Annotated in this window: 414 protein-coding genes, 8 pseudogenes, 3 riboswitches and 3 other annotated features (1 of these 428 running past the window's edge); of the genes and pseudogenes, 95 read left to right on the plus strand and 327 right to left on the minus strand. The window is 36.7% G+C overall.

Annotated elements, in window-relative coordinates; genetic code table 11:
• Positions 1-231: 231 nt before the first annotated feature.
• From ACZ5N5_RS01270 to ACZ5N5_RS01290, 5 genes are all read right to left on the minus strand, one after another.
• Positions 232-1515 (minus strand): IS110 family RNA-guided transposase, encoded by a 1284-nt coding sequence (locus ACZ5N5_RS01270; protein WP_464372517.1) that lies wholly within the window; start codon positions 1513-1515, stop codon positions 232-234.
• Positions 1516-1692: 177 nt separating this feature from the next.
• Entirely contained in the window at positions 1693-2976 is a 1284-nt protein-coding gene (locus tag ACZ5N5_RS01275) for a purine/pyrimidine permease (RefSeq protein WP_464373102.1), read from the minus strand.
• Positions 2977-3297: 321 nt separating this feature from the next.
• Positions 3298-8937, minus strand: a complete 5640-nt coding sequence (pelA, locus tag ACZ5N5_RS01280; protein WP_464373103.1) for a pectate lyase — start codon at positions 8935-8937, stop codon at positions 3298-3300.
• Positions 8938-9000: 63 nt separating this feature from the next.
• Positions 9001-9663, minus strand: coding sequence for a helix-turn-helix transcriptional regulator (locus ACZ5N5_RS01285; RefSeq protein ID WP_464373104.1), 663 nt, complete (start codon positions 9661-9663; stop codon positions 9001-9003).
• A complete protein-coding gene (locus ACZ5N5_RS01290) occupies positions 9651-9863 on the minus strand; it encodes an AraC family ligand binding domain-containing protein (RefSeq protein ID WP_054861071.1) in 213 nt (70 codons plus the stop codon). Before ACZ5N5_RS01290 ends, ACZ5N5_RS01285 begins: the two co-directional genes overlap by 13 nt.
• Before the next feature lie 279 nt (positions 9864-10142).
• Here ACZ5N5_RS01290 and ACZ5N5_RS01295 point away from each other — a divergent pair, with 279 nt between their 5' ends.
• Positions 10143-11753, plus strand: a complete 1611-nt coding sequence (locus ACZ5N5_RS01295; protein ID WP_464373105.1) for an IS1182 family transposase — start codon at positions 10143-10145, stop codon at positions 11751-11753.
• A 556-nt stretch (positions 11754-12309) separates the two neighbouring features.
• Here the strand turns inward: ACZ5N5_RS01295 and ACZ5N5_RS01300 are convergent.
• The 3 genes from ACZ5N5_RS01300 to ACZ5N5_RS01310 are packed head-to-tail and all read right to left on the minus strand — an operon-like array spanning position 12310 to position 15531.
• Positions 12310-13869 carry a PH domain-containing protein gene (locus ACZ5N5_RS01300; RefSeq protein ID WP_464373106.1) on the minus strand — a complete coding sequence of 520 codons (1560 nt, stop codon included), beginning with the start codon at positions 13867-13869 and terminating at the stop codon, positions 12310-12312.
• Positions 13866-14357: a PH domain-containing protein gene (locus ACZ5N5_RS01305; RefSeq protein ID WP_277678090.1), complete on the minus strand. Its 492-nt coding sequence runs from the start codon at positions 14355-14357 to the stop codon at positions 13866-13868. Before ACZ5N5_RS01305 ends, ACZ5N5_RS01300 begins: the two co-directional genes overlap by 4 nt.
• Positions 14350-15531 (minus strand): DUF418 domain-containing protein, encoded by a 1182-nt coding sequence (locus ACZ5N5_RS01310; RefSeq protein ID WP_464373107.1) that lies wholly within the window; start codon positions 15529-15531, stop codon positions 14350-14352. The genes ACZ5N5_RS01305 and ACZ5N5_RS01310 overlap by 8 nt, the downstream gene beginning before the upstream one ends.
• Before the next feature lie 164 nt (positions 15532-15695).
• Between ACZ5N5_RS01310 and ACZ5N5_RS01315 the strand changes: the two genes are divergently transcribed.
• The 4 genes from ACZ5N5_RS01315 to ACZ5N5_RS01330 all read left to right on the plus strand — a co-directional run bounded on the left by ACZ5N5_RS01315 (position 15696) and on the right by ACZ5N5_RS01330 (position 20581).
• Positions 15696-16244 (plus strand): DUF2975 domain-containing protein, encoded by a 549-nt coding sequence (locus ACZ5N5_RS01315; RefSeq protein ID WP_347836171.1) that lies wholly within the window; start codon positions 15696-15698, stop codon positions 16242-16244.
• 14 nt (positions 16245-16258) lie between these two features.
• Complete coding sequence (locus ACZ5N5_RS01320; RefSeq protein WP_109983092.1) at positions 16259-16465, plus strand: helix-turn-helix domain-containing protein; 207 nt, start codon at positions 16259-16261, stop codon at positions 16463-16465.
• A gap of 101 nt (positions 16466-16566) precedes the next feature.
• Positions 16567-17013 carry an SgcJ/EcaC family oxidoreductase gene (locus ACZ5N5_RS01325; RefSeq protein ID WP_054788381.1) on the plus strand — a complete coding sequence of 149 codons (447 nt, stop codon included), beginning with the start codon at positions 16567-16569 and terminating at the stop codon, positions 17011-17013.
• Between the two features lie 652 nt (positions 17014-17665).
• Positions 17666-20581, plus strand: a complete 2916-nt coding sequence (locus ACZ5N5_RS01330) for a rhamnogalacturonan lyase family protein (protein ID WP_464373108.1) — start codon at positions 17666-17668, stop codon at positions 20579-20581.
• 245 nt (positions 20582-20826) lie between these two features.
• Here the strand turns inward: ACZ5N5_RS01330 and ACZ5N5_RS01335 are convergent, their stop codons facing one another.
• Together ACZ5N5_RS01335 and rhaM are read right to left on the minus strand one after the other, a co-directional pair.
• The gene (locus tag ACZ5N5_RS01335) at positions 20827-22107 is read right to left on the minus strand and encodes an MFS transporter (protein ID WP_109985225.1); all 1281 of its coding nucleotides are present in this window, start codon (positions 22105-22107) and stop codon (positions 20827-20829) included.
• 30 nt (positions 22108-22137) lie between these two features.
• Positions 22138-22452, minus strand: coding sequence for an L-rhamnose mutarotase (rhaM, locus tag ACZ5N5_RS01340; protein WP_054788383.1), 315 nt, complete (start codon positions 22450-22452; stop codon positions 22138-22140).
• 426 nt (positions 22453-22878) lie between these two features.
• Here rhaM and ACZ5N5_RS01345 point away from each other — a divergent pair, with 426 nt between their 5' ends.
• A complete protein-coding gene (locus ACZ5N5_RS01345) occupies positions 22879-23661 on the plus strand; it encodes an SDR family oxidoreductase (RefSeq protein ID WP_109985224.1) in 783 nt (260 codons plus the stop codon).
• A gap of 319 nt (positions 23662-23980) precedes the next feature.
• Here ACZ5N5_RS01345 and garR read toward each other — a convergent pair whose 3' ends face one another.
• The 8 genes from garR to ACZ5N5_RS01385 form a co-directional block, all read right to left on the minus strand.
• Positions 23981-24865: a 2-hydroxy-3-oxopropionate reductase gene (gene garR, locus ACZ5N5_RS01350; RefSeq protein WP_054861077.1), complete on the minus strand. Its 885-nt coding sequence runs from the start codon at positions 24863-24865 to the stop codon at positions 23981-23983.
• A gap of 21 nt (positions 24866-24886) precedes the next feature.
• Complete coding sequence (locus ACZ5N5_RS01355; RefSeq protein ID WP_464373109.1) at positions 24887-25771, minus strand: carbohydrate ABC transporter permease; 885 nt, start codon at positions 25769-25771, stop codon at positions 24887-24889.
• Between the two features lie 23 nt (positions 25772-25794).
• Complete coding sequence (locus ACZ5N5_RS01360; RefSeq protein WP_109985222.1) at positions 25795-26739, minus strand: ABC transporter permease; 945 nt, start codon at positions 26737-26739, stop codon at positions 25795-25797.
• A gap of 182 nt (positions 26740-26921) precedes the next feature.
• Positions 26922-28457 carry a type 2 periplasmic-binding domain-containing protein gene (locus tag ACZ5N5_RS01365; protein ID WP_277678087.1) on the minus strand — a complete coding sequence of 512 codons (1536 nt, stop codon included), beginning with the start codon at positions 28455-28457 and terminating at the stop codon, positions 26922-26924.
• 20 nt (positions 28458-28477) lie between these two features.
• Complete coding sequence (locus ACZ5N5_RS01370; protein WP_464373110.1) at positions 28478-30469, minus strand: alpha-amylase family protein; 1992 nt, start codon at positions 30467-30469, stop codon at positions 28478-28480.
• Between the two features lie 136 nt (positions 30470-30605).
• Complete coding sequence (locus ACZ5N5_RS01375) at positions 30606-32126, minus strand: response regulator (RefSeq protein ID WP_464373111.1); 1521 nt, start codon at positions 32124-32126, stop codon at positions 30606-30608.
• A complete protein-coding gene (locus tag ACZ5N5_RS01380; RefSeq protein WP_181397617.1) occupies positions 32126-33856 on the minus strand; it encodes a sensor histidine kinase in 1731 nt (576 codons plus the stop codon). The genes ACZ5N5_RS01375 and ACZ5N5_RS01380 overlap by 1 nt, the downstream gene beginning before the upstream one ends.
• A 385-nt stretch (positions 33857-34241) precedes the next feature.
• A complete protein-coding gene (locus tag ACZ5N5_RS01385) occupies positions 34242-35228 on the minus strand; it encodes a S8 family peptidase (RefSeq protein WP_464367720.1) in 987 nt (328 codons plus the stop codon).
• A gap of 304 nt (positions 35229-35532) precedes the next feature.
• Between ACZ5N5_RS01385 and ACZ5N5_RS01390 the strand changes: the two genes are divergently transcribed.
• Positions 35533-35808, plus strand: a complete 276-nt coding sequence (locus ACZ5N5_RS01390; protein WP_054861087.1) for a hypothetical protein — start codon at positions 35533-35535, stop codon at positions 35806-35808.
• 389 nt (positions 35809-36197) lie between these two features.
• Here ACZ5N5_RS01390 and ACZ5N5_RS01395 read toward each other — a convergent pair whose 3' ends face one another.
• Positions 36198-36815 carry a DUF3889 domain-containing protein gene (locus ACZ5N5_RS01395; RefSeq protein WP_054788399.1) on the minus strand — a complete coding sequence of 206 codons (618 nt, stop codon included), beginning with the start codon at positions 36813-36815 and terminating at the stop codon, positions 36198-36200.
• Positions 36816-36902: 87 nt separating this feature from the next.
• Between ACZ5N5_RS01395 and ACZ5N5_RS01400 the strand changes: the two genes are divergently transcribed.
• Positions 36903-37463: a maltose acetyltransferase domain-containing protein gene (locus tag ACZ5N5_RS01400; protein ID WP_054861088.1), complete on the plus strand. Its 561-nt coding sequence runs from the start codon at positions 36903-36905 to the stop codon at positions 37461-37463.
• Between the two features lie 411 nt (positions 37464-37874).
• A pseudogene (locus tag ACZ5N5_RS01405) lies at positions 37875-38899 on the plus strand (N-acetylmuramoyl-L-alanine amidase).
• A 311-nt stretch (positions 38900-39210) separates the two neighbouring features.
• Here the strand turns inward: ACZ5N5_RS01405 and ACZ5N5_RS01410 are convergent.
• From ACZ5N5_RS01410 to ACZ5N5_RS01420, 3 genes are all read right to left on the minus strand, one after another.
• The gene (locus ACZ5N5_RS01410) at positions 39211-39693 is read right to left on the minus strand and encodes a hypothetical protein (RefSeq protein ID WP_464373112.1); all 483 of its coding nucleotides are present in this window, start codon (positions 39691-39693) and stop codon (positions 39211-39213) included.
• A 27-nt stretch (positions 39694-39720) separates the two neighbouring features.
• Positions 39721-40380: a YesL family protein gene (locus ACZ5N5_RS01415; RefSeq protein ID WP_109985380.1), complete on the minus strand. Its 660-nt coding sequence runs from the start codon at positions 40378-40380 to the stop codon at positions 39721-39723.
• Positions 40381-40551: 171 nt separating this feature from the next.
• Positions 40552-43092, minus strand: coding sequence for a rhamnogalacturonan lyase family protein (locus tag ACZ5N5_RS01420; protein WP_464373113.1), 2541 nt, complete (start codon positions 43090-43092; stop codon positions 40552-40554).
• Positions 43093-43344: 252 nt separating this feature from the next.
• Here ACZ5N5_RS01420 and ACZ5N5_RS01425 point away from each other — a divergent pair, with 252 nt between their 5' ends.
• Both ACZ5N5_RS01425 and ACZ5N5_RS01430 read left to right on the plus strand, forming a co-directional pair.
• Positions 43345-43554: a helix-turn-helix domain-containing protein gene (locus tag ACZ5N5_RS01425; protein ID WP_054788403.1), complete on the plus strand. Its 210-nt coding sequence runs from the start codon at positions 43345-43347 to the stop codon at positions 43552-43554.
• The gene (locus tag ACZ5N5_RS01430) at positions 43551-44027 is read left to right on the plus strand and encodes a hypothetical protein (RefSeq protein WP_054788404.1); all 477 of its coding nucleotides are present in this window, start codon (positions 43551-43553) and stop codon (positions 44025-44027) included. The genes ACZ5N5_RS01425 and ACZ5N5_RS01430 overlap by 4 nt, the downstream gene beginning before the upstream one ends.
• 205 nt (positions 44028-44232) lie before the next feature.
• Here ACZ5N5_RS01430 and ACZ5N5_RS01435 read toward each other — a convergent pair whose 3' ends face one another.
• The 15 genes from ACZ5N5_RS01435 to ACZ5N5_RS01505 all read right to left on the minus strand — a co-directional run bounded on the left by ACZ5N5_RS01435 (position 44233) and on the right by ACZ5N5_RS01505 (position 58890).
• The gene (locus tag ACZ5N5_RS01435; protein WP_054788405.1) at positions 44233-44490 is read right to left on the minus strand and encodes a hypothetical protein; all 258 of its coding nucleotides are present in this window, start codon (positions 44488-44490) and stop codon (positions 44233-44235) included.
• A gap of 5 nt (positions 44491-44495) precedes the next feature.
• A complete protein-coding gene (locus tag ACZ5N5_RS01440; protein WP_464373114.1) occupies positions 44496-45023 on the minus strand; it encodes a DUF3267 domain-containing protein in 528 nt (175 codons plus the stop codon).
• On the minus strand, positions 45020-45307 hold the full coding sequence (locus ACZ5N5_RS01445) for a hypothetical protein (protein ID WP_109985376.1): 288 nt from the start codon (positions 45305-45307) through the stop codon (positions 45020-45022). The genes ACZ5N5_RS01440 and ACZ5N5_RS01445 overlap by 4 nt, the downstream gene beginning before the upstream one ends.
• Entirely contained in the window at positions 45282-46724 is a 1443-nt protein-coding gene (locus ACZ5N5_RS01450; RefSeq protein ID WP_464373115.1) for a hypothetical protein, read from the minus strand. The genes ACZ5N5_RS01445 and ACZ5N5_RS01450 overlap by 26 nt, the downstream gene beginning before the upstream one ends.
• Before the next feature lie 37 nt (positions 46725-46761).
• Positions 46762-47490, minus strand: coding sequence for an ABC transporter ATP-binding protein (locus ACZ5N5_RS01455; protein WP_054860340.1), 729 nt, complete (start codon positions 47488-47490; stop codon positions 46762-46764).
• Between the two features lie 217 nt (positions 47491-47707).
• Positions 47708-48553: a sugar phosphate isomerase/epimerase family protein gene (locus ACZ5N5_RS01460; protein WP_464373116.1), complete on the minus strand. Its 846-nt coding sequence runs from the start codon at positions 48551-48553 to the stop codon at positions 47708-47710.
• 77 nt (positions 48554-48630) lie between these two features.
• Complete coding sequence (locus tag ACZ5N5_RS01465; protein ID WP_109985373.1) at positions 48631-49503, minus strand: sugar phosphate isomerase/epimerase family protein; 873 nt, start codon at positions 49501-49503, stop codon at positions 48631-48633.
• A 16-nt stretch (positions 49504-49519) separates the two neighbouring features.
• Positions 49520-50503: a Gfo/Idh/MocA family protein gene (locus tag ACZ5N5_RS01470; RefSeq protein WP_109985372.1), complete on the minus strand. Its 984-nt coding sequence runs from the start codon at positions 50501-50503 to the stop codon at positions 49520-49522.
• A gap of 114 nt (positions 50504-50617) precedes the next feature.
• Positions 50618-52420 carry a glycoside hydrolase family 76 protein gene (locus ACZ5N5_RS01475; protein WP_464373117.1) on the minus strand — a complete coding sequence of 601 codons (1803 nt, stop codon included), beginning with the start codon at positions 52418-52420 and terminating at the stop codon, positions 50618-50620.
• A 48-nt stretch (positions 52421-52468) separates the two neighbouring features.
• On the minus strand, positions 52469-53071 hold the full coding sequence (locus ACZ5N5_RS01480) for a YesL family protein (RefSeq protein WP_464373118.1): 603 nt from the start codon (positions 53069-53071) through the stop codon (positions 52469-52471).
• A 74-nt stretch (positions 53072-53145) separates the two neighbouring features.
• A complete protein-coding gene (locus ACZ5N5_RS01485; RefSeq protein WP_464373119.1) occupies positions 53146-54015 on the minus strand; it encodes a carbohydrate ABC transporter permease in 870 nt (289 codons plus the stop codon).
• Positions 54016-54030: 15 nt separating this feature from the next.
• Positions 54031-54966: a carbohydrate ABC transporter permease gene (locus ACZ5N5_RS01490; protein ID WP_464373120.1), complete on the minus strand. Its 936-nt coding sequence runs from the start codon at positions 54964-54966 to the stop codon at positions 54031-54033.
• Positions 54953-56242, minus strand: a complete 1290-nt coding sequence (locus ACZ5N5_RS01495) for an ABC transporter substrate-binding protein (RefSeq protein ID WP_464373121.1) — start codon at positions 56240-56242, stop codon at positions 54953-54955. Before ACZ5N5_RS01495 ends, ACZ5N5_RS01490 begins: the two co-directional genes overlap by 14 nt.
• Before the next feature lie 19 nt (positions 56243-56261).
• Complete coding sequence (locus ACZ5N5_RS01500; protein WP_464373122.1) at positions 56262-57560, minus strand: glycoside hydrolase family 125 protein; 1299 nt, start codon at positions 57558-57560, stop codon at positions 56262-56264.
• A 163-nt stretch (positions 57561-57723) separates the two neighbouring features.
• Positions 57724-58890 carry a GntR family transcriptional regulator gene (locus ACZ5N5_RS01505; protein ID WP_464373123.1) on the minus strand — a complete coding sequence of 389 codons (1167 nt, stop codon included), beginning with the start codon at positions 58888-58890 and terminating at the stop codon, positions 57724-57726.
• 337 nt (positions 58891-59227) lie between these two features.
• Here ACZ5N5_RS01505 and ACZ5N5_RS01510 point away from each other — a divergent pair, with 337 nt between their 5' ends.
• From ACZ5N5_RS01510 to ACZ5N5_RS01525, 4 genes are all read left to right on the plus strand, one after another.
• Positions 59228-60631: an extracellular solute-binding protein gene (locus ACZ5N5_RS01510; protein ID WP_464373124.1), complete on the plus strand. Its 1404-nt coding sequence runs from the start codon at positions 59228-59230 to the stop codon at positions 60629-60631.
• A gap of 265 nt (positions 60632-60896) precedes the next feature.
• Positions 60897-61775, plus strand: coding sequence for a carbohydrate ABC transporter permease (locus ACZ5N5_RS01515; RefSeq protein WP_464373125.1), 879 nt, complete (start codon positions 60897-60899; stop codon positions 61773-61775).
• Between the two features lie 14 nt (positions 61776-61789).
• On the plus strand, positions 61790-62614 hold the full coding sequence (locus tag ACZ5N5_RS01520) for a carbohydrate ABC transporter permease (protein ID WP_464373126.1): 825 nt from the start codon (positions 61790-61792) through the stop codon (positions 62612-62614).
• Between the two features lie 57 nt (positions 62615-62671).
• Positions 62672-63772: a GntR family transcriptional regulator gene (locus ACZ5N5_RS01525; protein ID WP_464373127.1), complete on the plus strand. Its 1101-nt coding sequence runs from the start codon at positions 62672-62674 to the stop codon at positions 63770-63772.
• 107 nt (positions 63773-63879) lie between these two features.
• Here ACZ5N5_RS01525 and ACZ5N5_RS01530 read toward each other — a convergent pair whose 3' ends face one another.
• Positions 63880-64725, minus strand: a complete 846-nt coding sequence (locus ACZ5N5_RS01530) for an MBL fold metallo-hydrolase (RefSeq protein WP_464373128.1) — start codon at positions 64723-64725, stop codon at positions 63880-63882.
• 421 nt (positions 64726-65146) lie between these two features.
• Here ACZ5N5_RS01530 and ACZ5N5_RS01535 point away from each other — a divergent pair, with 421 nt between their 5' ends.
• The 4 genes from ACZ5N5_RS01535 to ACZ5N5_RS01550 all read left to right on the plus strand — a co-directional run bounded on the left by ACZ5N5_RS01535 (position 65147) and on the right by ACZ5N5_RS01550 (position 67343).
• On the plus strand, positions 65147-65497 hold the full coding sequence (locus ACZ5N5_RS01535; protein ID WP_464373129.1) for a hypothetical protein: 351 nt from the start codon (positions 65147-65149) through the stop codon (positions 65495-65497).
• Positions 65498-65639: 142 nt separating this feature from the next.
• Positions 65640-65978, plus strand: coding sequence for a hypothetical protein (locus ACZ5N5_RS01540; RefSeq protein ID WP_054788421.1), 339 nt, complete (start codon positions 65640-65642; stop codon positions 65976-65978).
• Between the two features lie 41 nt (positions 65979-66019).
• Positions 66020-66685 (plus strand): hypothetical protein, encoded by a 666-nt coding sequence (locus tag ACZ5N5_RS01545; RefSeq protein WP_054788422.1) that lies wholly within the window; start codon positions 66020-66022, stop codon positions 66683-66685.
• A 67-nt stretch (positions 66686-66752) separates the two neighbouring features.
• A complete protein-coding gene (locus ACZ5N5_RS01550; protein ID WP_054788423.1) occupies positions 66753-67343 on the plus strand; it encodes a GNAT family N-acetyltransferase in 591 nt (196 codons plus the stop codon).
• Between the two features lie 386 nt (positions 67344-67729).
• On the opposite strand, the gene ACZ5N5_RS01555 is transcribed toward ACZ5N5_RS01550, so the two are convergent.
• The 5 genes and pseudogenes from ACZ5N5_RS01555 to ACZ5N5_RS01575 form a co-directional block, all read right to left on the minus strand.
• Positions 67730-68062 carry a hypothetical protein gene (locus ACZ5N5_RS01555; RefSeq protein WP_464373130.1) on the minus strand — a complete coding sequence of 111 codons (333 nt, stop codon included), beginning with the start codon at positions 68060-68062 and terminating at the stop codon, positions 67730-67732.
• Positions 68063-69271: an ABC transporter permease gene (locus ACZ5N5_RS01560; RefSeq protein WP_464373131.1), complete on the minus strand. Its 1209-nt coding sequence runs from the start codon at positions 69269-69271 to the stop codon at positions 68063-68065.
• Between the two features lie 96 nt (positions 69272-69367).
• A pseudogene (locus tag ACZ5N5_RS01565) lies at positions 69368-70245 on the minus strand (ABC transporter ATP-binding protein).
• A gap of 49 nt (positions 70246-70294) precedes the next feature.
• Positions 70295-70690, minus strand: a complete 396-nt coding sequence (locus tag ACZ5N5_RS01570; RefSeq protein ID WP_464373132.1) for a hypothetical protein — start codon at positions 70688-70690, stop codon at positions 70295-70297.
• Between the two features lie 163 nt (positions 70691-70853).
• Complete coding sequence (locus ACZ5N5_RS01575) at positions 70854-71537, minus strand: TetR/AcrR family transcriptional regulator (protein ID WP_277680133.1); 684 nt, start codon at positions 71535-71537, stop codon at positions 70854-70856.
• A gap of 230 nt (positions 71538-71767) precedes the next feature.
• Between ACZ5N5_RS01575 and ACZ5N5_RS01580 the strand changes: the two genes are divergently transcribed.
• Positions 71768-72058 (plus strand): hypothetical protein, encoded by a 291-nt coding sequence (locus ACZ5N5_RS01580; protein WP_054788935.1) that lies wholly within the window; start codon positions 71768-71770, stop codon positions 72056-72058.
• A gap of 81 nt (positions 72059-72139) precedes the next feature.
• On the opposite strand, the gene ACZ5N5_RS01585 is transcribed toward ACZ5N5_RS01580, so the two are convergent.
• Positions 72140-72634, minus strand: a complete 495-nt coding sequence (locus ACZ5N5_RS01585) for a GbsR/MarR family transcriptional regulator (protein ID WP_464373133.1) — start codon at positions 72632-72634, stop codon at positions 72140-72142.
• A gap of 245 nt (positions 72635-72879) precedes the next feature.
• Here ACZ5N5_RS01585 and ACZ5N5_RS01590 point away from each other — a divergent pair, with 245 nt between their 5' ends.
• The 3 genes from ACZ5N5_RS01590 to ACZ5N5_RS01600 all read left to right on the plus strand — a co-directional run bounded on the left by ACZ5N5_RS01590 (position 72880) and on the right by ACZ5N5_RS01600 (position 75872).
• Positions 72880-74082, plus strand: a complete 1203-nt coding sequence (locus ACZ5N5_RS01590; protein ID WP_054788933.1) for a quaternary amine ABC transporter ATP-binding protein — start codon at positions 72880-72882, stop codon at positions 74080-74082.
• On the plus strand, positions 74075-74911 hold the full coding sequence (locus ACZ5N5_RS01595) for an ABC transporter permease (protein WP_464373134.1): 837 nt from the start codon (positions 74075-74077) through the stop codon (positions 74909-74911). The genes ACZ5N5_RS01590 and ACZ5N5_RS01595 overlap by 8 nt, the downstream gene beginning before the upstream one ends.
• A 64-nt stretch (positions 74912-74975) precedes the next feature.
• Positions 74976-75872: a glycine betaine ABC transporter substrate-binding protein gene (locus ACZ5N5_RS01600; protein WP_464373135.1), complete on the plus strand. Its 897-nt coding sequence runs from the start codon at positions 74976-74978 to the stop codon at positions 75870-75872.
• Positions 75873-75922: 50 nt separating this feature from the next.
• On the opposite strand, the gene ACZ5N5_RS01605 is transcribed toward ACZ5N5_RS01600, so the two are convergent.
• Positions 75923-76216 (minus strand): hypothetical protein, encoded by a 294-nt coding sequence (locus tag ACZ5N5_RS01605; protein WP_054788932.1) that lies wholly within the window; start codon positions 76214-76216, stop codon positions 75923-75925.
• On the minus strand, positions 76216-76716 hold the full coding sequence (locus ACZ5N5_RS01610) for a sigma-70 family RNA polymerase sigma factor (RefSeq protein ID WP_054788931.1): 501 nt from the start codon (positions 76714-76716) through the stop codon (positions 76216-76218). The genes ACZ5N5_RS01605 and ACZ5N5_RS01610 overlap by 1 nt, the downstream gene beginning before the upstream one ends.
• A 261-nt stretch (positions 76717-76977) precedes the next feature.
• On the opposite strand from ACZ5N5_RS01610, the gene ACZ5N5_RS01615 reads away from it, so the two are divergent.
• Positions 76978-77301 carry an ArsR/SmtB family transcription factor gene (locus ACZ5N5_RS01615; RefSeq protein ID WP_054860319.1) on the plus strand — a complete coding sequence of 108 codons (324 nt, stop codon included), beginning with the start codon at positions 76978-76980 and terminating at the stop codon, positions 77299-77301.
• Positions 77302-77354: 53 nt separating this feature from the next.
• A complete protein-coding gene (locus ACZ5N5_RS01620; RefSeq protein ID WP_464373136.1) occupies positions 77355-77777 on the plus strand; it encodes an SRPBCC family protein in 423 nt (140 codons plus the stop codon).
• Positions 77778-77878: 101 nt separating this feature from the next.
• Here ACZ5N5_RS01620 and nhaC read toward each other — a convergent pair whose 3' ends face one another.
• Complete coding sequence (gene nhaC / locus ACZ5N5_RS01625; RefSeq protein ID WP_464367692.1) at positions 77879-79315, minus strand: Na+/H+ antiporter NhaC; 1437 nt, start codon at positions 79313-79315, stop codon at positions 77879-77881.
• 29 nt (positions 79316-79344) lie between these two features.
• Positions 79345-80523 carry a trans-sulfuration enzyme family protein gene (locus ACZ5N5_RS01630; protein ID WP_464367691.1) on the minus strand — a complete coding sequence of 393 codons (1179 nt, stop codon included), beginning with the start codon at positions 80521-80523 and terminating at the stop codon, positions 79345-79347.
• Between the two features lie 146 nt (positions 80524-80669).
• Here ACZ5N5_RS01630 and ACZ5N5_RS01635 point away from each other — a divergent pair, with 146 nt between their 5' ends.
• The 5 genes from ACZ5N5_RS01635 to ACZ5N5_RS01655 all read left to right on the plus strand — a co-directional run bounded on the left by ACZ5N5_RS01635 (position 80670) and on the right by ACZ5N5_RS01655 (position 85047).
• Positions 80670-81353, plus strand: a complete 684-nt coding sequence (locus ACZ5N5_RS01635) for a FadR/GntR family transcriptional regulator (protein ID WP_277679972.1) — start codon at positions 80670-80672, stop codon at positions 81351-81353.
• A 131-nt stretch (positions 81354-81484) separates the two neighbouring features.
• Positions 81485-82258, plus strand: coding sequence for a metal-binding protein ZinT (locus ACZ5N5_RS01640; protein WP_425454598.1), 774 nt, complete (start codon positions 81485-81487; stop codon positions 82256-82258).
• 119 nt (positions 82259-82377) lie between these two features.
• A complete protein-coding gene (locus ACZ5N5_RS01645) occupies positions 82378-83187 on the plus strand; it encodes an endonuclease/exonuclease/phosphatase family protein (protein WP_277679973.1) in 810 nt (269 codons plus the stop codon).
• 385 nt (positions 83188-83572) lie between these two features.
• Entirely contained in the window at positions 83573-84274 is a 702-nt protein-coding gene (locus tag ACZ5N5_RS01650) for a response regulator transcription factor (RefSeq protein WP_464373137.1), read from the plus strand.
• A 158-nt stretch (positions 84275-84432) separates the two neighbouring features.
• Entirely contained in the window at positions 84433-85047 is a 615-nt protein-coding gene (locus ACZ5N5_RS01655; RefSeq protein WP_054788928.1) for a DUF624 domain-containing protein, read from the plus strand.
• 49 nt (positions 85048-85096) lie between these two features.
• Here the strand turns inward: ACZ5N5_RS01655 and ACZ5N5_RS01660 are convergent, their stop codons facing one another.
• The 14 genes from ACZ5N5_RS01660 to ACZ5N5_RS01725 form a co-directional block, all read right to left on the minus strand.
• On the minus strand, positions 85097-86725 hold the full coding sequence (locus tag ACZ5N5_RS01660) for a response regulator transcription factor (protein ID WP_464373138.1): 1629 nt from the start codon (positions 86723-86725) through the stop codon (positions 85097-85099).
• Positions 86718-88466: a sensor histidine kinase gene (locus tag ACZ5N5_RS01665; RefSeq protein ID WP_109985341.1), complete on the minus strand. Its 1749-nt coding sequence runs from the start codon at positions 88464-88466 to the stop codon at positions 86718-86720. Before ACZ5N5_RS01665 ends, ACZ5N5_RS01660 begins: the two co-directional genes overlap by 8 nt.
• Before the next feature lie 33 nt (positions 88467-88499).
• A complete protein-coding gene (locus tag ACZ5N5_RS01670) occupies positions 88500-90203 on the minus strand; it encodes an extracellular solute-binding protein (protein WP_464373139.1) in 1704 nt (567 codons plus the stop codon).
• A 118-nt stretch (positions 90204-90321) separates the two neighbouring features.
• Positions 90322-91830, minus strand: coding sequence for a glycoside hydrolase family 43 protein (locus ACZ5N5_RS01675; protein ID WP_277679699.1), 1509 nt, complete (start codon positions 91828-91830; stop codon positions 90322-90324).
• Between the two features lie 39 nt (positions 91831-91869).
• Positions 91870-92877: an endo-1,4-beta-xylanase gene (locus ACZ5N5_RS01680; protein WP_054788923.1), complete on the minus strand. Its 1008-nt coding sequence runs from the start codon at positions 92875-92877 to the stop codon at positions 91870-91872.
• Between the two features lie 102 nt (positions 92878-92979).
• A complete protein-coding gene (locus tag ACZ5N5_RS01685) occupies positions 92980-93924 on the minus strand; it encodes a carbohydrate ABC transporter permease (protein ID WP_425454591.1) in 945 nt (314 codons plus the stop codon).
• A 14-nt stretch (positions 93925-93938) separates the two neighbouring features.
• Complete coding sequence (locus tag ACZ5N5_RS01690; protein WP_277679700.1) at positions 93939-94853, minus strand: carbohydrate ABC transporter permease; 915 nt, start codon at positions 94851-94853, stop codon at positions 93939-93941.
• Positions 94850-97405, minus strand: coding sequence for a DUF5696 domain-containing protein (locus tag ACZ5N5_RS01695; RefSeq protein ID WP_464373140.1), 2556 nt, complete (start codon positions 97403-97405; stop codon positions 94850-94852). The genes ACZ5N5_RS01690 and ACZ5N5_RS01695 overlap by 4 nt, the downstream gene beginning before the upstream one ends.
• A 16-nt stretch (positions 97406-97421) precedes the next feature.
• Positions 97422-98033 (minus strand): YIP1 family protein, encoded by a 612-nt coding sequence (locus ACZ5N5_RS01700; RefSeq protein WP_425454597.1) that lies wholly within the window; start codon positions 98031-98033, stop codon positions 97422-97424.
• A gap of 7 nt (positions 98034-98040) precedes the next feature.
• Positions 98041-99504 carry a hypothetical protein gene (locus tag ACZ5N5_RS01705; protein WP_464373734.1) on the minus strand — a complete coding sequence of 488 codons (1464 nt, stop codon included), beginning with the start codon at positions 99502-99504 and terminating at the stop codon, positions 98041-98043.
• A 16-nt stretch (positions 99505-99520) separates the two neighbouring features.
• On the minus strand, positions 99521-100324 hold the full coding sequence (locus tag ACZ5N5_RS01710) for a carbohydrate ABC transporter permease (protein WP_464373735.1): 804 nt from the start codon (positions 100322-100324) through the stop codon (positions 99521-99523).
• Positions 100325-100398: 74 nt separating this feature from the next.
• The gene (locus tag ACZ5N5_RS01715; protein ID WP_464373141.1) at positions 100399-101355 is read right to left on the minus strand and encodes a carbohydrate ABC transporter permease; all 957 of its coding nucleotides are present in this window, start codon (positions 101353-101355) and stop codon (positions 100399-100401) included.
• Between the two features lie 15 nt (positions 101356-101370).
• Positions 101371-104265, minus strand: coding sequence for an extracellular solute-binding protein (locus tag ACZ5N5_RS01720; RefSeq protein WP_464373736.1), 2895 nt, complete (start codon positions 104263-104265; stop codon positions 101371-101373).
• A gap of 117 nt (positions 104266-104382) precedes the next feature.
• Complete coding sequence (locus tag ACZ5N5_RS01725; RefSeq protein WP_464373142.1) at positions 104383-105765, minus strand: ABC transporter substrate-binding protein; 1383 nt, start codon at positions 105763-105765, stop codon at positions 104383-104385.
• Positions 105766-106093: 328 nt separating this feature from the next.
• Between ACZ5N5_RS01725 and ACZ5N5_RS01730 the strand changes: the two genes are divergently transcribed.
• A complete protein-coding gene (locus ACZ5N5_RS01730; protein ID WP_277679764.1) occupies positions 106094-106858 on the plus strand; it encodes a helix-turn-helix domain-containing protein in 765 nt (254 codons plus the stop codon).
• Positions 106859-106942: 84 nt separating this feature from the next.
• Here ACZ5N5_RS01730 and ACZ5N5_RS01735 read toward each other — a convergent pair whose 3' ends face one another.
• The 9 genes from ACZ5N5_RS01735 to ACZ5N5_RS01775 form a co-directional block, all read right to left on the minus strand.
• Positions 106943-108181, minus strand: coding sequence for an IS256 family transposase (locus ACZ5N5_RS01735; protein WP_464372494.1), 1239 nt, complete (start codon positions 108179-108181; stop codon positions 106943-106945).
• A 956-nt stretch (positions 108182-109137) separates the two neighbouring features.
• Entirely contained in the window at positions 109138-110046 is a 909-nt protein-coding gene (locus ACZ5N5_RS01740; protein ID WP_464373143.1) for a nuclease-related domain-containing protein, read from the minus strand.
• Between the two features lie 135 nt (positions 110047-110181).
• On the minus strand, positions 110182-110709 hold the full coding sequence (locus tag ACZ5N5_RS01745) for a D-lyxose/D-mannose family sugar isomerase (protein ID WP_054787718.1): 528 nt from the start codon (positions 110707-110709) through the stop codon (positions 110182-110184).
• Positions 110710-110712: 3 nt separating this feature from the next.
• On the minus strand, positions 110713-111567 hold the full coding sequence (locus ACZ5N5_RS01750; protein WP_277679390.1) for a class II fructose-bisphosphate aldolase: 855 nt from the start codon (positions 111565-111567) through the stop codon (positions 110713-110715).
• 13 nt (positions 111568-111580) lie between these two features.
• A complete protein-coding gene (locus ACZ5N5_RS01755; RefSeq protein ID WP_464373144.1) occupies positions 111581-112594 on the minus strand; it encodes a carbohydrate kinase family protein in 1014 nt (337 codons plus the stop codon).
• Between the two features lie 33 nt (positions 112595-112627).
• Positions 112628-113611, minus strand: a complete 984-nt coding sequence (locus tag ACZ5N5_RS01760) for an ABC transporter permease (protein ID WP_464373145.1) — start codon at positions 113609-113611, stop codon at positions 112628-112630.
• A 2-nt stretch (positions 113612-113613) separates the two neighbouring features.
• Positions 113614-115107, minus strand: a complete 1494-nt coding sequence (locus ACZ5N5_RS01765; RefSeq protein WP_464373146.1) for a sugar ABC transporter ATP-binding protein — start codon at positions 115105-115107, stop codon at positions 113614-113616.
• Between the two features lie 70 nt (positions 115108-115177).
• Entirely contained in the window at positions 115178-116173 is a 996-nt protein-coding gene (locus ACZ5N5_RS01770) for a sugar ABC transporter substrate-binding protein (RefSeq protein ID WP_277679386.1), read from the minus strand.
• A 74-nt stretch (positions 116174-116247) separates the two neighbouring features.
• On the minus strand, positions 116248-117039 hold the full coding sequence (locus ACZ5N5_RS01775; RefSeq protein ID WP_277679385.1) for a DeoR/GlpR family DNA-binding transcription regulator: 792 nt from the start codon (positions 117037-117039) through the stop codon (positions 116248-116250).
• A 229-nt stretch (positions 117040-117268) separates the two neighbouring features.
• On the opposite strand from ACZ5N5_RS01775, the gene ACZ5N5_RS01780 reads away from it, so the two are divergent.
• The 5 genes from ACZ5N5_RS01780 (at position 117269) to ACZ5N5_RS01800 (ending at position 121919) form a co-directional block, all read left to right on the plus strand.
• A complete protein-coding gene (locus tag ACZ5N5_RS01780) occupies positions 117269-118045 on the plus strand; it encodes a MurR/RpiR family transcriptional regulator (RefSeq protein WP_109985309.1) in 777 nt (258 codons plus the stop codon).
• Positions 118046-118170: 125 nt separating this feature from the next.
• Entirely contained in the window at positions 118171-119115 is a 945-nt protein-coding gene (gene pfkB, locus ACZ5N5_RS01785; protein ID WP_464373147.1) for a 1-phosphofructokinase, read from the plus strand.
• Positions 119102-120547 (plus strand): PTS fructose transporter subunit IIC, encoded by a 1446-nt coding sequence (locus ACZ5N5_RS01790; protein ID WP_464373148.1) that lies wholly within the window; start codon positions 119102-119104, stop codon positions 120545-120547. Before pfkB ends, ACZ5N5_RS01790 begins: the two co-directional genes overlap by 14 nt.
• Entirely contained in the window at positions 120528-120983 is a 456-nt protein-coding gene (locus ACZ5N5_RS01795) for a PTS sugar transporter subunit IIA (protein WP_464373149.1), read from the plus strand. Before ACZ5N5_RS01790 ends, ACZ5N5_RS01795 begins: the two co-directional genes overlap by 20 nt.
• 24 nt (positions 120984-121007) lie before the next feature.
• Complete coding sequence (locus ACZ5N5_RS01800; protein ID WP_464373150.1) at positions 121008-121919, plus strand: class II fructose-bisphosphate aldolase; 912 nt, start codon at positions 121008-121010, stop codon at positions 121917-121919.
• Positions 121920-121980: 61 nt separating this feature from the next.
• On the opposite strand, the gene ACZ5N5_RS01805 is transcribed toward ACZ5N5_RS01800, so the two are convergent.
• The 3 genes from ACZ5N5_RS01805 to ACZ5N5_RS01815 all read right to left on the minus strand — a co-directional run bounded on the left by ACZ5N5_RS01805 (position 121981) and on the right by ACZ5N5_RS01815 (position 124409).
• Positions 121981-122454: a GNAT family N-acetyltransferase gene (locus ACZ5N5_RS01805; protein ID WP_054787714.1), complete on the minus strand. Its 474-nt coding sequence runs from the start codon at positions 122452-122454 to the stop codon at positions 121981-121983.
• Between the two features lie 126 nt (positions 122455-122580).
• Positions 122581-122964, minus strand: a complete 384-nt coding sequence (locus ACZ5N5_RS01810) for a VOC family protein (protein WP_054787713.1) — start codon at positions 122962-122964, stop codon at positions 122581-122583.
• A gap of 554 nt (positions 122965-123518) precedes the next feature.
• A complete protein-coding gene (locus ACZ5N5_RS01815) occupies positions 123519-124409 on the minus strand; it encodes an ROK family protein (protein WP_464373151.1) in 891 nt (296 codons plus the stop codon).
• A gap of 2 nt (positions 124410-124411) precedes the next feature.
• Between ACZ5N5_RS01815 and ACZ5N5_RS01820 the strand changes: the two are divergent.
• A pseudogene (locus ACZ5N5_RS01820) lies at positions 124412-125647 on the plus strand (sodium:solute symporter family protein); the annotation flags it as partial.
• 627 nt (positions 125648-126274) lie between these two features.
• Here ACZ5N5_RS01820 and ACZ5N5_RS01825 read toward each other — a convergent pair.
• Both ACZ5N5_RS01825 and ACZ5N5_RS01830 read right to left on the minus strand, forming a co-directional pair.
• Positions 126275-127555 carry a ComF family protein gene (locus ACZ5N5_RS01825; RefSeq protein WP_464373152.1) on the minus strand — a complete coding sequence of 427 codons (1281 nt, stop codon included), beginning with the start codon at positions 127553-127555 and terminating at the stop codon, positions 126275-126277.
• The gene (locus tag ACZ5N5_RS01830) at positions 127515-128717 is read right to left on the minus strand and encodes a DNA-processing protein DprA (RefSeq protein ID WP_464373153.1); all 1203 of its coding nucleotides are present in this window, start codon (positions 128715-128717) and stop codon (positions 127515-127517) included. The genes ACZ5N5_RS01825 and ACZ5N5_RS01830 overlap by 41 nt, the downstream gene beginning before the upstream one ends.
• Positions 128718-129015: 298 nt before the next feature.
• Between ACZ5N5_RS01830 and ACZ5N5_RS01835 the strand changes: the two genes are divergently transcribed.
• On the plus strand, positions 129016-129822 hold the full coding sequence (locus ACZ5N5_RS01835; RefSeq protein ID WP_464373154.1) for a MurR/RpiR family transcriptional regulator: 807 nt from the start codon (positions 129016-129018) through the stop codon (positions 129820-129822).
• A gap of 37 nt (positions 129823-129859) precedes the next feature.
• Here the strand turns inward: ACZ5N5_RS01835 and ACZ5N5_RS01840 are convergent, their stop codons facing one another.
• The 10 genes and pseudogenes from ACZ5N5_RS01840 to ACZ5N5_RS01885 all read right to left on the minus strand — a co-directional run bounded on the left by ACZ5N5_RS01840 (position 129860) and on the right by ACZ5N5_RS01885 (position 139795).
• Complete coding sequence (locus tag ACZ5N5_RS01840; protein WP_054787701.1) at positions 129860-130552, minus strand: N-acetylmannosamine-6-phosphate 2-epimerase; 693 nt, start codon at positions 130550-130552, stop codon at positions 129860-129862.
• Between the two features lie 69 nt (positions 130553-130621).
• Positions 130622-130781 (minus strand): annotated as a pseudogene (locus ACZ5N5_RS01845) (PTS transporter subunit EIIC); the annotation flags it as partial.
• Positions 130782-131075: 294 nt separating this feature from the next.
• Positions 131076-133067 (minus strand): methyl-accepting chemotaxis protein, encoded by a 1992-nt coding sequence (locus ACZ5N5_RS01850; protein WP_464373155.1) that lies wholly within the window; start codon positions 133065-133067, stop codon positions 131076-131078.
• 239 nt (positions 133068-133306) lie between these two features.
• On the minus strand, positions 133307-133951 hold the full coding sequence (locus ACZ5N5_RS01855) for a class II aldolase/adducin family protein (RefSeq protein WP_277679170.1): 645 nt from the start codon (positions 133949-133951) through the stop codon (positions 133307-133309).
• A gap of 23 nt (positions 133952-133974) precedes the next feature.
• Positions 133975-135249: a TRAP transporter large permease gene (locus ACZ5N5_RS01860; protein ID WP_277679171.1), complete on the minus strand. Its 1275-nt coding sequence runs from the start codon at positions 135247-135249 to the stop codon at positions 133975-133977.
• The gene (locus ACZ5N5_RS01865) at positions 135246-135746 is read right to left on the minus strand and encodes a TRAP transporter small permease (protein ID WP_277679172.1); all 501 of its coding nucleotides are present in this window, start codon (positions 135744-135746) and stop codon (positions 135246-135248) included. The genes ACZ5N5_RS01860 and ACZ5N5_RS01865 overlap by 4 nt, the downstream gene beginning before the upstream one ends.
• 5 nt (positions 135747-135751) lie before the next feature.
• On the minus strand, positions 135752-136741 hold the full coding sequence (locus tag ACZ5N5_RS01870) for a TRAP transporter substrate-binding protein (protein ID WP_054787700.1): 990 nt from the start codon (positions 136739-136741) through the stop codon (positions 135752-135754).
• Between the two features lie 10 nt (positions 136742-136751).
• Positions 136752-137780 (minus strand): zinc-dependent alcohol dehydrogenase, encoded by a 1029-nt coding sequence (locus tag ACZ5N5_RS01875; protein ID WP_109985294.1) that lies wholly within the window; start codon positions 137778-137780, stop codon positions 136752-136754.
• A gap of 30 nt (positions 137781-137810) precedes the next feature.
• Entirely contained in the window at positions 137811-138431 is a 621-nt protein-coding gene (locus tag ACZ5N5_RS01880) for a GntR family transcriptional regulator (RefSeq protein WP_054860261.1), read from the minus strand.
• Between the two features lie 23 nt (positions 138432-138454).
• Positions 138455-139795 carry a four-carbon acid sugar kinase family protein gene (locus tag ACZ5N5_RS01885; RefSeq protein WP_464373156.1) on the minus strand — a complete coding sequence of 447 codons (1341 nt, stop codon included), beginning with the start codon at positions 139793-139795 and terminating at the stop codon, positions 138455-138457.
• A 400-nt stretch (positions 139796-140195) separates the two neighbouring features.
• On the opposite strand from ACZ5N5_RS01885, the gene ACZ5N5_RS01890 reads away from it, so the two are divergent.
• The 3 genes from ACZ5N5_RS01890 to ACZ5N5_RS01900 all read left to right on the plus strand — a co-directional run bounded on the left by ACZ5N5_RS01890 (position 140196) and on the right by ACZ5N5_RS01900 (position 142830).
• The gene (locus ACZ5N5_RS01890; protein ID WP_054787699.1) at positions 140196-140477 is read left to right on the plus strand and encodes a hypothetical protein; all 282 of its coding nucleotides are present in this window, start codon (positions 140196-140198) and stop codon (positions 140475-140477) included.
• A gap of 465 nt (positions 140478-140942) precedes the next feature.
• A riboswitch (purine riboswitch) is annotated at positions 140943-141044 on the plus strand.
• Between the two features lie 157 nt (positions 141045-141201).
• Complete coding sequence (locus ACZ5N5_RS01895; RefSeq protein ID WP_464373157.1) at positions 141202-142275, plus strand: NCS2 family permease; 1074 nt, start codon at positions 141202-141204, stop codon at positions 142273-142275.
• A 15-nt stretch (positions 142276-142290) separates the two neighbouring features.
• Complete coding sequence (locus ACZ5N5_RS01900) at positions 142291-142830, plus strand: phosphoribosyltransferase family protein (protein ID WP_277679178.1); 540 nt, start codon at positions 142291-142293, stop codon at positions 142828-142830.
• A 347-nt stretch (positions 142831-143177) separates the two neighbouring features.
• Here the strand turns inward: ACZ5N5_RS01900 and ACZ5N5_RS01905 are convergent, their stop codons facing one another.
• From ACZ5N5_RS01905 to ACZ5N5_RS01935, 7 genes are all read right to left on the minus strand, one after another.
• On the minus strand, positions 143178-144320 hold the full coding sequence (locus ACZ5N5_RS01905; protein ID WP_464373158.1) for a DUF2264 domain-containing protein: 1143 nt from the start codon (positions 144318-144320) through the stop codon (positions 143178-143180).
• Positions 144310-144954: a YesL family protein gene (locus ACZ5N5_RS01910; protein ID WP_464373159.1), complete on the minus strand. Its 645-nt coding sequence runs from the start codon at positions 144952-144954 to the stop codon at positions 144310-144312. Before ACZ5N5_RS01910 ends, ACZ5N5_RS01905 begins: the two co-directional genes overlap by 11 nt.
• A 503-nt stretch (positions 144955-145457) precedes the next feature.
• Positions 145458-146816 carry an extracellular solute-binding protein gene (locus ACZ5N5_RS01915; protein ID WP_464373160.1) on the minus strand — a complete coding sequence of 453 codons (1359 nt, stop codon included), beginning with the start codon at positions 146814-146816 and terminating at the stop codon, positions 145458-145460.
• 27 nt (positions 146817-146843) lie between these two features.
• Positions 146844-147686, minus strand: a complete 843-nt coding sequence (locus ACZ5N5_RS01920; RefSeq protein ID WP_109985288.1) for a carbohydrate ABC transporter permease — start codon at positions 147684-147686, stop codon at positions 146844-146846.
• Positions 147687-147708: 22 nt separating this feature from the next.
• Positions 147709-148641 (minus strand): carbohydrate ABC transporter permease, encoded by a 933-nt coding sequence (locus ACZ5N5_RS01925; protein WP_109985287.1) that lies wholly within the window; start codon positions 148639-148641, stop codon positions 147709-147711.
• Between the two features lie 84 nt (positions 148642-148725).
• A complete protein-coding gene (locus ACZ5N5_RS01930) occupies positions 148726-149658 on the minus strand; it encodes an AraC family transcriptional regulator (protein WP_109985286.1) in 933 nt (310 codons plus the stop codon).
• A 1418-nt stretch (positions 149659-151076) separates the two neighbouring features.
• Positions 151077-151259, minus strand: a complete 183-nt coding sequence (locus ACZ5N5_RS01935; RefSeq protein WP_054787695.1) for a Spo0E family sporulation regulatory protein-aspartic acid phosphatase — start codon at positions 151257-151259, stop codon at positions 151077-151079.
• Between the two features lie 785 nt (positions 151260-152044).
• Here ACZ5N5_RS01935 and ACZ5N5_RS01940 point away from each other — a divergent pair.
• Positions 152045-152437 (plus strand): helix-turn-helix domain-containing protein, encoded by a 393-nt coding sequence (locus ACZ5N5_RS01940; protein ID WP_054860248.1) that lies wholly within the window; start codon positions 152045-152047, stop codon positions 152435-152437.
• Between the two features lie 635 nt (positions 152438-153072).
• Here the strand turns inward: ACZ5N5_RS01940 and ACZ5N5_RS01945 are convergent.
• The 34 genes and pseudogenes from ACZ5N5_RS01945 to rpiB (ACZ5N5_RS02110) all read right to left on the minus strand — a co-directional run.
• Positions 153073-153306, minus strand: a pseudogene (locus ACZ5N5_RS01945) (amidohydrolase family protein); the annotation flags it as partial.
• A 128-nt stretch (positions 153307-153434) separates the two neighbouring features.
• On the minus strand, positions 153435-154601 hold the full coding sequence (locus ACZ5N5_RS01950; RefSeq protein ID WP_464373737.1) for a nucleotide sugar dehydrogenase: 1167 nt from the start codon (positions 154599-154601) through the stop codon (positions 153435-153437).
• 20 nt (positions 154602-154621) lie between these two features.
• Positions 154622-155416: a 3'(2'),5'-bisphosphate nucleotidase CysQ gene (gene cysQ / locus ACZ5N5_RS01955; protein WP_464373161.1), complete on the minus strand. Its 795-nt coding sequence runs from the start codon at positions 155414-155416 to the stop codon at positions 154622-154624.
• A gap of 24 nt (positions 155417-155440) precedes the next feature.
• A complete protein-coding gene (locus ACZ5N5_RS01960) occupies positions 155441-157219 on the minus strand; it encodes an SLC13 family permease (protein ID WP_054787693.1) in 1779 nt (592 codons plus the stop codon).
• A 103-nt stretch (positions 157220-157322) separates the two neighbouring features.
• Positions 157323-159149 (minus strand): adenylyl-sulfate kinase, encoded by a 1827-nt coding sequence (gene cysC, locus ACZ5N5_RS01965; RefSeq protein ID WP_054787692.1) that lies wholly within the window; start codon positions 159147-159149, stop codon positions 157323-157325.
• Position 159150: 1 nt separating this feature from the next.
• Positions 159151-160050, minus strand: a complete 900-nt coding sequence (cysD, locus tag ACZ5N5_RS01970; protein WP_054787691.1) for a sulfate adenylyltransferase subunit CysD — start codon at positions 160048-160050, stop codon at positions 159151-159153.
• 363 nt (positions 160051-160413) lie between these two features.
• A complete protein-coding gene (locus tag ACZ5N5_RS01975; RefSeq protein WP_464373162.1) occupies positions 160414-161580 on the minus strand; it encodes a nucleotide sugar dehydrogenase in 1167 nt (388 codons plus the stop codon).
• A 14-nt stretch (positions 161581-161594) separates the two neighbouring features.
• Positions 161595-162323: a nucleotidyltransferase family protein gene (locus ACZ5N5_RS01980; protein ID WP_054787690.1), complete on the minus strand. Its 729-nt coding sequence runs from the start codon at positions 162321-162323 to the stop codon at positions 161595-161597.
• A 47-nt stretch (positions 162324-162370) separates the two neighbouring features.
• Positions 162371-163579, minus strand: coding sequence for a GHMP family kinase ATP-binding protein (locus ACZ5N5_RS01985; protein WP_464373163.1), 1209 nt, complete (start codon positions 163577-163579; stop codon positions 162371-162373).
• A 24-nt stretch (positions 163580-163603) separates the two neighbouring features.
• Positions 163604-164677 carry a GDP-mannose 4,6-dehydratase gene (locus ACZ5N5_RS01990; RefSeq protein ID WP_464373164.1) on the minus strand — a complete coding sequence of 358 codons (1074 nt, stop codon included), beginning with the start codon at positions 164675-164677 and terminating at the stop codon, positions 163604-163606.
• 95 nt (positions 164678-164772) lie between these two features.
• On the minus strand, positions 164773-166071 hold the full coding sequence (locus ACZ5N5_RS01995) for a polysaccharide pyruvyl transferase family protein (protein ID WP_464373165.1): 1299 nt from the start codon (positions 166069-166071) through the stop codon (positions 164773-164775).
• Positions 166072-166073: 2 nt separating this feature from the next.
• A complete protein-coding gene (locus tag ACZ5N5_RS02000; RefSeq protein WP_464373166.1) occupies positions 166074-167357 on the minus strand; it encodes an ATP-grasp domain-containing protein in 1284 nt (427 codons plus the stop codon).
• 29 nt (positions 167358-167386) lie between these two features.
• On the minus strand, positions 167387-168403 hold the full coding sequence (rfbB, locus tag ACZ5N5_RS02005; RefSeq protein ID WP_464373167.1) for a dTDP-glucose 4,6-dehydratase: 1017 nt from the start codon (positions 168401-168403) through the stop codon (positions 167387-167389).
• Positions 168400-169284 carry a glucose-1-phosphate thymidylyltransferase RfbA gene (gene rfbA, locus ACZ5N5_RS02010; RefSeq protein ID WP_464373168.1) on the minus strand — a complete coding sequence of 295 codons (885 nt, stop codon included), beginning with the start codon at positions 169282-169284 and terminating at the stop codon, positions 168400-168402. Before rfbA ends, rfbB begins: the two co-directional genes overlap by 4 nt.
• Positions 169285-169302: 18 nt before the next feature.
• The gene (locus ACZ5N5_RS02015) at positions 169303-170391 is read right to left on the minus strand and encodes a DegT/DnrJ/EryC1/StrS family aminotransferase (RefSeq protein WP_464373169.1); all 1089 of its coding nucleotides are present in this window, start codon (positions 170389-170391) and stop codon (positions 169303-169305) included.
• A 55-nt stretch (positions 170392-170446) separates the two neighbouring features.
• A complete protein-coding gene (locus ACZ5N5_RS02020; RefSeq protein ID WP_464373170.1) occupies positions 170447-171904 on the minus strand; it encodes a lipopolysaccharide biosynthesis protein in 1458 nt (485 codons plus the stop codon).
• A gap of 42 nt (positions 171905-171946) precedes the next feature.
• Positions 171947-172972 (minus strand): glycosyltransferase family 2 protein, encoded by a 1026-nt coding sequence (locus tag ACZ5N5_RS02025; protein WP_464373171.1) that lies wholly within the window; start codon positions 172970-172972, stop codon positions 171947-171949.
• Positions 172973-173024: 52 nt separating this feature from the next.
• Positions 173025-174119, minus strand: a complete 1095-nt coding sequence (locus ACZ5N5_RS02030; protein ID WP_464373172.1) for an EpsG family protein — start codon at positions 174117-174119, stop codon at positions 173025-173027.
• Between the two features lie 82 nt (positions 174120-174201).
• The gene (locus ACZ5N5_RS02035) at positions 174202-175116 is read right to left on the minus strand and encodes a glycosyltransferase family 2 protein (protein WP_464373173.1); all 915 of its coding nucleotides are present in this window, start codon (positions 175114-175116) and stop codon (positions 174202-174204) included.
• A gap of 70 nt (positions 175117-175186) precedes the next feature.
• Entirely contained in the window at positions 175187-176107 is a 921-nt protein-coding gene (locus ACZ5N5_RS02040) for a glycosyltransferase family 2 protein (protein ID WP_464373174.1), read from the minus strand.
• A 38-nt stretch (positions 176108-176145) separates the two neighbouring features.
• Positions 176146-176610: an acyltransferase gene (locus tag ACZ5N5_RS02045; RefSeq protein WP_464373175.1), complete on the minus strand. Its 465-nt coding sequence runs from the start codon at positions 176608-176610 to the stop codon at positions 176146-176148.
• Positions 176611-176653: 43 nt separating this feature from the next.
• The gene (locus ACZ5N5_RS02050) at positions 176654-177508 is read right to left on the minus strand and encodes a glycosyltransferase (protein WP_464373176.1); all 855 of its coding nucleotides are present in this window, start codon (positions 177506-177508) and stop codon (positions 176654-176656) included.
• A complete protein-coding gene (locus ACZ5N5_RS02055; RefSeq protein ID WP_464373177.1) occupies positions 177505-178365 on the minus strand; it encodes an NAD-dependent epimerase/dehydratase family protein in 861 nt (286 codons plus the stop codon). Before ACZ5N5_RS02055 ends, ACZ5N5_RS02050 begins: the two co-directional genes overlap by 4 nt.
• On the minus strand, positions 178362-178988 hold the full coding sequence (locus ACZ5N5_RS02060) for a sugar transferase (RefSeq protein WP_054787675.1): 627 nt from the start codon (positions 178986-178988) through the stop codon (positions 178362-178364). The genes ACZ5N5_RS02055 and ACZ5N5_RS02060 overlap by 4 nt, the downstream gene beginning before the upstream one ends.
• An 82-nt stretch (positions 178989-179070) precedes the next feature.
• Positions 179071-180900 carry a polysaccharide biosynthesis protein gene (locus tag ACZ5N5_RS02065; protein ID WP_464373178.1) on the minus strand — a complete coding sequence of 610 codons (1830 nt, stop codon included), beginning with the start codon at positions 180898-180900 and terminating at the stop codon, positions 179071-179073.
• A gap of 19 nt (positions 180901-180919) precedes the next feature.
• Positions 180920-181798, minus strand: coding sequence for a UTP--glucose-1-phosphate uridylyltransferase GalU (gene galU / locus ACZ5N5_RS02070; RefSeq protein WP_464373179.1), 879 nt, complete (start codon positions 181796-181798; stop codon positions 180920-180922).
• 76 nt (positions 181799-181874) lie between these two features.
• Positions 181875-182642 (minus strand): tyrosine-protein phosphatase, encoded by a 768-nt coding sequence (locus ACZ5N5_RS02075; protein WP_054787674.1) that lies wholly within the window; start codon positions 182640-182642, stop codon positions 181875-181877.
• 735 nt (positions 182643-183377) lie between these two features.
• On the minus strand, positions 183378-184073 hold the full coding sequence (locus ACZ5N5_RS02080) for a CpsD/CapB family tyrosine-protein kinase (protein WP_054787672.1): 696 nt from the start codon (positions 184071-184073) through the stop codon (positions 183378-183380).
• Positions 184048-184812, minus strand: coding sequence for a YveK family protein (locus ACZ5N5_RS02085; RefSeq protein WP_464373180.1), 765 nt, complete (start codon positions 184810-184812; stop codon positions 184048-184050). The genes ACZ5N5_RS02080 and ACZ5N5_RS02085 overlap by 26 nt, the downstream gene beginning before the upstream one ends.
• A 281-nt stretch (positions 184813-185093) precedes the next feature.
• Positions 185094-186038, minus strand: a complete 945-nt coding sequence (locus ACZ5N5_RS02090) for a sugar phosphate isomerase/epimerase family protein (RefSeq protein WP_277679035.1) — start codon at positions 186036-186038, stop codon at positions 185094-185096.
• A gap of 42 nt (positions 186039-186080) precedes the next feature.
• Entirely contained in the window at positions 186081-188039 is a 1959-nt protein-coding gene (gene tkt / locus ACZ5N5_RS02095) for a transketolase (RefSeq protein WP_464373738.1), read from the minus strand.
• Between the two features lie 64 nt (positions 188040-188103).
• The gene (gene fsa, locus ACZ5N5_RS02100; RefSeq protein ID WP_464373181.1) at positions 188104-188748 is read right to left on the minus strand and encodes a fructose-6-phosphate aldolase; all 645 of its coding nucleotides are present in this window, start codon (positions 188746-188748) and stop codon (positions 188104-188106) included.
• A gap of 46 nt (positions 188749-188794) precedes the next feature.
• On the minus strand, positions 188795-189751 hold the full coding sequence (gene glpX / locus ACZ5N5_RS02105) for a class II fructose-bisphosphatase (protein WP_464373182.1): 957 nt from the start codon (positions 189749-189751) through the stop codon (positions 188795-188797).
• A gap of 36 nt (positions 189752-189787) precedes the next feature.
• The gene (rpiB, locus tag ACZ5N5_RS02110) at positions 189788-190246 is read right to left on the minus strand and encodes a ribose 5-phosphate isomerase B (RefSeq protein WP_277679032.1); all 459 of its coding nucleotides are present in this window, start codon (positions 190244-190246) and stop codon (positions 189788-189790) included.
• A gap of 313 nt (positions 190247-190559) precedes the next feature.
• Between rpiB (ACZ5N5_RS02110) and ACZ5N5_RS02115 the strand changes: the two genes are divergently transcribed.
• Positions 190560-191324, plus strand: coding sequence for a DeoR/GlpR family DNA-binding transcription regulator (locus tag ACZ5N5_RS02115; protein WP_109985396.1), 765 nt, complete (start codon positions 190560-190562; stop codon positions 191322-191324).
• Between the two features lie 72 nt (positions 191325-191396).
• On the opposite strand, the gene dhaL is transcribed toward ACZ5N5_RS02115, so the two are convergent.
• The 11 genes from dhaL to ACZ5N5_RS02170 all read right to left on the minus strand — a co-directional run bounded on the left by dhaL (position 191397) and on the right by ACZ5N5_RS02170 (position 202417).
• Positions 191397-192038 carry a dihydroxyacetone kinase subunit DhaL gene (gene dhaL, locus ACZ5N5_RS02120; RefSeq protein ID WP_464373183.1) on the minus strand — a complete coding sequence of 214 codons (642 nt, stop codon included), beginning with the start codon at positions 192036-192038 and terminating at the stop codon, positions 191397-191399.
• Between the two features lie 19 nt (positions 192039-192057).
• Entirely contained in the window at positions 192058-193062 is a 1005-nt protein-coding gene (locus ACZ5N5_RS02125; protein ID WP_464373184.1) for a dihydroxyacetone kinase subunit DhaK, read from the minus strand.
• A 69-nt stretch (positions 193063-193131) separates the two neighbouring features.
• Positions 193132-194220 carry a zinc-binding dehydrogenase gene (locus ACZ5N5_RS02130; protein WP_464373185.1) on the minus strand — a complete coding sequence of 363 codons (1089 nt, stop codon included), beginning with the start codon at positions 194218-194220 and terminating at the stop codon, positions 193132-193134.
• A gap of 21 nt (positions 194221-194241) precedes the next feature.
• On the minus strand, positions 194242-195363 hold the full coding sequence (locus tag ACZ5N5_RS02135; RefSeq protein ID WP_464373186.1) for an ABC transporter ATP-binding protein: 1122 nt from the start codon (positions 195361-195363) through the stop codon (positions 194242-194244).
• Entirely contained in the window at positions 195351-196484 is a 1134-nt protein-coding gene (locus ACZ5N5_RS02140; protein WP_277679027.1) for an ABC transporter ATP-binding protein, read from the minus strand. Before ACZ5N5_RS02140 ends, ACZ5N5_RS02135 begins: the two co-directional genes overlap by 13 nt.
• 18 nt (positions 196485-196502) lie before the next feature.
• Positions 196503-197318: a carbohydrate ABC transporter permease gene (locus ACZ5N5_RS02145; RefSeq protein ID WP_109985394.1), complete on the minus strand. Its 816-nt coding sequence runs from the start codon at positions 197316-197318 to the stop codon at positions 196503-196505.
• A 7-nt stretch (positions 197319-197325) separates the two neighbouring features.
• Entirely contained in the window at positions 197326-198261 is a 936-nt protein-coding gene (locus tag ACZ5N5_RS02150) for a carbohydrate ABC transporter permease (protein WP_054787667.1), read from the minus strand.
• Between the two features lie 55 nt (positions 198262-198316).
• Positions 198317-199732 carry an ABC transporter substrate-binding protein gene (locus ACZ5N5_RS02155; protein ID WP_277679025.1) on the minus strand — a complete coding sequence of 472 codons (1416 nt, stop codon included), beginning with the start codon at positions 199730-199732 and terminating at the stop codon, positions 198317-198319.
• 187 nt (positions 199733-199919) lie between these two features.
• Positions 199920-200693 (minus strand): DeoR/GlpR family DNA-binding transcription regulator, encoded by a 774-nt coding sequence (locus ACZ5N5_RS02160; protein WP_054860217.1) that lies wholly within the window; start codon positions 200691-200693, stop codon positions 199920-199922.
• Between the two features lie 244 nt (positions 200694-200937).
• Positions 200938-201870: a hypothetical protein gene (locus tag ACZ5N5_RS02165; RefSeq protein ID WP_464373187.1), complete on the minus strand. Its 933-nt coding sequence runs from the start codon at positions 201868-201870 to the stop codon at positions 200938-200940.
• Positions 201863-202417: a sigma-70 family RNA polymerase sigma factor gene (locus ACZ5N5_RS02170; RefSeq protein WP_054787662.1), complete on the minus strand. Its 555-nt coding sequence runs from the start codon at positions 202415-202417 to the stop codon at positions 201863-201865. Before ACZ5N5_RS02170 ends, ACZ5N5_RS02165 begins: the two co-directional genes overlap by 8 nt.
• Positions 202418-202596: 179 nt before the next feature.
• Between ACZ5N5_RS02170 and ACZ5N5_RS02175 the strand changes: the two genes are divergently transcribed.
• Positions 202597-203217, plus strand: coding sequence for a hypothetical protein (locus ACZ5N5_RS02175; RefSeq protein WP_464373188.1), 621 nt, complete (start codon positions 202597-202599; stop codon positions 203215-203217).
• A 50-nt stretch (positions 203218-203267) separates the two neighbouring features.
• Here ACZ5N5_RS02175 and ACZ5N5_RS02180 read toward each other — a convergent pair whose 3' ends face one another.
• Complete coding sequence (locus ACZ5N5_RS02180; protein ID WP_464373189.1) at positions 203268-203843, minus strand: nitroreductase family protein; 576 nt, start codon at positions 203841-203843, stop codon at positions 203268-203270.
• Positions 203844-204278: 435 nt separating this feature from the next.
• Between ACZ5N5_RS02180 and ACZ5N5_RS02185 the strand changes: the two genes are divergently transcribed.
• Both ACZ5N5_RS02185 and ACZ5N5_RS02190 read left to right on the plus strand, forming a co-directional pair.
• On the plus strand, positions 204279-205562 hold the full coding sequence (locus ACZ5N5_RS02185; protein WP_464373190.1) for a helix-turn-helix domain-containing protein: 1284 nt from the start codon (positions 204279-204281) through the stop codon (positions 205560-205562).
• A 91-nt stretch (positions 205563-205653) separates the two neighbouring features.
• Positions 205654-205809, plus strand: a complete 156-nt coding sequence (locus ACZ5N5_RS02190; RefSeq protein WP_109985247.1) for a DUF1540 domain-containing protein — start codon at positions 205654-205656, stop codon at positions 205807-205809.
• Between the two features lie 54 nt (positions 205810-205863).
• Here ACZ5N5_RS02190 and ACZ5N5_RS02195 read toward each other — a convergent pair whose 3' ends face one another.
• From ACZ5N5_RS02195 to ACZ5N5_RS02205, 3 genes are read right to left on the minus strand one after another with little or no spacing between them, the layout of a single operon-like run.
• Positions 205864-206028: a YvrJ family protein gene (locus ACZ5N5_RS02195; RefSeq protein ID WP_054787657.1), complete on the minus strand. Its 165-nt coding sequence runs from the start codon at positions 206026-206028 to the stop codon at positions 205864-205866.
• Between the two features lie 41 nt (positions 206029-206069).
• Complete coding sequence (locus tag ACZ5N5_RS02200; protein WP_054787656.1) at positions 206070-206282, minus strand: DUF2922 domain-containing protein; 213 nt, start codon at positions 206280-206282, stop codon at positions 206070-206072.
• Positions 206283-206318: 36 nt separating this feature from the next.
• Complete coding sequence (locus tag ACZ5N5_RS02205) at positions 206319-206543, minus strand: DUF1659 domain-containing protein (protein WP_054787655.1); 225 nt, start codon at positions 206541-206543, stop codon at positions 206319-206321.
• A gap of 84 nt (positions 206544-206627) precedes the next feature.
• On the opposite strand from ACZ5N5_RS02205, the gene ACZ5N5_RS02210 reads away from it, so the two are divergent.
• Positions 206628-207608, plus strand: a complete 981-nt coding sequence (locus tag ACZ5N5_RS02210; RefSeq protein ID WP_464373191.1) for a nuclease-related domain-containing protein — start codon at positions 206628-206630, stop codon at positions 207606-207608.
• 381 nt (positions 207609-207989) lie between these two features.
• On the opposite strand, the gene ACZ5N5_RS02215 is transcribed toward ACZ5N5_RS02210, so the two are convergent.
• Positions 207990-208133 (minus strand): hypothetical protein, encoded by a 144-nt coding sequence (locus tag ACZ5N5_RS02215; RefSeq protein WP_181397623.1) that lies wholly within the window; start codon positions 208131-208133, stop codon positions 207990-207992.
• A gap of 210 nt (positions 208134-208343) precedes the next feature.
• Here ACZ5N5_RS02215 and ACZ5N5_RS02220 point away from each other — a divergent pair, with 210 nt between their 5' ends.
• Positions 208344-209411, plus strand: a complete 1068-nt coding sequence (locus ACZ5N5_RS02220) for an LCP family protein (RefSeq protein ID WP_464373192.1) — start codon at positions 208344-208346, stop codon at positions 209409-209411.
• A gap of 16 nt (positions 209412-209427) precedes the next feature.
• Here ACZ5N5_RS02220 and ACZ5N5_RS02225 read toward each other — a convergent pair whose 3' ends face one another.
• The 25 genes from ACZ5N5_RS02225 to ACZ5N5_RS02345 all read right to left on the minus strand — a co-directional run bounded on the left by ACZ5N5_RS02225 (position 209428) and on the right by ACZ5N5_RS02345 (position 241103).
• A complete protein-coding gene (locus ACZ5N5_RS02225) occupies positions 209428-210501 on the minus strand; it encodes a glycosyltransferase family 4 protein (RefSeq protein WP_109985244.1) in 1074 nt (357 codons plus the stop codon).
• Positions 210502-210894: 393 nt separating this feature from the next.
• Complete coding sequence (locus ACZ5N5_RS02230; RefSeq protein WP_464373193.1) at positions 210895-213126, minus strand: glycosyltransferase; 2232 nt, start codon at positions 213124-213126, stop codon at positions 210895-210897.
• A 24-nt stretch (positions 213127-213150) separates the two neighbouring features.
• On the minus strand, positions 213151-214275 hold the full coding sequence (locus ACZ5N5_RS02235; protein WP_464373194.1) for a class I SAM-dependent methyltransferase: 1125 nt from the start codon (positions 214273-214275) through the stop codon (positions 213151-213153).
• 226 nt (positions 214276-214501) lie between these two features.
• Positions 214502-216172, minus strand: coding sequence for a glycosyltransferase (locus ACZ5N5_RS02240; protein ID WP_464373195.1), 1671 nt, complete (start codon positions 216170-216172; stop codon positions 214502-214504).
• 77 nt (positions 216173-216249) lie between these two features.
• Complete coding sequence (locus tag ACZ5N5_RS02245) at positions 216250-216549, minus strand: hypothetical protein (RefSeq protein ID WP_054787641.1); 300 nt, start codon at positions 216547-216549, stop codon at positions 216250-216252.
• On the minus strand, positions 216546-217730 hold the full coding sequence (locus tag ACZ5N5_RS02250; protein WP_109985240.1) for a glycosyltransferase family 4 protein: 1185 nt from the start codon (positions 217728-217730) through the stop codon (positions 216546-216548). Before ACZ5N5_RS02250 ends, ACZ5N5_RS02245 begins: the two co-directional genes overlap by 4 nt.
• Positions 217731-217871: 141 nt before the next feature.
• Positions 217872-220916 (minus strand): glucosaminidase domain-containing protein, encoded by a 3045-nt coding sequence (locus tag ACZ5N5_RS02255; protein ID WP_464373196.1) that lies wholly within the window; start codon positions 220914-220916, stop codon positions 217872-217874.
• Positions 220917-220934: 18 nt separating this feature from the next.
• Positions 220935-222302, minus strand: a complete 1368-nt coding sequence (locus ACZ5N5_RS02260; protein ID WP_109985238.1) for a hypothetical protein — start codon at positions 222300-222302, stop codon at positions 220935-220937.
• Positions 222303-222305: 3 nt separating this feature from the next.
• Positions 222306-223214 carry a teichoic acids export ABC transporter ATP-binding subunit TagH gene (tagH, locus tag ACZ5N5_RS02265; protein ID WP_109985237.1) on the minus strand — a complete coding sequence of 303 codons (909 nt, stop codon included), beginning with the start codon at positions 223212-223214 and terminating at the stop codon, positions 222306-222308.
• Positions 223215-223230: 16 nt separating this feature from the next.
• Complete coding sequence (locus ACZ5N5_RS02270; RefSeq protein ID WP_054860201.1) at positions 223231-224046, minus strand: ABC transporter permease; 816 nt, start codon at positions 224044-224046, stop codon at positions 223231-223233.
• 24 nt (positions 224047-224070) lie between these two features.
• Complete coding sequence (locus ACZ5N5_RS02275) at positions 224071-225327, minus strand: nucleotide sugar dehydrogenase (RefSeq protein WP_054787633.1); 1257 nt, start codon at positions 225325-225327, stop codon at positions 224071-224073.
• 30 nt (positions 225328-225357) lie between these two features.
• Entirely contained in the window at positions 225358-226638 is a 1281-nt protein-coding gene (locus tag ACZ5N5_RS02280; RefSeq protein ID WP_464373197.1) for a glycosyltransferase, read from the minus strand.
• A 14-nt stretch (positions 226639-226652) separates the two neighbouring features.
• Positions 226653-227846 (minus strand): glycosyltransferase family 4 protein, encoded by a 1194-nt coding sequence (locus ACZ5N5_RS02285; protein ID WP_109985234.1) that lies wholly within the window; start codon positions 227844-227846, stop codon positions 226653-226655.
• 987 nt (positions 227847-228833) lie between these two features.
• Positions 228834-231905, minus strand: coding sequence for an efflux RND transporter permease subunit (locus ACZ5N5_RS02290; protein ID WP_464373198.1), 3072 nt, complete (start codon positions 231903-231905; stop codon positions 228834-228836).
• A 2-nt stretch (positions 231906-231907) separates the two neighbouring features.
• The gene (locus tag ACZ5N5_RS02295; protein ID WP_464373199.1) at positions 231908-232765 is read right to left on the minus strand and encodes an efflux RND transporter periplasmic adaptor subunit; all 858 of its coding nucleotides are present in this window, start codon (positions 232763-232765) and stop codon (positions 231908-231910) included.
• Positions 232766-232789: 24 nt separating this feature from the next.
• Positions 232790-233650, minus strand: a complete 861-nt coding sequence (locus ACZ5N5_RS02300) for a TetR/AcrR family transcriptional regulator (RefSeq protein ID WP_464373200.1) — start codon at positions 233648-233650, stop codon at positions 232790-232792.
• A 187-nt stretch (positions 233651-233837) separates the two neighbouring features.
• A complete protein-coding gene (locus ACZ5N5_RS02305) occupies positions 233838-234167 on the minus strand; it encodes a hypothetical protein (protein WP_054787631.1) in 330 nt (109 codons plus the stop codon).
• Between the two features lie 177 nt (positions 234168-234344).
• Positions 234345-234761, minus strand: coding sequence for a 3-hydroxyacyl-ACP dehydratase FabZ (gene fabZ / locus ACZ5N5_RS02310; RefSeq protein WP_109985231.1), 417 nt, complete (start codon positions 234759-234761; stop codon positions 234345-234347).
• 75 nt (positions 234762-234836) lie between these two features.
• Entirely contained in the window at positions 234837-235220 is a 384-nt protein-coding gene (locus tag ACZ5N5_RS02315) for a DNA-directed RNA polymerase subunit beta (RefSeq protein WP_054861574.1), read from the minus strand.
• A gap of 49 nt (positions 235221-235269) precedes the next feature.
• On the minus strand, positions 235270-236094 hold the full coding sequence (locus tag ACZ5N5_RS02320) for a flagellar hook-basal body protein (RefSeq protein ID WP_054787629.1): 825 nt from the start codon (positions 236092-236094) through the stop codon (positions 235270-235272).
• A gap of 21 nt (positions 236095-236115) precedes the next feature.
• Positions 236116-236940: a flagellar hook-basal body protein gene (locus ACZ5N5_RS02325; protein WP_464373201.1), complete on the minus strand. Its 825-nt coding sequence runs from the start codon at positions 236938-236940 to the stop codon at positions 236116-236118.
• Positions 236941-236960: 20 nt separating this feature from the next.
• The gene (gene mreB / locus ACZ5N5_RS02330; protein ID WP_109985228.1) at positions 236961-237959 is read right to left on the minus strand and encodes a rod shape-determining protein; all 999 of its coding nucleotides are present in this window, start codon (positions 237957-237959) and stop codon (positions 236961-236963) included.
• A gap of 315 nt (positions 237960-238274) precedes the next feature.
• On the minus strand, positions 238275-238571 hold the full coding sequence (gene spoIIID, locus ACZ5N5_RS02335) for a sporulation transcriptional regulator SpoIIID (protein ID WP_054787628.1): 297 nt from the start codon (positions 238569-238571) through the stop codon (positions 238275-238277).
• 786 nt (positions 238572-239357) lie between these two features.
• Complete coding sequence (locus ACZ5N5_RS02340; protein ID WP_464373202.1) at positions 239358-239882, minus strand: hypothetical protein; 525 nt, start codon at positions 239880-239882, stop codon at positions 239358-239360.
• A 189-nt stretch (positions 239883-240071) separates the two neighbouring features.
• The gene (locus ACZ5N5_RS02345; RefSeq protein ID WP_277679842.1) at positions 240072-241103 is read right to left on the minus strand and encodes an AimR family lysis-lysogeny pheromone receptor; all 1032 of its coding nucleotides are present in this window, start codon (positions 241101-241103) and stop codon (positions 240072-240074) included.
• A 336-nt stretch (positions 241104-241439) separates the two neighbouring features.
• Between ACZ5N5_RS02345 and ACZ5N5_RS02350 the strand changes: the two genes are divergently transcribed.
• From ACZ5N5_RS02350 to ACZ5N5_RS02370, 5 genes are all read left to right on the plus strand, one after another.
• Complete coding sequence (locus ACZ5N5_RS02350) at positions 241440-243197, plus strand: sensor histidine kinase (RefSeq protein ID WP_277679841.1); 1758 nt, start codon at positions 241440-241442, stop codon at positions 243195-243197.
• A complete protein-coding gene (locus tag ACZ5N5_RS02355) occupies positions 243194-244342 on the plus strand; it encodes a response regulator transcription factor (protein ID WP_464373203.1) in 1149 nt (382 codons plus the stop codon). The genes ACZ5N5_RS02350 and ACZ5N5_RS02355 overlap by 4 nt, the downstream gene beginning before the upstream one ends.
• Positions 244339-245595 (plus strand): ABC transporter substrate-binding protein, encoded by a 1257-nt coding sequence (locus ACZ5N5_RS02360; protein ID WP_277679839.1) that lies wholly within the window; start codon positions 244339-244341, stop codon positions 245593-245595. Before ACZ5N5_RS02355 ends, ACZ5N5_RS02360 begins: the two co-directional genes overlap by 4 nt.
• A 141-nt stretch (positions 245596-245736) precedes the next feature.
• Entirely contained in the window at positions 245737-247209 is a 1473-nt protein-coding gene (locus tag ACZ5N5_RS02365; protein WP_464373204.1) for a glycoside hydrolase family 68 protein, read from the plus strand.
• Between the two features lie 94 nt (positions 247210-247303).
• Positions 247304-248806: a glycoside hydrolase family 32 protein gene (locus ACZ5N5_RS02370; protein WP_464373739.1), complete on the plus strand. Its 1503-nt coding sequence runs from the start codon at positions 247304-247306 to the stop codon at positions 248804-248806.
• Between the two features lie 509 nt (positions 248807-249315).
• On the opposite strand, the gene ACZ5N5_RS02375 is transcribed toward ACZ5N5_RS02370, so the two are convergent.
• The 39 genes from ACZ5N5_RS02375 to ACZ5N5_RS02565 all read right to left on the minus strand — a co-directional run bounded on the left by ACZ5N5_RS02375 (position 249316) and on the right by ACZ5N5_RS02565 (position 286901).
• A complete protein-coding gene (locus ACZ5N5_RS02375) occupies positions 249316-250248 on the minus strand; it encodes a peptidoglycan DD-metalloendopeptidase family protein (protein WP_464373205.1) in 933 nt (310 codons plus the stop codon).
• 92 nt (positions 250249-250340) lie between these two features.
• Complete coding sequence (spoIID, locus tag ACZ5N5_RS02380) at positions 250341-251399, minus strand: stage II sporulation protein D (protein ID WP_464373206.1); 1059 nt, start codon at positions 251397-251399, stop codon at positions 250341-250343.
• Positions 251400-251545: 146 nt separating this feature from the next.
• The gene (gene murA, locus ACZ5N5_RS02385) at positions 251546-252847 is read right to left on the minus strand and encodes a UDP-N-acetylglucosamine 1-carboxyvinyltransferase (RefSeq protein WP_277679090.1); all 1302 of its coding nucleotides are present in this window, start codon (positions 252845-252847) and stop codon (positions 251546-251548) included.
• A gap of 35 nt (positions 252848-252882) precedes the next feature.
• Positions 252883-253584 carry a YwmB family TATA-box binding protein gene (locus tag ACZ5N5_RS02390; RefSeq protein WP_464373207.1) on the minus strand — a complete coding sequence of 234 codons (702 nt, stop codon included), beginning with the start codon at positions 253582-253584 and terminating at the stop codon, positions 252883-252885.
• A 76-nt stretch (positions 253585-253660) separates the two neighbouring features.
• Positions 253661-253897 carry a DUF1146 family protein gene (locus tag ACZ5N5_RS02395; protein WP_425454600.1) on the minus strand — a complete coding sequence of 79 codons (237 nt, stop codon included), beginning with the start codon at positions 253895-253897 and terminating at the stop codon, positions 253661-253663.
• Between the two features lie 516 nt (positions 253898-254413).
• Positions 254414-254812, minus strand: a complete 399-nt coding sequence (locus ACZ5N5_RS02400; RefSeq protein WP_054861566.1) for a F0F1 ATP synthase subunit epsilon — start codon at positions 254810-254812, stop codon at positions 254414-254416.
• Between the two features lie 40 nt (positions 254813-254852).
• Positions 254853-256256 carry a F0F1 ATP synthase subunit beta gene (gene atpD / locus ACZ5N5_RS02405; protein WP_054861565.1) on the minus strand — a complete coding sequence of 468 codons (1404 nt, stop codon included), beginning with the start codon at positions 256254-256256 and terminating at the stop codon, positions 254853-254855.
• A gap of 83 nt (positions 256257-256339) precedes the next feature.
• A complete protein-coding gene (atpG, locus tag ACZ5N5_RS02410; RefSeq protein WP_054861564.1) occupies positions 256340-257206 on the minus strand; it encodes an ATP synthase F1 subunit gamma in 867 nt (288 codons plus the stop codon).
• A gap of 96 nt (positions 257207-257302) precedes the next feature.
• Positions 257303-258811: a F0F1 ATP synthase subunit alpha gene (atpA, locus tag ACZ5N5_RS02415; protein ID WP_109985414.1), complete on the minus strand. Its 1509-nt coding sequence runs from the start codon at positions 258809-258811 to the stop codon at positions 257303-257305.
• 21 nt (positions 258812-258832) lie between these two features.
• On the minus strand, positions 258833-259375 hold the full coding sequence (locus tag ACZ5N5_RS02420) for a F0F1 ATP synthase subunit delta (protein WP_054788815.1): 543 nt from the start codon (positions 259373-259375) through the stop codon (positions 258833-258835).
• Positions 259372-259899: a F0F1 ATP synthase subunit B gene (gene atpF / locus ACZ5N5_RS02425; RefSeq protein WP_109985416.1), complete on the minus strand. Its 528-nt coding sequence runs from the start codon at positions 259897-259899 to the stop codon at positions 259372-259374. Before atpF ends, ACZ5N5_RS02420 begins: the two co-directional genes overlap by 4 nt.
• Positions 259900-260027: 128 nt before the next feature.
• Positions 260028-260234: a F0F1 ATP synthase subunit C gene (gene atpE / locus ACZ5N5_RS02430; RefSeq protein WP_018930781.1), complete on the minus strand. Its 207-nt coding sequence runs from the start codon at positions 260232-260234 to the stop codon at positions 260028-260030.
• A gap of 89 nt (positions 260235-260323) precedes the next feature.
• The gene (gene atpB / locus ACZ5N5_RS02435; protein WP_109985503.1) at positions 260324-261046 is read right to left on the minus strand and encodes a F0F1 ATP synthase subunit A; all 723 of its coding nucleotides are present in this window, start codon (positions 261044-261046) and stop codon (positions 260324-260326) included.
• Positions 261047-261069: 23 nt separating this feature from the next.
• Complete coding sequence (locus ACZ5N5_RS02440; protein ID WP_054861562.1) at positions 261070-261438, minus strand: ATP synthase subunit I; 369 nt, start codon at positions 261436-261438, stop codon at positions 261070-261072.
• The gene (locus ACZ5N5_RS02445) at positions 261438-261665 is read right to left on the minus strand and encodes an AtpZ/AtpI family protein (protein WP_054788814.1); all 228 of its coding nucleotides are present in this window, start codon (positions 261663-261665) and stop codon (positions 261438-261440) included. The genes ACZ5N5_RS02440 and ACZ5N5_RS02445 overlap by 1 nt, the downstream gene beginning before the upstream one ends.
• Before the next feature lie 321 nt (positions 261666-261986).
• A complete protein-coding gene (locus tag ACZ5N5_RS02450; protein WP_464373208.1) occupies positions 261987-264092 on the minus strand; it encodes a S8 family serine peptidase in 2106 nt (701 codons plus the stop codon).
• Positions 264093-264187: 95 nt separating this feature from the next.
• Positions 264188-265327, minus strand: coding sequence for a non-hydrolyzing UDP-N-acetylglucosamine 2-epimerase (gene wecB, locus ACZ5N5_RS02455; protein WP_464373209.1), 1140 nt, complete (start codon positions 265325-265327; stop codon positions 264188-264190).
• A 24-nt stretch (positions 265328-265351) separates the two neighbouring features.
• A complete protein-coding gene (upp, locus tag ACZ5N5_RS02460; protein WP_054788810.1) occupies positions 265352-265981 on the minus strand; it encodes a uracil phosphoribosyltransferase in 630 nt (209 codons plus the stop codon).
• Positions 265982-266803: 822 nt separating this feature from the next.
• Positions 266804-267712, minus strand: coding sequence for a nuclease-related domain-containing protein (locus ACZ5N5_RS02465; protein WP_464373210.1), 909 nt, complete (start codon positions 267710-267712; stop codon positions 266804-266806).
• A 108-nt stretch (positions 267713-267820) separates the two neighbouring features.
• On the minus strand, positions 267821-269059 hold the full coding sequence (locus ACZ5N5_RS02470; protein ID WP_054788807.1) for a serine hydroxymethyltransferase: 1239 nt from the start codon (positions 269057-269059) through the stop codon (positions 267821-267823).
• A 198-nt stretch (positions 269060-269257) separates the two neighbouring features.
• On the minus strand, positions 269258-269800 hold the full coding sequence (locus ACZ5N5_RS02475) for a TIGR01440 family protein (protein WP_054788806.1): 543 nt from the start codon (positions 269798-269800) through the stop codon (positions 269258-269260).
• 24 nt (positions 269801-269824) lie between these two features.
• Positions 269825-270265 (minus strand): ribose 5-phosphate isomerase B, encoded by a 441-nt coding sequence (rpiB, locus tag ACZ5N5_RS02480; protein WP_054788805.1) that lies wholly within the window; start codon positions 270263-270265, stop codon positions 269825-269827.
• A gap of 37 nt (positions 270266-270302) precedes the next feature.
• Positions 270303-271598 carry a methyl-accepting chemotaxis protein gene (locus ACZ5N5_RS02485; RefSeq protein WP_277679086.1) on the minus strand — a complete coding sequence of 432 codons (1296 nt, stop codon included), beginning with the start codon at positions 271596-271598 and terminating at the stop codon, positions 270303-270305.
• Between the two features lie 26 nt (positions 271599-271624).
• Positions 271625-272188 carry a low molecular weight protein arginine phosphatase gene (locus tag ACZ5N5_RS02490; protein ID WP_109985423.1) on the minus strand — a complete coding sequence of 188 codons (564 nt, stop codon included), beginning with the start codon at positions 272186-272188 and terminating at the stop codon, positions 271625-271627.
• Positions 272189-272264: 76 nt separating this feature from the next.
• Positions 272265-272843, minus strand: a complete 579-nt coding sequence (locus ACZ5N5_RS02495; protein WP_109985424.1) for a manganese efflux pump MntP — start codon at positions 272841-272843, stop codon at positions 272265-272267.
• 46 nt (positions 272844-272889) lie between these two features.
• Positions 272890-273903 carry an L-threonylcarbamoyladenylate synthase gene (locus ACZ5N5_RS02500; protein ID WP_464367614.1) on the minus strand — a complete coding sequence of 338 codons (1014 nt, stop codon included), beginning with the start codon at positions 273901-273903 and terminating at the stop codon, positions 272890-272892.
• A gap of 189 nt (positions 273904-274092) precedes the next feature.
• Positions 274093-274527: a hypothetical protein gene (locus ACZ5N5_RS02505; RefSeq protein WP_109985426.1), complete on the minus strand. Its 435-nt coding sequence runs from the start codon at positions 274525-274527 to the stop codon at positions 274093-274095.
• A gap of 81 nt (positions 274528-274608) precedes the next feature.
• Complete coding sequence (spoIIR, locus tag ACZ5N5_RS02510) at positions 274609-275235, minus strand: stage II sporulation protein R (protein ID WP_054861225.1); 627 nt, start codon at positions 275233-275235, stop codon at positions 274609-274611.
• Between the two features lie 90 nt (positions 275236-275325).
• The gene (gene prmC, locus ACZ5N5_RS02515; protein WP_464373740.1) at positions 275326-276195 is read right to left on the minus strand and encodes a peptide chain release factor N(5)-glutamine methyltransferase; all 870 of its coding nucleotides are present in this window, start codon (positions 276193-276195) and stop codon (positions 275326-275328) included.
• A 1-nt stretch (position 276196) separates the two neighbouring features.
• Positions 276197-277267 carry a peptide chain release factor 1 gene (prfA, locus tag ACZ5N5_RS02520; protein ID WP_054788802.1) on the minus strand — a complete coding sequence of 357 codons (1071 nt, stop codon included), beginning with the start codon at positions 277265-277267 and terminating at the stop codon, positions 276197-276199.
• 83 nt (positions 277268-277350) lie between these two features.
• Positions 277351-277968: a thymidine kinase gene (locus ACZ5N5_RS02525; protein WP_109985428.1), complete on the minus strand. Its 618-nt coding sequence runs from the start codon at positions 277966-277968 to the stop codon at positions 277351-277353.
• Positions 277969-278225: 257 nt separating this feature from the next.
• On the minus strand, positions 278226-278471 hold the full coding sequence (locus tag ACZ5N5_RS02530; RefSeq protein WP_054861228.1) for a type B 50S ribosomal protein L31: 246 nt from the start codon (positions 278469-278471) through the stop codon (positions 278226-278228).
• Positions 278472-278599: 128 nt separating this feature from the next.
• Positions 278600-279895 carry a transcription termination factor Rho gene (gene rho / locus ACZ5N5_RS02535; protein WP_109985429.1) on the minus strand — a complete coding sequence of 432 codons (1296 nt, stop codon included), beginning with the start codon at positions 279893-279895 and terminating at the stop codon, positions 278600-278602.
• A 486-nt stretch (positions 279896-280381) separates the two neighbouring features.
• Positions 280382-281668: a UDP-N-acetylglucosamine 1-carboxyvinyltransferase gene (locus ACZ5N5_RS02540; RefSeq protein ID WP_054788799.1), complete on the minus strand. Its 1287-nt coding sequence runs from the start codon at positions 281666-281668 to the stop codon at positions 280382-280384.
• Positions 281669-281990: 322 nt separating this feature from the next.
• Entirely contained in the window at positions 281991-282845 is an 855-nt protein-coding gene (fba, locus tag ACZ5N5_RS02545) for a class II fructose-1,6-bisphosphate aldolase (RefSeq protein ID WP_054788798.1), read from the minus strand.
• Positions 282846-283022: 177 nt separating this feature from the next.
• Positions 283023-283385, minus strand: coding sequence for a response regulator (locus ACZ5N5_RS02550; RefSeq protein ID WP_109985430.1), 363 nt, complete (start codon positions 283383-283385; stop codon positions 283023-283025).
• Positions 283386-283671: 286 nt separating this feature from the next.
• Positions 283672-285267 carry a CTP synthase gene (locus ACZ5N5_RS02555; protein ID WP_464373211.1) on the minus strand — a complete coding sequence of 532 codons (1596 nt, stop codon included), beginning with the start codon at positions 285265-285267 and terminating at the stop codon, positions 283672-283674.
• 393 nt (positions 285268-285660) lie between these two features.
• Positions 285661-286194 carry a DNA-directed RNA polymerase subunit delta gene (gene rpoE, locus ACZ5N5_RS02560; RefSeq protein ID WP_054861232.1) on the minus strand — a complete coding sequence of 178 codons (534 nt, stop codon included), beginning with the start codon at positions 286192-286194 and terminating at the stop codon, positions 285661-285663.
• Positions 286195-286313: 119 nt separating this feature from the next.
• Complete coding sequence (locus ACZ5N5_RS02565) at positions 286314-286901, minus strand: P-loop nucleotide/nucleoside kinase family protein (protein ID WP_277679677.1); 588 nt, start codon at positions 286899-286901, stop codon at positions 286314-286316.
• Between the two features lie 259 nt (positions 286902-287160).
• Between ACZ5N5_RS02565 and ACZ5N5_RS02570 the strand changes: the two genes are divergently transcribed.
• A complete protein-coding gene (locus ACZ5N5_RS02570; RefSeq protein ID WP_464373212.1) occupies positions 287161-288240 on the plus strand; it encodes a phospholipase D-like domain-containing protein in 1080 nt (359 codons plus the stop codon).
• 67 nt (positions 288241-288307) lie between these two features.
• Here ACZ5N5_RS02570 and argS read toward each other — a convergent pair whose 3' ends face one another.
• From argS to speE, 5 genes are all read right to left on the minus strand, one after another.
• The gene (gene argS, locus ACZ5N5_RS02575; RefSeq protein WP_109985434.1) at positions 288308-289975 is read right to left on the minus strand and encodes an arginine--tRNA ligase; all 1668 of its coding nucleotides are present in this window, start codon (positions 289973-289975) and stop codon (positions 288308-288310) included.
• A 15-nt stretch (positions 289976-289990) separates the two neighbouring features.
• Positions 289991-290392 (minus strand): YwiB family protein, encoded by a 402-nt coding sequence (locus ACZ5N5_RS02580; RefSeq protein ID WP_464367613.1) that lies wholly within the window; start codon positions 290390-290392, stop codon positions 289991-289993.
• Between the two features lie 48 nt (positions 290393-290440).
• Complete coding sequence (locus tag ACZ5N5_RS02585; RefSeq protein WP_109985435.1) at positions 290441-291490, minus strand: AimR family lysis-lysogeny pheromone receptor; 1050 nt, start codon at positions 291488-291490, stop codon at positions 290441-290443.
• 72 nt (positions 291491-291562) lie between these two features.
• Entirely contained in the window at positions 291563-292435 is an 873-nt protein-coding gene (speB, locus tag ACZ5N5_RS02590) for an agmatinase (protein WP_054788788.1), read from the minus strand.
• Positions 292436-292447: 12 nt separating this feature from the next.
• On the minus strand, positions 292448-293278 hold the full coding sequence (gene speE, locus ACZ5N5_RS02595; RefSeq protein ID WP_464373213.1) for a spermidine synthase: 831 nt from the start codon (positions 293276-293278) through the stop codon (positions 292448-292450).
• Between the two features lie 169 nt (positions 293279-293447).
• Here speE and ACZ5N5_RS02600 point away from each other — a divergent pair, with 169 nt between their 5' ends.
• Positions 293448-295565 (plus strand): transglycosylase domain-containing protein, encoded by a 2118-nt coding sequence (locus tag ACZ5N5_RS02600; RefSeq protein WP_464367612.1) that lies wholly within the window; start codon positions 293448-293450, stop codon positions 295563-295565.
• Positions 295566-296517: 952 nt separating this feature from the next.
• On the opposite strand, the gene ACZ5N5_RS02605 is transcribed toward ACZ5N5_RS02600, so the two are convergent.
• Positions 296518-297042 carry a YwhD family protein gene (locus ACZ5N5_RS02605; protein ID WP_464373214.1) on the minus strand — a complete coding sequence of 175 codons (525 nt, stop codon included), beginning with the start codon at positions 297040-297042 and terminating at the stop codon, positions 296518-296520.
• A 119-nt stretch (positions 297043-297161) separates the two neighbouring features.
• On the opposite strand from ACZ5N5_RS02605, the gene ACZ5N5_RS02610 reads away from it, so the two are divergent.
• Both ACZ5N5_RS02610 and ACZ5N5_RS02615 read left to right on the plus strand, forming a co-directional pair.
• Positions 297162-297344, plus strand: coding sequence for a 2-hydroxymuconate tautomerase (locus ACZ5N5_RS02610; RefSeq protein WP_054788613.1), 183 nt, complete (start codon positions 297162-297164; stop codon positions 297342-297344).
• A 35-nt stretch (positions 297345-297379) separates the two neighbouring features.
• Entirely contained in the window at positions 297380-297586 is a 207-nt protein-coding gene (locus tag ACZ5N5_RS02615) for a hypothetical protein (RefSeq protein WP_464373215.1), read from the plus strand.
• Between the two features lie 13 nt (positions 297587-297599).
• Here the strand turns inward: ACZ5N5_RS02615 and ACZ5N5_RS02620 are convergent, their stop codons facing one another.
• On the minus strand, positions 297600-298094 hold the full coding sequence (locus ACZ5N5_RS02620) for a YwgA family protein (protein ID WP_109985438.1): 495 nt from the start codon (positions 298092-298094) through the stop codon (positions 297600-297602).
• 20 nt (positions 298095-298114) lie between these two features.
• Positions 298115-299416 (minus strand): HD domain-containing protein, encoded by a 1302-nt coding sequence (locus tag ACZ5N5_RS02625; protein WP_464373216.1) that lies wholly within the window; start codon positions 299414-299416, stop codon positions 298115-298117.
• Between the two features lie 112 nt (positions 299417-299528).
• Here ACZ5N5_RS02625 and ACZ5N5_RS02630 point away from each other — a divergent pair, with 112 nt between their 5' ends.
• Positions 299529-300341 (plus strand): lipoate--protein ligase family protein, encoded by an 813-nt coding sequence (locus ACZ5N5_RS02630; RefSeq protein ID WP_054861244.1) that lies wholly within the window; start codon positions 299529-299531, stop codon positions 300339-300341.
• A gap of 24 nt (positions 300342-300365) precedes the next feature.
• Here the strand turns inward: ACZ5N5_RS02630 and menC are convergent, their stop codons facing one another.
• The 3 genes from menC to pta form a co-directional block, all read right to left on the minus strand.
• The gene (menC, locus tag ACZ5N5_RS02635; RefSeq protein WP_109985440.1) at positions 300366-301472 is read right to left on the minus strand and encodes an o-succinylbenzoate synthase; all 1107 of its coding nucleotides are present in this window, start codon (positions 301470-301472) and stop codon (positions 300366-300368) included.
• A gap of 85 nt (positions 301473-301557) precedes the next feature.
• Positions 301558-302289, minus strand: coding sequence for an NERD domain-containing protein (locus ACZ5N5_RS02640; RefSeq protein ID WP_464373217.1), 732 nt, complete (start codon positions 302287-302289; stop codon positions 301558-301560).
• A gap of 316 nt (positions 302290-302605) precedes the next feature.
• Positions 302606-303586, minus strand: coding sequence for a phosphate acetyltransferase (pta, locus tag ACZ5N5_RS02645; protein WP_109985441.1), 981 nt, complete (start codon positions 303584-303586; stop codon positions 302606-302608).
• A 227-nt stretch (positions 303587-303813) separates the two neighbouring features.
• Here pta and hemQ point away from each other — a divergent pair, with 227 nt between their 5' ends.
• Positions 303814-304560 (plus strand): hydrogen peroxide-dependent heme synthase, encoded by a 747-nt coding sequence (hemQ, locus tag ACZ5N5_RS02650; RefSeq protein ID WP_054788610.1) that lies wholly within the window; start codon positions 303814-303816, stop codon positions 304558-304560.
• Positions 304561-304699: 139 nt separating this feature from the next.
• Here the strand turns inward: hemQ and ACZ5N5_RS02655 are convergent, their stop codons facing one another.
• Positions 304700-305251 carry a dihydrofolate reductase family protein gene (locus tag ACZ5N5_RS02655; RefSeq protein ID WP_054788609.1) on the minus strand — a complete coding sequence of 184 codons (552 nt, stop codon included), beginning with the start codon at positions 305249-305251 and terminating at the stop codon, positions 304700-304702.
• Positions 305252-305409: 158 nt separating this feature from the next.
• Between ACZ5N5_RS02655 and gerQ the strand changes: the two genes are divergently transcribed.
• Positions 305410-305862 carry a spore coat protein GerQ gene (gerQ, locus tag ACZ5N5_RS02660; protein WP_109985442.1) on the plus strand — a complete coding sequence of 151 codons (453 nt, stop codon included), beginning with the start codon at positions 305410-305412 and terminating at the stop codon, positions 305860-305862.
• A gap of 360 nt (positions 305863-306222) precedes the next feature.
• On the opposite strand, the gene ACZ5N5_RS02665 is transcribed toward gerQ, so the two are convergent.
• Together ACZ5N5_RS02665 and ACZ5N5_RS02670 are read right to left on the minus strand one after the other, a co-directional pair.
• On the minus strand, positions 306223-306591 hold the full coding sequence (locus ACZ5N5_RS02665; protein ID WP_464373218.1) for a DUF423 domain-containing protein: 369 nt from the start codon (positions 306589-306591) through the stop codon (positions 306223-306225).
• Positions 306592-306611: 20 nt separating this feature from the next.
• Positions 306612-306866, minus strand: a complete 255-nt coding sequence (locus tag ACZ5N5_RS02670) for a DUF5327 family protein (protein ID WP_054788607.1) — start codon at positions 306864-306866, stop codon at positions 306612-306614.
• An 89-nt stretch (positions 306867-306955) separates the two neighbouring features.
• Here ACZ5N5_RS02670 and ACZ5N5_RS02675 point away from each other — a divergent pair, with 89 nt between their 5' ends.
• Positions 306956-307813 carry a fructosamine kinase family protein gene (locus tag ACZ5N5_RS02675; RefSeq protein ID WP_464373219.1) on the plus strand — a complete coding sequence of 286 codons (858 nt, stop codon included), beginning with the start codon at positions 306956-306958 and terminating at the stop codon, positions 307811-307813.
• 11 nt (positions 307814-307824) lie between these two features.
• Here the strand turns inward: ACZ5N5_RS02675 and ACZ5N5_RS02680 are convergent, their stop codons facing one another.
• From ACZ5N5_RS02680 to ACZ5N5_RS02700, 5 genes are all read right to left on the minus strand, one after another.
• Positions 307825-308877: an acyltransferase family protein gene (locus ACZ5N5_RS02680; protein WP_277678675.1), complete on the minus strand. Its 1053-nt coding sequence runs from the start codon at positions 308875-308877 to the stop codon at positions 307825-307827.
• A gap of 145 nt (positions 308878-309022) precedes the next feature.
• Positions 309023-310255, minus strand: coding sequence for an aminopeptidase (locus ACZ5N5_RS02685; protein WP_464373220.1), 1233 nt, complete (start codon positions 310253-310255; stop codon positions 309023-309025).
• 215 nt (positions 310256-310470) lie between these two features.
• Complete coding sequence (locus tag ACZ5N5_RS02690; RefSeq protein ID WP_109985448.1) at positions 310471-311865, minus strand: L-cystine transporter; 1395 nt, start codon at positions 311863-311865, stop codon at positions 310471-310473.
• Positions 311866-311976: 111 nt separating this feature from the next.
• Positions 311977-312423 (minus strand): OsmC family protein, encoded by a 447-nt coding sequence (locus ACZ5N5_RS02695; RefSeq protein ID WP_464373221.1) that lies wholly within the window; start codon positions 312421-312423, stop codon positions 311977-311979.
• A gap of 149 nt (positions 312424-312572) precedes the next feature.
• Positions 312573-314297 (minus strand): phospho-sugar mutase, encoded by a 1725-nt coding sequence (locus ACZ5N5_RS02700; RefSeq protein ID WP_464373222.1) that lies wholly within the window; start codon positions 314295-314297, stop codon positions 312573-312575.
• 137 nt (positions 314298-314434) lie between these two features.
• Between ACZ5N5_RS02700 and ACZ5N5_RS02705 the strand changes: the two genes are divergently transcribed.
• Positions 314435-315517: an AI-2E family transporter gene (locus tag ACZ5N5_RS02705; RefSeq protein ID WP_464373223.1), complete on the plus strand. Its 1083-nt coding sequence runs from the start codon at positions 314435-314437 to the stop codon at positions 315515-315517.
• 54 nt (positions 315518-315571) lie between these two features.
• Here the strand turns inward: ACZ5N5_RS02705 and dctP are convergent, their stop codons facing one another.
• The 3 genes from dctP to ACZ5N5_RS02720 form a co-directional block, all read right to left on the minus strand.
• Entirely contained in the window at positions 315572-316603 is a 1032-nt protein-coding gene (dctP, locus tag ACZ5N5_RS02710; RefSeq protein WP_054788614.1) for a TRAP transporter substrate-binding protein DctP, read from the minus strand.
• Between the two features lie 79 nt (positions 316604-316682).
• Entirely contained in the window at positions 316683-317954 is a 1272-nt protein-coding gene (locus ACZ5N5_RS02715; RefSeq protein ID WP_109985450.1) for a TRAP transporter large permease, read from the minus strand.
• A 27-nt stretch (positions 317955-317981) separates the two neighbouring features.
• Positions 317982-318542: a TRAP transporter small permease gene (locus tag ACZ5N5_RS02720; RefSeq protein WP_464373224.1), complete on the minus strand. Its 561-nt coding sequence runs from the start codon at positions 318540-318542 to the stop codon at positions 317982-317984.
• A gap of 424 nt (positions 318543-318966) precedes the next feature.
• Between ACZ5N5_RS02720 and ACZ5N5_RS02725 the strand changes: the two genes are divergently transcribed.
• Entirely contained in the window at positions 318967-319158 is a 192-nt protein-coding gene (locus ACZ5N5_RS02725; protein WP_054788606.1) for an SE1832 family protein, read from the plus strand.
• Positions 319159-319242: 84 nt separating this feature from the next.
• On the opposite strand, the gene ACZ5N5_RS02730 is transcribed toward ACZ5N5_RS02725, so the two are convergent.
• A complete protein-coding gene (locus ACZ5N5_RS02730; RefSeq protein ID WP_464373225.1) occupies positions 319243-321114 on the minus strand; it encodes a cation:proton antiporter in 1872 nt (623 codons plus the stop codon).
• A gap of 186 nt (positions 321115-321300) precedes the next feature.
• On the opposite strand from ACZ5N5_RS02730, the gene recQ reads away from it, so the two are divergent.
• The gene (gene recQ / locus ACZ5N5_RS02735) at positions 321301-323397 is read left to right on the plus strand and encodes a DNA helicase RecQ (RefSeq protein WP_109985452.1); all 2097 of its coding nucleotides are present in this window, start codon (positions 321301-321303) and stop codon (positions 323395-323397) included.
• A gap of 226 nt (positions 323398-323623) precedes the next feature.
• Here the strand turns inward: recQ and ACZ5N5_RS02740 are convergent, their stop codons facing one another.
• From ACZ5N5_RS02740 to ACZ5N5_RS02755, 4 genes are all read right to left on the minus strand, one after another.
• Complete coding sequence (locus ACZ5N5_RS02740; RefSeq protein ID WP_464373226.1) at positions 323624-324865, minus strand: aminopeptidase; 1242 nt, start codon at positions 324863-324865, stop codon at positions 323624-323626.
• A 2-nt stretch (positions 324866-324867) separates the two neighbouring features.
• A complete protein-coding gene (locus ACZ5N5_RS02745; protein ID WP_464373227.1) occupies positions 324868-326751 on the minus strand; it encodes an ABC-F family ATP-binding cassette domain-containing protein in 1884 nt (627 codons plus the stop codon).
• Between the two features lie 94 nt (positions 326752-326845).
• A complete protein-coding gene (gene cls, locus ACZ5N5_RS02750) occupies positions 326846-328288 on the minus strand; it encodes a cardiolipin synthase (protein ID WP_109985455.1) in 1443 nt (480 codons plus the stop codon).
• 81 nt (positions 328289-328369) lie between these two features.
• The gene (locus ACZ5N5_RS02755; RefSeq protein ID WP_277678663.1) at positions 328370-328837 is read right to left on the minus strand and encodes an Hsp20/alpha crystallin family protein; all 468 of its coding nucleotides are present in this window, start codon (positions 328835-328837) and stop codon (positions 328370-328372) included.
• 177 nt (positions 328838-329014) lie between these two features.
• Positions 329015-329126: riboswitch (SAM riboswitch) on the plus strand.
• Between the two features lie 84 nt (positions 329127-329210).
• On the opposite strand from ACZ5N5_RS02755, the gene ACZ5N5_RS02760 reads away from it, so the two are divergent.
• From ACZ5N5_RS02760 to ACZ5N5_RS02770, 3 genes are all read left to right on the plus strand, one after another.
• Complete coding sequence (locus ACZ5N5_RS02760) at positions 329211-330926, plus strand: PLP-dependent aspartate aminotransferase family protein (RefSeq protein ID WP_109985457.1); 1716 nt, start codon at positions 329211-329213, stop codon at positions 330924-330926.
• 302 nt (positions 330927-331228) lie between these two features.
• Positions 331229-332125: an SGNH/GDSL hydrolase family protein gene (locus ACZ5N5_RS02765; RefSeq protein WP_277678661.1), complete on the plus strand. Its 897-nt coding sequence runs from the start codon at positions 331229-331231 to the stop codon at positions 332123-332125.
• Positions 332126-332136: 11 nt separating this feature from the next.
• A complete protein-coding gene (locus tag ACZ5N5_RS02770; protein WP_277678660.1) occupies positions 332137-332742 on the plus strand; it encodes a YpmS family protein in 606 nt (201 codons plus the stop codon).
• Positions 332743-332818: 76 nt separating this feature from the next.
• Here ACZ5N5_RS02770 and ACZ5N5_RS02775 read toward each other — a convergent pair whose 3' ends face one another.
• The 9 genes and pseudogenes from ACZ5N5_RS02775 to ACZ5N5_RS02815 all read right to left on the minus strand — a co-directional run bounded on the left by ACZ5N5_RS02775 (position 332819) and on the right by ACZ5N5_RS02815 (position 339769).
• Entirely contained in the window at positions 332819-333451 is a 633-nt protein-coding gene (locus ACZ5N5_RS02775) for a response regulator (RefSeq protein ID WP_054788599.1), read from the minus strand.
• Between the two features lies 1 nt (position 333452).
• Positions 333453-334478 carry a sensor histidine kinase gene (locus tag ACZ5N5_RS02780; RefSeq protein ID WP_109985460.1) on the minus strand — a complete coding sequence of 342 codons (1026 nt, stop codon included), beginning with the start codon at positions 334476-334478 and terminating at the stop codon, positions 333453-333455.
• Positions 334475-335191, minus strand: coding sequence for a cell wall-active antibiotics response protein LiaF (gene liaF / locus ACZ5N5_RS02785; RefSeq protein ID WP_464372416.1), 717 nt, complete (start codon positions 335189-335191; stop codon positions 334475-334477). The genes ACZ5N5_RS02780 and liaF overlap by 4 nt, the downstream gene beginning before the upstream one ends.
• 88 nt (positions 335192-335279) lie before the next feature.
• A complete protein-coding gene (locus ACZ5N5_RS02790; protein WP_054861260.1) occupies positions 335280-335909 on the minus strand; it encodes a PspA/IM30 family protein in 630 nt (209 codons plus the stop codon).
• A gap of 21 nt (positions 335910-335930) precedes the next feature.
• Positions 335931-336251 carry a lmo0954 family membrane protein gene (locus tag ACZ5N5_RS02795; RefSeq protein ID WP_054861261.1) on the minus strand — a complete coding sequence of 107 codons (321 nt, stop codon included), beginning with the start codon at positions 336249-336251 and terminating at the stop codon, positions 335931-335933.
• A 367-nt stretch (positions 336252-336618) separates the two neighbouring features.
• The gene (locus tag ACZ5N5_RS02800) at positions 336619-337179 is read right to left on the minus strand and encodes a hypothetical protein (protein ID WP_054861661.1); all 561 of its coding nucleotides are present in this window, start codon (positions 337177-337179) and stop codon (positions 336619-336621) included.
• A gap of 233 nt (positions 337180-337412) precedes the next feature.
• Positions 337413-337820, minus strand: a pseudogene (locus ACZ5N5_RS02805) (transposase); the annotation flags it as partial.
• 170 nt (positions 337821-337990) lie between these two features.
• A complete protein-coding gene (locus ACZ5N5_RS02810) occupies positions 337991-339295 on the minus strand; it encodes a hemolysin family protein (RefSeq protein WP_464367604.1) in 1305 nt (434 codons plus the stop codon).
• Between the two features lie 57 nt (positions 339296-339352).
• Complete coding sequence (locus ACZ5N5_RS02815) at positions 339353-339769, minus strand: MerR family transcriptional regulator (protein ID WP_109985463.1); 417 nt, start codon at positions 339767-339769, stop codon at positions 339353-339355.
• A gap of 149 nt (positions 339770-339918) precedes the next feature.
• Here ACZ5N5_RS02815 and ACZ5N5_RS02820 point away from each other — a divergent pair, with 149 nt between their 5' ends.
• Entirely contained in the window at positions 339919-340851 is a 933-nt protein-coding gene (locus tag ACZ5N5_RS02820; RefSeq protein WP_054861659.1) for an aldo/keto reductase, read from the plus strand.
• Between the two features lie 274 nt (positions 340852-341125).
• Here the strand turns inward: ACZ5N5_RS02820 and ACZ5N5_RS02825 are convergent, their stop codons facing one another.
• The 6 genes from ACZ5N5_RS02825 to ACZ5N5_RS02850 form a co-directional block, all read right to left on the minus strand.
• Positions 341126-343294 (minus strand): DNA topoisomerase III, encoded by a 2169-nt coding sequence (locus ACZ5N5_RS02825; protein ID WP_464373228.1) that lies wholly within the window; start codon positions 343292-343294, stop codon positions 341126-341128.
• Between the two features lie 41 nt (positions 343295-343335).
• Positions 343336-344733 (minus strand): DUF1565 domain-containing protein, encoded by a 1398-nt coding sequence (locus ACZ5N5_RS02830; protein ID WP_109985465.1) that lies wholly within the window; start codon positions 344731-344733, stop codon positions 343336-343338.
• Between the two features lie 82 nt (positions 344734-344815).
• On the minus strand, positions 344816-345361 hold the full coding sequence (locus ACZ5N5_RS02835) for a redoxin domain-containing protein (RefSeq protein ID WP_464373229.1): 546 nt from the start codon (positions 345359-345361) through the stop codon (positions 344816-344818).
• Positions 345362-345630: 269 nt separating this feature from the next.
• Positions 345631-347859, minus strand: coding sequence for an alpha-galactosidase (locus ACZ5N5_RS02840; protein ID WP_464373230.1), 2229 nt, complete (start codon positions 347857-347859; stop codon positions 345631-345633).
• An 18-nt stretch (positions 347860-347877) separates the two neighbouring features.
• Positions 347878-349176 carry an alpha-galactosidase gene (melA, locus tag ACZ5N5_RS02845; RefSeq protein WP_464373231.1) on the minus strand — a complete coding sequence of 433 codons (1299 nt, stop codon included), beginning with the start codon at positions 349174-349176 and terminating at the stop codon, positions 347878-347880.
• Positions 349177-349298: 122 nt separating this feature from the next.
• Positions 349299-350186 (minus strand): helix-turn-helix domain-containing protein, encoded by an 888-nt coding sequence (locus ACZ5N5_RS02850; protein ID WP_464373232.1) that lies wholly within the window; start codon positions 350184-350186, stop codon positions 349299-349301.
• Positions 350187-350318: 132 nt separating this feature from the next.
• On the opposite strand from ACZ5N5_RS02850, the gene ACZ5N5_RS02855 reads away from it, so the two are divergent.
• Both ACZ5N5_RS02855 and ACZ5N5_RS02860 read left to right on the plus strand, forming a co-directional pair.
• Positions 350319-350621, plus strand: coding sequence for a hypothetical protein (locus ACZ5N5_RS02855; RefSeq protein WP_054788593.1), 303 nt, complete (start codon positions 350319-350321; stop codon positions 350619-350621).
• Positions 350622-351029: 408 nt separating this feature from the next.
• Positions 351030-352649 carry an ABC-F family ATP-binding cassette domain-containing protein gene (locus ACZ5N5_RS02860; RefSeq protein WP_464373233.1) on the plus strand — a complete coding sequence of 540 codons (1620 nt, stop codon included), beginning with the start codon at positions 351030-351032 and terminating at the stop codon, positions 352647-352649.
• Between the two features lie 159 nt (positions 352650-352808).
• Here the strand turns inward: ACZ5N5_RS02860 and ACZ5N5_RS02865 are convergent, their stop codons facing one another.
• From ACZ5N5_RS02865 to ACZ5N5_RS02925, 13 genes are all read right to left on the minus strand, one after another.
• Positions 352809-353114 carry a hypothetical protein gene (locus tag ACZ5N5_RS02865; RefSeq protein WP_464373234.1) on the minus strand — a complete coding sequence of 102 codons (306 nt, stop codon included), beginning with the start codon at positions 353112-353114 and terminating at the stop codon, positions 352809-352811.
• Between the two features lie 84 nt (positions 353115-353198).
• Complete coding sequence (trpA, locus tag ACZ5N5_RS02870; RefSeq protein WP_054788103.1) at positions 353199-353987, minus strand: tryptophan synthase subunit alpha; 789 nt, start codon at positions 353985-353987, stop codon at positions 353199-353201.
• Entirely contained in the window at positions 353980-355185 is a 1206-nt protein-coding gene (gene trpB / locus ACZ5N5_RS02875) for a tryptophan synthase subunit beta (protein WP_109985471.1), read from the minus strand. The genes trpA and trpB overlap by 8 nt, the downstream gene beginning before the upstream one ends.
• Positions 355172-355798, minus strand: coding sequence for a phosphoribosylanthranilate isomerase (locus ACZ5N5_RS02880; RefSeq protein ID WP_464373235.1), 627 nt, complete (start codon positions 355796-355798; stop codon positions 355172-355174). The genes trpB and ACZ5N5_RS02880 overlap by 14 nt, the downstream gene beginning before the upstream one ends.
• A 3-nt stretch (positions 355799-355801) precedes the next feature.
• Positions 355802-356581: an indole-3-glycerol phosphate synthase TrpC gene (gene trpC / locus ACZ5N5_RS02885; protein WP_464373236.1), complete on the minus strand. Its 780-nt coding sequence runs from the start codon at positions 356579-356581 to the stop codon at positions 355802-355804.
• Entirely contained in the window at positions 356578-357609 is a 1032-nt protein-coding gene (gene trpD / locus ACZ5N5_RS02890; RefSeq protein WP_464373237.1) for an anthranilate phosphoribosyltransferase, read from the minus strand. The genes trpC and trpD overlap by 4 nt, the downstream gene beginning before the upstream one ends.
• Positions 357606-358193 (minus strand): anthranilate synthase component II, encoded by a 588-nt coding sequence (locus tag ACZ5N5_RS02895; protein ID WP_109985475.1) that lies wholly within the window; start codon positions 358191-358193, stop codon positions 357606-357608. The genes trpD and ACZ5N5_RS02895 overlap by 4 nt, the downstream gene beginning before the upstream one ends.
• Complete coding sequence (trpE, locus tag ACZ5N5_RS02900) at positions 358177-359568, minus strand: anthranilate synthase component I (protein WP_464373238.1); 1392 nt, start codon at positions 359566-359568, stop codon at positions 358177-358179. The genes ACZ5N5_RS02895 and trpE overlap by 17 nt, the downstream gene beginning before the upstream one ends.
• A 241-nt stretch (positions 359569-359809) precedes the next feature.
• Positions 359810-360026, minus strand: a binding site (T-box leader).
• A 39-nt stretch (positions 360027-360065) separates the two neighbouring features.
• Positions 360066-360313: a binding site (T-box leader), on the minus strand.
• Positions 360314-360438: 125 nt separating this feature from the next.
• Positions 360439-360987: a 3-dehydroquinate synthase II domain-containing protein gene (locus tag ACZ5N5_RS02905; protein WP_054788105.1), complete on the minus strand. Its 549-nt coding sequence runs from the start codon at positions 360985-360987 to the stop codon at positions 360439-360441.
• Between the two features lie 382 nt (positions 360988-361369).
• Positions 361370-362659, minus strand: a complete 1290-nt coding sequence (locus ACZ5N5_RS02910; RefSeq protein WP_054788102.1) for a Gfo/Idh/MocA family oxidoreductase — start codon at positions 362657-362659, stop codon at positions 361370-361372.
• A gap of 204 nt (positions 362660-362863) precedes the next feature.
• On the minus strand, positions 362864-363661 hold the full coding sequence (locus tag ACZ5N5_RS02915) for a LysM peptidoglycan-binding domain-containing protein (protein ID WP_464373239.1): 798 nt from the start codon (positions 363659-363661) through the stop codon (positions 362864-362866).
• A 263-nt stretch (positions 363662-363924) separates the two neighbouring features.
• Positions 363925-365484 (minus strand): bifunctional metallophosphatase/5'-nucleotidase, encoded by a 1560-nt coding sequence (locus ACZ5N5_RS02920; RefSeq protein ID WP_464373240.1) that lies wholly within the window; start codon positions 365482-365484, stop codon positions 363925-363927.
• Between the two features lie 310 nt (positions 365485-365794).
• A complete protein-coding gene (locus ACZ5N5_RS02925) occupies positions 365795-366364 on the minus strand; it encodes a nitroreductase family protein (RefSeq protein WP_054860373.1) in 570 nt (189 codons plus the stop codon).
• Between the two features lie 168 nt (positions 366365-366532).
• Positions 366533-366639: riboswitch (SAM riboswitch) on the plus strand.
• A gap of 145 nt (positions 366640-366784) precedes the next feature.
• On the opposite strand from ACZ5N5_RS02925, the gene ACZ5N5_RS02930 reads away from it, so the two are divergent.
• Positions 366785-368638: a bifunctional homocysteine S-methyltransferase/methylenetetrahydrofolate reductase gene (locus ACZ5N5_RS02930; protein WP_464373241.1), complete on the plus strand. Its 1854-nt coding sequence runs from the start codon at positions 366785-366787 to the stop codon at positions 368636-368638.
• A 61-nt stretch (positions 368639-368699) separates the two neighbouring features.
• Positions 368700-370988, plus strand: coding sequence for a 5-methyltetrahydropteroyltriglutamate--homocysteine S-methyltransferase (gene metE / locus ACZ5N5_RS02935; RefSeq protein ID WP_464367595.1), 2289 nt, complete (start codon positions 368700-368702; stop codon positions 370986-370988).
• Positions 370989-371043: 55 nt separating this feature from the next.
• Here the strand turns inward: metE and ACZ5N5_RS02940 are convergent, their stop codons facing one another.
• On the minus strand, positions 371044-373611 hold the full coding sequence (locus ACZ5N5_RS02940; RefSeq protein WP_464373242.1) for a 5'-nucleotidase C-terminal domain-containing protein: 2568 nt from the start codon (positions 373609-373611) through the stop codon (positions 371044-371046).
• 205 nt (positions 373612-373816) lie between these two features.
• On the opposite strand from ACZ5N5_RS02940, the gene ACZ5N5_RS02945 reads away from it, so the two are divergent.
• The 4 genes from ACZ5N5_RS02945 to ACZ5N5_RS02960 are packed head-to-tail and all read left to right on the plus strand — an operon-like array spanning position 373817 to position 378554.
• A complete protein-coding gene (locus ACZ5N5_RS02945; protein WP_464367593.1) occupies positions 373817-375001 on the plus strand; it encodes a galactokinase in 1185 nt (394 codons plus the stop codon).
• Positions 374998-375993 (plus strand): UDP-glucose 4-epimerase GalE, encoded by a 996-nt coding sequence (gene galE / locus ACZ5N5_RS02950; RefSeq protein WP_054860376.1) that lies wholly within the window; start codon positions 374998-375000, stop codon positions 375991-375993. The genes ACZ5N5_RS02945 and galE overlap by 4 nt, the downstream gene beginning before the upstream one ends.
• Before the next feature lie 2 nt (positions 375994-375995).
• Complete coding sequence (galT, locus tag ACZ5N5_RS02955) at positions 375996-377483, plus strand: UDP-glucose--hexose-1-phosphate uridylyltransferase (RefSeq protein ID WP_109985484.1); 1488 nt, start codon at positions 375996-375998, stop codon at positions 377481-377483.
• A gap of 24 nt (positions 377484-377507) precedes the next feature.
• Positions 377508-378554 (plus strand): aldose epimerase family protein, encoded by a 1047-nt coding sequence (locus tag ACZ5N5_RS02960; RefSeq protein ID WP_464373243.1) that lies wholly within the window; start codon positions 377508-377510, stop codon positions 378552-378554.
• 223 nt (positions 378555-378777) lie between these two features.
• Here the strand turns inward: ACZ5N5_RS02960 and ACZ5N5_RS02965 are convergent, their stop codons facing one another.
• From ACZ5N5_RS02965 to ACZ5N5_RS02985, 5 genes are all read right to left on the minus strand, one after another.
• A complete protein-coding gene (locus tag ACZ5N5_RS02965) occupies positions 378778-379380 on the minus strand; it encodes a hypothetical protein (protein ID WP_464373244.1) in 603 nt (200 codons plus the stop codon).
• A gap of 103 nt (positions 379381-379483) precedes the next feature.
• Entirely contained in the window at positions 379484-380131 is a 648-nt protein-coding gene (locus ACZ5N5_RS02970; protein WP_464373245.1) for a bifunctional 4-hydroxy-2-oxoglutarate aldolase/2-dehydro-3-deoxy-phosphogluconate aldolase, read from the minus strand.
• Positions 380132-380147: 16 nt separating this feature from the next.
• Entirely contained in the window at positions 380148-381101 is a 954-nt protein-coding gene (locus tag ACZ5N5_RS02975; RefSeq protein ID WP_464373246.1) for a sugar kinase, read from the minus strand.
• A 16-nt stretch (positions 381102-381117) separates the two neighbouring features.
• A complete protein-coding gene (gene dgoD, locus ACZ5N5_RS02980) occupies positions 381118-382266 on the minus strand; it encodes a galactonate dehydratase (RefSeq protein ID WP_277679532.1) in 1149 nt (382 codons plus the stop codon).
• Positions 382267-382284: 18 nt separating this feature from the next.
• Positions 382285-383049: an IclR family transcriptional regulator gene (locus ACZ5N5_RS02985; RefSeq protein ID WP_054788098.1), complete on the minus strand. Its 765-nt coding sequence runs from the start codon at positions 383047-383049 to the stop codon at positions 382285-382287.
• Between the two features lie 327 nt (positions 383050-383376).
• Here ACZ5N5_RS02985 and ACZ5N5_RS02990 point away from each other — a divergent pair, with 327 nt between their 5' ends.
• Positions 383377-384408, plus strand: a complete 1032-nt coding sequence (locus ACZ5N5_RS02990) for a glycoside hydrolase family 11 protein (RefSeq protein WP_425454601.1) — start codon at positions 383377-383379, stop codon at positions 384406-384408.
• A gap of 218 nt (positions 384409-384626) precedes the next feature.
• Here ACZ5N5_RS02990 and phnE (ACZ5N5_RS02995) read toward each other — a convergent pair whose 3' ends face one another.
• From phnE (ACZ5N5_RS02995) to ACZ5N5_RS03035, 9 genes are all read right to left on the minus strand, one after another.
• Positions 384627-385433, minus strand: coding sequence for a phosphonate ABC transporter, permease protein PhnE (gene phnE, locus ACZ5N5_RS02995; RefSeq protein ID WP_109985495.1), 807 nt, complete (start codon positions 385431-385433; stop codon positions 384627-384629).
• Between the two features lie 16 nt (positions 385434-385449).
• Positions 385450-386265, minus strand: coding sequence for a phosphonate ABC transporter, permease protein PhnE (gene phnE, locus ACZ5N5_RS03000; protein ID WP_464373247.1), 816 nt, complete (start codon positions 386263-386265; stop codon positions 385450-385452).
• Positions 386258-387037: a phosphonate ABC transporter ATP-binding protein gene (gene phnC / locus ACZ5N5_RS03005; protein WP_464373248.1), complete on the minus strand. Its 780-nt coding sequence runs from the start codon at positions 387035-387037 to the stop codon at positions 386258-386260. The genes phnE (ACZ5N5_RS03000) and phnC overlap by 8 nt, the downstream gene beginning before the upstream one ends.
• 94 nt (positions 387038-387131) lie before the next feature.
• Positions 387132-388184 (minus strand): phosphate/phosphite/phosphonate ABC transporter substrate-binding protein, encoded by a 1053-nt coding sequence (locus ACZ5N5_RS03010; protein WP_109985498.1) that lies wholly within the window; start codon positions 388182-388184, stop codon positions 387132-387134.
• 158 nt (positions 388185-388342) lie between these two features.
• Positions 388343-389971, minus strand: a complete 1629-nt coding sequence (locus ACZ5N5_RS03015) for an Ig domain protein group 2 domain protein (RefSeq protein WP_277679537.1) — start codon at positions 389969-389971, stop codon at positions 388343-388345.
• A 190-nt stretch (positions 389972-390161) separates the two neighbouring features.
• Positions 390162-391145 (minus strand): ring-cleaving dioxygenase, encoded by a 984-nt coding sequence (locus ACZ5N5_RS03020; protein WP_464373249.1) that lies wholly within the window; start codon positions 391143-391145, stop codon positions 390162-390164.
• A gap of 204 nt (positions 391146-391349) precedes the next feature.
• Entirely contained in the window at positions 391350-392177 is an 828-nt protein-coding gene (gene nadE, locus ACZ5N5_RS03025; RefSeq protein ID WP_277679538.1) for an ammonia-dependent NAD(+) synthetase, read from the minus strand.
• A 13-nt stretch (positions 392178-392190) separates the two neighbouring features.
• Positions 392191-393654: a nicotinate phosphoribosyltransferase gene (locus tag ACZ5N5_RS03030; RefSeq protein ID WP_054788095.1), complete on the minus strand. Its 1464-nt coding sequence runs from the start codon at positions 393652-393654 to the stop codon at positions 392191-392193.
• Position 393655: 1 nt separating this feature from the next.
• On the minus strand, positions 393656-394222 hold the full coding sequence (locus tag ACZ5N5_RS03035) for a cysteine hydrolase family protein (protein WP_054788094.1): 567 nt from the start codon (positions 394220-394222) through the stop codon (positions 393656-393658).
• A gap of 128 nt (positions 394223-394350) precedes the next feature.
• On the opposite strand from ACZ5N5_RS03035, the gene ACZ5N5_RS03040 reads away from it, so the two are divergent.
• Positions 394351-395235, plus strand: a complete 885-nt coding sequence (locus ACZ5N5_RS03040) for a TIGR01777 family oxidoreductase (RefSeq protein WP_464373250.1) — start codon at positions 394351-394353, stop codon at positions 395233-395235.
• Between the two features lie 36 nt (positions 395236-395271).
• Here ACZ5N5_RS03040 and ACZ5N5_RS03045 read toward each other — a convergent pair whose 3' ends face one another.
• On the minus strand, positions 395272-396438 hold the full coding sequence (locus tag ACZ5N5_RS03045; protein ID WP_109985502.1) for a TraB/GumN family protein: 1167 nt from the start codon (positions 396436-396438) through the stop codon (positions 395272-395274).
• A gap of 232 nt (positions 396439-396670) precedes the next feature.
• On the opposite strand from ACZ5N5_RS03045, the gene ACZ5N5_RS03050 reads away from it, so the two are divergent.
• Positions 396671-397468 (plus strand): rhamnogalacturonan acetylesterase, encoded by a 798-nt coding sequence (locus ACZ5N5_RS03050; RefSeq protein ID WP_277679129.1) that lies wholly within the window; start codon positions 396671-396673, stop codon positions 397466-397468.
• A 69-nt stretch (positions 397469-397537) separates the two neighbouring features.
• Here ACZ5N5_RS03050 and ACZ5N5_RS03055 read toward each other — a convergent pair whose 3' ends face one another.
• From ACZ5N5_RS03055 to ACZ5N5_RS03115, 13 genes are all read right to left on the minus strand, one after another.
• Positions 397538-399154, minus strand: a complete 1617-nt coding sequence (locus ACZ5N5_RS03055; protein WP_464373251.1) for a type 2 periplasmic-binding domain-containing protein — start codon at positions 399152-399154, stop codon at positions 397538-397540.
• Between the two features lie 36 nt (positions 399155-399190).
• Entirely contained in the window at positions 399191-400087 is an 897-nt protein-coding gene (locus ACZ5N5_RS03060) for a carbohydrate ABC transporter permease (RefSeq protein ID WP_245902222.1), read from the minus strand.
• A 16-nt stretch (positions 400088-400103) separates the two neighbouring features.
• Positions 400104-401060, minus strand: coding sequence for an ABC transporter permease (locus tag ACZ5N5_RS03065; RefSeq protein ID WP_425454553.1), 957 nt, complete (start codon positions 401058-401060; stop codon positions 400104-400106).
• Positions 401061-401255: 195 nt separating this feature from the next.
• Positions 401256-403544: a helix-turn-helix domain-containing protein gene (locus tag ACZ5N5_RS03070; protein ID WP_464373252.1), complete on the minus strand. Its 2289-nt coding sequence runs from the start codon at positions 403542-403544 to the stop codon at positions 401256-401258.
• Positions 403545-403605: 61 nt separating this feature from the next.
• Positions 403606-405087, minus strand: coding sequence for an alpha-L-fucosidase (locus ACZ5N5_RS03075; RefSeq protein ID WP_464373253.1), 1482 nt, complete (start codon positions 405085-405087; stop codon positions 403606-403608).
• A gap of 15 nt (positions 405088-405102) precedes the next feature.
• Complete coding sequence (locus tag ACZ5N5_RS03080) at positions 405103-406035, minus strand: aldo/keto reductase (RefSeq protein ID WP_277679133.1); 933 nt, start codon at positions 406033-406035, stop codon at positions 405103-405105.
• A gap of 12 nt (positions 406036-406047) precedes the next feature.
• On the minus strand, positions 406048-406881 hold the full coding sequence (locus tag ACZ5N5_RS03085; protein WP_277679134.1) for an amidohydrolase family protein: 834 nt from the start codon (positions 406879-406881) through the stop codon (positions 406048-406050).
• Between the two features lie 14 nt (positions 406882-406895).
• Complete coding sequence (gene fucU, locus ACZ5N5_RS03090) at positions 406896-407330, minus strand: L-fucose mutarotase (RefSeq protein ID WP_109982828.1); 435 nt, start codon at positions 407328-407330, stop codon at positions 406896-406898.
• A 12-nt stretch (positions 407331-407342) separates the two neighbouring features.
• Positions 407343-408359, minus strand: a complete 1017-nt coding sequence (locus ACZ5N5_RS03095) for a zinc-binding alcohol dehydrogenase family protein (RefSeq protein WP_464373254.1) — start codon at positions 408357-408359, stop codon at positions 407343-407345.
• A 136-nt stretch (positions 408360-408495) separates the two neighbouring features.
• Positions 408496-410280: an L-fucose isomerase gene (locus ACZ5N5_RS03100; RefSeq protein WP_464373255.1), complete on the minus strand. Its 1785-nt coding sequence runs from the start codon at positions 410278-410280 to the stop codon at positions 408496-408498.
• A gap of 53 nt (positions 410281-410333) precedes the next feature.
• Positions 410334-411800: a rhamnulokinase gene (locus ACZ5N5_RS03105; RefSeq protein WP_277679136.1), complete on the minus strand. Its 1467-nt coding sequence runs from the start codon at positions 411798-411800 to the stop codon at positions 410334-410336.
• A gap of 21 nt (positions 411801-411821) precedes the next feature.
• Positions 411822-412475 carry a class II aldolase/adducin family protein gene (locus tag ACZ5N5_RS03110; protein WP_109982832.1) on the minus strand — a complete coding sequence of 218 codons (654 nt, stop codon included), beginning with the start codon at positions 412473-412475 and terminating at the stop codon, positions 411822-411824.
• Positions 412476-412499: 24 nt separating this feature from the next.
• A complete protein-coding gene (locus ACZ5N5_RS03115) occupies positions 412500-413522 on the minus strand; it encodes a LacI family DNA-binding transcriptional regulator (protein ID WP_464367576.1) in 1023 nt (340 codons plus the stop codon).
• Positions 413523-413793: 271 nt separating this feature from the next.
• On the opposite strand from ACZ5N5_RS03115, the gene ACZ5N5_RS03120 reads away from it, so the two are divergent.
• Positions 413794-414663 carry a helix-turn-helix transcriptional regulator gene (locus tag ACZ5N5_RS03120; RefSeq protein WP_181397394.1) on the plus strand — a complete coding sequence of 290 codons (870 nt, stop codon included), beginning with the start codon at positions 413794-413796 and terminating at the stop codon, positions 414661-414663.
• Positions 414664-414690: 27 nt separating this feature from the next.
• Here the strand turns inward: ACZ5N5_RS03120 and ACZ5N5_RS03125 are convergent, their stop codons facing one another.
• Entirely contained in the window at positions 414691-415368 is a 678-nt protein-coding gene (locus ACZ5N5_RS03125) for a DUF1129 family protein (RefSeq protein ID WP_109982835.1), read from the minus strand.
• A gap of 4 nt (positions 415369-415372) precedes the next feature.
• Positions 415373-415696 carry a PadR family transcriptional regulator gene (locus ACZ5N5_RS03130; RefSeq protein ID WP_054788087.1) on the minus strand — a complete coding sequence of 108 codons (324 nt, stop codon included), beginning with the start codon at positions 415694-415696 and terminating at the stop codon, positions 415373-415375.
• 300 nt (positions 415697-415996) lie between these two features.
• Between ACZ5N5_RS03130 and ACZ5N5_RS03135 the strand changes: the two genes are divergently transcribed.
• Positions 415997-416887, plus strand: coding sequence for an endonuclease/exonuclease/phosphatase family protein (locus tag ACZ5N5_RS03135; RefSeq protein WP_464373741.1), 891 nt, complete (start codon positions 415997-415999; stop codon positions 416885-416887).
• A 36-nt stretch (positions 416888-416923) separates the two neighbouring features.
• Here the strand turns inward: ACZ5N5_RS03135 and ACZ5N5_RS03140 are convergent, their stop codons facing one another.
• Positions 416924-417457 (minus strand): DinB family protein, encoded by a 534-nt coding sequence (locus ACZ5N5_RS03140; RefSeq protein ID WP_464373256.1) that lies wholly within the window; start codon positions 417455-417457, stop codon positions 416924-416926.
• A gap of 349 nt (positions 417458-417806) precedes the next feature.
• Here ACZ5N5_RS03140 and ACZ5N5_RS03145 point away from each other — a divergent pair, with 349 nt between their 5' ends.
• The 5 genes from ACZ5N5_RS03145 (at position 417807) to ACZ5N5_RS03165 (ending at position 421748) form a co-directional block, all read left to right on the plus strand.
• Positions 417807-418622 carry a CAP domain-containing protein gene (locus ACZ5N5_RS03145; RefSeq protein ID WP_054788084.1) on the plus strand — a complete coding sequence of 272 codons (816 nt, stop codon included), beginning with the start codon at positions 417807-417809 and terminating at the stop codon, positions 418620-418622.
• 253 nt (positions 418623-418875) lie between these two features.
• Positions 418876-419205 (plus strand): four-helix bundle copper-binding protein, encoded by a 330-nt coding sequence (locus ACZ5N5_RS03150; RefSeq protein ID WP_054788083.1) that lies wholly within the window; start codon positions 418876-418878, stop codon positions 419203-419205.
• Between the two features lie 25 nt (positions 419206-419230).
• Positions 419231-419683 (plus strand): DUF2188 domain-containing protein, encoded by a 453-nt coding sequence (locus ACZ5N5_RS03155; protein ID WP_464373257.1) that lies wholly within the window; start codon positions 419231-419233, stop codon positions 419681-419683.
• 228 nt (positions 419684-419911) lie between these two features.
• Entirely contained in the window at positions 419912-421264 is a 1353-nt protein-coding gene (locus tag ACZ5N5_RS03160; protein WP_464373258.1) for a PepSY domain-containing protein, read from the plus strand.
• A 13-nt stretch (positions 421265-421277) separates the two neighbouring features.
• Positions 421278-421748, plus strand: coding sequence for a hypothetical protein (locus ACZ5N5_RS03165; RefSeq protein WP_464373259.1), 471 nt, complete (start codon positions 421278-421280; stop codon positions 421746-421748).
• Between the two features lie 78 nt (positions 421749-421826).
• Here the strand turns inward: ACZ5N5_RS03165 and ACZ5N5_RS03170 are convergent, their stop codons facing one another.
• The 6 genes from ACZ5N5_RS03170 to ACZ5N5_RS03195 form a co-directional block, all read right to left on the minus strand.
• A complete protein-coding gene (locus ACZ5N5_RS03170; protein ID WP_109982841.1) occupies positions 421827-422708 on the minus strand; it encodes a manganese catalase in 882 nt (293 codons plus the stop codon).
• 207 nt (positions 422709-422915) lie between these two features.
• Positions 422916-423569, minus strand: coding sequence for a hypothetical protein (locus tag ACZ5N5_RS03175; RefSeq protein ID WP_464373260.1), 654 nt, complete (start codon positions 423567-423569; stop codon positions 422916-422918).
• Positions 423551-424183: a hypothetical protein gene (locus ACZ5N5_RS03180; protein ID WP_464373261.1), complete on the minus strand. Its 633-nt coding sequence runs from the start codon at positions 424181-424183 to the stop codon at positions 423551-423553. Before ACZ5N5_RS03180 ends, ACZ5N5_RS03175 begins: the two co-directional genes overlap by 19 nt.
• Positions 424184-424210: 27 nt before the next feature.
• On the minus strand, positions 424211-424651 hold the full coding sequence (locus ACZ5N5_RS03185) for a hypothetical protein (RefSeq protein ID WP_464373262.1): 441 nt from the start codon (positions 424649-424651) through the stop codon (positions 424211-424213).
• 53 nt (positions 424652-424704) lie between these two features.
• On the minus strand, positions 424705-425469 hold the full coding sequence (locus tag ACZ5N5_RS03190) for a sporulation protein (RefSeq protein WP_054788075.1): 765 nt from the start codon (positions 425467-425469) through the stop codon (positions 424705-424707).
• Positions 425470-425840: 371 nt separating this feature from the next.
• Positions 425841-427283, minus strand: coding sequence for a glycoside hydrolase family 1 protein (locus ACZ5N5_RS03195; RefSeq protein WP_109982844.1), 1443 nt, complete (start codon positions 427281-427283; stop codon positions 425841-425843).
• A 318-nt stretch (positions 427284-427601) separates the two neighbouring features.
• On the opposite strand from ACZ5N5_RS03195, the gene ACZ5N5_RS03200 reads away from it, so the two are divergent.
• Together ACZ5N5_RS03200 and ACZ5N5_RS03205 are read left to right on the plus strand one after the other, a co-directional pair.
• Positions 427602-428336: a MurR/RpiR family transcriptional regulator gene (locus ACZ5N5_RS03200; RefSeq protein WP_464373263.1), complete on the plus strand. Its 735-nt coding sequence runs from the start codon at positions 427602-427604 to the stop codon at positions 428334-428336.
• A 161-nt stretch (positions 428337-428497) separates the two neighbouring features.
• Positions 428498-428992, plus strand: coding sequence for an SRPBCC family protein (locus tag ACZ5N5_RS03205; protein WP_464373264.1), 495 nt, complete (start codon positions 428498-428500; stop codon positions 428990-428992).
• 79 nt (positions 428993-429071) lie between these two features.
• Here ACZ5N5_RS03205 and ACZ5N5_RS03210 read toward each other — a convergent pair whose 3' ends face one another.
• Together ACZ5N5_RS03210 and ACZ5N5_RS03215 are read right to left on the minus strand one after the other, a co-directional pair.
• Positions 429072-430526, minus strand: a complete 1455-nt coding sequence (locus ACZ5N5_RS03210) for a flotillin family protein (protein ID WP_054788074.1) — start codon at positions 430524-430526, stop codon at positions 429072-429074.
• Positions 430527-430541: 15 nt separating this feature from the next.
• Entirely contained in the window at positions 430542-431036 is a 495-nt protein-coding gene (locus tag ACZ5N5_RS03215) for a hypothetical protein (RefSeq protein WP_054860404.1), read from the minus strand.
• Between the two features lie 273 nt (positions 431037-431309).
• Between ACZ5N5_RS03215 and ACZ5N5_RS03220 the strand changes: the two genes are divergently transcribed.
• The 3 genes from ACZ5N5_RS03220 to opuFB all read left to right on the plus strand — a co-directional run bounded on the left by ACZ5N5_RS03220 (position 431310) and on the right by opuFB (position 434188).
• Complete coding sequence (locus ACZ5N5_RS03220; protein ID WP_464373265.1) at positions 431310-431654, plus strand: NIPSNAP family protein; 345 nt, start codon at positions 431310-431312, stop codon at positions 431652-431654.
• Between the two features lie 64 nt (positions 431655-431718).
• Positions 431719-432678 (plus strand): ABC transporter ATP-binding protein, encoded by a 960-nt coding sequence (locus tag ACZ5N5_RS03225; RefSeq protein ID WP_109982848.1) that lies wholly within the window; start codon positions 431719-431721, stop codon positions 432676-432678.
• Positions 432671-434188 (plus strand): osmoprotectant update ABC transporter permease/substrate-binding subunit OpuFB, encoded by a 1518-nt coding sequence (gene opuFB / locus ACZ5N5_RS03230; protein WP_464373266.1) that lies wholly within the window; start codon positions 432671-432673, stop codon positions 434186-434188. Before ACZ5N5_RS03225 ends, opuFB begins: the two co-directional genes overlap by 8 nt.
• Before the next feature lie 217 nt (positions 434189-434405).
• Here the strand turns inward: opuFB and ACZ5N5_RS03235 are convergent, their stop codons facing one another.
• Positions 434406-435125 (minus strand): ferredoxin reductase domain-containing protein, encoded by a 720-nt coding sequence (locus ACZ5N5_RS03235; protein WP_464373267.1) that lies wholly within the window; start codon positions 435123-435125, stop codon positions 434406-434408.
• Positions 435126-435318: 193 nt separating this feature from the next.
• Between ACZ5N5_RS03235 and ACZ5N5_RS03240 the strand changes: the two genes are divergently transcribed.
• Entirely contained in the window at positions 435319-435924 is a 606-nt protein-coding gene (locus tag ACZ5N5_RS03240) for a VTT domain-containing protein (protein WP_054788072.1), read from the plus strand.
• 63 nt (positions 435925-435987) lie between these two features.
• Here ACZ5N5_RS03240 and ACZ5N5_RS03245 read toward each other — a convergent pair whose 3' ends face one another.
• The 4 genes from ACZ5N5_RS03245 to ACZ5N5_RS03260 form a co-directional block, all read right to left on the minus strand.
• Positions 435988-437547 carry a 2-isopropylmalate synthase gene (locus tag ACZ5N5_RS03245; RefSeq protein WP_464373268.1) on the minus strand — a complete coding sequence of 520 codons (1560 nt, stop codon included), beginning with the start codon at positions 437545-437547 and terminating at the stop codon, positions 435988-435990.
• 140 nt (positions 437548-437687) lie between these two features.
• Positions 437688-437925: a binding site (T-box leader), on the minus strand.
• 96 nt (positions 437926-438021) lie between these two features.
• A complete protein-coding gene (gene erm / locus ACZ5N5_RS03250; protein WP_109982852.1) occupies positions 438022-438858 on the minus strand; it encodes a 23S ribosomal RNA methyltransferase Erm in 837 nt (278 codons plus the stop codon).
• Positions 438859-439250: 392 nt separating this feature from the next.
• Positions 439251-439844 (minus strand): ATP-dependent Clp endopeptidase proteolytic subunit ClpP, encoded by a 594-nt coding sequence (gene clpP / locus ACZ5N5_RS03255; RefSeq protein WP_109982853.1) that lies wholly within the window; start codon positions 439842-439844, stop codon positions 439251-439253.
• Between the two features lie 31 nt (positions 439845-439875).
• Positions 439876-440535, minus strand: coding sequence for a sigma factor-like helix-turn-helix DNA-binding protein (locus tag ACZ5N5_RS03260; protein ID WP_464373269.1), 660 nt, complete (start codon positions 440533-440535; stop codon positions 439876-439878).
• 270 nt (positions 440536-440805) lie between these two features.
• On the opposite strand from ACZ5N5_RS03260, the gene ACZ5N5_RS03265 reads away from it, so the two are divergent.
• Positions 440806-441666: a BMQ_0737 family morphogenetic spore coat protein gene (locus ACZ5N5_RS03265; RefSeq protein ID WP_054788068.1), complete on the plus strand. Its 861-nt coding sequence runs from the start codon at positions 440806-440808 to the stop codon at positions 441664-441666.
• A 92-nt stretch (positions 441667-441758) separates the two neighbouring features.
• Here the strand turns inward: ACZ5N5_RS03265 and ACZ5N5_RS03270 are convergent, their stop codons facing one another.
• Entirely contained in the window at positions 441759-442118 is a 360-nt protein-coding gene (locus ACZ5N5_RS03270; protein WP_464373270.1) for a DUF3992 domain-containing protein, read from the minus strand.
• Positions 442119-442319: 201 nt separating this feature from the next.
• Here ACZ5N5_RS03270 and ACZ5N5_RS03275 point away from each other — a divergent pair, with 201 nt between their 5' ends.
• Positions 442320-442658 carry an S-Ena type endospore appendage gene (locus ACZ5N5_RS03275; RefSeq protein ID WP_054788067.1) on the plus strand — a complete coding sequence of 113 codons (339 nt, stop codon included), beginning with the start codon at positions 442320-442322 and terminating at the stop codon, positions 442656-442658.
• Positions 442659-442922: 264 nt separating this feature from the next.
• Positions 442923-443372: a hypothetical protein gene (locus ACZ5N5_RS03280; RefSeq protein WP_464373271.1), complete on the plus strand. Its 450-nt coding sequence runs from the start codon at positions 442923-442925 to the stop codon at positions 443370-443372.
• A gap of 55 nt (positions 443373-443427) precedes the next feature.
• On the opposite strand, the gene ACZ5N5_RS03285 is transcribed toward ACZ5N5_RS03280, so the two are convergent.
• The 19 genes and pseudogenes from ACZ5N5_RS03285 to ACZ5N5_RS03375 form a co-directional block, all read right to left on the minus strand.
• On the minus strand, positions 443428-444084 hold the full coding sequence (locus ACZ5N5_RS03285) for an SOS response-associated peptidase (RefSeq protein WP_054788065.1): 657 nt from the start codon (positions 444082-444084) through the stop codon (positions 443428-443430).
• Positions 444085-444154: 70 nt separating this feature from the next.
• A complete protein-coding gene (locus ACZ5N5_RS03290; protein WP_054788064.1) occupies positions 444155-444970 on the minus strand; it encodes a polysaccharide deacetylase family protein in 816 nt (271 codons plus the stop codon).
• Positions 444971-445039: 69 nt separating this feature from the next.
• A complete protein-coding gene (locus tag ACZ5N5_RS03295; protein ID WP_464373272.1) occupies positions 445040-445651 on the minus strand; it encodes an FMN-binding negative transcriptional regulator in 612 nt (203 codons plus the stop codon).
• 14 nt (positions 445652-445665) lie between these two features.
• On the minus strand, positions 445666-446184 hold the full coding sequence (paiA, locus tag ACZ5N5_RS03300; protein ID WP_464373273.1) for a spermidine/spermine N(1)-acetyltransferase: 519 nt from the start codon (positions 446182-446184) through the stop codon (positions 445666-445668).
• Positions 446185-446208: 24 nt separating this feature from the next.
• The gene (locus tag ACZ5N5_RS03305) at positions 446209-446634 is read right to left on the minus strand and encodes a MarR family transcriptional regulator (RefSeq protein ID WP_277679980.1); all 426 of its coding nucleotides are present in this window, start codon (positions 446632-446634) and stop codon (positions 446209-446211) included.
• Positions 446635-446794: 160 nt separating this feature from the next.
• A pseudogene (locus tag ACZ5N5_RS03310) lies at positions 446795-447370 on the minus strand (pectate lyase); the annotation flags it as partial.
• A 60-nt stretch (positions 447371-447430) separates the two neighbouring features.
• Positions 447431-447904 (minus strand): annotated as a pseudogene (locus ACZ5N5_RS03315) (RICIN domain-containing protein); the annotation flags it as partial.
• Between the two features lie 192 nt (positions 447905-448096).
• A complete protein-coding gene (locus ACZ5N5_RS03320) occupies positions 448097-449494 on the minus strand; it encodes a sugar porter family MFS transporter (RefSeq protein ID WP_109982860.1) in 1398 nt (465 codons plus the stop codon).
• 675 nt (positions 449495-450169) lie between these two features.
• Positions 450170-451408 (minus strand): IS256 family transposase, encoded by a 1239-nt coding sequence (locus tag ACZ5N5_RS03325; RefSeq protein WP_464372494.1) that lies wholly within the window; start codon positions 451406-451408, stop codon positions 450170-450172.
• A 203-nt stretch (positions 451409-451611) separates the two neighbouring features.
• Positions 451612-453174: a response regulator transcription factor gene (locus ACZ5N5_RS03330; RefSeq protein WP_464373274.1), complete on the minus strand. Its 1563-nt coding sequence runs from the start codon at positions 453172-453174 to the stop codon at positions 451612-451614.
• A complete protein-coding gene (locus ACZ5N5_RS03335; RefSeq protein WP_464373275.1) occupies positions 453168-454607 on the minus strand; it encodes a sensor histidine kinase in 1440 nt (479 codons plus the stop codon). The genes ACZ5N5_RS03330 and ACZ5N5_RS03335 overlap by 7 nt, the downstream gene beginning before the upstream one ends.
• On the minus strand, positions 454604-455602 hold the full coding sequence (locus ACZ5N5_RS03340; protein WP_277680138.1) for a sugar-binding protein: 999 nt from the start codon (positions 455600-455602) through the stop codon (positions 454604-454606). The genes ACZ5N5_RS03335 and ACZ5N5_RS03340 overlap by 4 nt, the downstream gene beginning before the upstream one ends.
• 500 nt (positions 455603-456102) lie before the next feature.
• On the minus strand, positions 456103-456972 hold the full coding sequence (locus ACZ5N5_RS03345; RefSeq protein WP_464373276.1) for an ATP-binding cassette domain-containing protein: 870 nt from the start codon (positions 456970-456972) through the stop codon (positions 456103-456105).
• Positions 456965-457366 carry a GntR family transcriptional regulator gene (locus ACZ5N5_RS03350; protein ID WP_464373277.1) on the minus strand — a complete coding sequence of 134 codons (402 nt, stop codon included), beginning with the start codon at positions 457364-457366 and terminating at the stop codon, positions 456965-456967. The genes ACZ5N5_RS03345 and ACZ5N5_RS03350 overlap by 8 nt, the downstream gene beginning before the upstream one ends.
• Before the next feature lie 14 nt (positions 457367-457380).
• Positions 457381-458118, minus strand: coding sequence for a hypothetical protein (locus ACZ5N5_RS03355; protein WP_464373278.1), 738 nt, complete (start codon positions 458116-458118; stop codon positions 457381-457383).
• Positions 458119-458138: 20 nt separating this feature from the next.
• Positions 458139-458612, minus strand: coding sequence for a small multi-drug export protein (locus tag ACZ5N5_RS03360; RefSeq protein WP_181397400.1), 474 nt, complete (start codon positions 458610-458612; stop codon positions 458139-458141).
• 208 nt (positions 458613-458820) lie between these two features.
• Positions 458821-460278 (minus strand): IS1182 family transposase, encoded by a 1458-nt coding sequence (locus ACZ5N5_RS03365; protein WP_464372769.1) that lies wholly within the window; start codon positions 460276-460278, stop codon positions 458821-458823.
• Between the two features lie 156 nt (positions 460279-460434).
• The gene (locus ACZ5N5_RS03370) at positions 460435-461325 is read right to left on the minus strand and encodes an ROK family protein (protein WP_464373279.1); all 891 of its coding nucleotides are present in this window, start codon (positions 461323-461325) and stop codon (positions 460435-460437) included.
• Between the two features lie 33 nt (positions 461326-461358).
• On the minus strand, positions 461359-461373 hold the 3' portion of the coding sequence (locus ACZ5N5_RS03375) for a glycoside hydrolase family 1 protein (protein WP_109982869.1). It continues 1425 nt past the right edge of the window; the window shows 15 of its 1440 coding nt (coding positions 1426-1440); its start codon lies beyond the right edge, outside the window; it ends in the stop codon at positions 461359-461361.

Consider the following 461373-nt stretch of genomic DNA (forward strand, 5'->3'; position numbering starts at 1 on the left):
GCTTCTAATTAAGATATTCTTTTATTCATACGTTACCATCGTCAATAGTCTTCCACTACACTCTATTCATTGCACGGCTTGATGTGGAGAGGTGGGCATGATACCCTGATCCAACTGAGCCAATTTTTTACCATTTGGTTCCTTGGCGAGGAGATCATGCCCATAGAGGCTCCATGTCAAGCCACTTAGGTATAAATGTCACTCAATGAAGAGAACATTACCAAACCTTTGTTAAACGGCATCTTTTAAACGAAAATGCGGGATATCTTGTAACATCTTCTCTGGACTAAATGCTACTTGTTTCTTTCCAATGGCAAACAATACTCGAATTAACTTGCAACATAATGCAATTAAGGATTGTTTTTTCTTCAATGGATTTTCTTTTCTTGTCGTAAAATATTCATGTAATGCCTTAAATGCACGATTGTGATTAACTAACGGCAGAATGACTTTAAACAACAGAGCACGTAATTTAGGGCGCCCTCTCTTCGTGATGATGGTTCTGCCTTTCCATTTACCAGACGTAGCCAGTTTCAAATTTAATCCTGACAATTTAGTGATTTGTTCTGGATGTGTATAGTTTTCTAAATCACCTACTTCTGCATAGAATGCAGCTATTGTTACCTTGCCAATCCCTTCAATATCATCCATTTCGTTTACGCCTGGAATGGTATCTAGAAATTGCTCTATCATTGCCCATGCCTCTTCTATTTTCTCTTGAATCAGCATATATTGTTCCATTAGCGTTTTCAGTTTAAACCTAGCTAGGATTTTTCCTTCTTGTATGCCAACAGAATGGCCTGCAACTTCTTGTAATTGTCGAACCTTTTTCAGTCCCACCCCTCTTTTAACTGCTTTACGGATTGCATTCAAGATGGTTATGTCCTCTGTTTCGGCGATTTCATCCGGAAACAATCCCATCTTCAGGACTTCCAAAGAGGCTTTTCCTTCCCATTTGGAAAAGACTGTTGTATATTCGGGGAAATACCGGTCAATCCATTGATGGACACGACCTTTTATCGTCTGAAAATCCTTCATTAATTGCTCATACAAATTCATACCTTCTCGAAGTTCTGCATAGATGCCTTCTGGCAAATTCGGTTCCGAATAACGGCCATCTTGGATGAGACGGGATATCACTCTCGCATCTTTCACATCATTTTTAGTTGGTGAATTGTCATCCAACTCTTTTGATTTCTTGACATGCGCCGGGTTGACAACGACGACTTTTATCTGCTTTTCTCTCAACCAATGAGCTAAAGGTAACCAATAATGTCCCGTTGGTTCCATCCCAATGATGATGTTTATTTTTCCATGCTGAACGCATAGTTCATCTTTCCAACACATGAGGGATTCAAAGCCTTCCCATGAGTTATCAAAGTATAAAGCTTTTCCAAACTGGATACCACGAAAATCTTGTGCTCGAGCTACGTGTTTGTTCTTAGCAATATCAATTCCGATAATTAATGTTTGTTCCGTTAGTTGTGCTATTTTGTCATTTTGTTTATAATACATAATAGTCCTCCTTGGTTCTAATTTAAGGGTCCTTTTACACTGCAGTGATCGGACACCTCGTATCATACCAAGGGGGCATTTTTTATTCAATCCTCATTTTGCTTTATTACAGGAATGCTTTCCTAACGTAAAATAAAAAAATCTACTAGCTTTTTTTCTGCTAGTAGATTTCATTCGTCATTCTCTCCATAGCTGTTCTAATAGAATGACAAGCCCAGTACCGATTAATAGACCATTACTAAAAAGGTTCTGTACATAGGATGGAAGCCCTGCAAACACCTCGGTTGGTAAAAACATTGTCCCCATTCCAAACAAATAAGCAATACCAAGGATTGTTATTTTTCTTTTATCTAGCTTTTCTAGTGTTACGTTATTTATCGCAAGACCGACTAGTTGGACAAATGATGCCATTAGTGCCGCATTCGCTATTGGTGATGGAATACTGGATATCACGGTGACGATTGGCGGAAAAAACGCAATGATAATCAATAGAATCGAAGCATAGAGAAAAGGTCTTTTATTTTTTTGCCCTGTTAAACTAATAAATCCAGCAGATGTCGCAAGTGGAACATTAGCAATGGCAGAAAAGATTCCTGCTATACCATGGTTCATTCCAGATAAGGTGGTACCTCGATTTACTTCGTCCTTGTAATGTTGCTTCTTCATGCCTAATATTTGATTGACAGCCACAATCGATGCCACCACATTCGAAATTAAAATAATGGCAGTAACAAAAGCTATCGGTATGACACTGTAATCAAAAATAGGCATACCAAAAGCAAACCATTCAGGCATTGCGAATAGCTTCATCTCCCCAATAGAGGATTCCGCTCCAATCATCAAGGCATATAAGATCCAACCTATTACAATACCAATTAGCACTGCATAGCTACTTAACCAGCCTTTGGCAAAAATCGATAAGCCAAGCACAACAAAAAAAGTAATAAATGCTAGCATTGCTGCATTTAGCTGTATCTTTTCCGAATTACCTTGCAATCCTAGCATCCCCTCAAGGAAAGTCCCACTTAATTGAACCGTTAGTAAAAAGAAAAACGTTCCTGTAACGAGAGGGGTAAATATCGGAAGAATCCATTGTGATATTTTCAAAATACCAAATAAAAATAAGAAAATTCCTGTCATAATCATAGTCGTTTCTAAAATTTGCAAAGATTCCGTTAAAGAAATTCCTTGTTGCACCCCAGTTACTGCCATCACAGAAAAAATACTTATCCATATCCCTGCTGGTCCTTCCATAATAGGGAGCTTATGCCCCAACCATCCTTGTAAAAAAGAGGCGACTCCAACAGTGAAAAAAGTTCTTTGCATCAAGCCAGAAACCTCTACAAAATCTAATTGATAAATAGCACCAATAACGATTGGCAATGCTACCGAGCTTGCAAGTAGGAAAACAAACCATTGGATCGTTTCTAATGTAGAACTGGAAAATGATTGGTTATTCATTTCATTGCTCCTAACTTCCCTTAATTAACCAATTTATTATAACACGAGGGGAAAAATTTTTGGGTGGAGGAGATTGGAGAGATGATGGTATTAGTGTAATTGTAAGCTCTCGTGTATTTCAAGGCTAGAGAATGCGTTTTTCTAACCTCCCTTGTCTATTCACTTTGTGATAGTGCTTTGGATTCTGTCTTATGACATTAGAAAAACTTGCATTCGCTCGACCTTGGTCGGAATGCCTAATTTTGCTTATACTTGGTACTAAAATTTTAGCTTTCCTAACACATAAAAAGAACCAGCTTACGAGAAGCTGGCTCCATATCATTATGATTTTTTACTTTTTCGATTTAAGATTAGGATGATACTTCCAAGCAACAGGAAGAGAAGACTAGTGATAATCCAATTAAATGTATTGGTTGCCGTCGATGGTAGCTCATTGTTTGAATGATCCGTTCCCCCTGTGGAAGCTTGTTCCGCTTCTGCTAGGACTCCATAAGTTGAGAAATGCTCGACGGTTACGGTAATGGTTCCATCTGTTACTTCTCCTCCAATATGTTCCCATTGCTCTAATTCTTCATTGTAGTAATAAATAGCTACCTCTTCTTTTGAAAATTTACTAGTTTCGTACTCAAGTGTTAAGGAATAATCTCCACGATAATCCTCGTAGCCTTCTGGGAATTCAAAATCAAACTGATAAATATCCCCTGCTATTTTAAATCCATCCGTATGGATTGGTGATGCTTCTTTTATCAATAGCTTTGTTCCGTTAGGTAAATCATCTGGTAATCCTATTTTGACTTTGGAACCTTCTATTACGATTGTTTGGCCAGGTGCTACACTCACTTTTTCACCAAGCTTTACTATTTTTTCATCAAGTTCACTATTATCACCAGACCCAGCTCCATCTTGATTAGACTGATCATTGCCTTGATCCTGATCTGATCCTTCATCATCATTGTGTTCCTCGTCTTTATCTTGATCGGACCCATCATCACCATTATCTTCCTCTTGATCTTGATCTTGATCCGATCCATTATCATCCCCATTGTCTTCTTCGTCCTGCCCTTGATCTCCATCATCTTGTCCATCATCAGGCTGCTCACCACCGTCATCAGGATTTTCTTCCCCTGAATCATTATTTAAAGCTTGTGCATCCCATCCTTTTAGTACATTAGGGACCGTCCATTTAGCAGCTTCTTCATCTGTCAATTGTCTACGGTTTTCATTAATCACAGCGCCTGGTCCATAATTCTCATACTCATATAATCTAGCATCCTCTGGTTCCAGACCGCTCATCGAGGTCCAGCCCTCTTCCTTAATATGAGCACCAAGCTCACTATGCTTGATCAAGACACTACCTCTTGCTTGTGGATTCCCACCTGCTGGCCACGGACGCCCTAAATAGACGGTGCCATCCGCCGCATCACTCGTAAATTTACTATCTAGTATCAGCATGCCATATTTCTCAGAAAGTAGTGTGCTCGCAGCAGTAACATAGCCATTATTTGAATCAGAGCCTCGATCATAAGAGTGAATAATCGAATCCTCAATTACAATACTTGCGGCACCGAAGATGAAATCAACATCCCCTTCAATATAAACCTGATAATAATATTGAGTACCAGAATGGGTGTATAAGGTGTCTTGGTTTCCAATAAATCGAACATTTCGATAATATTGACGATCACCACTAGCATAAACCGCGACTGCTTGATTTCCTTCTACATTAATACTCTCATCAAAGGAATTTTCTAATGTTAGGTTTTGAACCGTTAAATCATCTGCTTTTAAATAAACACTTGCACTGCCACTTGTACCTAATGTTCCACCAACTCCATTATCTCTACCTGCATAATTGTCGTACGTAATGATCGTATCTGTTTCACTTTCCCCTAACAGGGTAATAAATGGCTTGTTGTTAGGAATCGTGACAACCTCTTTATAGATTCCATTCTTGATAAAAATGGTAACTGGGTCTGTATTGTTTTCTGGAACGGCATCGATTGCTGCTTGGACGGTTTCATAATCTCCACTACCATCCTTGGCTACTGTTATATGGCTTTCTATCTCATTCATTTGCTTCATTTGTCCTTCCAATTGATGAATATTATTTGCTTCTAACGTTCTTCCATTTATATCTGTTGAATTGGTATTTGCCACTTGAACGTAAACCTTGTTTGTGTAATTTCCCGTCTTTTTAGCGATTTCTAGAAGCTGTGCTCCCCAATGGCCACCCCAAGCATAGCCATTTCTTCTCTCTTCTTCGATCTCCATAATGTCATGCTTAATGACACCATCACGACCAGAGAAGATTGGCTTATTTGTACCAATTTCATAGAATCGATACCAAGCAGTAGAATTAGGGTCTTCTACAAAATACTCATTGTTTGGATCGCCACTAACATAACGAGTATTTTCAAGCTTCACTTCATCAAGCCATTCTAGAGCAGCTAATATAGCACGATTGATTTCTTCTGTTGGAGGACGTGACATCAAATAGCGAATGATTCCAACAGATTCTGATCCAGAAATGGAAGGATGCTCATAGGAACGGGCTCCTCTAGGTTCATAAGTGAATGGGTCATGCTGTGCACACCATGCTGTTAACTGACCATCTACTTCAATTTGTGCATTTAGAATATAGTCTATTGCGATATCAATCGATTCCTTTGTTTTCCTCACATATTCTTCACTAATCAGATCAGAATTAAATGGATATTTTTGTTCAACAATTAAATCCATCATTTCTAGCACATTTATCATAGCCTCATCATTAAATGTCACATAGTCTGAGTAGTTACCTCGTTCTGGATAAACCTGTGCAAATCCACCCGTATCATATTGTAATTTAAAAAGAAATTCTAGTCCTTTTTCGATACTTTCTTTATATTTCACATCTTTTGTCTCCTGGTAGACTTGTGCTAAATACATGATTTCAGAAATAGTAGCATCATTATCGATCGTACCAAGCTCAACACCATCTTCTACCCACTCGGAACGCGACTCTTCCCCATCCCATGGACGTGTATAGATGTGGGACCAGTTTTTCGTCCAACCACCATGCTCCATTTGCCATGTAAGTAAGTTATTTGCTTCCTCAATGGCAGTATCTAAGTCACCAGAAAATTTCGTTTCTTCGATCTCTTGCTCATATTCAGCATATTCATTCCAATCGTCTAGGCTGTGAAGAATAACTACCGTCTGTCCAAATTTATTCGTCGTATGTGTCGCTTTATCGATACGTAAATTTTCAAAGCCTGGTGAGAGTAAATCCCATTTTCTTGTTGGAACCACTACTTCTAAATCATTGTAGTCAAACTCTTCAAAATGGCCATTTAACGTCACAGCCATCACATTGGAGGATACAGCATGAACTCCTACTAATTCTATCTCTCGACCCTCTTGATCGGATAACCATTCTCTTGCTTCTCCCCAAGTTAGGGACCCATTGTTCGTTGAGATAGTATCTCCTGTAATGTTTTCGATCATTTGGGCAGCCTCTTTTTTCGTTATCGTTTGATCTGGTGAAATGCTATCATTTTTCACTAGATGATCGGCATAGCCTTGTTCTTTCGCAGCTTCTAATACATAGGCATACCATTCCTCTCTTGAGACTTCCCAAACATTTTCTTTATTTTGTAAGTTCTTGAATTTCTCTTCATAAACAAATCCAAAGCTATCATTGACTAATGCCATAAATTCGAGTCTTGTGATTTCTTCCTCATTTGCTGCTGGCTCTTCATCAATCATACCAAGCTGTTTCATTTTCTTTACTAATAAGCCACCTGCTACTTCTTCCAAATTGGAGTCTTCTACTTCTACTGGGGCCTCTCCACCACCATCTGCTAAATTATGAACACGTAGATGGTCAATGTTCGCACCACCACTAGAACCAACTCCTGTTGCTCGGATCACATTTTCACCAGCTTTTAGCTCCGCTTTCGTTGTAGTATACGTCCATTCTGCCCAACCACCTGTTGGATCGAAGGCTAGCTCTTCTTCTATTATCTGATCATTTACCTTTATCTCTGCAGGACGCGAATCGGTTCCTCCATGACCATAGCGAAAATCTAAATAATACTCTCCATCAGCTGGAACATTCACTGTCCATTCTACCCAGCTTCCCGGTTGATTTGGACTAAAATCAATAAAGCCCGTTCCCGTAAAACCTGTATGCTTATTATCTACAATAACCCCATCAGATTCGAAAACCGCATCCTCTGCTTCATAAGTATCATCAACCTCCATGAAAACACGCAAATGGTCAATATTCGCTCCACCACTTGGCGCAATTCCTGTTGCTCGAATCGTATTTACGCCTGCTTTTAAGTTAGCTTTTGTGGAAGTATGTTTCCATGCTGCAAAATCACCTGTAGGATCGAATGCTAATTCTGGATTGACCACCTCTCCATTTACCTTAATCTCCGCAGGGCGTTTATCTGTACCACCATGTGCATAACGGAAATCTAACGTGTATTCCCCATCAACTGGAACTTCAACCGTCCACTCAATCCAGCCTCCTGGCGCATTTGGATTGTAATCAACAAAACCTGTACCCGTAAATCCGACATGCTTATTATCGATAATTGCATGATGGACCTCCGCATCCTCTGCTTCATAAATGCCACCTGCTGATTCTGATGGTTCCTCTTGATCCGAATCTGGATCTTGTTCAGGATCAGTCGGTTCCTCCGGAGGCTCAGGGTCTGTCGGTTCTTCCGGCAAGAATCCCGCCACTCTTATATCATCCACATAGTGGCCCTGTGCACTACTATTCGGTGTAAAGGTCTCGATAAAATTCACTTTCGTTGTCGATTCATTGAGGGCAGCATCTTCTAATTTCAACTCCCCATCAATAAAGACATTTGCTTTTTGATTATCTAAATCTATTTTCACTTTAATGTTATACCACTGATTTTCCACTACCTCTACTAAAGGCTCATAATGATCACCAGTTCGATAAGTGATACTGTTATTCTTTGTTTCGATGATTACAGGAGTTGCATCCCCTTTAACTCTGACAATTTTCGTAGAGCTCGTATAGCTTGGTTGCATAAATTTCAAATCAACTGTCACGGTTCCTACAAGATCATCGAACGATTTACTTAAAATCACATTCGTTTCTTCACTTGTGTCCTCTAAATAGACACTTTTATTCTCAGCAGAAGGTAAATCAACCACCGATACGGTTCCACCAGCTTCTGAAACAGTTACATCTGTCGGCTCTTCACCTACGGCATCTTCATTAAAATTCTTTTCAAAAACTATTTCTCCTTCTGGATCGGCCTCTTCCTCTACCTCTGTTTGTTGAGAAATCAATAGATTATCAATATGATGACCAAACGCTCCATTTCCTGGTGTAAAGGATTCGATAAAATCAATGGTTGTTGCAGGACGATAAAAATTGGCATTTTCTAGCTTCAATTCGTCATTGATATATGTGCTAGTAGTTTGAGCTTGTAGATTGACTACTAATTTTACGTCATACCACTGACCTTCTTTTACTTCTATCAGATTTTTATAGGTATCATCACTGTTACGATAGGCGATATGACCATCCTTTGTTTCAATGATGGCAGAGATTCCATCCCCTTTGACACGTAACACCTTTGCAGAGCTTTTATAGCTAGGCTGTTTGAATTTTAATTGTATGGTTACTATTCCTGTTAACGCTTCAAAGGATTTAGAGATTTGTACAGAATCACTCTCACTCGTATCCTCCAATTGGACAAATTTATTTCCTGTTTCGTCTTCCGCAATCGTTACCGATCCACCCGCCTCTGAAATATCTAATCCTGCTGGGGTCTCACCTACCGCTTCGTCATCAAAGTTTTCGTTCAGGATAACAACGTTGTTAAAATTACTCTCCGCTTTTACTACTTTCGTGGGTAATGCAGGCAATATAGTTGTGACTAATAACACGAATATCATAAAGAGATATCCAATCCGCTTCCAGGTTCTCATTCCTTTCTTTCTCCCTTCCTCTATAAATTTAGTATGAATAATTAAACCATTACCTCCTTCCTCTTATAAACCATTAGAGATCTTTTCATCTCTGTACTGCTTTGGGGTCATGTTGACATATTTCTTAAAACACCTAATAAAATTAGATGCAGTAGAAAACCCGACTTGTTGTGCTAAATCATTGATCGAGATTTTCGTATCAATCAGCATTTTTTTCGCTTCATAAATTCGCCTTTGTAAAATATATTGATGGATCGTCATGCCGAATTCTTTTTTAAAAAAATGACAGAGATAATACTTATTAAAATGAAGCTTTTCTGCAAGCTCTTCAAGCTGCCAATTTGTGCACCAAATAACATTGATTTCTTTTAATATTCTTTCTTGAAGCTCTACCCTTTCATTTTTGGGTAAAGTATTTTGTGATGGATGTGGCTCAAATGATGTATGTATCTCTCTGCTTAAATATAGAAGTAATTCTGCTAAATAAAGCTCTAGAGCACTTTTTTGTCCCCAGGAATGTATATCATTATATTCCCGTAGAAGCTTATCCATAATATGTCGAAATGGACCTTTGCGCCACATAAATAAGTGGAGTAAACAGTGTGGAACAGGTAAATCATCTAACAATTGTCTGAACTTGCTGAGAATAGGCTGATTGGAGAGAAGAAAATCATCAGTGAACATGATCACGACTCTTTCATATACTTGATCCTCTAACAATCGCACTTTATGAAATTCTGTACTATTAAAAAAAGTACCTGATCTTTTTTGACATGATAGACCTTTTCTTCAAAAATAAACTTCGCTTCTCCATGCTTGACCCAGACAATCTCATAGCCTAGATGTGAGTGAAAATCCTTCGCTGTCTTCTTACCTGTTTTGTCCTCAATTTTAAAAGAAGGTATCGCCACTTGTTTTCTATTCATCTAAATATCCCCACTTCCTTTCTCATCCTTGTTTTTAAAAGAAAACGGTTACATTCTGTATTATAACACAGTGATTTTCATCGTTATATCTAAATATTGTTGAAAAAATATTCCTATATTGCTCTCGAATGCTAGAGATTTTCCAATAGGTTAAGCAAGATTTCATAAAAATAAAAAAAGGGGCTGTTGCACAATCAAGAATCTAGATTGTGCAACAGTTTTTTTGTGAAGACAAAAAAAGCAGACCACAAAGGGCCTGCTTTCGTGTATTATTACCTTATGACGAATAAACTAATAACACAAACTAAGTATACGCAACCATCGACAAATTATCAACTATATCTGCCGATGGATCTGGAAGTAATGATCCCATTAGATGATTCGGTCCGACTCCACTGCCTCTTATGCGAAAGGATGGATTATAGAGATTTACTACAGGCATACTCTCCAAAAGGGAGAAAACCGGTAGTCGATCCAGTCATTTTATTTAAGGTCATTACGTACGCGGCTTCCCAAAAAATCATATCTTCACGCGCCATTGAAAAAGCGTGTCGTCGAGACATTCATTTTCATTGGCTTCTCCAAGGGTACCCGGTTCCTGACCATGCGACCATCAGTCGATTCAAGAAAAAATACCTGACAGATGACGTGATGGCAAAGCTTTTTTTCCAACAAATCGAGTGGCTCTACCAACAAGAAGCGATTACCGGAGAAACCGTCTATATTGATGGTACCAAAATCGAAGCCTATGCCAATCGGTATTCCTTTGTATGGAAAAAGGCCATCACCAAATATGAAACGAACATGTACGTGAAATGGCAAACACTCCTGGAACAGATCAATACAACTTACTGTACAATGTTCCACACTTCTTATGAGACATTTCAGAAGGATTTAAAAAAGGTTTTTGCCTTCCTAGAAGAACGACAGGAAGAAGAACAAATCGTGTTTGTTTATGGTAAAGGGAAAAGAAAAACCGTCCTTCAACGATACCATGAACAAGTAAAGGACATGCTTCAACGCAAAAAGCAATATGACGTTTCCAAGCAGATTATGGGAGAAAAACGGAACAGCTATTCCAAAACAGACCATGATGCCACGTTTATGCGAATGAAAGACGATCATATGAGAAACGGACAACTCAAACCAGCTTACAATGTCCAAGCTGCCGTGGATGCAGAATTCATCGTGGGGATCGATGCTTTTTCAGATCGTAACGACACGACGACATTGATTCCGCTACTTCGCTATCTAAAGGAACATCTCCCTTTCACCTATCGCCATATCGTCGCGGATTCCGGATACGAAAGCGAAGAAAATTATGTGTATTTAGAGAAGCAGAAGCAGACTGCCTATATCAAGCCACAAAATCATGAACGAAAGAAAAAAGCTTCGTTCCAAAAGGAAATCAAACACCGAGAAAATATGGCTTACGACAAAAGTACCGATACGTACACGTGCGCAAATGACAAGCAGTTACATGCGATTCGAAACTATAAGCGTACCTCGCAGACAGGCTACCAATCTCTGGTAACCGTCTACGAATGTGAAGACTGTACAGGTTGTCCATTTAAGGAAAAATGTACAAAAGCCAAAGGCAATCGACAACTACACGTAGCTAAGCAATTTCTGGCGTACCGAGAAACAGCGCAGGAAAATATTCAAACAGAAACAGGCACGCTCTATCGCATGAATCGTTCCATACAAGTAGAAGGAACCTTTGGTGTCATAAAGGAAGATTATCATTTGAAAAAGTTTCATTCAAGAGGAATAAACAATGTGCGAAATGAGCTAATGATTCTGGCATTCGGTTATAATCTCAATAAAATACATACAAAAATTCAATCGAACCGTATCCCTCTCTATTACCATCCATTAAAGACAGCTTAAAATTTTTTGAAAAAGTGGAGGCTTATTTAAGTGTGTCAAAAACCGTTCTATTATCCTATTATCACCAAACAACCAAACCGAAATAAAAAGGATCGACCTTAAATACACAATCCAATGGAAAAAAAGAGCTGTCGTTTAATGCATACTCTGCATTGTGCAACAGCCCCTCTCTTTATCAATTTGTGATAATTTTTTGTTTCCTTTGGTGAAAAATAGTAAAGCACCCATCGAGGAATACAGAAAACAATAGGATAATAAGTAATACCAATTCTACATTCATTTTTACAAATAACTCATTGACAAGAAACAAAATAACTAGCAAAACAAACGTCAGGTTATGTACAACAAAACTCACTTTATACATATTCGGTTTATTTCGACTGCTGACATATGCCAACCACACATAGGCTACCAACACAAAACAATACGCAAGCATCCATTCCTCTAAAAAAAGATAGACTATGGAAAGGGACCAAAACAAGAAGGGAAGTAGAATTTTTATTTGGAAGCTCCTCCTTTCTATGGCGGGATAGTGATGTGTACTACCCTTTAACCATTATTTCTCCACATCTAGCAGTTGCCATATTTCAAGTCTTTTGGATTCGTTTCTATCATATTGTACATATTTCTGCCGTTCATAGTACCATTGATGAAATTGCTTGATAAAAGCTTGTGGCAGATCATCGATTGTCTCTACATGAACCGGAGTGGAACAATTGGTGGTGCTGATGGATCCCATTCCCCATTTTCGCTGTAGCCAGTTACGGGAGACAGTGAGCTCAATAATTTTGCTTCTCTTTGAAATAAACAACCTTGTCGAAAATCCACCATTCCTAAATTGAAATTGGTCTTTATCCACACCAAAGCTTGTATGGTAATAATCTAACACACTACTAGCATTTAGCCAGATAAATACGAGGATGGCGATAATCCACCAAGCTTCTTCGACGCCATAAAGACTTGGCTTAAAAAAATACAATCCGATAAAAGTCCCTATCCATAGCCAGCTTGGTCTAATAATCCTCATCCACAACGACATTTTAGGAAGCTTTTGCATCTCCCTTGTACTTAAGGTATAAGAAGGGAGAATTTGCGAAACAAGTTGCATAGCCTTGTCAATCGGTAGAAACGGGTACAAGGAATTGACATCTACCTCCACCCCGTCATCGCTCGTTTTGGCAGTGCTAATTAATTTTACTTCCGCTAGACCAAAGACCCGTTTCAGCATTGTTTGCTTTACCTCCAATGCTTGTACCTTTTTCTTCTCAATCGAAAAATAGGTTTCCTCTAGAACTCCCCTTTGGATAAAAATATGGGTATCATTTGAGGATATTTCAAATTTCCCGTAACGAATCATTGTTCGAAGCATTCCAACAACTACGGAAATCATAACGGCTAGAATAAGAACTGTAAGCAGGAACCATTGATTGTTTAATATCTTCTCTAACATTCCTTGCACTTTTTCGTCATCAGGAAGAAAGGGCTGTAAGTTCTCATAGAGTCCAGATAAGATTGGGATTAGCGCCAAAAAGCTTAGTGAAGTGAAGCTTGCCTTGATAAGATCCTTATTCGATGATTGAAAATGGATGGTACGATTATCTAACTCATTATCTTCATCCACCATTTCTTTTACCACACCCGAGCTTTCTTCCACTACTTTCTCCTCAGCTATCTCTACCTTTTCTTCTCCCACTTCCACTAAATCGATTAGCTGAGCTGCTTGTTCCTTCGTAAGCACCTCAAAAACGATGGAATCATCGTCACCGTCCATTGCGGTCTCAAATGTAAGAGAAGTGAGGCCTAAGAGCGCATGAAAGAAAGATTTTTCCCTTCGCACATTTTGCACCTTCGAGAATGGAATCGTTTGGTTCTTTTTCGTCCAAACACCTGATTCCAAATAAAAACTCTGATTCTTCACTTCATACTTCCTTGTCCACCAGTTAAAAAATATATGAAGAAATTGGTAAAGGACAGATAACACAAAAATATATCTTCCATATTCAAATAACCAAAAATCAGATCCCCTTTTCCAGACAAAGAGAAGTAATGCTAAAATAATAGAATTTCGGATCAACTGATAGATTTGGTATAAAATCGTCAAGGGATGATATCTCATGTTTGCTCCACTTCCTTGATCTTGGCATATTCAGCAATGTTATCTCTCAACTCATAAGCAACCTTTTCTTCTAATGCCGGAATCGAATAGGAGGAGCCCATTGTTTCCACCGTAATGGAGCGTAATTGATATCGCCTTAGAATAGGACCCTGTGTAGTGGAGACACCTTGTATTTTTGTCATAGGAATCGTCACCCATTGCTCCTTCCATATCCCTTTTTTGATTTGGAAAAATTCCTCATCCACCTTAAAATACCAGCTTTTATAAAGAAGATCTGGCTCTATAACCCCCCAAATCGACCCTAACACTAATACGATCGTTAATGCGATTAGAATCCAACCAATCCAATAGACCCAATCAAAGTAAGCGTCTAGAAAAAATATAACGGCTAGTATGATAATACCTATAAGGTCTGAGATCAATTCAGTCATTCGCCAAACCTTTGGTGCTTTCTCTGATATTTTTCCAGGTAATGAATGGTCAACCATTTACAACATCCTTTACTTCAATTTTTGGTTTGGAGCGTACATTCCAGTATACAAACATTCTCATTACTCTCTCTAAGGGACCTTGCTTAAATCGTTTCATATACCAATGGCTTGCGACGACTTGGATCGTATAAACAGCTAATCCGAATAATATCCCAAGCCAGATACCCATTTTCGCAAACAAGCCAAGTCCATATCCATAAAAGACGGTCGTACAGATCATCGTCTGTAAAATATAGTTAGAGAGAGAAAGCTTCCCTACCTTCTCAAAAGCCCTCATTACCCTATGATCATGAAACTTACTATATAAATAAGCAAACAAGAAAATATACCCTATTGCTAGAATACTCCCACCAATAAGGGAGAAGTCAACAAAGCTAGTGAATGCTGGGGAAAGCTTAGCTAAAATACCAATCGGAATCAAGATAATGGCTGTCATGGCATAATTTTTTCTTTTATTCTGAAAATCGACTAGCCAGCCTTTATGAGCAGCGTACATCCCTAACAAAAACAGCGGCAAAATCGTAACAGGTGCTAGCAAAAGCACAACGAATATTTCGATATCGCCTAATTCCATTGGATCTTCGTGGAAGCGATGATTCATAATTTCCGTATAGCTTCCGTTTTGATAAATAGTGAATGTTTCCTTTAAATATTCTTGAATCGTATCCTCTGAATACAAGATATCATTACCTAGATCCTCACCACCAAAGCTTAGTAGAAAGAGGATCGCAAATGTTATTACCATCCAAATAAAGATGGTCTTAGCTTTTCTTTTTAAAAACAACAATAGCACGATACCCATTAATCCATAAGTGAAAAGAATATCCCCTTCCCACAAGAAAAAAGTATGTAGAAGTCCAAAAACTACTAAGGCTAGAAAGCGTCTAAAAAAATATCGTTTCACCGGCAGTTGTCTTTGCTGTAGCTTTGTCATCATTAGAATAAGTGCATATCCGAATAGAAATGCGAAGATTGGCATAAAGGAAGTTTCCACTAGAATCTTCGTTACATGATAGCCGGCTAAATCCCATTTTGGTAAATCAAAAAAAGCTATTTCATCCTTGCCATAGATTCCATATTGAAAAATGAGTAGATTGGCTAACAAAATTCCAAATAGGCTGAAACCTCTCAAACCATCAATCAACGAAATTCTTTCCGTTTTTATATTCATGGTAGGTTGCTCCTTTGTTGGTCATTATTTTCCATTTAACTATAACGAATAATATTTTAAAAATCAATATTTTTTTATTGTTTTACGATAAATTTATATTGTATAATAGGATATATAAAGATTTAGATGAGGTGGAGAAATTGAATTTCAAAGTGCTATTTAAAGTGGCATCAATTATTTGTCTAATAGGTTTTTATTTATTTATTCCAATAACAATTTTTGTGATAGCCTATCACATTGGCTACATCTGGTTTCCAGAAACCAGCTTCACGAAAAGCTTCGGTATTTATGAACCCATGGTTAGTTATTTAACGATTACATTTACCGAACAACCAGAGCTTATCATGGAAGAAAATTATCAGATCCTATCCTTTTTCAGCTCTATTACACTTTTTTTGACAGGTTTAATTCTCTTTTGGGTTTTGTATAAACTGTTTCAAAACATTCACAAGGAAAGCCTATTTGTCGATAAAAATGTCATTTTATTTTATTGGTTAGGATGGACCATGCTTATTTTAGGTACTATTTCTTTTTATTTGGATGGGCTTCTCTTTGACAAAACATTAGCAATGCTAGAGATTGAAAATGCGACTGTTTCCTTTTCAAATATAGATTATATTGAATCCATATTCTCTGGTATTACCTGTCTATTGATCGGGGCAGCACTTAAGACAGCCGTAAAAGCAATCGAGGAAAACAAATACACGATATAAAGTGAGCGATCGAAATGATTAGAATTAGATTAGATGTCATGATGGCAGAGCGTAAAATGTCGTTAAATGAATTATCTGAAAAGGTAGGGATCACCCCTGCCAATTTATCCATTTTAAAAAATGAAAAAGGGAAAGCGATTCGAATCAGTACGCTTGATGCACTTTGTAGAGTGTTGGAATGTCAGCCTGGTGATTTGTTGGAGTATACAGAGGATGAATAATCTAAGTATATCTTGAGCAATCGAGAAGAAATCCTTGGTGGTCGTTTATGATAAACTGTTGGTGAATGAATTTTATTATCTTTTGTTAAGGAGGTTAGAACATGAATAATTCAGTTCATGATAATGTCCTAAAGCTTTATCAAACACTAATAGATGCTTGGAATAATCGTGATGCAAAAAAAATGGCTGAACAATTCACAGAACAGGGAGTACAAATTGGCTTTGACGGAAGCAAGGTAATTGGACAAGAGGAAATATTTTCACACCTTACCCCCATCTTTGAGGATCATCCTACTGCCCCTTTTATTACTAAGGTTAAGAATATAAGATCTTTGGGGAGTAATACCGTAATTTTACATGCTATTTCCGGGATGGTTCCACCTGGAAAAACAGATATTGAGCCTGCAACGAATGCTCATCAAACACTAGTTGCCGTGAAAAAGGGGAGTGATTGGCGTATTGAGCTCTTTCAAAATACCCCCGCTCAATTTCATGGTAGACCCGAGCTAGTTGAGGAAATGACTGAAGAGTTAAGTCAGTTACTTTAGACTGTTCTTTAAAGATCGATAAAGTAACCAACATCCATCAAAAGTTTTATCTTATTCTAAAAGGAGTGCGAAGCTACATATATTTTGGACCAGAACAGAGTTCTATCCTGTTCGTCTATCTCTAAAAATTTTAGCAGGAGCCAAGACTTACTGTGCTCCTACTTCCTTTCTTTGTCTTACTTCTTTAACTTTTTGCCACATCTTACACAATGGTCATCATATATTGAAATTTTATGAATACCTCTCATTTTACATTTTATTATTTTCTTTAACCATTCCACCAGAATACCTCCTCTTCTCCGTTGAGCTCTAGGCTCCCTTCTCTAGGAGTCATGCGTGAATGTAAAAATAATCGTCCCTTATAAATTCGAATTCATCACCCTGAAACTGGGGGTTTTCTTACATTCCATCCTAACCATTAAAAATCAGTGGTCTTTGTTTAAAAATCAGAGATGCTATTGACCGGAAATTAGTCGGTTATTAAGCTAAGCATAACTTCTATGTTTGTGACTCCCTTAAAATGAAAGCGTTATCAAACTAAAGGACTAGATGGTTGGTATGCCTTAAGGAGGTGATAAATGGAAAAGTTAGAGATTTTGACCTACACCTCAGACTTACATATAGATCAATGATAACAGGAGGGATTTTTGGAATGAAGAGAATTTCTGTATTACTGATTATCGTCATGATGGTAAGCCTTCTACCCGTATCCAAACCCGAGATTTATGCAGAGATGGATGATGCTTATCTATTTGATTTCGGTTCAGAGGATAGTCCTGTAGCAGAAGGTTATGAACAAGTGAGCAATTCCATGCTATATGAGGAAGCAAGAGGTTATGGCTTGGATAAAACAGTTGACCAACGTGACAGAGGAAAGCCCGATGACGTGAGACGTGATTTTATCATTGGGGAGGATTACACTTTTACGCTTGATATACCGAATGGCGAATATTTTGTCCGAATCATTGCAGGTGATGAGATTGCCTTTAATCGTTCCAGCTTTATCATTAATGGTCAAGATCATGGAAACATTACCTCAGATGGTGGGGAATTTGCTGAATTAACAACAAATGTAACCATTACAGACGAGAAATTAACGATTAATATTGGGGAGAATGGACGAATTAATGGCTTAGAAATTGTGCCAATGACAGCCATTGATACCTTAGCAATCGATGCGATTACCTATTCCCCCGATAGCACTGTAAGCTTATCATGGGAGCCAAACTCCGCTGCAAGCTATTATACTATTTATCGTAAACCAAAAGATGCTGACACGTATGAGAAAATCGATGAAACAACTGATACAAGCTTCACCGACACATCTGTAGAAATTGGTTATTCCTATACGTATGCTGTAACAAGTGTACATCAGTCGGGAATAGAATCAGAAAAAAGTAATGAAGTAACCGCCAAAATAGTAAATGATGAGGTAGCACCACCTCAAGCACCAACTGGAATATCTGTGGAGGATTTAGAGCTAGAAAAAGTAGCATTAAGCTGGGATCCGGAAGAAAATGCAAACCAATATTATATTTATCGGGCTAGCTATGATCCTGATGATTATCCAGAAGGTGCGGTTACATTTGAAAGAATTGGATCTACAACAAAGACAAGCTTTACTGATGAAAGTGTTTTAACCTATAACCACTATTATTACCAGGTGCGAGCGATCAATGATGGCGGGGTATCAGAAGCATCAGAAGTGGTGGAATCTCCTATTACAGAAGTGTTAAAACGACAAATGGAGCAATTAGACCGTGCATTAGTTGCAGTCGAATCCGATGATGGGGTTTATGTTGGCTGGAAGATGCTTGGAACCGATCCAAAGGATGTGAAGTTTCATCTGTTCCGTGATGGTAAAAAAGTAAATAAAAAGCCAATTGAAAACAGTACGAACTTTTTAGATGAAAACGGAACTGCAGATTCCACTTATCAAGTACGAGTAATCAAAGGTAGTGGCTCCAAATTAACGAAAAAGGCAAAGGTTTGGTCGAAAAATTATTTAAGTGTCGCACTAGATAAACCAGAGGGTGGCACTACCCCAGACGGTGTGGAATATACCTATAGTGCCAATGACGCAAGTGTTGGGGACCTTGATGGTGATGGAGAATATGAAATCGTCTTAAAATGGGATCCATCGAATTCGAAGGACAACTCCCAAAGCGGCTATACCGGAAATGTTTATCTTGATGCATATGAGCTAGATGGAACGAAATTGTGGCGTTTAGATTTAGGAAAAAACATTCGTGCTGGCGCCCACTATACCCAATTCCTTGTCTATGATTTTGATGGTAACGGAAAGTCTGAGGTTGTATTGAAAACAGGAGATGGAACCATTGATGGGCAAGGGAATGTCATTGGCGATCAAGAAGCAGATTATCGTAATAGTAGCGGCTTTGTTCTTGAAGGACCGGAATACTTAACCGTATTCGAAGGAGCAACAGGAAAAGCACTTTCGACTGTTGATTACACTCCCCCAAGAGGGAATTTGAATGACTGGGGAGATAACTATGGTAATAGAGCAGACCGCTTCTTAGCTGGCGTTGCCTATCTTGATGGAGAACGTCCAAGTATTATTATGGCTCGTGGCTATTATACGAGAGCCGTACTTGCAGCCTACAACTGGCGTGATGGTGAATTGTCACTTGAATGGGTTTTTGATAGTGATGACGAAGGAAATGAAGAATATGCAGGCCAAGGGAATCACCAATTAGCAGTAGCCGATGTTGATCAGGATAAAAAAGATGAAATCATCTATGGAGCCTCTGTCATTGATGATGATGGTACAGGCTTGTATTCAACTGGCTGGGGACATGGGGATGCCCTACATGTCAGTGACCTAGATCCTAATCACCCCGGATTAGAAATTTTTCAGCCACACGAAAGCACGCAAATCCCCATTGGCTATGGGATACGTGATGCAGCAACAGGTGAAAAGCTATTCGGCGTTGACCTTAGATCTGATGTTGGTCGAGGCTTAGCAGCAGATATCGACCCACGTTATGATGGTGCAGAATTTTGGGCCTCGACTAGCTGGGATGGAAGTGCGGGAAATGGACTACATGCAGCAAACGGAGAACTTATTTCACAAGAAAAGCCACGCTCGATCAATCATGCTGTTTGGTGGGATGGAGACCTCGGCCGTGAATTACTGGACCATACCTTTGATCCAGACAATGATCCACATGGTGTAGGTCGGATTGATAAATGGGACTATGAAAAAGAGGAGCTTGTAAACTTACTAACACCAGAAGGAACAAGAACTAATAACTGGACGAAAGGTAACCCGTCTCTCCAAGCCGACATTTTTGGCGATTGGCGTGAGGAAGTGATTTGGCCATCTTCAGATAGTGAAGAATTACGAATATATACGACAACCGATTTAACAGAGGAAAAAATTTATACACTAATGCACGATCCTGTCTATCGATTATCTGTTGCATGGCAAAATGTCGCTTATAATCAACCTCCACACACTGGTTTCTTCTTAGGCTACAACATGAAAGAAGCACAAAGACCAGATATTGTAACAGGTGATAAATTATTTGGGCGAGATAAGAAGTGATATGGAAACAGCGAGAGAGTTGCTCTCTCGCTGTTTTTTTGGATAGGTGTTTGATGATAATGTGTGAGCTTAAAGCATGGAATGTGGTGTAATCTATTTATATTGTGAAATCGAATGGTAGGATTGTGCGGTCATTATGATGATTGTGGCATTCCTTAAATGGGATTGTGAATTCGTATGTTTTTTATCGATCGTACTGCCCCTGTAAGTTTTCCTACAGAGACAGTTTATAATAGAATGAATATTTATGCACCATATCGCTCTTCCTCGATTTGTTCTAATGTTTTCCCACGGGTGTTCGGTGTCATTCCTATACCAATAACTAAATGGATTGCTAAGAAGATGATCATCACCATTCCTGCTACAGTAAAGCTTAGCTTTTCCATTAAGATAGGTAGGATGAAAGACCAAACAGCAATACCACTTCGCACAATAAAATACATGAGCCCTTGAGCCGTTGCACGATATCTAGTGATAAATAATTCGCTAGTCCATAATGCATAGAAGGCTTGAGCTCCAATCCCTGCTGCAGATCCCCATAGCACTACAAATAATATTAAGGTTACCCAATTCATTGGCATAAAGGTTAAGATTAGCCAAGCCACCACTCCCATAACTGCACCTAACCCAAATAGGAAGCGTTGACTTACCTTATCCCCTAGCTTCATAAAGCCAAAATAGGTGGTGAGTACAGTAAGGAGCCATAGAAATGCTTGCAATAAATTAGCTTGACCATTACTCAAGCCACCTACATTTTCGTAAATGTACGGCATAAAATAACCCATCGCTCCTGCCGTTAAATTCCAAAATAGGTAAATACCGATCAATAAAAAAAGAGCTTGACGATTCACTTTCAAAGCAAAGAGATCTTTGACAGAGCTTTTCTTCAACTTGGCTTCTTTCAGTTCTAATTTCTTCTTTTTATTATCCTCAGACCAAATTTGTGATTCAGGTAAATCTCGCCTTAAATACCACGTAATAAACGCAACGACGAATAAATGGAAGAAGATTAGTCTTGAACCAAGCAATTCAAGTGGCTCAAGTAAAACAGCTAAGAAAAACGTAATGGTCGGGCCAATGGACCAAGCTAATTGGGCAGCTCCGACACGTGCGGCTCGTTGTTTGGATGGTGCTTCCTCTGCAATGTATGTCCATGAAACAGGAACCGCTACCCCGACTGCTATTCCAGTGATGATCGTACCAATGAGGAGCATCGGGAAATTGAAAGACAGCATAATCAATAAAATACCAAACATATAAACAAGCAAATCATAATTAAAGACAATCTTTCTACCAAATTTGTCGGTAATATATCCACCTAGCAATGCCCCAATTGCTGCACCTAAAGCATTGGCACTTAGCGCACTCAATAGTCCGACACCGACACTATCAATATTTAAATAAGCTTGCCATAATGTTAAACTACTTGCAGCAGCAATGATGGCACCAGCTTCAATATAATTGGCCATCGCTATAGCAATGGTTGCTTTCCAGCCTGTTGTTACTCTTTTTTTACCATTTCTCATGGTTGTTCCCCCTACTCTCTTGATGTAATGTTAATCCATATGAAATACTTCTTTAAGATCGATCGTAACAGGACTTTTATCTGAATTCGTTTCCATTAATGGTTCCATAAAAGCCCACCATTTTTGATTGATCTCGGTTGTGGCCATTTTACTCCACTTCTCCTCATCTTCGATTTCCACATAGCCAAATAAGGTGCTCGTAGCTTTATCCAAGAAAATAGAATAGTTCTTCGCCCCATGATTGTGTAATTCCTCCACCATTTCTGGCCATATCTCTTGGTGTTTTTTCTCATATTCCTCGTACTTATCTGGATATACTTTCATCAAAAACCCTTTACGAATCATTTTCTCACCTCTCTAAATTGTTGTTATCGCTTTCATTAGTTTCAATATAATCTATGATTCTATAAGTAAGAATAAAACCTACCGCCAAAAAAGTCAACCTAAACAAACGTAAATAAAATGAAACAAAAGTAAATTAACTAGAAATACCTACCATATCAACATTTGAAATCTATGGATCTTAGTCTTGAAATTAGCAAAAACGACCATCTCTCCCAATCTCCATACAAAAAATGGAAGCTATACGTTAAGATTAGAATGGAAAAAATTACTTTATATGTTTTCCCTCATGCAAAATCGGGAATCATTAATATAATGAATAGGTTTTTTGGATGATTATAAAAGAAGTATAAGCAAAACTAGGCATTCGCTAAGGGACAAGTGATGGCTAAGTTTTTCTAACATAGAATAATGATAGGAGGATAACGGATGAGCAATCGATTTACTAATAAAGTCGCCATCGTCACTGGAGGAAGCTCCGGAATTGGACGTGCTTCCGCTTTGGCCCTTGCAACAGAGGGCGCAAAGGTTTGTTTAATGGATATAAAAGAGGAAAATGCCGAAAAGGTGAAAGAAGAAATAGAAGCATTAGGTGGACAAGCAATGGTTATCGATGTCGATCTATCTGATTCCCAACGAGTACAACAAGGAATGAAAGAGGTTGAAAATAAATGGGGAAAGCTTGATATTGTATTCGCAAATGGAGGAATAAATGGAGTTCTCGCACCTATCGAGGATTTATCTCCTGAGGATTGGGACAAGACGATCCATACGAATCTAAAAGGAACCTTCCACACGATCAAATACGCTATCCCTTTAATGAAAGAAAACGGTGGTAGTGTTATTATTACAAGCTCTGTTAATGGTAATCGTGTTTTTTCCAATTTTGGCATGTCCGCTTACAGCACTTCAAAAGCAGGTCAAATGGCATTTGGTAAAATGGCAGCATTGGAGCTAGCACAGTATCAAATAAGAGTGAATATTATTTGCCCTGGTGCTATCGAAACCAATATAGGTAAAAACACGGAAAAAACCCCAGAGCTAAAAAAGATTAATATTCCTGTTGAATATCCTGAAGGGGATAAACCGTTAGAGCATAAACCCGGAAAACCAGAACAAGTAGCTGATCTTGTCACATTCCTTGCTTCAGATGATTCTAGTCATATAACGGGGACAGAAATGTTTATTGATGGAGCTGAGTCTTTGTTGTAACAGATAAAAAGTAAGTGCCTCGTACATAACTAAATAGGAAGAAGGAGAATCCGAACAATCTTCTGACTGAGCGTAGTCAAAATACGCAAACTCCTGCGGGAACAGCACGAGCTGAAGATCCACTTTGCAAAGCGGTTTTCTATACAAAGTTAGCTGATCGCAGTACCCACGGTATAGGAAACACTGTGAAAGTTTACTTGAGCAGGTGTTGACTTATGCCCATGGATAAAAGCGAAGTATTTTGACAAAGCAGTTTTAGTGCACAAATATAAATGTTCGGATTTTCCTTTTTTACTACTCTTTTGCCCCAAGCCCCATTTTAGACTAAATTAAATGAGGATATTTTTTCATAATATTTCAGTATTGCACTGTGATCCTTATCTGCTTCTCCATCACTTATTAGCTTCTCGATAAATTCTGTTACCATTTTAGTTAATGGCATTTTCACATCTAAAGATTGGGCAGTTTCTAAGATGTTTTTTAAATCTTTTCTGTGTAGTTCAAGAGTAAATCCTGGCTCAAAATTACCCTCCATCATAAGTGGAAACTTACTTTGTAATGCATTACTTCCTGCTAAGCCAGAATGAATTGCTTCATAAATGCTTTCTGGATTCACCTCACATTTCGCTCCCAATAAGAAAGCTTCTGAAACCACAGCTATATTTACGGCAACAATTGACTGGTTAACAAGTTTTGCCACATTACCACTACCAATTTCTCCAACTAATGTTACATTGCTTCCCATCGCTGACAAAAGATCATAATAATTTGAAAAATCCTCTTTATAAGCACCTACCATTATGGATAATGTGCCATCTATCGCTCTTGTTTCTCCACCACTCACTGGGGCATCCATCATACGAATACCCTTTTTAGCAAGTATTGAAGCAATCTTCTTTGTAGTTACAGGAGAAATGGAGCTCATATCAATTACCATTTTCCCTTTTGATAATCCATAAATAGCTCCATTGTCTCCAAGAAGCACTTCCTTAACCTCTGGTCCATTTGGGAGCATGGTAATAAGTACATCAACCTTTTTTGCCACATCCATCGGAGAAAATGCTACTTCTACTCCCTGCTTGCTCAGCTCTTGAACAGAAGCTTGACTTCTATTATATACGACCAAGTCATATCCACTTTTTATTAGGTTTATAGCCATTGGTTTTCCCATAATCCCAAGACCAATGAATCCAATTCGTTTCATTCTATCACCCCTAAATGATTATTAACCTTTCACAGAACCTAACATCACACCTTTAGCAAAATGCTTTTGTAAAAATGGATAAACAACTAAAATAGGTAACATCGACAAAATAATGGAAGCCATTCGAATAGTTTCAGACGGTGGCTGTGTAGAGTCACCGGCTACAGCACCCCTTGAGGCAGCACCAATTGTCTCAGAGTCAATAACAAGAGACTTGACTAAAACCTGCAATGTCCATTTATCGGAATCCGTTAGATAAACTAAAGCTTGGAAATATTGATTCCAATGGGCTACAGCGAAAAACAGGGTGAACGCTGCTATAACAGGCATGCTCAATGGCAAGATTATTCTAAAAAAAACGCCTAATTCGTTACAACCATCCATAATTGCTGCTTCTTGAAGCTCTGCAGGTAGATTATCTATAAAACTTTTTACCACAATTAAACTCCAAGCATTTGTTAAATTAGGTAAAATCAATGCCCATAAGGAATTCAATAAACCTAGTTCCTTTACGAGTAAGTAATTTGGTACGATCCCCGCACTAAAAACAAGTGTAAAAATTACACATCCCATTATAAATTTGATCCCTGGTACTTTTCTTTTTGTTAAGGCGTAAGCCATCGTTAAAGTAAATACTAAATTTAGTATTGTTCCAACAACCGTAATAAAAGTTGTACTTAGCAATGAATTAATGAAGCTAGCCGTAGATAATATATATTCATAGGCCGCTAAAGACCAATTTTCAGGAAAAAGATAAAACTTTAATGGTATATAAGAATTAGGATCTGTAAAAGAAACACTTAAAACATATATAAATGGAAATAAACAGATAACAGCTATAATCACAAGCAAAATGTAATTAACCCAATCACTAACTGTTAATTTATTTTTATAGACAAAGCTCAACCTTACAACCTCCTTCACAGGATTTAATATAGCCCTTCATAACCAAATCTCTTGACAATCCAGTTTGAGGAAACAACTAAAAGTAATCCGACAATCCCTTTAAACATTCCAACTGTTACACCAACACTTATTTGGCCCCGTAATATACCTTGCGTATAGGCATAAGTATCAAATACCTCTGCTACTTCGCGAACTACTGGACTGTACATTAGCAATACCTGTTCAAAACCTACATCCATCATGCTACCAAGACGCAAAATTAATAAGATAATGATCGTTGGCCTTATGGCTGGTAGTGTTATATGCCAGATCTGTCTCCATCTATTTGCTCCATCCATTACTGCTGCTTCGTATCTTTGCGGGTCTACTCCTGCAATTGCGGCTAAGAAGATAATGGTCCCCCACCCAGCATCCTTCCAGATGCTTTGAAGAGTTAATAAAATCCAAAAGAATTTAGGATTTGACATCAGAGCAGCTTGTTCCATATCCCATTGATTTAACAATTTATTTAGTACCCCTACATCTGCTGACAGCATGAAGTAAGTTATACTTACTACAACAACCCAAGATAGAAAATGAGGTAAATAAACGATCGATTGATTTACTCGTTTAAATACTTCATGCCTCACTTCATTAAGCATTAATGCAAGAATAATAGGGAGAGGGAAGTAAAATACAAGGCTAAAAAGATTAATTAATAAAGTATTTCGGAACATCATATAAAACTGTTCACTTGAAAACAAATCAGTAAAATTCTTAAATCCTACCCATTCACTACCTAAAATCCCTTGAAACGGATTATACTCTTGAAAAGATAGTATTAATCCCCACATAGGAATAAATTTAAAGACAATTAAAAACAGTAAACCAGGTAAGATCAAAAGGTATACATATCTATATCTTATCAGCTTTTTTAATAGCTCATTAGATTTAGAGGAAAGCTTTGTTTCCACTCCAAATTCGTTCATCTACCTTTCTCCTTTCTATACAAAAATTAAATGGATAACCTTCTTTAAGACGGGCTATCCATTTAATTGAAAAGATCTTACTTAATCAGAAATTGACAAGAAACGCACGTTTATTAGAAGTGACTTGTTTTACAAACAAGCCTTATCCATGGATAATTATCAAATGCTTAGCCCATAGCAAATTAGTCTAATTGCAATTCCCGCTCCTTATATGGTTCATAAGCTTCAGCAAACTCTAAAAATGCTTGTTTTATTTGGGCATCATTTCGTAATCCCTCCACATATGCTCTAAAGTCATCCATCGAAATATCTCCAACAATTGCTTGTGTTACTTTACTATCAAATTCACTTTGATAATTCGGCCAAACATCTACCCAAGTAGAGGAATATAACCAATCAAATGGATTCTGTTTACCCAACTTTTCATACCCTGCTACTTCCTCTTGTTTTGCGAGATTCTCCTCTTTAGACGCACCTGGATAATGTACCTCAGCCCACTTTTTATATCCAGGAGTAAAAGGCTGCATAGAAGTTGTATTTATTTGCTCCGTTCCTAAATCATTTAATACCTTCATGCCATCTTTTATTTCATGATGCACCCCTTCTATTCCGTAATATGCAAGCTCTGTCAATTCTTCACTTGCTGTTTTTTCAAAATAATGAAGTATTTCCATTACCTTTTCCTCTGGAACCTTTTTAGAAATATAAAATGCTCCACTCGAACCAACAGCTAATTGCGCTGTATAACCACCTGGCCCTTCTAAAGGTGGAAGTGTCATCAGCTCTCCTTCTGGCTGTATTTTTTTGATATCTTCCGTCCAAGGAAAGTCCCTATAAATACTGTAGGTATAACTAGCAAGTCTTCCTGATCGAAGCATATCTTGTCTTTGGAAACCATTCAGACCCGAGAATTCCTCTGCAACAAGTCCATCTTTATAAAGTCCCCTCAGCCATTCCACCATATCGGTATACTGAGGTGTTAAAGTATCTTTTATCATGCCACCTTCTTCATTATAGGTTGGAGTTGCGGCACCAAATGCGATCATTAATGGACTTGTAACCCCTTCTGCTACACCAATAGTTCCTTGTCCACTAGGATCATTCTCCACAATTAAGGAAAGTGCTTCCTTATACTCCTCTAATGTTTTTGGAATGGCAATATCATATTTTTCTAGCCAATCCTTTCTTATCTTGATACCCGGCTCAATTAAAGCTCTTGACCTAGGGATTCCCCAGATATGACCATCCCTAGTGACATAATCCCATATACCTGGCGTGATATTATTTTTTAAATTAGGAAATTCAGAGAAGTCATCTAGAAAAGGAGCTAAGTCCCAAAAAGCCCCCTGATCAATAGATTGAAGTAATGTTGGTTTTGTAAAATCTAGTTGCCAAATAACCTCTGGTATATCTCCTGAAGCCAGAACTAAGTCAAACCTTGTATCATATTCAGCATCCGGTACCCATACCATTTCTAATTCTGTATTTGTCCTTTCTTGTAGCTCCGAAAAAAATTCATTATCCATATCAGGAACTTCTGTAAACAATCCTGCCATCATTTCAATCTTTAAGGTATCATCGTTTTCTTCCGTATTCTTGCTATTCTCTTGATCTTCATTATTACTCGTCACTTTTTCATTACCGCAGCTAGCTAGAATAAAAATGGATATAACAACAATGAATCCACATAAAAGCAACCTTTTTACTGAACGATTCAAATTATTTCCCTCCTACAGATTCATGCTTTTAGTATAAGTGCCTCATAACTAGTTAATTTATCGATCTTAATCGATAACTGATTATTGTGCCTTTCATAGGAAATGTCACTTTCGTGCACTAAGCTATAAACATGTTCCATTTCCTTAAGATTTATGGCTAGATTAATTTCATTCATTACAATCGGCTCATGATACGTAGTCCCATTAAATCCAGAGAGATTTAATACTTGCAAAATATAGTTCTGATTATCATATTTGTTTAAAAAAATCTCTACATTTTCAGGAGCATTTGTTTCCAAAATGTAATCCCTTCCAATTATCTGATCCATTATGTCTGATAGAATTCTTTTATGGTCCTCAAATCCATGCTGGTAATAGAGGTTACCAATATCCCATGGAAGATAAACATTTGTGCTACTATCTTTGTGATTCCAGCCCATCCCATAATGTTCACCCTTGTAATGACCTCCAACTCTTTCAGGGGGACCAAAACGAGAAGTTTTTATATAGGGCAATAATAATCTGACATTTTGATCAAATACTAGTTTGGTAAACTTCCCATCAAGGAAAATCCAATCTCGATCATGAAAGCTCGGAAACATTTTTTTGTTCCTCACTTCCAAATAGTCTGCACGCGTTTTTGACTTTACTCCTTGATAACGACCACCAAAAAAATAATGGAGCATATTTTGATTAGCTTCATCTTTTATAAAAGATTGCCCTGTTGCAATAAGTGAAACTCCATTACCTTGAACATTTTTTACTACTTTCCACTCATTTTCACTTAAACTACTTAGATTAGGAAAAATAATAAGCTTATATTTGTCGAGTGGTTGTATAGGAGCTAATAAATTATCTTTCTTTATAACGTCGAATATAACATGCTCTTCCTTTAGCATTTTATAAATACCCAAGTATTCCTTCATCGAACTGCTTTCATTAGGCTTAATTAGTAGTACGTCTGCCATAGAAGAAAAATTTCCAAAATACTCTTGGTTTTTTTGATGAAATGCAAATATTTCTTTTACCGCCTCAAGATTATTTCGATCAGGATAATCTTCGAATACACCTATGATACAAAAATCCAATCCTGAACCACTTGCTAAACTCTCATACAATCTTATCTTGACCTCATGTTTGGAAACACCAACAAAACGATAAAAAATATCGACTGCATTAATGACACAGTTACTTATCAACTTATTTTTCCACGAATTCTCAACTGATTGTACATTTTCTGAAGCAGAATATAACCATTTGGGATAGTGTCTATCTATTGCTGTATTTGACTCCTTTCGCACAATATCTACCTTATGATCGTGGTATGTTGAGATTGCTATGTTGTTATTTTTAGTTTTTACTAAATGATGAATTCGTTCTAACATTTCTTTTGTCGTTACGCTTTTAAATGTAAGATAATCTTGAAATACCTTATCCTCTAGATTCTCGTCAACTGGTAAGTCATGGCCAAACATGGCCTTAAACCTTTTCCGGCAACTTTCACAATGGCAAATGCCGTAATAATTATTGCTGTAATCCCTAGTTTGATAACCAAACATATTAAAAAATATTCCGTCCACGGCATACTGCTCGATAACCTCTTCCATTATTTTTAAAGAATATTCCCTCTGATAAAAACCATTTACACATGTATGAACCATTTGGTTGTAATTAACTATTTCTTTATCTTTGGTTCTATAAAACCAATCGGGCTGTTCTAGAAAAATGCTTTCATGCGCCTTACTGAAATCAAATCTTGCGATAAATTTAATCTTATTTTCATGACATTTTTGAACCACTTCTTGAACCAGATCTTTCTTTAGATAAGGTGATTTATAATGGTATTCTAGTTTTGTTGGATAAAAAGCCTCTATCCCCCCAGTATTTAACATAAGTGTATTTGCTGAAAAATCCTTGAGCTGTGTAATTAATAAATCTACATCTAAATCAGCATTTTCTTCACTAATATTGGTTTGTATAAGCCTAAGATGATTTTCTGACCACCAATTCAATATGATTCACCTCCCTATATTAATAAAATGAAAGCCTGGTACCATGCTTCGTTATTTAGCATAGCATCCGTTAACTCTATCTGTAAGCGCTAACTTTTTTGTATTTATTCTGTTTTTTTTGGATAAAAAAAAACACCTATATGATAAAGGTGCTACTTGGTTGCTTTTTAAATTGCCCAGGAGTTAATCCAGTCATTTTTTTAAACAATTCACTAAAATAACGATGATTAAAATAACCAACTTCTTCACTAACTTCTGCTACACTCTTTCCTTCTTTTAGCATTACTTTTGCTTTTTCTATCCTGATTTTTGTTATATATTTAATATAAGTTAGCCCGACTTCTTCTTTAAATAGAATACTAAAATAGGAAGGGTTCATTTGAACAATGGAAGCTACCTCTTCAAGAGATATATCCTTCGAAAAGTTTTTGTCAATATATGCACATGCTTTCTGGACAGATATATGTTTTTGTTTACTCCGTAATACTTTCATCCAATCAAGCATTTCCATAAAATGACACTTTAGCCATTTTTCAATTGCATCTAATGAATTTAATTTTTCCAGTTCAACATGTGGTATATAATTGTCTTTTTTCCACGTGTACTCAACGCCTGTTTCTTTCACTACTTCTAAACCTAAATAAATCAGCCTTAAACATTCTTGTTTCATGACATCTGGTGATAAATTATTGTGCTTTATATCATTTAGAAATTTTTCTACAAGTGTTGAGATACTTTCACTATTAGCTGACCTAATGCTAAAGATAATGCTTCGTTCTAAAGTTGTTAATGTATCAGATAGTCGATGATTAAAATCCAGTTCATTGAAGGCTATGATCCCAGTTTCTTTAACGAACCCACCCATTTTCAAAGCATCCTGTGCTTCAACGTAAGACCTTCTTATATCCTTAGGATGGCGATAAGTGGCACCAATACCAATTAAAACATTTAATTCCGTTAAGCCTGCTAAGAAATCTGATAGTTGATTCTTGTCTCCACTTTGAATCCAAATAATGATCGTTTTTTTTCCTTCAGTAACAAGTAATGTCTTAATATCTAGAATTTTTCTAGATGACATTAAAGCTTTCTCAATATTAAATGAGCAATTCGGCTGACATACCCCAACAGTAACTCCAGTGATTTCTGATGCCTTCATTCCAACTACCTCGTACCACTGATCCTCTGTTAACATATCTTGATTTAAAATATCTATTACTTTTTTCGCTGTGATAAGACTTTGGGAGTCATGCCACTTCTGTTTTAAATCCTTTAATTCATTATTGGCTTGAATTTTTTTCATTGCCTTGTCCAAGCAATTTTCGATTCTTTCTATGGTTATTGGCTTTTCAAGATAGTCAATCACATCAAGTTGTATTGCCTTCTTATAATATTCTATCTCATTAAAGCCGCTCATAATAATGCAATATGTGGACGGAACTATTTTACTTATTTTCTCTATTAAAGTTAAGCCATCTAGACCAGGCATACGTATATCAGTCAAAATAATATCAGGCTGATGGTCTTCTATCAGTTCCAATGCATCTATACCATTGGTAGCTGTACCAACTAATGTTAGTTCCCATCTAGCCCAATCAATAAGATCTTGAACGGCATCCAGCACTAAAATCTCATCATCAAAGATAACTACTTTAACCATTATTTTACCTCCTGATCCAATGAAATTCTAATCGTTACGATCGTGCCTTTATCGTGTTCACTTTCAATTTCCAACGAATAATTCTTTCCATATAAAAGTTCCAAACGCTCTTTTACATTTTTAATACCATATCCTTTATTCAAAAGATTTGTATTTTTCATCCCTATACCATTATCCTCGATTATAAAAATCATTTGGTCGTTTTCCATATAACCTGTTAGCTTTACGTATCCTTCTCCCATTTTTGCTTCTAAACCGTGGTAATATGCGTTCTCTACAAAAGGTTGAAGTATTAATTTTAATATCATCTTATTCTTCATTCTAGTCTGAACATTTTCAATATATTTGAATCGATTTCCATAACGTATGGTCTGGATAGAACTATAGTGTTGAATATGATCCAACTCTTCTTGAACAGTAAGTAATTCTTTTCCTCTGTTTAAACTTAATTTAAAGCTTTCAGATAAGGAAATTGTCATTGTTGCAATCTCACGAACATTGTTTTTGATTGCCATCCAATAAATGGCGGAAAGGGTATTGTATAAAAAATGTGGCTTTATTTGTGCCTGCAATGCTCTTAATTCTGATTCTTTCTCTTTCAATCTGGATTGTAACAACTTTTCATTTAAGTCGATATTATTTTTTACAAGTATTTTAATTTGCTTACCAATATTTCCAACTTCATCATTACCTAATCCCCCCAAATCTTGTTGATAATGAGTTATATTTGCAACCATTTTTTTTAACTTTATCAATGGCTGAAGGATAGTGTCGGACAGATAGATAGAAATAAAAACGGCAATGATAACCATTAATCCAGCGAAGGTAAAGGTAATTACCCCAATTTTATTAGAATCTTTCAATAAATAATCCTCATTAATTAAATGGATATAAGACCAGCCAGTGATCGGGTTCGTATAGCTACTACTTAAGAATCCCTTATTCTCTAGCGCTTCAAATTGTGAATTCTCCAACTCGTTGAGTACTGTATTAGAAAACTCCTTGTTTTGATTATTAATGTAAACTGATACAGGAGAAGAACGCTCGCTACGATCTACTATCATAAAGGTAGTTTCTCCATAATTCATGGAAATTGCCTCAAACATTTTCTTACTTAAATTGATAACGAGCACACCCAGTGCATCCCTAGATAAATCATTTGGATTTCGTAATAATTTCACAGAAGAAAAACTATCATTACTTCCATTTAGTATATTATGGCTAAGAAAAATCTCTTTCCCCCTTGCCTCTTTAGCACGATGGTACCAATCCTTTGTTTTGATCTCTTGAACATTATTGAAAAAATAAGATCCTTTTCTAGATATACCATAGCAATACGACTTATCCTCGACATCAAAAAGGCATACAGATTCGATATATTTAGTATTTAATGTATATTGTGAAAGAATATCATTTAGAATAATGGCAGTTTCATAGTAATCAGTTGAACCATTTGCCACAAGCAAGAGTTCGTTTCTAATCTCTTCATTCGATAAAATTAACCTATGTAAATTAATAACACTTTCATATGTGAGCTCTGACATTTCGCTAGAAGTCCTTAATAGATCTTGATAATTTTGAATATGATTTTCCACAATTGTTTGTTTGGATATGTGATAGGAAACAGCACCTAACAAGAACATAGAAGGGATGGATAGTAGGATCAATGCAACCCAAAAACGAGTTCTTAGCTTTTTAATTCCCGGTTTCTTAAGGAGCTTATCTCTCATTCGTTTTCCCCCTATATCGAACATCACACCTTACTGCTAATTCCAAATCCATCACTTTTATAGCAAGCGCTTTCATTTTTTTTAATCTATTATACTATAGATTTAAATAAAATTATGCTCCAATGCTATTAGTTGGGACATAAGAATAAAATTAAAGGACTAAACAATCTCATGAGACTTGTACAACATAGAGGGGAAAAGTGTGGCTGGTATTGTATTTACTCTGTTTTAATTATAATTCGCTATTGTTATATTGGATTTGCAGAAAAATATGAGTGGGGGTATTTGCTGGGAGAGAAGAAAAAAAGGGCAAGAGGTATTTTTTAGTCATTATTCTTGATAGGAGTATACTCCCTCTTCCCCTCCCTTGAGATTGAGTTATCTATTATGACTGTTTATCATTCACATTTAATCTCGGAGCACTGATCCTATCTAATTGTTCAACCAAGTTTAGTAGAAGAAAGCCATTACCTTCAGCACTTTTCCCATTTCCAAGTGGCAGAGTTCGTCTAATTAGTTGAGCATAGATCTCTGATTCGATGAGGGACCGATCAAATTCTTTTTCACTTAAATTAATGATTAAGGCTAAAGCACCTGCTACAAAAGGTGCAGCCATGGAGGTTCCTGACAGTTTTGCAAATTTATTATCTAGGTATGTTGATAAAACATTTACACCAGGAGCTACAAGATCTACTTCATTATGACTATTCGAAAATGGAGCAAGCTGTAAGTTCGTATTCACCGCACCGACGGAAATAACTTCATTATATGCTCCAGGATAGGCATATTCAAATGTATCCTCTTGGCCATCCCCTTCATTTCCTGCAGCTACTACAACGGATACATTATGATTAACAGCATTTTGAATCGCCTCACGCATTTCAGGTACATCATTAGGACCACCTAGTGACATGCAAATCACTCGAGCTTGTTCATTTTTTGGACCTCGCCATTCCACTGCATAATTGATCGCATTTATGATCCATCCATAATCACCAGCACCATCTTCTGTTAATGCCTTTATACTTAAAATTTTTGCTTTTGGAGCTACCCCAACGACCCCATCACCATTAAGGCTTGCTGCAACGATACCCGACACATGTGTTCCATGACCATTATTGTCTTCAAAGTTGTTAACATCTCCATTATGATCTGTTGTAAAATTCCTTCCACCAATTATTCGATCCTTAAGATCCGGATGATCGGTGTCGACCCCAGTGTCTATAACAGCAACCACAATGCCTTCACCCTCATTGCTTTTCTCCCAAATGGCAGGTGCCTGTATAAGTTGGACCCCTTCTGGTGTTTCATTTGTACTATCCTCAATCGACTGAATGGTATAAGGTATCAATTTAACTTTATTTTCCACCATCTTCCTCCTCCTTCTAAAATATATTAAAGTTTATAGCATATACATTTAACATTTTTAGGTAATTCTACATCAGAAGATAGAGAAGATATAAACATTATCGAGCAAATCTACTTTTTAATCAGTTGATTATTAATACTAGCTTATTATCTACATACAATATTTATTCCTATTATATCATAAGGTGGTATTAATTAACATTTACAGAGTGCAATATCGCAATTAGTTCTTTAACCATTAATGAATAATTTGTCTATTTTTCCATCATATTAGAGAAGACTACACTATCATTTGAGGAGGAATTGATATGAAAAAGGGTAACAATATCTCAAGCATGCAGGATCAAAACCAATTGGCACAAGCACAGCAATCGATTTTGCATTTGCAGCATGCCATTCACCAAGCACAAAGTCACCCAAATGAGGAGATCATGCAACAAATAAAGCATTCTCTAGAACGAGCGAAAAAATCACTAGCACAAGCTGAGAGTGTAACCGATGACGATAATGCACTAGACTTAGTTCGAAGGGAATTAGCACAGCAAGAGGAAACATATCAGGAAATCTCAGATCGAGGAATTTAACTTAAGCTTTTGTTGCATCGACAGTTTTAATTGCAACAGAGATATTGGACAGGTAATTAGCTCCCTGTCCAATATCTTTGTTTATCAGTCACTTCCACCGTGAAATTCTAAATTCTTGTCCAATATATTCGTTTATTAGCCATTCCATCACGGGATTCCAACGCTTTGTCCAATATCTTCGTTTATTAGCCACCTCTAACGCGGGGTCTCAGCTGTTTGTCTGGTATCTTTCATTTCATTCAAATTCTGGACTTCGGTAAATACTTGTTGTCTTCAAGAGTAAATCACCAAAGCTAAACTCTGGTGATTCATTTAAAAACTACTTGTATCTTCGAAATTTTTGTATAGAAGAAAAGCCTAATCATACAACGATATAGGCTTCCCCTCCATTATGAAGAGACTTCCTGAATATCAAAGGAAAGAATTCGTTCCGTAGCAGGATTATAAAGGACGGTTCCTCTCACCTTGATTTGCTCCTGTGGAGATTGTAGTGTGTATTCATATACCTCTCTCGTTTGATTTGTTGCTGGCTGTGTCTTAGAAATGGAATTGTAATTTGTCACATTATAACCCGGATAGGCTACTTGAACGACCTCTAGCAAATATTTACCCCACTTTTGTTGCTCTAACGGCGGCGATGGCTGAAACTCAATAGAAATAACTCCTACGGAAGGGTTTGCTCCTAATGTTTCAAAGGCTCTACGATGTAAATTGATCGTTGTTTGAGGAGATCCAGGAACTTTATCTACGATGGTGACAATAATCTCTCTTCCATTTTGAGGATTACGTATTTTCAATGTTTGTCCACACTGGTATGGAGAATTTTCACTGACAGCTGCCGTCAAATATTGCCCATAGGACCACGGAATCCCACATTGCGTTACATTTCCCCCATTTGTCCATGTTGCTCTCCCTTGAATATAATTTTGACGATAGACTTTTTCTTGATAATATGGGTAAGGAGCATTTGAATACATAGGATAAGGGTTATAAAAATCTTGATACATATTATCCCTCCTGTTTTTATCATTTAGAATATTGTATGACTGATAGTAGGATATTTGTGACAAAAACCTAAATAGAGGAGTTTAATTATGAAAACAGAAAAAGAAAGGATGCTAGCTGGTGAAATGTATAATCCAGCTGACCCGGAGCTTGCACAAGATCAGAAAGAAGCGAGACGTATGGTTAGGTTATATAATCAAACGACAGAAACCGAGGAGGAAAAGCGAATTAACCTATTGAAGCGACTACTCGGTTCAACAGGTGAAACTGTTTATATGGAACCAAATATACGCTTTGATTATGGCTATAATACATATGTAGGGGAAAATTTTTTCGCTAATTTTGATTGCACCATATTAGATGTTTGTGAAGTACGCTTTGGTGACAATTGCATGCTTGGCCCTAACGTAAAAATTTATACAGCCACACATCCACTCCAGCCAGTGGTTAGAAATTCTGGGAAGGAATTTGGAAAACCTATTACGATTGGTAACAATGCTTGGATTGGTGGTGGTGCAATCATTAATCCTGGCGTGACTATAGGGGACAATGTTGTCATCGCCTCAGGATCAGTCGTAACTAAGGATATTCCAGATAATGTAGTTGTTGGCGGTAATCCTGCGAAGATCATTAAAGAGATTGAAATATGAATGCTAAAAAAGCTTTAAAATTTTCTGAAATTCAGTGATAGACATAATGGCCTTGTTGGGAAGGTCAAAAATATATATCACATGATACGTCTGCCTTCAGAATATGGAGTTGACGTACATCTCGATGCTAATATGCTCCCATTGGAGAAGTGAATTAAATTTCACTTCTCCAATTTTTCCCTTCAATAATTAGTTCTATTAACCTATATAAAAACAGATAGAAGTTGACAAAAAATCATACTAAATTTAAATTTATATGAGTATTATTAAATTATCTGCTTGCATTTTTACATAAAATATCCTTATAACAAACAAGACTAACGTCACTTAGAAAGGAAGGTTTTTTTGAGAAAAAGGTCGATATTCATTACCACCACCATTATTTTTCTATTACTCATACTATTTCCTACCATGATAAGTGCAAATGAAAAGACTTATGATGTCGGAACAACAAACCTACTCATTCGATCTGGGCCATCCATTGAAAGCGAAGTTCTAGGAAAATTAAATCCAGGAGATCAGGTGAAGGTTTTTGATGAATCAAACGGATGGTATCAAACGTATTATAACGGAAAGGAAGCTTGGGTAGCTTCTCAATTTTTATTTCAAGGTAAACAAAAATCAGTAACCTCCCCAAGTTCGGAATCTGTCTCCATTAGTGCGACAGGTGTGAGAATTCGGTCGGGACCTGGCACAAGCTATAGCATCATTGGCTTCACAACACTTGGTGAAACCTTTTCCGTATTAGACAAAAATAATGATTGGATCAAAGTGTCTCTTCCTAATGGTAATATTGGGTGGATTGCTTCATGGTTAACCAATCAACAAGCATCAGAAGCTATACCTAAAGCTCGATCAAATAAATCCATTCAAGAGCCTTCAAAATCAATATCGGGTAATGCAAGCTTAAGTGGCTACAATATTATCTTAGACCCAGGTCATGGAGGGAATGATTCAGGTGCTATCGGTGTGGGAAATGTCTACGAAAAAGACATGGTGATGGAAGTTGTTGATGATATCACAAATCGCTTGAAGCAAGAAGGAGCAACTGTTCTTCTAACCAGAAGTAATGATACAAGGATTGAGCTGCCAAAAAGGGTTGCGATAAGTCATGCCTATCAAACACATGCATTTATTAGTCTTCACTTTAATGCTAGTCCAATAATATCAGCTAATGGGATAAGTACACATTATTACAGCAATCAGAACCTTGCCTATCAGGTTCAAAATGCAATAGCACAGCACCTCAACCTTTCTGATAGAGGAATAAGGCAAGATAGTTTTATGTGCTAAGGAATAATCAAAATCCGGCTATTTTGATAGAGATGGGCTTTATTACAAATCCAAGTGACTTACTAAAAATTCAATCAAAAGATTATCAATCTAGTATAGCTGAAGCCATTACACAAGGTTTAATTTCATATTTTAAAAATTAGTTTAATACTATTGCTCCGATTACTTGATATTTTTATTAACCATACCCTTTTATTTTCAATCAATGTTGGAGTGATTTAATTGTTCATTTATGTTAAAAGAGATAAAGTCCAAATCTACCATCAGTCAAAAATAGAGATGTCAGATATTGAAGAACACATATATCTAAAAAAAGGACTAGAATTTCTATTAAAAGAAACGAAGAAGGATATCGAGTTATATCAATCATTAGAACTAAAAACGAGAGAAGATAATGTATTGCTTAAAGAATTCATTGCAAAAAAAGAGAAAATAGAAAAAATGCTTGAAACATTTAAAATAGAAAATGAAATGGATTGGAAATCAAAACCACCAGTTCACACTGGTGGTTTTGATTTAATTCGATGTAATAAAATTGGTATTTATTCAAAAATGCTGGGAGACTAAATGACCCTTCTGATGAATAAATCGTGTTACTTTGATGATAAAAAATTAACAATTCTTCTAATATCGAACTATTTGCTTTATACTTTTTCAACTCAGCTACTGCCTCGAGCCCATAATACGGGTGATGAATCATATATGGAGTCAATCGTGGATCATGTGCAATCCTATTCGAAATGGATTCTAATTCACTCATTCTCTCATTTGTAATAGCTGCAACCTGTTCCAATTTGGCTAAATTGGATTGTTCGATTTCTTCCTTTAAATTACTTACAGAATTTAAATAAATAATGGAACTCATAATTACAAAAGGGACAAAGAAAACGATTAGATAGGAAACAATATAATTAATAAACAATTTAGATTTAATCAAAATACCACCTTCTCCCTATACAAGCAATTAACTCCTTCCATAGGAGGGGGTTTTACTTTTTTGTTTTATTTTTTGCTGATTTTCTTCCACACCTACACACGCCCTATACGAAAACCAAAGAATGGGGTACAAGGTTAAAGGCACGCCTACAAAAGCCGTTAATACCGGAAGATACCAATATAAATAATACAAAATAATAAGGGAGATAAACATAGCGATCGCTTCAAAGGGTCTAGCTAAGGCTATAAGGATGGATTGTTTATAATACTGTAATAGGGTTAGATCATAACGTACATAGACAATAAGAAAGTGACAAAAACTCGCCAAGCCAACGATTATGAAAAACATTAATACTAAATGAAAATAAAAAGATTGGATATATGTTTTAGATACAAAATAATCGACATATAAGAATAGACCAATCAATAACCAACCTAAAAATAAAACATTTGTTTTTATAAAACTTTTCTTGTATGTATTCCAAAACTCTTTTACAATTGGAACTTCCTTATTCTCTGAAAACCACTTATGTATAATAGATGCCATTGCTACTGTAGCAGGAGCAATCCCAAATACCCCGACACCTAACAAGGTTAAGATAATCCAACAAATATTTAAAATCATCATTCTAGCTAACCAAAAGCCAAACGTATATAGATATTTAAAAAATCCGTTAACGAATACCACTGTATTTCCCCCTAACTTGTTATTTTCTCTATCATATCAAAAAAGCGCTCAAAAAAGAAAGCCCTTTCAAAATTTGCAAAATATTCAAAACAGAATTAATTTCAGGAAAAACATCTCTTAAAACCATCAAAAAACCTACCACTTCTTAACCAGAGGTGGTAGGTTTCAAACTTAGCTTAGCTGTTCTATTAATTGCTTTACTCTTTTCGTTAATTGTTCCTTTGCACTTGCCGAAATAAAGCGTTCCATCGACCGTTTCTCTACTTGTCTTTCGAACTTGGCAAGGAACTTACGCGCTTGTTTAATGGAGTCTTTTTCATAATGGTGGATCATTTGCCTATACGTATTGGTCAATTGTTTTGCCAATGGACCTCGCAGGTCTCCCGACTCGATGTATCCATCCATTAAATCTTGTAGGCTAGACAGCTGAACAGGAAATTCAACAGTGGGAACGGGAACTGTTGACCAATCCATATCCGAACCAAAATAAAAGCTCGTATAGGATGGTTGATTATAGGACGTATTTTGTCTCGCCACCTCTGCACGATACTGTGGATCATGCATTAACGTATAAAGCTTGTGATCTGTTACTTCTGTACTCAAGTAAATACGAATAGCTGAGCTATCCTCTGTTCTTACTAGTAACTCCTCACGCCAGTCACCAAATATATCTGCAACAAGGCTTGGATTTCCTTTCGTCCAGTTATTGGTTCTCGTACCTTCTGCCGTTAACACAGTACCCTTCTGCCAATCATCAATGGTTGGAGTTTGGTCTCTAGATCCATTAATAAGTTGCGTCGTCATATCAGCAGACCATTTAATGCTCATGTTGGTTCCAGGAAGCCCCTTGGATTCAGTAACGTCTTCCCCCTCAGCCGTTTGTAATTTAACAGCCCATGTTTCTAAGCCTGGTTTCGTTGGAACTATATCACCGATCATTCCGCGGCCAGTATCTTTTCCTGTGTAATCACCATAAAGAACCTCACCAGTCGAAGCATCTCTTAGTGCATAACCATAAGGAGCCCAAGCACCGCCTTCAAAAACCATATACATTTCCAAACCAGGTCTGTTCGGATCAATATCGGCAACATGCATGGCATCTCCATGACCTAAACGAGCGATTCCTTCTCCAGCTGCTTCCTCCGGCATCTCATCCATCGAGCTATACAATAAAGAGCCATCATGATCAATCGTAGCCGAGCCATAAACAATTTCTTGTTTTCCATCTCCATCAACGTCTGCTGCACTTAAGGAATGAAAGCCTTGAGTGGTAATACTTCCAAATTCCTTGTCCGTTCCATCCACGCCGTGTGGACCATCATTAAATGGGTTGCTCATCGGTGTCCAACCACTGTCTACATACCAATTTTCACGAAGATGCTCCCCGTCCCAGTTGTAAGTGACAATCGTAGCTCTTGTATAATAACCTCTAGCAAAAACGGCAGAAGGCCGTTGCCCATCTAAATACGCAACACCTGCTAGAAAACGATCGACACGATTACCAGGCTCGATACGGGACATAGCATAATCTCCCCATCTTAATCCATCATCTCGACGCCCAGGCTTGTAATGAATTGTCTCTAACTCTCCACCAGTTTCTCCATCAAAAACCGTCACATACTCTGGTCCTTCTAGGATAAAGCCTTCAAAATTGCGTAAATCGTTACGACTACTTCTTTCTGGAGCATAGACATCGATAAAATAATCAGCTAGATTTTCTGCGTCCTCCTGTGATAAAGGATAAGCATATTTCGATTCTATTCCAAAGCATTCCTCTAATGTAGCAGGCCACTCTCCACTAATAACCTCTTCTTGCTCATGCCAGTTTCTAAATAAGTCTACGATATGTGCATAATAATCCTCACTACTCATGCGATAATCATCATGATGACTGTACCCCTGTTCCTTATCCTCTTCTGGCATCGTGATAAATTCTTCCGATATTACTTCACCGTTTTCATCATATCTGAGTACCTTCGTACCAGGAGCTGTCTTTAACATTATTTCTGACTTACCATTGCCGTCAAAATCATATACTAAAAACTGTGTATAATGTGCTCCTGAGCGGATATTGACACCTAAATCGATTCGGTAAAGAAGTTTTCCATCAAGAGTGTACGTATCAAGATAGGTTTTTCCAGTATAGCCAACCTGAGATACATCCTTAGCATTAGACGGCTCCCATTTGACAACATACTCGTATTGACCATCTCCGTTCATGTCCCCAACACTCATATCATTCGCGTGGTAAGTAAAAGATTCCCCTGCTAGTGTTATTCCATCTGCAGGCTTTTGTAATGGTAAATCATAATACGCTTTGTCCCACGGGAGAATCGTTTTACTTTCTTCGACCTCTTTTCCATTTATTACGGCATGAACCGCATATTCATGATTGCTAGAGCCTGCTTTATCCAAATAGTTCGTGCTTTCCTCGACTGTTGCAATCTTTTCACCATCTCGATACACATGGAAATTCACACCTGTTAGCCCTGTTTCAGAATAGCCAGTGACTTCATTAGCTAGTAAACGCCAGCTCAAGAAGACACCTTCCGAAGTAGATGCAGCTACTAAGCCTCGATCTAATTTTTCTAGCTGGATACTGTTCATTGTACCTTTTTTCTCTACTGCTGAAATATTAATCACACCCGAAAATAGTAATACTAACGTACTAATGGAAACTAGTGTCTTTTTTGCCCATGATTGCTTTAACAAATAATCACTCCTTTTTGAAATCGCTTACAAATTTTAGATTAAGAAAAATTTACCTCCCTTCCTGTTTTCGATTATACCAACATAGCTTGGTTACACCATTAAAAAATCAGTGAAACTTATTGAAAAATCAGAGGTTTTTTCTAAGGAGAATAGTCTCCTATTTCTATCACGAAAAAAAGCATCCTTCTATACGTAAGTATACTTTACAAAATGCAAACGATCCTTTACAATGGTATATAAGGAGAGATCATAATGAAGAATCGGCTTAAGGAGTATCGAGCGCGTTATGGCTATTCACAGGAAAAGCTGGCAACTCTTATTGGTGTAACGCGGCAAACGATTGGATTTATTGAAAAACAAAAGATGCTCCCATCCGTATTACTAGCAATGAAGCTAGCAAAGGTTTTCCAATGTAAAGTGGAGGAGTTATTTTTGCTAGAAGAGGGAGATGAGGACTTGTGAATAAATTTAAGCTCTATCACCCACTAATTATGGCATGTTTCTACTTTGCCTTATTACTATTCTTCGGATATGTTGATTTCATTATGAATAATCCCGACCAAGCCATCTTAACCATAAATGGGTTTAGAATCCACTTATTTATGGTCATACTAATCATTGGATTCATTGGTTTTTCTAGCTTTTTAATTGTCTATACGTACTATTATCAAAAGTGGAATAAAGGGAATCCTTTGTCACTTAAACCACCAGAAATCAATGAAGAAGATGAAGGAACCCAACATATTTATACGATCGCTACGAAACGAATCTATATGTTTTATACAACCGTGATTCCGATTCTTACATTGATTGCGTTTTATTTGCACATGATTTCCTTTGAATTAAGTGCAAATATGGTAGTATATGTTCTCTTAAGTATTTTGACGATTCATTATTTCCTTTATTATAAAGTGATTTGGGATTTTATGAAATAAAATCCTACAAAGAAGCATATATACTATCAAATGTTAGATTGTTGCATTATAGGAGTACATCCTATTTGCATATTAGAAAAACTCGGCATTCGCCATGTCCAATACCGAGTGCCGAAGTTTTTCTTATACTATCAACAAATAAGAATTTTATCTTACTGATAGTATAATAAGCCTTCTAAAGCTAATAGCTTTAGAAGGCCCCCCATTACACACATTCAGCTTTTACACTAACACCCCACTTGTGCCAGCTCCAGTTACCACTGAAAGAACCACCTTGGTATACAAGACACCAGATAGTTAAACCAGCAAAGATAGTGAATGCAAGTGTTAAAAGTACTGCTAATAACACGATAAACCAACCATCGAATTGCACTTTACGATTTTCAACCATTGCAGTAAGATTGCTTTTCAAAGATGCAAGAGTAAGTACAACTAATAAAGATAAACGATTAACTAATGCCATTTTTTTCACCTCCTTTCAAGTGTAGAGTCTTTATGAAATATTGCTTTTATTATCATCATTCCATCACCAAGTGGTGGAATGATGTTAATAACATGGAACACATACAAAAAACCGGTAAACATGAGGAAATTCTGGTTTGTCCATTTCGCAAAAATAATCAGAACAAGTCCGATAACTAGTAGAATAAAAAGTGGCATCGCTGCTACCTTCATCATTTCCTTCGATGTTAAAGTGAATTTCGGATAGATAGTAATTTTGGCAAAGGTGAATTCTACCTCCAACTCTCCTTCCTCCCTACTCTTTTTCAATAAGATTGCATGCAAGTATTCATGAATAATAAAGGAAAGAAATAAGCCACCAAAAAAAATAACATAAAATTGAAGGATGTATCGAGCCATTGTCCAGCTTGTATGTATTACTAATGGAAGTAGACTGAATACTACCATTGCCACAAGTAATTTTTTGTAATGTCCAAGGAATAGTTGGACAAAAAGCCAAAAGTTCACACGATCTAGCGAATAGACAACCTTCATGAAGCTGCCGACTTTCGCTTAAACAATGATAGGATAAAAATAAATAGGACAAACAAAATAGCTATCGTTATAAAAATTGGAATACCATTAGCAACACCAAATTGCATTTCCAATGTATCCTCCGATGTTGGGGTACTGTTAAAGAAGAGACTACCAAAATAGGTAGTTCGATAACCTTCCTCCCCGCTACTAAAAAGCATGATTAGGAAACTAGCCGTTAAAATAAATAATGTCGTGATAATAGCTGCTATTAAACTATTAATGTATGTCAACAAATTTTTCATTTCGAAAACTCCTTCTCAGATTGATTAAGCCCTGAATACTGAATAATATCATGACCAAGTAGAAAAAAATCAGAATAGCTATATTCATCCAAAGGCCCAAATTCATGAAGGTTAGCGAAATTCCTATCACAAGTATCGGAATCATCACAACAGCAATACTCGTGATAACGGAAAATGGATTGTCATTATAGGGGGGAAATAATATCCCTGCTAACACGAAGATTAGCACACCGAATGTAACGACAACATATGGAATGATGAAATGAATAACCGCTGTAATCATGATAAATCCAGATAATAATAAGGGGATCGAAACAAGATAAATAATAATTAGCTGTGAGACTAATAAATATAAATAATCCTTCCATGCCACATAATCAAATTTATACATCATTTGTCTCAGATTTTGTGAATGGATAAAGCTATAGATACCATTAAAACTAAGTAAAATCATCGTATAAAGGATATATTCACTTAAATTAAAAAGAATAAGTATAATTGCTGCTAAATACACAAGTGCTATCGTATTCAATGTATTCATATTTCGAAAAGTGCTTAATACATATGCTTTCATAACAGAAACGTTTTTTGCTTGAAAGGCAAGAAGATGCTTGGAGTTCGACATATGAGATTGGTCAGGGATCACAATAATGAGTCCAGTCATTATAACGACAAGACCGACATACAAGAGAGTCGTTAACCAAAAACCATAATTCTCATGAAATTGTTGAAAGAATAAGAGTATACTCTCCGTTGTATTGGTTTCTTGAATCAAATCATTAGCAAGCTCCTGTACCAATGTTTGTGCTTTTCTCAAGAAAACCGCAAAAATAAAAACAAGAATAGATAGATTAATAATGTGGAAGAGCTTTTCTATTTTGAAAAAGGTGCAAGCAAAGGAAACTAGCTTGGAAATCACCTGTAACGAGAGATAAGCAAAAGTACTGACATATAACAAATTCACCATTAATACATCGATAAATGCGAATTGATGGATCAATACCATAGACAGGACAACGGAAAAGGAAAGTAGAAATATTACTACAAAGGAAATCAATGTCTCATAAAGAAAAACAGAGAAATTCCGCTCCTTACTACTAATCGGAAAATTAATCGTCATCCGTAAAAATCCATCCACTTTGGAGAAGATCACTTTGAGAAAAATCGTGACAACAATCGTCCAAAGTATGATTGTACTAGAGTATGTATTCAACAGAAATAAAACGATTTCTTCTGTCTGTAATGCTTCAGAGAAAAATATAAATACAGACACCGTAATGACTGTCATTAAAATAAGAAAGGCAACAAGTAACAAAATACGAATAAGTGGATTTTTTAATATGCCAAAGTTTAGTACTTTTCGCATAAAAAAGGTGCTATATAAATGAACTAGATGCTTAATTGGATATAATCTCATTTTTGCCCTCACTAATAGCTTTTAGATTTTTATTTACTTAGCTCGAGATAATCTCATTTTTTAAATCTTCATGATTCATTATCCCTCTAAAAATAGAGAGCAAGCTCGTAGTTTGGCGGACATCGTCAATCTTCTTTTCGGTATGAATTTTTCCTTGGTAGAGAATAACGACCTTATTACACATTTCTTCTAATAGATGCAGATCATGTGAGCACATAATCACGATCTTATTCGGCCCAGAAAAATTCATTAATAGTAGTTTCGTAATTTCTCTTGATTCGACATCCATTCCATTCAATGTTTCATCAATAATTAATATTTCAGGATCAATCAACATCGCAGCAATGAGCTGAACCTTCTTTTTCATCCCATTGGAATATTCCTCTATGAGGACATCTAATGCTGAATCAAAGGAATAATATTTGACTAAACGGTGAAAACGTTCTTCATCCATAGAGGCATTATACATTTTTAGCATAAGATTTATGTATTCTTTTCCAGTTAGAAACTCTGGAAGGACATCATCACTCGGTAAATACAATACAGCATTCTTAACTTTAAAATCATTATGATCAAGTCCGTCAAGCTTAATCGAACCTTTTTGTTTTTCTAAAAGGTCACAAATCAACTTGATTAAGGTTGTTTTTCCACAGCCATTCGGACCAATTAATGCTAGAAAGTCACCTTGTTGGACAGTTAGGTTAAGGCCATTCAGTACCGGTGTTTTTTTATCATAAGAGAAGTGAAGTTGTTGAATTTCTAGCATGACATTTACCTCCTTAGGCAAGAGTTAAAAATAGTCATTCGAAAGTCTCCTGTTTCATTCATGGAGGATTTAATCTGAAGGAATTTTCTAAAGTGATTATAACAACCTAAAAATAAGCAATCAAGGTTATTTTCCAAATTTAACATTGTTTAACAATTCCTTAACAAAGTCGTAATAGGACGAATAAAACTATTAAAACATCAATCAGTGGGAGGATTTATCCCCCCACTGATTTTCCTAGATATGCCTGTTTCATTTTTTTTAATCCATATGCAGCAACAGCTGTTGGCGTTTGATTTTCAAAGCTTTCCATAAAAAGCTCAAGTGATAAATACCCCTGATAATTTATGTTTTCTAAATAGCTGACAACTTTTTCTGTTGTTATCACCCCGTCACCTGGAAACAGACGCTCTCTATCTGTAATTTGATTTCTTGTAGGATATTTTGGATAATCATTGACATGAAAGATACCGATGTTTTCCCGTTTTAAGTAGGCTAAATTATCAAATGAACTTCCACCTTTATACATATGAAAAGTGTCTAATAAAAATTTAACATTGGGAAGTCCGCTTTCCAATGCGATAAACATTGCCTCGCTTAATGTTGCTAATTTCTTAGCATGCCCCCAAAATTCTAAATAGACATCCAAACCAATTTGTTCTGATAAAGTAGTTAATGTTACAAAATGGTCTGCAATTTCAGCTAAGCTTAGATTCTCCATATTCTCACAAGGAGGCGCTGCGACAGCTCTACTTCCTATTTCTTTCAGTATTCTCATCTCTTCTTTTGCTTCCTTCAATCCTTCTTTCATTCTTTGTTCATCCTCATCTGACCAGTTGAAAAAGGTAATCGTATTCACTAAGGAAATTCCATGATCCGTAATACAATCTCTTAATTCTCGTAATGAGCCTCCACTTTCCAAGAAAGTTACTATATCCTTCATCCAAAGTTCTATTCCGTCATAACCTGCTTCTGTTGCAATTCTGATTTGTTCTAGAATGTTCAAATTAAATGGGAACAAGGTCGAGGAATTTAGCGCAAACTTAAACTTAACATGCCGCATTTGTTTCATCCTTTATCAAGTATTTGTGTCCACTCCTCACTGTTACTCGAGCATGATGGCTATATTTTAATCCCTTGCTATCGTTTAAAATAATGTCGTAAATGTTTAACCGCCTTAATAATTCCCTGTTGTTCTGCCTCAAGGGATTCACTATAACGATGATCTTCTAATTCAATACTGATAGGTCCTTTATATCCTATTCGTTCCAGACGAAGAGCAATCTTCCCCCAATTAATTTCACCATCTCCAGGAATGGTATAGCGCCATGAACCTTCAGAAAACAGATATTTTTCGCCAAAAGTTGATGGCAGGACACCACATTCATAAAGCTCATCATGTAGAATCTCCGTATCTTTACCGTGACAATGGTTGACTCTCTCACCAAATTCATTTAATACTCGAATATAATCAATACCTAGTCGTACTAAATGTGATGGATCATAAGTCATTCCAAAGTGTTGAGATGGAATGGTCTCAAACATTGCTCGTAACATTTCAGGTGTACAGCCAAGCGTAGGATAATACGGAGCTGGTCCTGGCCATCCTTCGATTGCAATATAAAGACCTGTTTGTTCAGCATGTTTTACAATTTCGGGAAATGTCTCCTTCCAAATAGCAAAGCCCTTTTTTCGAGATAATTGAGGATCCTCTGGCACGAGACATATAAATATTGTTCGTGCTCCTAACGATGATATGTGATCCATTTGCTGTTTTAAGCTGTTTACAGCATTAGCTCGACTTTCTTCATTTATACTAAGCAATTGTCCTACATTTTTTACATCAACTGTTCCGACAGTAATACCTGCATGATCACATGCTTTTATTACGTCTGGGGTTAGTTCTGGGACATCAAGGGAATCTAAGCCAACCTCTGCCGCCCAATTAGCCACCTTTTCCATACCTTGTTGACCAATCTGCCCTGGAATACGCATTCCAATTTGAAAATTCATATGTTTAGCCTCTCTCCTATTCTTCATCCATTTCATAAGGCTTGTAGCCTGCAGATTTATAAACCATTTCCGAAAATTCGACTACTTTTAATGCAAAATCTCCAGGTACCTTTACCTCATGTTTACCTAGGATTGCATCAATAAAGCTCTTGTCTTGATTAGTAGTTTGCTTAGGAAGTTCTGGGATAATCATTTCCCCATTGGATAAGTACACCTTTATTTGATCATTATCGTAAAAAAGAGCACCTTTCTCTCCACAAAAAACATATGTTTCATGCCATATAGGAGCATAACCAACAAGATTTAGTCCAGCAATGGCTCCTTCTTTAAAACGAATCGAGGTAAAAGTATCAATTTCTACTGGCGCACCCTGTTGAGAGAGCTTTGTAGATATTTCTATTGGTGTTAAACCAGTTGTCCAGAGGAGAACATCGATGATATGACTGCCAGAATCCATCAAAAATCCTCCACCTGATAATTTCGGGTCTTGCCTCCATACGTACTTATCCTGTCTTCCCCTCCACCACTGTTGGTACAGAGATGCCGTTATAGATGTTACTTTACCAAGTTTTCCACTTTGAATGATATCATGGATATAAATAAATTCTGGTTGAAAGTGACGTTGGTACGAAACTTGCATCATTTTACCCGTCCGATTTGCTGTTTCCATTAATTGTCTTGCCTCTTTTGAAGAGCAAGTCATCGGCTTTTCGATTAACACATGTAAACCTTTTTCTAATACAGCGGTTGCTTGTTCAAAATGAAGGGTATGTGGCGAACAGATCACTACACCATCTAATTCAACCTGTTCAAGCATGTCTTGATAATCAGTAAATTGCTCGACCCTTTGTAAATCATTCCTTACTATAAATTGATTTCGTGCTGTTTCACTAATGTCAGCAATTGATTTAATCTCTACATTTTCTAACTCTAAAAGTTGTTCGGCATGTACTTGAGCCATTCCCCCTGTACCAATAAAACCAATACGAATTTCTCTCACAGTTTTCACTCCTCAACGATCCTTATTTTAGGGTGATCTCCATCAGTTGTTCACTGATGGTTAGCGAAACTTAACATTTAGCAAATGAAGGTCTTAAGAACACTTTATTCTATGTTAAAGGGATTTATTTAAGATTTCTTGTATTGCTTTATATACTTTGTTCGTTATTGCTCCTTTGTCTAACCCTTTTTCTAAATGCTTCTTAAATAATTCTAAGTGATTTACTGTTTGTTTAAGGCGACCTTTATCAAGGTGATCGTTCGCTTGCTTTACTTGATTGCCAAGCTTTTTAGCTAGTACTTTATCAAGCTGATTATTTTCCTGATAATTGGCAATATGTTCCTCTAATGACGAGGTAGTTTGTTTTAAAATAATTGGTTCTAATTGTGCAGCATGCTCCATCAGCATGACACCACTTAGTTGTTGGCTTAGCTCAATTGGTAATTTATTTTTTCCTTCCCAAGAGGACCCAAATAAGATTTCAGGATCTAATTTAACCTTTTTCCAGACGTTTTTTGCATTATCTACTATCCATTGTGCTAACTGTTCCTGTGACGGATCAACCTTGACTAAATCGGTTACATAACGGACAAGGATTCCTTTAAATAGTCCACCATCACCGGAACCTCCTTCGTAAATAATATGGTTGTGATTGGAAAATATATTTTTGGCTGTATTGGCAGTTCTGACAGCTGAATTTAAATACTTTTCCTCACCTGTTACTTGATAGAGCTCTACAGATGCCCCGATATAAACTCCTTGGTTATAAGTGAATTCCCATTCTTTATCGATCTTCCCATCACCAGTTCTGTTAATTCCATCCCAAACAAATCCATTTGTCGGATCCACTAGTGTATCAGTGAGCCAGTTGTAAATTTTCTTAGCCCATTGTAAATCTTCATCATTTCCGTAGTTTTGATAAAGTCTAGTCGCTAGTATTACTGCAGGTGCGTTCGAAGGTGTGTTTTTATAGTCTAACTGAGATTTATTCCAGGCAATTCCGCCACCATATTCATTACTCCATCCTGTCTTTATATCCTCCCACAATGTAAAAACAGCTTGTTCATGTTCAGGATCATTCGTGAATTGATGGAGGCGTTGTAAAGCAAGTGCCATCCAAAGCATGTCATCATAAAAATCGTTGCGGATATCTCCCCCATTTCTCTCTTTTACTGCTGCATATAAAGCAGTCGCCTTGTCAATATATTGACTATTACCAGTTCGCTCATAGCCATCCATTAGTGTGTCTATACCATGTGCCAGCCACCAATAATGAAAGCGGTTATTCTCCTCATCATCTGGATATTGGTTGCGAAACATACTCGTTTCATTATCCCAAAAGTTATCCTCGAGTGATTGTTGGGCTAGCTCTGCTTCCTCTTTTAAATCCCATTCTACAGACTTTTTTTCACTAGGTTCTTTTACAATTAAACTGTCGTAATTCAGCCAATTGGTACTACCTTTTGCGGAATCAAAACCAAGAGTAATGGTATTCACCCCCGAGGTTAGATAAACATCCTTTACATAAGTTGTTTGCCAGTCCCCCCAGCTACCTGTTCCAGAGAAACGCACCTCTTCGATCACAACCTCACTATTAACAGATAAGTAGCGAGTAGCTGATCCTGCAGCAGCTGAATAGTTAAATACGAAAGTGTAAGCACCTGCACTAGGGACACTCACTTCAAGTTGTACAAACTGCCCATTACCATTCCAACTCGCAATGTATCCATTGCCAAAGTAACCAGCTTCGGAGTTTTCGACTGCAACATTATGCAGTTTACCTTCTGTTGCATCATACTCTTCACTCCATTCCGTTGCTGCTTTTACCTCCAAAGGATTAGAAATATTTACGAAAAACAATGTACTTAGAGGTACTAAGATCGTGGCAACAATCAATTGATTTGACTTCAAAAACAAGACTAACACTCCCTTTTATCGTTTATTCTTAAAGCTTTAGATAATATATTAACCATTACTACCCGACACCTTTTTAACTGGAAATATGCTCTTATCTTTGGAATAACTAAATTTATTAAACACCGGCTTTAAAACGATCATGGTCAAATAAGCTGAAACACTAACCATAAAAAATAAGAATAAAGCGGGAAAAACGATGAGAATGTTGGAATAAAAAATCACACTGAAATTTAAGACAAATAAGGAAAATAGAACAAATGATACTACCGGATGCCCTAAAGCAATAAATACGGAAAGCTTTAAATGGTTAATAAAAGTTCCTTTAAAGTAAGAAAAGACGGGCAGGACATATAATGAGACAATAAATGTCAATACGGCAATTACCAATACAGGCACTCTAATTACCATAGACAAATTATTGAGGGAATGAATGGCTAATGAAATAAAACAGACATTGAGCGTTGTTACAAAATATCCGTAACCATTAGCTTTTATGAAATTCTCCACAAAATAGGTTAGGAAGGAGGACCATACAACCTTGTTATTGTTCTGTGTTAAATCTCTACAAACCATTAGTAAAGCAACTGTCGCAGGGAAAAAACCGAATAAGATAAACCCAGCCAATGTTAGTAGAATCCACATGATATTCATCAAGGAGATTTTAGCAGTCCACTCCATTAACTTATACACCACATACACCTACTTTCATTACAGAGGAATTAATCTTAACTTTTAATTCCAGAAAAATTTGCACCTTCAATGAAGTATTTTTGTAAATACATGAAAATAAGGATAATTGGTAGAATGATCACAATAGTTGCCGCCATCATAGGTCCATAAGCAGTTTGTTTGTCGAAGGTAAATGCCTGCAATCCGATTTGTACGGTATAAAGCGATCTATCATTTAAAACAATTAAAGGCCAAAGGAAACTATTCCAGCCTGCCTGGAAGGTAAAAATTCCAAGTGTAGCAAGAGCTGGCTTTGTTAACGGTAGATATAGATTCCAGTAGATCCTGAATTCACTGCAACCATCAATTCTAGCAGACTCCATATATTCATCTGGCAATGTTTTAAAAAACTGCCTCATAAAAAAGACGGCAAATGAACCCGCTGCACCTGGGAGGATAACCGCCCAAAAGTTATTTAATAAGCCGTGTCCACCTTGACCAAGAATATTGTTTCCACCCATTAAGGGTATGTGATTTAATACGATATACTGTGGGATCATCACAACAACTCCTGGTATCATCATTGCTGCGAGCAGAATAGCAAATATTACCTTTCTCCCTTTAAATTTTAACTTGGCAAAAGCATAGCCACTCATCGAACCAAATAATAGATTAAAAAACACCCCCATGACAGCAAGATAAAGGGAATTAATCAGATAACGCCCAAATGGAACTGCTTCGAATGCTTCGATATAATGATCAAAGGTGATGATCGAAGGGAGCCACTGCAAAGGAATGCGGAATATTTCATCATTGGGTTTAATGGATGTTAATAAGCTCCAAATAAATGGCATTACCATAATGACGGTAATGGCTGAACCTAGGATATAAAACAGTAGCTTCTTAAGATTTTCTCTTCTCCTCAATTCTTTCCCCTCCTTCTAGTAATCATTACTTTGATTAATTTTAAAGTTAATAGCAGTAAAGATTAATATTGCCAATGTAAGTACTAGCGCCTGAGCCGAAGCATAACCCATCTGCAATTGCTCAAATCCAGTGGTATATATGTGATAAACAATTGTCTTGGTTGAATTTGCCGGCCCACCTTGAGTTAATACATATGCCTGATCAAATATTTGTAAAGCACCGATAATCGTCATCGTACTTATCAGCAATGTCGTTGGCCTCAACATGGGGATAGTGATATAAATCAATTGCTTAAATGCTGATGCACCATCAATTTTGGCCGCTTCATACAGCTGTGCAGGGATTCCTTTAATCCCAGCCATATAAATAATCATGTTTCCACCTACCCCTAGCCAGAGAGTTACCCCTATAACGGATGCCATTGCCGGTCCTGACTCAGATAGCCATGCTGGTCCCGAAATACCGACATAACTTAGAATTTGATTAATTAAACCAAACTCAGAATTCAAGAGCCACAACCAAACGATCGATGCTGCAACAGCAGAAGTTACAGTCGGCATATAGAAGGCAAGTCTGAAAAAAGTCACTCCACGATAGGGCTGTGTTACTAAAACTGCTAACAATAAAGAAATAATAACCATCAACGGTACATAAAAAAAAGCTAGTAGACCGACATTACGAAATGTCTGCCAAAGAATACTGTCATCTATTAATCTTTTAAAATTTTCAATGCCTACCCAATTCATTTGACTGATAATATCGTATTCCATAAAGCTTAGAACTATCGCCATCCCGATTGGTATCACCATAAAAATGATAAAAAGGATCAAAGCAGGAGCAATTAGAATATACGCAGCTCGAGACTGATAGCGGTTAAAGGAGCTTTTTCTAGGAATAGAGTCAATGGAGAGTACATTTTCATGGACTCTATATTGCTTATTCAGCTTCATTTTCTTCTAGCATCCTATCTCCCGCTTCTTGGGCTTTTTCCAAAGTTTCTTCTGCGGATTGCTCCTTTAAAACGAATTTCTCTAAATTCGGAATTAAGGCATCCACCTCTGCAACAGGATAACCGGGGTGCTGAGGACGAATCGTTGCAAATTCTAACGTATCAACAAATGGCTTCCAGAACGGATCGTCTTGGAAAAACGGGTCTTCCAGCGCAACTTTATTACCAGGGAGGTTCAAACTTGTTTTTCCCCATTCTAACGCAATCTCAGGATCTGCTAACCACCATTTGATAAACTCCCATGCAGCCTCTTTCTTCTCTGAGGCTTCCGTTATCGCTAGACCGTAACCACCCATTACCGCACCTTTGTCGCCATCCGGTCCAGCAGGTGGTGGAACAACCCCGTAATTTAATTGATCAGAATATTGATTGTAAGTTTGCACATCCCACGGCCCGGTATAATGCATCGAAACTTTTCCTGTAATAAATGGGTGCTGTGCACCTTCTAGCCCTTTATCAAATCCTGGCTTATATACTCCATCTTCATAGATTAATTGATTCCAAAAATTTAATACTTCTAGACCATCTTCACTATTGTAGGCAGTAGCTGATAAATCTTCTGTCATCATCTGTCCGCCCGCTTGTTGTAACCACATACTGAACAAGCCTAAATCCATTAAAGAAAAACCTGCCCGTTCAAGATCATTTCCATCTTTTATCGTTAACTTTTTTGCAACTTCCCGTAATTCATCCCAATTGGTAGGAGGCTCTAAACCAGCCTCTTCAAAATGATCTTTATTATAGAAAAGTGCTCTTGCATCAACTGTAAGGGGAAGGCCATATAACTTATCACCATAACTCAGTTCCTTTAAAGCTTCGTCGTAAAAGTCACCATCTGAAACACTGTCTTCGTCCATAAAATCATTAATTGGATGTAGTACACCCTTTGGTGCATAAAGAGCTGTTCTCCATCGATCCCAGATCATGACGTCAGGAACTTGACCTGAAGTGATACCTGTCATAAATTTAGTGATTAAATCCTCCTGAATAACGTACTCTACTTCGATGCGATCTTGTGATTCGTTAAACATTTCCACCATGTGATTGATTTGTTCTTCACCATCCCCTGTCCAATCTCCCCAAAAGGTAAGCTTTACTTCTTCATCTGAACCACTATTTCCATCAGAGCTCGCATCGTTATCACTACTACATCCCACTATTACTAGACTGATCAGCAAACCTAACAGCAACATACAAATAAAACGACTCTTATTCATCTCAGCACCTCTTTTTTAATCAATCATTTTTTAGAGATTTTTCAATATAGTCCAATATAAATTCACAGTACATGGAATTCGCCCATGAAAACCACTTGCGCGTAAACTTTGTTGGATCATCTACATGGAAGCCTTCATGCATATAGCCAGTATTAGCATCCGTATTTTCAAAGAGTGTCAAGATTTCATTTTTTTCTTCCATAGATTTAGCAGTAAGACCTTGTATAGCTAGTGCTATATGCCAAACATATTGGTCGGGTGTATGCGGACTGCCGATTCCTTTGGCATATTTCCCGTGGTAATAGTAAGGATTATCTTCACTTAAAATAAAGGCTCTCGTATTTTGGTAAATTTCGTCTTCTCTATTGCCATAGCCCAGATAAGGGATGGACAATAAACTTGGGACATTTGCATCATCCATTAGATTATAATTGCCATACCCATCCGTTTCGTATGCATATATCGTTCCATATACTGGATGTTCTACGATCCCATATTTTTCTATCCCAGCTTGTATTTCTTGCTTAAGTTTATGGACATGTTCGATTAATTGGTGCTCATGATAGACTTTACTTAGAATCTCTTCCATATATCCTAGAACCACACTTGCGAACATATTAGAAGGTATTAAATATCCATAAATACATGCATCATCACTTGGACGAAATCCAGACCAGGTCATTCCCGTATATTGAACTGGATGCCCAAGACCTTCTCTAATTAGAGTATCCGATGGGGGACAGTCTGGTCGTTGAAAGCGATAAGAAGATTTTTCCTCGTGATACTGTTCTGTTTGCCATACAGTGATAATTTTTTGCATTGCTTCAAGAAAGTTCTTATCAAAGTGATAAACACTACCAGTTTCTTTCCAAAATAAATAGGATAACTGGATAGGGTAGCATAGTGAATCAATTTCATATTTCCGTTCCCAGACCCAATCTGACATATCAGTTATATCACTTTGTTGCCCAGCGCCTGAAGCTTCTTTATTGAATGCATTCGCATAAGGATCAAGATTAATATAATCAATCTGCCTTTTAATCACTCCCTCGATGATAGAGGCGAGCAGTGGATCCTTTTTGGCAAGCGTTAAATACGGTTTGATTTGTGCGGTAGAATCTCTTAGCCACATTGCAGGTATATCTCCAGTGATAATAAAAACAGAATTGTCTTCAAGCTGTTCGACCGTTGTTAATAAAGTATTTTTAAAACAGTTGCAAAATATCTCTCCTAGCTTAGGGCGATTTCTAAAATATGCTCTTACTTGATCCATCTTCTTAATCATGGATTCTGGAATGGTTATTTGAGATTGATTCATCCTTTCATTCACCTCCCCCCTTTGCAAAAGCGCTTACAAATAATATAATTGATATACTAATGATATGTCAATAGAAATTTAATATTACATGTATATATCATTTAAAGAAAAATAAAAAAATAGAGCCACCTATTAATTAAGGGCAGCTCCTATCTGTTACCTTTCATGATAGCTTATTCTGCTTTTTCGATGAAACCTCTGCTGTAGAATCTCCAACTACCAGACTGGCATCCAGTAACAAACGCTTTGGAGTTTCTTCTTGCTCCTCTTTACTTTTCAGCTTCAATAAAAGATCAAATACTTTTTGGCCCATTTTTTCCTGGTCCTGAGATAAATAAGTTAAATGAAAATCCCCTATTCGACGCGGAGGACTATCAAAACAAATAATAGAAATGTCCTCTGGTACTCTCATTCCTAATTCCTTTACCGCTTTCTTTGCCATCAGAGCAATATAATATTCTGCCGCAAATAAGGCTGTAATATAAGGAAATTTCACCAAATGGTCTTTTATCTTTTTAATATCTTGAGTAAAATTAGGCGGTCTAAATGCATTGGGCAGTGTGGAAGTTATATTATTCAACCATAAGTTACGGTCAACCATAACCCCTTTCTCCGCATGTGCCTGGACAAAACCCTCAATTCGATCCTCTAATGCTGTTGTATCTGTTGGCGGTGGAGTGAGGAGAGCTATATGCTTATGCCCCAGTTCCAAAAGGTGCTCAGTCCCTTTTTTCGCTGCTGCAACATTGTCAGTACTAACGGATGCAGTGGAAATACCTTTCAAATGGCGATCAACCAGAACAAGTGGAAATTTTTTAATTACTAATTTTAATATTTCCTCACTAAAATACTCAGCTTGAGATGGGAAAACAATAAGTCCATCGACTCCTAATTCCACTAATTCTTTGATTGCTCTTTCTTCCAATTCTGGTTTTCCGAAGGACCTTCTAAGGATTAAAAAACTCGAATGCTTTGTTGAGCATTTCTCCAGTGACGAAATTAATTCGGTACCATAGCTATCATCAAAATCGGTTATCACTAAACCGAACAGTAAAGCAGTCTGTTCACCTTTTTGGTTATTCACCTTCAATTTATGATTAAATCCTGAAGCCCGTTTGACAAAAGAACCTCTACCAGGCTGTCTTGTAATCAAATCATCTCCAGCTAATAATTCAAGTGCTTTTTTAGTTGTAATGCGACTAACACCATATTGCTGTGATAATTCCTTCTCTGACGGCACTCGATCCCCTTCTTTGTAAACTCCTGAAACAATATCTTTTTTAATATTTTCATACAAAACCTTATACAATGGCTTCGACAACCGAAACACCTACTTTCCTACCAGTAAAACCTTACTTGTTGTTATATCATGTTATATCATATATGTAAAGAATCTTCATCTCATACCTCTTTGCCTTTAAACTACTTTTTCTGTCTTTGGTTTAATATTCCACGATATCCTTAAAAGAATGGCAATGACTAATTTTAATTCCCTATTAAAATCTTAAGAATTTCAATTAAATAGAATATGACAATATATATTGACATAATTTTATTAAGGAATACAGTTTCTCAGAAAAGAGGAGGTATAACATCATATCTAAGCGCTTACAGTTTATGGTGCATGTGTTGATTTCACACAAAATGACAATTAAAGGAGAGTTATTATGGATAGAAACATTGGAAAAAAAGTGTTGTTAGCAGGATTACTTATTCTGCTTATTCTTTTTACAGCAGCTTGTTCAAATAGTGATTCCGATGCTGGTTCTACTGATAAGGAAAATGATCCCAAAAAAGCGAAAAATAATGAACTCACTATAACCTTCCGATCTGGTGGAAGTACCAACCAAGGTTTAATAAATTGGTTAAATGATATGGTTATCCCTAAATTCAATGAAGAAAATCCGGAGGTAAATGTTCAATTATCTCCTTTAGAAGTTAGTGAAGGCGATTATTTTGCTAAGGTTGCATTATTACTTCAGTCAGAGGATACAGCTCCAGATATTGTTACCGAAGACACTTTTATGGTCAATTCCGATGCCAGTGCTGGCTATCTTGAAGCACTTGATGATCGCATGGAGTCATGGGATGGCTGGGATAAAGTTACCGACACAGTCAAAAAAGGTGTTATAGCGGAGGATGGAAATATTTATGGTGTCCCCTATAATACAGACACTAGAGGACTCTGGTATAACAAGGAATTATTAGCAGACGCTGGCGTGTCCGTTCCATGGGAACCAAAAAACTGGGATGACATTATTAACGCGGCAAAGGCTGTCAAAGAAACATTCGGGGATGATGTTGTACCGATGTGGATGAATTCTGGTAAAGCTACTGGAGAAGCCACCTCGATGCAGACATTTGAGATGCTTTTATACGGAACAGATGATCCGCTATATGATTATGAAGAGGAAAAATGGATTGTCAAGAGTGATGGATTAGTCGATGCCTTTAAATTTATAGATACCATTTATGAAGAGGGGCTTGGACCTAATTTATCACAAGTTCTTAATGGCCAAGGTAGTAGTATTGCCTACCAGCAACTAATGCCAGAGGGAAAACTGGCAATTGGGCTGGACGGTATGTGGCAAACAGGTAACTGGCACGAAAATGGTTCTGCACCATGGCCAGAATTTGAAGATAAATTAGGTTTTGCCGCGATGCCTACTCAAGACGGGAATGATCCTGGAACTACTTCGATGTCTGGTGGCTGGGCGTTATCTATTCCGGCAAAATCAGACAATAAGGATTTGGCATGGGAGTTTATTAAAATGGCATCTACTCCAGAAATGAATTTGGAATTACAGCTAAATGATCGTAATATTTCACCATACAAAGAGGTAGCCGAAAATCCTAAATATCAAGAATTACCGTTTTTTGAAGAAGCAACCTCTTTCCTAGAAAATACCAACTTTCGACCTGCTGTTGATAAATATCCAAATGTTTCTACTGTCATTCAATCATTGGTAGAACAAGTAGTGACAGATGCCATTTCTCCTGAAGAAGCAGCAGAACAGTATAAAGTTCAAGTTACTGAAATCGTTGGTGCTGATAAGATTATGGAAAAATAATTCATTCCTAAGATCAGATATAATTTTCCAGTTGCCTCAAAATGGTTTCAACTAGCTTGGATAATCGTAAGCTTCCAAGTCTTTGCTTACATTTTTTACTATACTACTACTCTTCTAAAAATAAACAAAATGTGATCCGCGATAGATTGCCCTTATGGCTGATTGTTTCTACTCTTTGTTCACTTGTAGTTGTCAGGTGGTAAGCTATTGCAAGAATACATCATGGTAGTGCCTTTCTAGACAATTCTATATGTGAGGTGATCTTGTGAATACTGCGTCAAGGGCGATTACATTAAGATCGATATTTTTTTTATTACCATCATGGATACTTCTATTAATATTCTTTATCGGACCAATATTATTAACCTTCTATTTTTCATTCACTGACCTAGCCCTAACAGGGGCACAAGCACAACAAATGGCATTCGTCGGCTTTGATAACTTCATCGAAATGTTTCAGGATCCTAATTTTCGAATCAGTGTAACGAAGACCATTCTATTTTTGTTTATCTCTGCCATAATTGGACAGCAGGTTCTAGGATTTTTGCTGGCATATTTAATGAAAGAAAAAAACACGACATTCCGAAGAATTATTGGAATTGTCGTCATTGCGGGATGGGTAACACCAGAGATTGTCGTTGCATTCTGCTGGGTTGCTTTTCTAAACGATAGCGGTACACTGAATGCTATCCTGCAATCCTTTGGCCTTGAGACGATCACTTGGTTGTACACCTTCCCTCTTATAAGTGTATGTGTAGCAAATATTTGGCATGGAACTGCTTTTTCTATGTTAGTTTTCCAAGCATCGCTTGACGATGTACCTAAAACCATTGAAGAGGCAGCTATGATTGATGGAGCATCCAAATTCCAAATATTAATCCGAATTATCTTACCAACGATGAAGGGTTCGATTGTAACGAATATGATTCTAGTTACTTTGCAAACACTTGGTGTATTTACTCTAATTTATGCAATGACTGGAGGCGGACCAGGAACGTCAACTCAGACATTGCCAATCTTTATGTACAATCAGGCATTTGTCAATTACCAGCTTGGCTATGGTACTGCCATATCACTCGTCCTGTTACTTATTGGAGTAATAGCTAGCCTTTTTTATATTCGTTCAATGAAGGTTCAAATATAGGAAGGAGGTCAATTGTGAATCGATTTAAATTAGAAAAAAAACTCTCCTATATTGTATTGACGTTTATTGGTATTTTGTTTATTTTACCACTTTTGTGGGTACTCCTTGCTTCCATTGATGCAAATGCAAAACAGGCGTTAACGATACCTTCTGAATTTACGCTAGATAACTTTACGGCTATTTTATCTGATCCAGCAACTATTCGTTCCTTTATTATTGGGTTATTTATATCTCTAGGCCAATCTATTCTTGTAGTTGCAGTGGGGGGCCTCGCAGCATACCCACTTTCACGATATGCACTTAAATATAAAAAACCTTTTATGTTGACGATTTTATTCATGACTTCATTACCTATTACCGCTGTTATGGTGCCAGTTTATCAATTATTTATGTTCTTAAATTTACAAGATTCCTTGGTCGCTACTACGTTGTTTTTAACAGCTTCTGGATTGCCCTATGGAATATGGATGCTAAAGAACTTTATGGATGCTGTCCCTCTAGAATTGGAGGAATCAGCTTGGGTCGATGGAGCTTCTATTTGGACCTGTCTTAGAAAAGTAGTTGCCCCTTTAATGATTCCAGGAATTTGTACTGTTGGAATTTTCACCTTTTCGATGAGCTGGGGAAACTTTTTTGTACCTTATATTTTAATTCAATCACCCGATAAGTTTCCGGCATCTGTTACCATTTATCAATTCTTCGGGACTTACGGAATGGTCGAATATGGAAAGCTAGCTGCATTTTCATTACTTTATACGATGCCAGCTGTTATTCTTTATTTATTTTCACAAAAATTCATGTCACAAGGTTTTAGCTTCGGCGGTGCAACGAAAGGATAAAGTTATTGGAGAGAATGAAATGTATTTTAGCGAAAAACATAATCAAGGAGTTGAAGTATGACTGCACTTTATCAGCAAGTATATCGTTCCATAAAACATGATATATTAAACGGAAAATTCAAACCAGGAGACCGAATTCCATCTGAAAAAGATCTAGCAGAGCAGTTTCAAGTAAGCAGAATTACAAGTAAAAAAGCAATTGAAAAACTGATGATAGAGGGTTTAGTTTATCGACAACGTGGGAAAGGTACCTTTGTTTCAGATAAAGACAAACATTCTCCTGATCATAAAAAACCAAGCAAAAAACCTTTGTTTGGACTAATTATGACAAGTCTTGATGCAAGTTTTGGTAATGAATTAGTTACCTCCCTATTGCAAGGACCTGAGGAATCACACAACTTTATTCTTAGAGTTTCTTTAGGTATTCCTGAAAACGAAAAAAGAATAATTCAAGAATTAAGAGAGCTAGGTATTGATGGCATTGCCATAGCACCTGCACATTCTGAGCATTACAATTCCGAAATATTAAAGATGGTTGTCAATAAATTTCCACTTGTTCTTATTGACAGGTCTATTAAAGGGATCGGTGTCACAACTGTCTCAACAGATAACGAAGCAGCAGCTCAAATGGGAGTTAATTACCTATTTCAACTAGGGCATGAACACATTGCGATTCTCATGCCCTCTAATTATAAGACTACTTCTATTGAAGACCGAATAACCGGAATTGTTCAAGCTTACGCAGAAAATAATCTGATTGTGGACAGACAATTATGGTACTCGGAAATCCACAGCACTCTCCCCTATCCACTTTCAGCGAAATCCGAAGATGTGGAAAGAATAAAACATCACATTCAATGCCATCCAAAAATTACTGCCATTTTCGCTCTAGAATATAATATTGCTTTACTTGCTAAGAAAGCTGTGGAGGAGTTGTATTTGCAAGTCCCAAATGACATATCGATTATCTGCTTTGACAGTACGCCATTCAATGACATGGAAAGCAACTTCACTCATTTAAAACAAAATGAACAAAAGTTAGGCAAGATGACAACTAAACGACTGATCGATATGGTTAATGGAAATAGGAAAATTGAAAATGACTATATAGACGCTACTTTAATAAAAGGGATAACGACGAAAGCAATTGACAAGTAGATTAAAGGAACCACCACTCTTTAATCTATTCACAATTAGAGAGTGGTGCCAAATTGCTTAATTAATACCTGTTGCAGTAATTCCCTCTAACCTAAAAAAGATATCTCTTAGTTAATATACTTTCCATAATCTGGTTTCGCAATTTTATCAAAGTTCTTATCCAATTTATCTAAACTCTCTGTTAGTAATTCGCCGGAAAGTGGTGATCCATGACCAGTAAGGGCTATCGTTGGTTTTAGAGAAGCTAATTTGTGAACAGATTCCTTGGCTGCTTTCCAATCTGTTGTTAAATATCTTGGTGGACCACTAATTTCTTTATCTTGTGTTAAGACCTTAAAAAGATTTTCTTGTTTTACCGTAATAAATGCATCTCCTGCAATCAAGACCCTATCACTTTCCCTAAAAAAGGAAACATGACCAGGTGAATGACCAGGAGTATAGATCCATTTGAATTCTGGCATAGATGGTATAGATCCATCAGTAGGTAATGGCATTACATTCTTCCCTAAGTTAATGGCTTCATTAGGAAAGAATGGAGACATTTTAGCAACCATTCCTCCTTCAACAGTTGGGTCTGGTTCTGGATAACTCTTTTGGCCAATTAAATAAGGAATCTCATTCTCGTGTGCATAGACTGGAACCTTCCAATGTTCGACTAACTCTATAATGGCACCAACATGATCAAAATGACCATGGGTTAATATAATAGCCTTTGGTCTACTATTTACACCAAACCGTTCTTCTGTTACAGAGATAATCTTTTCTGCTGAACCTGGCATCCCCGCATCAACGAGCACAAAATCATTAGTGTCCGGCTTCCCTACTAAGAAAATATTCACTATTTGTATCGTGTAATGAAAAATATCAGGTAAAACCTCCATCCCCATACCACTTCCAACCGAAGTAACGGGAATGTACTTATAATCACTACCGTAATTCATTTGACTGTCCACAGATATTGCCTCCTTTTAATCAAATTCATTCTTAGCGTTCCCCAGAAATTATTTAAAAATTACCAAAAATGTTATATGCTTAACATTCAAAGTGATGTAGCTTAACAGCCAATTCGACTAGAGATTTTTGGTGTAACTTTACTTTTATTGGAGGAACTATTATGTATTTATTACTATCAATTTTTTTGTGCACAATATTGGGAATTTCGTTATTTTTCATTCCACCCTATATAGGAATCATCCTTAGCTTTGGAATTGTTATTGGTTCTCTATTTCGGGCACTTTATATTCTGAATGATATTCATAAGAGAATATCAGATGCATTACCTAGAAAGAATCTTTTGGAAAAATCTTACGAAAAACATGTAGAAAAAAAAGAAAGCGAAGTTTAATCAAGAATTAACACTACTGGAGGTTCTACATGAGATTGCTTTTGACTTTTCTTCTTTTATTTATGGTGCCCATCACTTTATTAGGCTGTATACAAAGTCCAGGGGAAAAGGAAGGTGGTATCTTAAGCAAGGAGCAAGTGTTAAAACGAGACCCAGTGGCTGATCTCTTTGAATTTAATGGGAAAGTTTATCGTACAGGTATAGGTTGGATAGAAAAAAAGGAATTAACAAAAGGGGAGAGAGTTGGAGAAATATCGAAATGGTCGGCAACTAAGCTACCAGTTGGTGCAACAATCTACACAACAGAAGAAAGAGGAGACATCTTAATTGTTGAATATGATGGAATGGAAAATAGATATTTGTTACAGATTGGTGAGTAATATTAATATCTTTCTATTTGGGTGCCGGTGATAGGTGAATTCTTATTATTTGAGAATTATAATGGAATTTTATGTTAAAATAATATTTGATATCTTCATAGGATTATAGCGAATTTTAGGTTGAGATCAAAGGAGAATTTAGATGACAACAAATAAAGTAATCTTTCTTTTCGCACTCTTAACATTCCTATTGATCGGTTGCTCCCAAAACAAAGAAGAAATGGTTATTAATGGGACAATAACTCTTATTGATGAGAACAGTGGGGATATGGAAGTGTATGGGGAAATGATAATCAAAGAAGCTGTGTCCCCATCAGAGTCCTTTGAAATTGTACAAAATTCTATATCACATGTGATAAGCTTATCCAATCCAGAAGATTATGAGATAGGACAACGCGTGAAAGTTAATGCTACCAAAAATGATGATGGAGATAGCTGGGATTTGAATAATTTAAAATTTGAAGTAGAAAAGCTTAATTAGAAATTACTTTTGAGTTTACCATATCCCAAAGTGAGGTATATATGAAAAATTACAAATTATCTATTCTCATCTTTCTATTTTTCGTTAGCATAGCATTGAATATCTACTTAGGAATCAGTAGTTATATAAAAAGCACTTATACTCCTGATTCAGAAGATTTAGAAATTTTAGCTGAAATGACAAAAATGGTGCTAGAAAGTGAACAATATCAGGAAATTGACTTAAAAGAGACGGTTTATGCCATTAAACAAGGTGTTAGTCGATTTAATGTTGGTGATCCTTCTTCTGTTTTCCACTATGAAGTCAGTGTTCAAACCGATAACGAATCTTATATATTTACTTGTATGGATAAAGAATGTTCAGAAGTTATAAATGAAGGCTGGACATACTCAAGATATAGTGAAGAAGAACCGTTATTACCTCGGAAGAAGAGCACATATGAACAACAAGTGCATCAACAAAAAGGGAGAAGTCCTGATTACCGAAATTTTATTATCGAAGATGTGAAAGAGACGTCTCTTTTCATTACTCCACCTGCAACAGATCTAGAAGCATCATATCCTGTGTATGAAATATATGTGGATGAAACGACACAGATAGTGGGCTATAAAAATAATCTTGATGAGTTAGCAAAAGGAGACAATGTTAAAGTTTGGGTTCAAGAAAAAGAAAAAGAGCCTGCGGAAAAGATTTTTGTCAATGAGTAATGATCGAGCCTAATTAAACTAACTTAATCTCAGAAAGTAAAATGGTTAAACAGATAGGAGCTATAAAATGTTTGATCAACTAATTGGTGAGAAAGTAAAAATTGTTCCAATGGAAAAAAAACATGTACAAGGTTTATATGAAATTGCAGTAGAACAAGACGTTTGGAATCATTTACCTGAAAACGTACAAACAATAAATGATATGCAGTCCTTCGTGGAAAAAGCATTAGAAGGTAAAGAAAGTAAAAAGGAATTTCCCTTTGTTGTCTTAAGCCATAACGAACAAATTATTGGATCTACACGTTTTCTTAATATATCAAATACAAATAAAAGCCTGGAAATCGGTTGGACCTGGTATAGTCCTTCTGTTTGGGGAACAAATACAAATACCGAATGTAAATATTTATTATTAAAGCACTGTTTTGAAACCATGAATCTGATTCGAATACAATTTAAAACAGATGAACAAAATATTCGATCACAAAAGGCTATTGAAAAATTAGGTGCAGTGAAAGAAGGCATCCTAAGAAATCATATGGTCCGTGCCAATGGAACCTACCGTAATTCTGTTTATTACAGCATTATTGACAGTGAATGGAGTGATGTGAAAAATAGATTAGAAGATATTTTAGAATATTCTCATAAAGCTCTACGATAGAAAGGAGTAAATTATCTCACCATCTTTTTCACAGTTTTTCTCCTACCCATTATCCTACCCATTATATATTGATGGTTTTGCTTAATTTTTAGGTTAAAAGGAACGCCTTAATTCAAAATAAGTTACGAGAAAATTCATGAATTAAGGCTTAATTTTCGGTTACTATGTTGATCCAATTTTCCATTTTTAGAATTTCATTTTGGCAACTTCTCAGAACACTGTTGATGAATTCCGGACCAATTAATGATTGGAATAATGGATAACGAAAGCATATAGCAAGTAATGAGAAGACTGGCAAAACTAGAATATGCTACTACTATCCCAGAAAAGCTCCTTCTAAGCCAGATTTAGGTCATTGACTAATTTCAAATACTTCTAAATCAATATTAAGCTCCTTCATTCATATCCCGTCTATTATAACCAAGGTAACCTATTACCATCAATGAAATACTAATCACAGTTATAGTAATAAAAATTGGTGCATCAAATTCTTCCATCGGCATTTGTGGAATCCAGCTTTGAATGGCTGTTTTCGAAAACCATTCTGGTAAATCTAAAATACCACCAAAGTAGTTAAGCAAAAAGGAGTAGGCGAGGTAAACATAAACCACTTTTCCTAGCTTCGGAGCCCAACCAAGTGCTAAAGCTGCAAGACCTGTAAAAAATAATACGGAGGGTAAAAAATTGTAGCCAGCAGCCAGAAAATCAAATATATCCATCTACCTACTATCCCCCATGACTGAGATAGCTGTCCCACCGAGTCCTACTGCAGCTAATAATACTCCTATTACACCCGCAAAGGTCGCTAAAATAATACTGGTCCAATACCATTGGCTGCGAGACACTTTTGTTACATAAAGCTGACTTAAATGCAAGCTTCTTTCTTCAGAAAACAATTTATTGACAATGGCAATTGGTAAAATCGAAACCAAACCAATCATTACTATCATAATCGTGCTAGTAAATGATTCTTCAATGGAAACGCCTGATTGAGTAAACATCTGTTGCATCATTTCGTTACTTTCCAAGAAGGTCTGCATGTCTCCATATATCGAACCATAAGCTGCCCCCATAATAACAAAAGCAATCAACCAACCAATTATTACGCCTTTATTAATCTTGATAAGTAAACCACGGACAGACAACAAGGATTTTTTGGCGCTTTCTCGACCTTCTCTTTCTGGAAGATAACCAGCTCCCATATCACGAGCCTCTTCAAGGGCGAAAGCAATAATCACAACAATTACACTAAAAATTGTTGCAAGGATAAGTGGAAACCAGTTATTTTCCGTAAAGGGATAAGTTAAATATGTCCAACCAAGGGGATTGATCATGGATAAGTCAACGTTAGATACACCTGTTCCCGCACGAACAATATAAAGTAATCCTATAATTCCAAGTGCTGAACCTGTTGCCCCAGATGAAGTTGACATAATTTGTGCCATAAACAGAGCAATTCCAGCACCAATAATACCAGACATTCCGACTGATGCACCAAATAAAAAGGAACCTTCAGCAGAAATGGTATCGGTACCGAAACTCATCATAATCCCAGCAATAAAAAGTGCTAATAAGACATTAATGAAAACTATCTCTATAGTTGCAGCAAGAGAGTTTGCTTGACGACCTATTTGAAATGACCGCACAAGCTCCATTAGACCAAGATCTTCTTCTTTACGTGTGTGACCTACCATGTGTAAAACAGCTATTACCATCGCAAATAAACCACAGAACAGTAACATTTCTTGCGCATACATTGCTCCTAAAGTATAATCACTTGCAGTATCTACTGGAGTTGTGCCCACCATAGATATCATAGCAGGATTTTGCATAGTTTCATACATTCCGAGCAAACCATTCCCTTTTGCTATTTCTTCAAAAGCTGGAACATAAGCAGCTGAAAACAGGCCAAGTCCTAAAACCCACACAATAATTTTTTCCAATCTCGTTTAAGATATTGTAAAAACAGTATATCCCAACGAGCAAATTTTTCCTTCATCGTATTCCATCCTCCTTTCAGGCACTTAACCTTCATAATGACGCATAAACAAATCTTCAAGAGTTGGCGGTATAGATTCAAATTTTCTGACACCTAATTTGCTTGCTTCCATTAAAATATCGTTGAGATATTGATTATCCGCAGAGAAGGTTGCTTGATTATCCTTTTGTTTGAAATCAAAAACTCCATTTACGGTGGCCATTTTAGCTACATCACCTTCTGTTGCTAAAGTTACAGTAGAACGGGTCAAGTGACGCAATTCATCAAGAGTACCAGTTTCCACAATTTCACCTTGGCGAATGATGACAACCTTATCTGCTAAACGTTCTACCTCACTCAATATGTGAGAGGATAGCAGGATCGCTTTACCTGATTCTTTGATTTTTTCCACTTCTTCTTGGAAGACAGCCTCCATCAAAGGGTCAAGACCAGAGGTTGGTTCATCAAATATATATAAATCCGAATCAACAGATAATGCCGCAATCAAACCAACTGACGATTTCCTTTCGAATATCCTTTGGCTTTTTTCTTAGGATCCAATTCAAAGCGTCTAATTAAATAATCGCGTTTTTGCTTATCTCCCCCACCATGCAATTTAATAAACAAATCAATAATTTCACCACCTGTTAGACTTCCCCACAGAGAGACATCCCCAGGGACATAAGAAATACGCTTATGAATTTCAAGACTGTCTTTCCAAACGTCCTTACCGAATATTTCCACATTGCCAGCATCTCGCTTGATAATTCCCAATAAAGTACGGATAGTTGTCGATTTACCAGCACCATTTGGACCAATAAAACCAACAACTTCTCCAGCATCTACCGTGAAGGTCACGTCACTTAATGCTTGAAACTTACCAAATTTTTTTTGCAAACCTTGCACCTCTATAATTTTTGTCACGACACTGCCACTCCTTCTTTTTGAAAAATTTGATAGTATACTTTTATATTTAACATAAATTAGCTGAGATAAGAATAAGTGCGAAATGAAGGGCATGAGAGTTCATCTTGGCGCTTTGGGGCCGGGGTTTAAGTACCAAATGAGACTCATTATTTTTATTTTCGGTACTTAGGCGAGGTTTAAGTGCCAAATGAGACTCATTATTTTTATTTTCGGTACTTAGGCGAGGTTTAAGTGCCAATTGAGACTCATTATTTTTATTTTTGGTACTTAGGCGAGGTTTAAGTGCCAATTGAGACTGATTATTTTTATTTTTGGTACTTAGGCAAGGTTTAAGTACCAATTGAGACTCATTATTTTTATTTTTGGTACTTAGGCGAGGTTTAAGTACCAAATGAGACTCATTATTTTTATTTTTGGTACTTAGGCGAGGTTTAAATACCAAATGAGACTCATTATTTTTACACTTCCCCTTCTCTTAGATCCTAACAGTTAAGCCCGTTTTTAGTAACACAAAAAGAGTGTTTGTTACAAGAGAAGTTTAAAATTCTAGATAAAAACTCCTTCTTCGTTAAATAGCTTACTTCTTATGCACTGATATTTAATCCTTATTTATAAAAGCTGTACTTCAGTATTTCAGAATAATTCTTCCATTCTTTGAGATATTGCTCTCCAAATTCACCAATATTTTCAAAGGAATCTATTTGTTGGAGCGCTTTCTCTACAAATCCAAACATCGTCCAATTCAAGATTTCCATCGCCTTTTCAATATCCATCCCTTCCCGGAATTTAGAGTAATCAATATCTTTATATATTTTCTCCTTGCCCTCGTCATAGATTGGATCAACTTTTTGCTTAATAATATCCTTTACCTCAGCCGATTCTTCTTGAATGGAAGAGGCCAGGAAATCAAATACATGTGGGAACTTTTGTTGGATATGAAATTTCTGTAATCCAATATTTTGGATTCTTTTAAAAAGATCTGTTTCATTATAGTCAATCTGTTCATAAATCTTTTCGATAACTTGAATACTGTGGTCGATTAAATAATAATAAAGATCCTTCTTGCTATTAAAATAGTTAAATAATGAACCTTTAGAGATGTTCGCCTCTTTGACAATTTCATTTGTAGATGCTTTTTCAAAACCACTTTTTACAAATTCTTTTATTGCAGCATTGATAATATGCTGTTGTTTTTCTGATTTTAGACTGTTAAATTTGGAATTGATAGTGATTACCTCTTTTCTGCTACGACTACATTGACCAATGTGGTCATTTCTAATATAACACAAATGACCACATTGGTCAATATGAATCAAAGAGAGGAAGAGACAGGTATGGTTGTTGATTAAATATCCTCCCTAAAATTATATGTTATGATAAAAAGTGTAAACAAAACGGATTTCCTTCGTGCAAATCGTATAAAAGTATAAATTAGTAATTCCTCTGAATAAGTACACCGTGCATTTTCTTAAAGAAAGGAATTTGGGTGTTAAAAAAACATTAGAAAGGTGGTTCAAAATTGAAAACCAATGATCATCATTCAAACACGGGGTTTACACTATTCAAACCAACAGGTGTAACACATGCTTTTCCTCTAATTGATTTACAAAATAAACGCGTAACCGGAACTGTTACATACAAAGGGAAGGTCTATATGACGGTTCATATCGATTTAAAAAAGGATACAGTGGAAATCAAAGGTAGTGTTGACGAATTACAAAATATTTCAATGGATCAAGAATCTTACTTAGACATGTTTAAGAGTCAGGCAGAATATTTTATCGAAAATAATATATCTGATCCACAGTAGTCTATTGATCAAATAAGAAAACCGTCACCTCACAGTAACGGTTTTCTTGTTGCTATTGCCAGAAGGCTCCACCATAAAATTTCACAAAAAATCATTCTTCTTAATTTTCGTAAAAACGGTCTCCAACGATCGATGAAACGAAATGGCCTCCTCGATTTTGTGCTCAAGTAATTTTTTCTCATCATTTGGACAATTCCCCATAGTATCTTGAATATCCGCTAAATTATCAATTTGTAGATTAAGAGAATCCAGCCAGCGATTGACGTACGTTTTCATAAATTTTTTATATAAATCTTGACGAGCCTCATATAAATCTTGACGAACTCCCTTCTGAAAAACACGTTCGACTAAATTGAACTCCAATAATCTTCTAATCGAGTAACTCATTGCAGTCTTACTCTTCCCTAACGCGTCCCTCATCTCATTTAGAGTCATGGGTGCTCCATTTAGATATAAGGTGACGAATAATTGCGCCTCTGTTTTATTTAAAGAAAACATCTCTAATGTTTTGGAAAATTCAGAAATAATCTGATTATTAATTTTTTCAAGCTCTAATCGCTCATTTTCATTTGTCATAAGTGAAAGTAATCCTCCTTAAATTCTCCTACTGTCTAATTTACACTACATAGCTTCAAAATCAATGGGAACATTAAAACTATCGTATAGGATCAAAATAAAGTTTGTAAAGTTTTAACTTTACAAACAAAACATTCTGAAAAATCTAATCATATCACTTGAAATGTTTCGACAAAATCTGTAGCATTATAAAAGTGAGTATAATTTCCTAGAAAAAATCGAAGAAAATGAGGAGATATAAATTCATGTCTTTAATTAAGGTTACAAACTTATCGAAGATCTTTGGTAAGAAAACAAAAAGTGCTCTCTCCTTACTCAGAGAGGGACACTCAAAAGAAGAAATTTTGAAGAAAACTGGCTGTACAGTCGGTGTCAATCAAGCAAGCTTCGAGGTAGAAGAAGGAGAAGTCTTTGTGATCATGGGACTTTCTGGTAGTGGGAAATCCACCCTCGTTCGCTTGATGAATCGTTTGATTGAGCCTACAGAAGGCGATGTCGAAATCAGCGGGGAAAATCTTGCCAAAGTTGGTAAAGATGCTCTACGCAAAGTCCGACGCAAAAAAATTAGTATGGTATTCCAAAAATTTGGTCTCTTTCCATTCCGTACGGTTTTAGATAATGCTGCATTCGGTCTTGAAATTCAAGGCATCGGTAAGGAAGAACGAACAAAGAAAGCACAGGAAGCATTAGAATTAGTAGGATTAGGAAATTTTATTCACCAATATCCGGATCAATTATCAGGTGGTATGCAGCAGCGTGTTGGTTTAGCGCGTGCACTTGCTAATGATCCAGAGGTCCTGTTAATGGACGAAGCCTTTTCCGCGTTAGACCCATTAATTCGTAAAGAAATGCAAGACGAACTCTTAGACCTTCAGCAAAAAATGAAGAAAACCATCATTTTTATTACCCACGATTTAGATGAAGCATTAAGAATTGGCGATCGAATCGCTCTTATGAAGGATGGTGCCATTGTTCAAATCGGTACTCCTGAAGAAATTCTCGTAAACCCAGCGAATGATTATGTGGAGCGCTTTGTGGAAGATGTAGACCGTTCGAAGATTTTAACGGCAAGCCATATTATGAAGCGTCCAGAAACGGTAGATATTGAAAAACACGGTCCAAGGGTTGCCCTAGAACGGATACGTGAGCAAGGATTATCCAGTATTTACGTTGTAGATCGCTCTAGAAAATTAAGAGGATATGTAACAGCGGATGATGTCAAGCAAGCTCGCGAAAACGGTGAGAAAGACTTACAAGGCATTCTTCGTACAGATATGCGAACAGCAGAACTAGAATCACCAATTCATGAAATATTTGAAATTATTCATGATGCACCAGTGCCAGTTGCTGTTGTAGAAGATGGAAAATTAAAAGGAATTATTGTAAGAGGTGCTGTTATCGCGGCATTAGCGAATGGAAATGGAAGTGAGGTGCTAGAGAATGCTTGATTTCGTACCTGAGATTCCAGTAGCTGATTGGATTACTTTATTTGTAGAATGGGTGCAAAATACATTTGAATTTATATTCGACCCAATTAAAGAAGATTTTGGTGAATTCATTGAATGGACATCCGCTTCATTAAGCACTATTCCACCAATTGTAGTGATTTTAATTGTGGCCATACTCGCCTTCTTTATTACAGGGAAGAAGTTTGGCTTAGCTGTTTTTTCTATCGTTGGACTTTGGTTCATTTACAACCAAGGCTTGTGGGAGCATTTGATGTATACATTTTCTCTTGTGTTATTTGCAAGTATTATATCGGTCATTATCGGAATTCCTACCGGTATTTGGATGTCTAAAAGTAAATGGGCACAAACCATTATTACACCAATCTTAGACTTTATGCAGACAATGCCTGCATTCGTCTACCTTATTCCGGCAATTTTATTCTTTGGGATAGGAATGGTGCCAGGTGTTTTTGCTTCTGTAGTCTTCGCAACACCACCTGTTGTCCGGTTTACGAACCTTGGTATTCGTCAAGTGTCACAGGAACTCGTGGAAGCTGCGGATGCATTTGGTTCAACTGGATCACAGAAACTATTTAAGGTTGAACTGCCAATGGCACGAAAAACGATCATGGCAGGGGTAAACCAAACCATTATGCTTTCATTATCCATGGTTGTTATCGCATCAATGATCGGTGCACCTGGTCTTGGAAATGATGTTTTAACTGCCCTACAACGCTCACAGGAAGGCCCTGGTTTTGTGGCAGGTTTAGGTATTGTTATTCTAGCAATTATTATTGACCGAATTTCTCAAAATTTAAACAAAGGCTAAAAACTTTCCCGGTTTCCTCCGGGAAGTTTCAATAAAATTTATAAAAAAGGGGAGATCATTTAGTATGTTTAAAACACGTAAAACTTTTGGATTGATGGCTGTACTAATATCTTTAGCATTAGTCCTTGCTGCATGTGGTGGCAGTGATAATGGCGATGCTTCAGGTGAAGACACTGTTGGTCAAGGCAAAGAAATCGAACTAGTCTATGTTAACTGGGATACAGAAATTGCATCTACTCACGTGATTGGTCAGGTTTTAGAAAATTTAGGCTATGATGTTAAATTAACTTCTCTAGAAAATGCGGCAATGTGGGAAGCTGTAGCAAATGGGGAAGCTGATGGTATGGTAGCAGCTTGGTTACCATTGACACATGCATCACAATATGAAGAGTTTGGCGATAAAGTAGTGCAATTAGGACCAAATCTAGAAGGAGCAAAAACTGGACTCGTTGTACCTTCTTATATGGATGTTAATTCTATTGCCGACTTAAAAGATCAAGCAGAAAAAACGATTACTGGTATTGAACCAGGTGCTGGTGTAACTGCAGCAACAGAAGCAGCAATTAAAGAATATGACAACCTTAGTGACTGGACATTACAAACTTCTTCTAGTGGCGCCATGACTACAGCACTTGGTGATGCGATTAAGAATGAAGAAGATATTGTTATTACAGGCTGGTCTCCACACTGGATGTTCTCAGAATATGATCTTAAATATTTAGAGGATCCGAATGGTGGATTTGGTGAAGCAGAAACGATTGAAACAATGGTTCGCGAAGGACTTGAAGAAGATCTGCCAAATGCCTACAAAGTACTTGATCAATTCGAATGGACGCAAGATGATATGAACTCCGTAATGGTTGAAATCATTGTAAACGGAGAAAATCCAGAGGATGCTGCTGAGGCTTGGGTAGAAGAAAACCAAGATAAAGTAGATAAATGGACAGAAGGCGTAGAATAATATTAGAAAAGCTGCTTCCCAAAAGGTAATTACCTAATGGAAGCAGCTTTTTACTTCTTATACAGAATTTTGTCCACTATCCAATAGAAACAGGTAAAGGCAAAACTCGAAAACAATGGAATCGTCACTAGTCCCATCCCTAATTCTTTTCTCCGAATTTCCCCATCTGATTCTTCCCCTATCAGATAATGTCCTTTTAAATAAAATATTCCCCTCCCCACGCTTTCATCAATATCAAGTGGTAAATAAAAGAACGTATAAATCGCAAGCGATAAAAGAGTAATGAAGAAAAAGCTTGCGAAAACAACTAAATAGATAGGGAATTTCTGCACCTTTCTCTGCATTACAGAGCATATCCCTCCTCTGTTAAAAGCATTCGAAGCTTTGCTCTCGCCCGCTTGCCACAATTTTTCACTGCTCCGTATGTTTCGGATTCCTTCTGTGCAAATTCTTTTAATGGATACCCATGTAACAAACAACCCTCAAACCATTTCCATTGTTTCTTCGTTAAAGTATTCTGTATTTTATGAAGTAATTGTGGGTCTAATTCGTGGGCTAAATCCTCTACCATTAAATCTTCTATACGAACAGTGTTTAGCCATTTTTCATGCTTTTCCTGTACGCGTCTGTTGTGATCGATTAAGTGCAATAACTCCCTCCTAACACATAGATAAGCATAGCTCGAAAACTTGGATTTGCTACTATCATATTCCCGCCAGGCCTGCCATAGTGCGATTAACCCCAATTGATAAAACTCCCCGTCTTCATCTCGAATCCCATATTTATGAATTAAATGAAAAATAATGCGTTCATGATGCTTCAATACCTTTTCGAAATCTTCCATTATTCAAAGCCCCATATGTAAAGGCGCCCTTACTTGTATTCCGCGGTAAGACAAGCATAACGTTGCTTAGATGGAGCGTCATCTTCCCTTATTTAGCTGAAAATAGAGAAAATGCGATTTTCATGCTTGAATTTTTATAAATTATCTAACAAAAACATCATTTCTACTACCCAATTACAAATTCACCACAAATATTTTTTACAATAAAAGGTTATACTAATATCCCTTTACAGTTATATAACTGCATGATAATATAAACTCATGAAAACAACTAGGAGTATTTTTGATATCATTTCAGAACCTAACCGCCGATTGATATTAGATTTGTTAAGAAAAAAAGCAAATTCAGTGAATGAGCTAGTTCAATTAACAGGAATGAGCCAACCAGGAGTTTCCAAACATCTTCGTATATTGAAAGAAGCAGGATTAGTAGAGGTACAGAGCGAGGCTCAAAAACGTGTTTATTATTTATGTCCTCTTCCCTTATCTGAGGTGGATAAATGGTTAGAGCCTTATCGAAATTTTTGGAAGGACAATCTTGCTTCATTGGATGAATTTCTTGAAAAGGAGGAAGCAGAAGATTAATTTATCGAATGGCACGAATTAAACCCAAATAATTATAATAGGAGTTGATTAGTATGACAAAATCAAAGGCAGTTGTTACCTACCAATTTAACGCTTTACCAGAAAAAGTTTATGATGCATGGATAAATCCTGAAAAAATAAAGAAGTGGATGTTCCCTAATGGAAATATAGTAAGGTGTGAAAACAATCCTAAAGTAGGAGGTTATTTCATTTTTGTAGACAGACGAGAAGGTGATGATATTGAGCATATTGGGCAATATTTAGAACTGGATAAACCAAATCTAATTAAATTCACGTGGGCAACAGTGGATGACCTGCCTGATATAGATATGGTTACTGTGGAAATTCAACCATCAAAAAACGGTGCCATTGCTACGTTAACACATGAAATAGATCCTAATTGGGCACAATATATCCCTCAAACAGAAAATGCTTGGAATGAAATGCTGAAAGCAATGGAAGGAGTATTGAACTAAGCGAGGAGATATTCTAAAAGATCAAATCACCTATGTAGGTTAATTCAACCATACATAGGTGAGCCTTAATATGTGCTACAATCCACTAGCTTTTCCTCACGTTAACGATTGTCATCTCCAACTGACCCCTCCAATTTACGAACTCCAAAACCTCCTGTAATCGGTGCCAAAAATCCATACAGTGCTGAAAATACAAAGCCTCCAAGATTAAAAATCGCCCAAGGTAAAAATTCAAAATTGTCAACTCCTAAAGTGGTTGCCATAAATACCCCCGAAACAGTCCAAGGCATTAACACTTCGGTAATGGTAATAGAGTCCTCCATATTACGAGACAAATTGACTGGGTGCAAATTATTTTTCTTGTATACCCTTCCATAGATATCCTGAATTAAGAAATAAGATACTAAGGCGTTGGAAGTACAGTTAATTACAGCAAAACCTGTTACAAGTGCTGAAAAAGTTATACTTCCGACTGTTTTTAAATGCTTAATAATACTCTCTAGGATTGTATTTAATGCCTGTGATACTTCTAATGCCGATGCGAAGAAAAACGCTACAAAGACAAAGAATGTGGCATTATACATCGAATATAGTCCACCTCGATTTAACAACTCTTGTAAATCATCGCCGATGTCGACTCCTACCAGCATATCCACATTAAATCCAGATACGGCAGAAGCGAATAAATTAGCTAATGACGCACCTTGGAATAAAATTGCTATAATCATGGCAGTAACAGATGAAGTAAATAGCACAATAAGTGGTGGTTTTTTCATTAAGGATCCCACAATGACCACCACAGCAGGTATTAATAGCCAGAGATTCAACTGAAATAACTGATCAAGATTTGCAACCATTTCTTGAATATTCGATAATTGGGCAGAATCGGTTTCAATCCCTAAACCAACTATGGAAAAGATGATAATAGCAAGTATAGAGGATGGAATGGCTGTATAAAGCATGTGTTTTATGTGCTCATATAAATTGGAACCAGCGGCAATCGAACTCATATTGGTCGTATCCGATAAAGGAGATAACTTATCACCAAAATAAGCACCAGATACGACAGCTCCAGCTGTTATCGCTAATGATAAATCCATTGTTTGAGCAATACTCATTATTGCTACCCCGATAGTTCCCGCTGAACCCCATGAGGTTCCTACACAGGTTGATACAATCGCAGTAACTAAGAATGCGAGTAAATATAAATAGTTTGGATCAATAATTTTAAGACCATAATATACAAATAAAGGGATCGTTCCGGATATCATCCATGTCCCGATTAGTAACCCAATACAAAACAAGATGAGAATGGCTGGAAGTGCCTTTTTTATTTTGGACCCCATCACCTCTATTATTGTCTCCCACCGATTTCCATGAAATATAGCAAAAATCGCAAAAACTATTCCTGCAAATAATAGCATTAACTCTGCGGGATATTTCATTATTCCAATACCCAAAATAAAAATAGCTAATGAAATAACGATCGGAATTAAAGCCATACCCAAGGAGGGACGTTTCAAATTATCTGTATTCATCGTTTAACTCTCCCTTTCAAGGATTTTTATCATAATTGTTGAAATGCCTTTTCTAAATCATCAATTTGCAATTCAGAGCCTTCCAGCCCAATAGATAAACGAATTAAGCCTGGTGAAATTCCTTGCTCATTTAGTTGTTGTTCATTATTATCTTTTACAGGAGAGTTTACTAAGCTTTCATATCCTCCCCAGCTGACGCCAATTTTAAATAAAGATAAGGCATCAATGAAACGAGAAACACTCAAAAAATTCGCTTCTTTAAGCTCAAAACTCAGCAGTCCTGTGAATCCTTTCATCTGTTTATCTAGATAAGGAGAATCCTTCTTTACTAGGCTGGGATGATAAATACTTGCAACCTCAACTTTTGTTTGTAAATACTCAATAACATTCAAAGCATTTTCCTGATGTTGCTTCAGACGGATAGGTAATGTACGCAAACCACGATTTATCAGATAAGCGTCATGTGCCCCTAAAACTGCTCCATTCAACTGATACCCATATTGAAAAATTTCGTCCACTAGATCCTGATCACCGATCACTGCTCCACCAATAACATCACTATGACCACCAATATATTTTGTCAAGGAATGGATCGACAAATCAAACCCTAATGTTAACGGTTTCTGAAAAATCGGAGTGGACCATGTGTTATCTATCGCAGTGACGATCCCCTGCTCTTTTGCTATTTTTGTTACTGCCTGCAGATCAACTACTTTCATTAGCATCGTTCCCGGGCTTTCTACATAAATCAATTTAGTATTTTCTTGTATCGCTTCATAAATATTGGTTAATTGGTGATCTACCACACTATATGATATATGGAACTTCGATAAATAATGAATTAACTCGGTTGTAGGACCATAAATATTATTGATTACAACAACATGATCTCCACTTCGCAAAAGTGTATGAAACACCGCACTAATTGCGCCCATCCCTGAGCTAAAGCACTTACATTTTTCTCCTCTCTCTAATGCTGCTAATTTTTGCTCTAGAATTTGTACGGTAGGATTAACCCCTCTTGAATATACATAATTTTCTCTTTCTAGCTTCTGTGCTTCCGTAAACTCTTTAAAGCTCTTGAAGGCAAAAAGACTAGTTTGATAGATAGGAGGAGAAACCGATCCATGATATTGGGAGGGATCATCCCAAAATTGTGTACAAATTTCTTCATCCGTATATTGCATAATTAATCCCTTCTTTCTCATGATGAACTTCATTTCTTTTTCATTCTATCATACTATCAACCTGTATGAAAGGTTATATTATTTTGAAATGTAAGTACACATCTATTATTGGATTAATCGTTGATAATATAATAAACTTAGAGCATAATCATTTCGAGGTGAACCGTATGAAAACGTTAAAGAAGAAACGATTATCAGAAATTGTTGCAGATGAAATAAAGAGATATATTAAAAAAGAAAAACTGAAAGAAGGAGATCGTCTTCCATCTATATCCACACTCATCGAAACCCTGGGTATCGGAAGATCCTCCCTTAGAGAAGCTCTCCAGTTGTTAGAAACACAGGGATATGTTGAAATTTTAAACGGAAAAGGTACTTTCGTAAAAAACAATAAAGCTTTTCATATTCAAACTTCTTTTGATATTGAAAATGAACGGAAATTTTTATTAGATGCTCTAGAAGTTAGAATTGCTTTAGAAGGAAAAGCAGTGGATCTAGCAGCAAAAAAAGCCACACAGGATGATATTAAAAAAATGGAAGGTTATCTAAAAGAATATGTGATGTATATCAACAATAAAGAGCGGGATAAAGCAAACGAGTCTGATTCATTGTTTCATCAAACTATTTATGAAGCTGCTGACAATGATTTATTAACTAGTATTATTGACTCTGTCGGGGATACTTTTAACCAATTTTGGAATGAACCATTTGGGATTGAGGACATATTTGATAAAAGCTATCCCTTTCATGAGGAATTACTTCAAGCAATAAAAGAGCAGAACCCTAATAAAGCATCTGACGCTTTTTTAAAGATTATGGATTCTGTTAAAACATCCATTGAGAATATCTAGTACCCACTTTTTCAGAAGGCTAAGCCGAATTTGGTTTAGTCTTCTTTTATTTATAATTTTTTCCTTGACGACCAAACCAATATATGGTTATAATTTAAATCGTAATTATTACGATTTGATAAGGAGTGTTTATTTTGGTTTCATTATTAAAAAGATTTGGTTTCATCATGGTTGGTGTGTTAGTAATTTTAGTAGGCTGTCAATCGGAAGACTCGTCCACAGAAGATACTGATGCATCAAGCGAATCTCAAACAGAAACAACGGAAGCAGAACAAGAAACAAAAGATAAGGACGAACATGATCACGATCATGATCACGACCACGACGAGCACGAGCATGAACATCATCATGCACATGACGAAGAAACAGAAGAAATTTACAATGGTTATTTCGAGGATAGTCAAGTTCAAGACCGCACACTTTCTGATTGGGAAGGAGATTGGCAATCAGTCTATCCTTATTTACAGGACGGTACGCTTGACGAGGTATTCACTCACAAAGCAGAGCATGAAGGGGACAAAACAGCGGAAGAATATAAGGCTTATTATGATACAGGATATCAGACAGAAGTGGAACGCATTGTGATTGATGGAGAGATGGTAACCTTTGTTGAGAATGGGGAGGAAAACACAGCCCAATATATCTCAGATGGATATGAGATACTCACCTATGATGCTGGTAATAGAGGAGTTAGATACATATTTAAATTAGCAGAGGAAGCAGAAAACCTCCCACAGTATATCCAATTCAGTGACCATAGCATCTATCCAACGAAAGCTAGCCACTACCACCTTTATTGGGGCGATGATCGCGAAGCTCTATTAGAGGAAGTAACGAATTGGCCAACCTATTACCCCTCTGAAATGGATGGACATGATATTGCGCATGAGATGATGGCACATTGATTTGATACTTTCTTAAAGAATTGTAAATTCTATGAAAAAGGATTGATCGATAGTAAAAAAAAGATTACATTGAATTCAATAGAGATTATTCTCCAGACCACTGAAAGGAGAGATTGATATTGAAAAAAGGTGTTGTATGTTTGCTGTTAAGTATGTTTTTGGTAATTGTTTTTTCCAGCAGTGTAGCTGCTACAGGTAAAGGAAAAGAAGTAAACCTCAAGGTAATGTCATTCAATATCCATCATGGTGAAGGCTTAGATGGAGAATTGGATATTAAGCGTACTGCCAAAGTTATGAAGGATACAGGCGCAGAAATCATTGGCATTCAAGAGGTGGACCGATTTTATGGTGACAGAAGTGATTTTCAAGATCAAGCAAGGAAACTTGCAAAGTTATTAGGCTACCATTATGTATTTGGCGCCAATCTAAATCTAGAACCAGAAACCAGCAATAAAAATAGACAATATGGTACTGCCGTTCTCAGCAAGTATCCCATCATCGATTCAGAGAATATTCATTTAAGTAGTTTTGGCAATGAACAACGAGGTCTTCTGCGTACCAAAATTAACGTAAAAGGAATTCACGTCCATTTCTATAACACACATCTAGGTTTAAATGTAGCCGAAAGACTTGCCCAAATAGCAGAAATCAATGAGGTGAAGTCGTCCTTTTCAGGTCCTAGTGTTCTAGTTGGTGATTTAAACGCAGAGCCAGATAGTAAAGAGCTTCAATTATTATTACAAGAAGGTAACTTAGTAGATGTCTTTGCAAATGGGGATGAATCAAACACCTTTCCAGTAATAAACCCAACGAAACGAATTGATTACATCCTCACCTCTCCGTCCGTTTACCACCTGGATAGTCAGGTAATTTATACAGAAGCTTCCGATCATCTACCAATAGTAGCAGATATCGTTATTACGCGTTAGCAAAGCTGAGATTTTTGCATGGAGCTAGTTTATTAAACTTGCATCCATGCATTTTTTATCTTGGCTACTTCTCTTGACATATGCATATTGGCCAAGATATATGCTTTTATCTTGGCTATCTCGCTTAGCACAGACAGGATGACCAAGATATCACCTCTTGCCTTGGGCTTTCTCCCTTAGTACTTCGATTATTCCCAACATATATTCATTACTAACCCTCTCTCATTCTAATTAGAATATATTACCACTAAATTTTCAAATTTTTTTCGACATTATTCTTAATAACGAATCCTTTTCTGCCGATAATAACAATATGCTCTTATTTGATTTAAATAATTTCTTTATTATTTATATAGCTCTCTACTGATCACTGGAGGTGATAATTTTGCAAAATGTTGTAATAGTAGAACATAGTACTTTGTTTCGAGAAATGATTTCGAATATGATTAATGATATGGAGAACTTTCACGTTCTCGAAGCTTTTGACAATGAAGCAAAGGCAATACAGTTTCTAGAAATTTCAAATATCCCTTCGTTATGTATTATTGGTACCTATTTATCAAAAGAGGATCGAATTGCCTTTGCTAAGCAATTGAAAGCTATGCAGCCACTTATGAAGGTAGTATTAGTAGCATCTGATAAAGATGATGATGCGATCGAGGCTTTTCCAAGTACTAATTTAGATGGTTATTTAGTAGCAGATATGGGATTAAGTGATTTTCAATCTATTATTCGTTTGATTATGGATGGTATGTTTGTTGCACCACAAACAATGATCCAACAGTATGTAAGCAAATTACATTATATAGCTACCCATGAGGATAGAGATCAATTAAAGCATTTACTAATGCTTGAAGATGTAGAATTAAACATAGATATCGAAGAAATCGTGTTACAAAAGTCCATCTTTACAGACAGGGAATTTCAGATTTTCCGTTTGCTTAGAAAAGGCTGGTCTAATAAAATGATTGCAAATGAGATTAATTTAAAAGAAGGTACCGTTAAGAATTATGTTTCTATTATTTATAAGAAACTGGAGATCAAAAATCGAGATGAGCTGATGCAGTTAGAATCGGCGAATGTTTAAAGGTTATTACCATCCATGGTTCAGCTATCCCTTAAGGGGTGTAGCTGAACTTTTTTTCTAATAGTAACAAGAAATGAAATCCGTAAATAGTATACTGCTACCCCTCGCAATATGCTATAATCTTTGTAAACGATTACAAATGAAGGAGACGAAAGAACTTGATTCATTCAAAATGGTATGCTGTTTTAGAAACGATCACTAATTTCATACTATTAAACATATTATGGTTGCTCTGTTCTCTTCCCATCATTACTTTATTCCCTGCTACTGCTGCAATGTTTGGGGTGATTCGAGATTGGGAAAATAACGAAAACGTAGGGATTTTCAAACAGTTTTTAATCAACCTTAAAAATCATTTTAAGCATAGTATATTCTTTAAAGTATTATTTTTGATTTTTATTGTTATTTTAGTTTTAGATTATGCCATACTTAATGAATTAAACTCACCAATCATGATCTCATTAATAACGGCATTATTATTCCTTGTCACCATATTTACTTTGTTTATTAGTATGTATATTTTTCCGCTTATGGTTAGTTACGATCTTTCTTTCAAAAATTTAATGAGAAACTCCATTTTATTCTCAATGCTGTATTTCCCATCCACTTTACTGTGTTTAATTATTGTTAGTGTTGCTATTTTCATTGTGGCCATTATTCCTATCGTCAGCTGTATTATATTTAGTCCAATGGCATTTTTAATTTTCAAAATATGCAAAAGAAATTTCGATAAAGTGAGTAAAATGACAAAGACAAAGAGTATTTATACTTAACTCCTATAAAAAACAGTAGGAACTTGTAAGTTGTTCCCACTGCTATGAATCATTTCCTTATTAAATTTCCTCGATATTCTTTGGGTGTCATACCTGTTACTTTCTTAAAAAAACGAGTAAAGGAATGTGCAGAGGCATAACCAACTGCAACACCTACATCTCGAATTTTTAGTTTTCGATTTTCTAGAAGTTCCTTTGCCTTAAGAACTCTACATTTTTCAATATACTCTGATAAATTCATTCCATACTCTTGCTTGAAAAAATAAGATAAATAGGAAGGATTAAAGAAGTGAATCTCGGCTAATTTAACAAGTGATAAATCCTCATTTAAGTGATCTTCTATGTATTTGCAAATATTTTCTATTATGCAAGAAGCTTTATCTCGTTCTCTTATTTTATGTATATGAAGGATTTTCTCTGTAGTATCTTTTAAAAAATGAAATCCATCCATTATAGATCGATGGTCATCTATGCGCAACAATTTATCATAGTTAAAAATGTGTGTACTTAATTCTAAGCGATTAATATAGGAATATAAACTCAACGCAATAGCATAATAAGCTTCCATCAATTGATGAACATCATCTGTTGCTATCTCAGAAGTTATAAATGTCTTAAGATGGATAAAAAATTCTTCAATTTTATTGGAATCTAAATTTGCAACCATACTCTCCATTCTATATTTTTGCGTCGTTTTATCAGCTGGAGATTTTTGATTTTGTTCATTATGAGTATCCCATATAATCATTGGAATATTCCTTCCAACTTTAAATTGCTGTAACTGTCGCAACTGCTCATATTTTTCCGTAATTCTATTCCATTGACATGAATGACTACTTACAGTAAATATGATGGGCAACTCTAACAAATGTATACTTTCTTGTTGGACCAATTCTAAAGAGCCTTCCAAATATTTTGAAAATCGGCCATCTAAATCATCATTCGTGTCAAGGCATGGTTGAATAAACCACAGAATATCACCATACTTATCTATAATATCCATACTTTGTAATTTTTCAGAAAGGTGATATTCCCACATATCTCTAACTGCAGATAGAATATTTGATTTTTCTAGATATGTTTTCCCTTTAGGATATGTTAAACGTCCTAATACTAACCAGACACCTTTGTTTAGATCTAAGCTTATTTCGAGCTCATTAAACTCATTACGTAATATTTCCATATCCTTCCCCAAATACTTACTATCTTGTAATAAATGCCTCATATATTCACCTTGTGCCATGAACTGATAGGCATATAGTTGCTCTCTAGATCGTTCTATCCATTTACTTGTAAATTTCTCTTGATAAATTTCATTCATCACAACTTCAACTGTGTCAATTATCTTATCATAACCTTCCGTTTTTAATAGATATCTAACATTTGTCATCTGTATCGCTCTATAGGTATACTCAAAATTATTATGACCAGTTAAAAAAACTACTTTACATTTAGGCCAAAAGTTTTGTACCTTCTCGATTAATTCTAATCCATTCATCCCTGGCATAGCAATATCTGTAAGAATAATATCAATTCTACTGCGTGCGAGCCATTCTAAAGCTTCCGTAGCCGAGTATGCTTTATATACATCTAGTTGTTCAGGATTATAACTACTGAATACCTCATACAGTCCATCTGTAATAATTTCCTCATCATCCACAATTAATAGTCTATACATTCGAATCATCCTCCTCTAGATTTATTCGAATTTCTACCTTTAAACCATTTGTTTCACTTCGCGACAGATATAGACCACTATTAGCACCATAAGTTAATAAAATCCTTCTATGAATATTTGTCATTCCTGTTTGTTCTTGATAATCTCTTGCTTCATTTAAAAGAGAACGCATATCCTCTATTTTCGAGGTACTAATTCCATCACCATTATCTTCTACAACTATATAAATCGTGTGATGCTCTTTTTTAAAATGAACCCACAAAAGTCCTTCGTCGACTTTCTTTTCTAGACTATGTTCGAATGCATTTTCGATAATAGGTTGGACAATTAGTTTAGGTACCTTTATGTGTTCCATTTCTTCTGGTAATTCATCAAACTGAACCTTGATTCTTCTTGAAAATCGAAGCTGTTGAATTTCTGTGTACATTCTAGCATGCTTCATTTCTTCGGATAATGTTACGTGCTCTTCCTCATTCCGGGTAATAAATTTAAAATACTCTCCTAGCATACTAGTAAATTGTTCCATACGTTCCGTGTCCTCTGTCTTTGCTAAGGAATTTAATATAAAAAAACTATTATATAAAAAGTGCGGATTTATTTGAGATTGTAATTGTTTTAATTCCGCTTTTTGCATCATTAGCTTTTGTTTATAATCCTGCTCAATAAGTCGTCTAAGTTTATATAGCATAATATTATAACGATTATATAGAAAGCCAAACTCATCCTCCTGTTCATGCTCAATGGGATTATTTAGTTCCCCATCTTCCATTCGTCGAAAGCCATCAACTAATAAGACTAAGGGTTTATGGACCATTCTATATATCAAGTAAGAGTAAAGGATGATGACCACTAAAGAGGTAATGGCAAATCCCCAAGCCCACCTACTAAACTTTTTTAATGGGAGTTTAACTATGTCTTCAGGAATAAAGGTTACAACAGAAAGCTTTAAATCCTTAGAATAAGCACTATTTATATGAAATCTTTTATCCTCAAAAAAAGTTACATTGTCATTATTTTCTTTTGACCTCATGGTGTGATAATAAATGTTAAAAGCATTACTTGTTTTTTCGCCACTTTCTAACAGTAATTCCTTGTCATCAGACACTAGAAATGTAGAACTATTTGGATACATATTTAATGTGTTTAAATCCTCACTCATCTTTTGTTTATCTAATTCGATGTGTACTACGATTTGGGGATGTTCCTGCAGATCATTCCCGATTATTGAAGCACTTAAACTTAACGTATCCTCAGTTTGTATTAATCGTAATCCTGTTTGTGATTTGCTAGTGCGTATTTTCTCATACTCTAATTTATTAAAATCTTGTGCTGCATTCATCACAGAAATGGTTTTGTCAATGGATGGTAAATGGATCGAGATATCTTTAATATATATATTTGTGTTTTTTATGGAGGTAAGTCGATGTATGATATAGTTCACACTATCTTTTCGTTCGATATTGTCCATCATATCCCACGTATACGCAATCTTTCTTAGTTCCGTTTCTTGTAAAATATCAAATTGCTGAATTTCAATCCATTCGATTTCACGATTTAGGTTCCCTAGATATGATGTTAATTGTACTACTGTATTCTTTGAAATTTCCTGGCTTGTATTTTGATAGGTCCAATTGTACAAATAAATACCGAAAACGATAATAGGTAAGATTAATATAAAAAACATAATAAGTAGTCTTGCAAAGATAGTTTTACGCAATGAATTAACTGGAATTTTTAGCATTCCTGCCCTCCAATAGTACGATTAAACCATACTCTATTGATTTACTTGAACAGTATTTTCACTTTGATTTTGATACCATTCGTTTACCTCTTCTGTCATTTTCCTCCCCCCCATTTCCTTCCACTTTTCTACAAATAAATCAAATTCATTCATCGAACGACCTAAAATAAATTCCACATAGGAATCATGTATATAATTATCTAAAATGGTTTTCATCTCAACCATTGTGGTAGTAGGTGGCCCATAAAAACGATCATATAACAAGCTATCATTTTTAATATATTGTTCTAGTATGGAAAAGGCCCCATTTACTCCGTAAGTTTTTTCCCAGCCCCAGCCCGCTTCGTTATTCTCTGTAAAATAATGAATGATATTTTCATAGATTGATTTTGCCTCTTGCTCAAGCTCTGCAAAATTACCACTTGCTCTTACAGCTTCCAATTGGCGAAAGGCATCTAAATTTTTGGAAGCGGGATAAGGGTTTATTGGCGACAACTGCCAGACTGGATAAGGAGTGCTATAAAACAATTCGTACTCTGAGGTTTCTCCCCAATTTTTCTCTAAATAAAGATTAATCATCTTCATTATTGCCTCAGGGTGAGTGGTACCTTTTTTCACAACTAGGTAACTATTCGAATTATACTTTAAGGGAACTTTCACTTCTTTACCCGTTACGGAGACAATAGGGAGGGGTTTCCATTGTGCATCAGGATTCTGTTCTCGACTAACACCTGCTACAAATGATCCCCACTGTTCTCCATATAATATTCCAATTTTACCTGCTGCAATTTGTTTCTTCACCTTGTTCCCATCTTTTAGAAAAAATTCATCATCTAAAATACCTGCTTTATACATGTTTTGTAAAACAGATAGAGCTTCTTTCACCTCCTCTTGAACTCCTCCATGCACAAGCTCACCATATTCATTTTCTATCCAAATACCTGGATAAGCACCAAACCCAGCCATAAAATTAGTTATTCCCATTACTGGATCCCATAAATGTTTAGTAATAGCTAGGCCTAACGTGTCGTCAATATTGTTTTGATCAGGATCTTCAAAAGTAAACGCTTTCGAAATCTCAATCAGATCATTCATCGTTTTAGGCTCAGCTAGTTCTAAATATTCAAGCCAATCCGTTCGTATCCAAATATACTGCGCTTTTTCAATGGGGGAATCGATTTGGGGAATTCCTATCATTTTACCATCTATTGTTGCACTTTCTATTAATCTAGACCCTTCCATTGTGTACACTTCTTTTGTGAATGATGTTGCATATTCCTCGTACACTGCTGTTAAATCCTCTATCAGTCCAGCACGATACAGTTGTCTTAATTGTTGATCATTAACCCACACTACATCAGGTATATTTCCAGAAGTAATAACACTTCCTAATTTACGAGAAAATACATCTCCTTCCGCTTTCCAATCATATATAATGTTAATGCCTAGCATTTGTTTATAGAGTTCAGTCCATCTATTTTTTTCTAGGGTTTCTCCAGGTAAATGATTGATTAGTTCGTTCAAGCCTTGTCCTGTTTCTCTTACAAAATGAAGTTCAATCTCTGGTTCATACTTCGCCAATCCTTTATGTGCGTAAAATTTACTTTCTTGGGGTTGTACCTGTATAAGAGAGTCTTCCTTTGTATCAATTGAATCATCATCACATGACATTAAAGTAACTGAGGCAACGATAAATAGGAATAGAATGATATAAATGGATATATTCCGCTTATGCAAACTGTTTCCTCCATTTCATAATTAATCCATTAATTTATAATTCATTATCCTATTTGATTACTTATTTATCAACCTCCGTTAATAAAGCCCTTACAGAGGGAACAAATGCACTATAAATCTATCTCTTTTTATAATGAAAGAAATCAAAATCAACCATTCCATTTATATTTTGTGTTGCATAGTTGAATAAACCAACCCTACATCCCATAAAGTGATCTAATGTATAATGTAATTTAATTTTTTGACCAATCATTTCCCAAGTGATTCCATCATTTGAATAAGAAAATTCAACAAAATCTTTACTATTTTCAAAGTCAAAAGAAGCCTTCAAATAAACAGTATCCGAAGTATACAAGGTTGATGCTGTAATATCCTCTTCTCCCAAATCTCCTTTTTCACCGATCCCAATATAAAAATCCTGCTCATTACCTGCTAGTACACCGATCCAAGCATAATGTGATTGTAGAGCAACTAACCCTGCTCGATCACCAGGCTTCATTTGTTTAAAGTCAAGCTTTGTAATTGCAGTGCAACGTGGTCCTTCCGTTCTTTGAGTTAAAGTATTTCTAGCAAATTCTACACTTTTTGTAATGTGTCCTGTTCTAAGACGTAAATACCCTTTTCGTTCCGTTAATGACCATAACTCGTTGTTCGGGTTATGGTTCCATTGCCAATTTAAGGCCAGTTTATTCGTTTCATATTGGAACTCATCACTAAGAACCAATGGCGCTTGTTGAGTTTCAGGCAAAGGAGAAATAAATTCACTTGGTACCTTTCCACAGGTCCCAAATATAGGCCAATCATCCTCCCAACTAACTGGGACTAGATGAGGAATACGCCCAACCGCATCATGATCTTGAAACAATAAAGCAAACCACCTTCCTTCTTTTGTATCTACAATACCTCCTTGTGCTATTCCTTTATTGTGATAGCCCATATCATCATCTAATACAACACGCATCTCATATGGACCAAGTAGATCCTTTGATCGGTAACAAATTTGTCTACGTCTTTGGTTACCATCCGCAGGCCATTCAATAAAGAACAAATAATAATAGCCATTTCTTTTATAGGCATGACACCCTTCACACCTTAGCCTTATATTTTTGGAGGCAGTTGACAATAATAATCGATGAATACCGTTCTCTTTGACTTTTGTTGCTTCTGGTGTTAGTTCTGTAATTCGAATATCTCCATTACCGTATATAACAAATAAACGATCATTATCAAACAACAAGCTTGGATCATGATAAAGACCATCAAAAACAACCCGATTCCAATCACCAGCTTCAAGGTTTTTTGTTGTGTAAATATAAAATTGTTGCATATCATTACTGGAAAAACATACATAGAAAGTTTTCTGATGATACCTTAGGCTTACCGCCCAGGAACCTTTTCCATAAATGTGTTGACCATTCATTAAATTGTGAGCATCGTTATCTTCTAATGTTTGAAAAACATAATTGATGATTTCCCAATCCTTCAAATTTTTTGACTTCATGATGGGACACCCTGGCATGGAATGCATGCTAGTACTAACCATATAATAAATATCATCTACCCTAATTACACTTGGATCAGGTACATCTGCCCAAAGGATTGGATTGGTGACAAAGGATTCTTTCATTTCTATACCTCCATTGTTTATACAATATTAACAAGCAAATTAATTCTTTTCCATAACCCGCCAAAATGCTTGTTTAGGTTGATGGTTAGTATCGAATAGAAACGGCCAGTTTCTTCTTCCTCTTACTGGAAAATTATCTAACCACGTATAATCATCAGCTACTCCCCAAAAAGTCACAGAATCGATATAATCCTTATACTCTTTGAATAGTTGAAAGATTTGATAGTACCTTTCTGCCTGAAGCTGCATCATCTGTTCAGTTGGTTGCTTTAAATCTGTTCGGCTATCATGATGATCGAAAACGGATAGATCAAGCTCTGTAATATGCAATTGCACATCTAAACTTGCATATGATTCTATTGCTCGCTTAATATGCTCTAGGGAAGGTGAGTGTAAATTCCAATGAGCTTGCAGGCCGATTCCGTGAATGGGTACATCTTTTTCTTTTAAAGATTTAACTAACCTAACTATCTTCTCTCTCTTGCTAGGTACAGATTCATTATAATCATTATAAAATAACTTTGCCTTTGGATCAGCTTCATGAGCAAACTGAAATGCTTTTTCGATAAATTTTTCACCAGCGATATCAAGCCATTTGGAAGGCCGTATAAATTCACCATCCTTATCTGATACCGCTTCATTCACAACATCCCATGCGTAAATGTTATCTTTATATCGATTTATCACCGTATCAATATGATTCTTCATTCTATTAAACAATGTATCACGATCAATTAAGCCACCGTCTTTATCATGAAATACCCAATCAGGAGTTTGATTATGCCAAACCAAAGTATGTCCTCTTACTACCTTTTTATTTTGTTCAGCAAAAGTAACCACTTGGTCTGCGGAATCGAATGTAAAATTCCTCTCGGATGGTTGTATATGACTAAACTTCATTTCATTTTCTGCTGTTAAACTATTAAAATGCTTCTTGATTAAACTTTCTTGACTTTTTATAGTCATCGGGTTCACTGCAGCTCCGATTTTAAAATAGTCCTTCATCACTTTATAAAGTTGCATTTGATTATCCTTTGAATTACCCAATGTAATTCCTCCTCTTATATAGTTAGTAATTTTTCGATAAAAATGAATGTCCTTACGAAAGAAGTTTTGCGACTCATTCGCAAGATACTATTCAGACCATGATTACCCTACAATCCCAGATCGTTCGATACTTTCAACAAAATAACGTTGAACGAATAAGTAAATAATAATAAGTGGTAAGATAGCAAGCAATATCCCCGTATCTTGTACCATACTCATATAAAATGGATCTTTATTTGTCGCAACTCCACCTTCAAGCTGAATTGACAAATTATAAGGTAATGAGGACAATTGTGTAGCCATTACATTACTTGATGTTAAATAGGTTGTTGTAAAGAAGCTATCATTCCACTGCCAAACAAATGAAAAAAGCATTACTGTAACAATTGCCGGAAAGGCATTAGGTAGCATAATACGTAAAAAAGTCTTTCCCACACCAGCTCCATCAATATAAGCAGCTTCTTCAATTACCTTTGGAATCCCTCTAAAAAATTGCCGGAAGATAAAAATATACAATCCGGCTTTTAGCGAATTTGCCGTAACAGATGTTAAAATAAAGGGCCAATATGAATTTAATAAATTTGCAGAATCACCTGTCAATAACGGAATAATTCCCATCAGTGTGAAATCTTTTAAATTCATATAAATTGGAATTAAAATAGTCGTTGGTGGTACTAAAATAGTTAGTATGACACCAGCAAATAACAGTTTACTTCCTTTAAAGCTAAGTCTAGCAAAAGCATAGCCTGCTAGGGCACAAGAAGCAGTTGTTAGAATGGTTGTAATGCTCGCTAACAAAAAAGTATTCAATAGAGTGTCCCAATAATCCATAATCTTTATAGCATTCTTAAAATTCTCTAATGTGAAATGTTCTGGAATCCAAACAACAACAGGGGAGTATAAATCACTTTTATGTTTAATGGCAGTCGCTATTTTTTGTAGAATTGGATACAAAATCACAAAAGATAAACCGACAATTAAAACAAATCGAACCATTGCCCATAGCCACCGCTTCCAATTTTCCAACGATAATAATTTTACTATCATTATCCTTCCCCCCTCTATTCCTGATAGAATACTTTTTTAGATATAACATACGTACTTACCATTAGAATGATCATTATCGCAACAAAATAGAGCCAAGCCATTGCTGAGCTTAATCCGAAATTACTGTTATCAAACCCTGTTGATAGGATCAATTCTGTGATCGAGCTACGCGAAAAAGAATCAATAATCGTATAAATCATATTAACTAAAATCAGTGGTGTAACCAGTGGAAAAGTGATTTTCCAAAATGCTTCATAGCCTGTTGCGCCTTCCATCTTGGCAGCTTCATAGAGTGCAGGAGGGACAGTTTGAATACCGGCTAAAAAAATTAATATTTGGACACCTGACTGGCTCACAATCTGATAAATTCTGTCAACTGCACCTGTAAGATAAGCTACAATCGTTTCATTTACTCCAGAACGAAGCATAATTCTCTCTAATTCAAATGCCCCAAAACCGCTAGTAACGCCACCTGAGTTCGCATTTTGCTCATTAATGGCTTGCACCAAGCTAGTTGATTCCAAGTTTAAAATGACACCTGAGGCAAGAATAACTGGGAGAAAGAAAACACCTCTCGCAAACGATCTACCAAGGAATTTTTGGTTTAATAGCACCGCTAAAAACAAACTGAATATAATGATTAATGGGATGTTTACCACCATGTTAATAATAGATTCTATTAGTGTCCTGTTAAAATTTGTGTTTACAGTAAGGGCTTCGATATAATTTTTCAAACCAATGAAGGTAATTTTCATTCCTTCCGAGCTTGCTTGTATCTCGCTAAAGCTAAATCGTAAGGAAGTAAGTAAAGGAATTAAAAAGAAAAAGATAAACCCAAGTAACCAGGGTAGAACAAATAGAAAACCCCAAAAGGCCTTTTGTCCTTCATAAGACTTTGGCATTATTGTTAGTTTTTGCATCGCTTTCATTTCTCATCACCCCCAGTTACTGTTACATAATTCATTGCTTCAATTTTTTTCCCATCTACCGTTACTTCTGTCTGATTATAGTTCACGATAATAGCTACACCATTTCCGTATACTGTTTTGAAAACTCCATCTTGTAATTTTTCATGTGTTTGTATTTGTTCATTAACTACCTGGCTCAACACTTGATTTATTTCTTGGTAAATTTCTACTGCTTCCTTCATCCATGCAGCATAATTAATAGAATATAAATAATCAAATTCCGTATCCTTTACCTCATGGTTCGGTGCATAACCCCATTTAAAATGGACACCTGAACCGTACTCTATACTTTTTAAAATATATTCCCTTGTATCGGTAAACTCGGAAAGGTTATAGGGATTCCCAGTATAATTAATAAACCCACGGATAACCATTTGGTAAAATGGAATCTCTTCATCTTCTAGCTTGTATCCACTATTACTCATTGGAGCATTGGTCAGACTTGTTATATATGGTAATGTATAAGCATTTCCACCGTTCGCCAATAAATCAAGCTCTTGGGCTCGTATTGCTTGAAATGCCTTACTCACCATTTCTTTCGATTCGTTCCGATAAATTTGTTTATTCTTTCTAAAATCACTATTTAATTGATCCGCTAAATCTCGTAAAGACAAGCCTCTCAAACCGATTTCTTCTATATTTTGAAGCATATCTACTGTGTACTTTTCTATTTGTTTAGGTGAAACAACATACGAAGGCGACTTATCTCTGTCTCTACGATTAAGTGTTATATCAATGGGATAGACTGCTGCTGACACACCTTTTAAAGTTCTTGAGGCTTCAGATTCCGCATCGAAACCACCACCATTATAAATCGATAGAAGCGCGACATCTGGGAACAAAAGAATATCATTCTCGTTTGTATACTCCATTAATCGTTTCAATCCTTTACTACCACCTATTACATCATCTACCTTTATTTTCGTAGGTTTCTTGTGATTAACGCCACCATTAAACCATCCTGAATACTTTAATTGAATATGATTGATATTTTTTGACTTTAACTTAGCTAAAATTACTTTTGCTTCTTCAAAGCTGGTCAATGATTCAAGTGCATGATAAGGGATACCTACAAAATGCTTTTGTTTATTAATTGCCCCTACAAGATCTAAAAAGAAAGGTACATCTTTTTTATTGTTTTTACTCTTAAACTGAGGCAATCCATCTCGCCTTGCCAAATATTCTTGATAAGACTTTGCCATCCCACTATAAGTTGCTTTATCTCCATTTAAAAATATATATCTAACTGTATAATCTGTTTTCATTGGTTTTTCCTGAAATTTTGGTAAAGTGCGTTCTTGTTCATTCGCTTGGAGTGTCACTTCATCCTTATTAATAACGGAAAAACTTGGATAAATATAATTATAACTATTTAGCCTTCCACTTATATCTGCATGAATATTTGCTACAGGTGCCCCTTTTTCAATGATTCCTAGTACAGCATCTGTATCATACAAAATACCGAATACCGGTAACCTTACCTCTTGTTCCATCGATTGGTTTTCTCGAACATTCAGTGCTAAATCCTCTCCGTAAACTGGCTGTTGATAAGAAGGATACTCTGTTTTCCCATTGTTAAAATGAATTAGCGCACCAGACCCATCTGGTACCAATAACGAACCTTCATCTTCGGTTCCCGCAGCACCAAAAAAATTCAACAAGGAAATTCTGTTAATTGGATAATTCTCTGGATAATGAATTCTCTCTATCGGCACATTCACTACTAAACTGTTCTCTTCAAGTGTATATTCTATTGCTGCTTCAAAGACACTCGAAGATGCATTTTCCTGAGTAAAATTTAATTCGGCCATATCCTCCTGTAGATGCTCCTCTGTATAACCAGCATCTTCAAACGCTTGTAATGCCTTTTCCAATTGCATACCGTTTAATGCACTATCATTTCGTTCATAGACATTCGTCTCCTTGTTCTCTTTATAAGCAATCATTAACGATCGTTGCCCATTCTTGTCTAATTTATTATTTAATTCTTCATACCTATCCTTACTAAGCATTAATGGTAGATCCTCTACAGATTTTTCGGTTTTTCCAAAACGATAAGTAACTCGAATTCCATCATTCACTTCTTCTACTCTTATCTGTTCATTAGCTACACTATCTGAAAATGTATTCACAGAATTAAGCTGATTAAATCTGTTATAAAAATCTATTTGCATCTGTGCTGATAGTAAGGATTTATTTACACCCGTCGCAATTGCATCATTCGCTCTTTCAGGCGGATTACTGTACCAAACCTTTCCTGTCTTTTTATGATGAATAGCTATATTACCATTCTTATCATCTATAAATAACTGTAAATTCTCATTTTCTATAACACCTTTCATCCCTGCGACTTTCTCATCTGTAAATTTAGACAGAAATACCTGCCCTTGTTCGAATGGTTCAATACTCTCTGCTTCACTTCCCTTTTGTTCCTTTGATGCCGAAGTAGAGCAGCCTATTAATAGAAACAAGGTAAAGGCTATGGTAGCTAGCAATGGAATTAATTTGTTCACTCTACCCCCTCCTTTCTCAATATCTAATGACAATTTCTTGATAAATGGCGGAAATAAATGCAATGATTTGTTGAATCAAACTAAAAAACAATAAACACAAAAATGCCATAAATCCCATAGCAATTACAGTAAGTATCATGATGGTTATCGATTTCAATGGGGTAAATTGATGTACGGTCATATTCCCGATAAATAACAAGAAGAGAAACCAAATTAATGCAAAGCTATTGGTGAAATAGTAAAAAGCTGTTTCTTCCATAGAAATTAAATTGCTGATCCAGATCCAAGGAAAATTTAAGAGAATTAATGGAATTAGTGCAAAGCAAGTGGAAGTGAAAATCTCTACAAATTTTCCTTCACCATCCATTAATGTCGTAAGTGACCAATTAGCTATACACCAAAATAACAATGGAACGATGACATATAAGATCTCTAGGAAGCTATTCATATGATTTGGGTTATAAATATTCACTAAAAAGCCACTGTATTGTGTGCGCAAAATATTGGTTAATACCATTAAAAATATAACGAGAAATGAAATAATTAAATTAATTCGTTTATTCATTTCATATTTCAAGTCCCAGTATCCATTAAATGGGTGAACAATTAAATAGAATGGGAATTTCATTATCTCCTTATTCAATAGTTATCTCCTTCCTTCTCTTTATTAATTTTCTATAAAACCTCCATACAAACAATCCGATTACAGCTACCAATATCGTTGTTAAAATGGTTGGAAAATAATCCTTTAACACTTCTTTACGATACAGCAGAAACGCTTTCGAATAATTTTTTTGATCTAAGCTTTTTTTAAAATTTTCCATTGCCCCTTTGTAGTCACCTTGTCTTAGCAATGCTTTTCCAATACCTGCATAAGCAAACTCTAAATTAGCATTCATCTCAATTACTTCTTTAAAAAAATGATATGCTGACTCCTCATCACCTTCATAGTAACTACGAACCGCTTGATTAATCATATGTCCATAATTTGTTGCCTTAAAAACCGTAATTTCACCTAGAGCTTTGTCTAATACTAAAAATTGCTCGCTAACTCTTTCAATAGCTACAGGCGTATGAAACAATCCACTTCTATTTCCTATTCCGCCAAAAACATACATTAAATGACCATCATTATTGTAAGTAAAAATTCGACCACGTTTACTATCAAGAACGGAATACATTTCACTGTCTGATACATCGATATCAATTAATCTAGATGGACCAATATCTATCGGATAACGAATATCTCCGATCGGATCAAAATAACCCTCTCTTCTCAGAATATCCGTCCCTCTTGCATTTAATTTTTTGATTTTATCACTACTGTTATCTCCATTTGTTGCATAAATAAAGCCTTCTTCATTTATATCTAGATTGGTAAATTCTGTTGGAATAAACATCACCATTTGACTACGTTGAGCTTGTGTCGATAATCGCTTCCATAACAATTCAATAGGATCTACTTGGACACGATTTGCTCCGATAAAGGTATTAAACTCCCCGTTCACATTGAACTCCATAAATCCATCAAATACACCTTCTGCCATTGTATAAACTCTTCCAGCATTATCGACAACCACCCTTAATGGCTGGAACACAAAATCATCCTTTAATAGATCCGAGCTTGGTTGTTCAATAATTGTTACTAGTTGATAATTCTGATCCAATTGAACAATTCGATTATTTCCCGTATCTGCGATAAAAATTTGCTTTTCTTTTGTAACAAAAATACCCTGTGGATTAGATAACTGATCCTTTTTCCCATTATTATCAAAAGAAGCAACCGTATCGATTAACTGGAATCGATGGTTCAGCATAACTACTCGATTGTTACCTGAATCTACTACATAGATCATCTGATCTTCAGTGACGTGTATATCACTAGGTTCTATAAAAGGGCCAATCCCTAAGTCTTCCCCATTTACTAGTGTCGTAGGTTTATATGCATCAGGAGCTGAAATCGAATCACCCCAATAGGAATAATTATAGGAAGGTGCTTGCCCATTTGCCTGAACGTGGAAAGCTCCCATACTTATACCAGTAAAAATCACGATGGAAGCGACAAGTAATTTAAACGATCTCTCCGTCTTACCCAAAATTTTTTCAGCCCCTTTCCTAATCTTTAATTCCTGAATTCGCCATTGTTTGCATGACACTACTCTGTGAAAAAATGAATAGGGTTATTGGCACAATCATTAGGAATAAAGCAACAGCTGCACCCACTCCAGCTCTTGCTATCCCACCCTGTATAATTTGTCCTAATGCATAATGAAGGGTTTTCAGATTTTCACTATAAATGAAGTTACCACCATCTGTTCCCCATAACATAGGAAATTGTAATATCATCAAGGTTAACCACGCTGGCTTCACATTCGGCATTACAATGCTCCAGAAAATCCGATACTCACTTGCCCCATCTATCTTCGCTGCTTCTAATAATGGATTCGGAATCTGCTCCATAAATTGTTTCATTAGAAATAAACCTAAAGGAAATGCCAAGGAAGGTACGATAATCGAAGCTTGCGTATTGATCCACCCTAGCCAAGACATCACCATATAGTTTGGAATCGCAGTGACATGTGGTGAAAACATCAAGGATAATACAACGATAGAGAAGATGGTTTTAGATCCGATGAATCGGTATTTTGCTAGTGGATATGCAGCTGCAGATGCCAATAAGATATGTCCTGCAGTTCCGATGATGGTAATTAGTAATGTGTTCGTGATATAACGAGACAATGGGACCCACGAATTCCCCATTAATGAAACGAGGTCAAAGAAATTATCAAGAGTTGGATTTCGGACAAAAAATCTCGGCGGAAAAATAAATAATTCATCTAATGGTTTAAAGGCATTGTTTATCGCATACACCAATGGCAATGCCATAAATGCACCAAATAAAGCTAATAAGCCAAACATGATAAAAGTAACGATAAATGATCGATTTAATTTCTTATTAGCTCGAAAAATTCTCAATGTTGTTACAGACAATGCTATGCACCTACCTTTTTAAGTAATTTCTGCACAATTATATTTGTACCAACCATGATGGTAAATAGTACGGTTGCAATTGCGGATGCATAACCCATTTCAAATCGAATCGTTCCATAATCGATCAAATGAGTCACTACAGTATGTGCAGCATAATTGACACTTGGAAAGCCAGCTAAAGCAATAGAAATTTCCGCAACAGCAAATGACTGAGTAATTTGCATGACAGCACCAAACATAAGCATCGGACGCATAGATGGAAGTGTAATAAACCAAAGCTCTTGCCACCTGTTTTTGATTCCATCAATTGCTCCTGCTTCTATTAATGAGCGATCAATTGTTTGAAGACCTGCAATAAATGCAAGGAAACCAGTACCTAAGCTAAGCCATAATTGAACAATAATAACTACTGCTAAGATGTATTGTTCATCCTTTAACCATTGAATGGGCTCCAGAATAATCCCTAAATTCATAAGAAATCCATTAAGATAACCATAACTGTCACCTGAAAATATAATGAGCCATATAAAGAATACATTTCCTGAAATAGATGGCGCATAGAATACGACAGTCATAAATGCACGAATTTTGGGAGATAACTCATTAATAATCCACGCAAATATAAAGCAGGCTATATAACTAATCGGGCCTGTTATAATAGCAAACATAAACGTATTTTTTAAAGCAATACTGAAAATATCATCGTTTAAGAACAACCGTGTATAGTTAGACCATCCGATAAATCTAGGAAACTCTAGCATGTTAAAATACGTAAAGCTAAGTCCAAAAGAGATGATTACAGGGATAACTGTAAACAGAAGAAAAATAGTTAAATATGGTGCCATTAAAACATAGTAATGCTTGTTTTTACTTATTTCCTTCATTAAGTTTGCTATACGAGATTTCTTTTTCGGATAGCGAGATTCTTCTAATAATTGCTCGATAATTTTCGATTGCATTTCCTTCCTCCCTTCCTAATTCGGTAAATTAAATTCATCTCTTTTCATTTCAATTTCATCATTCATATACAAAATATAATCAGATAAAGCTTCCCTTGGATTTTCATTTGCATTTACCACTTTTCTAAACGCATTATCTAAATGACGGCCTGTAAAGTATCCTCCTGGGACTTGCGGGATACCTCTAACCCACTTCCACTGACTTTCGAGGTTATTATAGTCATCCACAGGCCATGGCAATTCCTTCAGAGCTTCTATATTTGCTGTTGGATAACGTGCCGCTTCTCCCATTAATCCTTCCATTTCCCGTCCGAAGGCAATTTGAGTTTCTTTATCTGTCCACCACTTCATAAACTCCCACGAAGACTTTTTATCAGAAGCGTTTTCTAACATCATTACTGCTGTCGTGTGGCTTGCAACTTCATGGTTAATGGTGTCATCGTTCGCTTTAGTGCCAGGAACAACGGTAAAGTCCCATAAGCCTTTTATTTCTGGTGCAAGCACTGTTAACATATTATAAGTGGTGTAATCAGCAATCCCAATTGGCATTTCACCAACACGGAACCGATTAGGGAAATCTGCCATCAATGGGAACTTGTAATTAGTGTAGAACTGAGTCCATTTTTTGAATTGTTTCATCGAAACCTCTGAGTCTAAAGCACTTGACTTCTGATCGTTCGCATAGAACTGTCCCCCATTTTGATAAAGCAACATCGAAAAAGTAGCATTCGGTACCATGTTTGTTTGCTCTTGTGCTTGGGGATCATCGATTGGTAAAAAGAATTCTAAATTATGCTTTTGTAGGACAGAAATCATATTATAGACATCCTCCCATGTTTCAGGTGGGGTTAATCCAAGTTCATTCAAAATATCTTTTCTATAAAAAAGCATTGGGAAAATTTGTTGTTCCGGCAATGCATATACTCCACCATCAAATTGATATGGTGTTAGTCCACTTTCCCTAAAGCGACCTGCCACTTTTTCAAAATCATCGAACTGGGATAAATCTGCAGCTGCGTTTCTCATCGCATAATTAACTGGTACTTCTTCTCCAATTTGCATGGCAACATCAGGTCCTTCTCTTGCTAATGTTGCTGGGAGGAGAATATTTGGTGGCACCAATCTTAATCTCACAGAAATATTAGTCTGTGGGGTAAACATGTCATCAATAAGTGATTTCAAAACTTGAGCTTGATCTCGTCCAGTGGTGATCCAAACTGTAATAGACTGTTCACTTTCTGCAATATTACCGATACTGTCATAATCTTCCGTATAAGAAGCTAATAATGCACCTGTCTCATGTTGAACAGTTTCCATTATTGTCGCACTTGCCTCTGGAAGCTCTACATCTGGGGAAGATATAACTAAATAATCAAGGGTTAGTGGTTGCTCACGAACGGTTAGCATCCAGGTACCTAGCCCACCAACGTTCACTTTAAAATCATCTAATCTTCTTGCTATCGTATCTGGTTTTTCCACCATGTCATTAAGCTGCCTTACCAGCGAATGGAGAATAGCCACCTTATCACTTCGTTCACCTGTCGATTCTTCCAAATAATCAGCGACACTGTTAATAATTTCACTTTGTTTCGTAAACACATCAATCATATCTGGAATCCTTTTTTCTAATTGATAATCACGATATGGATCTGGTGTATTGGAGGTAATCATTAAGATCTTTCGGTACATTTCATTTAATTCAAGTACACTTGATTCAATGGTTTGTAGAAGTGGCGCCATATCACCTAAAGAAACCATCAAACGGATTCGATGTGTTCCTTTTGTTAAATGAAATAAATACGGTTCCTCTTCTCCGAGCAGATCCAACTGCCAGTTCATATTATGATGAAAGCGAATTCTTTCTACTTCTTTAAAAGGTGTTTCCCCATCAATGGTTAGGCTTCTAGTTGCATATACGCCTTGAAGTTGATCTTGTTTACGCTTTAATGCAATCTGATACAACCCATCTTCTTCTACATCAAATTCCCATTCCATCCATTGGCCAGGCATTTTCCAATTCAATCCGCCAATTGTATTCATTCTTAATTTTGAAACATGATATGGTTCTACCGTTGGGCTTGATCGGTCGGATAAAGGATACAACGTAGGTGATGATTTTCGTACAGCATCCTCTGCTTGTATAACAATGGATTGACCTTTAGTAGGCTCTAATTCTTTTGTTTTATATTCGTCCACTACTTGTTCATAATTCTTTGATGGTTTATCTTGATATAATTCAATATAGTCAATAGCCATTGGTTCACGTAGAGATGTCAAGGAGATCTCTTGAACACCTTGATGAAAATAGAATTTATAAGGCTCTTCATAATAACCCTCACTATCTATAAATGGCCGTGTAATCCATTCCGGTTTTTCCACCTGACGAGGTCGTAATTCATTTCCCCTATCATCTACTTGGATTTTATCGAATCTGTTATCCCATATTCGATGAAATAACAATAAATCTGCCCCTTCAAAAGGCACTTGATCATTTATAGCAAGCTCTCTTTCAATGGCAGAACTCTTTCCTTCCATTGGATAATAGTGAATCCTTACATTATATAGTCCCGTTTCATCTATTGGAATTTCCCATTTTATCGTGCCTTCTTCTGGTGTCAAAACCGCTTTACCATTAAGTCCCTCGAAATTCTCTTCGATTAAAAACTTATCATTACTTGCGTAAATAAAATTTTCTCCCTCAATCTTTATTGTTTTTTCAGGTTTGGCTTCAGAAATGTACTTCTTCAAGTAAGAATCATAACTATTTTCATTAGTCTTATTCGTAATTGCTTCAAAATCATCCACAGCCTTTACTTGATTAGAAGCTGGTGAATCAGAAGGCTTCAATGCCCACAATAAGAAAAGTAAAATTGCTACGAAAGATAGAATTTTTATCTTATTCTTTTTTATTTTCTTCACACTTTCCCCTCCTGTAGCAAGGTACATCCGTTTTGACTTTTTTAATTGTTTTAAGGTACTTGATAAATGACAAGTACCCTAAAACTTTCATACTATTTCACATGCCTTTTAATTTCCCCATACTTCATCAATTGCTGATTGGAAGAGTGGTTTGTATTTCTCCACAACTGTTGATACAGATGTACCACTTCCAATTTCAGCTACAAAATCGTAGTAGCCTAAGTTAGGATAAGTATTATAATCCAATACTAGTAGATTTTCAGATACCATACGTAGATTATTAATATCTTCTTCATTCGTGTAATGACTTTCATAACTTGCCTGGCCTGGATAATCATAAATCGATTCAATATCATTTATTTTCTCCCAGATATACATTAATTGTTCAGGGTTTTCTACTGTTTTTGGAATCGTTAATGCTTGCAGTAATGCTTCAGCTGAATAATATTTATCTACACTTGGACCTTTAGGAAATGGAATAAAACCAATATCATAATCCGGCATATCCGTTGAAAGTCCATCAATCTCCCAATCAGCACCAGCATACATTAACGTATTACCTTGACGGAAAAACTGCCCTGGCTCTGTCCAATCTCCACCTTCAGTAGGGCGTGGAATTTGCTCTGTTACAAGCTGTGATTCAAATTCCAGAGCTTCTATCGTTGCAGGATCATCTAAATTATGTTCGTTGCCTTTTACTAAATCCGTGTTATTGGACATTAATGCAAATTGCATTAAGGATGCATTGGCTAGTCCCCATGTATCCAATTTTCCATCATTATTTGTATCCTTATTCGCTGCCTTCGCTACTTCAAGAAAAGTATCCCAATTCCAATTGTCTTCATCCACATATTCTTGAAGTGGTTTAAGCCCTAATTCATTCATTAACGTTCGATTGTAGAAAATTCCTTGTGCTAAGTTTTTGTGATCCTCTGTAAAGCCATAACCTTTTCCTTCATACGTATATAGATTACTTGTCATATTCTGATTAAAAGCATTTGGATTCTTTGTATATTCATCGATGGGCCATAATAAATCTTGTTTCACTAATGCCGGTACTGTATAGGTTTTACCGAGTCTTACGATATCACCAATTGGTTCACCAGCAATTAGAGATGCGGTAACTTTTTCTTGGTACTCGCCATAATCAATCGCAATATATTCCACTTTAAAATTATGTTTTTCCATCAATGCTTCTAAATTCTCACGACGTTGGATATTGTCTGGATTATCATCAGGTATAGTCATATCCCACCAAGAAACAATCTTTATTGTTTTACCACCTAAATCAAAGTCCATCTCAGGTGTCTGATAATAGTCAGCTTCCGATTCTTCTGCCGGTTCTTCTGGAGCGTCATTTTCCGTATCTTGATCGTTCTCCTCACTAGAATTCCCCACACCACTGTTAACGCTCTCATTATCACTGTTACAAGCTACTAAAACAAATAAAAAACACAAAAAAAGTGATAATAACAATTTCCTTCTGTCCATAACTAAAGCCCTCCTTATAAAGTTTATTTCTTATAATTTTAAATTTAGCATCGGGCAAATTTGTTCACAACCTGTTGCATACTAGTATTTCCACCTGTGAAATTATGGATGTTATTAATTACCATCAGCTAGTTTTCTAGCAATATTGACCTTAGAAAGACAAACTTTCATATGATCAGTACAGGACATAAAGAAATGTTACAAACATTTGGGTATTATATAAAGAAATGCACATTTTATTGTTTTCAAATATTACATATAATGAAATCGCATACATTAGTTGTTGCTGTCTTGTTCCTTAAGAGAATTCCAAAATAGGGGGTATAATATGTATAAAATTTTACTTATTGGCTCAAACAAGCATTCAACAGAGGCATTTCGACATATGGTTGACTGGAACCAATTAGGATTCTGTCTTACGGTGTGCTTAGAAACACCAAATTCTGTAATGGAGTTATTCAATAAGGATAGGTTTTCCTTCATAATCATCAATATGACAGATTTAAAGGATAAAGGTCTCCAGCTTTGTGAAGCCCTACGAAAAATAAGCTCCATACCTATTTTGTTAATTGGTGGGAACAAAAATTTTCAAATCATAAGAAAAGCCTTGAATCTCCAGGTCAATGATTATATTCCTGATCCAGTGAATCCTACTGAATTGAAATCATCCTTACTATTAATAAAAGAAACACTTTCCTCTGCTCATTATAAATCTAATACTCTACTCCATCTTGCCAAGCCGATTTCAAACCAAACAAGTGATATTATTGAGAAGGTAAAAAATTATGTGAATCGATCATTAAATGAGTCGTTAAGTAAAAAAATCACCTTAAAAGAAATAGCCGATCAATTAAACTATAATTGCTCCTATTTAAGCCATAAATTTAAATGTCGAGAGAACATGACCTTCAATGAATTTTTATTAAAACAAAGAATGGAAAAAGCAAAATTATTATTAGAAAAAACAGATATGAAGATTTATGAGGTTGCTCAAGAGGTTGGATATGTTGAACTAGATTGGTTTTACAAAAAATTCAAAACATATACAGGCGTTAATGCCAACAAATATAGACAACTGGCTGGTTCCAAATAGTTTATAAAGAAAGATGCACTCTTCAACAATTAGAGAGTGCATTTTCACATCATATTTTAGGGCTTGTCAAGAAAAGTGTGTAAGTTATTCTAAATACTTCAGCACACGTTCATTAAGGTGATCATGAATTAACAGCTGATTCATGACCATTGCCCATTGTTGAATATGGCCGCCTTCCCATTTATTTTCAAGTTCTTTGGTTCGTAAATATAATACTTTTAGAAGGGCGTTCTCGTTTGGGAATGCTCCTTTTTTTGTCACTTTTCTAAAGCTGGAATGTATACTTTCTACGGCATTCGTAGTGTACATAATTTTGCGTATCGCACTTCCATAATCAAATAATTGTTCCACATGGGAGAAGTTTCGTTTCCAAACGTCAACTGCTCCAGGATAGGTAGCCCATTGTTGTTGAAAGGTTTCAAATGCACTATGACATGCTTTAAGGCTTGGTGCTGCGTAAACCTTTTTTAATGCAGCAGTAAAAGCTTTATAGTCTTTACTTGGAACATACTTAATCGAATTTCTAATGAGATGAACCATACAGCGTTGTACGACAACTTGTGGGAAAATGGCACGAGCTCCATCTTCTAATCCACTTACTCCATCCATAGAAATAAAGAAAATATCTTCTACACCACGAGCTTTTATTTCATCAAAGATTTGCATCCATTTATGCTTACTTTCCGTTTCATTTAACCATAAACCAAGAATGTCTTTCTTTCCTTCCATGGTATAGCCTAACATGGTATAAACAGCGTATTTCTTGGTTTCGTAGTCGTTACGTACGGTCGTATAAAGACAATCTACGAACACAAAAGGATAACAGTTGCTTAAAGGACGACTTTGCCACTCTTCTAAATCAGGAAGCACTGTATCCGTAATATCGGATATCATTTCATGAGACACGGAGAATCCATAGATATCTTCAATCGTGGATGAAATATCTCGCTGAGACATTCCTCTTGCATACATGGAGATGACTTTATCCTCGATGGCAGAAACATCTCTTTTACGCTTGGGAATGAGGTGTGGTTCAAATGAACCGTCACGATCACGAGGTACAGCAATATCCACTTCGCCAGCAGTCGTTTTGACTGTCTTTTTTCCGTACCCGTTCCGTCTATTGTTTGTTTCCTTTTCTCCTTTATCATTGGATTCATAGCCCAAATGATGATTCATTTCACCTTTTAACATCGATTCAAACATCGGTCCGAATATGTCCTTTAATGCATGTTGCATATCTTCTACAGACTTTGGTTGATACTGTTCAATAATCTTGTTAGCTAATTCTACGGAGTTAGGATCTCTTTTGGGTTTGCCCATTTAAAACACTCCTTTAGCTTTATAGTTATTATTCTACCAAATAAAAAACTGTGTGAGTAAGAAACCGTACGCATTTCTTACTTACACAGTTAATATTACACTCCCTCATTTTATCGATTTTTGTAAGCTTCATTTATTTCTTCTGTTGATGCGTGCTTGTTAGGATCATCTTCCTTACTTTCTACAAATTCATCCGAAGCAGAAAGTGGTTCACTTCTGATAATGATTTCTGTCTTAATATCTTGTTCCTCTTTACATAATTCAGGAAGATACGTTATACCTGTTTCAGAATGAAGACCAAATGCGATATCTCCTACACTTGTCGCCTCCCTATCATCTTGAATACTTACATACGGATCGGATACATATACAATCTGGTTATAGTCACCGATAGCATCTGCTTGTCTACTTCCAGAATATACTTACAACTTCTCCATCTTCCACCGTGTGATGAATTTCTTCTATCCCTTGTAGTGTGGTATGGTTCTGATGTGTGTTTCAAACCATTTGCAGCAAGCCAATAATCATCCCTCCTCTTCGTTCTTTTGTTACTGGCTTACCATGCACTCTTGTTGTATCCCATCGTTGTTGATCAGTAAAAAAACAATTAAGTTAGGATGACTGTTTTGTGACATAAACATTAACTCCCTTCTTATTGCATTTATAACTACTTCTTGAATGCATTTCCATCACAGTATTCGGTCCAAATGCATTTATAATCTCTTCTTGATTGCATTTCCATCACAGTATTCGATCCAAATGCATTTATAACCTCTTCTCGAATGCATTTCCATCATAGTATTCGGTCCAAATGCATTTATAACCTCTTCTCGAATGCATTTCCATCATAATATTCGGTCCAAATGCATTTATAACCTCTTCTTGAGGGCATTTCCATTACGTCATTCCAATCGAACAATCCGTCCTAAATAAACGCTATAACTCAGAAATGTAATTTATTCATAGTAAGTCCATTTACTCTGATAAAATTTTTTTAAATGTTTATTCAAAATTCTTTGGATTCTTTGCTTCAATCTGATGATTGCACACCATTCTTGTATTATATTTGTCGTAATTTTCATGGAAGGGAAAAGTATCCTGAATTCTTCTACATTGCGCAAGACAGCATTTTCAACTATTTCTTCTTTTCCACATTTCTTACAAATACATTTTTGACCTTGTACAAATAAAGAGAAGGAGTGGCATTTATAACAGGTGATACCTTTCCTTAATTGATTGTAACTATAGTTCGGTAATTGGGTGATTGGTGAGTTTTCAATATGCATAGATTTTAAAAGTAGGGCAATATGATAATCTTGTTTGTTTAATATGGAATTGATTTTGTTAAAGCGTTGAAGGTATCGATTAATCTGCGTGGGAAATACAAATGGTTTATCTAATGGGGCTTGATATAAAGTGAATTCTGGATTAACAAAAATAACAAATGCTCGAATCTGAGGGGTGTAGCCGCGAGAATGAAGTAGCTGTCGGAGTAATGATTCGCTTTTTTGCAATTGAAGCAGTGGGTTATTCCTTTCTCCGTGCGATTTATGATACAATCTTTCCGATTCGTAATAAAAATCGCCTCCATAATTCTTTACTTCGAATATAAAAACCTCTCCTAGCAATACCATTAGTGAATCGATTTGAAATAGTGTGTTATTATGTTTTAACAGCAAGTCATTCAACAAATAATAATGGCACGTTAACTGTTCCTTTAATAAGGAATCAAAATATTTCTCTCCCTTATAGCCTTTTTGTATATTTCTGTAATATTGCTTTTCCTTTTCTGATAAGAATTCACGCTGATTTAGATAGGAAAATATACGTAATTCTTTAGGTTCTCCTCTTTCTTTTATGATCATACTTTACAACCTTTCTGCTATTATTTACATGTAAGTTTATGTTACGGAGAGTAGGTTAGTCAAGAGATCTGTCCACATTAAAAAAAGAATCCAACCACTATTTCTTGTGATTGGTCCTAAGCCATAAACACAAACCTAAACCCTTCTTACCCGCGGATCTGTAAACTCATCTTCTTCATCCGTACTTGTCGTAGAGAATTCAGATACAACGGCACCGTTGTTACCAGCCTTAAACCAATGAAGCGTATCAGGTGGAATCGTGTACTGATCTCCAGGGTGTAAGATTACTTCATGAAAAACGGTATAATATTTTTCGTCACCACTTGGAGGGCGTACAGCTGGATTTACCGTCTTCTTCCCTTCTACATATAAAAATACCACTCCTGATCTGCACCTAAATGTTTCTTCTTTCCCGTCGTCAAATGATCGTTTTGGATGTTTATGTTCAGGACAAGTCTGATTTGGTAAAAGTACTAAGTCCTTCGAGCAGACTTTCTTCGTATTTATATAAGTAATTAATTGTAATCCGCTTACCTTTATATTATTTAAGCCAAAATCGGCAATTTCTATATTTCTCTTCTCTTCCTCTGTTAACACAATATTTAGTTCCTTAAACTTGGATAAAAAGTATTCCTTTATCTCCTGATAGATCTCTTGCTTCATCCATCACACATCCTTCATCGTAAAAATAGAAATAGCATTCTTGTAATCTTCCTTCAATGCTTGTTTTGCTACTGTCGTTACATCATGATAAAAAACAACCTCATTTTGCGTTACATATTTTTTTACAGCTTCTCCACCTGCTTTAGCCGCATAACTGTAGTAATTAATTTTTCGTACCCCATTATTAATAGTCTTTATATATTCTTCTTTGCTCAAACCTGATCCACCATGCATTACGACTGGTCTATGAATATTTTCGTGGATGCTACGAAGTCTTTCGTAATCTAGATTAGGTTGGCTTACATAAATTCCATGAACGGTTCCAAAAGCTGCTGCTAAGGCATCAATATTGGTTTTCTCCACAAAATCTTTGGCAATACCTGGATCCGTGTATAACTCTCCGTCATGCTTTCCGCCAGTATCTTCTCCTCCAATACCAGAAGAGGTCATCACACCTAATTCAGCCTCCACTGACACATCATACTTCTGTGCATAATCCACCACTTCTTTTACTACATTAATATTATCTTCATACGATAGAATAGAAGCATCTATCATGACAGAACTGAAACCAATATCGATCGCTTTTTTTATCATGCTTAAGTTCGTGCCATGATCTAAATGTACAGTGACAGGTACACTTGCTTGGGTAGCTAAATGAATTAAGAGCGGACCAATCATTTCTATTGGAATCAATTCGTCATGAACCTCTGCATGGGCAAGAATAATGGGGGCATTCAGCTCCTCAGCAGCTTCTATTGCAGCTCGTGCTGACTCGAGTGTGGGACAATTAAATTGCCCTACGGCATATTTACCCTCATCTGCTTTTCTTAAATTCTCTTTTAAAGTCACTAACATAGCTATGCCTCCTTTATAACGCCAAAGTTTCACGCTTGGGATAACTTTTATAGATATTTAATAACTTTTCATAAGCCTCTATTCCCGAATGAGAATCTTCCCTAAATAAGGATGTTGCGGCGGTTACCGTACCTAATTGCATTGCTTCCAGTATTTCAAGACCCTGATGTGCTCCATACAATATACCGGAAACGTAAGCATCTCCTGCCCCCACCGTCCCTTTTATCTTATCTCTGTTGATCTTCAATGAAGGTAAACTATAATAATTCCTTCCATCAAATCCAAAACTACCTTCAGGGGCATGAATAATAACCCAATCCTTAACACCATAAGCTTTCAACATATAAAGAGTTTCCTTGATGTTAGAAGCTAATAATCTTCCGTCTTGACGCAAATCGATTCCTATTGTTTTACCAGCTTCATACTCATTGATTACACAAAAGTTTGTGAATTTTAAACTTGGAGGCACCATTTGTTGATACCTATTTTGATTTTCACTAACCATATCAATAGAGGTCTTCAAGCCATGCTCTTGAGCCTTTTTTAATAAACGTGCCATTTTCGTTCCATATTCCTTGTCGTATCTATCTAATCCATCTAAGAGCAATAAATAAGCAATATGAAGAATCTCAGATTTTATATTTGCTAGATCGATAGTGTGCTCATTGAATAACGATGCATTTCCTTTATAGTGATAAAAGGTTCTTGTTTTGTCCGTTTGATCTTGAATGACATCTGTAAATGGGGTAGTTCCGGCAAACACTACCTTACTAACATCCATATTGCTGTTCTCCTTCAATTGGTCATAAATAAACCTTCCCTTTTCATCTTTCCCTAATATACACCATGTCTCTATTGGTAGAGTTGGGTCTATTCTCGTTAAAGCGAGCGAGCAATTCGCTACGGCTCCACCTAACGATCTATTCATCGAAGATATTGTTGCAAGCTCTGTTTTATTGGGATATCCTTCTACCTGCTTGATCTCATCTACTGCAATGGTTCCAGCAATTGCAATACCCTTTTTCATCTGATCACTCCCTAGTGTCTGCAGATCCATGCTTTATTTTTTTCTGAACACATCTGCATAAACCGCTACTAAAATCACTACACCCTTAATAATATATTGCCAGAATGAGCTAACTCCCATTAGGTTCAGACCATTACTTAAAACACCGATAATAAGAGCACCGATAACGGTACCGCCTATCTTACCTCGTCCACCTGTCATACTCGTTCCGCCTAATACTACAGCAGCAATGGCGTCTAATTCAGCCATGTCCCCAGCTGTAGGTTGACCAGAGAACATACGTGCAGATAAGACCACCCCAGCGATACCAGCCATTAATCCACTAAACGTATAAGCAAATAATTTCACTTTCTTAATATTAATTCCTGAAAACCTTGCTGCCTCTTGATTACCACCAACTGCATACATATATCTACCAAGCTTTGTTTTATTCATGATGATATAGGCGATTATTAAGAAAAAGATGAGGTAGATTACCTGCAATGGAATAGGACCAACATAACCAGATCCAATCACATTAAAGGAATCCTCCATCACCCGTACTGGCTTACCATCTGATATCACATAGGCAGCACCTCTAGCAATATTCATGGTGGCTAATGTGACGATAAACGGTGGAATAATCGTTGTTGCGGAAACATACCCGTTAAAGGTACCGAATAACATACCTACCAAAATACCAATTGATACTGCTAACCAAATAGGAAAACCAACCACTGCAATAAGCATAGTGGTGACAACACCCGTTACCGCAATAATGGAACCAACAGATAAATCAATACCTCCTAAGATAATCACCATTGTCATGGCAATAGCAAGATACATATTAGTAGAGGTTTGCCTAAGAACATTCATGATATTATGAATGCTAAGAAAATCAGGATTCATGATAGATATTGCTATACACAGTACAACTAGGCCTATTAAGATTCCTTTATTCTCTTGTATATATTGCATGAAAGCATTGCTTACCTTTACAAAAAATTGATTTTTTGTTTCATAAGTGATGTCTGACATGGTTAATCCCCCCCTGTCGCATAATACATAATCGTCTCTTGAGTTAGGTTATCCTTCTCTAGGATTTTTTGGATTCGTCCTTTATACATGACAGCTACTCGATCACTCATATTAATGACTTCTGGTAATTCAGAGGAAACCATAATGATCGAAACACCCTTTTGAACTAATTCATTCATCATAGCGTAGATCTCGGATTTGGCTGCCACATCAACACCACGTGTCGGTTCATCTAGGATGAGTATGTTTGGTTTCGTTGCTAGCCATCTAGAAAATAGAACCTTTTGTTGATTTCCTCCACTAAGATGATGGACGATTTGTTCTTTATTAGGTGTCTTAATCGATAGATTCTTGATATAGTTATCTGCTAGTTTACTTTCATAGTTTTTATTCACCCTTAACATTTGGATGAATTGATCAAGAATTTTGATCGATATATTATAATCCACAGATTTTATAAGAAATAAGCCCTCTTCTTTTCTATTTTCAGGGACGTAAGCAATTCCTTTTTCTATAGCATCATTGGGATTTCTAATCTGGACCTTTTGATTGTTCACTAGGATTTCGCCCTCATCAATTTCATCAATACCAAAAATACATTTCATTACTTCCGATCTCCCTGCACCTACTAATCCAGAGAAACCAAGAATTTCCCCTTTCTCTAATGAAAAGCTTACATCCTCTATCACCCCTTCACGAGACAATCCTTTCACTTCCAAGGTTTTTACACCAGTTTTTTCTACTTCTGTTCTTTTATATAATTGATTTAGTTCTCTTCCCACCATCATCTTAATCAGTTCTTTGTCGGTGGTTTCTCTCGTATGAACGGTTCCTATATACTCACCATCTCGCATGACCGTTATTCGATCGGTAATCTCAAAAAGTTCGTTCATACGGTGAGAAATATAAATGATACCTACTTTATTTTCCTTCAATTGTTTTATCGTTTTAAAAAGAAAATCTACTTCCTTATCTGTTAAAGAAGAAGTTGGTTCATCCATCACGATAATTTGAGAATGGAAGTAAACGGCCTTAATGATCTCAATCATTTGCTGTTGAGCAACGGTTAGATTTTTTATCAGCATTGTTGCATTCAAACCTAAATCAAAGCTATCTATAAACCTCTGGGCATTTTCAATCATTTTTTCCTTATCTATAAAACCACCTTTTTTTAGAGGTTCTTTACCGAGAAAAATGTTTTCAGCAATTGTTAAATAAGGAATAAGGGCAATTTCCTGATGAATGATACTAATCCCAAATCGTTGAGCCTCTTTCACACTTGTGGTAGTAGCCTGCTTGCCTTCAATCGATATGTTTCCATCATCCAATTCATAAATGCCACCTAATACCTTCATTAATGTTGATTTCCCTGCACCGTTTTCTCCTAATAGAGCATGCACTTCCCCTCTTCGCAAGGAAAAGTCTACTCCTTTCAACGCATAGACCCCTGGAAACTTCTTAGTGATTTTTGACATTTTCAGCAATTGATTAGACATTCTAGCACCTCTTTTCAAGAGAAGGACAAAACGGAATACAGTTAAAGCCCTTCTCCTATGATCGGACTTACTATTGCCAGCCCTCTACGCCATATTCCTCCACATTTTCTTCATTGATAAGAAACGTATCTACTGGCACTCTCTCTGGAACATCTTCCCCATTTAAAATCTTATAGCCTACTTCCACAGACTGCTCGGCAATAGATACGGGTGATTGAGCACCTGTTCCTACAAACTGCTCACCCTTCGCAATTTCTGCTTTAGCATCTGGAGAACCGTCTACACCGTATATGGCTATATCCGTAACATTGTTTGCTTTTGCAGCAGCAAGTGCACCTAAAGCAGAAGGATCATTACCAGCCATGATAGCGTCAATATCTGGATTGGAAGTAAATATATCTTCTGTAATACTTAATGCTGTTTCTAAATCTCCTTTTGCATCCTGTTGTGCCACCACGTCAAATTCATGACCCTCAATTGCCTCCATAAAGCCATCAATTCTATCATTAATGGAATTCATTGTTGGACTATCTAAAATAGCAATCTTTCCCCCATCCGGGAAACGTTTCACTAGATCTTCACCTGCTACTCTTCCAGCATTTTTGTTATCAGAACCGACGTAAGCTGTAACATATTCGAATGCCTTTACTTCTGTGTCATAATTAATAATGGGAATACCCGCTTTATCAAGTTGCTCTAAAGCAGGTCTAATACCTTCCCAATCAACTGGATTTAAGAAGATGGCATCGATATCTTGGGAGATCATGTCTTCAATTTGACTAATTTGTAAAGAAACATCCATGGCAGGATTCATTGTGATTAACTCATCGCCATTCGCTTCAATTTCCTCTCTCATTGTCTCCTCGATTACTTGAAAAAAGGGATTGTTTTGTGTCATGGATGTATAACCAAATACATAACCATCCGAGTCATTTCCTTCTGATTCTTCGTTATTATTTGTTTCTTCACTAACATTGCTACTTTCTTCCGGGCTACATGCAAATAAAAATAAAGGAATAAAAACAACTAACAAAATCCCTAAAAGCTTTATGAAACGTCCTTTCATGGTTGACCACTCCTTTTCGTTTTTTATTTATATCAAACCCAATAAAGGGTCTAACATACCATTGTGTACGCTTACTAATTCAAGCATTTGCATACCACCAGTCTCACACCTAGATCTTCTATTTTTTTTATCTCTTCAAAAAAACGAAAGTTATCTGTGATTAACCTGTCGGCTTTATCTAAAGAGGTTATCTTATGCAGAAACTGTTGACCGAATTTACTACTATCCACTAAAAAGGTTACTTCTGTGGATTTTGTAATGACTTTTTGTTTAATTTGAACCTCAAAGTTATTACTGTTACTAAATCCATCATTAATAGTAAAGCCCGAAGCTGATAAAAAGGCTTTATTAAAATATAGATTATCTAATGAGGCCTCAGCGATTGGTCCTACTAAGGATAAGGTGGAGTCTCTTAACAGCCCACCTATCAAAATTTTCTCTATTTTTTCATTGTCGATACTCTCTAGTATATTCACTCCATTTGTTACAACTGTTATATTCATATTGCGTGGTAAATATCTCAGAAAATGGGATGTCGTCGTGCCAGCATCCACAAAAATGGAATCTCCTTCTTCTACATAAGTTGCGGCAATGCGGCCAATTGCCGCTTTAGCTTCTTTGTTTAATAATTGTCTTTGCGTAAAAAGGATATCCTTATTTGATTTGTTTTGTTGTGAAATATAGATGGCTCCGCCAAACGTACGCCTAGCTACCCCTATTTTTTCTAATTTCTCTAAATCTCGTCTTATTGTCATATCGGTGACATCAAACAGTTCTCTTAAATCACTAACTTTTACTTCTTGCTTTACCCTTAACTGCTCTAATATCTTTTTTTGTCTATTATTTAAGGTTAAATGGTGTCTCATAATCTAAACCCTTTCCATTGTTCAAAGTAAACATTTTCTTGTTTTTATTAAACATATTACGCTTTTATCCATTTTATTAATGTTAAATTTAAACAATCACTTGTTTTCTTTCTCATACTAAATAGCACATTCTTCCTAAAAATTGTACCTACTGCTTCCATTCTCCCGTCTAACATGATTCAATAAGAGATAGAAGAACATCCCATTTACAACTAAAGGGGGCAAACGGATGAGCAATATACTATTCGATATTCCAGCCAATACCTATAAAACATTGAGCGAAACAGAAAAATATTTACTAGAGTATATTCACAATCATCTAGATGAGATCTCTTCTATGTCGATCGTCAAGCTTAGCGAACATGCGAATGTATCCACTGCCACGATTGTTCGATTAATGAAAAAAATTGGGTATGATGGCTACACTTCCTTTAAATATAGCCTGAAAGAAAAAGTAAAACTTTCTGATGAGAATAATGAAATGGAAAATATCGATCAAAAAATTAAACAAGCTATCCAAAAAAATGAGCATGAAGTAAGCAAGACGATACAATTACAAAGTATTGGACAAATTGAAGATGCCGTTCAAAAGATCCATGATGCGGAGAAAATTTTCGTATTTGGTCGTGGGTTCTCTGAAATGATTGCAAAGGAAATGACGATCAAACTACAGCTGATGGGGAAAAATTGTGAGGAACATACTGACCCGAATATCATTCGAATTAAATCAAGAAGCATCCAAGCCAATGAAATAGCTATCTTTGTTTCTCTAAATGGCGAAACAGAGGAACTAGTAGAGGCTTGTAAAAACTTAAATATTAGACAAATTACCACCATCACCCTCACGACAAGAATGGAATCAAGTCTCGGACAGATGTCAGAAATGACGTTTGTTGGCTATAAAGGAACCCAGTCCTATTTTCCAGATTATGAAGTCCGTTCTCGTCTACCTTTGAGTGTTATTTCCAGAATATTATTAGACGCATATGCAATACGAATGCTATAAAGCTTGGCAAATACGCCAAGCTTTTTTTCTTTTACAATAAGCGAAAACCTTTACATATCCTGAAAACATTTACAACATATCCTGTGCCATAATGAAATTAACAAGACAACAAGGTAGGTGAGCACATGATATATACACTAACACCAAACCCAGCCATAGATCTCTATGTAGGATTAGACCAATTAACCCCTGAAGTTGTGAATCGGACATATGAAGAAGATTATCAGCCAAATGGGAAAGCGATTAATGTATCGATTATGCTGAGCAAGCTAGGAATTACCAATACGGCCATGGGCTTTATCGGTGGATTCTCTGGAAAATTTATTGAACAAGAATTAAAGAAATTGTCGATTCACACATCCATGGTCGATGTCGAGGGCATTACGAGAATAAATGTATTCGCTAATGCAGATCGAGAATACAAAATTGTGAATAAAGGACCACTAATATCCAAAGAAAAAAAGGCAGAGATGCTTGAAAAAATTGAACAAATACCAGCAAATAGCACACTATTCGTCTCAGGTAGCTTACCGAGAGGAATCCAGGATGAGTTTTACATTCATCTCGCAAAAATATGTCACCACAAAAAAATTAAGTTGATTTTAGATATTAGTTCCCATGCTTTACTAGAATGCTTGAAATACAAACCATTTCTAATCAAACCGAATGAGGACGAGCTAGCATCTTTCTTTCAATTATCAACAGCTGATCTTTACTCTGAGAAAATCTTCGAGCTAAGTCAAGAACTTTTAGACAGGGGAGCTCAGCAAGTACTCGTTTCACGAGGGGAAAAAGGAGCGATTTATACTTCTCCTCACCACACGTTAAAAGTGAGTTCCGCAAACGGACAAGTAGTAAATACGGCTTGTGCTGGGGATGCTATGCTAAGTACTTTCATTGGAAAATTAGAACAAAATCACTCACTGGAAGACGCGTTAATCTATTCCTCTGCTGCAGGAGCAGCTACAGCTTTTAGTAAAGGACTTTGTAGCCTTTCACATATTCAAGCACTTATTCCAGCTATTCAATTAGAGAAAATAAAGGAGGAGAGTTTTGATGGCACCTATTAAAATTGTTGCAGCAACAGGTTGTCCCACAGGTATAGCACATACCTTTATGGCAGAAGAAGCATTGAAGAAAGCCGCAAGCAAGCTTGGAGTAGAAATTAAGGTAGAAACACATGGACAAGTTGGGGTAGAAAATGAACTTACCAAAAAAGATATTGCTGAAGCGGATGGCGTTATTCTTGCAGCGGACAAAGATGTGTATGCCTACCGTTTCCATGGAAAGCCAACCGTAGAAGTATCTGTCGCAAAAGGAATACATGAAGCAGAAGAGCTCATTCAAACCATCATTGATGGAAAAGCAACAGTATATAAAGCGAAGAAAAGTGACACTTCTGATGAGGAAGAGAAAGAAGCATCAGAAAAAGGAAATAATAATTTTGCTCATTCTATTTACAAGCACCTCATGAACGGTGTCTCTCATATGCTTCCATTTGTGGTTGGAGGCGGGGTCCTAATTGCCATATCCTTTTTATTTGGAATCCATTCCGCTAATCCAGATCATGAAAGCTATCATCCGATCGCAGCCATGTTAAATGATATTGGAAGTCTTGGCTTTCAAATGATGGTACCGATCTTGGCTGCCTTTATCGCTGAATCCATTGCCAAAAGACCAGGGATGGTCGTTGGTTTTATCGGTGGGCTAATAGCAAGTAATGGGGGAGCCGGATTTTTAGGCGGTATTGCAGCTGGTTTCATCGGTGGCTTCATTATCGTATTACTCGGTAAACTACTTGAAAAAATGCCGAAATCACTCAATGGATTAAAATCGATCTTTTTATATCCTTTAATTGGTATCCTGTTCGTCGGTGTGATCATGACATTGTTAGTAGAGCCAATGACCGCAATTAATGAAGGTATGATCTCTTTCTTAAGTAATTTCCAGAATGCCAACCCTATTCTACTCGGTATCATTGTGGGCTCCATGAGTGCCTTCGATATGGGTGGACCAGTTAATAAAGCTGCTTATGTAACAGGCACTGCTTTACTAGGCGAAGGAAATTATTACTTTATGGCAGGCGTTTCTGCTGCGTGTATTACGCCACCGCTGATTACAGCATTTGCCACATTATTTTTCAAAAAATACTTTAACCAAGCAGAGCGCAATGCCGGTGGAGTCAACTTTATCCTTGGATCCACTCACATTACAGAAGGAGCGATTCCATTTGCAGCAAAGAATCCAATTGTGGTCATTCCCATCTTAATGATTGGCTCTTCTGTATCAGCTATTTTGACCTATATGATGAAAATCCAAGTGCCAGCACCACATGGTGGATTCCTCGTATTACCTGTTGTGACGGGTGCAATACAATGGATAATCGCTATATTAATCGGCTCACTAGTTGGAGCATTCCTCTACGGCTTCTATAAGAAACGTAGTTATTCAAAAGATCAACAATCGAAAGGAAGTGAAAACGATGAACAGCAAATTGCTTAATAAAGATCAAATCAAAATAAAACAACCGCTTACGACACAGAAGGAAGTATTCCAACAGATTGCAGCAATCGCTGTAGATCAAGGAATCACATCTGACCCTGATGAAGTTATTGATGGATTATTGAAGCGTGAGCAAGAAGGTACAACGGGCTTTCAAGACGGATTCGCGATTCCTCATGTACAGGTAGATGCGATTAAACGCCCAGCTATCATCATCGTATCTTCAAGTTCTGGAGTAGAATGGAACGCACTTGATGGAAAACCAGCTTCCTTTTTTATCTCGCTATTAGTTCCCAAAAAGGAAGCAGGTACTACTCATCTTCAAGCACTTGCCTCTATTTCGAGAATGTTGATTCACAAAGAAAAACGTGAAGTGCTCGCAAGTGCCGAAAACACGACAACCGTAATGGAAGAGCTCGCAGGGGCGTTCGCATAAAATTTCACTTAAGGAGAGATTCAAATGACACTCGTATCATCCACACCAATGCTAAAAGAAGCGAGAAAAGCTGGTTATGGAATCGTCGCTTTTAATATCCACTCATTCGATATGCTTTACTCGGTCGCAGAAGCAGCAGCAGAGCTTGATGCACCAGTCATTATTCAAACAACTGTTGGCACTGTGCAAAATCTAGGACCAGATAGTATTGTAAAAACAGCACGTGCTGCTGCAGAAAAATTTCATGTTCCAATGGCACTTCATTTGGACCATTGCACGGATTTAGATGTTATCATCCAATGTATTCGCGCAGGCTACACCTCTGTCATGATTGATGCTTCGATGCATCCATTTGAAGAAAATATCCGACTTACCAATCAAGTAATGGATATTGCCAAATATATCGATGTGAATGTTGAGGCAGAACTAGGGAAAGTTGGTGGTGTAGAAGATAATATCGTTGTCTCCGATAAAGATGCTGAAAAGGCGGTACCAGCTGAATGTAAAGAATTTATAGAACGGACCAGTGTACCAACCTTAGCACCAGCCATTGGAACAGCACACGGAATTTACAGTGGTGATCCCGATATCGACTTTGACCGTATAGCGGAAATCGCCAGCCTTGTCGATGAACCACTTGTTCTACATGGTGGATCTGCTATACCTGAAGATGATGTAAAGCAATGTATAGCATTAGGGATGGCAAAAATGAATGTCTCAACAGAATTAAAAAATGCCTACTCAGAAGCGATTAAAGAACACTTTCTAGAAGCACCAGATTCATTGGATCCTAGAAAGTATCTAGCCAAAGCAAAAGATGTTGCGAAAGAACTCGCAAAGAGTAAAATGATCTTAGTAGGTTGTGCCGGAAAAGCACCTGAGATAAAGGAAAAGGCATATTCGAATGAGTATAAATTAGATTCATTACAGGTTTAAGTGGTAAGGGGTGTCCAGAGATATTCGTCTGGGTACCCCTTAATTTTTGAATTCTAGTTTTTTAGTTGAGGGTGAGAATAAACTCTTCAATATCCTTGCCACGCGCGTTTGCATATCCGCTATCTTCACCCGAAATCATGAAACCACATCGTTTTAAAACCTTTATGGATCCAGTATTGTCTTTTGCTGCACGAGCATAAAGTGGACGAATGGTTATTTTTTTTAGAAATTCCCGTAAAGCTTTGGTTGCGATTCCCTTTCCCCAGTATTCCTTTCCAATCCAATAGGTTACTTCTGGTTCTCCAAACTGCTCAAAGTGTACAAGATGGCCAACAACGGTGTTCTCAACGAGAATCGTTTGCTTAATAATATTCTTATTCGTAAGTATTTTGTTCCAGTGTTCAGTAAAGCTATTCCAATCATTAGGGTCCTTACTTGTAAAGGCGGCCATTTGGTTTGCCTCACTGTCCTGCTGATGTTTAAAAAAAATAGGAAGGTCATCCTCTATCACATTCCGAAGCACTAAATGGCTCATTACACTCCCCCTCTGTCGTTTACTTCATTTTGAAAAAACAAACGATATATTTTTATCCAATACTTATTCCGTTCTTACGCCCTTCAATAGAGAAAACAGTAAAGTACACTAGTAAACAAGGAAACCTTATATTTGGCTAAGTGCACAGATAGAACCAACTGGATATTCTATGACAGCATAACTGCCTCTCCCTACACTTTGAGGCTCAGTGAGTACTTTGCCCCCAAGATTTCTACACTCTTCAAGACTTGCTGCTAAATCATTGACTCCAAAATAAACAAGCCAGACTGAGGGAAGTTCAGCAAGGCTTCCAGCTCTTTGACAAATACCCGCCACTGGTTGCCCATCGGAAGTTGTCATAAAATAGTCGGTATAGTCTCCTCTTTTGTATTCACTATGTTCCCATCCGATAACTTTCTTGTAGAAATCGCGTACCTCCTCTGATTGGTTAACAGTTACATCAGCAGAAATAATCGTACCAGGTTGGGGGTTATTTTGATCTTCATTCATTAATAAACCTCCTCTTTATAATTCCATTATAATTTAACACATACGACTCCAAAAGATTTCTTCTCGATTGCTCAAAATCTTTTTTCTCCACTATTTGGCCCATTGTTTTATAAGACGTTTTTTCAGTTTGAAAGAGATTTAATGGTAGTAAGGACGAAGGAAGGTCTTAAAAGTGCTAGAGCACTTGGAAGGAAAGGCGGAAGACCAATGGTAAAAAAAGTAATATAAAAAGGTGATGAATCTTTATCACACAGGATATTAATCGAGCAACATTGTATAGGTGTTTAAATAATAATAAATTAATAGAGTGCTTGAGCTAAAGATTCGCTCATTTTGTTCCAATATCCTATTATATCCGACAACTCACGCTAGGTATTCATTCATTTTGTCCAATATCTTATTATATCGGACAACTCAAGCCAGAGATTCATTCATTTTGTTCAATATCCAAAAAGATACTTCCTGCGAGAATGCATCTCTCCATTATGGAACCCGACTTAGATATCATAAAAACTACCCTCCAAAAGTAAGGAGGGTAGTCCACCAACCGACCTTCATATAGCATCCTTGGGTGCTTGCGATTCTTTTAAAAAAGGATAAATCGCACCATACAATGCCGCATGATTATGTAAAGTAGCCATTCTTACTTTTGTTTTCAGGAAATTCTCTGGTAAATAGTAGGGTATTTCTTTCTGAATAAAATCTAAGAGATAATCACCTTGCTGAGAAATTCCCCCACCAATTACGATATATTTTGGATCATAAAGCAATATAATTTGCGCTAGTCCATTCGCTATTTCCTTTGCCCAGTTATGAATGATAGTTAAGCATTCATGACACCCCAATTTTGCACGTTCAAATAACGTTTCTGGTGTAACTGTATCATCAAGAGATTCCTTTATTTTTGAGATTAATGCATTGGTAGAAGCTCTGGACTCATAGTTTGTGCCTGTAGCTGGATCATATAATAAATAGCCAACAGAATTCGCTTGTTGAAATGCACCATCTATCAATTGATGATTATAGTAAGCTCCACCAATTCCAGTGCCAATAGTGATGCAAAAAATATTATTTTTATCTATCATGGAGCCTTTCCATTTTTCCCCCAATAATGCTGCATTCACGTCATTCTCAACAACTACTGGTACGCTGAATTTCTCGATTAAAGGTTGCTTCCATTCCATTCCTTTATAGAAGGGTAATGTTGGTCCTGCATAAACAATCTTTCCAAGGGCTCTATCCACAATACCAGCAGTACTAATTCCAATTCCAGATATGTTGTATTTTTCCCTTATCTCTTTAATAATTTGTTCTATTTGTTGAAATAAAGCTCGTTTACTAGTTGTTTTGGTTTGCTTCTTCCGGTGATCTGTTAACACTAGGTTCTCATTTAAAATGGCGTACTTAATATACGTTCCACCTATATCGATCGATAAATATTTCATCATATATCCCCTTTTTCAGAAAACTCAACGTAACTACGGCCTATGAATATTTAGAAGAGCGTTTTGGTCCTTCATTAAGAGTAGTTGGTAGCCTATTATTTGTGCTATATCATATAGGTAGGGTAGCGATTGTTATTTATTTACCTACTCTGGCCATTACATCGGTTTCTAATATAAACCCAATTATAATCGCTTCTGTAGTTGGCGGGCTGTGTATTATCTATACCTTCTTAGGGGGAATGGAAGGTGTTATTTGGAGTGATGTCATCCAAGGCATTTTATTAATTGGAGGAGCAATTTTAGTGCTCGTTCTAGGTATATTAACGATAAATGGTGGATGGTCAACTGTCATAAACGATGCATTAGCCAATGATAAATTAATCACAGCCGATAATTTTAAACTGGGAACAGCAGCTGCTGCCATACCTATTATATTTATTGGATCCATCTTCAATAATTTACATCAATATACTGCTAGTCAAGATGTTGTTCAGCGTTATCAAAAAACAAAATCAATAAAAGAAACGAATCGATCCTTATGGACAAATGGTATTCTAGCATTAATCACCATACCGATATTCTATGGAATGGGTACCGTTCTTTTCAGTTATTATTCAAATATGGAGACGCTTCCAGAAGGATTTAATACGTCTGCTATCGTTCCTTACTTCATTGTAACAACCTTACCAGTTGGTATAGCTGGTTTATTGATTGCTGCCATTTTTGCTGCCTGTCAGTCAACGATATCGTCTAGTTTAAATAGTATCTCTGCTTGTATAACGGTCGACTTTAAACAACGATTTTTTGACAAAGCATTTAGGCTCACTGATGTGATCATAGCGAGACTAGTTATTATCGTTACAGGAACTCTTGGTATGATCGCTGCACTATATCTTGTTTCTACAAATCAAGCGGAAACATGGAATCTCTTTTTGGCTATGACTGGGCTATTTGGAGTTCCGATTGCAGGAATATTTGCTCTTGGTATTTTCACGAAGAGAGCGAATGCCCCTGGAGTACTGATTGGTTTAATATTAAGTGCCATTACCTCCTACTTTATTCAACAGACTAGTTTTTCACCATTTGCAGTTAGTGTGATGGCTTTCTTTTCATCGTACATTTTTGGATATGTTGCAAGCTTCTTTTTCCCAGCTTACAACAAAAACACTACCGGACTTACGATTTATACAAAAAATGATGATTTTATTAAGTCAGAGGTTAAACAGAATATTTCTTAGGTACATTAAATGAATGCGCTTTAATAAATGAACCCACAAAGCAGAAAATCATCTATTAAGTATTAATGTATACGAAACATTAAAATTTCGCCAATCCAATCTTATATGTAATGCAAATTCAATGTATAAACAAACTAAACAACGAATGACATAATTCGTTCTTAAGCGGCACATAGTATTTAACAATAAATTCTTTCATCTTCATCGTTAACAATTCCTATTTTTATTTTCACAACAAGATTAATCATCGTAAAAGCGCTTCCGAAATTAATATTTACGTATAGCCTAGACACGATTAATAAGATTAACCAGTGTCAATTCACTTATATTATATCAATAAATAGTAAATATTACCCGAATTATAGATTATTCAATTGTGTGAAAATTTGCAAGCTTTATAATTATAAAGCAAGCTTATCCGCTATGAAGTTCATTTAAACATGAGAAAATTATCGCTTGTAGGCTATATCGTAACAACTGTTATGTGGAAATGTCATCAGTATTAGGGGAATTCACTCTTAATTTGAAATATTAGTTAAAAATTATACAGAACGAACATTGGTATAAAACGCACATAAGAAGAGTAAATCTCTATCATCAAGTCTATTTGTTATTGCTAATTCTATATTAAAACCATTCTGTATCATCAAACTCTTCCTCATTTAAATCCACTTTGTTTAAATGATTATATTCTTCTAAGCCTTTCAGAAAATTAAGGGGCCTGCTATTACAAACTCGATAATTACTACAGCCAAAAAATGCTGCATTATTGCGGCTATTAAATCGCATTTTTAAGTCATTACCACACTGACATTCTAAATGGTGAGGACTGGTAATTAGGGTATTTCTAAACTGATTGATTGCAAGAACTAATATAGTAACTCTCATCGCACCAGCTTCATAATACTCTTTAGCAGCTTCCAATGCTGTTGAACCAGTAGTCATTACATCATCTAGAATCACAACATGCTTACCTTCAAAGTTTCCATTCGCTTCGAAAACACCTTTAATATTGGATATCCTTTCCTCTTGATTTAAATACTTCTGACTCTCATAATCCTTTGAACAAGTCAGTAATTCTGCTCCATTTTGAATGTGAGATTTTTGATTACATATAAAATTAACACATTCATATAATCGATCGACTTTTTGCGATGGTCTTGGTGGAATTCGAGATAAAATATCAACTTTTTCGAAATGTTCTTCTATGAAACGAATTAAATTATTATAGATGGTTTTAAATAACTTTTCCTGTGACTTCGGATAGTCCTTATTCTTTATAATACGTTGGGAAAGTTGGTGAATCGGATAGCGAATATCATTTATAGAGAAATATCTCCCTCCGCTTACAATAGTAGATCTTCTCCCCTCATATTCTTTATAAGTAACAATTACCAATCCCCGATTAAAGTCTTCACTCTTATTCAAAATTGTTGATACCACTTCTGAATAATAACCCTTTAAATCTCCGGTAATCACTTGGTTAATACCTGTAATTGAATTAACTAAAAAATCTGGTAAATTTCCAACTTCCTCATATCTACTCAAATAGTTTTTGGAGAAGTAAATGGTTGAGACATTCATTCCTTGAATATACTTTAAGACATCAAGATCTCGGGATAAAACAGCTAACTCATAAGATTCCATCCCTAGATAAAGGTGCACTTCTATAAGACTTTTACGTTTTATTAAAAATCCACTGAATGTTCCATTATAAATCAAAAAGTCTGGATCGATTCGTTTGATGGCAGAAAGTCTCTTTCCACTTTTACTTATAAACAAGATAGTAACAGTGGAGTCAATTTGGTTCCAAGGTTCATTAAAATCTTCTGGAAAAGAATCTAGGTCAATAACAAGTCCATTTAATCTATTTAAACTGACGAACATAAACCTTTTCCATCCCTTCATCAAGCAAACTCATTTGTTCTTCCTTAGCAACAGAAATAATTTTAGCTTTTTCAAGTGCTTTGAATAGATCTTCTATTTTTGTAAACTTTTCTGCACCTTCTCGCTTAATGTATTTTTTAGGCCATGAAATATTATCATTATCTAAGGCACTTTGAGGAATAAATATCATTCTCTTTTGTTTTAATGCATAATCAGCTTGCTTTAAGGCACCACTAGTTTCACCAGCTTCCACGATTGCTGTGGCAAGCGAAATACCGCTCATTACAGCATTTCTCATCGGAAAAAACCAACGTTGCACTGGGCTCGAAGGCGGAAATTGTGATACAACTAATCCCTCTTTACTTATTAATTGCTGGATCTTTTCGTTTTCTTTCGGATATGCTCGTGTAATAGGTGTACCTAGAACAGCAATGGTTGGATATTGGTTTTGAATTGCAGACTGGTGTGCAGCTGTATCAATTCCTCTTGCCAACCCCGAAGCCACCACAATACCAGCATTCCCTAAATGCCTTGCCAATCTATGTGCTTTTTTCAAACCATCATTTGATGCTCCACGACTCCCCACAACTGAAACTATCTTCTCCTTCAATAAATGAATATTACCGCGTAGAAATAAATAAGGAGGAGCTTCCTTTGTTAAGGCTAATAATTTAGGGTAATCCTTCGATCCCCTCTTAACAATTATGTCTTCTTTATTTAAAGATTGAAATCCCTTTTCTACCTTCTTATAAGCTTTCTGTAATTCAACTTCATCTATACTTATAGCATTACTGATCTTCTGTGCAATTCTGGTGAATTCTTGTTGCATATTAATTGTTTTGTACAGTTTTTCAAAAACTGGTTCAGTCTTCTTATCCGAAAAATTATAGAAAGATTGAATCGTATAATAATTCATTACTTCATAAATAAAAGGTTTTTTTAGTTCCATTTGTTGACGTTGATTACCCTTTGCTAATTCTGGGGCTATTGTTTTTAAATTTCTTTTACGCTCATCTAAATCTTGTCGTAAAAATAATGATCCTGCAGGCGTCCTTTTTATAGGATGAACTTGACCACCATGCACAAGTTGATTTAATCTTTGACTGCTAATACCAAGATATTCTGCAGCCTCCTTACTAAAAAATAAATCATTTACTAATTTCACAATATCATTTCTATCCACCATACCACCTCCCTTCATTAACTTTATCATAACCCTTTCAATGTTTCAATAGTTATTGATTGTTTATAGATATTTTAGTTTTTCAGTACATTTTGAGTCATTAAAGCATAGAATGGCGATCAATTAAAATAGATGTTTGAGTGTTGCTAATGCACGAACATTGATCAAGATGCAAAGTGATTCTTAAACTTACTAAGTACCAACCTCGAATCAATATCAGCAATACATTTACATCGAAAAGCTGCCATTAAAATCTATGTTATAATCAAGATAACTATGGTATTGGGGGAAGCATCACATGAGTTCAATCTTGGATCAAATCCAACTCAATTATCAAACACTTAGTAAAACAGAAAAAAAAGTAGCTGATTATGTTTTAACGTACAATGAGGAATTATTGAATATACATATTAAAGAGCTTGCCCATCAAATAGATGTGTCTGTTGCTACGATTACACGTTTTTGTAGGAAAATTGGGGCATCTAGTTTTGTTGAATTTAAAATTTTATTACGGGATGCTGTAAAAGTTCAGGAAGTAACAGAAGATGTTATTAACAGTGTTCATCAATTTTATGAATCTGTCATTAACTCTACTAACTCCTTATCTAACCTTTCCACTTTTCAAAAAGCTTGTCAATGGATTTTAAAGGCAAAACGTATTCATGCATATGGACTGGGGAGCTCAGGATTGTCGGCTGAAGAATTAAAGTTAAGATTATCAAGAATGGGACTAACGATAGATACACATAAAGACTCCCATGCGATGATTATTGCCTCATCCTTTTTAACAGAAGAAGATCTTGTGATTGCCATCTCTAGTTCAGGGCAAACAAAGGAAATTATTGATGCAAGTGAGCTAGCCAAAAGAAAAAATGCCAAAGTAATCTCTATCTCCAACTATTCAGAAACACCCCTAGCGAATTTGTCTGATCTCATGTTGTACACGGCAAGTATTAAACCTTATCTAGCACAAGGCTTTTTGAATAGTCAGCTTTCCATTCTTTACGCACTAGATGTTTTAAGCATACTACTCACCAATCACCAAGACACGATGAAAACCTATCAACATACCCTTCACGCTCTTGATGAATACAAGAAAATATAAAAAAATGGCAATTCATAAGCGAACTGCCATTTTTTCTTTACTCTAATTCCTTGATTGCATTTGCAAATTTTTCTGTTATCAATTGCGGACGGGTAATAGCACTACCTACCACTGTGAAATCAGCACCCGCTTCCAATACATGTCTAGCCTTATTAGGATTATCCACTTTCCCCTCCGCTACTACGGGGATAGAGACACTCTCTCTGATTTGTTTTATCATAGCAAAATCGCCATCTGCAATATTTTGACCTTTTGTCTCCTTTGTGTACCCTACCAAAGTGGTGGATACACAATCAAATCCTAGTTGCTCCGCCATAATGGCTTCTTCCACTGTTGATATATCTGCCATTAATGCAATATCCTGTGCATGGAGTTTAGCATATTGAACAATATCATTTAAGCTCTCTCCATGAGGTCTTTCATGGTCGGTTGCATCCATTGCGATCATTTCTACCCCCACCTCCATTAGTGCTTTTACTTCTTTCAAGGTCGGAGTAATAAACACTTCGCTATCTGGATAGTCCTGTTTAATAATTCCGATAATTGGCAAGTCCACATTCCTTTTTATTTCTTGTATATCTACAACGGAGTTTGCACGAATACCTGATGCACCGCCTTGCTGGGCAGCAACAGCCATTCTACCCATTATCATGGGTGAATGGAGTGGCTCCTCCTCTAATGCTTGACATGATACAACTAGTTTATTTTTCAACTGTTCGAATACTCTCATATTAACTATCTCCTAACGCTTCTTCCACTTCATTTTTTATTCCAGAAACTTCTGGCCCGTACACTACTTATTAGCAAACACTATATTTCCCGCTGAACTCATAATGGTAGATTGCTTGTAGCCAACCTACATTTAGAAAAGGATATGCCTTTATTGTGGCAGCATTACTGAAAGCCCCACCAATTCCTAATAACAAACCTGCTGCAGGTAATACTGCAATCGGCAACATAAATGATTTACCAAATCTTTGTGCTTTTTCAAAGAAAGAATTATTTTTTTTTCATCATTTCACCTCATTCCTTCATATATAGTGAAAATTATTTACACTTTTATATTACTATTGAAAACTAAATACATCAAGGTTATTTGAACAATTATTTAGTTAAGAAATATTGCTTCTTAATAAAGCTAAATTAGGAAAAGGAAAAATACATAATCAAGGAGACAACCATTAAAAGAACAAAGACCAGCCTTTTATCAAGGCTGGCCTTTATTTACGAAGGAAATAAAGTACCTCCATCTATCATGATAATTTAAATTGTTCCACCGTTTGTTCTAATTCCCTAGCAATTTCGGTAAGTGATGTAGCGAAGTTTGATATTTCTTCCATGGATGCTAGCTGTTGTTCTGTCGCAGCAGAGACATTCTGGGTTTCCGCTGTAGTATTTTCTGCAATATCACTTATTTTCTTAAACGCTTGAGTGAACTCTTCTGCGCCATCTGAGATAGCTTCTACCTTTGATACAACATTTTTAATTTGAGCTGTAATAGTATCTACATAACCAGTAATATCTGTAAAGGACTCCCCTGCATTGTTAGCAACTTCCATCCCTTTTTCCACCTGTTTGTTAGTTGTATTCATCGATTCGACGGTTTGAGTCGTCTCATTTTGGATTTTTCCAATCATTTCTTTAATTTGCTCGGCAGAATGAGAGGATTCTTCTGCTAAATTTCTCACCTCATCCGCAACTACGGCAAATCCCTTTCCATGCTCTCCAGCTCGAGCAGCCTCTATTGCTGCATTTAATGCAAGTAAATTCGTTTGTTCAGAGATATTCGTAATAACATCAATAATATTACTTATTTGTTGAGAAAGATTCCCTAATCCTTCAATTCTATTTGATAGCTGAAGCGTATTTTTCTTAATAGATTCCATTTGAGTTAAAGTTGTCTCGATTGCCTTGTTGCCTTCTTTGACCGCATCCATTGTACGATTAGATGTAGTAGAGACTTCATTCGAGCTAGTTGCAATATCTTGAATCGAAACAACCATTTCTTCAGCCGTTTTTTCACTCGTGGATATTCCGCTAGACTGATTATCCATACCAACAACAATATCCTGAATAGAGGTTGAAATTTGTTCTGTTGCGGTGGTATTTTGTTCTGTGCTGGCATTTAATTCGTCACTAGAATTCGACAAATTATTAGCTTTATCCCGTATATCTTTAATGAGTTGATTTAAATGTTTTCTCATGCGATTAAAGGATTGTGCTAACTGACCTAGCTCACTATTGCCTTCCATACTAATTTCAACACTTAAGTCTCCTTGACTTATTTGATCACTTGCTTTAACTAGCCTGTTTATAGGCATGATAATGGAACGGATAATAAAGAAAACGATGAATCCACTTATAACAATAGAAATTGTGATTACCGTAATCGTTGTATTGAAAATCGGGCGCACTTCTTGGTCAACTTCACTATATAACATCGTTCCACTAATTTTCCAGCCAGTAAGTTCATTTGTTGCAAAAGCCATTTTCTTTTTATCTCCGTCCATCACATAATCAAACTGACCAGAATCGGATGTATATAAATTCTGATAAAAATCTTCCTCAGCCTCCGCTCCAGCGTCTAATGTCGGGTGACTGATCACATGACTTGTTCCATCCAAAAGAAAAAGGTATCCTTCGTTCCCGACTGTCACACTACTAATAATCTTCGCTAAGCTTTCTAGCTCTAAGTTCATTGCAACAACACCTTGATTGTTTGGAGTTGTTTTTGCTATTGTTACAACCACTTCACCTGATGAATTAGATATATATGGATCGGTAATAATAATCTGGTCTTTATTTTCCATTGCTTGCTTGTACCATGGTCGTTCACGTGGGTCATAACCTGGCGGATTTTGAAATGATGTCGGTGCATTCATAAATTCCCCTGTTACGGTACCAACATAGTGTTGTTCTGCTACATCCTCCTTAGCTGATTGAATCGTATCTAGAATATTTCTTGTTTGTGCATCTTTGTCTTGTTCAATATTCTCAGGTTGAATCGTGTTTGATAAATATTCAACACTTTCCATTTGGGCTGATATAAATTCACTAATCGTATCCTCAACAATACTTACATTTTTCTGTGCAGAAGCCATTAATGTTTTCTCAGTTTTGTCCTTTGCACTTTGATAGGAGAACAAACTAATACACAAGCTTGGCACTAATAAAATTAGTACAAAAGATGCGATAAGTTTGTTTCTTAAACTTAAATTAAGCTTCATCTTTTTCTTTTTTTTCAATTTAATTGCCCCCAATAATATATGATATAAAAAAGAAACTTTTTCTATATAAAAGTTCTTCTTTCTATTAATATCGGCATAAACCTTCTTATTCTTGAGAAAAAAATTTATGTTAGATCTAACATACATCCAAAAAAATCCCCACCTATCATTAGATGGAGACTTTTTTAAAGCTTAATTATGCCAATGATTACGTTAGCACATCAATGAAATTAGTTTTTAAAGCACAAGCACCCACTTTATTTTTCCCAGTTTCGAACTGGTTTGTAACCTGAATGATGGATAAAATCATGTACAGTTTCTTCACTAAGGCCATTCATCGGTATCCCTTTCTCTAATGCAGTTATATGCATTTTGGCAGAATACTCTAATGTCTGTAATGCAGTACGAGCTTCTTTAAGGTTCACATCACAAACGATGATCCCATGATTTTCTAGTAAAAATATATTCGCCTCTTTTGCTCTATCTTTTACCGCATTCGCAAGTTCCTTACTGCCAGGATTATAAAAAGGCACTCTCGTAACACGCTCTAAATAATACATAGATTCCACAAAGTAATTGGAAGGAAGCTCTAAGTTCGAATTAGCGATTAATGTACTGTAAAATGGTGAAGCATGCAAAACGGCATTAATCTCTGGCCGTTCTTGATAAATTCCTTCATGCATCAAAAATTCTTTGGATGGCTTTTTCCCCTCCATATGCTCTCCTTCTTTACAGTAAGAAAAGTCTTCCATCTCTAGTTCCCCTAAATAAGTTCCTGTCGCAGATATTATATAACCATCGTCGCTTCTTCCACTAATATTGCCTGCAGTTCCCCAGGCCAAATCCTTATCCATCATGAATTTCCCTGTTCGTTGAAGTTCCATTAATAGTTGATTATCCATTTTCCCACTCCTCGTTAGTTTATTTATTTCAGCCATTCCACAAGACTCATTGTCACAGAAGGAATAAAGGTAATAATAATTAAACAAATGAGTATGGCCATATAGAATGGGATTAATCCTTTCGTTAAATGATCAATTCTCACATTACCGATTTTAGATACTACAAAAAGATTTAGTCCAAGTGGTGGAGTGACCATACCGATAGCTAACGTTACAATCATTACGATACCAAAGTGGACCGGATCAAGCCCTAGCTCTACTGCTACAGGTACTAGGATTGGTGCTAAAATAATGATAGAAGCATTCGTCTCCATAAACATTCCGACTAATAGTAGTAGGATCACGACAATTCCTAAGAATATCATCGGACTGTCTGAAATAGAAGTGATAATACCAGCAACCTGTTGTGGTATATTCTCGATAGTTAAAATCCAACTAAACAATCCTGCTGTAGCAAGAATAAACATAATAGTAGATGTCGTTACGGAAGCTTGTGTCAAAATTTCCTTAATGTTTTCTCTAGTAATCGCTTTATAGAAAAATACACTAATTACAAATGCATACGCTACAGCTACACCTGCTGCTTCTGTTGCAGTAAAAATACCACTGTAGATACCACCTAATATGATAACAGGCATAATGATTGCTGGTATTGCTTCTACAAACGCCTTGCCTATTTCTTTTCCTGATTTTTTTGGTTCTTTTAAATAATTTCGTTTTTTCGCGAGAATATATACGGTGATGACGAGTCCAATTCCAATAATAACTCCAGGTACCATACCAGCAATGAATAAATCTCCAATGGAAGCACCAACCGCTGTACCATATAAAATTAACGGAATACTCGGTGGAATAATGATTCCTAACGTACCAGAGACCGCTTGAACACCGGAGGCAAGCTCTTTATCATAACCACGTTTAGTCATAGCTGGTATTAAAATCGCCCCTAGTGCAGCTGTAGCGGCAACACTTGAGCCTGATATAGCAGCAAAAAACATCGTAGTTACAACGGTTACAATAGCTAGTCCACCAGGGACATGTCCTGTAATCGCATTCGCTAAATTTATCAAACGTTGCGAGATCCCCCCATATTCCATTAATGCTCCTGCAAGAATAAATAACGGGATAGCCAATAAAGGAAACGAATCAAGTGAAACAAAGGCACGTTGCGCTAATGTAAGCAAAGGAATATCACCTGCAACTAATAGTGCTAGGCTTGAAGATAACCCTAAGGAAATCGCTACAGGAACCCCTATTAGAAATAATATGACTAACGATATAAGTAATACAAATATCATCGAAGCTCACCTGCCATTTCGTCTGTATCATCATTGTTTGGACTCAACAATGCAGCAACAATATTGCAAAGCATGAAAAATGAGCCAAGTGGGATGGCAGCATAAGCAAAAGCCATCGAATATTGTAATGTTGGTGTTGTTTGCCCGATTACAATATACGTTAAATGTGCACCATAATAAGATAATACAAGGCAGAAGGTTGCGCTAATCCATAAAACAATTTTTTGCAATCTTTGCTTATTTTTTGCATTAACAATCTCCCACAAAAAGTCGATTGCAATATGCTGATTATGTCTCATTGCTAGGCCCGATCCTAAAAAGACAATATAAATCATTAAATACTTTGCTAACTCTTCTGTCCAGCTAAGCGGTATATTGATAACAAATCGAGTAGTGACTTGTAAGACAACTAATATTGCTAATACAACTAACAAGAATGAAACCAAATATTTTACCCACTGATTGATATTGTCCATGATTTTCACATACGTATTCATTGGCTTCACTCCCTCATTTCCTGAATAGTGTCATAAAGTTCTCTACCATACTTATTTGCTAATTTTTCATTAACTTCTTGTACAGCTTTTCTAAAAGGTTCTTGATCTACTTCAATAACCTCTACTCCTTGATCCAACATTTCTTGAAGTGCCGCTTCCTCTTCTGAGAAAACGAGTTCATTTTGGTATTCTCGAGCTTCTTTAGCAGCTTCTATTACAGCTTCTCTTTCTTCCTCTGTTAATCCTTGAAATGTCTTTTCACTCATTAACAATTGTACATAACCGAATACATGATCGGTTTTCACCAGATAATCCTGCACTTCATGAATTCTCGCACTTGCCGTAAATGCAATGGGATTCTCTTGGGCATCAATTACCCCTGTTTGTAACGAGGAATATACTTCTCCAAAGTTCATTGGAGTTGGGCTAGCGCCCATTGCTGTCCATCCCTCTACAGAAGCTTCTATATTTGGAACACGAATTTTCACACCTTTTAAATCTTCTGGAGATTCTACTCGTTTATTTGTCGTTAATTCTCTAGGACCACGCAACCAGAATTCTAATCCTCGTACTCCCGTCGCTTCTAACATATCCTCCTGCAATTGCTCGCCTTTGGTACCGTATACAAACTCTTCCAAGTGATCTAAATCTTCAAATAAATACGGTAATTCTAAAATAGAATAAGGTTGATAAAAGTTCGACATTACACCAGCAACAAGCGCAAAATCAACTGAGCCAATTTGCATTCCTTCTATGAGATCACGGTCCGCACCCAAAGTAGAGCTTGGATAAACCTCTACTTTGACTGTACCATTCGTTTTCTCTTCTACTAGTTCAGCAAATTTAACTGAACCTTTATGCCAAGCGTTTGATTCACTTTGAATATGCCCCAATCGCAAAACCTTCGGATCTTGCGCACTCGCTGTTCCTTGATCACATGCTGTTACTAACAAAGCAACTAGTGTTAATAGTAATAAAATGATTTTGGTTTTCATCTTTATTCACCTACTCGAATGAAACAAGTACTTTCACAGAATTATCTTGCTTTTTGTTTACGATGGTGAAGCCTTTGTCGGCTTGTTGATAAGGTAATTTATGAGAAATCACTTTCTCAACATCTAATTCTCCCTTTGCAATAATCTCCAAGGCTTCCTCTGTATCTGGACGATTATATGTCATGCATCCAACTATTTCTTTTTCATTTTGTTGTAGTTGTTCAATATCAACAGACTGTTGGCCATGGAACATAGCTACAGTAACTACACGGCCTCCTTTTCTCAATAAATTCAAGGAATCATTAATAATGCCAGGGACACCAGCAGTGATGAATACTTTGTCGAAAGACCCCTTGTCTAACGTCAGTTTTGCTTCCTGAATCCAATTCGCATTATCCTTGATATTTATAACATTAGATGCCCCCATCTCTTTTGCTACATCTAAAGAGTAATCTAAAACATCTGTAACTACAATATCTGTTACCCCTTTTGCTTTCACCGCGATAAGTGTAAGTAAACCAATTGGGCCTGCACCTAAAATGGCTACACGATCCGTTGACTTAATATCTGCCTTATAAGCAGCATGGACCCCAACTGCTAATGGCTCTACCAAAACTCCCTGATCATAACTAACAGAGTCAGGTAATTTAACCGCCTGAGCTTCTGGTGAGACAAAAAATTCTGCCATTGTCCCTAACCAATCACCCATTCCAGGAGCCAAGCGCTCATCGGAATAATTCACATTTCCTGTCATGATTCCTTCACTCTCACCAGTACCGATTTGTGGCTCCACTGTAACACGGTCTCCCACTTTAAAATTCGTCACAGACTCTCCAATTTGTACTACCTCACCCGCAACCTCATGTCCAATAACAACTGGTGGTTTACGGAATGGATGTAATCCTTTATACGTATGGATGTCCGATCCACAAATTCCTGCAACTGCCACTTTAATAAGCACTTCATCTTCTTTTAATACCGGTACCTCAATATCTTTGATGCTAATTTGCTCTGCTGCCTCTACAAATACCGCTTTCATATATGATCTCTCCCTTATATACTATCGATGTTATTGAAAGTACATCATTTTGGATTCCAAAAGATGCCTTTTCATTAACTCAGAGCATCTTTCATCTCTATCTTTTAATGCTTGTAGAATTTCTAAATGCTCAGAGTAAAATTTCTGTACCCTTGCCGGTTCCTTTTTTAAATGACGTAACGTAATACGTCGCAAATGATCTTGATAGTTTAATAACACTCTCGTGATTTCATTATTTCCACTAAACTCACTTATTGCTAAGTGAAACTCATGATCTAAAGTGGCAAACAATCGTACATCTTTATCTGCAGCCGCCTTTTTCGTCGCTTCTATATTTTCCTGCAATTCTTTTAATTGTTCATCTGTAATGCGCTGATAGATTTCTTGACAATTAAATGTTTCCAAAGCAATTCGCAAGCTATAAATATCATTAATTTTCTCAATCGAAATATCATTTACGATGATTCCTTGCTTAGATGAAACGGTAACAAAACCTTCCGATTCTAATCGAACAAGTGCATTTTTAATTGGTGTCTTACTCATCCCTAATTCATCAATTAAGGTTCGTTCTGATAAGAATTGTCCTGCTTCATAATGTTCTTCTAAAATTCTCTCTTTTATTTTTTGGTAGGCAACGTCTTTTAATAACATATTCTTTTCCATCCTTTAGATTTTTATTTGGAGCCAGATTGATAGACTTTTTCAAAATACTCTGGACCACCTAGCTGACCACTTTTTAATGATATTTCTAATCTATCAAATTTTGCTCTCTCTGAATATGCTAAACATAAAGGAGCTCCTGGCGCAATAGAATCGATTACTTCTAAAGCATAAATATCCAAATTCGATGTAACAAAGCCAGATGTATCCCCACCAGAAATAATTACTCTTTGAAGTTCAACTATATCAAGCAATTGCTTGGTCCATTTTCCTAGCTTCTCCCCAATAAAAATACCTATATCCTCTCTTTTAACACCATGGTTCATTAAATGCTCTCGCGTTTTCGAAATATGAGGATCATCTGCACCCCTAGCTGTGTAGATTATTACTTTTTTATCTTCTTCTATTCTTTTTGCAACTTTTAATAAAAATGAATGTACCTTTGAGTCATCTGAAAATAATTCATATGGTATTCTTAAAAGATGAAAGCCAGCCTTTTCCGCTTTATCTAATTGTTGCTTTGTAACCTCAGATACACTACCGGAAACAGCAAAAATCTTCTTCACTTTAGTCGGCTTGGTATCGCGTTCCTTTCTCTGGACGTCCCCATGACGCTGCATCGCATCTCCAAGTGCATATTCTACTCCTGAAGAGCCCACGATAAATTGAATTTCTTCATCGCGTTTTTCCCATAATACCTCGGAAACCTTCTCCATATGTGAATTATTCAATGCATCATATAGTACAATATCAGCTTCCTTATTCTCTTGTTGATTAATTTCAGATACAGACTTTGTTTCCAAATCCATAATATTTACATTTACTACTTTTTGAGTCGTTTGTCTCGCTAGATGCTTTACTAGGTTTGCCTCATCCATAGGAGTTACAGGATGCTTTGCCATGACTGGGTGCCTGTCCAATCGATAAATTTCCTCTTTAAATTTGGCAAAGTGATTCCCAAACACTGTATATCTACCTAAATTAGGTGCAGCTACCAATAGTGGGTAGCTCCCATCTGGAAAGTATTTTCTCGCCAAGTCGCTCGCGAAACCGATACTCCCTACCTCTGGTGAAGAGTCAAAAGTCGAACAAACCTTATAATGAACAAAGAATGGATTCATTTCCTTGAGAAATTCAAACACTGGAGAAATCTCTTCCTCCATGCCTTTCAATCCCTTTGCTCTCGCAGTTCCTGCAACCCCGATACAATCCACATCCTGAAATTGATTCAGCTTTTCCTGATCAGGTAGCTTAAGAAATAGTATCGTTTTCAAACCATATTGGTCGAGCGCTTCCATTGCATCCGTGGAACCAGTGAAGTCATCACCATAAAATCCTAAAATATGTCTTTTCAAATCACTCACCACCATAAAATCTAACTTAGATCTAAGTTGTATCTAAAATAGTATCAACAAAAGAAAACGATGTCAACAGTTAAAATTTTTCGTATACAGATTATGAATAAAATCGTCCCAAAGTTCCTATCTATGGCTCATTTTCTGATAAATTTGATATGTTCATCATTCAAAGATTTATTAAGTTTAATCGTGGAACTCTTACCATAATATCTGTTTTTTGTATGTAAAAGTATTCCTCAAAAAAAATTAAAAATTTGAAATTAAACTATCTGAGAGATTAGTAATAGAAGGAATGATAGGACCCGATGTGGAAATATATATAATAGTATAAAGTGTTTAATCCTACCTTATTTTCATATATATAAGCTAAGGACTCGAGCAAAAGGAGGATCTGTATATGCGAAATTTTTATTCTGTAGTTTCTTTAGTATTTGTGATTTTAAGTATGGTACCACTAATAGTCCAGTATGATTACGAATGGGTTAAATTAGTGACATTTGATCAAAAGGGACTCATTGGGATGCTACTCCCTATCATTTATGGATTAATTAGTATAATGTTCGGTTTCGTGTCAAGAAAAGGGACTGTTAAGACATTGTTACTTGTCTTTGGTGTGAGTTTCCTTATATTGAATTCAGCCTACGTATTTGTAGCTATCTTTGGCTTTCAAGATCCTTAAATTATTTTTTAATTAAAGCTTATAAAAAGGAACTCTTCAATTACAAGCAAAGGAGTTCCTTGGTTTCTACCCGTTCATCAGTATATAGCCTTTTTCTGATTCGTGACCTAACGACTCGTATACCCTGCGTCCGCATTCTGAATTCCAACAATATACCCCTTATGACATATATTATGTGAAAGTAAAGATTAGGGCATGTTCGTCTAATGATTCACTGTATCTTATCGTAGAAGATGCCGTTAATCGATCTCGAGAAACGATATCTTATAATTCTTTGCGCATTATTTCTATTGATTTCAGTGCTCATGATAGACTTATTTTTTTTCCTTAATCTCCTCTACCCTTTTATATACATCTTTACTCTCAATATTAAAGAGAAACTGCCTTATAGGTGCTCTCTATTTTAAACTCCATATTTTAACTTCAAAGAATACCTTGTCTCATTCGACATAATATGATAAATTACAAAAGTAAACAAAACTTTATCATATAATCCTGGTAATATGGTCTGGGAGTTTCTACGGAGCAACCGATAATTGCTCTACTATGGACGTTGAATGTTAGAATGCTTCATTCTTGTAAAAGCTATCATTCTTTAGTTCTGTATAAATTTTTATATACAAACGTCTATGGATACCATAGGCGTTTTATTGTTTTTCTCTCCTATTTTCTGTAGCAGTGTAATAGAGGTTCGCTCCGTAGAGAACAGAAAGGTAGGAGTACGATGGAAATACTAAAAGACATTTTAGCTGCCCTTAGTGGTGTGCTAAACGGTTTGCCTCAAGGACTACTTGCACTCGCATTTGGATTTGCCTCCGTTCCAACAGCAATGGCCTTTATTGTAGGTGCATTAGGGAATAGTCTGACTGGATCTGTTGCGGTTATCTCTTTCCAAGCAGAAACCATTACGGTAGCAGGCTCGATGGGGAAAAATATGCGCGAACGATTGTCTATGATCTTTTTTGGTGCCTTGATCATGTTTGTCATTGGCGCTTTTGGCGCTTTAGAAATGATCATTGATTGGATTGGCCCTGTCATCAGTAATGGCATGATGGCAGGTGTTGGTATTATGCTTACAAAAGTTGCATGGGATATGGCGAAAGGTGATAAAATCCCTGGAATCGTTTCTTTCGCTACAGGTTTAATCACCTATTTAGCGACACAAGACTTAGTATACACGATAACCATTTCTGTTATTTTATCTAGTATTGTTGCTTTTTTTACTAGTAGAGATAAAGAGACGAAGGAAAAGAAACCATTTGTTAATGATCGTTTTCAGCGATTACAATTTGTGATGAATCCAATGGTTATTCGTGGAGCTCTAGCAATGGTTTGTTTAAATATCGGTGCAAACATCGCCTTCGGAAACATTAATAGTGATATTGCAGGACGAGATGTAAATGTAGATACCCTTGCGATGATTAGTAGTTTAGCAGATATGGCATCCTCTTTCTTTGGTGGTGGTCCAGTCGAAGTGGTGATTTCCGCTACCGCAAGCGCTCCCCATCCCGTCTGGTCTGGTGTCGTAATGATGGCGATTATGGCCGTTATTCTGTTATTGAAGCTTTTACCTAAAATCGGTAAATATATACCAACAGCCTCTATTGCTGGTTTTTTGTTCGTATTAGGTGCTATTGTGACACTTCCTGGAAACGCAGCGGCAGCATTAACTGCTGGAGAGGGATCACAAAGTATCGTTGGGGCAATTACGATGGTTGTCACCGCTATAACTGATCCGTTTCTTGGCATGTTGTCAGGAGTAGTTATCGAATTTTTGATGAAAATACTTGGATTTTAATCGAGGAGGAGAACCATGTCAGAAACATATAAACTTACGATTAACGGATTAGAACGAGAATTACCGATCATTGAGATCAATAATCAGCTAAGTATTGCGAGCTTCGTGATTTTAGGAGATACAGAGCTTGTTTGCCATGTCGCTCCATTACTAGCAGAAAAACTACCATCTGTCGATTATATCGTAACAGCTGAAGCAAAAGGAATACCACTTATCCATGAATTAACAAGAATCATGAATAAAAAAGAATACATTATTGCACGTAAAAGTGTTAAAGCATATATGAAGAATCCAGTTATCAACCGAGTAAATTCAATTACGACAAAGGATGAGCAACTACTTTGCTTAGATGGAAAAGATGCAGCATTACTAAAAGGAAAGAAAGTGGCTATCGTTGATGATGTGATCAGTACCGGGGAATCAATTCGTGCGCTGGAGGAGCTTGTACAACAGGCTGGAGCAATGGTTGTGGCTAAAGCAGCGATTCTAGCGGAAGGCGATGCTGCTGATCGGAATGATTTAATCTTTTTGGAAAAATTGCCTATATTTGAGTAATCTCGAGTATGATTATCTTGTCTTAGACTTATCCGATAGTAGCAGGCATATATCCTATTCTGTATATGCCCTGCTATTGGAAGGTCGATTTATTGTATATTGGTATTAACTTATAGAAGATACCCCAAAAATGCTAGACAGACCTTCAAGCACTCACCGCATTGTTTATCGATACAATGAAATAATATAACATTGCATAGACAACCACGTCCATTGCTTTTATTTCTTACTAGAAAATATTTTATATCGAATGCTAACCTCCCGGACGAAATAATTCACCAATTACTGTCAGTATTTTGCAACTAGAATTTTACTTTGTCTAGAATAATCATAAGCCTTCATTCCAATTAATCTAATGAATGATAAATAGCTACACGTTGGGAGCTCCATGCTTTCTTATTCGTCCACATGTCAGCTTCCCCTTGCCAAAATGGATGTCTTTGTGACAAACCTAATGGAAGGAAAAGAAAGCTACACAAATACAAGCTGCCTGTTGATATGTAAAATTCCCCTAACTCAGGTTGATGTCCTGCTAATCCAATCTGTAACCAGCCTTTTTCATCAAACAAATCGGAGTTACGAAAAGTAGTGCGCAACACTGCTGTTAAGCCAGCTCTTAATTGGCCGAAAGCCAATTCTTCTGGAAGCTCTTCACGCAGGACTTGATTAGCCAGATGATGGAAGGCACCAAATCGATAAGCAATCGATCGACCAATAACAGGAAATGTTCCTTCTGGTGAAATCATACGTTCTAAAATACGTGTATATTGAAGCGCTCTTTCCTTTATTTTTTTCTTACTATCCGACCAACCTTGATCATGCTTACCTACTATATCGACAATATCTAATAGCATCGGGTGAATAACATAGCTGTTATAATAATCAAAATGAAAGGATGCCCCATCACTATACATACCATCACCAACATACCACTGCTCAAATTGCTTGATCGCATAATCAATACGCATGGCATCCCAATCCACTTCGCCTAATTCATATAAAACAGCTTCAATGATGGCAGAAAATAATAGCCAATTTGAAAAAACCGGTTTAGTATTTCTCGTGGCTTTTAACGCCTGCAGGATATTTTTTTGGACACTTGCATCCAACTGCTTCCATAACACTTCTGGAGCACGATGGATCGCCTGTGCTAAAAAGGCACTGTCAACAAGAGGCTGACCACTTTCACCGAAATTCATATAATCCTTTGAGGCAGGATCTGTCGCATGTTCCAAACACTTTTGGATCCGAGCAATATATGTTAATCTAAGTTTTTCCTCAGCTGGATCCTCTGCCTGCCGCTCTAACCATGGTGCCATCCCATTTAATAATCTAGCAAAACCCTCTAAATGGCTAAAAGCCTCACGATTACTATCAGGAATTTGCTCTACTGGCATGTTTTCTTTTAGGGTTTCACGTTCAAGCTCTGTGATTAATGGCTCCGCAATCGCTAACATATTATTCAACCAATAAGATCGATCATCTGTCATGGACTATGTTCCTCCTTTTTTCTACAGCAATTTTGTTCTCGATTTTTTGAATCGATTGATAGGCAAACCACATAACAATAAAAGTAATTCCACTACCTAAGTATACACAGATTATTCCCGGAAAAAAATAACCAATAAAGAAAAAGGCGATGACATTAATTAGAATGAAAAGCGAATGGACCGGAGAGATGAGCGCGATCATTACTCCATGAAGAAAATAATCTATCAATCTCGCTTGATAATGAACAAAGGCTGGAAAAATATAAATGGCAAGAATAGCGAACAAAAAAGCGAAACCATATAAGATAAAAAGCAAAAGAGGCTCCAGCCAATTATTAAGTGAGCTGACAAGCGTCATATTCAAATAGATTAAAAAACATGCTACTACTAAACTATAGCCGATAATATTAGCTGTGATAAAATTTTGCTTGAATTCTAGCCAGAATGTTTTCAAGATAGTAACATCCTTTTCCCCTCTTATCCATTTTCGTTCAATGGCAAGCATGGCAACTACTGCTGGGAAAAAGCCAAAGACTACAAGGCCAAAGATACTAAAACAAATCCACAATAAATTAAGAAACGCTAGTCGTGAAATCCAAGTGGCTGAAGTATATATGATTCCCCCATTGTACATGAAGCTTCTCCTCCCATTCTCTTAAACATTTTTACAAAAGCTAGAAACATAACTGTGCCTGTGCATCACAGGTGGATCAACATTGGTCAGAGGACGTGACCGATTCAGTCGATGAAAGAACGGTATCGTCTCTCGTTTTTTCGATTGGCAAGCCTTTTTTAACTTAGTTGCAAGGTGCCTTCCAGTGTAAAGGATATATTGGACAGTTTAGTTGCAGGTTTTCTCATTTTGTCCCATATCCTATTTTATTGAACAAGTTCAGTTGCGGGTTCGCTCACTTTGTCCTTTATCCTATTTTATTGGACAAGTTCAGTTGCAATTTCGCTCTTTTTGTCTTATATCACTGATATGCAACTAAAATTTCACTAAGCACAAAACGAAGGGCAAGATGTAGTGCTCTCTACAACTATCATCTGAACTCCCTAAATGCATGGGCTGTTGCTATAGCAGCCACTTTTTCTTGCCTTCGCTTGTGAAGGATCTTAGAAAATAGATACTTCCCTTTATCTATTGTCTAGCCATGCCTTACTTTCCGCCTGTGCTTTATCTAAGGCTTCTTTGGCAGATCTTTTTCCAGCTAATGCTGCTTCAATTTCCGAGGTTAAGATAAAACGAGGCTGAGAGGATGCCCAAGGATAGCGCGGTGTCCATGGTGTTCGCATTGCTTCGATGGTTGGATTCATCATTTTTTCTACTTCCTTATAGCTCTCCCAGTCTTCGGCTGCTTTAATAACAGGCATAGCATTTGCTTCTTCAAAAAGATATCTTTGGAAATCTTCACTTACAGAAAATTTAATCCATTCCCAAGCTAACTCCTTATTATCACTTTCCTTTGCCATTGCCACAGGGCTTCCCGCAAACATACCACCAATACCATCATCATTGTTAAATTCTTGGGCTATTCCAATTCGATCTTCAAGTCCTTGTGCATACACTGGGAGAATTAAATCACCTGGTCCTTGATTCAGCATAATGGCAATATTGTTACGATCTGTTAACCACCTTTCTGCCCCTTGATTACTAATTAAGCCATCTGGAGCATATTCTTGCATCTCTAATAGCCACTCTAGGCCATTGACCATTTCTGGACTGTTATATTCAAATTGAATCTCATCCCAGGCAAAACCTGTGCCCCAGCGTCCGTTCTGCCCCTCTGCCAAGTTTACTAAGGTGAAGGCAGACGACCAGTCACCTCGAAACCAAATGCCGTAGTTTTCTTCACCGGTTACAGGATTGATCCCTGTCATTTGTTTAGCTTTTCTAGCTATCTCCTCCATTGTTGGATTATCCGAGAGATATTCTACCCCCCATTGATCAAACAGTTTTTTATCGTAATTAATAAAACGCGCATCTCCGATTAAGGGAAGTCCATAAATGGATAGCTCGTCACTGTCAGGTCCTAACACCTTCCAGCCACTGACTTGATTTTCAATAAATACGTCTAAGCTAAATTCGGGATCCTCTTCGATATATGATTGGAGCGGTTCAAGCACTCCTTGGGCAGCGAAATCTGCTAAGCCTGGCATCTGATAAACATCAGCCTCATTGGAAGTAATCATCGCTTGTGTTTTTTCCGTATACCCTTCCCATGGCATTAAAATAAATTCAACTGTTGCACCAGGATGCTGCTTTTCAAATTCCTGTTTTATTGAGTTAAGACCCTCATTTGTTTTTCCTGTAATAGGATCTGTTGCATCCTCCATGGAAAAATCACCTATTAAATGCACGGTCAACGTTTGCCCTGCCCACTTTCCTTCTTTTTTCGATGTACTCTCTGTTCCACTTTCACTTGAGGAACACCCAGCCATTATGCCTAACATTACTATGAACCAAACAACTAGCCACTTTTTTTGTACTTGCATGACGCCAACCTCCTTCTTTCTCATTATTTATTCACCCTTTACACCACTTAGAGCAATACTTTGAATAATGTAACGCTGTAAAAAGAGATACAGGACAATAATTGGTAGGATACTTACCGTAGCTAAAGCCATCGTAAGCCCTGCTAGACTGGTTCCATTTTCTAAGGCGAAGCTTGAAAGATATAAAGGAACCGTATGCAAATCTTGATCACTTAAAACGACAAGAGGCCACATAAAGTCATTCCAGCTCCAAATGAAGGATAAAATAACCATTGTCGCTGCAATTGGACCTGCTAAAGGTAAATAAACAGTGAAAAATATCCGAAATTCTCCGGCTCCGTCAATTTGTGCTGCCTCCCGAAGTGTTGATGGTAGCTGATCAAAGAATTGTTTACAAAGAAAAATTAGCATCCCATTAATCACGGTCGGTAGAATGAGTGGCCAAAAGGTGTTAAGCAGATCCACTTTGTTAAATAGTGTATATAATGGAATCAATCGAGGCTCCATTGGGATCATCAATGTACATAGCACAAGTAAAAAAAGTAATTTTTTATACTTAAAGGTACCCTTGGAAAAGGCGTAGCCTGCCAACAATGAGGCAAAAACCTGTAAGAGAACCGAACTGATGGTGACAATAGCAGAATTAAGATAGGATTGGACAAGTCTGCCATTCTCAAAGACAATTTTATAGTTAAAGCTTGCTACCTCTTCTGGAATCAACCTTGGTGGAAAAGGCAGAGTAATATTAGCGGTCCGATCAAAGCCAACACTTACCATCCAAAGAAATGGAATCATAAGTAATATACCGAAAATAAGTAAGACGACAAACTGGGCAATATTTGTTACTTTTTCATTCATTTTTGGATTCATAGAAATACCTCCCTTTCGCTCGTTATAGCTTCATTTTTGATACCTTTAAATTAATAAAGGTAAAGACAAGAATGATGATAAACATAATGTAGGTGGCTGCTGAAGCAATACCAAACTCAAAACCAGTAAAGCCTCGCTCATAAATAAAGGCTCCCATTGTTTGAATGGACCTTGCCGGACTACCACTCGGGCCACCTAACACATAGACTTCATTAAAGCGTTGTAACCCACCGATCCAGCCTGTAATTAATAGAAACGCAAATGTTCCAGACATGTTAGGCAATGTAATAAATAGCCACTGTTGAAATTTGTTTGCTCCATCAATGCGAGAAGCTTCATACATTTCTGGGGAGATAGCCTGCAAGTTAGCTAGACAGATAATAATGACGAAGCCAATCCAATGCCAAATCGCTAAGAGAATAACCCCCCATTTTGAGGTAGCTGGATCGGAAAACCATGAAGAAGCAGGTAACCCCAGGGCTTCTAAAGCGTAATTTGCCACCCCTAAATCAGGATGTAAAACGAATTGGAAAATCATAGCTGCCGCAACGATAGAAGTAACGTGTGGTAAAAAGTAAACAGTTTTTAATAAATTTTGTCCAAACTTAACGGAGTTAATTAATGAAGCAAAAATAAAACCTAAAGGGATCGTAATAATAATTTGGAAAAAGGCGATATAAAAAGTATTCCATACCGAGTTCCAAAATGAAGTAGAGGTTAATACTTGTTGAAAGTTCTTAAGTCCGATAAAATTCTCGATCGTTCCATTAGATTGATAGAAACTTAAACGAAATGATTCTACGATAGGATAGACCATAAATAACAAAATACCTAAAAAGCTCGGGAGTAAAAAGACATACCAAATCCACCTATTGTTCTTTTTCTTAGCTTTCAATGATTGAACATGGACACTTGACGACATTGAATGGTTCATACTTACCTTGTCTTTCGCCAATTTTTTCCCCTCCTTTTGAATTACATGGCAACATTACCGATTGGCACCGCTTACAATACTTGAAAAATTTATTACAAAGAAATCTTAGAGCTCATAATAGTTTCTGAGCATACTAGACATATCTCCTTTATTTTCTCGACTACGATATTCTGACGGTGTAACATAATAAAATTTTCGAAATTTACGACTAAAATGGGCAGCACTAACAAAGCCAGATTCTAATGCAACGTCTAATACTGATTTTTCCGGATATATATCCAATAAATATTTGGCACGCAATAATTTGCGTCGCATCATATATTGCATAATGGTAATACCAGTGACACTTTTGAATATCCTTGACATATAGTATTTGCTGATATGAAGCTGCTCGGAAATTTGATCAAGTGAGAGATTTTCATGGTAGTGATAATCAATCCAAGTCATTATCTCATTTACCTGCATAATCTTGTGGTTCTTCCCTGTAGGAACGGGTACTACTTGAGTCTTCGTTAATTCATAAATAATAAACAAGAGTTCAATTAACAAAGTAGTTGTGACACCTTCTAGCATGCGCCTTTCAATGGTTAGCTCGGTATGGCTCATCATAGTTAATTGTTTTTCATGAATCTTTTTTAGTAATCCCTGAATCTCCTCAAACTTTTTGGGACAAATATCACGTAGTAAGATATTTTCTAACTGGTTAAAGGGGGTCAATATTTCTGGAACATTTAATCTATTAATAATGGCCCTTATCCATTCAGGCGAAAAGTTGATTACCGACCGCTCATAGGGAACGTTATGGTTAGGGGCAGGCCCGTGTAAAGCAGATCCATTCATCACGATAATATCATTTTCGTGTAGTTGAATAATTTGATTGTTTAATAAATACTTACAATCACCACGATGAAACATATAAATTTCAAAATAATCATGAGAGTGGACATAAAAATCTTGTGAGTGAAATAAATAGTCTTTTTCATTCAAATTAGCGCCCATTCTTCGATAAAAGAAATGAAAATTTTCAAATTTATCCATAGACACACCCCTCGTATAAGTTGTTTGAAAAAGTTACTTTTCGTAATTATATTATACCTAGGCTAGACCACGATTATTTTTCAAAATCTACCTCCCTCATCATTTATCGATCCTTTCACTTGTAGCATTGGTAATAACACTTTCATAAAAGCTCCCTGATCAGACAGCTAAGGCAATATCTGTCAAACCCTTATTCTTGCTTCATTGCTTAATATAGTCAGTCAATTTTCGAAGCAGGGGATTATATCTGTGCATTAAAGATAACATTCACTTTCTCCTTGTGCTGTTTTAAAATTGTTTGCTTCTTGTCTGAAATTGCTTTCAATAGATGGAAATTGCTTTTTTTAGTAAAACAACCATTAAAAGTCCTTACACGTGCTAATGAGGATTTGTTTCATTACATTAATATATTAATCATAGTTATTAGAAGGGCCTATCACTAATTTTTGACTAGAACTCAAGTATGCAACTAGAGAGCAATCAAAGCATATCGTCGGGTGAAATAGACAGACTGTTCTCTTACCTGAAGCCTACATTACAAAAAACACGTTGATCTGGGAGTTAATCCCATCAACGTGTTTTCAATGCCTAAACCCAAGCTACCTGAAACTATACGGGCACCTTGGGCTTTTGTTACTATTTATAATGTACTTTTCCTTCTTTTAATAATGTAGTAATTGGTATTGAACATAGCAGAGGCTGTTCTCGTCCTCACCTTCAGCAGAATCATCACCGATGACCCCTCATTATTTGAGTTTACTCTCTTAAGCGGTACTTGGGCGGTCATGTCGACTATTAGAGTTAATAATGATTACATTGGACTCAAGACTGATACTTTCTTCCATTCCTAAATAGACGGTTGTAGATTTTTGTGCTATTCACATGGAGTTTTGTACAGTAATTTGGATGGGAATTTTGGATTACAGCAGATTACAATCATGAATTGTATGTCAAAAAGGGGATTAACACATTTGGGGAACAAATTTCATATAAAAAGACTTTCGCTGTTAATAGTACAGTCATCCGTTGATTGGCTATGGTCAATCAATAGATTTATTTATGCCTTTTCACACATAAACTAGGCATAGCTAATAAACATTTCCTTGTATAATCGTATTTCGGCGTACTTGTGCCATGACCCATTGTTTCCCTCATAATAGAGTTCATCATCGATATTTGGTTACCATATTTATTGATTTAATTGAAAAATAATTTGCTCATTTCCTTCTAATACTGTGAAACTGCTTAATTTGACATAAAAAAGCCCCAATATGCAAAGGCATTCTTACCTGTATTCCAAGGTAAGCCAAGCATATAGGAGCTTTGATTAATAATCATATATTTAAAGCTATTTTCCAAACAGGGGAACTAGCATAATATTACCTATCAAATAGATCTTCTCTCTAGTGTTGACTAAGCTACATATCTCTTATCATTTTCTGATAAACTTTAATTTGTTCATCTAATAATTCACTGTATTTTATCGTAGTAGGAGCCGTTAATCCGTCCCGAAAGCCAATATCCAATAATTCTCTTCGCATTACTTCAATTCGTTCTAATAATGATTCTACATCTATTTTCTCATTACTTTCCTTACTCATTTGTCATGCTTTCCCTTCGTCTAAAACTGGATAAATTAATAGTACAGTTTAAATATTTTACTAATTAGTTTAATTCGTCTGCTAGATTTTTGGTTATAACGTAATATCAAACAGCAAGAAGACTATTAAAGAAGATATGATAAAGGGATTTTGTATAGATTATACCTACTAGTGAATCTTGGGATGCTATCACTCCCGAAAGTAGAGGGTATAGAAGAAGTAAGGAAGAGAATAGGCAACAAATCAGTAATGTACAGTTGTGATACAAATTAGAAGGAATCATTTGATGACGAAGATCATATTGGGGAGCAATCCATAACAGTGATTCCTAATATTTGTATTTCTATGCTTCTTTAGCTCCACGAAGTGCCCGATATTCTGCGGATTCCGTATAAATTTTATGCAATCCTGACTATATATCACGAATAGAGGCATATGAACATCTAAAGTCGTTAACACTGTTATTGACCCTAAAACAATTAATATGACTTCTTTTGGTATGTTAATGCTTCCCTTTGGACTGATTACAAGATGATTTCATTTTCATACACTTATTATTGCACTACCCATTTCTCTATTAAGGTATTGTATTTACTGCTTTTCACTATGTAGATAAGTTCCCTATTAATTTTTTATATAAAGGCTAGTTTGCAGTCTAATTAAATCAATTCAAACTATATTATACACAACAAAATGTTGTTTGTAAATATAATTACCAACATTTAATTGTATTTTCATTTATACACAAAATAAAGTTGTATAATGCACCAAAAAAGGAGATTAGAATGTTAGTTTTTCAAGAACGATTAAAAGAATTAAGAGAGCAAAATAATATTAAACAAGAAGAAATGGCAAAAAAATTAAATATATCTACTAGTGCATATGGTTATTATGAGCAGGGAAGAAATGAACCTTCTTTGGAGACGATTCAAGCGATAGCAGAAACATTCCATGTATCTACTGATTATTTACTCGGATTAAAAGATAATAAAAGATCTGATATCCAGTCCATCAGTGATTTACAATTAACCTATGAAGAACTAGACACAGTTTATCTTATGAAACAAATTGGGCTATTAAAAGAATTATCTCGCGCTTCAGAAGCAGACTTACAACGCATGCAACGATTATGGAAATTTTTACAGAATGAAATGCAGATGGAGAAATCGCGGGATTGAGGGAGATTTTGTCATCCGAGGGTAATCTATACCTTGAAGATCGGGAGTTACATTGAATAAACAAAAAGAAATTACAGCCAGATAGCTAATTACTTTAAATGGTATCAAGGACACAGAAGGTTGCAATTATTTCGTTCTAAATAAAGGAGGGAGCGATTGTAACTGTATCTATTTTATAGCTTTAATAATAGTAATCACATTATTACATATTATTTCTGGTCTGTACTTCTTAATAATGAAAAAAAATAAAAATAAAACTGGTTTGATTTGATATTGTTATTTATTTGTGGGGGCTTTAAGGATTTTTATAATCATTTATTATTTGATTTAGATTTTTGTCTGTTGCAAAAAGGCAACATTGTAATAACTATTCACGGAACGAAAACAGTTTGAGGTGCGGCTCCACTCACTTTGTCTGATATCTGATTATTTTAGACAGTTCGAGATGCGATTCCTCTCCTTTTGTTCGATATCCGATTTTATTGGACAGTTCGAGATGCGATTCCTTTCCTTTTGTCCGATATCCGCTTTTATTGGACAGTTTGAAATGCGATTCCGCTTCTTTTGTCCGATATCTTATTTTATTGGACAGTTTTGAAATGCGATTCCTCTCCTTTTGTCCAATATCCGATAACTGGCAATTGTGTAACACCACAAAATGCCTCTCCCATTTGCTTAAGTGCTTTTAATAAGTAGTTTTGGTCAAACCCTTGGAAAGATCCAGACACAATGGCTCCACCTGATACATTTAAATCCGTAGTTTCTTTTTGATAATCTGTTACAACATAGCTAGGTGGTGTATACCCTTAATTTTCGATAATCGGAAAATCAAAATCAATAATATGAAAATGCGCATCAAAAATCCTCATTAAAATCCCCCATTTCTCGTATAACGTCAAATTACATCCACTGCATTAAGTTGCCTGTTATAAAATTAACCAATTACTCAAAAGAATGAGCAATTGGTTAATTAAGCATATCTCTAGTTAATGCAGCGTTAATCCCTACTAAACAAATCCCGAGTATAAACCTTCTCCGAAACATCCTTTATATCATCTGTTAGTCGGTTTGCCACGATAACATCAGCTATTTCCTTAAACTCTTTAAAATCCTTGATTACTCTCGATCCATAGAATTTTTCTTCCTGCAATACAGGTTCGTACACAACTACTTCAATACCCTCTGCTTTTATCCGCTTCATCACACCCTGAATAGCAGATTGTCTAAAGTTATCCGAGTTCGTTTTCATCGTGAGACGGTAAATACCGACAATGTTAGGCTTTTTGGCGATAATGCTGTCTGCTACATGGTCCTTTCGTGTTCGATTGGCATCTACGATGGCCTGCATAATATTGTTAGGAACATCCTCATAATTAGCTAGGAGCTGCTTCGTATCCTTTGGCAGGCAGTAGCCACCATATCCAAACGAAGGATTATTATAATGGGTCCCAATACGTGGATCTAGGCCCACTCCTTCAATGATCTGCTTCGTATTTAAGCCACGAACCTCTGCATAGGTATCTAACTCATTAAAAAATGCAACACGCATGGCCAAATACGTATTCGCAAATAGTTTAATAGCTTCCGCTTCGGTGGAATCTGTAAATAGGATATCAATCTTTTCCTTCATCGCTGCATCAGCCAATAGATTGGCAAAAACCTTTGCTCGATCAGATTGTTCTCCGACAACGATTCGTGACGGATATAGATTATCATATAATGCCTGTCCTTCGCGTAAAAACTCTGGAGAGAAAATAATATTATTCGTCTTATATTTTTTGCGTAATTCTAGTGTATAGCCAACAGGAATGGTAGATTTAATCACCATTACTGCATCTCGGTTAATGTCGAGCACTGTTTCTATTACATTTTCAACAGATGACGTATCGAAGTAATTGCGGTCTGGATCATAGTTTGTCGGTGTCGATATAATGACAAACTCCGCATCCTGGTAAGCTTTTTGAGCATCAGTCGTTGCTACGAGATGGAGAGGTTTTGTCTCTAAAAATTGCTGAATCTCTTCATCTACAATCGGCGATTTCTTGCTGTTAATCATATCTACTTTATCCTGCACAATATCTAGTGCGATTACTTCATTATGCTGTGCTAATAAAACCGCATTCGATAATCCGACATAGCCTGTCCCCGCTACTGTTATTTTCATCATTATCACCTTCACCCTTTTTATCTTTTAGCTAAAAACCAACCATTCAACAATTCTTCTCGATTATAGTAGAATCGCTCTCCATCTTCATGTCTTGTAACACTTCCACCAGAAGCTTCTACAATCGCTTGACCTGCTCCTGTATCCCATTCCATGGTTGGGGCATATCGTGGATAGTAATCCGCTTTTCCTTCCGCTACTAAGCAAAATTTTAGTGAGCTTCCAGATGATACAACGTCCACGTTACCATCTAATTCATTAATAAAATCCTCTGTTTCCTTAGACATATGGGAGCGACTTGCCACTACATGAATGGCATCCTTATCTTTTACACTCGGCAATAGAATGCTTTTTTCTAGTAAATCATCAAGCTTAGTAATCTCTTGCTCTGATGCCTTTTCTAGCTTATAAGCACCTTGTCCTTGCTCTCCAAAGTAGAAGGTATCTAAAGCAGGAGCATAAATCACTCCTAATACAGGGTACTTATCATCTATTAATGCAATATTAACGGTAAATTCCCCATTCTTCTTCACAAATTCCTTCGTCCCATCGAGTGGATCCACTAGCCAAAATTGCTTCCACCCCTTACGCTCTTCATAAGAAATAGCTCTTCCTTCTTCACTTAATACAGGGATGGATGAATCGATTCTAGCCAATCCACTTTCTATCGCTTGATGTGCTCGCTTATCCGCTAGCGTTAACGGGGAGTCATCTTCTTTAAATTCCACATCAAAAAAATCCTGTGCATAAACATCTAATATTTCTTTTCCTGCGTCTAGACACACTTGAAACAAATCGAACATATGATTTTTCATTTTATGCCCACCTTTATTATGTGATTAAAACCAAACAACATTGACAATACTTACCGTTACAATCATTACTAACAAGCTCAAAGGTGTACCGACTTTGATATAGTCAATGAACCGATAGCCTCCAGGTCCATAGACAATTAAATTCGTCTGATAACCAATTGGGGTAATAAAGCTTGCGGATGCTGCTATCGCGATCGTGACAGCAAATCCCATATAATCTACCCCAAGGCTTGATGCCATTTCAATTCCAATCGGAAGCATCAAGACAGCCGCGGCACTATTAGTGATTAATTCTGTAAAAATATTAGTTAGCAAATATACGAGTAAAATAAGTACCACTATACCATAAGGCTCGCCTATAGATAGGATCCCATCGGCAATCCATTTTGCGAGACCAGACTTTGTCATCGCCATCCCAATCCCAAAAGCACTAGCAATTAACAGCAAAACATGAAACTGAATGTTCTTCTTCGCTTCTTCTGCCGTAATGGTTTTCGTAACGAGCAGGACGAGGACGGCAAGTAGCATTGCCTTGAACATACTTAACCAACCAACCGTCACCATAAAAATCATCAAGAGTAATACACCTATGGAAAACAGACCTTTCTTTTGATTTCCCTGCAGATTAGAAGGAGTATCTAAAGAGGATACGACATAAAAGTCGGACGATTGCTGATAAGTCCTAATAAAATCAGAGCCCGCTAGCAAAAGTAGCACATCCCCAGGTCGTAAAATAATATCGCCTATTTTACTTTTAATTCGCTCATTATTTCGATGGACGGCTATGACACCTGCATCGTATTTGGATCGGAATTGGGACTGCTTAATTGATTTTGATAGTAAGGATGATTGATGAGAGACCACGGCCTCCACCAATTCTACATGGCTATTTTCTAAATCATCTAATTCTAAATGCGAACCTGTTTCTAGCTGAAGACCTCTCATATGTTGTAGCTCTGCAATCGTGGAAATAAGTCCGGTAAAGATTAATCGATCCCCAGCCTTGATAATCGTTGTCGATTTAACTGGAGAGATACGTTCATTTTCTCGGATGATCTCTACTAAATATAAGCCCTTTAATTCACGCAATCCAGCTTCCTGTACCGATTTATTCACATGAGGGAACTCTTTTTTCACCGTCATTTCGGCCATATATTCCTTCGTATCGGACTGAATTTGATCACGAAAACCCCGATTAGATGGTAGCAACTGGTAGCCGACCGTGAATAGATAAAGAAAGCCAACGATCGTAATTGGAATTCCGACGATAGCTAATTGAAAGAGACTAAAACCTTCTAGATCAAAATCTAATAACATCCCGTGAACAACTAGATTCGTAGAGGTACCCATCAATGTAATCGTTCCACCTAATATCGTAAAATAAGATAAGGGGATTAGAAATTTAGAAGGAGCAATCCCCTTCTCTTCACACCATTTTTTGATCATAGGGGTAAAGGTTACGACAATAGGTGTATTATTGAGAAAAGCAGAAGATAGAGATAACGGGATAAAAAAACGAATCATCGATCCTTTTACATGCTTTCCTTTGTTCAACCACTTTTTCATTATTCGGTCAATGATTCCGTGCTTCTGTACAGCCCCTGCTACGATAAATAGAAGGGCAATCGTCAGCATACCTTGATTGGAAAAACCATTAAAGGCTTCTTCTGGTGTTAATAAGCCTGTTAGTACAAAAATGACTAATGCCGAGAAAACAATGATATCAGGCCTTGCCAATTCTAGTAAAAGTGCCGCAAACATCAATATAATCATAGATAATACAAAAACCATTTCTAGAGTCATCGAAGGAGATCACCCCTTTCGGGCATATGTTTTATCAAAAAGGTTATGTATATCCTAGGAAAGCTACTACCATTTTACCTTTGATAGTAGCTTTCTCTAATGTCTAATCTAAATATTTCATGATCTCTTTTACCACACAATCGGTTGCTTCCTCTAGGGAATACTTACTTGTATCAATTTCTACCTCAGGGTTCTTCGGTGCTTCATATGGACTAGAAATGCCAGTAAAGTTAGGGATCTCTCCTGCCCTTGCCTTCTTATATAATCCTTTGACATCTCGTTTTTCACATTCCTCTAAAGGTGTACTCACATAGATTTCGATATATTCTTCTCCAATGATTTCTCTCGCATTACGACGATCACTTTCATATGGAGAAATAAACGAGGTCAAGGTGATTAGCCCCGCATCATTCATTAGCTTCGCTACCTCTGAAATTCGACGAATATTCTCGACACGATCCTGTTCCTTGAAGCCCAAGTTTTTATTTAAACCATGGCGAACATTATCTCCATCTAAAAGCATCGTATGATGTCCTGTTGAAACTAAACGTTTCTCTACCTCATTAGCAAGTGTCGATTTACCAGAGCCTGATAAGCCAGTAAACCAAAGGGTAAGAGGCTTTTGACCTTTTTGCTGTGCTCTAATCTCTCGGGTGATATCCGTTTCTTGCCATACCACATTGGTAGAACGACGTAATGAATGCTTAATAACACCACAGGCAGAGGTCATATTGGTCACTCGATCAATCAGAATTAAACCACCTAATGACTCATTATTTTCAAAGGTATCAAATATCATATTTTCGGAAAGGGAAATATCGCACGCGACTAATTCATTTTTAAAGATACGATCTGCAGGAACTTCTTTTCCTGAATTACTATCTATTTTATGCTTAATCGACATAACCGTTCCAGGTAGTAATTTCGTTCCTACCTTCACTAAGTAATTACGCCCTTCCACTAGTTCTGTATCATCCATCCATAGTATCGTTGCGGTAAACATATCGGCAACTTGAATCTGATCAGAGGTAGTCAAGACACAGCCACGAGAGACATCCACCTCTCGATCTAATTGAACCGTCACAGGCTGGCCATACACAGCTTCCTTTGCTTCTTGATCTGTTACGAGGAGGCTTTTCACCTTAGCTTTTTCTCTACTCGGGAGAGCAACAATTTCATCCCCGACTTTAATCTTTCCTGCTTCAATTTGCCCTTGGAACCCTCTAAAGGTATGGTTCGGGCGGCTAACACGTTGAACAGGTAAGAGGAAATCTTCTTGATCTGCATCATCTGTGACATCGATATCCTCTAAATGAGGTAATAAAGCTTTGCCATCATACCATGGCGTATTCTCTGACTTTTTAGTAATATTATCCCCTTCTGTTGCAGAAACCGGGATAACCTGAATACTTTCTAAATGAAATCCATAGGTTAATTGATGAAAGTCATTTTTAATTTCTTCAAAGCGTTTTTGGTCGTAGCCAATTAAGTCCATTTTATTTACGGCTAATACGATATGCTTAATTCCCATTAATGAACAAATTCGAGCATGACGTTTCGTTTGAGAGATCACACCTTTCGTTGCATCTACGAGAATAACTGCTAAATCAGCAAAGGATGCCCCTACTGCCATATTTCTTGTATATTCCTCATGACCTGGAGTATCGGCCACAATAAAGGAACGGTTGTCTGTCGTGAAGTAGCGATAGGCGACATCTATCGTGATCCCTTGCTCACGCTCTGCCATTAACCCATCTAATAGGAGTGAATAATCAATTTCTCCCCCTCGACTACCAACCTTGGAATCTAGTTCTAAAGCTTTTTCTTGATCTGCAAATAGTAGCTTTGCATCATACAGCATATGTCCAATTAAAGTTGACTTACCATCATCGACACTTCCACATGTAATAAATTTTAGTAAACCTTTCATTCTAGAAATACCCCTCTCTCTTACGACGTTCCATGCTACCAGCAGCTTCTTGATCAATAACCCGACTCGTACGTTCTGATGAAACAGCACCTAATGTCTCGTCGATGATTTCATCTAACGTATCCGCCTCTGATTCAATACCACCAGTAAGAGGGTAACAGCCTAGTGTACGGAAGCGAACCTTTTTCTGTTCAATCTTTTCACCGGGTTCTAATTTCAATCGATCATCATCTACCATCACGATATTTCCATCTCGGTAGACGACTGGTCTTTCCTTTGCGAAATAAAGTGGAACGATATCGATATTTTCTTGGCGAATATACTGCCAAATATCCTTCTCTGTCCAGTTAGAGAGTGGGAAAACACGCATACTTTCACCTTTATTAATTTTGGTATTATATAGCTTCCACATTTCCGGTTTTTGATTTTTCGGATCCCATGCATGATTTTTATTACGGAAGGAGAAGATACGCTCTTTCGCACGAGATTTTTCCTCATCACGTCGTCCCCCACCAAAGGCAGCATCGAATTGATGCATGTCTAGCGCTTGCTTCAATGCTTGTGTTTTCATGATATCTGTATAGGATGAGCCATGATCAAATGGGTTGATTCCTTGCTCTACCCCTTCTTGATTTATATGTTCAATCATTTCAATCCCTAGTTCCTTCGCTTTTCGATCACGAAATTCAATCATTTCTTTGAATTTCCATGTCGTATTAACATGTAAAAAAGGAAATGGTGGTTTCTCCGGATAAAAAGCCTTCATGGCTAGATGTAGCATAACAGAGCTATCTTTACCAATAGAGTAAAGCATTACTGGTTTTTCACACTCTGCGGCTACTTCGCGTATTATGTAGATTGCTTCTGCCTCGAGTTGGTCGAGGTGTGTAAGTTGTGTCATGGATTTACGTCCTCCTGTGGGTTTTCCTTTCCAATGTAGAACTTAATTTTATTCATCAATGGATACAAATATTCTCCATTTTCAGTATAATTTCTGAATAGATACTTCTCAAATTCTAATGTGTTAATTAATCATTAATTTTTGGAGTCATATACACACCCTATATATCGGAGAACTTGGGGTACTATTTAATATATGTAATTTTAAACAGGAATGTTATCAATACAGATACTCTTATTAGGATAATAATCATGGAGGTATATCATTATGAAGATTTATGAGGACACACTCCAAGTAAATTGCCCGCAATTCTCTGAGAATCTACTTGGAATGTGAATCATTTTTGAATAGGTTAAAACTTTATCAATCTCTACTAAATAAATCTCTGGTGTAAACCTTCTCGGAAACATCTCTTATATCATCGGTTAGACGATTGGCCACAATAACATCCGATATTTCTTTAAATTCTTTGAAATTCTTGATTACTCTGGAGCTATAAAACTCACCTTCTTGAAGGACAGGTTCATAGACCACTACTTCGATACCTTTAGCCTTTATGCGCTTCATGACACCCTGAATAGCAGATTGTCTAAAGTTATCAGAATTTGTTTTCATGGTTAGACGATAAATTCCAACGATATTAGGCTTTTTGGCTATGATACTATCTGCAATATGGTCCTTTCTTGTTCGATTAGCATCTACTATCGCCTTCATGATATTGTTAGGAACATCCTCATAATTGGCAAGTAGTTGTTTCGTATCCTTAGGTAAGCAATAGCCACCATATCCAAAGGAAGGATTATTATAATGGCTACCAATACGAGGATCTAAACCAACACCTTCGACAATTTGTTTTGTATTTAGGCCACGCACTTCTGCATAGGTATCTAGCTCGTTAAAAAACGATACTCGCATCGCTAAATAAGTATTTGCAAATAGTTTAATAGCTTCCGCTTCCGTTGAATCAGTATACAGGATGTCGATATCTTCCTTAATCGCTCCTTGTGCCAATAATCCAGCAAATGTTTTAGCACGTTCAGATCTTTCACCTACAACGATTCGCGACGGGTATAAATTGTCATAAAGAGCCTGTCCCTCACGTAAGAACTCTGGAGAGAAGATAATATTATCCGTACTATATTTTTCTCGTAACTCTAGTGTGTACCCAACAGGAATAGTAGATTTAATGATCATAACTGCTTGCGGATTAACCTCTAATACTGTTTCTATTACATTTTCTACTGATGATGTATCGAAGTAATTACGGTCTGGGTCATAGTTTGTCGGTGTGGAGATAATGACAAACTCAGTATCTTGAAAAGCTTCTCGAGCATCCGTTGTCGCTAGTAGATTTAATGGCTTGGTTTCAAGAAATTGTTGAATCTCTTCATCTACAATTGGCGATTTCTTGCTGTTAATCATGTCTACTTTATCTTGCACAATGTCTAATGCTACTACTTCATTATGTTGTGCTAATAATATCGCATTCGATAATCCGACATAGCCTGTCCCCGCTACTGTAATTTTCATCTATTTATTCACCTCTAAAATAATTCTTGTACTTTATGATAACTTTCTACAGTACCAATATCATATCGTAAGCCCTCAAATTCAAATGCGAAAACGGGCTTATGTTGAATCAACCATGGAATAAAGTTTCCTGGAGCATCAGGATTATTTCCTTCTAATAAATATTTCTTTAGTAAGTGTAATGTATCTGACTTATATAAATAAAATGGTGGTACAGCTAAATTTGATCTCGGTTGTTCTGGCTTTTCTTCAAAAGATATAACCATACCCTCGTCATTCAGTTCGACAATGCCTGTTCGTTTCATTTCTTCCAGGTCACTTAATTCATGTGTTGTAATACTATCACCATTAACTTCTTTAAAGAAATGAACAAAATCAGTCAATTCAAAATCAAAAAGGTTATCCCCTGCCAAAACCATAATGTCTTCATCAATTTGATGTTGGTGTAAAACATATTCTATATCTGCAATGGCTCCAAGGCGATTATCATTAGTTGTAGTATGATCATTTACAATAATAATTTCTTTATCCCCAGAATAGGTCGTAGACCAATTTTGAAAACTTGTAGTGAATCTATCATTAGTCACAATATATACTTCATCCACTGCATCAACTTTTTCAACTTTCTCAATAATATGATTTAAGATTGGTTTCCCTGCAACTTCTAGTAACGGTTTTGCTTTATTTTTGGTCAAAGGATATAATCTTGTCGCATAGCCCGCAGCTAGAATAATACATTTCATACTCTACCCTCCAATAAAATTACTAAATTACAGAAAACTGATTTTATTCAATTTAGTACTTTCCCTTTGTACTCATTTGTTACAAGCCGCGCTCCGTCACTAGTTTTGCAGAAATGAACCTTGTACACATCACTATATTTGGGATGTTTAACTGGATAAATATTATCAATGCTTTCTTTAATTCTTTCTCTATATTTAGGATCGATCAAGCCAATACAACACCCTCTATATCCAGCACCACTAAAACGGGCACCATAGACACCTTCTGTATCTTTTAAAATTTCAAATATAGTTACTAACTCTGGACAACCAGATTCATATTGATAGATAGAGCTTTCTCCTGATTCAAACATAAGCCTGCCAAACCCTTCAATATCTCCTTGTTCCCATGCTTTAATCCCTTCCATCACTCTACTTTGTTCAGTGAAAAAATGATCTAGTCTCTTGCGAAACTTACCTGGTACTTGATCACGATATTGCTGATAATGCTCTTCAGAAATATTCCGTAATTTCACATTTTGTAGTGGAGTTCTTTCTATTCCAGCTAATTCCTCTACTAACCATCCAGCTACTTTACATTCATCAACCCGGTTATTATAATCAGTCCCAATTAATGCTTTACTTACCCCCGAGTATACAATTACTACTTCTAGTTCTGACATATTAGGCGATTTTTCTACTAAATGATGTTCGTTTGTTTGACAGTCCATTATTAATAATCTATTATTTTCACTTAGAATATTTGCTGATTGATCAAGGATACCATTTTTTAAACCAATAAATTCTGTTTCAACCCAGTGACTGTATGTAACAAAGTCCTTTCTTGTAATTTTCAAACCATTTACTTCAGCCAAAGCCATTAAATATGCTGTCGTTACAGCAGCAGAAGAACTTAGTCCACCAATTGGAAGCTTACCACTTATCACTGCTTGAATACCGATATCTAATTTATAATCCTGTTGCAGTGAGAGAACTGCACCTCGAATATAATTGCCCCAGAAACCTGGTAGCATACCTGGAACTTGATCTATATGGAAATATTCCTCATCAGGGAAATCCATACTAACAATCCGAATAGATCCATCATTAGACGGTGTAAATATCATATCTACATTTGCGTCTAACGCCATCCCTGTCACCATTCCATCTTGATGATCTACATGTGCTCCTAGTGGACAAATTCTTAATGGAGAGCGAACTTGTAATATTTCTTTCTCACCAAACAACTGTTTAAATTTATTAAAGAGCTCCTGCATATTAGATACCCCATTCATTTCAGATTACTGAATTGATTGTTCTGATCTAGAAACCTGATCTTGTTTATCCTCTAAATCGTAATACTCTACGTACCAATCAGCAAACCTTTGTAGCCCCTCTTCAATTGGTGTTTGTGGTTTAAACCCAACTGCTCGATGCAATCGTTCTGTCGATGCATAAGTTCTAGGAACATCACCTGGTTTAATCGGTTCATAGATTTTGTTAAACTCCACTTCTTTTCCGAGTGCATTACTAAGTGCTTTCTCTAAGGAAGTAATAAAATGCATGAGTTTCTCTGGATTATTGTTTCCAATATTAAAAACTTCGTGTTGAACATTCCCTTTTGGTGTTCTTGGAATTAACTTGACGATTCCTTCGACAATATCATCAATATAGGTAAAGTCACGGTATAGATCATTTTCAAAATCCCCATTATTAAAAATCTTAATAGGTTCTCCATTAAAATATTTATCTGTAAAACCATAGTATGCCATATCAGGTCTACCCATTGGTCCATATACAGTAAAGAAACGTAAACCAGTTGCTGGGATTTTATAAAGATGGCTATAGGTATGTGCCATTAATTCATTAGATTTCTTTGTCGATGCGTATAGGGAAACTGGATGATCAACAAAGTCTGTCTCTTCAAATGGGACTTTTTTATTTGCACCATAGACAGAGCTAGAAGAAGCATAGATTAAATGGTCCACTGGGTAGTGACGACAAGCTTCCAGAATATTATAGAAGCCTATTACATTACTTTGCATGTAGACGTCGGGATTCTCTAATGAGTAACGAACACCCGCTTGTGCTGCAAGATTCACTACTACATTTGGTCGATATTTCTCGAAAAAATTTTCTATAACTGCTTTATCTGAAATATCTGCTTTGATAAAAGTAAAATTATCATATTGTTCTAGAATTTCTAAACGTGTATATTTTAAATTCACGTCATAATAATCATTTAGATTATCTATTCCTACTAATGTGTATCCTTGATCTAATAGTTTTTTACATAAATAATAACCAATAAAACCGGCAGAACCTGTCACTAAATAAGATTTATTGACCTGAAATCCCTTGGGTAAATTTGTCATCTAATCCCTCCTTATCTATCAACACCTACATTAGACTAATCATTAGTTTTCTTTTTAGAGAAATAACTTCATTAAGGTTTTGTTCATTTCATTTTTTACTTATTAGTGTTTAAAATTTTTTTAAGATAATCCGACCTTTTCCTTTTCAAGTTCTTCAAATTTTCTAAATAGTGGCTATTACCAAATACCTGTTTTTGGGTGTCAATTACTTCTAAAATATTCTTTTTTAATAAATCTAATGTTTTTATAAAATCATTTTTAATGAAGTCCATTTCATTAAATTGAATTCCTTCGAAAGCATACTGCAATAAACCATAATTTTTATTAAAATAGTAACGATGGTCATTGCATACTTTCTTCATCATATTTAATACTGGTGTCCCTTCACCGATTGACAATACAAGTGCATGATATCTTGTACATAATACCATTTCAGCTTTTCGTATAATGTGAGTCGCATCCTCTATTGGTAAATATCCTCTTTCGGAAATATCATATAAATAAAAGTGTTTCAGGTTATCCTTCAAGTAAGATCCTTGATTCATTCCACCGTTGTTAGTATCAAACGGTAAAAACACTATAGAATAACCGTATCTATTATATATTTCATTACTAAACGTTTTTAATTCTTCAATAATTCCTTCCAATTCTTCTAAAGGAAAATAAATTTCAACTACAATATATTTTCCAATTTTATCAATATCACTACATCTCTTCTTTGGGAGGTTTAATATATCAGAGTTAATTAAAAGTAAGTCATCAGGTACAAATTCACATTTTTCATTTTCTATCCCGATTCTATTAAGATATCCTTTTGAATACATATTATCCCTTATTCCAAAGCGTGCATTTTTCAAATAATTAAATATATAATAAAAGAACTCTTCACTTTGATCAAATGGCCCATAGCTATTTCCTGTAAAAAAGATAGGTTTATTTAATTGATTAGCTACTAATATGGGAGCAATAATCTTTTTTAACATATCATTCCGCCAAAGACTATTATTCCAGAGGTGATTAAAATAGCCTCCGCCATTAACAATTAAAACGTCTATTTCTGCTATAGAAGATTCAATTTCTTTATAATTTTCAACCTGATGTAATATATCTATTGGTGTCAATGTAGGGGGATTAAAAGGTAATAGACCTACCTTTTTATTATTATCTTTATTAGTTTTTTCATCTTGCTCCAAATTATTTAATATTACTTCGATATTCTGAATGCTATAATTTTGTAAATAATCATTAATTATTTTTTGAGAGAATCCTTTATTATAACTAAAAGCTACTATTTTACTAACCTTCAGGTCATACAAATTATTAATGAACATTGCATAATCTCCAAAATTACTTTCTGACATAGGGCCCGTTACACCTAGTTTTATATTTGTCAATTTTAACGCCTCCAATCAATTAAGGCTTCCACTTCACTACAATCAAATACTGGAATATCAAGATATTTAGATACATTTTCCCTTTCGGCAAAAGAATCATCAATAAAAATTGCTCCATCACTTTTAATATGTTCAGCCTTATTGTCACCCTTTTTTAAATGAATAATATCGCTAAATATACCTTCATTTATTTTATACTTGTTTAAAGTATTATTAATATCCCTGTCATGTTTAGAAATTAGAATTATCACTTTTCCATAATTTAAAGCTTGATATAAAAACATTAATAAGATATTGTTGATTTTTCCATCTACTATTAAAGTATCATCTAAATCTACGTAAACTGTATCGTAATTAATATTTAAATGGTATCTACTAATAAGCGCTCGATCTACCTCTATATTAAATTTGTTACTATTTATATGTACGTCTATTTTTTCAGAATTAAACAATGATAGTAATGGAAAATTAATACCTTTGTTTCGACTTAATCCCATAGTACCTGATATTCGAGGGGCTATCTCTAATAATTTAAAATTATTTTCTTTATCTCTTTTAATCTGAAAAAACCAAGCACCGTTTAACTTTAATTTTTTATTTATTTGCTCAGCTATATCTTGTACTTCACTCGGATGAGTTAAGGATTTTGAATTGACACTAATACCGTTTCTTATCCTTTCTCTATTTCTCATGTTCACAGATAATAAGTTTCCCTTATAATTTGTAAAACAATCGACTGTATATTCTTCACCCGGTAAATACTCCACAATTACCATCTTTTTTTCACAATTAAGAGCTTCTTCAAATTCTATTTTGCTCTTTATGAGCCTTACCCCTTTCGAACCTTGTCCAATATTTGGTTTTGCAAAGACAGGATATTCTTGGGGTATATGGCTTTCACTAAATACTTCTGGTACGAATCTTTCTTGATTAAAGAGTTTATAAGTACTTAATTTAGAACGACAGATTCTCACACTGTTTAAATCAGATGTAATTATTTTTGCATTTATTCTTGATTCATTTTCGGTCAAATATAGTTGTACATCATCATGAGCCGGATATAGATAATCAATTTCATATTTATCAAGCAATTTATTTAATTTAAAAAGAAAAGATTCAGAATTATAGTAAGGTAAGCTCTCATCATAATTCTTAAAAACATATCTTGCATGGTCTGGTATACTTGAAAAGCCAAACACTTCGAAATGCGTAGAATAAGATAGAGATCGTTGAATCTCTAAACCGATTTCTGTACCTGCGGGGAAAATTGCAATCTTTTTTTTCAACACACACACTCTCCTATAGCTAATAACGCTTATTTATTCAAATTATATTGATTTTTAAAGTATTGGAGGTATTCACCCTTTATAATACTTTCCCACCATTCTTTATTATTAAGGTACCAATTAATAGTTTGATTAATTCCCGAATTAAAATCATAGCGAGGTTTCCACCCTAACTTTTCTAGTTTACTCGGATCTATCGCGTATCTCTTGTCATGTCCTAATCGATCCTTAACAAATTCTATTAAACTTTCTGATTTATTTAGCGTTGATATTATTGTTTTTACTACCTCTAAATTTGTTTTTTCATTATGACCTCCTATGTTATATACCTCGCCAACGGGAGATCTGTGCATAATAAGGTCGATAGCATTACAATGATCATAGACGTGCAACCAATCGCGAATGTTCTTCCCATCTCCATATACTGGTACTTTTTCTTCATTTAAGACACGTGAGATTGTTAATGGGATTAGTTTTTCAGGAAAGTGATATGGACCATAGTTGTTTGAACATCTTGTTATATTTACTGGGGTACCATACGTTTCATAGTATGCCCGTACTAACAAGTCAGAAGAAGCCTTACTGGCAGAATATGGGCTGTTGGGTTGTATTGGTGAATTTTCAGTAAAGAATGTATCGGGATTAAAGTCTAATTCCCCGTAAACTTCATCAGTTGACACATGGACAAATCTACGAATGTTATATTCCTTTACAGCATCTAATAATACCTGGGTGCCTAAAACATTTGTCCTTACAAAAATTTCAGAATTAGAAATTGAGCGATCTACATGACTTTCCGCAGCAAAATGCACTACAAAATCAAAACTATACTTCTTAAAGTATTCAGAAATTGTTTTTCTATCAGTAATATCGCCCTTTAAAAAATAATAGTTTGGCAACTTCTCAATATCTTTATGCTTCGTTAAATCACCAGCATAAGTTAAATTATCGAGGTTATAGATGTTATAACTTGGATATTTATCTACCATATAATGCACAAAATTACCACCTATAAATCCCGCCCCACCTGTAACTAAAATATTCATGGCTTTCCTCCTTGATTTACATTAACTATTTCTTGGATATATTTACCGTAATCAGTTTTCAATAAGGGTTTGGCTAACCTTTCTAATTGGTCAGTATCAATATAACCCTTTCTAAATGCAATTTCCTCTACACACGCTATATATAAGCCTTGTCTTTTTTGGATAGCTTCCACAAAGTTAGATGCTTCAAGTAATGCTTCATGCGTACCTGTATCTAGCCATGCTAATCCTCGTCCCGTTATCTCTACTTTTAATTTCTTCCTCTGTAAGTATTGATCAATAACAGAAGTAATTTCTAACTCCCCTCTATCGGAGGGTTGGACATTTTTTGCATATTCAATAACATTATTATCAAAGAAATATAAACCAGGTACAGCATAAGAGGATTTTGGTTTATTAGGTTTTTCTTCTATCGAGATAGCATTTTTATCATCATCTACTTCCACTACCCCGTACGCTCGAGGATCGCTAACATAGCACCCAAAAATAAGCCCTCCTTCCTTTAATGATGCAGCTCTTTGGAGTTGATTACTAAAATTCGATCCATAAAAAACATTATCCCCAAGAACTAGAGCAACATTATCATCACCTATAAAGGACTCTCCTAAAATAAAAGCTTCCGCTAATCCATTTGGCTTTTCTTGAATCATATACTCAAAACGCATGCCAAGTTTTTCTCCAGTACCCAATAATTCCTGGAAATCTGGCAAATCTCGCGCTGTAGATATGATAAGAATATCACGAATGCCAGCTAACATTAATACTGAAAGAGGGTAATAAATCAAAGGTTTGTCATACACCGGCAATATTTGTTTAGAAACAGATTTTGTTAGTGGATATAGCCTTGTACCTGAGCCACCAGCCAGAATTATACCTTTCATAAAAGAATCTCTCCTAAATTATTTTATAATTAATTCACAAATACGGTCGACATCTCTTAAACTTAAATCAGAATATAAAGGCAATGTCAGAACATTACTTGCTATTTCTTCTGCAATTGGTGTAACACTATCTCTAAATATCCCGTGATAACATTTCATTTTACTAGTTAATGGATAAAAATACTTTCTAGCTTGTATATTTTCCTTTTTTAATTTATCTAGTAATTCATCTCTAGAATATTTATAATTTTCTAATACTATCGGAAAATACGCATAATTATTCTGAACACCAGGTTGATCTTGTCTAATTTGTATACCTTTAATATTATCAAGCCTCTCTTGATAACGCTCATATACTATTTTTCTTTTTTTAATTTCACTTTCTATGTAGCGTAAATTGCATAAACCCATTGCAGCCTGGAACTCATTCATTTTGGCGTTTGTCCCTATATAACCATACTCATCTTCATCCGTTATTCCGAAATTCTTTAAAGCTTTCAAGGTGCTTAATAACTGACTATCCTTAAATGTAACTAAACCTCCCTCTATAGAATGAAAAACTTTTGTTGAGTGAAAACTAAACATCGATGCATCGCCAAAATTACCTATTCCTTGTCCATTAAGGGTAACCCCAAATGTATGTGCTGCATCATAAATTACTTTTAAATTATACTTCTCTGCAATTTCTTCTATTTTGTCAACATCACAAATATTCCCATATACATGTACTGGAACAATAGCAGTGGTTCTTTCTGAAATTAATTCTTCAATCCTAGATGGATCAATTGTAAAATTACTTGGATTAATATCACAAAAAACGGGTTTCAAACCATTCCTTACAATTGCATGTGTAGTAGAAGCAAAGGTGAAGGGGGTTGTAATAACTTCACCTGACAAATTAAAAGCATTGAGTATTATCTCTAATGCTTGATGCCCATTTGTAAACAAATCTAGATTCGAAACAGCTAAAAATTCTTTCAACTTTTTTTCAAATTTTTTATGCTTTAAACCATTATTGGTAAGCCACCTTGATTCCCATAAGTCACTTATTTCATCGATGTATTCATCTAAGGGTGGCATTGATGATTGCGTAACATTAATACCCAATATAAGCTACTCTCCTCTTTATAAATGCAAATTTAAGAATATCATTAGTTTATGGTTATCTTGCTTTTAAACTCTTTAACAGACTTTTTATAATATTAAACTCATCCAGTCTTAGGATCCAACTTAATCCTAAATACAAAACAACTCCTATTGTTATCTGAGCAAATAAATCAACCAATATATTTATTTGAATAATTGAATCCAGTTTATAAACAACTAAGAACATAAAAATAGTTATTACAAAGGAAGGTAACATATCTTTTATTTGTTGAAAGAAAGAATAATTGATTTCTTTAGAGGAATAATAAGTATTAATGAATAAACTGATAAATGAATTAGCAATAGCAGCTAAGATTAACCCAATTACTCCATAATCAAGTAAAATCGCGAATACTATTAAAATCGTTAAAGTTGTTTTTTTCACTATTTCTAGAAATAAAAATAAATCTGATCTATTTTTAACTTTTAGTATATTTAAGTTAATTGAGTGAATAGGATACAATAAACCCGCAATACATAAGAGTTGAAAGTAAATTACTGACGGTTTCCACTGTTCACCAAGTAAAAATGGGATAAGATTATTTGCTATTGAAGCTAATCCTAAAATAAATGGGAAATATATGTAACTTGTTAATTTCAACAATTTTTTGTAGTTAACTGCTAATCTCTCATTATCTTCCTGTATATTACTTAAAACTGGATAAGTTACTTTTTGGATTGCAGTCGATATTGATTTTGATGAAACATCTCTTAGCTTGGTAGCATTAGTAAAATATCCAAGTTGTGTAACAGAATAAAATTTACCAATTATTACGAAATAAATATTGTTATATATAGTATCTATTAAACCAGATATCAATAATTTATAGCCAAACTGAAAATATTTTTTGAATAACTTCACGTTAAAAGTTAACATTGGGATCCAACGATTAGAAAGTATTAAAGATACCATCTCGACCAATTTCAATGTGACCTGTTGTGCAACAAGACTCCAAACACCAGCACCGAAAAGTGCCAGTATAATTGCTACTCCTCCCGATATTACACCTGCTATAATACTTATTTTAGTTTGTGTCTTAAAATCAATCTTTCTAATTAATATTACTCGCTGAATTACTGAGAAAGCGTTAATTATAACCACAATCATTATTACTCTTAAAATTAAAACCAACTGTGGTTCATCAAAAAAATTTGCAACTACCGGAGCACTTAAAAATAATAATAAGTATATAAGAATTGAAACAGCCAAATTAAAATAAAAAACAGTCGAAAAATCTCTATTTTGAGGATTTCTTTCTCGAATTAGTGCTTGATCTAATCCACTTTCCACAAGAGAATTAGAGATTGCAATAAAAATCATTACCATACCTATTAAGCCAAAGTGTTCAGGTACTAACAATCTAGCTAAAATAATTTGAATAACTAACTGAAGTCCTTGCTTCGAAATTAATTCAGTAAAACTCCAGAAGAGACCTTTAATAGTTTTTGATTTCAATCCCTTAGTTTGTTCCATGCTTAACGTCCAATCTTTTCAATTACATTTAAAGCAATCTTACTATGTTGCCTTTTGACGTAATATCTTTTTTAATGGCCACTGTATGATTTTAAAAAAACCATACCCAAACAACTCATAACCTTTATCATATTTCAGAAATAATATTTCCTTAACAACTTTCAAATTTTTTTTATTAGGTCGGCTTATAAAAATTGCTAAAGCTTCATAAAAAGCATGCAATCTTTGTGACTTATTATTTAAAGTTACCCCGAATGCTTTCTGTGAGAAGTTATTCAAGGCTATTAAATCTTTATATTTTTTAAATGCTAAATTCCCTCCGAAATTCCTTGCAGACCAACTTGTTCCAACTGAAGTTATCTTTCTATAAGAAGACATAACCTCAGAAGCACAGTTTACTTTCCCCATTATAGTTAGCATTAATGATAATTTTCTATCACCATTAGTTTTACATAATCTATAAAGTTCTATTGTTTTTCCATCCAATTCTCTCCATATATTGCGATATACTAATGAGGACGTTTGCCCAGGTAATTTTGATTTATTAAAATCACTCAATGTAAAAATAGAAGAAGGGTTATTATACATTTTTAACTGATTACTTCTTTTTTTATTGTTTTCATCAACTACAATAACTTTATGAGTTGTCGCTATAAATTCTTTGTTATTTTCTAAAAATTGAATCTGTTTAGCTAATTTTTTAGGATCTATCCAAAAATCGTCGCCTTCACAACTAGCAATATATTTTCCTCTTGCCCTTGGAAAATTATACTTTAAACTCGGCTCTATCCCTTGTGAATATTGATTAACTTTTTGATAAATAGGTTTAATTATCCTTGGATATTTTTTATGGTATTCTTTAATAATTTCAGGTGTTCTATCAAGTGAAGCATCTTCATGAATTAATATTTCGAAGGGAAAGTTAGTCTCTTGCATTAAAAAACCTATTATGGCATCTTCTATATAATTTTCATGGTTATATGTAATACAACAAATGCTTACTAAAGGATTATTTATATCACTTTTCCAATTATGCATGATTTCCATTTCTGGTTTAACAAACTTCATTTCCAACTCTCCTTGATCATAACCTAAAATTATTTTTAAATATGATCATATCTTATGGAACCCACATGTATGGTATTGTCTTATGACCATTATTTATTATAAATTCATACGTATACATAGCTAAATAATAAATTATTACTATAAAAGTAAAGAAAAATCTTTCGTATTTATTTTTTTGAACTTTAATTATAGCTGCTACTACAAATACCTGCATCATTTCAAAGTAGATTGCTATTCTACCAGCATAATCAGCTAGATAGCTAAAGAAATCAAAAATTACTCCCACAAAGTATAAAATCGCTAAAACACTGATTGCATTATTGTGTTTCAATTTTTTTAAATTCATCAATATAATTACTATAATAGGTAATTTAAATGCTATTGCACCAACACCTATATCGTTATACGTTATTTTATAGTTACTATATTGAGAAAAAATCTCAAAATTTGTCAATAAGGAAAGGATAGGTCTTGCTAGAATAACAACTAGAACTGCTGAAATTAAGGTTATGACCCTTTTTATTAAACCTATATTATTTGAACTGCTATTTACTACCCAATATACGGGTAAAAATATTAATGCTGTATAATGAAAACATGCAGCAATTAGAACCATGAATATAAACTTGAGCGGTTTCTTATCAATAATTGGTTTAACAGCAAGCATTATGATAGAAGCTCCAACAGAGATTCTTATTATATTAAAACTTGGATTATATAAAGTTGTGAGCAGTATTAACATCCCTGTACCTAATCTAATCCAATTTTTATTATCATATATAGCCTTAAAATTACACACCCATATAATTAAGGAAGATATAATAAAAACATATGTAACATCATTAAATACAAGCTTCACAACATGGTTTAACAAAATCCATCCTGGTTCATATCTAGTATTTAATATGTCATCTAGTATATTATTATTTGATGTCAAACTATAATAGATATCTGAATAATTAAAATAATCAACACCAATACCATATCTAAAACCAGATATCATAACTGGAAGTATTACTGCAAACCAAAATAAGCACTTACCAATATTTCTAAACTTCCCAACACTAATTCTGCCGGAAATTGCTACTAAAATAGTAGTAAAAAAAATTATAAAATAATATAAAATGTACGTTTGTAATTCACTCATATTGATCTCCATTTTCACCATATTATTGTGGAATGCCACATTGTTCCATTATAATATAGTCTAAAACTTCATACAAATCTCTCTATACTTTCTTAACTATTTTTTTCACAAGTTTATTTGGATTAAATATATTCTTGTTAACAATGCTAATATTATTGGCTCTAAGTTTAAGAAAAACATTATTCATTTTATTAATACCAAACGCTGAAGCTTTCATAATATAACCTGTACCATTTATATTTAATTCCTTAAAATCTTTTTTGTCTAATTTCTCTTTTAAATAATTACAATAATTTATAAATACATTTAGTCGGATATCGAATAACCGTTGGTCTATAGTCGTTGTAAGACTACCCTCTCTTCTAGTCACACAATAAATTACCTCCTCTGATACATAAAAGTCTTTTAAATAGTATCCTACTTTAGTTGAAAACATTACATCATTTGATACAAGTACTTCATCAAATAAAATTTTATTTTCTTTTACCAGACTTGCTTTAATTAATTTAGACCATGGTACAAAGAAATTATATCGTAAAGACAATTCAGATTTTCTCTTTTTTTTATTTATATATTCATTTATTAATTCCTCATAGCGTATATGGCGTTGAGTTATACTCCCTGTTACTAAATCTATACTTGTGGGTTTAAAAAAAATCACATCATAAATAGATTCAAAATATTTATTCACTTTATAAAAAAAGTTATCAAGGAATAGATCATCAGAATCTGCGAATAATAACCATTTACCTCTTGCTCTTTCCAATCCGATATTTCTACAAGTTCCAGCCCCCTTTTTCTTTGAATTATGGTAAATCTCCACGTTAGTATCTTTATATTCAACCGCTATTTCTAGTAATTCACGTTTATTTTTTTCGTCACTGTAGTCATCAATTATAATTACTTGTATATCTTTTTTGTTTGGAATTGTATTAAGTAATTTTTTTAATGATAAAGCTGAATTATAATGGGGAATTATTATAGACAAGTAAACCATTTCAAACTCCTTAAAATTATTTAATTCAAGTAACCTCCACCTGTAATAATAAAGCTTATGTCACAATATATTAATTTTTAACTTTATTGATTGCCTCAATATTTATGTTTATTTTAAATCGATATCGAATTAAATAATCTATTACACCTAATGGAAAACAAATTGCAACCAATGCTTTATATGAAGAAACTTTTAATGGGTTTTCTTTACTTAACAAACAAGCTGTGTTGTATGTAATGCACGATTTAATTCTAGTTGAAAGATTAGGGGCTAGTTCTACTAATTGTTTTTTATATAGAGCATAACCTTTTGGGTTTTTCTTAATTAAATTTCTTTTGTTTTTAGTAATTCCATCTCTTTGGTATTCACAAACCATTACAGGGTCTTGGATAACTAAATATTTATATTTAGTATCAAGTTGATCAAATATAAAACTAAGAGGGATATATCTTTCTCCTTTTATTAATGGATAAGGATACTTCTTTATAATTTCTGTCTTAAAAACATGGTAATACTCCGGTGGAATTTTCAAATCATACCGTACATAATTTTGTGTTGTATATTTTGTATCATTAGGTATTTTTTTATTTTGCATTGGACTACCATCAGGGTTTGATCTTAGCCCAAACATTCCACAAAGGTCATCGTTATTCTCTATACGTTTGTAGTTGTCTACTATAATATCTATTGCATCACTAAATAAATAGTCATCAGAATCTAGGCAAAACCATAGTAAAGTGTCGCAATTGTTTAAGCTGAAATTTATTGCAGAAGCTTTACCACCATTTCTTTTTTTTATATAATCAATGTCAATTAATTTCTCTCCGATCCACTCATCAACTAACTTCTCCGTACCATCTGTTGATCCATCATCAATTATTTGCCATCTAAAATTCTTGTTTCTTTGTTTTAATAAACTTTCATAACATTCTTTTAGAGTATCTTTTCTGTTATAAGTTGGCGTAAAAACCGTTATTAATTTACTCAACATTTTTATTCTCCTAAATAACTTAAATTTAGTCGTAGATTTTATATTTTTTTTATTTTCCTTGCTGGAACCCCAGCATATAAATACCCTGGACTTAATAACTTTTTATTAACAACAGAACCAGCTGCAACTATACAATTATCAGCAACCTCTGTTCCCGGTAAAAGAGTAACATTCGCACAAATCCAAACATTTTCCCCAATTTTCACTTGTTCATCTTTGTGTATTTTTTCTGAATTATCTAGGTTCCAATTATTAGTTTCATATCCAGTTGATAGAATAGTAGTACCATAAGATAATGTTGTATTCTCACCTACAACGATTCCACCTGCTCCATGTAAAAAAACTCCATTGTTTATCCTTACATTCTTCCCAAATATTATTCGATTCCTATATATCATTTTTGGAACTCCATATAATATTACATTTCTTTTATACAATCTAAAGTTCAAAATCTTGTGTATAATAATACTCAGTTTGATTAATATTCTGTTTATTATTTCCAAGTTTTTGTTACCCCTTTTACTATAAATTCATTAAGGTTGATTGTTACGTTTTCTGTATATTTTTTCCGTGGTAACTCTTTCTAAGATATTTATTTGTAAACCATTCTAAAAATTTTATTGGTGTAATATAAATTATTATTTGACTACCTAATACCATTAGCACATCTATGAAGCTAGAATAACCCATTCTCCAAAAACGATAAATCATTGCTATGTAACTTTTGCATTTTTCCCAACTTTTTCTTCTTTTAAGATTATCTTTATTTGCTCTGAATAATAACAAAGACCTATTAATATTTCTTCCTACACAACCTGAATTTAACATCCTGACAAATAAATCTAAATCTTGATTTCTTCTATAATTGTCATAGCCACCCACACGTAGAACGTCGGATCTTTTATACATAACTGTAGGATGGTTAAAAGGATTTCTCCTTCGAGAAAATGATAATATACTTTCATGTGTTAAAGGAACTATACGGGATGAAACAACATTCTTAGGATCATCATAAAATTCATCTATATGCGATCCTAAGATTACTAAATCTGGATCCTTATTAAATTCATTGATTTGGATTTCACATCTACTAGGAATAGATATATCATCTGTATCCATTCTTGCTATAAGTTCATTTCTACTAACTCTTAACCCTTCATTTAATGCTAAACCAAGCCCTATGTTTTTCTTTAATGATACAACAGTAAATTGTTTAGGATAAGAAGTGACATAACATTCAATTACGTAATCTAATTCAGGTGGTAATGGACCATCTTTTACCAATATAATTTCATTCGGCTTATACGTCTGATTTAACATACTTTCAATACTTAATTTAAGATAATCTGGCTCTTCATTATAATAAACAGACATTAGAACACTATAATTATCATATTTCATAATAAATTCTCCATCCGTTCAGTTAGTTTTATAGATTCCTCAAAGGAGACTACGTTATAATCATGCATATTTTGAGACATTTCTTTATCATATTTTAGGTCTCCAAATACTTTTTTTATTGGGGTAATATTAATTTTTTTGATCAAATAATTCATAAATTTCACTTTGACCAATCTTCGACTGTGAAATTTAGAAATTAATTCAACCATTTTAGTCGTATTGACATAATTAACGTTTTGCGGATGGAAAATTCCTTCCTGTTTATTTTCAATGAGCCTTATAATCATTTCTGAAAGATTATCAATAAAAATCATACTACGTTCATTTTTAATATTAGGAAAAAAGAATGATAATCTCGCTATTTTAGATAGTTTCCTATAATTACCTACACAGTTTGGTCCATATATCATAGGCGGGCGTAAAATCGAAATATAGAAATTTTTACTTTTAATATTCATCAGAAATTTTTCTGACTGTAACTTAGATTTTCCATAGGCATTTACTGGCTTTTCAAGAGTATCTCTATCAATTACTCCTTCTACTAATCCAAAAACGCTCATAGAGCTTAAATATATAAAGTGTTTCACACCTTCTCTTTTTGCTTTTAAAGCAACATCCTTTGTTAAATCGCTATTTACTTTAAAATATAAATTCTCGTTATTTTTTGTTTCTTTAATATGTGCTACCCCGGCAACATGTAACACAACATCATAAACAGAAAAGTCAGCATTTTTCCATTCATCCGTCCGTAAACTTATTTTGTCAATTTGAAAATTGCTAGAATAATGTTCAGTTACCCATTTTTCAAATGAATTACCTACATAACTATTCTTACCTGTGATTAATACCCGTTTCATTTAGAGGCTGACTCCTTTTGTTGAAAGTCTGTTGAACCTGTCCCGCCTTCGACTACCCCGTCTCGTTTTAAGACACTTATAAATGTGCCAATAAAACACTTCAAATCAAACAATATCCCAATTCGGTCTATGTATTCACCGTCCAACTTTGCCTTAATATTGATAGGTAATTCATCACGCCCATTAATTTGCGCCCACCCTGTTAAGCCAGGTAAAACATCGTTTGCATTATACTTATCACGCTCTGCGATTAAGTCATATTGATTCCACAAGGCCGGCCTGGGGCCAATAATTGCCATTTGACCTGCTAAGATGTTAAATATTTGTGGCAGTTCATCTAAACTAGTCTTCCTAAGAAATTTACCTATTCTAGTAATATATGCATCAGGATCACCTAATAAGTGTGTAGGTGTATCCTTAGGTGTGTCAATTCTCATCGTTCTAAATTTTAAAATATAAAAATATGTTTTATTAATTCCTACTCGTTTTTGCTTAAATAAAATAGGACCTTTAGAATCTAGTTTTATGGCAATGATTAATATTACAAAAACTGGTGACAAGATAATCAAACCTATTAAGGCTAATACAAAGTCAACTATTCTCTTTATTTTGGTATAAAACATTTACATCACCTCTTTTACTATAGTGTAGTCTTATAACAGTCGCAGTTTTTACTCCAAAAACAATCTTGTCATTATGAGTTATTTAATTGACTACATCTAATTTCTTTTGTGAATCAAGATAAACAATTCCCATCAATTTCTCTTTTAATTTTTCCCTTGAAAAACTAGAGAAATCTTGAATTAAGGATAGTACTTGCTCAAATTCTACATCAACTGTTTTACCAATATATATTTTCTCAAATACTGCCTCTGGATGCACTTCATCTTCTCCCAGCAATTCCTCATACATCTTCTCACCAGGTCTAATACCAGAAAACTTAATCGGTATTTCCTCTTCACTATAGCCTGATAGTTTAATAAGGTTCTTTGCTAAATCTACTATTTTTACTGGTTCTCCCATATCTAGTACAAAAATCTCCCCGCCACGAGCTACTGTACCAGCTTGAATAACTAGCCTTGATGCCTCAGGTATTGTCATAAAATACCTTGTCATATCAGGGTGCGTAACGGTTACTGGTCCACCTTGTTCGATTTGCTTCTTAAATAAAGGAATAACACTCCCACGGCTTCCGAGTACATTACCAAATCGAACCGCTACAAACTTTGTCTTACTATGCCTTGCTAAATCTTGAACAATCATTTCCGCCACACGCTTTGTTGCACCCATTACATTTGTAGGATTTACAGCTTTATCAGTAGAAACTAAAACAAAAGTATGTATGCCATAAGTATCAGCTGCATCCGCTACATTTTTAGTTCCGATCACATTATTTTTCACAGCTTCGTGAGGGTTATATTCCATTAATGGTACATGCTTATGCGCAGCCGCATGATAGATAATTTCAGGCTTATACTGCTCTACAATTTCAAATATCCTTTTGCGATCTTGTACATCTGCGATAATTGGGAGTATTTCAATATTTTTCTCTCCGTACTTTTGACGCAACTCCATATCTATCGAGTAGATACTAAACTCACCATGACCTACTAATAGAATACGTTCAGGTGTAAATCGCATTAGCTGTCGACAGATCTCTGAACCAATGGAGCCACCTGCACCTGTTACCATTACGGTATTGCTTGTGACATATTCTGAGATCGAATTAATATCAAGCTCGACAGGATCACGACCGAGTACATCCTCGACATCCACGTTTTTGAGGTTACTCACAGAAATTTTCCCTGAAACAATATCCTCTATCTTTGGTACCATCTGTACTTTTGCATTAGTCGCATTACAATGCGAAATAATTTCTGTTAATGCGCCATTAGTTAATGATGGGATTGCGATGACAATGTGTTCGATCTCCAAATCTTTTGCAATTTGTTGAATATCCTTTGAATTTCCTACAACTGGAATATCGTATAATTGCATTTTATGCTTATTTAAATCATCATCAACAAATGCTACTGGACACAAGTCTGTATGGTGTTGTTCATTTTTTAATTGCCGTGCAATCATGGCACCAGCAGAGCCCGCGCCTACGATTAAGGTACGTTTCTTATTTTTCTGCTCCACAATGTACCTATCACGGAAAATTCTCCAAATAAATCTTGATCCACCAATGAGAATGATATGTAAGAGCCATGTCACAATAAGTGCTCGTCGATAGAGATTAAAATCATTGGCTAGGTATTGAACAACTCCTGCCGCAAGAATAGAGAAGGTAATAGCTTTTACAATTGCCATTAATTCTCCCACACTTGCATAGGACCAGACCTTATTGTATAGCTTATAAATGGCTGCAAATAGATGATGAAAGGCAAGTAGCGCAATCGAACTTATCCATAGTGCATGAAGACTTCCAAATTCTGTTGATGGATAAACGATCCATGCCGCAATAAAGATGGCTGTACTGACAATGACAGAATCTAATATTGCTAATAATGCGATTCTCAGTTTATAACCCATTTGGGTCTTCCTCTCTTCATTAATTTACTTTCACTTGCTCTACAAGTTCTTCTAACAAGTTTCTAACCTCGTTACCAATTTCTTCATTTTGCAGAGCAAATTCTAAGGTTGTTTTCACAAAACCGAATTTTTCTCCGACATCGTAACGCTTGCCTACAAAATCATAAGCAAAAACGCTTTGTGTTTCATTTAACTGTTGAATAGCATCTGTTAATTGGATTTCTCCACCTGCACCGAGTTGTTGTTGATCTAAGTATTTAAATATTTTCGGTGACAGGACATATCGACCCATAATAGCTAGATTAGAAGGTGCCGTTCCTTGTGCTGGTTTTTCCACAAAACGATTGACCGAATAATTTCTACCAGCTTTATCACTCGGGTCAACAATCCCATAACGGTGCGTTTCATGATCCGCTACTTGTTGTACACCAATAATCGATCCACCTGTTTGTTCATATTGTGTGATCAATTGCTTCAAGCATGGCGTTTCTGCTTGCACAATATCATCACCAAGTAGCACCGCAAATGGCTCATCACCAATAAACTTACGAGCACACCATACCGCATGACCTAAGCCTAATGGTTCTTTTTGTCTTATGTAATGAATATCTACTTTTGCTGGCTGTTTTGCTTTTTCTAATAATTCTAGTTTTCCCTTTTTTAAAAGGTTATCCTCTAGCTCGAAATTGTTATCAAAGTGATCTTCTATTGCCCGTTTCCCTTTACCTGTCACGATGATGATATCCTCAATTCCAGAATCGATAGCTTCTTCTACAATGTATTGGATTGTTGGCTTATCCACAATAGGCAGCATCTCCTTTGGCATTGCCTTTGTCGCTGGCAGAAATCGTGTGCCTAATCCTGCTGCAGGTATGATCGCTTTTCTAACTTTTTTCATGGTTAATCCTCCAGTAATTCATTATCAAAATTTTCACACATTAAATAGTATATTAAGCTTGTTAGCTCATTAAGAACTAAAATAAGCCTAGGATTTTCTTTTTCTTAATTTTCACTGGGCTTTCTCCTACTACTAATTCTCCTTCAGCTAGAAGCTGAGAATTCTCCATAAACCAATAAAGCAGGGAAGTTCCATAGGCATTTTTTATTTCAGAATGGGCTTCCTGCATCGCAAAGCCTCTTGTCGTGACATTGTGAGCATCTGATGCAATAAAGTGTGTTAGGTTGGATTCAATTAATTGCAGGCTGAACTTCTTAATTTTCTTACCGAATTTCCCGGCAAGACTTGCTGCTGTTATTTGGGTTAATGTCCCATCACGGACGAGTTCATATAAAATATTTGGGTTTTCCATTAATTCTTTGTTGCGTTCTGGATGCACAATAATTGGTTTGACCCCTTGCACTTGAAGATCAAACATTAGTTGGTTCGTATAGCGTGGAACATGGTTGGAAGGTAGTTCCACGAATAAATAACCACTTGTTTCGTTTAGTGGTAGTAGGTGACCATCTTCTAAATCAGCTAACATATCTCCATTTATTCGTGTTTCTTGTCCGGGTAGTATAGTAAGAGGAATATCTTCTGCTTGTAATTGTTCATTTAATTGCTTCACAGCCTCAATTATATCAATCTTATAATTATCATAACTGCCATTCAAGTGATGTGGTGTCGCAATAATCGTGGTAATTCCTTGAGAAACAGCAGATTTCGCCATTTCTATGCTTTCTGTCATATGCTTTGCACCATCATCGACACCTGGCAGGATATGACAATGAATATCAATCATGTTATTCATCGCCCTTTCCTATTTAATCAATCATTCTATTAGAATACTTATCAACCATCCATTTCTAAAGTATAGCAGTAAACACCATAAAAAAAAATAGCATTTCCTACTTATTTTTGGTAGTTACTGTCGAATACTCTTCAACGCTTGTATTTACATGCTTTGCTTTGATAAATACTATACTTTGTGCCTATTAGAAACACACTAATTATATTACAATTTTATAACATTAGTAATTCCTATTTCCTATCCCGTGACTTAAATATGACTCTGTAAATGAATCGTATTTATATTTTGTTCTTTATTTCTTCCTATTAAGTTTATCTTTATTTCAAAGTTTTCTGCTGATTGTCCCTTACACATTATCTCCTTTCTATCATTTATTGTTCTTAATAAAGAATACCAGAATCATTCCATTTTGCAAATCATATGTAATAAATGGTCAAAACATTCCGTGGATAGGGTAATCATTGTTTGCGTGTGATCAGGTTGTTAGGCGTATTTTTTGTTTAGTAGTGGTGGTGGGTTCAATATTTCTAAGTCGAGCTGCCTTCTTTGCTTTTGTTGATTCAGCTCTTTGGTTTGTGGGGTGATCTTTTTCTTTGTGAGCTCAGCATGTTTGATTGTGTGTTCGATTCGCTCTTTTGTGAGGTGAGGTCTTTTTTTGTGTGCTCAGTTTGGTGATTGGGAGGAATTATGAAACCAATAAAAAGAGACTTGATAGGCTCAAGTCTCTTAATTCGCACCATAATAATAGTAGCTTCCCTTTTTCATTACTTTGTCGTTTAAGACGACGCCTAGTAATTTGGCTTTTCCAACCTCTAGAAGGGCTTTCGCTTTTTGGGCGGATTCATATTCAGTTTGTTTACTTCTTACGACCATGACGACTCCGTCACAAATATTAGCTAATATTTGTGCGTCCGTTACCGCTAATACTGGTGGGGTGTCGAAAATGACTAAATCATATTGTAAAGAAGCTTCAGATAGTAATCTTTCCATTGATTTTGATCCGAGTAGTTCAGACGGATTAGGTGGCACTGGGCCACAAGGTAGTAAATCTAATCCTTGTATATCACTTTTCGTAATGGATTCTTCAAATGTGGTGCCACCTACCAGTACACTACTAAGACCTTTTCGATTATCCAGTCTAAACGTATAATGTAAGGTTGGTTTACGCATATCCGCATCAATTAATAATACCTTTTTCCCTTGCTGTGCGAAAACAACAGCAAGGTTCGCTGTAACAGAGGATTTCCCTTCTGAAGGGGCAGATGATGTGATCAGCATACTGTTTAAATCTCCATCCACAGCAGAAAATTGTAAATTCGTTCTTACCGTTTTATATTGCTCTGAAATAGGTGAACGTGGATTAATCTTTGTAATAAGATGACGGATATTGGTTTGCTTAAACGGTTTTCTTCCTCTGACCACTTATAGCCCCCCTTTCTCTTCTTACATTACTAGAACGCGGTACGGTCGTGACTTTAATATCATCTTCTGTAACATGGGAGATGACCCCTAATATAGGTAACTCCAATTTATTCTCGACATCTTCTTCTGTTTTGATCGTATTATCTAAATACTCAAGCAAGAATGCTAATCCGACACCAACCATAAGTGCTAAAACTACTGCTATTGCAATATTTAGCAATGGCTTTGGACTTACGGGGCTTGGATCAGCCGCTACGGTCGCTTCCGTTAATACGTTCACATTATTGACATTCATCAATTCCGGAAGATCTGTTTGGAATATTTGTACCGTTGTATTGGCGATATCTGCTGCAACCTCAGGATCAGCATCTGTTGCGGATAATGTTACCACTTGTGAACTCTCTGCGCTTGATATACTGATTTTCTCACCTAATGCACCGGCAGAAATAGTTAAATCTAATTCTTCTACTACTTGATCTAATATTCTTTTACTACTAATAATGTCGTTATATGTATTAATAATCTCGACATTGGAACGTATTTGATTAATATCTACTGCATTATTTTCATTTGTATCTTGATTAACGATAAATTGCGTACTGGCTTGATAGGTTGGCGTGATGATAAAATAACTTACGATGGCACTAACTAAGATGGCTCCTACCACTAACAATACAATAAGCATTAACCTCTTCTTTAAGACGCTAAATATTTCCTTAAGCGAAATTGTTTCCTCCATTACGTATAAACCTCCAAATTCATGTCCTTTTCATTAAGATGTAGACACACCATAAAGCGAATTATATCATAATCTTGTAGAATTTGACATAAAAATTTGGGAATTTTTTATGTCATATTTTGTCGAATAAGATCATAGTCTAGTAATAGCTTCCGAAGTAAAGTTTTAATATTCGAAATTATAGATTCCGATATTTTAGTTTAACATCTATTGACACCTAAAACAAAAAACTCTTTCCCTTCTTATAGAAAGGGAAAGAGCTCAATCTTTTAAAAGGGGTGTCACTTCAATAATTCCGCTTCTCTTCCTCTGAAATAATCGATCGTTTGCCTTACTAATTTATTGAGTTCATCCTTATTAGGGATGGAATTCATAGCGGGGTAAGGATCTCCTCCTGGTCCAAGAGGCTCTGGAGTAACAAATTTCCCATCTTGATTGAAGCCAATTAAGTATAAAGCCATGATTACTGTATCGATATCTAGGAAGCCTTCTCCCAATGCCCTTCTGTTACTATCCGCTAAATGCAAATTTATTAATTGATTTCTCGCATCCAAAATCGCTTGACTAATATGTGCTTCTTCACTTTGCATATGATAAAGATCTCCATTGATATGCATGACACCTTCATGGCCTACTGCACGAATAAATCTTTTAGCATCTTCAAAAGTATGAATAAAGCTGACTTCTGCAGACCGGATTGGTTCAATCGCTGCTTTAACATGATGCTTTTTAAAAAGAGGGGCAAGTAGCTTTAGGGTTTGTACACTACGATAAAATTCAGCATCATCATATTTATTTGGACGACCTACTGCACCAGGAACTACTAATAAATAATGCCCACCGATTTTAGAAGTGAATTCTACTTCTCTTCTTATATAATCTATTGCTGCTTGCCTACTAATGTGCGAATTACTAGATAAATCATTTTCCACAGAGAACATTCCACAAACACCGGAGACTTTGATATCATATTTTTTCAATAGTTTTTGTGTTTCTTCTATATTATATCCTAAGTCATCCCCGTAATGATTCCCATGTAGTTCGATATAATTAACTCCTGCTTGCTTTAGTCGTGTGAGTGAATCTTCTAGATCCTCTAAACCAAATCCCCAATTGCTCCATGATACATTTAATTTTTTCTTTAGTCGATTTGGATGTTTCTCTTTAAGCTCCTCGAATTTGCTTTTGATTTCATGATTGATTTTCTCATAGTTTTGTATCTTCACTTTATCCACTCCTTTTATGACATAAGGAATACAAGGACGTTGTTAACTCTGTAAGATTGCTTTCATTCGCTTGACTATATTTTCCACGGTAAAGCCATATTCCTTTACTAACACTTCCCCTTTTGCTGATGCACCAAATGTTTCCATACTTATTACATCACCGGAATCTCCCACATATTTGTGCCAACCTAAAGAGGAAGCCATTTCAATCGCTAATTTTGCTTGGATAGATCTAGGTAAGATTTTATTCTTATATTCTAGCGATTGTTTTTCGAATCGATCCCAGGATGGCATACTGACAACCGATACATAGATACCTTCCTTTTGTAATGCCTTTTGTGCTTCGATAGCTAAATGTACTTCCGAGCCTGTTGCTAATAGTTGTCCTGCAGGAGCGTAAGGTGCTTCAGAGATGATATAGGCACCTCTTTTTACCCCTTGTTCCGCTTGCTCGCGTGATACAGTTGCTGGAGGAAGTTTTTGACGAGTTAGTACTAATACGTGTGGAATGTTTTTACTTTCTATGGCTAATTGCCAAGCTGCGGCTACTTCATTTCCATCCGCTGGTCTTATCACACATAGGTTAGGCATTGCTCTTAATGATGCTAAGTGTTCAATAGGCTGATGGGTTGGACCATCCTCCCCAACCGCGATACTATCATGTGTCAGTACATAGGTGACAGGAACCTTCATTAAAGCCGCTGTCCGAATAGCAGAACGCAAATAGTCCGAAAATACAAAAAAGGTACCACCGAATACTTTCATTCCACTATGCGATGCCATTCCATTTAATGCTGCACCCATCGCAAATTCCCTCACACCAAACCAAATATTTCGTCCATCATAACTATTTGGGTGAAAGTCTCGCTCTTGCTCAATCATTGTTTTCGTTGACCCTGATAAATCTGCAGAACCACCTATAAAGAATGGGATCTTCTTAGCAATTTCATTTAAAACTTTGCCAGAAGCATCTCTAGTCGATACAGGTTCTGTAAAGGAGTAGTTTGGCAATATTGGTTGCCAATTATCAGGTAGCTTGCCTTGCATGATTGCTTTTAATTCGTAAGCCTTTTCATTATAAGCCACTTGATAAGCTTCCCATTGTCGCTTCCACTTTTCCTCTTTTATTTGCGCTTCTTTTTTTAATCTTTGATAAAAATTCTTGATTGATTCAGGAATCGTAAATGGTTGATCAAATGGCCAGTTGTAATACTTCTTCACTAATTCTCTTTCCTCTTTCCCTAAGGCTGTACCATGTGCAGCTGCCGTACCAGCTTTATTCGGAGCTCCAAAGCCAATGATGGTTTTCACTTCGATCAAGGTAGGTTTTTGTCTATTTTGTTTCGCTAGTAGAATGGCTTCATCTATTTCATTCAAATCATTACCATCCTCCACCTGTAACACTTGCCATCCGTAAGCTTGAAACCTCTTTGCGACATTTTCTGAGAAGGAACGACCTAATTCACCATCCAATGAAATATCATTGGAATCATACAAAACCATTAACTTCCCTAGCTTTAAATGACCCGCCAATGAAGCTGATTCATGTGAAATCCCCTCCATTAAATCTCCATCGCTACATAAACTATACGTAAAATGATCGATAATGGAATGACTTCTTTGATTGTATTTGGAGGCAAGGAAACGTTCGGCCATCGCTATACCAACAGCCATTGAGATTCCTTGACCGAGAGGTCCTGTTGTAGCTTCTACTCCTACTGTATGACCATATTCCGGATGACCAGGTGTCTTACTTCCCCATTGTCTAAAATTTCTTAATTCTTCTAATGGAATATCATAGCCATGCAAATATAACAGACTATATAATAAAGCAGATCCATGACCTGCTGATAAAATGAATCGATCCCGATTAAACCAATGAGGATTTGCTGGGCTATGCTTTAAATGCTTTGTCCACAAAACATGTGCCATTGGCGCAGCTCCCATCGGTAGACCAGGATGTCCCGAATTTGCTTTTTCTACCATATCAATAGAAAGCATTCTTATTGTATCAATGGCTAACTGGTCTATTTCCCTCGTAGCTGACAAAATAACTCCTCCTCTCTTATTTCGGTACCTTTTCCCAATCCGCTAAAAATTTTTCAATACCGATATCGGTTAATGGATGGCTCCATAATTTTGGAAATAATGATCCTGGAATGGTAGCAATATCCGCCCCTGCAATCGCTGCATGTTGTAAATGACTGATATTTCGTATACTCGCTGTGATGATCTCTGTATCGAATTGATATTCATTTAGAATTTGTTTTAAATCCTTTACTAGATTTATTCCATCTGTACCAGTATCATCTATTCTCCCTACAAATGGACTGATATAATTCGCACCCGCTTTTGTAGCCATTAAGCCTTGGGCAACCGAGAAAATTAGTGTTACATTTGTTTTGATGCCCTCTCTTGATAAAATATGAACAGCCCGTAATCCCGCTTCTGTCATAGGAATTTTCACTACTACATTGGTGGCCCATTTAGCTATTTCTCTTGCTTCCTGCAACATCTCTTCTGTTTCCATTCCGATGACTTCAGCACTTACTGGTCCTTTCACCACACTACAAATTTCTTTGATGACTTCTTCAAAATTCTTTCCTTCCTTAGCAATAATGGATGGATTAGTCGTAATCCCATCAACAAGACCTAATTGGTTTATCCGTTTAATTTCATTTATGTCTGCAGTATCAAGAAAAAACTTCATCCTTGCCCTCCTCTGAAATTACTATTCTATTAAATATGCTTTTACCTCATTTAACGAGCTCCTGATAATTAGAATGTTTACACTCGATATATCTTATATGCTTATTTTGACCATTTAATAGTAGAGAATGAGTAACATAATTGGAATCAGTATCTAATACAATACCTTTTAACAAAATATTTTCCGTAATTCCCGTAGCTACAAACAAACATTTATCCGAGCTGATTAAATTATGAAGCTTCAATATCTTATTAGGATTGTATAAACCCATTTCTACACATCTTTCATACTCCGTTTTATTTTTTGGGAGTAGCTTTGCCTGCATGTCTCCTCCAAGACATTTAACAGCAACTGCAGCTAAAACACCTTCAGGGGCTCCCCCTATTCCATAAAATAAATCTATTCCTTGTTTCTTCATACAAGTTGCAGCTGCATAAGTTATGTCTCCTTCATCAAATAGATACACTTTTGCCCCAATATTTCGTACCTCATCAATTAATTGGGTATGGCGTTCTCTATTTTGAATAAGAATTCTCATGTCTTTTATATTTTTTTCATTTGCTTTTGCAACGGCATGCACATTTTCTACTAATGAAGCATTAAGATCAATTTCTCCCTTGGCTTCTGTTCCTACAACGATTTTTTCCATATACATATCTGGCGCATGGAGGAGTGTGTTTCTAGGTGCTGCAGCAATAACGGTAAAAGCATTTTCTTGTCCATTTACGGTAGAAGTTGTTCCTTCGATAGGATCTACCGCAATATCTACCTTCGGATTGACACCTGCCCCTACTTCTTCCCCTATATATAGCATTGGAGCATTATCGATTTCTCCTTCACCAATTACGATCTTTCCATCAAAATTTATTTTATTTAGTGTATCTCGCATGGCATTCGTTGCAGCACCATCTGCCTTTATTTTATTTCCACTGCCTACCCATGGATAAGCTGCTAAAGCTGCCTGTTCGGTAACTCGCAAAAAATCAAATGTGAGGTCTCGCATCCTATTACTCCCTTCTCCGCATTTTCAGATGGAAGGCTAGTTCGTAGATTTTTCGATAAACTCCTTTTCTTTTGCTGTAATTTTGTTTACTTTTCTTTCAGAGCCACCTGCCCATGAGGAATTTAAATAAGTTGCTACTACTTTCTTAGCTAATTCTGTTCCAATAATCTGTCCACCCATTGTCATGATTTGAGCATTATTACTGAGTTGTGCTCTTTCAGCCGAATAGGTGTCATGACATAGTGCAGCACGAATCCCTGGATATTTGCAAGCAGCTATCGCAACCCCAATACCTGTTCCGCATATCAATATCCCTCGATCTACTTTTCCTTTCCTTATATCTGAAGCTACCTGGAAAGCAACATCAGGATAATCAATGGCATCACACGTATAACATCCATAATCGACAAATTGATAATTTTCATCCTGTAAGTAAGCTTTTATCGCTTCTTTCATGTTAAAGCCGTTATGATCGCTACCAATGGCAATTTTCATTTTACCATCCTTTCATTATTATTTGTTTTCGTTTTCATTTTATTATAATTTTTGTTTTATTTCAATATTTATTTTCGTTTATTTTCGTTTTCGTTATTCAATTTCGTATTTACACCCGGTGATGTAGTTATATTTATGAATAAATATTTGCATTTTTAATTTAATCAATAAAAAGCGAAATGTTTTTAAGCGTATAATGTTAAGAAAAGAAAATATTTCAATATATTTTGATTACGTTTGTTATCATAATGTGATACACTTATTAGAAATGCAGAGATATTAGACTGGTATAAGGGTGATTATATTGAGTAAAATGTTTGCAGCGGAACGCAGGAACGTCATTTTGGAAATATTAAAAGACAAAAAAAGGATAACGGTGAAAGAGCTATCTCAAATGTTAAATGTTTCTGAGGCAACTTTACGAAGTGATTTGTCCCAGATGGAGAAAAAAGGATTATTAACGAGAACACATGGTGGAGCAGTACTTGATTCTCCTATCAAAGCAGAAAATACATTTTCCGCAAGAGAAAAGAAAAATAAAGAAAGCAAGATAGCTATTGCAAAAAAAGCAATGAGTCTAATACATGACAAGAACTGTATCTTCTTAGATGCTAGTACAACCGCTTTGGAAATTGCACGCTTATTAAAAGAAGAAAATATTCGTCTAACCGTCTTAACGAATGGTATTTCTACAGCCATCGAATTACGAGATAACCCCGCTATTACCGTTATTCTTCTAGGGGGAATGTTAAGGAATGGATCCATGGCATTAGAAGGCCCATTTGGAACAAGTATTCTTAATCAAATCCATGTAGATATCCTATTTACCTCTGCAAGAGGCTTTACGGTGGAAGAAGGTTTAACGGATTTTAGTGTCTATGAGGTGGAATTAAAAAAAGTTATTGTCAATAAGGTAGAAAAAGTGGTAGCCATCGTTGATCATACGAAAATCGGTGATAACTCTATTGCTTCTTTTGCAAGTGTGGAGGATATTGATTTATTCATTTCTGATGAAGATATTAATCAAGATCTCAAAAAAGTCTTTGAAAAAAATCACGTTCAATTTATGAAGTCATAAAAAACGAAAAGGACGAAACATCTTTTGTCCAATTCGTTTTTTTATTTACTCATTAGAATAGTAATGCAATGATTAAGTTACGGAAAATAAGCTTTTTTGAAAGCATTCCAGTATGAAATAGATGGATGTGGCACCTGGATCCAAAAATCCTTTTGAGCGCTCTCCTAATCTGCTGGATCTCCCCTTTTTAGAGATCATTTCTTTAGTCGATAGCATTCCATTTTCGGCAGATACTAATGCTTGATCAAATATTTCCGAAAATGATTGATCCTCCCTTTTGTTCCTTAAGGACTGGATAAAGGGTTGAATCGTATCAATCATCGTTTTATCTCCAACTTCTGCCTGCCCACGTTCTTTAATCCCATCACCGAAAGCAATCCAAAAATCTAATAATTCGGTGTGATTAAATGCCGTTTTCCCCTTCAAAACCTTACTCCCTCTTAAAAACCCCGTGGCATACAACGGGCCAACTGACGATCCAACAGCATTAAGGAAGGTCTTAGCTACTACCTTACTAATCTCTCCCCCATCTCTTTCATTTTGTAGTTCATTATCTAATTTCTCCTTTACTGCTTGCCATCCAATTGACATCGTGACACCATGATCACCATCTCCTAGTTTTCGATCCAATTCTGAGAGGTAATCTTTTTCCTTTTCCATCATCTCAATCACAGCATACAAAAATTGCTTATAGTTTTCGATTGTGTAAGTCATGAAATATTCCCCCCGTCTCTTATAATTGTGCATACATCGGACAATCTGCTTCAGCGTCTATTAAGCTAATTAACTCCTCATCTAAATTCGTCAGCGTAACGGAACATCCTCCCATTTCTAAGGAAGTGCTATAGTTGCCAACATAGGATCGGTATATTTCTATCCCTTGTTTTGCCAATATTTGTTCCACTCTTCTGAAGACAATATAAAGCTCCATTCTTGTCGTAGACCCTAAACCATTGACAAGTACAGCAACCTTATCTCCATTTGACATAGCCATATCATTTAAAATATCTTGCACTAATCGATCCGCAACTTGATCTGCTTGCTGCAATTCGCCTTTCTCTACACCAGGCTCGCCATGATGACCCAATCCAATTTCCATTTCATTTTCCTTCAGAGAGAAACTCGGCTCATTCGTTTGTGGTAAATAACACGGGGTTAAGCCTACTCCCATTGTACGTGTCCGTTCATTTGTCCTCCGCGCAACATCCGCTACTTCTTTTAAGCTGTACCCCTTCTCAGCGGCAGCTCCAGCTGCTTTCGTGACAAAGAACTCCCCAGCAATTCCTCTTCTCTTTTCTTTTTCCTCACTTGAGGCAGAAGCAACATCATCATTCACGACTACTAGCTCTACATCGATATCTTCTTCCATTTCAGCAAGCTCTGCGGCCATCCCGAAATTCATGATGTCACCGGCATAATTTCCGTAGATATAAACAACCCCATTGCCTTTGTCGATGGCTTTTGTTGCTTCGACAATTGGCTCAGGTGGTGGAGAAGCAAAAATGTTTCCAACCGCTACCCCATCTGCCATACCTCGACCGACATACCCCATAAAAGCAGGTTCATGACCTGAGCCTCCACCGATTAGAACACCTACTTTACTCTCCTTCGTTTCACTTGCGATCACAATAGAACGTTTATTTTCCTCCAACCTTCTTACTTGGTTGGGATGTGCTTTTATATAGCCTTCTATCATTTCATCCACCACATCATTTGGATTATTTATTAATTTTTTCATTATTATTTCCTCCTCTGATTACGGGCTATGTAGGAATAGCAGATCCTGCAGTAGAATCTGCTATTCTATTTAAGGCACTAAAACTACTTTGAGAGAATCTTTTCCGCTCTTAACCATTTCAAATCCTTGCTCGAAATCTTCTAATGGTAATTGATGGGTTACGACACCTTCTGTCGGAAAATCTCCCTTAGCAATACCATCGATAACAATCGGATAACAATATGGCCCAAGGTGTGAGCCTAATACATCTAACTCTTTACGATCCCCGATAATACTCCAATCAATCGTTACAGGGTCTTTAAAGACACTAAACTCAACAAATCTCCCTAGTTTTCTTATGGCAGATAAGCCTTGTTCTACCGATTTTGGATGTCCTGTTGCTTCAATATATATATCACATCCATATCCATCCGTCAGATCTTTAATTATTTTCACTGCATCTTCCTTAGCAGGATTAATGGTTAAATCAGCGCCGAATTTTTTAGCAAGCTTCAACCTATCCTCTAATAAATCTAAGACAATTAATTTACCTGCACCTGCTTTTTTAGCAGCTCCAACCATTCCAAGCCCTAACGTTCCTGCACCTGCGATCACCACCGTGTCACCGATTTGGATTTGCGCTCTTTGGACTGCATGTAAAGAGCAGGCATATGGTTCAATTAGAATGGCCTTTTCTATTGGTAGGTCTTCTGGCACTTTATAGTTAATAGCTTCTTTTGTGAACTTCATATATTCTGCCATTCCACCATGGACATTATATTGGAATCCATATAAGTCGTGTTTTTCACACATCCAATAGTTTCCACTCTTACAAAAACGACATTCCCAACAAGGCACAATTTGTTCTGAGATAATTCTATCTCCCACTTTAAAATCCTTAACAGCCGCTCCTAATTCTACGATTTTTCCAATAAATTCATGTCCAGGAATGACAGGCGCCTTAATATATGCTGGCTGATAGTCATCTCCCCAAAAAGAAACGGCTCCAGCATGTGCTTTGGCATCTCCAGCGCAAATTCCGCAAGCTTCTACTTCCACAATAATCTCTTGATCATTCTCGAGTTTAGGTGTTTCCACTACTTCTAAGCGATAATCACCTGGTGCATAAGCTACAACTGCTCTCATTTCCTCTGGTAGGGCTTTCATTGTTTTTGTCATTTGCTATTCCTCCTTAAAAAATTAGATAAGTACTTTTTGTTTTTCAACACGTTCGCCTGTATTCACATCAAAGATATGAATACGATCGGAATCGAATTTAATTTTGATACCATCACCCGTATCAAGCTTATAAATTTCCTCCGACACAATACTTAAAATGTTATCTTCTTCAATTTTTATATGAATTCTACATTCTTCCCCTACATTTTCAAATACAGTGACATTTAATTCCGTAGAATACGGTTGGTCATCTGTTACAACAGAAATATCGGTTGGTCGAATACCAAAGCGGTACTCCTTGCCCTCTTCCAAATAATCTTTATATTTGTCAGGAACATTAAACCGCAATTTCCCATTTTTCGATACTAAATAAACAGAACCTTCTTTAAAGGTAGCGAAAACAGTAAATATATTCATAGGGGGTTCCCCAATAAAACCAGCCACGAACTCATTTTGAGGATGGTTAAATACCTCTAGTGGTGTTCCAAATTGCTGAAGAACACCGTCTTTTATAATGGCAATCCTATCAGCTAAGGCCATTGCTTCCAGCTGATCATGTGTAACAATAATTGTTGTACAATTTATTTCATTATGAAGATGTTTAATTTCTGTTCTCATTTTCTGTCTAACTTTTCCGTCTAAATGTGAAAGTGGTTCATCCAGTAATAAAACCTCTGGTCTCCTAATTAGGGCCCTTGCAATATTTACCCTTTGCTTCTGACCACCAGATAAAGCACTAGGATTCATTGCTAATAAATCCTTTAGATCTAATAAACTAGCCATTTTATCTATTTCTTTTTTTATCGTTTCTTTTGGTACATTTTTTGCCCTCATGTTAAAACTAATGTTGTCATACACAGATAAAGGTGGATACATTGCATAGTTTTCAAATGCCAAGCCGATATTTCGGTCCTTTGGATGTAGATCATTTAGTTTCCGTTCTCCAATCAATACTTCTCCACTTGTGATATCTTCCAAACCCGCTATCATTCGCAAAGTGGTCGATTTACCACAACCCGAAGGACCCAATAATGCAACAAACTCTCCATCTTTGGTTTCTATACTTAAATCACTAACTGCATGTATCGCTTCTCTATTCTTATAGAATGTTTTATTTAAATTTTTTAATGTTAGTTTTGCCATACTACCTCTCCCTTCGCATCTTCTCTATATTTGGAAAGAAGGTTCATTTTATTAGGACCAAAAAAGATTGCTTTGTTAACATCTAATTGAATATAAACAGGTTTATCCATAGCTACTTGAAGGGTAGATGGTACGGTAAGCCTTATTTGATTGCCATCTTTTTCAACCGTCAACACCGCTTTTGCTCCCAACGGTTCAAAACTATAAGGGATACACTCCACACAATTCTCATTTTCTTTTGTAAAGCTATACTGAATATTTTTAGGTCGTATACCTAACTTGACTGAAGTAACATTCTCTTTTACATAACCTTTTATAGTTTCCGGTAGAGGTTGATTTTTTGCTTCCTCAAAGATAGATAGTTGGTTATCCTTCGTTACACTAGCGCGGAAAAAATTGATCTCTGGTTCACCAAATGAACTCGCAACAAATTCATTATGGGGGTAATAATAAATTTCATCAGGTGTTCCTATCTGCTCTATTTTCCCTTCATTTAGAATGGCAATTTTGTCTCCTAGGCTCAACGCCTCTAGATAATCATGCGTAACATAAATAGTGGTAGTGTCTAAATTTTTCTGCATTTCCTTTAGTTCTGCTCTCATTTGATGCCGAAGCTTAGCATCGAGATGGGTGATTGGCTCATCCATTAAAAATACATTCGGATTTCTTACGAGTGCTCTACCTAAACCTACTCGTTGTCTTTGGCCATTCGATAATTCTGATATATCTCGTTCTAATAGGTGATCAATCTTTAAAATGTTAGCTACTCTACTAACTTCTTTTTCTACTACTGCTTTTGGTTCTTTATATCTTGGGCTTCTTAATGGAGAAGCAATGTTATCAAAAACAGTAAAGTGCGGATATAAGGCATAATTTTCAAAAACCATCGCTATGTTTCTATCTTCGGGTTCTACATAGTTATAATGCTCTCCATCTAGATACACATCACCATAATCGGGTAAATACAAGCCTGCAATTACATTTAACAAGGTGGTTTTACCTGCACCAGCAGGGCCAAATATAACAAAAAACTCTTTATCTTTGATTTTCAAATTTATATTGTCTAGCGCAATATCTTTTTTAAATTTCTTAGAAACGGATTGTAAAGTTACATCTGCCAATGCTCTGCCTCCTTTCGATTATCCTTTTACCGAACCCATACTCAACCCTCTTACCAGGTGTTTTTGGATCGATAATGCTAATATAATAATTGGCAATGAAGCAATTAAAACCGCTCCAGCCATTTGTCCATAATGCACAGTATCTGACGCTACATACTGTAGCATGGCAACTGTTGTCGTGGTGACGTCTTGACCTGCTAACAATAACGAAAACGTAAAGTTATTCCAAACAAAAATTAATGATAATAAAGCAGAAGCAACTAAACCAGGACGAATAAGAGGCATGACAATTTTGATAAAAACTTGCCACCAGGAGTATCCATCAAGTCGTGCTGCATTTTCCACCTCCACAGAAATATCTTCAAAATATCCCCGTAAAATCCAAATCAACAAGGGTAAAGACAATACTTGAAATACCCAAATTAATCCTACATAAGTGTCATAGAGGCCTAATTCTTGATAGAGTAGGAATAGTGGTAAAACTACTAATATTTCTGGAGCAAAACGGAAGGACAAGAAGGTGAATGCAATCCCATCCCTTCCTTTAAAGTCAAAACGGGCAAGTGCATAAGCTGCTGGTACACCAACTATAATCGATAAAGCAATGGCTCCAAAACTAACAATGATATTATCTAAAAAGTATCCTATATATTCTCCATCCGAAAATAACATTCGATAGTTTTCTAATGTTGGTGTGAAAATAAAAGTAGTGTTAAACATGTCTCGATCGTGTTTAAAAGATAAAATTACTAACCATAGTAGTGGAAATATGGCAAACATTGCATATAAGACGAGTGCTGCATTTTGTAAAAAAGCTATGATTTTCTTCTTCATATTCATCCTACTTTCCTGACGCTTTATTTTGAGTATATGTCCAATATTTAACGATGAAATGACTTAAGAAATAGACAAATAGATATAAAATCAACATGAATGGTAAGGATACACCTAATTCTTTATAGGTAAATGCTTCTGTATAAGCAGTCAGTGGTAATGTCATTAAGGTATCTCCAGGTCCACCTCTTGTTAAAGCAAAAATAATGTCAAACATTTGAAGTGACAACATTAGTCGGAATAATACCGCAATGATTAACATTGGCATAATCATAGGTAAAGTTAGATTCTTAAAGGTAAACCAAGCAGATCCTCCATCTATCATTGCCGATTCAAATGGCGCCTTCGGTAAGGAACGTAAGCCTGCTAGAACCAAAATGGTTACAAAAGGTGTAAAAACCCAAGCATCAATAATTAATACAGTGATCAACGCAGTAGAAGGATCCGCTCCCCAATTAAAGTTTGTAATTCCTAATTGTCTTAACCAATCACTATAAATACCAACTGAGTTATTGGTCATTAGTTGCCAAATAATAGTGGCAATTACTGGAGCGATTACTAATGGAAAGATTAAAACAATCCGCAAAGACCTTGCTAGCATATTCTCTCGATTCAAGAGGAGAGCAATTCCAATGCCTAGTAATGTTTCGATCAAAGTTGCTAAACCCGCATAGGATAAGGTGACGCCAACACTATGCCAAAAACTTGGCGATGAAAACATCGCTATCCAATTTTCCAAACCAACAAACATATATTCAGCATATTTAAAGGAATAGTTCGTTAATGAAAAATATATAGCCATCCCAAATGGAATTAAAATGCCAATGGTTAGTAAAAATGCTGGACTAAGGATAAGAAAAGATCTCATTTTGATTTTCCAAGGTACTTTATTTGTTAACTGCCTTTCTTTCATTGCTTGTTTCTCATATGCCTCTGTTGCCATGTGCTTTCACTCCTTGTATAACAGGGCGGATAGCCCACCCGCCCTATGTAATTGCTTATTCCGCCCTTATTCTAGAAACTCTCTTTTCAATATCATCATTTAATTGGTTCATGCGTTCCTCCGCATCTGCTCCATTCACAATATCTTGTAATGCCGCAGCCCATTCTGTTGTCGTATTAAAAAATTCTGGCTGAGGTGTAAACTTAATGGTTGATTCGTCAATTAGTTCATTAAATGTCTCTACATAACCTTCAATGTCACCAATTCTTTGTTGGTATTCTTCACTTTCAAAGACAGATTTTCGTACAGGGTCTACCACATTTGCTTCAATGGCACCCCATTGCATATGCTCTTTACCAGTAAAGTATTGCATGAAGAGCCATGCAGCGTCTTTTTTCTCTGATGATTTATTCATGGCTATAGACCAGACCCACATATTCGTACCAAGATCTCCTTCTTTCGTTCTAGGTGGTGTTGTCACACCAATATTGCCAGCTTCAGGCGCTTCACCTGGTACGTTATGGAAGATCGCCCAGTTACTTGCGTCATATGTCATCGCTGCTTTACCTTGTGCTAAGTCATTAGAGACTTGATACCATGTATAACTTGACCAGTCAGAAGGTCCTGCTTCATTAACTAACTCTGCAAACATATTAGTAATCTCAATCGATTCTTCACTATTAAGGTGAGGGACTAAAGAACCGTCTTCTACTGTAAAATCTACGGCTCCATGGTTGGTGAATGAAGTCATGTATCCTGGGTGAATGGTTGCCCATGATCTAGTTCCACGAGTACCAACACCATAGCTACCTTCCCCATTCCATCCCTCTAATTGAGCACCTACTTCTATTAATTCTTCCATAGTTTGAGGTGGTGCCTCTAATCCAATCGATTCTAACGCCCGTTTATTATAATGTAATAAATTAAATTCATATGCTAATGGGACCGTATAGAGATCTCCTTCCCCTACAGGATGTCCTGGTACACCATCCCAACGTCCTGCACCTAGAATGCCTTCATAGAAATCATCTACATCATACTCTGGAGAAGTTCTAGTTTCATCCTCGATAAAGGAATCTAATTCTTGGATATACTCAGCAGTTGCATATTCCCATACCTGATATGCACCCGTCATAAAAACATCAGGGTTTCCGTTCTGTGCATTTAATGATGTGGTAAGCTTGTCGAAATAATTCTCCTCCGGGGTTAAAGAATGGTTGACAGTAATTCCTGTTTTCTCTTCAAATTCTGGGATTCTTTCAATCATCGCATCTGCATATGGATGCTGGTTCAACATAACTTCAATTTCTTCACCATCAAAGCGCTTCCAATCAAATTCATCAAACGGTTCTCTATTTGCTGATTCTGCCCCACTATCTTCACCACCATCTTTTGTAGCGCTTTCATTCGAGCATGCAAATAATAACATTAAAAGTAATAAACCTACTAAAGCAAATAGCGTTTTTTTCATTTTAAATTTCCTCCCAACAATAGCCTTGTTTTATTACCTAATTCCTTTTGACTGATCGGTGATTGCCTTCATGCCTCCTTACTTGTTTTTATTATTTCTTTCGTTTTATTTTACATTATTATCTTTTAATGTCAATATATTTCGTTTATTTTCATTTATTCATGTTATTTTAATGATTCATTATAACTTATTTTGCTTTTATTATTTTTATCGATGAGTAATTCTCCTTCATTCGCGCTAAGAAATCGTCTGGCGTATTATCATTTGTAATGAATACATCAATTTGTCCTAACTCAAGTGAAGTAATGACTGACTTGCGATTTATCTTCGTATGATCTATTAAGGCTATACATTGATCTGCCCTTTCTCTCATCATCCTTTTCAATTGTGCTTCGTGTATACTAAAGTCATTTAAACCATTTTCCACTGTACAACCATGAGCAGAAGTAAAAAATATATCCGAGTTGATTTCTGATAGAATAGACTTGCCCAAAGAACCTTCTATTTCTGTACTGCCTGGTCTCGTTAATCCTCCCACCATTATGACGCTTAATTTTGGATTCTCTGCTAGTATTTGAGCTGTGACTAGTCCATTAGTAATGACCGTTAAATTGTTCCTCGTTTCCGCTACTTTCTTTGCTAATTCTAAACAGGTAGAACTGGCATCAATCGTAATACAGGTCTTCTCTTTAATTAATGTCAATGCGGCATTACTAAGTTTATTTTTTTCGGACTGATTCTGCTCTAATCGAGAACTAAATTTTAAGCTGGAATCATATCTTGCTGGCAGCACGGCACCACCATGTGTTTTAACAAGAAAACCTTCCTCCTCTAAAATCTTCAAATCATTCCGTAAAGTGCCCTCTGATACGCCAAGCTCTTTCGAAATATGACTAATAATTAATTGTTTTCTTTCATTTAAGATCTGGATAATTTTTTTCCTTCGGCTAGGTACTAGCATATTTCCACTCCATTCTTATAAATTATGATATATTGATTTTTATTATTAATTACTTTTGTTTATTGTCGATTGATTGTATTTTTATTATTATCATACTCATTTTATCTTGTAAAGTTTATCTGATCGAAAATAAAAAAATAAAGAAGCAACTAATAAGTGCGATCAAAAATGGCACTTTTAGTTGCTTCTGGAAATCTTGTAGTTCTGGGTGGCATTGCAGATACATGGCTGACAATTACCTAGCTTAATAACTCACATTACTTATGAGCCACTGATCATCAATCTTTGTAAAGGTCAAAGATATAATCGGTCCGAATAACCCGGGCTCCATTTCTTGTACATATTCAAATTTAGTATCATTTATTTTATTAATAGTATATGGTTGATCAAGATAAAAGTCTGGGTGCCCATCCATTGAAAGTTCAATTAACCCATTCTCACTTTCTACGAGTCTGTAAGACCATAAGCCTTCTGCTTCCTCATGGGTTAAGTAACTTAAGAGATGGTTATAAACTTCTTCTTTCTTTGTTAGCTCTTTAAAATAATAACCACCTACGTTATTAGCATAATTTGTAGAATCAACTAAATTACTTATTTGAGCATCCATGTTATTAAATTTTTTAATTAATTCATGAAAAATCTCTTTATTTACGTTCTCTTGATTTGCCTCATTATTTGCACTATCTTCAACATTCGTCTCGTTAGTAATTGGATTATTTTCAGATTCATCTTGATTTTTTTCTTGATCTTCTTCACTATTATTTTGTTTCTCTGGCATATCTACCTCTTTATTAGGCTCTTCATCCTGAGTTACTGCATTTTCATTTTTTTCTGATTCCGAATTATCATTTTCTGAATGTTGATTATTATCTTTTTTCTTTCTTTCAAACAGACTATCCGGAAGTTCTCCCTTAGAATCAGGCTCTTTATCAGAGAATGGCAGGGAACTGATTTTATGAATGATGTTATCTTCAGGATTAGCGAAGAAAGGGATGGCTAGAAGGGTAAAAACTGCTAAAGTAAATGCTGTAACAGTCAATAACTTAATCCCTACATACTTTTGATGTTTTTTTACAGCAGATTCTAATATTTTCTCTCTTTCATTTTCCGTAAAATAAATGTTTTGATGTACATGATTTTTTAATTCTCGTTTGATTCCATTATCGAAGTTATCCATAATAGATTCCCCTCCTTTCCAGCTCTGTTTTCAATAGACTTTTACCTCTAACAAATCTCGTTTTTACGGTATTAAACTTAATGTTCGTCGTATCACTTATCTCCTGCAATGTCATATCTTGATAATAATATAATATGAGAACAACTTTATACTTCAATCCAAGGCAGGAAATAGCCTGAATAATATGTTCTGCTCGTTCTGATGTCTCTAATTCCTCTTCAGCTGATTTCACATTTCCTTTCTTATTCACAAAAGGATCAAGTAACGGCTTATAAGCTATATTTCTAATACTCCATTTTCGGTGATAGTCCTTACATTTGTTTAACGTAATTCGAATTAACCACGTTTTATAATTCGAATCTTCTCTAAAATTCACCAGATTTTTATATGCTGAGATAAATACTTCCTGTACAATATCTTCACATTGTGCTTTATCCTTTACATAAATATAAGCGATACGTTTTAAATCCATTGCATATTCGCTTATCAACTCATTTAATAATTGCTCTCTAGAGTTTTCATCACTAAATTGACCTATATTTATCACTAACTGCACCCCCTTCAATTAATTAGACGTAACAAGGAAGAATATTTATCCAATTTCCTCATTATTTTTCCAATCCTTTAATATTATAACTTTTGACGATATTTTTTAATAAATTGAATAAATCTTAAAATCATGATCGTCTAATTTTCAAATATTATAAATGGAAGGAGCTATGTATAATGAAAAAATGGGGTCTAATTTTCTTTATTGCTTGCTTTTTAATTGGGTGTGGACAGAATGAGGAAACAAGGGAAACCGAAGAAAAAGCAATCGAAACGAATGAGGAAGCACCTGTTGAAAAGTTAGAAACTGTCACTACTGATAAAGAGAAAACGCAAAAAACAAATACAAACACTGGGAATGAAAATAAAGAAAGTAGTCATCAAACAGATAAGAATGACACAACTAATGAACCTGTAGCTATACAAGAAATAGATAGTAATTTTATAAAAGAAAATATTAAAATTGGCATGACAGAACAGGAATTGTTATCTTTACTCGGAGCACCATTTAATAAAGGAATCTCTGCCAAGAACGCAGAACCAGTTTGGCTTTATAATATTGGTTCATCCAAGGGATATTATTTCGAAGAACAAGAGCTACTTAAGGATCAAGGAGTATTAGATACAGTCGATGTTGAAGGGATTAAGAGCAAAGAAATAGAAATGGTTGTTTTTGTTACATGGGATAATAAAAAGGTAAGTAGAGTAAGTCACACTTATATTCGCGAAGATGGTAAGGTTGTCACCCATTATTTATTCAAAGATGGAAATACCAAGGAAGATATTCATATGGACTAGACATCTCACCAGAGGTGTCTTTTTTTGGTTTAAAAAGAACCTGATCTCCATCAGGCTCTCACAAATTTCCCTTTCATAACGGTCTCCGTTAATGGCTTTCTTTCCGAAGGTATTTCACGTTCTTGATATCTTTCCTCTAACACACTAACATCATCCTGATATCCGATCGCTATAAGTGCATGAATGTCAAAATGGTCTGGAATATCTAATAATTCCCGTGCCTGGTCTTTATGGATGCCACCCATCGCGTGTGTAATTAAGCCGCTTTTCATTGCTTGTAATGCTAAATAACCCCAGGCTGTTCCCGCATCGAACGCATGGGACACACTCTCATTTGAATCGGAAATAATCAATACATATGCAGGAGCTTTTTTTGCCCACTCTAAGTTCCCTTCCATAATGAAGGAATGAAATGTTTCCAGATCCTCTTCTGTATTTGCTAGAATGAAGCGCCAAGGCTGCTTATTCGCACCAGATGGAGCCCATTTTGCTGCTTCTAAAACGGTCATCAAGGTCTCCTCATCTACTCCTTTTTCCTGAAACGCGCGAGGTGACCAGCGATTTAAGAACATTTCATCGATTGGGTAATCTGCTTTACGTACTTCATCTATTTTTACATCACTCATTTTTATCTCTCCCTTCAGAGTTTTATTATAAAAGAAGCATGAACCGAATTCAAAAATCTGGATTACACACGAAAATAGGCTACCTTCATACATTAAAGTAAAGCCCAATTTCTACACTGGAGGAAGCTGTATGAGGACTTATTTTTATTTTATTTTTGTGATGGTAATAGGTTTTCTAATATTCATTCCATTTCTGATATATGTGGTACCATTAATAGGATTGCGAAATTTTGTCATTGTCGTCCTCTTGCTAATTCTAGGGTTTTTTGTAGAATCATTCCTCCGACGATAAGCCAATGGACTCGAATAATAGTCTAATGGTCATTACTATATATTAAAATTTTTCAAATAAAAAGAAGGAAATAGTCCTATTATGGCGAATTAATTAAATATTGGAAAAAATTGATTATATTGTAGAAAGAGGGTATTTATAGGATGTTGTATATCGATACAGGAAAATTAATTAAGTCCTATCGCAAAAAGCGACAAATGACACAGGTAACATTAGCAAAATTACTCGACTGCTGTCATACCTTTATCAGTAAAATAGAGAATGGCATTATCCAGCCTTCACCAGAGTTATGTACCAGAATTGCCACTATCCTAGACATTCAAGAACTCCTAAATCTCCACACCTCCAGTCAAGGAATCTCTATCCAATTAACCTCATGGAATTATGCCATAGCGAATGGCAATCTCACAGAAGCAGAACAAATTTTTTTAGAAATGAAGCAACTAGCACCGGTGACTACACACATTAATGACAAAGTGGTATATGACCTATCTAGATTCCAGCTATTTGTACTACAACATAATTTAAGGGAGGCGGCAAGTATGCTTCCAAATATTCTCGGGCTTTCAGAAGCACTTGACCAAAAACTGGACTTTCGATGTCATAAGCTTCTTGGGCTTTACTATATCTATTCTTACCATTTTGCCAATGGGCTAAATTATTTGGATTTAGCCATGAAAAATCATCCAAATCAAGCTCGTCTAGATCCAGAAATCAACCTATATTTTGCCATTGCTTTCAGTCAACTCCACGAACTAAAGAAATCCACTGAGCATGCTCAAACTGCCCTCAAACTATTTGAAGCTGATGCAAATTATCGCAATATTATCCTTTGTCGCATGGTAATATGCAACAATGAAGTCGAGGCTGATGACCACAGTTTAGCGATTAAAAAGTTAAATAACCTCCTAGATCAATCCTCTCAACAAATAAACGCACATTACCATGCCACTATTTTATACTTACTTGCCAAAGCTTATACAGGATTACATGAACACAACAAGGCGATTGCCTATTTGAAAGATGCCATTCGTTTGGAATCTGTTGACTCTCTTAAAGTTATCTATACTTATTATATGGCTTATATTTATGCTAAACTGAAGCGTGAGCAAGAAGCCCTGGTTTATATCAAGATTGGACAGAAGCTTGATATCAATCAAAAATACCAGTATAAGCTGTTCACACTAGAATCCATGATCTTAAATAAGTTTCATCATGAACCGTTTGAAAACAAAATAAAAGAGGAATTACTACCACATTTTGAATTACGCGGAGATCATCCAGAAATAGACAATTGTCACAAAATGCTTGCAGGTATTTCCTATGAGAACCGATCCTATAAAAAATCGTATGATCATCTAAAGTCTGCTGTTAAAGATTTTCAACTTGCAGAAATATGTGAAATGTATAAGATACGAGATGATTAGTCCCGCTTCATTTGCTCTGCACTTTACCAATTATCACCACACATTTTTTCCTTTATCTCAACGAATAATGATATTGTAGGAGGTGTGTGTCATGGCGAAAGATGTAAAATGCGAGGTTAACAACTGTAAGTACTGGGCAGAAGGTAACAGATGTCATGCTAATATGATCTATGTCGTTAGTCATACTGGAAAGCAGGCGAAGAATGAGAAAGAAACCGACTGCCAAACCTTCGAACCAACCGTCTAAGCAGACCTTCTTTAATGACCACAGCTAACCATGGTGGTTAGCTGTGGTTCACCGTTATTTCATCTTTTCAGGTAATGTGACAATGGACTCGATTAATGTATTCAGCTTTGTTTCAATTCGATGTAACAGATAAAATGTTACCGCAACAGGAAACCCCACGTCTGTGATTAATGACATCCATGTTTGGTCCACTTTATTCGCTCCTTTCCATGCTATCATAAAAGGAGAGCCTCCTTATTAGCGACTCCCCTTTTCCTTCTTTAGAGTTCAATTTCGGTTACATTACGCTCAACCACTCGTGCGCTTTTCTTCCCTACTAAATCTCCGCCAGAGGAGAAAAATGCATTCTGTGCAATTACAGCATCCATTGCTGTATTGACTGCTGCAGGATCAACTGGTTCAACAGGCGCATCCAGCGAGATGGTTACTGTTTTTCCCTCTTCATTTTCAAATTTTAATTCGATTGTTTTCAAGGCCTTCACCTCCCTGTCTTTATTTTTTTTAATGGATTACTCAGCTGTAATCAGTTCCGTGTCATTACGTTTGATGGAAAATAACGTAAGCTGCTGAAGTGGAACTAAAGCTTCCGTTATTGCTAGCAATTGATCTGCAGTAGCGTCAAGCTTCACATTGTTGAAGGAACGCGTTTTGTAAGTGGTTTCTCCACTCACAGGATCAATGCCATCTTCAAAAACAAGCTGCAATCTAGAATCTATTCTTTCTGTCGCTGCCATGCTCTCACCTCCCTTCACTTCTATAATCCAAATTGGGAGGTGTGAGGTATCGTTTTTTGAAAAAATTTTTTTGGGGTGATCATGATGTTCATAAAAAATGTAGTAGAAAAACCGATTACGATAGCCTTGTTAGAAGCACTGATTTATCGTCTAAAACAACCTCCCCCCAGATTGGAAGCAATGCTAAAAGGTCTAAATCAAGGATTCCGAGCTGAAAGAGAGTTGCTCTATTACTTAGAACGAGCTCGTGTATTTAAAGAGGACGTCTTCCTCCTTCATGATCTACGCCTTCCTGCGAACGGATCCACTTTTTTTCAAATCGACTTCCTCCTTCTTACCCCTCTGTGTGCTTTTATACTAGAGGTCAAAAGTCAGCCACATTACTTTATCTTTAATCCAGCTGCCAATCAATTTCGACTAGAGAACAATGCTGGTAATCTTGTGTCAGGTAATGATCCAATTGCTCAAGTAGAAGAACAAGTCGATCAGCTAAGATGGTGGATAGCTGAATATGGGATCAATCATTATCCCATCTACGGAATTGCCGCATTAGCCAATCCAAGATCTACTGTTATAGCTAAATCAAACCCTGAACAAATCCATCAAAAAATTATGCATTTTCCTTATTTGAAGAAACGAATGAAAATTATTCAAACAGAAGACCCTAAATCAAAGGTAAGTATACCCCATTTGAAAAGATTAGCTCATGCACTAGCAAATGCCCACTGTCCCCCAAGATATAATTGGTGCGAATATTTTGAAGTAAACACTAAAGATATTCAGCCTGGTGTAATTTGCCCTAATTGTTTTCGAATCGGCATGCAGAGAAAAAGGTACAGCTGGTACTGTAACAGCTGTCACCATATTAGTAAGAATGCACATCATGATGCCTTTAGAGATTTTTTCTCCTTTTTCAAGCCTAGCATCACAAATAAGGAAGCCCGTTGGTGGCTTCAGCTCGATAATCGATTTACCACACATGCGATTTTGAAAAATATGAATTTGGAAAGTAGTGGAGAAACACGGGGAAGAGTGTATTATCCTAACTTACAAACACGAAGATGAAGACACAATACCGAGAAGGAGCACACATAATTAATCGATGAAATCACAATAGCGATTGCCACGACACATATTTAAGGTTGTACTCACATTACGAGGTGTTCAGGGCACAATAACTACCATCACGACACATTATCGGGAGATAAGCCCACAATATATTCACACATTCTCGTCTCTATTTGTGGGTTCAACTTAGCTTATTGTGCGTCCCTATTTCCGATAGTGAGTTCAGCTTAGTATATTGTAATTTCACGTCTCCATATTGTGAGTTCATCCCAATTAATTGTTAGCTCATCTTCATTTATGGTGAGTTTGCATTCGTTATAGTGAACACATACTTGTCGGTAAAATGGAAAAGCACCCACCTAAGTGAATGCCTTCCTTCTATTTATTCAAGTTCATCAATTGAGGTAATTCACCTTTTAATTGGTTCAGTACTTCTTCTAATGAAGCACCGTTTGTCCCTTTTTCGTATGCTTTTTGCATAATTTTTTGCAACAATTGACGCTCTTTATCTATTTGGTTCAATTGAATATCCTCCTGAGATATTTCTATTCATAATTATGCATTATAGCATATAATCAATAGTAGAAGTGTGTAATTATGTTGTAAATTATTACAATATAATTACATTAATAGAAAAATAGTTTATCATGCATTGCCAAGCACTCTATCTTTCATTATAATAGACAAAGTTAGTGAAATTTTGACTTTTATTTTAATTAAGGGGAATTGCTTATGAAACGCAAGCAATTGCGTGTTAAAAAGAAAAGAAAAAAGAGAATAAAATTTATAGTCACAACAATTTTAGCTATTCTTGTAGTTGGAATCGGTTTAGGGGCATATGTGTTGACACAGGCTTATCAGGCAGCTGATAAAACCTATGAGCCTTTGGAAAGAGGAGAGAAATCGAAGCTTCGAGAGGAAGCTGTTACGGTAAGTAAAGATCCAATCTCTATTCTTTTAATGGGTGTAGAGGATTATTCGACAGGTGGAGAACACGGCAGATCAGATACGATGATGGTAGCCACCTTTAATCCCGAGGATGAGAAGCTCAAGCTTTTAAGTATCCCTCGTGATAGTTATGTAGACATACCTGAAAATGGACAGGACAAAATCAATCATTCCTTTGCATTTGGTGGAAAGGAATTGACAATCCAGACAGTGGAAGATCTTCTAAATATTCCAATTGATTACTATGCAACAGTCAACTTTGAAGGGTTCAAAAACATTGTCGATACTTTAGGTGGTATTACCGTAGATGTTCCATTTGACTTCGAACAAAACAGTGATGATCGCGTAGCAGAAAAGCTACAATTTTACGAAGGGGAAATGGAACTTGACGGTCGCTATGCTTTAGCATATGCACGTATGCGTTACGAGGATCCTCGAGGGGATATCGGACGTAATGAACGTCAAAAGGAAGTAGTTCAAGCGATTATTAAGGAATTAGCTGCTCCATCAACCTTAACAAAGGTGGATGATCTTGCAGAAGACCTTGGCACAAACATTGAAACCAATATGAAATTCAGTGATGCATTGAACTTCCTGAAAAAATATAAAAACTTCGATACATCTAATATTGATCAATTGAAATTAGAAGGTGCCAGTGATTATCTTGGTCAAATCTCTTACTACTTCATTGATGAACAATCTTTAGCAGAGGTACAACACGAACTTAGAGTCCATTTAGGGCTAGAAGAACCAACGACAACCGATTCTACTACTTCAGATATGAACGAACAGCAGACAAATGAGTATCCGAACGAAAATTCAGGATATCAAGAAGAGCCAGCAACCTACTAGTTGCTGGCTCTCTCTATTATATATTCTCTTTTTTACCCGCTAGCTTCCTTAAGCCATTGAGTATTGGCTGTTGACCGTTTAATACGATTCCAGACAGTTCAGCGATAATCTGTATGCCAAGAGTTATCAAAGCAATAATGATAAGCGATGTAAGCATGGTAGCACTACTAAATACAATGGCCATTACACCAAAAAATCCGCTAAAGGCATAAATGATTAACACCGCTGTTTGGTGGCTATATCCCATCTCAATTAAACGATAATGAATGTGCTTGCGATCTGCTTGTCCGATGCTTTGCTTATTAATGAGCCTTCGAATAATCGCAAAAATCGTATCAAAAATCGGAACCGCTATAATGATAATCGGGATAATAAAACTGAACAAGGCAACATTTTTAAATAGCCCGAGCATCGAGATAACAGATATCGAGTAGCCAAGAAACAATGCCCCTGTATCTCCCATAAAGATTTTTGCGGGATAAAAATTATGATAAAGGAAGCCTAAACAGCTTCCTACTACAATAATACTTAAATAGACGACAATAATACTATAATCCATAATCGCGATAATAAGTATGCTCGTTAGTCCTATCGCAGATACACCTGCCGCTAAACCATCCAACCCGTCGATAAGGTTAATGGCATTCGTCACTCCGACAATCCACAAAATCGTTAAAATAAAACCAAATTGCGTAAGTTCTACAGTTCCCATAAAGGGTATCGTTAATTTATCTATCACTAATCCAGAAGACACGACAACGATTGCCGCAGCAAGCTGTCCAATTAGCTTCTGGTAAGGCTTTAAACAAATCAAATCATCCAATAATCCTGTTATCGCAATAATTAACCCACCAATAATAATTTCCAGCATATGAGGATGCTGAGGCTGAAGATAGATTAAACCCGCCACTACACCAAGTATAATCGCTAGACCGCCTATTCTTGCCTTAGTACCTTCATGTTGTTTACGACCTTCTGGTGCATCTATTGCATTTATTTTTATTGCGAGCCTTCTAATAAGTGGAGTTATTCCAAATGCTACAATAGCCGAAATCAAGAAAGCTATAATTAACTCCGTTATATTAAACATTCTATACACCTACTTGGTTAAAATGTACTGACTTTCCATTTATAAGTTATTACTACTATAATCGATTCTAAAATAAGTATTCCTAAAAAGTTCCGTCAATATCTTATTTTATCACATTTATAGTATTTGTCACTTACTTATTGTATTTGAGGGTTGAAGGGAAATAAGTTTTTAACATTTTCATTAAATAAGTCCATAGCACGAGAAAGAGGCTAGGGACTTAGTATTTAATCAAATGGTGTAGTTTTCCTTCGGTTCTTTTCAATATGTGTGGAGATTGAATTTTAGTAAGGTCCTTGCTCCAATGTCATTTATAATTTTTCTGCGACTTATATAATAAAGTTACCTCCGTGCCTAACTATAACTTTCTCAATAGGCGGAAAGTATTGGCACTTACTTAGCATCCGTAATCATTTCTTTATAAACTCTTACTACTTGATTGACATCCCCTAATTCAGACATATAATGTAAATCCATACTACTTAATACGCTACCTCTCTCGTAAATTGCCCATATTTTTTTATCGCTACCTAAATAGTCACTTAATTTAGATGGTAAGAATGGATTTATAGGTAATTCATCTTTCGTTACTGCATCATTAACAACTAAACAGTCAAATTTAGTTGTAAGATTTAAGAATTCGAGAAAATTGACATAACTATTCACAGCTATATTATAGCGAGAATCATATTTTTGAATGTTCTCTTGTAGTTCATCCGGTTTAGATGTAAATATATGCAGTTTAAAGTTGTTGCGAACATTGCCCTCAAGCCTGTCCAAGCCTTCGAATAACTCATTCAAATTCCTAGTCTTATAAAAATTACCAAAATATGCAATGTTTATTTTCGATTCATCTAATGAATAGTTACTCTTATACATTGTATAAAAATCTTCTGGTAATGTCGGGTGTCTATCTATTTTTACTTTCTCTAAAATAATATTTTTAATTTTTTTTACAGGAAATTTATCCATCATATAATTTAATTGATTCTCATTGGTGAAAACTAATTCATCTGCAAATAAATATGGTAAATATTCACACCAGAAAAATAAGTTATCATTTTTGACTTTCGGTAATTTAAATCTTTTCTTTGTTATTTTTTGCACATTCCGCAAAAATTTTTTTGAATCAATGGAAGCATATCTTTCTTTACCATGTATATCATATAGTATTGGATCAGAGAATTCCGCAATCCATTTAATGTTAGGATGAAGCCTTTTAAATAAATATGCTAAAAAGTGTGAGCCTGGCCATAAAGCTCTACTATATACCTCATTATATTGTTTTTCACTGCTAATTTTCCTCAAGCCTTCTTCACAAAAATCATTTATTGGTTTCCATGAGGAAAAACTAGAGTAGGATGATATCTCTATTCTTTCTTCAATCAAATCCTCCACTAGTATATTAGTATTGTCATCTTTTACTCTCACTCTATCCATTTCATTATAAACAACATCAACCACTTCTCCTGAATTTCTAATGCGTTTTGCCATTACATTTGCACTAGTGTCTATATACGGTGGAAAACAATAAGAAATAATCAATTTATTCGCCTGACCACGATTAATAATATGATAAGGGAAGTAAGACAGCTGTTTTTCTCTTATAGTATCAAACACTTTCTTTCTTTCGTTTGAATTTATTTCTAAATAACTTTTAATAAAAGATGATTGTGCATTAATCTTACTTATTATAAAATCGAACTCTTCATTTTGATACGATTTCATCTCCCTAAGCAGATCATTTAAAAGCTTAATCACACGAAGCCTATCATTTACATTAAATTCAAAGCTCATTTGTTTTCTAGAGACAGAATTATCTCTTATTAATCTGTAATAGTATACTTGCTCTCTAGCAGGTATCACATAAACATTCATGTAGTTCTTAACAAAAAATTCAGTAAAAAAAACTATATCCTCACCATTTTTTAGAGCTTCATTATATCGAAGATTATTTAATTTAATGGTGGGGATTAATTTGCATGCATTTATCGTAAGAACCATATTTAAGTCTGAAAAAGCATTTATCTCTTTTTCCAACACACTTTTAATTTGATTGTTAATAGGATTATCATAATTTTTATTGTTATTTTGATCGACATCTACTATTTGTGAAATTACTACTGTATCATAATCTGCATATTGATACATTTTTTCTAAATAATTTTCAGATAGATAATCGTCATCATCTAAAAACAAAATAAATTCTCTATTTGCATTGTCTAGTGCAATATTTCTTGCGATGGAAGCGTTGGCAATTGATGATTCATAAACATATATATTATTCATTTCGTGATTTTCTTTAAATTGGTTGATAACCTCAAGTGTTAAACTAGATTCACCATTGAGTACAATTATTATATCAAATAAATCTTTATCCATTGTTTGATTCTCTAAGGACTTTAAACAATTAATTATCACATTTTGGCCTTGATAAGAAGGTACAATTACAGTTATACCTTTTTTATATTTCTCGTAGTTACTAAAATTTTTCCTTAATATACTGTTATCGTCTCTTTTATATTCTTTTTTTAAGCTTGAGAGATAGTCCAGTATCTCTTTATTCTGCTGCTGTCTTTTTATATTTTCTTGTTGTAGATTTACAATTTTTAATTTATCCATCATTTTTATTACTCCCCAGCAAAACAGTTATTTACTTTTATTCTTAAACTTCCAATAATTAATTGTTAATTTGCCCAATTTTGAATTTCTAAGTGCAGAATATCTATTTTCAAGCCTCTTTATTTGTTGTTTCAGCCTATTTTTTTCATTTGTTACTGTCAGCAAATCAGAGAGAATATTCTCTTCTCTTTTCAAACTTTCCTGCAATTCTTTACTTAAACTTTCCGTATTTTGTATTAATTTATATATTGTTGGATCGTTTATTTCTTTTTCTTCAAATTTAATATCATTTAAATATCTTGCATCAGCATTCTTATTTGCCGTAACAAGTGTTTTTAGTTCTTTATTAATAACCTTTAATAACCCTTCATTTATCATTCTTTCTTCTTGTAACTGTTTTTTATAATATTCCATGGTATTATCCGATTCTTTTTGTTGTTGCTGACTCTTTTGAGAGGTTTCCTTACTTATATGGTTTTGCATATTTTTGATTCTGTTAATGTATTCTCTCTCTACAAAGTAAAAAGCATCTTCAAGTTTTGTAATTAATTCTTCACTGAAAGAATGATGTTCAGAAATATCCGAGTTTTTCTTTGAACATATAACCCCTGTCCATTTTCCAAGAAATTCAACTTCATTGATCGAAAAAAATTCACCCAAATGATTATTTAATTGCACTAAATAGTACGTTCTTTTATGATCTATGAAGTCATTTATTCCAAATGGTACGGTTACTATGAGTTTGCCGTCAGGGGATAAATGATTACAGATTTTGTTCAAAAAACTGTGTGGATCTGCAATATGTTCTAGCACTTCAGTGAGCAAGATTGTATGATAATCTTTATCTAATTGATCATCTGTCATAAAATTAGCCACTTTAAAATTGATTAGATCCTTTACAGAATTATGTTCTTTTTCTAATTGCTCGTTTGCATAATTTATAGAGTCTTGTTCTATATCGATAGCATCTACTTTTTTACCTTCACGTCCAAGAATAATAGGTACTATTCCTTGCGATGTTCCGATATCTAAAACTTTGTTTCCGCTTACTCTATTAACGATCCAGTTAATTCTATTTCTTGTTTTAACACCGAAATCTTCCCCTAAATTTCCTTTATAAGCTTCAGCAATTCTATCTAAAATTTTTTCCAATTTAGTCACCCTTGTATAATTATTCAAATTAATTATAATCAACATACTAAGTATATCAATTAGATAATTTGTTTACAATCCTTGACATTTATCAGCTTCGAAGAGTGTTATATGTTTATCATCAGCACTAATTGTTAATTTATCCTATTTTTCAGAAACAACACATTATTTCTTATTAAAAAACCTAAGTCCATTTTATTCGGCTTAGGTTGATGTGAAAGATTGCTTATTTATTTTTTATTTTCCAATATTTTAATTGAATTCTTCCTAATTTGGATTTTGCTAAAGCATTATATTTACTTTGAAGTGTCATATATTTTTTGTTTAATTGTGAAGAATCACTTCTACTCTGTTGTGATTGCACATTATCTGCAATCGATAGTTGTGTCTTCAGAGATGTTGGTTTAAAGTAATTATTCTTACTTGTTGCATTCTGATCGTTCACACGAATGGCAATATTATTAATTACATCAATATTAAAGTTTTTATAGTAATTTTCATAAAAACTTTTATCATTATCATTCACAAAGAGAAACAATATACCACCTATTTGTTCTATATCAAAAATTTCACCTTGTTCACTGATTCCTTCTAAAACCTTAAATATATTCTTATGCTCTTTAGTGTTTGAAATATATAAGTGTTTACCGTTATCCAAATCGTATTTATATATTTGATCTAGTTGAATAGTCGTTATAATATTTTCCGTGTCCGTATCGCTAATTTCTAAACCTTTTTCTTTTAAGACTTCCTTAACTTTGTCCTTAATTAGATATGGTAATAAATTATTCAATATCTCTGAAAAAGTAAACTTTTTACTTCCTTCAAACATAATTCTTGCCGCTTTTTCGTATACACTTGGATCTTCCATCGCTTGTTTCACAACATGGATATAATCATCTAAGGTTTCTGCATATAAAGGATATTCTTCACCGAATATTTTTTTATGCATTGGCGTAGGATTTAACACCACGGCCTTCCCTAATGTTCCATATTCAAGAAGTTTTGTCGACAATTCCAAGCTTGTATCCATGGAAGTGTCTCGCCAAGTAATTCCGATGTCACTTGCCATAATTAATTGTCTTGCTTCATCTCTAGAAACAGCTCCATACCAAGTTAAATTTTTGGTCGATTTTAATAAATATTTTAAATCTTTAACATAGTTTGGATTATTCTTATCAACATTAAATTTATCTCCAGCAACTTCTAATGTTGCTTCTGGGATATCCTCTTTTAATTCTTTAAAACCCACTACCATCGGGATAGAGTTCCAGCCTTTATCAAACTTCCCAGTATAACACAATTTATAATACTTACTTTTTTTATTAAATATATCCTCAAATTCATCCACTGTATCTGGAACCATAGGATTAAGTGGGATGATTTTATCCTCAAAAAGTTCCTTATCCATTTTTGTTAAAAGGAATTCTTTCATTTCTTCTGTTTGACAAAGGATGTATGCATCTAATTCCCTTAAGCGTTGAAATTCAGTTAACTTACTACTTGTTACTTCTTGTGTAGAGTCCGTAATCCCCGTCATATAAACCATGGATTTACTTATAATATTTGGATTTACATCAATTAATTTTATTGCTACTTCTATACCTCTAATAATAAACCAATCATAATCCTTCTTAGTCCAATAATAATTAATTACCTCACTAGCTTCCAAATAGCTCATTCTATTTTTATTCTTCCATGAATATTCGCTCTCCGAAAGGTCACTATCATCATAAGGACAAATTATATTAACATTATCCAATTCGTAGAGTGGTTGTAGTAAAAGATCTCTTCTGATTGGATTTGCAAGTACAAGGTCAACATTAATGTTTGGATTTTTGGATAGCATTGTTGCAAAACTTGATATAAATACAGCCGATCCATCCATAACATTCATGTTTATATAGCCAAATAATAGAATATTTATACGGTTATTTTTTTTTTTTAATAGTTGTCATTTAAACTTCCCCCGACTCACTTTATTATGCTTTTGAGTTTCTTCTTAAAGTTTATATATTTCAACGTGAGCTTTCCTAACCATGTTACCTTTACCCGATGTTCAAATAATTTGTATTTTCTTAAATCCAATTCCAATTCTTTTATTCGTTTGTATGTTCTCTCATCCATTGGTGCTTCTTTTTCCAATAAATCCACAGTTAGTTTCATCATTTTATACATTTGATCTTCTAATTCGTCATACATCAATCTCCAATACTCTGCATCCTGTACCGATTGATGGAATTCATTCTTTTGCTCTTCTTTTTGAATAGTCAAGACAAAATCAACTCCAATTCTTTATTTATTACTACCTCTTGACTACATTTTTTCTCTATGCTGTCAGATGCATTTTTTGATAATTTTTTAAATAAGGAGCTATTAAAAAATAATCTCTCGATCATATCCGCTAAATCTACTGGATCTTCTGGTTTGGCTAATAAACCCGAATAATTGTGCGTTACAAACTCAGGAATAGCGGTAATATCAGATGAAATTGGAACTAGTCCACTCGACATTGCCTCACACATCGAAACACCTTGTGAGTCTAATCTTGTTGGACATAAGAATATTCCATATTCTTTGTGTAATTCAGAAATTTCATTCTGGTTTAAGAAAGATTTATGGAGTGTGACATTTTCGAAATTTCTTAAAGGTAGTAAAGTCTTTTCAAAAAGTTTACCTTCACCATAAAAGGCAAACTCAAGACGATCAAAATACGGTCTCTTAGACAATTCTAAGACGGCATCTACGGATTGATCATTAGCATACTTATGAGAAGCGTAAGGTCTAATAGAAAGCACCTTAAATCTTTGTTTTTCTGATTTCTCTTGATAATTGAACAAGTCAGAGTCAACTATATTTGGGATAATGGACGCATTTTGACTCACTGCTCTTGCATCACACTCTGCAATATGTTCTTTGAACCATTTAGACACATGAACAAATTGAAGGTTCAATTCCTTGGTTTGATATAGCCAATTCATTAATTTTAGTTGATTCTCATAAAAAGAATCCTTCATTTGAAGTATTCTTTTCAAATCATCTTTACTACTCATAAAATTAAACCATCGGCGGTGCCAAGCTTCTGCTTCAAATCCGTGCACCCAGATAATAATAGGCACATCTTGTGCAGAATCCATTATAGCATCAATCATATCTTGAGAAACGAAGTGTATAAGAATCTTACTATATTTTGTCTCTGATAGTGTTGCATATAAGTCACTTTTTAGACCTCTGGATACGTGTACACCATCAAAAGTGTATTCTTCAAAAGTTTGAAAGGCTCCATGTAATACAAAAACTTCTACATCGAGACCTTTTGCTTGGTATGCTTTTACTCTTCTATGAATAAAACCATTTCTATATAATTGATCCTCATGAGGATACGCATTAGTTATAATTAAATATTTATTGTTCTTATCTTTGTTGTCCTGATCATTTTCTATTAACGAACTCATGTTTACCTCCAAGTTAGTTCAAACTATAATCACTCGAAATTATATCATATTAAAAATAGTTTTACACTATTTTATTAACTTCTGTACATAAAAATTAATATCGAATCTTTAAAAAGATTCGATATTAATGAGTAAGTAGTATTACTTAAAAGACGGGATATCCAAATGCATATTGTAATTATCTAATAGGTCAAATGTTTTACTTATCCTATTAACCTGCTTGTAAGCCCATCCGATATCAGTTGCATATTGATGTGGTGAATTGCTTTCACCAACAAAGAAACCAGGATTCCATTTCATCTTATAGAGGGTGTTTTGTTTATAGACACTACTTTTAATAAAGTCAGTACTTATAAACTTTGCACCACCATAAATTGCTTTATCTACATTAGTCCAACCAGCATTAAAGGCATATTCTGCTCCACATCGTTTTGCACACCCATCGTATGCCCCTATGCCATAAACATTATAAACTACACTATCTGGCTTTTCTGCTGTAGTAGCTAACCTTACTTGAGTAACGCCATCCTCTACAATTGGTTTGCCTGAGCTATTTCTTTCAATCATTACTGGGATACCTGTAGCAAGCTCACTAGTTCCGTTACCAGTTTCTAATAATGAATGAGCAATTAAGTACACTTCATTGATGCCTGCATCTTTTGCTGCATTATAAAAAACTGATTGTTTACCAGTTAGAATACCTTTATTGACTAATAATTTAGCTAATTGAGCTGTGCTTGTGTTGGAAAATAAATCCAATCTCAAAAATTGTAACCTTTGTACTGGATTATTAACAAAGTTTTTTGGATTCATATAATAATTCAGTTGATCTTTATCAGCTTTCATCCAGCCACCATAATTATTATATGGATTTTTTATTTTATACCAACTACTGTTCATTGAACTTATTCCAACTACCGTTACCTTTGCTCCTGATTGGATAGTCCCGTATGAATTCCCATTAGGAATATCTCTAATATGTAGGCTTGTTGCATTAACAGTTCCTGTAAAAGGATATCCACTTCCAGATCTCCTAATGTAATCCTTATGAACATATGCATAGGTGTGATCATCTGTTTGTGGATTATAAGTTAACTGTCTATTCACCATATCATTAAGTGAGATGTTATAATTGGTATAGTTATAAACATGATCAGAAACACCAGTCTCATAAAAATATCCAATTCTGTTTCCAATTAATACTCGGTACCAATTACCAACCTTATCAATAATTGGAATGGTTGTACCTTCTTCTACCCTTGCAAAAAGTACCATACCGCTAGTATTATCATAAATTTTCAAACCATTTCTGGCAATTAATTGTGTATTAGAATCCGACAAATTCGTATTCCAATTTGAAGCTGCATTGCTCGAGGAAGGCTGTGTAGATTTACTCCACACATATCCTACTTTATTACCGAATTTTATTTCATGCCAATCACCTTTTGAACCAGTTCTTTTATAAACTTGATTTTCTACTAGGTGACCTACTTTTTCAAGTGATCCTCCTACATTATGATATACAGGAAGATAGTCTTCGTTTACTCTAAAATAATTTTGGCTAGAAGTAAAATTAAAATTTACCCATTCTTTGTATACATACCCATATCTATTACCGAAAGAAATTTTTATCCAGTTTCCTGCAATTAGCTCATACGGATAAGAATTACCTTTACTTATTTGGCCAATTGGAATCATCTCACCTGAAGTATTATCATATACTACGGTATGGTCTTTAGTTGTAAAAGTCCCACTAGTGTTATTTGGGTTAGCTATAGATGCCATTTCATTTTCATTTGCAGGAATGGTATCATCGGACCAGACATAGCCTTGCTTATTCCCAAATTGAATTGCATGCCAATTACCTGCAGTTCCTATTCTTTTATATACCTCGTTTTTTCTCAATTCACCAACTTTAACTAAACTACCATTTTTGCTCTCATAAATTGGTAAACTATGAACCGTAACCTCAAAGTAGTTATCTGATGATACAAAATTTGGTTTTACACCGTTCTTATGGATATAGCCCACTCTATTAGCATAATTTACTTTATACCAGTTTCCAGCCTCACTAATAACTGGAAAATTGATGTTCTTAACTAACATTCCATAGGGTACTAGAGAACCGCTAGTGTTGTCATAAATAACCGCATTATTAGTCGTTGTTATGGTTCGATCACCATAATAATTACTGTTAGTAAAATTCTTTGGGAGATTACCACTAAATGGTGAAGTAGAATCCTTCCAAACATAACCTGATTGACCACCAAAATCTATAATGTGCCAATTACTTAAAGAACCAGTTCTTTTGTACACTTGACCTTCTCTTAATTCTGCCTTTTTAATCAAATTACCATTCTTATTAATATATACAGGTAAACTATAGACATTTACTTTAAAGTAATTTGTAGTAGATTGTGTCCAAATATCAACACTTTTAGCAGAGAAGGTACTACTATCCGCTTCCTTTTTTTCGGAAGTAGTGGAACTTGATTTATCTTCCTTAGTAATTTGTCCATCCTCTATTGAGTCTTGATTAGAATCATCTTCAACAGAGTTAGTCTCTTGGTTTTTATTCTGAGTGTGATCATCTGATGACGGATCCTCTAGTTCATTTGACGTATTATTTTCTTGTTGCTGTTTTTGATCTTCCTCTGATACCTTCGACTCTTCTTCAACCAATTCCCCTTCACTATTCGATACCTTTTCATTTGGTTGACTAATTTTATAAGGAATACCAGCAATAAATACATATTCAGAGTCTTCTAAACTAAAGACCTCAAAATCTACTTGTTCTTTTAACGTAAATTCTGTTTCATTAAAATGCAATGTCGATTTGCTTTCAACATTTTTCTCAAGAGGTTCAGTATCTAATAGTTGATTAATGAATTCCTTGTCTATACCCAGTTCTTTTGAATCGTTCAGTTTAGTTACCTCATTTGCATCAATACGGAAGGTGTTACCATTAGTTTCAATGAGTAAATGCCCTTCCTCTTCTTGGGCAAATATTAGCGTATCTTTAGGTAAAACAAATAGATCATCAATCGATACTTCTTCTAGTAGTCTATAAAGCTGATACTCTTCTTCCGATTCATTCTGTGTTGATTCGGTGGTAGCAAACGATGGAGTTATCGTACTCAAGACTAGAAAAAGTATTAAAGAACAAGTAATAATTTTCTTTAACACCTGCTTAATCTCCTCCTTTTAAATGTTAATAGTGTGGCTAGTTTTTGTTACTATCTCCTTTGAGGTATTACGGAGAAAGACTCTAACTCGATAAGCGCCTGCCTTTTCAATAGGTAATTCGGAGCAGTCGTTATTACTATAGAGCACTTTCTTTATTACTATATTATCACAATACCAATAGAAAGCATACTCCAAATTTTCACCTATAGAGTCTACTTTTATCTTTGCTTTATTATTGTCAATTTTAAAATCTATGTCTGTTAAATACATTTCTGGGACCTGCGGTATATCTAATACTTTAGATAACTGAACTTTGAAATATTCCGGTGCAAAATACTTCAATTGTGAATGATCTACACCATCTACTAAATCGAAATCGTATGGATAATCTATCTTATCTAGGTAACTAATAAAAGGCTTAATATGAGAATCCTTACGTGAATCTTTTGTCCCAACCATTATCTTGATATTACCTTTAAAACCATTTCTATTATTAAACAATTTATAAATAGTATTATTAAGATAAGTTTCATCGGCATCTAGGTTATTTCCTAAAATATAATCTAACATATCTGGATGAAATCTCTTTAGAAATGTCCCTAAATACAAAGAAGGTGCCAGAGTTATAATATGACCAAATGAATATTTAGCTCCAAAATATAAAGCTGAGTACCCGCCTTTTGACGAACCCATTGAGATAATATTTTTCATTGGTATATTATACTTAGCACATATATTAAGTATAAGAGATATAACCGAATTCTCGATAGAGAAGTCCTTATTCCTACCTAAATAATAGGATCCTTTAGCACCAAAATCATCTAATATAAATAACTTATTTATCGGAATATCTTTAAGGGTGTCAATATAATTATAGTTATACACGTATTCCTTAGAAAAAGCAGAGAAAACTACTACCAAATGATTTGCATGCTGTGCCTCTTTTGCCTGAACAAAATGATACCTAATATCTTGGTTAGATTGAAATACGCTTTCTAATTCACTAGGACTTTTAAGTCTACTATTCAAAAAATCTCTATTCCTAAAGGTAATTTCGGTATGAATTTTGTCTCCAAATAATATGACGGTAAACGAATTTACCGTCGATTCTATATTAACTATTTCTTTACTATTTACATGGATTTCCAATTTCTTGCTATCATCTTTATAAAGTTCTATTATATCCCCTCTAGTATGAATATAATCAAAATCCTTTTCGTCTATTGTAAATCTAATTTCTACATAACTTCTTTGTTCTATTATAAAGTTTGTTTTGTAACCATCATTAATCTCTTCTAAACTTAAAAGCTGTTTAGGTTGATCTTCATTGTGATTCGAATGAAGTTGTACCTCATATTCGATATTCAATTGTTCGAATAATCCCATAAACTACACCCCCAGAATTAATAATATAGCCATAACCACTGGTGGAATCAATATTAGAATATTTTTTATTAACTCCAAAAAGCTTAATTTTTCTTGCTTATTTTTAACAGGTACTTTATTTTCTTGAATTTGCTTAGCTAGCATTTCATTTTTATGCTTCTTCTTCTCTTCTTTTGATAATTTATTAAACCACTTAGTAAAACGAACGTATTGGTCAATAATTTTATCAGATTCTCCCATCATTTTTATAGTACCATAATGTAGCCATATTACTCGGTCACAGAACTTTCTCATTTGACCAGCTGAGTGACTAATAAAAAATATTGTTTTTCCTTGTTCTTTGAATTCATTCATCTTATTCAAACATTTTTCGGTAAATGTAGAATCACCTACAGAAAGTGCCTCATCAATTATTAAGATGTCTGGATCAGTATGTACTGATATCGCAAATCCTAATCTAGATTTCATCCCACTTGAATAATTTTTTACAGGTTGGTAAATATAATCTCCAATATCAGCAAAATCTAATATGTCTGGCAATCTTTCTTCTATTTGCTTTTTAGTTAGTCCATGCATCATACATTTCAATTCCACATTTTCCAAACCAGTCAAACTTCCATTTAATCCAGCTGAAATCGCAATTAATGAAGGTTCTCCATTCATTATCACTTTACCTTCTGTTGGTTGAATTACCCCACCAAGAATATTTGATACAGTTGACTTCCCTGAACCATTTAGTCCAACAATACCAATGGTTTCACCAGGATTCACTTCAAATGAAACTTGATTTAATGCTACAAATTTTTTATTTTCTCTCTTCTTAGGCATTATGAGACTGGCGATTTTGTCTGACCTCTTTGAGTATAATTCAAAGACTTTAACAACATTTTCGAACACTACTTTTTTATTCACTTAAAAATCTCCTTAATTATAAGTAATCTACGAAATCTTTTCTGAATTTCAAATGTATTTTCGATCCAAAATATAATAAAGCAAGGGTCAGAGACCAAAAATATAATCCATAAACGACATCTTCAAAAAACCATTCCCCACCTAATATAGAGTTTCTAAAACCATCTATAATGTAAAAAAATGGATTAAGTTTCAGAATATTTTCGACTACTGGCCCAAATTTGTCCGTTACTAAACTTGTATCCCATAATATTGGAGTTAAATATAACAACATCCGCATCATAGATTGAAGAAACATTTGAAAATCCCTAACTAATGTTGAAATAGTTGAGCTCAGTAATGAAAAAGCAAATAAAAAAATGTATAAACAGATGAGATAATAAATAAACTGAAACATCTTTATTGAAGGCTCTACACCATATAGAATAGCTATTAAAGCTAATATACCAGTCATAATCATGTATTGAAATGAATTACTAAATATTCTAATAGTAGGAAGTAGACTGACCGGAAAATTCATTTTTGAAACAAGGCCAATTTTTTGATGGACACTGTTCGAACTCTGAACAATGGATGGACTAATAAAAAACCAAGGAATTAGTCCAATTATCAACCATAAAAAGTATGGTGTACCGTCAACGTCACTTCCTGCTCTTATAGTACCAAACACAAACCAATAAATGGCTATCTGTATTGCAGGGTTTAGAAATTGCCAGAATGTACCTAAATAATGAATTTGGTACATTCCTTTAATTTCAAATAAAGCCATTCGGTAAATTAGATCCCAATTATCTATTTGTTCTTTTAACACTTGAACTACTGGATTCTTCATTTAACATGCTTCCTTCAACTTATTTTACAAAAACTTATACAAGTTCCCATAATTCATATAATTAATCTCATCTGTCCATTCTTTCACGACATTTTTCGTATCAAATACCTGTTTCGTATTCATCTTGGCATAATGCTCACTTGTTAGTGCTTTAAACTCGTTATGATCTGATAAGACAAGCACAAGGTCCGATCCATCTAACGCTTTTGCCAGATCTTTCTCTACAAAGCTTAGCTGCACATGTGGGTCATATGCTACTACGTCTAATTCAGGTTTTGCATGTAATGCTTCATAGATATCCATCGCCGGACTTTCACGAATGTCATCTACGTTACCTTTATAAGTTAAACCGAAAACGGTAATTTTCTTTCCATTATTTTTCGCCAATAATTTTTCTGCTACGTCCATCACGTATTCTGGCATAGAATTGTTGATTTGACGTGACAAGTTAATTAATTTAGCTGATTCTGGTGCTTTTGCGATAATGAAATATGGATCGACTGCAAGACAGTGTCCCCCAACACCTGGTCCAGGTGTGTGCAAGTTAACACGTGGGTGTTTATTAGCCATTTCAATTACTTCTAGCGCGTTAATCCCTAATTCTGTTGAAACCTTTGCTAATTCATTTGCTAAAGCAATGTTCACATCACGGAAAGTATTTTCCATTAATTTCGACATTTCAGCTGTTTTGGCTTGTGTCTTAATAATTTCTCCTTGAACAAAAGTTTCATAAACTTCAGCACCTTTTTCTGTACATGCGTCTGTGATTCCACCGACAATACGATTGTTGTAAATTAATTCATGCATAATTTGACCAGGAAGAACGCGTTCTGGACAGTGTACTAAGAAAATGTCCTCACCAATAGTATAACCAGCTTCTTCTAGACGTGGCTTTACACTATCATCCATTGTTCTCGGTGCAATCGTTGATTCTACGATTACCGTATTTCCTTTTTCTAGTACAGGAAGAATGCTTTCTATTGCAGATAATACATACGTTAGATCACATGATTTATGCTCGTCATCATTGTTTGGTGTTGGAACTGCAATGATAAAGGTATCTGCTTTTTCTGGTTTAAGCTGTGCTTTAAATGTACCTTTATCGATTACTTCTTCTAATGCTTCTTGTAAACCTGGCTCTTCTATATGAATTTTTCCATTATTTAATGATTCAATAACATTCTCACTTACGTCAACTCCGACAACATTCACGCCATGCTTTGCAAACATGATAGATGTTGGTAAGCCGATATATCCTAACCCTACTGTACATAAATTCATTTATAGTACTTCCTTTCTTTTTTCCGATAATTAAAACTGTCGATAAACCTCTAATAAATTAGCTTGTTCCTTCTCCCAATTATACTGCTTTCTCGCAGGAATACAATTCTGGCTAAACAATTCCCGTTTTTCAGGATTATTTAAGATATAGTTAACTCCTCTTGCAATATCATCTGGATTATGAGAGTCAACGGTCACACCAATCTCATTATCCTCTACTACTTTTTTGATTTCAGGAAAATCACATGCCACAACAGGCACGCGAGCCATCATATATTCAAAAAGCTTATTAGAGGAAGCAGAGTAGTGATTAAAGCATACGTTATTCAGCACCTGGAATCCTAAGTAGCCATTTTTCGTATATTTTGGAAGTTCTTTCAATGGTACTTTTGGCAAGAATTTAATACCATCCTCTAAATTCCGTTCTTTCACCATTGCTTGTAGCTCTTCCTTGATTCTACCATCTCCAATAAAAACGAGCGTTCCTTCATCAAATTGTGGGTATGCTTCCACTAATTTTTCTAGACCTCGTCCTGTCTGGATACCACCCTGGTAAAGTAGAATCTTCTCATCTTCTGGCAGACCTAATATTTTATGCAGATCTACTTTTTCTGTTTCTTCACTAATTTGTTCAGTTGGATAGTTGTGCAATACATAAGGATAGAAGCCATATAAATCTTCATTGTACTTCGCCCTTGTGTCATTCTCCACCATCATCGCATCCATGCGATTAATGAAAAATTGTTCAAATTTCTTATACCACGGACTGTCATAGCCTGTACGGCTTGTCTGAACCTCGTGGGAATCATAGATTAGTGGTTTTTTCTTCAAACGCCATTTCGCACTAACATAGCCTTGAGGCATTGTATTTAAATCATTGGAATGATAAATATCATAGTTTCCTCTATGACCTTTCCACATCATTCGTAAGATGAGTGCTCCTCGAACCCAAACGATTCTTGCTTTTGTCTTTAATAATACACCTGCGAGAATGGTTAAAGGGATAATCACCCATGGCAGCAAATAGACTAGAAAAGCCCAAATGATAGCCATTGGCAGGATAGGCCACTTTTTGCCAACTGTAAATCGATAAAGCTTTTGTAGTGCTAATAATGTACTTGGATATCGTTTCATACGATAGACACGAAAATGCTCATTTATTTCTTCATATTTCTTTACATTCGGATCACTCGGATCATCTATACAAATAAGCTCTACATCATAGCCATTTTGTGATAAGGATGTGCATTCTCTCATAACTCGAGCATCGTTTGTAAAGTGATTCCAAACAAACATACCTACTCTTTTCATCTATTTAACCCTCTTTATTCTATAATATCTACCAATCGTTCTATATTATGCTCCCACAGGAAATGTTTTGTAACTGTTGTTAAACAGTTTGCCTGCATTCTAGCTAAAAGCTCTTGATCTTCCTTTAACTCTAACACTTTTTCTAGCATAAGTGTTGTATCATTTGACGAAAAGGCATAGCCTGTCTGATTTTCCCTAATCAGATCTGCTGCGATTCCTTTAACGCCTGCAACTATCGGTGTTTGACAGGTCATATAGTCTAAGACCTTACCTGGTAATACGGTCGAAAAAACCTCGACATCATTTAAAAAGGCAATGCTGACATGGCTTTTTCGTATGAGCTCTAAGCTCTTTCTTCTCGTGGTTGGCTTGTGTACTTGGACATTGGTTAATTGTTTATCCGTCAAAAATTGCTTGAATTCTTTTGTTTTCATTCCATAGCCTAATACATCAAAGTGAATGCCATGCTCGTGTAGCTGTTGTGCTACTTGCTTTAGACGATCAATATCCTGTGCGAGTCCAAGATTTCCAGCATAGACGACACGGAATTCTTCATCTAAAGGGCTTTTTTCAATTAATTCTTTTTGACGAGGTCCATTTGGTAGAAAGACAATTTTCTTTTGCTTTTTTAGCTTTTCTTGTATATGGGAGGCAAACCCCTTACTATTAATAACGATTAAATCTGCCATGTGATACATTTTTTTCTCAACAAACTGAAAAAATCGAATGATCCATTTTTGGTCAAATGATTTAACACCTGTTAAGCTATCAGGCCATAAATCTCTTACCTCTAAGATTATTTTTGCTTTCATCGGTCTTCTTAACAGCCATGCAGAGAACACGATAAAAATTGGAGGTGTGGATACATATAGATAGTCATATCCATCCTTTCTTCTTCTCCATAGCTCGAAAATAAAACGATACATAATCTCTAAATAAAAAAAGAGCCTACTAATTAGTTTGTTCGTAAATTTCCTGCTCTTTATCGGTAATCGTGTGATTTTATCTGTTTGCTTATTTACATCCTCATCGTCCCAAAATGTTCGATCCTTGTACATGTTTTTATTGGGGTAGGATGGTTCTATTGTTAACACCTCTACTTGCACATCTGCCTTTGATAGTAATTGAAAAATATTCTTCATTCTATTACCAGCACTACCAATAGCAGGATAGAAGTTTTGCGTTAAAATTAATACTTTTTTTGGCATCTGTCAATCTCCTACATTAGGACACAATTTTATCTATCACAATATTACATTTTACGATAAATTTACGGTATTGGCAATTGACAAATATAATGTTACATAATTTGAAATAATTTGATCATAGAATGTTCGAAAATGATAGCATTTTAGCTGTTTAGTAGAGAATTGTAACTGGATTGAAATGATGGTTAAGGGTTGGGTTGCTTTTGGTATGCTTTTCATTTAAATGGCACTTCACACTGAAAGGGTTTTTTTCGATCTTAAGTATTTTAACAGGAGGCTTTCGCGCTAAAGTGACCTTTGTGCCTTTATAAACTGCAGTTCAACTAGTAGTTCTCTTCGAAATGACTGTTATCTTCCTTATAAACTTCATTTTAAACGAGATCTCAAGTAAAAATAACCTTTATCACCTTTATAAACTGCAGCTCAATCAGCAGTTCACACCGAAATGACTGTTATCACTCTTATAAACTTCATTTCAAACGAGATCTCAAGTAAAAATAACCTTTATCGCCTCTGTAAACTGCAGTTCAACCAGCAGTTCACACCGAAATGACTGTTATCTACCTTATAAACTTCATTTCAAACGAGATCTCAAGCAAAAATAATCTTTATCAAATTTATAAACTGCAGTTCGACCCGCAGTTCACACCGAAATGACTGTTATCTACCTTATAAACTTCATTTCAAACGAGATCTCAAGCAAAAATAATCTTTATCACCTTTATAAACTGCAGTTCAACCAGCAGTTCACACCGAAATGACTGTTATCGCTCTTATAAACTTCATTTTAAACGAGATCTCAAGTAAAAATAATCTTTATCGCCTCTGTAAACTGCAGTTCAACCAGCAGTTCACACCGAAATGACTGTTATTACCATTATAAACCTCATTTCAAGCGAGAATCCATGATGAAATCACTTTTATATAACGTTCATTTCCACATAAAAACGAGATCTCTCATCGAAAAAATGGGAGATCTCGCTTCCTTTATGCTTCTTTTTTAAACCAACCTTTGATTCGCTCTGATAGGTTATCAAAATAAGTGTAGATGACTGGTATGAGCACAAGGGTAAATAAACTGGATACGGATAGACCAAAGATGACGGTAATAGCCATTGGCTGTTGCGTTTCGGCGCCTTCTCCGTAACCTAAGGCTAGTGGGACCATGGCTAGTACGGTCGTTAGGGTTGTCATTAAAATTGGTCTTAGCCTTGATTTTCCTGCTTCCATAATCGCTTCGTGACGGTCGATTCCTCGACTACGTAGGATATTGATGTAATCTACTAGCACGATCGCATTGTTGACGACGATACCTGCTAGCATGATGATTCCAATAAAGGCGGTGATCGATAGTGGCTGTCCGGTAATAAATAGTCCACCGAGGACACCGACAACGGTTGCTGGCATCGAGAACATGATAATTAATGGATATAGAAAGTTCTCGAATTGCACGGCCATTACGGCATATACGAGAAAGATCGATAAGATTAACGCAACGGCTAAATCGCTAAATGCTTCGACCATATCCTCTGCTTGACCCCCAATGGAGTAGGAATATTCATCACTTGGGAAATGGAAGCTATCTAGTACTTCCTCAACATCCTGCATGACACTACCTAAATCCCTATCTACAACATCGGAGGAAATGTTTACCTGGCGTTGCTGATTTTGTCTTGTAATGGTTGCGGCACTTTGTACTTGTTCAAAATCAGCGATCGTTAGTAACGGTATTTGTGTGCCTTGTTGGTTTTGGATATATAAATTTTCTAAATCATTGATAGTGGAGCGCTCATCTTCTGGGAAAATGAGACTAACATTCATTTCGTCTCCACCTTCACGGTATTGCATCACCGTTTGACCAGTGAAACCAACTTGAATTTGGTTCATTACCTCTTGATAGGTTAGACCATATTCCGCTGCTAGCTCTCGGTCAATATGGATATTCATTTCTGGTTGTGTATCGGCAATAGAGGATGATGGATTGTATACACCTTCCACATCTTCTATAGCTGTCATTACCTGATCGGACAGCTCCATTAGCACATCATTTTCTGGACCTGAAAGCTGTATTTGAATAGGATCAGAAGAGCTTAAACCACCCGAGCTCATCTCACCAACCGTGATCTTTGCACCTGCTATTGACGAAAGCTTTTCGTCTAGCTCTTGCACTACCGCTGTTGTTGTTGTCGATCTTTCTTCTTGCGGCACGAGTTGGATCGTGAAGGAGCCTTCAGAACCTCCTGACATCACAGCTGAGCTAGCGTCCCCGCTCCCAACGGTTACATAGCTAACATCAATGATATCCTTATAATCTTCTAATTTGTCATTCACTTTACCGACAACTTCTAGTGTTTTATCCTCTGAAGTACCAGTTGGTGTTTCTACCGTAATGCTGATTTGCCCTTGATCCCCTTCTGGTATAAACGCGGTTCCGATAAAAGGGATTAACGCTAAGCTTCCAATAATTGCTATAATCGTGACAGCAATGGTCGTCTTGCGAAGCTTCAATGCTTTTGCCAGTACCTTCGCATAGCCATTTGTTACACGGTTAAGGATGCGATCAAACCAGTATCTTCTACCATGATCCTTCATCGCTTTCGATAAAAGCTTAGAAGATAGCATTGGTACTAAGGTAACGGCAACCACTAAGGATGCGAGTAGAGAAAAGGAGATCGTGATTGCTAATGGTGTAAACAATTCCGATGCGATTCCTTCTACAAACACGATTGGTAGGAATACGACCAATGTTGTGGTAGTTGACGCAATAACAGCTGGTGCTAACTCGGATGCCCCTTTAATTGCAGACTCTTTCAAAGAATATCCCTGCTGCCTGTAGGAATAAATATTTTCCAGAATAACAATCGAGCTATCGACCATCATCCCAATACCTAATGCCAAGCCACCCATTGTCAGAATGTTTAACGTTTCTCCAGTAAAATAGAGTAAAACAAAGGTGGAGACAATAGCAATTGGAATCGATACGCCGATGACGATTGTTGCACGAACACTTCGCAAAAAGAGTAATAACACAAATAATGCAAAGATTCCACCAAAGATCATATTTTGAATAACCGAATTAATCGATTGTTTGATGAATTCTGATGTATCGACAACGACTTCTAATTCGACATCATCTGGTAAGTCTTCTTTTAAGTCCGCGACTGCATCGATAATATTGTTGGATACGTCGACTGAATTTCCATCTGATTGTTTTAGTATGCTTAAAACAACCGCTTCTTCATTGTTTACTAATGTTGTGCCATTTTTCTTAAAGGTATCCTGAACATCCGCTACATCTTGTACGCGAATTTTACTGCCTTGAGGTGTTTGTATAATTGTATTGGCGATATCGTTAACAGACTCAAAGCTTCCTTCTACTCTAAGCTGAAGGTCTTTATCGCCTTTTTGTATCGATCCCGCGGAGGTGGATTGATTAGCTCCGGCTAGTGCTTGTTGAATCAATTGTGAGCTGACACCATATTGATTCATTGCTGCTCGATCTAGAACAAGGTCAATCTTTCGTTCTTGTCCACCCTCAATTTCTACTGACGCCACGCCACCTTGACGTTCGAAATATGGTTGAATCTTATCCTCAGCAAGTTCCTGTAATTTAGCTGTATCACTTCCTGTTAAGCCAACCCACATAATAGGAAGCTGATTCGGATTAAATCGTAAGACACTCGGGTCATTTGCCCCCTCTGGAAGAGTACTTTTTACTTGATCGACGCTTTCTCGAACATCAAGCATTGCGTTGTCCAGATTAGTTCCATTCTCAAACATAATGATCACGAGAGATGCACCTGACTGTGATTGGGATTGGATCGTATTGACCCCTTCAATCGAGCTAAGTGCGCCTTCCAAAGGCTCTGAGACAAGCTGTTCTACTTCTTGTGGTGCGGCATCTTGATAGTTTGTCGCTACAACTGCCACAGGTAAATCTATTTCTGGGAATAAATCGATTGCCAGGTTTCGAACAGAGATCACACCGAGCGCAATAATAGCAAGAACAATCATGATTACCCCTACTGGGCGTTTTACTGATGTTTTCACTAATTTCATGATTATTCCTCCCCTATGATACTAATTTTACTTCCATCTGCTAATGTTAATTGCCCGCTTGTGATCACCTTATCTCCTTTATTTAACTCCGCCTTCACTGCTGTTAAATCGGATTGTGTGGCTTGTACAGTAATTGCAACTTTTTTAGCCGTATTATCGTTTACGGTATAAACAAAGGTTTCATCATCAGCCTCCACTAGTGCTGCTGTTGGTATTAAAAGCGCATTTTCTACCACGGTTTCTTCGAGGCTTACTATCGCTGTTACTCCGGCATTGTAATGAGTGGTTGCATTATCAAAGGAAAGATCAATCGGAAAAAGTCCTGCCTCATTTGCAGTAGATGCTACATATTCGATCGTTGCTTCATGCTCTTCCTTTTCTGCTGCCTTTAAAGTTACATGCACCGGATTACCTTCTTCAAAAAGGCCAAGCTGTACATCTGGTACTTGTAACTGCACGGTTAATTGCTCTAAATCAACGATCGAGGCAAATGGTTCTTGATTGGATACTAATCCACCTTCTTGTGTTTGAAGACCTGTGATCGTTCCGTCCATTGGTGCATCTATTGCGATATTCCCTTGTGGACTCGCTACAAGCGCAAGCCTATCCCCTTCTTCTACTTGATCCCCATTTTCGACTTCTAGTTCTTCTAACTTACCTGCAACTGTTGGAACAATTGGAGTCGTTTGATTTGGGGTGGTACGGCCGTAAAAGGTTCGATCCATTGTCAGATTACCTTGTGTTACCTCTCCTAATTCAACTGGTGTTACCCTTTCTGTTTCTTTCTCTTCCTTATCATCCTCTGAACATGCGACGAGTACCCCCATGACAAGGATGAGCATGAATAATATTCGTTTCATTACATTTGTCCCCTCCCTAAGGTTTTATTTTTGTAAAATGTTTTCGAGCTGTTTTCTCCAAAAATCCAGCTCAGAATATGGCTGAATTTGCTCAAGCATGCTATTTATAATAATGGCTTTAGGCTCTTCTTTTTGAAATTCTTCCTTCATTACGGAGATAACCTCTGATAGATGTTCTTTCTTTCCTTTTGGAAGCTTCATTTTTTGTAAATACTGTTTTAGTTTTGCTAAAATATTCTCTACATTGGATGACTCACTCGTTAGGTCCAATCCCTCTATTGTACTAGGATCAAATATTGGTTCTGGCTTTTCTACCAAAAGCTGCTTCACTATCGTATCGATTTTTCTTACGGTAGCTTCGGCTAATTGATCAGGATCAAAAACAAAATCATAAATCGCAATCCATTTAAAATAACCTGCCATGATTCCATCAAAGTTGATGGCGATATCTGCCATATAAGGAACCAATTCTTCTCCATAGATCGATAGCAGGCTTTCTCTCACCCATTCATAGCTCTGCTTATGTACACGAATGATAACATCATCTAATTTATTTCCTAAATGAATCTTATCGCGAAAATGTACAAGTAAATATTCCTTGTGATCACGAAATAGCTTAAAAATCTCCGCCACTTGATCCTGCATCCTCTGAAAAGGATCATTTGTACCTCTATTTACATGTTGGAGCTTTTCGATAATGACAGCGGTATAATAATCGAATATCGCTACCAATAAATCATCCTTCGAGTCAAAATATAGATAGAACGCCCCCTTCGATACACCACTATTCTGGACAATTTCTTGTATCGATGTTTCGTGAAATCCTTTTTCTGAAAATAACTTCATGCTTTCTTCAATCAATTTATTTCGCTTATCTTCTTGCAAGGATAGGTAACCCCCTCATATAGTACGAATCAAAAAAAATAAAGGTTTCATTTTTTTATAGGAATGACCAGTCAGTCACTTGTTGATCATACCATAATTTGTCGAGGCATCGCAATGCATAAAGCTTGATGGTTTGGCCCGGTTATGGCAATAGAAAAAGCCATTCGTGAATGGCTTTTTCTCGTCGTTATTGTTGATCATCTTGATTTTGCTTATTTTCTTCTTGGTTGTTGCCATTATCCATAGCGTCTTGCATATCTTCCTCTGCTTGATCCAAATCTTCTTCGACATTGTCACCAAGATTTTCGTCACCATTACCATTACCCATGTTATCTTCACCTTGATCTTGATTTGGTGCATCTTGATCTTGGTTCATATCAGGCTCTTCTTCTGTTGGCTGGTTACCTTGGTCTGGTTGTTCTTCTGTTGGCTGCTCTTCATCATTTCCTGCACAGCCGAAAAGAAGTGCAGTGGATAATGCTAAAGTTCCTAAAAGCTTCATATATTTCTTATTCATGAAAGCTCCTCCTTTTAAAATCTTTTCAAAGGTAGCTTAACCAGAATTTTAAAATATTATGCTATTATGTAAAAATTTTTGCAGGGTTTGAAGAAGAGGATAAAAGATTTGCTTTTAAATATGGAATATTCTAAGATACAAAGGCTCTCACCAAGTCTTTCTGCGAGAGCCTTTTGTTTATTTTACAGCAAAAGTTATTTCTGCTTCACAAGCTAATTCATCTCCAACCCTTGCTATAGCCTTTCCTTTTCCAATTGGTCCTTTAATACGAATAATTTCTACTTCTAGTGAAAGCTGATCACCAGGCTTCACTTGTCGTTTAAAACGACATTTATCAATTCCAGCTAAGAAACCGATCTTCCCTTTGTTCTCTTCCTTACTTAAAATGGCAGCTCCTCCCACTTGCGCGAGTGCCTCAACAATTAAAACACCAGGCATTACTGGGTAATCAGGAAAATGCCCTTGGAAAAAGGGTTCATTAATCGTTACATTTTTTATTCCTTTGATTTTGCTTTCTGTTTGTTCTGTAATCGCATCTACTAATAAAAAAGGATAGCGATGAGGAATAGTTGCTTTAATTTCTTCTATATCCATAGAGATACTCCTTCCCATAACTGGTTTCTTTCCTTAGTATACCAAAAAAAGAAGCACAGCTCATTGTCTGTGCCATTAAGTTCCTTTTCGGACAAAATCTAAAATATGCTGCCATGTTTCTAATCGCAGAACATCTAATGCCTCTCCATCTCCGACCATACTAAAGCCTACAATCAAGCCAATAATTAATGCAAACAAGCTCAGAACAATCGTAATGAGCAATTTTAGCCAGACAGGAATAAGACGGCGTACGTAGCGCTTATTTTGCTTCTTCTCGGCACGTCGTGCTTTGGCTTTTTTTTGCTCTTGTGTTTGCTTAGATTGATTCTGTTTTGACGGATCCTGCTTTTTGCTATTTTTTTGTTTTTTAGCTGCTGGCTTAGTTGATTTTGTTTGCTTAGCTTTAGCTTGGTTGTTGTTATTCTTCTTTTGTTGTTCAGCTTTTTGTTCCTTAGACATAAGAAATGGCTCCTTACTCGAAAAACTTGCGCTTTATCTGATCTTTATTTTAACGTAGTTGGTTAATCAGACCTTTCATTTGATCATGCATCGAAATCGTTCTTGCATTAAACTGATAGGCCCGCTGTGTTTCTATCATGTCGGTCATTTGAATGGACATATTGACATTGGAGCTCTCCAATGCGCCACTTTGAAGGCGGACATTATTCCCTTCTACATCGTTGATGATTTCATTCAGATTGTAATTGGCTAACGTTTCTTCTGAAAGACGAAATAAACTATCACCCGTTCCTTCTAATAATCGTGGACGTACTGCCTCTACAATATTAAGCTGTCCTTCGACTTGCTCCATCCCGTTTCTTGTTACATTGATTCGTCCATTTTCATCTATGGCTACATTATCCATATCATTTGCTAAAATAATCGGTCCAGCTTCTCCTAGCACTGGATAACCGTCAGATGTAACAAGCATCACTTGCTCATTATTAATAGGACTTAAGTAAAAATTCCCGGCTCTTGTGTAACGAATTTCTTCGGTGCCATTTTCCACCACGTTTACTTGAAATAGATGGTTAGCTTCTAATAAAGCTACATCCAATGCCCGTTCTGTTGTCTGAAGAGATCCTTCTTGCAGATTAAGATTTGTATGACCTAGCTTAGCACCTGCTCCAACACGAATACCTTCAGGAGTTAATCTTGCTCCATTATCTGTCACATCTTCTGTATTAATCTGTTGAGTTAGTAATGCAGAAAAATTAGTCTCTCGACTTTTAAAACCGGTTGTATTTAAATTAGCTAAGTTATTTCCAATCGTATCGAGTTTGTGCTGAAGCTGTGTCATCATTGCTGCAGCTTGAAATGTCATTCTCGTCATGGATTTATTCTCCTTTTTCTATTATCCGAGTCGTGCTATCTCATTCACTGCCTTGTCTAGACTTCGATCATATGCTTGTACAACTTTTTGGTTTGCTTCAAAAGCACGGTATGCCTGCATCATATCTGTCATCGTTTCCGCTTGGTCCACATTCGAGCCTTCTAGATAACCTTGTTGAACATTAAATTGTAAACCTGCTGTTTCTCTAGCATCAACCAATGCCTCTGCATCTTCCGCTAATTCAAATAAATCCTCTTCATTTTTTACTAATTGATTGGGGTCATTGCTATAGACGACTCCGAGCGGTATATTTTGTTCTCCAATTTGAACAAATCCCTCAGGCGTTACTTCAAATTCTAGTCCATCTGTATTGATCGGATTCCCTGCATTATCTAACACATAATATCCTGCATTCGTAGTTAGGTTCCCTTCACCATCAACGGTAAAGTTACCGTTTCTCGTATAGCGAACATCTCCATCACCATTTTGGATCGTAAAAAAAATCGAGCCATTTTCATCAGGAGTTTCTGTTTGAACTAATGCCATATCTGTTGTCATATCTGTCTGTTGAAGGGATCCCTGTGAGAAATCAGGAATCGTTTCATGAACATACACTCCTGTATTAATTGCACCGATCTCCAACATTGTTCGAACTTGACTTTGCGATCTTGTCGGTATTTGCTGATTTTCCATACGATGAATCAGTAGCTCTGGAAAAGCTTTTAATGATGCTTGATCCTGTTTATACCCTGGGGTAAGAGCATTCGTCATATTATTGGACAAAACTTCCTGCTTCCGTTGCTGTGCCATCATACCTGTTGCCGCTGTATAAAAACCTCTTAACATTTCCGCTCACCTCTTTGCCTTTAGACGATGGAACGTTCCAATTTATCGATATTGTCTAACATAATGCCTGTTCCTTTTGCTACACATGTCATTGGATCCTCTGCAAGCAAAACAGGTACTTTAAGCTCCTCTGCTAACAGTTGGTCTAAGCCGTGTAATAATGCGCCTCCACCTGTAAGAATGACACCGCGATCGATGATATCTGCTGATAATTCTGGAGGTGTTTTTTCCAGTACGGTTTTCGCACTTTGCACAATAAGCGCAATAGATTCTCGAAGTGCTTCTTCCACTTCACCTGAATAGATGGTGATCGTTCTCGGAAGGCCTGTCACCATATCGCGTCCTCGAATGTCAATTTCTTCATTTCGGGACCCTTCAAAAACTGTCGCAACATTGATTTTAATATCCTCTGCCGTACGCTCACCGATAAGTAATTTATATTTTCTTTTTACATATTGTAAGATTTCGGAATCAAATTTATCGCCAGCCATCTTTACAGATTGTGCTGTTACAATGTCTCCCATTGATAGCACCGCAATATCGGTCGTTCCACCACCAATATCCACTACCATATTACCGCTCGGTTGGAAGATTTCCATCCCTGCTCCGATTGCTGCAATTTTTGGCTCTTCTTCTAAGTAAACCTTTTTTCCACCTGATTTTTCTGCCGCTTCTCTAATTGCTTTCTGTTCGACTTTTGTGATGTTTGTTGGGCAGCAAATTAACATTCTTGGCTTTGATAAAAAGCCTTTGACATCAATTTTATTGATAAAATATTTAAGCATTGATTCGGTTACATCAAAATCAGCAATAACGCCATCTTTTAATGGACGAATCGCTTCAATATTTCCTGGTGTACGCCCTACCATGCGTCTAGCTTCTTCTCCAACTTCTAATACTTTTCCGGTATTACGGTCCATTGCCACAACAGATGGCTCGTCTAAAACAATGCCTTTACCCTTCACATGAATTAAGACATTCGCCGTTCCTAAATCTATTCCAATATCTCTTGAAAACATGAAATCTCGATCCTCCCTAAGATTCTAATTGCTTCGTATCCGTACTGTTATATATGTATCTATATCTTTTTCAATAGTCGAACACAATGCCTCTGATTATATATAATAGCACAAAAATTGAGAAATTGTTACTATTTTTGTTGAAAAAATACAAGATTTGCTTTTATGAGTTTTGGTTGGTGTCGAGAAATGGAAGTTGCTATTTTCATCATCGTATTCAGGCTCTAATGGAAGGTATGTATAGGTTAGAGAGGATCCTCAGTCAGAATTTCCTTTTCCTTGATGGCTTGCGGATTATATAGGTATTTAGAACCATTATGCCTCTGTTTTGGCTAATGGCTTGTGGAGCGATGGACTATCTTTTTCATATAATTGGTATTTCATTTTCGTTGCTTCGCCTCCTCTTAAGTGACGGATTGCTTTATGATGGTTTAAAATTTCCTTCACTTCATTTGCTAATTCTGGGTGTAATTCTGGTAATCGCTCTGTAAGATCTTTGTGTACGGTGCTCTTGGATACACCAAATTCCTTGGCAATGACCCTTACCGTTTTCTTGGTTTCCACCAGGTATTTTCCAATTTTCAATGTGCGATCCTTAATATAATCATGCACTACACTCGCCTCCCTATGTTGTAAGTCCAAGGTGTGAACAGAGACAAGCTATGGAGTGATCAACATGTATGATAATGAGTTTTAAATTTTTTGGTATCTATTTTATTCATAAGCCAATAATCATTCAGCGAATAAACGTTCTGAGGATAATAGGATGTCTAGAAAGAGACGTCCTAGATTCTCACCTTAGACAAGAGATAATGATTTGTACCATTGTATTAGACGAGATCGAGCATTATGACAATATTTTGCCAGTCCGACGGATTATCGATGATGTTGGTATGTGGTGAATGATGAGTGGTGGTATTATGGGATAGGAGATCTGCAGCATGATTCATTTTTGAAAGTAAATCTGAACAGGCAGCCCAACCAATATCCACCGATTATCCAACACATATTCTTTATAACGCTTGAAATTGTTTTATTCACATTTTGTATGTTTACTTTTTCTATATTTTACAAACATTGATAATCCAACAATTATGTACATCTTACCGACAAACGCTACATTTGCTAAATCAAATACTACTGTTGGAGACTATGCCGTAGATACGTTTGACAACGATAAAAAAGCTGTTTTTACTAATGTAATAACTGGAGAAACAGCAACCGTCGAGTTTTCGAGTGATTGGATTCAGGGTACTATTGTAAACATTCCAATTACACTAATTTTCTACATGAGGAAACAACTTATGATAGATTATACCGTTGATTGTAATAAGAATAACATAAATAAAAAGCAAGTGTTTTTCCCGGACACGCTTGTGGTAATGCCTTATTCTTCAGCTAATTCTTGAAAACCGTATGATGTGGATGATTAACCCTGCTGTTTCCAAAATGGGCTTTATTCGATTTATAAGTACCATTTTGAGGACAGACTCTTCTATTTTGGGCTTTAGCCGCTTGATAAGTACCATTTTGAGGACAGACTCTTCCATTTTGGGCTTTAGCCGCTTGATAAGTGCCATTTTGAGGACAGACTTTTCCATTTTGGGCTTTAGCCGCTTGATAAGTGCCATTTTGAGGACAGATTCTTCTATTTTGGGCTTTAGCCTCTTGATAAGTGCCATTTTGAGGACAGACTCTTCTATTTTGGGCTTTATTCGCTTGATAAGTACCATTTTGAGGACAAACTCTTCCATTTTGGGCTTTAGCCGCTTGATAAGTACCATTTTGAGGACAGACTCTTCCATTTTGGGCTTTAGCCGCTTGATAAGTGCCATTTTGAGGACAGACTCTTCCATTTTGGGCTTTAGCCGCTTGATAAGTGCCAATTTGAGGCGTGGCTTCCGAATTTTGGGCTTTATTCATTTTATGAGTGGCCTTCGATTAATGATCGGCTGTTGAAATGCTTCCAAATATGTAAAAGGAGATAAGTCTCTGTGAACTTATCTCCCTTTTTACATCTAACCAATATCTCCAAAGTCTGGATCCATGTTTTTTATTTTTTTCTCTAATAGTAGACCTTCTCTCATTATCTCTACTCCTTTTAAGAAATTCTCATATTCCAAACATTTCACAGGCTTGCATTGGTAATTTTGCGAAGAAATAATCACTCCTTTTTCTCATAAATTCTTGATAGGAATTAATAAAATGATGTTGTTTATTTGTGATTAATCCTAGATAGTATTGTGTAAATGGTGTGGAGGTCTCTGCTAATTCTAATAGCTGTTTTGCTCGTTTTTTATTTCCTTTGGCAATTTCAATATGAGCACCCTCCACAGGATCGTTTGTTGTGACATTTTCTACTTTACCAAAATGCGCACAAATAAATGGGTAAGTTCTTGTTGCTATTTTATGTAGAATTCTTTTATCTTGAAGTAGTTGAGCAATGTATTTTGCTTCCTCGAGGTGATAGATGCATGATTCAAAGTCCTCATAGATATAGCTTAAGGATAACGAGATGTGTAACTCTGCTTTTTGTCTTAAATGATTCGGCATATGTAATGCTTCATAGGCGTGCTTTCTAGCGAGAATTAACTCATTTTTTTTCCAATAGTACGTAAAAAGCAAAAGCTGTATCCGAATATGAAAAAATTGAACGAGAAGCGGGTTGTCAATCTTGTGAAGTAATGGCTGTATTTTGTTTAAGTAATAGCCGATTTTGTCATAGTAGTAAACAGACATATCTAGCTCGATGTTTAAGAAATAGTGTAAACATTGTAAGTCTGGTGTATCATAGTTTAGATTTTTTGCGACAGACCGAATTGCATGGACAGCATTTCTTTCCCGAATATCTATCATTAATTCATATAAAATAGCGGTTTGTTGATTTAAACTATTATCACTATTCTTATTCTTTTCAATAAAATAGGTAAGCTCTTTGTTACATTTATTGACATAGAAATATTCAAGAGCAAGTCGATCATTTAATGGAGATGAAGACTTCATACAAAATTCCTTCACTAATTCCATCATTCTTGCTTCATCTTGATCTAAACTAATCATCGTAATAAATTGATGGAGACCTAGTACAGTATCTGATTCTAGATATTTTTCAATAATCCCTGTATACGCTTTTTCTGTATGCATTTTCCTACTCCTTTCACAATTATCAATTATTTCACATTCGAGAAATTATGCAAGAGGTTTTAATAGAAAATCGTTCGTCAAATCACCACGTCTATCGACAAAAATAACAAAAACTGGTCAGTGCTCTATCCCTTCCGACAGCTAACTGCGACAATTCGGGAAAAGAATGGAAATAATGAAAATACTAACTCGGAAGGAGAGATATGGTATTTTCTACTTGAGATAGATTGAACTCCTTGTAAATTAGAAAAATTGAGCCTTCTATCATATTGCTGAACGTACTCCTACAATCTATAATGTGGAAAGTAGAATCTATGAAAGGAAGGGAGAAGGTAAGTGAAAAGCATTCAAAGTCGATTATTATTTATGTTAATTATCTTTATACTTCTTCCCTACTTTTTGTCTGTGTTACTGATTTATAATTACACGAAAAACAATGTCCAAGAGCATGAACTTACAAATAATGAAGAACAGATCGCTGAGAGCTCGGAGTCCTTGCAACAATATTTCGATGAACTTATCCATCTTCCTTATATACTTTATCGTGATGCTGAATTGTTTCAGATTTTTAATAATGAAGCAGATAATTCCAAATATTTAGAAAAGAGCATTGAAAACTTTTATTTAATGAGAGAGGAAATTAAACAAGTTCGATTCTATATGCACAAAGGAAAAGAATCTATAACAGCTTATAATGCTTTCATCAGTTCTAGTAAATCTAAACCGAATTTTATACAGCAGCCATATATGAAAAAACTATACCAATCAGATCAAAACCAAATCATTGAAGCTCCACACCCTTTGGAAAATTATAATAATACAGCAATCGTTCCGCAGTCAGATCGTACTCCAGTAATGACTATTCATCATAAAATAACGGATGTGTTCACTGGAGACTTTTTGGGTGTCATTTCGATGGATGTTGAATTAAATAAATTAAGGCAGATTGCAGATAGCTTAATAAATAAACAACAAGAAGCAATGTACCTGATCAATGAAAATAATCAAATAATCTTAAGTAGTGATACCAATCAGATTAGCAATCCTGTATCTGAAGACTTAAAAACAAAACTACAAGGTAAAACGGATCATCAAGATATTGTTTTTTCGAAGACTTTAGCTTCCCCGTTAAATGGTTGGAGGTTAGTAAAAGTCACCCCTAAGGATATCTTGTTTCAGGAAGTACGAAAAACTACTTATACTAGCATTATTGCTGGTATTATCGTAGGACTGCTAGGGCTAATAATGATCGGATTTATCACCTACAAAATCACCAATCCAATTAAACAGCTGACCAATAAAATAAGTACTATTGACGACAGCTACACAGAAGTGTCTTTTAATGATCAAAGACATGATGAAATTGGATATTTAGAGAAGCATATGAAAGATATGATGAATCGAATTAATGAACACATTGATCGTGAATATAAGCTTGACATAGAGAACAAAGAAAAACAGTTCCAAGCATTGAAATCACAAGTGAATCCTCATTTCTTGTTTAATGCGTTGCAATCAATTGGTACAATTTCGCTAAAATCTGGTGCCACTAATGTATATCAGCTTATAACCTCCTTATCAAATATGATGAGATATTCTATGCAAGCTAATAAATGGGTAAAAGTCAGGGAGGAAATAAGCTATATAGAAAGCTATCTCACCTTACAAAGGGAGAGGTTTCAAGATCAAATATACTATAATATGGAAATAGATCAAAATATGTTAGACATGCAGATTCCCAGTATGATCCTACAACCGCTTGTAGAAAATTTTTTCAAACATTGTTATGAGGAAGGTTATGACAATGCACAGTTAAACGTGTATGGCGAAAAAAGAGGAACTTTTCTCTATTTTATGGTAGAAAATGACAAAGTAAGCATGAAAATAAAAGAGCTAAAAGAGCTCAAAGAATTTCTTTATTCTTCTCTACCAAAAGAAGAAGCTGAAAAAGAACATATCGGATTAAAGAATATTCATGACAGACTAGTACTGATTTATGGAGATAAAGCAGGCTTAAAAATAGATAATAAAGACGGACTAGGATTTGTTGTGGAGATATTTATTCCACTGCACGAAAAGGAGAATAAATGGTGAAGGTATTAATGGTGGACGACGAACAGAATGTGCTTGATGCAATGAAAATGCTCGGTGAATGGGATACACAAGGTATAACAAAAATATTGGAAGCACATCACGGAGAAGAAGCAAAAAAATTGATTGAAAAAGAAACGCCAGAAATTATTTTTACAGATATTAAAATGCCTGGAATAAATGGGCTAGAACTGATGAAATGGCTAAATACCGTCTCTTATCAAGGAAAAGTGATTTTTTTAACGGGATACGATGATTATTCTTACATGCGCCAAGCTATTAAGCATAATAGTTTTGATTACTTGTTAAAGCCTATTGAAGCAAATGTTTTCAATGAAATTTTAGCGGAAGCAGTAAAAGCATGGAAAAAGGATTATATAAACTCTAGTTCCACTGAAAAAAGATATATTTACAACAAAATTGTCACAGATGCTTATGCAGGAGTGACTTTCGATTTGATGGGGCTTATACCCTTCCTTCCAAAAGCTGAGCGTTACGATATGACATTGCTATCCTTTTACCATATGCATTACTCAGAACCGGAAATAGAAACATTAGCGAATAAGCTCTACACACAAAAGTTAGGATATGCGTATTCACTTCTTACAGATCACAATCTTTCTCTTGTTGTCACCTTAAAAAATGAATGGACAACCATTGAGAAGTGGTTAAATGAACATATCGAGAGTACAGTTCGAATCGTGGCTACGGAAGTTCCGCAACCTTTAGCAAATCTTCCTGAAGTCTTCAAGAAGCTTAAGAAGAAATTGAATGAAAATCAATATAGAACCGTCTATCAATCTACACATTTAGAACATGTTAACAGAATGCAAGATATTGTATCTTATGTAGATAATTATTATAAGGAGAATATAAGCCTTGAACAATTATCTAATTTATTTTTTATGAGTCGTGAACACATATCAAGAAAGTTCAAACAAGTAACTGGTTTGACTCTTTCGAAATATGTAACCAAATTGAGAATTGACCAAGCGAAATACTGGCTTAGAGAAACAGATGAAACCATTTATACTATCTCGTTAATGCTTGGCTATCAGGATGAAAAATACTTTTCTAAATTATTCAAAAAAATAACCAGCTATACCCCTTTCGAATATAGAAATGAAAAGAAAGAGGTGAATAAATGAAAAAAGCAATAATGTTTTTCATCATAAGCTTACTTGTTTCAGGATGTCACCCTGACACTACCAGTAATGAACTAGAAAAAACAGAACCAAAAATTACGCTAACTATACGGAATCCGAAAATCGAAATTGCTTCTGCATTTGAAGAGATGACCGAAGCGTATGAAAAGGAATATCCACATGTGAACATAGAAGTAACCACAGTTGGCGGGGCATTGGACGATTTTTCTGACTTAAAAGCAAAAATTGCAGCAGAAGAAGGTCCAGATATATTCACAAATCCAGGTTATGAAAATGCTAAGTTATGGGAGCCTTATTTAGAGAATTTATCTGATCAACCTTGGATCGAGAGTGCTTATCAAGAAACATTAGAACCTGTTAAAATAGACGGAAATGTTTATGGAATGCCAATGAACTTAGAAGGCTATGGTATTATTTACAACAAGTCTTTGTTTCAGAGGGCAGGAATAGAAAAACTTCCCTCTACTTTTACAGAATTAAAAACTATTACAAAACAATTGGAAACGGCTGGTATCATCCCTTTTGCGACAGGTTATTATGAGAAATGGATATTAGGAGACCTTTTGATGAATATTGCTATTTCTCAACAAGAAGACCCTGATCAGTTTATAAGGCATTTAAAAAACGGAACCACTTCCATTGAAAACAATCAGCCGTTTAAACAACTGATAGAGCTATTGGACCTAACGATAGAGTATGGTGGGGATAATCCTCTATCAACAGATTATACCATGGAGATTCAACAATTTGCATCAGCAAAAGCAGCAATGATGATACAAGGGAACTGGATTCAACCTATGATAAATAAAATGGCGCCAAACCTTAAAATGGGTATCTTTCCCATTACTATCAATGATCAAGCTGCCAAAAATCCTTTAAACATTAATGTTCCTGGTTACTGGGTTATTAATAAACAAACCTCAGCAGAAAAGAAAGAAGAAGCAAAGCGATTTCTAAATTGGATGGTAAATTCTGAACAGGGTCAAAGGTTTATGACTGAAAGGCTTCATTTTATCCCTGCTTTTAGCCATATGGATATGCAAATAACAGATTCTATTACTTCTAAACTAACTCATTTATATCAAGCAAACAGAAAATTATCGTATAATTGGTCAAACCTTCCTCCAGGATTGAAGGAACAATTTGGTGCCGATACACAACAATATATCGAACATGATTGGAGTAAAACGCAATTACTACAAGCCTTTCAGAAAACATGGAGGCAAATGAATTAGACAAATAAGCATACTCCTATTTTCCTAATCAATATACAACGAAAATGATATCAATCTTCGCCATTTCTAACCACACCCAACTCTCTTATACTATATTTGTACCGCCCGGGCAACAATTTAGTATATAAGAGGAGGAATAGTATGAAATGGGAAAGTTTTGTTAAAAAGGCAACAGTGCTTACACTTAGTACTGCTATCTTCATGGGAGGAAGTAATCTGGTACATGCAGAGAAAAAGTCACCAAACGATTATAAAGAGGACTACGGTCTTTCGACGATTACACGCTCTAATATGAAGAATATGATTCAACAGCATGGAGATAAGAGATTTACTGTACCAACGTTTGATGCATCTACTATTCAGAACATCCCTTCTGCTACAAGGGTTTTGGAAAATGGAGAGAAAATTAAATTAGATGTTTGGGATACTTGGCCACTACAAAACTCGGACGGAACTGTAGCAGAGTATAATGGCTACCATATTTTATTTGGTTTAGCAGGTAATCCTGATAATGCACAAGATACTTTTATCTATATGTTCTACAAAAAAGCCGATGAAAATTCTATTGATGCTTGGAAAAATGCAGGGCGAGTATTCGATGAAAATGATAAGTATGAAGCGAACGATAAATATTTAAAAGACCTTGCAGAAGAATGGTCTGGTTCTGCTACCTATACTTCTGATGGAGAAATTCGTTTATTCTATACGAATCGTACAGCGTTTAATGAAGAACAAGGACTTTACGGAAAACAAACATTAACTACTGCACAGGTAAATGTATCTGAAGTAGAAGATGGAACACTTCAAGTGGATGGTGTGGAAGATAATAAATCCATTTTTGAAGGGGGAGATGGTTCCGTTTATCAAAATGTTATGCAAGCATTTGGCGGAGAAAAAATCGATTGGAAAGAGAACCATACCTTAAGAGACCCACATTATATTGAAGAAAATGGTCATAAATACCTCGTTTTTGAAGCTAACACTGGAACAGATTATGGGTATTCTGGCGAAGAATCCCTTTATAATCAAGCTTATTATGGAAACAGCAATCATTTCTTTCAAAATGAAAAAGATTGGCTATTAAACAGCTCCAAAAAAGAATATGCTGAATTAGCAAATGGTGCTATCGGTATTGTGGAAATTACAGATGATTATGAATTGAAAAAAGTAATGGAGCCTTTACTAGTTTCTAATACCGTTACGGATGAAATTGAAAGACCGAACATTTTCAAAAAAGATGGAAAATGGTACTTATTTACAAGCTCACGTGGATCTAAAATGACGATTGACGGTATTGATGATGAAGATATTTATATGCTCGGTTATGTAGCCAATTCACTAACTGGTGAATTTAAACCAATTAATAAAACAGGAATCGTGCTACACCATGACTTAGATCCATATGATATCACTTGGACTTACGCACATTATGTTATTCCACAAGAAGGTACCGACGAAGCAGTAGTTACAAGTTATATGACAAACAGAGGATTCTTTGAAGATCACAAATCTACCTTTGCACCAAGCTTTAAACTGAAGTTAAAGAACAAAAAGTCTTCCGTTGTAGAAGACAGCATTCTGGAGCAAGGCCAAATTACACTATATGATAAATAATGATAAGTAAAATGTCGACATGTTCGGCATTTTACTATTTTAGGAGGCGAAGCACTTGAAAGCAAAATGGGAAATAACATTACTTTCACTTTGTATGCTTCTTATTTCACTTGTATATTTTCAAATACGAACTCCTACTGCTCCATCAGAAGATGGAACCTATTCTTATCGAGCTGATTATCATTTTACAGTACCAGATAGTTGGAAAAACGATCCTCAACGACCTGTTTATTTCAATGGGAAATACCATTATTACTATCTTTATAACGAAGATTACCCCGAGGGAAATGGGACAGAATGGCGCCATGCCACTTCTAAAGATTTAATTCATTGGAAAGATCAAGGAATCTCCATTCCAAAATATACGAACGAAAATGGAGATCCCTGGTCAGGATCTATTGTCATTGATCATCAAAATACGGCTGGATTCGGTAAAGACACCTTCGTTGCTATAGTTACACAACCATCCGCTAATGGGCAACAGGAACAATATCTCTGGTATAGTACGGATAATGGGCAAACGTTTAAAAATTATCAGGATGAACCTGTTCTCCCCAACCCTGGAATAGCGGATTTTAGAGATCCAAAGATTATATGGGATGAGACTTCGAAAAAATGGGTAATGTTAATGGCGGAAGGCTCAAAAATCGGTTTCTACCATTCTGAAAACCTGAAAGATTGGGAGTATACGAGTGGGTTCCAAACAGATAATATTGGAATCGTAGAGTGCCCAGACCTATTTCCATTACAGACAGACGAAGGCAATATAAAATGGATAATGGGCGTTAGTGCAAACGGGTCTAAACAAGAAAAACCAAACACATACGCTTATTGGACAGGAAATTTTAATGGTGAAACGTTTATACCAGATCACAAGAATCCTCAATGGCTTGATTATGGATTTGATTGGTATGGCGCTGTTACTTTTCAAGATGGGAAAAGTAAAAACAAACTGGATCATCGTTATGCTATGGCGTGGATGAATAATTGGGCATACGCAAATAACACACCAACTTTAGAAGAAGAATTCAACGGGCAAGATTCCATTGTTCGTAAAATTGAGTTGAAGCGAGATGAGCAAGGTGTATATTATCTTGCTTCCCAACCAATAGAAGAGCTCGACCAACTAATAGAAACGACAGATAGTTATCCTAAAATAGAAGTAGACGGAACAAAAACATTAGAAACTCTAGGAGATGTATACCTATTAGAAGCAGATATTAGCTGGAATCAAGCTAATAATATTGGTATTCGCCTTAGAGAATCAAGTGATGAGAATCGTCATCTTGATGTTGGCTTTTTCCCTAGGCAAGGATACTCCTATGTCAATCGCGAGTTTACTAATCAACCAGACCACCACGATAACATGCTAGAAAGCCAAGCACCTATGGATCAACAACAAAAGGATGCCCATCTCAAAATATTAGTGGACAAAACGAGCGTGGAAGTATTTATTGATGATGGAAAAATAACTCACTCCAATTTGTTTTTTCCTCTAGAGGAAGACCAAAGAATTTCGCTGTTTTCAGAAGGTGGTAAAGCTATTTTTGAAAATTTAGAGGTTCAAAAAATGGATTCGATACATGATTTAAAGTAAGTAAAACCGGGTCCTGGTCCTTTATCAAGATGAGAGTTGCATCTCTGGCCATGGTAGCCTTTGTAGTATTCTGGATACAGTTCTCACAGCTAAATTGTGTGGGAATGCTTGAACCACTCCTTATCAAGGATTTCAACGGGGCTGGGACAAAAGAGTAGTAAAGCAGGAATAATCCGAACGTTAATATTTGTGCACTGTAACCGCTCCGTCAAAATACTTCGCTTTCCGTGGGCACGGCCTCAGCTAACTTTGCAAAGAAAACCACTTTGCAAAGTGGATCTTCAGCTCGTGCTGTTCCCACAGGAGTCTCCGTATTTTGACTACGCTCAGTCAGAAGGTTGTTCGGATTTTCCTTCTTCCTATTTAGTTATGTCCCAGCTTCGTTTTCTTCGTCATGATAGACCAAATCATCGTTAGACTAAGCGCAGAATGTCGCCTATACATACATCCGCACATCCGCGAACATAACAAAAAAAGAGAAAGCCTTCGAAGCCTTCTCTCCTTTTTCCTTACGCTTGTCCCATCGATCTGGAAGATTCACTTTTATTCTGTGAATCTTCTTCACTATTACTTTCATCTTCTTCCGTTTTATCAGTGGACTCGCCATCCTCTTGTTCCGAATCCTCTGATGATCCTTCTTCACCTTGCTCCGCATCATCAGACTCATTGCCTTCTGGTTCAGCGTTCTCTGTTGTTTCCTTATCTTCTTGCTCTTCACCTTCTGCTGAGTCGCTATCCTCATCGGAAGATTCAGGTGCAACAATTCTATTAATCGGTTGATTAATATAAGTTTCTGGATTTACAGGTTCATTGTCTTTGCGTACTTCAAAGTGTAAATGGACACCGTTATCCTGGCCAAGACTATTTTGACCTGCTGTTCCAAGTGTTTGACCTTGCTTTAGCTCGGTTCCTTCTTCTACTAACACTTCACCTAAACTAGCATAATAAGTGGTAACTCCTTGCTTATGCTCCATTTTCACAACATTCCCTAATAGCGGGTCTTGCTTGATTTCCGCTACTGTTCCTGATAGAGCAGCCATTACATCAAACGCTTGATTGTCTTCTGTGGAGATGTCGATACCATCGCTCTGATAATATTTGTTTTGATGTGAAATCAATGCTTTCTCTTGTTCCTCAGCATCTGCTCCATAATCATAGAATTTTGTGACAATTTCAGTTTGCAAGTCTTCTGCTACTGGCATCTTCAAGACTTCTTGTTGCTGCATCACAGATTCAGCATCCTCTTGATCCTTATCGAGATCTCCATTTAGCTGATCCTCCATGTTCTCTGCTAAATCAGGTACTTGATTGGTTACATTTTGATACCATAAGACCCCCGAAAGTAGCAGTGCAGCAACGGTTAAATAAAGTGCAGGAAAGAACCATCTTTTTTTGAAGATACGTTTCCAACTCTTTTTTGAAACGTTCTTGTTTTCCTCCATAATTCATCACCTCAGCAACCATTGTGATCAAATGGAGGAAAATTTATACATCAATCTATAAATTTTTTTTAGAAATCTATTTCACTTCTATCTTATTCGGATTTAGCAAGCAATGTCGGAGCAGCTTGCTCTAATGGTTGAATAGTTGTTCCTTGATAATAATACGTAATAATATCCTGATAGTTTTTTCCTTCTTTCGCCATTCCATTCGCTCCGTATTGACTCATACCAACACCATGGCCGTAGCCTTTTGTTGTAAAAACATAATGGTCATTTTTCTTCGTGATCGTAAAATCGTTAGATGGAAGGGCGAGCTTTTCTCTTATTTCTCTACCTGTAAATGTTTTCCCGCCAATGGTGGCTTGATCGACTCGTTTACTATCTGTACGCGTAATTTGAAAATCTTGCACCTGATTTGATAAATTTACTCCAAGCTTTTGTTCTACTTGAGCAACGGTTAGTACCGTTTGATCTAAAAACTTTGGTGATAATTCCTCATCCCAAGGGCTTTCCACTGTTCTTAGATACGGCAAGGCATTTTGCCAATAATTTTCAGAGTCTTCGGTGTAGCCATTACTTGTAGAGAAAAATGCTGGAGTAATCGGTTCCTTTTCATAGGTAATAATTTCTCCTTGTGTCGCAGCGACCGCCTCTGTAATTTTCTCCATTTTCCAATGGTAATCTGTTCCCCAAATTTGACGCAATTCATCATTATTTTTATATACTTGGTGTTGAACGGTGTCTGTAACATCTGCATCAGCTGGTAGACCTTCATCTGTGCCTTGCTTCAAAAAACGCACAATGTAAGTTCTTGCCGCTAGTGCTTGTGCCTTTAAGGCCTCTAGCTCAAATTCTGCCGGCATTTCTGAAGCTACAACGTTAATGACATATTCCTCTAAAGGAATTTCTTCCACTTCGTTCACTTCTGTTCGGAATACATTAACTTGGAATGGAGATTCTAGTGATTCTACAGCTTTCTTTGTTTCTTTAGTTACAGCTGTCTCGATGGATGCTTGTGTTGCCTTATTGTCTTCCTTAAATGGAACGACAATAATGGATGGAATGAGAAACATAATGAAAAGTAGTGTTGCTGTGAAAATGATGGTAGGTAGCTTCCAATTGATTGATGGATTTTTCTTAAACTTTGGCATGTATGACCTCCTCTAATCTTTCATTCCACTACTCTATTTATATTCTGTTGATAAAAGATTAGAACATGGTACAAGTTATATTTTTTCTAATAGAGATTTTTTGAGATAGAAAAAGAGGACAAGCTATGAACTGTCCTCTTTGTTAATTATTGTACTTCTACTCTCTTCATCGATATATTTTGTACAGGAATCTCCCGAACTCTTTCAATATCTGCTCCTAATCCAGCAAATTTATCTGTAATATTTACATATCCTCTATCGATATGCTGTAAAGAAGTTACTCTAGTATATCCATCTGCTACTAAACCAGCTAAGATAAGCGCAGCTCCTGCACGCAAATCGGTGGCGGCAACCTCAGCACCTTGAAGATTGACAGGGCCTTCTACGATCACACTTCGCCCTTCTATCTTCAGCTTAGCATTCATTCTTCTAAATTCTTCTACATGCATAAAACGATTTTCGAATACTGTTTCTGTAATAACACTAGTTCCAGTTGCATTTAGCATCAATGCCATCATTTGTGACTGCATATCAGTTGGAAATCCTGGATGTGGCAATGTCTTAATATCCGTAGCTTTCAATTTTTTAGGTCCAATTACCCGCAGGCCATTTGGCTCCTCAATAAAACGAACTCCCATTTCCTCCATTTTTGACACAAGGGAACGGAGATGATCAATTTCTGCCTTTTCAATTAAAACATTTCCACCAGTAATGGCAGCTGCCACCATGAATGTTCCTGCTTCTATACGGTCTGGAATAATTGTGTGTTCTGCCCCTCTCAGCTTACGAACACCATCGATTTTTATCGTTTCTGTTCCGGCACCAATAATTTTTGCACCCATTTTGTTCAAGTAATTAGCTAAATCTACTATTTCTGGTTCTTTTGCCGCATTTTCAATGGTTGTTCTTCCACTCGCTAATGCCGCAGCCATCATAATATTTTCTGTAGCCCCAACACTTGGCATATCTAGGTAAATCTTTGCGCCTTTCAACCTACCATTTGTAGTTACTTCGACGAAACCATTCCCAACATGTACATCTGCTCCCATTGCTTCGAAGCCTTTTAGGTGAAGATCAATTGGGCGTGAACCAATAGCACAACCTCCAGGTAATGCTACTTTTGCGTGTCCATATCTAGCTAATAATGGACCTAAAACAAGTACAGATGCACGCATTTTTCGCACATATTCAAACGGAGCTTCTGTCAATAAATCATTTGTTGCATCTACTGTTACTGTATTATTTTCATATTGTACATCAACATGCATATGGGTTAACACTTGATTAATTGTATAAACATCTGCTAACGCAGGTACGTCATGGATTATACTTTTTCCTTCACTTGCAATTATACTAGCAGCGATGACAGGCAATACAGCATTCTTCGCACCTTCAACTTTCACAGTGCCATGTAACTGCCTCCCGCCACGGACGATGATTTTTTCCAAGGCTCATTCTCCTCTGTAGTCCATATTCATTATTATTAATATTCAGTAATTAGGATAGGTGTTCCTATGATGAGAGTCGATTGATTATTCGATCCTTTTGTCACTGCAATATGAGTATTTATTTCGTTGTCATCAATCGAGATGGATTGCTCCCATTTTGGTGTATACCCAGTCCAAGTTTGAAATTTGTTGTCTTTAAGCTGATCATATATGGTTAAATTTAAAGTTTCTGCGATTTTTTCTATTAAACAAACAATATCAATCATACCATTTTTGACAGCCTCAAGACAAGTAAAATATTGTGCATTTTCAGTGAATAATTTCTCCGTCATTTCGTCTAAATTACGCAAATATGTTTTCTTTACTTCTTCAGAATAATCGGATGATGATATTTTATAAATGACCTGATATTCCTTCTCTGAAGTTCGCACTATTAATAAAGATTCGACAATATTAGCAGAACTATGACGGTCGCCCCTATATTTAGTGACGCCATCTATTTGTGTTTTCCCAATTTCAAAACCACCTAAACCTTGGATAAACTCATCTACGTTCTCTATGAGAAGGTTCTCTCTTACGACGACTTCCCATTTATCTAATTGAAAATCATTTTCCTCTGCAATGTTTAACATCTCTTTTATTTGCTGCTGACTACTCTCTATACTGCTAGCTTCTACCTCTTGCCATATTATAACGATTAATATTAATATGATTCCACCTAATAAAAAACGCTTCATTTCCCGCACTCCTTTTTTTATTACAAGTGTTAGCAGGAAATGAAGCTATTAAACTATTTTTTGTTCGACAATTCTCTTAAAATAAATAGATTAACTGTTGAGACCAATTCAAGAAATCTAAGAAGAAATTGCTGACAGTGGATCCAATGGCGATCGTCAGAAAAATGATAAGGATCCTCGCCTCAAATACTTTGTTTTTTCGAAATAGTTCATCAAAGTTTAAGGACTGTACGACTTGCCATGTAATGACGATAAAAATCAAGTGTGAGATTATACTTACTAAACCATTTTGAGCTAGTGTTTGTTCTATCATTCATTATCCCTCTTTTTCATTATTCTGAAGACTATTCTATCATATTCTATTGTTCGATGCTTTTCTCATTTTAGAAGAAATTTCGCTATTTCCCGGGAAATTTATTGTCTATTGGAGACTATTTTGAGAATTGTTTAGGTATGTTGGCGAGTTGGGGGTATTCGAAATGAAATTTGTAGCTTTATCGCCGATATAATTTTATTTTTGACAAATCTTCTATTATTCTGTTGGGATACTTGGTGACCAGTTCTTTTGACTCTGAGTTGTATGGTTATTTAGTTCTATAAAATACTTTGTTGTAGGTTATTGGAGTGTTAAAGATTAGCTGGTGATCGTGGCATTACCTATTTATCTTGGTTATCTGGTTCAGGGAACGTGCTATTCCTAGATATATCCTTTTTTCTTGTGATCTTGCTCTAGGTTCATCATGTTACCAAGATATATAATAATAATTTTCCATTGCTATAAAGAAGAAACAAGAGACTTCTCCTTAATGGCGAAGTCTCTTGTGGTAACTTATCTATTTTCAGCAATGTCTAATCGATTCATAGCACGTTTTAGTGCTAGTTCTGCCCTTCTGAAATCAATTTCATCTTGTTTAGCTTGTAAGCGTCGTTCTGCTCGTTCCTTAGCGGCTCGGGCACGTTCAATGTCTATGTCCTCAGGACGTTCCGCTGATTGTGCCAGAATTGTTACCTTATCAGGGCGAACCTCTAGGAACCCACCACTTACTGCAATGCGTTCTGGGTTTGGACCTTTTAGGCGAACACCACTAATGGATAATGGAGCAACGAGTGGAATGTGACCAGGTAAAATACCAAGTTCACCACTTTCAGCTTTACAGCTAACCATCTCAAATGTATCTTCCAGAACAGGGCCATCTGGAGTAACAACACTTACTGTTAGTGTATTCAACAGAACCCCTCCTCAGGCTGGAATTGAAACATATTGGCTATTAAGCCATTTGCTTCGCTTTTTCAACTACCTCTTCGATACGGCCAACTAAACGGAAAGCATCTTCTGGAAGATCATCATATTTACCTTCTAGAATTTCTTTAAAGCCTTGTACCGTTTCTTTTACAGGAACATAAGAACCTGGTTGACCAGTAAACTGCTCTGCAACGTGGAAGTTTTGAGATAAGAAGAATTGAATACGACGAGCACGAGCTACTGTCAATTTATCCTCATCTGAAAGCTCATCCATACCTAAAATTGCAATAATATCTTGAAGCTCTTTATATTTTTGTAGTGTACGTTGTACTTCACGTGCTACCTCATAGTGCTCTTCACCTACAACTGCAGGGTCAAGGGCACGAGATGTTGAAGCAAGTGGATCCACCGCTGGGTAAATACCTTGCTCTGACAATTTACGATCAAGGTTAGTTGTTGCATCTAGATGGGCGAAGGTTGTCGCAGGTGCCGGATCCGTATAGTCATCGGCAGGTACATAAATCGCTTGAATAGATGTAACAGAACCTTTATTAGTAGATGTGATACGCTCTTGTAACTGACCCATTTCCGTTGCTAGTGTTGGTTGGTAACCAACTGCAGATGGCATACGACCAAGTAATGCCGATACCTCTGAACCAGCTTGTGTAAAACGGAAAATGTTGTCAATAAATAAAAGCACGTCTTGACCTTGTTCATCACGGAAGTATTCAGCCATGGTAAGACCTGTTAATGCTACACGCATACGCGCTCCGGGTGGCTCGTTCATTTGACCGAACACCATCGCTGTTTTGGAAATAACACCAGAGTCCTTCATTTCATAATAGAGGTCATTTCCTTCACGAGTTCGCTCTCCAACACCGGCAAACACGGAAATACCACCATGCTCTTGTGCAATGTTGTTAATTAGCTCTTGAATAAGAACTGTTTTCCCAACACCGGCACCACCAAACAAACCGATTTTACCACCTTTAATATATGGCGCTAAAAGGTCTACTACTTTAATTCCTGTTTCTAAGATTTCTGTATCTGTTGCTAAATCATCAAATTTTGGTGATTGACGATGGATTGGATCACGACGAATGTCAGTACCTAATTCTTCGTCTAAGTCAATTTTTTCACCTAATACGTTAAATACACGCCCTAATGTCACATCACCAACTGGTACAGAGATTGCTGCATTTGTATCAATAACCTCTGCTCCACGCTGTAATCCTTCTGTAGATGACATCGCAATAGTACGAACAGAATCATCACCAAGGTGAAGTGCTACCTCAAGCGTCAATTCTTGTGATTCGCCTTGTATTTGGTACTGTACCTTTAACGCATTGTATATTTCCGGGAGGTGTCCATCGTCGAATTTAACGTCAACGACTGGTCCCTTGATTTCAATAACGCGTCCCTTTGCCATCGATTTCCCTCCTAACTACTATTTCAATCTCATTCTCACTTAAACTCTTTAGTGCTAGCCTAACTATTTGCACTCTCCATTTTCTACTCTAATGCTGCTGCTCCACTCACAATTTCGGTGATTTCTTGTGTAATGGCTGCCTGTCTTGCACGGTTATACTGTAAAGACAAATCAGAAATAAGCTCATCCGCGTTATCAGTCGCATTTTGCATTGCTGTCATACGTGCAGCATGTTCACTTGCTTTACTATCAAGTAATGCACCAAATATTAAGCTTTCAGCATATTGTGGTAACAGCACATTTAAGATCTCTTGTTGATTTGGTTCATACTCATACATACTCTTACTACCACCACTTACTTCATCTTGTAAGTCAGTAAGTGGAAGAAGTTTTTTAGATGTAACCTCTTGTGATATTGCACTGACAAAGTGATTGTAGAAAATCACTAACTCATCAATTTCACCATCAATAAACAGTTGTACTGTTTCAGAAGTAAGATCTTTTACATCAGCAAAGTTTGGTTGATCCGATAATCCAGTGATCTCATGTAAAATTGGGATTCCACGTTTTTGGAAGAAATCACGTGCCATTCGTCCAACAACAATCACTGCAAATTCATCATTTGATTGATGGCGATCTTGAATCGTACGATACACTTTACGAAGTACTCCACTATTAAATGCACCAGCAAGCCCACGATCAGAAGCAATAACAAAATAAGCTGTTTTCTTTACTTCACGTGTTTGGAGCATCGGATGATCCGCATCCTGCCCACTTCCAGCAATACTTGTTACTACTTCTTTGATCTTGTTGCTATATGGATCAAAAGCTTTGGCAAATTCCTCTGCCTTACTCAGTTTCGATGCTGATACCATATGCATTGCTTTTGTGATTTGCTTCGTTTTTTGTGTAGAAGTAATTCGTGTTTTTATATCTCTAAGTGATGCCACTACATGTCACCGTCCTTTCTTACTTGAGATTGACGATCATTTCATGAAGGTCTGCACTTTGCCTAGACAAAGGCAGACAGATTAAGTTGATACGACTTATTCAGAAACAATAAATTGTTTTTTGAATTCTTCAATTGCATTACCCATTTCGCCTTCATCGGCTAATGCACCAGTTTCTTTAATTGTATTAAGCAATTCTTTTTTGTTTTTGTCCATCCAGTTTAGGAACTCTTCCTCAAAACGAGTGATATCCTCCACAGGGATATCATCTAGGAAACCTTTTGTTAATGCATAAAGGATCATTACTTGCTTTTCAGCAACAAGTGGTTTGTGTAATCCTTGTTTGAGCACTTCTACAGTACGAGCACCTCGGTTTAATTTTGCTTGTGTTGCTTTATCAAGATCTGAACCGAACTGTGCAAATGATTCAAGCTCACGGAATGACGCAAGGTCTAGACGAAGTGTACCCGCAACTTTTCTCATTGCTTTAATTTGGGCAGATCCCCCAACACGCGATACGGATAAACCTGGATTGATCGCTGGTCTTACACCAGAGAAGAATAAATCTGATTGCAAGAAAATTTGCCCATCTGTAATAGAGATTACGTTTGTAGGAATATAGGCAGAAATATCGCCTGCTTGTGTTTCTACGAATGGAAGTGCTGTTAATGAACCTCCACCTTTTGCATCACTAAGCTTCGCTGCACGCTCCAATAAACGAGAGTGTAAGTAGAATACATCCCCTGGGAATGCTTCACGTCCTGGCGGGCGGCGTAATAATAGGGAAAGCTCACGATATGCGTTCGCTTGCTTAGATAAATCATCATATACGACGAGTACATGCTTTCCGTTGTACATGAACTCTTCCCCCATAGACACCCCAGCATATGGCGCTAAGTACTGTAATGGTGCAGGTTCACTTGCTCCAGCTGATACGACAATCGTATAATCTAATGCACCATGCTTACGGAGAACTTCTACTGTTCCACGAACGGTAGAGTCCTTTTGGCCAATTGCCACATAGATACAGATCATATCTTGATCAGCTTGGTTTAGAATAGTATCAACAGCTACAGTTGTTTTACCAGTTTGGCGATCCCCAATGATTAACTCACGTTGACCACGACCAATTGGAACAAGAGCGTCAATTGCTTTAATACCTGTTTGTAATGGCTCATCAACTGATTTACGATCCATTACACCTGGTGCTGGTGATTCAATTGGACGAGTTTTTGTTGTTTCAATCGTACCTTTGCCATCGATTGGTTGTCCCAATGGATTGACAACGCGGCCAATTAGTTCCTCTCCTACTGGCACTTCCATAATACGACCAGTACGACGAACCTCGTCACCTTCGCGAATACCTGTGTATGGTCCAAGGATTACAATCCCAACATTTGATTCTTCTAAGTTCTGTGCCATACCCATGACACCGTTTGAAAACTCTACTAGCTCACCAGACATTACGTTATCTAGCCCGTGTGCACGAGCGATACCGTCACCGATCTCGATAACTGTACCGACATCACTTACTTCGATGTCTGAATCATAGCTTTCAATCTGCTGCTTAATCAGTGCACTGATTTCTTCAGCTTTAATGCTCATGCCAATTCACCCCTATCGTCCTTAATTTGCATTTGCTATTTTACGTTCTAATCGATCAAGCTTTCCTTTAATCGTACCATCATAAATCGTGTTGCCTACTTTTATCTTGACACCACCGATGATTGATTCATCCACTTGATTCGTTATTTTCAATGCTTTCACATTTAATTTCTTCTTAAAGGTTGTTTCAAGCTCTTGTTTTTCCTCTTCTTGAAGAGGGCGAACAGAGTAGACAATGGCTTCTTTCATTCCCTTTGATTCATTTGCAAGCTTCGTGAATTGAAGTGCTACCTCGGGAATAATCGACACATTGTGGCGATCTACAAGTAACGAAAGTGTATGTAATACATCCTCCGAAAAGCCTGTGAACGCTTCTTTCAGTAGTGCTTTCTTTTTAGCATGATCTACTTTTGGATGTTGTAGAAATGGAAGAAGCTTTTTATTGGTTTCGAAAACTTCTTTCACTGTTGCTAATTCTGTATCAAGAAAATCAATCGTTTGTTTTTCTACACCAATTTGGAATAGAGCTTCTGCATAACGCTTTGCTACATTTGCTTTACTCATCGCTCTTCTCCTACCTCTTTAATGTAGTCACTGATCAATTGTTCTTGGTCTTCCTTGTTGATTTCTTTTTCAATTACTTTTGTAGCAATCTGGACAGATAATGTAGCCACCTGTGCCTGTAATGCTTCAATTGCTTTTTCTTTTTCACGTGCAATATCCTCTTCTGCTGATTGCTTCAATCGCGCCGCAGCCTCTTGTGCCGCTTGGATAATTGCCTGCTCTTGCTCTTGACCTGCTTTTTTCGCTTCTTCAATGATTTGTTGTGCCTCTTTACGAGTTGCACTTAACTGCTCATTCGCTTCTTTTGCCGCTTTTTCCGCAATTTCGCGATTCTTCTCAGCAGTATCTATTTCATTTGCGATATAATTTTCACGCTCTTCCATCTTGTCCATTAAAGGACCCCAGGCAAATTTTTTAAGCAGGATAAGTAGAATCGCAAAGCTTAAAAGGGAGAACAAAATTGTTCCACCATGAAAACCACCTATGGATGCGTTGATGATGAGTCCACTAGCTAGTTCTTGCACAGTGTTCACTCCTTCCAACAATTAATCGTATCTATCCTATGTTCTATCATTGTCAATACTTACTTACAAAGGAATGGCGAAGATTGTCTAAGACGAACTTCGCCATTCTATCAGGTTATAAGTATGAATTACATTACCATAAAGGCAATTACAACGGCGAAAATAGGAATCGCCTCTACTAACGCTACCCCGATAAACATCGTTGTTTGAAGTGCACCTCTTAATTCTGGCTGACGTGCAATCCCTTCTACTGTACGACTTACGATCATACCGTTACCTAAACCAGCACCAAGTGCCGCTAAACCAATTGCTATTGCAGCTGCTAAAGCTCCCATATTCTATTTCCTCCTTTAAGATATATAACTATTGCTTTATTTTTTGTACTATCAATTATGATGAATGGTAGTTGATAGTAGGAATTATATTAATGATCTGAACTCACTTTGTGAGACATATAGACCATTGTTAACATTGTGAAAATAAATGCTTGGATTGCTCCAATAAATAAACTAAATCCTTGCCAAGCCAACATTGGAATAATGGAGAAGGCAAAGGCAGGAATTGCTATCATTGCCATTTTAGTAATAAGAGATAATAAGATTTCACCAGCGAAAATATTACCGAAAAGACGTAGACCTAATGTAAGAGTATTAGTGAACTCTTCAATGATTTTAAATGGTAATAAAAAAGGTACTGGTCTGACATAATCTTTTGTATACTCTTTGAAACCTTTTACCTTTATCCCGTAATAGTGTGTTAACAAAATAACCATTGTTGATAAGGATAGGGTTAAGGTTGCATCTGAGGTTGGTGACTTCCACCATAATGTGTGTCCAAATGTTACCATGGTGATAACACCTAAAATATTACTTATAAAAAGAAAAACAATTAATGTTAATCCTAGTGGTAAAAATACCTTTCCTGTTTTCCAATCCATGGTATCCCCGATAATGCCTTTAACAAAATCGATAATCCATTCCATAAAGTTCTGAAATCCTTTAGGCTTCATTTGCAATCTTCTTGATGCAAAAAAGCAAATAAAGAAAACTATGACACAGGTGATAAATGTCATCAAAACCGTTGCTAGGTTAAAGTCTAACCATGGAATTCCCCATAGATCGTATAACATCGGTGATTCGTGATCCAATTGCTTCACCTCACTTCCTTGTGCTAGTCTTGTTTTCTAAATAGAGCAAAATCTATCATAATAACAACATAGGCTGTTATTAATCCAATAATTACAGATAAAAAATGGAAATGTTCTTCGAATCGCATTGCAATGAGAACTGCTAATGCTGCGGTTGCAAGTCTGGTAAATGTCCCGATTCCATTTACTCTACCGCCATCTGCTGCGGCACGACCGAATCGTTCCACTTTCCTTTGCATCAACCAAAGGTTATAAAAACTCAATGTTGTTCCTAGGAGAAGTCCGAGGAAGATACTAGTATAGGAGGTAAAACCCCAGCCTAGTACGAAAAGTGCAAGAAGGTAGAACATCCATTTACGTTGACGGGTTATCATTTTTTTGTATTGGTCCATTATTCTTCGTCTCCCGTTATTTCTCTTACGTAATGAATAGTTCCGTATAAACCGGCTCCTAGACCTAAAAGTAGACCGATGATTAAAAAGAGTGGTTTTGTTGTAAAATACCGATCTAGCCAGCTACCAAGCCACAATCCAATTAATGGACCACCAGCCAATTGTGATAGGATGGCGCTTGTGATCGCTAAGCCTTGTAATGGTCTTTTACTCCCTGGTGATGTCAAACTGCATCACTCCATATTTCACGTATACAAAAATTATGTATAGGGTAAAAAGGTTGATTTCGCGGAAAAATTCCTATATATAGAAAAATTTGTCACAGTTATGCAAACCTTATCATCTACCATCAAATAGCATACAATAGGGCACGATTATTGTCAATCCATTTTCAAGACAAAATCTCAGAATATACGGACAAGATACGAGTATTTTGTCCAAAATCCTCGAATATTCAAATCTGAGCTATTTTTTTATTGTTTTCGAACAATTTGTGACAATTATTTCGCAATTCGAAAGATTAAATGATATACACTCCATCAAGTTACTTATTCTTGACGGAGTGTATCTTCTATCAGAATTGGTGTTTGGTATTGATATTTTTCTCCATTTGTCGTGATCACCGTGATATTTGCCACATAGCTCCCTTTAGCTGGTATCCTATCTTTCTTTAAGCTACCTTCGACCACTCCTTTTGACTGGTCGTTTAACTGTAAAATGGTTTCTTTAAATGCAAATGTTTTGTCATCATATAAATCAACCGTCACACTTTCTGCATCCTCTACCATGTACAACTGATAGTGATACTGACCATCAAATGGTTCTAAGTAGAATTCAAGTCCCATTGCCATCGGAACATCAGCTGCTTCGGTCACATACAAGTAAGGTATCGGATGATCATTGAGATAAAGATAACCTTGCAGGAAAGGTTCTGCCTGCTGCTTTGCTTGAAGTATTGCTTCTATTTCAATCTCTTTCTTTTCCCCTGGCTGTAATGTAAAGGAGCTAGGTAAATGAAAACGCAAATCCTGTGATAGCTTTGGCTGTTGAAAGCTATAGCTGATAGGCTGATCTCCTATATTCTCCACTATCATGGAATGGCTGCTTCGTTCAAGGATAGCACCACTTTTCCCAAGCTGGACAAAGGAGTGATATAGTAATGTATCTGTATTAATTGCTTCACCTATATCAACCTTTCCCGCTCCTTGCTCTGTTGGAAGAAAGCTTTCTAGTGGATCAGCTGTGGTTAATAAGGCTGCTTTCAACTGTTGAGGTGTCCAATCTGGATGTGCTTCTTTTAACAATGCTAATATTCCTGCTACATGAGGGGCGGCCATACTTGTCCCATTAAGACTTTGATAGCCATTTGGTACAGTACTCATGATGCTTGCACCAGGTGCCACTACCTCTGGCTTTATTGCCCAATTGACTGTCACGGGTCCTCTTGAACTAAAATCTGTTACGGTATCTTGAATTTTTTCATGCTTGATTTCCAAATAAGAGCCATGGGCATTCCTCAACCATTCACCTGTTTCCTTGGAAATACCAGCAACCGGAATACTTATCTCTGCTTCGATCGCTCCTTGAAAGCTTTCTTCCTCATTATTAGCAATTAATAATGCTTTTGCTCCCCTTTTTTCAGCTTCTATGGCTAGTTTTGTGAAAGGTTGTTTTCCACGGTCGACGATTAAAATGCTATCCATCGGTAATTTGTCTTTTGCTCTATCCTCGTGAGCTATACGTAGATCTCGCTCCAATAACCAAGGAGGCGCACCTTGCATTGGCCAAAGCTCTATTTTTTTTTCTAAAAAACGATCGTATAAGTAGGGATGCTCGATTTGTGGTGTAGAGGCACCAACGGCAATGACACTATCGGCTGTTGCAGGCGATCCAACTGTCCATGGGTCTGGCCCTGTGTTACCATTGGCAATTACAACGGTAACACCTTGTTCCGTGGCACGGTTAACCGCTATCGATGTTGGCCAATCAGGTCCATTAATGGTGTTACCTAAAGATAGGTTAATGATGTCCATCTTATCTTCTACTGCTTGCTCAATTGCTGCCATTACTTGTACGGAGGTCCCAGTTCCACCTGGGCCTAATGCACGATATCCATATAGTTCAGCTTCTGGCGCAACTCCTTTCATTTCTCCATTTGCTGCAATAATTCCGGCTACATGGGTTCCGTGCAAGGTAGGTATGCCCTGTTCTTCTGTTGTTTCCATCGGATCTTGATCGAAATCAACGAGGTCATAGCCACCCTTATAGCTTTTTCGGAGATCGGGATGGGTGTAGTCAATGCCTGTGTCAATCACCCCGACTTTTACACCATCACCTGTATATGGTAGGTTTTCTGGTAGAAGAAAAGGGACACTTTGATTAATCGTTTCCTTTGTTTCCAGCGCTTGATATTTTTGAACTGGATAGCTTTGTTTAAATAGCCCTCTGTTTTTCAGTTTTTTTAACGTACGATTATCTGCCTTAATCGCAATACCATTAAAAATCGTGTCATAAATATGTAGTATCTCTACTCGTGGGTAATAGGTTTCCATTTCCTCAGCAATCTCATGTGGATTATCCTCTACTTCGATGATAAATGATTGCTCTTGTTGCTCAGGTTGTACTATCAATGTCATTAATAACCACCAAATCATGTCACGCCAACTCCTTATGTACCACTAGTGTGTACATAAATAACAATTCTATGATGTTTTTTTCCATTAGAAAAAGCCCCGAAAAAATCGGGACTTTAGAATGGTTTTGGCTGTTCAGTTGTTTGATTGAAAAAGTAGCGGATCGCATCAGCTATTCGCTCTGATGCTTTTCCGTCTCCATATGGATTAGAAGCACGTGCCATTTTGCGGTGGGCCTCTTCGTCTGATAGGAGCTCATGTGCAAGGTTAAATATGTTATCCTCTTCTGTTCCGGCAAGTTTTAATGTGCCTGCCTCAATACCCTCTGGGCGTTCTGTTGTATCTCTTAGTACAAGTACTGGCACTCCTAAGGATGGAGCTTCCTCTTGTACCCCGCCTGAATCGGTTAGGATAAGGTGTGCTCTTGAAGCAAAGTTATGGAAATCAACCACACCTAATGGCTCAATTAGCGAAATGCGTGGATCATCGCCTAGAATTTCTTTTGCCGTTTCTTGTACAACAGGGTTTAAGTGAACAGGATAAACAACATGGATATCTTCGTGCTCATCCACTAATCGTTTAATGGCACGGAACATTTGTTGCATATTTTGTCCTAAATTCTCACGACGGTGTGCGGTCATGAGAACGAGACGCTTACTTCCCACTTGTTCCAATACAGGATGTGTATAATCCTCGCTTACTGTAGTAGATAATGCATCAATTGCTGTATTACCAGTAATGAAAATAGTATCTTCTTTTTTATTTTCATTTAAGAGGTTTTGCTTTGATTTTGTCGTTGGTGAGAAATGAAGATCTGCCATAACGCCTGTTAGTTGACGGTTCATTTCTTCTGGATATGGGGAGTACTTGTCCCATGTCCTTAAACCTGCCTCCACATGTCCAACTGCAATTTGATTATAGTAGGCAGCCAGTGATGCGGCAAAGGTTGTCGTAGTATCTCCGTGAACAAGCACGATATCAGGCTTCGTTTCTTGCATCACTTGATCTAGCCCTTCTAGTGCTCTTGTCGTAATCTGCGCTAATGTTTGTCTTGCTTTCATAATATTTAAATCATGATCTGGGGTTACTTGAAAAATATCAAGCACTTGGTCCAACATTTCGCGGTGCTGTGCTGTTACCGTTACAATCGACTCAAATTGTTCAGGACGTTTTTGTAATTCTAATACAAGTGGTGCCATCTTGATTGCTTCTGGTCTCGTTCCGAAAATAGACATCACTTTGATTGGCTTTGACATTTTTATGATACTCCTTTTTATATGTTATTTTGTGCCAAAAAGACGATCTCCCGCGTCTCCAAGACCTGGGATAATATAACCTTTTTCGTCTAGTCTTTCGTCAAGTGCCGCTAAATATATATCGACATCTGGATGTTCCTTTTGAATGACTTCTACTCCTTCAGGTGCCGCAATTAGACACATCAGCTTAATATTTGTAGCTCCACGCTTTTTAAGTGAATGAATCGCATCATTTGCTGATCCTCCTGTAGCAAGCATTGGGTCTATGACAATAAAATCACGTTCCTCAATATCTGTCGGGAGCTTCACATAATATTCGACTGGCTGCAATGTTTCTGGATCACGATACAAACCAACATGTCCAACTTTTGCTGCTGGAATAAGACGAAGCATTCCGTCCACCATTCCTAAGCCAGCTCTTAAAATCGGGACAAGGCCAATTTTCTTCCCACTAATCACTTTCGTAACTGCTTCTGTAACAGGGGTTTCTATCGTTTTTTCCTCTAAGGGTAAATCTCTTGTTATTTCAAATGCCATAAGGGCTGAAACTTCATCTACTAATGCACGAAATTCTTTTGTTCCAGTATTTTTATTACGTATGTACGTCAGCTTGTGTTGAATAAGCGGATGATCCAATACAAATACATTGCTCATATACTGATCTCTCCTTTTTTGGTTTGACAACTGTAAACTGTTCATCCTTCAAATTGTACTGAAAAAAGCAGATGCTTTCAAGTAAAACAAGAAATTTGTCAGAGGATGTTATTAGCCGCTTGTTTGAAACCACATCGGGCGTCAGACTAATTAATTTGTTTCTATTGGATACTTTGGGGCGGTTTGTGCTGGATTATTGGTCTGGGCTTTTAAGATGCAATCGAGGGATGCAATTTTAAATCTTTCTTACATGTAGTCGGGGCGCCTTCTCTTCGGCGAATGCAGTTTAAACCTTTCTTACATGCAGTCGGGGCGCCTTTTCTCCGGCGAAAGCAGTTTTAAACCTTTCTTACATGCAGTCGGGGCGCCTTCTCTCCGGCGAATGCAGTTTTAAACCTTTCTTACATGCAGTCGGGGCGCCTTTTCTCCGGCGAATGCAGTTTTAAACCTTTCTTACATGCAGTCGGAGCGCCTTCTCTCCGGCGAATGCAGTTTTAAATCTTTCTTACATGCAGTCGGGGCGCCTTTTCTCCGGCGAAAGCAGTTTTAAACCTTTCTTACATGCAGTCGGGGCGCCTTTTCTCCAGCGAATGCAATTTTAAACCTTTCTTACATGCAGTCGGAGCGCCTTCTCTCCGGCGAATGCAGTTTTAAATCTTTCTTACATGCAGTCGGGGCGCCTTTTCTCCGGCGAAAGCAGTTTTAAACCTTTCTTACATGCAGTCGGGGCGCCTTCTCTCCGGCGAATGCAGTTTTAAACCTTTCTTACATGCAGTCGGGGCGCCTTTTCTCCAGCGAATGCAATTTTAAACTATTACTATTTTATTCATAGTAAGTCCATTTACTTTTGTATATTTTTTTATAATGTTTTTCTAAAATTCTCTGGATCCTTTGCTTCGAATCGATGATGGCACACCATTCTTGTATGACTTTTGACGTGATTTTTATAGTTGGGAAAAGTAATTTATATTCTTCAACAGTACGCAAAACAGCATTTTCTACGGATTCTTCTATCTTACATTCTACACAAATACATTTACGACCTTCAATAGCCATCGAGAAAGAGTGGCATTTGGAGCAGATGACTCCTTTCTTTAATGGACCGTCACTATAATTCGGTAAATGCGAGATTGGTGATTTCTCGATATGCATCGATTTGAAAAGTTGAGCAAGTTTATCGTCCTGTTTCTTCATGATGGATTTCATCTTATTAAATTGTCGGATGTACCGATTGATTTGTGTTGGAAAGATGATGGGTTTATTTAGTGGAGCTTGATATAAAGTGAATTCTGGATTGACAAAAACAACAAAGCCTTGGATACGGATGTTATAATGATGGGATTGGAGGAATTGTCGGAGAAATGATTCACATTTTTGGAGCTGCAATAGAGGATCACTCACTTCTATTTGTTTTTTCATCTGCAGCTTTCCCATGTCATCATAGTAAAAATCTCCTTCAAAGTTTTTTATTTCAAATAAATAAATTTCATTTGCTAGGAGCATGAGGGAATCGATTTGAAATAGGCTGTTATGATGCTTTAGCCGTAGGTCATTTAAAAAATAGTGATTACACGTTAGCTGTTTCATTATGGAGTCGAAATATTTCTCACCACAGAAGCCTTTTTGCATGCTTTTAAAATATTTCTTTTCCTTTTCTGATAAATTCCAACGTCGATTGAGAGAGGCAAATATTCGTAACTCATCAGGTTCTCTTCTTTCTTTTATGATCATATCCCACAACCTTTCTACCATTATTTACATGTGAGTTTATAATAGCATATCCCGAACGTCAAGCAATACATAGAAAAACCCCTGTCATATGACAAGGGCTTCTTCCGATTATCTTTGATAAAGAGGGAATTTTGCGGTTAATGCTTGCACTCTTTCTCTTGCTTCTTCTTGGACTTTTTCATCTTTTGTATTTTTTAAAGTAAGTGCGATGATTTTAGCTACCTCTTCCATCTCCGCCTCACGGAAACCGCGGCTTGTAACAGCAGCAGTACCAACACGTACACCACTTGTGACAAATGGGCTCTCTGGATCGAATGGTATCGTGTTTTTGTTCGTTGTAATGCCTACATCGTCTAATGCTTTTTCTGCATCCTTACCAGTTAGATCAAGACCACGAACATCTAATAGTAATAAATGGTTGTCCGTTCCATCTGAAACCGTGCGAATTCCTTCTGAACGTAATACTTCACCGAATCGTTTCGCATTTTTGATAATATTTTCACCATATTCTTTAAAAGAAGGTTGTAATGCTTCCTTCAATGCAACAGCTTTAGCTGCAATCACGTGCATTAAAGGGCCGCCTTGCATACCAGGAAAAACGGTTTTATCAATTTGCTTGGCGAATTCTTCTTTACATAATATCATCCCACCACGAGGACCGCGTAACGTCTTATGTGTGGTAGTTGTCACAAAATGGGCATGAGGAACTGGGTCTGGATGCAATCCAGCTGCCACTAAACCTGCAATGTGCGCCATGTCTACCATAAGATAGGCATCGACTGCATCGGCAATTTCACGGAATTTTTGAAAATCAATTTGACGTGGATAGGCACTAGCACCTGCTACGATCAATTTCGGATTGACTTCTTTTGCTTTAGCCAAAACTTCCTCATAATCAATTTGCTCTGACTCCTTATCCACACCATATTCCTCAAAGTTAAACAGCTTTCCACTGAAATTTACAGGACTTCCGTGTGTAAGGTGTCCACCATGACTTAAGTTCATTCCAAGTACTGTATCTCCTGGCTCTAGGATGGTAAAATAGACAGCCATATTCGCCTGTGCACCTGAATGTGGCTGAACATTAACATGCTCTGCACCAAATAATTCTTTGGCACGATTACGCGCAAGATCCTCTGCTACATCCACATGCTCACAGCCACCGTAGTAACGTTTACCAGGATATCCTTCGGCATATTTATTCGTTAGTACAGAACCTTGCGCCTCCATTACTGCTTCAGATACAAAGTTCTCTGATGCGATCAATTCAATTTTGTCATTTTGTCGCTTTCTTTCATCTTCCATCGATTGGAAAAGTTCTGGATCAAAGTTTTTAAGATGCTCCATCGTTTGCTCCCCCTAAATCCGTTTTGGTTATCAGATGATTCTTAACGAAGATATCTCGCAGAAACATTCGTTTTTACCTAAATCTATTTCTAAAATAACATTATTTGTGAAATATTTCTAGTCCTTTTACGAATAAATTGAACAAAACATGCACCTTTATTCGTGATTTACTTTAAAGGCGCATGTTTTTAAAATATTTCATTCGTATTTTGCTCTTGGGCCTCCGATTAACTTCGGCCTTGTCATTGCTTGATTTACCCTTGCACGTCCTATATATCGCTGTTTAAATCTGAGTGGTACCGCTACATGCTTTAAATGCATGCCAATCATCGTCTCACCAACATCCATACCCGCATCTGCTTGAATATGCTCCACCACTACAGCATCAGGAAGATGCTTATACGCATATGCTGCCATAGACCCTCCAGCGGTCCTCACTGGCACGACGGAGACCTGACCTAAATTATGTTTCTGCATCACTTCTTTTTCGATAACGATGGCACGATTTAAATGCTCACAGCATTGAAAAGCTAAGTGAATACCAGTTTGTTCCTTGAAAAATTGTAATTCCCGAAAAATCATTTCCGCTATTTCTTCACTGCCTGAAGTTCCAATCCGTTCTCCCGCCACTTCACTTGTGGAACAACCAACCAGAAAAACATCTCCTGGCTGTAAGATCTTAGACTCTCTCCACTCTGCCAGGATTTCACGTATATCTTGAGCCCATTGATCAAGCTGCATGCTGTGCTTCACTTCCTATACGCTTTATTGATTTTCGTACTCTGTGACTTTGCCAATTCGATTCGCATGGCGACCACCTTGGAAATCTGTTCCGATCCATGTTTTAACAATTTCACGAGCAAGTCCTGGACCGATCACGCGCTCTCCCATCGTAATCATATTGGAATCATTATGCTCTCGAGTTGCCTTTGCACTAAAAACATCATGCACTAATGCCGCACGAACACCTTTTACCTTATTCGCAGCAATCGACATGCCAATTCCTGTTCCACAAATAAGAATACCACGATCAAATTCTCCGCTTGCTACTCGTTCTGCTGCTGGAATTCCATAATCAGGGTAATCAACAGAATCGGCACAGTTGCATCCAATATCTTCATATTCAATATTCAATTCTTCCAATAATGAAGCGATTTCCTTTGATAAATGGATTCCACCATGGTCTGATGCTAAAATGACCTTCATGCGATACCAAACTCCCTCTTGTAAAAAAAAGTATTGTTTAGCTTAGCTTAAATTGCCCGATCTGATTTTTCAAGTTTTGTGCTTGTTTTTCTAAATTTATCGCTAAGCTCTCAAGATTTTCAGCAAAATCAGCTTGCTCCTCTATCGTTGCTCTCATTTCCTCTGATCCTGCCGAGGTTTCCTCTGCAATTGCTGCTACATTTTGCGATTTTGCCTGCGTAGATTCCATTTCCTTTAATTGATCATCCACTAGAGTAGAAATTTCCTTTATAGATTCAGCAACATTAAGAACAGAACCAGACATCTCATCGATTACAGCCGTTGTTTGCTCCCCTTTTGTCATTTCGTTTCTTGTTTCTTCCACTTGTTTTTGCATGGCATTCACGACACCTTTTACATCACTTTGCATATCCTTGATCAAATCAGAAATGCTCTGTACGGCCTGTGAGCTTTGATCTGCCAATTTTCGCACTTCCTCGGCAACTACCGCAAAGCCTTTGCCTTCTTCCCCAGCACGTGATGCCTCAATCGATGCATTTAAAGCCAATAAATTGGTCTGTTCACTAATGTCGCCAACGAGAGAAATAACATTCTCTACTTCTTTTGCTTTCTGTTGTAAGCGATGAACGTCCTGTAAAGCAATTTCTTGATTTTCGGCTATTTGAAGAATGCCTGTGATTAGACCATTGATAATTTGATTCGATTCTTGAAGCTGTTGAACCATTGCGTTCGATTTCTGCTGAGAGTCTCCTGCCTTTTCATCCACTTGACTAGCTAGCCTTGTGGAATGATCTACAGATTGCGCCGTTTCTTGAATAGCTTCAGAGGTTTCCTCAGCACCTGAGGATATTTGACTAATCGTTTGTTCCAAAGCTTCAGAGTGTAGCTTCGAACGTGAAGCTGCCTTTTTCATGTTTTGGACAGAATCAATCGTTTCTGTTGCATGCTCATCAATATCTGTCAAAACAGACTTTAACTGAGTGACCATTTTTTGAAAAGCGATTGTCAATGCACCGATTTCGTCATCCTTTGCATCTGTTGTGTCCATTTCATGCTGCAAGTCTCCTTCTGCTACTTTAGTCGCAGCATTTTTCAATGTGACTAATGGTCGTGTAATAAAACCACCTGCTGCGAATGCTAAGATACCTGACCAAATAATACCTAATAGTAATATTCCTAACACGTACCATGATTCTGGTATCTCCACAAATTCGTTGATGAATCCTTGCAAAAAGTAGATGAATAAAGCACTTGTTGAATAAGTAATCATTGCTAATAGAGTAGTAAATATCACTAATTTAAAACGTAGACTTTTCCCGCCTTTTTTCCCCATACTGCCACACCCCTATTTATGACTATTTAACTACTACTATTTTGCAACTTTTTTACTAATTTTGCAAGATAAATTGCTAGTTCATCATAAGTTTTTTTATAGGTTGTGACATTTGAACCAAAAGGATCTGAAATATCTAGATCCTGCATCTTCTTTTCCCAGCTATTTATTTCGTCGATTAGTTCCTTTTGTTTCGCTGTATCCTTTTGGCATTTGGCCTCTTCTAAGGAGGCATATGCCTTCGTAAGCTTTTTCCAAGCTACTTCTATTTCAGGATCCACATATTCCTTTAATGTAAAAATAGAGGGAGCATGCTCCGGAAACTGTTGCTTCAAGCTATCACGATGAACGACTGTCATGGTTAATACAAGATCTGCCCAATCAAGCAATTCCGATGTTATTTGAGATGACTGGTGTTGATGCTTAATCCCTTTTTCATTTAATACTTGGATCGTTTCTGGTGATGCTGGATATCCATCTATTGCCATTAGCCCGGCAGACTTCACTTCATAATCGGAAATATCCTTAAGAATGGCTTCTGCCATCGGACTTCTACATGTATTCCCTGTACAAACAAATAATATTTTCATGTTTCACTTGATCCTCCATTGCTACAATGTCCAATCAGTTTCACTATATCATATTTTTGGAAAAGATGAGAAGTTGTTAAAATAATATGTGTAAGCCGAAACCAAACAGAATACTTCCCCCTAGGATTTCACTATATGTTCCTAATAAGTGATGGGTTCTACGACCAATTAATAAAGCAGTCCATGTTAATACTGTACTAAAAATACCGAACAAAGTAATCGCTAGGGCTGTAGCTAGTCCAGATAAACCTAAGGACAATCCGACAGAAAAACTATCCAGACTAACGGTAAATGCAAATACGAATAGCCCCAATCCACTTGGTGCGAGAATATTACTTTCCCTTTTTTGAAAGGTTTGTAAAACCATTTGAAACCCTATACCACATAATAAAAGCCCTGCCGCTAATATCGCAATCCCTTCAATTTGTGTGGAGATCATCGTACCGAGTAATAACCCGATAAATGGCATGACAATGTGAAATATGCCAACCGTTAAACCGATCGTAAAAATTCTTTTCAAACGAATTTCTTGCATACCAATTGCTAACCCTACTGAAAAGGCATCCATTCCGAGCGCAAATGCCATGAAAATAATCGATAAAACTTCTCCTACTGGTAGTATCGTCACAATTAATGTGCCCCCTTCTTCGGACATGCTTCTTTCACCTATGCATATGCGGAAAAGGGGGCGGTTATGATCGTTATTTTGTTTGGTAAAGATGGTCAGATGCTGCCTTTGACAGCCGATTCATAATAGCTTGGCCCACCCCATCTGTGGAAAAGGCCTCTGCTAAAATTAGATCAACATTCGTATGATTAAAATATCGTAGTCCATCATACAGCTTAGCGGCTATTTCTTTGTCGTTTTCCCCACAAGGAAATAGTTGATCTGCGTCTAGTTCATCCATTAATGAATCACTTGCTAAAACACCAACCTTATAATGTTTTTTTCGATAAAGATCGATCTGCTTCTGAAAAAAATCACTATCTCCATGTACGACATATAGTGGGGCATCAGGTTCATAATGATTATATTTCATCCCAGGTGATTTAGGCTGATTGTCTTGTTTTTGTATCGCATTGGTCATCCTTGCACTTGGCACGATTTTTTTAATATCCTCGAGTGTTACATTGCCTGGTCTAAGAATAATAGGAATCTCTCCAGTAGCATCGACAACGGTTGATTCTAAACCAACTCCTGTTGCACCACCTTCAATTACTCCACTAATCTTCCCTTTTAAGTCCTCCAATACATGATTGGCTTTTGTTGGACTCGGTTTTCCTGAGAGATTAGCACTTGGTGCTGCTATCGGTTTACCTGTTGCTTGAATGAACGCTCTTGCAATCGGATGGTTCGGTATACGGATCCCAACCGAATCTAATCCAGCAGTAACAAGTGGTGTAATCTCTTTGTTATTTTTTAAAATAATGGTAAAAGGACCTGGCATAAAATGATCGATGAGTTTTTGTGCAGCCTCTGGAATCTCCTGCACATATCGGCCGATTTGACTGGGTGCGTCTACATGAACAATTAGTGGATTATCAGCTGGTCTTCCTTTTGCTTGAAAGATTTTTGCTATAGCATGCTCATTCGTAGCATCTGCTCCTAAGCCATACACCGTCTCGGTCGGAAATGCTACTACTTCACCATTTAATATCGATTGAGCTGCTTCCTTTAATGATTGTTCATCTGTTTTCCACATTTTTGTTTCCATTTACTATCCCTCGATTTTCGTATGTCTAGCATTATTATGGAGGGATTTCTTAAAATGTGCAAGCCGATGGAGTTATCAACAGATTTATCCACAGAAAGGAAGGAGTTCTGTGGGTAAATCTTGTTTTATCCACAAAAATGATATTTAAGATGAATATTTATCCACAATTCTTGTGAATGTTATGCACATTCAGTTCACATTTTGTGTATAACCATCCACTTTGTCCACATTTAGATGATCATTCATCCACCATTGTCCTTGTTTTTCAGTGGATGGACCCTGTGGAATTTGTTGATAACTCAATTGCATTAACAATTGATCCACCGTTTCTGATCTGCTTTGCACATATAATTTTTCCGCACCATAGTTATAGGTTAAATTTTCGGCTGATTGAATAATGGTTAATGGTAAGGAAAAGGGTGCACCCTTTTTCATAATAAATGCACGTAACCAATAGCTAGATTTATCCACAGGATATAGACAGAAGAAAGCAATAGGCTTTTCGTCTTGCTCCACAAAATAGCCATATTGCTTCATTCTATCATCCGTTATCCATGACATCTTATTTTCAAAAAATTGAGCAAATTCCTGATCTGTTACTGTATTAGTTGCTTGTAATTTCACTATTCTCCACCTCTATCATTTATTTACTATAATCTATGAAACAAATGATAGATTTATTCATTAGAATAGGAACTTTTTCCACTAAAAATCAAACCATTCGAGAAAGAAAAAGGTATACTTTACTTCCTCTTCATCTTCCTCTTTTTCTTCTTTTTTATCTTGCTCTTCCTTTTTCTTTTCTTCCTCATTTTCTTCCTTTTCTTCTGCTTGAACAGTAGTACCAAATGAAAAATCTAGAAAGCATAATGGTGGAAATACAACACACCACCAATTGGCACCATCACCTTCTCCAAGAGTAATAAGAATGGCTTCATACTCTCCTTCAGGGTATAAATAATCTCCATATAATTTTGTGGGAAATTTCACTTTATCACTATATTGAACCTTATAGGATTGATCAGAACCTTTCTCCTTCAATACCTTTTCAACAATCGCTTCAAGCTCTGTAGTATTGTTAGATATAAGCTTTCTCGCTTCCTCGATATCATCCATTTTTTCTACCCATTTTGTCACTTCTGCGTTCACAGCATCGCGCACAGCATGCTTCAGTGCTTGATCCTTTTCCTTATCACTATTTGCTAAAATTCTTAGACGGATCGCTTCGTCAGGAATCACCTGATAGGCTGAGGTTTCCGTGCTCGTTGTTTTTTGTGGAAAAAATCCAATAATCATAAATATAAGGACTGCAATGAATAAAAGCTTTCGCATTTTTCTTCCCCCTGTAATGATGTCTTGTTCATTAGTCACAGTGTGGGCAAATACAAAAGCTTTTAAACAATCAATCTATTAATTTTTTACTTATCCTATTAATTCTGCCATAACCATTCGATCTTTTCCGTTTATATCTTGCAATACGTTCACTTTAGCATGTTGGAACTTCGTTTTTATGATGTCAGAGACGGCCATTCCTTGTTGGTAGCCAATCTCAAAGGCTAGGATCGCATCTTTATTCAGAACGAATTTCGCCTGTTGAATAATTGCTTCATATGCTGCTAAGCCATGATTAGGTGCAAATAGTGCTAAATCTGGATCAAAATTTTTCACCGTATCAGACATTAATTTTTTCTCAGTCGGATCAATATATGGTGGATTAGAAACGAGTAGATCAATTTTTTCCCCTTTCTCCATTAAGGGGGATAAAAAATCTCCTTGGTAAAATTCAATCTTTGCCTGATGATTTCTTCCATTTTGTTTGGCCACAATTAATGCTTCTGGTGATAGATCTGTAGCCAAAATTCTCGGTTTCCACTCTGCTAGCTCATGCGCTAAGGTTATCGCAATAATTCCACTTCCTGTCCCGACATCACAGATGGTTAAATCAGTTCTATTTTCCCTCCTCACTGTCTCACAAATAGCCACAATTAACTCCTCTGTTTCCGGACGAGGAATTAATACGTGTTCATTCACCGTAAAATCACGGCCATAAAACTGCTCGACACCTGTTAAATGCTGGACTGGAATCCCTGTTGTAGCATGCTGTTTAATTTTATCCATATAGGCACTAAACGCTTCTTGTGTCATGCTATCACGTAAGCTACTAATAAGGCTAGCTTTTGTCAGTCCAAGCTCATGCAGCAGTAGGATCTCGGCAACCTTAGGTTCACGGGACGCATTTTCTAAAAAAGAAGAAGCCCGACGGAGGGCTTCGTATATCGTGATGGTTGGCATATTATTCACCTATTTGCTCCATTTTCTTTGCTTGCTCTTCAATAATAAGGGCATCAATCACTTCTTCTAGCTTCCCTTCAAGAATCTGGTCAAGCTTCTGAATCGTTAGTCCGATACGGTGATCCGTCACACGATTTTGTGGGAAGTTATAGGTTCTAATACGTTCCGAGCGATCTCCTGACCCCACAGCAGACTTTCTCGTTTGATCATATTCTGCTTGTGCTTCCTGTTGGTATTTATCATAAATACGTGCACGTAATACTTTCATTGCTTTTTCTTTGTTCTTGATCTGTGATTTTTCATCCTGAATCGAGACAACGATTCCTGTTGGCATATGGGTTAATCGAACTGCCGACATCGTTGTATTAACACTTTGTCCACCTGGTCCACTAGATGCAAACGTATCTACACGAATATCCTTCTCATGGACATCGACTTCTACTTCTTCTGCTTCTGGCATTACCACAACCGTTGCAGTAGAGGTGTGGATTCTACCACCTGATTCTGTTTCTGGAACACGCTGTACACGATGAGCACCATTTTCAAATTTTAGCTTCGAATAGGCACCCTTTCCATTGATCATAAATACGATTTCTTTAAATCCCCCGACACCTGTTGTGCTTGAATCCATTACATCTATCTTCCAGCCCTCTGACTCCGCATAACGTGAGTACATGCGGTATAAATCGCCCGCAAAAAGTGCCGCTTCATCTCCACCAGCAGCTCCGCGGACCTCCATAATAACGTTCTTATCATCATTTGGATCCTTTGGTAATAGTAACACTTTTAGTTTTTCCTCAAGGTCTTCTTTTTGATCCGATAATTCTGCGATTTCCATTTTTGCCATTTCACGCATCTCATCATCTAAATCCTCTTCTAGCATGGATTTAGCATCTTCTAGCTGAGAGTTTACCTCTTTATACTCCCGATAGGCGACAATGATATCCTGTAAATCTGACTGTTCTTTAGAGTATTCTCTAAGTTTTTGAGAATCATTAATCACTTCTGGGTCACTTAATAATTCATTTAATTTATCATAACGCGCCTCTAACGATTCTAATCGATCTAACACGTCCTTCACCTCTTTCTCACCTAAACAGGTGATGACTTCACTGGTACGTATATTATAGTATAGTTTTATAAAAAGCGTCAAAGCTAGTATGCATTAGAATTTTTTGCGATATTTCGGTTATATGGATGGTTCGGTACTTCGTGATGATGACGACATCGTGGCTCATATGCTTCCTTAGCCCCTACTAAAATAACAGGATCATCAAAGGATGCAGGCTTTCCGTTAATGAGACGTTGTGTTCTACTGGCAGGTGACCCACAAACAGGGCATATCGCCTGAAGCTTTGTAACAAATTCACTAATGGCTAAAAGATCCGGCATCGGCCCAAACGGCTCACCTCGAAAGTCCGTGTCTAGTCCAGCCATAATTACTCGTTGGCCATTATTAGCTAATTGACTAACTACTTCCACAATTTCTTTGTCAAAAAATTGGATTTCATCTATTCCAATGACATCCATATCCTCTGTGACATCTGATAAAATTTCTGCTGCACTCTCTACCGGTTTCGCAATGATCGCTGCACCATTATGAGAGACAATTGATTCCTCGCTATAGCGATTATCTATTTTTGGTTTATATACGGCAATATTGAGATGACCATATGTAGCTCTTCTTACTCTACGGATTAGTTCCTCGGATTTACCAGAGAACATGCTCCCACATATGAGTTCAAGCCAGCCAGTATGTTTCATGATATTCATGGAAATGTGACTCCTTCCGACATTTCACTTTCTCTAGTTTCGTTTAGCATCAGTGGGAGAAGAATTCCCTTCTGATATTAGTTTAATCATTAAGTATATTCCCATACTTTTAAATTCTTGCTTCCATTTAAGCTATATTGCTGAATAGATGACACTCTATGCCAATAAAAAACAGGCAAATCGTATGAGCATTTGCCTGCTTTAATCGGATCAATATCCTGTTAGTATCCGTAGATAAATTTCTGAAAAAATAGCCATTATCCAAGGTTGTATTTTTTCTTGAAACGGTCTACACGGCCACCAACTTTGTCAGCTTTTTGTTTACCAGTGTAAAACGGGTGTGAAGCTGAACTAATTTCTACGCGAATTAATGGATAAGAGTTTCCATCTTCCCATTCGATCGTTTCATCAGAAGTCTTTGTAGATCCGCCTAGAAATTTGTAGTCAGAGCTTGTATCAAGAAATACAACTTTATGGTATTCTGGATGAAGTCCTTCTTTCATGTCTGTCCACTCCTTTTGCCCTGAATCCTTAAGAAACAGAGTTAAATTATGCGATAAGCATTTTCAATCATACAGAAGCATTATAACAGTGTCACCATTCGAATGCAAGTATAATTTTGATTTGCGCCTTACTCTACTTTCTTATTCTTGGCTGTTCCTTTTCGTCTCATTTCTTCCTCAATGGAAGCAAGAAATTCTTCATTATTTTTCGTTGAACGTAATTTACGTAAAAATCGTTCTAGGAAATCTGGTGAATCCTGCATGCTTTTACGTACTGCCCACATCATTTCTAAGTGCTGCTTCGATAATAATAGTTCTTCTTTTCTCGTACTAGAACGTAAAATATCAATGGCAGGGAAGATTCGTCGTTGGGCAAGGTTACGATCTAAATGAAGCTCCATATTACCTGTACCTTTGAATTCTTCATAGATAACATCATCCATCCGTGAGCCTGTTTCTACAAGTGCCGTTGCTAAAATCGTGAAGCTACCGCCATCCTCGATATTACGAGCAGCACCAAAGAAACGCTTAGGACGGTGGAATGCGGCAGGATCAATACCACCAGAAAGAGTTCGTCCACTTGGAGGAATCACCAGATTGTATGCTCTAGCAAGACGTGTAATACTATCCATAAGGACCACGACATCCTTTTTATGCTCCACTAACCGCATGGCACGCTCTAAAACCAATTCAGCTACTTTTATATGGTTTTCAGGAACCTCATCAAATGTCGAGCTTACCACATCAACATTATCCGCAACAGATCGCTCTATATCGGTTACTTCCTCTGGTCGCTCATCAACTAAAAGGATGATCAGCTTAGTATTTGGATGATTAACCGCAATACTATTGGCGATTTGTTTTAATAGCATCGTTTTCCCCGCTTTTGGAGGGGCAACGATTAAACCACGTTGTCCGTAACCAACAGGTGTTAATAAATCCATAATTCGTGTAGAGATTTGCTTTGTTTCTGTTTCTAGATTCATTAATCGATCTGGATATAATGGTGTCAATGCAGGGAAATGGACACGTTCTTTCGCTGCCTCAGGATCTTCCCCGTTTACGGCGTCAACATGAAGTAGGCCATAATAGCGTTCATTCTCCTTTGGCGGTCGAACTTTACCAGAAACCTTGTCACCATTTCTTAGATCAAATCTTCTAATTTGAGAGGCAGAAATATATATATCTTCAGCGCTCGGGGAATAATTAATCGGACGGAGGAAACCAAACCCTTCTGTCGGGATGATTTCTAAAATACCATCCATAAATAAATAGCCACTTTTTTCAGCTTGTGCCTTTAAGATGGCAAATATTAATTCTCTTTTTGTTAATTTTGCATAGTAGGAAACCTTAAATTCCTTTGCCTTTGCATACAATTCCTTTAATGTCATTGATTCCAATTCTGAGATCGTTACTTCACTCACAAAATCACCACACCTATATTTTTTCTAATTTATCGAAACGATTCCATCTCTTTTAGATTCATAAAATAAACACGGAAAAACATATTGAAAATAATTGCTATTATCCATAAATAAATTAGGAAACACTACCAATTGGTCGGTTGCAGTTACTATCGTATTCGTTCATCATGTTATGGAAGCTCAAAAATGGGAGCACCGAGATCATTATAAATCTCAAGAAGAGTGAAAGATGGAAGCTATTATATTTATACTTTTAGAAGGTATTTATGATAGCTTAAAGTAAGAATTTAATTGTAAGAATTTAATTCTGTCTATATAGTACCTTTTTCTTTCGAGATATTCAACTATTTTTTTAAGAAATCGAATTTCCCTCATTTTTTACACATTTAAAAAAAGGAAAAAGAGACAAGTTATTGCCTCTTTTCTTATATCATATATAAATTTAGTAGATGTCTAACTCCGATTAGTCTGCGCTTTTCTTACACATTAGGAATTTTGAAATTGTTTTACTTCTTGTTCTGTCATATTCTCTCGCCAAATATTCGCACCTAATTGTCTAAGCTTATCCGTGATGTTCGCATAACCTCTATCGATATGCTCTACACCTGTAATCTCTGTAACCCCATTTGCCATTAATCCTGCCACAATAAGTGAGGCTCCTGCTCGTAAATCACTTGCTTTGACTTTTGCCCCTTCTAGTTCCACAGATCCTGTTATAATAGCGGAGCTACCCTCGACTTTAATTTGGGCATTCATTCTTCTCAACTCGTCAATATGTTTAAATCGAGCAGAATAAATGGTATCTGTGACAACGCTCGTCCCTTCTGACCTCGTAAGAAGTGCTGTTAATGGCTGCTGTAGGTCTGTCGGAAACCCTGGGTGGACAAGTGTTTTAATATCCACACTATTTAGTTTACTTCCTCTATGGACGAGTAATTGTTCCTCCCCTTCTTCGATTGGAACACCCATTTCTCTCAATTTCGCTAACAGTGGCTCTAAGTGCTGAGGGATCACATTGTCAATTAATACCTCTTCTCCTTGAGCAGCAGCCATGATCGTATAAGTTCCTGCTTCAATTCGATCCGGAATAATCGTATGCATACAGCCTTTTAATGTTTCTACACCTTCAATTCGAATAACGTCTGTTCCCGCACCCTTGATTCTAGCACCCATGCTTGTGAGCAATGTGGCCACATCAATAATTTCTGGTTCTCTTGCTGCATTTTCGATAATCGTTTTGCCTTTCGCTTTTACTGCAGCTAGCATGATATTAATGGTCGCCCCAACACTCACTACATCTAAGTAAATACGTGCTCCTTTAAGCTCGTTTGCACGTAAATAAATTGCACCTTGTTCATTTGTTACCGTTGCGCCTAAAGCCTCAAAGCCTTTTATATGCTGATCTATCGGTCTTGGCCCGAGGTAACAGCCTCCCGGTAAACCGATCACCGCCTCCTTAAAGCGACCGAGCATGGCACCCATGAAGTAATAGGATGCCCTAAGCTTTTTTACACGGCCATTAGGTAAAGGCATTGCCGTCATATTGCTTGGGTCAATATGTAAAGTATGTTCATGCTTTTCCACTGTTCCGCCAATTTCTTCTAATAGGTAGCTTAATGTCTCTACATCAGAAATCTCTGGAAGACCCTCTATTATTACTTTTGAGTCAGCCAGAATAGCTGCTGGCAAGAGTGCCACAGCACTATTTTTTGCGCCACTTATCCGCACTTCTCCATTAAGCAGGTGTCCACCTTCTACTAGTAGTTTCTGCATTCCTATTCCCTCTCTTTCAAGGTAATTACTAGCTATTTATCGCATCACTATTATTTACTATTTTTAGTGTGTTCCTTTTTACCAAATTCATGCAAAATATTGATAGAAAACTCCATGACTGCTATACCTTTAGAAAGTGGTAATTTTACATACGCACTTTCATAAATGATAAAAAACCAATCGACTTCCATTATAACGTAATTTGGATATTTTTACACTAAGCAGGATTATTTTTCTTGTAATTGTTCGAGGATAAAACGATTAGAGGTAGGAGATTACAATAAAAAACTGCCCTTTTCAAAAAAGAGCAGTTAGATCTTATTTATGCTTTATTAGAAGAACCGAATTCGCGCATTTTACCGATTACTGTATCTTTGATTGCATCTCGGCTTGGTCCTAAGTATTTACGAGGGTCAATCATTTCTGGATTAGCCTCTAATACTTCACGAACTACTTTTGTTTGTTGAATTTGGTTTTCTGTATTTACATTAATTTTAGAAGTACCAAATGAAATTGCCTTTTGGATATCTGCAACAGGAATTCCTGTTCCACCATGAAGAACTAGTGGTACACCTGCAACGGTATTAATTTCTTCCATTTCTTTAAAGCCTAAGTTTGGCTCGCCTTGATAAGGACCGTGAACGGAACCTAATGCTGGTGCAAGACAGTCAACACCTGTACGTTCTACAAGCTCTTTACACTCGTTTGTATCTGCGTACATAATTCCACCTTGTACACCATCTTCATTACCACCAACTGTTCCAAGCTCTGCTTCAACAGATACACCATGGAAATGAGCAAGCTCCACTACTTTGGAAGTTACTGCAATGTTCTCTTCGAATGGATCATGAGATGCATCGATCATTACAGAAGTAAAGCCTGCATGGATAGCTTTTGCACATACCTCGAAGCTAGAACCGTGATCTAAATGGATTGCAACAGGAACTGTTGTACCTTGTGCTTCCATTGTTGCTTTCACCATTGCCACAACTACATTGAATCCACCCATATATTTTCCAGCGCCTTCAGATACACCTAAGATCACTGGGGATTTTTCTTCTTCTGCAGCCTGCAAGATAGCTTGTACATACTCTAGGTTGTTAATATTGAACTGACCTACAGCATAGCGTTGTTTGTTAGCAGTTTCTAGCATTTCTTTCATTGAAACTAATGGCATTGTTTTGCTCCTCCTTTAAAATATGTATAGATATAAGCATTGCTTTTACAACCGATCTTGTTACTGATAGATTGTGTCCATTAATAGAATACCAATTCCTTTAAGAAGGTGCAACAACGTAAGCAGTGGAAAACGGTTACTTGATAAAAAAATATCAATTCTACTGCATAATAAGGATTAATTACCAATTATTTCATTAACTAGTATCCGTATATCATTTAATTGAAATGGTTTGCCAATTGTTTTTCTAACAGAGGAATATTTTTTCATTTTACCTTCCGCTCGTTCAGGTAATCCACTCATGACTACAGTCGGAATGGCAAATCCATCCTCCTCTAACAGTTGGACAAGTGCTTCCCCATCAATGATTGGAAGCTTATAATCTAACATAATAAGGTCAGGGCTGTCCTGTTTAATTTTATCAAGTGCTTCTTGACCATTCATGGCCTGCTCCACACGATACCCTTCATGAGATATAACCTCTTCTAATAACATTCGTATCCCAATTTGGTCATCTACTACTAAGACTGTTTTTTCCATATCATGCAACTCCTTTTCTCTGCTACCATAGAAAAACTTAGCTTATCACTATGTTCTTTTTTCGTCATCCACAGAATAATTTTCAAAAGATTATATCCTTTAAAATATTTCGATATAAGAAATAAAAATCCTGCAATATTTTGAAATGTTTTTTTATCTGAACGGAACGAATTTTGTCGAAATTAGGAGAATGTTGATTAGTGGCTTGGGCAAAAGTAAATATAGTAAGCAAAAAACGAACGATCTAATTAGAATCGTTCGTTTTATTAATAATTTCTATGAAGAATTATTTTACTGTTGCTCCTATGAATCCTTTAAATAATGATTGTGGTTTTGTTGGTCTAGATTTGAATTCTGGATGAAATTGGGAGGCAATAAACCAAGGATGGTCTGTTATCTCAATAGTTTCGACCAATCTTTCGTCAGGGCTTGTACCAGAAAAGACAAAACCATTTGCCTCCATATTCTCCCGATATTGATTATTAAATTCGAATCGATGACGGTGACGCTCGTATACCACATCTTCATTGTCATATACTTCTTTCGTTTTTGTGCCATCCTTTAATCGACAAGGGTATAAGCCTAATCTTAGCGTACCACCCATTTCCGATATTTCTTTTTGTTCAGGGAGTAGATCAATAATCGGGTGCGGTGTCTGTGGATCAATCTCTGCTGAATTCGCCCCTTCTAGCCCTAATACATTTCGAGCAAATTCTACGGTTGCAAGTTGCATACCAAGGCAAATTCCAAGGAATGGTATACGGTTTTCTCTTGCATATCGAATCGCTTCAATCTTTCCTTCAATGCCTCGATCACCAAATCCACCTGGAACTAGAATTCCATCCACATCTGCTAGTTGTGTTTCGATGTTTTCACGATCTAATTCTTCCGAGTTTATCCATTTCACCTCTACATCCGCATCATGAGCAAATCCGGCATGCTTTAATGCCTCTACTACAGAGATATAGGCATCTGGCAGTTCTACATACTTACCAACTAAACCAATTGTAACTTTCTTTGTTAAATTTAAAACCCGATCAATTAATTGCTGCCATTCCGTCATATCTGCAGGAGCACAATCTAATCCAAAGTGGTCACAAGTAATTTGGTCTAATTTTTGTTCCTGCATTGCTAATGGTACATGATAGAGGGTATCTGCATCACCTGACTCAATAACCGCTTTTTCATTAATGTCACAAAATAATGCAATCTTTTCTTTCATTTCTTGACTAATTTCTCTTTCTGTACGTAAAACAATCACATCTGGCTGAATCCCTAGTGATCGTAATTCTTTTACGCTATGCTGTGTTGGCTTTGTTTTCAATTCCCCTGCCGCTTGAATGTAAGGAACTAGGGTACAATGAATATACATGACATTTTCGCGACCAATATTGCTTTTTATTTGGCGAATCGCTTCAATAAATGGAAGGGATTCAATGTCTCCAACCGTACCACCGATCTCGGTGATGACAATATCTGCATTTGTTTGTTTTCCGGCCTGAAATACTTTATCTTTTATTTCATTCGTAATGTGTGGGATAACCTGTACTGTTCCACCTAAATAGTCACCTTGACGTTCCTTTTTAATCACCGTTGAGTAAATTTTTCCTGTCGTAATATTGCTATACTGGTTGAGATTAATATCAATAAACCGCTCATAATGGCCAAGGTCTAGATCTGTTTCTGCCCCATCATCTGTAACAAAAACCTCTCCATGTTGATATGGACTCATTGTTCCTGGGTCCACGTTGATATATGGGTCAAATTTTTGAATCGTTACTTTTAATCCTCTATTTTTTAATAAACGCCCTAAGGATGCTGCTGTAATTCCTTTTCCAATGGAAGAAACAACACCACCAGTTACAAAGATGTATTTCGTCACACTTATCCCTCTTTCTTGTATTTATTAAGGTTGTGGGAGAAGAAAAACACCAATAATGGCAGCTCTTCTTATTCATTCCCGCTTTTTTTAAATGAAACTCTCTCCGTCTTCGGAAAGAAGTACCTGAGCTATATATTGGAACTCTCAAGCTATTTTTAATTAGAAAAACTCGCATTCGCTCGTCCTTTGGCGAATGCCTAGTTTTGCTTATACTTGGTACCTTAAAATTTCAGCTACGTCGAAACGCTACTGTGTAGAATTTTATACTTTCCTAACGTAAAATAAAAAAGCGCTCCCCTATCTACCAGGGGAACGCTATATATTATCCATTAATTTATGGAGCCCAAGTAAAATTGTACTCAGATAGCGGTAGAAAGTCAAGTAAGTTTTAGGCTATTTTTCTTCATCTTCATCAAAATCATCGTCTTCTAAATCGTCTATTTCATCTTCTATCTCGTCATCTTCATCGAAATCAAAGTCATCATCTTCCAATGTATCTTCAATGTCGAAATCTTCTTCCTCTTGGAAATCCTCTAGATCGACATCACCGATGTTACTATCATCTTCACTTAAGTCTTCATCAAGTTCTGTTTCTTCGATCTTCGCTTTCTTTTTCGTTACTTTTTTCTTCTTTTTCTTCTTCGGTGTTTGGGTAATATCTTCATCTATTTCTTCTACTGGATACCACTTTTTCAATCCCCAAAGATTAGAGCCTTTTGTCATAAACCGACCATCAATATTTAAATCTGTATAGAATTGGGAGAGCCTTTCATCTTTTTCTTCCTCTTTAAAGCCCTTCAGTTCTGCCACTTTATCAAATAATTCTCGGAAATCCATTGCTTTATTTCCATCTTCTAGTAATTCTGTCGCAACATCGATCATTGCCATTTCATCTATTTTTTCTTCTGTTAAATTCTGCAAACTCACGATTTAGCACTCCTTTATCGTAAAATCTATGTAAACAAATGTTTTCGTTCAACGTCACTACTACCATCATATTATATGGTTTTGCCTAATGAAATGCAACAATCTTTCACAAGTGTATGCTATGAATTAATGAAAGAGATTAATCCTTGTACTTTTTCCTCCGTTAAATCTCCTGAATTATCAAAAATATGGATATCGTCTTGCGGAATATCCCAATTAATTGTTGGAACAAAATCCACTCGTGTTTCATAGGAATCCCAATTGTCAAGCTTCCAGGTATCTCTTACTGTTCCACGCTCTTCAATGCGTTTTCGCTGCTGTTCGATATCGTCAAGAGTGACGACAACTACCTTCACCTCTACCTCTTTATTTGTTTTTCCACTAGCTGCAATAACATCTTCAATCCATTGTTTATTTTTCAATTCAGCTGTAAATGGAGAAATCATGAAAACATTTTGTCCAACCCGAAGATTTTCTATACAGATATCCTTGGTTGTATCATATTCTAAATCACGTAAATTTTTTTTATAAAAATCTGAGTCACGATCATTTGGATCTAAATCATTCATTTCAAGAAAACGTTCAACAAAACGTCCCCCTACTGTATCGCGATCAAGAAATGCACAAGGTATGGTTTCCGCAATTTTTTCTGCCACGGTTGTTTTCCCTGTTCCTGCGACCCCTACAAAGAATACTAGCTTTTGCATCTTCTCACCTCATTAAGTAATTTCACGTTTATTCTTCACACCTTCTAATGTTAACCGATTCAATCGAAAAACGCACGTGCTTTTATAATGGAATTTTATCATAGTTTTCTTTAATATTGGGTAATGTAAAGATTAAGCTTTGAAAAGAGGGATATTCATGATTTACTTAACCATAGTTGGATGTATAGTGCTTTTTATTTTTTTATTATACATTGATTACATCCTCGGTAAAATGTTATCAGCAAGGAATAATCATAGCATGAAATGGAACACCTCTTCTGATGATGTTACATTTTTTGATTCAGGGCAAGATCTCTTTGAAAAAATGTTAAAGGATATAGAAAATGCCAAAACTTCGATTGATGTGCAATTTTTTATTATTCGTAATGACCAGATTAGTAACAGATTTTACAGCTTACTTGCTCAAAAACATGCAGAAGGTGTGGAGGTTAGAATGCTGGCAGATTGGGTAGGAAGCTTTCGTTACCGTAAGAAATGGATAAAAAATCGATTCCCTTTTTTCAAGATGAACCATCCACGGCCGCCATTTTTTTATCACCTTCAACAGAGAAACCATCGAAAGCTATTAATTATCGATCAAAAGATTGGTTATCTAGGAGGATTCAACCTTGGTGAAGAGTATTTAGGAAATGATTTAAAGCTCGGTAAGTGGAAGGATTATCATATTCGTCTCACGGGTGAAATTGCTCGAGTATTCAGTCAAATTTTTACTACGGATTGGAACAAGGCGAGTCTTTCCTATGACCGATCATTTGGTGAGAAGGAAGCTAATGCAGAGGATGTTAACATTTGTGTCATGACATCAGAAGCAAATTCCCTTGAAAAAAGTATCCTCTCGATGCTTTCCAGTGCTAAACGTTCTATTGAAATTGGCTCTCCTTATTTTATCCCAACAAAACCTGTGCTTCAGGCGCTAGTGGATGCAAGAAAACGTGGAGTAAAGATTACGATCCTTCTACCTGAAAAAGGAGACCATCCTATTACAAAGGCCGGTGCCATGCCTTATTTAAAAAAAATGCAAGAGATTGGTGTAGATACTTATTTATATATGGATGGTTTTTTTCACGGAAAGGTTTTGTTTATTGATGAGGAGATCTGTGATTTTGGCACAGGAAATTTTGATCAACGAAGCCTTCTTCTCAACGAAGAAATCAATGTCATCGTAAAAAAGGATCATCCCCTTTATCAGGATGCCAGAGCATGCTTTACCCATGACTTGAATACAAGCAAAAAATTAACCTTAACATGGATTAAACATCAACCATTGTGGATGAAGCTGTTAACGGTTATCAGTGTGCCACTTCGGAGATTTTTGTAGTATAACTTGTCACCACATTATGAAAGAGGAACAAACCAGTCAACACTGATTTATTCCTCTTTTTCTATTACATGCTCTCTGGTGCATGAACTCCTATCAGGCGTAAGCCATTTGCTAGGGTGATTTTTACGGCTTCCATTAAAGCTAAGCGTGCTTTCGTTGCTTCGATATCGTCTTCGTTAATGACTTTCTCTGCATTATAGAAGCTGTGAAGGGCAGATGCTAGGTCAAAAATATATTGTGTTACACGGTGTGGCGTTCGATTACTTGCTGCATCTGCAACCACTTGGGTGAAATCGCCTAATTGCTTTAAGAGATCCTCTGCTTTTTCTGATTGAAGCAGGCTTGCATCATAGTCAGTAGGTTGTATCCCTTTTTCTGCTGCTTGCTTTAACATGGTACAAATTCGCGCATGGGCATATTGAACATAGTAAACAGGATTATCATTGGACTGGGATTTTGCTAAATCCATATCAAAATCTAGGTGAGAGTCAGCAGAGCGCATGACAAAGAAATAACGCATAGCATCAATGCCTACCTCGTCCATTAGTTCCCGTAAAGTGACTGCTTTTCCTGTTCGTTTACTCATTTTTATTTTTTCGCCATTTTCAAAGAGATTTACCATTTGAATGATTTCAACCTCTAAAGTATCCGCATTATAGCCAAGTGCTTGGATCGCTGCACGCATACGTGGGATATAACCATGATGATCCGCTCCCCAAACATTGATTAGTTTATCAAAGCCACGATCCAGCTTGTTTTTATGGTAAGCAATATCTGGTGATAGATAGGTATAGGAACCATCCTGTTTTACTAAAACACGATCCTTATCATCACCAAAGTCTGTCGTACGGAACCATGTTGCTCCATCCTTTTCAAAAATATATCCTTTTTCGCGGAGAAGATCAATTGCAGGTACTATACGATCTTCTTGATAGAGAGAGGTTTCTGAGAACCAGTTGTCAAAGGTTACGCGAAATTGCTCTAAATCCTTTGCGAGCTTTTCTAGTTCAAATTCCAAACCGTATTTTCTAAAAAAACGATCCTGCTCTTCCGCTGGTTGACTCAAAAGCTCTTCACCATATTCTTTGGCAAGACTTTCTCCAATTCCGATAATATCAGCTCCATGATACCCGTCCTCCGGCATAGGATAGTCCTTACCTAATGCTTGCATATAACGAGCCTTAACAGATAGTGCTAAGTTATTAATTTGATTTCCTGCATCGTTAATATAGTATTCTCTTGAGACGTCATAGCCTGCTTTATCTAAAATATTGCATAAAGCATCCCCAACGGAAGCACCACGAGCGTGACCCAAATGCAGGTCTCCTGTAGGATTCGCTGAAACAAATTCTACCTGGATTTTCTCACCCTTGCCTACATTTGTTTTTCCATATTGCTCCCCTTGCTCTAAGATGGTAGGAATTAAATTCGTTAGATATTGATTATCCATGAAAAAGTTAATAAAACCAGGACCAGCTATTTCTACCTTTTTGATCGATCCTTTTGTTTGATCTAGCTTCTGTACTATCTCTTCGGCAATTTGACGTGGAGCTTTTTTGGCAATTCGCGCTAATTGCATAGCCATGTTCGTTGCATAATCACCGTGCGCTTTATCCTTAGGTTGTTCTAGCACAATGGCAGGTATTTCCTCTTCTTTTGCTAAGCCTGCCGATAAGACTGCTTGTTTTATCGCCATCTTTAAGTTATCTTGCATCTCTTGCATTATATTCATACTAATACCTCCATTTTAACGATTGTCTTCCTGGCTGAATTGAATGGTTAACCGATGTCTTCTGGGGTCTGCTCCATTTAAGCTTGTTGTATAGCTAATAAAAAGCTTTCCATTTCTTTTCTTCTCTAGTTGTTGATATTGAATTTGCTCTGTCATTGTTTCCATATGCATTGTTCCAAACTGGTGTCTGTAAACATTTTCTGTTCGTTGCTTTTCTGTGAATTTTTGATGCATGGAAACAGCGCCAGACCTCTTCACACTTACTTTATCAGGTTGTATGGTAATGAATGAATCTGTCCGTTCGTTATATTCATTCTGTTCACTAAAGGTCAGCACAGTCATCTGGTTTTTCTCCATTAGCAGACCTTTCTCTTCTGTTACGGTAATTTCTTTATTATCGTCATCTATTATTTCCATGGTCATTGTTATGGAAACTGGAGTTTTGTTCATTAATCTTCTCATTCCTTATTGATCAAGTGCATTTAATGCTTGTAATGGTAGCTTCGCATAAAAATAATCGTCCCGTTCATAGATAAAACGTTGATAGGATTGCTTGAGTAAATGCTTATCCTTTCGTGCCATACCTAAATAATATTGTTGAAATGGCGTCAGCTCGTTAAATTCCTCTAATATGGATATACATTCCTCGACATTACCATTTGCTAATGCAATATGAGCTTGCTCTGCTTTATTCTCTGTCACGAGCCCTTCCGTTTTTCGATAATAGGCAGAAATAAATGGAATAGTGTAATTGGTCAGTCCATAAACAGCACGTGCATTGGCGGTCTTCTTTGCTAGCTCTAAAGCGAAATGGGCATGTTGTATCGCTTGTTCATAGCTTTCAAACAGGTATCCTTGTGCAAGCATATTATGAATATCGATTTTTTTGTAGTCATTATTCGTATTGGCAAGCAATCGATAGCCATATTTCCGTGAAAGGATTAATTCATTTCGTTTCCAATGATAGATAAATAACGTCTCATCCAAACGATGCTCGAGCAATTCTCTTAATAAAGGATCCATCAGACGATCCAGTCCTATCTTAATACGATCATTATATAAACCAATTTTGCCATATTGATGCATGTCAAAATAACAGTAAATATGTAATAAGTCTTTTAAAATAGGAAAAATGTCATCATCTGCTTCCGCTTCGATTCGATTAATCTCTTTAATCGATTGCCTTATCATTTTTGGTTTGACTTGTTTATTGGATAAATTCTTCCGATCGTACATTAACTGGTAAGCCAGTGCTGCCGTTCGATTTTTTTTATGAATAGAGGTTCGATTTTTTGCTATTACGTCATGTAGCTCCTCTAGCAAACCGACTGCATATAGATATTCCATGGCAACTCGTTGATTATGATCACTTTTACAATGCAGACAAATCAATCGCATATTATCTATTTCATTAGGGTATCCCTTTAATTGTTGATAAATAACATAAATCGGCAATTCATTGTCACTTTCTAAGAAGTGATTTACTATATGATTGTCATGTTCGTGTTCTGTCATCGTGATTTATCCCCTATTTTTCTATTCCTTTACTGACATTTTATCATAATTAACCTAGAAAGTAACTGCCGGTTATTTTACCCAGCCCAAAAGAATTTCCCGGATGAATTTGCTTGCTGCGATTGCTGTTTTTTCTGTCGGATCATATACTGGAGCAACCTCCACCAGATCTGCACCTACAATAGAAACCCCGGATTTTGCAATTAGATGGATAGCCTCCAATAATTCCTTTGAAGTAATCCCGCCTGCTTCAGCAGTCCCTGTACCAGGCGCATAGGCCGGATCTAATACATCGATATCAATTGTGACATATATCGGGCGATGAAGCAGTGTCGGTAATACTTTTCTTAGTGGTTCTACTACTTCAAATTTTGCCATATACATGCCGCTTTCCTTTGCGTATTGAAATTCTTCTCGCATGCCTGATCGAATCCCAAATGAATAAACATTCTCTGCACCAAATTTTTCACAAACTTTTCGAATCGGAGTTGAGTGAGACAATTCTTCTCCTTCATATTCGATCCGCAAATCAGCATGGGCATCAATATGAATGACAGCAAGATCTGGATATTTTTCAAACATTGCTTCAAGGATTGGCCAGCTCACTAAATGCTCACCACCTAATCCAAGCGGAAATTTTCCTTTTGCCAAAATTTTGCGGACATAGGCTTTTATCATTTCTAGACTGCGCTCAGCATTTCCAAACGGAAGTGGGATATCCCCTGCATCGAAATAGTTCACTTCTTCTAAATGACGATCTAAATAAGGGCTATATTCTTCTAAGCCAATTGATGCTTCTCTGATGCGATTGGGACCAAAGCGCGAACCCGGACGAAAGCTTACTGTCCAGTCCATCGGCATTCCATATAAAATAACATCTGCCTTCTCATGGTTTTGTCGTGATAGTATAAATACCTTTCCAGAATAGGCTTCATCAAAACGCATACCTTTCACCCCCTATTTATCTGTTAAATCTTTTACAAATTTCGGTAGGACAAAGCTTGCAAAGTGAAGGTCCTTTGTGTAATATTTCGTCTCTATGTCAAAGAAGCGTTCTTCCTTAACCTTTAAGGGATCATGGATTTTGCTTCCTAATGTAAAGGTCCATAGACCACTAGGATATGTCGGAATATTGGCAGTATATAGTCTAGTTACAGGGAATATCTCCGCTACATCCTGAAATACCTGGCGAATTAAATCAGATTTGAACCAAGGATTATCTGTTTGTGCAACAAAGAGTCCGTCATCTTTTAATGCATTAGCAATTCCAGCATAAAAGCCTTTTGTAAAAAGATTAACAGCAGGGCCTACTGGTTCGGTTGAATCAACCATTATCACGTCATACGCTTTTTTGCTTTTGGCAATATGAACAAAACCATCTGCTACGCGTACCTCCACTCGTGGATCAGATAACTTTCCAGCTATAGACGGTAAATATATTTTCGAATATTCCATAACTTTCCCATCAATATCAACCAATACGGCTTTTTCCACGGACGGATGTTTAAGAATCTCTCGGATCACTCCACCATCTCCTCCCCCAACTACCAGTACCTTTTTAGGATTAGGATGCGTAAATAGAGGAACATGTGCGACCATCTCATGGTATACAAATTCATCCTTTTCGGTTGTCATGACCATATCATCTAAAAGGAGCATATTCCCCCATTCCGCCGTTTCAACCATATCTAACTTCTGGAAATCGGTTTGCTCTGTATGATGTGTTCGATTAACCTTCGCAGTGATTCCAAAGTTTTCTGTTTGTTTTTCCGTAAACCATAATCCCATTCATCATCTTCTCCTATCTATATTCAAACAACCATCTATTAGTTAGATTAAACAATACTATTTTAGAGATTTTTTCTAAAAAATCAAGTTTTTCTTGTATCTTTATGTTTATTATTTTTAGAAATTTCCCATAATACCAAATATAAGCTTATTGAAGGAGGGGACACCTATGCGCAGAAGGAGAAGAAGAAGGAAAAAAAGATGGCTAAAATGGGGCTTCTTTATGTTTTTAGTCGGGGCTTCTTCCTTTGTTTTCTTAATCGGGGCAAGCTTTATACTAGGTCCTCCTTCACTTGAACGTGCGGAAAACACCATCTATTATAGCTCAGATCAAGAAGTAATCGGGGAGGAATACGGATCTGAAAAGAGGTATTGGGTGGACTTGGACGAAATTGATGACAAGTTAGAAAAAGCCATTGTTTGGACAGAGGATCAGCATTTTTATGATCATCTTGGCTTTGACTTTAAGAGACTTGCGGGAGCTATTGTTAAGGATATCCAGACAATGTCGTTAAAAGAAGGGGCAAGTACGATCACCCAGCAATATGCTCGAAATCTCTTCCTATCACATGAAAAAACCTGGAAACGTAAGCTATATGAAGCTTTTTACACTATTAGGTTAGAAATGTTCTATGATAAAGATGAGCTTTTAGAAGGTTATTTAAATACGATTTATTATGGACATGGCGCCTATGGGATTGAGGCTGCTAGTAAATATTATTTTAACAAGTCAGCAAAGGATTTAAGCTGGGCGGAAGCTACTTTGCTTGCAGGTATACCTAAGGGGCCGTCCATCTATTCTCCCTTTCATGATTTAGAAAATGCGAAACAAAGACAAGCCTTTATTTTAGAAAATTTACTGGAGAATGATGTGATCGACCAAGCAACATATGATGCGGCAATAAACGAAAAATTAAATTTTTCCGATGACCGTATGATTGTAAAAAACAGTATTGCTCCTTATTTTCAGGATATTGTGGTCGAGGAACTGAAATCATTGCTCGATTTAAATATGGAAGAGATTCGTTCTGGTGGCTATAAGGTTTATACAACATTGGAGACAGACCAGCAGCTAGCTTTGCAAACAGCCAGTGAGTCTGTTCTCAACAATGGAGAAATTCAAGTAGGTGCTGTCGCAATGGACCCTGATACTGGTGGGATAACTGCACTTGTGGGGGGACAAAATTATGAAGCATCCTCCTTTAATCGGGCAGTTCAGGCAAAGCGTATGCCTGGCTCCTCTTTTAAACCATTTCTCTATTATGCCGCTTTGGAAAATGGCATGACAGCTGCAACGACGATGATGAGTAAGCCGACAACCTTTGCTCTAGAAAATGGTCAAAGCTATCAGCCAAGCAATTTTAATAACTATTATGCAAATGCTCCGATTACGATGGCGCAGGCAGTTGCCTTATCTGATAATATTTTTGCGGTTAAGACAAATCTGTATGTGACACCTGAACGATTCGCGCGGATTGCAAAGGAAAAGTTCGCCATCGAAAGTCCACTTGAACCTGTTGCTTCGCTTGCTCTTGGTACAGAGGTTGTCAGTGTAAAGGAAATGGTAACAGGCTATAGTATTATTGCAAATGGTGGTAAAAAAGTGAATTCTCATGTGATCGAAAAAGTAACAGATTCACAAGGAAATGTAATTTATCAGTACGAAGAGCCCAAGGAAGAAGCTGGAGGTTTTCCGTTTTTCTCGAAAAAAGAGACAAATCAACTGCTGAAGCCTGCTCTTACTTATATTTTGACCGATATGATGAAGGGAATGTTTGACCAGGAGCTCAATGGCTATATGAGTGTAACAGGTGCCTCAATAGCAGACCAACTAACACACGATTATGCTGGTAAATCGGGAACAACGGAATCAGATAGCTGGATGGTCGGCTTTAGCCCTGAATTAGTAGCTGGTGTCTGGATTGGCTATGACGATAATCGCTCGATTGAAAAAGTTTCCGAGGAGCATTTCTCCAAAGAAATTTGGGCTAACTTTATGGAGAAGGCTCATGAAAGCATCCCAGTAACAGAAAGCAAGCCACCTGAGAACATTATCGAAGTCCCGATCGACCTTAATACTGGTTTACTAGCAACAGATGAGTGTGGAGAAGCATATACGATGCCTTTTATCAAAGGAACCCAACCATCTCAATACTGTACTTCCCATTTGGAAGAAATCAATGAAGAAAATTCAGAGGAACTAAAGGAAATCACCGAGGACGATCCATTTTTAGAGGATTGGTGGGATTGGCTCTGGTTTGGCGATAATTCGACTGTAACAGAATAGTGACGGAGACCGTTTGGCGTCGAGGCTTGCATTAGAAATAGCTTATTAACTCCATTTGAGAGGCATTTCTGGCAAGAAGTGAGTTTTATAGAGCGGATAAACTTCATTTCGCTGGTTTTCTTCGTTTGAAATGCGCTTTATAAAGCTTATAAACTCCATTTCGCTGGTTTTCTTCGTTTGAAATGCGCTTTATAAAGCTTATAAACCCCATTTCGCTGGGATACTCCGTTTAAATTGCGCTTTATAAAGCTTATAAACTCCATTTCGCTGGTTTTCTTCGTTTAAATTGCGCTTTATATAGCATATAAACTCCATTTTGCTGGGATTCCTCGTTTGAAATGTGCTTTATATAGCATATAAACTCCATTTTGCTGGGATTCCTCGTTTGAAATGCGCTTTATAATGCATATAAACTCCATTTCGCTGGGGTTCCTCGTTTGAAATGCGCTTTATAAAGCTTATAAACTCCATTTTGCTGGGATTCTTCGGTTGAAATGCGCTTTATAATGCATATAAACTCCATTTCGCTGGGGTTCCTCGTTTGAAATGCGCTTTATAAAGCTTATAAACTCCATTTCGCTGGGATACTCCGTTTAAATTGCGCTTTATAAAGCTTATAAACTCCATTTTGCTGGTTTTCTTCGTTTAAATTGCGCTTTATAAAGCTTATAAACTCCATTTCGCTGGATTCCTCGTTTGAAATGCACTTTGTAAAGGATATAACTCCATTTTGCTGGGATGGGATTCTTCAGTGATCCGGATCTTTTAGTTAAGAGCGTCCAAGTAGAAGTGGATGCTTATTTATTCAGTCATGAAAAAAGGCCAGGCGAATGCCCGGCCCTTTTCCAGTCCTAGTAACGAAGAGTTACCATGTGTGTATTATTTTAATCAATAACGCTTGCTTTGGACAAGTATAATATAGAAAGTTCAGAAATTGTTCACAAAGTGTTCATTATTTTGGTAAAACCTGTTTTAATTCTTCTGGTGATCGTTCCCACATTTCTGGCTTATAATCACGTAAAAAATCAGCCAAGAGCTTGAGGGATTTTTCATCCATATGTTCCACAATATAATGACCCTTCATTGATTTATCCATATGATTAACATGTTCTGGCATAGACTTATAGGCGCGCTTTATCGATCGATCGACACGAATTTCACTACCTGCTACCCCATGATAATACGGTCCTTCTTCTCCTCTTTCAACCGTGACCCATACGATCCAATATAATTTCCCATTTGGAACTTCCTCTTTATTAGGGATAAATTTCACCCTTCTTTCTACCTCACTTCTTGCGTGCATTGCCCCCATATCCACAAATGCTCTGTCATCATTTGGATCGATGATGACAGGAGAAATATTTTCTAAGCTTATCGAACCAACTCCATACCCACCATGACCGTCTGTAGAATCATCCTTCATGATAGTGAATTGATTAGATTTCTTCTTATTATTAGAATTTTTTTGATCACTCATCTATCGTAAACCTCCTAGCCTAAATCCATTTACTGTTATTGTAGCATTTTGTTTCGCTGATTTCACATTTATGCTACAATAATAAGTATGTTTATATCTTGATCAAGGAGTGATGACATATGCCATACGTAACGATACAAATGCTAGAAGGTAGAACAGATGAGCAAAGAAAAGCCTTAATTGAAAAAGTAACTGATGCCGTTGTAGAAACAACAGGTGCCAATCGAGAAAAAGTTGTTGTATTTGTCGAGGATATTGACAAACGGAATTATGGAGTTGGTGGAAAACGATTAGTGGATTGAAGCTTTGATCACAATAGTTAAAAGGATGTGATGGATTGATGCCATTCTCTTTATTTACTTCTATTGGCGGTTCTCATGGAACCATGGTCTACTTAATAATTATCTTTGTTTTAGTTTTGCTATTGATTGCTTTTATGATATCCAAAATATTCAGACAAAAATTGTCTAATAAGCAATTAGATCGCATCGAAGAAAAATTAGATACCTTACTGAAGGAAAAAGACCGCTACAATAATCCGTAGCGGTCAGCTTTTGCTAATGCTTGATCTTTTCGATAAACTCCCATGCTTCCTTCATATCTTCCTTTGTATAATTGGATTTTTTCTTCACTTCTTGTACTTTTCTCTCCGTATCCGCTTTATCTAAATCATCAAAATAAAGCATGGTGGCGACAAGCTCCAAAAAACGAGAGCTTTTTTCATTCATATCATTGACAATGGCCTCGAGGTTTGACAAATCTACAGGAGAATGCTCCAAAAAATTCTCCCCCTCCTCCGTTACCTGATAACGATATTGGTAATAATTGCTTTTCGACTCTTTTACTTCTGAGACAAAGCCTAAGTTAGTCAATTCCTCCATCCTTAACGACAATTCCTCCGAATATGGGCCATAAAAATGAAAAGTGTACTTTTCTTCAAAAGGATACCCTAGCTTTTTCATGATATAAATAATTTTTTGTAGCTTTTTTCTACCAACGATCCCTGCAGATGATGCAATCACCTTTACGAGTTTTGCATGATTATCTAACAATGATAACACCCCTATTTCTATTATTCCGAATGATGTAGTAATGCAAGTATTCTCTTTTTCTCTTGGCTATCGTCTGGGAGCTGTAAAATCACGTCCCGAGGATAGTACAGCTTATGGTCCGTTCTTTTCTTACCTGAAATCGCCTCTACAATTTCCGATTGCCTTGATAATTCACGTAATTCCTTATTTGGCATGAATAAATGGATGGGAAGTCGTTCTTCCTCTTCACCAGGACGATAAAAGTCGTATGGTAAATCAGAGGAGGAATCAACAACTAAATAATAATCCGGATCTAACCCAATATCGATAAACAATTGATGCAATTCCATCCATTCCTTCATCTGTAGATTCGGATTAAATTCCACATACTTAAACAGCCTTCGATTGACAAAGCGATAGGCCAAGTCCTTTAAAATTGGATCCTTCTCATCTGCCCACATTTGGAAATAATACAACACGACTGCTTCATCTAATTGAATATAGTGCTTTAAAGAAACCTTTTCTTCAAAAAGAGAAATGAAATGAGTAGGCTCCATTTGAAAGGAATACCCCTCTTCATACAACGCCTTCGCACGATGTAAAATTTTTGTTAAAATAACCTCAGCACTTCTTGTAACTGGATGAAAATAAACCTGCCAATACATTTGGTAACGACTCATAATGTAATCTTCCACCGCATGCATACCTGACTCTTTTACGACAACCTGATCCTCATATGGACGCATCACCCTAAGTATTCGTTCCATGTCAAAATGGCCATAGCTTACACCAGTAAAATAAGCATCACGCTGAAGGTAATCCATTCTGTCTGCATCTATTTGACTTGATATTAGGCTAACAACAAGCTTGTCCTCATAGGTTTTGTTAATGACATCCGCTACTTTCTGTGGAAAGTCTTTACTAACCTTTTTCAGTACTTTGTTTACCTCCGTATCACCTAAAATAATCGCCTTTGTAAATTCCTCATGATCGAGCTTAAACACCTTCTCAAAAGAATGGGAAAAGGGTCCATGCCCAAGATCATGAAGCAGTGCAGCACATAAGCATAGGAGCCTTTCTTCATGATTCCAATTAGGCCTGTCCGCAAAATTAACTAAGATTCTTCTTACAATCTCGTACACTCCTAAAGAATGATTTAATCTACTATGCTCCGCTCCATGAAAGGTTAAAAAGGATGTCCCTAGCTGTTTGATTCTTCTTAATCTCTGGAATTCTCTTGTCCCGATCAAATCCCAAATTACCCGATCCCGTACATGCACATAACGGTGGACAGGATCCTTGAATACTTTCTCTTCATGCAACTGTTCGTCTTTATAAGCCATGGCATATACCTTCCTCTTTTTTCTTACTACTAGTATAATATAAATTTAAGTGGACGAAAACAGTTAAGGAAGAGCATTATTTAGAGAGCAATTGGAGAGATGAGGATTAGTAATGTTAAAGTTTTTCGATGATAAAAAAATTCGCTTCATAGATCATAGTAATCCCACAAGTTTGGGCACAGCGATGGCATCCTTTGCGGTGGATGATGCGTTATGTCAAAGTATCGGCCGACAGCAGGATGAGGTGGCGTGTCGATTCTGGGTGCATGATAATACAGTTGTACTCGGCATTCTGGATTGTCGCCTTCCGAATATTGCGGAGGCAGTAACTTTTTTACAACAAGAAGGGTTTGATGTGGTTGTCCGCAACTCTGGCGGCCTTGCAGTTGTATTAGATAGTGGTGTATTAAATTGGTCGTTTGTTCTGCCTGACTCCCGTGAGCTTGGCATACATTCTGGTTATGAGCTAATGACTACATTTGTTCAGGAAATGTACGGCGATTTAACAGATAAAATTGAAGCATATGAGATTACGGGCTCTTACTGTCCGGGAGATTATGATTTAAGTATTGGCGGAAAAAAATTTGCAGGTATATCCCAGAGGCGTGTCAAAAATGGCATTGCCGTTCAAATATATTTGTGTGTAGAAGGTAGTGGCAGATCTCGTGCTGAATTGGTGCGTAAATTTTATACACACGGGCAAGCAGTCAAAGATGAGCGATTTCCCTATCCTGATGTAGTTCCAGATACGATGCGTTCCCTATCAGAATTGCTTGGAGAAGTGCTGACAGTCGAAGATGCGAAGAAAAGAGTTTTAAAGCTTTTAGGGAGTTATTATGAACAGGATTTATATGGTGATGAACTCGTGGTTTTTGAGAAAAGAATGAAGCAAATGATAGAGCGTAATGAGAAAGCACTCGGATGATGATCGAGTGCTTTTTCTTTGGAGCTATAGAACAATTTTTTCTATTCGGAATTTCGCTAATGCTTCATGATCAATTTCATAACCGATACCAGGCTTGTCCAACAAAGTAATTTGACCATTTTCAATCTCCACTTCTGGAGTGATGATATCTTGATGCCAATAACGATTGGATGCACCTGGATCTGCTGGTAGGGTGAAGCCTGGTAGTGTTGCAAGGGCAAGACTTTGTGCTCTACCAACACCAGCTTCAAGCATGCCACCACACCAAACCGGGATGTGATGAGCTACACATAGATCATGAATGGTGATTGCATTCGTGAAGCCTCCGACTCTGCCAAGCTTTATACTGATGATCTTACAGCTATTTAGCTCGATCGCTGTCTTAGCATCTGATAAGGTATGAATGCTTTCGTCAAGGCATATAGGTGTTTGGATTTTTTCCTGAAGCTTAGCATGATCAACAAAATCATCCTGTGCTAGAGGCTGTTCTATCATCATAAGATCAAATTGATCAAAGCTTTTTAAATGCTCGATGTCCTGAAGTGTGTAAGCGGAATTAGCATCTACCATCAGCTTAATATCAGGGAAGCTATTGCGTACCTTTTCCAATAGAGTAAGATCATTTTCTCGATTTATTTTCAACTTAATTCGTTGATAGCCTTGATCGAGTACAGTCTGTATCGATTGCTTTAGGATTGGAAAATCCCTCTTTATCCCAATCGCCGCTCCTACAGATACTTGTGCGGTCCTCCCACCTATTGCTCGATAAAGCGGTACATGCTCTCGTTTAGCATACAAATCCCAGATTGCTCCTTCGATTGCAGCCTTCGCCATATGATTGCGACGCACGCCCTCACATTTTTGTATAAAAGTATTCGGATGATCGAATGGCTGCAACTTTGCAATTGGTGCCAGGTCCTCCTTGATAATGGTATAGACTGTATTGGTCGTTTCTTCTGTATACCAGGGTGTATGAAATGCAACAGATTCACCAAAGCCTCTCAAGCCGTCCTGATCAACTAGCTCGATTACAAAGATATCTTTTTCTTTTACTATCTTTCTACTGTTCTTAAATGGTGTACGAAGAGGCATGTTGATTCGATGTAGGATGATTTTCTCGATTTGGATCATGGGCGAGCACCTCCTTGGACTTTTCATTTCGCCACTTTTTTGTTTAACCCCGCCATTATGGGTGATTTTCCCGCCACTTAGAGCGCTAATCCCGCCACTTTATTAAATCAATTGAATAACTTGTATTTTTGGAAATACCTGATTTATAAATACCTGCCCTTGCAAAGATCTTTTGCATCGCATTCGTGGAATCTAAAGAAAGGAATTCTCTTGCCATTCGATTAGTAATTCTATTATCCATTAAAAGTGCTAGTTCATATAATGCGCGTAGATGTGCTTTTTGACTACGTGTTCCACAATGCGGGCATTCCCAACGCATTCGATTACGCTTCATTGCGTATTGATTGCACGAGGGACAACGAACACCTTTGATTAAATCTTCCCATAGAACCTCATATTTTTCTAGTATGTTGATTACCGCTGACTGGTGATGGGATTCTAAAAATCCTGATAGAAGTTCCACCTGATGACTGGTTATTACTGGAGGATATTTTTTTGCTAGTTTCTCGAGATAGGATGGTAATGCGATTCTGGTGAGAATTCTCGATCTCTCAGAATAATCCTGTAAAAGTAAGCGGGCATTTGGATGAACGAAGACACTTGCAGTAAAAATCGGTGGGATATCGATGGAATACTCTAACAAAAACCTTCTTAATTGCGCTTTTTGTAAATCAACTTGGAGTAAAGGATCCGGAAAAATATCGTTTTTATCCTCCGTTTCTCCATATAGCTGATGGGCATCTTGATCAAAATAAATCGTTCCAGTTATGTTTTTTACTTCTAGTAAACATAGAAAGCTTGGCCTTCTATAGAGCATAGATCGAAATAATAATCGAGGGAATTCTCTCCATATCGACCAGCGTCGAGGATTCGATATTGTTCATGGATTGAGGAGAATTTGGGGTGTGTAGCAGGAAGGCAAAATGATAATGCTTGATACTGTTCACGTTTTATAAAATTTCAACTCCTTTCTTTGAAAGTAGTATAACATTAGAAAAACTAGGCATCGCTCTTCTTTTGGCGAATGCCTAGTTTTTCTTATACTTGGTACCTTAAAATTTCAGCTACGTCGAAACTTCTGCTGTGAAATTTTATACTTTTCCAACGTGTAAAAAAGCACAATGAGCCTAAACTCACTGTGCGTCTAATGATTGGGCCGCTGTGATGATAGCTAATTTATAAGCATCCTCTGCACTACACCCTCTTGATAAATCATTTACTGGTTTATTCAACCCTTGTAGGACAGGTCCTACTGCATCAAATCCACCAAGTCTTTGGGCTATTTTATAGCCAATATTCCCTGCTTCTAAGCCTGGGAAAACAAAAACATTTGCCTTTCCTGCAAGAACAGATCCTGGTGCTTTTTTTTCCGCAACAGATGGAACAAAGGCAGCATCAAATTGAAACTCTCCATCTAATACTAGCTCTGGTGCAATATTTTTTGCAATTTCAGCTGCTTCTGCTACTTTTTCTGTTTCAGGTGATTTCGCTGAACCTTTGGTTGAGAAGCTAAGTAGAGCAACACGAGGATCGATATTAAATAATTTTGCAGTTTCTGCACTGTTTACAGCAATTTCTGCTAAATCCTGGCTATCTGGTGCAATATTAATCGCACAATCTGCAAAAACATATTTTTCATCATCACGAACCATAATGAAAACTCCAGATGTCTTCTTAATCCCTTCTTTTGTTTTAATAATTTGTAGTGCTGGTCTTACGGTATCTGCTGTCGAATGTGCTGCACCACTAACTAGGCCATCTGCTTTTCCCATATGGACAAGCATTGTTCCGAAGTAATTCTCATCGAGAAGAATTTTGCGGGCATCTTCTTCCGTTGCCTTCCCTTTTCTTCTTTCTACAAAGGATGCTACCATTTGGTCAAAATCTGAGTATTCGCTTGGGTCCAAAATTGTCGCTTCGGTAATATCAAGCTGTAATTCCTTTGCTCTCTGTTCTATTTTTTCTTTTATTCCGACTAATACAGGTTGTACAAATCCATCTTTGTTTAGCTTCGCAACTGCTGATAAAATTCTTTCATCCAATCCTTCAGGAAATACGATTTTTCTAGGATTCCCGTCCAATCTACTTTTCATTTCAGCAAATAAATCGCTCATAAAATAAACCCTCCAAAATATTATCTGTATTATATCATAAGCCTTTTTGTGTAATAATTAAAGCATTTGCCATTATGAAGGCGTTTTAATCTAGAAATTCTTTTTCCTTGTTCAAATTTTTGTCAAAAATGAGTCAAAAGGAGAGATCAGGCAATTCCCTATCCATGCTTATATTTACCCAAATGTGTTATATTAAAACTAGAGATGGTTAAAAAGGAGAGATAATTATGCCAGAAGCAGTTGAAACAATGGATGGCTGGTATTGTTTACATGATCTTCGTACAATAGATTGGACTAAATGGAAAAACGCTACCGAGCAAGAAAGAGAGCAGGCTGTTCATGAGCTCCAGGACATGTTAACTGGCTGGGAGCAAGTAGCTGAAGCTCGAGAGGGGAGCCATGCCTTTTATTCCATTATGGGTCAAAAAGCTGATATTCTTCTTATGATTTTAAGACCAACCATGCAGGAGCTTGGGGATATTGAGCTTCGTTTTAATAAATCTAAATTTGCGGAATTTACAAAGCCTAGCTATTCTTATGTATCTGTTGTGGAATTATCTAAGTATATGTCCAAGGAGAATGACAATCCCGAAGACAACCCTGGTGTTCGTGCTCGATTAAAGCCGAAACTACCAAACTGGGAACATATTTGCTTTTACCCAATGGACAAGCGTCGTGAAGGAAATGATAATTGGTATATGCTCCCGTTCGATGAGCGCCGTCAGCTTATGTATGAGCATAGCTTTACTGGTCGTAAATATGCTGGTGAGGTAAAGCAAATCATTACAGGCTCTATGGGCTTTGATGATTGGGAATGGAGCGTCACTTTATTTGCTAAGGATGTTCTCCAGCTTAAGAAGATTGTTTATGAAATGCGTTTTGATGTTGTCAGTGCTCGCTATGGTGAATTCGGCCCATTCTATGTTGGCAACATTTTACGTACAGAAGAAATTCCAGCATATTTGCATGTTTAAAACTAAAATGCAGGTGGCTGGAATAAAAGAGTAGTAAAGAAGGAAAATCCGAACATTAATATTTGTGCACCGAAACCGCTCCCTCAGAAGATGGTTCGGATTCTCCTTCTTCCTTGTTATGCCCCAGCAGCTTATTCGGTTATTTGTACACCAATAACACGTTTCCACACTGAAATGTATGAGTTTCGATCAATTCTAGCTTTCGCATCCTGTTATGAAATAACCTGACGCCGTTACCAATTACAACAGGATTGAGGATAAGTCGAAATTCATCAATTAAATCTTCTTGGATAAATGTTTGGGCAATATCTGCACCTGCTAACAGTACAAGATCTTGACCAGGTTGCTGCTTCCACTTCCTTACTTCGAAAGCTATATTTCCTTTCACAGCTATGGCATTCCATTCCACTTTATTAAGTGTTCGGGTAAATACTGCCTTCTTCTTTTGATTTATTTTTCTAGCAAAAGCGCGACTTTCTTCCGAGTTATTCGGGTCAAATTCAGCTGATGGCCAATACTGAATCATCATTTCGTACGCTCGGCGACCATAAAGCAATGTATCGGCACTATCCAAAAGATTTTCCATGTACTCGTCCATCTCCTGATCCATAACATGCCATGAGCTATCACCATTCTCACCAGCCACATATCCATCTAATGACATAACCATTGATAAGATTACTTTTCTCATCCGCTTCCCCCTCCATTTAACTCACTTTACTACATTTAGACACTGGGAATTTCTTTTCTATTGCTATCCTCCAAACAAAAATTCTATCTTCTTTATGCATGTTCATAGCATATCCCGCATACATATCAACTAGTAGAACTAGAGAGGAGTTTTGCATAATGAATCAAGAGCAAAATCAAGTCAGACAGCAACAAGGAGCGGGGATGCCATATAATCCGTCAATGAATTATGGAATGGGCTATCAGCCATATAGCTATGGTCAGCAATCAATGCAAATGCCGCAGCAGCCACAGCAACAGTCTCCACAACAGCCATCTATATCCGACGTACCAGGAATGCTACCATTACAGGAATCTTATATTGAAAATATTCTCCGATTGAATAAAGGAAAGCGCGCTACGGTATATATGACTTTTGAAAATAATGAGCGTTGGAATGCAAAGGTTTTTAAAGGGATTATTGAGGCAGCTGGTCGTGACCACATTATTCTTAGTGATCCTGAAACCAATAGAAGATATTTATTGTTAATGATTTATCTTGATTACATTACATTTGATGAAGAAATTAATTACAATTATCCGATCGGAAATACTAGCTATTCCCCGAGATAATTACAGATACTGAGGTGACCACATTATATTGAAAATAAATTCTACTACCGACGTACTTATACCCATATTATTTTTTGCTATTGTTATAGCAGTCTTTGCATGGAAAACTCAATCAATCACGTTATTCGCAATAGCCATTGTTAGTATTGCTATTGTATTATTTGGTGAGGCCTTACAAGCTTACCAATCCAAGAATAGGCTGTTGTTTTCCCAACAGCTCTTGCGTGGTCTTGGTTTAATTACTTTATTAGTAATATTTCTATAATATTCTCCTATCACAGCTGTCTTCCGCTGTGGTAGTTTTTTTATTCAGAGCTAGCCATCAGCTAAGGGGAAATCCCCCTCTACTGATGGAAGTCTTTATATAAATTTGACAATTGCGTAGCCTAATAAAACCCATCCAATTAAAAAAGCGACTCCTCCAAGTGGTGTAATCATTGCAAAAGCTTTGATGGCAGTTGTTGAATAGATGTATAAGCTTCCTGAAAACAAGAGGATTCCAACAAAAAAGAACCAACCTGCTGAGACAATACTACCTGCAGTTATTTTTGGCATTAACAGTCCTGTAGCCAATAAAACAACTGTATGGAACATCTGATATTGTACTGCCTTTTCCCAGGTTTGGAGCATTTTCTCCGAAAGCTTTCCTTCCAATCCATGAGCACCAAAGGCCCCAAGCGCTACTGCTACAAATCCGTTTATTATCCCAAGTAATAAAAATATTTTCATTCTCACACACTCCTCTTATGTTAAAAATCAAGCAAGGAATCACTATTTTCCTTTGCTACATCTACCTTTTCATTTGTTTTCTTAGGGGTTTCTCCAACCATCTTACGCCATTCCACCTCATCGATAGAAGTACTTAAGGAAGGAGCTTCTTTTTCTAATAGCAATTCTGTTAATGCATGAATTGCCTTGGCATGCTCTCTGATTCGACCATTTTCAAGAGCTTGCTCACTTTCCAGGATGATTTTTTTCAAGATTTGTTGATCAGTAATTGCCATACCTATTCTCCTTTTGCGTCCGTTTACTATCTATTATACAATCTTCGTAGAACAGAAGAAAAGTAATCCAATATTAAAGGGGTATTTTCATGCAAGAAAAATTACGGCAAATTGGTGATAAATCAGAGGTGAAGGAATTTCGTTCTGTTGCAGGTGGGGATATTAATAATGCCTACTATGTTAAAACAGAGAAAAATAAATATTTCATCAAAACAAACGAGAAGGTTCCGAGTGATTTTTTTCAATTAGAAGCAAAAGGGTTAGAGGCAATTCGCCAGACAAACACGATCAACGTACCAAAGGTATACCATTATGATATCGCTACAAATAATGAAGAAATTATGCTTATTATGGAATGGATAGCAGGAGATAAAAGACAGGCTAATGGAAACCTTCTAGGTGAAAACCTTGCTTCTATGCATCTAGCAGAAGCTGGACCACAATATGGACTGGACATACCTACCTTTGTCGGTGATCTAGTCCAAGAAAATAGCTGGTATGATAGCTGGGTGGAATATTATCAAAAGCAGCGATTACAAACACAATTAGAGCTTGGAATTCAAAGGGATAGCATGCCACAAATGAGGAGAAGTCGCTTGGAAACCTTAATCGATAAGCTCGACAACTATATTCCTAAAAGGCCAAAAGTTTCGTTACTTCATGGTGATCTCTGGGGTGGAAATTGGTTAGCTGGACCAAGAGGAATTCCTTATCTGATCGATCCCTCCATATTGTATGGGGATCACGCCTTTGAGATAGCTTTTACCGAATTATTCGGCGGATTTCCTACAAGTTTTTATCAAAACTATCAGGCTATCTTTCCTCTTCCAGATTATTATGAGGATATAAAACCGATCTATCAGCTCTTCTATTTACTAGTTCATTTAAATATATTTGGTGAAGGCTATGGCGGAGCGGTTGATCGGATTTTAAACCAATATACTTAAGGAAAAGTCGCTTATGACGACTTTTCCTTATAAGCAGGATAAGCATCTCTCTGTTCCCTTTTTTTCCATTTGTTTTCTCGATTTTCAAACCATTTTGCTAAAAGGGTGGTCTTTCCTTCTACAATTGGCTGAGTAAAGGTTGCCACCGATTTGGATGATAGGAACCATACAATCGCTGCAGCTATTACTGCTAAACCAATCGTATCTAGGTTATGATCTAGCTGTAGTAAACCAGCTTCACGTCCGTATTGAATAATGATGCCATGTAATAGATAGACATACATCGTATTTTGCCCTAGATTAGTAAAAGAATAGCGTTGTTTTGGCACTAGTAATAATACGGAAAATACCATGAAAATGGCTAAAAGATAGAGTCCAAATCGTGCAGCACCACCGTAAAATGGTAGTTCAAGATCTAGATAAGAATGGGAACCAAATAACCAGCCAGTCGGAATCTTAGGTTGTAAATAGCTTACTAGAAAGACAACGAATAAGATGGCGACAGATACTATTTGATTCTTTCGGTTTTTCCAAGCAAATAGTCTTTCCTTTGTTAGCCAATATCCGATAAGGAAAAACGGAAAGAAAACAAACGTACGAGATAAACTAAATGCTTCCCCTATTACTGGTAAATACCCAATCATGATTCCAATAAGAAAGGCAAGAGGAATACCTATCATAGGAGGTATTTTTTTGAATACAATCAACAACAGGTGCCAGCTAAATAAGCTTAGCAAGAACCATAATCCCCACTGTGGATCATAAAGACTTGTATCCCAATCGTTTTTACCGATTCCTAAGAAATAGATCGTATACAGAATTTGAAAAATAAAATATGGAACTAAAATTCGCTTAAATAATTTTATTAAATAACCTTTGTTACTAGCTCCCTTTGCAAAGAAACCACTAATAAGGATAAATACAGGCATATGGAATATATAAATCCATTGATATAAAACATTAACTAACTCTATGCTTTCTTTTAATGGTTGGATTAAGTGTCCAAACACGACAAGAAATATGAAAAGGAGCTTTGCATTATCGAAATAAGCTTCACGTTGCATATTCTTCTTCTCCCTCAATAAAACAGTTTACTCTATTCTACCCGCTAAAAAGGAAGTTAAAAAGAAAATAAGTATATTGTTATGATAATGTAAATCCTAAGTAAAAGGAATGAAACATAACTTTATTTAATTTTAATATTGCTATTTAGAAGCTAATCGCCCATGTACCATTGCGGAATATTGCTTCTGCCGTTCCATCCTCTGTTATCCCATCGATATTCATGTCCGCAGATCCAATCATAAAATCTTCATGAACAATACTATCGTTCACTCCATGCTGGTCCATTTGTTGCTCATTCATTTCTGAACCACCTTTGATATTGGTCGGATAAGCCTTTCCAAGGGCAATATGACAGGATGCATTTTCATCAAATAATGTGTTGAAGAAGATAATTCCTGCTTGAGATACAGGTGATTCATGCGGGACTAATGCCACTTCTCCCAGTCGTGAGGCACCATCATCGTCTGCCTCCAATAAATGCTTCAATGCCTCTTTCCCTTTTTCACACTGATAATCGACTACTTTTCCATCTTTAAATGTTAGACTGAAATCTTCAATCAATTGTCCTTGGAAGCTTAGCGGTTTTGTGCTTGTTACGGTTCCGTTCACACCATATTTATGTGGCATTGTAAAAACTTCCTCTGTCGGAATATTAGGATTAAACACTACTCTATCAGTAGCCGTTGCAGCACCACCATGCCATATATGGCCTTTTGGTAATTCAATGGTTAGATCTGTTCCTTTTGCCGTAAAGTGTAGCTTTGAATAATTTTTTTCATTTAGATATTCTCGAGCTTTTTTAAGAATTGCATTATGCTGCTCCCACGCCTTGATTGGATCATTCTTATCCACTCGAGTAATGCGAAAGATTTCATTCCAAAGCTTTTCCTTTGCTGCTTCTGCTGTATCGTCTGGGAAAATTTTTTGCGCCCACTCTAATGTTGGGTAACCGACAATAGACCAACGAGCTCTGTCATTCATCATATACTCGCGATATTCCTTCAGTGCGTTGGATCTAGCTTTAGTAACGGCAGCCATTCGTTTACCATCAATATCTTGTAATAAATCGGGATTCTCCCCATAGATGTTCAACACAGCATAGCCGTCCTTCACCATACTGATCATTGCTTCTTTGCGCCATTCGGGAAATGTTTCTAAAACTTCCATCGGGGCATGTGTCATTTTAAGTAATGTAAGCTGGTCATCACTCCATTCAGTATGGACATTTTTTGCGCCCATTTCATAGGCTTGTTTAACGACGATCCGCACGAATTCAACAGCTTCGATTGGTGCTTGGATTAGCAGGCCTTGTCCTTTTTGAAGGTTGACTCCGGTTTGTAATGCTAATTCTGCATATTTTTTCAAAGATTCTTTCATCGATCATTCCTCCTTCATTTAACTATATTATGGCAAAGAACAGGCAATTCTGCCAACATCATGCATATTCACGTTAGGAAAGCTCGCATTCGCTCGTCTTTTAGCGGATGTGTTAGCTTTTCTTATAGCTTGGACTTAAAAATCTTTGCTTCGTCGCTTTACTTCCTTTCCTAACGTACAAAAAAACAAGTGGAGAGTTATCTCCACTTGTTTTTTTAGATAGCTATATCTTTATTAACCGAATCTTTATCATTGTAATTTTTAATATTTAATTTTTTCATAATACGGGAAGTAAGTGTCCCTGATAGAATGGAATCATTAACATTCAGTGCAGTTCGACCCATATCAATAAGTGGCTCTACTGTAATTAATAAACCAGCTAAGGCAACGGGTAAATTCATGGATGATAGCACAATTAATGCTGCAAAGGTTGCTCCACCACCGACTCCAGCAACACCAAAGGAACTAATTCCAATGATTAGAACAAGCTGCAAGAGGAAGGATGGTGACAATGGATCAATACCTTGCGTTGGAGCAATCATAACAGCTAACATTGCTGGATAGATTCCTGCACATCCATTTTGACCAATTGTCGCACCGAATGATGCCGACATATTGGCAATACCGCTGTGTACACCTAAGTTTTCCTTTTGGACTTGAATCGTTAAAGGAATAGTACCAGCACTTGATCTTGACGTAAAGGCAAAGCTTAATACTGGTAATACCTTGCGTGTATAAGTCAACGGGTTTAATCCAAAAATGGCGAGAAGTATGAGATGTATAATAAACATGCTAATTAACGCCACATAGGAAGCTGCAACAAATTTTCCTAATTCAATAATTCCGGCTATATCTGTTTGTGCTACTGTATTTGCCATTAATCCTAAAATACCATATGGAGTCAAACGTAGGATAATCTTCACAATTCGCATGACGACCGCATAAAGGGCATTGATTATCTCCACAAATTTTTCAGCTTGTTCAGGTTGTTTTCTACGAACCCCGAGTACAGCAATCCCTACTATAATGGAAAAGATGACAACAGCAATCGTAGAGGTTGCACGTTGACCAGTCATATCCAAAAATGGATTGGATGGAATAAATTCAAGGATTTTCTGTGGTGTAGACATTCCCTCTATTGATCCTAATCGTTCCTCTAAATCTAAACCTCGCTGTTCTTCGGCTTGCCCCATATCAATTTGGTCTGCACTCAAGTCAAAAATGGTTGCACTTGTTACACCAACAGTTGCGGCAATCATAGCCGTTGTGACAAGAATACCAATAATCCATGCTGACATCTTACCTAGATCTTTTGATTTTTCTAAATTAATGATGGATTGAATAATTGAAACTAATATTAATGGAATAACAATCATCATTAATAATCTTACATATCCTCTACCTAATATATTGTACCAATCTGTTGTTACACTCACTATATTCGAATCTGTTGAATATACAATTTGTAATAATGCACCTAGTAAAATACCTAATCCTAAACCTGCAAACACACGCTTACTAAATGATAGATGTTTTTTTTGCATAAAGAAAAGAATTCCTATAAATAAAAACATAATAGCGATATTCACTAGTATCCAAATCGTCTCCATTTTACCCCTCCTTAATATTATAAATCCGATAAAAATACTTTGATTATATTACTCTGCTTTGACTCATTTGTCAATGGTTCTGCTTCTTTAAAATAATTCTTCGCTGAAAAGCTATCCTATTGATAGCTTTTCTTCTAATGCTATTTCTACATTTCCCTTTATTGCTCGTGATATCATACAAGATGATTCAGCCTGATAAATTATTTTTTCCAATTGATTGAATTGCTTTTCTGTGGCATTCTCTTGTAGTTTTACGACAGGCTTATGTGTTATTTTAATATATGTAAAAACACCATTTGTGACATCTACTTCTCCGACTGAACTAAGACAAATATGCTTTAATGGTAATTGTGCCCGTTCAATCATTGCTGCAACTGTAATTAAATAACAAGTCGCGGCAGCTCCTAACAGCATTTCGTCTGGGTTTGTTCCTATTCCAGGGCCATCCATTTCAGGTGGAATTGAAATTTCTGTTTTTAGATTCCCTGCCTTAATTTCTCCAACTTCATTCCTTCCACCTGGCCATGTTGCTTCTAATGTAAATTCATGAATTGCCACTTTTCTCATCCTTTCTTACCTATATCTTTTTTTCTTTCTACGTGTTCCATGTTTATAGTGTAGAAAAAATGAATCACTTTGAAAAACTATTTGTTTGAATGGAACGGAAAGAAACCCCTTATCACTGTGATAAAGGGTTCTTCTAGCATTTAATTATCCTTCAATATTTGATCCATTCTTTGTTCGACCTCTGCTTGGATATGGTCTAGCAATGTTTGACTACTTTCTTTACTTGTTGTTTTTACACCAAAATAGCTTTTTATTTTTGGTTCTGTTCCCGAGGGTCTGAAGCAAACCCAAACATCATTTTCTAAGATGAATTTCATGACATTTTCTTTCGGAAGTGCGATTTCCTCTGAAGAGTTATCTGCAGGAACAGTACGCAGACTAGTTTCATAGTCTTCAATGGCGACAACGCGTAATCCTCCTAATGTTTCAAATGGATGGTTACGAATGTCCTGCATGATTTTCGCAATTTGCTCTGCTCCATCTTTTCCTTTTAGCGTAAGAGATTTCATGCCTTCTAAATAAAAACCGTGTTCTTTATATAATATATCTAAAGCTTCTAACAAAGTCTTATCCTGTTTCTTCCAATAGTTTGCTAATTCACTAGCTGCTACTGTTGCCTGGACTGCATCTTTATCTCGTACAAAGTCTCCAATTAGATAGCCGTAGCTTTCCTCGTAACCGAACAAAAATTTATCATTCGTAGATTCGAATTGTTTTATTTTTTCCCCAATAAATTTAAATCCTGTTAGGGTATCTATAGTATCAACACCATAATGTGTAGCAACAGCTTTCCCCATTTCTGTTGTGACAATGGTTTTCACTAGTTTTCCATTTTCTCGTTCTATTTCATCTGTATGGGAAAGAGTGTAATCTAATAATAATGTTCCAAGCTGGTTGCCTGATAATACTTGATACGAACCGTTTCCATCCTTCACTGCAATTCCTAGCCTATCTGCATCAGGATCTGTACCAATTAAAATATCGGCATTAACCTTTTTACCAAGGTCTATCGCCATTTCAAATGCTTGATGTTCTTCTGGGTTCGGTGAGGAGACAGTGGAAAACTCTGGGTCAGGCTTTGCTTGCTCTTCTACAACATGGACATTCGTAAAACCGATCTGATCTAACCCTTTCATCACAAGATTATAAGCAGTTCCATGAAGTGGTGTAAAGACGATCGTCAGATTATTTTCACTATTTTCCTGTTTTTGAATAGTTTTTAATTGGGCAAGATAAGCAGTATCCACTTCCTCGCCTACCCATTGAAGTAGTCCATTTTCTTCTAATTTCTTCTGGTCCTCTGCATTTACTTTTAATTCGTCTTGGACTTGATTTACTTTCTCAATAATTGCTGCTGCTTCTTTAAGCGGGACTTGGCCACCATCCTCATTGTAAACTTTAAAACCATTATACTCAGGTGGGTTGTGACTCGCCGTTATCATGATCCCAGCAGCTGCTTTTAAATGACGGACAGCAAAGGAAAGGAGTGGGGTCGGTCTTAATGATTCAAACACATAGGCGCGAATACCATGTGCACCTAAAACACGTGCCGCTTCGATTGCAAATGCTTGTGACATATAACGAGAATCATAAGCAATAGCTACGCCCTTGCCTTTGGCATCTACTACATTTTCCTCTAAATAAAGGGATAAGCCTTCCACTGCTTTACGTACTGTATATACATTCATTCGATTTGTTCCAGGACCTAGAATTCCTCGCATTCCACCAGTCCCAAAGGTTAAGTCTTTATAAAAAGAGTCTTCAAGCTCTCGTTCATCCTCTGCGATATTAATTAACCTCTCCAGTAAATGCTTATCTAATGTTGCATATGATTTCCACTTTTGCCATTTTTCCTTCCAAGACATTAGAAATCCCCCTTATTATGTAAATGTTTTATCTCACTTAATATATTAGCATAATCATACTTTTCCACCTACTAAAATCTTATGAATATGGTAGAATATAAATATCTATTATGAACTGGAAAAGGTTGTGAACTTGCTTGTTTGAGAAAAAAAGTATCCGAATGCTTATTACGACCATTTTAATTTTTACATTAATTTATTTAGTTTATTTAACAAGGTTTATTTTCCAGCCTGTTGGTGCTTATTTTACTGCTATAGCTGTTCCCATTATCGGTGCCGGAATGATCTTTTATATTACGAATCCTATCGTTAATTGGCTAGAAAAAAAGAAGATACCTAGAGTTATTGGCACATTTATTGTATTTCTGCTTATTGTCCTATTCATTACGGTCGTCATTCAATTTATTGCACCTGTTGTACAGAAGCAATTTACTAATTTTGTTGACGGTATACCTAAGATGGTAGATAGTGCACAAGATTTAATCGATATGTGGCAAAACAATCAAAATATTATTCCACCACAGTTTGAAAATGCGATTCAAAATATTACGGATAATTTGGGTACCTATGCAGAAAAAATTACGACAGGTCTGTTCAGTGTGATTGGCCAAGTATTTAACTTTGTTTTTTCCTTTTTCTTAATTCCATTCTTCCTATTCTTTATGCTGAAGGATGGTCATCGCTTTGTACCATTTGTAAAACAATTTTTAAGTCCAAAAAAGGCGAAAAGCTTTCAACAGTTAGCAAATAATATTAACCATACACTCGCATCCTTTATTCAAGGTCAATTTATTGTAAGTGTATGTGTCGGATTCATGCTTTACATTGGTTATATCATTATTGATTTAGACTACTCCTTGTCTTTAGCATTATTTGGTTTAGTAATGAACTTCATTCCATTTTTAGGGCCCTTTCTGTCCGCAATACCTGCAATTATCGTTGGTTTCTTTCAGGAGCCTATGCTAGCCGTTTGGGCAACAGTAGTGATGGTGGTGGCTCAGCAAATAGAAAGTAATTTTATTTCACCAAATGTGATGGGACGAGCATTATCCCTCCACCCACTCACAGTCATTACCTTAATCCTAGCAGCAGGCGGAATTGGTGGTTTTCTAGGATTACTATTCATTATTCCCGCTTATGCAGTGGTGAAAACTATTATTTCTCATTTTTATTTGGAATGGAAAAAAAAACAATCAGAGACAGATCCCAATTTACTTTAACTTACGTACAAAAAAAGAGTCCTGGACTATGCCAAGACTCTTTTTTGTATAGGCTTATTCCACAGGCTCTCCTGTAATTTCAGCAATTTCTTTTTCAAGCTTGTCAAGGATAGCTCCATCAACGGTAGAAACATTTTCACGATAGAAATCACGAACTGGCTTAGCTAATTCTCTAAACTCTGCACGTTGTTCATCCGTCAATTCAACTACTTCCGCTTCCTCCTTGATTACTTCTAGAAACTCTTCATTTTGACGCTTTTGTTCTTCGAAAATCCAATCCTGTAATTCTTCTACTGTTTCATCTACCCATGTTTTGTGTTGATCACTTAATCCATCATACCATTCTTGATTAACTGTCGTTGTAGCAACATAGTTATTATGATTAGAAAGTGTCATATAGTCTTGCACTTCATGGAAGGATGCATCTGCAATAAAGAAGATTGGGTTATCCTGACCATCTACTGTACCATTTTCAAGTCCTGTATAAAGGTCACCCCAGCTCATCGTTTGTGGAGTTGCACCATATGCTTCCCAAGACTCTGATTGTAGCTCTGTTCCTTGAATTCTCATTTTGAAATTTTCAAAATCATCTGGTGAATCAACCGGCTTGTTACTTGTCCATTGCATACCACCTTCAGTCCAGAAGGCTAACGGCTCTAAGCCAATTGCTTCATATTGTTTAACAAGGTCGGTATTGATTGCTTCACTTTCTTCTAGGATTTGTTGTGTTTGTGCTACATCATCAGGGAACAAGAAATGTAATCCGAAGATTTGACTTTCTTTCACCGTATTTCCGATGAAACCTGGAGATGTTACAGCAAGCTGGACTGCTCCATTTTGTAATTGTTCTACTTGGTCTGTTTCACTTCCTAGGCCACCAAATTCATATGTGGTAACTGTGATTTCGCCACCTGACTTCTCTTCAATACGTTTCTTAAATTCGTTTGCATATTGCATTTGAACCTGTTCTCCAGTTTCTTCTGTGATAAATAACCATTCATCACTGCTTCCTCCAGCAGAATCGCCTTCCCCTTCAGAACCTGAATCACCACCACACGCTGCTAATAACAATACTAATGCTGACATGACAACAGCCAAAAACGAAAATTTCTTCTTGTTAATAATGGTAAAAACCCCCTATAGTTTTTTTATATTGCAGCTACTCCTACAGCATGGCAAGAGATAGCTGTGGAAAAAATATTAGTAGAATGGCAATAAGCACCATGATAATGATATATGGAGGTGTTCCTTTTATTACTTCCATATATGGTTTATTAAACACCGCACTCGCTGTGAAAATATCAACACCAAATGGTGGCGTTGCTGAACCTAATGCTGCTTGGAATGTAATAATGATTCCCAAATGTATCGGATCTATTCCTACTTGCTCAGCAATAGGTAGAAAAATAGGTGTTAAAACGAGAATGACCACAATCGGATCCACAAACATACAACCGATAAAAAAGAATAATGTAACAATTAACAATACATAAGTGGAACTTGGATCTGTACCTAAAACAGCCTCTGACAATAGCTGTGGAATTCGTTCTAAGTTCACTAGATATGTAAATACTTGACCACCAGCAACTAAGACGAATACAGCTGAAGTAACGAGACCTGTTGATAAAGCGATTTTGGGTATTTGTTTAATATGAACAGAACGAAAGATGACTACTTCTAAAATCAAAGCATACAATACAGAAATCCCTGCCGCCTCTGTTGCGGAAAACCATCCTACATAAATACCACCAATAACTAAAATAGGAAATCCAAGAGGTAGAAGTGCTTTTCTAAAAGCAAACCATCTCTGTTTCCATGTCGCTTTATCTGTAAGTGGGATATTTTTTACCCTTGCATAAATTACACTATAAATAGTAAAGGCTAAAAAGACGATAAGTCCTGGGATAATACCAGCAATAAATAATTCTCCAATGGATACACCTGCAACTAGTCCATACATAATTAATCCAATGCTTGGTGGAATCAATAAAGCCACATCACTTGCATTAATAATTAATGCAATCGCACTGGAATCCTTGTAGCCAACTTTTAATAACCTTTCACGCATTGGCTTCCCAATGGCAACAACAGTAGCTTGTGTAGAGCCTGAAATAGCACCAAATAAGGAACAAGCTGCAGCTGTCGTAACAGCATATCCTCCTCTTATATGCCCAATAAAAGCACCGATAAAATCTAACAATCGTTTGGATGTTTTACCTGCCGTCATAATATCTGCGGCAAATATGAATAATGGCACACATAAAAGCTGATAGGATTCAATCCCAGTCACTAGTTGACCTACCATTATTGAAGGATCGATATCAAACTTTGTATAGCCTAGTAAAACAATAACAAACGGTGCTACAATTAATGGGATCATCATTGGAAAATTGAGCAATAAAAGGATGATCATAATTGATAATAAAATTGTTAGCATAACCGTTTCCTCTCTTCGCTATGATCTTTAAACATGGATTTCGTCTTCCATATCACGATCCTCTGGCTTTACATCATTATAATCCAAAGCATCTGTTCCAATGTAAACTTCTTTTTTCACAATATTCATAATGAGATTTCGCAAATACTGAATGCCTCCCATAATAAATCCTAAAGGAATAAACAAGTACATGATATAGAGTGGAATTCCGAGGTTTGTAGTAGTTGTACCTCTTTCATATACTCCCGTTACGTAATCAATTGAAATATAAGCAAGTGCGAATAAAATAATGGAAGTGAATAAAGGAATGATGATAGCCATTGCTTTGCGTAAACGCCAAGGTACTACATCATAGATTGCTGACATGCTGATATGTCTACCTTTTCGTGCAGCATAGCTAATCCCCATAAACGTGGACACTACAACAGCAAATTTTGCTACTTCTGCATGAAATAAAATACTTGGTCCAAAAAACTGGCGACTAATAACATTTGCACAAACCATTAATGCTATGACAATAATGGAAGCACTTAAAATAAATTCCTCTATCTTTAAAATGGATTTATCCAGCTTGTCAAGAAACTTCAAACTCTTCTCTCCTCCTTAAAAACAATCCAATATCCATACAGACTCAGACAGTTTCTAATAATGTTACAGAATTGTTTCAGCAATCACAAATTTACTATACCCCCATTATGAAGAATTAAACGACGAATTTACTTGTGATAAAAATTTGTACGGAAATCATGTATTTATAATGGCAGATACTCCAAAATAATCTTAAATACTCTAAAAAAGGTTGTAGTTTAATAAATTTGTATTATATGTAAATATTAGGAATATTATATAAAAAAAAATAACCCTATTTAATTATATCCCGCAGATAGCTTACTCATAAAAAGTCTTAATTACTAAAGATAAACGTGTTTTATTTCATCTACATAAAAAACATTTGCAGATAATCGAGATTTGCAGATACTTAGGTGTTGCTATAAACTGTTGGTAAAGGAAAATGATAATTGAGGTGTTAAAGATGAATCGCCAAGAGATAGAAGATAAAATTACCGAATTAAAATCAGACTATGTTAGACTTTCAGCAGATTTAGAAAAGCTAGTCTATGTAAAAGGAAAGACAGAATTCAACGAAAAAGAATTAGCTAGGCTAGAAAATGAAATAGCAGAGTTAAGAAAACAACTAAAATAAGGACTCTGCAGTCGCGTGTGCAGATGGATCAATAAAACAACCCAGACCTTCCCTCCATTTTATCGATAAGGTCTGGGTTTTATCTCAATTATTATCCTTTGTTTTTTCTCCTGTTTGTTCTTCTCGTTTCTCCACTAATTTCTCTTTGATTTTAAAGAATTCTTTGCTTGGAGGTGTTAAGCTCACAACGGTATCACCAGGTGAGACATTAATTTCGGCATCCTCTCTGAAGAAAGCAATTTGTTTCGATTGTTTTAACACGAAGAGTAATACTGTTTCCCTGTCACGATCAACCAAATAATCATCAAAATTGTATTGATCGGTGATCGTAGTTTTTCGTAAAACATAACCACTTTCTAATTTGAATTTTAATGTTTCGACACCTTCCGCTGGTCTAAATAATTCTGCCCCACCAATGGTATGATCAAGATCATCCAACTGATCCCCACTATGGTTTTGTCTTGGTAATCGATAAACATTTTTTCGTCCAAATTCCGGAATAAAAGTAGAACAAACCAATGCATTGTAAGAATCATATTCTGTTGCACTAATCAAATAATCATATGGAGTGAAATCAATCATATACTCCGTTTGTTCGGATAAGATTTCTTCATGAGTGTGATTAACTCCCGCCCTTCTTGCTGTATACAAACGATCCCATGATGAATCGACTACTAAGACAGGGATCTTTAACTCCTCCATGACTTTTGCTAGTGCGACAGATAGACGATTCGACCCAACGATTATTGCACCAGGGTTGCCTTTAGAAGAAAGGTCTAGCTTCTCCGCAAGCCAACCTATCGAAAATCCATGAACACAAACCGTTGAAAAAACTAATGCAAAGGTTAATGGTAATACAACAGAAGCGCCAGGAAATCCTTCATCCTCCAACACGGATGCGAAATAACTTGCAACGGTTAATGCTACAATTCCTCTTGGAGCTATCCAACCAACTAATGTTTTTTCCTGAATAGAGAGTCCGGATCCAATAGTAGACAAAAAGATGGACAATGGTCTTACAACGAAAAGCATCAATAGAACATACCCTATAATTTCTAAACGAAAGACATCCTTTAAAGTATCCATCGTTAAAGAAGATGTTAATAAAATAAATACAGTAGATACTAATAATATAGAGATATTTTCTTTAAAATGCCTCATATCTCTAATAGAGGAAATACCAATATTGGCAAGGGTAATACCCATTGCTGTTACAGCAAGTAACCCCGTCTCGTGCTTTACTTCATCAGCAATCGTAAAACAGGCGATCACTGCTCCGAACACTGCAGGCGATTTAAGAAATTCTGGAATATACCCAGACTCAAACATCCAACCAACCGTTTTCCCAAACAAATATCCTAGAACTACCGCAAATAAAGAGGCTAAAAGGAACATTAACAAGGAGGTGATGTCTCGGCCATCAGACATTAAAAATAGGATAAATTCAAATGCGAAGACAGCGAGTAATGCACCAAATGGATCTACTACAATTCCTTCCCATTTTAGTATCCTTGCAGGTGTTGGCTTTAATTTCGATTGCCTTAAAAGAGGTAAGATAACTGTTGGTCCAGTAACAATAAAGATCCCACCTATTACTAACGACACTGGCCAAGACAGGCCTGCAACAAAATGCGCTGTAGATGACCCAAGAATCCATGCAATAAAGGCGCCCCATGTTACTATTCGAAAAACTGGTTTACCTAATCCACGCAATTCCTTAAAATTCAAATTAAGACTACCTTCGAACAAAATAATGGCAACTGCTATAGAAATTAACGGACGATACAAATCTCCAAATTGTTGCTCTGGATTAATTAAACCTAAAAAAGGTCCTGCTAATAGTCCAGCAATAGACATAACTACAATAGCTGGAAGCTGGAATTTCCAAGCTATCCACTGAGAGCCCACCCCTAAGATGGCGATAATCATAAATACTAATAATAAAGAATCTATCATAATTAATTCCTCTTTTCATAAATGCGATTGATGAGGTACTTCCTTATCTTCATTTTCTCCACTCAAGGAGACAAAATAGTTTAACATTTTATTTCGTTTATATAGATTATCTGTTTTTTTCTTTAGATGCAATAATAATGTTATGATAGAAAGAAAAATATTTTTCAATAAGGGAAGTTGTATTTTATGCTAGAGAACGCAACAAAATTATTAAAATCTTATTTTGGCTATGAATCCTTCCGAACAGGCCAAGCTACAATTATTAAGCAAGTAATCGAAGGGAAAAATTCCATTGCAATTATGCCAACTGGTGGCGGAAAGTCGATTTGCTATCAAATACCAGGACTTTTATTTGACGGTACTGCTTTAGTTATCTCCCCACTTATTTCACTTATGAAGGATCAAGTGGACGCATTATCTGCACTAGGTATACAAGCAACCTATATCAATAGTTCATTAAATCAAGAGGAATACCAAGACAGAATGGAAGCATTACGACAAGGTAAGTATAAATTCGTATACGTAGCACCTGAAAGATTTGATTCTGATGCATTTATCCATTCTTTGAATCAAATCTCTCTTTCATTAATTGCCTTTGATGAAGCTCATTGTATCTCCCAATGGGGGCATGATTTTAGACCAAGCTATCGTACAGTAGTCGATCAAGTCAAGCAGTTAAAGGATCTTCCGCTTTTAGTCGGATTGACGGCTACCGCTACCAAAGAAGTGATTCACGATTTAGAGCAGCTGTTAAATGTTCCCAACCAGCATGTTGTGAACACAGGATTTGGTCGTAATAATTTGACGTTTCAAATTGTAAAGGGGCAGGCTCGTTCCACTTATATAGAAGATTTTGCAAAACTACATAAGGATGAATCTGGTATTATCTATGCAATCACAAGAAAACAGGTAGACCAGCTTTATTTGTTCTTAAAGGAAAAAGGCTTCCAAGTTAGTAAGTATCATGCTGGAATGAGTGAAATTGCCAGAAAACAAGCACAAAATGCTTTTATTCAAGATGATTCAACGATAATGGTGGCAACCAATGCATTCGGAATGGGGATTGATAAATCTAATGTACGTTATGTCATTCATTACGCCTTACCGAAAAATTTGGAGAGCTATTATCAAGAGGCTGGGCGTGCAGGACGAGATGGCGCTCCAAGTGATTGTATTTTACTCTTTTCTGGTCAAGACATCCAAACACAGAAATATTTGATAGAGCAATCTGATATGGTAGAGGATAAAAAGAAAAAGGAATATGGAAAGCTTCAAGCAATGATCAATTATTGCCATACCGATCAATGTTTACAGCGTTTTGTGTTAGATTATTTTAAGGATCCCAACCAAATCGAGGACTGTGGGAAATGTACAAATTGTTTAGATGATAGAGAAAAGGTAGATCGCACGAAGGAGGCACAAATGGTTCTTTCCTGCGTAAAACGAATGGGAGAGCGTTTCGGTGCTAGTATGACTGCCAAAGTATTAAAAGGCTCGAATGACAAGAAGGTAAAACAATTCGGTTTTGACCATCTGTCTACTTATGGCTTGCTAAGCAAGGATAAGGAAAGAGATTTAATAGAGTTCATTCATTTTTTAGTCGCGGAAAATTATCTTATAGCAGAAGAGGGGCGCTATCCTCTATTAAAATTAGGAAAACGTGCTTTAAAGGTACTTAAAGGAGAAGAATCTGTATTTATTCAAGTAACAAAGGTAGAAAAGCGTGAGACTCGATTCTATGATGAACAATTATTTAATGAGCTGCGCAAGCTTCGGAAACAATTGGCAGATGACTTAGGAGTGCCACCATATGTCGTGTTTAGTGATAAATCGTTAACCGAAATGAGTGAAAAAATCCCTCAATCAAAACAGGCATTACTTGCGATCCATGGAGTAGGGGAGAAAAAATATGACCAATTTGGAGAAATGTTTTTACAAGTAATCACCGACTATTCTTCAAAAAATAGAGGCAATCCTTTAGAAAAAACTCCTAGCTTCTTCATAAGCTATCAGCTGTTCACTGAAAAGAAGATGAAGATTGAGGAAATTGCTAATGAAAGAGAGATTGCGAAGGAAACAGTTGTCAAGCATTTAATGGAAGCAGGTAAAAAAGGGAAGGAATTGGATTGGTCCATCTTTGTCTCTCCTGATAATGAACAAAAAATATTGGCTATATACAAAAAAAGAGAGGAGCCACGCTTGTCGGAATTAAAGGAGGCATTACCTGAAGAATATACTTATGAGGAGATTCGTGCCGCACTTATTAAAAATGGTAAGCTGTAAGACTGGGATATAATGAAATAGCGAGAATAAGGATCCGAACAATCATCTTGACTGAGTATAGTTCAAATAAACAGTCTTCCGTGGAAAAAGCTTGCCTTGCATAGTATTCCCTATGTAAAGTTAGCAGACCGCGGCTCATTGTATAGGAAACAATAACAAAGCGGTCACAATACACAAATTTGAATGTTCGGATTTCTCCTTATTTACTACTCTTTCCCATTCCTAATTATTCATTAAAATCGAGCGCCCATGCGCCTTGACGGAATACTGGTTCTAGTTTCCCTTCGTACGTTTCCCCATCAATATCTAAATCCGCAGATCCTATCATAAAGTCAACATGTGTTAGACTGTCATTCACACCATGTTCATCTAATTCCTGATCGCTCATTTTTGAACCACCCTTTAGATTCGTCGGATAGGCTTTACCTAGTGCAATATGGCAAGATGCATTTTCGTCAAACAATGTGTTATAGAAAATTAAGCCAGATTGTGAGATTGGCGAAGCATGAGGGACAAGTGCTAACTCCCCTAAACGAGATGCCCCTTCATCCGTTTCAAGTAGATGCTTTAACGTATCATAGCCTTGCTCTGCCTCAAAACCAACTACTTTTCCTTTTTCAAAGGTTAGACTAAATCCCTCAATCCTGTTTCCACCATACACCAGCGGTTTCGTCGCCGTTACTTTACCATTTACTCCATACTTATGAGGAACTGTAAATACCTCCTCCGTTGGCATGTTTGGATTAAAGGCAATACCTTCCGTTGTTTCAGCTGCTCCACCTTTCCAAATATGACCTTGAGGTAGCTCAAATCGAATATCTGTACCTTCTGATTTAAATACTAATGCACGATAATTTTTTTTGTTTAAGTAGGCCCTCGCTTCGTGTAATAATTGATTATGTTTTTCCCATGCTGCTACTGGATCGTCTTGATCTACACGGACAATTTTAAAAATCTCTTCCCATAAGCTTTCTATTGCTTCCTCTTTTGACTTGTCTGGGTAAATCTTTTGCGCCCAGTCCCCTGTTGGAATGGAAATGATAGACCATGGAATCCGATCATTCATCGTATAACCACGAAATTCCTTCATTGCTTCTGCACTTGCTTTATTCGCTTTGGCAACTTTCGCTGGGTCAATATCCTTTAATAAATCAGGATTGGTAGAACGTATGGCGAGAAGTGCAGCACCTTCCTTAGCAAAGGATAAATGCTTTTCTACCTGCCACCTAGGAATATCGGTTAATACTTCTTCTGAAGCATGCTTAAATTTCAATAATGTTAACTCATCGTCCGTCCAATTAATGTGCACATTTTTTGCTCCATGCTCATAAGCTTTTCTTGCCACTATTCTAGTAAAATCTGCCCCTTCAATAGATGAATTAATAACAAGTGCCTGATTTCTCTGCAAATTAACTCCTGTCTTTAATGCAAGCTCTGCGTACTTTTCTAACATGTTTTTGTCTGCCATTTTTATTCCTCCTCTAATTGTTCTACTAATATGGAAAGCTCTTCCCAACGCTCCATTTTTTGCTCAAGCAGAACTTCTAGCTCTTTCTGCTTATCAAATAATGGTTGGATCTTTTCAATATCACTACCAGCTTCGGCAATTTCTAGTTCCATTGCATTCAACTCTTCCTCTAGCTTAGTTATATCCTCTTCAATCGTATCCCATTCCTTTTGATCGTGGTAGGATAATTTTTTTCTTCTTCGCCTAGTTGGTTTTTTATCTACTTTTTCCTTTTTTACCTCTTGTTTCTCTGAATCAAACCTTTCGCGAAATTCGGAATAATTCCCATAAAAATGAGTTAATTCTTTATCTCCTGTGAAGGCAATGACTTGATCTATCGTTTTGTCCAGGAAATAGCGATCATGCGACACCGTTAGCATAACACCTGGGAATAGCTCTAAGTAGTCCTCCATTACAGCAAGAGTTTCTGTGTCTAAGTCATTAGTAGGCTCATCTAAGAAAAGAACATTCGGTTCTTGCATTAAAATCGTTAATAAATAAAGTCTTCTCCTCTCTCCACCTGAAAGCTTCTGGACCAATGTCCATTGCTGTGATCGAGGAAACAAAAATCGCTCTAACATTTGTTCTGCTGTTATGACATCCCCACTAATGGTATGTACGACCTCTGCCACCTTTCGAACTAAATCAATGACCTTCGTATTCTCATCCAATGGAGGGTGATCCTGAGTATAGTATCCGAACTTCACTGTTTCACCTACTTCTATACTGCCGTAATCTGGTTCTGTTTTTCCTGCCAATATATTTAATAAGGTTGTTTTACCACTTCCATTTGGGCCGACAATACCAATCCGATCTCCCTGCTTCAATAATAGGTTGAAGTGATGAAATAAAAGCTTATCTCCATAGCTTTTGGCTAAATCCTTTGCTTCGATTACCTTTTTTCCTAATCTTTTGGAACCTATTTGGAATTGAAGCTCCGATTTATCGGTCTCGAAGGTTCTTTCTTTCATCTTTTCCACACGATCGATTCTTGCCTTTTGCTTCGTTGTTCGTGCTTTTACTCCACTTCTTAGCCATGCAATTTCCTTTTTTAAGTGATTTTGATGCTTTTGTTCAGCTTGATGCTCCTCTTCTTCTCTTCGTGCCTTTTGCTCTAGAAAAAGCTCATAATTACCTTGATAAACATATAACTTACCTCTATCTAGTTCAAATATTCGATTGGTAATTCGATTAAGGAAATACCGATCATGTGTGACGATTAGGACAGCACCTTGATATTGGGGTAGATATTCCTCCAACCACTCGATCGTATCATTATCTAGGTGGTTAGTAGGCTCATCTAGTATAAGCAGGTCTGCTGGTTGAATAAGCGCTTTTGCAATGGCTACTCTTTTCTTTTGTCCTCCAGAAAGCTCTGCTGTTTTTTGATTTAATGAGGAAATACCTAATTTCGATAATACCGTTTTAGCAACTGTCATCGCATCCCAAGCTTCCCCTACATCCATCTTTTCTTGTTGTTTTAGAAGCTTTTGCTGCAGAACTTCACTTTCCGGATTACCCTCTAATGCAAGGACTGTTTTTTCATAATTTCGTAATGTCTCCATCATTGGAGAATGACCGTAGTATATTTGATCAAGCACGGTTAAATCTTTATCCAAATCTGGATCTTGATCTAGATATTCGACTTGATAATCATTCGGGTGGTCAAGCATACCAGCCTCTGCGGTATCGCTACCTGCCAACACTTTTAACAAGGTTGATTTTCCTGTACCATTTACCCCGATCAACCCAATTCGATCCCTTTCCGCAACCGAAAAAGATATATGATCAAATAAAACCTTTTCTCCATATGTCTTGGTTAAGCCTTCCACCTTTAAACCACGCACTTTTGTCACCCTTTCTACTGAAAAGAACCTGACTATTGTCAAGTTCTTTATCGCCTACCAACTAAATGAATCGTTCCAGCTTAACTATGTATATCTATAAAATAGGTGAAATAAGTCGTGCGATGGATTCCTTGAAACGAATCCATTTCGTCCTTTTCTTATATAATGCATAGGTTAACTGGGATACATGCTCCATATCCTTTTCAAACTCATCTACTAGCATTTCCGCAAGTGTTTCGTTGTACAAAAAGGCATTTACTTCAAAATTTAATCGGAAGCTTCTTACATCAATATTTGCAGTCCCAACGGAGGCAATTTTACTATCTACTACAATCATTTTAGCATGGAGGAACCCTTTTTGATAAATATAAACAGTTGCCCCTGCTTCGAGTAACTCTCCAATATAGGAATAGGTTGCCCAGTATACAAAAGGGTGGTCTGGCTTATTCGGTATCATAATCCGGACATCTACCCCTGATAATGAAGCAATTCTAAGCGCATCTAACAAGCTCTCATCTGGAATAAAATATGGTGTTTGAATAAAAACATAATCCTTCGCAGACATGATCATTTTAATGTAGCCATGCTTAATCTGTTCCCAATCAGAATCAGGTCCACTTGATACAATTTGCATCCCAACTTTGCCAGCAGATTTGGCCGCATAATACTTATCATCATACTCGATGTCGTGCCGAGATGCTTGGTTCCAATCCAAAATAAAACGTGTTTGCATATGCTTAACTGCACTACCAATAATCCGTAAATGTGTGTCTCGCCAATAGCCAAATCGTTTATCAACACCAAGATACTCATCACCAATATTGAAGCCACCGATATAACCAATTTTCCCATCAATGATCACCAATTTGCGGTGATTACGGTGATTTATTTTAAAATTTAGCTTTGGTATAAGAGGAGGAAAGAACCCTTCTACTTCGGCTCCCGCTCTGCGCATCTCACGGATTAGCCTTCTACTAAATTTCCTCGATCCCATATCATCATATAGGACCCTTACTTCGATTCCTTCCTTTGCCTTTTTCATTAATACATCTGCTAACCGCCTTCCTAGTTGATCGGAGCGCATAATGTAATAAAGCAAATGAATATGATTTTCTGCCTTCTCAATATCCTCTATTAAAGAATTAAATTTGCGATTCCCATCTGTAAATACTGTAACATCATTGTCTTGGGAAAATATGGCATCATCATTTCTTAAGTGTAAATAAAAGAGATCTTCATACTGATGCATGCGTGGATCATTGACTCGGAACTCTTTATTCTCAATCTCCCTCAACTGTTGTTGAACAGCTGTTTTTACCCCTAATTTACTTTTGGTGTCCCAAGTGAATATAGTTTTATTGCTTAATTTTCTTCCAAATATAAGATATAAAATAAAGCCTGCAATTGGAATAAAGGTTAAGACCATTACCCATGCCCAGGTTGAAGTTGCATTTTTCCTCTCTAAAAAAACAATAGTAAGTGATAATATAATATTAAAAATTAAAATAAAGCTAATTATAAGTTGTACAATACCCATGTGGCCCCTCCTCTCTCATTAGCTAACCCTTCTTTAATATAGCACATTTATAGAAAAGCTAATAGCACAGTGACTATTAGCTTAATCAATGTTCATTGTATTTTGATCAGCTTCTAGCTTTGGTCCCCAAATTTTTAATATCCCCTCTGAAAAGGATGCCTTCGCGGTCCTTTTATCCACTACATATGGTAGTGTGACGGTTCTACGATTTCGAAACTCTTTACGTTCTTTGTGATAATAATGATACGTTTGATCTACCTGTTCGGTTTCATGCTTGTGAGAAATATCAATAGTTAGTTGATTCCCTAAAAAGTTAATTTGTATTTGTTCTTTTTTAATTCCAGGTAATTCAACCTTCACAAGCCACTCTTCATCTGTTTCCAAGACATCTACCGGAATTCTCTCTGGACCTCTCGCCTGTTCAAAAAATTGATCAATCGATTTCATCACATTGTTCGCTGGTTTATCGTATAAAAAGGCATCGAGCTTCTTAATAAAATGTTCTCCAAAACGAGATACACTATGATTCGGTTGATTGCGATTTTCCATACTTATCCTCCTTTTCCCATTCTTTTTATAGTGTATGCGTCTAATTTTCGAAAGTAATGGGCTATCGTTAGAACAAAGGGAAGCAGGAACCCTCGTTATTCAGAAAATTCATTTTATTTTTATTGACGACAAAATTTTTATCCGATATAATAGAAAACAATTAATTACATACAGAAACTCTTATCAAGAGTGGCAGAGGGACTAGGCCCGTTGAAGCCCGGCAACCGTCAATGGAACATCCATTTGAAAAGGTGCTAATTCCTACAGGTATGGACCTGATAGATAAGAGGAGGATGATCAGGACACGAACCTCTTCTTAGCTTAAGAAGAGGTTTTTTATTTTTAAAAAATAATCTTTCTGGAGGGAAATTTCATGACACATTCATTTAATGTAACAGGAACGGAAACGGCACTATTGCACGCAGGACAGCAAGTAGATCCAACAACTAATTCAAGAACCGTACCAATCTATCAAACTACTTCTTACGTTTTTAATGATACAGAGCATGCTCAAAATTTATTTGCTCTGGCGGAGCCTGGAAATATTTATTCCAGAATTATGAACCCTACAATAGATGCTTTTGAACAACGCATTGCTCAATTAGAGGATGGTGTGGCAGCGGTTGCCACAGCATCAGGTATGGCAGCTATTACACTTGCCATTCTCAACCTTGCAAATTCAGGAGACGAAATTATTGCGGACAGCAACCTATATGGCGGTACTTATAATTTATTTAATAAGACATTACCGAAGTATGGTATAAACGTAAAATTTGTTGATGGAACGGATCCTGAAAACTTTCGAAATGCTATTACTTCTAAAACGAAAGCAATCTTTGGTGAGGTCATAACCAACCCAAGCCTCAACATCTTAGATATTGAGGCAGTATCAGATATTGCCCATGAAAATGGTATTCCTTTAATTATCGATAATACTTTTGCTACACCATTTGTTTGTAAACCTCTTACATGGGGAGCAGATATTGTTGTCCATTCTGCTACAAAATGGATCGGAGGCCATGGTACTACAATTGGTGGTATTGTCGTTGATGGTGGTCGCTTTAACTGGAACAGTGATAAGTTCCCTGGATTTGTAGAACCTGATGAAACCTATCATGGAATTCGCTTCGGTATTGATATTGGCGCACCTGCCTTTGCCATTAAATTACGTGTACAATTACTTCGTGACATTGGTGCATGCTTAAGTCCACAAAATGCCTTTTATTTCTTACAAGGTTTAGAAACATTGCATTTACGCATTGCTCGTCACAGTGAAAATACGAAAGCTGTTGCAGAATACTTAGAAAATCACCCACAAGTCGATTGGGTAGCTTATCCAGGTCTTCGTAATCATCCATCCCATGAACTTGCGAAGAAATATTTACGCAACCATTTTGGTTCTATTATCGTCTTTGGTATTAAAGGTGGCCGTGAAGCTGGTCGCAACTTAATTGATAACATTACACTATGGTCACATGTAGCAAATGTAGGGGATGCGAAGTCACTCATTATTCACCCTGCTTCTACCACTCACCAGCAATTAAATGCAGAAGAATTAAAAGCTTCTGGTGTTACTGAAGAATTAGTACGCTTATCTGTTGGTATTGAGACAGCTGAAGATATTATTAACGATTTAGACCAAGCTATTGCTAAGGCAACAAATTCAGAGCCTACCATCCAGGTAGATGCGGATAAGGCCATTACATGGGCATTATCCTCACCATTCGCTAGAGAAGATGGTGGCATCAGACCGAAAACCATCGCAATACTTGGTTATGATCAAGACAAAGAACAAACGATAACCAACCTGAAAAAATTAGGTTACCAAGTCATTCCTGTAAGTAATACAGACGATTCTCTGTATGGATTAAAAACTGTGAATAAACTTTCCGATATTGAGGAAGAAATTGATATTGCTTTTGTAGCAGATGAAAGTAAAGTAGAAGAAGTCTCTGACCAAGCAAAAATTATTTGGTTTAGAGATGCAGCTAATGAAAAGGTTGTAAATAAGGCACAAGCAAATGGAACGATCATTGTCGAAAATCGTTGCCCATTTAGTGAAGCAGACCGCTTGCGCCGTGGAGAATAATTCGTGATTCTCCCTAATTATCGTTTATTTATCTCCCCAAGATAAATAATATATAACCGTGAATCCTTTCTTTTACCGGATTCACGGTTTCTTTATGTTTTAAGAATCTCTGCTTGTTTCCAAGTTTCAAGGAGAATGAGCGATAACCCCCTCATTAATGCTCCTTTTATCGTATTTTTTAACATGTTCTTCTTTCCACTTGCATATTTTAACAATACAAGCTCCATGTGTGATTCGCGTATTTTTTGGGTATAAGATTAGTATAGCGAATTGTAACTATTGGATGAGTGAAGGTGTTTTGGATGAAAAAAAGAATTTTATTAGGCCTAAGCATAACGATAATGATAGGCTTAATTATCGCCTTTATTTTTATTATAGATAAGGAAAAGGATGTAATTTTACAAGATGGTACCACACAAGAAGACCAAGCGGATACGGAGCCAGAAGATGCCGTAGAAGCAGAAAGTCCAGAAGAAACATCGGTTCCTAAAGAGATTCGTGACCGAGTAAAAGATGTCGTGATAGATGCCATCCAATTTTTTAAAAAGGATACGGATATTGTTGCGATTGGGGATTCTCTCACACAAGGTGTAGGAGATGAAACAGAAAATGGTGGCTATGTGGGAATTATTGAAGAGCGTCTCGATAACCAGGAGGTAAAGGTCACCATCGATAATTTCGGCAAGAGAGGAAACCGGACTGATCAACTGCTCCAACGTTTACAGGAGGAGGACGAAGTAATCGATTCTATAAAAGGAGCAGATATGGTTCTGATTACTATTGGAGCGAACGATGTAATGAAAATATTAAAAGATAATTTTATGAATTTGACAATGGAACCTTTTAATGAAGAAAAAGAACCGTATGGAGATAGGTTAGAGCAAATACTAAAAAGAATTGAAGCATTACAACCAAATGCCAAAATATATTTATTAGGTCTATTTAATCCATTTGAAAAATATTTTAGTGATATCAAAGCATTGGATCAAATTATGACTCAATGGAATACTGAAAGTAAGCAGGTAGTTAGCCAATTTGAGCAGGCTACTTTTATCCCAATGCAAGATATTTATCAAGGTAGATCACAGAATCTTCTAGCCGAGGATAATTTTCATCCGAATACACGCGGTTACCAATTAATTGCTAATCGGGTATTATCCTATTTAAAAAGCGATTTAGAGGATTCGGCCAATAATTAGAAGGTGATAACTTGAAGGAGAAACTACTCATTAACTGGAAAAAACTTTTTATTTCGTTAGCGATTCTAAACGGGATTATAGTATTATTACTGATTGTGTTTATTTTATGGCCAGTACCTAATGCCTCTTATCCTAGTAAGGAATATATTGAAGAAGATCCCGGTGCAGAATTTACGATTCAATCAAGTAAGGAAAACTTAACAGAGCTTGTAAATGCGTATATTGATAAGCTATTAAAAGATAAAAATGATAAATATGCGGTGAGCTTTGACGACCAAGTACATTTAATGGGAGCAATTGAGGCTTTTTCTACAGAGGTCCCTGTAAGTATTACCTTTGATCCCAAAGTACAGGATAATGGAGATATTATTCTTAAGGCTAGTGAAATGTCGTTAGGATTATTACGTTTACCAAAGGATAAAATTTTAAAATACGTAAATGAACGTGTCTATACACCAGATTGGGTTACTATCCATCCAAAGGAGGAAAGCATCTATTTAGCCTTAACCAAAATGGAATTAAAGAGTAATTTTCGAGTAAGGGCACAACAATTCGATTTGGAAAATGACAGGATAACCTTCCGTTTTAAAGTACCAAACGAAACATTGGGGCTTTAACCTTGTTCAACCGCCTTCAGTGGGCAACATTTCCCCACTGAAGTTCCACCCCTCTCCTTCATCCATGAAAACCAATTTATTTAATGATTCCATGTTGATAGGCATACACTGCCGCTTGTGTTCTATCCTGTACCTCTAGCTTACTCAGAATGTTACTCACATGGACCTTTGTTGTTTTCAATGCAATAAATAGCTCGTCGGCAATCTCTTGATTGGTTTTGCCTTGAGCAATTAGTAATAATATTTCCATTTCTCGATTCGTAAGACTATCATGAAGCCTATTGGTCCGTTGTTTCCGCATATTTGCCATAACCTTTGTTGTTACCTCTTTTTCTAACACACTCTCACCTTTATAGGTATCTCGGATTGCTTGGGCGATTACCTCAGCTTTGGAGGTTTTTAATATATAACTTGTTGCCCCAGCTTCTAATGCTGGATATACTTTATCATCATCGATAAAGCTCGTCACAATGAGAATTTTTGCATCTGGCCATTGTTGCATAATATGGCTTGTTGCTTCAATCCCATCCATTTCCTCCATCACTAAATCCATCAAAATAACATCAGGGCGTAATTCTAAAGCTAGTTCTACCGCTTTTATGCCATTATCCGCTTCTGCTACTACATCAATATCCTCCTGTGTCGATAAATAAGCACTCACTCCAATTCTGACCATTTCGTGATCATCGACAAATAAGACCCTAATCATTTTATTCCTCCTCTATCATCGGCACACGAACCTCTATCCTTGTTCCTTTCTCTGGAATACTAATGATACGGAAGTAACCACCAATTTCCGCGGTTCTCTCCTGCATATTAATAATTCCATAGGAGCCTGCTTGCTTTTCTTCTATATTAAATCCGATACCATCATCTTCTATTTTCAATATGGCAAAGCCATCTCTTTCTATTAATAGTGTATCAATACTTCTTGCTTTAGAGTGTCTTAAAGCATTGGAAACACCCTCTTGTAAAATTCGAAACAGATGATCTTCAATTCCTTTATTTACTTGAATATCCTCCAGCTTCCATGTAACTTCCATTGGCACTTTTGCCCTTAATTCTTGCAAAAGCTGCTCCATACCCTCTTTTAATGATTTGTCCTTTAATAGAACAGGGCGCAAATGCAATAGTAATGCACGCATTTCTAACTGTGCTTGTTGAATCATTGCCTCGACTTGACTTAGCTGTTTCGTCATAGTGGCGTTTTCCTGATGATTGCTCGCATTTACTGCGGAGACAAGCATGGACGCAGCAAACAGCTCTTGACTAACCGAATCATGAAGTTCTCGGGCTAGACGGTTTCTTTCTTCAGAGATTACTTGGTTTATCGTATCCTCTTGATCCTTCGCTCTTTCCTCAATTAGCTTCTGGGCACGCTTCGTTTGCTGTTGAATATAGTCCTGTACTTCTTTTAGCTTTTCATGAACAGAATGGATTTCATCAAAATCCTTCTCATCAGTGAAAGTTTGATTTTTTAGTATTAAGGATAAGCTTTGTTCAAGAAACCTAACTCGTTTGTTAACAACATAGGCTACTATGACACCCACAAGTATGCCAAATAATATCGTGATGGTTGGTACTATAATCAGAAATGGAACTTCCCATACCTTCTCTGTCCATAAGGATCGTAAATTGTCTAACGGAAAGGCAAGAAAAAATAAGGTGCTCAGCAATAGTAAGAAAATAAACGTAACTACTATTATGGTAGCAATTAAACGACTATAAACCTTCATCCTCTTATCACCTCAAGCTTTCCGATTAGAACCTGGGTGTAAATCTTTACCTTTTGGGAAGAAGTATGATAATGGTCTGTTTGCATTTGAATATTTCGATTAAAAGCATTACTCTCTTTATGCTCGAAAACCTGTATTTCCCCATATAAAACAGAGTGATCAATTGATACCTCTACATCATAAGGAACGATAATCCGTACATTTCCTACTAGCTGCCTGATAATTACGGTCGATTCTTCTTTTGGTAGCATTGTATTATTTAAGTCAATCGATATATCACTAACAAAAGATTGGATGTTCATATCCTGCCATGCATAAGGTTGACTACTTTTATCATATTTTCCAAACCATTTATTCCAGAAGACTTTTCCTTCTGTTACTACATTCTCAAAAAGTGAGCTATCAAGATGATATTGCTTCGGTTCTTTCTTTGTTTTATACCAGCTCCAAGCAATATAAAAAATAATTGCTAATATAATAAAACGTACTGCGAAGGTGTCTATGATGGTAATAAAAAGAAAAAATACCCCACCCCAAAAGATCGTTTTACCGCTCATTTTATGATAGGATCGTTTTCCAAAATAAATAGCAAAGCCCGATAATAAGAGGGTAAACAGGTGACCAGGATTAATAAAGATGAATTCTATCGCAAATAAAACACAGCCAATAATGAAAAGGATGTGTATCCAATCTATTCGTGTTTTGTTTACCATATAAAGCAGCCCCCTGTCATTTCCATCTTTTATCTCAATAGATTAGAGGTGCAGCGATCACACTGCACCTTTTTAGCATAGCATGTTTTTAGTTAGAAGTAGAAGCCTTTTTTTCTAGTTCAGCAAAGCGAGCATCTAATGTATGCAAACGGTATTCGGTTTGTACTCGTTGCTCGATCCGTTCAATATAGCTTTCAAGCTCAGCGAATTTGGAAGCGCTCTTGGATACTAGCTCTGTTTCAAGCACTTTGTTCATCCCTTGCTTTGTACGTGCGATATTTTCTCTGCTTTTAAGTTCTAATCGTTTGACATATAGATCTTTTAGCTTTTGTTTCATTTGGACATATTGTGTTTCCAGCATTTCTAAATCTTTGATAGCTTTTTCCTGCATCTTATTTAAATGCGCTACTCTAGCTTCAAATTGATCAAGCTCTTGCTTTGCTTCTTTTGCTAATTCTTCTTCTTGCATTTGCTCTGCTAATTCGTATTGTCGTCTGCGTTTTTCGACCATTAATTTCGCTTGGTTCCATTCACGAGTAATGTCTTGCTTAATTTCATATTGCTTTTCAACCAATCGTTTTATTTTTTTCACTTCTTGCTCACATTCGCGAATGTATTGGTTCACATGTGCGATTGGATTTTTTTCTTCCTTTTGATCCATTAGTTCATGTAAGTCTGCCATCACAGAATCCTTTATACGAGTTAATAAGTTTGCCATTTTATCTTCCTCCTTATTATTTTAAAGCTTGTCCCAGTTTAAATAATCATCGTTATAATAAGTATTTTCTTTTTCTTGTTTCCATTTTTTATAGGTGTAATATAACACCACTAATGCAACAATACCGATTAAAGCAGGTATATTAGAGAGTGACATAGAAACACCAATCAATATGACAAATGCCCATAACACTTTTTTCCCTGTTGTTTCAGCTAGTATGAATTTTCTTACTCCATAGTAAGCAATCGCTACACTAATCAAGAGCATGATTATTGGACCGACGTTTGCAAGCAACACGAAGGCTGCAATCACGCCTAAACAAATGAGTAAAAATGTTTTCATTTGCGTTCCCTCCTTCCATACTCTTATGATAGCTTGTCTCCATTCTTTTCATAACTGGCTGTAGATATAACTTGGCTAAGACTTGAGGCTTATTTTTAGTGTCGACTGCGAAATTGGGGATTTTTTTGCGACTTCTGGATTTTTTTTGCGACTTCTGGATTTTTTTTGCGACTTCTGGATTTTTTTTGCGACTTCTGGATTTTTTTTGCGACTTCTGGATTTTTTTTGCGACTTCTGGATTTTTTTTGCGACTTCTGGATTTTTTTTGCGACTTCTGGATTTTTTTTGCGACTTCTGGATTTTTTTTGCGACTTCTGGATTTTTTTTGCGAAAAAAGCGAGGGAGCTAAGCTCCCCCGCTTTTTTCTCTAACTATAAATACTTTCTAGGAAAGGTATTTCATACTGTGCTAAATATCTTATTAAATCTCCATGATAGATGAGCTTTAGCTCTCGCCATTCTTTTAAATCTTGTGGCCGAGTTAGACATGCCGGCTTTTCCTCCGTATAAATGCCAGCCTCTCGTAGAACGGTTGCTACAAATTCCGAACAGAAAAACGCATGCTCTCGCTGCCACTCTAAATTAAGTAAAACACCGATTAGTCCTAATAAATTATAGCGATATGCATCTGTTTCCTGCTCCATTTGTTTCACTCTTTTAAACAATAGCTCATACATATCTTCTGTAATAGATAATTGATAGATTGCACATTTTGCTTGATAAAAAAATGGTGTTCGTAGATTTTCCTTCACAAATCCGGCAATTAATGGATTATATGGTCGTTTTCTACCAAAACTGTAGACTTCTCTTAATTCATTATCAAAACTAATGGATGCGTGATTTAATGTAGATTTGGTACATATATTAATGATTCTAGAGAAAAAAGTTCCCGTATCTGTGAAAAGAAGATAGACGTTTTTCTTCTTCACCTTTGCCACCCCTTGACATCCACTCTGAGGAAAAATAACAGTAGATCTTTCATAGTAGTATTTTATTAGTATGTGGAAAAAATTACAATAGAATATGTATTTTAACTATAGTACAAATTATGCACTTGTGCAAGATGATTTTGTTCATATGCAGAAAAAATCCCCAACTATTTAAACATTGGGGATTTCTACTAACTTTGTTCGTTTAGCTTGCCTCACTCATTATATTATTCAAACGCAGCTTCTTCCTCAATTAAATCTTCTTTGACTAAATGGGAACGAAATTGAACAAAGCAGTCCCTCAGTAATTCTTCAACTAAGGGATTGGAACGGAATCGGTTGATTGTACGATAACTCGGTTCATGACCTTGAGCTAACCACATCATTCGAACACTGTCTGCTAACATCGCTTCCATCTTTCTTCCTGAGAAAGCAGACTGCGTATAGTCGCATAAGATTATCTTCAGCAACATTCGAGGATGATAAGCAGGACAACCAGTTTTTCGAAGTAAACCCTTGAACGCTTCCTCCGGAATGCTTTCCACTAATTCATTGATGGCAAAAGCAATATCACTTTCTCGTAATTTAACTTCTAAATCTAAAGGCAAAACAACTTGATTCATGGTATAATGTTTAAACATAAGGACATCCTTTCTGGATTATGGTTTGGTCACTTTAATTCTATCAAAGGGTGTCCATTTTGTTTTACCTAAATTTTGTAGCAATTCTAAAAAACGTGACACCTTCACTATGCTTAGTGTCGGTGCCACGTAATTTCTATTTACCTGGGTTTTGTCCCAGCCTCTTTCATTTACTGTATTCCTTCCAGATAGTTGTTTTCTACAAACGTACTACTTGCTTCCTTTTGATTTTCGAGGATTTCGATCTTCACTTTGCGAACCCTTCTATTCGTTACTTCCTCTACACTTACCTTTAGGTTTTCGTATTCAAAGGTATCTCCTTTTTTCGGGACTGCTTCCAGATTCTCAATAACCCAACCACCAATTGTGTGATAGGAACTTTCGGGTGTTGGGACTTTAAGCGATTCAGCAAAATCGGTTAATTGGTATTGTGCATCGAATTTGTACACATTTTCATTGACTCGAATAATAGAGTGAACCTTCTCATCCTGCTCATCCCAGATTTCCCCAACAATTTCTTCTAGAACATCTTCCAGAGTTACGAGCCCAGCTGTCCCACCGAATTCGTCTAATACGATCGCCATGTGCACCTTTTCCTTTTGTAGCTGTGGTAAAACAGAAGAAATCTTCACAGATTCCACTACAAAAAGAGGCTCTCTTAATAATTCTCTAATATTGACATCATGATATTTTACTAAATGAGTTAGAAATTCTTTTTCCGATAAGATACCTATAATATTATCAATACTTTCTTCATAAACAGGAATACGTGAGAAACGCTCCTTGAAGAAAATATTTTTAATTTCTTCTATCGATTGATCCACATTAATGGCAATCATGTCAATTCTAGGTGTCAGTATTTCTCCAGCAATCGTGTCATCAAAATCCATTGACCGATGGAGTAATCGCCTTTCTTCTTTATCTATAACTCCTTCTTCCTCACTTATATCTAGCATTACCTTAATCTCTTCTTCCGTTACAGAAGGAAGTGGATCTCCCTTCGCAAAAAGCTTGGATATGAGTAATTTTAACCGTGAAAATAAGAAATTAACAGGTGTCAACAATTTAATTAAAAAGTATAGAATGCCAGATATCGTCAAGGAATAGGTCTCAGCATGCTCTTTTGCTAATGATTTTGGTAATATTTCACCGAATATGAGGATAAGTATTGTCATCAGTACTGTACTGATCACTAATGCTAAATTCCCTCCAAATACCTCATTAGCTATCGTTGCAGATATACTGGAAGCTGCAATATTGACAATATTATTCCCAACTAGAATAGTAGATAGAGTATTGTCGAAATGGCTTGCCATATGCAGTGCCTTTTTACTTCCAGCACGGCCCTCGTCTGCAAGGTTTTTGAGTCTAATTTTGTTCACACTTGAAAAAGCAGTTTCTGCTGAAGAAAAGAAAGCTGACATGAAGATTAATGTCGTCAATAAAATAATCGAACTCAGGGGTATATCGTCCAAAAAAATCCACTCTCCTATTAAAAATTTTATGTAAGCGGTTAACATCGATTACATAAGTTAATTTGAAAATAAGACTAATGTTCTCATTAAATCGGATGAATGTGACTGAATGTTTGTTTTCATTTTCATATTTTCATCACCGATGTTATCTATTATTTCATACATCTCTTCCAATTCAAGCTTCAAGAATTTCATTTTCATCTTGAGTTGTTCTACTTGAGCTAAAATGTCCTCAGTGGCCATTTCATTGTTTTTAAGTAATTTTTGTTTTTGCTTGATTTGTTCTAATGGCAGATGCAATTGTTTACACTTTTCAATAAATTGAAGATCTTCCATTGCTGTCTCTTTATAAAGTCGGTAATTCGCATCCGATCTTACACATTCTAACAAACCCATCTTCGTGTAATAATCTATGGTACGTTTTGATACATTTGATATTTTAGATAATTCTCCTATTTTATATACCTTCCCAATATCATCACCTCATTGCTATTATAATGGATAGGAAAAAAACTGTACAGTATAACGTTATGCTTTTTTATCCTTATCATTCAAGCAATTTTATTTTCTTCTAATAATTGCTTTGATAATATAGTCGTAGATTTAAAAAGGAGTGGTGATCTATGACAAAAAAGGTTCAATTAGGAAAATCCAATTTATATGTTAACCCGATTGGTTTAGGTGCAAATGCAGTAGGTGGTCATAACCTTTATCCCAACCTAGATGAAGAACAAGGAAAAGAGGTTGTGAGAGAAGCCATTCGAAATGGCATGAATTTTATCGATACTGCTTTTATCTATGGCCCTAAGCGTTCAGAGGAATTAATTGGTCAGGTGATAAAAGAGCATGGACACCGAGAAGATTTTGTTGTGGCAACAAAAGCAGCACACGAAATCGTAAAAGATGAGACAAAACTTAATAATTCTCCTGCGTTTCTTAAAGCTTCTGTGGATGATGCTTTAAATCGACTCCAAACGGATTATATCGATCTCTTTTATATCCATTTTCCTGATGAAGATACACCTAAAGCTGAAGCCGTCGGTGCGTTAAAGGAATTAAAGGATCAAGGAAAAATTCGCAGTATTGGTGTTTCCAATTTTTCTATCGAACAACTTAAGGATGCTAATCGTGATGGATATGTTGATGTATTGCAATCAGAATATAACCTTTTTAAGCGTCAAGCTGAAAAAGAATTACTTCCTTACACAGCAGAAAATCAGATATCCTTTGTCCCATACTTCCCACTAGCGTCCGGTCTACTAGGCGGAAGATATGATGAGAACACCACTTTCGATGATTTACGTGCCAATGATCCTCTATTTCAAGGAGAAGCGTTCAAAGCGAATTTGAAAAAGGTAGAGGAATTACGACCGTTAGCTGAAGCAAAAGGAACGGAGATTGCACACATAGTTCTTGCATGGTATTTAACGCGTGATAGTATTGATGCTATTATACCTGGAGCAAAACGAGTAGAACAAGTAAAAAATAACTTAAATACTTTAGATGTGAAGCTTACACAAACAGAAATTGATCAAATAGATCATATTTTCAAATAAGAAGAGGGACAAAACTAAATAGAGAGAATGATAATCCGAACAATCTTCTGACTGAGCGTAGTCAAAATAACGTAGACTCCTGTAGGAATAGCACGAGCTGAAGATCCACTTTGCAAAGTTAGCAGATCGCCGTGGCCACTGTAAAAGAAACACTGCTAAAGTTTACTTGAGTAGATGTTGACTTATGCCCTATTGGTAAAAGCAAAGTATTTTGACCGAGCAGTTTCCGTGCAGAAGTATTAACGTTCGGATTTTTCCTTTCTCTCCACTTTTTTTATTTATCTTTCAATTTTGCCAATGCATCTGCAAGTGCTGTATTCGCAAATCCATCATCCTGTTTTTTTAAATATTTGTTAACATCTCGTTTCGTTGCTTTATTCTGACCGTGCTTATTTTTTCTTTTCTGGAATGCTTGCAGTTTTTCATGGTAGCCACATACACAGGAGAAGGTTTGGGCATCGCCTTTTCCACGGAGCTCCATTCGTTTATGGCAATTTGGACATCTTGCATTTGTCTTCTTCGCAATCATCTTGCGTTCTCCACATTCACGATCCTGGCAAACTAACATGCGTCCATTTTTTCCGTTAACCTCAAGCATGAGCTTTCCACAGTTCGGACATCTCGTCCCTGTCATATTATCATGCTTATACTTCGCATCACTTGACTTCACTTGTTGGACTATTTCCTTTGTATAGGACTTAATTTCTTGAATAAAGGCATCCTTTTTTAGCTTCCCATTGGCAATTTGGGCAAGCTTGTCTTCCCACTCTGCAGTTAATAATGGTGAGCGTAAATCGCTTGGAACTAGCTGTAATATCTGCTTACCTTTAGAGGTTAGATAGAGATATTTTCCCTTTTTCTCGATATAAAAGGTATTGAACAGCTTCTCAATGATATCTGCTCTTGTGGCAACTGTTCCTAGACCACCTGTTGCCTTTAATGTTTTGGATGCATGTTTTTCATCTTTTTGTAAAAATTTCGCTGGATTCTCCATTGCATGTAGTAATGTACCCTCTGTTAAACGTTCCGGTGGTTTAGTTTCACCATGTGTAAGAGTGAGTTTCGGCTTCTTCCATACATGATTATCCGAGATATTCGCAATAAGTTGATCATCTTCTTGGTCTTCCTCCTTATGATCATATACTGCTTTAAAACCTTGATTGATCACATTTTTCCCGCTTGCTGTAAAGGTTTCTCCAGCTATCTCTGCTGTTAATTGAATATGCTCATATTGAAAAGGCGGTAGCAATACAGCTAAAAAACGTTTAATCACTAAATCATAAATCTTCTGCTCCTGATCATTGAGCTTGGACAAGTAGACTGGTTCTTCTGTTGGAATAATCGCATGGTGATCAGATACCTTCTGATTATCCACAAAAGACTTATTTGCTTTAATCGGATGTTTTTTAATTCTAGTAGCTACGACACTATATGGACCTATACCACAGCTTGCCACACGCTCTTTTAATGTTGGCACAATATCTGTTGAGATATATTTAGAATCCGTCCTTGGATATGTTAGGACTTTATGCTGCTCATATAGCTTCTGCATAATGGACAATGTTTGCTTACCTGAAAAGCCAAAAATACGATTGGCATCTCGTTGTAGATCGGTTAAATCATATAATGTCGGCGCATACGTTTTTTTCTGCTTTTTCTCCAATTTTTTTACATTCAAATCATTATTTTTCAATTTTTCAAGAAGACCCTTGGCCTTGTCTTCATTAAAAATTCTTGACTCTCCATTTGGATTTTTCCATGTTAGAGTAATACCGTCATCGGTTTTTGCTTTTAATTGATAAAAAGTTTGTGGTTTGAATTGCTTAATTTCTGCTTCTCTTGTTGCGATCATTGCAAGGGTCGGTGTTTGAACACGACCACTTGATAATTGAGCATTAAACTTTGTTGTCAATGCTCGTGTCGCATTAAGTCCAACATACCAATCGGCTTCCGATCTTGCTACAGCAGAATGGTATAAGTTATCATATTGTTTTGCTGGTTTGAGCTGTTGAAAGCCCTGTTTGATCGCTTGGTCGGTAACAGAGGAAATCCATAATCTTTTGATAGGCTTATTTACTCGCACCTTATCCAAAATCCAACGTGCTACTAGCTCTCCTTCACGACCAGCATCTGTTGCAATTACTATATTTTTCACATCTTTACGGATGAGTTGTGATTTTACTGTTTGAAATTGTTTGCCTGTCTTTTTAATAACGACTAGCTTTAGTCGATCTGGGAGCATTGGTAAATCTTCTTGCTTCCATGTTTTATATTTTTGATCATATGCCTCTGGATCAGCTAATGTCACTAAATGGCCAAGTGCCCATGTAACAATATATTGGGTTCCTTCCATATAGCCGTTCGCCTTTTTATTGCATTTTAAAACACGTGCGATATCACGACCAACAGAAGGCTTTTCTGCAATTACTACCGTTTTACTCATCGTTGAATACTTCCTTTCTTCTTACTTACCTATTATAAAACTTATTCGATAATTCTTCTTGCAGGTGAATCTTCCTCTAGCCTGAAATCATATTGCTCTTCATCTACGAACATTGGGTCCAAGTAAGCGGAGTTTTCATCACTATTAGAAGCCTTTTGAAAGGCAGCAAAAGAGATGTATTCTTGCTCCTTCCATATCCAGATCCCATCTTTTCCTTCTTCCTTATGAAACACATTTTTTATAAGCTGATTATCTTCATTAGTAGAAAAATAGTTAGCGATAAATATCCGTGATGGTCCAGCGGTCAAGATATTTTTCTCGATCACATTGTTCTTCGTATCATGTTGTAATTGAAGTTGTCCCCCGCCTAGACCCTTCGTATCATTTCGATAGAGGACATTACCGGTGATGGTTGAATGAATAGTTCCTCCTCGTAGCTTATCATAACCGCCAATCGATATCCCAGTGTAAAAATTTTCATACACGATATTGTTTATAATACGAATATTATCCGCATATTGATTTGCATGTTCAGAGGTTGCTTCAATACCGATATCACTTTGATAAATCGTGTTTTGCTCTATCGTAATATTTTTTCCACCATCCACATAAATTCCGCCAGCACTATAATCCTCTCCATAAGCTGGATTACCATAAGACGATATCTCATATATTTCATTATTTTTTACGACACCATTTCTTACATAGTCCGCTTCTGGATCATTTGCAGTTCCTTCATGACCAATTAAATCAATTCCAATATTGTCATTACGGCGAACTAGATTATCCTCGACCGTAAAACCATCAATATTTCCATTAAGTACGACAGATTCACTTGAGCCAAGCTTAAGCTCCTCCACTTTGTTTTTCAAAATATTTATATCTGTCATGGCCTCTGTTCCGTATACCGCTATTCCATGGGCATTTCCATCCTCGGCATTTGTTTCGATACGTCTTACATGATTATTCTCTAAGGTAATATGACTACTGGAGCCAGTTACGTAAATGCCGATAACGGTTGCTGTAGAGTCTGTCTGCAAGTCCTGAATGGTTAATCCACTTATGGTAACATAGCTTTTATCCTTTATCGTCACCATCGATGTATCTTCTTCTATATCTTTGATGTCTTTGCCACTAAGGACAACCTTTTCCTGCTCGTATGGCTTAAAAGTAATGGGATTTTCTTCTGTTCCACTATGTTGAATCTTGAGTTTCTCATGGTAGGTACCTTCTCGTATCAAGACAGTTGTTCCAGGTTCCGCCTCTGAGGCAGCTTTATCGAGTGATTGATAAGGCTCTGTTTTTGTTCCAGGATTATGATCATCTCCATTAATTGCTACGTATATTACATTAGGGTCTTGTTGTGCATGGGTATTATTTATAACGAAAACAACCATTATTATTGCTACAGTCAAAAGTAGAAAAATATATTTTTTCATCCAATCCATCCTTTTCATTATTCTTCTTTCATTATATACCAAAAAAGAAAAGAGATCGCCTGTGCAATCTCCTTTCCATCTGTTAAGAACTTCCCTTTACTTTTTTATATTCTTTCAGCATGGTGTCATAATCTATTTGTCCGAAGGCGCGATATTGAATAACTCCTTTTTCATCGATAAGATAAGTAGTTGGAACGGAAAGAATATGATATAAATCGGTTGCCTGTTCACCATTATCTAATAAAATTGGAAAGGTTAAACTATTGTCTTCTGCAAAATTTAATATATCATCATATTTGGTCTCCGTTTCGATTAGGTTAACCGCAAGTATTTTGATGTCCGTATTTTGGTATAACTTCTCAAGGTCAGGCATTTCCCTTTGACACGGCACGCACCATGTTGCCCAAAAATTCAACATAACTTTCTCATCGCGGTAATCGGATAGCTGGACAAATTCGCCCTTCATCGTTTGCAGTTCAAAATCGGGGGCAACCTTCCCTACTTCTAAGCCAAACTCTTGTTGTTCCTCTTGGTTTCTAGCCTCATTTTCTCCATCCGTTATAAAAGAAAAAACCGCATAGCCTAACATCCCCAGCAAAACAACACAAATGATGATTCTCTTCACCATACTATTCCTCCATCTAGACAAGCTTTTTATATAATTATGAAGGAATGCTATATTTATGAGACACCTAGTTAAATAATACATTAGAAAAACTCGCATTCGGTCATCCTTTAGCGGATGCGTTAGCTTTTCTTATACTTTGGACTTCAACATTTTCTCTTCATCGCCTTACTTCCTGCAAAAATTTTATAGTTTCCTAACGAAAAAAATAAGCCCCCGAACAATCCATTTTCCGAAGGCTTATTATTTCGTTCGAATGCTATCCATCACGTTTAGCAACGAGTTAATACAAATAGGCGTGAATAGAAATCCCTTGGAACATAGTGGTCTCCTCTATGCCCTCTAAATCGTTCATGATCTAGCTGGATACCAATCTCCATGAGCTCGTCACCATTATAACTGCCTTCATATCCTTCTATCTTATAGGAAGCATTAGGATCTAAGCCTTTTAATAACAAACGTTTATAGCTGGCGTTTGGCTCACATAATATATGATAATCGCCAACAACCGCCTTTTCTTTATCCTCTGAAACAACCATCCAGCTTGTGCGATTTCCATTTCCAGAGAAGGGACTATGGATTCTGTAAAAGGTTCCGAATTGAAATAATTCGCGATGTTCTTTGAAGAAGCTAATTTGCTCCTTCATCGTTTCCTTATCTCCTTCTGACATTTCGGTCACATCCAGTTCATAGCCAAATGCTCCGAAATAGGCTACATTTGCTCGGGTCTCCATACTAGTAATTCGGCCAACCTGATGATTGGGCACAGCTGATACGTGGGCACCCATTGAACTAATTGGATAAACAAAGGATGTACCATACTGAATTTTCAAACGTTCTACTGCATCTGTATCATCACTTGTCCAGCCCTGTGGTGCATAATATAGAATTCCTGGGTCAAAACGACATCCACCACTTGCACAGGATTCAAATAAAATATCTGGAAATTCTGTTGTCAATCTTTCATACAGATCATAAACACCTAATATATAGCGATGTGGAACCTCTTGTTGACGGTCAGCAGCTAAGGAAGCTGAGCCTATTTCAGTCATATAGCGATTCATATCCCACTTGACATAAGAGATAGGCGCATCTCGTAAAATGGTTGCCATCATGTCATATATGGCGTCCACCACTTCTTTTCTGGAAAAATCTAAGATATACTGATTTCTACCGTGGGATTGACTTCTATCAGGCACATGAATAATCCAATCTGGATGTTTCTCATAAAGCTTACTTATTTTTGAGACCATTTCCGGTTCAAACCAAAGTCCAAAATCCATCCCTAATGCGGTGACCTTTTCTGCTAATCCAGTGATTCCATTAGGTAGCTTGGAATAATCTACAAACCAATCACCTAATGAAGTGGTGTCATCATCCCGTTTGCCAAACCAACCGTCATCTAAAACAAATAATTCAACACCTAAATCCTTTGATTGTTTGGCCATTTCCAGGATCTTGTCTTCATTAAAATGAAAGTAAGTCCCTTCCCAATTGTTAGTTAAAATAGGGCGAGGTTGATCACGCCATTTTCCGCGTGCTAGACGTGATTGATACAATTGATGATAGCTTTGACTCATTCCATTTAATCCTTGATTGGAATAAACCATGACAACCTCTGGTGCTTGAAAACTTTCTCCAGATTCAAGCAGCCAATTAAAATCAAATGGATGAATCCCCATGCTTACACGAGCGACATCTAGATAGTCAACCTCTACCTGTGCTAAAAAGTTCCCACTATACACGAAGCTAAAGCCATATACCTCTCCTTGAAATTCCGTTGTTTCAGGCCGCTTCAATGCAAGAAATGGATTCTGATGTCCACTGCTTGCCCCACGGGTACTTGAGATATTTTGTACACCTGTTTGAAGCTTTCTTGTTTTAACATGTCTTTCCCTAGCCCATGCACCTGACAGTTGCATCATTTCATACTCTGCATCGAAGAGATCTACGTTAGCACTCATAACTCTGGTGAGGTTTAACTTCTGATTTCCTTTATTGAGAAATCTCACACTTCTTGTAATGGCATCATGCTCTTCAAAAACAGAATAGAGAAGGATTAGCTCTGTATCTATTACATGATCATATAAAGTAATTTCTACTGTTTCTACTTTATCATTTGCTTCTGCATACGTAGCTGGTAAACCTTCTAGCTTTGGCTTACCGTGATAGATTTTGTTGCCTTGATATTGAAAATTAGTTATTCTGCTACCATTCTCCTGCAAAATTTGAAAAGCAGGCTCTCTAAAATCGGTCGTCCCATAAGCAGGGTATTCTTGTTTCGTCTGCTCTAGTGTAAATGTCATATCTCCTTCTTGTAGATATGGTGTATTTGGGCGATTTCCCTTTATCAATAGATGCTCAAAAGAGGATTTATGACGAATTTTTTTACCATAATACAAGTGACCAAGCTGATCATTTTCTAATATGTTAAAAATATAGCTTGAATTTTTTGTTTGTAAATGAAATTCTCTCGTTTGTTCATTGAATGTAATGGTCATGTCTATACTCCTTAACTATTAGTGATAGGTTGGTAGCCAATCGCCATGTGCTGCAATCAAATCATCACATAATGCGATAATATCATCTATCGATAATTCTGCAGCAGTATGTGGGTCTAACATTGCCGCTTGATAGATTTTCTCTTTTTTTCTAGTTAGTGCAGCTTCCATTGTAAGTAATTGTGTATTAATATTGGTGCGATTTAAGGCAGCAAGCTGCTCTGGCAAATCACCTACATAAGTTGGTGTTACGCCATTGGCATCAACAAGACAAGGAACCTCCACAACCGCGTTTTCTGGTAAATTACTGATTAATCTACCTGTATTGCGTACATTACCACCGATCTTAAACGGCTTATCTGTTTCCATTGCTTCAATAATGTAAGAGCCATATTCATGAGAACGCTCATGTTGCAGATTTTTATCATGAACGAGGTCGTCCCTCATTTTTTTCCAGCCTTCTATCTGATTGACACAACGCCTAGGATATTCGTCTAAAGGTATATTATATTTTTCAATGAGTTCAGGATATTGGCTTTTAATAAAATATGGATGGTATTCTGCATTATGTTCTGAGGATTCCGTAACATAATAGCCAAACTTATCCATTAGCTCAAAACGTACCATATCGTCATGCTTCTCCTTTTGTTTTTGCTTGGCTCGTTTTTTGATTTCTGGATATAAATCCTTCCCGTTTTGCGTAATTTCTAGTAACCATGCCATATGATTAATCCCAGCTATTTTCCATTGGATATTCTCTTTAGACATTTCGAGTGAATCCAACAGATGACTAGCACATACTTGAACACTATGACATAGGCCTACTGTCTTAATGCCTTCTTCTAGCATAATGTTTGTTAAGACGGCCATTGGATTCGTATAATTTAAAAACCACGCATCTGGACAAACCTCTTTCATGTCGTGGGCAAATTCCTGCATGACAGGAATTGTTCTTAAATTTCGGAAAATCCCACCAATACCAATCGTATCTGCAATAGTTTGACGTAAGCTATATGTTTTTGGTACTTCAAAGTCGGTAATTGTACACGGATCATAGCCACCTACTTGTATCGCATTAATCACATATTTTGCTCCTCGAAGCGCTTCTTTTCTATTCTTATATGCTTTAATTTTTACAGTCGAATTTACATTCTTCTTTAAATTGGTTAACATCATTTCTGAATCTTCCAAACGTTGATGATCAATATCAAATAAAGCGAATTCAAAATCCTGTAATGCTTCTACTGTCATACAGTCCCCTAGTACATTCTTTGCAAAAACCGTACTACCAGCACCTAAAAAGGTGATTTTTGACATATTCATCCTCCTCAATATCCGCAATAAATTGCGTTATGTTACTATCGCATACATTCATATTAAGGGGATTTGAAAGCAATTACAATCGTAAATATTTTTTATATGAGTAATATATTGCTCTTTCAATAATCAATAAACAATCGATCAACAGGCATGTAGGACTGTGTGTTTCGATAATTACTTGGTGTGACACCTATAATATTTTTAAACACTTTACTAAAGTAATTCCCATTTGTATATCCAACTTTCCTCGCAATTTCTTCCATCGATAATTCTTTTTGTTGAAGAAGCTCCATCGCATGGTGAACCCTTATCTTTGCTAAATATTGAATAGGAGGTTCTTCCATTGTTCGCTTAAAGAGTCGATTAAAATGGTATTTCGAAAGTCCTGAAACCTCTACTATATGATCTAGTGTAATGTCAGTTGCATAGTTTTTTTCCATAAACGTAATTGCTTTTGCTACAGCAATGGGTAGATTCTCTTTCCTTTCTTTTTCATGTTCAAAATACGACATGCATTCCATTAAGAAGCTATAGGCATATCCAGAAGCTTCATAGCCTTGGGAGATCCCTGTTGTTTCGGCTTTTTCTAGCAGGCGAAAAATATGCTTGATCGGTGTAGAATCAGTAGGCAATGTAAGAATCGGCCCATGCTTTGCAACAATTTTTTCATAGTAAGTCTGTGCTTCTTGTCCATATAAGGTGATATATGCAAATTCCCACAAATCAGATTCCTTTGGAAGATAATAACAATGGTCACTAGGAAGCTTTACAAAGAAGGCATGACCTTTTGTTAAGGTTGTTGTCTTGTCGCCTATCGTTATTGCCCCTTGACCATTCAATGTATATTGAAATACGATAGCACCCATTTCCTTTCGCTCTCGACCATCCCATCTATAGCTATGCTCTGTCCTAACCTCTTTACCAAGAGATAGTAAACCTGCAACCCGTTCTAATTGCTCTCCTTTAAATCGAAATCCATACGTACTATGAAAAAACTTCTCCTTCATTTCGTCTCCTCCCACCTCATCCTATTGATTGCAATATAGCAGTATTTTTTTTAGAAGACAACAGAGATCATTGATTTGCATATTGTATATGGTAAAATATTTTGGTGACTAATTATAAAAGGAGGGATATACTTGCTTATTTCCGGAGTTCTAAAACTTATCGGTGCTGGATTTGAATTTTTCCTAGGAATACCTGGCTATGGTGGAGTTTTCATCTTATCATTGCTTTGGACACCGCTATTATTTATGCTTATTTATCATATTGTTACACTTGTAATCTCCAAAAATAATCATACCCCTATTTGGGGACCGATTGTCGGCATTATTGCCAGTACACTCGGAATCATACCAGGTCTTGGCATGCTTTTACACTGGGCTGCATTCATCTGCTTACTTATTGATGGTATTTTAGTTTTTACCAATAAACGAGACTAATTGCAAGTGGCTGGGACATAATTAAATAGGGTGAATGAGAATCCGAACAATCTTCTGATTGAGCGTAGTCAAAATATAAAGACTCCTATGGGAACAGCACGAGCTGAAGATCCACTTTGCAAGACGGGTTTCTTTGCAAAGTTAGCAGACCGCCGTGCCACACTGTAAAGGGAACACTGCGAAAGTTTACTTGAGCAGATGTTGACTTATGCCCTATGGGTAAAAGCGGAGTATTTTGACGGAGCGGTTACAGTGCAGAAATATTAATGTTCGGATTTCTTCTGTTTTATTACTCTTTTGTCCCAGTCTCTTTTTCTATGAGGAGCAACTATCCGCTTTCATTGACTTCCTAGGACAAATCGCTTAAGCTTGCTTTAGGAAATGAGATAATGGAGGAATTGTGAAAATATGCTACAAGCGACAAATGTAAGTTTACGTTTTGGTGATAAAAAATTATTCGAAGATGTTAATATTAAATTCACTGCAGGAAATTGCTATGGATTAATCGGGGCAAATGGTGCTGGTAAATCTACCTTTCTAAAGGTCCTATCAGGTGAGATTGAGCCTCAATCAGGGCATGTCTCTTTAGGCAAGGACGAACGTTTAGCCGTATTAAAACAGGATCACTTTGCTTATGAGGAATATGAAGTGTTACAAACTGTCATCATGGGACATACCCGGTTGTTTGATGTAATGAAAGAAAAAGATGCCATTTATGCAAAGGCCGAATTCACAGAGGAAGACGGAATGAGAGCAGCAGAGCTAGAGGGCGAGTTTGCTGAAATGAACGGTTGGGAAGCTGAATCAGATGCTGCTATTTTGCTTAAGGGATTAGGAATAGATGAAGACTTGCATACGAAAAAAATGGCTGAATTAACCGGATCAGAGAAGGTTAAAGTGTTATTGGCACAAGCTCTATTTGGTAATCCAGATATTTTATTATTGGATGAGCCTACAAACCACTTAGACATTCAAGCGATCCAATGGTTAGAGGAATTTCTCATTAACTTTGAGAATACTGTCATTGTAGTATCTCACGATCGACACTTTTTAAATAAGGTATGTACCCATATCGCGGATGTTGATTATGGAAAAATTGAATTATATGTCGGGAATTATGACTTTTGGTATGAATCTAGCCAGTTAGCTCTCCAAATGGCAAAAGATCAGAATAAGAAAAAGGAAGAAAAAATCAAAGAATTGCAAAACTTTATTGCTAGATTTAGTGCAAATGCTTCAAAATCAAAGCAAGCAACCTCCCGTAAAAAAATGTTGGATAACATTACCTTAGAAGATATCAAGCCTTCTTCTCGTCGTTATCCATATGTTGCTTTTCAAGCTGGACGTGAAATCGGAAATGACCTTCTACGTGTTGAAGGAATTTCTAAAACCATTGATGGAGAAAAAGTGCTAAATAATGTTAGTTTTACGTTAAAACCAAATGACAAAGTAGCTTTTGTTGGACGCAACGAACTTGCTAAATCCGTGTTGTTCGATATCTTGATGGGAGAAATGGAACCAGATGAAGGGACCTTTACATGGGGTGTAACGACTTCCCAATCCTATTTCCCGAAGGACAACTCCGCATTTTTTGAAGGGAACAACATGACATTAGTAGATTGGTTACGCCAATATTCTCCTGATGACCAAACGGAAACCTTCCTCCGCGGATTCCTAGGTCGTATGCTTTTCTCAGGAGAAGAAGCATTGAAAAAAGCAAATGTCCTATCCGGTGGAGAGAAGGTTCGCTGTATGCTCTCTAAAATGATGCTAAGCAATGCCAATGTACTAGTATTAGATGAACCGACCAACCACTTAGATTTAGAGTCGATCACTTCTTTAAATAATGGCTTAATAAATTTCAAGGGGTCTATCTTGTTCACCTCCCATGATCATCAATTTATTAATAGTATTGCCAATCGTTTAATTGAGATCACACCTGAGAAAGTTATTGATAAAGAGATGAGCTATGATGAGTATGTCGCTGACCAAAAATTACAAAGGGAAATTGCAGCATTATACGAATAATTATTGGATGATAAAAACTACCTTTTCCTTTGAGAAAAAGGTAGTTTTTTTATGTGCCATTTTTTCCAAATTAGCTAGAGCGTATGCCCGAAATATTTGGTATGATTTTTCTTAGTCAATCTTACTACAGGAGCTTTCTATTCTGTTATAAACGTCATTTTAGTTCGGGATTCTCTCTAAATTGGTCGTTAAGCCGGGTGTAAGTACCATTTTCTTCGAATTCCTTCCTAAAATGGTCGTTAAATCCGGTATAAGTTCCATTTTCTTCGAATTCTTTCCTAAAATGGTCGTTAAATCCGGTATAAGTTCCATTTTCTTCGAATTCCTTCCTAAAATGGTCGTTAAATCCGGTATAAGTTCCATTTTCTTCGAATTCCTTCCTAAAATGGTCGTTAAATCCGGTATAAGTTCTATTTTCCTTGAATTCCTTCCTAAAATGGTCGTTAAATCCGGTATAAGTTCCATTTTCCTTGAATTCCTTCCTAAAATGGTCGTTAATTTGATGATAAATACCACTTCAAATCTGATCTCTCTCAAAATGCCCTCTAGCTAGTTCACTTTGGAAATTTGTGCGGCGCCGATTAGTTCACGGATTGTATCATGATCTCCTTTATGCAACAGATCGACAATTCGGCTTCCGACTACTACTCCGTCACAATGCGCTGTTAAGTTTTTGACATGCTCGGGTGTGGAAACACCGAAGCCTGCAAGTACAGGGACTTCACATTGTTTACTGAGGCGATCCAAGTATTCGTTAAGCCTGTCATGAAAGGTGGATCGAGCACCTGTCGTACCCGTTACAGTGACGGCATATAAAAATCCTTCTGTTCGATTAGCAATTTCCGTTATGCGATCATCCGTGCTTGTCAGTGCAGCTAAACGAATTAAGGCAATATCATGATCCTTTAATTCTCGGGTCACTAAGCCTTCTTCTTCTAACGGCATATCAGGTATGATTAATCCATCCACTCCAGCATCCTCACAAGCTTTTGCAAAATCAGCAACACCATAAGCATAAATTGGATTGACATACGTCATAAGAACGATAGGGATATGACGTGAAGATTTTGTTTGCTTTAATTTTTCTAATACCGCTCGTAATGATACACCATTCGCTAATGCGCGTAGGCCTGCTTCTTGGATTGTTGGTCCATCGGCTACAGGATCGGAAAAGGCAATCCCTAATTCCACAACTGTTGCCCCAGCATCCTCTAAAAAAACAAGCTGTTCTTCCAGTGCATCTAATCCACCATCTCCTGCCATGATATAAGGAACAAATGCCTTATCACCACGTTCTTTCACTTTAAGGAAGGCTGCATTTAACTTTTCCTTACCCATTCTGTTCACCTCCAAGCGCATCACGCACTGTTTGCACGTCCTTATCTCCACGTCCAGATAAGCAAATGACCATTACCTCTTCTTCTTTCATTTCCTTCGCTAGCTTCATGGCATAGGCAATGGCATGAGAGCTTTCTAATGCTGGAATAATCCCTTCTGTTTTGGATAATTCCTGCAGCCCTTCTAGTGCCTCTGCATCTGTAATATGGGCATAATTCACACGGCCGATATCCCGCAGATGACTATGCTCTGGTCCAACTCCTGGGTAATCGAGTCCTGCGGAGATTGAATGAGCTTCTTGGATTTGCCCATGCTCATCCTGTAATAAGTAGGTCATGGTTCCATGTAAAATCCCTTGTTTACCATAAGACAAGGTCACGGCATGTTTATCTGTATCTACACCTTTTCCTCCAGCCTCTACTCCATATAAGCGTACATCCTCATCCTCAATAAATGGATAGAACATTCCCATAGAGTTACTTCCACCACCAATACAAGCAACGACCGCATCAGGTAGTCGACCTTCCTTTAACTTCACTTGCTTTTTCGTTTCTGTACCGATCATGCTTTGAAAATCTCGGACAATTTGTGGAAATGGATGTGGTCCAACGACGGAGCCAATAATATAATGAGTATCCTCGACATTACTCACCCAGTAACGTAATGCTTCATTTACCGCATCCTTTAATGTACCACTACCTTGATCCACACTCTCAACACGAGCTCCTAATAATTCCATTCGGAATACGTTCAATTGTTGACGACGTACATCTTCCTTTCCCATAAAGATGACACATTCCAAACCTAGTAATGCACAGACCGTTGCTGTTGCAACACCATGCTGGCCAGCTCCTGTTTCTGCCACTACCTTTTTCTTCCCCATTCTTTGTGTTAAAAGAGCCTGACCTAACGCATTATTAATTTTATGTGCACCTGTATGGTTTAAATCTTCTCGCTTTAGATAGATTTTTGGTCCACCTAGCTTTTTTGAAAAACGCTCCGCATAGTACAAAGGGGTTTCTCTGCCAACATACTCCTTAAGATAGTAATTAAATTCATCTAAAAACGCCTCATCATTAATGGCTTCCTCATACGCCTTTTCTAATTCAAGCACAGCAGGCATTAATGTTTCTGGAACAAATCGTCCACCGTAATCACCATAATGACCTGTCTCGTTTGGTGCATTATACTTTGTCATTTTTATCCCCTTTCTTTGCCGCTCGGATAAATGCTTTTATTTTCGCTACATCCTTCACTCCATTTGTTTCGACGCCACTAGAGACATCTAAACCAGCTGGATTGACTTCTCTAATAGCCTCCTCGACATTTTCCGCACTTAAGCCACCAGCTAGAAGAACTTTTTTATCTAAAAAATCTCTGTCCTTTACGATGGACCAATCGAATGTCTCTCCATTGCCACCCCGATATTTACCAGCAGGGCTATCTAAAAGATAATAAGCACAATCATATGTTGAAATCCCCTCTAAATCTGCTAGGGAATGAATTTGAAATGCTTTGATCACAGGTAAAGAAAGTTGTGAACAAAAGTCTGGTGACTCATCTCCATGTAGCTGGATATAATCAAGGTCTGCTTTTTCCGCAATCTCTTCTATTACTTCAAGCTTTTCATTCACAAATACCCCAACTTTTTTCACCTGTGGTGGAACAAATGAAGCTAGCTCACACGCGTGTTCCTTTGTTAATTGTCTTTTACTCTTGGCAAAAACAAATCCTATAAAATCTGCTCCTGCCTCAGAAGCAGCTTGAATGTCCTCTTGTTTCATCAACCCACATATCTTCACTTGTACCATCTATCATTCTCCTAACGGAATGCGCAAAATATCGAAGGTTTTCTTCAAATCAACAGAACGCATCATCGTTTCTCCTACTAAAATACCACGAGCTCCAGCCATAGCGACACGCTCTACATCAGCCCGATCCTTCATTCCACTTTCACTGATCAGCAATGTATTTTCTTTGTCAACCATCTCAGCTAATTGCTCTGTTACAGCTAGGTCTACCTCAAAGGTTTTAAGATTTCGATTGTTAATTCCGATAATTTTAGCTCCAATTCTATTTGCCATTTCCATTTCTTCTTGATTGTGTACTTCAAAAAGAATTTCTAAGCCTTTTCTGTCAGCATACTGATAAAGCTCCTTTAACCGACTTTCAGGTAATGCAGCTGCAATGAGTAAGATTAAGTTTGCACCTGCATCGTATGCTCGGTCGATTTGAATTTCATCGATAATAAAATCCTTATTTAATATAGGGACATTTACAACCTCTCTCACTGCTTGCATGTCTTCGATCGTTCCCTTAAAAAAAGGTTGGTCTGTCAATACAGAAATGGCTCCCGCACCACTAGCTTCATATAACTGGCCTTGCTCGGCGGGCTCCACTCCATCATTAATCAGTCCCTTCGATGGAGATGCCCGTTTCATTTCGGCAATAATGCTCATGTTCTTTGACTGACGAAACGAATCATACAAGGAGACAGGAGCACGTTTTGCTTGAAGCATACCAGGCTTGTAGTTTTTCTTTAATGTCGCTACTTCCTTTTCTTTTTCTGCTAGTATTTTTTCTAAAATAGTCATGATGACACCCCTTGCTTCATTCTCGTACTAATCGTAATAAGATTTTCTAATTTAGCTAATGCTGCACCTGAATCGATCGACTCTCGCGCAAGCTCCACTCCTTGTTTTATTGTTTCTGCTTTTCCATTGGCAAAGATACCTAAACCAGCATTTAGTAATACTGTATCTCGGTGTGGGCCTTTTTTGCCTTCTAGAACACTGCGTAAAATTCTAGCATTCTCTATGGCGTCCCCGCCTTTTATCGATTCATTATCCACTACTGGGAGATCTACTTCCTCGGGACTTAACGTGAATTGCATTAATTCTCCTCTGTCCAATAATACCAAATGATTCTCCCCAGCTAAAGAGGCTTCATCCATATAGCCATATCCATTTACAATCAACGCACGTTTGCGACCTAATTTGTGCAATACATTCGCCATCGTCTCTAATGAATCTCGGCGATAGGTTCCCATCAATTGTGAGGTTAGCTGGACTGGATTGGTTAATGGACCAATCACATTAAAAATTGTTGGCACCCCTAATTCTCTCCGAACCTTCATCGCATGCTTCATTGCAGGGTGGACATTAGGTGCAAATAGAAAAGCAATCCCATTTTCCTTTAATATTTCGTAGGTTTCTGGTCGTGTGAATTCGAGTGGTACACCTAAATGCTCCAACACATCAGCACTTCCGGTTTTACTAGAAATACTACGGTTTCCATGTTTAGCAACCGTAATGCCCGCACCTGCAATAACAAAAGCAGAGGTTGTGCTAATATTAAAGCTTTGTGATCCATCTCCTCCAGTGCCACAGTTATCCATTGCATCTGTTAAGTCATCTGGAAGGGATAATGGAGAAATTTCTAAAAGAACATTTACAAGACCTGTAATCTCATCAGATGTTTCCCCTTTTGCTTTTAATGCTGTAAGAAAAGCCCCTATTGCAATATCACTTGTTTCCTCTGTGAAAATCAGTCTTGCCGCTTGCTCCATTTCCTCTAATGTCAAATCCTCTTTTGCAATCACTTTATTTAAAAAATCCTTCATGCTTTCGTCTCCTTTCGAATAGCTTGAAAAAAGTTATTCAGTAGCTTTTTGCCTTTTCCGGTACCAATTGATTCAGGATGAAATTGCAATCCATATGTTGGCAAATAAGTATGCTTGATTGCCATAATTTCACCATCATCCATTGCTTGTGCTGTGACAAGTAACTCATCAGGTATGGTTGCATTTTCTATAACAAGGGAATGATATCTCATTACTTCTAACGGTTGCTCCAAATAACTAAAGATCTCATCATTGTTATGTCGAATCATGGAGGTTTTACCGTGTTTAATATGACTTGCCTTTACTATCCTCGCTCCAAATGCTGTACCAATCGTTTGGTGTCCTAAACAAATACCCAAAATCGGAAACTCTGTTGCTAAGTGTTTGACAATGTCAATACTAATACCTGCCTCTTCCGGAATACCAGGTCCTGGTGATAATATAATGGCTTCTGGCTCCCATTTTCTTATGTCATCAATCGTCAGTTTGTCATTACGGACCACTTTGACGGTTTTGCCAAGTTCTGAAATATACTGATATAGGTTATAAGTGAATGAATCATAATTATCAATGAGTAATATCATGTTTACTAACCTCCAGTAAGGCTCTAGCCTTATTCAATGTTTCCAGATACTCCGATTCTGGATCGGAATCATACACGATCCCTGCACCCGCTTGTACATAGGCATTGTTACCTTTAATAACCATCGTACGAATAGCTAAAGCTAAGTCCAAATCTCCATTTATGTTAATGTAGCCGACCGCTCCTGCATAAACTCCACGCTTTTTGTCCTCTAAATCGTTAATGATTTGCATGGCACGAATTTTTGGTGCCCCTGAAACCGTTCCTGCTGGTAATGCTGAAATAAGTGCATCCAACCCCGTGTAATTGTCTGTTAAAGTACCATGCACTTCGGAAACAATGTGCATAACATGTTGATATCTTTCAATTGCCATATATTTCGGGATCGTGATCGAGCTTATTTCACATACACGGCCAAGATCGTTTCTACTAAGGTCGACAAGCATTTTGTGTTCTGCTAATTCCTTCTCATCGGCTAATAACTCGGTTGCTAGCTGTGCATCCTCCTGCTCTGTTGCACCACGGGGTCTTGTTCCTGCAATAGGATTAGTAATAACTTCTTTGCCAGTTGTTTTAATTAAGCTCTCTGGTGATGCACCAAGCACAATATAGTCATTAAAGTCAATAAAATACATATATGGTGATGGATTTGTGACTCTAAGCTTTCGGTAAAAAGTAAAAGGATCCGCCTCAAAGCTTGCTTTCATTCTTTGAGATAAAACAACTTGAAAGATATCGCCCTCTACTATGTGTCTTTTTGCTGTTTCTACCATTTCTAGAAATCTACTCTTCTGAATAGAAGGCTGGAAGCTAACATGCAATTCTTCTTCTTTTAACGGCTTTTCATGTGTCCAGATCTCTTCTTCCATTTCAACAAGCCGTTCCTCCAAAATCGACTCTTCTCGATCTCCATTTAAGTCCATCGTTAATAAAGTGACTTTTTGCTTCATATGATCAAAAACGATGACATCCTGGTAAAACATCATGTGAACATCTGGCATTTCTATCTCATCCTCTAGTTTTTCACCGATATATTCATATTGCCGAATCGTATCATAGCCAATATAACCAATGGCTCCACCATAAAAAGCATATGGTAAAGGAAGATCTATATTTGGCGTATGTTCTTTTACTACCTCTAATGGCAATTGTTCGATAGTTTCCTCTTCACCTGTTGTCAGGTTTATTACTGTCGAATTTTTCTTTGAACCAATAATTTCTTTATACGGATTTACACCAATAAAAGAAAAACGTCCTTTTTGATCATGGGCTCCTGAACTCTCAAGCAAAAACTTTTTCGTACCCTTTAATCGATTAAAGATTGATATCGGTGTGATTGTATCCCCATTTAATCGCTTGCTTCTGTAATTCACCATTTCCTCTACTCCTTTTCAATGATTTAACGAAGTATGTTAGAAAAACTCGTATACGTTCGTCCTTTGACGAATGCCTAGCTTTGCGTATTAGAAAAACCCGCATTCGCTCGTCCTTTAGCGAATGCTTAGTTTTGCTTATACTTGGTACCTTGAAATTTCAGCTACGTCGAAACGCTACTGTGTAGAAATTTTATACTTTCCTAATGTATAAAAAAATCCCTATATATACCTTGTTTGTATATATAGGGACGGGTTTTTTCCGCGGTGCCACCACTATTTGAAGGATCTCCACACTCCTTCCTCTCATTCATCCGATAACGTGGATGAGGCGTTGCTCTATACTTTTTTCCAGAGCACTCTCAAAGGTCCATTCTGCTTACCTTGTATACTGGTTTCCACCATTCCCAGCTCTCTATCACACAATAAGTAAACCTACTAATCCTTCTCATCAATTTTTCTATCGATTTTTAACACATATAAAAAGGGCTCCCCCATCCGAAAAGGACGAGGAAACCCGTGGTACCACCTTTATTAGCTGAAGATCAGCTCACTAATCACGTCATAGCTTTTATATGCTATAACGCTACCCTTTTGCAACGAGTGGGTATCTCGCCAAAGCCTACTAACAAATGTGTTCGGTTTGGGGCTCAGAAGTCCATTCACCTATCTAACACACTGGTTCTCACCAACCACCAGCTCTCTTCTGTGCTTTGATTCGGCTACTACTCTTCATCAATGCCAAACGAATGAAAATGTTGCTACTATCATAGTATGTTCTCATTCATTTGTCAATGCCTTTTACTTAATTTTTTGAAAATTCTTAATATAGTGATTTCCATGATGGAGGGGGTCCCCGACATGCAAAAGGTGCTAAAATTCATTTATTTCTTCTTCAATCTTTTTCCCTAAATGTCTTCCAGGCTGATCTACTTGCACCATTACATGGTCACCCTTCTTTAATGTAATCGCCTGTATTTCCGTTCCATCTGGAGCTAGTACATGAACACTATCTGCTACTTGTAAAGTGACCGATAGCTCCTTGTTTTCTACCTTTAACACCAAGCGGATTAGCGGGCGCTTTTCAACCTTTACTCTTCCGACCGCAACACTACGTGATGAACCAGATTCTGAAATAACTGAAATATAATCCCCTGGTTTTATTTCTGCTAAATAGGCAGTTTGATCTTCTTCCTTTAAAATGTAATGATGAATAGCACCACTATTTACTCGAAATGGTCTTCCTGGATAAGTATCGGTCGTTCGATTTTCAGCTAATACTAGGACATAGCCGTGTCCGGTATTCCCGACAAGTATTCCTTCGGATGGCTCTAATTTATCAACAAAATCAAGGCATACTCTAGATCCTTCACCTATTTCTTTTATTTCCACTATCTCTGCTTCCTTTAAGGATATTTTCATTAAGTCACCTTCCCCCATAATTTCCTCATTTTTTACATATTTTGTCCATAGCTAATTCTATCGTAATCATATAGAATAAAAAATGAAAATTCAATTAACGGGGATTTTTCACCATAGTACGAAGTATATAAAAGTAGCAAATGGGAGGGATAGACATTGCGGAAATGGTTAGTAATGCTGTTTCTTCTATTAATTGCGTCCTTCAGTTTTATTGGATATAGTACGTTAACACAATCTGATGATAGTGAAACAATTGAAATGGAGCATAAATAGAAGAAATGAATCTATAATGAGGCTTTTCAAGACACTAAAAGCTTTGATAACAACAAATTTGGTACAGTGTTAAATAGAAACACTGTACCAAAACTAAATATCTATTTCATTATCTTTTTAAATCTACTAAATCTGCAACTTTGACTGCTTGCCCTGTTTGTAAGGACTTGTTTCCTGCAATTCCTGTAAGAATCGAAATCGCGCCATCAATGTGAGAAGCTGCTCGGTTGAATTCGTCTTCTTTTGGCACCCCAAACAAATCATTTAATAATTCTGGGTCACCACCACCATGGCCACCTGCTTTTTCTTCTACTTCTACAACATATGGTTCACCGAACATTGGGATAACACGTAACACTTTTTCCTTTAGCTTACCTTCATCCCCTTTTTCTCCACCAGAATTAATGTAAGATTGTTCACGAACCTGCACTTCAATTCGCCCTTTAGAACCATTAAAGGCAATTTGGAATCCTTCCCAAGGCAAGTAAGCATTAAGTGAATAGGTTAAAATAGCTTTATTTTTATAGGTTACAACAACCCCAAGTGTATCCTCAATACTTATTCCATCACCAAAAACACTCTGGTCTCTTTGATAGCCGTCTTCTTTTTCCGCATCTAAATACATCGATTTTAGATGTTCATTAGCTTCTAAATCAATTGCAAATGGGTCATCCTTTGCAATTTCACTGCCATGAGCCCTTTGATAAAACTTTGTTACTCCTCTGCGTTCGGCATTCTCCTTCCCATAAAAGCGAAGACCACCAGTTGCATAGACCGTTTCCGGTTCTGTGTTCAACCAAAAATTCACTAGATCAAAATGATGGGTGGATTTATGAACAAGCAATCCTCCACTATTTCGTTTATCTCTATGCCAACGACGGAAATAATCTGCACCATGCTGTGTATTCAATGCCCATTCAAAATGCACCGAATTCACTTCTCCAATCACACCGTCACGAATGAGTTCACGAATCTTTGTGTTATGTGGTGCATAGCGATAATTAAAGGTTACGCGAACTTGTTGACCGGTTCGTTCAATTGTATCAATAATCGCTTGTGTCTTTTCTGCATCAACTGTCATTGGCTTTTCTGTAATAACATCACAGCCAAGCTCCATTGCGCGGATGATGTAGCGATGATGCGTTCGATCTACAGAAGTAACAATAACAATATCCGGCTTCTCCTTTTCAATCATTTCATCAAATTTATCAGACGTATATGTGTTAATCTTCTCCACGCCATACTTATCCTCTAAAAGCTTGTTTGCATAATTAAGACGAATTTGATTGGAATCACAAAAGGCAATTAGAGAGCTAGTCTCTTGAAAATCTCGTACCAATGCTCCATAGAAGAATTCCGCTCGACCACCAGTTCCAACTAATACATACTTCTTCTTCATTAGTAAACACTCCCATTTTGTGTAATCGGTTGCAAAAATACTAAATAACAACGTTGTTAAGATTATAATTCATTTATAGAAAAATAGCAATCCCTAATCTTTGAAATTGTTTATCTATTTTTGAATATGTTTGTTTTTTTAGCATTGATAAAAAATAAAAAACCCTCTCATCTACGAGAGGGTTGGCATTATCCAGCTTTTTTCCTATTCTAAAATAGTCACATCCACTTGTTTTCTACCCCAATCAAAGGCTTCATCCTTTGTCGGTACATGGACATCAATTCTATTGCCTTTAATCGCTCCACCTGTATCTCCAGCAATTGCTTCACCATAGCCTTCCACATGTACTCTTGTACCTAGTGGGATAACATCTGGATCAACCGCAACTACCTTCATATTAGGATTTTCTAGTAAATTAATACCTGTTGCTGTTGTTCCTGAACAACCATCACATTTTGCTGTATAGGCTGTTGCAGTAACAGTAATTGTTTTACCTTCTTCTTGTTTGTCTTGTTCAGTTGATAGCTGTTCAACTGGTGCTTGTTTAGATTCCTCTTTGGATGCTTCTTGCTTCTCCTCTGTTTCTACCTTTGGAACTACCGAAGCTTCTGGGGTGCTTTTTTCTGTTGATTTATTTTCTTTTGAAGTATTTACGTCTTTTAACCTAAGTTCTTCTCCAATTAAGATAAGGTCTGTCTCTAAGTTATTCCATTTTTGAATATCATCGACAGTAACTCCATATTCTACTGCGATTTCACTTAAAGAGTCCCCTTTTTTAACGTTATAAGTAATCTCGTTATCTATCTTTATAATTTGTTTCGGGATAATAATATCTGATTCTAAGTTATTAATCTCTTTTAATTTTGCAACAGATGTTTCGTTCTCTTTAGCAATTCCCCACAATGTATCTCCTTGTTGAACTTCATGTGTACTGGCTAATGCTGGATTTACCACTAAGAAACTTGCAGCGACGAACGCTGTGGTAATGAAAAACTTCTTCATCAATCGTTGCCTCCTTTTCTAGTTGACAAGCTACACTATAACATAGAGTTTTATCGCTTGTGGTTACAGCGAAATTAAGAGTCTGTAACAATCATTACGATATTACGTAAGCTTGTCATATTTGTCATTATGGGGCAACAATCTATTATTTTATACGTGGAAACGTAATATTTTCTCCTACTTTTTTACACAACTAGACTCCAAACCCAGTATTGATAGAGTTTGTAGAGTATTTGAAAACTCTGGTATATTCTAGAAAACTCTTATTTTTCCACAACTACTGAGAAATTATGATTACACTTCGCCTCTAGATAGTTTCGGTTTAATAGATCATTCGCAATTAGCTCTGTCATATCGATCGGAATATCTTTCACGATTTCTTTTCCTCGAAACATATTATAATTTCCTCCACCACTTGCTCGATAGTTATTCATGACCACCGAGTAAAACCGATCCATTTCTAGTGCTTTATTTTGAAAAAGCAATTTAGTTACCCGATTTCCAATTGGGTTCGCTATATTCAACTCATACTCGATTCCTTCCCACATATCATAATTATAGTGCTCTGGCTTCGGCTCTAAAAATAGTGAATTTACAGCTAACTCACCAGCTTCATTCAAGGTAAAATAGCTAGCATTCTTTTCTATTGCTTCTTTTATATCCTTTCCTCGCAATTTTAAAACCTTCAATGTATTTGGATATACATAATTTGAAACTATGTCTCGCATCGTAACATGCTTGGGAAACCCGGGTGATTGATTGTGAAAAAGGGCCGTGCATGATATGTCAACATCTGCTACTTTCATTTGCAATGTATTGATATATTCAATAAACGGGTGCTCCTCTATCCTTGCTTGAAACGGGTCTTTTATTTCCATATCACCTTTCACTTCCGTTATTGGCTGATCCAGCCATTCCTGTACGAGCTTCTCTTCTTCCTCGATTAGCGCAATAGTCGGTTGATTTGATCGAGTATCGTCTTTCACATAATGAAGCTTTGGTTTAATACTTGTAACCTCTTTTTTATTATTAAAGGCAAGCTCAATTTCTCCTAAAGCTTTCCCATTACTGCCTGTTTGAATGATTGGAACCCCATTAATTGTTGTTGTTAAAAATCGATGCTGATGGCCGGTTATTAATAAATCGATACCTGTTATTTCTTCACACATTTGATACGCTTGATTTTCACCGGTTAAGGCTTCTGTCGCTTCCCCTGTTTCCGGGTCTCTTTCTACCCCTCCATGGTAGCTTACAACGAGTAGATCTGGCCTTTCTTCTTCTCTAACCTTTTTCACCCATTTATGCGCAGCCTCACAAGCATCTTCAAAGACTAAATCGCGAATATGTGTTGGGTCCTCCCAATGTGGTATAAAATGAGTGGTAATGCCTAAGAAGGTTATTTTTATACCATTAATTTCTTTTGTTACATATGGGGTACCAAAAAAAGGTTCTCCTGTGTGTTTGTCTAATATATTAGCAGCTAACCATGGGTAATTTGTTTTATTTACTACATTTTTGAGATACTCTATCCCGTAATTAAATTCATGATTTCCGAAAATCGCCATGTCATAATGTAAACTATTTCCTATTTTTATTAAAGGGCTTCTTTTCGCTTCTTTATATGCTGCAAAATAATAAGTAAATGGGCTCCCTTGAATGAAATCTCCATTATCGACGAGAATTACTACTTTTTCTGACCTTATTCTATCGATTAGGGAAGCTATCTTAGCTAGTCCCATATTTTTCTCTACTTCTTCTCGGTAATTGGTAGGATAAATATAACCATGGATATCACTCGTTACACAAATAGATATGGATGTCATTTTCTTTCTCCTTCTTCAGCAATTGTTGATCCCTATTATACCGAATAAATTGGGACGAAAGGAAAAAGTTTACACTTTCTTAACTTACATTTAACACTAGCTTTTCATTCATTTGATATATTAAAGATGTTCCAAATTGAGCAATGCTGCAAGGATTGCTTTCTCACAAAATGATAGCCCCTTTTTCTTGGTTGCCGATGATATCGCTTCATCGGCACTTTTTTTGCTTAGAAAGTGATGAATTATAACAGAAATAAAAAAACTTGGCTTTACGCCAAGTCGTTTAGTTTAGCTTTTTCATCAAAGATTATTAGTCTAATTCTGTTATTCTATCATTCACATTTATTCTAGGAATAGGGTTAACTTGTTTCGCTGGATAGCCGACTTGAAGTAAGCCAACTACTCGTTCATCATCCTTCAAGTCGATAAGTGCAGCTGTCTCCTCACAAAACGACAATTTACCAGTTTTCCAAAAAACACTTAATCCTTCCTCCCAAGCTAACAAACTGAAATTTTGAATAAGACAGCTAGCCGAAGCATAATCTTCTTCTCTCAGTTTTTCTTGAGGATGAAGCGTATTAATAACCATAATGATAAATGGAACGTTCATGATCTTTTGGTAGCCATTTTCGCCTATCTGCTCTAGCTCCTCACCAGAGGCATTCTTTGCTTTTTCTTTCGCTACCTCTCGATTGATTTCTGCTAATTTTTTCTTTGATTCGCCTGTTATAAATACAAAACGCCACGGCTCAGTCATTTTATGATTGGGCACCCAGACAGCTATACTTAATAAATCTTTCATTAGTTCCTTAGAAACAGGATTTTCTTTATAGTTTGAAATGGAGCGTCGCTCTTTTATAAGATTTTTTAAACTTGCCATCATCTAATCTCCTTTTTAATGAGAATCATTTTCAATTATACCATCATTCTTGTTATCAAACAAGGTGAATAACAATCTAGGAAAAAAATTCAATTTTTTATTAAAAATGACTTGAAAGTATTTTACTTATAATGTAATATAATGACAACAAAACTTCATAAAGCTTTACTCTTATCAAGAGAGGTGGAGGGACTGGCCCTGTGATACCTCAGCAACCGTCTTTATTAGACAAGGTGCTAATTCCAGCAAGCGCAACAACGCTTGAAAGATGAGGAACGTGAGATCTATTTATATAGAGTCTTCATCTTTCAAGGGATGAAGACTTTTTTGTTTTTCTGGGCCTTTTGTTCAAAAAACAGCAATTATAGTGGAGATTGCTTGTTTTTTATAAATGATTATGAAAAGAAAAGAGGTGAAAGAATGACATCATCACTCCTACAAGCTCTCAAAGAAAATATCCTCATAGCAGATGGTGCGATAGGTACTTTACTTTACGCACATGGGGTTGATCAATGCTTTGAAGCATATAATCTATCAAAACCAGAAGAGGTCCTCCAAGTTCATCAATCCTATATTGACGCTGGGGCAGATATCATCCAAACCAATACGTATGGAGCCAATTATATTAAGCTAGCAAGATTTGGCTTGGAGGAGAAAGTACACCAAATAAATACACGTGCTGTCCAATTAGCTAAACAAGCAGCAAAAAATGAAACATTTGTACTTGGGACGATTGGTGGAATTCGAGGAATTCAAAAGCTAGTCACATCCAAAAAAGACATCATAAGGAGCTTCAAGGAACAATTATTTAGCCTTCTATTAGAAGGTGTAGATGGCATCCTATTAGAAACTTATTATGACATCGACGAATTAACCGCTGTTCTAGAAATTGCAAGAAAAGAAACAGACCTCCCTATTATTACAAATGTATCGATGCATGAGCCTGGTATTTTAGAAAACGGTATGTCCTTAGCTGATGTATTAACACAGCTAGAAGTACTTGGTGCAGATGTCGTTGGGGTTAATTGTCGTTTAGGTCCACACCATATGATTGAGTCACTAGAAGCCGTACCATTACCTGAGCGAGCACACTTATCAGCATTTCCAAATGCTAGTCTACCAGCATATGAAAACGGCAAGCTTGTTTACAGCAAGCAAACAGATTATTTCAAACGATGTGCAAAGGAATTCCGAGATCAAGGAGTACGTCTTATCGGAGGGTGCTGTGGAACGACCCCAGAGCATATTAGGGCCTTAAAGGATGGTATTGAGGGACTAACACCTATTTTAGACAAAACCGTCCAGGTGAAAGAAGGACTGATCACACTCCCTTCTTCCCAAACTGTCCAGTCGAATCCGACATTGGTGGATAAAGCTAAGAAACAGCATACCGTTATTGTTGAATTAGATGCACCAAAGCATCTAGAAATTGATGAGTTTATTAAAGGGGCGAAAGCGCTGGAAGATGCAGGTGTGGATGCGATTACTTTAGCGGATAATTCACTTGCTACACCGCGAATCAGTAATTTAGCGATGGCTGTCAAAATGAAACAACTCCATCTAAATGTTACACCACTTATCCACCTCACATGTAGAGATCGCAACCTAATCGGCCTGCAAGCACACCTAATGGGGTTACATACACTGGGCTTCCATGAGATTTTAGCAATAACGGGTGATCCTACAAGAATTGGTGGATTTCCTGGTGCCTCATCCGTATTTGACGTAACTTCTTTTGAATTAACACGATTAATCAAGCAGTGTAATCAAGGGTTATCCTTCTCTGGTGCTTCCTTAAGAGAGAATACCTCCTTTCAAGTAGCTGCAGCCTTCAATCCAAATGTCGCAAACTTAGAAAAGGCTGTGAAAAGAATGCACAAAAAAATCGAGCACGGTGCAGATTATTTTTTAACACAACCAATTTTTAGTCACGAAAAAATCATTGCACTTGCTCGGGAAACCAAGCATATAGAAGCACCTATTTTTATCGGAATCATGCCACTCGTTTCCTATAAAAATGCTGAATTTTTACACCATGAAGTTCCAGGGATGAAGCTGTCTGATGAAGTAAGGGCAAGAATGCAAGCCCGATCTAATCGAGCAGATGCGATCCGTGAAGGAATAGAAATCGCGAAGGAATTAATTGATACAGCTATTTCCTATTTCAACGGTATTTATCTCATCACACCTTTTATGAATTACGAAATTACTGTTGAATTAACCGATTATGTCCATGAAAAAACAAAAGCAAAATCAACAGCAAAGGTAAGGTAAGACTTCTAAAACGGGGAATTCCTTTAGCTGTAATAATATGAAAGAAAAAGGAGAATAAAATATGACAACATTCATCAGTTCTAATCTTGGGTATCCGAGAATCGGGGAAAAAAGAGAATGGAAGCATGCTCTTGAATCTTTTTGGGGAAACAATATAACAGAAAAAGCATTAATCAACCAAACTACTAAATTACGTTTAGCTAACCTAGAAAAACAACAAAAACTAGGTATTGATTGGATTCCTGTTGGAGATTTTTCCTTCTATGATCACGTACTTGATACCGCTTTTTCCTTTGGTGTCATTCCTACAAGATTTCAAGACCTAGACGAAAAATCACTAGATACGTATTTTGGAATTGCACGTGGTACAAAGGAAGCAGTTGCTGCTGAAATGACGAAATGGTTTAATACAAACTATCATTACATTGTACCTGAATTAAATGATGTAACACCAAAGCTTGTCGAAAATCGTCCATTAACTTATTTCCTTGAAGCAAAGGAAAAGCTCGGAATTATCGGAAAACCTGTACTAATTGGTCCGGTTACTTTCGTAAAACTATCTAAGGGCTATGAAGAAAATGAACTATCAGACTGGGTAGAGAAATTTCTGCCATTATATGCTCAAGTTTTAAACGAATTAACGGAAGCTGGAGCAGAATGGATCCAAATTGATGAACCAATTCTAGGGACAAATATTTCTAATCAGGAATTAGAGCTCATTGAAAAAACCTATCAGACCTTACGTGCAGAAGCACCCCAAGCAAAAATATTGCTACAAACATATTTTGAAACGGTTCAACATTATCAAAAGGTCGTACAGTTTCCCGTTAATGGGATAGGTCTAGATTTCATTCATGGTGAAAGCTTAGAATTAATCAAAAAATGGGGATTCCCGAAAGATAAGGTTCTAGCTGCCGGAGTCATCAATGGACGCAATGTATGGCGTGCAGACTTAGACACAACCCTTGAACTAGTGGAAGAAATTAATGGAGCAGTTGATGTGGAGACAATTATTTTACAACCTTCCTGCTCTCTGTTACATGTCCCTGTAACAAAAGATAGTGAAAGTAAAATGGATCCTATTATATTAAATGGACTTAGCTTTGCAGATGAGAAGCTAAAGGAAATTCAGGCGATCACTGAAGGTGCCAATAAAGGAAAAGCATCGATTCAGACGATTCTAGAAGAAAGTAAGACAGCAAGAGAGGCGCTTGCTCATTCATCTTATCGCCAAAATCAATCTGTTGCACAGGAGTTGAAGGAGCTAGAAGGGGAAGAAGTCAAAAGGACCATTCCATTTAGTAAAAGAATCCGACTACAGCGAGAAGAGTTAAAATTACCTATACTACCGACGACTACCATTGGAAGCTTACCTCAAACAGCTGAGGTAAAAGGCACCCGTACGAAGTGGCGTAAAGGGGACATTACTAATCAAGAATATCTTGAATTCATTGATATAGAAACGAAAAAATGGATTCAAATTCAAGAGGACCTTGATCTAGATGTACTCGTACACGGTGAGTTTGAACGTACCGATATGGTAGAATTCTTTGGTGAAAAGCTAAATGGTTTTGCTGTAACTGAATTCGGTTGGGTTCAATCTTATGGTTCTAGATGTGTAAAACCACCACTAGTAGTGGGAGATGTATCATGGAGTAATCCAATGACTGTAAGAGAAATTGTATTTGCCCAATCCTTAACGAAGAAACCAGTGAAGGGAATGTTAACAGGGCCTGTTACGATTTTAAATTGGTCGTTTGTCCACGAGGAGCTTCCTCGATTCACTGTACAAAATCAAATCGCACTAGCTCTTGAGAAGGAAGTGCTCGCATTAGAAAAAGCTGGAGTACAAATTATTCAAGTCGATGAACCTGCCCTTAGAGAAGGTTTACCACTCGATCATTTGAAATGGCCAGCATATTTCGATGCAGCGATCAAAGCCTTCCGCATTTCAACAGCAACCGTGAAGCCATCAACGCAAATTCATACACATATGTGCTATTCTGAATTTAGTGAAATTTTCGAAGTAATCGATGCGTTAGATGCGGATGTTATCTCTATCGAAACATCTAGAAGTCATGGTGAATTAATTGATACATTTGAGAAGAATAAGTATGATAAGGAAATTGGACTTGGTGTCTATGATATCCATAGTCCGCGTGTTCCAAGTGTCGAAGAAATTAAATTAAATATCGAAAGAGCATTAAGAACCATTGATGCTAAGCAATTTTGGATTAATCCAGATTGTGGTCTAAAAACACGAGGTGAAGCGGAAACCGTTGCTGCTTTAGAAAATATGATTACTGCTGCTAAACAAGTAAGAGAAGCCTATTCTGTTACAAATAAATAGTAGGTTAGTAAATAGTAAAGATGCACCCTTGCTTATGAGGATGCATCTTTCTTTTTTACACTCTTTGCTTTTTTCTTCCTATCATAAATAATATGAGGGATGCCAGCACTAGCCCAGCGCCTGCTAGCATTAGATCAAAAATAGAGGTTGCCGTATTAGGTAGCGGATTCTTCGATTGTTCATTCTCCGCGATTTTATCATTATTGGAGTTGTTGCGCTCATTTTCTATTTTATCCTTATTACTAGAATTCCCCCCCTTGTCTTGATCATTGGGGGTTTCTTCATTATTAGGATCTTCTACTCCATTATTTTCTGTTGGCTTTTCTTCGTTATTAGGGTTGTCCTCGGTAGTTGGATCTTCTTCCGGTTGATCCTCATTAGGAGAGTCTTCATTAGGATCATCTTCACCTTGTTCGGTAAATTCGGAAATATCAGCTACTTTTGTTGGCTTTAATTGAAATGTCCCATTATATACGCTAGATACACCAATGATATTTACTTTGTCACCATTTTCAAAAGGGAAGGCATCATAGGCTAATCCTGTACGGTTATCTACGCGAACTAATACAGCTTGTCCATTCGTAGTTGCCATTAACTCAAAGGTTCCATAATCATTCACTTTTTCTAATTCGGAAATGGTAGCTCCTTTGATTACAACTAACTGCCCTTGGTTCTGCTCACTAATTTCTGACGGACTAACCTCTACTGCATCTGGTAATGGGCTTTGACCTGTTTTCTCTAATAAAGAGATATCAGTTAATTGTCGTTCACCATTATATTCACCAGTAACAGCAGTTAATTTGACCTGATCTCCAACTGTTACCTCATCACTTCCAAAGACATAGATACCCGCTGTTTCATCTTGTATGTAGAAGCCATTGCCACCCCAGGCACCAGGTGTAGTTGTAACCACACCTTCTATGGTTACCTCTGAACCTGTTTCTGCATTACGAGCTTCATTAATGGAGACCTCGCCTAGAATATTTTCTGGAGTATTTTCTATCCCCACAATCCTTCCTTCAGAGCCAATTTGTATCGGATTTTCCTCAGTAGAGCCTAATGATTTCACGTAGTTAACAAAAGCGTCTAAATCAACTGGACCCATTTCTACATTCTGACCTTTTTCACTAATTGGACGATGCTTATCACTAAGGGAGGTCCCCATATAATTGTTGACAACCAATGTATAAGAACCATTTGGATCAATCGCTGTTCCATCTGGAAAGATGATGTCGATGACTTTATTTGTAGCTATATCCCAAGTATAGTGTAAGCCTGCAATACTATAATCTGGTCCATAAATTGGAGATAGCTGTGCATTTAAAATAGGGTAAAGATCCTCCCCTTTTATCTCCATCTTCATTAGGGTATTTCCAAATGGCATGATATTATATAAATCTCCCCAAGTAATCTCACCTTGTAGTAGATCATCACGAATGCCACCACCATTCATCATGGCAAAATCCGCATCCATCTGCCATAGCATCCCATCTGCGATAAGATTTCCTAATCCATGATCCCCATTATTTGTATAATCACCAGTAAGGTCTTGTCCGTTATACCCTAGCTTTTGATTCATTTTTGGTTCAATCAAATCCTGATATTTTGTTAAAATGTCACGAACGGCTGGATCAGGCTCTTTCTTATTTTGATCAACAAAAACGACTTCCGCTTGCTTTTTAATAATATCCTGTGTGCTACGGTCGATTTGAATATCGATATCTGCGAATGCTTTTCCATACTCACTTGCTTGCACGATTAATTTATTATCAACTACACCATTCACAACTTGATGGTTGTGGGCAGCAAAAATAATATCTACTGCATCGTCTACTTGTTTCGCTAGTTCAGCAGATTCGCCTACAGCTGTTTCACCACTTTGCTCTGCAGGAATATGTGCTAAAACAACGATAGCTTCAATTCCTTTTGCTTGGAGTTCCTCTACTGCTTGATTCACAGCAGCTGCTTCGTTTGTAAATTCAATATCTTCGATCCCTGCTGGCATTACCATTCCAGCAGATGCTTGTGTATTAACCCCAACAAAGCCAATTTTTACATCCTCCACCTCTGCTATAGCATATGGTGGCAATATAGTTTCACTGGAATCTTTGTAAACACAGTTGGCACATAGATTAGCAAAATTCATTCCATCATAACCCGCAGTACCTAAACCATCAGGATGCTCACCACCATTCACCATTCTTAGAAGTTCTGTTGTACCCTCATCAAATTCATGATTTCCAACTGTCCCATAATCAAAGCCGATTTCCTCCATAATTTCTACAGTAGGTTCATCTTGGAATAAACCAGACACTGGTGCACTTCCACCGATCATATCTCCTGCATGTACGATAATCGAATTTGGATGTGCTTGATCTCTCTCTTTTAAATAGGAAGCAACATAATCCATTCTCCCGTAAACTCCGTCTACAACACCATCACCTGTTATGTCTAACTCATAGGATTGATCAATTTTTCCGTGAAGATCATTCATACTAAGTAGTTGAACATCTACTAGATCTTCTGCTGCACTCACTTCTCTACCAAAAACACTAGAAAACTGTGAGACAATGAGCAAGAAAAAAAGTAACATACCAATAAATCTCTTCGTTGAATGATTCATCTTGATTTTCCTCCTTTAATTCTAGTAATCTACCAATCTATATTTTATCAAGGAAAAAGAATAGAAGGATTAACACTATGTAAAGAAATGGTAAGGAATATTTATCAAAATTTTAATGATTAGCCCTTGTATTTTTACATGAAATCACCTACAATTTAGTTAGTAAATTAAATTAATTAAGTCGATATCAAAGGGGGAACTAACAATGGAATGGAAACAACTTATCTCATCATTTCACAATATTTTTCAAACAAATACTAATCCTAGAGCCTTTTTTGCACCAGGGAGAATTAATCTAATCGGGGAACATACGGATTACAATGGTGGTCATGTCTTCCCTGCCGCTATTTCATTCGGGACTTATGCAATCGTAGCTCCTCGTGAAGACCGTATGCTTCGGTTTTATTCTGAAAATTTTGCAGAAAAAGGAGTTTTAGAGGTATCCTTAGATGATTTGAGCTATAAGCAAGAAGACGATTGGACCAATTATCCAAAAGGCATGGTAAAATACTTTATCGAGGAAGGTTTTTCCATCCATCATGGCTTTGATGTTTTATTCTATGGAAACATTCCAAACGGTGCTGGGCTTTCTTCTTCTGCTTCGATTGAATTAGTAACAGGTGTTTTATTAGAAAAGCTGTTTAACCTAAACATTGACAGAGTAAAGATTGTCCAAATCGGTCAAAAAGTGGAGAATGAATATATCGGTGTGAATAGTGGTATTATGGATCAGTTTGCGATTGGTATGGGAAAAAAAGACCATGCCCTGCTACTGGATTGTGATACCCTCCATTATGAATATGCACCGATTGTGTTAGAGGATCATGATATCATCATTATTAACACGAATAAACGCAGGGAATTAGCTGATTCGAAATACAATGAGCGCCGTAGCGAGTGTGAGCAAGCTTTAGCTGATCTACAAAAAGAACTTTCCATTAGAAGCCTTGGGGAATTGACACCAGAGCAATTTGAAAAAAACCGCTCACTTATTAAAAATGAAGTAAATCAGAAGCGCGCAAAGCATGCTGTCTATGAAAATGCACGTACGATCAAGGCATTGCAGAAATTAAAAGCTGGTGAATTAAAAGCCTTTGGGGAGCTAGTCAATCAATCTCATGTTTCCTTACGTGATGATTATGAGGTAACAGGCCTTGAATTAGATACTATTGCCGAAGCAGCTTGGCAGCAAAAAGGGGTCATCGGTGCGCGTATGACAGGAGCTGGATTTGGTGGTTGTGCGATTGCCATTGTAGAGAAGACTGAATCAAGAGCCTTTCAGGAAAATATTGCGAAGGTCTATGAAGAAAAAGTAGGCTACCCTCCTACCTTTTATATTGCTGCAATCGGTGATGGTGCCAAAGAATTAATGGAGGAGGAAAATAAATGAGAATTTTAGTGTTAGGTGGAGCTGGCTATATTGGATCACATGCTACTTACCAATTAATCGACAAAGGTCATCAAGTAGTAGTAATCGATAATTTAGAAACAGGTCATGCTGGAGCTGTACATCCAGATGCAAGCTTCTACAATGGAGATATTCGTGATATTGAGTTCTTACGTGAAGTCTTTTCCCACGAAAAAATCGATGGTGTGCTTCACTTCGCAGCCAATTCTCTTGTAGGTGAATCAATGGAAAAACCATTGAAATACTTTGATAACAATGTCTATGGAACACAAGTATTGTTACAAGCAATGACCGAATTCCAGATTAAAAACATTGTCTTCTCCTCTACTGCAGCAACTTATGGAGAACCAGAACAAGTACCTATTACAGAGAATATGCCTACACTTCCTACTAGCACGTATGGTGAAACAAAACTTACCATGGAAAAAATGATGAAATGGGCAGAAGTTGCGCATGATATCCGTTATGTGTCTTTAAGATACTTCAACGTAGCAGGTGCCCGAAGTACAGGAGAAATTGGGGAGGATCACAGACCGGAGACTCATTTAATTCCGATTGTACTACAAGTAGCACTTGGTCAAAGAGAGTATATCTCCATTTTCGGAGAGGATTACGATACCCACGATGGCTCTTGTGTTCGAGACTATATACATGTAGAGGATCTTATTGATGCACACATTCTCGCTTTGAACTATTTACAGGATGGCGGGGAAAGTAATATTTTCAACCTCGGGAGTAGTCAGGGCTTCTCAGTAAAAGAAATTATTAAAACGGCAAGAGAAATTACGGGTCACGAAATTCCTGCAAAGGTTGCCGAAAGACGCGCTGGCGATCCTAGTACCTTAATTGCAGGTTCTGAAAAAGCAAAACAAATTCTAGGCTGGAGTCCGTCTAGAACTGATATTAAACGAATTATTACCGATGCTTGGAATTGGCATCAAGCAAATCCCCAAGGCTATAAAGAGGAGGCATAAGCATGGCAAATCTCTCGCAGCTTATTGAGTCACTTGTACAAAAAGCGATCAATAAAGAACTCATTCATCCTAGTGATGCCATTTATGCAAGAAACCAAATACTTGGATTAGTCAAGGTTGATAGCTTTGAGGAACAGGACTCCCTTTCAGCTGAATCATCCATACCTGAGCTACTCGAAACCATTACAGAAGATGCTATAAACCGTAATATTATCGAGGATTTATTAGATGAAAAGGAGAAACTCCAAGCACTAATCATGAATGTCTTTTTATCGAAGCCATCTGAAATTAATCAGGTCTTTTATCAAAAATATGAGAAAGCACCGATTAAAGCAACCGATTATTTTTATCAATTAAGCAAGGATAGTAACTATATCCAAACAAAGCGAATTGCGAAAAATATTCAATTCAAAACAGCTTCCGACTACGGTGATTTAGATATTACGATTAACCTATCCAAGCCTGAAAAGGATCCTGAGCAAATCAGGCGGGAGCGTGAAATGAAGCAGGATTTAGCCTATCCTAAATGCCTGCTCTGTGCGGAGAACGAAGGTTATGTTGGACGAATTGGACACCCAGCTAGATCGAATCATCGGATTATTGAAGTACCACTTGAGGGAGAAGAGTGGTTCCTGCAATATTCGCCGTACGTTTATTACAATGAGCATAGTATTATCTTTGCCAAAGAGCATCGCCCAATGAAAATTAATCGGAATTCCTTTGCAAGATTAACAGCTTTTGTAGAGAAATTCCCTCATTATTTCATTGGGTCAAATGCCGACCTGCCAATAGTAGGTGGAAGTATACTATCCCACGATCACTACCAAGGTGGTAATTATACGTTTGCAATGACAAAAGCAGAAGATGAATTTTCCTTTAAAATAGAGGAATATCCAGAGGTTTGCGCATCTGTTATAAAATGGCCAATGTCTGTCATTCGTATACGTCATCAGGATCGCCAGCCATTAATCGAAGCAGCCGATTATATTTTACAAAAATGGCGCGATTATAGTGATAAAGAGGCAGAAATCTTCGCCTATACAGGTGAAACACCTCATAATACAATTACACCAATTGCTAGAATGAGAGATGGCAAATTTGAGTTAGATCTTGTATTACGCAACAATCGTCAAACAGAAGAACACCCGATGGGATTATTCCATCCACATGAAGATGTTCATCATATTAAAAAAGAAAACATTGGACTTATTGAGGTTATGGGGCTTGCCGTACTCCCTCCAAGACTAAAAGGGGAACTAGAAGAAATCAAAAAACATTTACTCAACGAAGAGATAAGCATTGCAGATTATCATCGAAATTGGGTACAATCGATAAAGAAAAGGCATACAAATATTGCTAAAGAAAATGTCAAGCAAATCGTAGATGATGAATTAGGAAAGAAATTCGCTAGAGTTCTAGAGGATGCAGGTGTCTTTAAAACAGATGAAACTGGTAGAGGGGCCTTTAAACGTTTCCTTTCACATCTATAAAAGTAGGTAGGAGGAGTTATCGAAATGGAAATAAAAACAGATGTAGTTTCTGTAAAGGATCAGAAATGGAAAGAATTTACACTAATTAATGATCATGGTATGGAGGTCTCTATCCTTGATTTTGGAGGAATTATTACAAGAGCTATGACACCAGATCGTGATGGCAAGCTAGAAAATGTCGTGATTGGGTTTAATAACTACGAGGATTACCTAGATAACCCGGGTTATTTCGGTGCACTCATTGGGCGAGTCGCTGGACGTATTGAAAAAGCCCAATTTGAATTGGATGGAAAGGCTTATACCCTTCCAAAAAATGAAGGAGACCATCATTTACACGGTGGGGAACCTGGCTTCCATAAGTCTATCTGGTCTGTCGTTCCTTTTGAAAATAAGGAAGAGGTTGGATTAACGTTAACTCTAGATAGTAAGGATGGAGAAAACGGCTATCCTGGTAATCTTAGAATGACGGTAATTTATACGCTAACGAATGAAAATGCCCTAACAATTGCTTATGAAGGTGTTGCAGATCAAAAAACCGTTCTCACTGCGACAAATCATTCGTATTTTAACTTAAGCGGTAACTTAAAAACAGATATTCAAGAACATGAAATCACTTTAGATAGTAGCGAATTTGTTCAATTAGATGATGAGTTAATTCCAACAGGTTCCATCTTAAACGTCGATGATACGGTATTTGATTTTCGAAATGGGCGTCCGATGAAGGATGGCGTAAGCTCTGAATTTAAACAAAATTTAGTAGCGAATCACGGTTATGATCATTACTTTTTATTCGATCACACAAAAGAAGTAAGTGCACAGGTTTATGAGAAAGAAAGCGGGCGTGAACTAAAGGTGATCACAGACCAACCAGGTGTTGTCATGTATACTTCGAACAATTTACCTGAAGGCTTGAAGCTACGCGAACGGGAATCAGCTCGATACTTAGGGCTTTGCTTGGAAACACAAGCATCACCCGCATCGATCCATCATGACGGTTTCCCATCAGTATGGTTAGATAAAGACGAAAAATATTACGCGAAAACTACTTTTGTATTTGGGGTAAGAGAATAATATTTGACTGAGGGGCCACACATTGTGTGGTCTCTCTCTTTATTTAAAGGTGATAATCATTCCTAGTACGATTTGCGGAGTATAATAGATTTAAATGGAAGAATTTGTTGAGCGAGAACATTTTTAAAACTTCTCTTGCTAAAATGGGAAGGCATCAAAGTAATTCTATAAAGATGGATGATGAACTAATTCCCTTATGTGATTTTTTCCATTTTGTTACCTACTACAACCTAAACTCAAAACCAGTTGCTTTATCGTAAGGTGTCTTACATTCTGTAAAAACGAATTGATAGCTAGAATGATCGTCTGGTAAAGCTGGTGCTACAATGTAAGTATACGAGGAGTGTTCTCCTGAACCTGAACCTCCTTCCCATCTACAATCATAATCCATTCCTTCTGCATCTATGGAAAGCCTATAATATAAGTGTTCCTCCCGATCCATATCTGACATAACATCATCTGGCATTCTATCAATGTTAAGACGAACAATACTAGCATTTTCAAATTGACTTATTACTGTGACAGTATATAGTATCTGATCTTTTTCAAATAATTTTAATATTGGTATATTTTTCATAAAACCTCTAGGCTTTACCGTTGGTTTATAAACCTCTTCATCTAGAAGTTGTGAAAAAATACTACGAAGGAAATCTTCATAGAAATTATATTTTTGCGACCATTCAGTGATTAGGGATGCTCTTGGAAAACCAGGATTATTATTAGAAAGGATTTTCCGTTCTTTCATTAAATTACATATTTGCTCATCGATTTTTTCTAATCGTTCATCATAATGGTCCGTTGGTGGTGCAAATCGCATTTGTCTCATTTTTCCATCTCCTACTATTTTATAGGTGTAAAGAAAAAGCAACATGTAAGTATTTGTAACTACTTCATGTTGCTTGTCGTTTTAATTTTATAGGACGTTTTCTTTATTGTCCATTATTTTGGAACGCTTTCACTTTCTCGACATATGCTTTTGCTTTTTCTGTCAATTCCAATAGATCTGTTTCGGTATATTTCTTTTTTGCTTGTACTAATGAACCACCAAGCCCTGCAGCAACGGCTCCTGCTTGAAAATAGTCCATAATATTATCAAGATTAATCCCACCAGTTGGCATTAATGGGATATGCGATAATGGGCCGTTCACATCTTTAATATAATTTGGTCCTGCTGAACGTGCTGGGAATACTTTAATCACATCTCCCCCCGCTTCATAGGCTGTTAAAATTTCTGTTGGAGTCAATGCACCCGGAATACTAACGACTCCATACCTTTTTGTCATTTGAATCATATCAATATTCACTGTTGGAGAAAAGACAAACTGTGCCCCTGCCATAATCACTGCTCTTGCCGTCTCTGCATCTAATACGGTTCCTGCTCCAACGATCACTTCTTCAGGTAATTCCTCCCGAAGCTGTTCGATTACTTGTAAAATACGTGGGGTGTCAGCAGTGATTTCTAATGTATGGATCCCACCTTGATGAAGAGATTTGGCGACATCTAAAATATCATCTGGCTGGACACCACGAATAATTCCTACTAATCCATTTTCGTAAATATTTTGCAATACACTCAAATCTATTTCCTCCTCATTATCGACTAACGTCTTCTTTATTTGGTTGAATAAAATGCTCGATTTCATCCTTTTCTGGCAAGCCTTCTACATCTCCATTTACCATCGTAACCATCGCACCTACCGCATTCCCTCTTTTCACTGCTTTCATTAAGGGTAACTCATCTAAGAGCCCTGAAATAAAGCCTGCAGCAAATCCATCACCTGCACCGACAGGGTCCACCACCTGTTCTACTGAAAAAGATTCCACAAATCCTGACTGCTCCGCTGTGTAATAGTAGGTTCCTTCTTTTCCAGCTTTTAATATGACCGTTTCGGCACCTAAGTCTAAGAAGCATTTAGCCAATTGATCAGGTCCCTTTTTTCCAAAAAGATAGGTAGCTTCACTTAAACCTGGCAAAATAATATCTGCTTCTGCCGCAATCTCTAGCATTACCTGTTGGGCCTTCTCTTTACTTGGCCAAAGTTTTTCTCTAAGATTAGGGTCAAAAACAACTTGCAATTCCTTACTTTTTGCTATACGTATCGCTTCCTTTATAGCCTGATAGCAACTCGTACTTAGCGCTGGTGTAATTCCGGTAATGTGTAAATATTTTGCTTTAGCGATATAATTCTCATCTATATCTGATGGTGCCATCTTGCTAGCAGCAGATCCACTTCGATAATATTGCACCCTTACATTCGCACTGTTGCGAAATTCTTTAAAATAGATACCTGTTGGCGCACTTTCATCCGTGTGAACGTGAGAAACATCGACGCCTTCTCCTTTTAGAAAAGAAAGGATAGCTTTTCCAAATTCATCGTTACCTACTTTACTAATCCAGCCTGTTTGATAGCCAAGTCTCGATAGTCCTATCGCAAAATTGGATTCTGCTCCTCCTATCTTTTTCGAAAAAGTGTTGGCATATCTTAATAGACCACTAGACTCTGGTGTAAACAAAACCATCGTTTCTCCAAGTGTTACCACATCCATTTTAGGTAGCCTCCTTTTACCATTCTGCTACAGTACCATCTTGATGACGCCAGACTGGATTTCTCCAAAAATGTCCTTTTTCTGCCATTTCTTTTACTTTATCCTCATTAATTTCTATACCTAATCCAGGACCTTGCGGGATTTTCACATGCCCATCCTGATAATCGAACACAGAACGATCCATAATATAATCTAGTAAATCACTCCCTTGATTATAGTGAATTCCAAGACTCTGTTCTTGAATGAAAGCATTGTGAGCGGTTGCATCCATTTGCAGACAAGCAGCTAAGGCAATCGGCCCTAATGGACAATGCGGGGCAACAGCGACATCATATGCCTCAGCCATCGAAGCAATCTTTTTACATTCAGTTATTCCACCTGCATGAGATAAGTCTGGCTGAATAATATCAACATATCCATCAGCAAGTAGCTTTTTGTAGTCCCATCTTGAGTACATTCGTTCACCTGTTGCAATCGGAATGCTTGTTTGATTGGCAATTTCCCGGAGTGCTTCATTATTTTCTGGTAAGACTGGTTCTTCAATAAACATTGGTCGATAGGCTTCTAATTCCTTTGCTAAAATTTTTGCCATTGATTTATGAACCCTACCGTGAAAATCAATGCCTATACCAATGTAATCTCCAACCGCTTCTCGGACAGATGCTATGCGAGCGATAGCCTGATCAATTTTTTCATAGGAATCAATATATTGTAATTCTTCTGTTCCATTCATTTTAACGGCTGTAAAGCCTGCATCCACCATTACTTTCGCTGCTTTTCCTACATCACTTGGCCTGTCACCACCAATCCATGAATAAACCCGAATCGAATCACGACATGCTCCACCAAGCAGTTGATAGATTGGTGCATTGAAATATTTCCCTTTTATATCCCATAAAGCTTGGTCTATCCCTGCAATAGCACTCATTAGGATGGGACCACCCCGATAAAAACCGGAACGGTACATGACATTCCAATGATCTTCCATTCGAAGAGGATCTTTTCCTACAAGGTACTCAGCTAATTCCTGGACAGCCGTTTCGACAGTAGCAGCCCGTCCTTCCACAACTGGTTCTCCCCAGCCAACTAACCCTTCATCTGTTTCGATTTTGACAAAACACCATCTCGGCTCTACTAAAAATGTCTTAAGTTTTGTAATCTTCATTCATTTGTCCCCTTTCTGTTAATGCTTGAAAAACCCTAATTGTTTTGAAATGGCTAAGCTTTGGTCTACTATTTCTTTTGCTAATTCTTCTTTCACTCTATCTTCCGTTACTCTTTCAGCAGGCCCAGCAATACTGATCGCGGCTACTGCTTTGCCGTTATGATCAAAAACAGGTGCTGCGATACAACGGATACCTTTCTCATGCTCTTGTTCATCCACGGCGTAGCCTATTTCACGAATAAGCTTTAATTCTTTGAATAATGCTTCTTTGTCAGTAATCGTATTCTCTGTAAATTTAGGTAGACCTTTTTCTTCGATCATTTTATCGACTTCTTCTTTACTTATGCCAGAAAGTAGTGCTTTACCTACACCTGTGCAATGCATAAATGCTCTTCTGCCAATTTGGGAATACATTCGTAGTGTTTGCTCACTCTCCACTTTATCAATGTAAACGACTTCATATTGATCCTGCATACAAAGATGGACCACTTCTCCTGAGCTTCTTGCTAATGTATGTAGTGCTTCCTTTGCCACAGAGCGAATATCTAGATTATTCAAGAGAGAGCTAGCGATTACTAAACATTGAATCCCAAGACGATAGTCACCATTTTCCTCTTTTTGTTCTACATAGCCCCTATTAACTAGTGTACTTAGAAGTCTGTGTGCCGTGCTTTTAGCAAGCTCCATTTTCCTTGAAAGCTCTGTAATCCCTAACCCTTCTGGGTGCTCAGCTAATAACTCTAATATCGATAATGTTCGTTCAACAGATTGTACTTGGGCCATTTTTGCTTCTCCTTTTGTTCCATTATACGGAACGATATTCTTTTATTTGGAACAATTATAGTTTATAAAAAAGAGAAATGTTCGTCAAGATAAAATTGGAAGTGGTTTCAATTTTATCTTGAACTAAAATTTTTTAAGTAATAGATATAGTTTCTATGGTAAAAATTGCACTCTATCTTTGTTATGATGGCGTTGAGCATTATTAAAACGCTTTTAAAAACAAGAAAGGAGGCTTAAATCAGCTTATACTATCTAACAAAGGAGGATATTAGATTAATGCGAAATAAGACAAGATTATTTTTCGCCACATTATTTTGTTTAGCTCTGATGTTTCCTGCATCAAATGTACATGCTGCGATTACGAGCAATGAAACAGGCACACATGATGGCTATGATTATGAGTTTTGGAAGGATGATGGTGGCTACGGAAGTATGACACTTAATAGTGGTGGTACGTTCAGTGCCGAGTGGAGTAATATTAATAATATATTATTCCGAAAAGGGAAAAAATTCGATGAGACTCAGACACATCAGCAAATAGGAAACATCTCCATAAATTATGGTGCGAACTATCAACCGAACGGAAATTCATATTTAACTGTATATGGATGGACGGTGGATCCGCTTGTAGAATATTATATTGTCGACAGCTGGGGAAGCTGGCGTCCACCAGGTGGAACTTCTAAAGGTACGATTACGGTTGACGGAGGTACCTACGATATCTATGAAACCACACGCGTCAATCAGCCTTCTATTAAGGGTACTAGAACTTTCCAACAATATTGGAGTGTACGAAGAACGAAACGAACTAGTGGAACGATCTCTGTTAGTGAACACTTTAAAAAGTGGGAAAGCTTAGGTATGGAAATGGGGAAAATGTATGAAGTTGCCCTTACCGTTGAAGGCTATCAAAGTAGTGGTAGTGCGGATGTCTACCGTAATACATTAACAATCGGCGGGAACTCCGGTGGCGGTGGTGACGATGGTTCTGGCAATACTACGAGGGTGGAAGCAGAAAATATGACTAAAAGTGGTCAATATACCGGTAACATTAACTCACCATTCAATGGAGTCGCTTTATATGCTAACAATGATTCCGTAAAATATACGCAATATTTCCAAAGCAATACCCATAGCTTCTCCTTACGTGGGGCCTCATCCAATCACTCAAATATGGCCGAAGTAGACCTTCTAATAGGAGGAGTGTATAAAGGAACCTTTTATTTTGGTGACGGTTATCCCGCTGTTTATACCATTGACAATGTTAGTCATGGAACCGGAAATCAAGAAGTGGAGCTTGTCGTAACATCCGATAATGGGGAATGGGACGCCTATGTCGATTATTTAGAGATCCATTAATAGGAGACTCCCAGTGAGGAAGCCCTCGCTGGGATCTTTTTCATTAGAAGTGGCGAGAAAACGGAGTATAGTGGCGGGAATGCAAAGGAAAGTGGCGGATATACTAAATAAATTGGCGGAAAAAGCTTAGAAAGTGGCGGGATAGCATCTCTAAATGATAAGCGAGTATAATAAGAAACATCAATAGATAAGAGCTTCCCCTCTATTGATGTATCATTTTACCCTCTCACTAATTTTGTTCGGATTTTATTAGATGTAAGCTCAACAATTAAGATGAGCACAACCAATCCAATTAAAATCGATCCTACTTCATTCCATCTATAGGCATTCATTGCAAAAATAAGTGGTGCACCAATACCGCCGGCACCTACTAAACCTAATATAGACGCTTCTCGTAAATTCATATCAAATCGATAAATCATGATCGAAAGAAACACGGAGAATAGCTGTGGAATGATGCCATATCGAATTTTTTCAAAGGTTGTACAACCAATGGATGTCATCGATTCAAAAATACTTGTGTCCAAATCCTCAATAGCGTCCACATATAGCTTTGCAAGCATTCCAATTGAAATGACGGCGATCGTTAAAACACCGGCAAAAGGGCCTGGGCCTGTTACACGAATAAACATTAGACCATAGACCAATGCAGGGACTGTTCGTATAAAAATAAGTAGCAATCTTGTGATAAAGGCAACTGGTTTTGGAACAACATTGGATGCAGAGAAAAAGGCAAGTGGGATGGCTAGAATTGATCCAATGATGGTTCCAAGAAATGCTATTGCAATGGTTTCGACTAATAAATAAGCTACCCCTTGAGTTCCTGTTGCTAATAACAAATCAAGATCTGGGCTAATAATTCCTTTTAATATACTTCCTGCAATGGACATTCCACTTTGTTCAAGATTTTCTATATTAACAGCAGTAATGGACCACGCAAATAGAACTACTAAAACAGCAGAAATCAGCAAGATATAGCGATTGTTTCTCGGGGCATGATATAATTGTTTTTCGACTAAATTCATGTATGAAAGACTCCTTTTACGTTAGCTTTTTCCTAAAATGCTCACTGATTGTTTCAATGAGAAAAACCGTGATCGCTAGCATCAATAAAATCATGCCAACACTTGCATAATCCCGCCAGCCTAATCCCTCGTTTAGCAATAAACCAATCCCACCAGCACCTACATATCCTAAAATAGCCGCATAACGCACATTTCCCTCAAAGCAAAACAATGAGGTAGATAAATAGTTTGGTAGAATCTGAGGAAAAATAGCATATCGAAACGCCTGGAGCTTATTCATTCCAATAGACTCCATTGCTTCAAATGCCTCCATGTTAGCATTTTCGATTTGTTCATAGAGTAGCTTACCGACATATGCTAGTGTGAATAGAAAAATAGCGACAGTACCAGCAAGTGTGCCTAATCCAAAAATAAAGGTGGCGATTAATGCGGATACTAATGTAGGCATTGTTCTTAATATGCTTAAAAAGACCTTCGTGATCATAGTGATGATTTTAGCTTTAATAATATTCGTAGATGCTAGAAATGCGACGGGAACAGCTACCACTGCGCCCAAAAAAGAGCCGAGAATGGACATTTTAATTGTGTCTAATAATGGTTGCCATAAACTTGGGGAGTATTCCCATTTAGGTGGAATCATATCCCCGATGATCACAAAAAACTCATACCATCTACTCATTAATTGCTGGAAAGCAAAATTAGTAAATCGAAAAGATAAGATCAATCCAACAAGGACTAATACTAGAATAATAGGAGTTCGTGATCTCTTTTCCTTCACTACACTACCACTAGCTAGTACAATTTTTTTCGGAGGGAAAATTTTGTCATACATAAACTTTTTCCCCTTCCACTTCTTTCATTACGTCTTCTCGACCTTTGTAAATAAGATCTAACACTTCCTCTGTAACATCTTTCGCACTGCCATCGTATACAATTCTGCCGTCTCGGACCCCAAGTATTCTATGCGCATACTCCAGAGCAATTTCGACATGATGGATGTTCATAATAACCGTTATACCCATTTCTTCATTGATCCTTTTAAAATCGTTCATAACTTGCTTAGAGGTCACAGGATCAAGGGAGGCGATCGGTTCATCTGCGAGAATAATCTCAGGATTCTGTGCCAATGTTCTAGCAAGCGCTACCCGTTGCTGCTGCCCCCCTGATAATTGGTCCACTCTTACAAATGCTTTATCCAAGATTCCGACCTGCTCCAATGCTGTTAGCGCCTTTATTTTGTGCTCTCTGGAGAAGATACCTGTCACCTTACGCCAGGCAGACAGTTCTGGCACTAATGATACTAACACATTTTTCAGCACCGAAATTCGTGTCACGAGATTAAAGGACTGAAAGATCATTCCTATTCGCTGACGAAACTTACGAATCTCATATCCTCTTAATTTACCTATATCGATGCCATCAACGATCAGTTTTCCACGAGTGATATCATGCATTCGATTAATACAACGTATAAGTGTTGATTTACCTGCTCCTGATAAACCAATAACAGCAACAAATTCTCCTTTTGGAATTTGTATATTAATATCTTCTAATGCTTTCACATTATTGGGATACTTTTTTTCAACATTTTTAAATTCAATCATTGTGATTCTCCATTCTTGTTTGAAAGCTTCCTTCGTTCTTGAAAGGTGAGAAAATGAGAACATCAAAACGATGTTCTCATGCTTGCAATGCTCTTTAATTTAAGCTTTGCACAATCTCTTGTGCTTCTCGCTCATTATCATAATCCGATGACTCTGCTTCTTGATAGCCTTCATGGTTATAGATAGAAATAACTTCTTTACCTTCATCCGTTTTGGCGATATTAATAAATGCCTGTTGAATGGCTGCTTTCAATTCATCTGTCATCTTTTCTGAATTCTTGCTCACACTCACGGTGTCATTATAAATTCCTGGTGTCACACCAATTACATTCGTTTCATCCCAAATGGATGCTTTTCCTCCAAATTCATCTTCCCATGCTTCTGCATTATCTCTTCTAGCGTCTGCATAAGTGACCATCACATCAATTTGTCCTTTCGCTAAACGGGCAAATGCACTCCCATAGGAATCTACTTGAACGGCATTATCTAAATCTGCAATCGTCTTATCAAACTTCTCACGTAGCCAAAGCGATGGATAAATATATCCTGCTGGTGAAGAAGAGGACATGACTGCCCAGGAAGCACTGTTCACATCTTCAAATGAAAGCTCTTCTCCATTGTTTACTTTTTCCGCTAATGCTTGTCCTTTTTCGGAAGGGCCTGCAATCATAAGTGCGCGATAATAGGTTACTTGATCCTCTACCGCTTCTGTCGGTTTATTATCATTCCAATCCTTGGCATTGTCTGAATCATTATTTAAACCTGCTCGAGTTGCAGTTAATATTACTTCCGCACCATCATCATAAAGCACATATGTACCACCAGGAATTAATCCAATATCTGTTGTACCTGCTGAAAGAGCTTCCCCAACTGCCTCATAATTGGTACCTACTGAAATATCTACTTCGCCAATCTCATAACCCTGTGTTGCCATCTCTTCTTTCAATAAATCCTTTAATGGTTCTGTTGCGGTAATGATTTCGTCTGGCTCTCTTGATGGTACAAAGCCAATCGAAAGTGTATCTATTTTTTCATTAGAACCTTCTCCATCCGTTTCTTTTTCTTTCGCAGAGCCTTCTTCTGTGTCACCACATGCAACTAGTATTGAAAGCAACAAGGCGATCACGATTAACCATAGCTTTTTCAATTTTTATCCCCCTCAAGTCATCCATATTTCCTAGACAATACCATCTTAAATTGCAAATATTAAGAAATAACCTTATTTTTGTAAAATTTTTGTAAATCATAGAAATAGGAATACCCGATGCAGAGCATTCCTATTTCTTGTCCATCTAACTAACCCGATTAAGGATGAATCTCCCAATTGTCAATATTAATTCGTTCACCAGATACACCTTCTACAAGAAGACGAAAACGAACAGGGTTTCCTTCATTAACTGTTATATCTTTCGTTGCTAAAGAGCTACCGCTATGATAAGGCCCTCCAATTGTTGACCACGAAGCTCCACCATTTGTTGACTTTTGGATAGACCATTTGGCACCACTATCATTGCCAAAATTAGCATGGGATAAAGATATACTTGATGCGCTATCCACGTCAAAATTCATTTCAATAGAACCTTCTGCCCTAATTCTTGCTGCTTGTGTACCATTTTTCTTATCACTGGAAAGGTCTCCTAGCAGGGCATTATCAAAATACCAAGATCCTGAGGATAAGCTAACTGTACCTGCTGCATAGGCTCCTTTACTTCCGCTTTCAAAGTTTTCCATTGCATCATTCTCAATAGGATCACTATCTTCCGCCCCTTCATATCCATAGGATCCTGGGTCAAAGGTTGAGCGATCCCACCAATCGTAATCAGGCTCTGGTAGACTCCATGGCTCGGATTGAGGTTCAGTAGATGTCACAGGATTCTCTAATGCTAACAATTCGGTTTCTTGATCCAATTCCAAACCATTCACCTGATCTAAGGAGGTGTAGTTTTCCTGTACGGCCAACCAATTGATAAGATTGACAAGTAAAATATGATTATCTTGGTCATAAAATCCATCATATGTTTTCTTCGTTCCACCAGTTTCTTCTCGCTTATACTTCGGCGTAATGTCTTCTACTGGTGAAGAATCGCCTATCACCGCGACTTTTCCTAGATTTGATTTAGAGATAGCAACATATGGTCCTTCTTCTATCCCACCACCATTATAAACACCTTGGTCTACCGCATGTGACCAAGCCTCATTCGTTTCTTCGATATACACGATACCTTTGGCTTTATCCGAATCAGTAATCGCTACAGTAGAGCCTGCGTGCATGGTCATCGTTCCGACACCTTCGGTAATATCAAATGCTTGAGAAGGTTCTACAACTAGATCGGAATATACATTTCCTAGTGAATTGTAACGAATTCTGAACCCAAAGTTATCGGATAACCAATCAGAGCTTTCTACATCTTGCATATAAAAAGAATTTGCTTCTTCTGAACTCATCCCCTTGGCTGGATCCTGCCATGCACCTCGACGGTACCCGTTAAACGCTTCAGAGGAATCCCATCTATTCTTATTTCGATCGGCATTGTAATGATCAGCGATGAAAAAAATACTTCCACCCTGATGGACATAATCTAGCATTGCCTCCTGCTCACTGGTTGAAAAGGGAATATTAGCTTCAGGGATAACAAATACTTCATAATCATCTATATCATCTAAAGTAAACCTGCCTTCTTTTCTTAATTCCGTTACATAATATCCTTCCTCTGCAATCGCATCGGCAAAATCTGAAAAAGCGCCATCTATCACCCAATCTGCTGCGCCCGCTGTTTGCCCATGAGTATTATCGAACAAGACAGACTTACCATTTGCCGTTTGGGATGGTAATATTTCTGGAGCTGGATCAAGTGGACCCTCCGCACTTAAACTTGGAGCTAGTAACCAACTAAATAGAAACACAAGGCCTAATGAAACTAACTTTCTCCTCATCTTCTTCATCCTTTCAGAAAATTTAATTTCAAGTTCACCACCATCACTTCCTTTTTAAAGTTAGCATATAATTGTTTTATTCCTATTGAAGCTCTGTTAACTCTTTGTAAAATTTTTGAAATTAAGCATACTTTTAAGATATGTAAAAAGACTTTCCTCCATAGTAGGAAGAAAGTCTCTTCAATTCCAATTACTCGTATTCCTTTTCGATTGTCATTGTACTTCTAACCGTGTCAATGTGGCGTACCATGCCTTCAATCTGTTCTCTTTTATCCTCTAAAAATGGTGGTAGGGAAAGCCTCTCCCCGAGTGTCTCGTAATCCTCATCACCCATAAATCCTGGGCCATCTGTGGCAAGCTCGAATAAAATCTGTGGAGCTACCCTTGTATAAAGAGATTGGAAGAAAAAGCGATCAACAAAGCCTGATGTTTGAAAACCGAATTGCCGATAATGTTTATCCCATTCTAACAATGTTTCTTTGTTATCTACCCGAAATGCGGCATGGTGTACCGTTCCGTACCCTTGCTGGGCCATTGGTAATACGACGTTTTCTTCGACAATAACTCTTGCTCCATTTCCACCTTCTCCCACTTCAAATAAATGGAAGGAATCTTCTTGTTCGATTTCTTCAAATTGTAATACCTTTTCCATCACTTGTTTAAAATAGGCAAAATCCTGTATCCGAACAAAAATTGGACCCAAGCCAGTGATGGCGTATTCTAACGGAATCGGACCATCTTGCCATGGGATCCCTGAGTCGACCCCAATGTTGTTTTCATCTGATATTAACTGATATTGTTGATCATCAAAGTCTACAAAGGATAATGTCTTTCTGTTGAATTGTTCTTTAATCCCAGTATGTTTTACTTCTAATCGATCGAAGCGTTTTTTCCAATATTCTATCGCTGCATCACTTGGTACTCGAAAAGATGTTTTATAGATCTCATTCGTTCCATGTGTTCCTTTTGGGATGCCTGGAAAATCGAAAAACGTCATATCTGTACCTGGATTACCTTTATCATCCGCAAAGAATAAATGATAGGTTTGGATATCGTCTTGATTAACGGTTTTCTTCACTAAACGCATCCCTAGAACATACGTGAAAAATTGATAATCTTTTTCTGCACTACTCGTAATGGCTGTAACATGGTGTACCCCTTTTAAACCATTCATCTGATTCATCCCCTAGTTTCGGTGTTTTTGAAATTTACCATTGCTAATCGTTCGAAAGACCCCAATGATGGAAATTCATTTATCTCGAATTCAAGATAAATATAACATAGGATCTTGATTAGGTCAATTAGTTTGTATTCTATATAGACAGAAAGGCTATCCTTCCCATCCTATAAAAAGAAATGTTTAGGGTAGCCTCATGTTTTACTTCCACCAATTATCAAAAACAGAAATTGGCTCTTCTCTTTTATGCCTTGTTTTCATATACCAGTTCTCAATTGTTTCGGCATCTTGATCGCTAACTGGTTTGCCTTCTAGATAGTTATCTATCGCTTCATAGCTTACTCCTAATGCAACTTCATCAGGAAGCATCGGCTTATCACTTTCCAAATCTGCTGTCGGCGTTTTTAAGTATAAATGTTCTGGACAACCAAGCATTTTTAAGATTGCTTTCCCTTGTCGCTTAGTAAGACGATATAATGGAATAATGTCTGCCGCTCCATCTCCATACTTGGTGAAAAAGCCAGTCACTGCTTCGGCTGCATGATCAGTCCCAGCTACTACACCGTTAAGAGATGCAGCAATATCATACTGTACCTTCATACGTTCTCTTGCCTTTGTATTTCCTTTTACAAAATCACTTAGTGGACCGATTTCTTTTTCCACTGCTTCCTCACTCGCATCTACTGCTGCTTTAATGTTTACGCGAACTGTTTTACTCGGTTGAATAAAAGCCAAAGCATCCAAACAATCTTCTTCATCCGCTTGTTCCCCATACGGAAGCCTCACTGCAATAAATTGATAATCATTCTTTCCGTTTTCCTCATTTAACTCATTAACTGCTGTTTGGCAAATATAACCTGCTAACGTCGAATCCTGACCTCCAGAAATCCCCAATACAACACTTTTCAAAAAAGAATACTTTGACAGATAATCTTTTACGAAATCGACACTTCGGCGAAACTCTTCTTGCGGATCAATTTCTGGTTGTACTTTTAGTTTTTGGATAATTTCCTTTTGCAATGGACGCATGTGATACACTCCTTTATTCTGATTTCACCATATCTTTAACACGTTGTTTGATTGCTTTTATCAGGTTCATTTTATTTTCCCAGCATTTTTCACTCAAATCAACAGGATATTCCTCAGGCTTCATTGTTCGCTTATACTCTTCCCATAAGAGATTCATATTTTCCGTTGTGTAATTTTGAATTTCCTGAAGACTAGGTGACTCATAGCAAATTTCCCCATCTACTACGACATCCTGATGTAAATCCTTCGCTGTGAAATTCGTCACAAACTTACTAATATAGGTATGGACAGGGTGAAACATCTTCAGCCTCGGCTCTTCCTGGGGATTCTCATCTTCTAAAGCAATATAATCCCCTTCAGAGTGGCCATTTTCATTATTAATAATGCGATAAACACGTTTACTACCAGGTGTAGTCACCTTTTCGGGATTAGCCGAAATCTTAATCGTATCCACCATTTCTTCATTCTCTTCGATCGAAACAAGCTTGTATACTCCCCCAAGGGCTGCTTGATCGTAAGCAGTAATTAGCTTTGTTCCTATTCCATAGATATCAATTTTAGCTCCCTGTGCCTGTAGGTTTAAAATTGTATATTCATCTAAATCGTTTGATGCGATAATCTCTGCATCTTTAAATCCAGCAGCATCCAACATTTTACGGGCTTTCTTAGATAAATATGCCATATCTCCACTATCTAAACGGATACCTTTAAAATTTATTTTATCACCGAATTCCTTCGCTACACGGATGGCATTAGGAACACCAGAACGAAGTGTGTCATAAGTATCTACCAAGAAGACACAATCATAATGGGTGCTCGCATATTTTTTAAATGCTTCATAATCACTGCGATATGCCTGTACCATAGAATGGGCATGTGTCCCTGCTATCGGTATGCCAAATAGCTTTCCTGCTCGGACATTGCTTGTTGCAGAAAAACCACCGATATAAGCGGCACGGGTTCCCCAAATGGCAGCATCCATTTCATGAGCTCTTCTCGTACCAAATTCCATCACAACACTATCACCAACAACATATTTAATCCTAGCAGCTTTTGTCGCAATCAATGTTTGATAATTCACAATGTTCAATAAAGGTGTCTCGATTAATTGTGCTTCTGCCAGTGGTGCTTCGATGCGCATAAGAGGCTCATTGGCAAAAACAACTTCCCCCTCTTTCATAGAACGTATCGTACCACTAAAGCGCATATTGCGTAAATACTCTAGAAAGTCGTCATCATAGCCGCCAATCTCTTTTAAGTAAGTCAAATCACTTTCGGTAAAACCAAAATTATGAATAAAATCCAATACCCGATCTAATCCTGCAAAAACAGCATAACCATTGTCAAAAGGCAGTTTGCGAAAATAGAGCTCAAAAACTGCTTTATTCTCTGCCATTCCATCTCTCCAATAGGTTTCTGCCATGTTTACTTGATACAAATCAGTATGCAGCATCAAGCTATCGTCTTCATATGTCATCTCAGTTTCCTCCAAATTCCTTCACTTTTGCTCCTAGTGTTTGTGCAAAATGACCAAGTGCCCATTCGTGTCCTGCTTGATTAAAGGAGGCAACAGCATCTTGGTAAATTACCATGTCAAACCCTTTATTATAAGCATCCACTGCTGTATGTAAAATACAAATATCGGTACATACCCCAATTAAGTGTAGCTCTTTTATCCCTCTTTCGCGAAGTAAAAGCTCCAGATTAGTTCCAGCGAAAGCTGAATATCTCGTTTTATCTATATAGTATACATGATTTTGTTGCTTATTTGCTTCATAAACAGCTTTCAAGCTTCCGTATAAATCTCTTCCTTTTGTTCTCCTGATATTATGTGGCGGAAACAGATTCGTTTCTGGATGGTAAGGGTCGCCTTCTTCATGGACATCCACAGCAAATATAGTAAGATCCTTTTGGTCCATAAACGATTTCGTAATTTCTGTTATTTTCGCTTCGATTGCTTGTCCAGGCTCCCCACATGTTAAAGCACCATTAGATGCTATAAAATCAACCGTATAATCAACATTGATAAGTGCACGCTTTGCCATTCTGCTCCCCCTTAGATTCTTACTTATTGGTTTTCCCATTATATCAAAATTTCACACAATTTTCAGAGTTTTTGTCAACAAATGGGTGCTTATATGTTAGGATGAGGAAAAAGTGTGAGGTGATGCCATTGAAAAAGAAAGTAGTAATCACAGGTGGTTCAGGCTTCATAGGAGCTTATCTGAGAGAGAAGTTCCTAGATTTAGGCTACGATGTCGCTACCATTTCACGAAAGCCACCTGCTATAACATGGAACGATCAAGAAGGAATGATACAAGCTCTCAATCATGCTGAACTGGTAATTAATTTAGCTGGAAAATCGGTAAACTGCCGTTATAATGAGAAAAACAAACAAGAAATTCTGACATCTAGAACAGGAACAACAAAATTATTAGGAGATGCAATCAGTAAATGTGAGCATCCACCGAAATTATGGATAAACTCAAGCACTGCTACAATCTATCGTCATGCAGAGGATAAACCAATGACGGAGAAGGATGGAGAAATCGGAGTAGGTTTTTCTGTCGATGTTGCAAAAAAGTGGGAAAATGCCTTTTTTCAATTTTCTTTGCCGAACACAAGACAAGTTGCACTTAGAATAGCAATCGTACTCGGTCCTGATGGTGGGGTAATGCCACCTTATAAAAATTTAGTAACATTTGGCCTTGGAGGGATTCAAGGAAATGGTAGACAGATGTTCAGTTGGATTCATATTGAGGATATATGGAACATCATCCTTTTTTTAAAGGATAGAGAGGATTTGTCTGGCATATTTAACTGCTCAGCACCGAACCCGATACCAAATTATATTTTGATGAAGGAATTAAGAAGGAAGTTAAATCGACCATTAGGATTACCTGCTCCAGCGCCACTGTTAGAACTTGGTGCCATTTTTATTAGAACAGAAACAGAGCTTATTTTAAAAAGTCGCTGGGTCTTACCAGATAGGCTAGAGAAGGCAGGATACAGTTTTCATTATCCAACTATCCAAGAAACCTTGGAGGATATTTTATAGAGGATGGGCTACTTGTCCATCCTCTAACCACCTATTTTATAAATTGTTGAAAAACAACCTTATAATATCTGTTCCTGCTATAAAAGTTCCTAAACCACTACCGATATTAGCAAAAACAATCACTAATAAGATTCGTGTTACTTTGTTATTCCAAAAGCCCTTCACTGTTACAGCATCCTCTGAAAGTGACTCGAAATCGGACACCTGCGGACGCTTGAGGTAAGCTTGAGCAAAACCAGCGAACCACCCTGCTGCCATCAATGGATTCAATGAAGTAATTGGTGCAGCAATCAAGGCGGTTAAGACTGCCAAAGGGTGACCAAGCGCAATAATAACGCCAAGTGCAGATAAACCGCCATTCCATATGAGCCAGCTCAATACCTGCTGCCATCCAGCAACCGGATTTGCTATAAAGGTGTATACAATTAAAGCGATGATCAGAAGAGGAATGGACCACCCTATAATTTTAGGCGCTTTTGACTTTGGTGGAACCTTTGTCAGTGCTTTTAGATCATGCTCTTTTCTAATTTCCTTTGTGATACCTGGAACATGGGCAGCACCTAGTACCGCTACAATTCTCTTTCCTGGAGCTTTTTTAATTTTTTGTGCAAGATATTGATCACGCTCATCAATAAGCGGTTTTTTCAATCGAGGAAAAGCTTCTGTGAACTCACTAAGGACACTATCAATCGAATCCTGTGTTTTCATTTTCTCAAGCTCTTCTTCTGTAATAGTTTCCTTTGAGAAAACACCACCAATTACTTGAGTGAGTAACATCATTTTTCCTTTAAAGCCGATGCTTCCCCAAATTCGTGAAAAGGTTATCTGAATATTACGATCGGCTAATACTAGCTCTGCACCGATTTCTTCCGCTGACTCGATTCCTTGTATCATCTCTTGTCCTGGTTTTATTCCAAATTGCTTAGCCATCCGCTTCTGAAAGGAGGATATCGCAAGGTTCATTAAAAGCAAGGATGCTTTTTTTTCTTTAATAACTTGGAAGATGTCCATCTTTTGCCACTTACTATCATGGACAACTGATTCATATCTTTGTTTATCCAGTTCGATACAAACAGAATCGGGCATTTCCTTCTGAATAACTTCCTTCACCTGCTCTGCACTTTGCTTCGATACATGTGCAGTACCAATTAATATGTATTCCTTCCCATCTAACTCAATTCTTGTAATATTTTGATCTGTCATCAATAATTCCTGCCTTTTTATAGAAATTATACTTTTCATTATATAGTAACTACTAAAGAAAACATACTAATTTCCTTTACCTACATTATTGAAAATAACTAAAAAATCTCTATGCAGAAGACAAACTTAATGATATATTAATCACTGGAAAAGTGGACAGTTTATTCAGTATGTTTGCTTCGGAATTAGTTAAGCTAAGCCTATGACTTCTATGATAGAAAGGAAAGAAAAAATGGTTGATGGTAAAAGACGAAAACTCTCCATGATTGTACTGTTCTCCATCATTTTCGTATTTAGTATCGGTATTATAACGGTTAATTCATCCTCTAGTAATAAAAAAAGAGAAGAAAATCAGACATGGATTTATATTGCAGGAGATTCTACAGCTTCAAACTATACAGAGGAGCGTGCCCCTAGAACAGGTTGGGGACAAGTATTAGATCCTCTTTTCGATAAAAAGATTGAGGTGATCAATAAAGCGGCATCAGGAAGAAGCTCTAAAAGCTTTATCGCGGAAGGAAGATTGGATGAAATTCTTTCTGAAATACAAAAGGGGGATTACCTCTTTATACAATTTGGCCACAATGATGCAAAGGAAGACAAGCCTTCTCTATATACAGATCCTTCTACCACTTATAAAAGCTATTTAAAGCAATACATTGATGGAGCAAGGGAACAAGGAGCCCTCCCTGTACTTCTTACACCTGTGGAAAGAAGAACCTTTTCTGAGGATGGAACGTTTATTCCTTCACATGGCGATTACCCAAAAGCAATGAAGGAGCTTGCCCAAGAGGAAAATGTACCAGTACTTCACATGACAGAAAAGACAACGGAATTATATAATCAGTTAGGCCCGGAGGAAAGTAAAGATCTTTTTATGTGGCTGGAAGAAGACGAAAGCCCTAATTATTCAGAAGGCGTACAAGACAGCACACATTTTCGCAAAACAGGAGCAACCGAGATAGCTCAACTAGTCGTGGAAGAGATTGAACGTTTAAAATTAAAGGGCCTTTATAGTCATTTAAACTGAAGCCGAAAAAAGGTTTCCCAATGTTAATAGGAAACCTTTTTTCATTGATTAACTTCACTAAACAAATGTTCAGTTTGCTTCTAAATATTGATTATAGGCCTCTTGATTAATTTCAACATATCTTCCTACACCAAGTGATTCAAGGCCTGCGACATAATCATCCCAATCATCCTCAATGCTCAATTCACCGGTAATAAACTGAACAGAGCTCTGCTCGACATTATCGAGAATATTTGTTTCTAATGTCGCTAACTCATCCTGAACATTTTCAGGATACCATATCGCCCAGAAAGGGAATAATTCATCTGGTTCCTTTCCTTCATAAAGATAGGTCGCCTCCTGCAAGCGCCGCTCAAAACCTTCGTCTGTATAAATATCCTCCGCCTGCACCCATCCATCTCTATATTCTCTTGTTTGGTAATATTGAGCACTAGCTCCCCAAGCATTATTTGTTGGTTCATCTGAATGCAATTGCTTTAAATTTGGTTCAACCTCTTCATTAATCGCGACATCACCTTCTTCAGGCTTGATCCAATCCTCTCCTTCAACACCAAAATGGGCCCGAGTAGATCCTTCCTCTGTAAACATATAATCTAATAGTTTTATCGCTTTAATTTGTGCCTCTTCACTTGCTTTATTTGTAATAGCAAAAGTAGCTCCTTGTACTACTGGATAGTAATAGGAAGCATACTGTCCATGTGGGCCTTTTAATGGTGTTAAAGGATCATAGGCATATTGATTCTCGTTATTCGTAAACTCCCATGGGTGGATGGATGTTGCTGCACCAAGTAACATTTCTGTATTATTTCCTAATTGTAAATAAGCATCTTGATTTTGAGTGAATGCTCCTGGATCAATCAATCCTTCCTCATATAATGATCGTATATATGTTAATCCCTCCTTCCACTCCACTTTATTCGCTACGAATTCTACTTTCCCATCCTGAACCATTAGCTTCGAATCCACATCGTCATATATAAATCCATTCATTAAAAAAGGGATAATGGAATGTTGTGGTAAAGCAATCGATCCACTTAAAGGTATTTCATCTGATTTTCCATTTCCATTGGGGTCTTGTTCGTTAAATGCCGTTAACACATTTTTAAACTCTTCATGTGTTTCAGGTATAGACAAATCCAGTTTCTCTAACCAATCCGTATTAATCCACATTTTGTTCGGCCATGTGCAATGAAAGCATTCTTCTAATTGTGGAATTCCGTATATATTCCCATCTGGAGCCACCGTGATTTTTCGAAACTCCTCATGTTCCTCTAGTACCTTCTGAAGATTTGGTGCATGCTCTTCAATCAAGTCGTTTAATGGTATTAACACTCCCTGTTTTCCATATTTCAAAAGATCATTTGCTTTAAACTGATCCACCCATTCAGTAAGGAAGTACACATCAGGGTAATCTCCACTTGCTAAAGAAATTTGCCGGCGCTCTTTGGCTGCTGCTCCATCCATGGAGGTTGTTTCAAATTCAAAATTAATTCCAAATTCCTCTTCTGCAAATTTTGTAAAGGAATTGGTTTCCAAATCTACTGTATTACTTTCTGGCATAAACACTGTCATTTTCGTTTTCCCATTCGAATCGGTTTGCTCCTCTGATGTTTCTTTATCCGAATTACACGCAGTTAATACGATTACCATGCTAAAAGAAATAAGCAAAACCATCAGCTTTTTCATTTTTTTCCCCCTCATCATGATTAGCTGTAATAAAAATTATCCCTTCACTGAACCAATGAGCATCCCTTTTACAAAATATTTTTGTGCAAATGGGTAGATCATTAGTACAGGCAAGCTAGAAATCACTATTAAAGAATATCTCATCAGGTTAGCTAATTGTTCTCTCCTCTGCTGTTCAGCAATATCCATATTAGCTCCAGAGTCACTTTGCACAATCAATAATTCACGAAGCTCTAGCTGAAGTGGAAACAATTCCTCTGACTTTAAGAAAATCATCGCATCAAAATAACTATTCCATTGAAAAACCGCGTACATCAATGCTAGAACAGCAATAATTGGCTTTGACAAAGGCAGAACAACATACCAAAGAAATTTCAAACTACTACAACCATCCATCTCACTTGCTTCCACCAGTTCATCTGGCACACTGGATTGAAAAAAGGTTCTCGCAATAATTACCTGCCATACCGCCATTGCCTTCGGAAGGAGAATTGCCCAAGGTGTATCGAGCATCCCTAGCTTTTGAACCACTAAATACTCAGGTATCAATCCTCCATAAAAAAGCATAGTAAATAAGATAAAAAACATGAAAAATGTTCGCCCATAAAACGATTTTCTCGAGAGTGGATAGGCAAATACAACGGTTAAAACAACCGAAATAATCGTATAGCCAATTGTGTATAAAATGGAGTTACGAAACCCTCTGATCACATCCGAATTCGTTAATACCTCTATATACCCTTGTAAGGAAAAATCAACGGGCCATAGCCACACCCTCCCTGAAGTCACAGCTTCTGGACTACTAATAGAAGCACTAATTATATAAATAAGCGGATATAAAACAACGATCATTATGCAACAGAGGAACACATAAATAGCTCCAAGAAATAGGCGATCACCAAAGGATTCCTTTATCCATATTTTACTGCTCACTTGAACTACCCCTTTCTTACCACAAACCGTCACCTGAAACCTTCTTCGCCAAGGCATTAACGATGATTAATAGTACGAGATTGACAACAGAATTAAATAAACCTACAGCTGTACTGAAGCTGAAATTGGCATTAATAATTCCCATTTTGTAAACATATGTTTGTAAAATTTCTGAAGTACTCAGGTTCAAAGGATTTTGAAGCAAATATACTTTTTCAAATCCAATTGCCATCAAATTACCTACACTTAGGATGAGAATAATAACAATTGCTGGCATAATCCCAGGTATGTCTACGTTCCAAATTTTTTGTAGCCTAGATGCACCATCCATTTTCGCCGCTTCGTATTGTTGCTTATCTACCCCTGCAAGTGCCGCCAAATAGATAATGGCAGAATAGCCTGTTAGCTGCCATGCATCAGACCAAACAAAAACAGAACGAAACATTTCTGCATTTCCTAAGAAATTAATTGGCTCAAAGCCAAAAAACTCCACAAACGAGTTAATGATCCCTGTTCTAGGCGACAACATTAGGATAATCATCGAAACAATGACAACAGTAGAAATAAAATAGGGTGCATAGGTAAACATCTGAACAGAACGTTTAAATAGCCCATCTTTTATTTCATTTAAGGCAAGTGCCAAAATAATCGGCAATGGGAAGGTAACTGCTAAATGATACAAGCTTAATAGCAGAGTATTTTTAATCAGATCCCATGCCACAGGATTTTGGAAAAAAGCTTCAAAATGCTTGAAGCCTACCCACGGACTTCCGAATATTCCCTCTACAACGTTATAATCCTTAAAGGCGATCACCGCCCCCACCATTGGTACATATTTAAAGATGACAAAATAAAGAATAGGTGGGATCATTAATAGGTATAACTGCCAATGCTTGCGAAAACTTCTTTTGGCCAAATGTAATTGAGAGGTTTTCTTTTTTTTCAAACCGTCATAACCATGACCTATCTCCATCGCTTGTTTCAATCTTCATCCTCCCTTCTGTTCGAATAATAGCACCTCATTGGTAAGCGCTTACAAATAAATTATCATGTTCTGGCTGAAGAGAATACAGACAATTCTTTTTATAGCGTACAAATTTAGAATTTAATGAAATATAGAAAAGGTACCATTCAAATCAAAAGGTACATATTAGAAAACCTTGGCGTATTAGTCTTGTAATGTCTTTCGAAATTGATTCGGAGTCACTTTATTGATCCGTTTAAAGGCCCTTCGAAAAGAATGAGCACTATTATAGCCCACCTCTTTCGCTATATCATTAATCGTTTTTTTCGAATTAGCCAATAGATTCATTGCTTCATTCATGCGAATTTTTTCAAGGTATTCGTACAGATATTCTCCCGTCTCTTCCTTGAAAATATGTGAGATGAACTTTTCCGGTCGATTAAAGTGTTCTGCGATTCCATAGATGGTTAAGTCAGGGCTCTGATAATGCTCATGTAAAAATGTCTTTATCGAATGAATCATCGTATGATTGGATTCCTTCCGTTGATCTGCAATCATTTGGCAATAACATTCAATGGCCTGATCAAATTTGTTCTTAAGTGATTCGATACTTTCTTCATCTACTTGGATATCCCAAATATTTTTCCACACCTTTTCTAATTCTTCTTTTTTCGAACCATACTGATCAAAAGCCTTAAACAGTGTTCCCTTGATTTCATACATCACTTGTTCTAACATATCCTTTGGTAAGCATCGATTGTTTATATTTTCTTCATAAATCTCCTGTAATATTTTTTTGGCTTCTTCTGCATTTCCTTCTTTTAAATTTTTTAAAAGTCGAAACTCATAGTCTAATGGATAATAAAATAATACCGTTTCCTTGATCATCTCGTTATACCAGAATAAGTGATAGTCATTTGTCGAAATAGTAATATAGTCGAGTGCTTGCACCGCCTCATTATAGGAACGACTTATATCAAGCAATGATTGAAACGGCTGCCCAAACCCAACCTTTAAGGATATACGATATTGATGCTGAAATTGCTTTTTTAGGGATAGAAACATTTGTTCAATATCTCTAGCAAAAACATCGGTATCTTTTTGATCATCTAAGAAAATGTAAACCATTTTATCTGAATCTAAATTCGTTACGTAAAATTTTTGGCACAGCTTCAAGGACTCTTTTTGGATAACTAAGCGAATAGCATGTAATTCTTCGTAAATTTCACTACTGGACATCTCTTCATAGCCTGCCACCTTTAAAATAGAGACAAAACCTTTATTTCCGATGATCGGCAAATCTGCTAGTGCAGCGAATTCCTGTAAGTTCTGATTTTTCTCCGTCAGTTCCCCAGCTAGTAGCTGCTTAAGAAAGGCATCTTTTAATAATGGCTTTTGCTCCGCAAGCTGACTGTGTAGATCTACATTTGTGGCAATTAATTTAGATATATTACCATGTAAAAAATCATAGTCATTTCTGGATTCTGTCCCTGTATATTCCTTTAGTGTTTTCATCATCCCTGTAATTGGTCGGCTATGTCTGTAGGCAAATAAAAAACAAATGATCAATCCAATTACAAGTGTACCTATCGTAACTAGCCAAGTAATATATTTTATCGGCGCAGCCTGTCTAACTAACGTCTTACTAGGGATGCCCGCCACATATGTCCAGTTGTACTTATCGGAATGAGCCGTGATGAGGAGTGTCCCATCTTCTAAATAGAGGCGATTATCGTTCATTGATACCCTAGAGTGAATTGGTGAAATCTCTGATTCGTCAATGCCATTTGTTGTTACAATATGGCCATTATTTTCGTCCATTATATATACCCACCCATTAAATTGTGTAGAAATCCCCATTAACAGGTTATTTATTTTACTACTTTCAATTGGAACGACAATCGAACCCATTGATTTTGAATAGCTATTCATTGGTAATGGTCGTATATAAGTAATCACATTGGTATTCCTCTCATCCATGACAAACGCTTTTCTAGGTAGCATTCCTTGGTGATGGGATAAAACTTCAGTCTTCCATTCAGAAAATGTGAAATCAGTATAATGATACTCCTGATAAAAATGGTAGGGGCGGTAATAAACAGATCCCGGTACCATTACAATGTCCATTCGACGAAAATAGATATAGAAATCTTCAAGAAAATCATTGGTGGAGGCGAAAGGAGAAATATCTGTAGACAGCTGCTTCATGCTAGAGACAATTTTATTCTTTTCGGTAATATTTTTATTTAATAATGTGTTGACATCACTATTTGTAGCAAGCTGATTCGCAAATCGGTTTATTTCATCTAACCTTTGCTCCAAAATGGTTTTTCCTTCATGAAGAACTTGGGTGCTATTCATAATTGAGTACTTTTCCGCTGTTTTTAAGGAAACATGGTAAGAAATCAAGCCTGCGAGCAAAGGAATAAAAAGAATAATAAGATAGGATAGCAAAAATCGTCTAAAAACCTTAGAAAATTCTGCTAAATTCATGATAACTCCCTCCCCAGTCATTAATAGATAAAGCCGAAATTTTTACATTTCGGCTTTGTTATCAGTCTATTTGGATTTTAAAGACAACCGGCTTTCTGCTTTGAACAGATGTAGTCTTGATCTTAAGGCCATGTGACGATCGCTCCCACTTTGGTATCTCATCAAATCCTAATATTGTTATGCTCTGAATAATTCCGTGGAAATGTGGTAGCTTTGAAGCATCCTGTTCAGCTAGTGCCGTAATGTTTACTTTTCCGTCCTCTGGATAGTTCAAAACCGTTGCATATAAAAAAGAACCTTTTACTGTGAAACGAATATCCTCTGGTGTGAAGCTCTTAGATTTACTATCGGTAAACTGTCCTTCTTCAATAGTCGTTGGTCCTTCTCCCGCTTTTCGCCATACCTTACTCCCATAAATGGCTTCCCCATTTGTATGAAGCCAATCTCCTATTTCGAGTAAAATATTTTTATCTTCGTTTGGGATCGTGCCATCTGCTTTTGGCCCAATGTTTAATAGCATTGTCCCATTTTTGCTTACAATATCCACTAAATCACAAATAAGCTCATTGGCTGTTTTATATTCATTATTTTCGGTATAACACCATGAATTTTTTGCGACAGCTGTATCTGTCTGCCAAAAATAAGGTTTTTGTTCAGCAAATTGTCCTCTTTCGATGTCCACTACTGCCGTACCAAACATGAAAGCATCATGCTTATAATTAATGGCAACTTCTATGCCCCACTCCTCTGCACGATTATAATAATAAGCTGCAAACTTCTTTAAATAGGGCTTAACGGAGCTATGCTGAATCCACCAATCAAAGTAAACGATTTTCGGCTGATAGCGATCAACGATTTCACAGGTCCTTAATAGCCAATCCTCTAAAAACTCCTCTGATGGTGCTGGAGAATATAAATCATGATGATCAGGCTCAGGCATTGCTGCCCAATAGAAATCTCCTCTTACTAGTGGCTCTTTTATATCACTATCAAATTCCTTCCCATGACCCATAAAAAACCAGTGCTCTATACGATGAGAGGAAGCACATATTGGAATACTACGCTTGGCTAACTCCAGCTTTAATTCTCCGAGTATATCTCGTTGTGGTCCCATTTCATATGCATTAAATTTAGAAATGTCGCTCCTGTACATTTGGAACCCATCATGATGTTCTGCCACAGGCATTACATAACGTGCCCCCGATTCTTGAAACAGCTGCGCCCATTCAGCTGGATCAAATTTCTCTGCCTTAAATAGTGGAATAAAATCCTTATAACCAAAATCCTTATGCAAGCCATATGTTTTTACATGATGTTCATATGCCTTCGATCCTTGAATATACATATTTCTCGAATACCATTCATTTTCAAAGGCTGGTACAGAATACACTCCCCAGTGAATAAAAATTCCAAACTTCGCCTCCCTATACCAATCAGCAAGCTTATATTGAGATAAAGAATCCCAATTGTCTTTATATTTCCCATGCTCAATCACTTTGTCTATTTGTTGAAGATAGGCTTGTCTATCAACATATGCTTTCATTTTATTTTCCTCCTTTTATTGTCTCCACTCTTCTCTCCCACTTGGCCAGCTTCTGTTCTGAATTGGTTTTAGTATCTTTAATACTTGTTCTAATAGTTCTTGATTGATCGGTTCGTCTATCCATTCTATGTTTTTCGCTATATTTCTTTCACTCGCTGTACTAACAAGCGTTGTAGGGATTCGGTTATTTTGGACAGAAAATTGAATCGCTAGCTTTGCTAGATTCTCGCCCTTTTCTTCACAGTAGGCTGCCGCTTCTTTACAAACAGAAATCATTTCTTTATCAGCAGGATGCCAATCCGCTACTGGCCGATTATTTAATAGCCCCATAGAGATAGGCGAAGCATTGATGATACCAACATTTTTTTGTTCAAGTAATGGAACAATGTGTAAAAGTGACGTATCGTTTAAGGAATAGTGACAATAGGATAAAATTACATCTATTTCTGCTTTCTGTAATACCCTTTCAAATACGCTTAAAGGTAATCCTGAAACACCAACATAGCGAATTTTCCCTTGCTCTTTTAATTGATATAATGCGGGAATCCCTTCTTCGATCACCTCATTGTAAGAACCAAATTCAATATCGTGTAACAAAAGAATATCGATATAGTCTGTTTGCAATCTTTTTAAGCTTTCTTCGGCACTTGTTATAATTCTTTTCTTGGAAAAATCGAAGGAATCTTCTCCATAACGACCTGCCTTCGTCGAAAGAATATAACGATCTCTTGGAATTCCTTTCAAAGCCTTACCTAATACCCTCTCTGCTTTGGTCAAGCCATAATACGGGGAAACATCGATATAATTAATACCTTTATCCAAGGCATAATGAACGGTTCGAATCCCCTCCTGTTGATTAATCTCTCTGAAAACAGAGCCTAACGAAGACGCGCCATAGCTTAGTACAGAGACATCCAGCCCTGTTTTCCCTAATTTACGATATTTCAAGAAACTCCCTCCCTATACGTTTAACTTATAAAAGTCGATAGCATTTCTTCCAAAAATGCAATCTTCTTCTTCCTCTGTGACTTTGTTTGATAACGCTTTCTTTAAAAGCTGAAAAACTTCATCATAGCTTGCCGATAGTAAACAAACTGGCCAATCACTTCCATATAAAATACGATGAATCCCAAACATATCAACCACATGATCCACATACGGAAGAAAGTCATCGAGTTTCCAATTGCCATGCTCCGCTTCTGTCACCATTCCAGATAGCTTACAATAAATATTCGGATGCTTCGCAATTTGCGTCATATAACTTTTCCATGGTTCAAGCACTCCTGCTGCGATATTTGGTTTTGCCATATGATCGATTACTCCTCTTAATGGAACTTGCTCGATAAGTTTGGTAACGGCTGACAACTGACTAGAATGGACTAACAAATCAACTGGCAAATCGATTTCAGCAAAAAATTCAAAAGCTTCTATATACTTCGTCCTTAAGATGACATTTTCATCAGGCATATCTTGAATCATTATCCGTATTCCAATAAATTTCGGATGCTTCAGAAATTGCGCTAACTGTTTTTTATATGCTGGATTCTCTACATCGATCCAGCCAACCACTCCTGCGATGATGCTTGATTTTTCACTTTGGGTAAGAATAAACTCTGTCTCTTCAATGGTGGGGGCTGCCTGTACGACAATCGTTTTATCGATCTGATTTTTCTTTAAGTGAGGAATGAGATTTTCTTCAAAAAAATCCCGATACAAAATCGGAATTTCTGGTGTAATCCACCCATAATCATTTCGGCTGATTTTCCAATAATGCTGATGTGCATCAATACGCATTGGACACTCCTCCTTCAGCTAATTGTAACAACACCTTTTTTCAAAATAATATTTGCATATAATGCTTGCTCTCCGGTAGCAATAATGGCATAGGCATTTTTCGCTCTCTCATAAAAAGCAAATCTTTCTAATTCCTCAAAACCACCATCCAAGGAAGTATTCTTCCTCACCATTCTACGATATTCATCCCAAATAGGGGTTTCCACATCGTCACCAGGTACAACTTGCATAAGTTTAATCGGATAGGATGTATAGCTATCTAACGGAAATAGCTGCAATATGGCCTCCAGAATTTCTGCTATCCCATTTCCATCATAACGAACAACCCTTTCACATAGACTTGCGGAAGGGAAATTACCATCTGCCAGAACTATCTCATCGCCATGCCCCATCTCCATTAATATTTTCAATAAATTTGGTGATATAATGGATGGAATTCCTTTTAACAATTGAGTCACCTCCTATTTTCGTACAATCATTGTTTTAATCGTATCCGATTGGGGTTGTAGCCAATCCTGAAAATTACTAACCGTACTCTCGAATGGAACTTTATCTGTTATATAATCTTTCACGTTGACTTTTTTGGAAAGTATCATCTCCTTAACAAATTGAAAATCCTCTCTTGTAGCATTTCTACTAGCAAAAAGCGTAAGCTCCTTTGCATGAAAGTCTGGATCAAAAAACGTTATATCCTCCTTAACTAATCCAACATAGACTAATTTCCCACCATGAGAAACATATTGAAAAGCTGTATTCATGGAGGTTGGATTACCTGTTGCATCAAAAACAACTGTTGGCAATTCACCATTTGTTATCTCCAAGAGTTTATCGATCGGCGCCTTCGAACCATTGACAGTGTGTTTAATCTGGGCCCATTCCCGACAAAACTTTAACCTTTTTTCATCAATATCCATTGCGATCACTTTTGCTCCTTTTTGATTGGCAATCGCCATCACGCCTAAACCAATGGGACCAGCGCCAATTACAAGTACTGTCTCCCCTTGTCTAAGCTCCGAACGCCTAACGGCATGTGCACCAATACTAATAGGTTCGATGACGGCAGTTTCATCTAAGGTTAGCTCATTTGTTAAGACTAGATGATCAATGGGAACAGATAGCTGCTCACACATTCCTCCATCTCTATGCACTCCTAACACGTTCATATCAATACAACAATTCGTCTTACCATTTCTACACGCTATACAGTTTCCACATTCCAGATATGGTATCACCGCAACTTGATCTCCTCTTTTTATAGCTGACGAGGTATCAGCTATCCAGCTTACTGTTCCTGCAAGCTCATGGCCTAATACTCGTGGATATTTAAAGAATGGCTGATTCCCTTTAAAAGCATGAATATCTGTTCCACAAACGCCAATACGCTTAATATCAATAATCGCAGTACCTTCTGCCTTCTCAGGTGGTCGTTTGACCATTTTTCTTAGCTTTCCTGGCTGTTCACACACAATGTATTCCATCATCTATCCCCCTCATTGATTTTCTTTTATCTTACCAGCAATAATATGAAATAAAAATGGCATTTATTGCTCTTTTTATACTCTTTTTTGATATTTAAAAAACCAGAAAGTACCCATAAAGAGTACTTTCTAATGTCTAACTATATAACGGTCCGTATGTCGCACATGCTCGGTAATCTGCTCCTTCTATATCCTTTGTTCCGAACATATTCCAAGCACTTGGACGGAAAATATTTTCCTCCGAAACATTATGCATATTCACTGGAATTCTGAGCATTGCTGCTAATGTTAGGAGATCTGCACCAATATGTCCATAACTCATCGCACAATGATTGGCTCCCCAATTATTCATGACAGTATAGACATCTCGAAAGGCACCATCTCCCGTTAAGTTAGGAACAAACCAAGTGGTAGGCCATGTTGGATCTGTACGATCATTTAGTTTCTCATGTACCTTTTCAGGAAGATCAACCGTGTATCCTTCCGCTAGTTGCAGTACTGGTCCTAAGCCTTTCAATAGATTCACTCTGGCGATTGTGACAGGCATCCCACCTTTAGTTAAGAAATTACTGGAGAAGCCACCTCCACGAAAGTATTCGGTATTAGCTGGGCGCCATTGGGTGGCATTCAAGCATTTCTCTACCTCCTCAGCAGTAATATCCCAAAACGGCTTCATCACAGGCTTCCCATCCAATGATTGTTCACCAGTACCGTCTAATGCAGCTGCACCTGAATTAAGAAGATGAATGACGCCATTCTCCGCTCGTCCATCTACTTCATATCCAGTAACTCGCTTTATTGCATCAGGACTCCAATATGTTCGAACATCTGCAAAGACCTGTGCTGTATTTGTTAATAGGTGTCCGAATAACATCGTAATGGCATTTAAGGCATCATTTTCTGTTGCCACAATATATGGTGCTCGAATTCCATTCCAATCAAAGGAGGAATTCAATATTGCCTCCATGAAATCCCCATTTGGAAAATGATCGGTCCATTGTCTTTGCCCTTGAAAACCTGATGCAATGGCATTTCTACCCATCGCTTCTTCCTCATAACCTAACTCAGCTAGTCTTGGGTTACCTTCCATTAGATCCTTTGTAATAATTGTCATCTTAATGTTCATCTGTAGATCTTCTTCCTTTTGTTCCTCTGTCCGTTGATTTTCAGCTGAATTAATATCAGAGCCAATCACACATTTTTCTTTCACCCATTTATATGCCTTCTCGAATTCTTGCTCATCATAAATCTTTTCTTCTATGCGTCTAGTAAATTCTGACATATCAATATATTCATTTCTCATTCCAAGATAATCCTGGAATAATTCTTCATTGACCATACTGCCCGCAATCCCCATTGAGACAGAGCCCATGGATAAGTAAGAGGTATCCTTGAGCATCGCTACCGCAAGCCCCGCCTTTGCAAAGCGGAGCAGCTTCTCTTGAACATCTGCTGGAATGGAGTGATCCTCGATATCCTGCACATCGCGCCCATAAATACCAAAAGCAGGAATCCCCTTCTGATTATGTGCTGCTAGTACTGCGGCTAAGTACACCGCTCCTGGTCTTTCCGTACCATTAAACCCCCAGACAGCATTAGGTCGACGAGGATTCATATCCATCGTCTCTGAGCCATAGCACCAGCACGGGGTAACGGTTATAGTCAAACCCACTGATTCCTTTTCAAATTTCTCCTTCGCTTCCGCTGCTTCCTTCACTCCGCCAATACAAGTATCTGCAATTACACATTCCACGGAATCGCCATTGTTATATCGTAAATTTTCTGACAAAAATTGAGCTACAGCTTTTGCCATATTCATCGTTTTTTCTTCTAAAGATTCGCGTACACCCTTACGCCTACCATCAATCGTTGGTCTGATTCCAATTTTCGGCATGCTTCCTATTAATCTTTTATTTGACATCTGTCTTCCTCCTTTAAGTGTCAGCTTATCGATGTTTCCTATAGTAAACCTTTTTATTCTATTAATTCTTTGAACTGGGTATAAGCATTCTGCCAATACTGATCGTGATTCGGTAAGTAGCTATTAATGGGAAAGGATTTTTTTACAATCGATTTTGCTTCCTTCCCATCTCTTATTTCCCCAAGTGCAATCAATTGCCCAAGTGCGTTTCCTACTGCACTTGCTTCTATTGGACCTGCAATGATTTCCCTATCCGTCGCATCTGCAATGGTTTGACATAATTGCTGATTCTTTGTCACCCCACCCCCTATATGAATGCGCTTTATTTTTCGTTCAACAAGTGTTTCTAGCTGATCAATTACTAGTTTGTACTTCATAACCAAACTATCGATGATACAGCGAATGATTTCCCCTCTTGATTGAGGAATTGGTTGCTCAGTTTCCCGACAATATGCTCGAAGCTCTACTAACATATTCTCAGGATTAAAAAAACGGGGATCATCCGGATCAATCAATGATCGAAATGGGGTTGCTTGCTGAAATAATTGATTTTCTTCCATATAATTTGTCCTGATCCCATCTCTCTCCCATATTAGACGAGATTGCTGCAATAGCCACATCCCCATATTGTTTTTTAACAAACGGTAAGTGCCATCCATTGTTCCTTCATTGGTAAAACCCCACCTTCGTGCGTTTGGTGTGGTTAATGCTTTCTTCACAGGAATCCCAATTAAACTCCATGTACCACAGCTCATGAAAACAGAATAATCATCCTCTATGGGCAATGCTGCTAGCGCACTTGCCGTATCATGCCCTGCGACATGAATAACCTGTACTGGATCCATTTGTAGTTCTCTATTTATATCAGGTAATGTAGATCCTGCGATGGTTAAAGATGGTACAATTTTAGCAAAAAGGTTATCTTTTACTCCCAGCAAGCTAATAAGCTGTTTAGACCAATCTTCTTGGTGGATATCTAATAGCTGCGTAGTCGAGCTTATCGTGAATTCACTGGCTTTTGTTCCTGTAAAAAAATAGGTAAGTAGATTGGGAGTAAGAAGTAATGTATCAGCCTGTTCTAATAAGCCTGGGGATTGTTCTTTTATCGTAAATAATTGATATAAACTATTTATTGGTGCAGATTCTACACCTGTCAAAGTAAAGAGCTCTTCCTCTGACATCCATTCATGAAACTTTTCCATTCCGAATTTATTTTGTGGATCGCGATAACAATAGGGATTTGCTAAAAGTTCTCCTGTTGCAGATAATAAGCCAAAATCCACACCCCATGTATCTATACCTAAGCTCTCTACCTCATGTCCGGCTTGCAGACTAGCCTGCATTGCTTTTTTCATCTCATTGTAAATATGTAAAATATCCCAATAGTAATGATTGGTCAATGAAACAGGGTGGTTAGCAAATCGATATATTTCATCTAGTATTAGTTGTTCTCCGTCATATTGACAAAGCATCAATCTACCATTGGATGCTCCAATATCAAACGCCCATACTTTTTTCACCTATCTCCCTCCTCTCGCAAGCTATTTTTCAGAGCTTTTTAACAGCTTCGCTCGATATTTTTCACTAGAAAGATTGCGTAAATCCTGACATTCTGACTCCGTTAATAGCCTAGGAGTACCAACCGTTTTAGATAGGTAATATACCTTTGCCGCCTCTTCTACTAGTTGCATAAAAAAGTAAGCTTCTTTCATCGATTTTCCTACCGTTAATACTCCGTGGTTTCTCATTACTACTACATCTGTTTCAGCAATAACCTCTGCAACGGCATCTGCTAGAATATGAGTAGTCGGAATGAGATAATCTAGATACGATATATTGCTTATCATTGCAGGGAAGTCAGGGAACATTGGAGGAATTTCCAAACCCGCTGAGGAGATGGCTACAGAGTAGCTTGGATGTGCGTGTAGGACAGAATCAATATCAGGTCTCCTTTGAAAACATTCTAAATGCATTAAGATTTCGGATGATGGTTTTAAATCACTTATTACTTCACCTGTTAAGATGTTTACACATACCCATTGCTCCTCCTTCACCTCCTGCAAATCAAATCCACTAGGAGAAATATACATATAATCCCCTTCTCGCATGCTTAGATTTCCCCCAGCACCTACTACTAGCCCTGTAGAGACTAGCTTCTTTGCATAAAGACATAGTTGTTTCCTAACATCAACCATGAATGAACCTCCTTTTAAATCGCATTATTTTATTGACCTTGTAGACTTTCGTAGATGAATATCTGGTGATAAAACAATTTTTCGATCTTTCTGAATCGTTTTACCATCTAATCGTTCTACTAAGAATTGAATACCAATTCTTCCAAATTCCTGAGCAGGCTGAGATGCTACTGTAAAGAATGGATCAAAATATACTACTGGTTCTACTTCATCAAAGCATACAACAGATATATCCTCAGGTACTTTCATACCTAATTCCTTTAATGCCCGCATCGTACTAATCGCTATAAAATTATTTGCCGCAAATATGGCCGTAGGTCTCTTTGTAGAAGGTAAAGCTAATAATTGTTCGATATTTTTTTTCGTATCCCCTGCTTGGATACTCTTGAAGTCTATTTCCGTAATATAATGCTCGTATACTGGTAATTCATTTAATCTCAATGTTTCTAAATAACCTCTTAAACGCTCGCGTGCTGTTGAAATATTCGAAGGACCATTGATGAAAGCAATGTTATGATGTCCTTGTTCAATTAAATGCTCCATCAGCTTTCTACTACCTTCATAGCTGTCTCCAAGTACATAATCACCTGTAAAACCTTCAATGGTCCGATCAATTAGGACAACAGGTATATCCTGTGCTCTAAGACGATTAATTTGTTCCAAGGAATGGTCACTTGTTGGGGCAATTAACACCCCATCTACTCTTGCGGATAATACCATATCCATATAATTCAACTCTTTAGATGCATCTTCATCCGTATTACTTAGTAATACTCGATACCCAAGCTCATGTGCTTTATCCTCTGCACCTCTTGCTAGCTTTGCAAAAAATGGATTCGAGATATCCGGCAAAATAAGACCTAAAGTTTTTGTTTGCTTGGAAATTAATCCCCTTGCCACAGAGTTAGGTACATAGCCCAATTCTTTAATAGCTTGTTCAACCTTTTTCCTTGTGGATTCCTTTGTCTTCCCAGAATTATTTATCACTCTGGAAACGGTCATTGCAGATACATTGGCCTTTTTGGCAATATCATAAATTGTCACCATGATCGAGAACCTCACTTACTTTTATATTTATTCCATTATATCGATAACATTCCTGGGCAACAATTAAATATAGAGATTGAGTACTTAATTAATGTATTTAAAAACATAATTTAGTTATCGATAACATAATATGATATAATCATATTAAGCGCTTTCGTTCTATATACGGAATAAATATTTATATATTATATAGTATGTGAGACTAGAGAAAAGTACTATTGTCATTTTTGCTTTTTTTATACTATTTTTTGATCAAGGAAAGGAGATAATGATGAGCTCACTTCAAGATATGAAACCATTAGAGGAATTATTCCCGTACTCATTTGTCTATAAAAATAGTAAAGCCCCTCAAAATGAACGTCCTGATCATATGCATCATTTTCATGAGATTATTTATGTCCACAATGGAAATGGCGTATTTTTCATTGATAACACCCTCTACGAAATGAGCAAGGGGGATATTTTCATTATTCCAAATGATACGCTTCACCATGCCAGACCTGACAAACATAATTTAATCACTTCTTCCGTGATCTTCTTTAGTTCTGGCTTGATTTATCCCATCTCTATTGATGATTCCTTTTCCTATTTATCACTTATCGAAAAAGTAAAGAAAGAAAAAGAATTCAAAATACAGATTCCCATAAAGGAACAGCCTATTCTTGAACAGTATCTCCTACAAATACATCATGAATTAACAGAGGATAAACTAGGGTCGATTCATGCATCCCTACTGATCACCCATCAAATCCTACTACACCTTTCTAGAATGAAGCTAAAAAACAAGGATGAGCTCATTCATGCAAAAACATCTCCACATGATTGGATGAATTACATTCTTGCTTACATTGAAAAAAACCTGGAACAAAACCTTTCTTTACCTGCTTTAGCTAAAGAAGCACTTGTAAGTCCCGCTCATTTTAGTCGAATTTTCAAGCAAATTACTGGAATGGGTCCAATCGCATATATCAATAAAAAAAGAATTTTAAAATCAAAGGAATTACTTCTGCAATCCTCTCTTACTATTACGGTAATAGCAGAAATGATGGGCTATGATAGCACGCCCCATTTTTACCGAACCTTTAAAAAGTATGTAGGAATGACCCCTGCACAGTTTCGAAAAAAAGAGAGAAATGCATGAAGCACACGCATTTCCCTATCAAAAAGTTTATGATGTTTTCTTAAAATAAGTCGCTAGGACGTAAAATACAATACTTATCCCTATTAACCAATAAACAGGTATTTGTACTGACATCCCAAAGTCAGGCATGATGATGAACATAGTTAAAAACAAGCCAAATGGTAAGGCTCCAAAGCAAAAACCGAACAGAACACTTTCAAGCACTTTGTTAATATCTTTAAAGCATGACCACTTTAAATAGGCGAAGATGGCATACATAGCTACAAAAACAATGATAATAGAGGTGATAGCCTCCAAGGCTAACGTACCTATGTAATAGATTTTCTCTTGATCTCCTTTACCAAAGCCAAAGTATAGAATAGAATGAACGACTCCATTTAAGAAGGTAGTCACAGCGAGAAAATAAAATATAGCCATGAGACCCACCTTTACTCTTTTAGGTGTGATCATTTTTGGTAATTCCCCAATAATTTCGTTGGCATATTGCCTCGGATCATCACCGAAGACTTCCTTTGCACTCTTCCCTTCTCCCTGTGCGTCTAGAAGATGATCTAGCAGTTCCATTAAAATCTCTTCCGATTCTTGTTCTGATTTATTAAAGAACAGGCGAACATACAATAGCATTTCTTCATACACTTTTTTATTTTCTTCATTTAATAATTTTCTTTTTTGATTATTTTGCTCAATTAATACGGACGCATCCATATTTTCACTCCTCACCTTTTAATAATTGATCAACAGGGGTTTTAAGGCCGTTCCATTGGGTTTTAAATTCTGTTAACGCCGTTTTTCCTTGATCCGTCAAATGGTAGTACTTTCTATTTGGGCCATGAGGGGACTTTTTCATTTTCCCTTTAATAAGCTCCTCTTTCTGTAGTCTAAGTAATATTGGATAAATAGACCCCTCACTCACATCTATCCCTTGTGATTGTAGCTTCATTGCTAGTTCATATCCATAAATAGACTCCTTTGATATTATTGCTAATATACAGCCTTCAAGGATTCCCTTCAGTAGCTGACTTCGAATCGCCAAATTCACACACCTACCTTGCATTGCAATATAGAGAAGTAAAAAGAAAAGCAATTCTTGATTGCTATCTTGTTTTACAATGTAGTAAATTTATTATATATCCTTTACCTAAAATATGCAAGAACAAATAAAAGAAATAAGACCGGTCACCTTTTACCACAAAAGTTGCAGGTGCTTTTTACTATTTTTCTTTACTTTTTTGAAAACTCTAGTTCATACCAACTTCACATTCCTGCTTTATACTAGACATTGATAGTTGGAAAGGATTGATAAAAAACAAAGGAGGAATTTTCATTGAAAAGGATGCTGCAAATAGCTGTTGTCTTAACTAGTTTATGGTTGCTTTTAGGTAGTACTTCTTTTTCGTCGATCCATGCATCTACTGAATTACATAATAAGAAGTCTGAAGCTAAATTAAATGTGATGAGCTTTAATCTAAGATATTTAAATGATTCTGATCCTTCCCCACATACATGGGAAGAAAGGCGTTCTACTGTGCGTCAAGTTATTCGCATGGAACAAGCGGATATTATCGGCACACAAGAAGCGGTCTATCAGCAGGTGAAAGATTTAGCTAATGATTTGCCAAATTATGCATGGATTGGTCAAGGCCGTGAGGGTGGCAGTAAAGGGGAATTTATGTCCATATTTTATAATAAAAACCGTTTTACTCCATTAGAATACAACCATTACTGGCTATCAGATACACCAGATATAGTAGGTTCTACATCATGGGGAAATACAATCCCTAGAATGGTCACTTGGGTGAAATTCCTTGATCACCAATCGAATAAAGCATTCTATTTCATCAATACCCATTTCGATCACATGTCTGAAGAGGCAAGAGAGAATAGTGCTAGACTTATTTCAGAAAAGGTAAAGGAACTTGATTCAGATCTCCCTGTAATCTTAACTGGGGATTTTAATGCTGGACCCGAAAGTATACCTCATGACATCTTACAGCAGCAAGGCAAGTTTGTTGATACCTTTATAGCAGCAGAGAAAAGAATAAATGAAGAGCTTGGTACATTCAATGGTTATGATAACCCTTCTGGTGGAGGCGCAGATAATAGAATTGATTGGATTTTATCTAGAGGAGAAATCACAACAGAATATCATAAAATTATCAATTTTAGAAAAAATGGACAATACCCTAGCGACCATTACCCAGTATTGTCGAGGGTGACCTTTTAAGAAAGGAAAAGAGGCTGTCAGGATAGACAGTCTCTTTCATTCTTCATCGGCACTAGAACCATATAAACCTGGTACAGGGACCTCGAGGAGTCGTAAATACAAGGTTAATTGCCCTCTATGATGATACCAATGATTGAGGACAAGAGATCGGATGAAAGTATATCGCGGTCCTTTCATTAGGATCTCTCCATTTTGTTTCATCTGCCATTCTGCAAATAACTCCTCTGTTCCCCATTCAGTTAGCCAACCACTAGTTATCCGACGATTATGCTCAAATGTATCCAAAATTTCTGATACAGAAGATGCCTCAGGAAGTGGCACTGTCGGAACCTCTCTTATTAATTCACTAAAATATACTGTTAGCTCTCCAGGTAACAAGGCAATATGAAGCCCTAATTGGCCAATCGACATCGATTTTTCATGAGGTCGAAAGGTTAAACAACCCTCTGGAATACGACTTAATGCTTCTTTTGTTTTCTCTGCTTCATCCTTAAATTCTTCTAATAATAACTCTGATAGATTCATGCTATATACTCCTTTCCCATTTGCCAGAATTGTTATGTTAATCATAGCAGAATAACAAGCACGACATTACTTCTAAATTGCTCTAATTCAACCACTCTGTTTCACAGGAAAGATTCTCCTATTATATTACAATTGTCATATGGCTGTTATGCTATAGAAAAGATATGTAAATATAAATGCTCCTAAAAAAATTGTCAATACCAAATCACAAGAAAATAATGCTAGTTTATTAGAAATTATCCAATTTTGTGGAAATGAATCTCTTATTCTTAAAAGGTTTAATATAATATAACCCTCAAAAAATTAATATTGGAAGTATTATCCTCAATTATTACAAAAAACACATGCTATGATGATAGAGAAATAAATAAATAACAGAAGGAGTGTTTTTTTCATGTTAAAGAAAGTTGGAATTGGAATAGCATTAGCTGGTACAGTGCTATTTGGTAGTGCATTCTCACAACAAGACGTAGAAGCAGAGCAACAAGCCCATATTCAAAGTAAAATTAACTATAATATAGATTGGACAAAAATTCAGAATGGAGATATTCAAAGTTTAATAGACAAGCTTTGCAACAACCTCTCTAACGGTGAAGAGCAGTCCAATAAACAAGAGCAAGAAGATAAGGCAAAAGAACAAGAGCAACAAACAGAACAAAATACTGAGCAAGAAAAGCAACAACCAGTTGCTAAAGAAGAACCAAAGAATGAGCAAAAAGAAGAGCCAAAAGAAGAACCAGCAACTGAACAAAAAGCACCTGAACAAACAAATAATAATACAGAGCAAGCTAAAGAACCATCTAATACTCAGGAACAAAATGATACAGAACAGCTTAGTCAATTTGAACAACAAGTGGTAGCATTGACAAACGAAGAACGTCAAAAGCAAGGTTTATCTGCTCTAGAAATTGATACAGAACTAAGTAAAGTCGCTCGTGAAAAATCTAATGATATGGCAACAAACGGCTATTTCAGCCACAACAGTCCAACATATGGTTCTCCATTCGATATGATGAAACAATTCGGTATTAGCTATAAAACAGCTGGAGAAAATATTGCCAAAGGACAGCAAACACCAGAAGAGGTAGTGAATGCTTGGATGAACAGTGAAGGACACCGAGCAAACATTTTAAATCCTGACTTCACTCATATTGGTGTTGGCTATGTAGAACAAGGAAATGTTTGGACACAACAATTTATTGGTAAATAAGTAAAAGGAAGATCATAGGTGCCAATGCCTATGATCTTTTTTTATACGTTAGAAAAAGGATAAAATTTCTACACAGGAGAAGTTCCGATGTAGCTGGAATTTCAAGGTACCGAGTCTAAGGAAAACTAGACATTCGCCAAAGAATGAGCGAATGCGAGTTTTCCTAATGCCTCCCCTTACATATTTGTATGTTTATTTATTGCATGAAGCGGAAAAGTATAATATAGAACAAATTTTAAATGGAGGTTTTAGGATGAGTCACCAACAATACCAAGAACTACTTGAAACATTGCACGAATGTATGACAGCATGTAATCACTGCTTTGATGCTTGTTTGCAGGAAGAGGATGTAAAAATGATGAGCGAATGTATTCGATTAGATCGAGAATGTGCAGAAATATGTAGTTATTTAGAGTCAGCTATTTCACGAAATTCACCTTTTATTTCCGAGTTAGCTTCGGTTTGTGCCACAATATGTGCAACATGTGGAGATGAATGTCAAAAGCATCAGCATGAGCATTGTCAAAAATGTGCAGAAGCATGTTTTCGTTGTGCAAAAGCATGTCAAGAGATTGCATTTTAATTCGTTTGAAGGGGAGAGGATATAAATGCCTTGGGATACACAGGATTATCCAAGCTCATTGAAAAACTTAGATACAGCTGTAAAGAAAAAAGCAATTGATATCGCAAATTCCATGATAGACGAGGGTTATGATGAAGGACAAGCCATTCCAATAGCAACAGAGCAGGCCAAAAAATGGTACGATAATGTTTCAGAGCATGAACGAAATCAGGTTATGCAGATGAGTGACGAGGATCTACGAAAAAGAGATGAAAATTCGCAAGATAGTCGTCCGGAGCTCTTAGAAAAAGGAGAACATGTCATTCCACATGAGAATGGCTGGGCAGTTAAAACGCAAGATGCGAAGCAGGTTTCTAATGTATACCAAAAGAAGAACGAAGCAGTAAAACGAGCACAGGAGATTGCAGAAAATAAGCAAACAACGGTTATTATCCATAAAAAAGACGGATCAATTCAAGAAAGAATAAACAAATCCTAGCTTTACTTCCATCAAAGGGACAGTGTTTGTTAGCGAAACTTATCGAGATGCTTAGTGTCCGTTTCAAGATTTCAACGAATAATTAAGGATGAACACTGTGATTGAATAGCTGGTGAACCATTCAGTTCATCAGCTTTTTTATTATTCACAATATTGTCATTGGTGAATGGTCAGATTCTCGATTAGAATGATAGTAATGATTACTATTTAGAATTGAGGACATGATAAATGGATAATAAAAGTAAACAAAAGTCATCCGCCAACATTTACCAAATCGTTTGGCGTTGGCACTTTTACGCAGGAATTATTTTTGCACCATTTCTTCTTATACTTGCGATTACAGGAGCGATTTATTTATTTAAACCCCAAATAGAAGGCGTACTCTATGAAGATTATTACAATGTGATCGAACAAGGAGAAAAACTTGTGCCATCAGAACATATAGAATCAGTATTGGATCAATTTCCTGAGGCCCAAATCACCAGTTATCGACCAGGTGAAGAGCGTACACGTTCTGCTGAAGTCAAGATCAGTCTGAACGGGGAATCGTATACTATTTTTGTGAATCCCTATACTGCAGACATCATTGGAAAGTTAAATGAAAAGGACCGTTTCATAGATAGAGTAGAAGAATTCCATGGTGAATTAATGATTGGTACCGTCGGTGATCGGATTGTAGAATTGGCTGCTTGCTGGACCTTGCTATTAGTTATCACTGGATTGTATATCTGGTTCCCAAAAACAAAAAAGTCCCCTTTTGGTGTGATTTTTCCTAGATTTAAAAAAAATAAACGAATTCTCTTTAGGGATCTCCATGCAGTCTCAGGGGCTTGGTTGTCATTAGCCATTATTTTTCTTGTCATCACTGGTTTATTATGGTCTGGTTTCTGGGGTACAAAGGTTCAAAATCTTACGACAAATGCTGGTATTGGCTATCCACCATCCATTTGGGTAGGAAGTGCTCCAGAATCAACTATTCAAACAAAAGATATTGCAGATGTCCCATGGTCTGCCCAAACAATGCCCGTTCCTTCTTCCGATCAATATGGAGGGTTTGTCCCGATAAGTATTGATGATGTTGTACGTATTACTAATGATGAAAATATATATCCAACCTATGAGGTTATCTATCCTAGCAGTCCCGAAGGTGTCTTTACGATCTCTGTATTTCCTCCAAAGGCAAAGGATGAAGCAACCCTTCACATTGATCAGTATACTGGTGCCATCCTAGCTGATTATCGCTATGAGAACTACAAGCCATTAGGTAAATTAATGGCTTGGGGTATTACGGTTCATAAAGGACTGGAATATGGTGTAATGAATCAGATTATTGGCCTAATTGTTTGTATGGGGATCGTCCTTCTAGTCATTAGTGGCCTTATTATGTGGTGGAAAAGAAAACCGAACAATAGGCTTGGAGCACCAACTGGACCAAGTATCATTACAAAAAAAAGAGTGACCATCCTACTTCTTCTGTTTAGTTTTGTTTTTCCCTTAGTAGGTCTTTCAGTCATTTTTGTTTTTGTACTAGATTGGCTGATTCTAAGAAGAATACCAAGACTAAAACAATTCTTTTATTAAGGCTGGTGTAAAAATGAAAAAGTATGCTATTTTATGTTGCTGTATACTCTTAGCAGCATGCTCTGCTAACCTTGTAAAAGAAGGTTCTGCAGAGCTTTATCATACCGAATATCCGCTCGAGTTGGAACTAGATTTACCAACAAAGATAGAACCTAAGCAAGTTTTTTCTGTTCGTGTTTTATTAACAAGAAATGAAGTGCCAATTAATGAGTTAGAAGGGGTACAACTTAAGGTTTGGAAGAATGAACAACCAAATCGAATACTTGAGTCCAACCTAGCCTATGAAAAAGAAGGTTGGTATCAAACCGATCTGACGCTAACCGAAGATGGAATTTACTTCTTACAAGTTCTAGCGAGCACTGATCAGTCTTCTATTTTACCAACCAAACGCTTTATTGTTGGTGAATTATCGGATGAGGAATTAAATCAACTCAAACAATTAGAGGAAAAGCCAGATCAAGAATCACATCACGAGCACCATTAGGCTATTCCTATAAAAACATCGTGCAAAAATAAAGCACAAAACCATAACCTGGCTTTGTGCTTTTACTGTAATTTTTATTTAATTTCTATTTTCATTCTGTTCCTCGTAGGCCGCAGATTCTACTTGTGGAGGTGCTGGCTTACTTGGATCTGGGCTATTATGAATATACGCTGGTGCTTGGGACAACTGAGGGACTTGTCCCATTGCTTTAGGATCGGATACATATTCAAAATTACCTTGTTTATCCATTGTTTCACCACTTGCCCATCTCCCCTGTGCACTTTCCTCTCCATTCGAGAAATTCATAAACGAATAAGACACTTCTTGCTTTTCTAAATTTTGTGGAAATGTACTTGGAACAATCGCTTTCTGATTCTGCTCCAACTCTTCAATTGCTGCCATCCATTGATTCTGGTGCATGGTATCTCTTGCAATTAAGAAAGATAACATATCCCGAACGCCTGGATCAGTAGTGGATTCATAAAGTCTTACAACTTGAAGACGTCCTTGAGATTCGGCATTTAAATTCGCTCTAAAATCAGCCAATAAATTCCCACTGGCAATCGTATACCTAGAGTTCCACGGGTAGCCTGTACTGTCAGTTGGAGTAGCACCTAGACCTGAAACAATCACATGTTGCGGATTCATTCCGCCAAGAACTGCCTCCACAGCAGGGTTTTTTGCTGCCTCTTCTTGATCCCTAGCTGGAGCTCCATCTAATAATTGAGCTATCATCGTAGAAATCATTTCAACATGGGCAATTTCTTCTGTTCCAATATCCAATATCATATCCTTATATTTTTGCTCTGCCCGACAGTTCCATCCTTGGAATAAATACTGCATCATTACCGTTATCTCACCAAATTGTCCACCTAGAATTTCCTGAAGCTTTTTAGCGTAAACGGGGTCTGGTTTGCTTGGTTTGGCATTATACTGAAGCTCTTTCACATGAAAAAACATGAACTGATTCCTCCATTTTCAGATAAATAGATACATATTCCATTACGTATTTGACGACAAAGATAGTTTCCCATTCGACCATCATTTTATGTAAAATTCTTTAAATCTTTATCATTTAATAGTCCTTAACAACACAAAAAAAGAATAGACATTAACATAGAATACGTTAATATCTACTCTTCCTCTTAATAATGTTGGTTTTTCGCTCTATTTTGTAAAGGCATCTAATAATATCACTTCTCCTGACTCCGCATCCACACAATAATGGCAGTCAAGCTTACCACAAAGTACATATTTCTGTTTAGCATAATCATATACATAGTATGGCTTTATGAGAAGATGTTGCTCTAGATTCTCAAATGCCTCTTCTTTTCCTACCATTACTTTATCCTCTGATTCAAAATTCTGAAACATTTCTAGAAAGGAACTTGTATCGATATAATTAAGCACCTCAAAGGTTTTCGGATCAAGCATCACTACAAGCTTTTCATTAAAGATTAGTTTGTTTTGCTCATTTAACTTTAACACGGCATGAACCATTTCCATATCTCGATATAGATGGTCTAGCACCCATTTTCCAGAATCATTTGGATATACCTTACGCATAAAGTTTTTTACGGTTTCAAAGCACTTCTCCTGCTCCTCTTTCGTTATAGAGAGCATATCAGGACTTGGTTCATTAGCATAAGCTGTATCTGCAGAAATTTCCCTATTCACATCAATCTTTTTTCGTACTATATCGTTGTCAAGTCCACTCTTCCATGTTAATAAATGCTTTATTTTTGTACGCAACGCTTCCGGAATACCGATATCGAAATTTAAGGTTTGTTGTTCCTTATTTGTTACGAAAACCTCTTCCATCGCATAGGCTTGTTTCCATTTTCTTCTTCCATTACTGGGAATTTAATGATATCAATCTGCTTATAGGCAAGCTCTATTACCGATTCCTGTGTTAACGTAAATGATTCTACTTCGACTAAATGCTCAGAAGGAAATTCCCCATGAACGGCAAAAAGAAGCAGCCTGCCCTCCTGATCTAGTTTTACCTCAATTTGTCCTGATGGGGAAATAGCTATTCCATCTATGCTTGAAACAAATAACCAGCGATTTGCTTCTTCTTTTGCTAAATGAAATAAATTCGATGAGATATTCGTCTCTTGTTCTATCCATTCCACAATCGCATTCGTATCTGGTGCTTCAACGCGGAGATCGGTAAATGTTTTTTCTCCAACAAAAATAATACTTTGTATTTGCTTAGAGTGTAGATCGATTTCTACAACGGCTGTTCCTTCTGGGTTAAGATCTTCATCCTCGTAATCGGGCTTATGCAACGGAAACCATTCCATACACAATGTATAAACCGTCTCTTGGTAAGTATTTACTTTACGCTGAATACTAGAAGTTTTTAAAAAATAGGAATCTAGCTTTAGTTTCTCTTTTGTCCAATCGACTAAATCTTGTAATCTTTTATCCATGTATACTTCACTCCCGCTGTCTCTTCCTTATTTAAAATCTTGTAGATAGCTTGTAACATTTTCAGGGATAGAAAAACTTAGCTTGTTATCCTTCATCACTAGATCTACAAATGGAACATTTTCATAGGTAATAATCTTCGCTACCTCTTGAAGTCGTTTTTCCTCATTCGTTGACTCACCTAATCGGATCGTTTGTTGTTTGTTCATTAAAAAGGTACTCCCTGCTATAGCCTCTGAAGGGACCTGGGCTAACTCCCACTTATCTAGCTTCAAAGAGGATACAAAATCAGCTATTTTCTGATTGTCTGCAATAGTTGTCTGTAATTCTCCGTTTGTGGACGATAGCACCTCTATTTGTTGTGCTTGATCGAAGCTACTACCCAAATTAGTATCATTTTTATCACTACAACCAATTAAAAAAGCGGTGATTGTCGATATGCATAGTACAGGAAATAAGAATTTCTTCATATTAACCTCCAGCGTAATCTTTAAAGCCGAGAAAAAATAAATTCTCGGCATCTTTAGTTTTCAATATATTGGCTAATCACGTCTTTTAGCCTTTTTGCTACATATAGAGTTCCTTGCTCCATCTCAGATTCTAATATGGTGATTCGTACATTATGCTCATCCATATCTAATGCTTCTGCAAACAAGCTGCGGAGCCCTTTTGCCTTTCGATCCACCTGCAATACGATTTCAATTCGATCCTCTTGTAGAAGGAATACTGCTTCTAATTCATCTAAGTCTGCTTTAAATTCCTTTAATGGGCGAAATTCAAACTCCTGAATATATCCATGATGATCAGAATATTCCATATCAACTTTCTTCAGCTCAAACGCTAACTCATTGGTTAAAGCTTGAAGACACGTATCCATCCATTTATGTGGAGCTACTTGTAAATAATCCCGATCATTTGGATCAATGGCTTGTGGAATATCTAGCCCTGTTTGTATCCATGCTCTCGTACGGTTAATAGTCGGAGGCGTATGAATCGGTAAAGGAAATTCGAAATCAATGACCTTTGTTTCCCCTACTCCGATAAGAAAGGACTCATTGAGTGCGAAGCGGTGGAGTACAATATTTTCGTAATGTTTACGATCGTTTCTTTCTCGTAAGGCCTCTGTCATAACGAAAAGGTTAATTTTGTCAACCTTTTGCTCTATTCTTCCACCTTTAATTACTACCTTTCCTTGCAGTATATCTCCAGGTCTTAGTCTTTCGTTTGTTAATTGCGTGTCAACCTCCGCACTACCAATTCCTGCACTCGCAAGTAACTTTTTATACATGTACACTCTCCTCATTCTATCTCAAGGATTTTATTGTTTATTCTAAAAGGACAAATGCCCTTTATTAAAATACGTTAAAAATTACCCATTAGTTTCATAAATCAAAGGAAAAATTACTTCTTCATATTCCGTTGTCACAAAATGTTAAATATTTTACGGGAAATACGGATAGATCTATGCTTATAGAGGTTTTGGCTGCAGCTTATTATTCATGCACCTGGGGCGTATTAGGAAGAGATCAGGATGATTAAGCGATGTCCTTTTATTTTTTTCCTTTTTAAAAGTATAAAAAGAGGGAACGTATCCCCTCTTTCTCAACATATCTTACCATATTCACTTCAGATTATTTTTAGAACAAATTTTTTTGAGCGTTATAATTCTTCTCCATTTGTTTCAATGACGTTTTGATACCAGAAGAAAGATTTTTTCCTCTTTCTATCTAATGTTCCACTTCCATCATCATGCTTATCGACATAGATGAAGCCATATCTTTTTGCATATTCACCTGAAGATGCACTTACTAAGTCAATACATCCCCAAGCAGTATAACCCATTAATTCCACACCATCATCTATGGCTTCCCCCATTGCTCTAATGTGTTCTCTTAAGTAGTCAATACGATAATCATCACGAACACTACCATCTTCTTCTACTTTATCATATGCACCTAACCCATTTTCTACGACAAATAGTGGTACCTGATAGCGGTCATATAATTCATTTAAAGAAATGCGAAGTCCTATTGGATCTATTTCCCAACCCCAATCACTTGCCTCTAGAAATGGATTTTTTATTCCACCCACTAGATTTCCGTGACCAACTTCTTCCGGGGACTTCTTCTTCTTTTCGGTGCGAGACATGTAGTAACTAAATGAAATGAAATCCACTGTTCCTTCTTTGATTAGTTCCAGGTCTCCATCTTCCATAGCAATGTCAATATCATTTTCTCTAAAGTAACGATTGATAAAGCTAGGATATTCGCCACGAACTTGAACATCTCCACAAAAATTGTTAAAAATACGAGATTCTTGCTGTGCATACATAACATTTTCGGGGTTACTATCATAAGCATAAACTGGAGCGTAGATAAGCATGCAGCCAATTTGTGATTCTGGAATGATCTCATGTCCTAATTTTACTGCTATCGCACTTGCAACAAATTGATGGTGAAGACCTTGGAAACTTTCTTGAAGACGGGTCTCCTCACTTGTTGGTGAAAAGCCAAGACCGAAAAGTGGCATATGAGTGGCACCATTAATTTCATTAAATGTTAACCAATATTTCACTTTATTTTTATAGCGATTGAAAATAACTTTTACATAACGTTCAAAAAATTCGACTAGCTTTCGATTTTTCCATCCACCATATTCTTTGATTAGATGCAACGGCGTTTCATAGTGTGCAATAGTGACTAATGGCTCAATACCGTGTTTATGAAGTTCATCAAATACACGATCATAGAAAGCCAAGCCCTCTTCATTTGGTTCTAGCTCGTCCCCATTAGGGAAGATACGACTCCACGCTATACTCAAACGAAAAACCTTAAAGCCCATTTCTGCAAACAATGCGATATCTTCCTTATATCGGTGATAAAAATCGATCGCTTCGTGGTTGGGATAAGAATATTTAGTTGTATCCATCTCAAAATCAAATCCAGCTTGGGATAAAAGCTTCAACCTTGCCTTTCCACCAGGTAATACGTCTGCAAGGTTAAGACCTTTTCCACCTTCCTTGTAAGCACCTTCTAATTGGTTCGCAGCAGTTGCTCCTCCCCATAAAAATCCTTCAGGAAACGATAAGTTACTTTTTGCCATTAGCTTGTCCCTCCTATGTCTTTATCACAGCTTTAGCCGTCCGTAAGACCCTCACTCTAAGATTTGATAAGATTAAAGAATGTTTTTTCAGGGTAACTAACGTGACGCTACGCTATCCATCGAGGATAGAAATTCCCCTGATGAAAATCTCACTTTACTAGTGATTATATAGTTTATGTTAATTAGGGTAAACAACACTTGGTGCTTTCGTTTCAATTCACACATTTTGTGATTTGTTTCATAGTTGTTACGTTATGTAACATTAACTAAATTATGCTATGATATTAGAAAATGTTGAACTAGGTGGGAGAATTGAAAATGTTTACTCATGAAATGATTGCTTCCTTTAATGAATTAGAGACAGCTTTATACAATTACATCTCGCAAAATAGTGAGAAAGTGGCTTATATGCGAATAAGAGAGCTTGCTAATGAAACACATGTCTCGACTGCTACCATTTTAAGATTTTGTAGAAAGGTACACTGTAACGGTTTTTCTGAATTTAAAATAAAGTTAAAAATGAGTTTAGAGGAGAAGAAAAAAACGGTCATTAAAAGTCCTCATCATTCAATTACAGAATTCTTTGAAAGAACATTAAGTGGGGATCTAGAAGTATATATGGATAATGCTGCAAAAACGATTTCTACAGCGGGAAGTGTTATTTTTATAGGATTAGGGAGCTCAGGTATATTAGCAGAGTATGGGGCTAGATATTTTTCGAGCCTTGGGAAATTCTCCCTTTATATTAAAGATCCACACTTTCCTATCCATACGAAATTTCGAGATAATAGTGTCACGATTGTTTTATCTGTGTCTGGCGAAAATCCGTTCACCGTGACTCAGGTCAATCAATTAAAACAGGAGGGTAGTAAAATCATAAGTATTACGAACAATAAACTTTCTACCATCGCCAAGATATCAGATATTAATTTATCTTACTATGTAACAGAGGAATGGTTTCAAGATGCCAATATTACGACACAAGTTCCGGTTGTTTATATATTAGAGTCATTAGCTAGAAAGATTTCAGCTTATTTTGATAAAACAAGATAAGCGGTATTATCCTCCATTCCCTTAAATAATTATTTGACAACAATATTCCTTAAATGGTATATTCCTAATAAGGAATAAATAGTTGGCTAAAGGTGGTATCTGTATAAAAAATGAAATCAGCTTTAGGCAGAACTAATTAAATAATTATTGGAGGAATTCTTATGTCAAATCAAATCAGCTTCACCTATACCTTTCATGCCCCACGTGAACTTGTGTTTAAGGCATTCACTGAAGCAGATCACTTAAAGAACTGGTGGGGACCAAAAGGGTGGAAGTTTGAAGTGCTTCAATCAGATTTCCGTCCGGGTGGTGTCTTTCTTTACAGCCAAAAACCTGACGACGGGGACGCAATGTGGGTTAAATTTGTATACAGTGAGATTGTTACACCAGAAAAAATCGTTTACTCTAGCTTCTTTTCCGATAGGGAAGGTAACACTATCCGTGCACCCTTTAACGAAAATTGGCCACTAGAAACCCTAACTAGCATGTCGTTCATGGAAGATGGAGGAAAAACAACTGTTACAGTGACTTTGGCGCCTGTATCCGCAGCTGTGGATGAGATCAACACCTTTATCGAATCAAAAGAAATGACTCAGGAAGGATTTATCGGAACCTTTAAGCAATTAGAAGATTATTTATTGAACGCATCAAAATAATGAAGCGAAATTGTATGAAATAAAAGGTAAGGAGTCTCCTATCATAAAGAAGTCTCCTTACCCTTTATTTCTACAAACATTATTCTTCTACTTCGCTAAACTCCGGTTTCCGTTCGTTCGTAACGGCTAAACCTTCTTTTATTTTTGACTCACTGTTCGATGAGATATTATCTAGCATTCCTTTTAGATCTACACCTGATACATCCTTTAACGTTTCAGGTAGCTGGCTCATTAGCTTTGTCACATAATTACTCATTCTTGCAGCACCATCACCTTCACCATTCCCATTATCGATGACTGTTACCTTATCAATAGAACGAACTGGTTCAGCAACCTTTGCAGCAAAATCTGGAAGCATATCAATGATCATCTCTAAAATAGCCGCTTCCCCGTATTTCTCCATTGCTTCTGCTAGCTTTTCTTTTGCCTCGGCTTCAGCTAGACCTTTTTGGCGAATGGCATCTGCTTCCGCTTCCCCATCAAGGCGAATTTGTGCAGCCTCTGCTTCGGCTTGCTTGACACGTGTGACTTTATCCGCTTCTGCTTTTTGCTCAGCAGCATAGCGTTCTGCCTCTGCCTTTTTCGAAATTTCTGCCTCGTATTGACGCTGCTTTCGTAATACTTCCTTTTCATCAATCTCAATTTGTTTATTTTTCTCTACTAACTGTATTTGCATTTCTTCTTCCTTGACACCTTGTTCCGCTTTAGCAGAATGTAGCTTATATGCCATGTCTGCTTCTGCTTTTGCCGTATCCTGTTCACGCTTATATTGGGCTACCTTTAATTCTTTTTCTTTCTCGGATTCTGCAATCTGGGTTTCACTTAATAATTCGGCACGTTTTCCCTCTTGCTCTGCTTGCGCCTTTTGAATTCTTGCATCTCGCATAGCATTGGCTTCTGCAATTTGAGCATCTCGTTTTACTTCAGCAATTCTTGGCTTTCCTAAAGCTTCTAAATAACCGTTCTCATCCTGAACATCTTTGATGGTAAAGGAAACAATTTGTAATCCCATTTTCTTCAGATCAACAGCTGCTTGAGTTTGTACCTCTTGTGCAAAACGCTCACGATTTTTATAAATCTCTTCCACTGTCATCGTCCCTAAAATAGCACGTAAATGCCCTTCTAACACTTCTTGTGCTTCCTTGCGAAGCTCAGAGTCATCTTTTCCTAGAAATTGCTCACCGGCAGTTGCAATACCCTCTGTCGTGCTTTGTACTTTAATAATAGCTGTTCCATCTGCCATAACAGGCACACCATTTTCTGTATAGACATTTGGTGTGGAAATGTCCAGGCTATGGGAGCGAAGGCTAATATTCTCTGCTCGTTGGAAGACAGGAAGTATGAAGGCACCACCGCCACGAACAATCTTAATACCACCTCCATCTTCTGTTTTATGTACATTCTTACTCCCTAAAAAACTACCTGTCACTATCATTGCATCATCAGCGCCAACCGTTTTGTACCGTACGGCGAACAAGATGGCGAAGGCAACAATAACTGCAACCACTACACCAATAACTACTAAAAAATCCATTCCATTTCCTCCTTTTTAAAATTCGTTAAATTCCGAAACATAAAGAATCTGTTCTTTTATTTCTACCACTAGTACCTTCTTACCTTGTTTAATCTCTTCTTTATCAAAACTTGCGGCTATTTCATTCCAACTCCCGCTAGGTGATTGGATCAACACCTCACCCATACCTGTAGCAGGAATGGTAGTGATCACTTCTCCTACTTTCCCTTTAAGGTCATGAACAGAAATCGATGTAGAGGATTCTGCATTTGACATGGGAATGACTAAAAAATAATAGATGAGGAGATAGGCACCTAAACCTATTAGAAGACTAATGAGAAGAACATATATCTCAGATAATTCGGAATACTTTGACCACAGTACTCCAGATCCAGCAACCACAGCCAATGTTCCAAAAACGAGTAATGGATTAAATAAATCTCCAATGCTATCAAACAAACTATCTAATATTCCATCAAAAATATTACCGAGAAATAAAGAAATAAGAGCAATACCTAAACTACCCCACAACAGCCACCAATAGATATCTACTGCCTCAATGAGAATACACCTCCTTCACTCTTATATACGAATCAAAAGGAAAAAGGTTTCCATTTTTTCAGGATTCGCACTGCTTCCTTTGATTTCTTCAAATTGTTACCACACCTTACCATTTTAATGGAAAATTCTGAAGTATTCCACCCTTAAAAAGAAATTTGATCTATATAACTTTCAAGAGGAAAAAGGGTTTTTCTAAAGTCGAAACGAAAGTTATAAGGAGAAAATTGAAAAGGATGTGTCCACATGTTTTATCGAAGGAAATTTTACATTGTTAAAAATGAATTTATTGATATTTTTAATAAGTATTTTTTAGAAACAAATTTGCCTAATCAACTGAAATATGGTGCAAGATTAGTTGGTAGATGGATGATCCCTCATTCAGATACTACTACAGAGATTTTTGCTATTTGGGAGTATGATAGCTATGAAAGCTATCAAGAAATTGAAAAGAATGTGAGGAGTGATTCTAAGCATCTTCTTCGGATCAAGGAATGGTATACGAAGCACGGAGGGAGGGAATATGTATTTAAGACCTTTTTTCTAGAGGTACGAAATGAAGAAATTCACTCAACAATACCTTATGAATAGATTTCTTTAAATAATTAAGGGTATACAAATAGAGAATACTTTGAGTTAAAGGAGCACTCGCTTTATGATAAAATTCGAAAATGTTAGCAAAACCTATGCAGATGGCACGACTGCTGTCGATACCCTAAATTTCACAATCAATAAAGGAGAATTTTTCGTATTAATCGGACCAAGTGGCTGTGGTAAAACGACAACACTTAAATTAATTAATCGTTTAATTCGACTAACAGAGGGCACTATTTTTATTGATGAAAAAAGAATTAGCGATTATGATATCCATCAGCTAAGATGGAATATAGGATATGTTTTACAACAAATCGCTCTATTCCCACACATGTCCATCGAAGAAAATATTGCTATTGTACCAGAAATGAGAATGTGGGACGAGTCGAAGATTAAGAATCGGGTCACAGAGTTACTAGAAATGGTTGGTTTAGACCCAGATACATATCGCCACCGTAAACCAAACGAACTGTCAGGTGGAGAACAACAACGGGTAGGTGTAGTGCGTGCTTTGGCAGCAGATCCTGCCATTATATTAATGGATGAACCTTTTAGCGCCTTAGATCCAATAAGTCGAGAAAAATTACAGGATGATATGATCTCTTTACAAAAACGCATAAATAAAACGATTGTATTTGTTACACATGATATGAAGGAAGCTATTAAGCTTGCTGATCGGATCTGTTTAATGGATCAAGGGAAAATCGTACAACTCGGTACACCGAGAGATATAGTACAAAACCCTTGCAATGATTTCGTACAAGACTTTATTGGAGCTTCACAAACGGCAGAAGCAGCTTTTTCCTTAGAAAAAAGTCTATTACCAGTGAATGAGAATCAACCAGTGCCAGAAGACACCATCCATTTAGAGGCAACATTAGCGGAGGTTATCGAGAAATTAACCAAAGCCGAGGAGATTGGTGTCTACCGTGAGAATCAATTTATCGGTAAGGTGAATCGACAGGTTATTCTTGAGTATCTCTCTACATCTTCTAAAAAAGGTGGGGAGCAACATGTCTAATATATTAGATGTCTTTCAATCACGACGGTCAGAGCTTTTCCAGGCATTTTTTGAACATATTCAGATCTCTTTTATCGCTCTATTATTTGCTGTTCTTATTTCGATTCCACTTGGAATTTATTTAACCAAAAAAGCAAAAATTGCTGAAGGGATTATTGGAATAGCAGCAGTCCTACAAACAATCCCTTCCTTAGCTTTATTAGGTTTATTTATTCCATTGTTTGGAATCGGAAAGGTCCCTGCGATTATAGCACTAATTATTTATGCTCTACTTCCGATCCTTCGTAATACTTATACGGGAATTAAAGAGGTGGACCCAGCCTTAATGGAAGCGGCAACTGCCATGGGAATGAACACTAGACGTAAACTTATGAAGGTAGAGCTACCTCTAGCCATGCCGGTTATTATGGCTGGTATACGCACCGCTATGGTTCTGATTATTGGAACAGCAACACTCGCGGCATTAATCGGCGCTGGGGGATTGGGAGATATTATTTTACTAGGAATTGATCGAAACAATTCATCCTTAATTATCCTAGGAGCTATTCCAGCAGCGTTACTTGCTATTTTGTTTGACTTACTTCTACGCAAAATGGAAAAGCTTAGCTACAAACAGTCTGTAGTAACCATTGGCTTGGTAGTACTTATTTCCTTATCATTTATGCTTGTCCCTAACTTAATCAAAGGGGAAGAGGAAACACTCGTTATTGGAGGAAAGCTTGGTACAGAACCTGAAATTTTAATTAATATGTATAAAGCCCTAATCGAAGAAGATACAGAAATTAAAGTGGAACTTGAACCAGGATTAGGGAAAACCTCGTTTTTATTTAATGCATTGCGAAATAATAGTATTGACATTTATCCCGAATTTACAGGAACTGCTATATCCGAGTTCTTAAAGGAATCTACAACAAGTAATGATAGGAAAGAAGTCTATCAGCAGGCACACGATGGCTTATTAGAAAAGTTTAATCTAAAGTATTTAAAACCTATGCAATATAATAATACCTATGCTTTAGCAGTACCAGAGGTATTGGCTAATGCATATCATTTGGAAACTATTTCTGATTTAAAGACTATAAAAGGAGAGATTCATGCCGGATTTACATTAGAATTCTCTGACAGGGAAGACGGTTATTTAGGAATTCAAGAAGTCTATCAGCTAGAATTCCCTAATGTAAAGACAATGGAGCCTAAATTAAGATATTCTGCAATCGAACAGGGGGACATCAACTTAATAGATGCTTATTCAACAGATAGTGAAATACAACGTTATAACTTAAAGGTCTTAAAAGACAATAAAAACTTATTCCCTCCATATCAAGGAGCTCCTTTATTGCGAAAAGAAACCTTAGAAAAGTATCCAGAGCTGGAAGGTATATTAAATCAGCTATCTGGTAAAATCACGGATGACGAAATGCGTGACATGAACTATCAGGTCGCGGTAGAAGGAAAAAGCGCTGAAGAAGTAGCCAGAAACTATCTTGAATCAGAAGGTTTAATTGAATAGATTTATGCGTCCTCTTTTAAGGGAGGACTTTTTTTAGCTCTTTCATATTGTAAGAATTTGATAAGCGGAGCATCATTAAATAGGAAATTCCACACCGTACATGATACTTTCATCGCATACGGCGTGCCCTCTAATGCTTAAGTGCTTCCTATTAGCCTGTTAGCATTGCTTGTGCCTATAACAGAGTTGGGAGGTTTTTTAATGTAACAGTTATCACTTATATTGACAAATCTAATGATAAAAACTTAGGCAGTTGTTGTTCATGCTTATCGAGCATTATCTGTTCAGGCTTGATGCCCTGCTCACGCAGTACTTCAATGTTCTGAATGAGGAATTCGTCACTGCCGACAACATAGAAGAGTCCATCCTCCTTGTCTGCAGCAAGATTTCTCACTGCTTCATAGTAGTCTTTACGGTTATCGACGAACTGTGATGTAAACTTCTTGTCAGGTGTGGATTTAAAAATATTAGTAAAAAGGAAATTTTTTGATGAATCGATATTCAAGGAATGCATTTGATTGACGTTGTCACCACGTTTTAAAAAATCAAGTACAAGCGGTCTGAAGGTTGCAAGGCCGACACCTGATGACAGCATGTAAACATTTTTGTTTTCTCTTTTAAGTGGTACATTCGAGTGAGTTTTAAATATGGCAATTTTATTGCCGACCTCAAGATTTCTTAAAACTGTTTTAAACTCAGAACACTGCTCTCTGATGCGTGTTGTGATACCGATTGAACCTTCGTACGGTAAAGTGGAGATTGACATGTGGCGAATCAGGCTACGGTTTGGTTTATCTCCGGCATTAAAGCCTTCTAGTGCGAAGTGGGTGTGAGATCCTTCTTCCCATGTAAAGTTTTCCGGGCAGTCGAGCAGATATGTTTTAACTTCTGGCGTTTCTTCAATAATCTTATTTATTTTAGTCCAGTAGATTTGCATTGTATATTCTCCTTATTCCATTATATTTATCGTTACTATCTAATATACAATAATTGATAACAATTCTCAATGTGTGATTTTTTTATTTTGCTGTCATACCCTAAATAGCTTTTTTATTGTATGATTAGGTGGTTGTACATATTTTTTAAACAAAATTCATAGATATAGATTATTTAAAGAGGAGAAAAAGGTGATGGAGAATTGGATTACAGATTTCCTTGAACAATTCGGATATTTAGGCGTTTTTCTATTAATTTGTGCGGAGAATCTTTTCCCACCGATCCCTTCAGAAGTGATTTTAACATTCAGTGGATTTATGACGTCGAGTACAAGCCTTTCCGTAGCGGGGGTCATTATTTACTCCACCATAGGTTCGGTGCTTGGTGCCATCCTACTATATGGAATTGGCATGCTGTTCGGGATTGAGAGAATGGAAAGATTTATTCAAAAATATGGTTCTATTCTTCGGGTAAAGGTGACAGATATTCATCGAGCAGATCGTTGGTTCGATAAATACGGGTATTGGACCGTTCTCTTTTGTAGAATGATTCCACTTGTCCGTAGTCTTATATCTATTCCTGCGGGGATGACACGAATGAATTTCCCCTTATTTCTAATTTTCACAACGGTAGGTACGGTTATTTGGAATACCTTCTTAGTGACCCTCGGAGCTAAAGTTGGGGAATCCTGGGAGGATATCGTACATTATATGGACATCTATTCGAACATTGTTTATCTATTACTATTTATAGTTATTGTATTTTGTGTTGTTTATTTTTGGCGACGGAAAAGGAAATAACATATTAAACGGGCATGATTAAGCTACTTATTCATGCCCGTTCCTTGTAATGAATGTATAATGCTAGCCAAGTTGCTGGATGTTCGCTTCTTGTAACTGCTTCACAATAGCCATATTAATCGCATTCATAAATGCTAGTGCACTTGCCTTCATAATATCCTCATCTGCCGCTTGCACAGTGAAGAGCTCATCAGCAAATTCTACTTGTAGCTTAACCTTTCCAAGCGCTTCCTTTCCTCTCGAAATACTGGTTATTCTGTACTCATGTAAACTAATATCTAGACCGCTTATTTCCATAAGAGCAGTATATAATGCATCTACTGGACCTGTTCCACTGGATGACTGATTGAATATTTGATCACCCTTTTTCACTTTGACACTTGCCGATGGAAATTGGTTATTACTAATTACTTGCAGATCGACTAATTCATAAAAGCAATGTTGGTCTGCTAGGTTCTTGTGATGACGGGCAACAATTGTATAAAGATCATGACTATAGACCTCTTTCTTCTGATCGGCTATCTCAAGAAAATCATCAAAAATTACAGTAAATTGATCATCCGTCAATGAACCAAAGCCTATTCTTTGTAATGCACTTTTGACCGCATGTCTTCCAGACCTTGCTGTTAGGACTAATTCCATGTCGTCTAATCCGATATCCTTTGGACTAATGATTTCATAGGCGTCCCGTGATTTTAGTAAACCATCTTGGTGTATACCGGATGAATGAGCAAAGGCATTTTCACCTGTAATAGCCTTATTTGGCTGAACTTCTATTCCCATCAAATTGCTCACCAGCTTAGATGTTTTCATAATTTCCTTTGTCACGATTTTCGTCTCTGCCTTGTAAATGGAGGGCTTGGTTTGGATGGCCATAGCTACCTCTTCTAAAGAAGTATTCCCTGCTCTCTCACCAATCCCGTTAATCGTACATTCCACCTTATCAGCACCATTTTTAATTGCCGCTAAGGTGTTAGCAGTTGCCATACCTAAATCATTATGACAATGGACACTCAAGATTACCTGGTCATTTAAATTTATTAATCGTTGATTAATACGATAGATTAAATGACCAAATTCCTCTGGTTCAGCAAAGCCAACCGTGTCTGGAATATTGATAATCGTTGCACCAGCCTTCACGACTGCTTCAATGGTATTCCATAAATATTCAAAATCAGAACGTGATGCATCCTCCGTTGAATATTGCACGTCTGGTAAAAGTGTTTTAGCATATTTAACTGCTTCTACACCTTTACTTAAAATTTCATCCTTTGATTTACCAAATTTCTTTTCTACATGTATATCAGAAGTACCTAACACAATATGGATAAGGGGATTTTTCGCATATTTGATACTTTCATAAACGGCATCAATATCAGATTTTACCGCTCTAGCTAATGCTGTAATCACAACATCCTCTGAGTTCCCAACTTTTGTAGCAATTTCCTTCACCGCCTGAAAATCACCTGTGGAGGATGATGGGAAACCTGCTTCGATAAAATCAACACCTAAATGCTTAAGCTGTGTTGCTACTTCAAGTTTTTCTTTCATATTCAATTTCGCGCCAGGAACCTGTTCCCCATCTCTTAACGTCGTGTCAAAAATCGATACATTTCTCACCATTTATCCACTCCTTTTTTAGTATACTGCTTTGATTATAGGTATTCGATTCTATCCATAAATATCGATAATCCTATAAAAAAACTCGGATTCGTTAGCTTTTCTTTTCTAACTATAAATAAAAAAGCCCGTCTCTATATCACTATAGAGACGAGGCTTTGCTCGCGGTACCACTCTAATTGGTTAATACTGATTATTAACCCACTCTCATTCGGTGGCTATCACCACCTATCTAGATAACGGTAGACACCGACAGCCCCTACTTCATTGTTCAGGGTGTTGCTCTTGGAGGAGTTCAAAGGAGTAACTACCAGTTCACACCAGCCACTGGCTCTCTTAAAATTTACCGATCCTTTTACTATTTCCAATCTTTGCATTTTATTATAAATTATTGATAGGATATACGAATAATTGTCATTTGTCAATATGGAAAATACCCATAATTTTTATCTCCCTCTCGTTCGGAGTGAGGGCACATTACCCTTTTATCCTAGGCCACCTTGTTTTTGGGACATACTGGACCATTGCTATAAATATTTTTTGCCACTGGAATTCTGTTAAAGCACCAACCGGAAATTCCTGTTTTATCCCTAGATTCCTTTTCACATGTTTTATTTGAGGTCGTGTAAACACTACGCTTAATGCCTCATCAATGGATAGCAATGGGTGTTGCCATATAGCGTCCACAAATGCCTTAAATAATCGATAATCTTTTACCGAGAGGAGTGGGTCTTTTTTTCTCGATATATAGACCATAGCTGAGTCAACCTTTGGCGGAGGAGAGAAGTTATCCCTAGAAATACCTCTTACCAAACGCATATTAAAGTACATTCTCCAAGTAATGATATAGCGATCCTTCACCATTTTTGCTGTGAATCTTTTCGCTGCTCCTTTTTCCATTACGATTACTCCCCGTTGAAACCCGCTAAATGGGACGAGTATTTTTTTCATAATTGGTGTTGTAATCGAATAGGGGATATTGGATACTAACACAAAGGGATGTTTTGGCAAGCGAAATTTTAGTATATCCTGCTGAATAAGCTGAAGATTAGATAGCTGCTTTCCCCTCAAATGATTGACTAGTTTCGCATCATACTCCACTGCAATGACTTTACTTGCCCTTTGACTTAACATGCCAGTTAATTGACCCTTCCCCGCACCTAGCTCCAAGACATTATCCGATTTCATAATAGCTGCTTGATCAACTATGTCTTTAATTAATTTTTTATTATGCATAAAATGCTGCCCCAAATAATTGGGAGGCTCTCCACGATAGATTTTATTTTTCCGTTTTCTGTAGATTTTCTTCGTCATGATATCTCTTCCTTTCCAATAAAAAATCACAGACTACTGCCTGTGATGAAAAGTAAAAAGAAGAGATTACCCCTACAGAATTGTATGGCTAATAAAGTACTAGAAAATCATAGTATGTGTCCAGCATATTTAGATGAGATTTATACAAGTACATAGAGAAAAAGACAGGTAAATACACCTGCCTTTTCTACATACAATACATTCTATATACTGATGGAGATTGTTAAAAGGACAGACTACTCCCATTTACTCTGCATACACAAACAGAGTCCACGTTAAATATGAAATTACTGATTCATATTTGGGAAACGTAGTCTTATAAACATAGCCATCCTTTTAACAACCCTCCTTTAAGTTTTTCAATATATCGTTATTATATGCTTGAACCCAGTTTATGTCAACCCTCGTTTGGATTGGATAATGTCATCAATTAACCCATATTCCTTAGCCTCTTCTGCTGACAAATAGTAATCCCGATCTGTATCAGATGCTATTTTTTCCATCGTTTGACCGGTTCGCTCCGCAATAATTTGATTAATTTTCTCCCGAAGCTTTAAAATCCTTCTTGCTGTAATATCAATTTCTGTCGCTTGCCCACGAGCCCCACCTAAGGGCTGGTGGATCATAATTTCACTGTTTGGAAGGGCTAAACGTTTACCTTTTGTTCCCGCAAGCAATAACATTGCACCAAAGGATGCTGCTAATCCGGTACAGATAGTCCGAACATCTGGTTTAATATACTGCATTGTATCAAAGATCGCAAAACCTGCCGAAACAGAACCACCAGGACAATTAATATAAAGCGAGATATCTTTATCTGGATCATCAGCAGCGAGAAATAATAGCTGTGCGACGATGCTATTTGCCATATGGTCATTAATTTCATCACTTACCATAATTATTCGGTCTTTTAAAAGTCTTGAATATATATCGTAGGAACGCTCGCCACGACTGGACTGTTCAATAACATAAGGGATCGTTGTCAAATGAATTCCTCCTTCAATCATTTAGGCGGCTCTAAGCAGCCATAGAGAGAATGTTAGTAGGAGGAGTGAAAGTGTGGTGTTTACACTTTGGTTGATTATTAGGATATAACACTGGAATTAGCTTTATAATACGAGATGGATCATCTAAATAAATGGACTGTGTAATGATAGACACCATCTTTTTATTTGCTCTTGTGTGATCATATGATTCCAATTTATCCTGATCCATCTTTTCAAGATGCTTACGCGCACGGTAAAGCGTTGCTTTCACGCCTGTTTCAGACATATGAAAATACTCGGCTATCTCTATTAACCGATAACGAAAAACATCCTTCAAGATAAAAATAAGCAGCTGTTTAGTCGTCATTTTAGATTGGAGTCTTTCTACAAGAAACTCAATCTCTTCCTTGTTTCCCTTCTCTTCTGATGCTAGATCTATTGGTATTTCCATTAATTCGTGCTGATGTCTTCGCTTTTGATCAATCCAAACATGATAAGCAATTTTTTTCAACAAGCTAATATTCCATTGATCCTTATCATCATAGTAGGCTATCGCTTTACATATCGCCTCTTGGGCAAGTTCTTCCCCATCCCATTTATTCCGTGATAAGAAATGACAATAATGAGATAACTGGCGATAAACTTGTATGAAAGAACCCTGTACTTCTATTGTGCTAGGCCTAGCGCACATTTCACTCACTCCTTTACACTTCTCTAATAGCTAAAACGATTGTTGGAAGAAAAAAGATATGGGTAACGAAAAATTTTCTTAAAATTATTATATTCTCTAAGTGGAAAAATTTATACGGTTATGATCGTTTATTATTTCTTTATCTAAGTTTCATCACTTAGCTAGATCGGATACTATGTAAACAGAACAGAAAAAAATTTTTGGAATAAAATAAAAATAACATGTTGTAAGAAAACATGTGAAAAATAGTCAAAGGGTGCACTTATCGTTATGCAAACTCATAGCCAAAAACATTGTATCAATGTAGTAGAAGTAATCGATTGGATGGTAAAGCCTGTTCATATGAAGATGAGGAAGACTATAAATTCAAACAAAATAGTGACAGACCATATTTGTGGTAATATCGAGCTGACTTGTGGCGAAAATGCACTTCTCTGGAAATCAATCGGTCCATTATCCGTATCAGGCTGTGTCACCATATGTCACCAGGCGGGTTGCGAGCAGATGGAGGTTTTGCTGAACGGTAGATCTAAGTTTATCGTATCAAAAGAGGAAGAAACTACAATAAATGTGGATAACTTGAAATCTATTGAGGTGAAGTGTAATGGGAATAAGAAGGAAATTTGTTTCGGGACATATGATTTAACTCTCTATTACAAATGGAAGGAATTGAATCTTCAAGCTAAGAGTTCTCCTTTTGTCTGCTATTTGTCTGATGAAGATGGGAATCCGACTCATTCCATAGTTTGTCAAGAAATCCCTGAAGATAAATCTAGACCAGATGTGAAGGTCAAACTGCCCAATGGCAAAACAATTGTTCAGCAGCTAGTAAAAATATTAAATAAAGGATATGTTACCGTTCAATTACTTCAACATGATAAGCTATGCCAAAAACTCATTATTCCATTTCTGACGGTGGAAAAGTTAGTTCTCTGTGCCCCAAAAGATACATTTATCGATTGTCGAGCAAGAGATTTTCAATGCACCTCCTATATAGCGAACAATTGCGATATCAAGATTGCTATAAGCTTATGCTTAGAAGTCAAAGTAATAGCAAATCAAACGATTGAAGTGGAAGCAAGGTATTATCTCCCTCACTTTGATAAGGAGCCTCTGTTAATACCCCAATAAAAACCGTTCACACCATTTTATTGGGGGACCTTTACCAAGAGTAGGTTATTTTTTATAAGGGGATTTTCGGCTCTATTTTCCTCATTCTCACTTTACCGTTCATCCGGTATAAAATAGTGGATATCAAGACTGTAACGCCCTTCACAATGGATCATCCCAGAGCCATTACAAGCTAATCTAACAGAAACAAGATTAGCAAATGTACGAGACCTTGTATTCCTCTGAGGAACCTCAAACGTGTCTATATTTCCAGCAGAATCCGTAACGGTTACCATTAGGGAATCAGAACAGCCAGACAGATAAAAGATGCTTACTGTTCCAAGGGGTACGATGTCATCCGTGTCCCAAACTAAAAAATTCGTATCCCCACACTTGAAGCTAAAATTCCCCCAAAAATTATCAGTCGCTAAATGATTAGTACTGTCTCGATGGCAATTCTTATCGTCCCTCATAAGTTAGCCTCCCTCCACCTCACTATTTATTAAATGATACCAACAGGATAAATGTGTAAGTGATTTATAGTATCAAAGATTTATGATTATTAGGTTGATGCACATACATTTATTTGGACTATTTCATAGACTATATTGGTACAAGTTATAGGCTTTTGCTTTAGGAACATGCAATAAGAATACTTGAAGGGAGATTTTAATATGTGTGGTACAAGTGGACCTAACAATGCTAGTTGTCCTCCTGCACAAATTTTAAAAGAAGAAATTTGCGGAAATTTTAATGGACCTTTAACAGCGGAAGAGATTTGGAGTGCTCCTGCAGGTAGCTATTTCTCCGGAACCTTTCAAATTTTTAATTCTGCTTCTAGTACTGGAACCGTTACTGCTGCAGGAACTGCTACTCCTGCCATTGCCTTAAGTGCAGCTCAAGGAAATACAAGTTCGCAATCAGTTAATAACCCTTCTGATTTTACCATTACTGCGGCAGCAGGTGACAGTGGAACCTATTCTATCATTCTGTACAAACGAGTGTTAGCATAAATGAAAACAGGCTGTTTTACTTTTCCAAATTAGGTAAGGGTACAAGCAATATCTTATCCAACTCATATTCTGTAAAATAAACATTCACTCAGAACAGATGGATTTAGTATACTTTCTATCTTAATAGCTCAAATGAAACAACCTACAAATTAGCCGAACCTGACATTTACTGACAACAGATCCCCACTTTCTCCTATTCTTAAACTCGAAGTGGGGTTACTATTCAAGACATGTCCAAAAATCTAATTGGAAAGGTGATGAAAAATGGGAGGATGCTGTTTCTCATCTAGCCCTGGCCCTTTCTCACCCACGCTTTTCTTTGCTACTTCTACTCAAACAGATCAGGTACTATCCGTTAATACACCAGCCAATGTTCTCACCCTTGGTGTAAGTCCTCCAAGCCCAGGCCAACATCAAGTGAAGATTGATTCTACCGTTGAATTGCTAATAGGGAAACTCGGTGGAACCACTCTTACTTATAATATCGAGTATCGCTTACAAAAAAATGCTGTAAACATAGCTACATTATCGGAGTCTGGAAGTTTTACTGTACCGACTGCTGCTGCCACTTATACTTTAATTCCTAATTTAACCTGGAATGATACTATCGCTAATTCTGTTACTTATACTGTTGAGATTCAAGTCACTGCCATTACTCCAGCAGGTAGTAGTATAACAGCGCAAACAAGGGCATTGAATGCTATTGTATTTTAAATTTGGAATGGGGGTATCCTCATTTCATTTTTTGTTGAAAGGAATTTGAATTAATTTATACGTGCTCAATGAGCGTTTTATCATTATTTGAAGGGTTATTTACTAATTTAGAAACAGGGTAAAACGACATAGCAGTTGAAGGATATGGTTTCATTAATGACTTTAATGCTTGAACATCGTGCTGGTCAGGTTGTAGCCATTGTTCCCTGCTTTTCTCATCTAAGATGACTGGCATTCGATCATGGATTTCCTCCATTATTTCATTTGGCTTGGTAGTAAGTATCGTGCAGGAGATAATCTCTTGATCCCCTTGCTTCCAACGATCCCATAAACCCGCGAAGGTAAACACACGCTGATTATTGACCATAATTCTATAGGGAGTCTTCCCATGGTCTTGACGTTTCCATTCATAAAAGCTATCCGCTATAATGACACAACGTCTCCTAGCTAGTAAAGGGCGAAAGGATGGCTTTTCCTCCATCGTTTCACTTCGGGCATTAATCATTTTATTACCAATCTTCGTATCCTTTGCCCATTTGGGAATGAGTCCCCACCTAAAATATCCTGCACGATAACCATCCTTTGTTCCCACCATCCCAAGTATATTTTGGGTCGGTGCCACATTATAGCTTGGATGGTAATCGTTAATGGTAATATTTAAATCTCTTTCAATAACCTCTTTTGATAGATGGAGCGTAAACCTGCCACACATATGGATCTCCTCCAAACAAGGATTTTATTAGTCATTGTAACTAAAGTATTCCTTGTCTATTCATCCATTCTTATAAAATCCCTATATGTGTTAAATCTACCTGCTTTCCTCCTTCCACTTCAACTATATCGCCATCTACACTTAACCATACTGAAATAGCTGATGGATTATAGACAAACTGACTGTCGGCTGAAAATTGAAGCCTGTGAAAAGCATGGATATAATCAACAATTTGGATATTGGTGGCATACCAAATATCATCTCTATCACTGGTTAAACGGCAAAATTTTTCAATCTTATCCCAATTTTGATCAAGATCAAATTCATAACTATGTCCCCACACATAAAACATGTACAAATATTGACTCTTGTGAAGATGGATGAATTCCTCGGCAAGCTCTAATAAATTTTGATTATGGTGACAGGTGGGTTGCCATTCCATGAAATTATCTGGTATAGCAAAATTGCCGGTGCTATGAACTGTTCTTGCATATTCTATTCCCATATATGGCAGCATCTCTTTGATTTGATTGTTATAAGAGCCATTTGGATAAGACAGCCCCCTAACAGGATAACGAACAATTTGCTCTAGAGCTTTGCGATCCTTCATTACTTCTTCTATTAATTGTTCCTTTGGTGATCGAGCAATCGTTGGATGGGTTACCGTATGTGCAGAAACCTCATGTCCTTTGTATAAGTTGGCTACTTCTGCTGCTGGGATTCTATCACCTTTTCCAAGTAACCCTGAATTAATATGAAAGGATCCCTTGATACGATATTGATTAAATATTTCTACTAAACGTCTATCTGCAGCTTTCCCATCATCATAGCTCATTGTTAGAACCTTATACTTTCCATTGGGATATGTCATGACTACTTGTGGCATCAAACACCTCTCCTTTAAAGCGTTTACATACATTTTATTATAATCGAAAGAGAAAGTTAATAGTGAATTTTAGTTATTTATGTTTGCTTTCATTAATGAACAAATCTGCTGTTCATTGGGGTTTGAAATTTGTTCTAGTTGATTAATAATTAACTTTTTTCTTTGCACTGAATGATTTTGGCTCAGTTTCGCTTTTCCTTCTATTTTGTTGATTTTAATTTTGAAACATTGAATAGCCCTGCTCATTCCTGAAATAAAATTAGAATCCAACTCATGCAAATGATAGGTACTTTTCGGATCTTCATACTTCAAAACCATCTGATCTAAGGAATCTACAACCTCTTTTTTGTCTTCCAAAAGTTCTACTATACCATACACGTGAACAGTAACGTAATTCCATGTTGGTACTGCATTATTCGTCTCATACCAAGATGGAGAAATATAGCAATGAGGACCTTGAAAAATTGCTAGTATAGTTTGATTTCTAATATCCTTCCATTGCGGATTCAAACGAGCAAAATGGCCATACAAATAGGTATGATCGTTGTTCCATATGAGCGGTAAGTGAGTAGCAAAAGGGACGCCATTGTGCTGAGAAATAAGTGTTGCAAAACTATATTGCTCGATTATCTCATCTATTACTTCCTTATCTTCTATTTTAAAATGGGAGGGACGATACATCTTTGTTCCACCTTTCAATTAATTGCTTTAGTCATAATCAAATCCGTTTGTTCTTCTTCACCCACATAAAAAGAATGAACTCCAGTTTGAACAAAATCCATTTTTTTATAAAATGCTATAGCATTTTCATTCTTTTCCCATACCCCTAACCAAATTTTCTTCTTGTCACGTTCTAAAGCAAATTCAATAGCTGTATTTAATAGAATCTTACCAATTCCGTGCTTTTGGTATTTATTCTTTACATATATTCTCTCGATTTCGAGTGATTCATCACCCATTTTTTCTGACTGTGCATTTCCAATATTAATCTTTAAATATCCGACCATCTCACTATTTAAATACACGAAGAAAAATTCCGAAAACTCATTAGATAATTCCATTTCCAATTGTTTCGAATGAAAAGCTCTCTTCAGATAGGCATCTAAATTTTCCGATGAATTCTGACTTTCGAATGTTTCCCGAAAGGTTTCTATACTTATTTTTTGCAGTGTTGGTAATTCTTCTTTGGTGCATTTTTTTACATTTATCGTCATGCTAATTGCCTCTCCTTCCTATAATCAATAATTTCTTTTGTTTCCCTTCTTTACTAACTCCCAATCTTTTTCTATATTCTTTCTTACTCTTTGAAGTAGCCAGAGGATGGTCTCTTCTTCTTTTTCGGAAAAACCTGCTAGAGCGATGCTATTAGAATAGTCATTTTCTTTTTTGATAAAAGGGTAAACCTTCTTTCCCTTTTCTGTTGGAAAGATTTTTTTTATCTTTTTATTAGAGTGATCATCCTTTTTTTCTATAAATCCATTCATTTCAAGTTTTTTAATCGCACGAGCTGCTGTTGTTCTGTCTACCTTGATCATCTCGGCCAACTTTTCTTGAATGATTCCTGGATTTTCACATATGCGAACAAGGTATAAATATTGCCCTTTCGTAAGATCATACTCTTTAAATTCAATATTGCTGATAGAATCTAATGCCCTTGCAATCATTCCTATTTCGCGAAGAATATCGATCTTGCTCACTCCTTATTTGATGTTTTTTGTTGTAAATACAACAAGAATAAGTATATAGCAATTTTGTTGTATTTGCAACAAAAACTCCCATAAAAAAAGTGCTTAACAACGTAATTGCTAAGCACTTTCATATAAATTAATATTCGTAATTTCCGCTTTCCGAAACATTTTCTACATTATACCACTTTCTACCAACATCAGAATATCTTGTGTTTGTCATCGTAACTTCACTAGAGTCGCTATCTGTTCTAAATATAGCTTCATCCATATTCGTAATGACACTACCATCGATAAAGATACTTGTTTTAAAAGTAGTACCTCCATTTTGACGAATCATTTTTCCAGCATCATCCGCTGTAAAATTGATAATTTCAAAAGTCGAAGGAGCATTCACCTGGAACATTTTATCACTACCCTTTTGTGCCATTCCACCTCTAATTGTGACATGACCATCATCCTTAATCGTTAAAGCATCCTCACCGATATCCTCCCAGACTACATTCTGTACTAAGACATCTCCATACGTATGCACACCATCTGCAGCCGGGTGACCGATTACCACATTTTTCAAGGTTGCTCCGTCCTCCAGTCTAAATACTGGATCTTGATCTTCTCCTTGGCTGCCATCTCCAACAGTATCTGGGTTAGCTACATACCTTTTGCCTTCACCATCAAAGACTTCACCTGATTCTACGACAATGGTTTGATTTACGGTTATGGTATCACTTGGTGGTACTTCAATAATACGCCATTGCTGGCTCTCACCACCCCAGTCATCCCATTGGACAACGTTCGCGCCATTTTCTGTCGACCAATCGAATACTTCAAGGGCTTTTCCACTATGTCGATTAACGATTTTAACATAGCCATTTCCAATACCTTCAATTGCCCATTGCTGATTTGCTGCATTCCAGTCATACCATTGGCTTACATTAGCACCATCCTCTGTAGACCAGTCATAAACCTCCATTGCCTTGATACTATTTTGGTTCACAATTTTATGGTAGCCTTCCCCAACATTGATAATACGCCATTGCTGATTTAAACCACCTAGATCATCATATTGAACAATATTTCCACCATCAGAAGTGGACCATTCATAGACCTCGAGAGCCTTTCCACTAAATCTATTTATAATCTTGTAGCTTTTACTTGAATCAAAACTTGCAGCCTCCAGTGACTCTACGGAAATTGCCCCAACTAACAATAGTGCAAATGCTAACATAGTTAATAATTTTGCCCGCATTGATTACACACCTTCTCTTCCTTTTAATAGTGGTTCAAATTACATAGATCTCAACTATTTGCCAATAGTTTACAATGTAATTATAAACAGTTATTCCAAAATATTTCAATCAGTTTCAGCTAAGTAAGCAATCTGTGAATATCCATTATCAAGAAAAAAACCTACTGAATGGATCAGTAGGTTTTGCTTTGATTATGCAAGTTCCTCATAAGATTTCGCTTTCTTTTTATCTTTAGCACTCCACATTCTCCCTATTTCCTCAAGTGATTTATTTTTTGTCTCTGGGACAATGGTCATCACAAAGATAAAGCAAATGACGTTGATAACCGCAAACATCCAGAATGTAAAGGCACTTCCCATATTACTGATTAGTACAGGGGTGAATTGGCCGATCGCCCAGTTTGCTCCCCAAAGGAATATAGTCGCAATTCCTACCGCTTTCGCTCTAAGATGATTTGGGAAAATCTCCGGAATCATGATCCACGGAATTGGCCCCATTGATACACAGAAGGAAGCAGTAAAGCCTGCAATTAAGATGATTAATAATACACCAGCGTTTGCTGGTTCAAAATAGAAAACACTTCCAATTAGTAGCATAAAGATTGCCATGAAACTTGAACCAATTGCCATCAATTTTTTTCTTCCCAATTTATCTATCAAAAAGATTGCTAATATAGTAAAGACAACTTGCACACTACCAATGATACTTGTGGCAAGAAATTCGGTATTATTTTCAAACCCGACACTACGGAAGATATCTGGTCCATAATATGTGACCGCATTCATTCCGATTACTTGATTGAACAAGGCAAGGAAGATACCTACACCCATAGCCATTCTTAAACCTGGCTTTAACAATTCTTTTGCCGAACTACTTTGTTCCTCTTTAATTGAAGCTTTAATTTCTCTTTCTTCTTTTCTAGCAACTTCTTCTCCATTAATACGTTTTAATATATTGAATGCCTCTTCATCTTCTCCTTTTTGAATAAGGAATCTTGGACTTTCCGGAATAAAGAATAGTAAAAGCATAAAGATAATTCCGGGAATAGTTCCATAGCCTAGCATCCATCTCCAACCAGCCTCTAATCCCCATTCATAGGACCCACTATTTGCTACACCATAGTTAATATAAAATGTTGCACAAATACCGAAGATCGTGAAAAGTTGATATAAAGATCCTAATCTACCACGAATAGCAGGTGGTGCACATTCACTAATGTAGGTTACCGATAGTGCTGATGCGAAACCTATACCTAGTCCACCTAATATTCTAGCAAGTACAAGTGTGGTGACATCGATTGCAAAGGCAGAGCCCAGTGCAGAGATGATAAAGAAGACGGCCGATACCATCAATAGTTTTTTACGACCATATTTATCACTAAGAAAACCAGAAAGGGCAACACCTGTTACTCCCCCTATCATGACACAGGAAATAACCCATCCCTCCATTGCCGGACTTAAATTATATAAATCTTGTAAATATCCTATCGCACCTGATATAACAGCGGTATCAAAACCATAAAGCAATCCTGCCATACCAGCTGAAGCAGCTACTAAAATAACATACCAAGCTGAATGCTTTTTTTGCATGATAAATCCCCCTTCATTTGTTAACGTTTTCGTTTTGACTTCGCTTACATTTCGATTGGAAGTAAGCGTTTCTTACTCTTTCTTAAAATTAACATGAAAACATTTTCAATAAGAGAGGTATCATCTTCACTTTTTTGCAAAATACTAGACAATCTTGTGCTGTCGGTGTCATCTGTTCTCTCGAACTATTATTGTTCTTTTCGCTTGAATGTCTGGTATTCTTGTTGTGACAGTCATTTTGGAGGCTTTCTCGGGCAAAATGGACTTTATCTTGGTTGTAAACGTCATTTTGGAGACTTTCCTTGCGCAATTTGGACTTTATCTTGGTTGTAAACGTCATTTCAGGGGCTTTCATCGAGCAAATTAGACTTTATCTTGGCTGTAAACACCATTTCAGAGGCTTTCATCGAGCAAATTAGACTTTATCTTGGCTGTAAACACCATTTCAGGGGCTTTCATCGAGCAAATATTAGACTTTATCTTGGCTGTAAACACCATTTCAGGGGCTTTCATCGAGCAAATTGGAATTTATCTTGGCTGTAAACGCCATTTCAGGGGCTTTCATCGAGCAAATTGGACTTTATCTTGGCTGTAAACGCCATTTCAGGGGCTTTCATCGAGCAAATTGGACTTTATCTTGACTGTAAACGGGGCTTGTCAAGAAAAGTGTGTAAGTTATTCTAAATACTTCAGCACACGTTCATTAAGGTGATCATGAATTAACAGCTGATTCATGACCATTGCCCATTGTTGAATATGGCCGCCTTCCCATTTATTTTCAAGTTCTTTGGTTCGTAAATATAATACTTTTAGAAGGGCGTTCTCGTTTGGGAATGCTCCTTTTTTTGTCACTTTTCTAAAGCTGGAATGTATACTTTCTACGGCATTCGTAGTGTACATAATTTTGCGTATCGCACTTCCATAATCAAATAATTGTTCCACATGGGAGAAGTTTCGTTTCCAAACGTCAACTGCTCCAGGATAGGTAGCCCATTGTTGTTGAAAGGTTTCAAATGCACTATGACATGCTTTAAGGCTTGGTGCTGCGTAAACCTTTTTTAATGCAGCAGTAAAAGCTTTATAGTCTTTACTTGGAACATACTTAATCGAATTTCTAATGAGATGAACCATACAGCGTTGTACGACAACTTGTGGGAAAATGGCACGAGCTCCATCTTCTAATCCACTTACTCCATCCATAGAAATAAAGAAAATATCTTCTACACCACGAGCTTTTATTTCATCAAAGATTTGCATCCATTTATGCTTACTTTCCGTTTCATTTAACCATAAACCAAGAATGTCTTTCTTTCCTTCCATGGTATAGCCTAACATGGTATAAACAGCGTATTTCTTGGTTTCGTAGTCGTTACGTACGGTCGTATAAAGACAATCTACGAACACAAAAGGATAACAGTTGCTTAAAGGACGACTTTGCCACTCTTCTAAATCAGGAAGCACTGTATCCGTAATATCGGATATCATTTCATGAGACACGGAGAATCCATAGATATCTTCAATCGTGGATGAAATATCTCGCTGAGACATTCCTCTTGCATACATGGAGATGACTTTATCCTCGATGGCAGAAACATCTCTTTTACGCTTGGGAATGAGGTGTGGTTCAAATGAACCGTCACGATCACGAGGTACAGCAATATCCACTTCGCCAGCAGTCGTTTTGACTGTCTTTTTTCCGTACCCGTTCCGTCTATTGTTTGTTTCCTTTTCTCCTTTATCATTGGATTCATAGCCCAAATGATGATTCATTTCACCTTTTAACATCGATTCAAACATCGGTCCGAATATGTCCTTTAATGCATGTTGCATATCTTCTACAGACTTTGGTTGATACTGTTCAATAATCTTGTTAGCTAATTCTACGGAGTTAGGATCTCTTTTGGGTTTGCCCATTTAAAACACTCCTTTAGCTTTATAGTTATTATTCTACCAAATAAAAAACTGTGTGAGTAAGAAACCGTACGCATTTCTTACTTACACAGTTAATATTACACTCCCTGTAAACGTCCTTTCAAGGCTTCTTTCCCGAGCAAAACGTTCTTCAGGGTAAGACCCAACCAAAAAAAACAACGATCGTTTCAATAGGATCGTTGTTTTTAAATATATTTATTTCGGTATTCACTTGGGCTTAGTCCTACTTCTTTTTTAAAGACCCGGCTAAAGTAGTTAGGATCCTTATATCCGATATCTAGTGCTATTTCCTTTAATGGTTTACTTCCATCTAGTAGAAAGTCCTTTGCCTTTTGAATTCGGATATTGGTAAGATACTCTACAAAGGTGACACCAAAATGTTCTTTAAATAATTTGCTCAAATAATAAGAGCTTAGACCTACCTTTTCTGCAATTCCTTCTAGACTGACTGCATCTTGATAGTGGCTATCCAGATATCCTTTCACTTGGATCAGTATTCCTTGCACACCGTTAGTTCGCCATTTATTAATTTCTTCCATAACGGTTTGGAGGTGAGCTTTTGCTGCTTGCTTTACTTGCATCGCTGTTTCATATGGATGAAAATTCATCTGTACATCTTCACCAAAGCCAAATTCTTTTGTCGCTCTTGTCAAGACAATGAAGAGATTCTCCATTGCTTTTTGGATTAGCTCTACTTGATAGTTAACGCTCTTTTGAATCCATTGGAAATATGCCTCAAAGACTTCTAAGCCTTTACGAGTATCACCGTTTTTCACAGCTTCTAGTAAATCCTTTTCTAAATCAAAGGGTACAAAATTCTTTCTTTTGTCTTCCAATTGCTTGCTATAAACTAGATAGGCAGAGCCTGACCGTTTTTCCACCATTTCTAATGTATAAATCGCTTGTTCATAGGATTTAGAAAAATGCTGAAAATTAGCAACAACGGAACCGATACCAACACATAATTGACAATTGTGTAGTTGATGCTGCATCGTACGAATCATTAATCTAGCAAAATTCTCCCTCTCTGTTAATCCAGTATTGTCGGCTTGATATTTCACAAAAACAGGGATTTGAAAACCGATGAGTGGTCCAACAAAATAAGGATAAGGTTGTGTTGCTAAAGCTCGCTTTAACGTTTGATACCATTGCGTCTTTTGCTCACGATCTGGCTTTCGTTCCTCTGCTTGAAAGTAGAATACTGCTGCAAACCCTTGTTGATCATCGAGATCTAACCAATCGTTCCAATCATCTTGGTTAAAATCATGAACATGATCCATCATTAGAGAAATGACGAAATCCATTTCTACTAGGGAACTTGCTCTTTCCAAGCGTTGCTCAATGTCCTGTTTTTCCTGCATTTGTTCCTTTTCTTCCTCCACCTCAGCGGCCATTCGATCGAAGGCATCTAGTACTTCCTGAACCTTGCTTGGCTTGAGCAAGTACTCCTTCACTCCATATTTCATCGCTTCTTGTGCATATTGAAACGTATCGAAGGCTGACACCATTACACACTTCGCATGTGGAAGCTGGTTGAGAATTTTCTGTGTTGCCTTTAGTCCATCTAGATCGGGCATTTTTATATCCATAAAAATAATATCGGGCTCTGTATCAAGTGCCTTCTCCACTGCTATTTTTCCATTCTGTGCCTCTGCAACGATTTCTAAATTATCACGATTTCTACTTAGGATAAGGCGGATGCCTTCTCTTTCGATAGCTTCATCATCTACAAGCATTACTTTTAACATGAATCCTTCCTCCATTCCTTTCCTGATGGTAACTGAATGGTAACCTTCGTTCCTTTTCCAATGGCAGAATCGATCCAAAGCGCACTCTCTTTATCAAACAACTCGAGTCGATCGATAACATTTCGCATCCCTATACCTGTGGAATGACCTGATTTCTTTGATTGAGCTTCCTTTTCTTCCACTGGATGTATAATTTGATTGATTGTTGCTTGATCCATTCCTTTGCCATTATCGGTAATCTCAATAAATACCTTCTGTTCCTTTTGATAGATATTCAATGCAATCACTGCACTATCTGCCATTTCCTCAATGCCATGAATAAAGGCATTTTCTACGATTGGTTGAAGAGTTAGGCATGGGATCGGAGTATGTAGACACTGCTCCTCTATTTGAGTGTGGAAGGCGACTCGATCTCCAAAACGTGTTTGTTGGATAAAAAAATACTCTTTCACTATTTCCACTTCATCTTTTAAAACTGTCTCTCTGTCTAAATTTCCGATATTGTATCGCAATAGGGCAGAGACAGAGGAAATTAATTCACTCGTCCGTTCTGCCCCCTCAATATAAGAGGTTTTAGAAATGGTGTTCAATGTATTAAAGAGAAAATGTGGGTTAATTTGATTCTGTAGGCTCTTCAATTCCATTTCCTTTAGTAATTGGGCAAGACGTGCTTTTTCTTTCATCTCTTTCACAGACTGTAAAATATTATGCTTCATCTCATTAAACATCTTCGTTAAAAGCCAAAGCTCGTCCTTTCTTGAAACCGTAACATCTTGACCAGAGTAGTTTCCTGCAGATATTTCTTTTGCTGCCTTTGTCAAACGAGAAATCGTTCTGGTGATGCCATCCGAAAACCATAAGGCAAACAGTACACTTAAGATAATGATGGCAATAACTATGGCCGTTCCCATATTCTTCGTATGGTGGATTCGTTCGTCCTCCAAAGAGATTAAATTCTGATATTCGGTTAGATCTTGATTAATGATTTCTAATGTATTTTCATGAATATAGTTGGCAGTATTATCCGCTTCACTTAAATAGTAGGAATACTGTTCTATGTTGTCATCATGGACTCCTTCTACCGTTTTGTCTGTAATCTCTAAAAAGCTTGTTAACATATGAAGGAAATTTTTCTGAACAATACTTTCTTCTGTTAACTCCTTATATTGTTGCTGTAAATCAAGAAGCTGTTGCTTCTCCCTTTGATAAAACGCTAAATTTTCTGAAACAGGTTCGTGGACATATATTTGTAGTGATTGAAAGGTTTGATCTGTCACTCCTGTTATTTCATTTAACAGTAAATAGTGTTCAGAGCTTTGCTCATGGAGCTCAATAATTTTCTGTGTGCTCTGTTCTCTTACTAAAAGGAGAATCACGACTAATGTAATGACAGTAAAAAAATACATTAATAGCTTCGTTCTAATTTTGATCATGGCTCATCACGCTCTTGTGGAATGAAATTATCTAAGTTCTTCTGTGAAACTACTGTTGCATCTGTATGGTTGACTTCTTCGACCGAACGCCCCTTGACAATATCAAGCATTAACTCAATACTACGATATCCCATCTCATAAGGCTTCTGACCGATAAGCACATCCACTTTACCTTGCTCTAGCAATTCCATATTCTCAGGTAAGGTATCAAAACTTATCATGTATATACTGCTTGACCTATTTAGTGATTCAGCGGCATGAACCATTCCTATCCCATCTAACGCACTTGTTCCATAAAGGGCATCAATTTCTGGATGATTCTTTAACATTTCGTAAGTTTTTTCTTCTGCGATAACTTGTGTAATATTAGATTCCTCAATCTCGACAATTTCTACTCCTTCTATATCAGCTACAACATTTTTAAAGCCTTCTACACGTAGTTGATGATGCGCATTCGTAAAACTGCCCGTAATGATGCCAACAGTAGCTTGGCCCTTCTTATCTTCTACTAAAGTTTTCCCAGCAATTTGCCCAGCCAAATAATTATCTGTCCCGATATAGGTTGTCCGCAAGCTCTCTGGTGCATCTGTATCAATAGTAATCACTGGGATTCCCTGATTCACCGCTTTATTAATCATTGGTAAAAAATCCTCTGTTAATGCCTGCACAATAATACCATCAACCTTAGCTTTTATTGCTTGATCTAAAAGCTTTAACTGTTCCTCTGGATTGGAACGCCTCGGGCCTTCGTATTCCACAAAAACGTCATACTTTTTCTCTGCATCCTTCGCTCCTTCCCCAACTAACCTCCAGTAATCATGATCCATCTCTTCCCCAATCAATGCAAAGTGGTAAGAGGGAAGATTGTCTGGTTCCGTCGCTTTCGTTATTTCTAAACGATCTACTTGAGCTTTTTTATAAAAATAAAAGGAAAGACCTATTGCTATGACTAAACAAGCCATAAGTAACACATAAATTGCTCTCTTTCGATTCATCTTATCCTCCATAAGATCTGACTTTCGATATTAACTCATTAAATGTATCATAGCATAATTGTTGCAGAGGGGAAAAACAACCACAAGATGCCAGCGATCAACGTGATTTTATACGAAATACAGAGAAACCACATTCCCTTGACAAGGAAGTGGCATCAGAAGGAAAATAATTAGTGTTTGTATCGTGTTAGCTGGATACCTAAAAAAAATTCACAGAAATCACGATAATAGGTGCAAATTGAAAAAAACAGAGTGATTACAAAAGCCATCGACGTAGATATAAAGAAGAGACATCGAAGAATAAGGAAGCTGTAAAATGACGTTAAATGTGAGGTCAATAAGAGCTCTTTGATGTTTTATTTAGAAATTAAGCGATTCAACAATTAAGAATCGATTATCGAAATAATTATCGTTGTCTTGCCTATGATCCATTACTCGACATTACAAATGTATTTTAACAATACTAATTGAATGCCGTTATCACTGTGAAAAGCCATTCTTTAAGCTCTTTCCAGCAAGGCTGTTAAAATCTCATCCAGCTCAAGCCGCTGATAGTGTGTGACTTCTATACCTAGTTGCTCTAAGTCTGGCTCGATAGCTGCTAAGGAATCTGTTATGATACGATTAGGATGTGAATCCATTTGTATCACATGTGGATGCTTTCGGAGAGATTCTGGCATTTTATTTAACGACAAATATGCCCAGCTTTCTAAAATTTGATCCTTCTCATAAATGCCTATCATTTTCCCCTTATCTAGTAACCAAATATAATCACACAATGCTTTAATCTCCTCTTGTTGATGGGTGGCAAGGATAATCGCATGATTAGGGTTCTCCATGAAATCCACTAGATCTGTTTGCATTTTACGTGAAGAGACAAAATCGACCCCAGAGAAGGGTTCATCTAACAGAAGAAGCTGCGGATGATGCGCTAACGCGAAAATAAACGCTATTTTCTTCTTCGTTCCTGTCGAACTATTCGTATATTTTTCCTTTTGATTAATCTGATACCTATCCACTAGCTCCTGATATTTTTGTTCATCCCAATTCTCATACCAGTAGCGAACAAGATTAGCGAGCTCACGTATAGACAGCTGGCCGAAAGCCTGATACAAATCTCCACCAGCATAACCCATATCTTGCTTGATCCTACTATCATTAGAGTCAAGTTCCCCGTTGAAATATAGAATATGGCCAGAATTAGGCTGAAACAACTGCATCACAAGACGAAAAAAAGTACTCTTACCAGAACCATTGGAGCCAATTAAAGCGGTGATCGTTCCATGCTCAACACGAACATCGATAGGGCCAAATTCAAAATACTTGAAGGTCTTGGTCAACTGATCTATTTTTAACAAAAAATTACTCATAATGGTTTTCCCCCCATTTTTTATCCATAGCGTTAAAAAAGACTTTTTCTGCTTCTGATCTCGTCATTCCCAGCATTTTTAGATCCTTAATCGTTTTCTCCAAAATCGAGGAAGCCACTTGTTCTTTCGTTTGATCCTTCGACTCTTGATCCACCTCATTGACAAAGGTTCCCTTCCCTTGAATCGTCTTAATAAATCCCTCATTCTCTAAATTTTGATAGGCTCTCCTTGTCGTAATGACACTACAGGATAATTCGTTCGAAAGTGCTCGAATAGATGGAAGGACACTACCTGGTACTAATTGGCCACTTATCATCAGTCCTTTTAATTGTGATTCGATTTGATGATAAATGGGTTCTTTGCTTTCCTCTGAAACGGTAATAGGGAGTTTCATTTAGATAGCCTCCATTACAGGTAATCTCTTTTACTTAGTCTTTTTTGTAGGATGATTCCCCATATATTATAGCTTAATAAACCAATGATAATCATCACAACAGACGGCATCCAATCGTATTGTTGCGTCCATTCTGCTACCTTCTCCACGACGCTATTTTTTGTATTTAGATTAAATACAATAATGAAAGAAACAATCGTTAAACTATATAAAAAAGAAAAAATATAAAGCATTTTGCCGTTTGTTCCAGATTCAATGTAAACATTTAATCCACCAATAGTTAAGGAAAAACCAAACCAAAATAATAGAAAAGACACTAGCTGTTGAGTCGTGAATACCAGATGATAGATATCTCTTATTCCTATAACAATTGTCGTATAAAAGGTGGTGGAAAGGATAAGCAATGTGATCAGCATTAAAAGCATGCGACTTTTAGTCAATACTTTAATAGGAACAGGCATTGTTCGAAATAAAGCGATTCTTTTTCCGAACGGATCCTCCTTCAATGTCTTCAAGCTAAGGTAAGGACTGGAAAGAAATACGATAGATAAACATGGTGATAGAAATACAAATAAAATGTCTACAGATACCCCATTGAAATGGTTTTGGTAACCAGCTAAAGTATTTATTAGCTCCTTTAAGAAGGTGATCGAGAATAGTCCCAATAATACAGTTACAGCAAAGGTTAGGATATAGGCAGGAAAAAGCATTCTTATCTCTGTTTTAACTAACTTAAAAGCACGTTTGTACATGAAACTATTCACCTCCACCATTATTGTGCTTGATTAAAAATATTTTCTAAAAATTTATTCTCCACGTTGAACCAATCAATACCGAAGTAGACAAGTAGGCCTAGCAATAGACTCCAAGCTGCGATACTAATAGTGATCCAGATCGATACCTGTTTTTTGGTTCCACCAAAAAGAAGTGCTAAAAATGCTGTTAAGTGACTACCGACAAAAAATGGTCCGAGTAAGGTTAGTCCCGGTAAGCCATATTTATCCCATATTTTTTTGGCCCTACCAGTTCGCTTCCCATCATCTTCCTTCTTTCTCCATCGTTTAACTTTTTCAATAAAAACGATGACGATGTAAACCGTGATCAGGTTTCCTCCGATCGCAAGGATAAATACCGGAATTGCTGACAAACCGGCTAAAATGGCAACTGGTGTAACAACAGCTGATTCAAAAAAAGGTACTGCTGCCAATAGAAATACAAGTATATAACCCCAAACTACGTCTAACATATTTATTCCCCCTAAAGTTATACTGTTTATATTTATATACACAGTATAACACCTTTTACAAAAAATGCAAACAGAAATATGAAAAAGGACGCTAATTAATTGTGGCCACTGAAAAACTAACGTTTTAGTTTTATGGTGTCGGAAAAATATAAAGAAAAGGGGTCTGTCCGTTCAGAATTGAACGGACAGACCCCTTTTTTCCTAGCTTTTATTCCTTTGGTTCGTTCATTAGTTTGATAATTCGTTTCAAGTTCACGGTGAAAATCGACATTGCTCCCTGCATTTCCATGCCAACGAGACCCGAGGAAGATGCTACATCATACCCGTGTCTGTGTTTTAGTTCACTATTTTTCGCTTCAATTTTGTAACGTTCTTTTGCTTTTTCACGAAAATGAGGACTTTCCTGAAAGACTTGCTGCTCCATATGTTCGGAGGATTTAATTGTGACGGAGTAAGTCTTCGACTTCGCCCCCTCTTTATAACACCCATCTCGAAGCGGGCAGACCTTACACTTTTCCACATCAAAATAATAAGTATAACTTTGATTCGATGATTTCTTACCAGTACGTGCTTTCCGTATGGCCATATTTCCTGCCTTACAAACATACATGCCGGCATCCTTATTGAATTCAAACTCGTTTTCTTTCTGACGTACGCCTTGTGTAATGAGTGGATGTAACTTTGACACTAATTCTAAATCATTTTGGTTTGCGTATTGGATATTGTATTTTTCCGAGTAAGCTGTATCTCCAATAACACACTTCACATTCATGCCTGTACTTTGCGTATTTTCAATTAATGTCTGTAGATATTTACCATCATTCTTTTCTCCAGTAGTGACAACCGCAGCTGTAATCACTCGTTCTTCACTCATAGCGATATGTGTTTTATATCCAAAAAAAGAGGTATCGGCCGATTTATGCCCTTTTCGGGCATCAAGATCATCGGAGGAAGGCAGGTTCTCTACGTGATCTTCCACTAGTTCTTTTAAGTAATTTAGCTTTTCTTTCACTTTCGGATAGCTGGATACGGCCTCTTCTTGGTCCAACACTTCAATAAGTTCCTTATTGTATTGAAGTTCATCAGCTAAATCCTCTGTAACGCTCTTCGAAGGAAACTTTTCTTTCAAACGTTCGTCCACCTGGTAAACAGCTTTACGCAGTAGCTTTGATTTTTCCCTCAGAAATTCGATCGGTGATTTCTGGTTAAAACGTGCTTTTGTATGGGTGGCATCAACGATGATGGAATTACTCGCAATAAGATCTTTTTCCAGAGCTAACTTCACGGATTTCTGAATTAACATGTCCAGTAACTTTGTATCCTTTAGTCGTAATTTCCGGAATTTGGTTAATGTGCTTGGATGAATAACTGGGTCTTCTGGTGCCATTTCTAAAAAATATTTGAAGGACATATCATATTTCGAACGCTCGACGACATCAACATCAGACAAATCGAAGATTGTCTTAAGTAATAGATATTTAAAAAGACGAATAGGAGGTACAGCGTTTCGACCGTTATCCAAACAATATTTATCTCTTAGTTCTTCTAAAATAAAAGAGAAGTCCACCAGTTCGTTTATTTGTCGAAGCATATTGTCTTTGGGTACTACCAAATCGTATATTGCCATAAAGGGACTAAGATTAAGCGACTGTTGATCAGAAATCATATGTACCACCACCACTAAAAATTGTTACTTCTATTATACATGAAAATAACAACGAGGGTCTTCTCGATTTCATCGAGAAGACCCTCGTTAATTAGATTTTGGACTTTTTCAGTGGCCTCAATTAATTTGCGCCCTTTTTTCCTAAATAATGTTACTTTAATCATCTAAGCAATGTTTCTTAAACCCATATACTGCCCCAAGTAAATTAGCATGCTGTCGATGCTGGCAGGACTTGATTACTGGCTTCATTTTAGCAAGCCCAATACGTTCGATAATTCGATCCAATTTCTCATTCAATCTGTCTATCAATTCTTGCCGTGCACTTATTCCACCACCGATAAGAATTACTTCAGGGTCATAAATATATTGTAGATTATAAATACCAACCGCCAACAAATGATAGAAACGATCTACTGCTTCTGAACAAATTTGATCACCAGCTTCTGCCATCTGAAACACTGCTTCACCTGAAAGCGTGTTATAGTCTTGATTTTTTGCTTTCGCTACTTTTTTTACTAAAGCTTTCGTAGAAGTAATTCGGCTCCATACACTGTCATCCTCTATAGAATCTGGATCTAAAAGCATATAACCAAATTCTCCACCATGCAGATGGGCTCCTTTATGCAAGACACCGTCCTTAATGATCGCACCACCGATTCCTGTTCCAATCACCATTACCATAAAATCACGAAGCCCTTGTGCTGCTCCATCCCACAGTTCTGCGTAAGCAGCACAATTGGCATCATTTCCTAAAAACACAGGCAAACGTAAAGTCTCTTCGATACATTTCTTTATATTTGGACCATGTAAATAACGAACAGCACTAGAACCATAGATAATCCCTTGATCAGATACAGCACCCGGACAACTAACCGCAACTCCGCTTATCTCATGGTAAGATGCTTTCACTCTTTTCATGAGACCTAATAATTCCTCTAATGAAGAAGGTGTTTTTTCTTTATAAGAAGTTAATATACTTGCCTTTTCATCGACGATTGCGGTTTTAACAAAAGTCCCACCTATATCTATAGCTAAATAGGTTTTCATTCACTTCACCTCAATTTGGGTAAAAGAAGATGCTTACTTACAAATATC

This window comes from Gracilibacillus sp. JCM 18966, from assembly GCF_055392695.1.

Excerpts from the sequence above, each read along its gene's own strand:
- glpX (WP_464373182.1), bottom strand. The coding sequence starts at position 189,751 with ATGCGAGACCTCACATTTGATTTTTTGCGAGTTACCGAACAGGCAGCT.
- ACZ5N5_RS01590 (WP_054788933.1), top strand. The coding sequence starts at position 72,880 with ATGTCTTTAATTAAGGTTACAAACTTATCGAAGATCTTTGGTAAGAAA.
- ACZ5N5_RS01895 (WP_464373157.1), top strand. The coding sequence starts at position 141,202 with ATGGAAATACTAAAAGACATTTTAGCTGCCCTTAGTGGTGTGCTAAAC.
- ACZ5N5_RS01750 (WP_277679390.1), bottom strand. The coding sequence starts at position 111,567 with ATGTTAGTGACTTTAAAAGAGAATTTAAGAAAAGCAGATGAGGGTAAA.
- ACZ5N5_RS01330 (WP_464373108.1), top strand. The coding sequence starts at position 17,666 with ATGAAGAGAATTTCTGTATTACTGATTATCGTCATGATGGTAAGCCTT.
- ACZ5N5_RS03200 (WP_464373263.1), top strand. The coding sequence starts at position 427,602 with ATGTTTACTCATGAAATGATTGCTTCCTTTAATGAATTAGAGACAGCT.
- ACZ5N5_RS01310 (WP_464373107.1), bottom strand. The coding sequence starts at position 15,531 with ATGAATATAAAAACGGAAAGAATTTCGTTGATTGATGGTTTGAGAGGT.
- galE (WP_054860376.1), top strand. The coding sequence starts at position 374,998 with ATGAGAATTTTAGTGTTAGGTGGAGCTGGCTATATTGGATCACATGCT.
- ACZ5N5_RS01275 (WP_464373102.1), bottom strand. The coding sequence starts at position 2,976 with ATGAATAACCAATCATTTTCCAGTTCTACATTAGAAACGATCCAATGG.
- pta (WP_109985441.1), bottom strand. The coding sequence starts at position 303,586 with ATGAGCGATTTATTTGCTGAAATGAAAAGTAGATTGGACGGGAATCCT.
- ACZ5N5_RS02690 (WP_109985448.1), bottom strand. The coding sequence starts at position 311,865 with ATGGAGACGATTTGGATACTAGTGAATATCGCTATTATGTTTTTATTT.
- spoIID (WP_464373206.1), bottom strand. The coding sequence starts at position 251,399 with ATGCCAAAGTTTAAGAAAAATCCATCAATCAATTGGAAGCTACCTACC.
- ACZ5N5_RS03235 (WP_464373267.1), bottom strand. The coding sequence starts at position 435,125 with ATGCAAATCTACTGGACTAAAATAAATAAGATTATTGAAGAAACGCCA.
- ACZ5N5_RS02135 (WP_464373186.1), bottom strand. The coding sequence starts at position 195,363 with ATGGCAAAACTAACATTAAAAAATTTAAATAAAACATTCTATAAGAAT.
- prmC (WP_464373740.1), bottom strand. The coding sequence starts at position 276,195 with ATGCCAACCATCACGATATACGAAGCCCTCCGTCGGGCTTCTTCTTTT.
- dhaL (WP_464373183.1), bottom strand. The coding sequence starts at position 192,038 with ATGACTTACACAATCGAAAACTATAAGCAATTTTTGTATGCTGTGATT.
- ACZ5N5_RS01300 (WP_464373106.1), bottom strand. The coding sequence starts at position 13,869 with ATGAGATATCATCCCTTGACGATTTTATACCAAATCTATCAGTTGATC.
- wecB (WP_464373209.1), bottom strand. The coding sequence starts at position 265,327 with ATGTCAAAGCCAATCAAAGTGATGTCTATTTTCGGAACGAGACCAGAA.
- ACZ5N5_RS03345 (WP_464373276.1), bottom strand. The coding sequence starts at position 456,972 with ATGAGTAATTTTTTGTTAAAAATAGATCAGTTGACCAAGACCTTCAAG.
- ACZ5N5_RS02075 (WP_054787674.1), bottom strand. The coding sequence starts at position 182,642 with ATGATTGATATTCATTGTCATATCCTGCCAGGTGTCGATGATGGTGCA.
- ACZ5N5_RS02450 (WP_464373208.1), bottom strand. The coding sequence starts at position 264,092 with ATGATTTGGTGGTTATTAATGACATTGATAGTACAACCTGAGCAACAA.
- ACZ5N5_RS01900 (WP_277679178.1), top strand. The coding sequence starts at position 142,291 with ATGTCAGAAACATATAAACTTACGATTAACGGATTAGAACGAGAATTA.
- rfbB (WP_464373167.1), bottom strand. The coding sequence starts at position 168,403 with ATGAATATTTTAGTTACAGGTGGGGCGGGATTTATAGGTGGTAATTTT.
- ACZ5N5_RS02580 (WP_464367613.1), bottom strand. The coding sequence starts at position 290,392 with ATGGAAATAATAGATGACGATAATAAAGAAATTACCGTAACAGAAGAG.
- ACZ5N5_RS02675 (WP_464373219.1), top strand. The coding sequence starts at position 306,956 with ATGCAAGAAAAATTACGGCAAATTGGTGATAAATCAGAGGTGAAGGAA.
- rhaM (WP_054788383.1), bottom strand. The coding sequence starts at position 22,452 with ATGATTCGTAAAGGGTTTTTGATGAAAGTATATCCAGATAAGTACGAG.
- ACZ5N5_RS02205 (WP_054787655.1), bottom strand. The coding sequence starts at position 206,543 with ATGGCAGCGACAGAAAGAATAGATTCTAGATTGCAGCTTGTTTTTGAA.
- ACZ5N5_RS01805 (WP_054787714.1), bottom strand. The coding sequence starts at position 122,454 with ATGAGCCATTTAGTGCTTCGGAATGTGATAGAGGATGACCTTCCTATT.
- ACZ5N5_RS01765 (WP_464373146.1), bottom strand. The coding sequence starts at position 115,107 with ATGTCTAATCAATTGCTGAAAATGTCAAAAATCACTAAGAAGTTTCCA.
- tkt (WP_464373738.1), bottom strand. The coding sequence starts at position 188,039 with ATGCTTTCTATTGATATGGTAGAAAAAGCAAATTCGGGACATCCTGGT.
- ACZ5N5_RS02960 (WP_464373243.1), top strand. The coding sequence starts at position 377,508 with ATGGAAATAAAAACAGATGTAGTTTCTGTAAAGGATCAGAAATGGAAA.
- ACZ5N5_RS02865 (WP_464373234.1), bottom strand. The coding sequence starts at position 353,114 with ATGGAACTTATACCGGATTTAACGACCATTTTAGGAAGGAATTCAAGG.
- ACZ5N5_RS03280 (WP_464373271.1), top strand. The coding sequence starts at position 442,923 with ATGGGAGGATGCTGTTTCTCATCTAGCCCTGGCCCTTTCTCACCCACG.
- ACZ5N5_RS02570 (WP_464373212.1), top strand. The coding sequence starts at position 287,161 with ATGAAATGGAACACCTCTTCTGATGATGTTACATTTTTTGATTCAGGG.
- ACZ5N5_RS01630 (WP_464367691.1), bottom strand. The coding sequence starts at position 80,523 with ATGAGAAAGAAGGGATTAATTATGCAATATACGGATGAAGAAATTTGT.
- ACZ5N5_RS03225 (WP_109982848.1), top strand. The coding sequence starts at position 431,719 with ATGATAAAATTCGAAAATGTTAGCAAAACCTATGCAGATGGCACGACT.
- ACZ5N5_RS01710 (WP_464373735.1), bottom strand. The coding sequence starts at position 100,324 with ATGTTTGGCTTATTAGCTTTATTTGGTGCATTTATGGCATTGCCATTG.
- ACZ5N5_RS02060 (WP_054787675.1), bottom strand. The coding sequence starts at position 178,988 with ATGTTTTATACCAAAATAAAGAGAATAGTTGACTTTGTATTAGCCTTA.
- ACZ5N5_RS01935 (WP_054787695.1), bottom strand. The coding sequence starts at position 151,259 with ATGAGTAAGGAAAGTAATGAGAAAATAGATGTAGAATCATTATTAGAA.
- ACZ5N5_RS01760 (WP_464373145.1), bottom strand. The coding sequence starts at position 113,611 with ATGTCAGACATCACTTATGAAACAAAAAATCAATTTTTTGTAAAGGTA.
- ACZ5N5_RS02125 (WP_464373184.1), bottom strand. The coding sequence starts at position 193,062 with ATGAAAAAATTAATAAATAATCCAAATGATGTGGTGGATGAAATGATA.
- ACZ5N5_RS01865 (WP_277679172.1), bottom strand. The coding sequence starts at position 135,746 with ATGAATACGTATGTGAAAATCATGGACAATATCAATCAGTGGGTAAAA.
- dgoD (WP_277679532.1), bottom strand. The coding sequence starts at position 382,266 with ATGAAGATTACAAAACTTAAGACATTTTTAGTAGAGCCGAGATGGTGT.
- ACZ5N5_RS03170 (WP_109982841.1), bottom strand. The coding sequence starts at position 422,708 with ATGTTTTTTCATGTGAAAGAGCTTCAGTATAATGCCAAACCAAGCAAA.
- ACZ5N5_RS03050 (WP_277679129.1), top strand. The coding sequence starts at position 396,671 with ATGGTTGATGGTAAAAGACGAAAACTCTCCATGATTGTACTGTTCTCC.
- ACZ5N5_RS02340 (WP_464373202.1), bottom strand. The coding sequence starts at position 239,882 with ATGAATAAAGCCCAAAATTCGGAAGCCACGCCTCAAATTGGCACTTAT.
- dctP (WP_054788614.1), bottom strand. The coding sequence starts at position 316,603 with ATGTCAGCATTAGTATTGTTATTAGCAGCGTGTGGTGGTGATTCAGGT.
- ACZ5N5_RS03045 (WP_109985502.1), bottom strand. The coding sequence starts at position 396,438 with ATGACAGATCAAAATATTACAAGAATTGAGTTAGATGGGAAGGAATAC.
- ACZ5N5_RS01930 (WP_109985286.1), bottom strand. The coding sequence starts at position 149,658 with ATGGATAAATTTGAAAATTTTCATTTCTTTTATCGAAGAATGGGCGCT.
- ACZ5N5_RS02440 (WP_054861562.1), bottom strand. The coding sequence starts at position 261,438 with ATGGACCAATACAAAAAAATGATAACCCGTCAACGTAAATGGATGTTC.
- ACZ5N5_RS01425 (WP_054788403.1), top strand. The coding sequence starts at position 43,345 with ATGAAGAATCGGCTTAAGGAGTATCGAGCGCGTTATGGCTATTCACAG.
- ACZ5N5_RS01810 (WP_054787713.1), bottom strand. The coding sequence starts at position 122,964 with ATGAATGAAGATCAAAATAACCCCCAACCTGGTACGATTATTTCTGCT.
- liaF (WP_464372416.1), bottom strand. The coding sequence starts at position 335,191 with ATGGTAAACAAAACACGAATAGATTGGATACACATCCTTTTCATTATT.
- ACZ5N5_RS02795 (WP_054861261.1), bottom strand. The coding sequence starts at position 336,251 with ATGAAAACATTTTTACTCATTTGTTTAGGCGTGATTGCAGCCTTCGTG.
- trpB (WP_109985471.1), bottom strand. The coding sequence starts at position 355,185 with ATGACAAAGTATAATGCACCAAACGAGACAGGTCATTATGGTGATTAC.
- ACZ5N5_RS03205 (WP_464373264.1), top strand. The coding sequence starts at position 428,498 with ATGTCAAATCAAATCAGCTTCACCTATACCTTTCATGCCCCACGTGAA.
- ACZ5N5_RS03150 (WP_054788083.1), top strand. The coding sequence starts at position 418,876 with ATGAGTCACCAACAATACCAAGAACTACTTGAAACATTGCACGAATGT.
- opuFB (WP_464373266.1), top strand. The coding sequence starts at position 432,671 with ATGTCTAATATATTAGATGTCTTTCAATCACGACGGTCAGAGCTTTTC.
- ACZ5N5_RS03240 (WP_054788072.1), top strand. The coding sequence starts at position 435,319 with ATGGAGAATTGGATTACAGATTTCCTTGAACAATTCGGATATTTAGGC.
- upp (WP_054788810.1), bottom strand. The coding sequence starts at position 265,981 with ATGAGCAATGTATTTGTATTGGATCATCCGCTTATTCAACACAAGCTG.
- ACZ5N5_RS02230 (WP_464373193.1), bottom strand. The coding sequence starts at position 213,126 with ATGATGGATAAATTAAAAATTGTAAATCTACAACAAGAAAATATAAAA.
- atpE (WP_018930781.1), bottom strand. The coding sequence starts at position 260,234 with ATGGGAGCTTTAGCAGCTGCAATAGCAATTGGTTTAGCGGCACTTGGT.
- gerQ (WP_109985442.1), top strand. The coding sequence starts at position 305,410 with ATGAATCAAGAGCAAAATCAAGTCAGACAGCAACAAGGAGCGGGGATG.
- ACZ5N5_RS01395 (WP_054788399.1), bottom strand. The coding sequence starts at position 36,815 with ATGTATCAAGATTTTTATAACCCTTATCCTATGTATTCAAATGCTCCT.
- ACZ5N5_RS03180 (WP_464373261.1), bottom strand. The coding sequence starts at position 424,183 with ATGGATAAAAGATTACAAGATTTAGTCGATTGGACAAAAGAGAAACTA.
- speB (WP_054788788.1), bottom strand. The coding sequence starts at position 292,435 with ATGCGTTTTGATGAAGCCTATTCTGGAAAGGTATTTATACTATCACGA.
- ACZ5N5_RS03270 (WP_464373270.1), bottom strand. The coding sequence starts at position 442,118 with ATGAGGGACGATAAGAATTGCCATCGAGACAGTACTAATCATTTAGCG.
- ACZ5N5_RS01495 (WP_464373121.1), bottom strand. The coding sequence starts at position 56,242 with ATGAATAAGAGTCGTTTTATTTGTATGTTGCTGTTAGGTTTGCTGATC.
- ACZ5N5_RS01385 (WP_464367720.1), bottom strand. The coding sequence starts at position 35,228 with ATGGTGGAAAATAAAGTTAAATTGATACCTTATACCATTCAGTCGATT.
- ACZ5N5_RS01465 (WP_109985373.1), bottom strand. The coding sequence starts at position 49,503 with ATGAATTTTCAAATTGGAATGCGTATTCCAGGGCAGATTGGTCAACAA.
- ACZ5N5_RS01835 (WP_464373154.1), top strand. The coding sequence starts at position 129,016 with ATGAGTTCAATCTTGGATCAAATCCAACTCAATTATCAAACACTTAGT.
- ACZ5N5_RS02840 (WP_464373230.1), bottom strand. The coding sequence starts at position 347,859 with ATGACCATTACATTCAATGAACAAACGAGAGAATTTCATTTACAAACA.
- ACZ5N5_RS03320 (WP_109982860.1), bottom strand. The coding sequence starts at position 449,494 with ATGCAAAAAAAGCATTCAGCTTGGTATGTTATTTTAGTAGCTGCTTCA.
- ACZ5N5_RS02775 (WP_054788599.1), bottom strand. The coding sequence starts at position 333,451 with ATGATTAGGGTCTTATTTGTCGATGATCACGAAATGGTCAGAATTGGA.
- ACZ5N5_RS03100 (WP_464373255.1), bottom strand. The coding sequence starts at position 410,280 with ATGTCAAATAAAAGATTAATAGGAAGCATGCCGAAAATTGGAATCAGA.
- ACZ5N5_RS02025 (WP_464373171.1), bottom strand. The coding sequence starts at position 172,972 with ATGAAGTTTGTTAAACCAGAAATGGAAATCATGCATAATTGGAAAAGT.
- hemQ (WP_054788610.1), top strand. The coding sequence starts at position 303,814 with ATGCCAGAAGCAGTTGAAACAATGGATGGCTGGTATTGTTTACATGAT.
- ACZ5N5_RS01635 (WP_277679972.1), top strand. The coding sequence starts at position 80,670 with ATGAAAACGTTAAAGAAGAAACGATTATCAGAAATTGTTGCAGATGAA.
- ACZ5N5_RS02490 (WP_109985423.1), bottom strand. The coding sequence starts at position 272,188 with ATGAAAATATTATTTGTTTGTACAGGGAATACATGTAGAAGTCCGATG.
- ACZ5N5_RS02655 (WP_054788609.1), bottom strand. The coding sequence starts at position 305,251 with ATGAGAAAAGTAATCTTATCAATGGTTATGTCATTAGATGGATATGTG.
- ACZ5N5_RS02395 (WP_425454600.1), bottom strand. The coding sequence starts at position 253,897 with ATGATAGAACAAACACTAGCTCAAAATGGTTTAGTAAGTATAATCTCA.
- ACZ5N5_RS03125 (WP_109982835.1), bottom strand. The coding sequence starts at position 415,368 with ATGGATGCGTCCGTATTAATTGAGCAAAATAATCAAAAAAGAAAATTA.
- cls (WP_109985455.1), bottom strand. The coding sequence starts at position 328,288 with ATGGGTATTGTACAACTTATAATTAGCTTTATTTTAATTTTTAATATT.
- ACZ5N5_RS03330 (WP_464373274.1), bottom strand. The coding sequence starts at position 453,174 with ATGTTAAAAGTAATGCTTGTAGATGATGAAGCTATCGAAAGAGAAGGC.
- garR (WP_054861077.1), bottom strand. The coding sequence starts at position 24,865 with ATGAAACGAATTGGATTCATTGGTCTTGGGATTATGGGAAAACCAATG.
- ACZ5N5_RS01685 (WP_425454591.1), bottom strand. The coding sequence starts at position 93,924 with ATGATAGTAAAATTATTATCGTTGGAAAATTGGAAGCGGTGGCTATGG.
- ACZ5N5_RS02295 (WP_464373199.1), bottom strand. The coding sequence starts at position 232,765 with ATGAAACGAATATTATTCATGCTCATCCTTGTCATGGGGGTACTCGTC.
- ACZ5N5_RS01490 (WP_464373120.1), bottom strand. The coding sequence starts at position 54,966 with ATGAAGCTGAATAAGCAATATAGAGTCCATGAAAATGTACTCTCCATT.
- ACZ5N5_RS01525 (WP_464373127.1), top strand. The coding sequence starts at position 62,672 with ATGACTGCACTTTATCAGCAAGTATATCGTTCCATAAAACATGATATA.
- ACZ5N5_RS02195 (WP_054787657.1), bottom strand. The coding sequence starts at position 206,028 with ATGATAGCATGGAAAGGAGCGAATAAAGTGGACCAAACATGGATGTCA.
- ACZ5N5_RS01615 (WP_054860319.1), top strand. The coding sequence starts at position 76,978 with ATGAAAACAACTAGGAGTATTTTTGATATCATTTCAGAACCTAACCGC.
- fba (WP_054788798.1), bottom strand. The coding sequence starts at position 282,845 with ATGCCATTAGTTTCAATGAAAGAAATGCTAGAAACTGCTAACAAACAA.
- ACZ5N5_RS03260 (WP_464373269.1), bottom strand. The coding sequence starts at position 440,535 with ATGTGCGCTAGGCCTAGCACAATAGAAGTACAGGGTTCTTTCATACAA.
- ACZ5N5_RS01725 (WP_464373142.1), bottom strand. The coding sequence starts at position 105,765 with ATGGACAGAAGGAAATTGTTATTATCACTTTTTTTGTGTTTTTTATTT.
- ACZ5N5_RS01290 (WP_054861071.1), bottom strand. The coding sequence starts at position 9,863 with ATGAATAGAAAACAAGTGGCGATACCTTCTTTTAAAATTGAGGACAAA.
- ACZ5N5_RS02485 (WP_277679086.1), bottom strand. The coding sequence starts at position 271,598 with ATGGGGAAAAAAGGCGGGAAAAGTCTACGTTTTAAATTAGTGATATTT.
- ACZ5N5_RS01915 (WP_464373160.1), bottom strand. The coding sequence starts at position 146,816 with ATGCAAGTACAAAAAAAGTGGCTAGTTGTTTGGTTCATAGTAATGTTA.
- ACZ5N5_RS02190 (WP_109985247.1), top strand. The coding sequence starts at position 205,654 with ATGGCGAAAGATGTAAAATGCGAGGTTAACAACTGTAAGTACTGGGCA.
- ACZ5N5_RS02475 (WP_054788806.1), bottom strand. The coding sequence starts at position 269,800 with ATGCAGCTTGATCAATGGGCTCAAGATATACGTGAAATCCTGGCAGAG.
- ACZ5N5_RS02765 (WP_277678661.1), top strand. The coding sequence starts at position 331,229 with ATGAAAAAAAGAATTTTATTAGGCCTAAGCATAACGATAATGATAGGC.
- ACZ5N5_RS01795 (WP_464373149.1), top strand. The coding sequence starts at position 120,528 with ATGAACAGCAAATTGCTTAATAAAGATCAAATCAAAATAAAACAACCG.
- ACZ5N5_RS01920 (WP_109985288.1), bottom strand. The coding sequence starts at position 147,686 with ATGAATCCAAAAATGAATGAAAAAGTAACAAATATTGCCCAGTTTGTC.
- ACZ5N5_RS02990 (WP_425454601.1), top strand. The coding sequence starts at position 383,377 with ATGTTTCCTGCATCAAATGTACATGCTGCGATTACGAGCAATGAAACA.
- rpiB (WP_277679032.1), bottom strand. The coding sequence starts at position 190,246 with ATGAAAATTGCCATTGGTAGCGATCATAACGGCTTTAACATGAAAGAA.
- pelA (WP_464373103.1), bottom strand. The coding sequence starts at position 8,937 with ATGAGAACCTGGAAGCGGATTGGATATCTCTTTATGATATTCGTGTTA.
- ACZ5N5_RS02225 (WP_109985244.1), bottom strand. The coding sequence starts at position 210,501 with ATGTTTAATATAACGGAGTTAATTATAGCTTTCTTGATTTCGGCTATT.
- ACZ5N5_RS02050 (WP_464373176.1), bottom strand. The coding sequence starts at position 177,508 with ATGAAATATGATAATTATAGTGTTCTAATGTCTGTTTATTATAATGAA.
- ACZ5N5_RS03350 (WP_464373277.1), bottom strand. The coding sequence starts at position 457,366 with ATGAAACTCCCTATTACCGTTTCAGAGGAAAGCAAAGAACCCATTTAT.
- ACZ5N5_RS02345 (WP_277679842.1), bottom strand. The coding sequence starts at position 241,103 with ATGCATACAGAAAAAGCGTATACAGGGATTATTGAAAAATATCTAGAA.
- ACZ5N5_RS03075 (WP_464373253.1), bottom strand. The coding sequence starts at position 405,087 with ATGAAAGCATATGTTGATAGACAAGCCTATCTTCAACAAATAGACAAA.
- fabZ (WP_109985231.1), bottom strand. The coding sequence starts at position 234,761 with ATGGATATAGAAGAAATTAAAGCAACTATTCCTCATCGCTATCCTTTT.
- ACZ5N5_RS03175 (WP_464373260.1), bottom strand. The coding sequence starts at position 423,569 with ATGGAAGAGGTTTTCGTAACAAATAAGGAACAACAAACCTTAAATTTC.
- ACZ5N5_RS03160 (WP_464373258.1), top strand. The coding sequence starts at position 419,912 with ATGGATAATAAAAGTAAACAAAAGTCATCCGCCAACATTTACCAAATC.
- ACZ5N5_RS02930 (WP_464373241.1), top strand. The coding sequence starts at position 366,785 with ATGACATCATCACTCCTACAAGCTCTCAAAGAAAATATCCTCATAGCA.
- ACZ5N5_RS02150 (WP_054787667.1), bottom strand. The coding sequence starts at position 198,261 with ATGGCAACAGAGGCATATGAGAAACAAGCAATGAAAGAAAGGCAGTTA.
- ACZ5N5_RS01890 (WP_054787699.1), top strand. The coding sequence starts at position 140,196 with ATGCGAAATTTTTATTCTGTAGTTTCTTTAGTATTTGTGATTTTAAGT.
- rfbA (WP_464373168.1), bottom strand. The coding sequence starts at position 169,284 with ATGAAAGGTATAATTCTGGCTGGTGGCTCAGGTACAAGGCTATATCCA.
- ACZ5N5_RS02945 (WP_464367593.1), top strand. The coding sequence starts at position 373,817 with ATGGAATGGAAACAACTTATCTCATCATTTCACAATATTTTTCAAACA.
- ACZ5N5_RS03335 (WP_464373275.1), bottom strand. The coding sequence starts at position 454,607 with ATGATCAAAATTAGAACGAAGCTATTAATGTATTTTTTTACTGTCATT.
- ACZ5N5_RS02760 (WP_109985457.1), top strand. The coding sequence starts at position 329,211 with ATGACACATTCATTTAATGTAACAGGAACGGAAACGGCACTATTGCAC.
- ACZ5N5_RS02940 (WP_464373242.1), bottom strand. The coding sequence starts at position 373,611 with ATGAATCATTCAACGAAGAGATTTATTGGTATGTTACTTTTTTTCTTG.
- ACZ5N5_RS03325 (WP_464372494.1), bottom strand. The coding sequence starts at position 451,408 with ATGGGCAAACCCAAAAGAGATCCTAACTCCGTAGAATTAGCTAACAAG.
- menC (WP_109985440.1), bottom strand. The coding sequence starts at position 301,472 with ATGATCCAAATCGAGAAAATCATCCTACATCGAATCAACATGCCTCTT.
- ACZ5N5_RS02835 (WP_464373229.1), bottom strand. The coding sequence starts at position 345,361 with ATGGTGAAGAGAATCATCATTTGTGTTGTTTTGCTGGGGATGTTAGGC.
- mreB (WP_109985228.1), bottom strand. The coding sequence starts at position 237,959 with ATGTTTTCAAGAGATATTGGAATAGATTTAGGAACGGCGAATGTCTTA.
- ACZ5N5_RS02285 (WP_109985234.1), bottom strand. The coding sequence starts at position 227,846 with ATGCCAAAAAAAGTATTAATTTTAACGCAAAACTTCTATCCTGCTATT.
- ACZ5N5_RS02670 (WP_054788607.1), bottom strand. The coding sequence starts at position 306,866 with ATGGCAATTACTGATCAACAAATCTTGAAAAAAATCATCCTGGAAAGT.
- ACZ5N5_RS02365 (WP_464373204.1), top strand. The coding sequence starts at position 245,737 with ATGAAATGGGAAAGTTTTGTTAAAAAGGCAACAGTGCTTACACTTAGT.
- ACZ5N5_RS02040 (WP_464373174.1), bottom strand. The coding sequence starts at position 176,107 with ATGTTGAGTAAATTAATAACGGTTTTTACGCCAACTTATAACAGAAAA.
- melA (WP_464373231.1), bottom strand. The coding sequence starts at position 349,176 with ATGTCAAAAATCACCTTTTTAGGTGCTGGTAGTACGGTTTTTGCAAAG.
- ACZ5N5_RS02625 (WP_464373216.1), bottom strand. The coding sequence starts at position 299,416 with ATGGCTTATAAAGACGAACAGTTGCATGAAGAGAAAGTATTCAAGGAT.
- ACZ5N5_RS01665 (WP_109985341.1), bottom strand. The coding sequence starts at position 88,466 with ATGCTAAAAATTCCAGTTAATTCATTGCGTAAAACTATCTTTGCAAGA.
- ACZ5N5_RS01270 (WP_464372517.1), bottom strand. The coding sequence starts at position 1,515 with ATGTATTATAAACAAAATGACAAAATAGCACAACTAACGGAACAAACA.
- ACZ5N5_RS02825 (WP_464373228.1), bottom strand. The coding sequence starts at position 343,294 with ATGAGTAAAACGGTAGTAATTGCAGAAAAGCCTTCTGTTGGTCGTGAT.
- ACZ5N5_RS01985 (WP_464373163.1), bottom strand. The coding sequence starts at position 163,579 with ATGCAGGAGCTCTTTAATAAATTTAAACAGTTGTTTGGTGAGAAAGAA.
- ACZ5N5_RS02920 (WP_464373240.1), bottom strand. The coding sequence starts at position 365,484 with ATGACATCCATATCTATTTGTGTAACGAGTGATATCCATGGTTATATT.
- ACZ5N5_RS03140 (WP_464373256.1), bottom strand. The coding sequence starts at position 417,457 with ATGATTAACATAACAATTCTGGCAAATGGGAAAGGAGTATATAGCATG.
- cysC (WP_054787692.1), bottom strand. The coding sequence starts at position 159,149 with ATGAAAGGTTTACTAAAATTTATTACATGTGGAAGTGTCGATGATGGT.
- ACZ5N5_RS03220 (WP_464373265.1), top strand. The coding sequence starts at position 431,310 with ATGTTTTATCGAAGGAAATTTTACATTGTTAAAAATGAATTTATTGAT.
- rpiB (WP_054788805.1), bottom strand. The coding sequence starts at position 270,265 with ATGAAGGTCATTTTAGCATCAGACCATGGTGGAATCCATTTATCAAAG.
- ACZ5N5_RS03110 (WP_109982832.1), bottom strand. The coding sequence starts at position 412,475 with ATGGTTGATGTTAGGAAACAACTATGTCTTTATGCAAAGAAGCTAGTC.
- trpD (WP_464373237.1), bottom strand. The coding sequence starts at position 357,609 with ATGAAGGATTTTTTAAATAAAGTGATTGCAAAAGAGGATTTGACATTA.
- trpA (WP_054788103.1), bottom strand. The coding sequence starts at position 353,987 with ATGGGTAAGGAAAAGTTAAATGCAGCCTTCCTTAAAGTGAAAGAACGT.
- ACZ5N5_RS01975 (WP_464373162.1), bottom strand. The coding sequence starts at position 161,580 with ATGAAAATTACAGTAGCGGGGACAGGCTATGTCGGATTATCGAATGCG.
- ACZ5N5_RS02600 (WP_464367612.1), top strand. The coding sequence starts at position 293,448 with ATGCGCAGAAGGAGAAGAAGAAGGAAAAAAAGATGGCTAAAATGGGGC.
- ACZ5N5_RS02370 (WP_464373739.1), top strand. The coding sequence starts at position 247,304 with ATGCTTCTTATTTCACTTGTATATTTTCAAATACGAACTCCTACTGCT.
- erm (WP_109982852.1), bottom strand. The coding sequence starts at position 438,858 with ATGACGAAGAAAATCTACAGAAAACGGAAAAATAAAATCTATCGTGGA.
- ACZ5N5_RS03290 (WP_054788064.1), bottom strand. The coding sequence starts at position 444,970 with ATGCCACAAGTAGTCATGACATATCCCAATGGAAAGTATAAGGTTCTA.
- ACZ5N5_RS03095 (WP_464373254.1), bottom strand. The coding sequence starts at position 408,359 with ATGGAATACATTGTGTGTGAACAGCCAGGAAAGCTAAGAAAAATGGTC.
- ACZ5N5_RS02240 (WP_464373195.1), bottom strand. The coding sequence starts at position 216,172 with ATGAATGTTATGGATGGATCGGCTGTATTTATATCAAGTTTTGCAACA.
- ACZ5N5_RS03210 (WP_054788074.1), bottom strand. The coding sequence starts at position 430,526 with ATGGATTTTTTAGTAGTTATTGGTGTAGTGGTTGCAGTTATTGTTGCC.
- ACZ5N5_RS01940 (WP_054860248.1), top strand. The coding sequence starts at position 152,045 with ATGTTAGTTTTTCAAGAACGATTAAAAGAATTAAGAGAGCAAAATAAT.
- ACZ5N5_RS01735 (WP_464372494.1), bottom strand. The coding sequence starts at position 108,181 with ATGGGCAAACCCAAAAGAGATCCTAACTCCGTAGAATTAGCTAACAAG.
- ACZ5N5_RS03055 (WP_464373251.1), bottom strand. The coding sequence starts at position 399,154 with ATGAAAAAGCTGATGGTTTTGCTTATTTCTTTTAGCATGGTAATCGTA.
- ACZ5N5_RS01800 (WP_464373150.1), top strand. The coding sequence starts at position 121,008 with ATGACACTCGTATCATCCACACCAATGCTAAAAGAAGCGAGAAAAGCT.
- ACZ5N5_RS01715 (WP_464373141.1), bottom strand. The coding sequence starts at position 101,355 with ATGCAATCGAAAATTATCGAGCAATTATTAGAAGAATCTCGCTATCCG.
- ACZ5N5_RS01320 (WP_109983092.1), top strand. The coding sequence starts at position 16,259 with ATGATTAGAATTAGATTAGATGTCATGATGGCAGAGCGTAAAATGTCG.
- atpA (WP_109985414.1), bottom strand. The coding sequence starts at position 258,811 with ATGAGCATTAAAGCTGAAGAAATCAGTGCACTGATTAAGCAGCAGATT.
- ACZ5N5_RS03370 (WP_464373279.1), bottom strand. The coding sequence starts at position 461,325 with ATGAAAACCTATTTAGCTATAGATATAGGTGGGACTTTTGTTAAAACC.
- ACZ5N5_RS01840 (WP_054787701.1), bottom strand. The coding sequence starts at position 130,552 with ATGAGAGTATTCGAACAGTTGAAAAATAAACTAGTTGTATCATGTCAA.
- ACZ5N5_RS01390 (WP_054861087.1), top strand. The coding sequence starts at position 35,533 with ATGAAAAAGGGTAACAATATCTCAAGCATGCAGGATCAAAACCAATTG.
- ACZ5N5_RS03305 (WP_277679980.1), bottom strand. The coding sequence starts at position 446,634 with ATGATTGCAAGGGCATTAGATTCTATCAGCAATATTGAATTTAAAGAG.
- ACZ5N5_RS02325 (WP_464373201.1), bottom strand. The coding sequence starts at position 236,940 with ATGTTAAGAGGTTTTTATACAGCGGCAACAGGTATGATGGCACAGCAA.
- ACZ5N5_RS03145 (WP_054788084.1), top strand. The coding sequence starts at position 417,807 with ATGTTAAAGAAAGTTGGAATTGGAATAGCATTAGCTGGTACAGTGCTA.
- ACZ5N5_RS03355 (WP_464373278.1), bottom strand. The coding sequence starts at position 458,118 with ATGTACAAACGTGCTTTTAAGTTAGTTAAAACAGAGATAAGAATGCTT.
- ACZ5N5_RS01990 (WP_464373164.1), bottom strand. The coding sequence starts at position 164,677 with ATGACAAATTTACCCAAGGGATTTCAGGTCAATAAATCTTATTTAGTG.
- ACZ5N5_RS01380 (WP_181397617.1), bottom strand. The coding sequence starts at position 33,856 with ATGAGAGATAAGCTCCTTAAGAAACCGGGAATTAAAAAGCTAAGAACT.
- ACZ5N5_RS02915 (WP_464373239.1), bottom strand. The coding sequence starts at position 363,661 with ATGAAGAAGTTTTTCATTACCACAGCGTTCGTCGCTGCAAGTTTCTTA.
- nhaC (WP_464367692.1), bottom strand. The coding sequence starts at position 79,315 with ATGAATACAGATAATTTGAAACGTCCCTCCTTGGGTATGGCTTTAATT.
- ACZ5N5_RS01540 (WP_054788421.1), top strand. The coding sequence starts at position 65,640 with ATGACAACAAATAAAGTAATCTTTCTTTTCGCACTCTTAACATTCCTA.
- ACZ5N5_RS03135 (WP_464373741.1), top strand. The coding sequence starts at position 415,997 with ATGCTGCAAATAGCTGTTGTCTTAACTAGTTTATGGTTGCTTTTAGGT.
- ACZ5N5_RS01550 (WP_054788423.1), top strand. The coding sequence starts at position 66,753 with ATGTTTGATCAACTAATTGGTGAGAAAGTAAAAATTGTTCCAATGGAA.
- ACZ5N5_RS03120 (WP_181397394.1), top strand. The coding sequence starts at position 413,794 with ATGAGCTCACTTCAAGATATGAAACCATTAGAGGAATTATTCCCGTAC.
- ACZ5N5_RS03165 (WP_464373259.1), top strand. The coding sequence starts at position 421,278 with ATGAAAAAGTATGCTATTTTATGTTGCTGTATACTCTTAGCAGCATGC.
- phnE (WP_464373247.1), bottom strand. The coding sequence starts at position 386,265 with ATGTATGACAAAATTTTCCCTCCGAAAAAAATTGTACTAGCTAGTGGT.
- ACZ5N5_RS03185 (WP_464373262.1), bottom strand. The coding sequence starts at position 424,651 with ATGAAGAAATTCTTATTTCCTGTACTATGCATATCGACAATCACCGCT.
- cysD (WP_054787691.1), bottom strand. The coding sequence starts at position 160,050 with ATGACACAACTTACACACCTCGACCAACTCGAGGCAGAAGCAATCTAC.
- ACZ5N5_RS01700 (WP_425454597.1), bottom strand. The coding sequence starts at position 98,033 with ATGAAATTCCCATTCTATTTAATTGTTCACCCATTTAATGGATACTGG.
- speE (WP_464373213.1), bottom strand. The coding sequence starts at position 293,278 with ATGGGATTATGGTTTACGGAAAAACAAACAGAAAACTTTGGAATCACT.
- ACZ5N5_RS01775 (WP_277679385.1), bottom strand. The coding sequence starts at position 117,039 with ATGAGACACCATTTAACCTTAAATAATAGACAAAAAAAGATATTAGAG.
- trpC (WP_464373236.1), bottom strand. The coding sequence starts at position 356,581 with ATGACTATTTTAGAAAAAATACTAGCAGAAAAAGAAAAGGAAGTAGCG.
- ACZ5N5_RS01305 (WP_277678090.1), bottom strand. The coding sequence starts at position 14,357 with ATGGTTGACCATTCATTACCTGGAAAAATATCAGAGAAAGCACCAAAG.
- ACZ5N5_RS01980 (WP_054787690.1), bottom strand. The coding sequence starts at position 162,323 with ATGAAATGTATTATTCTAGCTGCGGGCTATGCGACAAGATTATATCCT.
- ACZ5N5_RS02275 (WP_054787633.1), bottom strand. The coding sequence starts at position 225,327 with ATGAATTTATGTACAGTAGGGTTAGGATATATCGGCTTACCAACATCT.
- ACZ5N5_RS01790 (WP_464373148.1), top strand. The coding sequence starts at position 119,102 with ATGGCACCTATTAAAATTGTTGCAGCAACAGGTTGTCCCACAGGTATA.
- ACZ5N5_RS02165 (WP_464373187.1), bottom strand. The coding sequence starts at position 201,870 with ATGGATAACTTCGATAATGGAATCAAACGAGAATTAAAAAATCATGTA.
- ACZ5N5_RS01435 (WP_054788405.1), bottom strand. The coding sequence starts at position 44,490 with ATGGCATTAGTTAATCGTTTATCTTTATTAGTTGTACTTACTCTTGCA.
- ACZ5N5_RS02180 (WP_464373189.1), bottom strand. The coding sequence starts at position 203,843 with ATGAGTGATGTAAAAATAGATGAAGTACGTAAAGCAGATTACCCAATC.
- ACZ5N5_RS01855 (WP_277679170.1), bottom strand. The coding sequence starts at position 133,951 with ATGGATAATCAACTATTAATGGAACTTCAACGAACAGGGAAATTCATG.
- ACZ5N5_RS01585 (WP_464373133.1), bottom strand. The coding sequence starts at position 72,634 with ATGACAAATGAAAATGAGCGATTAGAGCTTGAAAAAATTAATAATCAG.
- ACZ5N5_RS01950 (WP_464373737.1), bottom strand. The coding sequence starts at position 154,601 with ATGAAAATAACAGTAGCGGGGACAGGCTATGTCGGATTATCGAATGCG.
- ACZ5N5_RS03190 (WP_054788075.1), bottom strand. The coding sequence starts at position 425,469 with ATGTATAAAAAGTTACTTGCGAGTGCAGGAATTGGTAGTGCGGAGGTT.
- ACZ5N5_RS03065 (WP_425454553.1), bottom strand. The coding sequence starts at position 401,060 with ATGGAGATAGGTCATGGTTATGACGGTTTGAAAAAAAAGAAAACCTCT.
- paiA (WP_464373273.1), bottom strand. The coding sequence starts at position 446,184 with ATGACGATAAATGTAAAAAAATGCACCAAAGAAGAATTACCAACACTG.
- ACZ5N5_RS02500 (WP_464367614.1), bottom strand. The coding sequence starts at position 273,903 with ATGGAAACAAAAATGTGGAAAACAGATGAACAATCATTAAAGGAAGCA.
- ACZ5N5_RS02880 (WP_464373235.1), bottom strand. The coding sequence starts at position 355,798 with ATGGTACAAGTGAAGATATGTGGGTTGATGAAACAAGAGGACATTCAA.
- ACZ5N5_RS03340 (WP_277680138.1), bottom strand. The coding sequence starts at position 455,602 with ATGAATCGAAAGAGAGCAATTTATGTGTTACTTATGGCTTGTTTAGTC.
- ACZ5N5_RS02270 (WP_054860201.1), bottom strand. The coding sequence starts at position 224,046 with ATGAAGAATCCAGTAGTTCAAGTGTTAAAAGAACAAATAGATAATTGG.
- ACZ5N5_RS02985 (WP_054788098.1), bottom strand. The coding sequence starts at position 383,049 with ATGGCCCAAGTACAATCTGTTGAACGAACATTATCGATATTAGAGTTA.
- ACZ5N5_RS01755 (WP_464373144.1), bottom strand. The coding sequence starts at position 112,594 with ATGAAAAAGGGTATTGCAATTGCTGGAACCATTGCAGTAGATGAGATC.
- ACZ5N5_RS01745 (WP_054787718.1), bottom strand. The coding sequence starts at position 110,709 with ATGAAGCAAGAGATCTATCAGGAGATAAAGGAATACTTTTTATCCAAG.
- ACZ5N5_RS02390 (WP_464373207.1), bottom strand. The coding sequence starts at position 253,584 with ATGAAGCGTTTTTTATTAGGTGGAATCATATTAATATTAATCGTTATA.
- ACZ5N5_RS03020 (WP_464373249.1), bottom strand. The coding sequence starts at position 391,145 with ATGAATGGTTTAAAAGGGGTACACCATGTTACAGCCATTACGAGTAGT.
- ACZ5N5_RS03035 (WP_054788094.1), bottom strand. The coding sequence starts at position 394,222 with ATGGCAAAGCGTGCACTTATCAATGTTGATTATACGGTTGATTTTATA.
- ACZ5N5_RS03015 (WP_277679537.1), bottom strand. The coding sequence starts at position 389,971 with ATGAGGAGAAAGTTAGTTTCATTAGGCCTTGTGTTTCTATTTAGTTGG.
- ACZ5N5_RS02320 (WP_054787629.1), bottom strand. The coding sequence starts at position 236,094 with ATGACGAGAATGACATTTCAAGCTGCAGCAATGATGACACAGCTTCAG.
- ACZ5N5_RS03155 (WP_464373257.1), top strand. The coding sequence starts at position 419,231 with ATGCCTTGGGATACACAGGATTATCCAAGCTCATTGAAAAACTTAGAT.
- ACZ5N5_RS02680 (WP_277678675.1), bottom strand. The coding sequence starts at position 308,877 with ATGCAACGTGAAGCTTATTTCGATAATGCAAAGCTCCTTTTCATATTT.
- ACZ5N5_RS01600 (WP_464373135.1), top strand. The coding sequence starts at position 74,976 with ATGTTTAAAACACGTAAAACTTTTGGATTGATGGCTGTACTAATATCT.
- ACZ5N5_RS02220 (WP_464373192.1), top strand. The coding sequence starts at position 208,344 with ATGAAACGCAAGCAATTGCGTGTTAAAAAGAAAAGAAAAAAGAGAATA.
- ACZ5N5_RS02630 (WP_054861244.1), top strand. The coding sequence starts at position 299,529 with ATGTTAAAGTTTTTCGATGATAAAAAAATTCGCTTCATAGATCATAGT.
- ACZ5N5_RS02790 (WP_054861260.1), bottom strand. The coding sequence starts at position 335,909 with ATGGCAAACTTATTAACTCGTATAAAGGATTCTGTGATGGCAGACTTA.
- ACZ5N5_RS02085 (WP_464373180.1), bottom strand. The coding sequence starts at position 184,812 with ATGGAGGAAACAATTTCGCTTAAGGAAATATTTAGCGTCTTAAAGAAG.
- ACZ5N5_RS02540 (WP_054788799.1), bottom strand. The coding sequence starts at position 281,668 with ATGCAGAAACTACTAGTAGAAGGTGGACACCTGCTTAATGGAGAAGTG.
- galT (WP_109985484.1), top strand. The coding sequence starts at position 375,996 with ATGGCAAATCTCTCGCAGCTTATTGAGTCACTTGTACAAAAAGCGATC.
- ACZ5N5_RS02035 (WP_464373173.1), bottom strand. The coding sequence starts at position 175,116 with ATGGTTTACTTGTCTATAATAATTCCCCATTATAATTCAGCTTTATCA.
- fsa (WP_464373181.1), bottom strand. The coding sequence starts at position 188,748 with ATGAAGTTTTTTCTTGATACTGCAGACATAAATGAAATTAAACGGATA.
- ACZ5N5_RS02565 (WP_277679677.1), bottom strand. The coding sequence starts at position 286,901 with ATGCAAAAGCTAGTATTCTTTGTAGGGGTCGCAGGAACAGGGAAAACA.
- ACZ5N5_RS01770 (WP_277679386.1), bottom strand. The coding sequence starts at position 116,173 with ATGAAAGGACGTTTCATAAAGCTTTTAGGGATTTTGTTAGTTGTTTTT.
- ACZ5N5_RS02030 (WP_464373172.1), bottom strand. The coding sequence starts at position 174,119 with ATGAGTGAATTACAAACGTACATTTTATATTATTTTATAATTTTTTTT.
- nadE (WP_277679538.1), bottom strand. The coding sequence starts at position 392,177 with ATGCGTCCATTGCAAAAGGAAATTATCCAAAAACTAAAAGTACAACCA.
- ACZ5N5_RS01610 (WP_054788931.1), bottom strand. The coding sequence starts at position 76,716 with ATGGAAGATTTCGAAAAGGTATTGAAGCATCATGAACGCATTATTTTT.
- ACZ5N5_RS01690 (WP_277679700.1), bottom strand. The coding sequence starts at position 94,853 with ATGAAAGCGATGCAAAAACTAACAATAATGCCAAAGTCTTATGAAGGA.
- ACZ5N5_RS03275 (WP_054788067.1), top strand. The coding sequence starts at position 442,320 with ATGTGTGGTACAAGTGGACCTAACAATGCTAGTTGTCCTCCTGCACAA.
- cysQ (WP_464373161.1), bottom strand. The coding sequence starts at position 155,416 with ATGAAAAATCATATGTTCGATTTGTTTCAAGTGTGTCTAGACGCAGGA.
- ACZ5N5_RS03085 (WP_277679134.1), bottom strand. The coding sequence starts at position 406,881 with ATGCGTATTGATGCACATCAGCATTATTGGAAAATCAGCCGAAATGAT.
- ACZ5N5_RS02315 (WP_054861574.1), bottom strand. The coding sequence starts at position 235,220 with ATGTCTAAGGAACAAAAAGCTGAACAACAAAAGAAGAATAACAACAAC.
- atpD (WP_054861565.1), bottom strand. The coding sequence starts at position 256,256 with ATGGCAAAGGGACGCGTTATTGAAATCAAGGGACCAGTCGTTGACGTT.
- ACZ5N5_RS02700 (WP_464373222.1), bottom strand. The coding sequence starts at position 314,297 with ATGTCTTGGAAGGAAAAATGGCAAAAGTGGAAATCATATGCAACATTA.
- ACZ5N5_RS01860 (WP_277679171.1), bottom strand. The coding sequence starts at position 135,249 with ATGATATTTGTATTACTTATATCGTTAGTCATATTATTTCTAATAGGG.
- ACZ5N5_RS01460 (WP_464373116.1), bottom strand. The coding sequence starts at position 48,553 with ATGCGGCATGTTAAGTTTAAGTTTGCGCTAAATTCCTCGACCTTGTTC.
- ACZ5N5_RS01450 (WP_464373115.1), bottom strand. The coding sequence starts at position 46,724 with ATGAGATTATATCCAATTAAGCATCTAGTTCATTTATATAGCACCTTT.
- ACZ5N5_RS02465 (WP_464373210.1), bottom strand. The coding sequence starts at position 267,712 with ATGATCATAAAAGAAAGAAGAGAACCTGATGAGTTACGAATATTTGCC.
- ACZ5N5_RS01440 (WP_464373114.1), bottom strand. The coding sequence starts at position 45,023 with ATGAAGGTTGTCTATTCGCTAGATCGTGTGAACTTTTGGCTTTTTGTC.
- phnE (WP_109985495.1), bottom strand. The coding sequence starts at position 385,433 with ATGAATTTAGTCGAAAAACAATTATATCATGCCCCGAGAAACAATCGC.
- ACZ5N5_RS03265 (WP_054788068.1), top strand. The coding sequence starts at position 440,806 with ATGCAAACTCATAGCCAAAAACATTGTATCAATGTAGTAGAAGTAATC.
- galU (WP_464373179.1), bottom strand. The coding sequence starts at position 181,798 with ATGAAAAAAGTTAGAAAAGCGATCATACCTGCAGCAGGATTAGGCACA.
- ACZ5N5_RS02685 (WP_464373220.1), bottom strand. The coding sequence starts at position 310,255 with ATGAAAGAATCTTTGAAAAAATATGCAGAATTAGCATTACAAACCGGA.
- ACZ5N5_RS01535 (WP_464373129.1), top strand. The coding sequence starts at position 65,147 with ATGAGATTGCTTTTGACTTTTCTTCTTTTATTTATGGTGCCCATCACT.
- ACZ5N5_RS02115 (WP_109985396.1), top strand. The coding sequence starts at position 190,560 with ATGTTTGCAGCGGAACGCAGGAACGTCATTTTGGAAATATTAAAAGAC.
- ACZ5N5_RS01875 (WP_109985294.1), bottom strand. The coding sequence starts at position 137,780 with ATGAAAGCGGTATTTGTAGAGGCAGCAGAGCAAATTAGCATCAAAGAT.
- ACZ5N5_RS03070 (WP_464373252.1), bottom strand. The coding sequence starts at position 403,544 with ATGAATTTAGCAGAATTTTCTAAGGTTTTTAGACGATTTTTGCTATCC.
- ACZ5N5_RS01815 (WP_464373151.1), bottom strand. The coding sequence starts at position 124,409 with ATGAAATATTTATCGATCGATATAGGTGGAACGTATATTAAGTACGCC.
- ACZ5N5_RS02530 (WP_054861228.1), bottom strand. The coding sequence starts at position 278,471 with ATGAAAGAAGGACTTCATCCAGAATACCATAAAGTTGTATTTCTTGAT.
- ACZ5N5_RS02905 (WP_054788105.1), bottom strand. The coding sequence starts at position 360,987 with ATGAAAATATCCTTAAAGGAAGCAGAGATAGTGGAAATAAAAGAAATA.
- recQ (WP_109985452.1), top strand. The coding sequence starts at position 321,301 with ATGCTAGAGAACGCAACAAAATTATTAAAATCTTATTTTGGCTATGAA.
- ACZ5N5_RS01605 (WP_054788932.1), bottom strand. The coding sequence starts at position 76,216 with ATGCAGAGAAAGGTGCAGAAATTCCCTATCTATTTAGTTGTTTTCGCA.
- ACZ5N5_RS02725 (WP_054788606.1), top strand. The coding sequence starts at position 318,967 with ATGATAATTGAGGTGTTAAAGATGAATCGCCAAGAGATAGAAGATAAA.
- ACZ5N5_RS02145 (WP_109985394.1), bottom strand. The coding sequence starts at position 197,318 with ATGAAGAAGAAAATCATAGCTTTTTTACAAAATGCAGCACTCGTCTTA.
- ACZ5N5_RS02715 (WP_109985450.1), bottom strand. The coding sequence starts at position 317,954 with ATGCTAACAATTTTATTATCAATTATGATCATCCTTTTATTGCTCAAT.
- ACZ5N5_RS02525 (WP_109985428.1), bottom strand. The coding sequence starts at position 277,968 with ATGAATATCATGAAACATACTGGCTGGCTTGAACTCATATGTGGGAGC.
- ACZ5N5_RS02155 (WP_277679025.1), bottom strand. The coding sequence starts at position 199,732 with ATGAAAAAAACGCTATTTGCTTTAGTAGGTTTATTACTTTTAATGTTA.
- ACZ5N5_RS01780 (WP_109985309.1), top strand. The coding sequence starts at position 117,269 with ATGAGCAATATACTATTCGATATTCCAGCCAATACCTATAAAACATTG.
- ACZ5N5_RS02470 (WP_054788807.1), bottom strand. The coding sequence starts at position 269,059 with ATGGAGCATCTTAAAAACTTTGATCCAGAACTTTTCCAATCGATGGAA.
- ACZ5N5_RS02780 (WP_109985460.1), bottom strand. The coding sequence starts at position 334,478 with ATGAAGGTTTATAGTCGTTTAATTGCTACCATAATAGTAGTTACGTTT.
- ACZ5N5_RS02665 (WP_464373218.1), bottom strand. The coding sequence starts at position 306,591 with ATGAAAATATTTTTATTACTTGGGATAATAAACGGATTTGTAGCAGTA.
- ACZ5N5_RS01740 (WP_464373143.1), bottom strand. The coding sequence starts at position 110,046 with ATGATCATAAAAGAAAGAGGAGAACCTAAAGAATTACGTATATTTTCC.
- ACZ5N5_RS03030 (WP_054788095.1), bottom strand. The coding sequence starts at position 393,654 with ATGACATATGAAGACGATAGCTTGATGCTGCATACTGATTTGTATCAA.
- ACZ5N5_RS01295 (WP_464373105.1), top strand. The coding sequence starts at position 10,143 with ATGACGAATAAACTAATAACACAAACTAAGTATACGCAACCATCGACA.
- ACZ5N5_RS01375 (WP_464373111.1), bottom strand. The coding sequence starts at position 32,126 with ATGGTTAAAGTAGTTATCTTTGATGATGAGATTTTAGTGCTGGATGCC.
- ACZ5N5_RS02850 (WP_464373232.1), bottom strand. The coding sequence starts at position 350,186 with ATGAAGGAGAAGTTTTTTCATAGTACGTATGGATTTCGATTTAAAGGA.
- ACZ5N5_RS02740 (WP_464373226.1), bottom strand. The coding sequence starts at position 324,865 with ATGGCAGACAAAAACATGTTAGAAAAGTACGCAGAGCTTGCATTAAAG.
- metE (WP_464367595.1), top strand. The coding sequence starts at position 368,700 with ATGACAACATTCATCAGTTCTAATCTTGGGTATCCGAGAATCGGGGAA.
- ACZ5N5_RS02755 (WP_277678663.1), bottom strand. The coding sequence starts at position 328,837 with ATGGAAAATCGCAATCAACCGAATCATAGTGTATCTCGTTTTGGAGAA.
- ACZ5N5_RS01730 (WP_277679764.1), top strand. The coding sequence starts at position 106,094 with ATGTATAAAATTTTACTTATTGGCTCAAACAAGCATTCAACAGAGGCA.
- argS (WP_109985434.1), bottom strand. The coding sequence starts at position 289,975 with ATGAATATAATGCAAGAGATGCAAGATAACTTAAAGATGGCGATAAAA.
- ACZ5N5_RS02830 (WP_109985465.1), bottom strand. The coding sequence starts at position 344,733 with ATGAAAAAATATATTTTTCTACTTTTGACTGTAGCAATAATAATGGTT.
- ACZ5N5_RS02895 (WP_109985475.1), bottom strand. The coding sequence starts at position 358,193 with ATGATATTACTCATTGATAATTATGATTCATTCACTTATAACCTATAT.
- ACZ5N5_RS02585 (WP_109985435.1), bottom strand. The coding sequence starts at position 291,490 with ATGACAGAACACGAACATGACAATCATATAGTAAATCACTTCTTAGAA.
- ACZ5N5_RS02250 (WP_109985240.1), bottom strand. The coding sequence starts at position 217,730 with ATGAGTTCGTTAATAGAAAATGATCAGGACAACAAAGATAAGAACAAT.
- ACZ5N5_RS02605 (WP_464373214.1), bottom strand. The coding sequence starts at position 297,042 with ATGAGTGATCAAAAAAATTCTAATAATAAGAAGAAATCTAATCAATTC.
- spoIIR (WP_054861225.1), bottom strand. The coding sequence starts at position 275,235 with ATGCGAAAGCTTTTATTCATTGCAGTCCTTATATTTATGATTATTGGA.
- ACZ5N5_RS02820 (WP_054861659.1), top strand. The coding sequence starts at position 339,919 with ATGACAAAAAAGGTTCAATTAGGAAAATCCAATTTATATGTTAACCCG.
- ACZ5N5_RS02130 (WP_464373185.1), bottom strand. The coding sequence starts at position 194,220 with ATGACAAAAACAATGAAAGCCCTACCAGAGGAAATGAGAGCAGTTGTA.
- ACZ5N5_RS02730 (WP_464373225.1), bottom strand. The coding sequence starts at position 321,114 with ATGATAGATTCTTTATTATTAGTATTTATGATTATCGCCATCTTAGGG.
- ACZ5N5_RS01880 (WP_054860261.1), bottom strand. The coding sequence starts at position 138,431 with ATGTTATTAAAAGACGTTGCCTACCAAAAAATAAAAGAGAGAATTTTA.
- ACZ5N5_RS01445 (WP_109985376.1), bottom strand. The coding sequence starts at position 45,307 with ATGAAAAATTTGTTGACATACATTAATAGTTTAATAGCAGCTATTATC.
- phnC (WP_464373248.1), bottom strand. The coding sequence starts at position 387,037 with ATGATTGAATTTAAAAATGTTGAAAAAAAGTATCCCAATAATGTGAAA.
- ACZ5N5_RS02290 (WP_464373198.1), bottom strand. The coding sequence starts at position 231,905 with ATGAAATTAGTGAAAACATCAGTAAAACGCCCAGTAGGGGTAATCATG.
- ACZ5N5_RS02280 (WP_464373197.1), bottom strand. The coding sequence starts at position 226,638 with ATGAAAAGAGTAGGTATGTTTGTTTGGAATCACTTTACAAACGATGCT.
- ACZ5N5_RS01675 (WP_277679699.1), bottom strand. The coding sequence starts at position 91,830 with ATGAAAGAATCCTTTGTCACCAATCCAATCCTTTGGGCAGATGTACCT.
- ACZ5N5_RS01325 (WP_054788381.1), top strand. The coding sequence starts at position 16,567 with ATGAATAATTCAGTTCATGATAATGTCCTAAAGCTTTATCAAACACTA.
- ACZ5N5_RS01400 (WP_054861088.1), top strand. The coding sequence starts at position 36,903 with ATGAAAACAGAAAAAGAAAGGATGCTAGCTGGTGAAATGTATAATCCA.
- ACZ5N5_RS01960 (WP_054787693.1), bottom strand. The coding sequence starts at position 157,219 with ATGACTCTAGAAATGGTTTTTGTATTATCTATGATTATATTGATGTTT.
- ACZ5N5_RS01620 (WP_464373136.1), top strand. The coding sequence starts at position 77,355 with ATGACAAAATCAAAGGCAGTTGTTACCTACCAATTTAACGCTTTACCA.
- ACZ5N5_RS02975 (WP_464373246.1), bottom strand. The coding sequence starts at position 381,101 with ATGGATGTGGTAACACTTGGAGAAACGATGGTTTTGTTTACACCAGAG.
- ACZ5N5_RS02965 (WP_464373244.1), bottom strand. The coding sequence starts at position 379,380 with ATGAGACAAATGCGATTTGCACCACCAACGGACCATTATGATGAACGA.
- ACZ5N5_RS02065 (WP_464373178.1), bottom strand. The coding sequence starts at position 180,900 with ATGGGTTATAAACTGAGAATCGCATTATTAGCAATATTAGATTCTGTC.
- ACZ5N5_RS03365 (WP_464372769.1), bottom strand. The coding sequence starts at position 460,278 with ATGATTTCTGATCAACAGTCGCTTAATCTTAGTCCCTTTATGGCAATA.
- trpE (WP_464373238.1), bottom strand. The coding sequence starts at position 359,568 with ATGGTGAATTACAGAAGCAAGCGATTAAATGGGGATACAATCACACCG.
- ACZ5N5_RS02375 (WP_464373205.1), bottom strand. The coding sequence starts at position 250,248 with ATGGAGGAAAACAAGAACGTTTCAAAAAAGAGTTGGAAACGTATCTTC.
- ACZ5N5_RS02495 (WP_109985424.1), bottom strand. The coding sequence starts at position 272,843 with ATGTCCGAAGAAGGGGGCACATTAATTGTGACGATACTACCAGTAGGA.
- ACZ5N5_RS01510 (WP_464373124.1), top strand. The coding sequence starts at position 59,228 with ATGGATAGAAACATTGGAAAAAAAGTGTTGTTAGCAGGATTACTTATT.
- ACZ5N5_RS02305 (WP_054787631.1), bottom strand. The coding sequence starts at position 234,167 with ATGAATAAGAAATATATGAAGCTTTTAGGAACTTTAGCATTATCCACT.
- ACZ5N5_RS02610 (WP_054788613.1), top strand. The coding sequence starts at position 297,162 with ATGCCATACGTAACGATACAAATGCTAGAAGGTAGAACAGATGAGCAA.
- ACZ5N5_RS03360 (WP_181397400.1), bottom strand. The coding sequence starts at position 458,612 with ATGTTAGACGTAGTTTGGGGTTATATACTTGTATTTCTATTGGCAGCA.
- ACZ5N5_RS02160 (WP_054860217.1), bottom strand. The coding sequence starts at position 200,693 with ATGCTAGTACCTAGCCGAAGGAAAAAAATTATCCAGATCTTAAATGAA.
- ACZ5N5_RS03115 (WP_464367576.1), bottom strand. The coding sequence starts at position 413,522 with ATGGTGACAATTTATGATATTGCCAAAAAGGCCAATGTATCTGCAATG.
- ACZ5N5_RS01870 (WP_054787700.1), bottom strand. The coding sequence starts at position 136,741 with ATGAAAACCAAAATCATTTTATTACTATTAACACTAGTTGCTTTGTTA.
- ACZ5N5_RS02925 (WP_054860373.1), bottom strand. The coding sequence starts at position 366,364 with ATGGCAAGTTTAAAAAATCTTATAAAAGAGCGACGCTCCATTTCAAAC.
- ACZ5N5_RS03245 (WP_464373268.1), bottom strand. The coding sequence starts at position 437,547 with ATGGTGAGAAATGTATCGATTTTTGACACGACGTTAAGAGATGGGGAA.
- ACZ5N5_RS01455 (WP_054860340.1), bottom strand. The coding sequence starts at position 47,490 with ATGCTAGAAATTCAACAACTTCACTTCTCTTATGATAAAAAAACACCG.
- ACZ5N5_RS02020 (WP_464373170.1), bottom strand. The coding sequence starts at position 171,904 with ATGGAACAAACTAAGGGATTGAAATCAAAAACTATTAAAGGTCTCTTC.
- ACZ5N5_RS01555 (WP_464373130.1), bottom strand. The coding sequence starts at position 68,062 with ATGGATATATTTGATTTTCTGGCTGCTGGCTACAATTTTTTACCCTCC.
- pfkB (WP_464373147.1), top strand. The coding sequence starts at position 118,171 with ATGATATATACACTAACACCAAACCCAGCCATAGATCTCTATGTAGGA.
- ACZ5N5_RS02210 (WP_464373191.1), top strand. The coding sequence starts at position 206,628 with ATGTTCATAAAAAATGTAGTAGAAAAACCGATTACGATAGCCTTGTTA.
- ACZ5N5_RS02055 (WP_464373177.1), bottom strand. The coding sequence starts at position 178,365 with ATGAAACGGGTATTAATCACAGGTAAGAATAGTTATGTAGGTAATTCA.
- ACZ5N5_RS01360 (WP_109985222.1), bottom strand. The coding sequence starts at position 26,739 with ATGAACGAATTTGGAGTGGAAACAAAGCTTTCCTCTAAATCTAATGAG.
- ACZ5N5_RS01335 (WP_109985225.1), bottom strand. The coding sequence starts at position 22,107 with ATGAGAAATGGTAAAAAAAGAGTAACAACAGGCTGGAAAGCAACCATT.
- ACZ5N5_RS03295 (WP_464373272.1), bottom strand. The coding sequence starts at position 445,651 with ATGTATCGTCCCTCCCATTTTAAAATAGAAGATAAGGAAGTAATAGAT.
- ACZ5N5_RS02640 (WP_464373217.1), bottom strand. The coding sequence starts at position 302,289 with ATGCTCTATAGAAGGCCAAGCTTTCTATGTTTACTAGAAGTAAAAAAC.
- ACZ5N5_RS02260 (WP_109985238.1), bottom strand. The coding sequence starts at position 222,302 with ATGGGATTATTCGAACAATTGAATATCGAATATGAGGTACAACTTCAT.
- ACZ5N5_RS01910 (WP_464373159.1), bottom strand. The coding sequence starts at position 144,954 with ATGTACAATGGGGGAATCATATATACTTCAGCCACTTGGATTTCACGA.
- ACZ5N5_RS02550 (WP_109985430.1), bottom strand. The coding sequence starts at position 283,385 with ATGGAAAAAACAGTCTTAGTAGTAGATGACCAAATTGGGATACGAATG.
- ACZ5N5_RS01480 (WP_464373118.1), bottom strand. The coding sequence starts at position 53,071 with ATGAATATCATGTGGATTCTACTAACATTGGCTGGGTTTATCTTATTC.
- ACZ5N5_RS03285 (WP_054788065.1), bottom strand. The coding sequence starts at position 444,084 with ATGTGTGGCAGGTTTACGCTCCATCTATCAAAAGAGGTTATTGAAAGA.
- ACZ5N5_RS01545 (WP_054788422.1), top strand. The coding sequence starts at position 66,020 with ATGAAAAATTACAAATTATCTATTCTCATCTTTCTATTTTTCGTTAGC.
- ACZ5N5_RS01905 (WP_464373158.1), bottom strand. The coding sequence starts at position 144,320 with ATGACAGATGATCGATCTTATTGGTTGAATAATATGTTAGCGATTGCG.
- ACZ5N5_RS02420 (WP_054788815.1), bottom strand. The coding sequence starts at position 259,375 with ATGAGTAAAGCAAATGTAGCAAAGCGTTATGCAGAAGCTCTATTCCAA.
- ACZ5N5_RS02175 (WP_464373188.1), top strand. The coding sequence starts at position 202,597 with ATGAAAAAATGGGGTCTAATTTTCTTTATTGCTTGCTTTTTAATTGGG.
- ACZ5N5_RS01660 (WP_464373138.1), bottom strand. The coding sequence starts at position 86,725 with ATGTATAGACTATTAATTGTGGATGATGAGGAAATTATTACAGATGGA.
- ACZ5N5_RS01345 (WP_109985224.1), top strand. The coding sequence starts at position 22,879 with ATGAGCAATCGATTTACTAATAAAGTCGCCATCGTCACTGGAGGAAGC.
- ACZ5N5_RS02910 (WP_054788102.1), bottom strand. The coding sequence starts at position 362,659 with ATGAAGAAGAAGTATGTATTAGTTGGAACTGGTGGTCGAGCGGAATTC.
- ACZ5N5_RS02360 (WP_277679839.1), top strand. The coding sequence starts at position 244,339 with ATGAAAAAAGCAATAATGTTTTTCATCATAAGCTTACTTGTTTCAGGA.
- ACZ5N5_RS03195 (WP_109982844.1), bottom strand. The coding sequence starts at position 427,283 with ATGGCAAAAAGTAACTTATCGTTTCCTGAAGGATTTTTATGGGGAGGA.
- ACZ5N5_RS02185 (WP_464373190.1), top strand. The coding sequence starts at position 204,279 with ATGTTGTATATCGATACAGGAAAATTAATTAAGTCCTATCGCAAAAAG.
- ACZ5N5_RS01825 (WP_464373152.1), bottom strand. The coding sequence starts at position 127,555 with ATGAAGGGATGGAAAAGGTTTATGTTCGTCAGTTTAAATAGATTAAAT.
- ACZ5N5_RS01595 (WP_464373134.1), top strand. The coding sequence starts at position 74,075 with ATGCTTGATTTCGTACCTGAGATTCCAGTAGCTGATTGGATTACTTTA.
- ACZ5N5_RS02860 (WP_464373233.1), top strand. The coding sequence starts at position 351,030 with ATGCTACAAGCGACAAATGTAAGTTTACGTTTTGGTGATAAAAAATTA.
- ACZ5N5_RS01500 (WP_464373122.1), bottom strand. The coding sequence starts at position 57,560 with ATGAATCAATCTCAAATAACCATTCCAGAATCCATGATTAAGAAGATG.